Annotated in this window: 396 protein-coding genes, 4 tRNA genes, 3 pseudogenes and 1 riboswitch (1 of these 404 running past the window's edge); of the genes and pseudogenes, 168 read left to right on the forward strand and 235 right to left on the reverse strand. The window is 71.4% G+C overall.

Translation table 11 applies throughout. From position 1 onward, the window contains the following. Positions 1–395 precede the first annotated feature (395 nt). From H181DRAFT_RS02755 to nrfD, 5 genes are all read left to right on the forward strand, one after another. The gene (locus tag H181DRAFT_RS02755) at positions 396–1736 is read left to right on the forward strand and encodes an ABC transporter ATP-binding protein (protein WP_045862597.1); all 1341 of its coding nucleotides are present in this window, start codon (positions 396–398) and stop codon (positions 1734–1736) included. Continuing rightward, positions 1733–2710 (forward strand): ABC transporter permease subunit, encoded by a 978-nt coding sequence (locus H181DRAFT_RS02760; protein WP_045862598.1) that lies wholly within the window; start codon positions 1733–1735, stop codon positions 2708–2710. Before H181DRAFT_RS02755 ends, H181DRAFT_RS02760 begins: the two co-directional genes overlap by 4 nt. A gap of 252 nt (positions 2711–2962) precedes the next feature. Beyond that, entirely contained in the window at positions 2963–6274 is a 3312-nt protein-coding gene (gene fdh, locus H181DRAFT_RS02765; protein WP_045862599.1) for a formate dehydrogenase, read from the forward strand. After that, positions 6271–7320 carry a 4Fe-4S dicluster domain-containing protein gene (locus tag H181DRAFT_RS02770; protein WP_045862600.1) on the forward strand — a complete coding sequence of 350 codons (1050 nt, stop codon included), beginning with the start codon at positions 6271–6273 and terminating at the stop codon, positions 7318–7320. The genes fdh and H181DRAFT_RS02770 overlap by 4 nt, the downstream gene beginning before the upstream one ends. A gap of 275 nt (positions 7321–7595) precedes the next feature. Then, positions 7596–8555, forward strand: coding sequence for an NrfD/PsrC family molybdoenzyme membrane anchor subunit (nrfD, locus tag H181DRAFT_RS02775; protein WP_254666705.1), 960 nt, complete (start codon positions 7596–7598; stop codon positions 8553–8555). Positions 8556–8629: 74 nt separating this feature from the next. Here nrfD and H181DRAFT_RS02780 read toward each other — a convergent pair whose 3' ends face one another. After that, positions 8630–8965 (reverse strand): hypothetical protein, encoded by a 336-nt coding sequence (locus H181DRAFT_RS02780; RefSeq protein ID WP_045862601.1) that lies wholly within the window; start codon positions 8963–8965, stop codon positions 8630–8632. A 214-nt stretch (positions 8966–9179) separates the two neighbouring features. Between H181DRAFT_RS02780 and H181DRAFT_RS02785 the strand changes: the two genes are divergently transcribed. After that, a complete protein-coding gene (locus H181DRAFT_RS02785; protein ID WP_045862602.1) occupies positions 9180–10250 on the forward strand; it encodes an LLM class flavin-dependent oxidoreductase in 1071 nt (356 codons plus the stop codon). A gap of 53 nt (positions 10251–10303) precedes the next feature. Here H181DRAFT_RS02785 and H181DRAFT_RS02790 read toward each other — a convergent pair whose 3' ends face one another. Next, entirely contained in the window at positions 10304–10696 is a 393-nt protein-coding gene (locus H181DRAFT_RS02790) for an SCO5389 family protein (protein WP_045862603.1), read from the reverse strand. A gap of 232 nt (positions 10697–10928) precedes the next feature. Here H181DRAFT_RS02790 and nucS point away from each other — a divergent pair, with 232 nt between their 5' ends. Beyond that, positions 10929–11600 carry an endonuclease NucS gene (gene nucS / locus H181DRAFT_RS02795; RefSeq protein ID WP_045862604.1) on the forward strand — a complete coding sequence of 224 codons (672 nt, stop codon included), beginning with the start codon at positions 10929–10931 and terminating at the stop codon, positions 11598–11600. A 348-nt stretch (positions 11601–11948) separates the two neighbouring features. After that, on the forward strand, positions 11949–13649 hold the full coding sequence (locus tag H181DRAFT_RS02800) for an enoyl-CoA hydratase-related protein (RefSeq protein WP_045862605.1): 1701 nt from the start codon (positions 11949–11951) through the stop codon (positions 13647–13649). A gap of 38 nt (positions 13650–13687) precedes the next feature. Here the strand turns inward: H181DRAFT_RS02800 and H181DRAFT_RS02805 are convergent, their stop codons facing one another. The 3 genes from H181DRAFT_RS02805 to H181DRAFT_RS02815 all read right to left on the reverse strand — a co-directional run bounded on the left by H181DRAFT_RS02805 (position 13688) and on the right by H181DRAFT_RS02815 (position 18155). Beyond that, complete coding sequence (locus H181DRAFT_RS02805) at positions 13688–16588, reverse strand: ATP-binding protein (protein ID WP_052708428.1); 2901 nt, start codon at positions 16586–16588, stop codon at positions 13688–13690. A gap of 142 nt (positions 16589–16730) precedes the next feature. Then, a complete protein-coding gene (locus tag H181DRAFT_RS02810) occupies positions 16731–17063 on the reverse strand; it encodes an STAS domain-containing protein (protein ID WP_045862606.1) in 333 nt (110 codons plus the stop codon). A 243-nt stretch (positions 17064–17306) separates the two neighbouring features. Further along, positions 17307–18155 (reverse strand): 3-hydroxyacyl-CoA dehydrogenase family protein, encoded by an 849-nt coding sequence (locus tag H181DRAFT_RS02815; protein WP_045863007.1) that lies wholly within the window; start codon positions 18153–18155, stop codon positions 17307–17309. A gap of 765 nt (positions 18156–18920) precedes the next feature. On the opposite strand from H181DRAFT_RS02815, the gene H181DRAFT_RS02820 reads away from it, so the two are divergent. Both H181DRAFT_RS02820 and H181DRAFT_RS02825 read left to right on the forward strand, forming a co-directional pair. After that, the gene (locus H181DRAFT_RS02820) at positions 18921–20609 is read left to right on the forward strand and encodes an APC family permease (protein WP_045862607.1); all 1689 of its coding nucleotides are present in this window, start codon (positions 18921–18923) and stop codon (positions 20607–20609) included. Positions 20610–20746: 137 nt separating this feature from the next. Then, a complete protein-coding gene (locus H181DRAFT_RS02825) occupies positions 20747–21319 on the forward strand; it encodes a cob(I)yrinic acid a,c-diamide adenosyltransferase (protein ID WP_045862608.1) in 573 nt (190 codons plus the stop codon). Between the two features lie 104 nt (positions 21320–21423). On the opposite strand, the gene H181DRAFT_RS02830 is transcribed toward H181DRAFT_RS02825, so the two are convergent. Next, on the reverse strand, positions 21424–22614 hold the full coding sequence (locus H181DRAFT_RS02830) for a glycoside hydrolase family 3 N-terminal domain-containing protein (RefSeq protein WP_045862609.1): 1191 nt from the start codon (positions 22612–22614) through the stop codon (positions 21424–21426). A gap of 686 nt (positions 22615–23300) precedes the next feature. On the opposite strand from H181DRAFT_RS02830, the gene H181DRAFT_RS02835 reads away from it, so the two are divergent. The 4 genes from H181DRAFT_RS02835 to H181DRAFT_RS29625 all read left to right on the forward strand — a co-directional run bounded on the left by H181DRAFT_RS02835 (position 23301) and on the right by H181DRAFT_RS29625 (position 26282). After that, a complete protein-coding gene (locus tag H181DRAFT_RS02835; protein ID WP_045862610.1) occupies positions 23301–23897 on the forward strand; it encodes a hypothetical protein in 597 nt (198 codons plus the stop codon). A gap of 65 nt (positions 23898–23962) precedes the next feature. After that, on the forward strand, positions 23963–24580 hold the full coding sequence (locus H181DRAFT_RS02840; RefSeq protein WP_107068670.1) for a hypothetical protein: 618 nt from the start codon (positions 23963–23965) through the stop codon (positions 24578–24580). A gap of 190 nt (positions 24581–24770) precedes the next feature. Further along, positions 24771–25898, forward strand: a complete 1128-nt coding sequence (locus H181DRAFT_RS29620) for a hypothetical protein (RefSeq protein WP_199810800.1) — start codon at positions 24771–24773, stop codon at positions 25896–25898. Between the two features lie 54 nt (positions 25899–25952). Further along, positions 25953–26282: a hypothetical protein gene (locus H181DRAFT_RS29625; protein ID WP_074467684.1), complete on the forward strand. Its 330-nt coding sequence runs from the start codon at positions 25953–25955 to the stop codon at positions 26280–26282. Positions 26283–26396: 114 nt separating this feature from the next. Here H181DRAFT_RS29625 and H181DRAFT_RS02855 read toward each other — a convergent pair whose 3' ends face one another. Then, positions 26397–26993, reverse strand: a complete 597-nt coding sequence (locus tag H181DRAFT_RS02855) for a hypothetical protein (protein WP_045862611.1) — start codon at positions 26991–26993, stop codon at positions 26397–26399. A 166-nt stretch (positions 26994–27159) separates the two neighbouring features. On the opposite strand from H181DRAFT_RS02855, the gene H181DRAFT_RS02860 reads away from it, so the two are divergent. The 3 genes from H181DRAFT_RS02860 to H181DRAFT_RS02870 all read left to right on the forward strand — a co-directional run bounded on the left by H181DRAFT_RS02860 (position 27160) and on the right by H181DRAFT_RS02870 (position 30290). After that, complete coding sequence (locus tag H181DRAFT_RS02860) at positions 27160–28569, forward strand: sensor histidine kinase (RefSeq protein ID WP_078895452.1); 1410 nt, start codon at positions 27160–27162, stop codon at positions 28567–28569. Then, positions 28566–29252, forward strand: a complete 687-nt coding sequence (locus H181DRAFT_RS02865; protein ID WP_045862612.1) for a response regulator — start codon at positions 28566–28568, stop codon at positions 29250–29252. The genes H181DRAFT_RS02860 and H181DRAFT_RS02865 overlap by 4 nt, the downstream gene beginning before the upstream one ends. A gap of 111 nt (positions 29253–29363) precedes the next feature. Beyond that, complete coding sequence (locus H181DRAFT_RS02870) at positions 29364–30290, forward strand: AEC family transporter (protein WP_045862613.1); 927 nt, start codon at positions 29364–29366, stop codon at positions 30288–30290. 34 nt (positions 30291–30324) lie between these two features. Here the strand turns inward: H181DRAFT_RS02870 and H181DRAFT_RS02875 are convergent, their stop codons facing one another. The 24 genes from H181DRAFT_RS02875 to H181DRAFT_RS02990 form a co-directional block, all read right to left on the reverse strand. Next, positions 30325–30903: a DUF2550 domain-containing protein gene (locus H181DRAFT_RS02875; protein ID WP_368073247.1), complete on the reverse strand. Its 579-nt coding sequence runs from the start codon at positions 30901–30903 to the stop codon at positions 30325–30327. 184 nt (positions 30904–31087) lie between these two features. Next, positions 31088–31468, reverse strand: a complete 381-nt coding sequence (locus tag H181DRAFT_RS02880) for a F0F1 ATP synthase subunit epsilon (protein WP_045862614.1) — start codon at positions 31466–31468, stop codon at positions 31088–31090. A gap of 105 nt (positions 31469–31573) precedes the next feature. Beyond that, the gene (gene atpD, locus H181DRAFT_RS02885) at positions 31574–33016 is read right to left on the reverse strand and encodes a F0F1 ATP synthase subunit beta (protein WP_045862615.1); all 1443 of its coding nucleotides are present in this window, start codon (positions 33014–33016) and stop codon (positions 31574–31576) included. 2 nt (positions 33017–33018) lie between these two features. Beyond that, positions 33019–33963 (reverse strand): F0F1 ATP synthase subunit gamma, encoded by a 945-nt coding sequence (locus H181DRAFT_RS02890; protein WP_045862616.1) that lies wholly within the window; start codon positions 33961–33963, stop codon positions 33019–33021. Positions 33964–33966: 3 nt separating this feature from the next. Beyond that, complete coding sequence (gene atpA / locus H181DRAFT_RS02895; protein ID WP_045862617.1) at positions 33967–35538, reverse strand: F0F1 ATP synthase subunit alpha; 1572 nt, start codon at positions 35536–35538, stop codon at positions 33967–33969. A gap of 117 nt (positions 35539–35655) precedes the next feature. Then, on the reverse strand, positions 35656–36471 hold the full coding sequence (locus tag H181DRAFT_RS02900) for a F0F1 ATP synthase subunit delta (protein WP_045862618.1): 816 nt from the start codon (positions 36469–36471) through the stop codon (positions 35656–35658). Further along, positions 36468–37010, reverse strand: a complete 543-nt coding sequence (locus H181DRAFT_RS02905) for a F0F1 ATP synthase subunit B (protein WP_045862619.1) — start codon at positions 37008–37010, stop codon at positions 36468–36470. Before H181DRAFT_RS02905 ends, H181DRAFT_RS02900 begins: the two co-directional genes overlap by 4 nt. Positions 37011–37044: 34 nt before the next feature. Continuing rightward, a complete protein-coding gene (atpE, locus tag H181DRAFT_RS02910; protein WP_045862620.1) occupies positions 37045–37284 on the reverse strand; it encodes an ATP synthase F0 subunit C in 240 nt (79 codons plus the stop codon). A 77-nt stretch (positions 37285–37361) separates the two neighbouring features. Next, the gene (atpB, locus tag H181DRAFT_RS02915) at positions 37362–38195 is read right to left on the reverse strand and encodes a F0F1 ATP synthase subunit A (RefSeq protein WP_045862621.1); all 834 of its coding nucleotides are present in this window, start codon (positions 38193–38195) and stop codon (positions 37362–37364) included. Between the two features lie 228 nt (positions 38196–38423). After that, on the reverse strand, positions 38424–38876 hold the full coding sequence (locus H181DRAFT_RS02920; RefSeq protein ID WP_045862622.1) for a Cg1360 family ATP-synthase-associated protein: 453 nt from the start codon (positions 38874–38876) through the stop codon (positions 38424–38426). A gap of 162 nt (positions 38877–39038) precedes the next feature. Then, positions 39039–40508: an MraY family glycosyltransferase gene (locus H181DRAFT_RS02925; RefSeq protein ID WP_045862623.1), complete on the reverse strand. Its 1470-nt coding sequence runs from the start codon at positions 40506–40508 to the stop codon at positions 39039–39041. Positions 40509–40575: 67 nt separating this feature from the next. Beyond that, positions 40576–41259 carry an arsenate reductase/protein-tyrosine-phosphatase family protein gene (locus tag H181DRAFT_RS02930; RefSeq protein WP_107068671.1) on the reverse strand — a complete coding sequence of 228 codons (684 nt, stop codon included), beginning with the start codon at positions 41257–41259 and terminating at the stop codon, positions 40576–40578. Positions 41260–41380: 121 nt separating this feature from the next. Then, positions 41381–42028 (reverse strand): L-threonylcarbamoyladenylate synthase, encoded by a 648-nt coding sequence (locus H181DRAFT_RS02935; protein WP_045862625.1) that lies wholly within the window; start codon positions 42026–42028, stop codon positions 41381–41383. Continuing rightward, positions 42028–42909: a peptide chain release factor N(5)-glutamine methyltransferase gene (gene prmC / locus H181DRAFT_RS02940; protein WP_045862626.1), complete on the reverse strand. Its 882-nt coding sequence runs from the start codon at positions 42907–42909 to the stop codon at positions 42028–42030. Before prmC ends, H181DRAFT_RS02935 begins: the two co-directional genes overlap by 1 nt. 34 nt (positions 42910–42943) lie before the next feature. Beyond that, positions 42944–44023, reverse strand: a complete 1080-nt coding sequence (gene prfA / locus H181DRAFT_RS02945) for a peptide chain release factor 1 (protein ID WP_045862627.1) — start codon at positions 44021–44023, stop codon at positions 42944–42946. 103 nt (positions 44024–44126) lie between these two features. Beyond that, a complete protein-coding gene (gene rpmE, locus H181DRAFT_RS02950; RefSeq protein WP_045862628.1) occupies positions 44127–44354 on the reverse strand; it encodes a 50S ribosomal protein L31 in 228 nt (75 codons plus the stop codon). 184 nt (positions 44355–44538) lie between these two features. After that, on the reverse strand, positions 44539–45651 hold the full coding sequence (locus H181DRAFT_RS02955; protein WP_045863013.1) for an LCP family protein: 1113 nt from the start codon (positions 45649–45651) through the stop codon (positions 44539–44541). A 381-nt stretch (positions 45652–46032) separates the two neighbouring features. Continuing rightward, positions 46033–48048, reverse strand: coding sequence for a transcription termination factor Rho (gene rho, locus H181DRAFT_RS02960; RefSeq protein WP_045862629.1), 2016 nt, complete (start codon positions 48046–48048; stop codon positions 46033–46035). Positions 48049–48482: 434 nt separating this feature from the next. Then, complete coding sequence (gene thrB / locus H181DRAFT_RS02965; RefSeq protein ID WP_045862630.1) at positions 48483–49430, reverse strand: homoserine kinase; 948 nt, start codon at positions 49428–49430, stop codon at positions 48483–48485. 369 nt (positions 49431–49799) lie between these two features. Next, positions 49800–50930 (reverse strand): threonine synthase, encoded by a 1131-nt coding sequence (gene thrC / locus H181DRAFT_RS02970; RefSeq protein ID WP_074467685.1) that lies wholly within the window; start codon positions 50928–50930, stop codon positions 49800–49802. Between the two features lie 32 nt (positions 50931–50962). Continuing rightward, positions 50963–52255: a homoserine dehydrogenase gene (locus H181DRAFT_RS02975; RefSeq protein WP_045862631.1), complete on the reverse strand. Its 1293-nt coding sequence runs from the start codon at positions 52253–52255 to the stop codon at positions 50963–50965. 93 nt (positions 52256–52348) lie between these two features. Then, positions 52349–53740, reverse strand: a complete 1392-nt coding sequence (gene lysA, locus H181DRAFT_RS02980) for a diaminopimelate decarboxylase (protein ID WP_045862632.1) — start codon at positions 53738–53740, stop codon at positions 52349–52351. A 171-nt stretch (positions 53741–53911) separates the two neighbouring features. Then, the gene (locus H181DRAFT_RS02985; RefSeq protein ID WP_045862633.1) at positions 53912–54793 is read right to left on the reverse strand and encodes a DALR anticodon-binding domain-containing protein; all 882 of its coding nucleotides are present in this window, start codon (positions 54791–54793) and stop codon (positions 53912–53914) included. A gap of 226 nt (positions 54794–55019) precedes the next feature. Next, complete coding sequence (locus tag H181DRAFT_RS02990; RefSeq protein ID WP_045862634.1) at positions 55020–55448, reverse strand: response regulator; 429 nt, start codon at positions 55446–55448, stop codon at positions 55020–55022. Positions 55449–55644: 196 nt separating this feature from the next. Here H181DRAFT_RS02990 and H181DRAFT_RS02995 point away from each other — a divergent pair. Both H181DRAFT_RS02995 and H181DRAFT_RS03000 read left to right on the forward strand, forming a co-directional pair. Beyond that, positions 55645–55716 (forward strand) — tRNA-Arg (locus H181DRAFT_RS02995). A 372-nt stretch (positions 55717–56088) separates the two neighbouring features. Then, the gene (locus H181DRAFT_RS03000; protein ID WP_045862635.1) at positions 56089–57474 is read left to right on the forward strand and encodes a hypothetical protein; all 1386 of its coding nucleotides are present in this window, start codon (positions 56089–56091) and stop codon (positions 57472–57474) included. A gap of 101 nt (positions 57475–57575) precedes the next feature. On the opposite strand, the gene H181DRAFT_RS03005 is transcribed toward H181DRAFT_RS03000, so the two are convergent. Continuing rightward, positions 57576–60644, reverse strand: coding sequence for an AAA domain-containing protein (locus H181DRAFT_RS03005; protein WP_175439702.1), 3069 nt, complete (start codon positions 60642–60644; stop codon positions 57576–57578). A gap of 541 nt (positions 60645–61185) precedes the next feature. On the opposite strand from H181DRAFT_RS03005, the gene H181DRAFT_RS29285 reads away from it, so the two are divergent. Further along, a tRNA-Arg gene (locus H181DRAFT_RS29285) sits at positions 61186–61256 on the forward strand. A 193-nt stretch (positions 61257–61449) separates the two neighbouring features. Here H181DRAFT_RS29285 and H181DRAFT_RS03010 read toward each other — a convergent pair. Together H181DRAFT_RS03010 and H181DRAFT_RS03015 are read right to left on the reverse strand one after the other, a co-directional pair. After that, complete coding sequence (locus H181DRAFT_RS03010) at positions 61450–62427, reverse strand: L-threonylcarbamoyladenylate synthase (RefSeq protein WP_045862637.1); 978 nt, start codon at positions 62425–62427, stop codon at positions 61450–61452. Positions 62428–62612: 185 nt separating this feature from the next. Further along, the gene (locus tag H181DRAFT_RS03015; RefSeq protein WP_045862638.1) at positions 62613–63485 is read right to left on the reverse strand and encodes a universal stress protein; all 873 of its coding nucleotides are present in this window, start codon (positions 63483–63485) and stop codon (positions 62613–62615) included. 345 nt (positions 63486–63830) lie between these two features. On the opposite strand from H181DRAFT_RS03015, the gene H181DRAFT_RS03020 reads away from it, so the two are divergent. Then, complete coding sequence (locus tag H181DRAFT_RS03020) at positions 63831–64343, forward strand: flavodoxin domain-containing protein (protein ID WP_045862639.1); 513 nt, start codon at positions 63831–63833, stop codon at positions 64341–64343. Between the two features lie 134 nt (positions 64344–64477). On the opposite strand, the gene H181DRAFT_RS03025 is transcribed toward H181DRAFT_RS03020, so the two are convergent. The 4 genes from H181DRAFT_RS03025 to H181DRAFT_RS03040 form a co-directional block, all read right to left on the reverse strand. Continuing rightward, a complete protein-coding gene (locus H181DRAFT_RS03025; protein ID WP_045862640.1) occupies positions 64478–65362 on the reverse strand; it encodes a universal stress protein in 885 nt (294 codons plus the stop codon). Positions 65363–65567: 205 nt separating this feature from the next. Beyond that, positions 65568–68258 (reverse strand): cation-translocating P-type ATPase, encoded by a 2691-nt coding sequence (locus H181DRAFT_RS03030; RefSeq protein WP_045862641.1) that lies wholly within the window; start codon positions 68256–68258, stop codon positions 65568–65570. 95 nt (positions 68259–68353) lie between these two features. Beyond that, the gene (locus H181DRAFT_RS03035) at positions 68354–68815 is read right to left on the reverse strand and encodes a cyclic nucleotide-binding domain-containing protein (protein WP_045862642.1); all 462 of its coding nucleotides are present in this window, start codon (positions 68813–68815) and stop codon (positions 68354–68356) included. Positions 68816–68879: 64 nt separating this feature from the next. Beyond that, positions 68880–69554, reverse strand: a complete 675-nt coding sequence (locus H181DRAFT_RS03040; RefSeq protein ID WP_045862643.1) for a CBS domain-containing protein — start codon at positions 69552–69554, stop codon at positions 68880–68882. Positions 69555–69973: 419 nt separating this feature from the next. On the opposite strand from H181DRAFT_RS03040, the gene H181DRAFT_RS03045 reads away from it, so the two are divergent. Beyond that, entirely contained in the window at positions 69974–70858 is an 885-nt protein-coding gene (locus H181DRAFT_RS03045; RefSeq protein WP_045862644.1) for a universal stress protein, read from the forward strand. A gap of 61 nt (positions 70859–70919) precedes the next feature. Here H181DRAFT_RS03045 and H181DRAFT_RS03050 read toward each other — a convergent pair whose 3' ends face one another. The 4 genes from H181DRAFT_RS03050 to H181DRAFT_RS03065 form a co-directional block, all read right to left on the reverse strand. Then, the gene (locus H181DRAFT_RS03050) at positions 70920–71357 is read right to left on the reverse strand and encodes an Ig-like domain-containing protein (protein WP_175439703.1); all 438 of its coding nucleotides are present in this window, start codon (positions 71355–71357) and stop codon (positions 70920–70922) included. 338 nt (positions 71358–71695) lie between these two features. Next, positions 71696–72745 (reverse strand): IPT/TIG domain-containing protein, encoded by a 1050-nt coding sequence (locus H181DRAFT_RS03055; protein ID WP_074467687.1) that lies wholly within the window; start codon positions 72743–72745, stop codon positions 71696–71698. 75 nt (positions 72746–72820) lie between these two features. Then, positions 72821–73564 (reverse strand): IPT/TIG domain-containing protein, encoded by a 744-nt coding sequence (locus tag H181DRAFT_RS03060; RefSeq protein ID WP_045862645.1) that lies wholly within the window; start codon positions 73562–73564, stop codon positions 72821–72823. 526 nt (positions 73565–74090) lie between these two features. Then, on the reverse strand, positions 74091–75314 hold the full coding sequence (locus tag H181DRAFT_RS03065; RefSeq protein ID WP_045862646.1) for an MFS transporter: 1224 nt from the start codon (positions 75312–75314) through the stop codon (positions 74091–74093). A gap of 381 nt (positions 75315–75695) precedes the next feature. Between H181DRAFT_RS03065 and H181DRAFT_RS03070 the strand changes: the two are divergent. The 5 genes and pseudogenes from H181DRAFT_RS03070 to H181DRAFT_RS03090 all read left to right on the forward strand — a co-directional run bounded on the left by H181DRAFT_RS03070 (position 75696) and on the right by H181DRAFT_RS03090 (position 83564). Further along, a pseudogene (locus tag H181DRAFT_RS03070) lies at positions 75696–79389 on the forward strand (nitrate reductase subunit alpha). Positions 79390–79460: 71 nt separating this feature from the next. Beyond that, the gene (narH, locus tag H181DRAFT_RS03075) at positions 79461–81131 is read left to right on the forward strand and encodes a nitrate reductase subunit beta (protein ID WP_045862647.1); all 1671 of its coding nucleotides are present in this window, start codon (positions 79461–79463) and stop codon (positions 81129–81131) included. After that, positions 81128–81757 carry a nitrate reductase molybdenum cofactor assembly chaperone gene (gene narJ / locus H181DRAFT_RS03080; RefSeq protein ID WP_045862648.1) on the forward strand — a complete coding sequence of 210 codons (630 nt, stop codon included), beginning with the start codon at positions 81128–81130 and terminating at the stop codon, positions 81755–81757. The genes narH and narJ overlap by 4 nt, the downstream gene beginning before the upstream one ends. Further along, positions 81754–82488: a respiratory nitrate reductase subunit gamma gene (narI, locus tag H181DRAFT_RS03085; protein WP_045862649.1), complete on the forward strand. Its 735-nt coding sequence runs from the start codon at positions 81754–81756 to the stop codon at positions 82486–82488. The genes narJ and narI overlap by 4 nt, the downstream gene beginning before the upstream one ends. Before the next feature lie 86 nt (positions 82489–82574). Continuing rightward, entirely contained in the window at positions 82575–83564 is a 990-nt protein-coding gene (locus tag H181DRAFT_RS03090) for an Acg family FMN-binding oxidoreductase (RefSeq protein ID WP_045862650.1), read from the forward strand. A gap of 116 nt (positions 83565–83680) precedes the next feature. Here H181DRAFT_RS03090 and H181DRAFT_RS03095 read toward each other — a convergent pair whose 3' ends face one another. Then, positions 83681–84145 carry a hypothetical protein gene (locus H181DRAFT_RS03095; protein ID WP_045862651.1) on the reverse strand — a complete coding sequence of 155 codons (465 nt, stop codon included), beginning with the start codon at positions 84143–84145 and terminating at the stop codon, positions 83681–83683. A gap of 595 nt (positions 84146–84740) precedes the next feature. Between H181DRAFT_RS03095 and H181DRAFT_RS03105 the strand changes: the two genes are divergently transcribed. Next, entirely contained in the window at positions 84741–86138 is a 1398-nt protein-coding gene (locus tag H181DRAFT_RS03105) for a glycosyltransferase family 9 protein (RefSeq protein WP_254666676.1), read from the forward strand. On the opposite strand, the gene H181DRAFT_RS03110 is transcribed toward H181DRAFT_RS03105, so the two are convergent. From H181DRAFT_RS03110 to H181DRAFT_RS03125, 4 genes are all read right to left on the reverse strand, one after another. Further along, on the reverse strand, positions 86126–88111 hold the full coding sequence (locus tag H181DRAFT_RS03110) for an ATP-binding protein (RefSeq protein ID WP_045862652.1): 1986 nt from the start codon (positions 88109–88111) through the stop codon (positions 86126–86128). The two genes, H181DRAFT_RS03105 and H181DRAFT_RS03110, sit on opposite strands and share 13 nt — an antisense overlap. Positions 88112–88463: 352 nt before the next feature. Then, the gene (locus tag H181DRAFT_RS03115) at positions 88464–89993 is read right to left on the reverse strand and encodes a bifunctional aminoglycoside phosphotransferase/ATP-binding protein (protein WP_045863018.1); all 1530 of its coding nucleotides are present in this window, start codon (positions 89991–89993) and stop codon (positions 88464–88466) included. A gap of 374 nt (positions 89994–90367) precedes the next feature. After that, positions 90368–91588: an alpha/beta hydrolase gene (locus H181DRAFT_RS03120; protein ID WP_139131660.1), complete on the reverse strand. Its 1221-nt coding sequence runs from the start codon at positions 91586–91588 to the stop codon at positions 90368–90370. A 344-nt stretch (positions 91589–91932) separates the two neighbouring features. Continuing rightward, a complete protein-coding gene (locus tag H181DRAFT_RS03125; RefSeq protein ID WP_045862653.1) occupies positions 91933–92580 on the reverse strand; it encodes a DNA gyrase in 648 nt (215 codons plus the stop codon). Between the two features lie 162 nt (positions 92581–92742). On the opposite strand from H181DRAFT_RS03125, the gene H181DRAFT_RS03130 reads away from it, so the two are divergent. Next, positions 92743–93042 carry a hypothetical protein gene (locus H181DRAFT_RS03130; protein WP_254666677.1) on the forward strand — a complete coding sequence of 100 codons (300 nt, stop codon included), beginning with the start codon at positions 92743–92745 and terminating at the stop codon, positions 93040–93042. A 538-nt stretch (positions 93043–93580) separates the two neighbouring features. Continuing rightward, on the forward strand, positions 93581–94492 hold the full coding sequence (locus H181DRAFT_RS03135; protein ID WP_045862655.1) for a PE-PPE domain-containing protein: 912 nt from the start codon (positions 93581–93583) through the stop codon (positions 94490–94492). Between the two features lie 165 nt (positions 94493–94657). Here the strand turns inward: H181DRAFT_RS03135 and H181DRAFT_RS03140 are convergent, their stop codons facing one another. Continuing rightward, positions 94658–95428 (reverse strand): uracil-DNA glycosylase, encoded by a 771-nt coding sequence (locus H181DRAFT_RS03140; RefSeq protein ID WP_045863020.1) that lies wholly within the window; start codon positions 95426–95428, stop codon positions 94658–94660. 211 nt (positions 95429–95639) lie between these two features. Beyond that, positions 95640–96257, reverse strand: coding sequence for an AMIN-like domain-containing (lipo)protein (locus H181DRAFT_RS03145; protein WP_045863021.1), 618 nt, complete (start codon positions 96255–96257; stop codon positions 95640–95642). Positions 96258–96572: 315 nt separating this feature from the next. On the opposite strand from H181DRAFT_RS03145, the gene H181DRAFT_RS03150 reads away from it, so the two are divergent. Next, positions 96573–99203: a helix-turn-helix transcriptional regulator gene (locus H181DRAFT_RS03150; RefSeq protein ID WP_139131661.1), complete on the forward strand. Its 2631-nt coding sequence runs from the start codon at positions 96573–96575 to the stop codon at positions 99201–99203. Between the two features lie 75 nt (positions 99204–99278). On the opposite strand, the gene H181DRAFT_RS03155 is transcribed toward H181DRAFT_RS03150, so the two are convergent. Then, positions 99279–101081, reverse strand: coding sequence for a LamG-like jellyroll fold domain-containing protein (locus H181DRAFT_RS03155; protein ID WP_139131662.1), 1803 nt, complete (start codon positions 101079–101081; stop codon positions 99279–99281). Between the two features lie 274 nt (positions 101082–101355). Here H181DRAFT_RS03155 and H181DRAFT_RS03160 point away from each other — a divergent pair, with 274 nt between their 5' ends. Next, complete coding sequence (locus H181DRAFT_RS03160; RefSeq protein ID WP_045863022.1) at positions 101356–102033, forward strand: dihydrofolate reductase family protein; 678 nt, start codon at positions 101356–101358, stop codon at positions 102031–102033. A gap of 188 nt (positions 102034–102221) precedes the next feature. Further along, positions 102222–102653 carry a hypothetical protein gene (locus H181DRAFT_RS03165; protein ID WP_254666678.1) on the forward strand — a complete coding sequence of 144 codons (432 nt, stop codon included), beginning with the start codon at positions 102222–102224 and terminating at the stop codon, positions 102651–102653. A 272-nt stretch (positions 102654–102925) separates the two neighbouring features. Here the strand turns inward: H181DRAFT_RS03165 and H181DRAFT_RS03170 are convergent, their stop codons facing one another. Continuing rightward, positions 102926–103546: a restriction endonuclease gene (locus tag H181DRAFT_RS03170; protein WP_254666679.1), complete on the reverse strand. Its 621-nt coding sequence runs from the start codon at positions 103544–103546 to the stop codon at positions 102926–102928. Between the two features lie 77 nt (positions 103547–103623). Beyond that, the gene (locus H181DRAFT_RS03175; RefSeq protein ID WP_045862659.1) at positions 103624–103845 is read right to left on the reverse strand and encodes a hypothetical protein; all 222 of its coding nucleotides are present in this window, start codon (positions 103843–103845) and stop codon (positions 103624–103626) included. Between the two features lie 897 nt (positions 103846–104742). Between H181DRAFT_RS03175 and H181DRAFT_RS03180 the strand changes: the two genes are divergently transcribed. Then, a complete protein-coding gene (locus H181DRAFT_RS03180) occupies positions 104743–105831 on the forward strand; it encodes a class I SAM-dependent methyltransferase (RefSeq protein WP_045862660.1) in 1089 nt (362 codons plus the stop codon). Between the two features lie 234 nt (positions 105832–106065). Here the strand turns inward: H181DRAFT_RS03180 and H181DRAFT_RS03185 are convergent, their stop codons facing one another. The 4 genes from H181DRAFT_RS03185 to H181DRAFT_RS03200 all read right to left on the reverse strand — a co-directional run bounded on the left by H181DRAFT_RS03185 (position 106066) and on the right by H181DRAFT_RS03200 (position 109609). After that, positions 106066–106971: a MauE/DoxX family redox-associated membrane protein gene (locus tag H181DRAFT_RS03185; RefSeq protein WP_045862661.1), complete on the reverse strand. Its 906-nt coding sequence runs from the start codon at positions 106969–106971 to the stop codon at positions 106066–106068. 21 nt (positions 106972–106992) lie between these two features. Next, positions 106993–107610, reverse strand: coding sequence for a hypothetical protein (locus H181DRAFT_RS03190; RefSeq protein WP_045862662.1), 618 nt, complete (start codon positions 107608–107610; stop codon positions 106993–106995). Positions 107611–107621: 11 nt separating this feature from the next. Then, positions 107622–108044, reverse strand: coding sequence for an RlpA-like double-psi beta-barrel domain-containing protein (locus tag H181DRAFT_RS03195; RefSeq protein WP_045862663.1), 423 nt, complete (start codon positions 108042–108044; stop codon positions 107622–107624). 236 nt (positions 108045–108280) lie between these two features. Further along, positions 108281–109609: an MFS transporter gene (locus tag H181DRAFT_RS03200; RefSeq protein ID WP_045862664.1), complete on the reverse strand. Its 1329-nt coding sequence runs from the start codon at positions 109607–109609 to the stop codon at positions 108281–108283. 389 nt (positions 109610–109998) lie between these two features. Here H181DRAFT_RS03200 and H181DRAFT_RS03205 point away from each other — a divergent pair, with 389 nt between their 5' ends. Then, the gene (locus tag H181DRAFT_RS03205; protein WP_045862665.1) at positions 109999–110853 is read left to right on the forward strand and encodes an endonuclease I family protein; all 855 of its coding nucleotides are present in this window, start codon (positions 109999–110001) and stop codon (positions 110851–110853) included. A gap of 312 nt (positions 110854–111165) precedes the next feature. Here H181DRAFT_RS03205 and H181DRAFT_RS03210 read toward each other — a convergent pair whose 3' ends face one another. The 3 genes from H181DRAFT_RS03210 to H181DRAFT_RS03220 form a co-directional block, all read right to left on the reverse strand. Further along, positions 111166–111723, reverse strand: a complete 558-nt coding sequence (locus tag H181DRAFT_RS03210; RefSeq protein ID WP_045862666.1) for an NlpC/P60 family protein — start codon at positions 111721–111723, stop codon at positions 111166–111168. 669 nt (positions 111724–112392) lie between these two features. Then, positions 112393–112800 carry an STAS domain-containing protein gene (locus H181DRAFT_RS03215; RefSeq protein ID WP_158715410.1) on the reverse strand — a complete coding sequence of 136 codons (408 nt, stop codon included), beginning with the start codon at positions 112798–112800 and terminating at the stop codon, positions 112393–112395. 47 nt (positions 112801–112847) lie between these two features. Further along, a complete protein-coding gene (locus tag H181DRAFT_RS03220) occupies positions 112848–113228 on the reverse strand; it encodes an ATP-binding protein (protein ID WP_052708433.1) in 381 nt (126 codons plus the stop codon). A gap of 379 nt (positions 113229–113607) precedes the next feature. On the opposite strand from H181DRAFT_RS03220, the gene H181DRAFT_RS03225 reads away from it, so the two are divergent. Further along, on the forward strand, positions 113608–114498 hold the full coding sequence (locus H181DRAFT_RS03225) for an RNA polymerase sigma factor SigF (protein WP_078895458.1): 891 nt from the start codon (positions 113608–113610) through the stop codon (positions 114496–114498). 243 nt (positions 114499–114741) lie between these two features. Here H181DRAFT_RS03225 and H181DRAFT_RS03230 read toward each other — a convergent pair whose 3' ends face one another. The 4 genes from H181DRAFT_RS03230 to H181DRAFT_RS03245 all read right to left on the reverse strand — a co-directional run bounded on the left by H181DRAFT_RS03230 (position 114742) and on the right by H181DRAFT_RS03245 (position 119078). Further along, complete coding sequence (locus H181DRAFT_RS03230) at positions 114742–114915, reverse strand: CsbD family protein (RefSeq protein WP_074467689.1); 174 nt, start codon at positions 114913–114915, stop codon at positions 114742–114744. Positions 114916–115035: 120 nt separating this feature from the next. Next, on the reverse strand, positions 115036–116466 hold the full coding sequence (locus tag H181DRAFT_RS03235) for a tannase/feruloyl esterase family alpha/beta hydrolase (protein WP_045862667.1): 1431 nt from the start codon (positions 116464–116466) through the stop codon (positions 115036–115038). Positions 116467–116815: 349 nt separating this feature from the next. Beyond that, positions 116816–117664 (reverse strand): SigB/SigF/SigG family RNA polymerase sigma factor, encoded by an 849-nt coding sequence (locus tag H181DRAFT_RS03240; protein WP_052708434.1) that lies wholly within the window; start codon positions 117662–117664, stop codon positions 116816–116818. 295 nt (positions 117665–117959) lie between these two features. Next, positions 117960–119078, reverse strand: coding sequence for a ferritin-like domain-containing protein (locus tag H181DRAFT_RS03245; RefSeq protein WP_045862668.1), 1119 nt, complete (start codon positions 119076–119078; stop codon positions 117960–117962). Positions 119079–119315: 237 nt separating this feature from the next. Between H181DRAFT_RS03245 and H181DRAFT_RS03250 the strand changes: the two genes are divergently transcribed. From H181DRAFT_RS03250 to H181DRAFT_RS03275, 6 genes are all read left to right on the forward strand, one after another. Continuing rightward, positions 119316–120269 (forward strand): AurF N-oxygenase family protein, encoded by a 954-nt coding sequence (locus tag H181DRAFT_RS03250; RefSeq protein WP_045862669.1) that lies wholly within the window; start codon positions 119316–119318, stop codon positions 120267–120269. Positions 120270–120371: 102 nt separating this feature from the next. After that, the gene (locus H181DRAFT_RS03255) at positions 120372–121205 is read left to right on the forward strand and encodes a TetR/AcrR family transcriptional regulator (protein WP_045862670.1); all 834 of its coding nucleotides are present in this window, start codon (positions 120372–120374) and stop codon (positions 121203–121205) included. A 76-nt stretch (positions 121206–121281) separates the two neighbouring features. Beyond that, positions 121282–121758 (forward strand): redox-sensitive transcriptional activator SoxR, encoded by a 477-nt coding sequence (gene soxR, locus H181DRAFT_RS03260; protein ID WP_045862671.1) that lies wholly within the window; start codon positions 121282–121284, stop codon positions 121756–121758. Positions 121759–121772: 14 nt separating this feature from the next. Continuing rightward, entirely contained in the window at positions 121773–122036 is a 264-nt protein-coding gene (locus H181DRAFT_RS03265; RefSeq protein WP_045862672.1) for a hypothetical protein, read from the forward strand. Between the two features lie 196 nt (positions 122037–122232). Beyond that, positions 122233–123096 (forward strand): protein kinase domain-containing protein, encoded by an 864-nt coding sequence (locus H181DRAFT_RS03270; RefSeq protein ID WP_139131663.1) that lies wholly within the window; start codon positions 122233–122235, stop codon positions 123094–123096. Positions 123097–123310: 214 nt separating this feature from the next. Beyond that, complete coding sequence (locus H181DRAFT_RS03275) at positions 123311–124438, forward strand: C40 family peptidase (RefSeq protein ID WP_052708436.1); 1128 nt, start codon at positions 123311–123313, stop codon at positions 124436–124438. A 208-nt stretch (positions 124439–124646) separates the two neighbouring features. On the opposite strand, the gene H181DRAFT_RS03280 is transcribed toward H181DRAFT_RS03275, so the two are convergent. The 5 genes from H181DRAFT_RS03280 to H181DRAFT_RS03300 are packed head-to-tail and all read right to left on the reverse strand — an operon-like array spanning position 124647 to position 130503. Further along, complete coding sequence (locus H181DRAFT_RS03280; protein ID WP_045862673.1) at positions 124647–125903, reverse strand: styrene monooxygenase/indole monooxygenase family protein; 1257 nt, start codon at positions 125901–125903, stop codon at positions 124647–124649. Between the two features lie 53 nt (positions 125904–125956). After that, on the reverse strand, positions 125957–126580 hold the full coding sequence (locus H181DRAFT_RS03285; protein WP_045863030.1) for a GTP-binding protein: 624 nt from the start codon (positions 126578–126580) through the stop codon (positions 125957–125959). 7 nt (positions 126581–126587) lie between these two features. Next, positions 126588–126974 carry a DUF742 domain-containing protein gene (locus H181DRAFT_RS03290; protein ID WP_254666680.1) on the reverse strand — a complete coding sequence of 129 codons (387 nt, stop codon included), beginning with the start codon at positions 126972–126974 and terminating at the stop codon, positions 126588–126590. Between the two features lie 23 nt (positions 126975–126997). Continuing rightward, positions 126998–127582, reverse strand: coding sequence for a roadblock/LC7 domain-containing protein (locus H181DRAFT_RS03295; protein WP_045862675.1), 585 nt, complete (start codon positions 127580–127582; stop codon positions 126998–127000). Continuing rightward, positions 127579–130503: a sensor histidine kinase gene (locus H181DRAFT_RS03300; protein ID WP_045862676.1), complete on the reverse strand. Its 2925-nt coding sequence runs from the start codon at positions 130501–130503 to the stop codon at positions 127579–127581. The genes H181DRAFT_RS03295 and H181DRAFT_RS03300 overlap by 4 nt, the downstream gene beginning before the upstream one ends. Positions 130504–130925: 422 nt before the next feature. Here H181DRAFT_RS03300 and H181DRAFT_RS03305 point away from each other — a divergent pair, with 422 nt between their 5' ends. Further along, positions 130926–131780 carry a protein phosphatase 2C domain-containing protein gene (locus H181DRAFT_RS03305; RefSeq protein WP_045863031.1) on the forward strand — a complete coding sequence of 285 codons (855 nt, stop codon included), beginning with the start codon at positions 130926–130928 and terminating at the stop codon, positions 131778–131780. A 55-nt stretch (positions 131781–131835) separates the two neighbouring features. On the opposite strand, the gene H181DRAFT_RS03310 is transcribed toward H181DRAFT_RS03305, so the two are convergent. After that, positions 131836–132288, reverse strand: a complete 453-nt coding sequence (locus tag H181DRAFT_RS03310; protein ID WP_045863032.1) for a MarR family winged helix-turn-helix transcriptional regulator — start codon at positions 132286–132288, stop codon at positions 131836–131838. 218 nt (positions 132289–132506) lie between these two features. On the opposite strand from H181DRAFT_RS03310, the gene H181DRAFT_RS03315 reads away from it, so the two are divergent. After that, complete coding sequence (locus H181DRAFT_RS03315) at positions 132507–133358, forward strand: lysozyme (protein WP_045862677.1); 852 nt, start codon at positions 132507–132509, stop codon at positions 133356–133358. A 145-nt stretch (positions 133359–133503) separates the two neighbouring features. Here H181DRAFT_RS03315 and H181DRAFT_RS03320 read toward each other — a convergent pair whose 3' ends face one another. Continuing rightward, the gene (locus H181DRAFT_RS03320) at positions 133504–134628 is read right to left on the reverse strand and encodes a hypothetical protein (protein WP_045862678.1); all 1125 of its coding nucleotides are present in this window, start codon (positions 134626–134628) and stop codon (positions 133504–133506) included. 236 nt (positions 134629–134864) lie between these two features. On the opposite strand from H181DRAFT_RS03320, the gene H181DRAFT_RS03325 reads away from it, so the two are divergent. Further along, a complete protein-coding gene (locus tag H181DRAFT_RS03325; protein ID WP_045862679.1) occupies positions 134865–136067 on the forward strand; it encodes an IS110 family RNA-guided transposase in 1203 nt (400 codons plus the stop codon). A gap of 283 nt (positions 136068–136350) precedes the next feature. On the opposite strand, the gene lon is transcribed toward H181DRAFT_RS03325, so the two are convergent. Further along, positions 136351–138777, reverse strand: coding sequence for an endopeptidase La (gene lon / locus H181DRAFT_RS03330; protein WP_045862680.1), 2427 nt, complete (start codon positions 138775–138777; stop codon positions 136351–136353). 266 nt (positions 138778–139043) lie between these two features. On the opposite strand from lon, the gene H181DRAFT_RS03335 reads away from it, so the two are divergent. From H181DRAFT_RS03335 to H181DRAFT_RS03360, 6 genes are all read left to right on the forward strand, one after another. Next, a complete protein-coding gene (locus tag H181DRAFT_RS03335; protein WP_045862681.1) occupies positions 139044–139838 on the forward strand; it encodes a spermidine synthase family protein in 795 nt (264 codons plus the stop codon). Positions 139839–139917: 79 nt separating this feature from the next. After that, positions 139918–140751 (forward strand): response regulator transcription factor, encoded by an 834-nt coding sequence (locus H181DRAFT_RS03340; RefSeq protein WP_045862682.1) that lies wholly within the window; start codon positions 139918–139920, stop codon positions 140749–140751. Positions 140752–140794: 43 nt separating this feature from the next. Further along, on the forward strand, positions 140795–142066 hold the full coding sequence (locus tag H181DRAFT_RS03345; protein WP_045862683.1) for a HAMP domain-containing sensor histidine kinase: 1272 nt from the start codon (positions 140795–140797) through the stop codon (positions 142064–142066). Positions 142067–142338: 272 nt separating this feature from the next. Next, the gene (locus tag H181DRAFT_RS03350) at positions 142339–146211 is read left to right on the forward strand and encodes a multifunctional oxoglutarate decarboxylase/oxoglutarate dehydrogenase thiamine pyrophosphate-binding subunit/dihydrolipoyllysine-residue succinyltransferase subunit (RefSeq protein ID WP_045862684.1); all 3873 of its coding nucleotides are present in this window, start codon (positions 142339–142341) and stop codon (positions 146209–146211) included. Between the two features lie 287 nt (positions 146212–146498). Then, positions 146499–146900: a hypothetical protein gene (locus H181DRAFT_RS03355; protein ID WP_045862685.1), complete on the forward strand. Its 402-nt coding sequence runs from the start codon at positions 146499–146501 to the stop codon at positions 146898–146900. Positions 146901–147231: 331 nt separating this feature from the next. After that, positions 147232–147417, forward strand: coding sequence for a DUF6104 family protein (locus H181DRAFT_RS03360; protein WP_045862686.1), 186 nt, complete (start codon positions 147232–147234; stop codon positions 147415–147417). Positions 147418–147636: 219 nt separating this feature from the next. Here the strand turns inward: H181DRAFT_RS03360 and H181DRAFT_RS03365 are convergent, their stop codons facing one another. Next, a complete protein-coding gene (locus H181DRAFT_RS03365; RefSeq protein ID WP_045863033.1) occupies positions 147637–148839 on the reverse strand; it encodes a PucR family transcriptional regulator in 1203 nt (400 codons plus the stop codon). 120 nt (positions 148840–148959) lie between these two features. Between H181DRAFT_RS03365 and H181DRAFT_RS03370 the strand changes: the two genes are divergently transcribed. From H181DRAFT_RS03370 to H181DRAFT_RS03400, 7 genes are all read left to right on the forward strand, one after another. Then, positions 148960–149598: an urease subunit gamma gene (locus tag H181DRAFT_RS03370; RefSeq protein ID WP_045862687.1), complete on the forward strand. Its 639-nt coding sequence runs from the start codon at positions 148960–148962 to the stop codon at positions 149596–149598. Then, positions 149595–151313 (forward strand): urease subunit alpha, encoded by a 1719-nt coding sequence (locus tag H181DRAFT_RS03375; RefSeq protein WP_045862688.1) that lies wholly within the window; start codon positions 149595–149597, stop codon positions 151311–151313. Before H181DRAFT_RS03370 ends, H181DRAFT_RS03375 begins: the two co-directional genes overlap by 4 nt. Before the next feature lie 52 nt (positions 151314–151365). Further along, the gene (locus H181DRAFT_RS03380) at positions 151366–153027 is read left to right on the forward strand and encodes an amidohydrolase (RefSeq protein ID WP_045862689.1); all 1662 of its coding nucleotides are present in this window, start codon (positions 151366–151368) and stop codon (positions 153025–153027) included. A 136-nt stretch (positions 153028–153163) separates the two neighbouring features. Continuing rightward, complete coding sequence (locus H181DRAFT_RS03385) at positions 153164–154543, forward strand: MFS transporter (protein ID WP_045862690.1); 1380 nt, start codon at positions 153164–153166, stop codon at positions 154541–154543. Next, positions 154540–156300, forward strand: a complete 1761-nt coding sequence (locus H181DRAFT_RS03390) for a thiamine pyrophosphate-dependent enzyme (protein WP_078895460.1) — start codon at positions 154540–154542, stop codon at positions 156298–156300. The genes H181DRAFT_RS03385 and H181DRAFT_RS03390 overlap by 4 nt, the downstream gene beginning before the upstream one ends. 43 nt (positions 156301–156343) lie before the next feature. Next, positions 156344–157744: an aminobutyraldehyde dehydrogenase gene (locus tag H181DRAFT_RS03395; RefSeq protein WP_368073251.1), complete on the forward strand. Its 1401-nt coding sequence runs from the start codon at positions 156344–156346 to the stop codon at positions 157742–157744. A gap of 126 nt (positions 157745–157870) precedes the next feature. Further along, the gene (locus H181DRAFT_RS03400; RefSeq protein ID WP_107068673.1) at positions 157871–158485 is read left to right on the forward strand and encodes a hypothetical protein; all 615 of its coding nucleotides are present in this window, start codon (positions 157871–157873) and stop codon (positions 158483–158485) included. Positions 158486–158608: 123 nt separating this feature from the next. Here the strand turns inward: H181DRAFT_RS03400 and H181DRAFT_RS03405 are convergent, their stop codons facing one another. The 5 genes from H181DRAFT_RS03405 to H181DRAFT_RS03425 all read right to left on the reverse strand — a co-directional run bounded on the left by H181DRAFT_RS03405 (position 158609) and on the right by H181DRAFT_RS03425 (position 163452). Then, positions 158609–159358 carry an amino acid ABC transporter ATP-binding protein gene (locus H181DRAFT_RS03405; protein WP_045863036.1) on the reverse strand — a complete coding sequence of 250 codons (750 nt, stop codon included), beginning with the start codon at positions 159356–159358 and terminating at the stop codon, positions 158609–158611. Positions 159359–159501: 143 nt separating this feature from the next. Beyond that, positions 159502–160524, reverse strand: a complete 1023-nt coding sequence (locus H181DRAFT_RS03410; RefSeq protein WP_078895461.1) for an amino acid ABC transporter permease — start codon at positions 160522–160524, stop codon at positions 159502–159504. Between the two features lie 137 nt (positions 160525–160661). Beyond that, on the reverse strand, positions 160662–161624 hold the full coding sequence (locus tag H181DRAFT_RS03415; protein ID WP_045862692.1) for an ABC transporter substrate-binding protein: 963 nt from the start codon (positions 161622–161624) through the stop codon (positions 160662–160664). Next, positions 161621–162430, reverse strand: a complete 810-nt coding sequence (locus H181DRAFT_RS03420) for a nitrilase-related carbon-nitrogen hydrolase (RefSeq protein ID WP_045862693.1) — start codon at positions 162428–162430, stop codon at positions 161621–161623. The genes H181DRAFT_RS03415 and H181DRAFT_RS03420 overlap by 4 nt, the downstream gene beginning before the upstream one ends. Before the next feature lie 26 nt (positions 162431–162456). Then, positions 162457–163452: a substrate-binding domain-containing protein gene (locus H181DRAFT_RS03425; RefSeq protein WP_045862694.1), complete on the reverse strand. Its 996-nt coding sequence runs from the start codon at positions 163450–163452 to the stop codon at positions 162457–162459. 227 nt (positions 163453–163679) lie between these two features. On the opposite strand from H181DRAFT_RS03425, the gene H181DRAFT_RS03430 reads away from it, so the two are divergent. The 3 genes from H181DRAFT_RS03430 to H181DRAFT_RS03440 all read left to right on the forward strand — a co-directional run bounded on the left by H181DRAFT_RS03430 (position 163680) and on the right by H181DRAFT_RS03440 (position 167110). Beyond that, positions 163680–165062 (forward strand): aminotransferase class I/II-fold pyridoxal phosphate-dependent enzyme, encoded by a 1383-nt coding sequence (locus H181DRAFT_RS03430; protein WP_045862695.1) that lies wholly within the window; start codon positions 163680–163682, stop codon positions 165060–165062. A 118-nt stretch (positions 165063–165180) separates the two neighbouring features. Further along, positions 165181–166080: a DUF4097 family beta strand repeat-containing protein gene (locus tag H181DRAFT_RS03435; RefSeq protein WP_045862696.1), complete on the forward strand. Its 900-nt coding sequence runs from the start codon at positions 165181–165183 to the stop codon at positions 166078–166080. A gap of 1 nt (position 166081) precedes the next feature. After that, positions 166082–167110, forward strand: a complete 1029-nt coding sequence (locus tag H181DRAFT_RS03440; protein WP_045862697.1) for a PadR family transcriptional regulator — start codon at positions 166082–166084, stop codon at positions 167108–167110. 63 nt (positions 167111–167173) lie between these two features. Here the strand turns inward: H181DRAFT_RS03440 and H181DRAFT_RS03445 are convergent, their stop codons facing one another. Beyond that, positions 167174–167758, reverse strand: coding sequence for a Uma2 family endonuclease (locus H181DRAFT_RS03445; RefSeq protein ID WP_045863038.1), 585 nt, complete (start codon positions 167756–167758; stop codon positions 167174–167176). Between the two features lie 283 nt (positions 167759–168041). On the opposite strand from H181DRAFT_RS03445, the gene H181DRAFT_RS03450 reads away from it, so the two are divergent. Continuing rightward, positions 168042–168563, forward strand: a complete 522-nt coding sequence (locus H181DRAFT_RS03450) for a DUF6624 domain-containing protein (protein WP_045862698.1) — start codon at positions 168042–168044, stop codon at positions 168561–168563. A gap of 79 nt (positions 168564–168642) precedes the next feature. On the opposite strand, the gene H181DRAFT_RS03455 is transcribed toward H181DRAFT_RS03450, so the two are convergent. From H181DRAFT_RS03455 to H181DRAFT_RS03470, 4 genes are all read right to left on the reverse strand, one after another. Continuing rightward, positions 168643–169605 carry a zinc-binding dehydrogenase gene (locus tag H181DRAFT_RS03455; protein ID WP_045862699.1) on the reverse strand — a complete coding sequence of 321 codons (963 nt, stop codon included), beginning with the start codon at positions 169603–169605 and terminating at the stop codon, positions 168643–168645. Positions 169606–169758: 153 nt separating this feature from the next. Then, complete coding sequence (locus H181DRAFT_RS03460; protein WP_302622621.1) at positions 169759–170553, reverse strand: amino acid ABC transporter ATP-binding protein; 795 nt, start codon at positions 170551–170553, stop codon at positions 169759–169761. Beyond that, positions 170550–171515: an amino acid ABC transporter permease gene (locus H181DRAFT_RS03465; RefSeq protein ID WP_045862700.1), complete on the reverse strand. Its 966-nt coding sequence runs from the start codon at positions 171513–171515 to the stop codon at positions 170550–170552. The genes H181DRAFT_RS03460 and H181DRAFT_RS03465 overlap by 4 nt, the downstream gene beginning before the upstream one ends. A 52-nt stretch (positions 171516–171567) precedes the next feature. Next, complete coding sequence (locus H181DRAFT_RS03470; protein ID WP_045862701.1) at positions 171568–172524, reverse strand: ABC transporter substrate-binding protein; 957 nt, start codon at positions 172522–172524, stop codon at positions 171568–171570. 610 nt (positions 172525–173134) lie between these two features. On the opposite strand from H181DRAFT_RS03470, the gene H181DRAFT_RS03475 reads away from it, so the two are divergent. Further along, a complete protein-coding gene (locus H181DRAFT_RS03475) occupies positions 173135–174331 on the forward strand; it encodes an NAD(P)-dependent malic enzyme (RefSeq protein ID WP_045862702.1) in 1197 nt (398 codons plus the stop codon). 122 nt (positions 174332–174453) lie between these two features. Here H181DRAFT_RS03475 and H181DRAFT_RS03480 read toward each other — a convergent pair whose 3' ends face one another. Continuing rightward, positions 174454–175242 (reverse strand): class I SAM-dependent methyltransferase, encoded by a 789-nt coding sequence (locus H181DRAFT_RS03480; protein ID WP_045862703.1) that lies wholly within the window; start codon positions 175240–175242, stop codon positions 174454–174456. A gap of 85 nt (positions 175243–175327) precedes the next feature. Here H181DRAFT_RS03480 and H181DRAFT_RS03485 point away from each other — a divergent pair, with 85 nt between their 5' ends. Next, a complete protein-coding gene (locus tag H181DRAFT_RS03485; RefSeq protein WP_045862704.1) occupies positions 175328–175975 on the forward strand; it encodes a CGNR zinc finger domain-containing protein in 648 nt (215 codons plus the stop codon). Here H181DRAFT_RS03485 and sodX read toward each other — a convergent pair. After that, positions 175861–176307 (reverse strand): nickel-type superoxide dismutase maturation protease, encoded by a 447-nt coding sequence (gene sodX / locus H181DRAFT_RS03490; RefSeq protein ID WP_254666707.1) that lies wholly within the window; start codon positions 176305–176307, stop codon positions 175861–175863. The genes H181DRAFT_RS03485 and sodX overlap by 115 nt on opposite strands. Positions 176308–176533: 226 nt before the next feature. Here sodX and sodN point away from each other — a divergent pair, with 226 nt between their 5' ends. Continuing rightward, a complete protein-coding gene (gene sodN / locus H181DRAFT_RS03495) occupies positions 176534–176929 on the forward strand; it encodes a superoxide dismutase, Ni (protein ID WP_045862705.1) in 396 nt (131 codons plus the stop codon). A gap of 121 nt (positions 176930–177050) precedes the next feature. On the opposite strand, the gene H181DRAFT_RS03500 is transcribed toward sodN, so the two are convergent. The 3 genes from H181DRAFT_RS03500 to H181DRAFT_RS03510 form a co-directional block, all read right to left on the reverse strand. Beyond that, complete coding sequence (locus tag H181DRAFT_RS03500; RefSeq protein WP_078895462.1) at positions 177051–178388, reverse strand: MFS transporter; 1338 nt, start codon at positions 178386–178388, stop codon at positions 177051–177053. 144 nt (positions 178389–178532) lie between these two features. Further along, a complete protein-coding gene (locus tag H181DRAFT_RS03505) occupies positions 178533–179690 on the reverse strand; it encodes a methyltransferase (RefSeq protein ID WP_045862707.1) in 1158 nt (385 codons plus the stop codon). Positions 179691–179699: 9 nt separating this feature from the next. After that, positions 179700–180638, reverse strand: coding sequence for an EamA family transporter (locus tag H181DRAFT_RS03510; protein ID WP_254666681.1), 939 nt, complete (start codon positions 180636–180638; stop codon positions 179700–179702). Positions 180639–180706: 68 nt separating this feature from the next. On the opposite strand from H181DRAFT_RS03510, the gene H181DRAFT_RS03515 reads away from it, so the two are divergent. After that, the gene (locus H181DRAFT_RS03515; protein WP_045862708.1) at positions 180707–181615 is read left to right on the forward strand and encodes a LysR family transcriptional regulator; all 909 of its coding nucleotides are present in this window, start codon (positions 180707–180709) and stop codon (positions 181613–181615) included. Positions 181616–181792: 177 nt separating this feature from the next. Beyond that, positions 181793–182029 (forward strand): hypothetical protein, encoded by a 237-nt coding sequence (locus tag H181DRAFT_RS03520; RefSeq protein WP_045862709.1) that lies wholly within the window; start codon positions 181793–181795, stop codon positions 182027–182029. Positions 182030–182119: 90 nt separating this feature from the next. On the opposite strand, the gene H181DRAFT_RS03525 is transcribed toward H181DRAFT_RS03520, so the two are convergent. Beyond that, positions 182120–182650: an NUDIX hydrolase gene (locus H181DRAFT_RS03525; RefSeq protein WP_045862710.1), complete on the reverse strand. Its 531-nt coding sequence runs from the start codon at positions 182648–182650 to the stop codon at positions 182120–182122. Between the two features lie 88 nt (positions 182651–182738). Beyond that, positions 182739–184136 (reverse strand): NsdA family TPR-like regulatory protein, encoded by a 1398-nt coding sequence (locus tag H181DRAFT_RS03530; RefSeq protein ID WP_045862711.1) that lies wholly within the window; start codon positions 184134–184136, stop codon positions 182739–182741. Between the two features lie 229 nt (positions 184137–184365). Here H181DRAFT_RS03530 and H181DRAFT_RS03535 point away from each other — a divergent pair, with 229 nt between their 5' ends. The 6 genes from H181DRAFT_RS03535 to H181DRAFT_RS03560 all read left to right on the forward strand — a co-directional run bounded on the left by H181DRAFT_RS03535 (position 184366) and on the right by H181DRAFT_RS03560 (position 189774). Next, entirely contained in the window at positions 184366–185937 is a 1572-nt protein-coding gene (locus H181DRAFT_RS03535) for an NsdA family TPR-like regulatory protein (RefSeq protein ID WP_045862712.1), read from the forward strand. A gap of 73 nt (positions 185938–186010) precedes the next feature. Next, positions 186011–186604 carry an N-acetylmuramoyl-L-alanine amidase gene (locus H181DRAFT_RS03540; RefSeq protein ID WP_045862713.1) on the forward strand — a complete coding sequence of 198 codons (594 nt, stop codon included), beginning with the start codon at positions 186011–186013 and terminating at the stop codon, positions 186602–186604. 112 nt (positions 186605–186716) lie between these two features. Beyond that, a complete protein-coding gene (locus H181DRAFT_RS03545; RefSeq protein WP_045863041.1) occupies positions 186717–187625 on the forward strand; it encodes a 1-aminocyclopropane-1-carboxylate deaminase/D-cysteine desulfhydrase in 909 nt (302 codons plus the stop codon). 9 nt (positions 187626–187634) lie between these two features. After that, complete coding sequence (locus H181DRAFT_RS03550; RefSeq protein WP_045862714.1) at positions 187635–188120, forward strand: GNAT family N-acetyltransferase; 486 nt, start codon at positions 187635–187637, stop codon at positions 188118–188120. A gap of 254 nt (positions 188121–188374) precedes the next feature. Further along, positions 188375–188797: an ATP-binding protein gene (locus H181DRAFT_RS03555; protein WP_045862715.1), complete on the forward strand. Its 423-nt coding sequence runs from the start codon at positions 188375–188377 to the stop codon at positions 188795–188797. 59 nt (positions 188798–188856) lie between these two features. Further along, positions 188857–189774: an RNA polymerase sigma factor SigF gene (locus tag H181DRAFT_RS03560; RefSeq protein WP_229711894.1), complete on the forward strand. Its 918-nt coding sequence runs from the start codon at positions 188857–188859 to the stop codon at positions 189772–189774. Between the two features lie 126 nt (positions 189775–189900). Here the strand turns inward: H181DRAFT_RS03560 and H181DRAFT_RS03565 are convergent, their stop codons facing one another. Further along, positions 189901–190320 (reverse strand): hypothetical protein, encoded by a 420-nt coding sequence (locus H181DRAFT_RS03565; protein ID WP_045862717.1) that lies wholly within the window; start codon positions 190318–190320, stop codon positions 189901–189903. 91 nt (positions 190321–190411) lie between these two features. Between H181DRAFT_RS03565 and H181DRAFT_RS03570 the strand changes: the two genes are divergently transcribed. Together H181DRAFT_RS03570 and H181DRAFT_RS03575 are read left to right on the forward strand one after the other, a co-directional pair. Then, the gene (locus H181DRAFT_RS03570; protein WP_045862718.1) at positions 190412–191380 is read left to right on the forward strand and encodes a diacylglycerol/lipid kinase family protein; all 969 of its coding nucleotides are present in this window, start codon (positions 190412–190414) and stop codon (positions 191378–191380) included. A 317-nt stretch (positions 191381–191697) separates the two neighbouring features. Beyond that, positions 191698–191961 (forward strand): WhiB family transcriptional regulator, encoded by a 264-nt coding sequence (locus H181DRAFT_RS03575; protein ID WP_027747983.1) that lies wholly within the window; start codon positions 191698–191700, stop codon positions 191959–191961. Positions 191962–192182: 221 nt separating this feature from the next. Here H181DRAFT_RS03575 and H181DRAFT_RS03580 read toward each other — a convergent pair whose 3' ends face one another. The 6 genes from H181DRAFT_RS03580 to H181DRAFT_RS03605 all read right to left on the reverse strand — a co-directional run bounded on the left by H181DRAFT_RS03580 (position 192183) and on the right by H181DRAFT_RS03605 (position 200341). Beyond that, a complete protein-coding gene (locus H181DRAFT_RS03580) occupies positions 192183–193670 on the reverse strand; it encodes a sensor histidine kinase (protein WP_045862719.1) in 1488 nt (495 codons plus the stop codon). 495 nt (positions 193671–194165) lie between these two features. Beyond that, positions 194166–195233, reverse strand: coding sequence for an SIS domain-containing protein (locus H181DRAFT_RS03585; RefSeq protein WP_045862720.1), 1068 nt, complete (start codon positions 195231–195233; stop codon positions 194166–194168). Between the two features lie 52 nt (positions 195234–195285). Further along, entirely contained in the window at positions 195286–196860 is a 1575-nt protein-coding gene (locus tag H181DRAFT_RS03590; RefSeq protein ID WP_045863042.1) for a glycoside hydrolase family 3 protein, read from the reverse strand. Positions 196861–196968: 108 nt separating this feature from the next. Continuing rightward, the gene (locus H181DRAFT_RS03595; RefSeq protein WP_045862721.1) at positions 196969–197811 is read right to left on the reverse strand and encodes a carbohydrate ABC transporter permease; all 843 of its coding nucleotides are present in this window, start codon (positions 197809–197811) and stop codon (positions 196969–196971) included. Beyond that, complete coding sequence (locus H181DRAFT_RS03600; RefSeq protein WP_045863043.1) at positions 197808–198794, reverse strand: carbohydrate ABC transporter permease; 987 nt, start codon at positions 198792–198794, stop codon at positions 197808–197810. Before H181DRAFT_RS03600 ends, H181DRAFT_RS03595 begins: the two co-directional genes overlap by 4 nt. Positions 198795–199075: 281 nt before the next feature. After that, entirely contained in the window at positions 199076–200341 is a 1266-nt protein-coding gene (locus tag H181DRAFT_RS03605; RefSeq protein WP_045862722.1) for an extracellular solute-binding protein, read from the reverse strand. A gap of 339 nt (positions 200342–200680) precedes the next feature. Here H181DRAFT_RS03605 and H181DRAFT_RS03610 point away from each other — a divergent pair, with 339 nt between their 5' ends. From H181DRAFT_RS03610 to H181DRAFT_RS03635, 6 genes are all read left to right on the forward strand, one after another. Further along, positions 200681–201466, forward strand: a complete 786-nt coding sequence (locus tag H181DRAFT_RS03610; RefSeq protein ID WP_045862723.1) for a GntR family transcriptional regulator — start codon at positions 200681–200683, stop codon at positions 201464–201466. Positions 201467–201715: 249 nt separating this feature from the next. Further along, a complete protein-coding gene (locus H181DRAFT_RS03615; RefSeq protein WP_045862724.1) occupies positions 201716–201985 on the forward strand; it encodes a DUF3311 domain-containing protein in 270 nt (89 codons plus the stop codon). After that, entirely contained in the window at positions 201982–203604 is a 1623-nt protein-coding gene (mctP, locus tag H181DRAFT_RS03620) for a monocarboxylate uptake permease MctP (RefSeq protein WP_107068674.1), read from the forward strand. Before H181DRAFT_RS03615 ends, mctP begins: the two co-directional genes overlap by 4 nt. A 78-nt stretch (positions 203605–203682) precedes the next feature. After that, positions 203683–204195, forward strand: coding sequence for a GNAT family N-acetyltransferase (locus tag H181DRAFT_RS03625; RefSeq protein ID WP_045862725.1), 513 nt, complete (start codon positions 203683–203685; stop codon positions 204193–204195). A 58-nt stretch (positions 204196–204253) separates the two neighbouring features. Beyond that, a riboswitch (cobalamin riboswitch) is annotated at positions 204254–204414 on the forward strand. Between the two features lie 210 nt (positions 204415–204624). Further along, on the forward strand, positions 204625–207018 hold the full coding sequence (locus tag H181DRAFT_RS03630) for a ribonucleoside-diphosphate reductase subunit alpha (RefSeq protein WP_254666708.1): 2394 nt from the start codon (positions 204625–204627) through the stop codon (positions 207016–207018). Then, on the forward strand, positions 207015–208076 hold the full coding sequence (locus H181DRAFT_RS03635; RefSeq protein ID WP_045862726.1) for a ribonucleotide-diphosphate reductase subunit beta: 1062 nt from the start codon (positions 207015–207017) through the stop codon (positions 208074–208076). The genes H181DRAFT_RS03630 and H181DRAFT_RS03635 overlap by 4 nt, the downstream gene beginning before the upstream one ends. Before the next feature lie 127 nt (positions 208077–208203). Here the strand turns inward: H181DRAFT_RS03635 and H181DRAFT_RS03640 are convergent, their stop codons facing one another. The 10 genes from H181DRAFT_RS03640 to H181DRAFT_RS03685 form a co-directional block, all read right to left on the reverse strand. Then, positions 208204–208734 (reverse strand): hypothetical protein, encoded by a 531-nt coding sequence (locus H181DRAFT_RS03640; RefSeq protein ID WP_045862727.1) that lies wholly within the window; start codon positions 208732–208734, stop codon positions 208204–208206. A 44-nt stretch (positions 208735–208778) separates the two neighbouring features. Beyond that, positions 208779–209531, reverse strand: a complete 753-nt coding sequence (locus tag H181DRAFT_RS03645) for a D-Ala-D-Ala carboxypeptidase family metallohydrolase (protein ID WP_045862728.1) — start codon at positions 209529–209531, stop codon at positions 208779–208781. Positions 209532–209747: 216 nt separating this feature from the next. Beyond that, positions 209748–210386, reverse strand: coding sequence for a peptide deformylase (def, locus tag H181DRAFT_RS03650; protein WP_045862729.1), 639 nt, complete (start codon positions 210384–210386; stop codon positions 209748–209750). Positions 210387–210574: 188 nt separating this feature from the next. Next, positions 210575–211573: a tetratricopeptide repeat domain-containing protein gene (locus tag H181DRAFT_RS03655; RefSeq protein ID WP_045862730.1), complete on the reverse strand. Its 999-nt coding sequence runs from the start codon at positions 211571–211573 to the stop codon at positions 210575–210577. A gap of 174 nt (positions 211574–211747) precedes the next feature. Beyond that, positions 211748–212992 carry an HD-GYP domain-containing protein gene (locus tag H181DRAFT_RS03660; protein ID WP_045862731.1) on the reverse strand — a complete coding sequence of 415 codons (1245 nt, stop codon included), beginning with the start codon at positions 212990–212992 and terminating at the stop codon, positions 211748–211750. Next, entirely contained in the window at positions 212989–214626 is a 1638-nt protein-coding gene (locus tag H181DRAFT_RS03665) for an HD-GYP domain-containing protein (protein WP_078895465.1), read from the reverse strand. Before H181DRAFT_RS03665 ends, H181DRAFT_RS03660 begins: the two co-directional genes overlap by 4 nt. A gap of 295 nt (positions 214627–214921) precedes the next feature. Beyond that, entirely contained in the window at positions 214922–215335 is a 414-nt protein-coding gene (gene rsrA / locus H181DRAFT_RS03670; protein ID WP_045862732.1) for a mycothiol system anti-sigma-R factor, read from the reverse strand. Beyond that, positions 215332–216147 (reverse strand): sigma-70 family RNA polymerase sigma factor, encoded by an 816-nt coding sequence (locus H181DRAFT_RS03675; RefSeq protein ID WP_074467692.1) that lies wholly within the window; start codon positions 216145–216147, stop codon positions 215332–215334. The genes rsrA and H181DRAFT_RS03675 overlap by 4 nt, the downstream gene beginning before the upstream one ends. Before the next feature lie 193 nt (positions 216148–216340). Further along, entirely contained in the window at positions 216341–216982 is a 642-nt protein-coding gene (locus H181DRAFT_RS03680) for an alpha/beta hydrolase family protein (RefSeq protein WP_045862734.1), read from the reverse strand. A 132-nt stretch (positions 216983–217114) separates the two neighbouring features. After that, positions 217115–217933, reverse strand: coding sequence for an SOS response-associated peptidase (locus H181DRAFT_RS03685; protein ID WP_045862735.1), 819 nt, complete (start codon positions 217931–217933; stop codon positions 217115–217117). A 117-nt stretch (positions 217934–218050) separates the two neighbouring features. On the opposite strand from H181DRAFT_RS03685, the gene H181DRAFT_RS03690 reads away from it, so the two are divergent. From H181DRAFT_RS03690 to rsgA, 3 genes are all read left to right on the forward strand, one after another. Next, positions 218051–218764, forward strand: coding sequence for a M50 family metallopeptidase (locus tag H181DRAFT_RS03690; protein ID WP_045862736.1), 714 nt, complete (start codon positions 218051–218053; stop codon positions 218762–218764). Between the two features lie 121 nt (positions 218765–218885). Beyond that, entirely contained in the window at positions 218886–220253 is a 1368-nt protein-coding gene (gene aroA / locus H181DRAFT_RS03695; RefSeq protein ID WP_045862737.1) for a 3-phosphoshikimate 1-carboxyvinyltransferase, read from the forward strand. A 12-nt stretch (positions 220254–220265) separates the two neighbouring features. Then, positions 220266–221276 (forward strand): ribosome small subunit-dependent GTPase A, encoded by a 1011-nt coding sequence (gene rsgA, locus H181DRAFT_RS03700; RefSeq protein WP_045862738.1) that lies wholly within the window; start codon positions 220266–220268, stop codon positions 221274–221276. 104 nt (positions 221277–221380) lie between these two features. Here rsgA and H181DRAFT_RS03705 read toward each other — a convergent pair whose 3' ends face one another. Then, positions 221381–221971, reverse strand: coding sequence for a TetR/AcrR family transcriptional regulator (locus tag H181DRAFT_RS03705; RefSeq protein ID WP_045862739.1), 591 nt, complete (start codon positions 221969–221971; stop codon positions 221381–221383). Between the two features lie 167 nt (positions 221972–222138). On the opposite strand from H181DRAFT_RS03705, the gene hisN reads away from it, so the two are divergent. Beyond that, on the forward strand, positions 222139–222933 hold the full coding sequence (gene hisN / locus H181DRAFT_RS03710; protein WP_045862740.1) for a histidinol-phosphatase: 795 nt from the start codon (positions 222139–222141) through the stop codon (positions 222931–222933). 191 nt (positions 222934–223124) lie between these two features. Next, complete coding sequence (locus H181DRAFT_RS03715; RefSeq protein ID WP_045862741.1) at positions 223125–223538, forward strand: CBS domain-containing protein; 414 nt, start codon at positions 223125–223127, stop codon at positions 223536–223538. A 115-nt stretch (positions 223539–223653) separates the two neighbouring features. Here H181DRAFT_RS03715 and H181DRAFT_RS03720 read toward each other — a convergent pair whose 3' ends face one another. Next, complete coding sequence (locus tag H181DRAFT_RS03720) at positions 223654–225120, reverse strand: catalase (RefSeq protein ID WP_045862742.1); 1467 nt, start codon at positions 225118–225120, stop codon at positions 223654–223656. A gap of 130 nt (positions 225121–225250) precedes the next feature. Between H181DRAFT_RS03720 and H181DRAFT_RS03725 the strand changes: the two genes are divergently transcribed. Then, positions 225251–225667 (forward strand): Fur family transcriptional regulator, encoded by a 417-nt coding sequence (locus H181DRAFT_RS03725; protein ID WP_045862743.1) that lies wholly within the window; start codon positions 225251–225253, stop codon positions 225665–225667. A gap of 180 nt (positions 225668–225847) precedes the next feature. On the opposite strand, the gene H181DRAFT_RS03730 is transcribed toward H181DRAFT_RS03725, so the two are convergent. The 4 genes from H181DRAFT_RS03730 to H181DRAFT_RS03745 all read right to left on the reverse strand — a co-directional run bounded on the left by H181DRAFT_RS03730 (position 225848) and on the right by H181DRAFT_RS03745 (position 231012). Continuing rightward, positions 225848–225921: transfer RNA gene (locus H181DRAFT_RS03730), tRNA-Met, on the reverse strand. Between the two features lie 107 nt (positions 225922–226028). Beyond that, positions 226029–227702, reverse strand: coding sequence for a tetratricopeptide repeat protein (locus H181DRAFT_RS03735; RefSeq protein ID WP_254666682.1), 1674 nt, complete (start codon positions 227700–227702; stop codon positions 226029–226031). Positions 227703–227983: 281 nt separating this feature from the next. Then, a tRNA-Met gene (locus tag H181DRAFT_RS03740) sits at positions 227984–228057 on the reverse strand. 87 nt (positions 228058–228144) lie between these two features. Further along, a complete protein-coding gene (locus tag H181DRAFT_RS03745) occupies positions 228145–231012 on the reverse strand; it encodes a UPF0182 family membrane protein (RefSeq protein ID WP_078895466.1) in 2868 nt (955 codons plus the stop codon). A 131-nt stretch (positions 231013–231143) separates the two neighbouring features. On the opposite strand from H181DRAFT_RS03745, the gene H181DRAFT_RS03750 reads away from it, so the two are divergent. Next, entirely contained in the window at positions 231144–231716 is a 573-nt protein-coding gene (locus H181DRAFT_RS03750) for a PPA1309 family protein (RefSeq protein ID WP_175439705.1), read from the forward strand. 172 nt (positions 231717–231888) lie between these two features. Here the strand turns inward: H181DRAFT_RS03750 and H181DRAFT_RS03755 are convergent, their stop codons facing one another. The 3 genes from H181DRAFT_RS03755 to H181DRAFT_RS03770 form a co-directional block, all read right to left on the reverse strand. Beyond that, on the reverse strand, positions 231889–232983 hold the full coding sequence (locus H181DRAFT_RS03755; protein ID WP_045862745.1) for a YlbL family protein: 1095 nt from the start codon (positions 232981–232983) through the stop codon (positions 231889–231891). 688 nt (positions 232984–233671) lie between these two features. Next, entirely contained in the window at positions 233672–234130 is a 459-nt protein-coding gene (locus H181DRAFT_RS03765; RefSeq protein WP_045862746.1) for a molybdenum cofactor biosynthesis protein MoaE, read from the reverse strand. Positions 234131–234229: 99 nt separating this feature from the next. Then, the gene (locus tag H181DRAFT_RS03770) at positions 234230–235327 is read right to left on the reverse strand and encodes an SDR family oxidoreductase (RefSeq protein ID WP_045862747.1); all 1098 of its coding nucleotides are present in this window, start codon (positions 235325–235327) and stop codon (positions 234230–234232) included. Between the two features lie 252 nt (positions 235328–235579). On the opposite strand from H181DRAFT_RS03770, the gene H181DRAFT_RS03775 reads away from it, so the two are divergent. Together H181DRAFT_RS03775 and H181DRAFT_RS03780 are read left to right on the forward strand one after the other, a co-directional pair. Then, complete coding sequence (locus tag H181DRAFT_RS03775) at positions 235580–237172, forward strand: zinc-dependent metalloprotease (RefSeq protein ID WP_045862748.1); 1593 nt, start codon at positions 235580–235582, stop codon at positions 237170–237172. Then, complete coding sequence (locus tag H181DRAFT_RS03780; protein WP_045862749.1) at positions 237169–237705, forward strand: NUDIX hydrolase; 537 nt, start codon at positions 237169–237171, stop codon at positions 237703–237705. Before H181DRAFT_RS03775 ends, H181DRAFT_RS03780 begins: the two co-directional genes overlap by 4 nt. A 97-nt stretch (positions 237706–237802) precedes the next feature. Here the strand turns inward: H181DRAFT_RS03780 and H181DRAFT_RS03785 are convergent, their stop codons facing one another. The 4 genes from H181DRAFT_RS03785 to H181DRAFT_RS03800 all read right to left on the reverse strand — a co-directional run bounded on the left by H181DRAFT_RS03785 (position 237803) and on the right by H181DRAFT_RS03800 (position 241543). Next, positions 237803–238561: an AIM24 family protein gene (locus H181DRAFT_RS03785; RefSeq protein WP_045862750.1), complete on the reverse strand. Its 759-nt coding sequence runs from the start codon at positions 238559–238561 to the stop codon at positions 237803–237805. 19 nt (positions 238562–238580) lie between these two features. Beyond that, a complete protein-coding gene (locus H181DRAFT_RS03790; RefSeq protein WP_045862751.1) occupies positions 238581–239264 on the reverse strand; it encodes an AIM24 family protein in 684 nt (227 codons plus the stop codon). An 11-nt stretch (positions 239265–239275) separates the two neighbouring features. Beyond that, positions 239276–240919: a TerD family protein gene (locus H181DRAFT_RS03795; protein WP_045862752.1), complete on the reverse strand. Its 1644-nt coding sequence runs from the start codon at positions 240917–240919 to the stop codon at positions 239276–239278. Between the two features lie 72 nt (positions 240920–240991). Next, entirely contained in the window at positions 240992–241543 is a 552-nt protein-coding gene (locus H181DRAFT_RS03800) for a M48 metallopeptidase family protein (RefSeq protein WP_045862753.1), read from the reverse strand. A gap of 200 nt (positions 241544–241743) precedes the next feature. Here H181DRAFT_RS03800 and H181DRAFT_RS03805 point away from each other — a divergent pair, with 200 nt between their 5' ends. Next, positions 241744–242853: a ThiF family adenylyltransferase gene (locus H181DRAFT_RS03805; RefSeq protein ID WP_045862754.1), complete on the forward strand. Its 1110-nt coding sequence runs from the start codon at positions 241744–241746 to the stop codon at positions 242851–242853. Between the two features lie 54 nt (positions 242854–242907). Beyond that, positions 242908–244296: an ABC1 kinase family protein gene (locus H181DRAFT_RS03810; RefSeq protein WP_045862755.1), complete on the forward strand. Its 1389-nt coding sequence runs from the start codon at positions 242908–242910 to the stop codon at positions 244294–244296. Between the two features lie 148 nt (positions 244297–244444). Here H181DRAFT_RS03810 and H181DRAFT_RS03815 read toward each other — a convergent pair whose 3' ends face one another. The 5 genes from H181DRAFT_RS03815 to H181DRAFT_RS03835 all read right to left on the reverse strand — a co-directional run bounded on the left by H181DRAFT_RS03815 (position 244445) and on the right by H181DRAFT_RS03835 (position 248418). After that, complete coding sequence (locus tag H181DRAFT_RS03815; protein ID WP_074467695.1) at positions 244445–244636, reverse strand: hypothetical protein; 192 nt, start codon at positions 244634–244636, stop codon at positions 244445–244447. A 65-nt stretch (positions 244637–244701) separates the two neighbouring features. After that, entirely contained in the window at positions 244702–245025 is a 324-nt protein-coding gene (locus tag H181DRAFT_RS29740) for a hypothetical protein (protein WP_045862756.1), read from the reverse strand. Beyond that, on the reverse strand, positions 245022–245345 hold the full coding sequence (locus tag H181DRAFT_RS03825) for a WhiB family transcriptional regulator (protein ID WP_045863049.1): 324 nt from the start codon (positions 245343–245345) through the stop codon (positions 245022–245024). Before H181DRAFT_RS03825 ends, H181DRAFT_RS29740 begins: the two co-directional genes overlap by 4 nt. 174 nt (positions 245346–245519) lie before the next feature. Beyond that, on the reverse strand, positions 245520–245786 hold the full coding sequence (locus tag H181DRAFT_RS29290; protein ID WP_045862757.1) for a hypothetical protein: 267 nt from the start codon (positions 245784–245786) through the stop codon (positions 245520–245522). Between the two features lie 406 nt (positions 245787–246192). Continuing rightward, complete coding sequence (locus H181DRAFT_RS03835; RefSeq protein ID WP_045862758.1) at positions 246193–248418, reverse strand: ATP-dependent DNA helicase UvrD2; 2226 nt, start codon at positions 248416–248418, stop codon at positions 246193–246195. A 198-nt stretch (positions 248419–248616) separates the two neighbouring features. On the opposite strand from H181DRAFT_RS03835, the gene H181DRAFT_RS03840 reads away from it, so the two are divergent. Next, entirely contained in the window at positions 248617–248859 is a 243-nt protein-coding gene (locus H181DRAFT_RS03840) for a mycoredoxin (protein ID WP_045862759.1), read from the forward strand. A 133-nt stretch (positions 248860–248992) separates the two neighbouring features. Here H181DRAFT_RS03840 and nudC read toward each other — a convergent pair whose 3' ends face one another. The 5 genes from nudC to H181DRAFT_RS03865 all read right to left on the reverse strand — a co-directional run bounded on the left by nudC (position 248993) and on the right by H181DRAFT_RS03865 (position 259476). Further along, on the reverse strand, positions 248993–249949 hold the full coding sequence (nudC, locus tag H181DRAFT_RS03845; protein WP_045862760.1) for an NAD(+) diphosphatase: 957 nt from the start codon (positions 249947–249949) through the stop codon (positions 248993–248995). Positions 249950–250057: 108 nt separating this feature from the next. Further along, entirely contained in the window at positions 250058–251482 is a 1425-nt protein-coding gene (locus H181DRAFT_RS03850; RefSeq protein WP_045862761.1) for a dipeptidase, read from the reverse strand. Positions 251483–251555: 73 nt separating this feature from the next. After that, complete coding sequence (locus tag H181DRAFT_RS03855; protein ID WP_074467696.1) at positions 251556–255083, reverse strand: ATP-dependent DNA helicase; 3528 nt, start codon at positions 255081–255083, stop codon at positions 251556–251558. A gap of 248 nt (positions 255084–255331) precedes the next feature. Next, positions 255332–258973, reverse strand: a complete 3642-nt coding sequence (locus H181DRAFT_RS03860) for an ATP-dependent helicase (protein ID WP_107068686.1) — start codon at positions 258971–258973, stop codon at positions 255332–255334. Positions 258974–259146: 173 nt separating this feature from the next. After that, on the reverse strand, positions 259147–259476 hold the full coding sequence (locus H181DRAFT_RS03865) for an MGMT family protein (RefSeq protein ID WP_045862762.1): 330 nt from the start codon (positions 259474–259476) through the stop codon (positions 259147–259149). 329 nt (positions 259477–259805) lie between these two features. Here H181DRAFT_RS03865 and H181DRAFT_RS03870 point away from each other — a divergent pair, with 329 nt between their 5' ends. After that, positions 259806–262589: a flippase-like domain-containing protein gene (locus tag H181DRAFT_RS03870; RefSeq protein ID WP_045862763.1), complete on the forward strand. Its 2784-nt coding sequence runs from the start codon at positions 259806–259808 to the stop codon at positions 262587–262589. Between the two features lie 103 nt (positions 262590–262692). On the opposite strand, the gene moeZ is transcribed toward H181DRAFT_RS03870, so the two are convergent. The 7 genes from moeZ to H181DRAFT_RS03905 form a co-directional block, all read right to left on the reverse strand. Continuing rightward, positions 262693–263871 (reverse strand): adenylyltransferase/sulfurtransferase MoeZ, encoded by a 1179-nt coding sequence (gene moeZ, locus H181DRAFT_RS03875; protein WP_045862764.1) that lies wholly within the window; start codon positions 263869–263871, stop codon positions 262693–262695. 62 nt (positions 263872–263933) lie between these two features. Further along, positions 263934–264779: a spherulation-specific family 4 protein gene (locus H181DRAFT_RS03880; RefSeq protein ID WP_045862765.1), complete on the reverse strand. Its 846-nt coding sequence runs from the start codon at positions 264777–264779 to the stop codon at positions 263934–263936. Beyond that, a complete protein-coding gene (locus H181DRAFT_RS03885) occupies positions 264767–265831 on the reverse strand; it encodes an SDR family oxidoreductase (protein ID WP_045862766.1) in 1065 nt (354 codons plus the stop codon). Before H181DRAFT_RS03885 ends, H181DRAFT_RS03880 begins: the two co-directional genes overlap by 13 nt. Positions 265832–265973: 142 nt before the next feature. Beyond that, a complete protein-coding gene (locus H181DRAFT_RS28670; RefSeq protein ID WP_052708437.1) occupies positions 265974–267683 on the reverse strand; it encodes a hypothetical protein in 1710 nt (569 codons plus the stop codon). Next, on the reverse strand, positions 267680–269812 hold the full coding sequence (locus tag H181DRAFT_RS03895) for a DUF3492 domain-containing protein (protein ID WP_074467698.1): 2133 nt from the start codon (positions 269810–269812) through the stop codon (positions 267680–267682). The genes H181DRAFT_RS28670 and H181DRAFT_RS03895 overlap by 4 nt, the downstream gene beginning before the upstream one ends. 462 nt (positions 269813–270274) lie before the next feature. Next, complete coding sequence (locus H181DRAFT_RS03900; RefSeq protein ID WP_254666683.1) at positions 270275–271795, reverse strand: DUF3152 domain-containing protein; 1521 nt, start codon at positions 271793–271795, stop codon at positions 270275–270277. After that, positions 271795–272832, reverse strand: coding sequence for an alpha/beta fold hydrolase (locus tag H181DRAFT_RS03905; protein ID WP_074467699.1), 1038 nt, complete (start codon positions 272830–272832; stop codon positions 271795–271797). The genes H181DRAFT_RS03900 and H181DRAFT_RS03905 overlap by 1 nt, the downstream gene beginning before the upstream one ends. Positions 272833–272945: 113 nt before the next feature. On the opposite strand from H181DRAFT_RS03905, the gene H181DRAFT_RS03910 reads away from it, so the two are divergent. The 4 genes from H181DRAFT_RS03910 to H181DRAFT_RS03925 all read left to right on the forward strand — a co-directional run bounded on the left by H181DRAFT_RS03910 (position 272946) and on the right by H181DRAFT_RS03925 (position 274755). Further along, the gene (locus H181DRAFT_RS03910) at positions 272946–273176 is read left to right on the forward strand and encodes a hypothetical protein (protein WP_045862767.1); all 231 of its coding nucleotides are present in this window, start codon (positions 272946–272948) and stop codon (positions 273174–273176) included. A gap of 123 nt (positions 273177–273299) precedes the next feature. Further along, on the forward strand, positions 273300–273923 hold the full coding sequence (locus tag H181DRAFT_RS03915; protein ID WP_045862768.1) for a TetR/AcrR family transcriptional regulator: 624 nt from the start codon (positions 273300–273302) through the stop codon (positions 273921–273923). A gap of 178 nt (positions 273924–274101) precedes the next feature. Further along, on the forward strand, positions 274102–274332 hold the full coding sequence (locus H181DRAFT_RS03920) for a DUF3107 domain-containing protein (protein ID WP_045862769.1): 231 nt from the start codon (positions 274102–274104) through the stop codon (positions 274330–274332). Positions 274333–274467: 135 nt separating this feature from the next. Then, positions 274468–274755 (forward strand): hypothetical protein, encoded by a 288-nt coding sequence (locus tag H181DRAFT_RS03925; protein WP_045862770.1) that lies wholly within the window; start codon positions 274468–274470, stop codon positions 274753–274755. Between the two features lie 175 nt (positions 274756–274930). Here H181DRAFT_RS03925 and H181DRAFT_RS03930 read toward each other — a convergent pair whose 3' ends face one another. Beyond that, complete coding sequence (locus H181DRAFT_RS03930) at positions 274931–275662, reverse strand: ferritin-like fold-containing protein (protein ID WP_045863056.1); 732 nt, start codon at positions 275660–275662, stop codon at positions 274931–274933. Positions 275663–276051: 389 nt separating this feature from the next. Between H181DRAFT_RS03930 and H181DRAFT_RS03935 the strand changes: the two genes are divergently transcribed. Both H181DRAFT_RS03935 and H181DRAFT_RS03940 read left to right on the forward strand, forming a co-directional pair. Next, positions 276052–277740, forward strand: coding sequence for a DEAD/DEAH box helicase (locus H181DRAFT_RS03935; protein ID WP_078895471.1), 1689 nt, complete (start codon positions 276052–276054; stop codon positions 277738–277740). A gap of 190 nt (positions 277741–277930) precedes the next feature. After that, entirely contained in the window at positions 277931–278896 is a 966-nt protein-coding gene (locus H181DRAFT_RS03940) for an alpha/beta fold hydrolase (protein WP_045862772.1), read from the forward strand. A gap of 62 nt (positions 278897–278958) precedes the next feature. Here the strand turns inward: H181DRAFT_RS03940 and H181DRAFT_RS03945 are convergent, their stop codons facing one another. The 4 genes from H181DRAFT_RS03945 to H181DRAFT_RS03960 all read right to left on the reverse strand — a co-directional run bounded on the left by H181DRAFT_RS03945 (position 278959) and on the right by H181DRAFT_RS03960 (position 282089). Then, a complete protein-coding gene (locus H181DRAFT_RS03945; protein WP_045862773.1) occupies positions 278959–279567 on the reverse strand; it encodes a MarC family protein in 609 nt (202 codons plus the stop codon). A gap of 187 nt (positions 279568–279754) precedes the next feature. Continuing rightward, positions 279755–280600 carry a PHP domain-containing protein gene (locus H181DRAFT_RS03950; RefSeq protein WP_045862774.1) on the reverse strand — a complete coding sequence of 282 codons (846 nt, stop codon included), beginning with the start codon at positions 280598–280600 and terminating at the stop codon, positions 279755–279757. A 145-nt stretch (positions 280601–280745) separates the two neighbouring features. Further along, positions 280746–281384, reverse strand: coding sequence for a DUF6758 family protein (locus tag H181DRAFT_RS03955; protein ID WP_045862775.1), 639 nt, complete (start codon positions 281382–281384; stop codon positions 280746–280748). A gap of 117 nt (positions 281385–281501) precedes the next feature. Continuing rightward, positions 281502–282089, reverse strand: a complete 588-nt coding sequence (locus H181DRAFT_RS03960) for a suppressor of fused domain protein (protein ID WP_045862776.1) — start codon at positions 282087–282089, stop codon at positions 281502–281504. A 479-nt stretch (positions 282090–282568) separates the two neighbouring features. Between H181DRAFT_RS03960 and H181DRAFT_RS03965 the strand changes: the two genes are divergently transcribed. Both H181DRAFT_RS03965 and H181DRAFT_RS03970 read left to right on the forward strand, forming a co-directional pair. After that, positions 282569–283684 (forward strand): magnesium and cobalt transport protein CorA, encoded by a 1116-nt coding sequence (locus H181DRAFT_RS03965; RefSeq protein WP_045862777.1) that lies wholly within the window; start codon positions 282569–282571, stop codon positions 283682–283684. 158 nt (positions 283685–283842) lie between these two features. Further along, positions 283843–284370 carry a hypothetical protein gene (locus H181DRAFT_RS03970; RefSeq protein WP_045862778.1) on the forward strand — a complete coding sequence of 176 codons (528 nt, stop codon included), beginning with the start codon at positions 283843–283845 and terminating at the stop codon, positions 284368–284370. 99 nt (positions 284371–284469) lie between these two features. On the opposite strand, the gene H181DRAFT_RS03975 is transcribed toward H181DRAFT_RS03970, so the two are convergent. Further along, positions 284470–285228, reverse strand: coding sequence for a hypothetical protein (locus tag H181DRAFT_RS03975; protein WP_254666684.1), 759 nt, complete (start codon positions 285226–285228; stop codon positions 284470–284472). Positions 285229–285405: 177 nt separating this feature from the next. Between H181DRAFT_RS03975 and H181DRAFT_RS03980 the strand changes: the two genes are divergently transcribed. The 3 genes from H181DRAFT_RS03980 to H181DRAFT_RS03990 are packed head-to-tail and all read left to right on the forward strand — an operon-like array spanning position 285406 to position 288634. Next, complete coding sequence (locus H181DRAFT_RS03980; RefSeq protein WP_045862779.1) at positions 285406–286731, forward strand: magnesium transporter MgtE N-terminal domain-containing protein; 1326 nt, start codon at positions 285406–285408, stop codon at positions 286729–286731. After that, positions 286728–287390 carry a DUF1003 domain-containing protein gene (locus tag H181DRAFT_RS03985; RefSeq protein ID WP_045862780.1) on the forward strand — a complete coding sequence of 221 codons (663 nt, stop codon included), beginning with the start codon at positions 286728–286730 and terminating at the stop codon, positions 287388–287390. The genes H181DRAFT_RS03980 and H181DRAFT_RS03985 overlap by 4 nt, the downstream gene beginning before the upstream one ends. 56 nt (positions 287391–287446) lie before the next feature. Continuing rightward, positions 287447–288634: an Mrp/NBP35 family ATP-binding protein gene (locus H181DRAFT_RS03990; RefSeq protein WP_045862781.1), complete on the forward strand. Its 1188-nt coding sequence runs from the start codon at positions 287447–287449 to the stop codon at positions 288632–288634. Positions 288635–288805: 171 nt separating this feature from the next. Here the strand turns inward: H181DRAFT_RS03990 and H181DRAFT_RS03995 are convergent, their stop codons facing one another. From H181DRAFT_RS03995 to sigE, 5 genes are all read right to left on the reverse strand, one after another. Then, positions 288806–289459, reverse strand: a complete 654-nt coding sequence (locus H181DRAFT_RS03995; protein WP_045862782.1) for a hypothetical protein — start codon at positions 289457–289459, stop codon at positions 288806–288808. A 205-nt stretch (positions 289460–289664) separates the two neighbouring features. Next, a complete protein-coding gene (locus H181DRAFT_RS04000) occupies positions 289665–290141 on the reverse strand; it encodes a sec-independent translocase (RefSeq protein WP_045862783.1) in 477 nt (158 codons plus the stop codon). Between the two features lie 222 nt (positions 290142–290363). After that, on the reverse strand, positions 290364–292058 hold the full coding sequence (locus tag H181DRAFT_RS04005) for a S1C family serine protease (RefSeq protein WP_045862784.1): 1695 nt from the start codon (positions 292056–292058) through the stop codon (positions 290364–290366). A gap of 105 nt (positions 292059–292163) precedes the next feature. Next, positions 292164–293198, reverse strand: a complete 1035-nt coding sequence (locus H181DRAFT_RS29745; RefSeq protein ID WP_074467700.1) for an anti-sigma factor family protein — start codon at positions 293196–293198, stop codon at positions 292164–292166. Positions 293199–293209: 11 nt separating this feature from the next. Continuing rightward, positions 293210–293983, reverse strand: a complete 774-nt coding sequence (gene sigE / locus H181DRAFT_RS04015; RefSeq protein WP_175439707.1) for an RNA polymerase sigma factor SigE — start codon at positions 293981–293983, stop codon at positions 293210–293212. A gap of 162 nt (positions 293984–294145) precedes the next feature. On the opposite strand from sigE, the gene H181DRAFT_RS04020 reads away from it, so the two are divergent. Further along, positions 294146–294832: an O-methyltransferase gene (locus tag H181DRAFT_RS04020; RefSeq protein WP_045862786.1), complete on the forward strand. Its 687-nt coding sequence runs from the start codon at positions 294146–294148 to the stop codon at positions 294830–294832. Positions 294833–295038: 206 nt separating this feature from the next. Here the strand turns inward: H181DRAFT_RS04020 and H181DRAFT_RS04025 are convergent, their stop codons facing one another. After that, positions 295039–295206 carry a DUF3117 domain-containing protein gene (locus H181DRAFT_RS04025; RefSeq protein ID WP_016469583.1) on the reverse strand — a complete coding sequence of 56 codons (168 nt, stop codon included), beginning with the start codon at positions 295204–295206 and terminating at the stop codon, positions 295039–295041. Positions 295207–295512: 306 nt separating this feature from the next. Between H181DRAFT_RS04025 and H181DRAFT_RS04030 the strand changes: the two genes are divergently transcribed. Then, positions 295513–296301 (forward strand): enoyl-CoA hydratase-related protein, encoded by a 789-nt coding sequence (locus tag H181DRAFT_RS04030; protein WP_045862787.1) that lies wholly within the window; start codon positions 295513–295515, stop codon positions 296299–296301. Between the two features lie 54 nt (positions 296302–296355). Here H181DRAFT_RS04030 and H181DRAFT_RS04035 read toward each other — a convergent pair whose 3' ends face one another. Beyond that, positions 296356–296964 carry a DNA-3-methyladenine glycosylase I gene (locus tag H181DRAFT_RS04035; RefSeq protein ID WP_045862788.1) on the reverse strand — a complete coding sequence of 203 codons (609 nt, stop codon included), beginning with the start codon at positions 296962–296964 and terminating at the stop codon, positions 296356–296358. Continuing rightward, entirely contained in the window at positions 296954–297406 is a 453-nt protein-coding gene (locus H181DRAFT_RS04040) for a DivIVA domain-containing protein (protein ID WP_045862789.1), read from the reverse strand. Before H181DRAFT_RS04040 ends, H181DRAFT_RS04035 begins: the two co-directional genes overlap by 11 nt. 178 nt (positions 297407–297584) lie before the next feature. Between H181DRAFT_RS04040 and folP the strand changes: the two genes are divergently transcribed. Then, positions 297585–298454, forward strand: a complete 870-nt coding sequence (folP, locus tag H181DRAFT_RS04045; RefSeq protein ID WP_045862790.1) for a dihydropteroate synthase — start codon at positions 297585–297587, stop codon at positions 298452–298454. A 79-nt stretch (positions 298455–298533) separates the two neighbouring features. On the opposite strand, the gene H181DRAFT_RS04050 is transcribed toward folP, so the two are convergent. Beyond that, positions 298534–299280: an LOG family protein gene (locus H181DRAFT_RS04050; protein ID WP_045862791.1), complete on the reverse strand. Its 747-nt coding sequence runs from the start codon at positions 299278–299280 to the stop codon at positions 298534–298536. A gap of 154 nt (positions 299281–299434) precedes the next feature. Then, positions 299435–300514: a succinyl-diaminopimelate desuccinylase gene (dapE, locus tag H181DRAFT_RS04055; RefSeq protein WP_045862792.1), complete on the reverse strand. Its 1080-nt coding sequence runs from the start codon at positions 300512–300514 to the stop codon at positions 299435–299437. An 87-nt stretch (positions 300515–300601) separates the two neighbouring features. Here dapE and H181DRAFT_RS04060 point away from each other — a divergent pair, with 87 nt between their 5' ends. Continuing rightward, the gene (locus tag H181DRAFT_RS04060; RefSeq protein ID WP_254666685.1) at positions 300602–301561 is read left to right on the forward strand and encodes a VldE C-terminal domain-containing protein; all 960 of its coding nucleotides are present in this window, start codon (positions 300602–300604) and stop codon (positions 301559–301561) included. Between the two features lie 543 nt (positions 301562–302104). Continuing rightward, positions 302105–302560 (forward strand): hypothetical protein, encoded by a 456-nt coding sequence (locus H181DRAFT_RS29750; RefSeq protein WP_045862794.1) that lies wholly within the window; start codon positions 302105–302107, stop codon positions 302558–302560. 154 nt (positions 302561–302714) lie between these two features. Here H181DRAFT_RS29750 and dapC read toward each other — a convergent pair whose 3' ends face one another. After that, a complete protein-coding gene (dapC, locus tag H181DRAFT_RS04070; protein WP_045862795.1) occupies positions 302715–303818 on the reverse strand; it encodes a succinyldiaminopimelate transaminase in 1104 nt (367 codons plus the stop codon). Positions 303819–304033: 215 nt separating this feature from the next. Continuing rightward, positions 304034–304360 (reverse strand): ferredoxin, encoded by a 327-nt coding sequence (gene fdxA / locus H181DRAFT_RS04075; protein WP_027764481.1) that lies wholly within the window; start codon positions 304358–304360, stop codon positions 304034–304036. A gap of 138 nt (positions 304361–304498) precedes the next feature. Here fdxA and H181DRAFT_RS04080 point away from each other — a divergent pair, with 138 nt between their 5' ends. Continuing rightward, positions 304499–305632 (forward strand): GNAT family N-acetyltransferase, encoded by a 1134-nt coding sequence (locus H181DRAFT_RS04080; protein WP_074467701.1) that lies wholly within the window; start codon positions 304499–304501, stop codon positions 305630–305632. Beyond that, positions 305622–306557 (forward strand): transglutaminase-like domain-containing protein, encoded by a 936-nt coding sequence (locus H181DRAFT_RS04085; protein ID WP_045862796.1) that lies wholly within the window; start codon positions 305622–305624, stop codon positions 306555–306557. The genes H181DRAFT_RS04080 and H181DRAFT_RS04085 overlap by 11 nt, the downstream gene beginning before the upstream one ends. A 150-nt stretch (positions 306558–306707) precedes the next feature. Here H181DRAFT_RS04085 and H181DRAFT_RS29295 read toward each other — a convergent pair whose 3' ends face one another. The 4 genes from H181DRAFT_RS29295 to H181DRAFT_RS04105 form a co-directional block, all read right to left on the reverse strand. Then, positions 306708–308828 carry a peptidoglycan binding domain-containing protein gene (locus H181DRAFT_RS29295; protein ID WP_045862797.1) on the reverse strand — a complete coding sequence of 707 codons (2121 nt, stop codon included), beginning with the start codon at positions 308826–308828 and terminating at the stop codon, positions 306708–306710. 128 nt (positions 308829–308956) lie between these two features. Then, on the reverse strand, positions 308957–309436 hold the full coding sequence (locus H181DRAFT_RS04095; RefSeq protein ID WP_254666686.1) for a DUF6113 family protein: 480 nt from the start codon (positions 309434–309436) through the stop codon (positions 308957–308959). After that, positions 309433–310362, reverse strand: coding sequence for an N-acetyl-1-D-myo-inositol-2-amino-2-deoxy-alpha-D-glucopyranoside deacetylase (gene mshB, locus H181DRAFT_RS04100; protein ID WP_045862798.1), 930 nt, complete (start codon positions 310360–310362; stop codon positions 309433–309435). Before mshB ends, H181DRAFT_RS04095 begins: the two co-directional genes overlap by 4 nt. 30 nt (positions 310363–310392) lie before the next feature. After that, entirely contained in the window at positions 310393–310587 is a 195-nt protein-coding gene (locus H181DRAFT_RS04105; RefSeq protein WP_045862799.1) for a hypothetical protein, read from the reverse strand. Between the two features lie 218 nt (positions 310588–310805). Between H181DRAFT_RS04105 and H181DRAFT_RS04110 the strand changes: the two genes are divergently transcribed. Further along, positions 310806–313070: a S9 family peptidase gene (locus H181DRAFT_RS04110; protein WP_045862800.1), complete on the forward strand. Its 2265-nt coding sequence runs from the start codon at positions 310806–310808 to the stop codon at positions 313068–313070. Between the two features lie 90 nt (positions 313071–313160). Here the strand turns inward: H181DRAFT_RS04110 and H181DRAFT_RS04115 are convergent, their stop codons facing one another. The 5 genes from H181DRAFT_RS04115 to H181DRAFT_RS04135 all read right to left on the reverse strand — a co-directional run bounded on the left by H181DRAFT_RS04115 (position 313161) and on the right by H181DRAFT_RS04135 (position 319405). Further along, the gene (locus H181DRAFT_RS04115) at positions 313161–314267 is read right to left on the reverse strand and encodes an ABC transporter ATP-binding protein (protein ID WP_045862801.1); all 1107 of its coding nucleotides are present in this window, start codon (positions 314265–314267) and stop codon (positions 313161–313163) included. A gap of 11 nt (positions 314268–314278) precedes the next feature. Next, positions 314279–315352, reverse strand: coding sequence for an ABC transporter ATP-binding protein (locus tag H181DRAFT_RS04120; protein WP_045862802.1), 1074 nt, complete (start codon positions 315350–315352; stop codon positions 314279–314281). Positions 315353–315362: 10 nt separating this feature from the next. Next, positions 315363–316340: an ABC transporter permease gene (locus tag H181DRAFT_RS04125; protein ID WP_045862803.1), complete on the reverse strand. Its 978-nt coding sequence runs from the start codon at positions 316338–316340 to the stop codon at positions 315363–315365. 141 nt (positions 316341–316481) lie between these two features. Further along, entirely contained in the window at positions 316482–318275 is a 1794-nt protein-coding gene (locus tag H181DRAFT_RS04130) for an ABC transporter substrate-binding protein (RefSeq protein ID WP_045862804.1), read from the reverse strand. A gap of 86 nt (positions 318276–318361) precedes the next feature. Next, positions 318362–319405 carry an ABC transporter permease gene (locus H181DRAFT_RS04135; RefSeq protein ID WP_074467702.1) on the reverse strand — a complete coding sequence of 348 codons (1044 nt, stop codon included), beginning with the start codon at positions 319403–319405 and terminating at the stop codon, positions 318362–318364. Positions 319406–319872: 467 nt separating this feature from the next. Between H181DRAFT_RS04135 and H181DRAFT_RS04140 the strand changes: the two genes are divergently transcribed. Next, positions 319873–320862 carry a hypothetical protein gene (locus H181DRAFT_RS04140; protein ID WP_139131664.1) on the forward strand — a complete coding sequence of 330 codons (990 nt, stop codon included), beginning with the start codon at positions 319873–319875 and terminating at the stop codon, positions 320860–320862. Here the strand turns inward: H181DRAFT_RS04140 and H181DRAFT_RS04145 are convergent. The 7 genes from H181DRAFT_RS04145 to H181DRAFT_RS04175 all read right to left on the reverse strand — a co-directional run bounded on the left by H181DRAFT_RS04145 (position 320826) and on the right by H181DRAFT_RS04175 (position 331325). Beyond that, positions 320826–321947: an ABC transporter ATP-binding protein gene (locus H181DRAFT_RS04145; RefSeq protein ID WP_052708440.1), complete on the reverse strand. Its 1122-nt coding sequence runs from the start codon at positions 321945–321947 to the stop codon at positions 320826–320828. The two genes, H181DRAFT_RS04140 and H181DRAFT_RS04145, sit on opposite strands and share 37 nt — an antisense overlap. Then, complete coding sequence (locus H181DRAFT_RS04150) at positions 321937–322965, reverse strand: ABC transporter ATP-binding protein (protein ID WP_175439708.1); 1029 nt, start codon at positions 322963–322965, stop codon at positions 321937–321939. The genes H181DRAFT_RS04145 and H181DRAFT_RS04150 overlap by 11 nt, the downstream gene beginning before the upstream one ends. Positions 322966–322976: 11 nt before the next feature. Next, complete coding sequence (locus tag H181DRAFT_RS04155; protein WP_045862806.1) at positions 322977–324008, reverse strand: ABC transporter permease; 1032 nt, start codon at positions 324006–324008, stop codon at positions 322977–322979. Positions 324009–324103: 95 nt separating this feature from the next. Beyond that, the gene (locus H181DRAFT_RS04160) at positions 324104–325027 is read right to left on the reverse strand and encodes an ABC transporter permease (protein WP_045862807.1); all 924 of its coding nucleotides are present in this window, start codon (positions 325025–325027) and stop codon (positions 324104–324106) included. A gap of 14 nt (positions 325028–325041) precedes the next feature. Continuing rightward, entirely contained in the window at positions 325042–326682 is a 1641-nt protein-coding gene (locus H181DRAFT_RS04165) for a peptide ABC transporter substrate-binding protein (RefSeq protein ID WP_045862808.1), read from the reverse strand. A gap of 281 nt (positions 326683–326963) precedes the next feature. Beyond that, a complete protein-coding gene (gene typA, locus H181DRAFT_RS04170; RefSeq protein ID WP_045862809.1) occupies positions 326964–328832 on the reverse strand; it encodes a translational GTPase TypA in 1869 nt (622 codons plus the stop codon). Positions 328833–329018: 186 nt separating this feature from the next. Next, positions 329019–331325, reverse strand: coding sequence for an ABC transporter family substrate-binding protein (locus H181DRAFT_RS04175; RefSeq protein ID WP_045862810.1), 2307 nt, complete (start codon positions 331323–331325; stop codon positions 329019–329021). 279 nt (positions 331326–331604) lie between these two features. On the opposite strand from H181DRAFT_RS04175, the gene H181DRAFT_RS04180 reads away from it, so the two are divergent. From H181DRAFT_RS04180 to H181DRAFT_RS04205, 6 genes are all read left to right on the forward strand, one after another. Then, positions 331605–332561: a bifunctional helix-turn-helix transcriptional regulator/GNAT family N-acetyltransferase gene (locus H181DRAFT_RS04180; RefSeq protein ID WP_254666687.1), complete on the forward strand. Its 957-nt coding sequence runs from the start codon at positions 331605–331607 to the stop codon at positions 332559–332561. A gap of 284 nt (positions 332562–332845) precedes the next feature. Beyond that, positions 332846–333151, forward strand: coding sequence for a hypothetical protein (locus tag H181DRAFT_RS04185; protein ID WP_045862811.1), 306 nt, complete (start codon positions 332846–332848; stop codon positions 333149–333151). Between the two features lie 209 nt (positions 333152–333360). Then, positions 333361–334143, forward strand: coding sequence for a hypothetical protein (locus tag H181DRAFT_RS04190; protein WP_045862812.1), 783 nt, complete (start codon positions 333361–333363; stop codon positions 334141–334143). A gap of 30 nt (positions 334144–334173) precedes the next feature. Next, positions 334174–336153 carry a fumarate reductase/succinate dehydrogenase flavoprotein subunit gene (locus H181DRAFT_RS04195; RefSeq protein ID WP_045862813.1) on the forward strand — a complete coding sequence of 660 codons (1980 nt, stop codon included), beginning with the start codon at positions 334174–334176 and terminating at the stop codon, positions 336151–336153. After that, positions 336153–337049, forward strand: coding sequence for a succinate dehydrogenase/fumarate reductase iron-sulfur subunit (locus tag H181DRAFT_RS04200; protein WP_254666688.1), 897 nt, complete (start codon positions 336153–336155; stop codon positions 337047–337049). The genes H181DRAFT_RS04195 and H181DRAFT_RS04200 overlap by 1 nt, the downstream gene beginning before the upstream one ends. Positions 337050–337375: 326 nt before the next feature. Then, positions 337376–339169: a serine hydrolase domain-containing protein gene (locus H181DRAFT_RS04205; protein WP_045862814.1), complete on the forward strand. Its 1794-nt coding sequence runs from the start codon at positions 337376–337378 to the stop codon at positions 339167–339169. A gap of 55 nt (positions 339170–339224) precedes the next feature. On the opposite strand, the gene H181DRAFT_RS04210 is transcribed toward H181DRAFT_RS04205, so the two are convergent. The 4 genes from H181DRAFT_RS04210 to H181DRAFT_RS04225 form a co-directional block, all read right to left on the reverse strand. Next, positions 339225–341018, reverse strand: a complete 1794-nt coding sequence (locus tag H181DRAFT_RS04210) for an ATP-binding SpoIIE family protein phosphatase (RefSeq protein WP_074467703.1) — start codon at positions 341016–341018, stop codon at positions 339225–339227. 350 nt (positions 341019–341368) lie between these two features. After that, entirely contained in the window at positions 341369–343861 is a 2493-nt protein-coding gene (locus H181DRAFT_RS04215) for an ATP-binding SpoIIE family protein phosphatase (RefSeq protein WP_175439709.1), read from the reverse strand. 48 nt (positions 343862–343909) lie between these two features. Further along, positions 343910–344146: an SPOR domain-containing protein gene (locus tag H181DRAFT_RS04220; RefSeq protein ID WP_107068676.1), complete on the reverse strand. Its 237-nt coding sequence runs from the start codon at positions 344144–344146 to the stop codon at positions 343910–343912. Between the two features lie 159 nt (positions 344147–344305). After that, positions 344306–345058 carry a GntR family transcriptional regulator gene (locus H181DRAFT_RS04225; protein WP_045862816.1) on the reverse strand — a complete coding sequence of 251 codons (753 nt, stop codon included), beginning with the start codon at positions 345056–345058 and terminating at the stop codon, positions 344306–344308. A gap of 847 nt (positions 345059–345905) precedes the next feature. On the opposite strand from H181DRAFT_RS04225, the gene H181DRAFT_RS04230 reads away from it, so the two are divergent. Together H181DRAFT_RS04230 and H181DRAFT_RS04235 are read left to right on the forward strand one after the other, a co-directional pair. Further along, a complete protein-coding gene (locus tag H181DRAFT_RS04230; RefSeq protein WP_139131665.1) occupies positions 345906–347777 on the forward strand; it encodes a TIGR03767 family metallophosphoesterase in 1872 nt (623 codons plus the stop codon). A 30-nt stretch (positions 347778–347807) separates the two neighbouring features. After that, positions 347808–350495 (forward strand): LuxR C-terminal-related transcriptional regulator, encoded by a 2688-nt coding sequence (locus H181DRAFT_RS04235; protein ID WP_045862817.1) that lies wholly within the window; start codon positions 347808–347810, stop codon positions 350493–350495. A gap of 71 nt (positions 350496–350566) precedes the next feature. Here H181DRAFT_RS04235 and H181DRAFT_RS04240 read toward each other — a convergent pair whose 3' ends face one another. The 4 genes and pseudogenes from H181DRAFT_RS04240 to ychF form a co-directional block, all read right to left on the reverse strand. Beyond that, the gene (locus H181DRAFT_RS04240; protein ID WP_045862818.1) at positions 350567–351343 is read right to left on the reverse strand and encodes a class I SAM-dependent methyltransferase; all 777 of its coding nucleotides are present in this window, start codon (positions 351341–351343) and stop codon (positions 350567–350569) included. Between the two features lie 89 nt (positions 351344–351432). Continuing rightward, positions 351433–351966, reverse strand: a complete 534-nt coding sequence (gene cpt / locus H181DRAFT_RS04245) for a chloramphenicol phosphotransferase CPT (RefSeq protein WP_045863067.1) — start codon at positions 351964–351966, stop codon at positions 351433–351435. Positions 351967–352295: 329 nt separating this feature from the next. Continuing rightward, a pseudogene (locus tag H181DRAFT_RS04250) lies at positions 352296–352820 on the reverse strand (DUF234 domain-containing protein); the annotation flags it as partial. Between the two features lie 287 nt (positions 352821–353107). After that, positions 353108–354196, reverse strand: a complete 1089-nt coding sequence (gene ychF / locus H181DRAFT_RS04255; RefSeq protein WP_045862819.1) for a redox-regulated ATPase YchF — start codon at positions 354194–354196, stop codon at positions 353108–353110. Positions 354197–354394: 198 nt separating this feature from the next. On the opposite strand from ychF, the gene H181DRAFT_RS04260 reads away from it, so the two are divergent. Continuing rightward, positions 354395–355132 carry a DUF6542 domain-containing protein gene (locus tag H181DRAFT_RS04260; RefSeq protein ID WP_074467704.1) on the forward strand — a complete coding sequence of 246 codons (738 nt, stop codon included), beginning with the start codon at positions 354395–354397 and terminating at the stop codon, positions 355130–355132. An 86-nt stretch (positions 355133–355218) separates the two neighbouring features. Here H181DRAFT_RS04260 and H181DRAFT_RS04265 read toward each other — a convergent pair whose 3' ends face one another. Further along, positions 355219–356241, reverse strand: coding sequence for a 4-hydroxy-3-methylbut-2-enyl diphosphate reductase (locus H181DRAFT_RS04265; protein WP_078895475.1), 1023 nt, complete (start codon positions 356239–356241; stop codon positions 355219–355221). 109 nt (positions 356242–356350) lie between these two features. Here H181DRAFT_RS04265 and xseA point away from each other — a divergent pair, with 109 nt between their 5' ends. From xseA to H181DRAFT_RS04280, 3 genes are all read left to right on the forward strand, one after another. Next, entirely contained in the window at positions 356351–357565 is a 1215-nt protein-coding gene (gene xseA, locus H181DRAFT_RS04270; RefSeq protein WP_045862820.1) for an exodeoxyribonuclease VII large subunit, read from the forward strand. Between the two features lie 180 nt (positions 357566–357745). Continuing rightward, positions 357746–358090 carry an exodeoxyribonuclease VII small subunit gene (locus H181DRAFT_RS04275; protein ID WP_078895476.1) on the forward strand — a complete coding sequence of 115 codons (345 nt, stop codon included), beginning with the start codon at positions 357746–357748 and terminating at the stop codon, positions 358088–358090. A 135-nt stretch (positions 358091–358225) separates the two neighbouring features. Beyond that, entirely contained in the window at positions 358226–358819 is a 594-nt protein-coding gene (locus H181DRAFT_RS04280; RefSeq protein WP_045862821.1) for a malonic semialdehyde reductase, read from the forward strand. A 75-nt stretch (positions 358820–358894) separates the two neighbouring features. Here H181DRAFT_RS04280 and H181DRAFT_RS04285 read toward each other — a convergent pair whose 3' ends face one another. Further along, entirely contained in the window at positions 358895–359536 is a 642-nt protein-coding gene (locus H181DRAFT_RS04285) for a DUF4245 domain-containing protein (protein WP_302622623.1), read from the reverse strand. A gap of 180 nt (positions 359537–359716) precedes the next feature. Here H181DRAFT_RS04285 and glpX point away from each other — a divergent pair, with 180 nt between their 5' ends. Next, a complete protein-coding gene (gene glpX / locus H181DRAFT_RS04290) occupies positions 359717–360751 on the forward strand; it encodes a class II fructose-bisphosphatase (protein ID WP_045862823.1) in 1035 nt (344 codons plus the stop codon). Between the two features lie 143 nt (positions 360752–360894). Here glpX and H181DRAFT_RS04295 read toward each other — a convergent pair whose 3' ends face one another. Beyond that, positions 360895–361266, reverse strand: a complete 372-nt coding sequence (locus H181DRAFT_RS04295; RefSeq protein ID WP_045862824.1) for a WhiB family transcriptional regulator — start codon at positions 361264–361266, stop codon at positions 360895–360897. 272 nt (positions 361267–361538) lie between these two features. Further along, complete coding sequence (locus H181DRAFT_RS04300) at positions 361539–362168, reverse strand: DUF1707 SHOCT-like domain-containing protein (RefSeq protein WP_254666711.1); 630 nt, start codon at positions 362166–362168, stop codon at positions 361539–361541. Between the two features lie 273 nt (positions 362169–362441). Between H181DRAFT_RS04300 and H181DRAFT_RS04305 the strand changes: the two genes are divergently transcribed. After that, complete coding sequence (locus H181DRAFT_RS04305; protein WP_045862826.1) at positions 362442–364145, forward strand: fumarate hydratase; 1704 nt, start codon at positions 362442–362444, stop codon at positions 364143–364145. 69 nt (positions 364146–364214) lie between these two features. On the opposite strand, the gene H181DRAFT_RS04310 is transcribed toward H181DRAFT_RS04305, so the two are convergent. Both H181DRAFT_RS04310 and H181DRAFT_RS04315 read right to left on the reverse strand, forming a co-directional pair. Next, positions 364215–364529, reverse strand: coding sequence for a winged helix-turn-helix domain-containing protein (locus H181DRAFT_RS04310; RefSeq protein WP_045862827.1), 315 nt, complete (start codon positions 364527–364529; stop codon positions 364215–364217). After that, entirely contained in the window at positions 364522–365007 is a 486-nt protein-coding gene (locus H181DRAFT_RS04315; protein WP_045862828.1) for a hypothetical protein, read from the reverse strand. The genes H181DRAFT_RS04310 and H181DRAFT_RS04315 overlap by 8 nt, the downstream gene beginning before the upstream one ends. A 203-nt stretch (positions 365008–365210) precedes the next feature. On the opposite strand from H181DRAFT_RS04315, the gene H181DRAFT_RS04320 reads away from it, so the two are divergent. The 4 genes and pseudogenes from H181DRAFT_RS04320 to H181DRAFT_RS04335 all read left to right on the forward strand — a co-directional run bounded on the left by H181DRAFT_RS04320 (position 365211) and on the right by H181DRAFT_RS04335 (position 371098). Beyond that, positions 365211–366605 carry a class II fumarate hydratase gene (locus H181DRAFT_RS04320; protein WP_045862829.1) on the forward strand — a complete coding sequence of 465 codons (1395 nt, stop codon included), beginning with the start codon at positions 365211–365213 and terminating at the stop codon, positions 366603–366605. A gap of 109 nt (positions 366606–366714) precedes the next feature. Continuing rightward, a pseudogene (locus tag H181DRAFT_RS28250) lies at positions 366715–367476 on the forward strand (DUF402 domain-containing protein); the annotation flags it as partial. 568 nt (positions 367477–368044) lie between these two features. Continuing rightward, the gene (locus H181DRAFT_RS04330; RefSeq protein ID WP_254666712.1) at positions 368045–368674 is read left to right on the forward strand and encodes a class I SAM-dependent DNA methyltransferase; all 630 of its coding nucleotides are present in this window, start codon (positions 368045–368047) and stop codon (positions 368672–368674) included. A gap of 48 nt (positions 368675–368722) precedes the next feature. Further along, positions 368723–371098: a SpoIIE family protein phosphatase gene (locus tag H181DRAFT_RS04335; RefSeq protein WP_045862831.1), complete on the forward strand. Its 2376-nt coding sequence runs from the start codon at positions 368723–368725 to the stop codon at positions 371096–371098. Positions 371099–371220: 122 nt separating this feature from the next. On the opposite strand, the gene H181DRAFT_RS04340 is transcribed toward H181DRAFT_RS04335, so the two are convergent. The 4 genes from H181DRAFT_RS04340 to H181DRAFT_RS04355 all read right to left on the reverse strand — a co-directional run bounded on the left by H181DRAFT_RS04340 (position 371221) and on the right by H181DRAFT_RS04355 (position 374587). Then, entirely contained in the window at positions 371221–371922 is a 702-nt protein-coding gene (locus H181DRAFT_RS04340) for a response regulator transcription factor (protein WP_254666689.1), read from the reverse strand. A 49-nt stretch (positions 371923–371971) separates the two neighbouring features. After that, positions 371972–373270 carry a sensor histidine kinase gene (locus H181DRAFT_RS04345; RefSeq protein ID WP_045863073.1) on the reverse strand — a complete coding sequence of 433 codons (1299 nt, stop codon included), beginning with the start codon at positions 373268–373270 and terminating at the stop codon, positions 371972–371974. A gap of 223 nt (positions 373271–373493) precedes the next feature. Then, the gene (locus H181DRAFT_RS04350; RefSeq protein WP_045862833.1) at positions 373494–374027 is read right to left on the reverse strand and encodes an alkyl hydroperoxide reductase; all 534 of its coding nucleotides are present in this window, start codon (positions 374025–374027) and stop codon (positions 373494–373496) included. A 5-nt stretch (positions 374028–374032) separates the two neighbouring features. Continuing rightward, positions 374033–374587, reverse strand: coding sequence for a peroxiredoxin (locus tag H181DRAFT_RS04355; RefSeq protein ID WP_045863074.1), 555 nt, complete (start codon positions 374585–374587; stop codon positions 374033–374035). Positions 374588–374876: 289 nt separating this feature from the next. Here H181DRAFT_RS04355 and H181DRAFT_RS04360 point away from each other — a divergent pair, with 289 nt between their 5' ends. Together H181DRAFT_RS04360 and H181DRAFT_RS28255 are read left to right on the forward strand one after the other, a co-directional pair. Next, positions 374877–375080: a hypothetical protein gene (locus tag H181DRAFT_RS04360; protein ID WP_045862834.1), complete on the forward strand. Its 204-nt coding sequence runs from the start codon at positions 374877–374879 to the stop codon at positions 375078–375080. A 140-nt stretch (positions 375081–375220) separates the two neighbouring features. Next, positions 375221–375541, forward strand: a complete 321-nt coding sequence (locus tag H181DRAFT_RS28255) for an ANTAR domain-containing protein (RefSeq protein ID WP_254666690.1) — start codon at positions 375221–375223, stop codon at positions 375539–375541. A 33-nt stretch (positions 375542–375574) separates the two neighbouring features. On the opposite strand, the gene H181DRAFT_RS04370 is transcribed toward H181DRAFT_RS28255, so the two are convergent. From H181DRAFT_RS04370 to H181DRAFT_RS04385, 4 genes are all read right to left on the reverse strand, one after another. Continuing rightward, positions 375575–376798, reverse strand: a complete 1224-nt coding sequence (locus H181DRAFT_RS04370; protein ID WP_045862835.1) for an FUSC family protein — start codon at positions 376796–376798, stop codon at positions 375575–375577. A 233-nt stretch (positions 376799–377031) separates the two neighbouring features. Beyond that, complete coding sequence (locus H181DRAFT_RS04375) at positions 377032–377859, reverse strand: SigB/SigF/SigG family RNA polymerase sigma factor (protein ID WP_074467705.1); 828 nt, start codon at positions 377857–377859, stop codon at positions 377032–377034. 354 nt (positions 377860–378213) lie between these two features. After that, on the reverse strand, positions 378214–378711 hold the full coding sequence (locus tag H181DRAFT_RS04380; protein ID WP_052708444.1) for a hypothetical protein: 498 nt from the start codon (positions 378709–378711) through the stop codon (positions 378214–378216). Between the two features lie 148 nt (positions 378712–378859). Then, the gene (locus H181DRAFT_RS04385) at positions 378860–379291 is read right to left on the reverse strand and encodes a hypothetical protein (RefSeq protein WP_045862837.1); all 432 of its coding nucleotides are present in this window, start codon (positions 379289–379291) and stop codon (positions 378860–378862) included. A 260-nt stretch (positions 379292–379551) separates the two neighbouring features. Between H181DRAFT_RS04385 and efeO the strand changes: the two genes are divergently transcribed. From efeO to H181DRAFT_RS04420, 8 genes are all read left to right on the forward strand, one after another. Continuing rightward, a complete protein-coding gene (gene efeO, locus H181DRAFT_RS04390) occupies positions 379552–380691 on the forward strand; it encodes an iron uptake system protein EfeO (protein ID WP_078895481.1) in 1140 nt (379 codons plus the stop codon). 10 nt (positions 380692–380701) lie between these two features. Further along, positions 380702–382039, forward strand: a complete 1338-nt coding sequence (gene efeB / locus H181DRAFT_RS04395) for an iron uptake transporter deferrochelatase/peroxidase subunit (protein ID WP_078895482.1) — start codon at positions 380702–380704, stop codon at positions 382037–382039. 22 nt (positions 382040–382061) lie between these two features. Continuing rightward, a complete protein-coding gene (gene efeU / locus H181DRAFT_RS04400; RefSeq protein WP_045862838.1) occupies positions 382062–382934 on the forward strand; it encodes an iron uptake transporter permease EfeU in 873 nt (290 codons plus the stop codon). 85 nt (positions 382935–383019) lie between these two features. Continuing rightward, entirely contained in the window at positions 383020–383721 is a 702-nt protein-coding gene (locus tag H181DRAFT_RS04405) for a hypothetical protein (protein WP_052708445.1), read from the forward strand. 158 nt (positions 383722–383879) lie between these two features. Next, complete coding sequence (locus tag H181DRAFT_RS29300) at positions 383880–384035, forward strand: hypothetical protein (RefSeq protein WP_158715411.1); 156 nt, start codon at positions 383880–383882, stop codon at positions 384033–384035. A 26-nt stretch (positions 384036–384061) separates the two neighbouring features. Next, positions 384062–384331 (forward strand): hypothetical protein, encoded by a 270-nt coding sequence (locus tag H181DRAFT_RS04410; RefSeq protein ID WP_045862839.1) that lies wholly within the window; start codon positions 384062–384064, stop codon positions 384329–384331. 197 nt (positions 384332–384528) lie between these two features. After that, entirely contained in the window at positions 384529–384768 is a 240-nt protein-coding gene (locus H181DRAFT_RS04415; RefSeq protein ID WP_045862840.1) for a DUF5133 domain-containing protein, read from the forward strand. A 122-nt stretch (positions 384769–384890) separates the two neighbouring features. Next, positions 384891–385376, forward strand: a complete 486-nt coding sequence (locus H181DRAFT_RS04420; protein WP_045862841.1) for a DUF6098 family protein — start codon at positions 384891–384893, stop codon at positions 385374–385376. Positions 385377–385496: 120 nt separating this feature from the next. On the opposite strand, the gene H181DRAFT_RS04425 is transcribed toward H181DRAFT_RS04420, so the two are convergent. The 6 genes from H181DRAFT_RS04425 to H181DRAFT_RS04450 form a co-directional block, all read right to left on the reverse strand. Further along, a complete protein-coding gene (locus H181DRAFT_RS04425; protein ID WP_254666691.1) occupies positions 385497–386843 on the reverse strand; it encodes a PP2C family protein-serine/threonine phosphatase in 1347 nt (448 codons plus the stop codon). 272 nt (positions 386844–387115) lie between these two features. Beyond that, positions 387116–387442: a type II toxin-antitoxin system antitoxin gene (locus H181DRAFT_RS29755; protein ID WP_254666713.1), complete on the reverse strand. Its 327-nt coding sequence runs from the start codon at positions 387440–387442 to the stop codon at positions 387116–387118. 44 nt (positions 387443–387486) lie between these two features. Continuing rightward, on the reverse strand, positions 387487–388452 hold the full coding sequence (locus H181DRAFT_RS04435) for an SPFH domain-containing protein (RefSeq protein ID WP_045862843.1): 966 nt from the start codon (positions 388450–388452) through the stop codon (positions 387487–387489). A gap of 251 nt (positions 388453–388703) precedes the next feature. After that, the gene (locus tag H181DRAFT_RS04440; RefSeq protein ID WP_045862844.1) at positions 388704–391079 is read right to left on the reverse strand and encodes an ABC transporter permease; all 2376 of its coding nucleotides are present in this window, start codon (positions 391077–391079) and stop codon (positions 388704–388706) included. Next, positions 391076–391813: an ABC transporter ATP-binding protein gene (locus H181DRAFT_RS04445; protein ID WP_045862845.1), complete on the reverse strand. Its 738-nt coding sequence runs from the start codon at positions 391811–391813 to the stop codon at positions 391076–391078. Before H181DRAFT_RS04445 ends, H181DRAFT_RS04440 begins: the two co-directional genes overlap by 4 nt. Continuing rightward, positions 391810–392334, reverse strand: coding sequence for a PadR family transcriptional regulator (locus tag H181DRAFT_RS04450; RefSeq protein WP_045862846.1), 525 nt, complete (start codon positions 392332–392334; stop codon positions 391810–391812). Before H181DRAFT_RS04450 ends, H181DRAFT_RS04445 begins: the two co-directional genes overlap by 4 nt. Positions 392335–392589: 255 nt before the next feature. On the opposite strand from H181DRAFT_RS04450, the gene H181DRAFT_RS04455 reads away from it, so the two are divergent. After that, complete coding sequence (locus H181DRAFT_RS04455) at positions 392590–394590, forward strand: alpha/beta hydrolase (protein ID WP_078895508.1); 2001 nt, start codon at positions 392590–392592, stop codon at positions 394588–394590. A 119-nt stretch (positions 394591–394709) separates the two neighbouring features. Here the strand turns inward: H181DRAFT_RS04455 and H181DRAFT_RS04460 are convergent, their stop codons facing one another. The 4 genes from H181DRAFT_RS04460 to H181DRAFT_RS04480 form a co-directional block, all read right to left on the reverse strand. Continuing rightward, positions 394710–396212, reverse strand: a complete 1503-nt coding sequence (locus tag H181DRAFT_RS04460; protein ID WP_078895483.1) for an AI-2E family transporter — start codon at positions 396210–396212, stop codon at positions 394710–394712. A 247-nt stretch (positions 396213–396459) separates the two neighbouring features. Further along, on the reverse strand, positions 396460–397149 hold the full coding sequence (locus H181DRAFT_RS04465; protein ID WP_045862847.1) for an aggregation-promoting factor C-terminal-like domain-containing protein: 690 nt from the start codon (positions 397147–397149) through the stop codon (positions 396460–396462). A gap of 589 nt (positions 397150–397738) precedes the next feature. Further along, the gene (locus tag H181DRAFT_RS04470; RefSeq protein WP_045862848.1) at positions 397739–399061 is read right to left on the reverse strand and encodes a PhoH family protein; all 1323 of its coding nucleotides are present in this window, start codon (positions 399059–399061) and stop codon (positions 397739–397741) included. Positions 399062–399429: 368 nt separating this feature from the next. After that, complete coding sequence (locus H181DRAFT_RS04480) at positions 399430–400191, reverse strand: isoprenyl transferase (protein WP_045862850.1); 762 nt, start codon at positions 400189–400191, stop codon at positions 399430–399432. Between the two features lie 121 nt (positions 400192–400312). Between H181DRAFT_RS04480 and mgrA the strand changes: the two genes are divergently transcribed. After that, the gene (mgrA, locus tag H181DRAFT_RS04485; protein ID WP_045862851.1) at positions 400313–401383 is read left to right on the forward strand and encodes an L-glyceraldehyde 3-phosphate reductase; all 1071 of its coding nucleotides are present in this window, start codon (positions 400313–400315) and stop codon (positions 401381–401383) included. A gap of 270 nt (positions 401384–401653) precedes the next feature. On the opposite strand, the gene H181DRAFT_RS04490 is transcribed toward mgrA, so the two are convergent. The 3 genes from H181DRAFT_RS04490 to H181DRAFT_RS04505 all read right to left on the reverse strand — a co-directional run bounded on the left by H181DRAFT_RS04490 (position 401654) and on the right by H181DRAFT_RS04505 (position 404052). Next, on the reverse strand, positions 401654–402532 hold the full coding sequence (locus H181DRAFT_RS04490) for a prepilin peptidase (RefSeq protein WP_045863083.1): 879 nt from the start codon (positions 402530–402532) through the stop codon (positions 401654–401656). Between the two features lie 486 nt (positions 402533–403018). Then, entirely contained in the window at positions 403019–403228 is a 210-nt protein-coding gene (locus H181DRAFT_RS04500) for a DUF397 domain-containing protein (RefSeq protein WP_045862852.1), read from the reverse strand. After that, complete coding sequence (locus H181DRAFT_RS04505; protein WP_045863084.1) at positions 403210–404052, reverse strand: helix-turn-helix domain-containing protein; 843 nt, start codon at positions 404050–404052, stop codon at positions 403210–403212. The genes H181DRAFT_RS04500 and H181DRAFT_RS04505 overlap by 19 nt, the downstream gene beginning before the upstream one ends. Before the next feature lie 175 nt (positions 404053–404227). Here H181DRAFT_RS04505 and H181DRAFT_RS04510 point away from each other — a divergent pair, with 175 nt between their 5' ends. Together H181DRAFT_RS04510 and H181DRAFT_RS04515 are read left to right on the forward strand one after the other, a co-directional pair. Further along, a complete protein-coding gene (locus H181DRAFT_RS04510; protein ID WP_045863085.1) occupies positions 404228–404518 on the forward strand; it encodes a hypothetical protein in 291 nt (96 codons plus the stop codon). Beyond that, entirely contained in the window at positions 404515–404769 is a 255-nt protein-coding gene (locus H181DRAFT_RS04515; RefSeq protein ID WP_139131666.1) for a hypothetical protein, read from the forward strand. Before H181DRAFT_RS04510 ends, H181DRAFT_RS04515 begins: the two co-directional genes overlap by 4 nt. A 33-nt stretch (positions 404770–404802) precedes the next feature. Here the strand turns inward: H181DRAFT_RS04515 and H181DRAFT_RS04520 are convergent, their stop codons facing one another. From H181DRAFT_RS04520 to H181DRAFT_RS04575, 12 genes are all read right to left on the reverse strand, one after another. Next, positions 404803–405546, reverse strand: a complete 744-nt coding sequence (locus H181DRAFT_RS04520) for an OmpA family protein (protein WP_052708446.1) — start codon at positions 405544–405546, stop codon at positions 404803–404805. Between the two features lie 9 nt (positions 405547–405555). After that, complete coding sequence (locus H181DRAFT_RS04525; protein ID WP_254666692.1) at positions 405556–406092, reverse strand: hypothetical protein; 537 nt, start codon at positions 406090–406092, stop codon at positions 405556–405558. Between the two features lie 67 nt (positions 406093–406159). Continuing rightward, positions 406160–406777, reverse strand: a complete 618-nt coding sequence (locus H181DRAFT_RS04530; protein WP_254666693.1) for a hypothetical protein — start codon at positions 406775–406777, stop codon at positions 406160–406162. Next, positions 406750–406953, reverse strand: a complete 204-nt coding sequence (locus H181DRAFT_RS04535; protein ID WP_045862856.1) for a hypothetical protein — start codon at positions 406951–406953, stop codon at positions 406750–406752. Before H181DRAFT_RS04535 ends, H181DRAFT_RS04530 begins: the two co-directional genes overlap by 28 nt. 262 nt (positions 406954–407215) lie before the next feature. Continuing rightward, on the reverse strand, positions 407216–408106 hold the full coding sequence (locus tag H181DRAFT_RS04540; RefSeq protein WP_045862857.1) for a DUF5936 domain-containing protein: 891 nt from the start codon (positions 408104–408106) through the stop codon (positions 407216–407218). A gap of 19 nt (positions 408107–408125) precedes the next feature. Then, positions 408126–409070 carry a type II secretion system F family protein gene (locus H181DRAFT_RS04545; protein WP_045862858.1) on the reverse strand — a complete coding sequence of 315 codons (945 nt, stop codon included), beginning with the start codon at positions 409068–409070 and terminating at the stop codon, positions 408126–408128. A 129-nt stretch (positions 409071–409199) separates the two neighbouring features. Then, positions 409200–410552 (reverse strand): TadA family conjugal transfer-associated ATPase, encoded by a 1353-nt coding sequence (locus tag H181DRAFT_RS04550; protein ID WP_045862859.1) that lies wholly within the window; start codon positions 410550–410552, stop codon positions 409200–409202. A gap of 142 nt (positions 410553–410694) precedes the next feature. Beyond that, positions 410695–411102, reverse strand: coding sequence for a TadE family protein (locus tag H181DRAFT_RS04555; RefSeq protein WP_045862860.1), 408 nt, complete (start codon positions 411100–411102; stop codon positions 410695–410697). 5 nt (positions 411103–411107) lie between these two features. Beyond that, complete coding sequence (locus H181DRAFT_RS30215; protein ID WP_045862861.1) at positions 411108–413237, reverse strand: AAA family ATPase; 2130 nt, start codon at positions 413235–413237, stop codon at positions 411108–411110. 14 nt (positions 413238–413251) lie between these two features. Further along, a complete protein-coding gene (gene cpaB, locus H181DRAFT_RS04565; RefSeq protein ID WP_045862862.1) occupies positions 413252–413980 on the reverse strand; it encodes a Flp pilus assembly protein CpaB in 729 nt (242 codons plus the stop codon). A 3-nt stretch (positions 413981–413983) separates the two neighbouring features. After that, a complete protein-coding gene (locus tag H181DRAFT_RS04570) occupies positions 413984–415012 on the reverse strand; it encodes a hypothetical protein (RefSeq protein ID WP_074467707.1) in 1029 nt (342 codons plus the stop codon). 309 nt (positions 415013–415321) lie between these two features. Beyond that, positions 415322–416638: an Nramp family divalent metal transporter gene (locus H181DRAFT_RS04575; protein ID WP_045862863.1), complete on the reverse strand. Its 1317-nt coding sequence runs from the start codon at positions 416636–416638 to the stop codon at positions 415322–415324. A 205-nt stretch (positions 416639–416843) separates the two neighbouring features. Between H181DRAFT_RS04575 and H181DRAFT_RS04580 the strand changes: the two genes are divergently transcribed. Beyond that, positions 416844–417881, forward strand: a complete 1038-nt coding sequence (locus tag H181DRAFT_RS04580; RefSeq protein WP_045862864.1) for a chitinase — start codon at positions 416844–416846, stop codon at positions 417879–417881. A 191-nt stretch (positions 417882–418072) separates the two neighbouring features. Here H181DRAFT_RS04580 and H181DRAFT_RS04585 read toward each other — a convergent pair whose 3' ends face one another. The 5 genes from H181DRAFT_RS04585 to H181DRAFT_RS04605 form a co-directional block, all read right to left on the reverse strand. After that, complete coding sequence (locus H181DRAFT_RS04585; RefSeq protein ID WP_045862865.1) at positions 418073–418939, reverse strand: S1 family peptidase; 867 nt, start codon at positions 418937–418939, stop codon at positions 418073–418075. A gap of 180 nt (positions 418940–419119) precedes the next feature. Further along, a complete protein-coding gene (locus H181DRAFT_RS04590; protein WP_045862866.1) occupies positions 419120–420589 on the reverse strand; it encodes a GntP family permease in 1470 nt (489 codons plus the stop codon). Between the two features lie 111 nt (positions 420590–420700). Continuing rightward, positions 420701–421114, reverse strand: a complete 414-nt coding sequence (locus H181DRAFT_RS04595; RefSeq protein WP_045862867.1) for a RidA family protein — start codon at positions 421112–421114, stop codon at positions 420701–420703. Continuing rightward, positions 421111–421875, reverse strand: coding sequence for an IclR family transcriptional regulator (locus H181DRAFT_RS04600; protein ID WP_045862868.1), 765 nt, complete (start codon positions 421873–421875; stop codon positions 421111–421113). Before H181DRAFT_RS04600 ends, H181DRAFT_RS04595 begins: the two co-directional genes overlap by 4 nt. Beyond that, the gene (locus tag H181DRAFT_RS04605; protein WP_302622626.1) at positions 421872–422960 is read right to left on the reverse strand and encodes a sugar kinase; all 1089 of its coding nucleotides are present in this window, start codon (positions 422958–422960) and stop codon (positions 421872–421874) included. The genes H181DRAFT_RS04600 and H181DRAFT_RS04605 overlap by 4 nt, the downstream gene beginning before the upstream one ends. A 107-nt stretch (positions 422961–423067) precedes the next feature. On the opposite strand from H181DRAFT_RS04605, the gene H181DRAFT_RS04610 reads away from it, so the two are divergent. After that, the gene (locus H181DRAFT_RS04610) at positions 423068–424348 is read left to right on the forward strand and encodes an alanine racemase (protein ID WP_045862870.1); all 1281 of its coding nucleotides are present in this window, start codon (positions 423068–423070) and stop codon (positions 424346–424348) included. A 25-nt stretch (positions 424349–424373) separates the two neighbouring features. Continuing rightward, positions 424374–425978: an N-acyl-D-amino-acid deacylase family protein gene (locus tag H181DRAFT_RS04615; protein ID WP_045862871.1), complete on the forward strand. Its 1605-nt coding sequence runs from the start codon at positions 424374–424376 to the stop codon at positions 425976–425978. A 103-nt stretch (positions 425979–426081) separates the two neighbouring features. On the opposite strand, the gene H181DRAFT_RS04620 is transcribed toward H181DRAFT_RS04615, so the two are convergent. Together H181DRAFT_RS04620 and H181DRAFT_RS04625 are read right to left on the reverse strand one after the other, a co-directional pair. Then, positions 426082–426657, reverse strand: coding sequence for a DUF3291 domain-containing protein (locus tag H181DRAFT_RS04620; RefSeq protein ID WP_045862872.1), 576 nt, complete (start codon positions 426655–426657; stop codon positions 426082–426084). Positions 426658–427008: 351 nt separating this feature from the next. Then, on the reverse strand, positions 427009–427803 hold the full coding sequence (locus H181DRAFT_RS04625) for a PAQR family membrane homeostasis protein TrhA (protein WP_078895484.1): 795 nt from the start codon (positions 427801–427803) through the stop codon (positions 427009–427011). 293 nt (positions 427804–428096) lie between these two features. Here H181DRAFT_RS04625 and H181DRAFT_RS04630 point away from each other — a divergent pair, with 293 nt between their 5' ends. Further along, a complete protein-coding gene (locus H181DRAFT_RS04630; protein ID WP_045862873.1) occupies positions 428097–429935 on the forward strand; it encodes a phosphoenolpyruvate carboxykinase (GTP) in 1839 nt (612 codons plus the stop codon). A 108-nt stretch (positions 429936–430043) separates the two neighbouring features. Here H181DRAFT_RS04630 and H181DRAFT_RS04635 read toward each other — a convergent pair whose 3' ends face one another. The 3 genes from H181DRAFT_RS04635 to H181DRAFT_RS04645 all read right to left on the reverse strand — a co-directional run bounded on the left by H181DRAFT_RS04635 (position 430044) and on the right by H181DRAFT_RS04645 (position 434334). Beyond that, complete coding sequence (locus H181DRAFT_RS04635; protein ID WP_045862874.1) at positions 430044–430454, reverse strand: SCO4983 family protein; 411 nt, start codon at positions 430452–430454, stop codon at positions 430044–430046. Between the two features lie 416 nt (positions 430455–430870). Next, a complete protein-coding gene (locus H181DRAFT_RS04640) occupies positions 430871–432082 on the reverse strand; it encodes a pyridoxal phosphate-dependent aminotransferase (protein WP_045862875.1) in 1212 nt (403 codons plus the stop codon). A 203-nt stretch (positions 432083–432285) separates the two neighbouring features. Further along, positions 432286–434334, reverse strand: a complete 2049-nt coding sequence (locus H181DRAFT_RS04645) for a thioredoxin domain-containing protein (RefSeq protein ID WP_045862876.1) — start codon at positions 434332–434334, stop codon at positions 432286–432288. Positions 434335–434567: 233 nt separating this feature from the next. Here H181DRAFT_RS04645 and H181DRAFT_RS04650 point away from each other — a divergent pair, with 233 nt between their 5' ends. Beyond that, a complete protein-coding gene (locus H181DRAFT_RS04650) occupies positions 434568–435134 on the forward strand; it encodes a Uma2 family endonuclease (protein WP_045862877.1) in 567 nt (188 codons plus the stop codon). Between the two features lie 371 nt (positions 435135–435505). On the opposite strand, the gene H181DRAFT_RS04655 is transcribed toward H181DRAFT_RS04650, so the two are convergent. Then, a complete protein-coding gene (locus tag H181DRAFT_RS04655) occupies positions 435506–436669 on the reverse strand; it encodes a hypothetical protein (RefSeq protein ID WP_045862878.1) in 1164 nt (387 codons plus the stop codon). Positions 436670–436781: 112 nt separating this feature from the next. Here H181DRAFT_RS04655 and H181DRAFT_RS04660 point away from each other — a divergent pair, with 112 nt between their 5' ends. Beyond that, positions 436782–437960, forward strand: a complete 1179-nt coding sequence (locus H181DRAFT_RS04660) for a cystathionine gamma-synthase (RefSeq protein ID WP_045862879.1) — start codon at positions 436782–436784, stop codon at positions 437958–437960. A 116-nt stretch (positions 437961–438076) separates the two neighbouring features. On the opposite strand, the gene H181DRAFT_RS04665 is transcribed toward H181DRAFT_RS04660, so the two are convergent. The 3 genes from H181DRAFT_RS04665 to H181DRAFT_RS04675 form a co-directional block, all read right to left on the reverse strand. Next, positions 438077–438325, reverse strand: a complete 249-nt coding sequence (locus H181DRAFT_RS04665; RefSeq protein ID WP_045862880.1) for a hypothetical protein — start codon at positions 438323–438325, stop codon at positions 438077–438079. Further along, positions 438322–438915, reverse strand: coding sequence for a sigma factor-like helix-turn-helix DNA-binding protein (locus H181DRAFT_RS04670; RefSeq protein WP_074467708.1), 594 nt, complete (start codon positions 438913–438915; stop codon positions 438322–438324). The genes H181DRAFT_RS04665 and H181DRAFT_RS04670 overlap by 4 nt, the downstream gene beginning before the upstream one ends. Before the next feature lie 64 nt (positions 438916–438979). After that, positions 438980–439492: a MarR family winged helix-turn-helix transcriptional regulator gene (locus H181DRAFT_RS04675; protein ID WP_254666694.1), complete on the reverse strand. Its 513-nt coding sequence runs from the start codon at positions 439490–439492 to the stop codon at positions 438980–438982. Between the two features lie 222 nt (positions 439493–439714). On the opposite strand from H181DRAFT_RS04675, the gene ilvA reads away from it, so the two are divergent. From ilvA to H181DRAFT_RS04690, 3 genes are all read left to right on the forward strand, one after another. Further along, the gene (gene ilvA, locus H181DRAFT_RS04680; protein ID WP_045862882.1) at positions 439715–440944 is read left to right on the forward strand and encodes a threonine ammonia-lyase; all 1230 of its coding nucleotides are present in this window, start codon (positions 439715–439717) and stop codon (positions 440942–440944) included. Between the two features lie 209 nt (positions 440945–441153). Continuing rightward, positions 441154–442206: a daunorubicin resistance protein DrrA family ABC transporter ATP-binding protein gene (locus H181DRAFT_RS04685; RefSeq protein WP_045862883.1), complete on the forward strand. Its 1053-nt coding sequence runs from the start codon at positions 441154–441156 to the stop codon at positions 442204–442206. An 86-nt stretch (positions 442207–442292) separates the two neighbouring features. After that, positions 442293–443069: an ABC transporter permease gene (locus H181DRAFT_RS04690; protein ID WP_107068687.1), complete on the forward strand. Its 777-nt coding sequence runs from the start codon at positions 442293–442295 to the stop codon at positions 443067–443069. A 123-nt stretch (positions 443070–443192) separates the two neighbouring features. Here H181DRAFT_RS04690 and greA read toward each other — a convergent pair whose 3' ends face one another. Beyond that, positions 443193–443690, reverse strand: a complete 498-nt coding sequence (gene greA / locus H181DRAFT_RS04695) for a transcription elongation factor GreA (RefSeq protein WP_045862885.1) — start codon at positions 443688–443690, stop codon at positions 443193–443195. Between the two features lie 132 nt (positions 443691–443822). Beyond that, positions 443823–444287: a DUF4307 domain-containing protein gene (locus H181DRAFT_RS04700; RefSeq protein ID WP_045862886.1), complete on the reverse strand. Its 465-nt coding sequence runs from the start codon at positions 444285–444287 to the stop codon at positions 443823–443825. A 112-nt stretch (positions 444288–444399) separates the two neighbouring features. Between H181DRAFT_RS04700 and mca the strand changes: the two genes are divergently transcribed. From mca to msrA (H181DRAFT_RS04735), 7 genes are all read left to right on the forward strand, one after another. After that, complete coding sequence (mca, locus tag H181DRAFT_RS04705; protein ID WP_045862887.1) at positions 444400–445269, forward strand: mycothiol conjugate amidase Mca; 870 nt, start codon at positions 444400–444402, stop codon at positions 445267–445269. 4 nt (positions 445270–445273) lie between these two features. Next, positions 445274–445582, forward strand: coding sequence for a hypothetical protein (locus H181DRAFT_RS04710; protein WP_078895485.1), 309 nt, complete (start codon positions 445274–445276; stop codon positions 445580–445582). Between the two features lie 35 nt (positions 445583–445617). After that, positions 445618–446283, forward strand: a complete 666-nt coding sequence (gene msrA / locus H181DRAFT_RS04715; protein WP_045862888.1) for a peptide-methionine (S)-S-oxide reductase MsrA — start codon at positions 445618–445620, stop codon at positions 446281–446283. Between the two features lie 79 nt (positions 446284–446362). After that, complete coding sequence (locus H181DRAFT_RS04720) at positions 446363–447469, forward strand: EstA family serine hydrolase (protein ID WP_045862889.1); 1107 nt, start codon at positions 446363–446365, stop codon at positions 447467–447469. Between the two features lie 347 nt (positions 447470–447816). Then, entirely contained in the window at positions 447817–448809 is a 993-nt protein-coding gene (locus H181DRAFT_RS04725) for an alpha/beta fold hydrolase (RefSeq protein WP_045862890.1), read from the forward strand. A gap of 156 nt (positions 448810–448965) precedes the next feature. Next, entirely contained in the window at positions 448966–449292 is a 327-nt protein-coding gene (locus H181DRAFT_RS04730) for an EthD family reductase (protein ID WP_045862891.1), read from the forward strand. 435 nt (positions 449293–449727) lie between these two features. Beyond that, positions 449728–450366 carry a peptide-methionine (S)-S-oxide reductase MsrA gene (gene msrA / locus H181DRAFT_RS04735; RefSeq protein ID WP_045862892.1) on the forward strand — a complete coding sequence of 213 codons (639 nt, stop codon included), beginning with the start codon at positions 449728–449730 and terminating at the stop codon, positions 450364–450366. Positions 450367–450432: 66 nt separating this feature from the next. On the opposite strand, the gene H181DRAFT_RS04740 is transcribed toward msrA (H181DRAFT_RS04735), so the two are convergent. After that, on the reverse strand, positions 450433–451230 hold the full coding sequence (locus H181DRAFT_RS04740; protein WP_045862893.1) for a class I SAM-dependent methyltransferase: 798 nt from the start codon (positions 451228–451230) through the stop codon (positions 450433–450435). Between the two features lie 88 nt (positions 451231–451318). Between H181DRAFT_RS04740 and H181DRAFT_RS04745 the strand changes: the two genes are divergently transcribed. The 4 genes from H181DRAFT_RS04745 to H181DRAFT_RS04760 all read left to right on the forward strand — a co-directional run bounded on the left by H181DRAFT_RS04745 (position 451319) and on the right by H181DRAFT_RS04760 (position 454175). Beyond that, positions 451319–451945, forward strand: a complete 627-nt coding sequence (locus H181DRAFT_RS04745; RefSeq protein WP_045862894.1) for a TetR/AcrR family transcriptional regulator — start codon at positions 451319–451321, stop codon at positions 451943–451945. A 92-nt stretch (positions 451946–452037) separates the two neighbouring features. Further along, on the forward strand, positions 452038–452841 hold the full coding sequence (locus tag H181DRAFT_RS04750) for a MerR family transcriptional regulator (protein ID WP_045862895.1): 804 nt from the start codon (positions 452038–452040) through the stop codon (positions 452839–452841). Then, entirely contained in the window at positions 452841–453686 is an 846-nt protein-coding gene (locus H181DRAFT_RS04755) for a hypothetical protein (RefSeq protein WP_052708447.1), read from the forward strand. The genes H181DRAFT_RS04750 and H181DRAFT_RS04755 overlap by 1 nt, the downstream gene beginning before the upstream one ends. Positions 453687–453800: 114 nt before the next feature. After that, on the forward strand, positions 453801–454175 hold the full coding sequence (locus H181DRAFT_RS04760) for a hypothetical protein (protein ID WP_045862897.1): 375 nt from the start codon (positions 453801–453803) through the stop codon (positions 454173–454175). A 282-nt stretch (positions 454176–454457) separates the two neighbouring features. On the opposite strand, the gene H181DRAFT_RS04765 is transcribed toward H181DRAFT_RS04760, so the two are convergent. Next, the gene (locus tag H181DRAFT_RS04765; protein WP_045862898.1) at positions 454458–455006 is read right to left on the reverse strand and encodes a hypothetical protein; all 549 of its coding nucleotides are present in this window, start codon (positions 455004–455006) and stop codon (positions 454458–454460) included. Between the two features lie 513 nt (positions 455007–455519). Between H181DRAFT_RS04765 and H181DRAFT_RS04770 the strand changes: the two genes are divergently transcribed. Beyond that, positions 455520–456821, forward strand: a complete 1302-nt coding sequence (locus tag H181DRAFT_RS04770) for an MFS transporter (RefSeq protein WP_107068678.1) — start codon at positions 455520–455522, stop codon at positions 456819–456821. Positions 456822–456955: 134 nt separating this feature from the next. Beyond that, positions 456956–457466: the 5' portion of a type 1 glutamine amidotransferase domain-containing protein gene (locus tag H181DRAFT_RS04775; RefSeq protein WP_045862899.1), read on the forward strand. 23 nt of this gene lie beyond the right edge of the window; only the first 511 of its 534 coding nucleotides appear in the window; the start codon lies at positions 456956–456958; its stop codon lies off the right edge, out of view.

A 457466-nucleotide genomic window follows, 5' to 3' on the forward strand; every position in this document is an offset into this window, starting at 1 on the left:
TACACCTAGGGCGTGTCTCAAAGTAGCGTCGTCCGGCCGTAGGCCGGGGGACGCGGCGTCTGGTGCGTGCGATCGCAAGGCGGAGGGAGGAGAGCGCAGCGGGCTGCGCCGACGACCGACAACGCAGCCAGCGTGCGTGCCAGACACCGCGTCCCAGACGGGACTTTGAGACACGCCCTAGGGTCCGCCGCCCGGGCAGGGCCCGGCAGGGCCCGGCAGGGCAGGACCGGGGCACCGACTCCCGTGCGGCGTCCGGGTATCGGGGCCCGCCACGGGCGCCCGGCGCCGCCGGAGAGCTTGTACGAACCACCGGATGGAACCGATCGGCGGGCTTGTAACCTCCTAGGCCATGCCCGGGGGCGACCAGCCCCGAACTGCGTCCAGGGACGAAGCGGATGATCGAGGCGTACGGCCTGACGAAGCGCTACGGCGCCAAGACGGCCGTCTACAACCTGTCCTTCCAGGTACGGCCGGGCACGGTCACGGGCTTCCTGGGGCCGAACGGCTCCGGCAAGTCCACGACGATGCGCATGATCCTCGGACTGGACGACCCGACTGCCGGCAGGGTGACCATCGGCGGCCACCCCTTCCGCCGGCTGCCCAACGCGCCTCGCCAGGTAGGTGCCCTGCTGGACGCGAAGGCGGTGCACGGCGGACGGTCGGCGCGCAGCCATCTGCTCTCGCTGGCGCAGCTGTCGGGCATCCCCGCCCGCCGGGTGGACGAGGTGCTCGACGTCGTGGGCCTCAAGCAGGTGGCCAGGAAGCGCTCCCAGGGTTTCTCGCTCGGCATGGGGCAGCGCCTGGGCATCGCCGCTGCCCTGCTGGGCGACCCGCAGGTGCTCCTGTTCGACGAGCCCGTCAACGGGCTCGACCCCGAAGGCATCCTCTGGGTGCGGAATCTGATGAAGCAGCTCGCCGCCGAGGGACGCACCGTCTTCGTCTCGTCGCACCTGATGAGCGAGATGGCGCTGACCGCCGAGCACCTGATCGTCATCGGGCGCGGGCAGTTGATGGCGGACACGTCCGTCAAGCAGTTCATCGCCCAGAACTCGGTGGGCTTCGCCCGCGTCCGTACGCCCGAGGGCGAGCCGGAGCAGCGGGAGAAGCTGCAGTCCGCGGTGAAGGAGGCGGGCGGGCAGGTCCAGCAGGAGGGGGACGGCGCGATGCGGGTGAGCGGTCTTCCGCTTCCGCAGATCAGCGACTTGGCGCACAGCGCGGACGTACGGCTGTGGGAGCTCTCGCCCCATCAGGCGTCCCTGGAGGAGGCGTACATGCGGCTCACGCAGGGCGCCGTGGACTACCGCTCCAGCACCGACCAGCGCGCCGGACTGCACATGCAGCCGGCCGCTCAGCCCGGGGTTCCCGCCGGGCCGCAGGGGCCGCCGCCCGTCCCGGGTGCTCCCGGCGGGCCGGGCGGCTGGGGCGCGCCCCCGCTCGGGGCGCCCCTTCAGGGAGAACCGCACGCCGGCGCTCCGGGGTACGGCCCCGCGCCGGGCGCCGTCCCCGGTGCCGCTCCGGGCGTCCCCGGCGGGCAGCCCGGCCCGTACGGCGCCTCGCAGGCACCGGCCTCCGGCCAGGCGTGGCACACGCCGCCGCAGCAGCCGCAGGCCGCGCAGGCGCCGCCGCCCGCCCCGGCCCCGCAGCCCGCTCCCGCCCCGCAGCCCGCTCCCGCGGCGCGCCAGGAGCCCTCCGACGACGCTTCCCGGTCCGACAGCAGCGAGGACGACGCCCGATGACCACCCCCGACCAGCAGCCCCAGCAGCCGCCCCGGAACGGGGAGCACCAGCCGCAGCAGGGCCCTCCGGGGCAGCAGAACCCCGTGGCACCGCAGGCACATCCCATGGCTGGGGCCGCCGTGGGCTACGCGTCCCCCATCCCGCTCCGGCGCACCCACCTCGGCCACGCCGTCGCCTCGGAGTGGACGAAGATCCGCTCGGTGCGCTCGACGGTGTGGACGCTCGGCGTGATGTTCCTGCTCACCGTCGGGATCGGCCTGCTCACCGCGCTCGGCCTGAGCGGCGGCACGTTCACCGGCATGCCGCTCCTCGCGCCGGGGCTCTTCGGCCTGATGCTCGGCCAGATCTGCATCATCACCCTCGGCGTGCTGGTGATCACCTCCGAGTACGGCACCGGCATGATCCGCACCACCATGACGGCCTGCCCCAACCGGGGCCGGGTGCTCGTCGCGAAGTCCCTGATCTTCTTCCTGCTCGCCTTCTGCATGACGACGGTCGCCTGCACCATCACCGCGCTCATCAACTCGGCGCTGCTGAGCGACCAGGAGATCCCGCCCTTCGCACGGCAGATGGAGGAGTTCGAGGGCTCCATCGAGGCCGGCCGGCTCGTCGCGGACAGCAGCCAGTGGCTCGGCGCCACGGTCGGCGCCGGTCTGTACGTCGCGCTGCTGGGGCTGCTGGCCCTGGCCGTCGGGGCCCTGATGAGGCATTCGGCGGGAGCGATCACCGCCATGCTCGGCCTCGTCCTGCTGCCGCTGGTGATGTCGCTGTTCATGGCGGGCGAGTCGCTGCGCAAGGTCCGCGAGTTCCTCGTGGAGTACTCCCCGCTGAACGGCCTGGCCTCGCTCTACCGCATGCCGATGGCGGGCGAGGACCAGAACGCCACCGGATGGCCGCTGCTCGGCATCCTCGCGGCGGTCACGGCGGTCGCGCTCGCCGCCGCGTACGCCATGCTCAACAGCCGGGACGTCTGACGGCGGTCCAGCCGGGACTTCCGACGGTCCGGCGGGGCGTGCGAAGCCCCGTCCGGCGCCGCGGTCCGGCAGCCTTGCGGCACTCCGTCCGACCGGTCTGACGGCCCGTCGGCCCGTCCGGCGCTCCGACCAGCCGTGGCGTACGCCGGCCGGCGTCCCGTCCGGGCGGAACGCCGGCCGGCACGCGTAAAGACCCGCGAGAGGGGCACCCCTCCGGCGCGACGACGTGACCGCGCGGACGGAGGTCGGGTGATGGGTGTACGCACCTGGATCGAGAACTGGCCGGTGTACCGGCAGCTGACCGGGGACGATCCGCTGGGCCGCGGGGCGGCCGCCAGTTCGGCCCGTACACGCGGGTTGCGGCCCAGGACGGAGACCGCCGGGAAGGTCGTGAAGTCGGTCTGCCCGTACTGCGCGGTGGGATGCGGCCAGAACGTCTACGTCGAGGACGGCGAGGTCGTCCAGATCGAGGGCGATCCCGACTCCCCCGTCAGCCGCGGACGCCTGTGCCCCAAGGGTTCGGCGACGCTGCAGCTGACGACGGGCGAGTCCCGCCGCCACGAGGTCCTCTACCGGCGCCCGTACGGCACGGACTGGGAACGGCTGGATCTCGACACCGCCATGGACATGGTGGCGGAGCGCGTCATCCGCACGCGGCGCGAATCGTGGCAGTGGGAGCACGAGGGTCTGCCCGTGAACCGCACACTCGGCCTGGCGACGCTGGGCGGCGCGGCGCTCGACAACGAAGAGAACTACCTGATCAAGAAGCTCTTCACGGCCCTCGGCGTGGTGCAGATCGAGAACCAGGCCCGCATCTGCCACAGCTCGACCGTCGCCGGCCTCGGCACCTCCTTCGGACGCGGAGGCGCCACGACGTTCCTGCAGGATCTGCAGAACTCCGACTGCATCGTCATCGAGGGCTCCAACTTCGCCGAGGCGCACCCGGTGGGCTTCCAGTGGGTGATGGAGGCGAAGGCACGCGGCGCCAAGGTCATCCACGTCGACCCGCGCTTCACCCGTACGAGCGCGCTCGCCGACCTGTACGTCCCGATCCGGGCGGGCACCGACATCGCCTTCCTCGGCGGGATCGTCAACCACGTGTTGAGCACCGGTTCGGACTTCCGCGAGTACGTCCTCGAGTACACCAACGCGTCCACGATCGTCAGCGAGGAGTTCCAGGACACCGAGGACCTCGACGGCCTCTTCTCCGGCTTCGACCCGGAGACCGGCCGGTACGACATGGACAGCTGGCAGTACGAGGGCGGCGGGACGATACAGGCCGCCTCCGGCGAGCGGGACGCGCTGTACGACGAGCGTACGGAGGGGACCGGGCGGGACGGGAAGACCTCCGGCGCGCGCGGCACGCCGCGCACCCCGACGTCCGCGGGCAAGGCGGAGTCGCACGGCTCGGGCGGGCCCGGCCTCGAAGTGGAGGCGGAGTCCCGGCAGGACCGGACGCTCCAGGACCCGCGCTGCGTCTACCAGATCCTCAAGCGCCACTTCGCCCGCTACACCCCGGAGATGGTCGAGGAGACCTGCGGCATCCCGCAGGAGACCTTCCTGGAGGTCTGCCGCGCCCTGGTGGACAACTCCGGGCCCGACCGCACCAGCGAGTTCTGCTACGCGGTCGGCTGGACGCAGCACACGGTCGGCGCCCAGTACATCCGCACCGCCTGCATCCTGCAGCTCCTCCTGGGCAACATCGGGCGTCCCGGCGGCGGCATCCAGGCCCTGCGCGGCCACGCCAGCATCCAGGGGTCCAGCGACATCCCGACCCTGTTCAACCTGCTTCCCGGGTACATCCCGATGCCGCACGCCCACGAGGAGGAGGACCTCGACACGTTCGTGCGGGCGGTACAGGCGGACAAGGGCTTCTGGGGCAACATGCGCTCCTACCTCGTCAGCCTGATGAAGGCGTACTGGGGCGACGCCGCCACCGAGGACAACGACTACTGCTTCGACCACCTTCCGCGCCTCACCGGCTCGCACAGCACCTACGAGACCGTGCTGAACCAGCTCGACGGCATCTGCAAGGGCTACTTCCTGATGGGCGAGAACCCGGCCGTCGGGTCCGCCAACTCCCGCATGCAGCGCCTGGGGATGGCCAAGCTGGAATGGCAGGTCGTCCGCGACTTCTCGCTCGTCGAATCGGCGACGTGGTGGAAGGACGGGCCCGAGATCGAGAGCGGGGAGCTGCGCACGGAGGACATCGGCACCGAGGTCTTCTTCTTCCCCGCGGCCTCGCACACCGAGAAGGCGGGCTCCTTCACCAACACCAACCGGTACGTGCAGTGGCACGAGCCGGCGAAGGAGCCCGACGGCGAGGCGCGCAGCGACCTGTGGTTCGTGTACCACCTGGGCAAGCGCATCAGGGAGCGCCTCGAGGACTCCACCGACCCGATGGACCGTCCGCTGCTCGACCTCACCTGGGACTACCCGACCGAGGGCCGGCTGGACGAGCCCAGCGCCGAGGCCGTGCTCGCGGAGATCAACGGCTACGGCGCCGGAGGCGAACCGCTCTCCGGCTACCAGCAGTTGAAGGACGACGGTTCCACGTCCTGCGGCTGCTGGATCTACTGCGGTGTCTACGCCGACGGCGTCAACCAGGCCGCCCGCAAGAAGCCGCACACGGAGCAGGACTGGGTCGCCGCCGAATGGGCCTGGTCCTGGCCCGCCAACCGCCGCATCCTCTACAACCGCGCCTCCGCCGACCCCGCCGGCAACCCGTGGAGCGACCGCAAGGCGCTGGTGTGGTGGGACGGGAAGCAGGGCCGCTGGACGGGCCACGACAACGCCGACTTCATCGCGGACCGGCCGCCCTCCTACCGCCCCGAGCCGGGCGCCACGGGACCGGACGCGATCAGCGGCGTCGATCCGTTCATCATGCAGGCCGACGGGAAGGGCTGGCTGTACGCACCGGCCGGGCTCCTCGACGGCCCGCTGCCCACGCACTACGAGCCGCAGGACTCCCCCGTCGCCAACCCGGTCTACCCGCGCCAGCAGCGCAGCCCCGTGCGCGAGTTCTTCTCCCGCGAGGGCAACCGGTACCACAACAGCGGAACGGAGCCCGGCTCGGACGTCTATCCGTACGTGGTGACGACGTACCGGCTCACCGAGCACTTCACCGCGGGCGGCATGACCCGCTGGACGCCGTATCTGGCGGAACTCCAGCCGGAGTTCTTCTGCGAGGTCTCCCCGGAGCTCGCCGCCGAACGCGGCCTGGAGCACGCCGGCTGGGCCACCATCGTCACCGCACGCAGCGCGATCGAGGCACGGGTGCTGGTCACCGAGCGGATGTCGCCGCTGCGGGCGGGCGGACGCACCGTCCACCAGATCGGCCTGCCGTACCACTGGGGCCGCAACGGCTACAGCACCGGCGACTCGGCCAACGAGCTGACGTCGATCGCGCTCGACCCGAACGTGCACATCCAGGAAGTGAAGGCGCTGACCGCCGACATCCGCCCCGGCCGCCGCCCGCGCGGCCCGGAACTGCTCCAGCTCGTCCGCGAGTACCGGGAGCGCGGCGGCGTCAGCGAGGCGACAGGAACGGAGGCGCGGGGATGACCGACTCCCTGACCGGCGGCGGCACCGGCACCGGCGGTTCACTCGTGGGACGGAACCTGCTCGCCGGCCCGGAGGACGACCCGGCGGGCGACGCCGGCCACTCCGGACACCCGCCGCGCGTCGGCTTCTTCACCGACACCTCCGTGTGCATCGGCTGCAAGGCGTGCGAGGTGGCGTGCAAGGAGTGGAACGCCATCCCGGAGGACGGCCTCGACCTCACCGGGATGAGCTACGACAACTCGCAGGGCCTGGGCGCCTCGACGTGGCGGCACGTCGCCTTCATCGAGCAGAGCAAGCCCCTCGGGCACGCCCACGCGGACGTCGACCACAGCGGCATGGACGTCCTCGCGCTCGCCTCCGAGATCCCCACCGGAAGCGCGGCGGCGCAGCCGCACGCGGCCGGCGGCGCCCCGGACGCGCCGGGTCCACCCGAGGCCGACGGCCGCACCGAACTGCGCTGGCTGATGTCCTCGGACGTGTGCAAGCACTGCACGCACGCCGCCTGCCTGGACGTGTGCCCCACGGGTTCGCTCTTCCGCACCGAGTTCGGCACCGTCGTCGTGCAGGAGGACATCTGCAACGGCTGCGGCTACTGCGTGCCCGCCTGCCCCTACGGCGTCATCGAGCAACGCCCCCACGACGGGCGGGCGTTCAAGTGCACGATGTGCTACGACCGCCTCGGCGCCGGCCAGGAACCCGCCTGCGCGAAGGCGTGCCCGACGGACTCCATCCAGTTCGGCCCCCTGGAGGAGCTGCGCGAGCGGGCGGAAGCCCGCGTCACCCAGCTCCGGGAGGCGGGCGTGAGCGACGCCCGGCTGTACGGACACGACCCCGACGACGGAGTCGGTGGCGACGGCGCGTTCTTCCTGCTCCTCGACGATCCGGAGGTGTACGGGCTGCCGCCCGACCCGGTCGTCACGACGCGCGACCTGCCCGACATGTGGCGGCACGCGGGAGCGGCGGCGCTGGCCCTGCTCGGCGGGCTCGCGGCCGTCTTCGCCGCGCACGGACGCAGCACCGCGACGACGAGGAGGTTCCGGCGATGAGCGGCGACGCGGACGCCCCCCGCGGGCAGGGCGAGGACGTGCGGCACAACGGCCACCGCCCGTACGGGGAGATCTACGAGGACCCGGCGCGGCTGCGGCGGGACGGCAGCATCTCCGACGTGACGAAGGACGGCGTGCGGGGTGAACGTCCCGGCCGGGCTGCGCTCGTCGGCGGACACGACCTCACCGGGGGCCGCAGCGAGGGCGGCTCCGGCTCCGGCGGCAGGCACCGCGGCGGACGGGCCGGGCGCAAGCGCCGCAAGGGCGAGCAGCCGATGGTGCCCGAGGCCGAGTTCACCTCGTACTACGGCCGGCCCGTGCTCAACCAGCCGGCGTGGAAGGCGCAGAACATCGCCGGGTACTTCTTCCTCGGCGGCCTGGCCGGAGCGGGGTCCGTCCTCGCGGCCGGGGCCGAACTGACCGGCCGGCCCGTGACGGCCCGTGCGCTGAAGGTCTCCTCGGCGGTGTCGATCGCCGGCTCGGCCGCGGCCCTCATCCACGACCTCGGCCGCCCCGGCCGCTTCGCGAACATGCTGCGGGTCCTCAAGCCCACCTCGCCCATGAGCGTGGGCTCCTGGCTGCTCGCGGCGTACGGTCCGGCCGCGGGAACCGCCGGCCTGTGCGCGGCGAGCGGGCGGCTCCCCCGCCTCGGACGTACGGCGTCGGTGGGCGCGGCGCTGCTCGGCCCGGCGGTGGCCGCGTACACGGCGGTGCTCGCGTCGGACACCGCGGTGCCCGCGTGGCACGACGGATACCGCGAACTCCCCTTCGTCTTCGTCGGTTCGGCAGCCGCCGCTGCCTCGGGAGCGGCCCTGATGGCCTCCCCGCTCGCGGAGAACGGCCCCGCCCGCACCGCCGCCCTCGCGGCGACGGCCCTGGAGAACGCGGCGGTCAAGGCGATGGAGCGCAGGCTGGGCCTCGTCGCCGAGGTCTACCGGGAGGGCGGCGGCGGCCGCTGGATGCGTGCCGCCGAAGCCCTGTCCGCCGCGGGCGCGGCCGGGGCGGCGCTGCTCGCGGGGCGCAGCCGCGTCGCCGCGGGCGTCTCGGGGGCGGCGCTGCTCGCCGCCTCGGCGTGCACGCGGCTCGGCGTCTTCCAGGCCGGGATGGCGTCCTCGAAGGACCCCAAGTACACGGTCGTACCGCAGAGGGAGAGGCTGCGCGCGCGGGAGCGGGAGCAGCAGAGCCGGGCAGGGGCGCGGCAGGGCGCCTCGGACGGGGAGGAGGCGCGGGACTGACGTGCGCGCGCTGAGGCACTGCGCCCCCGCGGCCCTCCGGGGCCGGGGCAGGGGCCGTCCGGCCTCGGCGGGGCTCAGTACCGCGGCGCGTTGCGCGACCGCTGGACGCGCACGCTCCGGCGGTCCCGCGCGTTCCAGCAGGCCTTGTGCCAGTGCCGCCGGTCGTCGACGTCGCCCGTGCGCGGCCAGGCCACCACGTGCGGGACGGCCGGGATCTCCTGGTCGCAGCCGGGGCACCGGTAGAGCTTGCCCGTCGTACCGCCGACGTGGCGCACGGCCCAGTCCTCCCCGCGCCACTCCTCCGTGCGCTCCAGCCCGTACCGCGGGCCCGTCTCGCTTCCGCGGACGCCGCCCGCGGACGCGGAAGATCTCGGTGCACCGCCGCGGGGACGGTTACGACGCGGGGACACAGGACACCTCGACAGCTCGGAACCGGGGGTCTTCCAGCGTAGCCATGAATCAACCGGATGCGCGCAGCCCCGCTCAGACGGCGGGCCGTTCTGTCAACTCCCCTGTCGTGGAGAGCCGTTCATCGGAAGAATGCGCGCACCAGGCCGTGCCCTTGGCACGTGTCAGCCGTTATTGCCTGTTGGGCGCCCGCAAAGCCCAAGAGGAGGGAGCAGCATGCGAGTTGGAGCTTTCGTGCTGGCCGCACAGTTCCCCGGGCAGAGCCAGAGGGAGCCGCTGCACCGCGCGATCCGCACCGCAGAGGTGGCGGAGTCCTCAGGTCTCGACTCCGTCTGGCTCGCCGAACACCACTTCGTGCCGTACGGGGTCTGCCCTTCCGCCGTGACGCTCGCCGCGCTGCTGCTGGGTCGCACCCGCCGCATCGACGTGGGCACGGCCGTCACGGTGCTGCCGAACACCCACCCCGTCGCGCTCGGGGAGCAGGCCGCCCTGCTGCACCTGACCTCCGGGGGGCGCTTCGTGCTCGGCGTCGGAAGGGGCGGCCCCTGGGTCGACCTGGAAGTCCTCGGCGGCGGCCTCGACGCGTACGAGCACGGCTTCCCCGAATCGCTGGACCTGCTGATGCGCTGGCTGCGCGAAGCACGCGTGGGCACCGACGGGGAGCGCTACCAGTTCCGCGAGGTCGAGGTCGTGCCCCGCTGCGACGAGCCTCTGCTTCCCGTCGGCGACGCCGCACGGAACGGCCCTCCGGCCCGCCCCGGGGTCGTCGTCGCCTGCACCTCACCCGGCACGGTCCGTGTCGCGGCGCGGCGTGCCCTGCCGATGCTGCTGGGCATGCACTGCGACGACGGGGAGAAGGCCGAGGCCGTCGCGATGTGGCGGCGCGAGGCGAGGGAGGCCGGGCACAGCCTCGACGACATCGAACGAACGGCGTCGCTCCACGTCGCCGCGGGGGTGGCCCAGGTCGCGGACGACACCGCGGAGGCGGTCGAGGCTCTGAAGAAGTCCATGCCCGGCTGGTTCCGCGCAGGTCTCGGCGCGCACCGCACTGTGGACGGCCGCCAGCGGACGATGCGCGATCCGCACGGCTACACCGATCTGCTGTGCGGGCTGCACCCTGTGGGGACGCCCGAGCTGTGCGCGGACCGGCTGGCGGCGACGAGCGAGCGCACCGGAATCAACCGGTACGCCCTGCTCGTCGAGGGGACGGGCGACCTGGCGGCGACCGAGCGGAACGTACAGCGGCTGGGCGAAGAGGTCCTTACGCAGCTCCCCTCTGCGCAGTGAGACCTCCGCCGAGCCTCGGCGTGCCGCCTGCCTGATCGCGGCGTCCGGTCAGCTCAGCAGTCGCGGAGCGTCGGCGACTGGTTCAGCAGCTGCCCTCGGACGGACGTGAAGCGGGCCAGCCGCTCGTCCACCGAGGAGTCCAGCGGGAAGACCGCCACCCGGTGGCAGTTCTGGAAGGCGAGACGCACACCGAAGTGCCGCTCCAGCGCGCCGCGTATCGCGTCGCTGGCGAGTGCGCGCAGCAGCTGACCCCGGGCCTGCTCGTCCGGGGGCGGCGTCTGGTTGTCGGCGAACTCGCCGCCGTCCACCTTCAGTTGAGCCACCAGGGAGGTGATCATCTCCCAGGCGAACGGCAGGGAGGAACGGACGCAGTCGACGAAGTCCTTCTCGTCGACCTCGCCCCGTTCCGCCTGTTCCAGTAGTGCCGGTGGGACGTCGAGCGACATGGGGTTCTCCTCTCGCGACCCCTGGGGATATAGGGGTCTGCCTGATGGTTTGGAGGGACCCGTGACGGCGACGCGTGATGACACGATTCCGTACGGCGACACCCCCCATCGTTAACGTTAAGGGGCGGAGAGTGACCGCACCATGCGAATGGGCATACATCCGGCCACAGTCGAACAGGTGGATCAAGGGCGAATCGCATCGGGGGCGTTGCTTCCGCTAGCGTGACCGACCATGCGTCTCGTCATCGCCCGTTGCTCGGTCGACTACGCCGGCAGGCTCACCGCTCATCTCCCCCTGGCTCCGCGTCTCATCCTGGTCAAGGCCGACGGATCCGTCTCCGTCCACGCGGACGACCGCGCCTACAAGCCCCTCAACTGGATGTCCCCTCCGTGCACCGTGAAGGAGTCCGAGGACGGCTCCGACGCCGTCTGGACGGTGGAGAACAAGGCGGGCGAGAAACTGATCATCACGATGGAGGAGATCCTGCACGACTCCTCACACGAACTCGGCACCGATCCCGGCCTCATCAAGGACGGCGTCGAAGCCCATCTGCAGGAGCTCCTCGCCGACCGCATGGAGACCCTCGGCGAGGGCTGGACCCTCATCCGACGCGAGTACCCCACCGCGATCGGCCCCGTCGACATACTCGGACGCGACGAGACGGGCACGACCGTCGCGGTGGAGATCAAGCGCCGCGGCGAGATCGACGGCGTCGAGCAGCTCACTCGCTACCTCGACCTCCTCAACCGCGACCCCCGTCTGGCCCCCGTCAAGGGCGTGTTCGCCGCCCAGGAGATCAAGCCGCAGGCCCGTGTCCTGGCCACCGACCGCGGCATCGGGTGCGTCACTCTCGACTACGACTCGCTGAGGGGCATCGAGGACGACCGGCTGCGTCTCTTCTGAGGCCCGCCGGCCCCGGGCCCCGGGCCCCGGCCTGAGGCTCTGTGTCCGGGGCCCGGGGCCAAGTCTCCGGGCCCGGGGGCCAAATCTCCGGGCCCGGGGGGCCATGCCTCCGGGCCCCGGGGCCGCGCCTCTGGCCGCTTCGACGGCGCGACAGTGCAGCGAGGTTCGACGGATTCGACGGAGTGGCCGCCCGCCGCCGTCGCGCTTGTCGTAGGTCCATACGCTCGTAAGAGGTATGTGCTCCCTTCGTCGCGCACGGCTCGGGCCTCCGCGCCCCTCGCGGGGCTACCGTCCGAGGCTGTCTGCGCCTGGGGACGGCCCCGGCGCCCTCGGAGCCGGAGGTGTTCGGTGCGGATTCTGCTCGTGGCCAGCGCGTTCAACAGCCTCACCCAGCGCGTGCACGCCGAACTGGCCGACCGGGGCCACGAGTTGGACGTAGTCGTCGGGAGTGACGACGAGGCCCTGCGCACAGCCGTACGCCGTCACGCCCCCGAACTTCTCCTCGCGCCCATGCTCAAGACGGCGATTCCCCGGGACGTGTGGTCCGCGCACACCTGTCTCATCGTCCATCCCGGTCCGCCCGGCGACCGCGGTCCGTCCTCTCTCGACTGGGCGGTGGCGTCGGGGGCGCGGGAATGGGCGGTCACCGTGCTCGAGGCGGAGGCGGAGATGGACGCGGGGGACGTGTGGGCGTCCGTCCCCTTCCGGATGCCCGACGACGCGGCCCACGGCAAGAGCGACATCTACCGCAACGAGGCCGCCGACGCGGCGGCAGCCGCCGTGCACCTGGCCGTCGAGCGCTACGCGTCGGGCGACTTCAAGCCCCGGTCCCAGCACGCGGGCGGTGCCGAGGTGGCCGTGCGCCCGTACTACGGGCAGGGCCGGCGCCGTATCGACTGGGCCGCCGACCCCTCCGCCGCCGTTCTCCGGAAGCTGCGGGCAGCCGACTCGCAACCCGGCGTGCTCGACGAGCTGTTCGGCGAGGAGTGGTTCCTCCACGGCGGCCGTCCCGAGGACGAACTGCGCGGTGCCCCGGGAGAGATCGTGGCCACGCGCGCCGGCGCGATCTGCCGTGCGACGAGGGACGGCGCGGTGTGGATCCCCGAGCTCAGGCCCCGGCGCGCACCGGGCGCCCCGCGCCCGGTGAAGCTGCCGGCGGCGCGGGCGCTCGGACGGCACCTGCACGCCGTACCGGAGGTGCCCGCCCCGCTGGCTCTGCCCGCGGAGCGGCGGACCTGGACGGACGTCCGGTACGAGGAGAAGGGCGGAGCGGGCCGCCGGGTGGGCTTCCTGTGGTTCTCCTTCCCCGGCGGCGCGATGAGCACCGGCCACTGCCGCCGCCTGCTCGCGGCCTACCGGCACGCCCTCTCCCGTCCCACGTCGGTACTCGTCTTCGGCAGCCCCCGCGACTTCTTCTCCAACGGCATCCACCTCGGCGTCATCGAGGCCGCGGAGGACCCGGCGCTCGAATCGTGGGAGAACATCCAGGCGATGGACGACCTGGTCGAGGCCCTGCTCCGGACCACCGACCGCGTCGTGGTCGCTGCGCTCGGCGGCAACGCGGCGGCGGGCGGAGTGATGCTCGCGCTCGCCGCGGACGAGGTGTGGTGCCGTGAGGGGGCGGTGCTGAACCCGCACTACCGGCTGATGGGGCTGTACGGCTCCGAGTACTGGACGTACACCCTGCCCCGCCGGGCCGGGGAGGCCGCCGCCGCGCGGCTCATGCGCGAGGCGGCACCGGTGAGCGCGGCGGCCGCCGCGGCGGCGGGGCTCGTCGACCGCCTCGTTCCCGCTGCCCCGCAGGACTTCGCCGCGGTGACCGCCCGGCTGGCGGAGCGGGAGGCACGGGACCCGGGCCTGGCCGGGCGCATCGCCGGCAAGGCGGCGGCCCTGCGGAAGGACGAGACCCACAAGCCGCTCGCGGAGTACCGCAGGGAGGAACTGCGCGTCATGCGGCGCCAGTTCTTCTGCCCGGAAGAGCCTTACCACGCGCTGCGGCGGGCGTTCGTGCGCAAGGAAGCGCGCGGCGCCGTACGCCCCGCGACCTGAGTCCGGGGCGTACGTTCGGCCGTTCCCGGCGCCGTCCGTCAGGCGATGGGGGAACCGGTCGGAGAGCCGGTCGGAGAGCCGGTCGGCGACGGGGTGCCGCCGGACGTTCCACCGCTGTTGCTGCCTCCGCCGGCATCGGTCCCGCCGTCCGTACCACCGTCGGTGCCGCCGTCCGTACCACCGTCGGTGCCGCCGTCCGTACCACCGTCAGCGCCGCCATCGGTCCCACCGTCGGCACCGCCGTCCGTACCACCGTCGGCACCGCCGTCCGTACCACCGTCGGCGCCACCATCGGTCCCGCCATCGGCACCGCCGTCCGTACCACCGTCGGCGCCACCATCGGTGCCACCGTCCGTACCACCGTCGGTCCCGCCATCGGTCCCACCGTCGGCACCGCCGTCGGTCCCACCGTCAGCGCCCCCGTCGGCACCGCCGTTGCCTGACGAGTTGCCGTTCGAACCACCGGAGCCGCCCGGCTCGCTGCTCGACGGGTCCTCCTCCGGCTCCGAGCTGCTGTCGCTCGGGGCGGGCCGGGTCGAGCTGTCCGACGCCTCGGGCGAACTGCTGTCGTCGCTGGGCTTCCTGGACTTGTCCGCCTTCCGCGCCGGGCTGCTGGAGTCCGGGTCGTCGGCGTTCAGGTCGCTCTCGTCCGGCTGGGACGTCGAGGCGTCCGGCCTGTTGCCCCCGTCGTCGGGGCCGGGGCCGTCGTCGGGCATAGAGCCGAGGCCCATGATCGCGCCCAGTACGGCCATGAGAACGGCGCCGGCTCCCGCCGCTGCCATGTTGGCGCGCCTGCCGGACCGCTGACGGCCTGCCGGGCCGTGCGTCCCCGCACCGAACTGGCCGGCCTTCTCGTGCTTGTCGACCTTGGCGCTTCCGTCGCCCGCCCGGGAAGCGGCGGTGGCCGTGACGACGGGAGTCGTGTCGTCGTCGCGCCGGTACGCGGCGCGCGGCGCTGCTCCCGACCCCTGACGGAAGGCGGCGCTCAGACGGGACGGCCGGGGCCCCGGGTCCGGTTCGGCGTCGAGCCCTGTCCGGCCCGCAGCATCCTCGTACGGGGCCGCTTCCCCGTAGGGCGTCGCCTGCTCGTAGGACGTCGCCTGCTCGTAGGGCGTCGCGTGCTCGTAGGCGCCGGCCACGGGCTCGGTCTCGGGCTCCATGGCGGGCCCGGTGTACGGCGCTGCCGCCTCGTCGCTCTCCGCGCCCGCCAGGTCCGCGACGAGGGCCAGCGCCCGTCGTCCCGTGTAGGTGCCCTGCTGGTCCCAGAGCGCGCCGCGCAGCGCTATCGACGCCTCCAGCTCGACGCGCGCCCGCTCCAGCTCCCCCGTGCAGAGCGCCAGCACGCCCAACTCGTGGTGGAAGTAGGCCTCCTGGGCGACCTCGCCCGCTGTCCGCGCGGCTTCCTGCCCGGCCCTCAGCAGCCGCTCCCAGGCGCTCCAGCGCATCGAGACGGCGAGGATGGGAGCAGCCGTACGCGCCAGCAGCACCGCCGAACTGGCGTGACCGCCGCGGTGCGCGCCGTGCACGGCCGCGAGCACCGCCTCGGCCTCGCCGGCGACCTGGCGGGGGCCGGCCGAAGGCTGGCCCGCCCACCAGCTGTAGTGGTGCGCGGCGCTCAGCGCCCGGTGGTGGGTCCCGTCGGCGAATCCGGCCGCGGTCAGCTCCCCGGTGACGCCGGCGGCGAGCTTGTGACGCGGGCCGTGGGCGGTGATGAGACCCGCGCCGGCCAGCTCGTCGACGGCGTCCGCCGCCTTGGGCTCGCCCACCAGAGCCGGAAGGTGCTTCTGGTGCGGGAGTTCGCCGCCGAGTGCGAGAGCGAAGCGCAGCACCTCCCGCGCCTCGGGCGACAGGTGCTGGGCCACGACGGCGGTCACGCCGCGGGCGCCGCCGGACGAGGTGCGGCCGCGCGGCGCGTCGCCCCCGGGCTGCTCCTCCGCGGACGTCGCCCTCGTCAAGTCCCCGGCCGAGCCGTTCCGCAGGAGCGCACCGGCCTGCACGAAGCGCAGCGGCAGCCCCTCCATGGCGCCCTCGGCGCCGAACCACAGGTCTCCCGCCGCGTCCAGCTCCTCGTTCGTCAGGGGGCGCCGGACGACGAGTTCGAGCAGTTCCAGGCAGCCCGTCCTGCTGAGGCCGGCCAGCGCGACGTCCTCCACGTGGGCGTCCGCGGAGGGCGCCGGGATGTCCGGGGTGGCGGCGAGGAGGAACGCGCATTCCGGTGTGGCGTCGAGGAGTTGGTCGAGCGCCTCGCCTCCGAAGGCGAGGTCGTCGACGATGACGACTGCACCGACCTCGCGCAGCGCGGCCCGCAGCTCCTCGTCCGACGGGCGGTGCCGGGACGCGGCGTGCACCGCGGAGAACAGCTCCTGCAGCAGGTCCTCCGGCGTGCGCTGGTGGCCGTTGAGGCGTACGACGCCGTCGGGGGCGAGCCCGGCGACGTCCTCGGCCACGGCGTCCAGCAGCGTGGTACGCCCCACGCCCGAGGGCCCGGTGAGGCGGATGGTGCGGCCCCGCGCGAGTTCGCGGGCGAGTTCGTCACGCTCCTCGTCGCGCTCCAGCATCGGTATCGCGGACACACCCTGAGCGGCGCCGCCTCCTCCGGCGGTCGCGCCCTCCGAGGGGCCGGGGGCCGCGACGCCGCTCCCGGCACGCTCGCCGGGAGCCAGTTTCCGGGGTGCGGCGGGCAGTTCGTCCGGCGGGCAGGGCTCGATCTCGCTGCCGTCGACGGGGTTGACCGTGACGAGATGCGACCCCGCCACGATCCGCACGAGCGGCACGGGAGCGGGTTCGTGCGCGGAACGGCCGCCCCCGGCGGCCTCCGGCTGCGGGGAGCCGTGGCCCGCCGGCGCGGCGCCGGACGCGGCGCCCTCCGGGCGTGCGGCGGTGCCGCCGGCGCGTTCCTCCTGCTCACCGCCGTGCTGATTGTCGCCGTGCTGAACCATGCTGGATGCCCCCAGTAACTGCGGTACGGGCACGCCCCGCCTTGATCGGCTCTCTTCCGTCGCAGGTCGACGCGAACGGCAGTACCGGGCGCTGCTTCGGCACAGTATTACCAAGCGGCCAAGACCTGAACCGCTCCGTCAGTTACGGCTTGGTGAGGATCTGCGTCTCCGCGGCCGGGAGACCGCCCTCGATCGCCAGAATCCGGTGCAACCGGGTCGCCACCAACAGCCGCTGCATCTGCGGGGGTACGTCGCGGAGCACGAGCCGGCGTCCGCATCGCCCCGCCCTGCGGTGCGCCCCCATGATCACCCCGAGTCCCGTCGCGTCCCAGGAGTCGAGTCCGGCCAGGTCGAGCACCAGATCGCCGTCGCCGGAGTCGACGGCGGAGTGCAGGACCGTACGGGCGTCCGCCGCGCTCCGGACATCGAGGCGACCCCCGACGGCCAGCTCGGCATGGTCGCCCCTGATGTGCATAGCTGCTCCCCGGATCTGTCGCTGGTCCGCGTGCCTTCACGTCCGAATGTCACTACGACTGACTGCGTTCCGGGCGGGCTGGTTGCCGTCCGTGCTCGAACCGATACGGAGTTCACCCTCGCGGGGGACGCCGCACCGAACGCGCCGCCGTCGAGCGGTCGTCGGTGTTGTTTCTTCTTCTGCTTGTTCTGTTTGCCGCCGCCGGCCGGTGCCCGTGACGCCGGTCGGTGTCCGCGGTGGCGGTCAGTGCTCGTAGAAGCCGCGACCGCTCTTGCGCCCGATGTCACCCGCGTCGACCATCCTGCGCATCGACTCCGGAGGCGCGAACTTCGGGTCCTGCGACTCGGTGTAGATGTTCTCGCTGGCGTGCAGGAGGATGTCGACGCCCGTGAGGTCGGCCGTCGCCAGGGGTCCCATGGCGTGACCGAAGCCCAGCTTGCAGGCGGTGTCGATGTCTTCCGCGGTGGCCACGCCGGACTCGTGGAGTTTCGCCGCCTCGACCACGAGCGCGGAGATGAGCCGGGTGGTGACGAAGCCGGCCACGTCGCGGTTGACGACGATGCACGTCTTGCCGACCGACTCCGCGAACTGCCGCGCGCCGGCCAGGGTTTCGTCACTCGTGCGGTGTCCGCGCACGAGCTCGCACAGCGCCATCATGGGCACGGGCGAGAAGAAGTGCGTGCCGACTACCCGTTCGGGACGGGTGGTGGCCGCCGCGATCTTGGTGATGGGGATCGCGGAGGTGTTGGAGGCGAGGATCGTCTCGTCCTTCACCATCGCGTCGAGCCTGCCGAAGATCTCCCGCTTCACTTCGATCTTCTCGAAAACGGCTTCGACGACGACGTCCGCATCGGCCGCGGCGTCCAGGTCGGTGGTCGTGGTGATGCGCTCCAGGGCGGCCTCGGCCTGCTCCGCTCCGAGCTTGCCCTTGCTCACGAACTTCTCGTACGAACGCTTGATTCCGTCCGTACCGCGGGTGAGCGCCTCGCCTGTCACATCGCGGAGCACCACGTCCCAACCCGCCTGGGCCGAGACCTGAGCGATACCGGAGCCCATGAGCCCGGCACCGATGACGGCGAGCTTCTTCGCCACGACTGTCACCTAGCCTTGCCTTCAATTGAACGCCTGTTGGCCGGACATTAGCGCCTCACGAAGATCTTGTGGCGGTGAAGAGACACGCGTCACGTCTCACATGGCGGACATCACATCCCCGGCGCCCGATCCGCACGGCATGACCGGGTTCGGGCGATGCGTCCTGCGCAAAGACCACGGCGGTTGCCCAACTGACGTTACGTGCCGATCAGTTGAGAGACCAAACGGCACCGCCGCCGGTACCGCGGCGATCAGTGCGGGACCCGCGGGGGCGCGCCTCCCGGGCGGCGCCGCAGGGGCCCGGACGCGGCGATGGGCGCCGCATGGTGGACGCGCGCACCGTCGCCTTCCCGGCGCGAATTCTCATCCTGATGGCGCCCCGTCCGGCGTGGCTCGATACCGCCCCGCGCTTCTTACCGTTCCGTTGTGCGATGACCGCGGTGCGTGAGGACTTCACCCGGCGACGAGCCGGAACGGCGAAGGAGGGCTCTTTCCGTGCGCCCGCACCTGCCGCATCCGTGACGCCGGGCACACATCTCTTTTGCATAGCGGGCGCACGGCACACACGAATACCGGAATTCCTTACATCACACCATGCCCGGAATTCCGCCGAGTTTTCGCTCCCCTTGCAAAAGGGTTCCCCAAAGAACAGCGTCCTTACTGGACACCGACGGGGCAGCGCACGCACCCTGCTGGAGTTCACCCGGACCGCAAACCCCCGCGGCCGCACCGAAGAGTTCGAGCCAGACAGGAGGAGGCCGTTACATGGCCGTCGAAGGCAGCCCCGAAGAACCGCTTCACGAAGTCGGTGACGACACAAAACTCAAGCGTGAATTCGGGACGATCGGACTGCTGTTCACAGCCGTCGGGTCGATCATCGGTTCCGGCTGGCTCTTCGGTGCCCTCGACGCCGCGCAGCTCGCCGGTCCCGCGGCGATCATCTCCTGGGCGCTCGGGTGCGTCATGTTCGTCATCATCGGGATGACGTACTCCGAGCTCGGCACGATGTTCCCGCACTCGGGCGGCGTCGCGCGGTACCCGCACTACTCGTTCGGCTCGTTCACCAGCTTCTCCATCGGCTGGGTGACCTGGATCGCCGCCGCCGCGGTCGCGCCCGTGGAAGTCCTCGCCGTCGTGCAGTACTCCACCAACTACGTGCCCTGGCTGCAGCGCATCCAGGACGACGAGGCGGTGCTGACCCCGGCGGGCACGGTCGTCTCGGTAGCGCTCATGGCGGTCTTCGTGATCGTCAACTTCTTCGGGGTGCGCTGGTTCGCGCGTATCAACAATGTGCTCGTGTGGTGGAAGCTCGCCGTCATCCTCGTGGTCATCGCGGTATTCATGATCCTGAGTTTCGAGCCCTCGCACTTCACCGCCCCCTCGCTCGGCGGATTCGCACCGTACGGTTCGCAGGGCGTCTTCTCCGCCGTGGCGACCGCGGGTATCGCCTTCTCCTTCTTCGGATTCCGTCAGGGCGTCGAACTCGCCGGCGAGACGGACAATCCCAAGCGCAATGTCCCGCTCACCCTCATCGGTTCGGTCGTCATCTGCGGCGTCATCTACATCCTGCTTCAGGTCGCCTTTCTGGGAGCCGTGCCGACGAGCGCGATCAAGGCGGAGGGATGGCAGGCCGTCGGAGCGCACTTCAGTTCGCACGGCGACGTACTCGCGACTTTCGGTCCCCTCGCCGCCATCGCCGGGATCCTCGGCGCCGTATGGCTCGCCGGCGTTCTCTACGCCGACGCCATCATCTCCCCCGGCGACACCGGCCTCATCTACGCCGGCGTCACCGCGCGCATCTCGTACGCGATGGGCCGCAACCGGAACGCGCCCGCCGGGCTCGCGAAGGTCAACAGGACCGGCGTCCCCTGGGTCAGCCTCGTGCTCGCGTTCATCGTCGGGTGCTTCTTCTTCCTGCCGTTCCCGGGCTGGAGCAAGCTGGTCGAGTTCGTCACGAACTCGACGGTGCTCTCCTTCGGCTGCGGCCCATTGGTGCTGCTCGCCATGCGCAAGCAGATGCCCGATTACAGGCGACCGTTCCGCCTCGGCGACAGGTGGGTGTGGATCATCGGCTTCCTCGCCCTGTGGTCCACGAACCTGATCGTCTACTGGACGGGCTGGGACACCAACTGGAAGCTGTTCATCGCCATCCTCCTCGGCTACGTCCTGATGGCCGTGTACTACAAGGTGGCGAAGCAGCAGACGCCTCCCCTCGACTTCCGGCACGGCTGGTGGCTCCTGGTGTGGTACGCCGGGCTGGCCCTGATCAGCTACCTCGGCGACTACCCCGAGGAGAAGGAGAACGCGGGCAACCTCGGCCTCCTGGACTTCAACCTCGGCGCCGTAGCCACCCTCGTACTGACCGCGATCGTCATATGGCTCGCACTCCGGTGCGCGCTCCCGACGGAGCGCGTGCGCGAGATCCTCGAGGACCGGGGCTCCCAGGAGCACTGACCTGAGCCCCCGCACCGGGCGCAGGCGAAGCGGGCCCGCGGCGGAAGCACGCCGCGGGCCCGCCGCTCGTCCACCCTGGCGGCCGGGACAGCTGACGCACGGCAGCCCTCCGGCCGCGAGGGCATAGTCTCGACGGCATGGTCAATCTGACGCGCATCTACACCCGGACCGGCGACACGGGCACCACCGCCCTCGGCGACATGAGCCGTACGCACAAGACCGACACACGCATCGCGGCCTACGCGGACGCCAACGAGGCCAACGCGTCGATCGGGGTCGCGCTCGCCCTCGGCGACCTGCCCGAGGAGATCTCCACGGTGCTGGTGCGCGTCCAGAACGACCTGTTCGACGTAGGCGCGGACCTCGCCACGCCCGTCGTCGAGGACCCGGAGTTCCCGCCGCTGCGCGTGGAGCAGTCCTACATCGACAAGCTGGAAGAGGACTGCGACGCCTTCCTCGAAGGACTGGAGAAGCTGCGGAGCTTCATCCTCCCCGGCGGCACTCCGGGCGCGGCACTCCTCCACCAGGCGTGCACGGTCGTACGGCGGGCCGAGCGCTCCACCTGGGCCGCCCTCGAGGAGCACGGCGACAGCATGAACCCGCTGACGGCGACGTACCTCAACCGCCTCTCCGACCTGCTCTTCATCCTCGCCCGCTCCGCGAACAAGGAGATCGGCGACGTACTGTGGGTGCCCGGCGAGAACCGCTGAGCACGGCCCTTCGGGACGGTAAGGGCAGCCCCCTTCCGGGGCAGTCGGTGCAGCCCCTTCCGGGGCGCCGGGTGCTGCCCGGCGCGTCCCCGGCCCGCGGACCGTCAGCCGCAGTCGAGCATCCCCGCGGCGCCCTTGGCCTTCACCACACGTTCCGCGCCGGCCCGCACGCCGGCGCGGAACTGCTCGTCCGCCCGGGCGCGTTGGAGCACGGCTCCGGCCATCTCGGGCAGCACGCCCGCGTCCACGCTGAGGACGACGGTGCCGCCCGCGTCCAGGAAGCGCAGAGCCCGCTCGGCCGGTGGTACGTCCTCGACCGCCTTGGCCGCGCCCAGGTCGTCGGAGACGATCACTCCGTCGAAGCCGAGGTCCTCGCGGAGCATGCCGGTGAGGATCTTCGAGGAGAAGGCCGCCATGTTGTCCGGGTCGATCTTCGCGTAGCGCGCGCTGGAGATCATCACCAGCGAATCGCCCCTGGAGAGGCCCTCCTTGAACGGACGGAGGTAGGCGTCGTCCCGGGTGGTGACGTCGTCCACGACGTCCTTGCTGTGGTCGGTGTTGCCGATCACCCGCCCCAGGCCGGGGAAGTGCTTGACCGCCGTGGTGACGCCGGCGTCCGCCATGCCCTCCTGGAAGGCGGTGCCGCTCGCGGCGACGGCCTCGGGCGTCGTGCCGTAGTTGCGCTGGAGCTTGCCGACGGGTTCGTTCTCGTCCGAGAGGTCCTCCGGCACGGTGTCCAGTACGGGCGCCAGGTTGACGTTGACGCCCGCCGAGCTCAACTGGCCTGCCCAGCCCGCCGCCTGGGAGCGCAACGCCGCCGGGTCGAGCTTCCCCTGCTCGACGGCTGTGGGCATCGCGTCGAACCCGGGCCCCTTCAGATGCTGGACCTTGCCGCCCTCCTGGTCGGCCGAGACCCACAGCGGGACGTCGCCCGTGGCGGCTTCCCTCGCCCGATCGCTCACCTGCCGCGTCGTGTCGACTCCGGCTTCGCTGCCGTTCGTCAGGATGACCCCGCCGAGGTGGAGGTCCTTCACGGCGGCGAGTTCGGCCTCCGCGGGTTCGTCGGCGTCCACACCGCTGATGAAGAGCTGGCCCACCTGCTGCTCAAGCGTCAGCTCGGCCGCCGTCCGTGCCACGCAGGCGGAGTCGTCGGGTGCGGGGCTCCGCCCGTCGCGGGCCGCCTGAGGACCGGCATCCCCGCCGCCAGGGAAGGCGCCGGCGGTCAGCGTCATCGGCACGGCGGCCAGGGCCAGAACACCCGTGACGACTGCGCCGGCGGCTCGCTTGCTGAACATCTACGGGTACCTCCACGGACGGGCGCGGTCGGGGGCGCGGTGCGGCACGCAGCACGCTAGGGCCCACGGCGGCAGCGGGACAGGGGGCCGCCCTGACGGGCTCTCACTTAACCGCATCGTTGCGGCAGGCGACAGTGGTTCCCCCAATGAGGACGGGCACCGGTGGCGGCCGATTTCACCGCGCCGGAACGGGCACGGCTGGACGGGGACGGCCCCGGGATTGTGCACGTCCCGAACGGGGAAGAACGCCTCGGAATTGAAAGCCGGATGTCCCGGTTTTTCCGTCGCCCCTCGCCCGGTTGCCCCGCTTAAGTTTTTGTTAAGCCTTCCTTCAGCCTGCGCTGAGGTTCTCCTTTCCGGACCTCTCGGCGACCGGAACAGCCCTGATGAAACCCCTGCTCAGAGCCGTATCCGTACCCGCAATCCGCATTGCTTCGACAGTCTCTGCATACCTCTGATCGCCGATTAAAGGGACGGAACCGGGCGTACCGCATTCCGCCGGCCCGCCCCACGTCGGCAACCAGGAAGAATGCACCGGAGATCACTCGCGCCATTCCCCCTCCCGGACCCCGCGACTTAAAGGCGATCACCGGCTTCGGTTCTGCTCCAGAATTCCGTGAGTACTATCGCTCTCACAGGCCTGGACCTAATAACTGCAGGTCAGCCAAGAGGGGTTGGAGTTCTGTATGGCCAGCAATGCGAGGCGACGCACGCGCATCACCGTCGCCACGGTGGCGCTCCTGGCGGGCGTCATAGCGGTGCCCGTCGCGAACGGCGCCATCTCCGAGGACGGCGGGGACGTCAAGGGACAGGGGAACCACTGCACCGTCGACGCCGGGAGCGGCGAGACGCAGTGCTTCGAGAGCCTGACCGAGGCGACCGGGGTCCCCGGCAGCGAGAAGCTCGTCAGGGCGTCCGGTGACGGCACCCGGAGCAGCAAGGCCGGCGCCGACGCGGCGCCGCTCGCCTCCGCGGACGACACCCAGGGCGAGGGGAACATCATGGCCGCGACCCTGTTCGCGGACACCCAGTACGGCGGCGGCTCATTGACGGTCAAGAACGCCGAGCTCTGCGACGGCGACGCCGACGACGTCGACTTCCAGATCGACCTCGCCGACGAGTGGAAGGACAAGATCTCCGCCGTCCAGCCCTGGGGCAACTGCACGCTCAACCTGTACTCCGAGCCGGGCCTCGGCGGCGACCGCGACGGCCCCTTCGACGAGCTCACCCCGGACATCGGCGACGCGCTGGACGACCGTACGCAGTCCATCAGCTTCAGCTGAGACGCAGTGGACGCGACACCGGTCCCCGCACCACCCGCCTTACCCCCACCCTCGCCGGAGGCATCATGAACCGCCGCAACAAGCTGTCCATGCTGGTGATCGCCATCACCACCCTGGGCGCGACAGCGCTCTTCCCCACGGCCGCGCAGGCCGACGAGGAGCAGCCCACCACCAGAGAACTGCTCGAGCAGTGCGACGACGGCACCGACCTGTGCGTCTTCCACCCCTCCGGCCTGCCCGAGGACTCCATGGGCGAGGCCCACCAGGTCGGCGACAGCGCCTTCAACTGCACGGACAAGACCCAGCGTTCGAGCGTCGGCTGGTCCGACACGACCGGCGAGACCAACACCGTCGGCGTCTCCATGACCGCCGAGTACGGCTTCACCGAGCTGTTCAAGGTGACCATCACGGCGAGCTACCAGCACTCCTGGGAGAGCTCGCACACGGAGGAGCAGCAGACGAACGTCGAGGTCAAGCCCGGCAAGGTCGGCTGGATCACGCGCGAGGCCGCCATGCAGGAGGTCAAGGGCACGTACGAGATGCACTTCGAGGACAAGTTCTACGGTCACCACATCTGGTACGTGCCGTTCACCGCCAAGGGCCCCAAGCCGGACACCCCGAGCACCAAGACCCAGCACACCCGGAAGATGACCAAGAAGGAGAAGAAGCAGCACTGCGGCTGAGAAGGCGCTTCCCCCCAGGTCGCCGCCCCCCACCCGCCGGCCCGGCCCGCGTTTCCCGTGCACGCGTGGCCGGGCCTCCGCGTGCGTGCGGGCCGGGCTTCGGCCTCGCCGCCTCGATCAGCAGGCCCAGAACATCCGCTTTAGGGTGGAACGTGGGATTCGTACGCACCCGCTACATCCGGGAGCGACCATGAGCGACCAGGACCGCACCTCCGGCCGGGAGGAAGAGGACGACCGGAGCCGCGAGGTCGAGGAGTACGACGACTACGACGAGGGCTCCGGCTCGGATGAAGGCGACGACTACGGCTCGGAGTACGGCGACGAGCCGGAGGAGTCGCGGGACGGTTACCCCTCGGGCGTGCGGCGGCCGGAGCGCAACGACGAGCCCGACGTCCTCCTCGACGTGCCCCAGCTGCACGTCGACGAGATCGACCTCGAAGTCGAGGACCTGCGGGCCCGGGTCTCCCTGCAGGCCGAGGTCCTGGACATCCTGAAGCTCAACGTCGGCGCGGACGTCGAACTGGGCCGCGTGCACCTGGGCATCAAGGGCGTGGACGTACAGGCCCTGCTCAAGGTCCGGCTCGACAATGTCGCGCAGGTCATCGGCCGCGTCCTGACGACGATCGACCGCAACCCCCAGATCCTCGAACACCTCACCTCGGGCCTGGGCGCCGCCGCGAAGGAGATCGGCGGAGGCGCCGGAGAGGCCGTCGGAGAGCTCGGACGCGGGGCTTCGTCGGCGGTGGAGGACGTCGGCGAGGGCGCCGGCAAGGCCGTCGAGGACGTGGGCGAGGGTGCGGGCAGCGCCGTCGAGGACGTCGGCGAAGGCGCGGGCGAAGGGGTCAAGCAGGTCGGGCAGGGCGCCGGCAAGGCGGTCGAGGACGTGGGTGAGGGCGCGGGCAGCGCCGTCGAGGACGTCGGCGAAGGCGCCGGAGAGACGGCCAAGAACGTCGGCGAAGGCGCCGGAGAGACGGCCGAGAACGTCGGCGAGGGGGTCCGGGAGACCGCCGAGGACGTCGGCGAAGGCGCCGGAGAGACGGCCGAGAACGTCGGCGAGGGGGTCCGGGAGACCGCCGAGGACGTCGGCGAGGGCGCCCGGGAGACCGCCGAGAACGTCGGCGAGGGCGCGGGCAGAGCAGCCGGTGACGTCGGTAAGGGGGCGGGCAAGGTCATCGACGAGTCCGGTCGCACGGTGCGCAAGGCTGGCAAGACTGCCACCCGTACCGCGAAGAAGGCCGGCAAGACGGCGTCCGGCGGTTCGGAGGAGCGGCCCCGGCGGCGTCCCGCCCGCAGGCGCGACCGCGACGAACCGCCGTGAAACGGCCCCGGTGCGCAGGACGGCGGCTCTCCGGACATCGAGTTCTCGGCGTCGGTGCGGGCCGATGAGCTCCGCTTCGCCGACGAGCCCCGGACCGCGGTCCGCTTCCACGGGTCGCCCGGACGGGAGTCGACGTCACGCAGCGAGCGGACCAACCTGCCGGAGCGCGTCGAGGCGGGAACCGGCTACAGCGACGTACGGGTGGACTACCGGCTCGCGACGCGGCTGCGCGACCCGGGCGAGGCCCCTGACCCGGAGGACCCGGCCCGGGACACACCGGATCCGGGAACCGAGGGTCCGGCCGACACCGATGAGGGCGCCCCGGCCCCCTCGTCCCCGCCCCCGGACGCCGCCGCCGCGGCCCCCGATCCCGGCGAGCCGTAGCCGTCGCTCCCCCAGCAGTCGGCGCAGCCCACCTGCCCCGTACCGCAGGGCAGCGGCGAACGGCCCGGCACGGTGGGACGTCCCCACCCGCCGGGCCGCTCAACTCCCCCCGCCCTACAGGGCCTTGGTTCCCGTACCTGCCCCCGCCTGCGACTGCCCCTCGCCGGAGTGGTCGCCGTGCTTCGGGGTCTTGGGCCAGATCGTGTAGGAGAGCGCGATGATCACGCTGATGCCCACGACGAAGCCCATCTTCCCCTGCCACTCGCGCAGCGAGGCGCTCTGCCCCGGATCGCCCACGTACCAGACCGCAAGCTGCAGCAGGGCCGCGGCGATGGCGGCCGCTCCGACGGCCCGCGCGCACATCTTCCACTCGTGCACCGCCCTGGCCATGCCGTAACGCGGCGGGCCCGCCGGCCGCGGCCCGCCCGCGAACCGGTGCAGGACGTGCCCGTCCGCCCACTTGATCATGTAGTGGCCGTGCGTGACCGTGAAGCCGATGTAGACCGCCGCCAGGCCGTGCTTCCAGTCCGGTGCGGCGCCGTTGCGCAGGTCGACCGCCGTGACCACCAGCAGCACCACTTCCAGCAGCGGCTCGCAGAGCAGCACGGCGACACCGGCACGCGGCATCCGCGCCAGGTAGCGCAGCGCGAGGCCGGCCGCGAGCAGCAGCCAGAAGCCGACCTCGCAAATGACGATGAGCGTGACGATCACGCCTGCCTCCTCCGTCTCGGCTACGCCTCCAGCGTTCCAGCCGCCGGTGGGGCCGGGCGTCCTCACCGGCGACGATTCCCCCGCACCCGCACTGCATCCTTCGATGTACCGGCCTCGTCCGAAGCGGGGGACGCGCCGCACCGGGCGCCCGTGCTGAGATGGGTCCATGCCTGGCACGTCCCGCTCCCCGAACGCGCAGCCGCGCACCGCGGACGGCCCGCGATCCCTCGCCGCGCCGCGCCCCTCCACGGCCCCGCGCGAGGAGCCGCGCCGCGGAACGCATCTGCTCGACGTCCTGCGCCCGCACCGCGACGGCGTACTCGTCGCGCTCTCCGGGTTCGCCGGCGGCCTGATCCTGTGGAAGCTGGGCCTGTACAACACCCCTGCCGTGGGCCGACGTTACGGCGCCTGGCTGCTCGTACCGCTCGCCGTCATGTGCCTCACCGCGCTCGGCCGCAGGTCGGCCCAGCCGTGGGCCCTGGCGGTCGCGGTCGCGGCGCTCGCCGGGGATTTCATGATGGGCTCCCTGCTCGCCACCGTGATCGTCTTCACCGACATCGTCTACGCCGCCGTCCTGTACGGGCCGCCGCGCACCGCTCGTGCCGTGCTCCCGGGAAGCGTCGCCGTGACCGTGGCCGTCACGCTGGGTCTCGTGGCCGCGTTCCGCAAGCCGGAGACGCTGCTGCTGGGCGTGCTCTGCGCGGGGATCACCATCATGCCCGCGTGGACCGGTCTGGTCGTCCGCGACCACCGCAACGCGGCCGCCGCCGAACGGCTGCGCGCCGAACAGACGGCGCTGCTGGCCGAGATGGACCGCGTGCAGGCCGTCACCGCCGAACGCGCCCGCATGGCAAGGGAGTTGCACGACGTCGTCGCCAACCACCTCTCCGCCATCGCCATCCACTCCACGGCGGCCCTCTCGATGAGCGGCGCCGGGGAGCAGCAGGACGGCGGGGACGAGGGCGGTCCGGCGGGCACGTCCGACGGTTTCCGCGAGGCGGCGGGCGAGGCGCTCGGCGTCATCCGCCGGAACAGCGTGCAGGGGCTCGCGGAGATGCGCCGCCTCATCGGGCTGCTCCGGGACCCGCACGACGACGGGGCGCCGCCCACCTCCCCCACCCTGGCCGGACTCGACGCCCTCGTCGACCGGGCGCGCACCGGCGCGGCGGGCACCGGGCTGCGCTTCACACTGCGCGACGGCAGGGAGCCGGCGTCCGAGGAGCCGCCGCTGCCCGCACCGGTGGAGCTGGCCGCGTACCGCGTCGTCCAGGAGTCGCTGACCAACGCGCTCAAGCACGCGGGAGACGGCACGGTCGTGGTGGAGCTGCACCGCGAGCCCCGCGAGGCTGCCGCGTCAGCTCCCGCCCTCACGGTGCGCGTCACCAGCCCGCTGGACGGCGGCCGCCGCGGCACCGCCCCGCGCGCGCCGGGCTCCGGCGCGGGCCTCATCGGCATGCGCGAACGCGTGGAGCTGCTCGGCGGCGAGCTGTGCGCGGGCCCCGCGGCGGACACCGGGGGTGCCGCGGTGTGGGAGGTCACGGCCGAACTGCCCGTCGACGAGAGGAGTCTCCAGTGAGGGACGAGACCGGCGCCCCGCCGCCCGTCCGGGTGCTCGTCGCCGAGGATCAGCAGGCCGTACGGGCCGGTCTCGTCCTGATCCTGCGCCACGCCAGGGGCATCGAGGTCGCCGGAGAAGCCGGCGACGGCGAGGAGGCGGTACGGCTCGCCCGCGAACTCCGCCCGCACGTCGTCCTCATGGACGTCCAGATGCCCCGGCTCGACGGCGTCACGGCCACGGAACGCATCACCCGGGAGCAGCTGGCGGACGTGCTGGTGCTGACGACGTTCGACCTCGACGAGTACGTCTTCGGCGCGCTGCGCGCCGGAGCGGCCGGTTTCCTCCTCAAGGACAGCGAGGCGGCACAGGTGGTGGAGGCCGTACGGACCGTCGCCCGCGGTGAGGGGATGGTCGCACCGGCCGTGACCCGGCGCCTCATCGCGGAGTTCGCCCGCCCCGGCGGGCGAAGCCCCGCGGCCGCTCGTCCGTGCCCTCCGGGGCTCGACGAGCTCACCCCCCGCGAACGGGAAGTGCTCGGCTGTCTCGGCGCGGGCCTCTCCAACGCGGAGGCGGCAGCCCGGCTGGGAATGGCGGAGGCCACGGTGAAGACCCACGTCAGCCGGCTGCTGGCCAAGCTCGGCCTGCGCAGCCGCACCCAGGCCGCCGTCCTCGCCCAGGAGTCGGGCATCACCGGGGGCTGAGCCGTCGCCGCCTGCCCGCCTCCCGAGGGCACCCGTCTACGGGGACGGATGTACGGACACGGACAATTGCAGGATGCACCAACTGACGTCCGGGACGCGGAGCCGTCCGTCATGACCGGAGTGCTCACGGGGTTCGCGGTGATCGCATGCGTCATCGGCACCGGCTACGTACTCGGCCGGCACGGGCTCCTGGGGGCCAACGGTCCCGAGGTCCTCACCAAGCTCGCCTTCCACGTCGCGACTCCCGCGCTCCTCTTCGAGACCATGGCCCGGGCCGACCTCACGGCGCTCACCTCAGGACCGCTGCTGATCACGGCGCTCAGCACCTTCGCCGTCGCCGGGGTCTACCTGGGTGTGGCGGCCCTGCGCCACTGGCCGCCCGGCGAGAGCACCGTCGGAGCGATGTGCGCCGGCTACGTCAACGCGGGCAACCTGGGGATTCCCGTCGCCGCGTACGTACTGGGCGACGCCACGCTGATGGCGCCGATCATCCTGTTCCAGCAGCTCGTGATCTCCCCCGTCGCGCTCACGGCACTCGATGTCTTCTCGGAGCGGTCCGGGCAGCGCGGCGGCGTCGTGCGGCGCCTGACGACACCGTTCCGCAATCCGGTCGTCGTCGGCTCCCTGACGGGAGTGGCGGTGGCGGCCACCGGGCTCACCCTCCCCGGGCCGGTGCTCGAACCGTTCCAGCTGGTGGGCGCCGTGTCCGTGCCGGCCGTGCTGCTGGCCTTCGGGATGTCCCTGCGCGGCAGCGCGGTCCTCTCCAGGGAGCACGAGCGGCTGCCGATCGTACTGGCGGTGGTGTGCAAAGCCGTCGGACAGCCGCTGGTGGCGTGGGCGATCGGGGCGGGAGCCTTCGGACTGACGGGACGGGCGCTCTTCGCCGTGGTGGTCACCTCCGCGCTGCCGTCGGCGCAGAACCTGTTCACCTATGCGTCGCGGTACGGCCTCGGTACGCGGCTCGCCAGGGAGTCCATCCTGCTCTCCACGCTGGCGGCGGCACCCGTGCTGGTGCTTGTCGCCGCGCTCCTCGGCTGAGCGGGGCTTCGCAGACCGATTCGGCGCGGGCGGCTCAGGCCACGTTGACGCGCTGGCCGGGCGGTGCCGCCTCCAGCCAGGCGAGGAAGCCCGTCAGCGCGTCCTCGCTCATGGCCAGCTCGACCCGCGTGCCGTGCAGGGAGCAGGCCAGGATCACCGCGTCGGAGAGGAGCGCCAGCTCCTCCTCGCCCTCGGGGCGGCGGCGCTGGATGACCTCGATCAGGTTGCGTTCCAGGAAGCGGCGGGGGCGCGGCGCGTAGGAGAAGACGCGGAACCACTCGATCTGGTCACCGTTGTAGCGGGCGATGCCGTACGCCCAGCCCTTGCCCCCGTGCCCCCGGTCATGTTCGCGGCCGTGTTCGCGTTCGCGCCCGTGTTCACGGCCGTGCTCGCGTTCACGGCCGTGTTCGAGCCCGCCGTCACGGCCTCGCGCCTGGTCGTCGTGCGCCGTCTCGTCGGCGTACACAGCGGGCTCCGGGGCGTCCCACCGCAGATTGCAGTCGAAAGTGCCGCCGGAACGCTGCAGCAGCCGGCGGCGCACCCCGAAAGCGAACAGGCCCGCCAGCGCCAGCAGCAGGGCCGCGCCGCACAGGGACAGAACGAGGACCATCATCACCGACCTCCTCGCACTCTCTCGTACCGCATGTGACGCGGTGACCCCGGGACCGCCGGATCTCGTGGATCCCCCGTTCCCCTCTGTATGGGCTCAGCCGCGGGCCGATCCGGGGTCACCCGGACCAGCCCGCGGCTGAGCTTCGTACCAGTCGTGCCGGACGTCGCGCCCGGCGTCGGGCGCCTCAGCGGCCCGCCGCCGCACGCACACGGACCTCGGCGCGCCGCTCGGCGGCCGCGTCGGCCTCCGACTTCGCCCGCTCCAGGGCCCGCTCCGCCCGCTCGACGTCGATCTCGTCCGCAAGCTCCGCGATCTCCGCGAGCAGCGACAGCTTGTCGTCCGCGAAGGAGAGGAACCCGCCGTGCACCGCGGCGACGACCGAGCCCTCACCGCTTTCGCCCGCTGTGCGGATGGTGACCGAACCCGGCTCCAGCACGCCGAGCAGCGGCTGGTGGCCGGGCATGACGCCGATGTCGCCCGAAGTGGTGCGCGCGACGACCAGGCTGGCCTCGCCCGACCAGACCTGACGGTCCGCGGCGACCAACTCGACGTGCAGCTCAGCCACAGTGGCTCCTTCGTAGGTTAGGAAAAGGATAAGGGGTGCGGAGGCGGGGACGGACCGAGGGCTGTCGCACCCCGGGCCGGCCCCGCCGACCGTACGGGCCTGGCGTCAGGAGACGCCCAGTTCCTTGGCCTTGGCCTTGAGGTCCTCCAGGCCACCGCACATGAAGAACGCCTGCTCCGGGAAGTGGTCGTACTCGCCGTCGGCGATCGCGTTGAAGGCCGCGATCGACTCGTCCAGCGGCACGTCCGAGCCGTCCAGGCCGGTGAACTGCTTCGCCGCGTGGGTGTTCTGCGACAGGAAGCGCTCGATACGGCGGGCCCGGCTGACGGTGAGCTTGTCCTCCTCGGAGAGCTCGTCGATGCCGAGAATCGAGATGATGTCCTGGAGGTCCTTGTACTTCTGCAGGATCCCGATGACGCGCTGGGCGCAGTCGTAGTGGTCCTGCGAGATGTAGCGCGGGTCCAGGATGCGGGACGTCGAGTCCAGCGGGTCCACCGCCGGGTAGATGCCCTTCTCCGAGATCGGCCGGGAGAGGACGGTGGTCGCGTCGAGGTGCGCGAACGTCGTCGCCGGGGCCGGGTCGGTGAGGTCGTCCGCGGGCACGTAGATCGCCTGCATCGAGGTGATGGAGTGACCACGCGTCGAGGTGATGCGCTCCTGGAGCACACCCATCTCGTCCGCCAGGTTCGGCTGGTAGCCCACCGCGGAGGGCATGCGGCCGAGCAGCGTGGAGACCTCGGAACCGGCCTGCGTGAAGCGGAAGATGTTGTCGATGAAGAACAGCACGTCCTGCTTCTGCACATCGCGGAAGTACTCCGCCATGGTCAGACCGGCCAGCGCGACCCGGAGACGGGTGCCCGGCGGCTCGTCCATCTGCCCGAAGACCAGCGCGGTCTGCGGGAGGACGCCCGACTCGGCCATCTCGTCGATGAGGTCGTTGCCCTCACGCGTACGCTCGCCCACACCCGCGAAGACGGAAACACCCTCGTGCAGCTTCGCCACACGCATGATCATTTCCTGGATGAGGACGGTCTTGCCGACGCCGGCGCCGCCGAACAGGCCGATCTTGCCGCCCTTGACGTACGGGGTCAGCAGGTCGACGACCTTCAGGCCCGTCTCGAACATCTCGGTCTTCGACTCGAGCTGGTCGAAGGCGGGGGCCTTGCGGTGGATCGGCCAGCGCTCGGTGACCTCGGACTCGGCCTCCGGCTCGTTGAGGATCTTGCCGAGGGTGTTGAAGACCCGGCCCTTGGTGACGTCGCCGACGGGAACGGTGATGCCGTTGCCGGTGTCGGTCACCTCGGCCTGGCGGACCAGGCCGTCGGTCGGCTCCATCGCGATGGCGCGGACGACGCCCTCGCCGAGGTGCTGGGCGACCTCGAGGGTGAGGGTCTTCTTCTTGCCGGCCTCGGCGGGGTCGGCGATGTCGACCGTCAGCGCGTTGTAGATGTCCGGCATGGCGTCGACGGGGAACTCCACGTCGACGACCGGGCCGATGACCCGTGCGACGCGGCCCGCCGCCGTGGCCTGCTCAACAGTAGTGGTCATGGTTAGCGGTCACTCCCCGCAGAAGCGTCAGCCAGCGCGCTCGCGCCACCGACGATCTCGCTGATTTCCTGGGTGATGTCGGCCTGGCGGGCCGCGTTGGCAAGCCGCGTCAGCGACTTGATGAGCTCCTCGGCGTTGTCCGTCGCCGACTTCATCGCGCGCCGCGTGGCGGCGTGCTTCGAAGCGGCGGCCTGCAACAGCGCGTTGTAGATGCGGCTCTCGACGTACCGCGGCAGCAGCGCGTCGAGCACCTCCTCCGCAGAAGGCTCGAAGTCGTACAGCGGCCTGATCTCGGGCCCCTTCTTGATGTGGCCCTCGATGACCTCCGCCGACTCCTCCGCCGTCTCCTTGAGGCTCAGCGGAAGCATCCGGTCCTTGACCGGCGTCTGCGTCATCATCGACACGAACTCGGTGTAGACGATGTGGAGTTCGTCAACGCTGTGCTCGGCGCCCCGCTCGGCCTGGATCGCCTCGATCAGTGGCTCGGCCACCGCCTTGGCGTCGGCGTACGTGGGGTTGTCCGTGAAGCCGGACCACGACTTGGCGATCGAACGCTCACGGAAGCGGTAGTACGTCACACCGCGGGTACCCACGATGTAGTTGACGACCTCTTTCCCCTCCCCGATCAGCCGGTTGGTGAGCTGGTCGGCCGCCTTGATGGCGTTGGAGTTGTAGCCGCCGGCCAGACCGCGGTCGCTCACGATGAGCAGTACCGCGGCCCGCGTCGGCCTCTCCACCTCGGTGGTGAGCGGGTGCTCGACGTTCGAGCCCGTGGCGACCGCGGTCACCGCGCGGGTGAGCTCGGTCGAGTACGGCTGGGACGCCGCCACCCTGCGCTGCGCCTTGACGATGCGCGAGGCGGCGATCATCTCCATCGCCCTGGTGATCTTCTTGGTCGCTTTGACGGACTTGATCCGCCGCTTGTAGACCCTGGTCTGAGCACCCATGGCTCAGTCCTCGCCCAGGAGCTTGCCGTCCGAGGTCTCGAACTGCTTCTTGAAGGCGTCCACCGCGTCGCCGAGCGCCTGGACCGTGTCGTCGGACATCTTGCCGCCCTCGACGATGCTGGTCAGCAGGCCCTTGTGCTCGCGGTGCATGTACTCCAGCAGTTCGCGCTCGAACTTGCGGATGTCCTCGACCGGCACGTCGTCCATCTTGCCGCTGGTGCCCGACCAGACGGAGACGACCTGGTCCTCGGTCGAGAAGGGGTTGTACTGCGGCTGCTTCAGCAGCTCCGTCACGCGCTTACCGCGCTCGAGCGCGCCCTTCGAGGCGTCGTCCAGGTCGGAACCGAAGGCGGCGAACGCCTCCAGCTCGCGGTACTGGGCGAGGTCCACACGGAGCGAACCGGTGATCTGGCGGATCGCCTTGTGCTGCGCGGAACCACCCACACGGGAGACGGAGATACCCACGTTCAGCGCCGGGCGCTGGCCCGCGTTGAACAGGTCGGACTCCAGGAAGCACTGCCCGTCGGTGATGGAGATGACGTTGGTCGGAATGAACGCCGACACGTCGTTCGCCTTCGTCTCGACGATCGGCAGACCCGTCATCGAGCCCTTGCCCATGTCGTCGGAGAGCTTCGCGCAGCGCTCCAGCAGCCGGGAGTGCAGGTAGAAGACGTCGCCCGGGTAGGCCTCACGGCCCGGCGGGCGGCGAAGCAGCAGGGACACGGCGCGGTAGGCGTCGGCCTGCTTGGTCAGGTCGTCGAAGACGACGAGGACGTGCTTGCCCTGGTACATCCAGTGCTGGCCGATCGCGCTGCCGGTGTAGGGCGCGATGTACTTGAAGCCGGCCGGGTCGGACGCGGGGGCGGCGACGATCGTCGTGTACTCCAGCGCGCCGGCCTCCTCCAGCGCACCGCGCACGGACGCGATGGTGGAGCCCTTCTGGCCGATGGCGACGTAGATGCAGCGGACCTGCTTGTCCGGGTCGCCGGTGCGCCAGTTGTCGCGCTGGTTGATGATCGTGTCGACGCAGAGCGCCGTCTTGCCGGTCTGCCGGTCGCCGATGATCAGCTGACGCTGGCCGCGGCCGATCGGGGTCATGGTGTCGACGGCCTTGTAGCCCGTCTCCATCGGCTCGTGCACCGACTTGCGGTCCATGACCGAAGGGGCCTGGAGTTCGAGGGCGCGGCGGCCCTCGGACTCGATCTCGCCGAGGCCGTCGACGGGGGCACCCAGCGGGTCCACGACGCGGCCGAGGTAGCCGTCGCCGACCGGAACCGACAGGACCTCGCCGGTGCGGCGCACCTGCTGGCCCTCCTCGATGCCGCTGAACTCACCGAGGACCACCGCACCGACCTCGCGCTCCTCGAGGTTGAGGGCGAGGCCGAGGGTGCCGTCCTCGAACTTCAGCAGCTCGTTAGCCATGGCCGAGGGCAGTCCCTCGACCTTCGCGATGCCGTCGCCGGCAACGCTGACCGTCCCGACCTCTTCGCGCGAGGCCGCGTCCGGCTCGTACGACTGGACGAAATTCTCCAGCGCGTCCCGGATCTCATCCGGCCGGATCGTGAGCTCCGCCATCTGGGTTCCCTGCTCTCCTTGTTGGGACCGTATCGATCTTCTACGGCCCAACTCGGGCCGCTAAGTGATGCTGTTGAGTTGGTGAGCGCGGGCTGCGCCCCGGCGCCGTGCCGGAACTCAGCCCGCCATGCGGCGCTCCGCCTCGCCGAGGCGGTCCGCGATCGAGCCGTTGATGACCTCGTCACCGACGCGCACCGTGATCCCGCCGAGGACCGCGGGGTCCACGTCGAGGTTCAGGTGCATCCGGCGGCCGTACAGGCTCGCCAGCGCCGACCCGAGGCGCTCCTTCTGCCGGTCGCTCAGCGGAACCGCCGAGGTGACGACGGCCACCGAGCGGTCGCGCCGCTCCGCGGCCAGCTTGGAGAGGGCCTCCAGGCCACCTTCCAGGCTACGTCCGCGGGGCTGGCTCACGAGACGCGTGACCAGGCGCTCCGTCGCGGGCCTCGCCTTGCCGTCCAGCAGCGTGTGCAGCAGCCGGGCCTTGGCCTCGGCCGACGCGCTGGGGTTGGCGAGTGCCGCGCGCAGCTCGGGGGACGAGGAGACCGTCCGGGAGAACCGGAACAGCTCGTCCTCCGTCTCCTCCAGCGAGCCGTCCCGCTCCGCGGCGACGAGGTCGGCGTAGTCCGCCAGCATCTCGACGGAGTCGACGAAGTCACGCGTCGCCGACCAGCGGGAGCGCACCATGCCCGAGAGCAGGTCGACGACGGGGCCGCCGACCTTGCCGCCGAGCACGTTCCCGACCAGTTCGGCCTTGCGCTCACCGCTCCGCGACGGGTCGCTCAGGACCCGGCGCAGGGACACCTCGCGGTCGAGCAGCGCTGTCACGGCGGCCAGCTCGTCGGCGAGCTGCACGGCGTCGACCGACGTGTTGTCGGTCAGTGCCGTCAGGCTCTCGCGGGCGGCGGCCTGTGCGTCACGGCTCGCGCCGTTCATCGGGCGGCCTCGGCCTTCTCCTCGAGCTCGTCGAGGAAGCGGTCGATCGTGCGGCTCTGGCGCGCGTGGTCGTCGAGGGACTCCCCGACGAGCTTGCCGGCCAGGTCCGTGGCGAGCTTGCCCACGTCCTGGCGCAGCGCCTGAGCGGCCTGCTTGCGGTCGGCCGCGATCTGGGCGTGGCCGGCCGCGATGATCTCCTCACGCTGGCGCTGGCCTTCCGCGCGCATCTCCGCGATGAGCGTGGCGCCCTGCTCCTGCGCCTCGGAGCGCAGACGCGCGGCCTCGTGCCGTGCCTCGGCGAGCTGGTCCTTGTACTGCTTGAGGACCTCTGCGGCTTCTTCCTGAGCCGCCTCAGCCTGCTCGATACCACCCTCGATGGCCTCTCGGCGCTGCTCCAGAACCTTGTTGATGTTCGGGAGCAGCTTCTTCCAGAGGAAGAAGAAGACGATGGCGAAAGCGATCAGGCCGATGGCGAGCTCTGGGATCGGCGGGACGAGGGGGTTCTGCTCCTCGGCCGCCTGGTGTACCAGGGCGATCACATCAGTGCCTTTCGTCGGGGGCTGCTCGGCGCGATTACTTGATGCCGTAGACGAACGGCATGACGATGCCGATGAGGGCCAGCGCCTCACAGAAGGCGAAACCGAGGATCTGGTTCTGCCGGATCAGACCAGCGGCCTCGGGCTGGCGGGCGAGGGCCTGGGTGCCGTTACCGAAAACGATGCCGACGCCGATGCCGGGGCCGATGGCCGCGAGGCCGTAGCCGATGGAGCCGATGGAACCGGAGACGGCGGCGAGGTTCTGGAGAGCGGACATGCCGTTTCTTCCTTCTGTTTCACGGACCGGTGGGGGTTGGCCACCGGACAACTGAGTGGTCGTGTGGGCAGGGTTGCTCAGTGGTGCTCGGCGAGCGCGCCCTCGATGTAGCTGCACGCAAGGAGCACGAAGACGTACGCCTGGACAGCCTGGATGAACAGCTCGAAGGCGGTCATCGCGATGGTCATCAGGAACGAGACGCCCGCGTAGGCGATGCCGATGCCGTTGAGCATGTACCAGGTGGCGATCGTGAACATCACGATCAGCAGGTGACCGGCGAACATGTTGGCGAAGAGCCGCACCGCGTGCGTGAAGGGCCGCACCAGCAGGTTCGAGAAGAACTCGATGGTCATGCTCATCGGCAGGACCGGGCCGAGCGACTTGTCGTAGCCGGTGAAGTTCTTGAAGGCACCGACGAATCCGTGCCGCTTGAAGGTCAGGCCCACCCACAGGATGTAGACGATCAGCGCCAGACCCATGGGGTACGAGATGATCGACGTCACCGGGAACTGGGCGAGCGGGATGACCGACCAGAGGTTCATCACCCAGACGAAGAAGAAGAGGGAGACCATCAGGGGGACGTACTTCTCGCCCTCCTTCTTGCCGATGGTCTCGTAGACGATCCCGCGGCGGATGAAGTCGTACCCCGCCTCGCCGATCATCTGGAGCTTGCCCGGCACGATCTTGGGCTTGCTGAACGCGGCCCAGAAGAACCAGAGGATCGCGACCGTCCCCAACACCGCCAGCAGCATCGTCTTGTTGATGTCGACGCCGCCGACGTTGGCGATCGGTTTGAAGACGAAGGAGTGCAGGCCCGGCGAGACTTCATTGAAGCCACATCCACCGAAAAGGTGGCAATCGGTGTCGAAGGCGAGCATCTGGTCAGCACTCACCGCGAACTCCTTCTGCATGGCGCATGGATACGGCTACCTCGATGTGTCGGCGCGGCGCACGGCCACGGAGCGGCACTGGACTGTTCTTACGAATTCGGGAGCGGCGGCTTCTCAGCGAGGAGGGCCGCCCGTTCCGTCCCTGGGGAAGGGCGAACTCAGCCGCCTGCGCCTGCTGCACCGCAGTTGGGAACGGACGATAGCAGTTGCCGGAGCGGTCGCTTATCTCGGCCCTACCTCTGCTGGGGGTCACGGCTTCACCCCCGTCGCCGCGGCCGTCTTGTCCTCACCGCCGGCGCTTGCGGACGAATCGGGTTCCACGTAGAGGATCTTCGCCTTCATGTGCGCCCGCGCCTGTGCGGCGACCCACACGAGAGCGGCGGCGAGCAGCGAGAAGGCGAACGCCTTGGTGTCGAACAGGGTGGTCTCCCTGAAGAAGATCAACACCAGGGCCAGCAACAGGATCTGCGTCGTGTAGAGCAGCAGCCCCATCGCCTGGAAGAGATGCGGCAGGGACTTCGCGGTGCGCTGCAGCACGACGAGGCCCATCCCCATGAAGAGGATCACCACAGTGGCACCGGCGGCCGCGCCGATGGCGCCCTTGCTGCCCGTGAGCACGGCACTCACGACTGCGGCCACGACACCTGCGAGGGCGGTCGGGACGGCGCAGTGCAAGAGCATGCGAGCGTCGTTCGACTGCATGGGAGTTGCTCCGAAGATCGGGGGTGAGTGTCGTCCTGGACGACCGTCTCCCCGGCGCGAAGGAGGAGCGGACCTCACGCCGAAGACCGTCGCACTACGGTCCTTCGGCCCCCTCGCCGGGTTTCGTGAACGGTATCACAAACTATTTGATGAGGTCTTTACCTACTTGGTGTGCTGGCCGTCACACGACGGCTCTGAACTGCGCGTCCCCTGCTGGCGGTTGCCCCCGAGAGCGGTGGCGCCATTGAGCCCCGCGAAGGCCGGCTGGGGCTGCCGAGGGCCCTTCCCGGCGCCCGCCTCCGCGGTCTCCGCCTCCGCGCCCTCCGCCTCCGCGGCAGCCGCCGCTTCGGACTCGGCCCCGGACTCTGCCTTCCCGGACTCCGACTCGAGCTTCAGATCGGCGGATTCCGGGCCTTCCTCGGAAAGTTGAACATTCCCCTCATCAGGGGGCGAAGCGCTTTCGATCTTCTGCCGGTACCGCGGCGGCACGAACGCGTGGGCCCAGCCCGGCACTCGGGGAGTGAAGCGCGGCATCAGCAGCACGACCAGACCGATGGCGCACAGGACGACGACGGCCAGGACGATCACCATGCTCGCCGACTGCACCGAGAACGCGACGGCGCCGAAGGCGATCAGCGCCGACCAGAAGTACATGATCAGCACGGCGCGGCTGTGCGAGTGCCCGATCTCCAGCAGACGGTGGTGGAGATGGCCCTTGTCGGCCGCGAACGGCGACTCCCCCCGCCACGTCCTGCGCACGATCGCCAGCACCAGGTCCGCGACCGGGATCGCGATGATCGTCAACGGCAGCAGCAGCGGCATGTAGAGCGGCACCATCTGGTGCACCGCCGCCCGTACGGACCGGGTGTGCTCCACCACGAGGTCCGGGTCGACCTGGCCGGTGATGGAGACGGCTCCCGCGGCCAGTACGAGTCCGATCAGCATCGAGCCCGAGTCGCCCATGAAGATGCGCGCCGGATGCATGTTGTGCGGCAGGAAGCCCAGGCACATGCCCATGAGGACGGCCGCGAACAGGGTCGCCGGGGCCGCGGCCTCGATGCCGTAGCCGTACCAGATCCTGTACGCGTACATGAAGAACGCCGCGGCGGCGATGGTGACCATGCCGGAGGCCAGGCCGTCCAGCCCGTCCACGAAGTTGACGGCGTTGATCGTGATCACGACCAGCGCGACCGTGAGCAGCGTGCCCTGGAGCTGGGTCAGGGCGACGTTGCCCACGCCCGGCACCGGCAGCCACAGGATGGTGAGCCCCTGGAGCACCATCACGCCCGCCGCGATCATCTGCCCGCCGAGCTTGACGAGCGCGTCGACGCCCCACTTGTCGTCGAGGACGCCCAGCAGCCAGATCAGCCCCGCCCCGGAGAGCAGCGCGCGAGGTTCGTCGGACAGGACGAACAGCTCGCCGATGTTGGTGAGTTGGGAGGCCACGAGAAGCCCCGCGCACAGCCCGCCGAACATGGCGATGCCGCCCAGGCGCGGAGTCGGCTCGCGGTGCACGTCGCGCGCCCTGATCTGCGGCATCGCTCCCGCGGCGATGGCGAACTTCCGCACCGGCCCGGTCAGCAGATAGGTGACCGCTGCCGTGACGCAGAGCGTCAGCAGGTATTCACGCACGGGCTCCCCAGAGGTTTGCTTGCTCCTTGGCCCCACACCCTAAGACACCTGCCCGCCACCGGCGGTTTCACATGTGGGGGTGCATCCTGGCGGGAACGCCCGTCAGCGCCGTGACGACCGGTTCGAGTGCTTTGTTGATTTCCTCACCCACGGAGCGGAAGTACGGGATCGGCGCCCCGTACGGATCGTAGATCTCGTCCGCCTCGGGACTCGGTGCCAGCAGCCATCCGCGCAGCGCGGCAGCGGCCTGCACCAGGGCGTTCGCCCTCTCGACGACGCCCTGCGCCGAACCCGCGTCCGGAAGCGTGGCGGCGTCTATGGCCTTCACCAGGCGCGTGAACTCCTTCAGCGTGAAGGTGCGCAGCCCCGCCGAGTGCCCCATGGAGACGACCTGCGCACGGTGGTCGCGGGTCGCGGTCAGCACGAGATCGGCACGGATGACGTGCTCGTCCAGCAGCTCCCGGCCGCGGAAGCCTTCGGGGTCCGCCCCGAGCTCCAGCAGCACCTCGGCGGCGTGCTCCTCCATGGGCGCGCCCTCGTGCCCCCAGGTGCCCGCGCTCTCGACGACGATGCCGCCGCTGCGCCCGTCCCCCAGCCGCTCCGCCAGGGCATGCCGCGTCAGCCGCTCGGTCAGCGGCGAGCGGCAGACGTTGCCGGTGGAGACGTGGAGGATGCGGAAGGTGCCATCGGTGCCGCTTATGCCGCCGGGGTCCGCGGTGCCACGCCCGTGCGGGGTGCTCACTGCAGGCATCTCCAGGCCCGGCGGGCGTTCGTCGGGGCCGTGTGCGCCGTGCGGGATGCCGCGCGGCCGGTACGGGGGCGGACGGGCCGGGACGGCCGTACGAGCGTCCTGAGGGGCTGCGCGCCCCCTGTCATGACGCCACCTCCATGTCGGGCACGACCTTGCGCAGCTCCTCCGCGCTGAGCGCGCCGGCGCGCAGCAGGACGGGGGTCTTGCCCGTCACGTCGACGATCGAGGAAGGCACCGAGTCCGGGGTCGGGCCGCCGTCCAGGTAGACGGCGACGGACTCGCCCAGCATCTCCTGCGCGGCGTCGCAGTCCTGCGGCGCGGGGTGGCCGCTGAGGTTCGCCGAGGAGACGGCCATGGGCCCGAACTCCTTGAGCAGCTCGATGGCGACGGGGTGCAGCGGCATCCGCACGGCGACGGTGCCCCGCGAGTCGCCCAGGTCCCACGTCAGCGACGGCTGGTGCCGGGCCACGAGCGTCAGGGCGCCCGGCCAGAACGCGTCGACGAGCTCCCAGGCGGACTCGGGGAAGTCGGTGACCAGGCCGTGCAGCGTGTTCGGCGAACCGACGAGCACGGGCGAGGGCATGTTCCGGCCGCGCCCCTTGGCCTCCAGCAGGTCCCCGACGGCGTCCGGGCTGAAGGCGTCGGCCCCGACCCCGTAGACGGTGTCCGTGGGGAGCACGACGAGTTCACCGCGGCGGACCGCCGAAGCGGCCTCGCGCAGGCCGGTCTTGCGGTCGGTCGAGTCGGTGCAGTCATAACGCCGTGCCATTACGGCACCTCCCTGCGGGCTGTGGCGAATCGGGGCCGGTTGTTGAGGTCGGGATGGTCCGCGGCGTCGGCCCAGCCGCGGTCCTCGGTGAAGATCCAGGGGACTTGGCCGCCCTGGGTGTCCGCGTGCTCCACGACGACCACGCCGCCCGGGCGCAGCAGCCGGTGCGCGGCGCGCTCCAGGCCGCGGATCGTGACCAGCCCGTCCTCCCCCGAGAACAACGCGAGTTCGGGGTCGTGGTCCCGGGCCTCGGGCGCCACGTACTCCCATTCGGTGAGCGGGATGTAAGGCGGATTGGCGACGACCAGGTCGACCTGGCCGTCGAGCTCGGGCAGAGCCGTGAGCGCGTCCCCGTGGTGGAGGACCACGCGGCTGCCCTCGACGTTCTTCACCGCCCAGCTGTACGCGCCCTCGTCGAGTTCGACGGCGTGCACCCGCGAGCGGGGCACCTCCTGCGCGAGGGCGAGCGCGATGGCGCCCGAGCCGGTGCACAGGTCGACGATGAGGGGTTCGGCCACGTCCATGGCGCGCACCGCGTCTATCGCCCAGCCGGCCACCGACTCGGTCTCGGGGCGCGGCACGAACACCCCTGGCCCCACCTGGAGTTCGAGGTACCGGAAGAAGGCACGGCCGGTGATGTGCTGGAGCGGCTCGCGCGCCTCGCGGCGGGCCACCGCCTCCCAGTACCGGGCGTCGAAGTCGGCGTCGGAGACCCTGTGCAGCTCACCGCGCTTGACGCCGTGCACGAACGCGGCGAGTTCCTCCGCGTCGAACCTCGGCGAGGGCACGCCGGCGTCGGCCAGCCGCTGTGTCGCCTGCGCCACCTCGCTGACGAGCAGGCCGCGGCGGTTCGGGGGCTGCCCCCCGGACGAATGCAGCATCGTGAGTTCCCTACCACCCGTCCGTACGAGCGCTCTACTGGGCAGCGGCCAGCTTGGCCGCGGAGTCGGCGTCGACGCACGCCTGGATCACGGGGTCGAGTTCCCCGTCGAGCACCTGGTCCAGGTTGTACGCCTTGAAACCCACCCGGTGATCGGAGATCCGGTTCTCCGGGAAGTTGTACGTGCGCACGCGCTCCGACCTGTCAACCGTACGTACCTGGCTGCGGCGGGCGTCCGACGCTTCCTGGTCGGCCTCCTCCTGGGCGGCGGCCAGCAGCCTCGCGCGCAGGATGCGCAGCGCCTGCTCCTTGTTCTGCAGCTGGCTCTTCTCGTTCTGGCACGAGACGACGATGCCCGTCGGCTCGTGGGTGATCCGCACCGCGGAGTCCGTGGTGTTGACGGACTGGCCGCCGGGGCCGGACGAGCGGTAGACGTCGATGCGCAGGTCGTTGGCGTTGATCTCGACGTCGACGTCCTCGGCCTCGGGCAGGACGAGCACGCCGGCGGCGGAGGTGTGGATGCGGCCCTGCGACTCGGTCGCGGGCACGCGCTGCACCCGGTGCACGCCGCCCTCGTACTTCAGCCGCGCCCACACGCCCTGGCCGGGCTCCGTGGCACCGCCGCCGCCCTTGGTCTTCACGGCGACCTGTACGTCCTTGTAGCCGCCCAGGTCGGACTCCGTCGCCTGGATCAACTCCGTCTTCCAGCCGACGCGTTCGGCGTACCGCAGATACATCCGCAGCAGGTCGCCGGCGAAGAGTGCCGACTCGTCGCCGCCCTCGCCCGCCTTGATCTCGAGGATGACGTCCTTGTCGTCGCTGGGGTCGCGCGGCACCAGCAGGAGCCGGAGCTTCTCCGTGAGCTCCTCGCGCTGCCCTTCGAGCTCCTTGACCTCGGCGACGAAGTCGGAGTCGTCGGCGGCGAGTTCACGGGCCGTGGCGAGGTCCTCGCCGGCCTGCTTCCACGAGCGGTACGTGGCGATCACGGGGGTCAGCTCGGCGTAGCGCTTGTTGAGCTTGCGGGCGCGCGCCTGGTCGGCGTGGATCGCCGGGTCGGCGAGCTGCTTCTCCAGCTCCGCGTGCTCGCCGATCAGTTCCTCGACCGCCTCGAACATCGTTTGTCCCTTACGTGGAAGAAGAAAGTGCCAGGCAGCGCAAAAGAGCGCCGGTCCGTCACGCCCGGCGGAGGGCGTGCCGAGGACCGGCGCTCGAGCGTTGCTACTTCTTCTTGGCGGTACCGGCGCTCTTGCCGAAGCGGGCCTCGAAGCGGGCCACGCGGCCTCCGGTGTCGAGGATCTTCTGCTTGCCGGTGTAGAAGGGGTGGCACGCGGAGCAGATGTCGGCGCGGATGACGCCGCTGCCGACCGTGCTGCGCGTGGTGAAGGAGTTACCGCAGGTGCAGCTGACCTGGGTCTCCACGTACTCGGGGTGGATGTCCTGCTTCAAGGTGTCTCCTAGTTCCGGGAGGGCGCCGGGTCGGAAGGGCGGATTGCCTTCCGTGAACCGGAGCCGACGGTCCAGTCTGCCATCACTGGCCGTGCCTCCCAAAACCGGGGGCGGGCGGCCGTTATTCCGCGATACCCCCGCGATCCGGCACACGAGCGGGCGTACGGCGGCGGGCGCTCCCCGGTCAGCGCACCACACCGCCGATGTCGGTCCGGTCGCCCGCGGAGCCCTTCGTCGCCGAAGCCGGTATGGCGGCGTCGCGCTCGAGAGCCGCCCACATCTTCCGCGCCTTCGACTCCATCGGCACGACACGGTTGGGGTCGGCCGGGTCATAGGTGACCGGCAGCGTCGAGAACTGGATGTCGTCGGACTTCACGCCCTTGAGCAGCTTCGCGACCCCCACGAGGTCCGTGACCGAGTCCAGCTCGGAGTCCGTGGTCACGGCGGACGTGGCACTGTCCGCGAGGTTGTAGAGCTTCTTCGGGCTGCTGAAGACACCGACGTCGTCGACCTGGTCCATCAGCGCCTTGACGAACGCCTGCTGGAGCTGGATGCGGCCCAGGTCGCTGCCGTCCCCGACCGCGTGACGGGTGCGCACGAGGCCCAGCGACTGCTCGCCGCTCAGCTTGTGCCGTCCGGGCTGCAGTGCCAGGTGGCTGTCCTTGTCGTTGATCGGCTTCCGGGTGGTGACCTCGACGCCGCCGAGGCTGTCGATGAGCTTCTTGAAGCCGTCGAAGTCGACCTCGACGTAGTGGTCCATCCGCACGCCGGACATCGATTCGACCGTCTTGACGGCACAGGCCGGGCCGCCCACCTGGTACGCCGAGTTGAACATCGCCTTCTGCGCCGGCGCCTTGCCGCCGCTGCCGTCGTCACCGTCCTTGGAGCATCCCGGGCGGTCGACGATGGTGTCCCGCGGTATCGAGACGACGCTCGCCTTCTCGTGCTCCTTGTCGACGTGCACGATCATCGCCGTGTCGGAGCGGGCGCCCCCCTGGCCGGCGCCGCCGTACTCGGCGTTGGCGCCGGAGCGGTTGTCGGAGCCGAGGACGAGGATGTCCATGGAGCCGTCGGGGGCGTCGTCAGGACGGTTCCCGCCGAGTTCGGCGTCGATGTCGACGCCGGAGATGTTGCCGTTCAGCTTGAAGTAGGCCAAGCCCAGACCGGAGCCGCCGAGGACGAACACGGCGCCCGCCGTCCAGGCACCCGCCTTGAGGAGGCGCCGGCGGCGGTCCACCGGCCTGCGGCGCCTGCCGGTGGCGCGGAGACCGCCTCGCGAGCGCCTGGCTTCCGCCACCTGCCCGTCCGTGTTGCCGTCCGCCATCGTCACTTGCCTCAGTCCTGTCCTTGCTGCTTCCGCTGCCGTCCGTGGTGCGGGCGCGCGACTGCTGCCCGAGGACGCGTACGCCACATCGGCGTCGCGCCTCGCGAAGAGTGGCACATGCAGTGACCCGGATGCCTCTGCTGTGATGATCGGCGCGGATTTGCGCCGATCATGGCGGTACGGCGCCCACCTGCGAAGACGCGCTGCCGCAGCGATCGGGAATCCGCGTACGGGCGGGCCCGGCGTGTGGGCAAGCTCTCAGGCCCCGTCACGCACGGCGAGGACCGCCCCACCAGATGTGGCGGGACGGTCCTCGTCGACCGGGCCCCTCAGGACCGGCGGTGGCGGCGGCTGTCAGTCGCCGCCGTTGCCGGGCGTGGGCGTCGTCTTCTGGATCTGCAGCAGGAACTCGGTGTTCGACTTCGTCTGCTTCATCTTGTCCAGCAGCAGCTCGATGGCCTGCTGCTGGTCCAGGGCGTGCAGCACGCGGCGGAGCTTCCAGATGATCTGGAGCTCGTCCGACGGCATGAGGATCTCTTCCTTGCGGGTGCCGGAGGCGTCCACGTCCACAGCGGGGAAGATGCGCTTCTCGGCGAGCTTCCGGTCGAGCTTGAGCTCCATGTTGCCGGTGCCCTTGAACTCCTCGAAGATCACCTCGTCCATGCGCGAGCCGGTCTCGACCAGCGCAGCGGCGAGGATCGTCAGCGAACCGCCGTCCTCGATGTTCCGCGCCGCACCGAAGAACTTCTTCGGCGGGTACAGCGCCGTGGAGTCCACACCGCCGGAGAGGATGCGGCCCGAGGCGGGAGCCGACAGGTTGTAGGCGCGTCCGAGCCGGGTGATGTTGTCCAGCAGCACCACCACGTCGTGACCGAGCTCCACGAGCCGCTTGGCCCGCTCGATGGCGAGCTCCGCGATCGTGGTGTGGTCCTCGGCGGGACGGTCGAAGGTCGAGGAGATGACCTCGCCCTTGACGGAGCGCTGCATGTCGGTGACCTCTTCGGGCCGCTCGTCGACCAGCACCACCATCAGGTGGCACTCCGGGTTGTTCACCGTGATCGAGTTCGCGATGGACTGCAGCACCATCGTCTTGCCCGCCTTGGGCGGCGCCACGATCAGACCGCGCTGGCCCTTGCCGATGGGCGAGACCAGGTCGATGATCCGCGACGTGAGGTGGTTCGGCTCCGTCTCCAGACGCAGCCGCTCCTGCGGGTACAGCGGCGTGAGCTTGTTGAACTCCGCCCGCGACTTGCCGCCCTCCGGGGCGGTGCCGTTGACCGAGTCGAGCCGCACCAGCGCGTTGAACTTCTCGCGCCGCTCCCCCTCACGGGGCTGACGGACAGCGCCGGTGACGTGGTCGCCCTTGCGCAGTCCGTTCTTGCGGACCTGCGCCAGCGACACGTACACGTCGTTCGGGCCCGGCAGGTACCCGGACGTCCGCACGAACGCGTAGTTGTCGAGGATGTCCAGGATCCCGGCCACCGGGATCAGGACGTCGTCCTCGGCGACCTGCGGCTCGAAGTCGTCACGCCCGCCGCGGCGGCCCCGGCGGTCACGGTAGCGGCCCCGGCGGCCGCGCCGGCCGCCCTCGAAGTCGTCGTCGTCGCGGCGTCCGCCGCCGCCCTGGTTCTGACCGCCGCCCTGGTTCTGGCCGCCGCCGTCGCCGCCCTTGCCGCGGCCGCGCTGGCGGTCGCGCTTGGAGGGCCGGTCCTGCTGCTGCCTGCCGCCGCCGTCGCCCCGGCCGCCGTCGCCGCGGTCTCCACGCTGGCCGTCGCCCTTGCCGGACTGGCCGCCGTCCTGCTGCCGTCCCTCGGCCGCGTCCGCGGAAGCCTCGGCCTTGGCGTTGCCCTCGCGGCGGCCGCGCCGCCCGTCGGCAGCCTTCTCCTCGTTGGCCGGCTGGCCGGGGATGTCGATCTGCTGGGCGTCCTGCCCGCCTTCCGCGGACTCGTCACCCGTGCGCGCCTTCGAGGTCGCCCGGCGCTTCGGCTTGGTGCCGGCGTCCTCAGCCGCCGCGGCGTCGCCGGCGCTCCCGGCGTCCTTGGCGCGGCCGGAAGGAGCTGACGCACCGCCAGAACCGCCGCCCGACTGCTTCTCCTTGATGGTTTCGATCAGCTGGCTCTTGCGCATCCGCGCGGTGCCCTTGATGCCGAGACCGGAGGCGACTTGCTGGAGCTCGGCGAGAACCATGCCCTCGAGCCCGGTGCCGGAGCGCCGGCGTTTGGGCGCAGCACCGGAGGCAGGCGCGGCAGAAGCGTCCGTTGCAGGCGCGTCGGCATTGTTCCCGGACGTACCCCCGGAAGGGGTACCACCCGAGCCGCCGGCCTCGGAGGCAGCGGCGTTCACGCCCATCAGATCGGTGGTGTCGCTCACTAAGGGTCCTTCCCTGGAGCGGACGTCGGCCTGTCTGGCTCGGCGACCGGTCGTGCTGTCCGGCGGGGTCCTGTACGAGCGGACCTGACCGAAGCGGTGGTCCCGCCTGCATGTGTGGCGGGGAGATCAATTCAATGGTTCGACGTACAACAAAGGACGGGGTGTCCTGCACGTCGGCTCCGGAGCGTGCTCGAGACTGCCGAGCGAGGCTAAGCAGCGGGGAGGCTCCTGGAAGAAGAGGCGATCCCTGGGGCTCTGCCCTGGGGAATCACACAAGCACTGCACTCTACGGGCCACCACAGCATTTCACGTGCGGACCACGAGACTGCGAGTACAGACTTGAGGTTAACACTACCGGATCCAACAAACATTCCCCCTTCCACGGATCGTCGCCCTCCGCCGGGCCCCGTCCGGCCCACCGGATTCCTGCACTGTCACTGAGGTGCGCCGCGGGCCGCGCCGTCCGCGTTGAGCGGCAGCACGCACGCGCCCGCGGCGTCGAGGCTCAGCCTGTTCGCCGTCCACTGCTCTCCTGCCAGACGGGCCACCTTCTCGGCGGCGCCGTCCCCCTCGGGAAGCGCGAGCACAGTGGGCCCCGCACCCGAGACAACTGCTGGGACGTCGTCAGCCCGCAAGCGGTTCAGCAACTCCACGCTTTCCTGCATCGCCGGGGCCCGGTACTCCTGGTGCAGCCGGTCCTCCGTAGCGGGCAGCAGCAGGTCGGGGCGCCTGGTCAGCGCCTCGACGAGCAGCGCGGAGCGTCCGGCGTTGAACGCCGCGTCCACGTGCGGCACATGACGGGGCAACAGCCCCCGGGCGGTCTCCGTCAGCAGCGGCTTCGCCGGAACGAAGACGACCGGCACGACGGACGGCGCCGGCTCCATCCGGACGGCGCGCGCCGCGCCGGCGTCCATCCACGCGAGGGTGAAGCCGCCCAGGAGGCAGGCCGCGACGTTGTCCGGGTGCCCTTCGATCTCGGTGGCCAGCTCCAGCATCGCGGCGTCGTCCAGCCGGGCCTCTCCGCCCGTGGTGACCGCGCGGGCGGCCATGATGCCCGCGCAGATCGCGGCGGACGACGAGCCGAGGCCGCGTCCGTGCGGGATGCGGTTGGCGCAGACGACCTCGAGGCCGCGGGGCTGCCCGCCCAGCAGGTCGAACGCGGTGCGCAGCGACCGTACAAGCAGGTGGTCCTCGTCGCGGGGGAGGGTCTCGGCGCCTTCACCGGCGATGTCGATGTGCAGCCCGGAGTCGGCGACGCGGACCACGACGTCGTCGTAGAGCCCCAGCGCAAGTCCCAGGCTGTCGTAACCGGGGCCGAGGTTGGCGCTTGTGGCGGGAACGCGCACACGGACTGCTGCGGCGCGGAACGCGGGGCCGGCCATCTCCCGATGACTCTCCTTGGTTGGTCGAGACGATTTCCCGTGAGACCGCGGCGTGACGCCGGACCGGTCAATGACCCATTGTGTCCCGGACCTTACGGTCCGGACGTGGCCCCCGTCGGACGCGGGGAACCGAAGCAGGTGCGGGGGTTTCGGGGTTGTTCGAGGCTGGTTCAAGCTTATCGAAGGAAGGTTCAGTGACGACACAGGGCGCACGGGAGGCGCACGATGCGTGTCGCGTGCGGCTCCGCGCTCCCTGGCCGCCGTCCGCCGCGGACGGAGGAGGAGACCCTCCCCCACGCCGGCGGCGGCCCGCCCGGTCGAGAGCAGTCACCAGGTGACTGCCCAGTTCCGGGCAGGCGGACACCTCGATCAGGCGAGGCCCAGCCGTTCCGCTGCCGCGTCCGCGTCGATCGGCACGATCACCGGCTGCGGAGCGCCCGCGACCGCCCAGTCCGGGTCCTTCAGGCCGTTGCCGGTCACGGTGCACACCACCCGCTGCCCCGGCTCCAACTGCCCCTGCTCGGCCGCCTGGAGGAGCCCGGCAACGGACGCCGCGGACGCCGGCTCCACGAAGACGCCCTCCCGCTGCGCCAACAGCTTGTAGGCGCGCAGGATTTGACGGTCCGTCACCGCGTCGATGAAGCCGCCCGACTCGTCCCGCGCCTGCTCGGCCAACTCCCACGAAGCGGGGTTGCCGATCCTGATGGCGGTGGCGATGGTGCTGGGGTCCTTCACGGCCTCTCCGCGCACGATCGGAGCGGCACCCGACGCCTGGAACCCCCACATGCGGGGGGTGCGCGCCGCCGGGCCGTCCGCCGCGTATTCGCGGTAACCCCGCCAGTACGCGGTGATGTTGCCCGCGTTGCCGACCGGGAGGACATGGATGTCGGGGGCGTCCCCGAGCATGTCGACGACCTCGAAGGCAGCGGTCTTCTGGCCTTCGATGCGGTGCGGGTTGACCGAATTGACCAGCGCCACCGGGTACTTGTCGGACAGGCCGCGCGCCAAAGTGAGGCAGTCGTCGAAATTGCCCTCCACCTGGAGGATCTTGGCGCCGTGCACCAGGGCCTGGCCCATCTTGCCCAGGGCGATCTTGCCCTGCGGGACGAGGACCGCGCAGACCATTCCCGCACGGACGGCGTAGGCGGCCGCCGACGCCGAAGTGTTGCCCGTGGAGGCGCAGATGACGGCCTGCGCGCCTTCCTCCTTGGCGTGCGTGATGGCCATCGTCATGCCGCGGTCCTTGAAGGAACCGGTGGGGTTCGCCCCCTCGACCTTGAGGTGGACGTCGCAGCCCGTGAGCTCGGAGAGCAGCTGCGCCGGCACGAGCGGCGTGCCCCCCTCGCGCAGGCTGACGGGAGCCGTGTCGGGGCCCAGGGCGAGCCGGTCGCGGTACTCCTCGATGACGCCTCGCCACTGCCGCGTCCCGGCTCCCCGGGCGGGCGGTCCGGACGCCGCCGAGGCTCCGGATGCCCCCGCTGCGGATGCTGCGCTTTCCATGGTGGTCACTGTCCTTCGACTCCCCTGCTGCCCTATTCGCCCTCGACCCGCATGATGCTGGCGACGCCGCGCACCGTGTCCAGTTTGCGCAGTGCTTCGACGGTCGCGCTGAGCGCGGCGTCCGCCGCGCGGTGGGTGACCACGACGAGCCATGCGTCGCCGTCCTTGCCCTGCTGGCGGACGGTGTCGATGGAGACGCCGTGCTCCGCGAAGACGGTGGCGACCTGGGCCAGGACACCGGGCTTGTCCGCCACGTCGAGGCTGATGTGGTACCGCGTGACCACCTCGCCCATGGGCGAGACCGGCAGCTGCGCGTACGACGACTCGCCCGGCCCGCGGCCGCCGTTGAGCTTGTTGCGGCAGGCGGCCACCAGGTCGCCCAGGACGGCGGAGGCCGTGGGCGCGCCGCCCGCCCCGGGCCCGTAGAACATCAGCTGGCCGGCGGCGTCCGACTCGACGAAGACCGCGTTGTAGGCCTCGCGGACGTTGGAGAGCGGATGGCTGAGCGGGATCATCGCCGGATGCACGCGCGCCGTGACGGAGCGGCCGTCGGCGGAGCGCTCGCAGATGGCCAGAAGCTTGACCGTGCAGCCCATGCGCTTCGCCGAGGCGATGTCGGCGGCGCTCACCTCGGTGAGGCCCTCGCGGTGCACGTCGTCGAGGCGCACACGCGTGTGGAAGGCGATTCCGGCGAGGATCGCGGCCTTGGCGGCCGCGTCGAAGCCCTCGACGTCGGCGGTCGGGTCGGCCTCCGCGTATCCGAGGGCGGTGGCTTCGTCGAGCGCCTCGCCGTAGCCGGTGCCGCTGGAGTCCATCCGGTCGAGGATGAAGTTCGTCGTGCCGTTGACGATGCCGAGGACGCGGTTGACCTTGTCGCCGGCCAGGGATTCGCGCAGCGGCCTGACCAGCGGGATCGCGGCGGCGACCGCGGCCTCGTAGTACAGGTCGGCGCCGTGTTTCTCCGCGGCCTCGTGGAGCGTGGGCCCGTCCTCGGCGAGGAGCGCCTTGTTGGCCGTCACCACGCTCGCGCCGTTCTCGAAGGCCGAGGTGATCAGCGCGCGGGCGGGCTCGATGCCGCCGATGACCTCGACGACGACGTCGACGTCCGCACGCCGGGCGAGAGCGGCCGCGTCCGTGGTGACCAGGGCGGGGTCGATGCCCTCCCGCACCCGGTCGGGGCGGCGCACGGCCACCCCCGCCAGCTCGACGGGGGCGCCGATGCGCGCGGCGAGGTCCTCGGCGTGCGTCGTCATGATGCGTGCCACCTCTGAGCCGACCACTCCGCAGCCCAGCAGCGCCACCTTCAGCGGACGCGTACGCATCATCCGACCTCGCCTCTCGTCATTCCCTGTGCAGTCAGTCTCACGTAAGGAACGGGAGAATCGACGCCCGTTCCAACATGTGGGACGTATATCTCGCTAACCGACATCGAGTCGCAAGAGATCCTCTTCCGTCTCCCGGCGGATGATCACTCGCGCCTCCCCGCCGCGCACCGCGACCACGGGCGGACGCAGCGCGTGGTTGTAGTTGTTCGCCATGGAGCGGCAGTAGGCGCCCGTCGCCGGAACGGCGAGCAGGTCCCCCGGAGCGACGTCCGCCGGCAGGAACGCGTCCCGTACGACGATGTCCCCGCTCTCGCAGTGCTTGCCGACGACGCGGGAGAGCATCGGTTCGGCGTCCGACGCCCGCGAGACCAGCGAGACGCTGTACTCGGCGTCGTAGAGCGCTGTGCGGACGTTGTCCGACATGCCTCCGTCCACGCTGACGTACGTACGCAGCCCCGGCAGCTCCTTGACCGTCCCCACCTCGTAGACCGTGCACGCCGAAGGGCCGACGATGGCGCGGCCCGGTTCGACGGACAGCCTCGGCACCGCGAGCCGGGCCCCCCTGCACTCGCGGTCGACGATCTCGCGGAGCGACTTGGCGATGGTGTGCGGGTCGCTCGGGTCGTCCTCGGACGTGTAGGCGATGCCGAGCCCGCCGCCGAGGTCGATCTCCGGCAGTTCGACGCCGTGCTCGTCGCGGATCTCCGCGAGAAGGCCGACGACCCGGTGCGCGGCCACCTCGAACCCCGAGGTGTCGAAGATCTGCGAGCCGATGTGCGAGTGGATGCCCACCAGCTCCAGACTGTCCAGCTTCAGCACCCGGCGCACGGCCTCGGCCGCTTGGCCCCCGGCGAGCGCGAGTCCGAACTTCTGGTCCTCGTGCGCCGTCGCGATGAACTCGTGCGTGTGCGCCTCGACGCCGACCGTGACCCTGAGCTGGACGGGCTGCCGCCTGCCCAGCCGCTCGGCGATGCGGGCCACGCGGACGATCTCCTGGAAGGAGTCCACGACGATGCGCCCCACGCCCGCCTCGATCGCCTGGTGGAGCTCGGCGGACGACTTGTTGTTGCCGTGCAGGGCGATCCGCTCGGGCGGCATGCCGCCCGCGAGAGCGATCGACAGCTCGCCGCCGGAGCAGACGTCCAGGTTCAGCCCCTCCTCGGTCAGCCAGCGCACGACGGCGCGGGACAGGAACGCCTTGCCCGCGTAGAAGACGTCGGCGTCCGGGCCGAAGGCGTCGCGCCAGGCGCGGCAGCGGGTGCGGAAGTCGTCCTCGTCGAGCACGAAGAGCGCCGTACCGAACTCCTCGGCCAGCTCGGCCAGACCGAGGCCGCCGACGCTGACGGCTCCGGTCGCGGAACGGGCCGCCGTGAGGGGCCAGACCTTCGGGTCCAGCGCGTTGAGGTCGGCGGGCGGCGCGGTGTAGTGCCCCTCGGGCAGCACATCGGCGTACCGCGGGCCTGCGGGGTGTGCGGAGCGGCTCATACGGGGGCCTCGCTCTCACTGTGCGCGTGGGGGTGGTGCGGATTCATGTCGGTTGTGCGTCCTTTGCGAAGTCTCGGACGTCCCGGGGGCCGGCCGCTCGCCGGGCGGCGGCGTCCGGCCGTGGGACTGGAGCGAAGTCGGTCGGGGCCCGCCTCGGTCTCACGCGGACACTCAGAGGCGGGCGGGCGCGGTGACGCCCAGCTGGGACAGGCCGCCTGCCAGCACCGCCCCGGTGGCTTCGACCAGGGCCATCCGGGCGCGGTGGGCGGCCCCGGGTTTCTCGTCGCCGCGGGGCAGGGGCGGACATCGGTCGTGGAACTCGAAGAAGGCGTCTCCCACGGACACGAGGTGACGGGCATGCCTGGCCGGGCCGAACTGCTCACTGACGCGCCGGTGGTCGGCGAGGAGCGCGAGCAGGGCGCGTGCGCTGGGGCTGCCGTACGGGCTGCGCGCCGGGGCGGGGGCGCGCCCGTGGTCGTGCCCGACGTCCGCGCCGTCGTCCCGGTCGGCAACGCACGCGTACGCGTCGCCGCGGAAGCCCAGATCGCGGGCGTTGCGTACGAGGGCGCGGGTGCGGGCGTGCGCGTACTGGACGTGGAAGAGCGCGCTGGAGCGGGACGTCCGCACGGCCAGCGCCTCAGGGGCGTCCCCCGTGGCGGCGCTCCACCGCGCGATGTCGGTGGCGGGATCGTCGGCACCGGCCGGGGCGGCCCCGGACCGGGCCAGCTCGTCGACCAGCGCCGCCCTGGCCCCCTCCTCCAGCGTCACGTTGAGGAAGCCGCCACCGGTGACCTCCACGCCTCGCACGCCGTCCTGCCCGGCGAGCCCGGCCCGGAGGATCCGGGCCACCTCGTGCGGCGGTGCGCCGCACGCCTGCGCGACATGGAACGCGACGTTGACGGAGTAGTCCCCCTCGCCCCGCCTCGGCGGAGCCTCCACCACCACCCGCCCGCGCGGCCCGAGGCCGTCACGCGGGGAGAGCGGGAGCTCCCCCTTCGCGGCGGCGCAACGCACTGTGCGCAGGACAGTGCGGGAGAGCTGGGCGGGTGTCACGGAGCAAGCGTATGGGAGAGGGGGTGGGTGCGCGCGAACCGGTTTACCCGAGAGGGAGACGGCCGGGCAGTGAGACGTCTGAACAGGCCCCGTGAGGGCGGCATGGCGACGTAACCGCTGGTGACGGTGGGTGCGTGCGCGGCGACCGGCGGCCACGGGGCGAGCACCGAATCCGTACCCGGCAGCCGGCCGAGGGACAGGCGGGAAGAGGCGCGCGGGGCGCGCTTCAGGGACGGGCCGGCCCCACGGCCGGCTCCTCCCCCTCCTCCTCGGACGTCTCGCTGCCGACGTCGGCGCCCGTCAACTGCCGTACCATTCGGACCAGTTCGGACGGCTCGAAGGGCTTCGCCAGAAGGGCGTCCACCTCCGGCTCACGCCCCTCGCCGTCGCCGAGATGGGAGCGCCCGCTCACGATGGCGACGGGGATGTGGCGCGTACGGGGGTCGGAGCGGAGGCGGGCGGCCGTGCGCAGACCGTCGAGACGGGGCATCACGACGTCGAGCGTGACGAGATCGGGACGGACACCGTGCACGACGTCCAGGCACTCGACGCCGTCGGTGGCGGTCACGACCTCGAAGCCCTCCAGCTCGAGATTGACCTTGATCAGCTGCCGGACAACCTTGTCGTCGTCCACGACAAGAACCCGGCCGGACATACCTGGCACGCGACTAAGCCTAGGCTTACCACTCCCCCGTCGTCCGGGTTTTGCCCTTTTCCACCCCTGCGGGCGGCAGCACCGTCACAACATCCACACCGGCCCCCAGGCGGGCGTCAAGCCCTGAAACCCGGTTCCGACGCACCACCACCGAGCTGGTACTGTTCTTCCTGTCGCCGCCGAGAAGCGCCGACGAGCCCCCGTAGCTCAGGGGATAGAGCAACGGCCTCCGGAGCCGTGTGCGCAGGTTCGAATCCTGCCGGGGGTACTTCCGATCAAGGCTCTGACCAGCAGGAATACTGGTCAGAGCCTCTTGCATGCGCGCCGAAACACACACGGTCTGTGGACCGTTGCTCTTTTCGTGCGGAGCGGCGCGTCATGCGCGGCTTGATCGATGAATTTGTGCAGGTCAGCGGCCTTTCGTTGTGTCGCGGTGCGCTGCCACGAGGCCGTTGAGCGAGTTTGGCCGCTCGTGCACCGCTTTTTCGTGATCACGATGTGACCAGCACCGATGCCTCGATCGTGCTGTGAAACGCACACGGTGTCGTGCCGCTTTGCGCACTTGTGTGCGCTCCTCGATCCAGCACTACTGTCGGGGCCTTCGTTGTACCGCGAGTCAAGAGGCTGCAGGGGGAGTGCGATGAAGGACGCAGCAGAGGTACTGAACGATCTGGGGAAGTCCTGGAATGTACAGGTGAATTCGAGCGCAGCACTGGCCGGTGCCGTCGCCTCCGCGGCTGCGAAGGATGACCAGCAGCGGCGAGAAGACAACCGTGAGCCGTTACGTCGCAAGCCGGGGCTTCGTGGGCTTTCCGCCAATGAGGTCGGGTTGTCGGTCGAGCTGACTCCGTGGGAGGTACTGCACGCTCTCGGGCGGGCCACCGTTCTGGCCCGGCAGGGTGCGGGTCGGGGGCTGGCCGAACACTGGGGCTGTCTGAAGTACTGCCAGGCCCTGGAAGGCAGGTCCAGTCAGTACATAGCCCTCTCGGAGGAGGGACTGAATCCTGCGCGCCACTACAAGACGGTGCAGTCCGGTGAGTTGGGGGTCGGTTTCGCGCTCGCTGTGGCTGAGCGTGTCGTCCGAAAGCGGTACCCGGATCACTCCGTGTCGCTCCTCGACGCCGGCATCGCGTTGCAGGCCGGATGGGCATTGGTGGGCAAGGACGTCAAGCGGCGCGACTGGGTCCGCCTCCGCCCGGACTTCCTGTTAGAGGCGTGGAAGCCGGGGCAGCCTTCGAAAGTGTTTCCCGTCGCGTGCAGGGGCAGCCACAGCAAGACCTCGTATGCCTACACCCAGCTGGCAGGTGCTTCGGCTCAGGTCGAAGCGGTGCATGTGGGCCCGTGGAACCAGACACCGTGTCTGGTGGTCTCGACGGAGCTTCTCGGCCAGGGCGGCATCACTGTTCACATGCTGCACGCTCCCGGTGATGGCACGTTGCACGTTGCGCCGGAGGATCCCGGAGCGGACGCGAATCTGTGCCTTGAGGACCGGAACATCTACCCGGATGTTCGCATACCTGCCGACGACAACGGCGACGAACAGCGTGTGAGTGGCTTCCAGGTTCTGCCGGAGGATCAAGCCTGGTTCCGGCGGGCACTGCTCAGGGCGGGGGCGGCCGGATTGATGGCGTTCACCGGTGGAGGGGAGCCCACGGCGCAGTACCTGACCGGGCGCCAGGGGAAGCGGCACTTCGAGGGCTTTACGCATGCGGGAACCGGCATCGTGCAGGATATCGACCCCCAGATCCGAGGTATCCGCTTCATCGGCACGGACCACGTCTTCCGGCTGAACGGCAAGCGCGTCGAGGCATTCTCAGGACTCGCCGCGGACCTGTTCAAGTATCTCCGCGACGGAGATGTTGAGCGGTACCGGCGCGAAGCACATGCTCTCCGAGCGACGTGGCGCTCTGCCCGAGGCAAGGACGACTACGACGGCCCGGTCTCGATTCGAGAAGACGGCACTGTGATGGCGATGCAATTGCTACCCGAAGTCCGGCGGAAACGTCCCCGGAAGACCGGCGCCTGACTCTGGCCTACCTCGGCTCCACTGGCGAATGGCGGCGATGCGGAGATCTGAGCACCCTGACGAGGTCTCCGGTCCGACCGAGGCGTCGCCGACCGGCCGGTTTACCTGCGTCCTCGGGAGAACCGCACGGGCGCTTCCCATGCTTTGTTGGCTTTCCGTCCCGAGCACGTTCGGTTGAAGCACCGCCAGTACCAGTCTGCGTTCCTTCTGCGACGCAGGTCCACTTCGTCTCCCCTGCACGCGCCGCACCGAGGGGGCTTTGCGAAATCCTCCGCGTGTTCGTGGGCAAGGATCTTGCGGGCGAAATGGCCACCCTTGATTGTCAGCATGACTTCACGTGAGCGGCTCTGCGAAAGGGAGTTGAGGCTGCCGAGCAGGACGGTGCGTTCGTCGATGACGACGATCTTCTGGTGCATGACGTTGACGGATACGACAGTCGGCACCACGGCCCGAAGCTGCCTGAGGAGTTCGGTCTGCTTCTTCTGGCCGGTGTCGTAGGGGTCGCGGACGAACACGGTCACACGGACGCCCCGGCGTACGGCATCTTCCAGCACGGGCAGCAGGCTGACAAGCCGCTTCGCCGTCCAGGGAGACCAAATCCACAGCGACGTCTCGGCTTTGGCGAGACGGCCGGCGAAGGTGTCGTAGAAGGACATCTCGTCATCGATGTCGGATACCTCGACGTGGCGAGAGAGGACATCCGCGAGTCGGGAGCTGAACTGGCCCAGATCCGGTGAGACTTGGCCGTTGGGTGCGATGAGTCCGGTGGCGGGGACGGAACGGGCGCGCTGTGTGCGGATCAGCTCCGCGAGGGCTCCCATCGGTGTGTTCGCGTCAGCGGCCTGGATGCGCCTGCGGCTTCCGATGACGTACAGCCTGGTCTGGGCGCGGGTGGCAGCGACGTTGAAGAGCCGCATGCCGTTGCGGGCCCATGTCGTCGCGTCGGGAGAGCGGGAGGAGTGAGCCATCCATAGGCCGTCGCCGTAGTCGTCCTCGACCGTGTCGAATACCACGACGGGGAATTCGCGGCCCTGGAAGCGGTGGGCTGTGCCTACTTCGGCCAGCAGGCCTCCGCTACTGCCCTCGGTGTCGCGGAGTGCTTCGAGAGTCGCCTCTGCCTGTACCGGGTACGGCGTGACCACTCCTGCGACCTCGCCGTCCTCGTCGTGCAGGTCGATCAGCGCTCGCGCGAGCAGGGATCCCGCCGGCCACCACCCTTTGCGTCGCCCCGTACGGTGGGCCTGGGCGAGACTCTGGAGTCCGTCGGTGTCGATGATCACAACTTCGGGGTCGTCCGTCTTGCGCAGCGCGGCCCGACGTTCGATCCCGGGCCCGGGCTTGAGGACGCCGTCGTAAGCCAGGGTGTTGGCGAGGCTCATGATGTCGTGGCCGAAGCGGTGCTGGACGTCGAGGACGACACAGCCGTCGTGGTTCGTGGCGGCCGCAGGAGAGTCGATGCCGAAGTGCTCGAACACGTCGCGCAGGATCCAGCGCGCGATGTCCGGCCGTTTCTCGCCGTCCAATTTCGGGAGGACGGGTCCGAGTTGCATGAAGTCACCCAGCAGTACGGCTGTGGTCTTCGCCTTGCCCACCGCGAGGAGCACTTCGGGGAGTGTCGCCGCTCCGGCCTCGTCGACCAGGACGACGTCGTACTCGCCCTCGAATACCGCTGTGGTGGTGCGGAATCGGGCGAGTGTGGTGGCCACGATCTTCGCGCTGCGGATGATCTCGCCCTGGGCGTCCCGTGAGAGCTTGTCGTACTGGTCCTGCAGTTCGCGGTGACGTCGTTCCAGGGCCGGCCTTTTCTTCTCGTCTTCCGCGACCTGCAATTTCAACGCCGAAGCCATAGCGTGGCGTTGGGGATGACCGAGGCCAAGGGCCTCTGCTACGCGTGCTTCGGCCTCCTGCGCCAGGCCGAGCTCCTTCTCCAGCGGGAGCAGCCGCGCGCTTGCGGTGTCGGCGATGCGCCTCGTCTTCTGAAGGTCTGCCTCGATGGTGCGCAAGAACTGCTGCCTGCGTTCGATCTCTTCCTTGCTGAAGGGGATTCGGGCACGGAGGTCGGCAATCCGCGGCTCCAACTGACTCTCCGTGCGCGCGAGCACATCACGTGCTCTCGCTGCCTTTTCCTCCGCCTCCTCAGCAGACCGACGGGCTTCCTCGGCCTGGGAACGGGCTGTCACCGTCTCACGCTTCGCCTTGCGCTTCGCGAAGCCTTTGAGTTGTTCCAATTCGCCGAGTCGTTGCTCGGCTGCATTGCAGACGCCCTCGGCAAGCAGGGCCTTCGCCTCCAGGCCCGTCACGGCCTCCCGTATCTCGGCAAGCTTGGCCTGCGCTTCGTCGTGCGCCGACCAGTCGGCTCGCGCTCGTTCGGTCGCAAGCACCTCGTCAGCTGCCTGTGTCTGTTCCTGTTCCAGCCGTGCGATCCGTTCGCCTGCGGCGTGCACCTCGTGGCGAACCTGCTCGTGCGCTCGCGCCAGCGCCTCGGAAGTACGGGCAGGGTCATCGAGACGGGAGCGGTCGGCTGCATACGTCACGTGATCGAAGTCCTTGAGACCCCGCTCCAGTTCCGCAAGACGGCGGGCTCGCTCCCGACCATCAGCGAGCTGCGTAGCCACATTCCTGCGCTTTTCCTCCGCATCCGCGAGCCTCTCGCGGACCATCAGTGTCAGACAGACACTTGGGTCCTCCGCGACCTCACGCAGATGGGGCGGCCCTACCCGCACAATCTCGCCGTCGGAGTGCCGCCGCTCCTTCACCACACCCCACAGAGCGTTGTCCACGGCAATGTTCGTAGCCGAGACCAGCAGGATCCGCTTGCCCCGCGCGACGAGATCGCCGATGGCTCGCCTGAGAACAGTGGTCTTGCCGGTCCCGGGCGGGCCCCATACCAGCCACAGGCCCTCCCCTGTGCACGCGCGGTACGCGAGATCCTGTGCAGGCAACAACACACCCGCCCGACCTCCGCTCGGTGCGAGCCTCCCCGCACCCGCTTCTCCACGCGCCATGACGTGTGCCAGAGGTGCCTCGGTGAGCGATGCCATGCCGTCTCGAAGGGCCTTCACCAGGAACACGGTGGGCTGCGGCTTCACCCATACCTGCGGATCGGAGGGGTCTGCGAACTCGGCCACACGTACCCGCAGGGCAGTACCGTCCTTGAAGACGTCGAGCACCGAATGCCCAGCGTCGACGTCCCCTTCGTCCGGGCCTGCCAGCCTCAGACTGTCGCCTTGGAGTTGGTCCGTCGCGATGTCAGAGCCACGCACGTCGACGACGTACTCTCCTGGCTTTCTGCCCCTTACCGCCCGCCCCAGGGGCCGCCAACGTGGCTCTCGGGCTGGCAGGCCCTCCTGCGCCACCCAGGCGTCCAGTGCTGTGACGACCTCTTCCTGCCAGCCCATATCCCCCGCTATCTCGGCGCCGTCCAGAACTCGGGTTCCGTACTACCAAGAGAGCCAAGGGGATGACCATGAGCGTTCTCGCCAAGGTTGGCGCGGTCTCAAGAGGAAACGGGCGCTCAATCGCCTGTGTCTGTTGCGGCGCACCTTGCAGGGGCTCACCATTCGACTGTGAAACGCACCGCTCGAAACAAGCACCCTTCTCGTCGAGGGCCATGTGTCGGTACAGCACGCAAATCTGCTGAAATCTAGCGGGTTCGAGGCCGTGGGCTACTTGTGGGACAGAGCGAATGACACCCCATCACCTAGCGCTCTGACCTGCGATAACTCCTGGGACTCGAACGGCCTCCGGAGCCGTGTGCGCAGGTTCGAATCCTGCCGGGGGTACTTTCCGGGACACGTACCCAAAAGGCCCTCTGATCTGGCGTTACAGCGGATCAGGGGGTCTTCTGCTGTGCGCGGCAATGTGCCGCTCCAAGCGCCCGCAGGGCCGCACCCTGGACTGTTTACGGGTTGCGCATATCGCGCGAAACGGTCAAGACATCGCAAGCCGGCGGGCCCGTGCCGCCGGCTTCGCCAGTCACACGGTGGCCCGGGGTCCCGCGGCGCGGCGGAGCCGGTTGGCGATCGCCACTCCCAGCCCCTCCTCCACCGGCAGGGACGCGACGATGAGGTCGCAGTCCTGCTGGTCGAGTTCGCGCAGGAATCCGTACAGTCCGCGCGCGTAGTCGGCCATCGAGGCGGGGAGGGCCGCCACGGCATGCACCTTCACCTCGGCGTCGGCGAAGGAGGCAGGCAGAAAGACGCCCACCCGGTGCCCCCGCTCCTGCGCCAGCTCCGCTTCGGCGACGAGCTTCTCCGGCTCGACGAGGACGACCCGGGCACCCGGGGCGTAGTGCGACGGATGCTGCCCCGGAACCCGGACACGGCTCGTTGACGGGGCCGCAAGCGAGCACCCCAGCACCACTTCGAGTTCCTCACGCGTCACCCCGCCGGGCCGAAGAATGCTCGGGGCGTCACCCGTGGCATCGACGATGGTCGACTCGACACCGACCTCGCAGGAGCCGCCGTCCAGCACGAAATCGACGCCATCGCCCAGCTCCGTACGAACATGGTCCGCCGTTGTGGGGCTGACCGAGGCGAAGCGGTTGGCGGACGGAGCCGTGATACCTCCGCCGAAGGCCGACAGCAGCGCGAGCGCGACGGGGTGGTCGGGCACGCGCACGGCCACCGTCTCGAGACCGCCTGTCGCTTCGAGAGGCACGCGGGGACCACGCCGCAGGACCAGCGTGAGCGGTCCCGGCCAGAAGCGCTCGGCCAGCAGGCGCGCTGTCGCAGGCACGTCCTGGACCCAGTCGTCCAGATGCTCCGCGCCGCCGATGTGGACGATCAGCGGGTGGGAGGGGGGACGTCCCTTGACCTGGAAGATGCGCGCGACCGCGGCGGGGTCCTCGGCGTTGGCGCCCAGACCGTAGACGGTTTCGGTCGGGAGGGCCACCAGACCGCCCCTGCGCAGCACACCGGCTGCCTTCTCGATGTCACTGACTTCTGCCGTCACCTTCGCAATCCTAGGCGCGTCGAGCACCGTCCTTCGCCGATATCAGCGCCGACCGCGATCCCGGGACGACCAAGATCAACTGCTTGCGCTGACGGCTCTCCCGTTGCTGCCGGCCGCGATCGACCGAACCCGTCTCCAGGGGTCAGCACCGGTACGAGCACCTGCGGACAGTGAGCCGAGGAGGGTCACTCGTGGGGGACCACGGCGACCGGGCACGCCACGTGGTGCAGGACCGCGTGGGTGACCGGCCCGATGCGGGTGGGGAAAGGGTGCCCGCGCGTGCGGCGGCCCACGACGAGCAGCGAGGCGTCGGCAGCAAGACGCAGCAGGTGCGGAGCCGCATCGGCGCGCGCCGGGTGTTCCTCGACCGCCACGGCGCTGTACCTGCGCCGCCACGGGTGCAGCACCCGCCTGTAATGGGAGTGGACCTCGCCGTCAGCGGCGTCCACGCCGCTGGAGTCGGGCAGCGCCGACGGATAGCCGTACAGCGACCGCTGCGACCAGGCATGCGCGACGCGCAGGACGGCTCCCCGGCGAGCCGCCGTCTCGAAGGCGAAGTCGAGTACGGGTGCGCAGCCGTGCTCAAGGTCCAGACCGACCACGACCGGGGCGTCGTCGATCGCAGTCCGATCCTGGCGGCGGACGGAGACCACCGGCGTGCGGGCATGAGCGATGACCGAGATCCCCACCGATCCGACGACGAAGCCGGCGACGGGGCCGAGCCCACGGGAGCCGAGGACGAGAAGGCCCGTGTCCCCGGCTGCCTTCAGCAGCGACCTCACGGCGGACCCGGCCACCAGATCCTCGGTCACTCTGATTCCCGGCCGGCCGGAGACGGCACGTCGCCTCGCCTCGGCGAGCACCTGCCGAGCCTGCGGATGTGAACCCCCGTCCTCCTCCAGCCGCACAGGCCACTCCTCCCTGACGCTCTGCGCCTGGGAGACGCACACGAGGCGCAGCGTGACCCTCCGGGAGGCGGCCTCTGCGGCTCCCCACTCGGCCGCCGTCAGGCTCTCGAGGGAGCCGTCGACACCCACGACGACGGATCGCTCCTCCACGGCGCACTCACCTCCGTCGGTGCAGCCCCGCCGCGTCCGGCGTCGGGCCCTTCCGGATGCGGCACCGTCCCCAGAACAGCACCGCCCCCGTGTGGTCGCCAGCCGAGCCCGCGGACGGTGTCCGGCGGACGGGTGACACCACCGCGAGCGCCTGCTCCGGGCGTGACGCAGGCATCGGCCGGGGGCCGGGGGCCCGGGGGCCGGCGGGGCGTTACCGGCATCGGCGGCCGACGTACGACGAGCCGGGACCGTCGGCCCTCGCCATCCGCCCCCTTCGGAACTGGCTCGCGCGGCAGGACCGCTCGATGCTGGCTCTGAGAAGACGCACATGCGAAGGGGCAGCCGATGGCTTCACCGCGCGTACTCGTCGCCTACAGCAGCAGGAACCGCTCCACGTCCGAGATCGCGTCGTGGATCGGGGCAGGCATGCGGGACCGGGGGCTGCACCCGGACATCTCCGCCGCCGAGGACGTGAAGGATCTCTCGCCCTACGACGCTGTGGTCCTGGGCTCCGCCCTCTACGTCGGACGGTGGCGCCGGGGAGCGAACAGCTTCGCCCGCCGGCACCACCATGAACTGGTCCGGGTTCCGGTGTGGCTCTTCAGCAGCGGGCCGTTGGACCTGTCCGCCGCACGCAGCGAGCTTCCGCCACCGCCCCAGGTCGCTCGCCTCGCAAAGCGCCTCGGCGCCGAGGAGCACCGCACCTTCGGCGGGCGGTTGACGGACGGGGCCACCGGATTCCTTGCAGGTCAGATGCTGAAGGAGAGGATGGGTGGCGACTTCAGGAACCAGCAGGAGATACGTGCCTGGGGACGTGAGATCGCCGCCGCGCTGCTCGCTGCCAGGGAGCGCATATGAGAGGGAGGGCTGGTCCAGCTCTCCCTCTCATAGTCCGAAGGGCCTCCCCACCCGGAGCAGACCCGGCGCCCCGCCTCGGCCCCACCCTTGGCCAACACTCGACAGGACGTCGCCAGGATGCCGGGTGCTGCCGGTCACTCGTGAGCCACGACCGCGAGCGGGGTCTTCACATGGTGGATGGCGGCATGAGCGACATGGCCGAGGTGGGTGCCCGCTCTCGCCTGCCGCGTGCGCCTGCCGATCACGAGCAGCGACGCCTCTGAGGCGGCCTCCAGAAGCATCTCGGAGGGTCGGCACAGAATCGCCCGGTGCGTCAGGCGCACTTCCGGGAACTTGTCGTGCCAGGGGCGCAGGGCTTCTCTGAGCTCCATGTTCGTCCGGTTCTGCAGATCCTCCGTGATCTCCGTGCCGACGGGGTACGTGGGAGCCGCACCGAAGACCGGCGGAAGCTGCCAGGCGTGCAGCACGCGCAGCGGCACGCCGTACCGGGCAGCGGACTGGAAGGCGAACTCCAGGAGTTCGTCACACGGGCGACCGAGGTCCAGGCCCAGCACCACCGGTGGCCGCGCTTCAGCAGCGGCGTACGGGGAGAGCCGGTCCTCACCGTTCGCTTCTTCAGCCTGCGACCTGATCAGGACGACTGGGCACGTGGCGTGAGCCACGGTGGCCAGCGCCATCGAGCCCAGGGCGAAACCCGCGATGCCTCCCAGGCCCCGCGAACCCAGCACCAGCAGGTCCGTCTCCTCGGAGATGTCACAGAGCACGTCGGAGGGCCTTCCCGCAAGCACCTGGCCCACTGTGGAGAGCTGCGGCAACCCGACGGCCAGGTCGTCCGCCACTTCATCGGTGATCAACCGGCCCTGACGCTCCAGGGCTGCTCGGTCACCGTCCATGTCGACGTCCAGAACCCGGACCAAGTGCAGCGGAACCTTCCGGATCAGGGCTTCGTGCGCTGCCCATTCGGCAGCGGCACGGCTGGCCGGAGTGCGGTCCAGCCCCACGGTTACTGATCGCGACATGGCCCCTCCTAGGCTCGCCCGTGCCGTCGACTGCCATGGTCCGGTGCTTTTCCTCCAGCGGCTTGAGTCCAACGAGTCGCGAGAGGGGGACCAACGTCCCGGAAGCGGGTCTGCAACCGGTTCCACGGCGTTCCCGGCCGTCCCCGGCCGTCCCCGAGTGGTGGAGCGCAACCGGGCTCCCCGTGCTGCCCGGAGGCCGCAGCCGTCAGGAAGCGGCGGGGCCTGCGGCCTGGCTGCGACGACAGTGACCGCGGTGACGGCGGTGACGGCGACGCAGCTCGTCGGTGCCCCAGACGATCACCGGGAACGTGGCGATGATCCCCACGACCTCGACGGGCAGTGAAGTGGTGCCGAAGATGTCCTGGACGGGCGGCACCCAGATCACCACCGCTGTGAATGCGAGCTCGAAGCCGATCCCGGCCAGCAGCAACGGGTTGGTGAAAAGACCCACCTGCCGCAGGGAGGCGTGGTCGGTACGCGCAGCGAGAGCGGTGCCTACCTGGCACATGACGATCCCGGCGAAGGTCGTGGTGGTGGCGGTGAGGTATGCGTGGTGGAGGCCGCTCCCGGGCGCGGTCGAATCTCCCGGTCCCCACCCGGCCCGCCACAGGACGTAGAAGAAGGCGCCGGTCACCAGGACGGCGGACATCAGCCCGAGGTACGCCCACGCCCGGACGAGCAGATCCTTGGTGATGACACCCTGGCCGCTCCGTCTCGGTGGTCCGGACATCAGTCCCGGTTCGGCGGGCTCCCGGCCGAGGGCCAGCGCGGGCAGGGTCTCCGTGCCCAGGTCGATGGCGAGGATCTGCAGCACGGTCAGCGGCAGAGGAATCGCGCCGCCCGACAGGGCGAACAGCAGGAAGGGAACGACTTCGGGGACGGCGTGGGCGAAGATGTAGAGGATGAACTTCCGTACGTTTTCATAGACTTGGCGGCCCGACTCGACAGCGGTGACGATGGTCGCGAAATCGTCGTCGGTCAGCACCATCGTGGAGGCTTCGCGGGCCACGTCCGTACCGGACTTGCCCATCGCGACGCCGATGTGGGCCCGGTGCAGAGCGGGAGCGTCGTTCACGCCGTCCCCTGTCATCGCGACGATCTGCCCGTGGGCCCGCAACGCGTCGGCAACCCGGAGTTTGGTCTCGGGGGAGGAGCGCGCGAAGACGACCTCCGTCCCGGCCGTCAGCAACTCGTCCAGCTGACGGTCGGTCACAGCACCCGCGTCCTCGACGACGCGCAGTTCCGGAGAGCCGATCCCCACTTCACGTGCCACGGCTGATGCGGTGACCCCGTTGTCGCCGGTGACGATGTGCACACGCATCCCCGCCTCATGGCAGCGGCGGACCGCGTCGGCGGCCTCCGGCCTCGGCGGGTCGTACAGCCCGACGAGTCCCACCAGTTGCAGACGCGTCTCGGCCTCTTCGCGTACCTGAGGTACCGGGCTCCCCGCGGGAAGCCCGCGCGTGGCCACAGCGAGGACACGAAGACCTCGTTCCGCCATGCCGGTCACAGTCGCCAGGAGGGCTTGACGGTCCCGCTGTTCCGCCAGGCGGGGGAGCACCGCCTCCGGCGCGCCTTTGACGTGTACGGCGAGGCGGTCGCCGCTTCGGGTGACCACGGACATCAGCCGCAGGCGGGGGTCGAAACGGAAGAGCGCCACCCGGCGGGCGTCACGCTCTTCGAGGTCAGGTGCCCGGTTCAGCCGGGCCGCACCTTCGACGAGCGCGATCTCGGTCGGATCGCCCCGGAGGCTTCCGTCCTCGCCCGCGGTGACCGTCGTGCATTCCGCCATCGTCTCGGCCAGGGATGCCGTCCCGGACGCTGAATCTCCCCCCTCGGGTGTCCACATGGTGCTCAGGCGCATCCGGTTGCGGGTCAGCGTTCCGGTCTTGTCGGTGCAGATGACGTCCGTCGAGCCGAGCGTCTCCACGGCGCTGAGACGCTTGACCACGGCGCCGTTGCGGGCCAGGAGGCGTACGCCCAGCGCGAGTGCGAGAGTGATCGTGGGCAGGAGACCCTCGGGGACGTTGGCCACCAGCAGCCCGATGGCGAACGTCAACGCATCGGTCAGCGGGAGCCCGGCAGCCGCTCCCACTCCCAGGAAGGCCGTGCCCAGACCGACGGCGACCGCGGCGATGAACCAGGCGACGCGCTTGACCTGCGCCTCGAGCGGGCTCTCCTCCCGGCGGGTTCTCTGACTGAGTGCCGCGATGCGTCCGAGTTCGGTGTGCGCACCGGTTGCGAAGACGACGGCCTTCGCTTCCCCGCCCACGCAGGTGGTGCCGCTGAAGACCAGGTTGGACTCCCGCAGCGGCGGCACACCAGGTTGCGAGCCGCCGGCCACCCGCTCTACCGGCTCCGACTCGCCCGTCAGCATCGACAGGTCGACTTCGAGCGCTCCGTCGGTCAACCGGGCGTCCGCGGGTACCTTGACGCCTTCCTCCAGCACGATCAGATCGCCTGGGACCAACTCGACGGCGTCGACGGCATGGCGCCTGCCGTCGCGGACGACCTGTGCCTGATCGGGCAAGTAGCCGGTCAGTGCCTCGACCGCTCGTTCTGCCTGGCGTTCCTGGAGGATGGCGAAGGCCGCGTTCAGGACGATGACGGCGACGATCGCTTCCGCCAGGACCGGGGTGCCCGCGACGAGCGCGAGCACTGCCGCTCCCCACAGAAGCAGCGCGAGGGGATGTACGACCTGTCGCAGAAGCTCCCGCCAGAACCAGCCGCGATGCTCACGGCGCACCTCGTTGGCGCCGTAGACGGTCAGCCGCCGAGCAGCCTCCCGGCTTGAGAGGCCGCTCTCCCCGGTCTCCAGCTCCTTGCGCAGCTGCGACAGCGGCTCGCGGGGGTCCACCGCCGGACCTGGGACGTCGTCGTCTGGCGTTCTTGGCATGGCGTACCTTCTGGAACTGCTGTGCGGAGGTCGGCCTTACCGGCCCCTGTCGGTCACTGGTCCGAGGGCCGGGAGCGACAAGGGGCGTCATGGCGTCATGGACGAGGCCCGCTGCCCTGCGGGCCGTACAGATCGAGAAGCCGCCAGCGTGCGGCGATGAGCCGTCCCGCGATGATCTCGGCGACGCAGTGGTTCAGAGCCCGTCCGAGCTCCGGGTCCTCGTCGCACAACGCCCGTACGGCCCGAGCGTCGAACTCCAGCGCTCCCACGGAGGTGAAGGCGCTGGCCCCGAGAGTCCGGACGTGCGGACGGAACAGCCACGACCATCCGAGCAGGTCCTCGGCATGGAGCGATTCCACGATCACGGGCTGCCGGCCGGGCACATGCAGATCGAGGTCGACGGTGCCGGAGCGGACGATCCAGAAGCAGTGAGCCGAACGGCCCTCCTCGAAGATGCGCGTTCCCTTGGCGAAGCGCACTTCATGGGAGTGCTCCATCATCCGCTCGTATCCGGGGGCCGGAAGGACGGACAGCAGCCGGGGTCGCGCTGTCGTCATGACGCCGCCCCGGTCGCCGCGTCCGACCCTCTCCTTGAGGGGCTCGGGCGCCCGCCCCCGCGGCTCACGGCAGGCCGGCCCTGGCGGATGCCGTCTCCGGCCGTCCGGTCAGGTGGCTCCGCACCTTCACCACGCCGTCCACTCCCTGGCACAAGCGTTCTATCACCGCGATGAGATGCACCGGGGTCACCTCACCGCGAAGGGTCACGCAGCCCTCCTGCACCTCGACCGCGAGCTGGCTCGCGGCAAGGCCGAGGGTGCGTTCCAGAACGTCGCGGGTGATCTCCTCCTTTATGGCGTCGTCCCGGCGGAGGAACACGCGTACCAGGTCGGCGCGGCTCAGGATCCCGACCAAGCGGTCGGCCTCGTTCACGACGGGAAGCCTCTTGACCTGCTTGTCCGCCATCACGCGGGCCGCCTCCACGACGTTCCACTCGGGGCGGGCCACCACGGGAGGGCTGGTCATCAGCTCGTCGGCAGTGTCGGCCTCAGTCGGGACGCGACTACCCGGCCGTGGCTCCCGGGACGGCAGAAGACCCGCGGGATCGGGATGCCCGGCCTCCTTGCCCAGCAGGTCGGCTTCGGAGACGACACCGACAGGGTGTTCGTCATCGTCGACCACGGGCAACGCTGTGATGTCGTACTCGGCCAGGATCTGTGCGATCTTCTTGAACCCGGTGTCGCGGTGTACGCGCACCACGGCCCGGGTCATCAGATCGTGGACGGTCCGGTGCTGCATCAGCCGCCTCCTTCGCGTCGCCCGCCAAGGCCACTCGCCCTTTCCCACGATCCCCCGGCGGCGGTGAACCTGCCACAGGGGTCCGGCGCCGCTTCCGCCGCCGGCCACGGCAGCCCGCCGTGCCTTGCGCGCACCCGGCCCGCATGGCCCCGCAGGGCGAGTGCGATCCAACGACGATCCGACCCGCCGATCGTGCAAACCCTGCTGGAAACGGCAGCCGGGGCCTAACCCGTCAGCGGGGCCCTGCAGAGATGACGTGCAGCGCGCCGCGACCGACGTTCTGGTCAAGGTGATGGCGTCGGACCGGCTTTCGCCTCCGGTTGCCGAGACGGCCCGGTGGCGCGACGGTGAAAGTCCCGGTCCGGAACGCGGGGGCGCCGTGCGGCCCGCCCGTCAGGATCGCTCGACCAAGGACGGTGATGGCGATGCCGATGCGTCCGCTGATCGTCGGCACGGACGGTTCCGACCAGGCCTTGCGCGCGGTGGACTGGGCCACCGACGAGGCCTCCGCCCGCGGGCTGCCGCTGAGGATCGTCCACGCGTCCAAGTGGTCCCGGTACGACAGTCCGGCTCCGTCCCTCACCCGTAAGCGGCCGGCGGGCGGCACCGTCGAAGCGGAGCACGTCGTCGCTTCCGCAGCCGAACGCGCCAGGGCCCGGGCACCCCGGGTCGAGGTCACGACGGAGGTGTCACCTGAGGGCGCCGCCCGGGCCCTCGTGGAGGAGAGCGACGGCGCCGCCGCGGTGGTCGTCGGCAGCCGCGGGCTGGGATCGGTGGCCGGGACGCTGCTCGGATCGGTGAGTCTCGCTGTGGCCGCCCGTGCGCGCTGTCCCGTCGTGGTCGTACGTGGCGAACTGCCCGGCGAGCCCCGGAGTCAGGGGCGGATCGTGGTCGGACTGGGGAAGCCGGGCGCCTCGCCCGCCGTGCCGCAGTTCGCGTTCGAAGAGGCGGAGGTGCACGGCGGCAGCGTCGACGTCGTACACGCGTGGATGCTGCCGCACGCGGCGGGCAGGGCTCCCGGCACGGAGGCCGCACCGGAATGGGAGGAACGCCAGAAGCAGGCACTGGCAGGGCTTTCGGATGCGGTGGCCCCCGCGGCCGCCGACCACCCCGACGTCCCGCATGAGGAACTGGCGGTCGAAGGCCCGCCGAAACACATCCTGAACGAGGCCGCGCACGGAGCCCGGTTGCTCGTGGTGGGTGCCCCGGCACGCACTGGAGTCGCCGGACTGCCGCTCGGCCCCGTCACCCACGCGGCACTGCACTACGCGCCGTGCCCGGTGGCGGTCGTGCCGTCGGTGTGAGTGCGGGCCGAGCTCCACCCACCTGCTACCGCAGACTCGTCCGAGACGAGTCATGAGTCCTTCACTCGGTGTGGATGTTGATGCTCTGCACGGGTCCGCCGCACCGGCAGGGGGCCTGCGGGGATGCCGGGGGCGACGATGGGGGCGTGACCGCCGACACCGTGACCGTGGTCGTGTCGTTCGAAGCGAAGCATTCCTCGTTGCCGTTGTATGCGGCGGTGATGGTGTGGGTGCCGGCCGTGTCGAAGGTGGTCGGGTACCTCGCGGTGTTGTCCTCCTCCACCGGCACGGTCTCCAGGATGTCCCCTCCGTCGACGAAGGTGACTCCCAGGCCCCCGCTCGGGCTGTTCGGACACGACACGGTGGCGATCAGCTCCACGGGCGCGCCCACCGCGACGCTCGACGGCACTGCCTGCACCGTCGTGTCGGAAGATTCCTGGGCTGCCGCGGGGGTCGCGAACGCCACGACGGCGACCAGCGCCGTGATAACACTCCCCAACCAGTTCCCCGGTACTCGTCGCCGTTTCACGTTTCCTCCTCCTCGGCGGGCGTGGGCCGCCGATGGTCGACAGGCTTCGCCGGTCTTTGTACGTGGCCGCCCTGGAAATCTACGGAGGAGCGAGTTGCGTGGCTCCACATGGGCTAGGGGAACCACTTGAACGAGGAGAAGCGCGAAACGAATAGGCGCGGCCGCCGCCCCGTAAACCTGTCCGGGAAGACCAAGAGCCGGGTATAGGACGTCACTTCGAAAGTGTTTCTCCCGCGCAGCACATGGCACAGCGGAGAGCAAGGGGTGAGAATCCCCCAGGAATGAACGGCGGTAATTCGGGCTGGACGTCAAAGTATGGGCGGCGGTACGCGGGTGTAGGTCAGGGAGGCGCTGGTCCCGCCGGCGGTGGTCACGTCGACCGGGACGGCGCCGGCCGCACCCGCCGGCGCCACCGCCGCCACGCTGGTGTCCGACTCGACGGTGAACGGCGCGAGCACGGCACCGAACCGCACCGCGGACGTGGTGGTCAGCCCGCTGCCGGTGAGAGTGACGACGGCGCCGGAGCTGACCGGGCCCTGCTGCGGCGTCAGCGCGGACAGGACGGGCGGCGCAACGTAGGTGTAGACAGCGGGGTTGCTCACGCCGCCGGGGGTCGTGACGGTTACCGGGACCGGACCCGCCGGCCGCGGCGGAGCCACCGCGGTGATCTGTGTCGAGGAGTCGGCCGTGAAGCCGGCGGGGGTGCCGCCGAAACCGACCGCCGTCGCACCCGTGAGGCCGCTGCCGGTGAGGACGACGCTCGTTCCCCCCGAGGTCGGGCCCCGCGTGGGGAGGACCACGCTGAGCGTCGGGGGCACGGCGTAGAAGAAGTAGACGGCGTCGGACGTTCCGCCGGGGGTGGTGACGGTGACGGGCGCGGCACCGGTGCCGGCCGGTGTGACGGCGGTGATCTGCGTGGCTGACACGACGGTGAACTGCGCAGGCACCGCACCGAAGTTCACCGCCGTCGCCCCCGTGAGGGCGGTCCCGGTGAGCGTCACAGCGGTGCCTCCCGAGACGGGGCCCCGCTCGGGGGAGATGCCTGTGAGCGCAGGAAGTGCCGCGTAGACGTAGCTGACCCCGTTGCTGGTCGACGCGCCGGACCGGACAGTCACCGTCACGGTTCCGGTTCCTGCGGGGGCCAACGCGGTGATCTTGGTGAGGGAGTTGACAGTGAACCCGGGCGAGGCACGACTGCCGAAGTTGACGGCGGTGACGCCCGCGAAGCCGGTGCCGTTGAGGGTGACGGTGTTGCCACCCGACGGCGGGCCGCCGGCCGGCACCACAGAGGCGAGAGTGGGCGCAGCGGCAAGAGCAGCAACGGGCGCCGGCGTCTCTGCGCGATCGCGGTCGTTCACTACGTCTCCAATGGTTCGTGGTCCCGCCGTGCACCGCCCGGGTCGGGACGGTGCACGGCGGGATTCCTCCGGTCCTCAGATGCCGGGACCCGCGATGTAGGTGTACGCATCCGCTGCGGTGGCGCTGCCGGCGTCGTTGGAGACGACCACGTCCACCGCGCCGGCGGCCCCGGGCGGCGTCACCGCGGACACCGACGCGTCCGAGAGAACGGTGAACGGAGCCGGCGTCCCGTCGAAGGTGACCGAGTCCGTGGAGGTGAGGTTGGTGCCTGCGATGGTCACGGCCGTACCGCCCGAGGTGGGGCCGGAGTCCGGAGTGAGCGACGTGATGGTGGGATCGGCGACGTAGGTGTACGACAGGCCGTTGTTGGTGCCGCCGGCGGTGGTGACGCTCACGCCGACCGGTCCCGCGGCGCCCGCTGGCGCGACGACGGTGAGCTGACTGTCCGACACCACGACCGGGGTGGCGTTGTTGGCGCCGAACGCGACGTTGGTGGCGCTGGAGAGACCGGTGCCGTTGATGGTGACGGTCTCCCCTCCTGCGGTCGAGCCGCCGGCCGGGCTGATGGTCTGCTTGAACGGTGCTCCGACGTAGTAGAAGGGCACTGGATTGCTCGTTCCTCCCGGGGTCGTCACCGTGACCCCGACCGACCCGCTGCCGGACGGTGAGACGGCGGTGACCTCCGTGGGGGAGACATTGGTGACTCCGGTGGCCGACTTGTTCCCGAAGCGGACCGCGGTGGTGCCGCTCAGGTTCGTCCCTGTGATCGTGACGGTGGTGCCGCCTCCGGTGGAACCCTGACTCGGACTGATGGGCATGTCGACTCCTCCTCGCCCGGAATGCTGTACATTTCCGAGCAGCGAAATGAACGGTTCGGAACGCGTGCGTGCAGTGAACGGGAGGTGGCTCTCCCGTTCACTGCACCGCCCCCGGCCCCCGGCTGGATACTCCGAGATCTAATTCGACGGAGAATCAGCAGGATGCCTGACGGTTTCAGGGGTTCAGCTCGCACGCTTACCGAAAATGTCCTGCAAGAAGTAACCCATCCGGTTATCCCGGCGACAATAGCCCGGGCACTTTCTGATCCTCCCGAGGGAGGCGCCACGAAGTGAAAACGGGCGCAGCGCAGGCGCATTCGCTATGAGTCGCTCATAAGCTTGTGTGAGTTAGGGAATCCAGTGGGGGTTCACATGAACCCCCGGAGCCCAGTCACCGACCGAAGTCCCACAACACATCGCACGCCGGGCCATCGCGACCCCAGATCGCCCTGCACCAGCCTGCCCGGACCGGGGTGTACGAGGCGGCGTCCCTGCCGTACGCCCGCAAACCCGGCGGCTGCCGTGGTCAGGCCGCGTCGCCTGCCGCGCGCACCCGCTTCCGTACGGTCGTCGCGGTGAAGGCGGCCGCAGCGGCGCTCGTGGCCGCCAAGAGCACGAAGCCCCAGGTGAATTCGCCTGTGACCCCTTTGACCAGGCCCATCACCAAGGGCGGGAAGAAGCCGCCCAGTCCGCCGGCCGCCCCCACGATTCCGGTGACCGCCCCGACCTTCCCGGGTTCCACGAGCCGGGCGACGAGCGCGAAGACGGCGCCGGCGCCCGCGCCCAGTGCGGCCGCCAAGCCGAGGAAGGCGACGGTGCCGAGCGGGATCAGCGCGGGTTCGGCGGCGCAGACCGCGGCGAGCGCGGTGACGAGGGCGAACACGCACAGGAGCACCGGGACGGCGCCGATCCGGTCCGAGAGCCAGCCCCCGAACGGACGCGCGGCGACCGCGAGAAGGACGAAGCCGGCGGTCCGCATCGCGGCGTCCGACTCCCCGAGCCCGTGTGCGTCGGCGAGGTAGGTGGGCAGGTAGACGTTGAAGGCGACGAATCCGCCGAAGGCCACGGCGTAGAGGAAGGCGAGCTGCCAGGTCACCCCCATCCGCATCGTCGCCGCGGTCCGTGAGACGAGGGATCCCTGCGGGGTTGTGCGCCCCTCGGGGTCGCGCAGCAGAAAGGCAGCGGCCACGGCGTACACCGCGAGAGCGGCTGCGGCCAGGTCGAACGGGAAGCTGCGGGAGACCGCGTCCGCGAGCTGGACGGTGCTGAAGGCGGCGACGGCGGTGCCGCCCGTGCCGACGCCGAAGATGCCCAGCGCGAGGCCGCGCCGCTGCGGCGGGTACCAGGCGTTGACGAACGGCACTCCGATCGCGAAGGTCGTGCCGCCCAGCCCGAGGAAGAAGCCGCCGGCGAGGAACCCTGCGAAGGAGTCGGCGAGGTGGCCCAGGTAGAGCACCGGCAGGATGGTCAGGGCGGAGACGGCCGGGAACATTCGGTGAGCGCCGACGCGGTCGGTGAGGGCGCCGACGGGGATGCGGCCCAATGAGCCGACGACGACGGGCACGGCCACCACCAGCGACTGCTGGAAGGAGCTGAGACCCAGCTCCTCGGCGAGGGCGGAGCCCAGCGGCGCCAGGAGGGTCCATGCCCAGAAGGCGATGGTGAAGCCGGCGGTGGCGAGCGCGAGCATGCGCGCCGGCTGGGCCGATACCTGCGCCGAGCCTTCAGCGGATGTGCTGGTCAGCCTCATCGACCCCTCCTTCCGGGGCTCGTGGCCGAGACCCCTCCGGCACCCGCCGCCGCACGGTGCGTGGCCGCCCCGGGCCGCTCTGTCCGGGGCCCGAGCGTGCCCGTGACGTTGCGCAGAGAGTCAGCTGCCCACCCGACCGGGCGGCGGAAACCACCGTTACGGGCTATCTGTTCCGTTGTGCGCAATTCATGCATGAATGGAGTGAAGATCGGGACAGACAGGTAAATTTCACTGCCAGATGCCCTCTCGCCCGTCCGCGCATGCGAGGTGACGTTCGTGACGGACAGCTCAACTCCCAAGCCGGACACGGCGGACGGAGACGGAAAGCGCGGCAGGGACCGCGGCGGCACGGACACGGCCGACGGCTCTGCTGCACAGGCGCTGCTGCGCGCGGGGCGCTTCTTCACCCGCCGGGAGGTCACGCCCGACCTGCGTGCCGAATTCCGCAAGGGGGGCCGGGAGGGTGACGTCTTCTACCGGGACCGGTGGAGTCACGACAAGGTGGTCCGCTCGACGCACGGGGTGAACTGCACCGGTTCGTGCTCGTGGAAGGTCTACGTCAAGGACGGGATCATCACCTGGGAGAGCCAGGAGACCGACTACCCCTCGGTGGGGCCGGACTCCCCGGAGTACGAGCCGCGGGGCTGTCCGCGCGGAGCGGCCTTCTCCTGGTACACCTACTCGCCCACCAGGGTCCGGTTCCCGTACGCACGCGGGGTTCTGACGGAGATGTACCGGGAGGCCAGGGCCCGGCTGGGCGACCCGGTGCTGGCGTGGGCCGACGTCGTCGAGGATCCGGAGCGGCGCCGCCGGTACCAGCGGGCCCGGGGCAAGGGCGGCCATGTACGCGTCTCGTGGGAGGAGGCGGTGGAGATGGTCGCCGCCGCGCATGTGCACACGGCCAAGCGGTGGGGGCCGGACCGGATCGCGGGGTTCTCGCCGATCCCGGCGATGTCGATGGTCTCGCACGCGGTCGGCTCGCGGTTCGTCGAGCTGATCGGCGGCTGCATGACGTCCTTCTACGACTGGTACGCGGATCTGCCGGTGGCCTCCCCGCAGGTTTTCGGCGACCAGACCGACGTACCGGAGTCCGGCGACTGGTGGAACGCCGCGTACCTGCTGATGTGGGGCTCCAACGTCCCCGTCACCCGCACCCCGGACGCACACTGGATGGCCGAGGCCCGCTACCGCGGCCAGAAAGTCGTGGTCGTCTCGCCCGACTACGCCGACAACACCAAGTTCGCCGACCAGTGGCTGCCCGCACAACCCGGCACGGACGGGGCGTTGGCCATGGCGATGGGCCACGTCATTCTCAAGGAGTGCTTCGTCGAGCGGCGGGTGCCCTTCTTCGTCGACTACGTGCAGCGCTACACCGACCTGCCGTTCCTGGTCACTCTGGAGGAGCGGGACGACGGGTACGTGCCGGGGAAGTTCCTGCGCTCCAGCGATCTCGGGGGGACGGAGGAGGGCGCCGAGTGGCGGACCGTGCTGGTCGACGGCCGCACCGGAGAGCCGGTCGTGCCGGGCGGGACGCTGGGTGACCGGTGGACGGAAGAGGGCGCGGGGCGCTGGAATCTCGAACTCGGCGATGTGACTCCGCAGCTGACCCTGCTCGGCGGGGACGCGGAGCCGGTCGCACTGCTGCTGCCGCGCTTCGACACCTCGGACGACCCGGCGACGGGCGCCGACGCCGCGGTACTGCACCGCGGGGTCCCGGCCAGGCGCATCGGGGGCCGGCTGGTGACGACGGTCTTCGACCTGATGCTGGCTCAGTACGGCGTACGGCGGGAGGGACTGCCGGGTCACTGGCCGAGCGGTTACGAGGACGCCACCTCGCCGTGCACGCCGGCCTGGCAGGAGACGCTGACGTCGGTGCCCGCCGCGAACGTCCTGCGCATCGCACGGGAGATGGCGCACAGCGCCGAGCGCTCGAAGGGCCGCACCATGATCATCATGGGGGCGGGGATCTGCCAGTGGTTCCACGGCGACGCGACCTACCGGGCGATCCTGGCCCTGCTGATGCTCACCGGCTCGATGGGACGCAACGGTGGGGGCTGGGCGCACTACGTGGGGCAGGAGAAGTGCCGGCCCGTGACCGGCTGGTCGACGCTGGCTTCGGCGTCGGACTGGCAGCGCCCGCCGCGGCAGGCGATCGGTACGGCCTACTGGTACACCCACACCGACCAGTGGCGCTACGACGGATACCGCGCCGACGCCCTCGCCTCACCGCTGGCGAAGGGCGAGTTGGCCGGGCTGCACACCGCCGACACGCTCGCTCTGTCCGCACGGCTGGGCTGGATGCCGTCCTACCCGCAGTTCGACCGGAACCCGCTGGACCTGGCCGACGAGGCGGAGGCCTCCGGGCAGGACGCCGCGGCGTACGTCGCGGGGAAGCTGGCGGCCGGCGAGTTGGGCTGGGCCTGCGAGGACCCGGACGCCGAACAGAACTGGCCGCGCTGTCTGACTCTCTGGCGGGCCAACCTGCTCGGCTCCTCCGCCAAGGGCAACGAGTACTTCCTGAAACACCTGCTGGGAACGGACTCCAGCCTGCGGGCCGACGAGACGCCGGAAGACCTGAGGCCGCGCGATGTGACGTGGCGTGAGGAGGCTCCGGAGGGCAAGCTCGATCTGCTGCTCGCCCTGGACTTCCGCATGACCAGCTCCACGCTGCTCGCGGACGTGGTGCTGCCGGCGGCGACCTGGTACGAGAAGCACGACCTGTCCTCCACGGACATGCACCCCTTCGTGCACGCCTTCACCCCGGCGATCGATCCGCCGTGGGAGACCCGCTCGGACTTCGCGGCGTTCACCTCCGTCGCCCGCCGCTTCAGCGAACTGGCACGCGAACACCTCGGCGTACGCCGCGACATCGTCACCACCCCTCTCCTGCACGACACCCCCGGCGAGACGGCGCAGCCGGCAGGCAGCGCTCAGGACTGGCGCGCGGAGGGCACAGCCCCCGTGCCCGGCCGTACGATGCCCGCCGTCACCGTCGTCGAACGGGACTTCACCGCCGTCGCCGACAAGCTCGCCTCGCTGGGGCCGCTCACCGAAGAGCTGGGGCTCGCCACCAAGGGCGTCGCCTTTCACCCGCAGCCGGAGGTCGGCCGTCTCGCGCAGCTGAACGGAGTGATGCTCGGCGGAGCCGGCGACGGACGGCCCGCCCTGGACACCGACGCCAAGATGGCCGAAGCCGTCCTGGCACTGTCCGGGTCGACCAACGGCCGCCTCGCCGTGGAAGGTTTCCGCAACGCCGAGCAGCGCGTGGGACGGCCGCTGGCACATCTGGCCGGGGGCAGCGAGGAGCGGAGGATCACCTTCGCCGACACGCAGGCGCAGCCCGTTCCGGTCATCACCTCCCCGGAGTGGTCCGGCAGCGAGACCGGCGGTCGCCGCTATGCCGCGTTCACCACCAACGTCGAGGAGCTCAAGCCCTGGCACACGCTCACCGGGCGGATGCACTTCCTCCTTGACCACGACTGGATGCACGAGTTCGGCGAAGCGCTGCCCGTCTACCGTCCGCCGCTGGACATGCACCGGCTCTTCGGCGAACCGCGGACCGGTCAGAACGGCGAGAAGGCCGAGAAGGCCGAGAAGGCCGAGAAGGCCGAGAAGGCCGAGAAGCAGGTCACCGTCCGCTATCTGACACCGCATTCGAAGTGGTCGATCCACTCGGAGTACCAGGACAACCTGTTCATGCTGTCGCTCTCCCGCGGCGGCCCCACGGTGTGGATGAGCCCCCAGGACGCGGAGACGATCGGCGCGAGCGACAACGACTGGGTGGAGGCCGTCAACCGCAACGGCGTGATGGTGCTGCGCGCGATCGTCTCGCACCGCATGCCGCCGGGAACCGTGTTCGTGTACCACGCGCAGGAACGCGTCGTGAACGTGCCCGTGGCGGAGACCAGCGGACGGCGCGGCGGCATCCACAACTCGCTGACCCGCATCCTCATCAAGCCACCTCATCGGCGGCTACGCCCAGCTCTCCTTCGCCTTCAACTACCTCGGCCCCACAGGCAATCAACGCGACGAGGTCACCGTCATCCGCCGCCGCTCCCAGGACGTGAGGTACTGATGCCCCGCCGCGAAGCACGTACAGGAGCCCGCAGCGCAGGAGGCCGTGGGACCGCCGCACCCGGACGTGTCATGGCGCAGCTCGCCATGGTGATGAACCTCGACAAGTGCATCGGCTGCCATACCTGTTCGGTCACCTGCAAACAGGCCTGGACCAACCGCAGCGGAACCGAGTACGTGTGGTTCAACAACGTCGAGACCCACCCGGGCCAGGGTTATCCACGGCGATACCAGGACCAGGAGAGGTGGAAGGGCGGATGGGTCCGCACACGGCGCGGGCGTCTGAAGCCCAAGGCCGGGGGCCGGCTGCGCAAACTGCTGACCATCTTCGCCAATCCGGTGCTGCCGAACATCCGGGACTACTACGAGCCCTGGACGTACGACTACGAGAACCTCACCTCCGCGCCCCTGGGCGACGACTTCCCCGTCGCGCAGCCCAAGTCGCTGATCTCCGGCGAACCGATGAGCGTGGAGTGGAGCGCCAACTGGGACGACAGCCTCGGCGGAGGCCCGGAAGCAGCCGGACTGGACCCGGTGATCGAGCGTCTGCGCAGCGAGGCGGAGGAGAAGGTCCGCTTCGACTTCGAGCAGGCGTACATGTTCTACCTGCCGCGCATCTGCGAGCACTGCCTGAATCCGTCGTGCGTGGCCTCGTGCCCGTCCGGAGCGATGTACAAGCGGTCCGAGGACGGCATCGTCCTCGTCGACCAGGACCGGTGCCGGGGCTGGCGGATGTGCGTGACCGGCTGCCCGTACAAGAAGGTCTACTTCAACCACCGCACCGGCAAGGCCGAGAAGTGCCACTTCTGCTATCCGCGCGTCGAGGTCGGTCTGCCGACCGTGTGCTCGGAGACCTGCGTCGGTCGGCTCCGCTACATCGGCCTGATCCTCTACGACGCCGACCGGGTCGGTGAGGCGGCAGCCGTGGAGGACGAACAGCGACTGTACGAGGCCCAGTTGGACGTCATGCTCGACCCGGCGGACCCGAAGGTGGCGGAGGCGGCCCGGCGCGACGGCATCCCCGAGGACTGGCTGGAGGCGGCCCGCCGGTCCCCCGTCCACGACCTCGCCAAGAAGCACAGGGTGGCCCTGCCGCTGCACCCGGAGTTCCGCACCATGCCGATGGTCTGGTACATCCCGCCGCTCTCCCCGGTCGTGGACGCCCTGAGCGGCACAGGGCACGACGGCGAGGACGCCGGCAACCTCTTCGGCGCCATCGACTCGCTGCGCATCCCCGTCGAGTACCTGGCGGAACTCTTCACCGCCGGCGACCCGGAGCCGGTCCGGCGCGTACTGCGGAAGCTGTCCGCCATGCGCTCGTACATGCGCGCCGTCAACCTCGGAGAACCCCCGGACGAATCCCTCGCCGGCGCGGTCGGCGCGACCGGCGGCGAACTGGCCGCCCTCTACCGGCTGCTGGGCGTGGCCAAATACCGCGACCGCTACGTCATCCCCACCGCGTACGAGACCGAAGGACGGCAACTGGAGGAGACCCACTGCAGCCTCGACTTCGAGGGCGGCCCCGGCGCGTACGACAGCGGCCCGTTCGGCGAGGCGTCCGGCAAGCCCGTCCCCGTCTCTGTGGAGACCTTCCACGCGCTCAAGGAACGTCAGGGCAGCGGCTCGATCGCCGATCCCGAGGACAAGCGGGCGCGGGTCAACCTGCTCAACTGGGACGGCAAGGGCCGCCCGGACGGCCTCTTCCCGCGAGGGACGCGACACGAGAGGGAGGACGGACGGTGACCGCCGGAGGTGACGCCGCCGTCATCTGCCAGGGGGCCTCCGTGCTGCTCCAGTACCCGGACGGGACCGTACGGGAGCGGCTTCCGCTGGTGGCCGGTGCGCTCGCCGCGCTGCCGGCCGGGCCTGCCCGCGAAGCACTGACCGGCTTCCTCGCACATCTCCGGGCCGCACCGCCACGCGAGGCCGCGGAGACCTACGTGGCCACCTTCGACAGGCGCCGCCGCTGCTGCCTCTACCTGACCTGGTGGACGGACGGCGAGACCCGCCGCCGCGGCAACTCCCTCACCGTCCTCAAGGAGCGCTACCGCCGCGCGGGACTCGAACCCGCCGCGCACGAACTGCCCGACTACCTGCCCCTCGCACTCGAATACGCCGCCACCGGCGACCTGGCCGACGGCCTCACGCTGCTCCAGGAACACCGCGCCGGCATCGAACTCCTCCGCCTCGCCCTCCGCGACGCGGGCTCCCCCTACCACGCCGTCGTCGAAGCGGTGTGCACGCTGTTGCCCGGCCCCTCCCCGCAGGACCGCGCTGCCGCACAGCGCCTGGCCCGCAGCGGCCCGCCCACCGAGTCGGTCGGCCTTGAGCCGTACCCCGCCGCCGACCTGGGAGGTGCACGCCGGTGACCACGCTCGGCATCCTGCTGTGGGGCGTAGGGCCCTACGTCACCCTCGCGGTCCTGATCGGCGGCACGGTGTGGCGCTACCGCTACGACCAGTTCGGCTGGACCACACGCTCGTCACAGCTGTACGAGTCGCGGCTGCTGCGCATCGGCAGCCCGCTCTTCCACTTCGGCATCCTCGTCGTGGTCGTCGGGCATGTGATCGGGCTCGTGATCCCTGAGAGCTGGACCACGGCCGTGGGCCTCTCGCAAGCCGCGTATCACGTGCAGGCCGTCACCCTCGGCACCGTCGCCGGGGCCGCCACGCTCGGCGGCACGGCGATCCTCATCTACCGGCGCCGCACCAGCGGCCCGGTCTTCATGGCGACGACGCGCAACGACAAGGCCATGTACGCCGTACTCGTCGCCGCCGTCGTCGCCGGACTCGTCACCACCCTGCTCGGCGCCGGAGTCGCCGGCGAAGAACACAACTACCGCCGGACCGTCTCGCCCTGGTTCCGCTCCGTCTTCACCCTCCAGCCGGACGTCGCGGCCATGGGCGCCGCCCCGCTCTCCTTCCAGGTCCACGCCCTGATCGGCATGCTGCTCTTCGCGATGTGGCCCTTCACCCGACTCGTGCACGCCTTCACCGCGCCCGTCGGCTACCTCTTCCGCCCCTACGTCGTCTACCGCTCGCGTGCCCAGGGCGCCGCGCCGAGGCCGGCGCGCCGGAACTGGGAACCGCCGGGCCCGTAGAGCGAACCGGTCCAGCCCGCCCCGTACCACCGGACAACCATCGATTCCAGACCCCGCGGCTCCGCCCACACCCCCGGGAGGTCCCCATGCCGGAACGAGAACTCGACGCGAAGACCGTCGCGTCGCTCATCACCGACGCCACCGCCGCACCGTCGATGCACAACGCCCAGCCGTGGCGCTTCCGCTTCCTCTCCGGACCGCGCGCCGTTCAGCTCTACGCCGACCTCGACCGGGCCATGCCCCAGACCGACCCGAGCCGGCGCGCGCTCCATCTCGGCTGCGGCGCCGCCCTGTTCAACCTCCGCGTCGCCGCCGCGCACGCAGGCTGGGAACCGGAGACGCACCTGCTGCCGGACCCGGAGAACCCGCAACTGCTCGCCACCGTGCACCTGACCGACCCGGTCCGCGCCGGAGGCCGTCTCGCCGGACTGCACCCCGCCGTCAGCCGGCGACACACCAGCCGTCATCCGTTCTCCGACAAGGAGGTTCCCGAGCAGCTCCGCACCGCGCTGCGTGAAGCGGCCGCGGAGGAGGGCGCACAGCTCACCTTCCCCGGTGCCTGGCACATCGATCTGCTGCTGGAACTCGTACGGGACGCGGAGGGCCACGACACCCTGCACCCGGACCGCTTCGACGACGTGGCCCGCTGGACCCGCATCGGCGCCGCCGACTCCGACACCGCCACCGACGGCATCCCCGAGTACGCCTTCGGCCCCCGCAAGCGCGACGGCAAAGCCCCCGTACGGGACTTCGCCGGACGGCGCCCGGTCGCCGACCGCGGCACGACCGCCTTCGAGCAGAACCCCCAACTCGCCCTGCTGGGCACCGGAAGCGACCAGCCGGCCGACTGGCTCCGCGCAGGGCAGGCGATGGAACGCGTCCTGCTCCTGGCCACCCTCGAAGGACTGGCCACAGCGCTCACCTCCCACCCGCTGGAAGTCCCCGAGCTGCGCAGACTCACCCGCGACCCCTTGTCGGACACCGGAGCCGCCCAGATGGTGCTGCGCCTGGGCTACGGCCCACAGGGCACCGGGACACCACGGCGCCCCGTGGACGAAGTCCTCAAGATGCGCTGACGGGACAAGCGCCGAGGACACCGGAACACCCGCGCCCCTGCCTTCCAGCTGCCCTCCGGCTCGAGTGAGGGCTGACTGGCGCAGGGCTCTCACCGGCGGAGCACGCGTCATGTCCCCTACGTGGCTTCGGGAGAAGCCAGGGCGTGCTGGGCGGCGGCGATGAAGCTCGATCTCGCGGCCTGGATGTCGTCGAGGGAACCATGGGCGCTCAATGCCTCGACGAGCTCACGAGCCGCTTGACCGGTTTCGTCCGGCCCTTCCAGCAGAACGGCCCCGAGGGCACGTTGCAGGGCGGGACGGTCGGTGGTCGTGCCATGTCCGGTTCTGCGGCTCAGGATGACGACCTCGGCGGCCTCGAGGAACTGCACGTAGGTCTGCCGGCGCAGATCCAAGATGCGCACCACCCGCTGCTCCTGGAGCGTCATACGGACCGTCTCCAACAGCGCGTCCGCCTGACGGTCGCCGGCATGTCGAGCAGCGGTCGCCTGCCTGTGGCCGGCGCTGCGGGTGAACCACCCGGTGATCATGCTCCCCGCGAGCGCCGAGCATGCCGCGATCACTCCGACTCCCCACTCGCTCATGCGGCACATTCTCCCTGCGCGCACGCGTCTTCGCCGCAGGCTTGGGAGTTTGGTGACCACACCCGCCGGGACGCCCGGCCCTGCCGGGTACGATCTGGGCATGTCAGCGGCAAGCTCGGGTGAATCCCCTCTGAACTGCGGAAACACCCCTGTGGAAGGTGCTTCTGCAGTAGAATTGACGCTGGATTCGACGGGCGACGGGCGACGGGCGACGGGCGACGGGCGACGGGCGACGGGCGACGGGCGACGGGCGACGGGCGACGGGCGACGGGCGACGGGCGACGGGCGACGGGCGACGGGCGACGGGCGACGGGCGACGGGCGACGGGCGACGGGCGACGGGCGACGGGCGACGGGCGACGGTCCTGTTCGCTGCGCGGTCGGCGGCGGCGTTGCAGCGTCTGCTCGACGTTCTCCCGGTATTCGCCGGTGACGAGCGGGTGGCCCGGCTCGTCACTCTCGTCCCGGGATCGGACTTCAGCCTCGACGCGCTGGCCGCTCTGGAGGAAGCGAACGCTCGGACCATTCCTTGGCCCGAAGCGTGCGGACGCCCATTCGACCTGGTAGTCGCGGCAAGTCCGAAGGGCCGTCTGGAAATGCTGCGGGGCCCCCGGGTGCTGCTTCCGCACGGTGCCGGCTACAGCAAGACGGTGCCGACCGAGGGTTCCGCGCAGGCCGCTTCCGGGCTCGACCCGGCCTTTCTGCTGCACGAAGGGCAGCCGTTGGCGTCCTTCCACGCGCTCGCCCACCCCCGTCAACTGGCTCAACTACGTGCCCTCAGCCCGCGGGCCGCGGCCCGCGCCGCTGTCGTCGGGGACCCGACGCTGGAGCGTCTTCTCGCTTCCCGCGGCCACAGGGACACCTACCGTGCCGCTCTGGGCACAGGCGCACGCAGGCTGATCGTGCTCACCTCCACCTGGGGTCCGGAGTCGCTGCTACGACGCCGTCCTGAATTGCCCGCAGCGCTCGCCGCCGGCCTCCCCCAGGACGAGTACCAACTCGCGCTGATCCTGCACCCCAACGAGCACAGCCGCACCGGCAGTTGGGACCTCGCAGAGCGTCTCGCCCCCGCCCTCGACGCCGGTTTGGTACTCGCCCAGCCGTACGAGGAGTGGGCGGCCGTTCTGATAGCCGCCGATGCCGTGATCACCGATCACGGGTCCACCGCGCTCTACGCCGCCGCCGTCGAACGCCCCCTGATAGCCGCCTACGACGGCGGGCAGGAACTGATACCGGCCAGCCCGATGGCGGAACTCCTCGCGTCCAGCCCGGAGTTGGAGTACCCGCTGCGTGCCTCGAACATCGACGTCGCCCTCGACGCACAGCGGCCGGCCACTCTCCAGGCGCTCGCCGATACCGCCTTCGCCGAAAGTGGACGGGTCCTTGAGCTGCTGCGCAGGGAGATGTACCGGCTGCTCGGGCTCGACCCGCCACCCGATGCACCTGTCGCCCGGCCCCTGCCGGCACCACGGCGTCCGGCACACGCGCCGTCAGCCTTCGCCGTTCGCGCGGAGGCCGGTGCGGGAGAGGTCCGGATCGAACGGTTCCCGCCGAACAGCGGCCGGCCCGCACACCACCTCGCTGTCGAGCACGGTACGGCCAGCGAACGTCACTCTCAGAGCGCCGCGTTGCTCTTCCGCCGCGTCGGCAGTGAAGCTGCCGCCCCGCACAGCGTCGCCTGGACCGCTGACGGATGGACGCAGCACATCCTGGGCGCCTACCCCGGTTGCCGCACGGCCGCAGTCGTCCTCTCCCCTTCACTGTGCCTGCTGCGGACACGCACCGGCCCACTGCTGTCAGTGGAGATCGGCCCTTGCCGGGACGAGAGGGACCGCGTCGTCCGGACCGACCCTGCCGCGGTACTCAGCGCGGTACACGTCCGGCTCGGCACACACCCCGACGTACCGGCCTCCCTCAGCTGCCTGATCGGTGGCCGGGCCTTCGAGGCCCGGATCGCTCCGGCCACCGGCGAGGAGAGCGACTACACGTTCTGAGACAGCCCTCCATGGCGGTCCCGAAGCGCGGCTGCCTCGGCCCGGTGCTCGCGTGCGCCGACCTCGTCTCGGGTCTCATCGGCGAGCTGAGCGAGCGCATCGAGCGTCAGGACCGCATCGCGGTCGGCGCCCCGGTCCCGCGCACTCGCCAGTGATGCCGCGTACAGGCCCCGGGCCGTGTCGCCCCGGCCGAGCCGTTGCAGGACACCGCCCAACGCGAAGCCCGCTCGCGCCGTGAGCCGCTCCCGTCCGAGCTCACGGAATCCGGCATGAGCTTGCTCCAGAAGGTCTGCCGCACGCTCCAGTTCACCCAGCGCGGCGACCGCCTGACCCAGGCGGTAGGTCTGGAGCATCACTCCGTAGTCGTTGGGGATCTCGAGATGCTGCCGACGGGATGCCTCGAAGTCGGCTGCCGCGTCATGCCACTCTCCTTGTTCCATTCGCAGGGTGCCGCGGAACTCCATGACGGACGCTGCGAGAATGCGGTGCGTCCTCGAAGTGCCCAGCGCCTGCGCACCGTTGAACGCCAGTTCCAGCTCGGCAGCGGCCTTCTGGAATTCCCCTTGCTCCCACAACGGCCGGGCGAGCTGACAACGCATACGGACGATCGCGGGCAGGTCCTCGCACTGCAGTGCCGCGGCCAGGCCGGTGCCGAACGCATCGATGACGTCCGCGTAGTGCCTGTGGTCCATGAAATGCGTCCACAGCGGCTCGCACATGGCCCACGCCTCGTGATGCAGACCGCGCGCGTGCGCAGCACGCACACAGCCGTACAGGACGTGCCGTTCCTCTTCGAGCCAGCTCAACGCCTGCGGCTTGCCGTCGAAGGGCACGTCAGCGGCGTACGGGGCTTCCGCGGCAGGTTCTGCGATGGCCAGCCGGGGGCCCGCAGCTTTCACGTCGGCACGCTGCGCCTGTCGCAGGTACCAGCGGATGAGCCGGCCCTGTCCGGCGGAGGACTCCTCCGGGGTACCGTCCCGGTCGGCCCGACGCCGGGCGTGGGCACGCAACAGCCCATGAAGCCGCAGCCGTTCGCGTTCCCTGCTGTCCAACAGCCCGGCGGTCTCCAGCTCTTCCCACGCCGCGTCGACAGCCTCCCGGCCGTCACCGAGGAGTGCCGCGGCGCCCTCGGGCGGGAGGCTCGGGCCCGGGGCAGCTGCGAGGAGCCGGTAGAGCCTGGCGGCCTCCGGGCCGAGACTCCGGTATGCCGCGTCCCACACCTTCTCGACCATGGGCATCCCGTTGTCCCGGAGTTCGGCCGTGAGTTCGTCGAGCATGCGTGACAGCGGCCTGCGGCGGTGCCTGCGAATCCAGCGGCCCGCTACATGCACGGCTGCGGGAAGGCCGTCGCACAAGCTGAGGAGCCCGCGCACCGCTTCCGGTTCGGCGTCCAGCCGCGGATCGTCAGCGACCAGCCGCAGCAGTTCCGCCGCGTGCTCCTTGTCGAGCGGACCCAGCGGGAATTCCTCGGCCGCACCGCCCTGCAGCTCGTACAGCGGCCCGTGGCTGGCGATGATGACCACACTGGCACCCGAGGAGGGCAGCAGCGGCTCCACCTCCGCTCCGTAGTGGGCGTTGTCGAGGATGACGAGGAGCCGCTTGCCATGCGTCTGTTCCCAGTACTGCTTCCGCCGGGCGTCGAAGGACTGCTCGATCCACTCCGGCTCCACCTTGAGTGAGCGGAGCAGTGCGGCCAATACATCCGCGGACTCCACCACTCCACCGCAGCGCACATCGTCGAGGTCGGCATAGAGAATTCCCTCGAACGCGGTCGAACGGCTCTCCCGGCCCTGCAGTGAACGCGCCAGGCGGAACGCCAGTTCCGTCTTCCCCGTCCCACCCAGCCCGCTGAGCGCGAGGCACAGTGGGCGGGATCGCTCCTCGTCCCACTCCAGCACCGCGCGGAACGCTCGGTCCTGTTCCTCCTCCCGGTCCACGAAATGAACCGGTCCCGGAGGAAGTTGGTATGTCATCCCCGACTCCCCGATGTTCCCCGAGTTCCGCACCGGCTGGGCAAAGAACCGCCACCACGCCCCGACGTCACCGGCCCGGCACGCACTTGCGCATCAACTCTACTTCTCGGCAACCCAGTTGAAGACAAAGCTCCGAGGCAAGCCCGCGTCGGTCTCCTCCAGAGACCGGGCTGCCCGTGCACGTCCCCACGGGAAGATCGTCGCCATGACAGGGGACGGGGTGAACGACGCTCCCGCGCTGCACCCGACTCACGGCGCCGGTGGCCAGGCCACCGAGACGCAGAGGTCACGAGGGGCGCCCCTCTTGATGACTCGGGCGTTCGCCGGAGCCATGGCCGTCGGCCTCACCGCGTCAGTCCGGCTCCATGTAGGGACGGTGGAAGACCGGTGCCTGGTGGGCGGCTTGTGGGCGGATGGCGGCCAGCGCTTGCGCCACCGCCGCCTCCAGCGGGCCGCTGGTGTCGATGCTGACGGCGTCCGGCCAGGCCGGTTCCGTGGCCCCCATGGCGTCGGCCACCTCGAGGCCGGCGTCGGACGTCCCGGCTGTGCGGGTGGTCAGGCGGGCGGCCGACACCTCGGCAGGGACGTGGCAGTGGAGCGCCACCAGGTCGGCGTGGGTGCGCTCGGCCATGCGCAGGGCGGCTTCGCGCTGTTCGGCGTTCGACCAGGTGGCGTCCAGGACGACGGACTCACCGTGGGAGAGCAGGGCCGATGCGCGGTCCAGCAGGGCCGTGTAGGTCTTGTGGGTCCACTCGGGCGTGTACAGGCCCTCGCCGTACGCGGCGGGTGCCGGCTGCTCCGCCGGGATACCCGCAAGTTCCTTGCGGACGCGGTCGCTGCTGAGCAGCGTGCTGCCCAGGCGGTCGGCGAGCGCGCCGGAGAGCGTGGACTTGCCGCTGCCCGGGAGCCCGCCGACGAGTGTCACGCCGACGGTGGAGGCGCGCAGGTGGTTCAGGGCGGTCGTGATCAGCCGGCCTGCTGCCGTCTCCGCTCCGGGCGTGCCCTGACGGGCCTGGATCAGCGAGACCTTGGCGCGGACGAATGCCCGGTAGGCGACGTAGTGGTGCCACAGCGAGGAGGGCGCCGGGTCGCCGGAGTAATCGCAGTACGCGGCGAGAAAGCGCTCGGCAGTCCGCGGGACGCCGAGCTGTTCCAGGTCCATGGCCAGGAAGGCGGCGTCGTCGAGGCCGTCGACGTAGCGGAGCTTGTCGTCGAACTCCAGACAGTCCAGGACGCGCGGGCCGTCGTCGAGGCAGAAGACGTCCTCGGCAAGCAGGTCCCCGTGACCGTCGACCACGCGTCCCTGCTCGATCCGCATGCCGAACAGCGGCTCGCGGCCGGCCACATAGCGGCGCACCAGCCCTTCGACCTCCGCCACGCCGTCCGGTGCGGTGCCGTTGCCGGACAGCGCACGGACCTCGGCGAAGCTCGCTTCCCAGCGCGAGGTGACCGCGTCACGCGTGCCCTGCTCGTTCACCTCCCGGCTGCGCGTCGCACGCGCGTGATGGGCGGCGAGCAGCCGGGCCACCCCCCGCAGGGCCCCGTCGACGGCCGCGCCCTCCCGTACGAGCCGGGAGAGACGGCGCTCCGCGGGCATGCGGCGCATCACCACGACGGGTTCGGGGACGTCCGTGTCCGGGCCGCGGAACTCGCCCACACCCAGGTAGACGTCGGGGGCGAAACGGCGGTTGAGGACGACTTCCCTCTCACACGTGGCTCGCCGGGCGGCCACCGTCGTGTGGTCCAGGAAGGTCAGGTCGATCGGCTTCTTGACCTTGTAGACGCGGTCGGCGACGAAGAGCACCACAGCGGTGTGCGTCTCGTGCGCCTCCGCGCGCGGCAGAGGGGCCGGGGCCGGGTCCTCACCGCTCGGCTCAGTCATGAGGGACGGCGGCGACGGGGCATCGGGTGTGGGACGCGGCCCGTACCGCGGCGCCCCGGCTGAGCGCCGGAAGGCCGCGTCGAGGCCCACGGCGAGGAATCGTCCCCATGGAAGCCTCCTCAAGCGAGCCGCGAGCCGGTCGTGCCAGAAGGCAGGCACACGGCCCCGGCACCGCGGTCGAGTCCTGATGCGGCGAACTGCGTTCCATCGTCACGCGGCTCGTTCCGTCCCGCATCCGGGGGCACGTCCGAGGCAGGACAGGCGGACCGGATCGGGCGGGTCCCCGGATGCGGGACGGACGAGGATTCCTTGAACTCCCGTGGCGCAAGTGAGGAGTCCGGCGACTCCTCACTTGCGCCGCCCCGGTGCTTCGATCAGCGGTGGCTCACGGACAGGAACCACTCCGTGATGTGGGGCTGGGCCGCGATCTGCGAGCCGAAGTGGAGGGAAGGGCCGGTGACTTCGGCGGCGACGTCGTGCACTGGCACGTCGGCCCCCTGCCGTTCAAGGGCGCGGGCGCAGAACGGGGTGTTGGCGTTGGCGGCCTGCTCGTCGCCGGCGGCGAAGTAGAGCCGGGTGGGTGCCTGCGGGCGCCAGCCGGTGCAGGCGTTGTCGGTCTCCGCCAGGGCCCGGGACATCGGGCCGTCCGGTTCGCGCAGCAGGCCCTCCCCGTGCGGGGTGAGGAGCTCCTGGAGGGTGTCCGGGGTGGCTTCGGCCAGCTCCTCGTAGGAGTGCGTGCCGTCGGTCAGGTCGTCGATCTTCGCCGCGTAGGGCGCGCGGAAGACCTCGCCCGGGTCGCCGTAGACGTCGTGCAGGCGGTCGAAGCTGGCGTAGGCGTAGGCGCTGCTGACCGTGGCGGGCTTGGCCGCGACGTCGCCGTCGAGCATCGCCGGAATCTGGATGCGGCGCAGGTCGTACGCCCCGCTGACGGCGGCCAGCGCGCCCAGCTCGAACCGGGTGCCGTCGCCCTCCCGCAGGTTCCGGCCCAGCCCGAGCGCGACTCCGGCGCCCTGGGAGAACCCGGTGGCGAGCACCTCGCTGCGAAGTACCCGGCCCTTGTGCGGCAGAAAGCCGTCGGCCGCGCGCAGCATGTCCAGGGTGACGTCCGCCCCGGAGCGCACGTGCAGATACGGGTGGGTGCCGGGGCCCTTGCCCATGCCGAGGTAGTCGGGGGCGAGGGTGGCGAATCCGGAGGCGGCGTAGCCGAGCGCGGCCGTGGCGTCGAAGCCGTGCGGGTCCGTCGAGGGCGCGTCGGTGCGGAGCAGTTCGCTGCCGTGCCCGTAGGTCACGGGGGTCAGCGCGCCGTAGCGGTGGCGCGGCAGGGTGAGCAGGCCGCTGGCAGTGGTGGGACGGCCGTCGACGTCGACGGTGCGGTACACGAGGCGGTAGCCGTCCACGCCGTACCGGACCTGGTCGCTGCCGAAGCCCTGCTGCTCCAGGCCGGCGGAGACCTCTTCGACGGTGGGCAGGGTGTAGATCCGCTCAGCGGACACCAGGGTGCCGCGTCCCTCGGTGTGCGGGCCGACGGAGTGCTGGTCGCCCGCTGGGGCGGCCGTCGCTGCGGCGGGGACGGTGCCGAGCAGGAGCACGCTCACCGCGGAAGCGGCGAGGAGTAAGCGGCCCCGGGGCAGAAGTCGACGGCTGGTTGACCGCACAGAGCGGCAAGTCATGAGCATGCCACAACATATCTCCTGCGGGCCGAGGGGTAAACCGGCCTAGAGGGGACCGGGGAGCCGGACGACGCGTCATCGGCCAGGAGTGCGTCGAGGAGTGCGTCGAGCGGCAGCATCGCGCACGGTGGCGACAGTTGAGCAGCGGTCACGCATTCTTCGGCCCCAGCTCGGTCGCGAACGCCTCGGTGCTGCCGCGTCGTCAGCCCGGCCACACGGGAGTGGACGTACAACGCGGGCACGGCAGTTGCACAGCCCCCGGCAACGCCTCAACTGTCCGGCCGGTGCGGGACGCCGCGACGATCGTCGAGACGGCACGTCAGACCGGGCCAGTGCGCGGTCCACCGTGACAGGTCGTGGGTGCTCAACGCCCCTTGCGCGCGCAGCGACTTCACCGGCAGGAAGCGGACGAGCGTCCCGGTCGTCCCGTCGGCCTGGAGGGGTTCCAGACCGCTGGCCGGAAGGCCCTGCTCGTAGCGCTGCGTCCACGCACCGTCGAGGCGGCGGTTGGTATGGACGAGCCACTCACTGAGCGCCGCGACGACGGACATGCCGCGGCGCGCGAAGCCGTCAGGGAGCCGTTCGGGATCGGGCGAGTCGAAGAGGCGCAGGTCCTTCGTGGCCATCACCGGCTTCTTCACGGTCTCGCCGCGCTCGTCGACGCGGGTGTCCGTGCCCCGTCCGTCGTCCGCCACGGAGACGGAGCCGTCGCCGTGCAAGGTGATCATGCAGTGTCCCCCTGCCCGGCTCGCCGCCGCCTCGTCCGCCGCGTAGGCGACGCACTCGAGGACGAGATGGCCCGGGCCGCCGGGCGCGAACCTCTCCGGATCGCGGCGGACGGCGGCGAGATGGTCCCGGTCGACAGCACGGGACCAGTCGTGGGTGGTGTTGGCCCAAGAGGCCCTAGGCGAACGCATCCCGGCAGTCTCCCGCCGTACAGGACCCGTCCAGAAGTACGCCCGGTTCGCGGACTGCGCTGCGGGCCGCACGCGGCGGATCCGGGGCGGCGGGGGGACGCCTGTGGATCTTGCGTACGCGGGCAGCGCGGTTCACGGCCGGGACGTCGTACGCTCGGAGATATGGCTGATCGTAGAGAGTCCGAGGCCGACGCCCTGTACGTGGACGCGCAACAGGGCGTGGCGGAAGCGCGCCGACACGTGCGCGACGCGGCAGCCGGAACCGACAGCACGCAGCTCGAGATCGCTCTCGACGAGCTGGAGGCGGCGCTCGCGCATCAGGAGGCCGCCCGCGCACGCCCCCAGGACGACGACTGGCTGCTCACCGCCCTCGGAGCGGCGAACGCCATCGATCCCGAGTTCCACGGCGACGTGGCGACGCGGCCCCACCACGACAGCGCCGAGGCGGAACCGCCCGGCTGAGCGGCCGGGAGCGTGTGCCGGGGCGGCTGCCATAGTCCAGTGCGCCGGGCTGCTCGCTCGTGCCCGGCCCGCGTCACGCCCTGACCGCACCCCTTGAGGGCCGCCCGCCGGCGGGCCCCCGTCGTCCACGCGGCCTTGCTCCGGACAGCGCTCCGGGTACCGCTTCCTTGCCCCCGACTGCCCGGACTACGTCGCACAAGGGCGAGAGTGACCCATTTTCCCGTGCGGCACGAAGGGCTACTCCCCTCTTTTCTCAAGCGCTCCTGACCGATCGGTGCCAGTGCTTGAAATTTCATCATGAAACTAGTGCGGCAATGGCTCGCGCAACCCACGGGAACACGGTTACGACCTGCACACATCGACTATTTCACTGGTTGCACCGGTGCTGAGATTTTTTCAGCGCCGGTGCTTTTATTTTCCTTCCGATCCGTCGGCGCTCAAGGCGGGTTACCACTGGTACGCTCGCCGCGCACTTTGAGGCCGCGGAATTCTTTGCGCCGCCTCGCAGGCAGACATTGCTCGACGCGAAGAAGGAGATATGCGAAGAAGAACACTGTGGGCCGCGCTGGCGACGACGTCGGCACTGGCCCTGACCGTGGCGGGGGTGACGACCGCCGTCGGCGCGGAGGGGGCGGCGGACTGCGCCCAGACCCGGGTCTTCGAAGTCGGCGGCCACGGCGACGGCGACGCCACGGTCTACGACAAGAGCAACGGCCGACTGCCCGCCGGAGTCGACTTCCAGAAGGTGTCCTACTCGGCGCAGATCGCTCCGTTCCCGGGCGACACCATCTCGATGGACGACTCGGTGGCCGAGGGAATCGGCAAGCTGGACAAGGCAGTTCGCGATTACCACGCGCAGTGCCCCGACGCCCACATCACCATCTCCGGGTACTCCCAGGGTGCGATAGTCGCCGGCGACGAGCTCAACAAGCTGTCGCAGGAGCAGGGCATCCCGCACCAGCAGATCGACGGTGTGCTCTACGGCGACCCGCGCCGTCCCGGCGTGAAGGGCGGCCCCGGCGGCATCGAGACCAACCTGCCGACCATCATCCCGGGCATCACCATGAAGGGCCCGCGCGGCTTCGGTGACATCGCCGTCCACGAGATCTGCAACAAGAACGACGGGATCTGCTACTCGGAGAACCCGGTCACGAACCTGCTCGGCTTCGCCAACGGCGTGGCCGGCTACTTCCTCGGCGACCACAACTACGACATCGACCCGATGTCCCACCGCGGCAACGGCGACACGGTCCACGACCAGCCGCCGCGCGTCCCGCACGGCCCGCCGCTCCCCGTCCCGGCGAAGACGCCGTACGAGCAGTACAAGGGCAACTCCCCGGAGGCCCAGCGCGCCGTCGGCACGTTCCGGGACGCCGTCGTCAAGCACCTGCCGGCCGACGCACGCGACCGGCTCGACGAGTTCCCCTGGCTCTCCGTCCCCGAGAAGTAGCGGACAACCCCGTGCGCCGGGCCGCCACCCCTCCCCGCGGCCCGGCGCGCCGCGCCCGCCTGCGGCAGCCGCACACTGCGCAGGCGGGCGCTCCCGTGTCCGGGCACCGCCGCACGCCGGGCAGGCGGGCCCGCCGGCGCTCCGAGCCCTGCGCGAGTGAGCGGGTCAGCGCTGCCGCAGTCCGGCGGTACGGGCGGCTTCCCGCAGGACGTCCCGGAGCATCTGCGGCGTCAGCGTGCCCGTGAACATGTTGCGCTGGCTGGGGTGGTAGCCGCCGATCAGCCGCAGCTCTCCCCCGTCCCGCTCGTCGGCGAGCAGCACCTCGCCGCCGTGCCGGAACGCGGGCCGGGGGCGCGGGAGCCGCCATCCCGCGTCGCCGAGTACGGGAAGCAGCGCCTGCCAGGCGAACCCGCCGAGCACCAGGACGGTGCGCAGGGTCGGGCGCAGCAGTTCGAGTTCGCGGGCGAGCCAGGGGCGGCAGGTGTCGCGCTCCGCTGTGGTCGGCTTGTTGGCGGGTGGCGCGCAGTGCACCGGCATGGTGATGCGCACGCCGTACAGCTCCAAGCCGTCTCCCCGGTGGACGGCGGTACGCCGGGAGGCCAGCCCGATGTCGTACAGCGCCGCGAAGAACGCGTCGCCCGAAGGGTCGCCCGTGAAGACCCGCCCGGTGCGGTTGCCGCCGTGCGCCGCCGGTGCCAGCCCGACGACGGCGAGTGCCGCGTCCGGCGGACCGAAGCCGGGGACGGGCCTGGCCCAGTACTCCCAGTCCTGGTAGGCCCTGCGTTTCGTGCGCGCCACCTCCTCCCGCCAGGCCACGAGTCTCGGGCAGGCCCGGCAGGCGGTCACCGCCTCCTCCAGCGCGGACGCGGTCCGCGCGCGGGGGGCTGCCGCCGCGGGGAAGCGGGGGTCGTCGGACGGGGGCGTGGGCAGCGGCACCTCGTACTCCTCGGGACCTCTCGGCCGGAGTGCGGCGGGCTGCCGCACTCCGGCCGTGTACGCGCGGACTCCTCCCCGGGATACGTGACCGCTGCGGCCGCACGGCAACCCCGCCGGGCCGGCGGCGGGCATGCGGAGGGGCGGCCCCGTCTCCGTGGCCGCCCCTCCGCTTCCTTTCGCGTTCCTCTCCCGTACTCGCCGTGCACCGGTGTCAGCGGGCGGACACCCAGGAGTGCGCGACATCGACGACGAGCCGGTCGCCCAGCGTGAAGACGCGGAACGGCAACCGGGCCCGGACTCCCAGGCCGAGCTGGGTGGTTCCCTCGTAGCTGGCGCCGAAGCGGGCGTCGCGGAACGTCTTGTAGCCGGACAGGTCGACGCCCGGCAACGGCTTGCCACCCTTCCCGCCGTACGTCGGCTGGTGGGTGTCCGGGTCGTAGCTCGGCGCGGACGCCACGATCTGGAGGACGGCGCCGCCGCTGATCTTGATGAGGTTGCCGGAGCCGTCCTGGTAGAACTTCTCGACGTAGCGGACGTCGTAGGCGGGCGTACCCGCCGGGGTGCCGCTGCGGATGTCGAGGACCATCCTGTCGTAGCAGTCGTGCCGCCCGGTACGGACGTTCGTCAACGGACGGGTGCCCGTCGCCTCGCTGGTCTTGGGCAGGCTTCCCCAGGTGACGCCGCAGGCGGCTGCGGCGGTGCTCCCGGTCGCCTCGGTGGCCCCCTTGGAGCCTTCGGTGCCGCTCGCGGCCGCGGTGCCCGCTGACGCTGTGGTCAGCATTCCGGCGGCGACGAGGACGGCGATGGCAAGCAGCCTGATGTCTCGCATGAAGGCCCCCTTGTGGCGCATTCCTCTTATACAGCTCCAGACATGTGATAACAGGGCAAAGTTGCATGGAATGCGCTCTTTTCCGGGATTCCGCCCGAAAGAGCTGCCGGGCGGCGCAGCGGTTGCGGCGGAGTGCGAGCCTCCGCCGCCGGGGTACCGGGCGGTAGCCGCTGCCGCCGGGCGACCTGCGGCGGAACTCCACGCGTGATCGGACAAACTCTGCGGGCGGACGGGCACTTCGGCCCGTGACCGCCCCTACTCTGCTCGTGAGGGGCCCACCGCATCCGGGTGGCCGGCTCACGGGAGGGGGACGTCGTGGGTGGTCCGTCGCCATGGCCGTTCGTCGGACGCGAGCCGGCGGTCGCCCAGTTCGACGAGGCGCTCGCCGGACAGCGGTGCCAGGCGCTGATCGTTCACGGCTCCCAGGGGACCGGAAAGTCCCGGCTCGCCCAGGTCTGCCGGGAACGGGCCGAGGAGCGCGGCCACGCGGCCGGCAGGGCCGTCCCCGTCCACGGGCACCCCGTCCCCCTGGCGTCGCTGGCGCACCTGCTCCCGCCGGGCTCCCGGGCCGGCGACCCCGTCGCCCTGTTCAGGGCGACGCGTGAGGCGCTGACCGAGGAGTGCGCGAGCGGTGCGGCCGGCAAGCGGTTCGTCCTCGTGGCGGACGATCTCGACGGTCTGGACGAGGCGTCCGCCTCCCTCGTCGGGCAACTCGCCGAAGCCGGTGCGCTCTTCCTCGTCGGCACCGTGACGTCGCTGCCGTCCCTGGGTCCCGCCGCCTACGCGCTGCAGGCGAACGGTGCCGCCCGCCGCGTGGACCTGGCCGGGCTCGACGAGCCGCAGGTGGCGGACGTGATGCGCCAGGCCCTCGGCGGCCCGGTGGAACCGCGGACGGCGGCCCTCATGCACCGCACGAGCGGAGGGAACGCCCGCTGCCTGCGCGAGTTCGTGCGGGCCTCGCTGGACGGCGGCAGCCTCGTGCACGACGGGGAGTCGTGGACGCTCGTCTCGGAGGTGCCCGCGGCTCCGGTGCTGGCGGAACTCCTCGAAAGACGTCTGGCCAGCGTCGGCCCGGAGACCCGCAGAACGCTGGACCGGATCGCCCTCTGCCAGCCCGTGGAGGCCGCGGGGCTCCCCGGCAGCGCGATGGACGAGCTGGAGCGGCTGGACCTCGTCACCGCGACGCGTGACGGGCGGCGCGAGTCCGTCTCCCTGAAGCACCCGGCGCACGAGAAGGTGCTCCGGTCCCTCATTCCGTCCTCCGCCCGCCGGCGCATCCTCAACGAGGAGGCGGAGCTGGTCGCTTCACGCGGCGCCAGGCGGCTGACCGACAAGATCCGGATCGCCTCCTGGCAGCTTGCCGCCACCGGATCGGCCGACCCGGACACGCTGCTGCGGGCGGCGACACTGGCCCGCCGGACGCAGGACTTCCGTCAGGTGTGCGAACTGTCGAAGGCCGCCTGCCGGGACAGCGAGGAGCTGCTGCCACGGCTGCTGCTGGCGGAGTCGCTGTACGAACTCGGCGATCTGGACAGCGCCCGCGAGGTCTTCGAGGACGCGGCCTCGCGGGCCGAAGGCGAACTGGACCGCCTGCTCGTGGCGTTGGGCAGGGCCCGGCTCCTCGCGTGGGGGTTCATCGACGGCGAGGCGGCGCTGGAGGTCAGCGCGGAGGCCATGGAGCGGATCGGCGAACCCGCCTACCGCGACGTGCTGACGGCCGTACGGGGCGCGGTCTTCATGGCTTTCGGAAGGCCGGAGGAGGCCCTCCAGGCGCTGCACGGACTGTCCCTCGACGGCAACCGCATGGCCGGCCTCTTCGGGAAGGGCCCCAGAGCCGCCGCGCTCGTCGCCACGGGAAGCGCGAAGCGGGGACTCGTGCTCGCGCGGGAGGCGTACGACGAACGGCTGGGCCTGGAGGACTCGTTGGGCGTTCCCCATCCGGTGCAGTACCTCAACACGGTGATGTTCGCGCTGGAGGAGGAGGGCCGCCTCGACGAGGCGTACCGCACGGGAGAGAAGGGCTGGGCGGAGGCTCTGGCCGGGGACGCGGCCGGTGCGCAGGCGTGGATAGCCGCAGCGCTGGCGCGGTGTGCGCTGCTGCGCGGACGCCCGCGGGAGGCGCGCCGGTGGGCGTCGCAGGCGGTGTCGGTGGCCGCGCGCAACTCACTGGTCGGCACCCTCCACGTGGCCCTGGCCCGCAAGGCGGAGGCCGCGGCGCTGCTCCGGGACGTCCCCGCGGCACGGAAGGCGCTCGACGCGTGCGAGGAGCTGCCGCACTGGGGGGCTTTCCGCTCCGAACTGCCCCTGGGGCGGGCGTGGTCGGCAGCCGCGCAGGGCAACGTCCAGGAGAGCCGGAAGGTCCTGTGGGAGGCGGTGGCGAACGCCCGTGCGGCGGGCCACCGCGCCAGCGAGTCGCGGCTGCTCACCGACATCGCGCGGCTGGGCGACGCCGCGGGGGCGGCGGGCCCGCTGCTGGAGATCCGGCGCTCCATGGACGGCGCGCTGGTCGCGGCCCGTGCCGCCTACGTCTCCGCACTCGCGGACGGGCACGCACGCCGCCTCCTGGAGAGCGCACGTCTGCTGGCCGATGCGGGAGCCGCGCTCCCGGCCGCCGAGGCTGCCGCGTCGGCGGCCGTGCAGTTCGGGCGCGACGGGGAGCAGCGGGCGGCGACCGCCGCCGAGAACCTCGCCCTCTCCCTTCAGCAGCGCTGTGCGGGCGCCTCCACCCCGGGGCTCTCGGCGCTGGGGGTCGCGAAGCATCTGACGGCCAGGGAGGCGGAGATCGCGCGTCTCGTGTGCGCGGGGCTCACCAACGCCGAGGTGGCCGAGGCGGTCACCATCTCCAAGCGCACCGTCGACAACCACGTGCAGAACATCTACCGGAAGCTCGGCGTCAGCAGCAGGCGCGCCCTCAGAGCGGAGTACCTGCGCGAGGAGTCCGCCTGAGCCGCTCGGACGGCCGGGGTTCCGTGCTTCGTGCCGTCCCGGGTCGACTGCCGTCGCACGGCCGGGCGTTCGGGGTCAGCTGTTGGCGAGGGCCCGGATCTCGGCCGGGGAGAGCGCCTTGCGGAACGCCCTCACGTCGTTGATCGAGCCGTCGAATCCGCGGATGAACTCGTCGCCCTCCATGGCACGTCCGACGACGAAGTCGCCGTCCGCCGAGAAGTCCCCGCCCAGGCCCTCGGTGTCCTCCAGCCGGCCGTCGACGTAGAGGCGGATCTCGCTCTGGTCCTCGTCGTACACGCCTGTCACGTGGGTGGAGACCCCCGTGGCGGGGCCCGAGGGGCCGACGGCCTCGTCGAAGTCGGCGTCCTCCGAGTCCTCCTCGGCGACGCGCATCTCCCAGCGGTCCTCGTCCCCGTCGTACTGGAGCTGGAATCCGCTGATCTCGTCGGCGTCCTGGCTCGCGATGGTCTGGAACTCCCCGCTCGTCCCGAGCTTCACGTCCGCCGAGACGGTGAAGCTCTCCTCCGTGTCGACCACGGGGCCGTTCGCGGCGACCGACTGCTGCCCGGAGAAGTCGATCGCCCCCGCCTGCAGGAAGCGGGGCAGCGGGTCACCGACGAGCGTCCCGTTCAGCCCGTTGCCCGACGTGTCCTGCGTGACGCCGCCGGCCACGCCGTCGAAGAGCCATTCGAGAGCGGCTCCGCGGACCGGTGGCCGCGACGGACGCCCCGTGTCGCTCGGCTTCTCCGGCTTCGAGGGACGGGTCTTCGTCGCGGTGACCGTCGACGTGGCCGTCGCGGTGGCCGTCGACGGAGCGGGACGGGGCGGCTTCGGCGACTGGGAGGACTTCTCCGGAGGGGCGATCGGCTCGCTGCTCTGCGGGTCCCCCGGCCGCAGCGCGCCCGAATACGCCAGCGCGACAACGAAGGAGCATAGGGCGACGAGGGCCGCGCTCTGCAGCACCCTGTTGATGCGTCGGTTCCTGCCGTGAGCGGTGCCGGCGCCCTTGCCGCCGAGGATCCGGCGGAACCTGCCGGAGGAGGAGGGGGCGGGCGACGCGACCGGGACGAGTTCGGTGCTGGGGACCGCCGCGGGAACGGTGGAGCCGGCGTACTCGGTGCCGCCCCACGGCAGCAGCGCCTCGGCCAGGAACGTCCCGCAGTCGGAGTGCATCCTGCCCAGGTCGGCGACCGCGCGGGAGCAGTAGGCGCAGGACTCCAGGTGCGGGACGAGGTCCGCCGCCGTGTCGATGCTCTTCTGGTCCGCGTAGGCGAGCACCATGCGGTGGAAGCGGCGGCACTCGTCGACCGCGCCGTCGTGCAGGAGCTGCACGTACGAGTTGTAGAGCTCCCTGCGCGCACGTCTGTCGAGGAAGGAGACCCCCTCGACCCCGGGGGCGATCAGAAACTCGATCCGCTCGTCGTCGTCATGCTCGACCGCGCGGTGCCACAGCACCGTCTGGCTCCTGTCGGACAGGTCGGTGAAGGCGAGCGCGGCGAGAGTGGGAGGGGGAAGGCCGGGGCCCACGGAGTCCTCGGAGATGACCACGGGCTGGGACTCGATCCACTCGGCCAAGTCCGCGTCGAGCGCGCTGCGTTCGTCGGTGCCGGACCAGTCCGCGGCCGTGCGCAGGACCTCGGAGAGCGCGTACGGGCGTACGGCGCCCGTGGCGCTGCCGTCCTGCAGGCGCAGCGCCCGGCGCCAGGCCTGGACGGCGAGTTCGTCCGAGGCGGGTGAACTGATGGCGCACACCGAGGCGAAGGCCCTCACGGCGGGGAAGTGCCGTTGTTCCAGCTCGCCGAGGGCAGGCAGGGACGACTCTCCCCCCTCCCGCACGAGTGGGAGCAGCTCGGCGTCTGGCAGTCGCGCGCAATCCATCCGTTCGTTCAATCCCTACGCAGTCGACGGCGTCTCTGACGAGACGGATGCCTCACGGGCCCGCTCGGCTCCGGGACCGTGACACGGACAGTCGGTTGTGGTCACCCTCCAGCTCACCGGATGGTGACCGGAAACGCCATAGGCAATAGGTACCTAGTACTACGGCCCGGATGGTGATGTGGCCGCTTCCGGAGAATTGTGTTATCTGCGAGCGCTATTGGGCGCGGAGAGGCGTGCAGAGGCGATGCCGGCGGCGGCCGCTACCTTCTGCGGCATGGCTTCCGGGAACAGGCACTCGCGGCAAGGACTCCCCCGTGTAGTGGCACATCTGGCCGTCTCCCTCGACGGATCGACGACGGGTTTCCAGCCGGACGTCGCCAAGTTCTACGAGCTGGCCGCCACCTGGCGCGAGGACGTCACGCTGGTCGGCGCCGACACCCTCCTCGCGCAGGAAGAGGTCCTGGCGTCGGCGCCCCGTCCCGGCCCGGCGCCGGACGGGCCGCTGCTCGCCGTGACCGACAGCGGGGCGCGCGTGCGGCAGTGGGGCGCCTTGCGTGAGGCCGGGCACTGGTCGGACGTGGTGGCGCTGCGTTCGGAGCGGACACCTCCAAGGCCGGAGGGGCCGGAGGGGGAAGGCGTCGAGGAGTGGATCCTCGGCCGGAGAAGGGTGGACCTCGGCGCGGCGCTCCGAGAGCTCGCCCGCCGCCACGGCGCCCGCACCGTGCGGGTTGACAGCGGGGGGACGCTCGTCGGCGCACTTCTGGAAGCGGGCCTGCTGACCGAGGTGAGCCTTCTCCTCCACCCCTGCCTCGTGGGTACGGACGGCAGCCGCCCCTGGTACGGCCCCGGCGGCCGCCGCGCCGCGGGTCTCACCCTCGTGGCCGGCGAGACGCTCGACGGCGGCCTCGTATGGCTGCGGTACGGGACGGCCGGGCCCGCTGCGGCCGGATAGTCCCCTCCGCCGGGCAGGCGGCCGGTTTCGGCGGCCCGCGGGCGACCGTCAGTAACACCCCGGGCCGGGGACGGCGCTGAGGGAATGCGGGCGCCGGAACCAGCAACAGGTCACCGAGCGTTTCCGGGCGGGCCCGCACGGTCATTCCCTCCATCGACGAGACGCCTCGTGCGTCGGATTGGGACCTCGTGAGCCATCCCGAACCCATGCCCGGGCAGCCGTATCCGTACCGGTCGCAGGGCGGACCGCCGCCGCCCCCGGAGTACACGCAGGGCCCGCCGCCTCCCCCGGGGTACGGGCAGCCGGAGCCGCCGCCCCGCCGGGAGCGCCGTCCGCGTGACGGAGGCGGTTCGGCGAGGACCGCCCTGATCGTCCACACGATCGCGGACATAGCCGCAGTCTTCCTCGGCCTGTGGATCCTGCTGTACCTGCTGGAAGCGAACCAGGCGAACCCCTTCGTGGAGTTCGTCAAGGGCGTCGCGGACTGGCTGGCCTGGTGGGCCCAGGACATCTTCACGATGGACAGCGAGGGCCTGCGCGTCTTCCTGAACTACGGCCTGCCCGCCGCCATCTACCTGCTCGTCGGCCACGGCATCTCCGCGCGGATACGCAGGCTCTGACCACCGGCAGACCCGGCCCCGGCAAGGGACGGGTGACCGGACGCGGCTGACGGGCGGCAGAACGGCCCGGGGAGCGGCCGGACGAGGACGAAGAGGCCCCGCGCCTTCCAGGGCGGCCCGCAGAGCAGCGGCAGCCGCCGCGCCGCCGCATGCCCCGACGCCGACGTGCGCCCGGAGGCACCGCCGCACGCCCGGTGGACGGCCGGGTGCCCGGAGCGCAGGTCTGCCGGACCGCCGACGTGTGCGCGGAGGCGCCGCGCCGGCGCACGCAGTCATCCGAGCGCCGTCGGCTTGCGCGGCGGGGGCAGCCGCTGCAGCAGCTCCCACAGCGGCCGGGAGCCCGCCGCCCACTCGCCGAGAGTCCTCCGGTCGACGAGATGGAGCCGCTGCGAGCGAGCCAGCGGGGCGCACCCGGCGGTGAAGCGGCCGTTCGTCACCAGGACGACGACGTCCCCGGCGTGCAGCTGGCGGCCGGTGCCGTTGAGGACGTGCAGGTCCGGGGTGCCGACAGGTGCTCCCGCCGCGCCCTTCCTGCGGTGCTTGCACTGGATGACCCAGCGCCTGCCGAACGGATCGGTCGCCTTCACATCGGCGCCGCCGTCCCCCGCGCCGCCCACCTGGACGGAGTCCGTGCAGCCGTCCCGTCGCATCAGGTCGCGTATGGCGAACTCGAAGTCCCGGTGGTGGAGTCCGTCGAGCTGACTCAGCCGGAAGCGCAGGGCCTGGGCCTGCACTTGCTGCCAACGGGCCTTCTCCGCCCGCTGCTTGATCCACAGCGCGCTCGCGCAGAGACCGGCCGGAGCCGCGATGGCGAGCAGCCACCAGTGCCGGAGCAGCCACTGCACGACCGTGACGGCCACCGCCACGCCCACGGCGGCCACGAGCAGGGCCACGAGGAGATCGGGCTGCCGGCCCGACCGCCTCGGCGGGCTCCGGCGGGAACGGGGCCGCCGTACGGTCCTGCGCCGGGTCACCGGTGTGCTCCCGCGGCCGGGGCGGAGACGCGCGGCCGGTCCGCGCCCGACTCCCCGCTCCCGACCTTCTCGATCTTGACCTGGCCGTTCCCGGCACCCACGACCACCATGCCCACGACGATCAGCGACGCCAGCTGCGTCCGCGCTCCGGGGGCCCAGCGGTCGTGGGCCCGCACCTCGGTTCCGTCCTTCTTCGTGTACTGGGCGATCCGCGGCACCGCGCCTCCTCGGTCTCCTGCATCCGGCCTCCCCGGCCGCACTCCGAAAAGTGCAGCAGCGAGGTCTGACAGCACGTCAGCTCAGAGAGGCGGGGAGCGCTTCTTTTCGGCCGCCGGCCGGGAGCGGAGGGGCGCCTGGGACAGGCCCGCTGCGTCGGGTACGCGGGCCCCTGACGGCGGACACTCCTGCGAAGTTGCAGCTCAGGGGCCCGGGAGCCGCCCCCACGCACCTTCGGGGCATTTACTGATCTTTACCGCGAGGGAAACTATTCGGACAACTCCAGCAGGTGCCGCGCGCCGACCCCACCCGTACCGCCCGCCCCAACGGCCACCACCCCGACGCCACCGCGGCTGCGGCACGCACCGCGCCCGGACGCCACGGAAGCCCGGCCCGGCGGAAGCCCGGCGCACCAAGCGACCGGGCACCCCTGAGTGCACCGAGGCGGAGGTCACCGCGGAGAAAACCCGAATACGGCGCGACGCACTTTCGTGCAACTGGCGCACCCACAGGCATTGTTGGGACACGCCACTCATAAGTCGGAGGAGGGGGCGGGAACGGCGTCACAACCGTGACGGGATTCCGCGGAATCCGCGGAATCCGCGGAATCCGCGGAATCCGCCGCCGTTCTCCGGCAGCAGCGGACGTGATCCGGAAATCCGGTTCCACTCGGGAATTCACGCGACCCCGCTCGGCGCCGCCCCGGGACGAAGCGCTCGAACCCCCAGGACAGATCGCCCGATAGACCCCCGAAACGGCACCCCTCCGTGCCCGCGCGATAACCGTCGGCGACCCCGGAGAACTGTGTACGGATCACGGGCAGAAAAATGTCCGCGGCACTATTCGCGTCCGCTCTCCGGATGGCACTGTGACCCGAAAGCCGTCCGGAGAGGTGCCTTATGGTCTCTGCCAAACGGGCCGCAGCCCGTGCCGTCTACGGATCGCGATACGACAGCGTGCCCTGGGCACAGCGCGTCTACATCAGGCCCGGGGAGCGGGCGGTCAGAGAACTGCAATGGCGGCTGAAGCTCCGCACCTCACCGGTGATGTCCCTCGACGAGTACAGCTCCCGCGTCGAACTCGGCGCGATAGAGGAGTTCATCGCCTGCCACATGTGCGGGGAGTCGCGTCAGCAGCCGCTCCACATGCCGTCCAAGACGAAGAAGGACGGTACGACGGCGTGGAGTTACCGCGTGGTGCGCTGCCCGTCGTGCGGCTTCCTCTACCGCAACCCCAACATCCTTCCCGAGCGCCTCGGCGACCTCTACTCGAAGAACTACAGCCGCTTCCTCACCGGCGACTACGCCGCGAACAGGCAGCGCCGCTACCGGCAGGCCATGGACGCCTTCCACCCTGTCTTCGCGGAGGGCGGCGGGCGCAGGCTGCTCGACTTCGGCTGCGGCGCGGGGTACTTCCTGGAGCTGGCCGAGCAGCGCGGCTTCGACGCGTGCGGCGTCGACCTCTCCCCCGACTCCGTGAAGGAGGCGAACGAGCGTCTGACGTCGGCCGCCGCCCACTTCGGCGCGCCCGAGGAGGTGCCCGAGATCGCCGCGGGCGGCTTCGACGTGGTCACTCTGTGGTCGGTGCTCGCCCATCTCCCCCGTCCCGTCGAGGACTTCCGGAAGTTCCGCGAACTGCTCGGCCCGGGCGGTGTGTTGATGATCCTCACCGTCAACGCCCAGTCGCTGCTGCTGAAGGCGTACGGCTCCGGCTGGAACGGCTTCACCCGCAACCATCTGATGTTCTACTCGCGCGAGACGCTTCCGCTGCTGCTGCGCCAGGCCGGGTTCGCGGGTGTGGCCTTCGCGCCCTTCTACGGCGACACCGTGGAGGCGGGCACCACGCGGCTCGGCCCCAGGCACAGCCGGCGCCTGAAACGCGGGGTCGACGCCTCGGACGGCGGCAACATGATGCGTGCGCTGGCCTTCGCCGACGAGAAGGCGATCGAGCGGTGGGGGGACGAGCTCTCCGTGCACCGCGTGGACTGAGCTTTCCCGCATACGCCGGGGGCGGGATCCGCGAGCAGGCCGGACCGCGCGGACGCCGTCCGCGGGGCGGCCGGGCCGGGGGGCGGCAGGGCCGGGGGGCGGCAGGGCCGGGGGGCGGGAGGGCCGGACCCCGAGGTGTTCCGGGGCCCGTCCCTCCCGCGTCCGTCAGCGCCTCCCTCAGTTCGCCTGCTTCAGTTCGCCTGCTTCAGTTCGCCTCCGCTCAGCCCGCCTCCGTCAGCCGGCGACCGGCAACGCGTCGCGTGGACGCACAGCCGCCAGGTCGACGCCCACGGGTTCCCCCGTGTCCGCGTCGACGACGCTCACCCGGGCCGCGGGGGCTCCCGCCGTGTCACGGCTGGCCGTCGCGTCCAGCGCGAACACGACGGACACCGGACGCGCCTCGCCGTCCTCGTCCACGTACAGCCCCGAGTAGAGGAGGAACCGCCAGCCCGCCTCGTCCCAGTGGTCGAGTAGCCCCGAGCGGACCACTGGTGAAGCGGCCTGCCAGGCAAGGGAGTTCTCCAGCAACTGCACGGTGGCGGCCACCGGCACCTGCTTGCCGCCCGCGGTACCGCCCGCCAGCGGATGCCCGAAGAGGCGCATCCGCGTGCGGCGCAGCGGCAGCAGCCACCACCGTTCGAGGTCGGCGGAGAGCGCCGTCAGGAGCAAGCCCCCGGCGGCCAGTACGGCCGCCGAAGCGGCGGGCCGCTCCCCCGCCGTCGTCCACCACGCGGCGGGTGCCGTGGCGGCGGCGGCTCCGCCCGCGAGCACGAGGCCGGCGCGTGCGAACGCCCGCCACGTCACCGGCGCCGAGTCGTTCGCCGTGCATCCGCACGAGGACTCCGGCGCGATCACCCGTGCCCGGCCCAGGTAGCCCAGGAAGCAGGCGCCCAGCAGGGCCGTCGCCACCCCGGGCAGCGGACTGCGGGGTGCCCCGAGCAGCCCTGCCGCGAGCAGGAGTTCGACGAGGCCCGTGGTCCGCAGCACGAGGACGGCCCGTTCGCTGCTGCTCAGCATCCGGGCGAGCGCGGTCTTGGGCGCCTGCCGTGCGGCGCCGGAACCGAAGAGCTTCAACGCGCCCGTCCAGCCGAGCAGTACGGCCAGGGCGACGGGGGCGAGGCTCGATGTCGTCGAGAGCATCTCTTCTTCTCCCGCCGCCCGTCAGTGCCCGACCGAGACCCGTACGACGTCCACCGAGTTGTCGGACGGCCGCCACGCGCCGAGCACTTGGGCGCTCTGCCCGATGCGCAGCCGCGACAGGTCGGAGCTCGGCGCGCGGCCCGCGTAGGAGGCGCTGGTGTCCGCGATGACGTTGCCGGTGATCTCGTGGTTGCCGTGCGCGAGGTGCAGCCGCTGCTTCTCGATGCCGCGGATGGTGGTGTGGATGTTGACGATGTTCACCCACACCGCGTCGGCGGCGACGGTGCCGTCCGGCATCTTCACTCCGCGCGCGTAGAGTCCGTCGCCGACCTCGATCACCTTGGCCGTGGTGGGGCGGACCTTCCACACGCTCGTCGCGTTGGTCATCTGCACGCGGGAGCGGTCGCCGTACGATCCGGCGACTTCCAGCACGCTGCCGCTGATGGCGGTGATCCTGCCCTCCACGAACTCGGACTTGCTGATCGCCGGGTCCAGCGAGGGCTGCTGGGCGGCGAAGGCGGCGTCGGCGTCGATACCGCCGAGGGCGGTCGCTCCGACGATGGTGGCGCCGCCGAGGGCGGCACGGGCGAGGAGACGCCGGCGGTCGATGCCACCGCCGCTGGCCTGGTGTGCGGTCATCTCGGTTCCCCTCACTCGTAGATGTAGACCGGCAGCATGCCGGAGCTCAGGTCGCCGAGCGCCGAGTAGGCGGCAGGCGTCAGGTCGAGGACGCGGTTGGTGCGGCACTGGCCGTTGCAGCAGGCGGCCTCGCCGCACCACTCCTTCGTGCGGGGGCCGCAGTCGGTGATCGTGATGCAGACGGTGGCGCCGGAGCACTGGTGCTTGACGTTCATCACCGATCCGCAGCCGCGTCTCGGGATGTTCTCGCCGCACAGGTCGGGACGGGTGATGTCCCAGCAGGCCTGTGAGGCGTTGGGCCAGGCGCCGTGGTTGGCGCTGGACTGGCAGTTGCCGCACGCGCCGCCTCCGGCGCCGGTGCAGGGTCCCCATGCGTTGCCGCAGCAGAACCAGCTCGTCTCCCCGGCCCAGAGGCTGGTCGATCCGCAAGCCATGGTGCTGTCCCTCTCTGTGAATTTGACAAAGACATGACATGCACATGTGCCGACGTGGGCCCCGTTTCCGTGCGTGAGGGTGGGGCCCAGGCGGCGGGTGGTGATGGCCTTGCTGGCGGAGCGGTCCAATGATGCGCGTGTGTACGCCTGTTGGCCAGAGTGTCCGTCCACCGTCTGTGGTCGGCCCAATGACGGAAGGGAGCCGCGCGCCCTCCCGTGCGGCGGGCAACCGGACGCTACGCGGCGCGGTAGCGCCGCAGCGCCGGCGTCGCCAGCGCCAGGACCGCCATGGCGACGACGACGAGCACGCCGCCCCCGGTGACCGCCGTCCGCGCGCCCAGCACGGAGCCCGCGGTGCCGTGGAGGAGGTCCGCGACGCGGGGGCCGCCCGCCACCACCACGGTGAAGACGCCCTGCATGCGGCCCCTCATCTCGTCCGTGGCCACCGACTGGAGGATCGCCCCGCGGAAGACCATCGAGACCATGTCGGCCACGCCGCCCAGCGCCAGGAAGGCCACCGCCCACCACAGGCCGCCGCTCAGCCCCGATCCCGCGACGGCCGCCCCCCACGCGATGACCGCGCCGATGACCATCAGCCCGTGCCGGCGCACCCGGGAGAACGTCCCCGAGAGCAGACCGCCCGCGACCGCGCCCAGCGGTATCGCCGCGAAGAGCAGACCGAGGGCGAACCCCTCGCCCCATGCCCCGTAGGTGGTGGCCGCGAGTTGAGGGAAGAGCGCACGGGGCATGCCGAGGACCATGGCGACGATGTCGGCGAGGAAGGACAGCAGGAGCACCTGGTGCGCGGCGATGTAGCGGAAACCCGCCGCCACTTCGCGCAGACCCGCACGCCGGCGCGCCCCCGCGCCCTGGCCCGGGGAGCCGAGCGGCGGCAGCGGGGGCAGCCGCCATACGGCGACGAGGGCGGCGCACAGGGCCAGGGCGTCGATGAGGTACAGCTCGGGCAGGCCGATCAGCGGGATGAGCGCGCCTGCCAGCAGCGGGCCGAACACCATGCCCGTGGCGGACACCGTCGAGACGAGGGCGTTGGCGGCGGGCAGTTGGGAAGTGGGCACGAGCCGGGCGACCGAGGCGCTGCGCGTGGGGGCGTTGATGCCGAAGCACGCCTGCTGCGCCGCCAGCAGCACCATCAGCAGCACCACCGACCGCGCCCCCGCCGCGGCCTGGATCCAGAAGAGCAGGGACGTCGCGGCGATGCCCGCGTTGGTCGCCAGCAGCAGCTTGCGCCTGTCCACGCTGTCGGCGACGGCGCCGCCCCACAGCGCGAACACCACGAGCGGCACGAGGCCGGCGAGGCTGGAGTAGCCGACCCACGCGGAGGAGCCGGTGACGTCGTAGACCTGCTTGGGCACCGCGACCGCCGTGAGCTGGCTCCCGACCGCCGTGACCGTGGTCGAGGACCAGAGACGCCGGAAGCCGGGTGACCGGAGGGGGCGGGTGTCCATCAGCAGCCGCCGCCAGCCCGTCCGTGGCGCTGCCTCCGGCTCCGTCCCCGCGGGCCTCTCCGCTCCCGCGCTCTTCTCGGCGGGTTCGGCACCGTGCACGGCAACTCCGGTTCGTCGTACATCGATTGGCGGAGCCAGTATCGCCCGCAGGGCCAGCGGGCGACGGGCGAGGTCCGCTGTTCGAGACGGTGAACGGGTCTTGCGCACTGAACATCCGGACGGAACACGGGAGACGGGAGACGGCCCGATACGCCCGGAAGGCCAACGCGCCCTGGATCGCCGGGGATTCAGCGGGTGAGCCCGGAGTCGCCCTGGGTGACCGCGCAGGCGTCTTCACATTACCCACACGTAACAATTTCCCATCTGGCACTCACGGTGTTCGAGGCGATGGAAGGCTTCGCAACGGCCGACCACCCATCGGCCGGTGCCGCGCTGCGACCCCCACACTGCGCGCGCGGCGCCACATCCTCGGGGAGAGGACGTCAAAAGTGGATTCCACCCGCTCCGTCGCCCGCCGCAGAACGCTCACCGCGCTCGCGGGCACCGCAGTGATAGCCGTGGCCGTGCAGATACCTGCGACGGCCGGAACCCCCACAGTCTCGGAGTCCCGTTCGGGCAGCTCCTCCGCCGCACAGCCTTTCAGCGCGGCAGCCGACGATGAGTACTACAAGGACGCCGAAGGCAAGACCGGCGAAGAGCTCAAGACGGCCCTGAACAAGATCATCAGCACCGACGCGACCGCCATCTCCTACGACGAGGTGTGGGACGCTCTGAAGGAGACGGACAAGGACCCGGACAACGCGGGCAACGTCATCCTCCTCTACTCGGGCGTCTCCTCCCCCGCCGACAACAACGGCGGCGGCGAGGACCAGTGGAACCGCGAGCACACATGGGCGAAGTCGCACGGCGACTTCGGCACCGCCACCGGCCCCGGCACCGACGTCCACCACCTGCGTCCCACGAACGTCAAGGTGAACAGCACCCGCGGCAGCAAGGACTTCGACGAGGGCGGCGAAGAGGTCGAGGGAGCTCCCGGCAACTTCACCGACGGGGACTCCTTCGAGCCCCGCGACGAGGTCAAGGGCGACGTCGCCCGCATGATCCTCTACATGGACGTGCGCTACGAGGGCACGGACGACTTCCCGGACCTGGAAGCCAACGACGAGGTCGAGAACGGCTCCCAGCCCCTCCACGGCAAGCTCTCCGTCCTCAAGAAGTGGAACGAGGCGGACCCGCCCAGCGACTTCGAGAAGAACCGCAACGAGGTCATCTTCGAGAAGGTCCAGCACAACAGGAACCCGTTCATCGACCACCCCGAATGGGTCAACGAGATCTACAAGTAGAAATCGCGGCAGGCTCGTCCTGCCGCAGCTGTGCGCACAGCGCGACGAACACGGACGCCCTCGCCCCGAATTCGGGGTGAGGGCGTCTTTCCGCTGTCCCCGGTCATTGCGGACGAATAGGCTCGGCCGCCTTCCCCCGGGGCGGGCCACGACGTCACGCGCATTGTCACCGCCGTCCGGGCAGCGCAATGCCCTCGTCCCCGGAGAACTGGGGACGAGGGCATCCGCGGTCAGCGCGCCGGCTCCGCGCTGACCCGTCGACTGAGCCCGGCCGCTACCGCCGAGAGGCCGGTGCGGCCAAGGGGGATGGGCTCAGTACTTCTTGGGACGGTACGCGTCGTACTCGTCGTTGCCGAGACCGTAACTGCGGGTGCTGTGGTCGGTGCCGTGTCCACCGCGCTGCTCGTAGGCCCTGTAGGACTTCTTGGCGGAGCTGGTCCACTTCTCGAAGATGACGACGTGACGGGTGGTGTTGCTGCCCTTCGCGTCGATGATGAGGTCGCCCTTCTTGAGCTGCGACATCTTGATCTTCGTCGTGAAGCTGGAGGAGGCCAGGCCCACCGTGTTCGTGCCCGGCTTGCCGTACTTGAGCGCCATGCTCACGTAGCCGGAGCAGTCGGTGCGGTAACCGCCGAAGGTCTTGCTCTGGCTGTAGGGCACCTGGTGGCCGTTCACGGCCGTCAGCCACGTCTTGGCACGCTTGATCACCGTGTCGCGGCTGATCGATGCCTTCGTGTCGGCGTCACTGCTGACGGTCTTCTTCGCCTGCGGCTGCTCCGTCGAGTCCCCCGCGATGGCGGAAGGCGCGAAAGGCGCGAGCACCGCGGCACCGGCGACTATCGGCAGAACAGTGCGCGTAATGCGCTTCATAATTCTCCCCGTGCATTCTAGAAGTTTCCCCTGGGGGCGGGCTGTCGGGTACTCCGTACGGAATGAGCGGTCGTAATTCTCCGTACGGGAACGGGGTGCAACCTGCTTTTTCTCCCGACGGCCGGGAACGTTAAGGGGATTTCGTCGCGGCCGTCAAGGCTTCCTGGGAACCGGTCCCGTCCAATTCCTCTCGCGGGGACCGGAATTCGGGGCACGCCGGTACGTCCTTCCGGCATGCCCCGAACCGGCTCCGGCGTGGGGCGTGCGCCGCGGCCGGTTTCCGTGTCCGGAGCGTGTGTGAAGTCGGGCCTCGCTCTGGGGTCGGGGGTGGGGGGTGGCAGTGGGGGGTCATGAGCACGTCACGATCATGCACGCGTCACGCCTGGTCGCACATACTTCCCTGCACCCCCAGGCGGCGCATGAGTACATGTACTCAGATCGAGCGAGGTAACGGCGCGGGCCCACCGCTCACCGGGACCCCCCTACCGCATGCCTCGGGGCACCACGAGACGGACCGGACCGACGGGCTGACGCCGCGTCAGCGCAGGCCACGGGCACGACGTCACGTCAGCCCGGGAGCGCGGGCGTCACGCCTGGAACGGAGAGGACCGCCGTCGCCGCGGGCGACGGCGGTCCGGCGTCGTGCGGCCTGCCGGTACTCAGACGTTGTCAAGGGCGGGCGCGGCCCGCGGCTTCGAGCGCGGCAGCCGCGGAGTCGTGCAGATTCAGCACGCTCTCGATGCCGGTGATCTCGAACAGCCGCCTGACGACCGGCTGCAGCGGGCCGCCCAGATACAGCTTGGTGCGCGCGTGGGTGCGCAGGAGCATGTTCAGCGCCGAGGAGTCGGCGAACGTCACCCCGGAGAGGTCGATCACCAAACCGCCGGACTGCGCCGCGAGCGCGGCCTCCAGCACAGGGACGATCTCCTCGACGACATCGAGGTCCAGGTCGCCGGAGAGGGTGAGCAGCTCCGTGCCGTCACGCCTCTCCCGGGACACGGGAGAGGGGGCGTCGTCCGCTCCGCTCTCGCGCTGCTTCGGCTCGGGCTCTCTGCTCGCATCGTCACCGGTCGTCACAGCGTCATACATTGTCATATGCGAGGGCCCCCAGGGGGCAGGATCCGTCAGGTTCCGGACACGGACATGGCCGGATGCAGCCACTGCGCGCGCATCGTCTTCCCGCCCGCGACGGCCACCACTTCCAGCGAGTCGGCGCACTGTTCGGCGATCCGCAGGCCCCAGCCGCCGCTGCCGTCGAGCCGGCCCTGGCGCCAGCGGGGCGGCGCGGGATCGCTGTCGGTGACGTCCACCCGCACGCGGTGCCGCTCCGTCTGGACGCGCAGGGACCACCGCCCCCGGGCGTGCCGCTCGGCGTTGGTCACCAGTTCGGACACGACCAGGAGGACCCCGGCGAGATCCACCCAGGAAGAGCTGCGTACGAGATGGTTCTCGACGGCCCTCCTCACGTCGCCGATGTCCTCGCAGTTCGAATCCAGGAGAAGCACTTCACGCTCCCCGTCGCCTGTAGCCGTGGCAATTCGCCCCGATGACACAGGCGTCACCTCCACTCCCGGTTCAGGTGACCGTCTCGTCGACCCGTCGCCCGCTTCACGCACACCGTTCCCCAGCGGGCAGCGCACGCCTCGCCGCGGGGTGCGTTCTCAGCATGTCCGGTACTCCTCGGCTCGCATCTCTCACGTTCGTTTCATGCGCTTGCCCGGTGACAGTCACGCCATGCCGAACCCGCACGGATGTCGCGAATGAATGCCCGCATTGCGTTACAAAACGGACAAGAACCAAGACTGGTACGCGTGTTCAGCATCATGCTGGGTACGCGGTCAACCCGACCGGTTGTTCCAACGAGGTGAAGGGCAGGTCCCAGCGATGACTTCCGCCACGCCGACCGTAGCGACAGCGGAGAATGCCACGGCCGAGGTGACCGTCCCGGAGGGACGGGCAGTTGAGGAGGCCTCGGTCCAGCTGCCCACGATCGACGAGCCGGAGAACCTCGCCCCGGAGGACGCACGCCAGTTGTCGAAGACCCTCTTCGACAGGCTCAACGTGCTGGAGGAGGGGACGCACGAGTACCAGTACGTGCGCAACACCCTCATCGAGATCAACCTCACACTCGTCCGGTACTCCGCACGCCGCTTCCGTTCGCGGGGCGACGACATGGAGGACATCGTGCAGGTCGGCACGATCGGCCTGATCAAGGCGATCGACCGCTTCGACCTGTCGCGCGAGGTGGAGTTCACGACCTTCGCCATCCCCTACGTCGTCGGTGAGATCAAGCGCTTCTTCCGCGACACCACCTGGGACGTCCGCGTCCCGCGCCGTCTGCAGGAGATGCGGATGGACCTGGCGCGGGCCAACGACAAGCTCACCGCCAAGCTGGGCCGGTCCCCCCGCGTGAGCGAGCTGGCCGAACACCTCGGGGTGACCGAGGAGGAGGTCGTCGAGGGGCAGGTCGCCGCCAACGGCTACAACTCCTCCTCCCTCGACGCCACCGTCAACGACGAGGAGGGCGAGGCCTCGCTGGCCGACGTCCTGGGCGAACGCGACGGCGCCATGGACCTCGTCGAGGACTTCCACGCGCTCAAGCCGCTGCTCGCCCAACTCTCGGACCGGGACCGCAAGATCCTCGAGATGCGGTTCGGCGACGAGATGACGCAGGCGCAGATCGGCGAGCATCTCGGCCTCTCGCAGATGCACGTGTCACGGCTGCTCAGCCGCAGCCTCTCGGCACTCCGTGAAGGCATGCTCGCCGGCAGCTGAGGCAGCCTGAAGCCGTAGCCGAGCCCCGCTCCCGCCGACGGGAGCGGGGCTCGGACCTGCCGCGCCGCTGTCCGGACCCGGGAGTCCGGCCCCGGAAGTCCGGACAGCGGGGCTGAGCACCGCGCACACAGAACACGCACGGAACACAGAAGACGGAACACAGAAGGAGGCCCGTGACGGTGAATCCGTCACGGGCCTCCTTCCATGCTCTGGGGAACCCGTCCTGGACGGGGGGGTCCGCCGTCAGTGCCGGAAGGCGTCCTTCGCCTTCTCCGCCGCGTGCCGGGCGTCGCCCTTCGACTGCTCGGCACGGCCTTCGGCTTCGAGCCTCTCGTCACCGAGCGTGCGGCCCACGGTCTCCTTGACCTTCCCCTTGATCTGGTCGGCCTTGGCCTTGTTCTTCTTCTCCGCGCTCACGGGTGACTCCTCCTTAAGGGAGCTCTACTCCGACTCGCCCACCGGGTGCCCGCCGCCCCTGGCGCAAAACGTCGCGAGCCGGCCCGCGGAACCGCCGACGGCCGTGCCGCGGGCGCGAGTTCACCGCAGCGGGCAGTCCGCCAGCAGCTCGTCCGGCGAGGCGTCCCGGGGCCTTTCGACGGTACGGCTGGCCGGCGGCTGCTTCCCGTCGCCGATCCAGTCCTCGAGCGCGGTGAACGCCGAGCGGTGGCAGGGCGTGAGGGGGCGGAGCTCGTCGGGGAACTCGTCCGCCAGCGAGTCGACGTGGTTGCCGTCCTCGACGCGGTAGTAGCGGAAGAGCTTCTCCCGCCCGGCGTCGCGCACCATGCGGGCGTAGACGTCGGAGTCCTTCCCGATGGGCAGCAGCGTGTCGCGAGTGCCGTGCAGCGTGACGAGGGGCTTGCCGATCCTGCCGGTCAGCCCAACCTTCGCTGCGGCGTCGTGGACGCCGGCCGGCCGCGAGCCGTACTCGTAGTCGGCGTCGCAGGGCGGCCCGCCCGGCGTGCCGGGAGCGCAGAACGGGGTGCCTGCCTCCGTGCCGCCGTCGAAGAGTGGGTCGATCTCCTCGCGGTAGATCCGCTGGGTGAGGTCCCAGTAGTTCTCGTAGAAGTACGGCCACAGGAACTCGGTGCCGCGCGGGAACCCCGCCTCGTGCATCTTCCGGCGGGCCTCGTCCGCGCCGGGCCCGCCCTGTGCGTAGGCCGGGTAGTGGCGCAGTGCGGGCGGCAGGAAGGTGAGGAGGTTCGGCCCCTTGCCGTCGGCCCGCCACAGCGTCCCTTCCCAGTCGACGCCGCCGTCGTAGAGCTCCGGGTGGTTCTCGAGCTGCCAGCGCACGAGGTAGCCGCCGTTCGACATGCCCGTGGCCAGAGTGCGGGCGGGCGGCCGCCGGTAGTGGCGCGCGACGGTCTCGCGCGCGGCACGCGTCAGCTGGGTGACGCGCCGGTTCCACTCGACGACGGCGTCGCCGGGACGGCGGCCGTCGCGGTGGAAGCCGGTGCCGGTGTTGCCCTTGTCCGTCGCGGCGAAGGCGTAGCCCCGCTTCAGGGCCCAGTCGCCGATCGCCCGGTCGTTGGCGTACTGCTCGCGGTTGCCGGGCGAGCCGGTCACCACCAGACCGCCGTTCCAGCGGGCGGGCAGCCGGAGCACGAACTGGGAGTCGTGGGCCCAGCCGTGGTTGGTGTTGGTGGTGGAGGAGTCGGGGAAGTAGCCGTCGATCTGGAGACCCGGCACCCCGCGCGGCGTGGGCAGCTTCGCGGGGGTGAGCCCGGCCCAGTCGGCGGGGTCGGTGTGGCCGCTCGCGACCGTTCCGGCCGTCGTCAACTCCTCCAGGCAGGCTGCCTGTTGGTGTGCCGCGCCGGGTACGCGCGGGACGTCCGTACGAGCGCAGCCGCGGTCTCCCTGCTGAGCGGCGGCGGCGCCGGCCGGCGCGGGGAGGGAGAGCACCGCCAGGGTGAGGGCGGTGAGCGTGGCGAGGCGGTACGGGCGTCGTGCGCTGCTGTGGGCCCGTGTCATCCGGGAGCCTCCGTGGCGGGGTCGAGGGTCGGGAGAGGACAGACGCGACTGACCCCGCACGGTGCGACGCGCAGGGTGAGGGCAGGCTACGAGCGCCGGTGCGCGCCCCACACGTCGCCGTCCGACACCTTCGGCGCCGCCGGCATGGTGCCGAGCGACATGGTCCGGCGGCAGCCCGGCGCCCCCACCCGCACCGACTCCCCACTCCCCTTCCGCAGACGCCCCTCCGCCCCTCCGCAGACATCCCCGCAGACACCCCGGCAGACATACGGAGCCCGCGCGCCGCACCGGCGCACGGGCTCCGCGGAGACGGGGCCGCTCCGGACGGGGCCCCTCCGGACCGCCGTCCCTAGACCGTCATCGGGGTCCGCTCGGCCGAGGAGGACTCGTGGGCACGCGCCACCTCCGCCTCCACCTCCCGGTGCAGCCGCTCGCAGGTGCGGCTGATGAGGCGCGAGACGTGCATCTGGGAGATGCCGAGCTGCTCGGCGATGCTGCTCTGGGTCATGTCGCAGAAGAAGCGCAGATAGAGGATGTAGCGCTCCCGCTCGGGGAGGTTGCGCAGCTGCGGTTTGACGGCTTCCCGGTACGTGACGCGGTCGAAGCCCGGCTCGGTGGCGCCGAGGGTGTCGAGCAGGGAGTAGCCGTCCTCGTTCTTGGACAGCTCGGCGTCCAGCGACAGGGCGCTGTAACTCTCCAGCGCCTCCATGCCGACGACGACGTCCTCCTGGCTCAGTCCGCTGTGCTCGGCGATCTGCGCGACCGTGGGCGAGCGGTCGTCGAGGGTGACGCCCAGCTCCCGGCTGCTGGCCCGGACCCGGTTCCGCAGCTCCTGCACCCGGCGCGGGACGTGCAGGTCCCACATGTAGTCGCGGAAGTGCCGCTTGATCTCGCCCACGATCGTGGGGACGGCGAAGCTCTCGAAGGCGCAGCCGCGCGCCGGGTCGTAGCGGGCCACGGCCTTGACCAGACCGAGCGCGGCGACCTGCTGCAGGTCCTCGAGATTCTCACCGCGGTTGCGGAAGCGCTGGGCGAGCCTGTCGGCCATGGGCATCCAGGCGCGCACGACCTCCTGGCGCAGCGCCTCCTTCTCGGGCCCGTCGGGCAGTGACGTGATGCGCTCGAAGTGGGCCGCGGTGTCGGGTGCATCGTCATGCGGGTGGCGTGCGTGCTTCGCACGGAAACGAACGGCTGACATGACCTGCTGCCTCCCGGTGCACGGTGATCTTGGGTAGCGCATCACCACGGGAGTGGACACAGCGATCAAGCGCGGCGGCGCCGACCGCCCTCCCGCAGCTGTGCCTACTGGCCGAAGCACAGGGTGCCCAAAAAGCACCCAAAGAGTATTCAAATCGTCTGTTACTCCCGATCCCCTTCAAACTACGTCCAGGAGGAGCGAAGTGCCACACGTAGGCCCCGGTACGCAGTGATGCGTCCGGGGCCTCTGGTGCAAGCGGCTCTCAGCGCCGCCGAGTTGGCGGCCGGCAGCCGGTTCAGGTCTCCGATTCCACCCGCTTGCCCTGGGCAATCGCCTCATCGACCTCGGCGGTCCGCTCGGCCTCCTCCGCCGCGAAGCGCTCCGCGTCGAGCTTCTCCGCGATCTCCTCGTCCTGGGCCATGAGCAGGTCGAGGTTCTGGTCGCCCATCTCGAAGACGCCCATGTCCACGTACGCCCGCTGCAGCCGCTCGCCCCACAGCCCGATGTCGCGCACGCAGGGCACGATGCGGCTGAAGAGGAGCCGCCGGAAGAGCTTGAGGAAGTCCGACTGCTCGCTGAAGGTCTCGGCCTCCGCGCGCGGGACGCCGAAGTTCTCCAGCACCTCCACGCCCTTGAGGCGGTCCCGCATCAGGTAGCAGCCCTCGATGACGAACTCCTCCCGCTCCCGCAGCTCGGCCTCGGTGAGCTGCTTGTAGTAGTCCCGCAGCGCCATGCGGCCGAAGGCGACGTGCCGGGCCTCGTCCTGCATGACGTAGGCGAGGATCTGCTTGGGGAGCGGCTTGGTCGTGGTGTCGCGGATCATGCCGAAGGCGGCGAGGGCCAGCCCTTCGATGAGGACCTGCATGCCGAGGTAGGGCATGTCCCAGCGGGAGTCGCGGAGGGTGTCGCCCAGCAGCGCCTGCAGGTTGTCGTTGATCGGGTAGACCATCCCGATCTTCTCGTGCAGGAAGCGCCCGTAGATCTCCGCGTGCCGGGCCTCGTCCATGGTCTGCGTCGCGGAGTAGAACTTCGCGTCCAGGTCGGGAACGGACTCGACGATCCTCGCGGCGCAGACCATGGCGCCCTGCTCGCCGTGGAGGAACTGGCTGAACTGCCAGGACGCGTAGTGCTGCCGCAGGTCGGCGCGCTCCGCGTCGTTCATCTTGTCCCAGTAGGACGTGCCGTAGAGCGAGATGACCTCGTCCGGGGTGCCGAGCGGGTCCTTGGGGTCGACCTCGAGGTCCCAGTCGATGCGCAGCTGCCCGTCCCACTGCTTGTCCTTGCCCTTCTGGTAGAGGGCGAGGAGGCGGTCACGGCCGTCGTCGTAGTCCCAGCTGAATCTGGCGGATCCCGAGGCGGGCACCTCCCAGTCCTCGGCTCCGGGGCTGCGTACGTAGAGGTCGTGCGTGGACATGGACGCCTCCTCCTGCCGACCGGCGGGTCCCGGGGGCCCATGGCCCCTCGGGCACGGTATTCGCAGGCTCACACGCCTGTTACCGCCGGGTCAACAAAGACGGCGCAATGTACGCACAGAGGGGCGCAATGTACGCACAGGGGATTGACTCCAGGGGATTGACTGGCTTACTGACAGGCAGTCTCATAAGAGGACGGCTGACGTAACCTTCGGTAACCCGATGAAGAGGTGCCCCGCATGACGATCACTCCAGGGACGGCCGCCGACGAGCACGCGCCGGAAGCGCTCCGGGACGCCCTCGGCCTGCTCAAGGACCGCGAGCAGGTCGCGGAGCGCCTGCTCAGCTCGTCCAGGAAGCACTCGTTCGACCCCGACACCGAACTCGACTGGGACGCCCCGCTCGAAGAAGGCAAGTGGTTCTGGCCGCCGGAGCTCGTCTCGCTCTACGGGACCCCCATGTGGAAGCGGATGTCCGAGGAGCAGCGCCTGGACCTCTCCCGGCACGAGGCCGCCTCGCTGGCCTCGCTCGGCATCTGGTTCGAGATCATCCTCATGCAGCTCCTCGTCCGCCACATCTACGACAAGTCGCTGACCAGCAACCACGTGCGGTACGCGCTGACGGAGATAGAGGACGAGTGCCGCCACTCGAAGATGTTCGCCCGCCTGATCGGCAAGAGCGGCGCCCCCGCCTACCGCGTCTCCCGCCTGCACCACAACCTGGCCCGGCTGCTGAAGACGGTCTCGACGACCCCCGGCTCCTTCACCGCCACGCTCCTCGGCGAGGAGATCCTCGACTGGATGCAGCGGCTCACCTTCCCCGACGAGCGCATCCAGCCGCTGGTCCGCGGCGTCACCCGCATCCACGTCGTCGAAGAGGCGCGGCACGTCCGGTACGCGCGTGAGGAGCTGCGCCGTCAGATGGTCCAGTGCCCGCGCTGGGAGGCGGAGCTGACGCGCATCAGCTCGGGCGAGGCCGCCCGCGTCTTCTCCCTCTCCTTCATCAACCCCGAGGTCTACACCAACGTCGGCCTGGACAAGCGGGAAGCGCTCGCCCAGGTCAAGGCCAGCGGCCACCGCCGCGAGGTGATGCAGACCGGCGCCCGCAGGCTCACCGACTTCCTCGACGAGATCGGCATCATGCGGGGCGTCGGACGCAGGCTGTGGGTCAGCTCCGGGCTCCTCGCCGAGTAGGCGCGGCGGCCCCGGAGCCGTCCCGCCGTCCGTACGGGGCCGGGCCGCCGCCGCTGCCCGGCCCCCGGCCTCCGCCCGCACGGCGGGAGCTACGCTCGTTGGATGAGCAGCAGCGGCACCGCCCCGGCGTATCGCAGACTCACCGTCGACCAGCGGCGTTCGCAGCTGATCTCCACGGCCCTCGGCCTCTTCGCGCACAATCCGCCCGAGGACGTCTCGCTCGACGACGTCGCGGCCCGTGCCGGCGTCTCGCGGCCGCTCGTCTACCGCTACTTCCCGGGCGGCAAGCAGCAGCTCTACGAGGCGGCCCTGCGCAGCGCCGCCGACGAGCTGGAGCAGTGCTTCGCCGAGGAGCAGACGGGCCCGCTCACGAGCCGTCTCACCCGCGCCCTGGACCGCTACCTCGCCTTCGTCGACGAGCACGACGCGGGCTTCATGGCGCTGCTGCAGGGCGGCAGCGTCGTACAGACCTCCCGCACCCACGCGATCGTCGACGAGGTGCGGCGTGCCGCGGCGGACCAGATCCTCTTCCACCTCGGCTTCCGCGCGGAGGACCCCGCCCCGGGCGGCGCCGGCGCGGCGGGCCCGGGAACCGGCGCCCCGGAACCGGACGCGGGCCCGGACGCGGAACCGGGTGTCCCCGCCCCCGGCCGCCCGGCCGGGCCCCGGCTGCGCATGACGGTGAGCACCTGGATCACCGTCGTCGAGGCCGCGTCGCTGATCTGGCTGGACGAGGGGAAGCAGCCTCCCGTCGACGAGCTGCGCGACTGGCTCCTCGACCACTTCGTCGCCCTGCTGATGGCCTCCGCCACCCGCGACGCCGAGACCGCGGGCATCGTGCGGCGCGCCTTGGACCTGGAGGAACGCGACGGCCCCGTAGGGGAGTTGGCGCGCCGCATGCTGCCCGTGGTCACCGACAAGGCGCACCTGCTGTGACGCGGCCTCCCGGCCGGCGGCCGGGACGAGCCCCCGTCGACTTAAAGCGAACTTGAAGCCCGCGTAGGCTGGTCCCATGTCCACCCATCTGTCCTGGCAGGCCAAGGAGGCGACCGTCGGCGAACTCGCCGAGCGGGCAGGCGTGGCGACGTCCGCGCTGCGCTTCTACGAGCGAGAGGGCCTGATCCACAGCCGCCGCACCTCCGGCAACCAGCGCCGCTACAGCCGTGACACCCTCCGCCGCGTCGCGTTCATCCGCGCGTCCCAGCGGCTGGGCATTCCCCTGGCCGCCATCCGCTCCGCACTCGCCCTGCTCCCCGACAACCGCACGCCCACCCGGGAGGACTGGGCGCGGGTCTCCGAGTGCTGGCGGGAGGACCTCAACCAGCGCATCAAGCTCATGACGCAGCTGCGCGACCACCTCACCGAGTGCATCGGCTGCGGCTGCCTCTCGCTGAGCCACTGCGCGCTGGCGAACCCCTACGACAAGCTCGGCGAAGAGGGCCCCGGCGCGCGTTCGCTGGCACGCCCCTGCTGCGACGGCGACGACTGAGAAGCGAGAGCACTGTGCGAAGCGAGGAGACGATCTTCGTCGGCGGGCCGATGGACGGCCGCGTGCTGCCCGTCCTGGTCGGCGCGAACGGACGGCCGCCGAAGACGTACGAGGTGCCCGTCCCCTCCGAGGAAACCGGCGGCGGGACTGTGCACGTGTACCGCCTCGAACCCGCCGCCCACACGCCCCGGCTGCGGCTGCCGCGGGGCTGGCGCTACGTCCACGAACCCGGCGCACGCCCGCGCGGTAAGCTCAAGTGGCCCTGGAGCCGCACCTGAACGCACCGAGCACGGGCGGGCGGCGGCGTCGGGAGCGGGCATCAGAGCCGGAGGCGGACGGGCCCGGCACTCCCCACAGAAGGAACATCTGTGCGTTCGGTGACAATTTCCGGGCTCCACGTGAAGTTTGCGAAGAACTGCACAGCTTCTGTCCCGCCTATCCCCTTGAACACGCTGTGCGCCTAGTCTGCTACGCGTGATCCAAGGGATGACCGGCCTGCGCAGCACAGACCCCCAGCAGTTGGGCCCGTACCGGCTGCACGGGGTGCTGGGCAGCGGCCGCATGGGGACCGTGTACCTCGGTCGCGGTGCGCCGAGGCGCGGTGCGCGCAAGCAACTGGTCGCCGTACGCACGCTGCGGCGGGAGCTGCTGCGCGACCGTCCGCTGCGCGCGAGGCTGCGGCAGGAGATGCAGACGGTCGAGATGGGCGTCCGCAGCGCCTACGTCGCCGACGCTGCCGGATGCGAACTGGACAGCGACCGGCCCTGGATAGCCGCGGCCTTCGTGCCGGGCGTCTCCCTGGAGGCCCTCGTCGCCCTCTACGGACCGCTCCACGAAGGCGCGGTACGCGCTCTCGGCGGTGCGCTCGCGCGGGCGTTGACGGCGCTGCACGCCGTGCAGGTCTCCCACCGCGACCTGGGCGCGCACAACGTGCTGCTCACCATGGACACTCCGCGCGTCGTCGACTACGGGCTGGCTCTGGGCCGCATGTCCGGCAGCGGCTCCGACGAACAGGCCGACGACGTCTTCGACCTCGCCGCCACCCTGGTCTTCGCCTCCAGCGGCCACCGGCCCTTCGCGGGGAACATGCTCCCGATGGCCAGGGAGGACCCGGATCTGACGGGCGTTCCGGACGGGCTCTGCCCCGCGCTGTTCGCCTGCCTGCACAAGACGCCCGAGTCCCGCCCGTCACCGAAGGTGCTGGCGCATGCGCTGGACCTCTCGGAGAGCGCCGAACAGCCCGCCGGGCAATGGCTTCCCGAGCCCTACGTGCTGGAGATCGAGGCGATGACGGAGGCCGCGAGACGCCTCACGTCGCGGCGCCTCTTCGGCCGCTGACCACCGCCGCGTGACGGAACTCGCCCGGCGGCGCCCCGCTCCGCCCGCACGCCCGGCGTGCCCCTGCCTGTCCGCCCGCCGGCGGCTCTGCCGCTCGGACGACGGCTCCGCACCCTTCGGGTGACGGACCCCCGTCCGGCGCCCGCAACCTCACCGGTAACGCCCTCCGACGTGCACGATCGCTCCGGTATCGAGTCAGATCGGAGGCGAGCCCGTGTCACATCCACCCCGTCTGCGCGCCGTCGGCGCCGGAACGCTGGCTGCCGCGGCCGTCGCGGCGCTCGCGTTCCAGCCGACGCCGAGCATCGCGGACCCTTCCGGCAAGCCCGTCAGCGAACTCCTGCGGGAACTGCAGGTCTTGTACGCGAAGACGGAGACCGCCACCGGCGCCTACCGGCGGACGGCCGCGAAGCTCGACCGGCAGCGTGAGCGGACCGAGGACGCCGAGACCGCGCTGGCGTCCGTACGCACCGCGCTCGCGCAGAGCCGGCGGGAGGCGGGGGAGCTGGCCCGACGGCAGTACCGGCGCGCCGACGTCGGGCTGCCCCCGCTCGTACAGCTCCTGTTGACCCGCGACCCGCGCGACGTGCTGGACGGCATGCACGTGGTCGGCCGTGTCGCGAGTCATCAAGCGCGAGTCGTGCGGCGGCTCGTGGACGGCGAGCACCACCACCGGGAGCTGGCCGCACGGGCCCGGGCGGCGCTGGTGAAGCAGAAGAAGCTGACCGACCGTCAGAGGAAGCAGCGGGACGAGGTGCGGCGCAGCCTGGACGACGTCGAGGGCATGCTCGCCTCGCTCTCGCCCGGAGAGCTGTCGCGGCTTCGCAACCTGGAGACGCCGCAGAACACCGTCGCTCGGTACTCGGTGATGTCCGCGGCCGCCGCACCCGCCGCGGCCGCCGCACCCGCCGCCGCGACGAAGCGCCGGATGCCGTCCTCGGCGGGCCGGCAGGCGGTGAAGTTCGCGCTGCGGCAGCTCGGCAAGCCCTACCGGTACGGAGCGGCGGGACCGAAGGCATTCGACTGCTCGGGCCTGACCTCCAAGGCGTGGCGCAAGGCGGGTCGGAACATCCCGCGCACCAGCCAGGGCCAGTGGAAGCAGCTCCACCGCGTCCCGACGAACAAGATGCGCCCCGGCGACCTCGTCGTCTACTACAGGAACGCCGGGCACGTCGCGCTCTACGTCGGCCGGGGCAAGGTCGTGCACGCGCCCCGGCCCGGCAGCGAGGTGAAGCTCGCACCCGTGCACAGCATGCGTCCCGTCCTCGGCGCCGTCCGGCCGGACTCCGGTGCGCGCCCGGTGAGCGGGTACAGCCTGTCGAAGCTGCTGCGGTCCATCTGACGGCGCGCCTTCGCGCCGCGCGGGCCGCGAGAAGCGGCCGCGCCCACGAACCGCGGGCGGGTTCCCCTTCCCCGTCCGCCTCCGTCCGCGGCCGGCCGCCCGGACGGACGAGGCGGCGGCCGCCGCGCCGGAGTGCTTCCGGTTCGCGGCGGCCGCCTTCCGTAGGTCACGGCCCGGCGGCCGCGCGGCACGGGAGAACCGGCGGCCGTCAGCCCCCGGTGACGCTGCGCAGGTACGCCTCGGTCTTCTCCGGCTCGTAGAAGTACTCCTCGAAGTCCGCCGGGTCGGCGAAGCCGTTGGCGAAGCGGTCCGCCACGGGCTGCAGCTCCCCGGCGGCGCCGATGAGGTTGAGGATGTGCTCGGGCGGCGGGGCCAGCATGGCGTTGGTCCACTTGGTGGTGTGCTGCACGAAGGCCCAGAAGCGGTCGAAGGTCTGCTGCATCCACGCCTCGTCGAAAGGCTCCTCGCCCCGCTCGAGGATCGCCGCCGTGTAGGCGGCCGCGCACTTGGACGCCGAGTTCGAGCCCTGGCCGGTGATGGGGTCGTTGGCGACGACCACGTCGGCGACGCCGAGCACCGAGCCGCCGCTGGGCAGCCGTCCGACGGGCTTGCGCACGGTGGGGGCGTAGCGGCCCGAGAGCGTGCCGTTGGCGTCGGTCAGCTCCACCTTCGTGGCCCGGGCGTACTCCCAGGGCGTGAACTCCTCCATCAGTTCGAGGGTCTTGGCGAGGTGCTCACCGGGGTCCTTGATGCCCTGGAAGACGTCGAGCGGACCGCCCGGGATGCCCTCCCAGAACAGGATGTCGCAGCGGCCGGACGTGGTCAGGCACGGCATCACGAACAGCTCGCCGACGCCCGGAACGAGGTTGCAACGCACCGCTTCGGTGTCGGGGTGCTCCGGGCGCTGCCCGAGGCCGTTGACGTAGCTGACAGCCAGGGCACGCTGCGGTGCGTCGTACGGGGAGCGCGACGCGTCGCGCTCGAACATCGACACCAGTTCGCCCTTGCCGGCCGCGACCAGGACGAGGTCGTACCTGCCGGCGAAGAAGTCCAGGTCGGAGACGGCCGCCCCATGGATGACGAGCTGCCCGCCGCGCTGGGCGAACGTCTCCATCCAGCCGGCCATCTTCACGCGCTGGTCGACGGACTGGGCGTAATTGTCCAGCATTCCCAGCCAGTTGATGGCGCGCTGGGTCTCGCCGGGCCCGTGCACGGACTCCGGGTCGGCCACGGAGACCCCCAGGCCCTCGACCTTCGGTGCCTGGCTCTCCCAGAAGTTCGCCTGGATGTCGCGCTCGTGCTGGAGGGCGTGGTCGAACTGCATCTGCGTCGACATGACACGGCCGCCGCGTATCTCCTCCGCCGTGCGGTTCGACATCACGGTGACCTCATAGCCGTGCGACTGCAGCCCGAGAGCGATCTGGAGCCCTGCCTGGCCGGCTCCGACGATGAGTATCTTGCGCATGGCGTCTCTCTTCTCCGTGCGTGTGTGCGTGCGTCCGTGCGTTCCCGCGCCACTCAGACGGGCGCGACGTCCAGGGCGTGACCGACCAGCGCCAGCAGCGACTTGACGACCGTCGCCCGCTCCCGCGCGTCCATGATCACCACGGGCACCCGGGCCGGGACCGACAGAGCCTCTCGCACGTCCTCCGCGGCGTAGGCGGTGGTCCCCTCGAAGTGGTTGACCGCCACCACGTACGGGACACCGCAGCTCTCGAAGTAGTCCAGGGCCGGGAAGCAGTCCTCCAGCCGGCGTGTGTCGGCCATGACGACGGCGCCGATCGCGCCTCGCACGAGGTCGTCCCACATGAACCAGAAGCGCTGCTGGCCCGGGGTCCCGAACAGGTAGAGGACCAGGTCGTCCTCCAGCGTGATCCGCCCGAAGTCCATCGCCACCGTCGTGGTGGTCTTCTCCGGGGTGGCGGCGAGATCGTCCGTCGCCTCGCTCGCCTGCGTCATCAGCGCCTCGGTCGTCAGCGGCTCGATCTCCGAGACCGACCCCACGAGTGTCGTCTTGCCGACGCCGAAGCCTCCCGCGACCACGATCTTGGTCGATATGGGGGCACGGGAGAGATCCTCCTGCCAGTCCTGTATCCCGGAAGAGTCGCGCGGAGCCTTCTGCCCCTCCCTCGCTCCTTCCACGACCGGCTCAGAGCCTGCGAAGTCCACCCAGCACCCTTTCCAGCAGCGCCCGGTCGGGACGGTCCGTGCCGTGCCCGGTGCCGTGTACGCGCACGCGTCCTTGATCGGCGAGGTCGCTGAGCAGCACCCGCACCACGCCCAGCGGCATCTTCAGAAGTGCGGCGATCTCCGCCACCGACCGCATGCGGCGGCAGAGTTCGACGATGGCCCGCATCTCCGGCATCACCCGGTCACGCAGACCGCCCGAGGTCAGCTCCGGGCGTTCCTCCGGCGCTTCGATGGCCGCGACGATCGTCTCGACGAGCAGCACATGGCCGAAGCGCGTACGGCCCCCTGTGAGGGTGTACGGACGTACGCGTTTGGATTTTCCGTTCTCGCCGCGCCTGGCGGGCAAGGGGGGCGGGGAAGCAGCAGGTGTCACTGGTCCAGCTCCATCGACGTGCGCAGTTCGTTGCGGAGTTCGGGGGTGAGGACGTGGCCGGCACGGCCGACGAACAGCGCCATGTGGTAGGCGATGACGCTCATGTCGCAGTCCGGTGTGGCGTGCACACCGAGCAGCGAACCGTCGCTGATCGACATCACGAAGAGCGAGCCCTCCTCCATGGCGATCATGGTCTGGCGGATCTCCCCGCCGTCCATCAGCTTCGAGGCGCCGAGTGTCAGCGAGCCGAGGCCCGAGACGATGGTGGCCAGGTCGGCGCTGGAGCCCTTCGGGCCCCCCTGCCCGCTCTCCTTGCGGACGGGCGGGGCCGCCCTGCCCGGGGGGTCCTCGCCGCCGTCCGCTGAGGGGCCGGGCTCCGCGGCCGCGCTCTCCGCGGCGCGCTCGGCGGCCTCTCCGGCCGCTTCGTTCAGCTTGGGGTCGGACGAGAGCAGCAGCAGCCCGTCCGAGGAGACGACGGCGACGGACAGGATGCCCGGCACCTCGTCGACAAGGTTGTCCAGCAGCCAGCGCAGATTGCGTGCCTGCCTGCTGCCGGTCGTGCGCGTGGTGGACGCGTTCACGTACGAGCCTCCTCGGCGGTGCCACCCTCAGCCTGCGCCCCCGATTGATCAGTCACATCCCTTTCAGCGCCGGTCTCAGCCGCCGCGTCACGGCGTCCGTGCTGAGCTCCCCGCTGGAACCCGCCCAGGCGCCTGCGCAGTTCGTCCGCGTTGGCGCTCTGGCTGCGCGGCTGCACGGGGCCGGTCTGGGCGGCCACCTGACGTGGGGTGCGCTTCGGCAGGCCCTTGTCGGTGACCTTCGGCTGCGGGGCCTCCGCCTCGGTCCCGGCGGGTTCCGCACCGGAGGCAGGGGTGCCGCCGGGTGCCGCGTCCTGCTGAACTTCCGTACCGCCCTGGGGAGTCGGCGCGGGCCCGGGCTCCGGGCTCACGTGCTCCGGACTCACGTGCTCCGGACTCTCGTGCTCCGGGCTCACGTGCTCCGGACTCTCGTGCTCCGGGCCGGGACGCGAGGCCTCCCCGGCGAATCCGTCGCCGGGTGCCCGGCCGTGCTGTTCGGGCACGGACTGCGGCCTGGGAGCGGCTTCCCCGGCGGGGGGTGCGGCCGGGCCGGGGGCCGGTGCCGAGGGCTGCCGCGTCTCACCGGCGCTCCTGACGGCCTCTTCGGCAGCGGTGACCAGCGGATCCCGCGGCGGCTCCGCTTCGCCGGGCGGACCGCCGGACGGCTCCCGCGCGGGCGGGCCGTGCTCCGCCTCGCCGGGGGCGTCGCCGCGGGCGGCGCCGGGGACGCGGCGGACGGGCAGCGCGTTGGAGTTGGCCTCGGCGACGGAGCCCGGCAGCGAGGGCGACGTACCGGCCTGGGCGCGCCTGTCGTCACCGGACGCCGTGCCGACGGGGCTCGGCCGGGACGGGAGCAGCGTGGCGGGCACCGCCACGATCGCCGCGATGCCGCCGTTCTTGCGTTCGCGCAGCTGCACGCGGAGGCCGTGCCTCGCCGCGAGACGTGCCACGACGTACAGCCCCATGCCGAGACCCGCCTCGGGCCCGCCGCCCTGCGCCTGCCGACCGGGCTCCTCCAGCGGCGGCGGCTGCTGGTCGTCGGGCGTGCTCAGGCGGGCGTTGAGAGCGGAGAGCTTCCTGCCGGTCACGCCGATGCCGTCGTCCTCGACCGAGAGCATGACCTCGCCGGTCTCCAGCAGCCAGCCGGAGAGCTGCACCTGGGCCTCCGGCGGGGAGAACGTGGCAGCGTTGTCGAGGAGTTCGGCGAGGAGGTGGCTCACGTCGTCGGCCGCGAAGCCGGAGACCTGGATGTGCGGAGGCAGCGAGCCGAGCTCCACCCGCTCGTAGCGCTCTATCTCGCTGATCGCGGCCCGCAGCACGTCCAGCAGCGGGACGGGGCCCGAATGGTGCGGCGTGACGTGTTCGGCCCCGGCCAGCAGCAGCAGGTTCTCGCTGTACCGGCGCATGCGGGTCGCGAGATGGTCGAGCTTGAAGAGGGTGCTCAGGCGCCCCGGGTCGCTCTCCTGGTCCTCCAGCCCCTCGATGACGCCGAGTTGGCGCTCGACGAGACCGAGGGTGCGCAGGGCCAGGTTCACGAAGGTGCCGTGCACGGCCCCCGACAGGGAGTCGATCTCCTCCTTGAGTGTCGCCGACTCGCCCCGCAGCCGGTCGCGTTCGGCCGTGAGGGCGTCCTTGGAGCGGACGAGGTAGGCGTTGTCCGCCTCCGCCTCGCCGGCGCGTTCGTGGCCGGCGACGACCGCGTCCCGGAGCTGGTTCAGCGCCTCGACGACCTCGGCGAACTCGTCGTTCCTGCCGCGGTAGGCGACCGCCTTCTCCCCCACCGGGTCGGTCGCGATCCGCCGCGACCCCCGCTTGAGCACGGACAGCGGCCGGGCCATCGAGCGCGCCGTCTGCACGCTGATGCCGACGGCGAGCAGCAGGCAGCCGGCGACGAAAGCGATGCGCAGCTCAAGGGCCGTCACGTCGTCGTCGCGGAGCTGCTCCAGCCGCCTCAGCTCCTCGGCGGCGAAAGACGAATGGACGCCACGCATGCTGTCGATGCGCGCGGAGAGCGCGGCGTCGGCGCGTTCGGCGTTCACCGCACGGTCGCGGGGGCCGAGGTACGGCTGGTCGGTGAGGCGGGCCAGGTACCGCTCGGCGAGCGTGACGTCGGCGCCCGTGACGGTCTTGGCGAACCTCTCGGACGCCTGCGTGCCCGCGGCGTCGCCGAAGTCTTCCAGGGCGGCCTGCTCCCGTACGTTCGCACGCTGCGCCTCGGCCATCAGGGCCCGCTGCGTCCCGTCGCCCGCGAAGGCGGCGCGCAGCAGGCCGCGCACGGCGGACGCCTGCTCGACGGCGCGGCCCAGGTCCGGCAGGGCGTGCGCGCCGCCGGTGGCGCCCGGCCCCGCGGAATCGCCCTGGGCGCGGGAGGGCAGGGCGCGGACGACGTCGAGGCTCACCTTCTGGAGCGCGCCGATCGTCCCGGAGTAGGCCTCGTAGATGTCCCGCGCGTCGCTCTGACCGGCCTGAGCGTCCTGGCGGATGCGCGAGAGCTTGTCGAGGGCGCTCTTGACCTTCGCCGGCGCGCTCCGCCTGATCTCGGTGACCTGGCGGTCGACGCGGGCGCGCTGCTCTTCGGTGACGCCCGCGCCGTCCCGGCTGGTGCGGCCCGCGGCGACGTACTCGACCATGCCGTCGCGTTCGTCGGCGAGGGCGTGCGCGAGGGCTACGGAGCGCTTGCCGAGCTCGGCCCGCTCCACCAGCTCCTGGGACTCGGAGAGGTTGTCGGTCCCGGTGAGCACCGCGGGCGTCCCGGCTCCGATGACGGCGAGGGAGCACAGTGCGACGCCGGCCAGCAGCCGGTTGCGTACCCGCGAGCGGCGCCCCGGGGCCGAAGGCCGGGAGCCGGAGGCCGTCTCCGGGCTCGCGGTCTGGGCCGGGGACCCACCTGGTCCGGCCGGTTTCCGCTGTAGCTTCGTCCGCACCCGTACTCGCAATCTCGTCGGGGCCTCCCCCTGGCAAGCCAGGGTGGCGCATTCCAACCTCTTGTCGCAGGAGTGGACTTCGCCCCCCGTGCGCCCCCGGCCCCCGGCCCCCGCCCGACCCTATTCAGCACGGATCGGGAGGCGGACCGCGATCTCCTGCCGGGCCACCCGAAGGAGTGAACCCCACTCGGGAGTCGGCGAACAACTCAGCCCGCACACGCCAACGGCCCTGTCCCGGGCACCGGTTGGAAATCCCGGGAGGGCCCTGGCAAGATGCCCGGTCGCATACTTTCGGACCCACTCATTCCGGTCAACTCCGCGCCGCTCACCCCTGTGACCAGCCGGTATCGGCGGGTTCCGACCCCTTGACACCGCCGTCGCGGGAACGTCGTCCCTGCGCACGCTCCGGCAGACTGACGCCCATGCGCATCGACATGACCAGCGAGCCCGGTGACCCCCGGCGCCCCAACGAGGACTACGCGTCAGCGGCGCTGCCCTCGTCCGGGGAGGGCGGCGCACTGGTCGTGCTGGACGGCGTGACGCCCCCTCAGGGTGACGTGGGGTGCCTGCACGGCGTCCCCTGGTACACGTCCAGGCTGGGGGGTGCCCTGCTCGAACTCTCCACCGCCAGACGGGATCTGACGCTGGCCGAATGCCTGGAGTCGGCCATCTCCCGCACAGCCGCGGCACATTGTGCGACTTGTGACCTTTCTCACAAGCGAACCCCGCAGTCCACGGTGGTCGCCGCCCGCTGGGACGAGGAGCGGGTCGAGCACCTGGTGCTCTCGGACTCGTCGCTGCTGCTGGAGCGCCCGGACGGCACCGTCGAGGCGCTGCTGGACCCGCGGCTCGGCCAACTCCCGACTCCCGTCACCGGCTTGCGCGAGAAGGTGCGCGCGCTGCCCGAGGGGTCCCCCGAACGGGACGCTGCCCGGGAGGAGTACGTCCGCGCCGTCGAGGCGCTGCGCAACTCCCCCGGCGGGGACGGCTTCTACACGGCGGCCGCCGACCCGGCCGCGGCCTCGCTCGCCGTCACGGGCAGCGCACCGCGGGCCGAAGTGACGGCGCTGCTCGCCCTGACCGACGGAGCCGCACGCTGGAGCGAGGTCTTCGGCCTCGGGGACTGGGCGCGGCTCCTGCGGTTCGTCCGGGCGGAGGGCACGGGTGCGCTGGTCCGGCAGGTGAGGGAGGCCGAGCGGAACGATCCGCTGGGGGCGGCGCACCCCCGGGGCAAGGCGCACGACGACGCGTCGGCCGTCCTCGCCGTCTTCCCGTAGGCGGCGGGAGGGGCAGGCAGCGGGGGCGGCAGCCGGGACGGGGCCGCCCCGCGGGTCAGTCGTGACTTCCCGCGTCCACCAGGCCGTTGAGCTGGTGGAGCAGCCTGGCCAGCTCCGCGACCTCCGCCGGATCCCAGGCGGCCAGCTTCCGTACGTACTCGGCGCGCCTCGCGTCCCGCACCTGCGCGAAGCGTTCGCGTCCGTCCGCGGTGAGGTGGACGAGGGAGGCGCGGCCGTCGGCGGGGTCGGGCGAGCGTGCGATCAGCCCGAGCTCCTCCAGGGCGCGGAGTTGACGGCTGACGGTGGCCTTCCCGACGCCGAAGAACGCCGCGAGCTCCGTGGCGCGCTGGGCCCCGGCCTCCTCCAGGCGCACGAAGAGTCCGTAGGCGGCGGGCTCGAGTTCGGGATGCACCTCCCGCGACAGCTCCCCCGAGAAGGCGCGGGCGCGTCGCAGAAAGACCGCCAGTTCCCGCTCCAGGTCGAGCACTTCGGGTGCGTACTTCCGCATGGACTCGTCCACGTATGCGCCCTCTCCCAGGTTTCCGTGCAGAAAGTTCCCGTCGCTGACGGGGATCGTCCCAGCTACGGCAGTATTTCGCAGGTCTGGACCACCGGCGGCGAACGGTGCGTCTTCCGCGCTCCCGTCTACGCGCGTACGGTCAACCTGACATGCCCACACCAGGTGGCAGGTCGCCCCACCCCCACCCACGGTTTTCGGAGGCAGCGATGCCCGGTTACAGATCCGGCACGGCCCGCCGCAGACGCAGCATCCTCACTGCGGCCGGAATGTTCATCTCTGCACTCGCACTTGTCCTCACCTCGCCCGGCACGGCGAACGCGGCTCCCCAGGACGGGACGCCCCTCAAGCCCGGAGAGGCGTCGATGGGCGTCGGCGTACGCATGCACGAGGGCGGCGATCCCACGGACGGCACCCCGCCCGAGTCGCTCGCCGCGACCGTCGAGGGCGTCGACGTGAGCGGCCATCAGGGGAACGTCAACTGGTCGTCCCTGTGGGGAAGCGGCGTGAAGTTCGCCTACGTCAAGGCGACCGAGGGCACGTCCTACAGGAACCCGTACTTCACGCAGCAGTACAACGGCTCGTACAACATCGGCATGATCCGGGGCGCCTACCACTTCGCCCTGCCGAACAACTCCAGCGGCGCCGCCCAGGCCAACTACTTCGCCGACCACGGGGGCGGCTGGAGCAAGGACGGCAAGACGCTGCCCGGGGTGCTCGACATCGAGTACAACCCGTACGGGGCGACCTGCTACGGGCTCAGCCAGTCCGCGATGGTCAACTGGATCAAGGACTTCACGAACACCTACAAGTCGCGCACCGGCCGTGACGCCGTCATCTACACGACCACGGACTGGTGGACGACCTGCACCGGCAACAACGGCGGCTTCGGCAACACGAATCCGCTGTGGATCGCCCGGTACGCGTCCGCGCCGGGTGCTCTGCCGAACGGCTGGGGCTTCCACACCTTCTGGCAGTACACCTCGACCGGGCCGATCGTCGGCGACCACAACTCCTTCAACGGTTCGATGGACCGGCTGAAGGCGCTCGCCAACGGCTGACGCCCGCCGCGGCGGGAGCCCAGCACCCGCGCCGCGCCGGAGTCCCACCTCCGGCGCGGCGCTCCCAGCCGGGAGGGGGTGCCCGGTGGCGGCTTCGCCACCGCCACCGGGAGCTCCCGCACCGCTCGCCCCCACGCCGGTGCCGTCAGGAAGCGGACGGCTTCTTCTCCGCCGGCGCCGAACCGGCCGCCTCGCAGCGCGGGACGCTCCTGGGCGGCGCGCAGTCGGTGGGGTGGTTCTTGAAGACCGTGCTGCGGATGAGGTTCACCTCGAAGGGCGTCGGCTGCTTCTTGGCCTCGGCCCCGCCCTTCTCCGTCCTCACGGTGGAGTTCGTGCCGATGAACAGGCCGAAGGCGGTCCCCGGGTTGGCGATGCCGCCGCCGCTGGTGCGGGCGCCGTTCGACGTGTTGTGGCTGACGCTGCTGCGGTAGAGGGTCGTCGGCTCGTCCGCGCCGGTCTGGACGCCGCCGCCGTCGGTCTGCGCGATGTTGCCCCTGATCTTGGTGAAGTCCGCGCGCAGCGGCCCGGTCCCGGTGTTGATGGCCAGGGTCATGATGCCGCCGCCGTGGTCGCCGGAGGTGTTGCCCTCGACCGACACCCGGTCGAGCTTGGTGTCGCCCGCGTTGGCGAGGCCGCCTCCCCACTCCCCGCCCAGGTTGTCCCGGAGGGCGCCGCCGCTCATCCTCATCGTCCCGTTGGTGGCGACCCCGCCACCGAAACCGCTTCTGTTGTCCCGGACCGTGGAGTTCTCCAGGACGAGCTTTCCGAGCTGGTTCCAGATCCCGCCGCCGACGCTGCCCTGGTTGTTGCTGACCGTCACGTGCTTGAGGGTGAGGCTGCCGCGGTCGTTGAAGAAGCCTCCGCCGTGGCCCGAGTTCACCGTGGTCTGGCCGCCGCGGACGGTGACCGACTCGACGGTGAGGCTGCCGCCCTGCCGCACGTGGAAGATGCGGAACGGCGCCTGGGCGCTGGTGCCGCGCTGGATGTACGTGCCGTCCCCGGAGATCCGCACCTTGCCGGTGATCTCCGGCAGGCCGTCGTCCGCGTTGTCGGCGTTCGAGAGGTCGTAGACGCAGCGGGGGGCGAGGACGATGCTGCCGCCGCCGGTGTTGGCCGCGTCGATGGCCTGCCTCAGTGCGGCGACGTCGTTGCAGGGGACGCGCGTCGGCGCCTGCGCCTGCGCCTGCGCTTGTCCGGCAGGCAGCAGCGTGAGGCACAGGCCGAGGCCGGTGGCGGCGGTGAAGGTTGCGCGTCTGAGCTTGTCAGTCATGCGGCCCTACCTTTCTGACCGTTGCTTGAGGGGCCGGTGAGAGCGGGACCCTTGAGTGGCGCGGGTGGGGCAGGGATGGGATTCATGCTGGCTGCCCTCGATGGCTCAGGAGGCTGGCCCCCCTGCCCCACCGCTTCTTCCTGACCGCTGATTAGGCACTGCGGACGATCGCTGTGTAGGGCAAGGACGGCGGGGAGAGGTTGCGCGTCGGGTCGGTCGTCGAAGGGAGTTGTTCCGTGTCTGTGGCCGTAGGTGTGGATGTCGCCAAGGAGATCCACTGGGCTGAGATAAAGACCGCCGAGTCCGGGAAGGTGCTGGTCAGCTGCCGGGTGGACAACCATCCCGAAGCGATCGATGCACTGATGGCCCAGATCCGTGACGCTGAGAGTGAGCACGGCTCGGCAGTGGTCGGGATCGATATCCTCGGTGGAGTCGCCGGCCTGCTTCAGGCCATGCTGCTTCAGGCCGGGAAGGTCGTGGTGCACGTGCCGGGCCTGGCGGTCAACCGGGCCCGACGGGGCACCAGGGGCGGGGAGCGCAAGAGTGATCCCAAGGACGCCAAAGTGATCGCTGGCCAAGTGCGGATGCGTGATGACCTGAGGCAGGTCACCACGATGCGGGAAGAGGATGTGGACCTGCGGCTGCTGGTGAGCCGACGCGCGGATCTCGTCATGGACGCGACCCGCCGCGCCAACCGGCTGCGGGAGTTGCTGACTTCCATCCACCCCGCCCTGGAACGGCACCTTGATGTGACCGGCAAGACCGGCCTGCATCTGCTCACCAGGTACGTCACTCCTGGCGAGATCCGCACTGCGGGACGGGCCCGACTGCTGGCGCATCTGCGCAGGTTGAACCGGGTCAAGGACAGTTTCTTGATCGAACTGGGCGACCACGCCCTCGCAGCCGCCCGAGCACAGCACGTCGTTGTGCCCGGCGAGGCCGTCACCGCTGGACTGGTCCGGGATATCGCTGCCGAGGCGCTGGCTTCCAGGGACAAGCTCAAGGCACTCGACAAGCGCATCTGCGAGGCTCTCGCCCGCCACCCTGATGCGGCCCTCATCCGGAGCCTGCCCGGCATGGGGGCCACTCTTACCGCGGAGTTCCTCGCCGTCGTCGGCGGTCTCGACCGCTTCCCCACCGGCGACCAGCTCGCCGCCGCCGCAGGCCTGGCTCCTGTCCTCAAGCAGTCCGGCAAGGTCCGCTACGTGCAACGCGCCCACGCCGGCGACAAAGCTCTCAAACGAGTCTTCTATCAATCCGCGTTCGTCGCAGTCGCCTGCGACGCCACCAGCAAAGCCTTCTACCGGCGCAAGCGCGGGGAGGGGAAGAGTCATCACCAGGCCGTCCTCGCCCTGGCCCGACGACGAGTCAACGTCCTGCACGCCGTCATCCGCAACCGACGCCCCTACGAGGCGAGTTACGGGGCAGCTGCCGCTTGACAGACGCATTAGGCAGCTTCCTCTGCGTGTGGGGACCGGGAGGACGGCATCTGCTCGCCGGCCGCGCCGAGGAGCCTGCGGGCAGCCGTCGCCCCGGAGCTCCGCCGGGCCGGCACTCCGAGATCTATCCGAGAAGCGGAACCCCCGCATGTCCGGTTCTGCCGATCGGCCGCCCGGCCCTGGCCGCGCACACGGCGACGCCGCGCCGGCTTGCGGTGCCGGCGCGGCGTCCCGGGCCGGGAGGCCCGTTCCGGGCCAGGAGGCCCCTCGGCGGGCGGCTGCCTCAGGCAGCCACGGGGATCCCCCGCCCCTCCGCGTCGAGGCAGCCGCGCCCTGCGGGCGCGAGCGCCAGGTCGAGCACCTGGCGGATGTCGGAGAGAGGCCGGACGTCGAGCCCCTCCAGCACCTCCTCGGGCACGTCGTCGAGGTCGGGCTCGTTCCGCTTGGGGATGATCACCGTGCTGATCCCGGCGCGGTGCGCGGCGAGCAGCTTCTGCTTGACGCCTCCGACGAGGAGCACGCGCCCCGTCAGCGAGACCTCGCCCGTCATGGCCACGTCCGTGCGCACCTGGCGGCCGCTGAGCAGCGACGCCAGGGCGGTGGTCATGGTGACCCCGGCACTCGGGCCGTCCTTGGGCACGGCGCCCGCCGGCACGTGCAGGTGGATGCCCCGGTCCTTCAGGTCCGCGACCGGCAGCTCCAGCTCCGCACCCCGCGAGCGCAGGTACGACAGCGCGATGTGCGCGGACTCCTTCATGACGTCGCCCAGTTGCCCGGTCAGGGTCAGACCGGAGCCGCCCGTCTCGGGGTCGGCGAGCGACGCCTCGACGAAGAGCACGTCGCCGCCCGCGCCCGTCACCGCGAGCCCCGTCGCGACACCCGGCACCGACGTGCGCCGCTCGGCGGGGTCCTGCGCGGACTCCGGGGTGTGGTGCGGACGGCCGATCAGGCCGCGCAGATCGTCCGGGCCCACGGTGACGGGCAGTTCGCGTTCGCCCAGTTCGTGCTGGGCCGCCACCTTCCGCAGCACCCGGGAGACCGCCCGCTCCAGGTTGCGGACGCCCGCCTCGCGCGTGTACTCGGCGGCCAGCTTGCGCAGCGCGCCGTCCTCGAACCGGACCTCGCCGGCGTCCAGGCCGGTCCGCTCCAGCTGGCGGGGCAGCAGGTGGTCGCGGGCGATGGTGACCTTCTCGTCCTCGGTGTACCCGTCGAGCTGCACGACTTCCATACGGTCCAGCAGCGCGTCGGGAATGGCTTCGAGGACGTTGGCCGTCGCGAGGAAGACCACGTCGGACAGGTCGAGTTCGACCTCCAGGTAGTGGTCGCGGAACGTGTGGTTCTGCGCCGGGTCGAGCACTTCGAGCAGCGCCGCGGCCGGGTCTCCGCGGAAGTCGGAGCCGACCTTGTCGACCTCGTCCAGCAGCACCACGGGGTTCATCGATCCGGCTTCCTTCACCGCACGCACGACGCGTCCGGGCAGCGCCCCGACGTACGTGCGGCGGTGGCCGCGGATCTCCGCCTCGTCGCGGACGCCGCCGAGCGCGACGCGGACGAACTTGCGTCCCATTGCCCTGGCCACGGATTCGCCGAGCGAGGTCTTGCCGACCCCGGGCGGTCCGACCAGCGCCAGTACCGCGCCGCCCCGCCGTCCGCCGACGACCCCGAGGCCCCGCTCGTCGCGGCGCTTGCGCACCGCCAGGTACTCGGTGATGCGCTCCTTGACGTCCTGCAGCCCCGCGTGGTCCGCGTCGAGTACGGCCTGGGCCCCGGCCACGTCGTAGGCGTCCTCGGTCCGCTCGTTCCACGGCAGTTCCAGGACGGTGTCGAGCCAGGTGCGGATCCAGCTGCCCTCCGGCGACTGGTCGGAGGAGCGCTCCAGCTTCTCGACCTCCTTCAGCGCCGCCTTGTGCACGTGCTCGGGAAGGCCGGCGGCCTCGACGCGTGCGCGGTAGTCCTCGCCCTCGTCCTCCGGGTCGCCGTTCAGCTCGGCCAGCTCCTTGCGCACGGCCTCCAGCTGGCGGCGGAGCAGGAACTCGCGCTGCTGCTTGTCGACGCCTTCCTGGACGTCCTTCGCGATGGACTCGGCGACGTTCTGCTCCGCGAGGTGGTCGCGGAGCGAGGCGACGGCGAAGCGCAGCCGCTCGACGGGGTCGGAGGTCTCCAGCAGCGTCAGCTTCTGCTCGGTGGTGAGGAACGGCGAGTAGCCGGCGTTGTCGGCGAGCTGCCCCACGTCGTCGATCTGCTGGAGGCGGTCCACGACCTGCCAGGCGCCGCGCTTGCGCAGCCAGTCGGCGGCGAGCGCCTTGTACTCCGTCATCAGGTCGGACGCGGCCGCGTCCTCGCCGCCCGGCTGGGCCGCCGGCTCCTCGACGACGGTGCCCTCGACCCACAGTGCGGCCCCGGGGCCCGTCGTCCCGGCGCCGATGCGGACGCGCGTGCGGCCGCGGATCAGGGCACCGGGGTCGCCGTCGGCGAGGCGGCCGACCTGCTCGACGCGGCCGAGCACGCCGATACCCGCGTAGCTTCCGCCCACCCGCGGCACGAGCAGGACACGGGGCTTCTCCCCGTCGGGGGCGGCCGCCTGCGCGGCCTCGACCGCTGCCCGCACCTCGCTGTCGGACAGGTCCATGGGCACCACCATTCCCGGCAGCACGACCTCGTCGTCGAGGGGCAGCACAGGCAGGGTGAGCGTTGTGGACTTCGGTGCCATGATCTCTCCCTAGGCAGGCAAGTTGAGTAATGTCCACTCAATGCCCAGGGGCCGTGGAATGTTCCGCCCGGCAGCCCCTGTTCGCCAGCAGCGATCGCGGAGCGGGACACCCAGGGCGCGACGGGCGTCCGCCGCACCCGCCACGGCGCGTCCGCCGCCCCTCCCTCCCATCAGGTCAACCCCGCGAGCCGCTCCGGACTTCCCCGGGGCCGGCGGCCCCGGGAGCACCGGCCCGCCCGCTCCCCGGCACACGGCAGAATCGGGGGATGCACCAGGAAGCCGGCCCCCCGTCGCCCCTCGCACCCCGAACCGGACCGCCCGTCGTACTGGACCGCCGCGAAGGCCCGCACGGCGAGGTCGTACTGCGGCGCCACGGTGAGCTGCTGCAGATCATCGCCAACGGGACGTTCCTGATGGACACCTCCGACGGACGCTCGGAGCGGCTCCTCGTGGAGGCGGCGCTGGAGGAGCTGCGCGGACGGAACAGTCCGGAAAACGGCGCAACCCCCGGACGTACACCGGCCTCCGGGCCCTCCCGGCAAGGCCCTCGGGAGGGTCCGCGTCTGCTCGTCGGCGGGCTCGGGGTCGGGTTCTCGCTCGCCGCGGCTGCGGCCGAGCCGGCCTGGGGCCGCATCACCGTCGTGGAACGCGAGGAGGCGGTGATCGACTGGCACCGGGAGGGCGGGCCCCTCTCACCGCTGTCCGCCGAGGCGCTGCGCGACCCGCGGACGGAGATCGTCCACGCGGACCTCGCGGAGTACCTGCGCGCGGACGGCGGCGCCTCCGGCGACGCGTTCTTCGACGTCCTGTGCCTGGACATCGACAACGGTCCCGGCTGGACCGTCACCGAGGACAACGGGTCCCTCTACTCACCCGCCGGACTGGCCGCCTGCCGCGCCCGCCTGGCGCCCGGCGGGGTGCTCGCCGTGTGGTCCGCCCAGCCCGACCCGACATTCGACGAAGCATTGCGCAATGCCGGATTCCGGGGGGTTCGCACACACGAGATCCCCGTCGTCCGAGGTGTCCCCGACGTGGTTCACTTCGCAATCAAACCGGCATAGCCGAGGCCGACTCAGGCCCTTTACGCTTCTGCAAGCACGTATACAAACAAGCCACGGGGCCATCCAGGGGCGGGGTCGAATGGACCAGAAGAACATCACACCAGCACAGAGCAGCAACGCCTCCGCGGCGACCACCCCCGGCGCCCAGCGCCGAATCCTGGTCGTGGAGGACGATCCGACGATCGTCGATGCGATAGCGATGCGCCTGAGGGCCGAGGGCTTCCAGGTGCAGACAGCCGGCGACGGCCCGGCCGCGGTGGACACGGCCGAGGCGTGGCAGCCCGATCTGATCGTGCTCGACGTCATGCTGCCGGGCTTCGACGGACTCGAGGTCTGCCGCAGAGTCCAGGCGCAGCGGCCGGTGCCGGTGCTGATGCTGACGGCGCGCGACGACGAGACGGACATGCTCGTCGGGCTCGGCGTCGGCGCCGACGACTACATGACGAAGCCGTTCTCCATGCGCGAGGTCGCCGCCCGGGTGCACGTACTGCTGCGCCGGGTCGAGCGGGCCACCCTCGCCGCACACACCCCGCGCAGCGGAATACTCCGCCTCGGGGAGCTGGAGATCGACCACGCGCAGCGCCGCGTCAGGGTCACCGGCGAGGACGTGCACCTCACGCCCACCGAATTCGACCTGCTCGTCTGCCTCGCGCACTCACCGCGCGCCGTCCTCTCACGGGAGCAGCTGCTCGCCGAGGTGTGGGACTGGGCGGACGCCTCCGGCACGCGCACCGTCGACAGCCACATCAAGGCGCTCCGCCGCAAGATCGGCGCAGACCGCATCCGCACGGTCCACGGCGTGGGCTACGCGCTGGAGACCCCGTCGTCGGGCGCCGCCGACGGTTCCGCACCGGCGCCCGCGTCGTCGACGGCGGCGGGGAGCTCCCCCGCGTCCGCCTTCGACGGTTCCTGACGGGTGGCGGACCGGCGTGACGGACGTGCCTGATACGTCTTCGATGACCTCTGCCCACAACAGCACCCACAGCAGCACCCGCGGCGGCTCCCGCAGTGGATCCGCCGCGGGGCGCGCGGCCCGCGCCCGGGCCGCGCTGCGCACCGCCCGGACGTTCCTGGGGCTCGTCCTGCGTGCGCTGGTGCGCCTGCACAAGCGGCTCCGGCGGCGCTGGGAGCCGGTCTGGACGGGCTGGATCGACAGGCTGTGGGAGGGGCTGCGCCCGCTGGACCCGTACCGCTCGGTGAAGGCGGCGCTCGGGGCGCTCGTGATCGTCTCCGTGGTGATCACCACGCTGCTCGCACTCTTCGCGGTCAACTCCGCGACGGAGCTGCGGGTGATCACCATCATCTCGATCATCGCCTCGCTGCTGATCACGCAGTTCGTCGCGCAGTCGCTCACCGCGCCGCTCGACGAGATGACGGACGCGGCCAGGGCGATGGCCGACGGCGACTACTCGCGCCGCGTACGGGGCGACCGGCGCGACGAGTTCGGCGAGCTGGCGGAGACCTTCAACCGCATGGCGGCCGATCTGGAAGCAGTCGACCAGCACCGCAAGGAGCTGGTGGCGAATGTCTCGCACGAACTGCGCACCCCCATCGCCGCGCTGCGCGCCGTACTGGAGAACGTGGTCGACGGCGTCTCCGACGCCGACCCGGAGACGATGCGCACGGCTTTGCAGCAGACGGACCGGCTGGGCAGGCTCGTGGCCACGCTGCTCGACCTCTCGCGCCTGGACAACGGCGTGGTGCCGCTGCACTCCCGGCGCTTCGAGGTGTGGCCCTATCTGGCGGGCGTGCTCAAAGAGGCCAACATGAGCAAGGGACAGGGGCACGCCCGCACGGACGTCCACCTCCATCTCGACGTCTCCCCGCCCGAACTGACGGCCTACGCGGACGCCGAGCGCCTGCACCAGGTCGTCGCGAACCTCATCGACAACGCCGTCAAGCACAGCCCGCCGCACGGCCGCGTGACCGTGCGGGCCCGCCCGGGCAGCAGCGCGGAGAGCCTCGAGGTGGAGGTGCTGGACGAGGGTCCGGGCATTCCCGCGTCCGAACGCGCCCGCGTGTTCGAACGCTTCAACCGCACGAAGAGCGCGGAGGCCGCCTCGCAGCGCGGCGGCGGCGGAAGCGGCTCGGACGGCGGCACCGGCCTGGGACTGGCGATCGCGCGCTGGGCGGTGGATCTCCACGGTGGCTCGATACGCGTGGCCGAGTCCCCTCGCGGCTGCCGGATCCAGGTCACCCTTCCGGGCCTGGCCGCACCGGAGGGTTGACGTACGCTCGAAGTGCCGCCGGCTCGCCGAGGGAGGGAAGAGCAGGGAGAACAGCGGAGTCCCGCAACCCGTAGGACGCCGGAACCGGGTGCGCCGGTTCCGTACCGCGGCAAACCCTGTTTGTTTCCCGCCAATTCCAGCGCTGAAACCGGTCGCTCGATGTGACTTGCACGACGACAACCCCGGCCGGACTGCAAGTAACGCCGGTAGGGGCGTAGCCTTTGTTTCCGCTGTCCACCATCTAAGGAACGCGGAAGAGGGCGGTTGCCGCCGTGTCGTCACAGTCCCCCAACAGCTCGAGCGTCTCGACCCAGCAGGACGGTCAGGGATCCGATCCCGCCGCCGTGTTCGGGCCAAACGAGTGGCTCGTCGACGAGATCTACCAGCAGTACCTCCAGGACCCGAACTCGGTAGACCGAGCCTGGTGGGACTTCTTCGCCGATTACAAGCCGGGCTCCGAGGCCGTGGGCGCCGTCGGAACGCCGACGGCCGACTCCGCCGCCTCACCGGCCGCGGCTGCGGGCACCTCGGGTGCCGGGTCCGCCGCGCAGCCGACGGCCCCGGCGAAGCCGGCCGCCGCGCAGGCCGCGCCGAAGGCCCCTGCGCAGGCGAAGCCGGCCACCGCATCGAAGCCGGCGTCGAAGCCCGCCACGAAGGCCGCCTCGAAGCCCGCCGCCGAGCAGGACGCCGGGAAGCCCGCCGCGAAGGCCGCGCCCGCGAAGGCGCCCCAGGGCGGGTCCGCCGCGAAGGACGGCGCCGGGGCGGAGGAGCAGGCCGGGCCCGAGTACGTGCCCATGCGCGGCCCCTCCGCGGCCGTCGCGAAGAACATGAACGCCTCGCTGGAGCTGCCCACCGCCACGTCGGTGCGCGCGGTCCCCGTGAAGCTGCTGTTCGACAACCGCATCGTCATCAACAACCACCTCAAGCGCGCCCGCGGCGGCAAGGTGTCCTTCACGCACCTGATCGGCTACGCCATGGTGCAGGCGCTGAAGGCGATGCCGTCGATGAACTACTCCTTCACGGAGAAGGACGGCAAGCCGACCCTGGTCAAGCCCGACCACGTGAACCTCGGCCTGGCCATCGACCTGGTGAAGCCGAACGGCGACCGCCAGCTCGTCGTCGCCGCGATCAAGAAGGCCGAGACCCTCACCTTCTTCGAGTTCTGGCAGGCGTACGAGGACATCGTCCGCCGTGCCCGGCAGAACAAGCTGACGATGGAGGACTTCTCCGGCGTCACCTGCTCGCTCACCAACCCGGGCGGCATCGGCACCGTCCACTCGGTGCCGCGGCTGATGCCCGGTCAGGGCCTCATCCTCGGCGTGGGCGCGATGGAGTACCCGGCGGAGTTCCAGGGCACCTCGCAGGACACGCTCAACAGGCTCGGCGTCTCCAAGGTGATGACGCTCACCAGCACGTACGACCACCGCGTCATCCAGGGCGCCGCCTCGGGCGAGTTCCTGCGCATCGTCAGCAAGCTGCTGCTCGGCGAGGAGCGCTTCTACGACGAGATCTTCAAGGCGCTGCGCATCCCGTACGAGCCGGTGCGCTGGAACCAGGACATCGACGCCTCGCACGACGACGATGTCACCAAGGCCGCACGCGTCTTCGACCTGATCCACTCCTACCGGGTGCGCGGCCACATCATGGCCGACACCGACCCGCTGGAGTACAAGCAGCGCAAGCACCCCGACCTCGACATCACCCAGCACGGGCTCACGCTGTGGGACCTGGAGCGGGAGTTCGCGGTCGGCGGCTTCGCCAACAAGCCGATGATGAAGCTGCGCGACATCCTCGGCGTCCTGCGGGACTCGTACTGCCGCACCACCGGCATCGAGTACATGCACATCCAGGACCCGAAGGAGCGCAAGTGGATCCAGGACCGCGTCGAGCGTCCGCACTCCAAGCCGGAGCGTGACGAGCAGCTGCGGATCCTGCGCCGCCTGAACGCCGCCGAGGCGTTCGAGACGTTCCTGCAGACCAAGTACGTGGGGCAGAAGCGCTTCTCGCTGGAGGGCGGCGAGTCCGTCATCCCGATGCTGGACGCTGTTCTCGACGCCGCCGCCGAGTCGCGGCTGGACGAGTGCGTGATCGGCATGGCCCACCGCGGCCGGCTGAACGTGCTGGCCAACATCGTCGGCAAGTCCTACGCGCAGATCTTCCGCGAGTTCGAGGGCAACCTCGACCCGAAGTCGATGCACGGCTCGGGCGACGTGAAGTACCACCTGGGCAACGAGGGCACCTTCACCGGGCTGGACGGCGAGCAGATCAAGGTCACGCTCACCGCCAACCCGTCGCACCTGGAGGCCGTCGACCCGATCGTCGAGGGCGTCGCGCGCGCCAAGCAGGACATCATCGGCAAGGGCGGCACGGACTTCACCGTCCTACCCGTCCAGCTGCACGGCGACGCGGCCTTCGCGGGCCAGGGCGTCGTGGCGGAGACGCTCAACATGTCGCAGCTCCGCGGCTACCGCACCGGCGGCACGGTGCACATCATCATCAACAACCAGGTCGGCTTCACGGCGGCTCCGGAGTCGGCGCGCTCGTCGATGTACTCCACGGACGTCGCGCGGATGATCGAGGCTCCGATCTTCCACGTGAACGGCGACGACCCGGAGGCCGTGGTCCGCGTGGCGCGGCTGGCCTTCGAGTACCGCCAGGCGTTCAACAAGGACGTCGTCATCGACCTGATCTGCTACCGGCGCCGCGGGCACAACGAGACCGACAACCCGCAGTTCACGCAGCCGCTGATGTACAACCTGGTCGACAAGAAGCGCTCGGTGCGCAAGCTCTACACCGAGTCCCTCATCGGCCGCGGCGACATCACGCTGGAGGAGGCGGAGCAGGCGCTGCAGGACTTCCAGGGCCAGCTGGAGAAGGTCTTCACCGAGGTCCGGGACGTCACCGACGCCCCCGCCCCGGCCGAAGTCCCGCAGCCCGAGCCGGAGTTCCCCGTCCACGTCGAGACGGGGGTCACCCAGGAGGTCGTCAAGCGGATCGCCGAGTCGCAGGTGAACATCCCCGACCACGTCACCGTGCACCCGCGGCTGCTTCCGCAGCTCCAGCGGCGCGCGGCGATGATCGAGGACGGCACCATCGACTGGGGCATGGGCGAGACCCTGGCCATCGGCTCGCTGCTGATGGAGGGCACACCCGTCCGCCTCGCCGGCCAGGACTCCCGCCGCGGCACCTTCGGCCAGCGCCACGCCGTTCTGCTCGACCAGAACACCGGCCACGACTACACGCCGCTGCTCTACCTCTCCGACGACCAGGCGCGCTACAACGTCTACGACTCGCTGCTGAGCGAGTACGCGGCGATGGGCTTCGAGTACGGCTACTCCCTGGCCCGCCCCGAGGCGCTGGTGATGTGGGAGGCGCAGTTCGGCGACTTCGCCAACGGCGCGCAGACCGTGATCGACGAGTTCATCACCTCCGCCGAGCAGAAGTGGAACCAGACGTCCGGCGTGACGCTGCTCCTCCCGCACGGCTACGAGGGCCAGGGCCCGGACCACTCCTCGGCCCGCATCGAGCGGTTCCTCCAGCTGTGCGCGCAGAACAGCATGACGGTCGCGATGCCGTCCCTGCCGTCGAACTACTTCCACCTGCTGCGCTGGCAGGTCCACAACCCGCACCACAAGCCGCTGGTCGTCTTCACCCCGAAGTCGATGCTCCGGCTGAAGGCGGCGGCGTCGAAGGCCTCGGAGTTCACCACTGGTGGGTTCCGTCCGGTCATCGGCGACGACTCGGTGGACCCGGGCGACGTCCGCAAGGTCGTCTTCTGCTCCGGCAAGGTCTACTACGACCTGGACGCCGAGCGGCAGAAGCGCGGTCTGACGGACACCGCGATCATCCGGCTGGAGCGGCTCTACCCGCTGCCCGGCAAGGAGATCCAGGCGGAGATGGCCAAGTACAGCGGGGCGTCGAAGTTCCTGTGGGCCCAGGAGGAGCCGGCCAACCAGGGTGCGTGGCCGTTCATCGCGCTCAACCTGGTCGACCACCTGGACCTGATCATCGGCTCCGACCCGGTCCCCAACGCGGACCGGCTGCGCCGGGTCTCCCGGCCGTCGTCCTCCTCGCCGGCCGTCGGCTCCGGCAAGCGCCACCAGGAGGAGCAGCAGCAGCTCATCCAGGAGGTCTTCGACCTCTGAGGCGACGGGTGACCCCGTAGCCCTCCGAAGGGCCCCGCCACTCCCGCAGAAGCGGGGGCGGCGGGGCCCTTCCGCGTCTCCAGACCCGTCGGCGGGGCCTCAACCGCCTTGCGGGACAAGGGCGTTGACCGCGCAGACCCCCGTCGGCCCATTTGTGTGATTAGTCCACCGGAATGAGATTGAGGTGCGTGAGGGTCGAGTCGGTGGCATCACTGCATCCGTCACAAATAGGGAGGAATAGTCACATTAGTTCTCCCACCGTGGGGAGAAACCAGATTGGAGAGAACATGCGCAAATCACTGAGGGTCTCCGCTCTCGCCGTTCTGGCCGCCGCGATGATCGGCGCCTCGGCCACCACTGCCTCGGCGGCCCCCAAGGACCACGGCAACGGCGGGTCCCCCCAGACCAACATCTGCGGCAACACGCTGCAGGGGAACGAGGCCGAAGCCGAGGAGGCGCTCGCCGCCGCGGCCTCGCAGGAGAACAACGGCCACCGCGCCACCTTCTGCCAGACGGGCATCGGCAACACCATCACCAACGTCAACCCCGACATCCACGTGGACCTCGTACTTCCGGGGGGCGCCGGCAACGGCGGCGGCGAGGAGAACGGCAACGGTGGCGAGGAGGCCGACAGCGCGCAGAAGGGCTCCGGCAAGTCCTCCAAGTCGGGCATGAAGAACGCGGCGTGACCGCTCCGCTTCCGTGACCCTTCCGTCCCGGATCGGGACAGCCCCGTAGGCGGCGGTCGTCACGGCTCCGCGGTTCCCGCCGCGGCGGTCCGGCGGCCCTGAGGGCTCGCGGGGCAGGGCGCCGGTCCCAGGGCCGGCGTCTGAGGGGAGAGACGCATCCGCCTCCCGTCGGGCGCGTCTCTCCCTCCTTCATGCCTGCGCCGGCCGGGCGCCGGCCGGGAAGCGCCGCCGTCCGCGGCCTCCGCCCCGCACACTCCGCCCCGCGGACAGGCCCCGCGTGCGCCCGCATATTCTGGGGGCCGCAACATCGGCCTTCTCCCGGGAGCACTCCGTGTACTTCACCGACCGCGGCATCGAAGAGCTGACGAGCCGGCGCGGCGAGGAAGAGGTCAGCTTCGAGTGGCTGGCCGAGCAGTTCCGGGCGTTCGTGGACCTCAACCCCGATTTCGAGGTCCCGGTCGAGCGGCTCGCGACGTGGCTCGCACGGCTCGACGACGAGGACGAGGACGACGTCTGAGCCCCGGGCACCGGACATCTGGCACCTGGCACCTGGCACCTCGCACCTGACGGACGACGTCGGGGCCCGGACGTCTGACGGACGACGCCTGACATCTGACAGATGACATCTGACGGGCAACGCCTGACAGATGACATCTGGCAGATGACACCTGACATCTGACACCTGACGGACGATGTCAGACGGACGACGTCTGAGCCTCAAGGCCGTCCTCCGTCCCTACCTGTCCCCCTGCTCCCGCGCGCGCAAGGCGAGGGCGAGCAGTGCGGCGTCCCCGGGCCGGCGGATGTCGCGGCCCGTCAGCTCGCAGAGACGGGTGAAGCGCTGCTGGACGGTGTTGCGGTGGCAGTAGAGCGCTTCCGCGGTCTCCGCAATCGAACCGCTCCCGGCGAGGTGGACGCGGGCCGTCTCCAGCAGCCGCTCCGTCTCGGCGGCGGGGACGCTGTCCCGGTACACGCCGCCCAGGACGTCCTCGGCCAGGTACCCGGCGAAGCGGTCGGCGCGCTGCACCAGCACTTCGAGCCACGCGTCCGACAGGCGGAGAGGTCCCGCGGCCCGCTCCGGCAGCGCACGCGCGGTCGCGGTGGCCAGCTCCACCGCCCTGGGCACGTCCGCCAGGCCCTCGACCACCGGCGAGAGTCCGCACGGCACGCCCTCCAGCATGCCCAGCACGCCCTCCTCCCCCACGCGCCGGCCCAGCTGCACGGCCAGCAGTGACGCCGAGGAGACCGTGTGGCGCTGGAGCGTCGCGCCGGCGGAGCGCAGCGCGGCGGCCGCGCGGTGGAGCGCGCCCCCGGCTTCCGGAAGGGCGGCGACGCACAGGAAGCGTCCCGAGGCCTGGAAGCCGAGCGCCAGGGACACGTCGCGCACGACTGTCGGGTTGTGCCCGCCGGTCTCCAGCAGCCGGTCGAACCACAGTCTGCGCTCGTCCTCGCGCTGCCTGCCCATCTCCAGCACCGTCCGCTGGTACGCGGTCATGATGCCGGTGACGTGGGCTTCCACGGCCTCCCACACGTGGTAGGCGGAGGCGACGAGCTGCACCTTGTCCGCGTCGTCGGCCCTGGCGACCAGCGCCGCCCACACCACGCGGAAGTCCAGCCGCGCCGCCGCGAGCAGCGAGTCCAGCGGTACGCCCTGGCGGGCCCGCCGCTCGCCGATGCGCTCCGAGATGCCGGCCAGCTCCGCCGGCACGGGCAGCTCCGCCACCGTGCGCAGCAGGAGCTCGAAGGCCTGGATGGCGCTCTCCCGGAAGTCCTCGTCGGGCACGGCTCCGGCGTACTCGGCCCGCAGCGGGCGGACGGTCTCCATCCAGTCGCCGAGGAGGACGTCGAGCTCCTGAAGGCACTCGACGGCGAGTTCCGCGGCGCGGGGTCCGCGGGGTCCGCGGGGTCCGCGGGGGGACGGTGCGGGCTGACTGTGCATCTGCACAATGGTGGACCTTCAGCCCGCGATACTTCAACGTTGGCCTGCCTCCCCACTCGCGCAATGCTGGGGCGATCGCTTGCGCCCCCCGCCGAGTCGGTCGACCCCGGAGGCCCGACAGTGCATCTGACTCCCCGCGAGAACGAGCGGCTTCAACTGTTCACCGCTGCCGAACTCGCCCGGCGGCGCCGCAGCCGCGGCCGCCGGCTCAACGCGCCCGAAGCCATCGCGCTGATCTGCGACGAAGTGCTCGAGGCCGCCTGGGACGGGCTCAGCATGGACGAGGTCATCCAGGTGGGACGCTCCGTGCTCACCGCGGACGACGTGCTGGACGGGGTTCCCGCCATGGTGCCCACCGTCCAGGTCGAGGCCCTCTTCCCGAGCGGGACGGCGCTCGTCGCCGTCGACGAGCCGATCGCCGCCGGCGGCACCGGGCCCGCACCGGGCGCGGTGCGCACCGCGCCGGACCCGGTGCGCATCAACGAGGGCCGCCGCCGGCTGCGCCTGACCGTGCGCAACACCGGGGACCAGGCCGTCTACATCTCCTCGCACTATCCCCTCGTCGAGGCCAACGCGGCCCTCGAGTTCGACCGCGAGGCGGCCGCGGGCATGCGGCTCGACGTCCCGGCGGGCACGGCGCTCGTCTTCGAGCCCGGCACGGGGCGGGAGGTCGACCTCGTGCAGACCCGTCACGAGGGAGTCCGGCCGGAGCAGGCGCCCGGCCCGTACGACCAGGGGGAGAAGGAGGCCCGGCCATGAGCACTCCCGGAAGCGGCGGCGAGCGTGCGCCGCGTGAGATCGACCGGCGGACGTACAACGCCCTCTACGGGCCCACGACCGGCGACAGGATCCGGCTGGGCGACACCGGCCTGTGGGTGGAGGTCGAGCACGACGACGGAAGTCCGGGCGACGAGCTCCTGGGCGGCTGCGGGAAGACCGTGCGCGACGGGCTGCTCGCCTCGCCCCGTTCCGACCGGGAGTCGGCCCTCGATCTGGTGATCACCAACGTGGTCCTGCTCGACCCGCGTGCGGGCGTGCGGAAGACGGACATCGGTGTGAAGGACGGCCGTGTCGTGGCGGTCGGCGGGGTGGGAAACCCGGACGTCATGCCCGTCGACTTCGCCGTCGACTCGCACACCTCGATGGTGCCCGGCGAGGGACTGCTGGCCACTCCGGGCATCGTCGACAGCCACGTCCACCTCTCCTCCCCCGAGATCGCTCCCGCGGCGCTGTCCTCAGGAGTGACGACCGTCGTGGGCATGGGTCTCGGCGGCATGTGGGAGATCGGCTGCAATCCCGCCCACAACCTGCACACCCTGATGAGCGCCTGGCGGGGTACGCCGCTCAACGTGGCGTTCCTGGCCCGCGGTTCGTCCAGCTCGCGCAGGCAGCTCGACGAGATCGTGCTCGCGGGCGCCGGCGGCTTCAAGGTCCACGAGGACTTCGGGGCGACGCCCCGCATCGTCGACACCTGCCTGGACGCCGCAGACCAGGCCGACCTGCCCGTCGCGCTGCACACGGACTCGATGAACGAGTCCGGCTACCTGCGCGACACCGTCGGCGCGACGCGCGGGCGCACCGTGCACGCGTACCACGTCGAGGGAGGCGGAGGCCATCCCGACCTGCTGCAGATCCTCTCCGAGGGCAACATCCTGCCCTCGTCGACGACTCCGACCATTCCGTACACGGTCAACACCGTCGACGAGCTCTTCCCGATGACGATGACCGTCCACCGCCAGAACCACCACATCGACAGCGACGTCGAGGTCTCCCGCGGACGCATCCGCGCCCACGCCATCGCGGCGGAGAACGCCCTGCACGACCAGGGCGCCATCAGCATCGTCAACTCCGACTCGATGGGCATGGGGCGCATCGCCGAGACGGTCCGGCGCACCTGGCAGCTCGCCCACCAGCAGGCGGTGCGCAGCGGCGAGGCGGGAGTCGAGCACTCCGGCAACGCGCGGGTGCTGCGCTACCTGGCCAAGATCACGCTCAATCCGGCCGTCGCGCACGGCATCTCCCACGAGGTGGGCAGCGTCGCGCCGGGGCAGCTCGCGGACATCGTGCTGTGGCATCCGGCCTGGTTCGGCACGAAGCCCGAACTCGTCATCAAGAGCGGCTTCGTGGCGTGGGGGAACACCGGTTCCGGTTCGGGCTCGACCCGTCTGACGCAGCCGCGCCGCTACCGGCCCTACTACGGCGCCCTCGGCGACGCCGCCTCGCAGCTCTCCCGCGTGTTCGTCGGCGCGGAGGCGCTGTCGGACTCCGCGGCGCGCAACTCCCTGCCGCGCGGCCTGCGTTACGCGCCGGTGCGGGACAGCCGCGGGCTCAGCCGGGCCGACATGCTGCACAACACCGCGACGCCGGTCGTCGAGGTTCCCCGCGAACCCGGCCCCGTCCTCGTCGACGGTGCGCCCACGACGACAGAGGCGGCCACCGGACTTCCGCTGGCCCAGCTCCACCACCTGGCCTGACCGCGGTGAGCAGCGGACGGAGCCGGCACAAGCCGACGAGGGAGTGCCACTCATGCGCCTTGACCTGATCGTGCGGGACGCGAACGTCCTCACGATGGACGGGGGCAGGCCGGCGGCCCGCAGCCTGGGCGTCCTCCACGGACGCGTCGTCGGTCTCGACGAGGAGATCGAAGGGCTGGAGGCGGACCGCGTCCTGCACGCGGACGGCGCCACCGTGGTGCCGGGCTTCCACGACGCGCACTGCCACACGGCGTGGTTCGGGCTCACCCTCTCCCAGCTCGACCTCGCCGGGGCCCGGTCCCTGGACGACGTCTACGACGCCGTCGCCCGGCACGCACGGACCCTGCCCGAGGGCGCCTGGGTCGTGGGGGCCGGTCTCGACCACCACAAGGCGGGAGGGGTGCCGCCGCACCGCGAGGCGCTCGACCGCGCCGGGGGCGGCCGGCCCGTATGGCTCAAGCACACCTCCGGGCACGCCTGTTACGTCAGCTCGGAGGTGCTGGCGAGGGCCGGTGCCCTGGACCCCGGTTTCGAGGCGCCGGAAGGCGGCGTGGTCGTCCGGGACGGGGACGGGCGCCCCACCGGGTTGCTGGAGGAGACCGCTCAGCGCCTCGTGCAGGACCAGGTCCTGCCGTACCCGGCCGAGACCGTCGCCGACGCGCTGGACGCGGCCACCCGCAGGTACCTGGCCGAAGGCGTCACCAGCTTCACCGAGGCCGGCATCGGCGGCGGCTGGATCGGGCAGACACCGGTCGAACTCGCCGCCTATCAGCTCGCTTCGGACACGGGACGGCTGCACGCCCGCGCCCAGGTCATGGTCGCGTCCGACGCGCTGCACCCGCTCACGGCGCATCCCGGCGACGGGATCACCGCGGGTCTCGATCTGGGCCTGCGCACGGGGCTCGGCGACGACAGGCTCTCCATCGGGCCGGTGAAGATCTTCCTCGACGGTTCGCTGCTGGGACGCACCGCCGCTGTGACGGAGCCTTTCTGCGGCTGCCACCCGGGCGGGGGCGCCCCGGGGACCGGCTACTTCCAGAACGACCCGGACGCCATGACCGAGCTCGTCGTCGCGGCCCACCGCGGCGGCTGGAGCGTGGCGGCCCACGCCATCGGCGACCGCGCCGTGGATCTCGCCCTCGACGCGTACGCACGGGCGCAGCGCGAGCACCCCCGTACCGGCGTGATCCACCGCGTCGAGCACGCCGGCATCGTCCGTCCCGAGCAGCTGAAACGGTTCGCCGGACTAGGCGTCGTACCCGTGCCGCAGCTGAACTTCCTGCCCGCCTTCGGCGAAGCGATGGCGGCGGCGCTCGGCCCGGAGCGCGCCGGACGGCTGTACCGCATGCGCTCGTTCCTGGACGTCGGGCTGACCGTGCCCGGCTCCTCCGACCGCCCCGTCGCCCCCGGAGCCCCGCTGCCGGCCATCGAGGCGATGGTCAGGCGGCTGACCGACTCGGGCACCCCCTTCGTCGAGGACGAGCGGGTGTCCGCGCGGACCGCGTTGCGCGCCTGGACGGTCGGGTCCGCGCAGGCCACCGGCACCGCGCACAGCCGCGGCAGCCTCACGCCCGGGCTGCTCGCGGACATGGCCGTGCTCGACGCGGACCCCCTCGCAACCGAACCGGAGCACATCGGTTCGACCGGCGTACTGGCCACCCTCGTCGGCGGTGAAGCCGCCCACGACCCGCACGGTCTGGTCGTCCGCCGATGACCCGCGCAGCAGGGACTCCCCACCCGGGCCGCGGAGCCGTCCTCCGGGGCCCGGATCCCCGCCGCACGGCAGCAACACCCTGTCCCCGGACCTCCCGCGCCCGGCGCGGGAGGTCGCCGTCCCCCGAGGAGACCCCATGACCCACGAGACGCCCCTCAGCAAGGAACCACCGCCGCCACCGGCGCCCAGGACCACGGTCCGCACGGCGGACATCAAGCGGCTGCTCTCCGCGGCGTTCGTCGGCACCGCGCTGGAGTGGTACGACTACTTCCTCTACGGCACGGCCGCCGCCCTCGTGTTCAACAAGCTGTTCTTCCCCGACCTCGACCCGGCCGTGGGCACCATCGCCTCGTTCATCACCTTCGCGGTCGGTTTCGTGGCGCGTCCCATCGGCGCGGCGATCTTCGGGCACATCGGCGACAGGCTGGGCCGGAAGACGGCGCTCATCGCGACCGTGGTGCTGATGGGCGTCACCACGGGCTGCATCGGCCTCCTCCCCGGATACGACACCATCGGCATCTGGGCGCCCGCGCTGCTGGCCACGCTGCGGTTCCTGCAGGGCATCTCGGTGGGCGGCGAGTGGAGCGGCGCCATGCTGCTGACGCTGGAGCACACCCCGAAGGAGAAGCACGGCAGCTACTCAGCCGTCCCCCAACTCGGCTCTCCCGTGGGCACGTTGCTCTCCAGCGGAGCGTTCGCCCTGGTGGGGATGCTCGATGACGACGCCTTCTACTCGTGGGGCTGGCGCATACCGTTCCTGTTCGCGTTCGTGCTGCTGTTCGTCGCGCTGTACATGCGGCTGCGCATCGAGGAGTCGCCGGTCTTCAAGGCGATGATGGAGGAGAGCGAGCGGAACGGGCCCCCGCCGGCGCCCCTCGTGGAGGCCTTCCGCCGCACCTGGGGACGCATCCTCATCGGCATCGCCGCGGCCTTCCTCGGCATCGGCGGCTTCTTCCTGCTGACGACGTTCATCATCAGCTACGGCACCGAACAGCTCGGCGTCGACAAGTCGGTGATGCTCAACGCCACGCTCGTCGGCTCGGTCGTCGAGATCGTCGTGCTCGTCGTGGCGGGCAGGATCGCCAACAAGGCCGGACCGTGGAAGGTCTGCACCGTCGGCGGCATCGTCTCCGTCCTCGCGGCCTTCCCCACGTTCTGGCTCGTCGACACGGGGCAGACCGCCCTGGTGATCCTCGGCGTCTCGCTGGGCATCGGCGCGATCTCCATCCCGTACGCGCCCATCGGCGCCGTGGTCTCCGGCATGTTCCCGGAGAACTTCCGCTACAGCGCCGTCGCGATGTCGTACAACCTGGCCGGTGTGCTCGCGGGCTTCGTGCCGCTGGTGGCCGCCTCGCTGCTGGGGCTCTCCGGCGGCGCGTCGTGGAGCGCCGCTCTCCTGCTCGTCTTCATCGCGGCCTGCACCACGGGCGGTTCGTACCTCGCGGGTCCGCAGCTGCGGCGCCGCCTCGGTCACGACCCGAGCAAGCAGCACGCCAACTCCAAGGCCATCGCATGACCGGCCGGCAGCTGACGCAAGAGCGCGCGGCGCACGGGCGCGCGGCCGACGGGGACCCGGCCGCGGACGGCGGCCGGCCCCCCGCGCGCAGCGGCGGGCGGATCCTGATCGACCAGCTCGCCGCACACGGTGTGGAGACCGTCTACGGAGTCCCCGGCGAGAGCTATCTCGACGCGCTGGACGCCCTGTACGACGCCTCCGTGCGCATGGTGGTGTGCCGTCAGGAGGGCGGGGCCGCCTACATGGCGGAGGCGTCGGGCAAGCTCACGGGCCGGCCCGGGGTCTGCTTCACCACCCGCGGTCCGGGTGCGTCGAACGCGCTCGTGGCGCTGCACACCGCGTTCCAGGACGCCACGCCGCTCGTGCTCTTCGTCGGCCTGGTGCCGCGCGCCCACCGGCACCGCCAGGCGTTCCAGGAACTCGACCTGAGGGGCACGTTCGGGGCGTCGGCGAAGCTCGTCGAGACCGTCGACGACGCGGCCCGGCTGCCGGAGTTCGTCGCCCGCGCCTTCGCCGTGGCGGCAGGCGGACGTCCGGGGCCCGTGGTGCTGGGCCTCCCGGAGGACATGCTCACCGACACGGCGCGGGTGCCGGACGCGGTCCCGCTCCCGGTGCCCGAGGGGGCGGTCTCCCCTGAGCAGCTCGACCGGCTCACCGCGCTGCTGGACCGGGCCGAGCGGCCGCTGGTGCTGCTGGGCGGAAGCCGTTGGACGGACGCGGCACGCGCGGACGTACGCGCGTGGGCGGAGACCTGGTCGCTTCCGCTGGCCGTCGGCTTCCGCTGCCAGGACCTCGTGCCCGAGGAGTGCGAGGTCTTCGCGGGCGCTCTGGGATACGGGCGCTCCGACGCGCTGGCCCGGCGGCTCGACAGCGCCGACCTGGTCATCTGCGTGGGGGAGGCGCCCGGCGACGTCGCCACCGACGGCTACACGCTGCTGGACCCGCACGACGCGGCCGGCGGCGCCCGGCACATCGTCCAGGTGCTGCCGGAGTCGCAGCCTCCCGGCTCGCAGCACTGCGCCGAACTCGCGCTGCTCGCCTCGCCCGAGGCGTTCGGCCGCGCGGTCGCCGGCTCCCGGCCCGCAAGCCCCGTGCCGTGGAGGGACCTCACCGCCGCCGACCGGGCGGCCCATCTCGACCACCGCCGCACCGTCCACGACGACGAACCGCTCGACCTGGGCGCCGTCTTCGCCGAGCTGGACGGGCGTCTGGACGCGGACGCCGTCGTCACCTTCGGCGCGGGCAACCACGCGCTGTGGGCGCAGCGGTTCGTCGGCTACCGGGAGGGCATGCGGCAACTCGCCCCGCGCAACGGGTCGATGGGCTACGGCATCCCGGCCGCGGTCGCCGCCAGCGTGGCGCACCCCGCCCGCCAGGTGGTCTCGGTCGCGGGCGACGGCTGCTTCCTGATGAACGGGCAGGAGCTGGCGACGGCGACGGCCGAGGGCGGATCGCCGCTGATCCTCGTCGTCGACAACGGCACGTACGGCACGATCCGCAAGCACCAGGAGATGCACTACCCCGGGCGGGTCAGCGGCACCGGCCTGGTCAACCCCGACTTCGCCGCGTACGCCGAGGCGTTCGGCGCGCACGGCGAGACCGTCACCCGCACCGGGGAGTTCGCCGCCGCGCTGGACCGGAGCCTCGCCGAATGCCGGAAGGGACGGGCGGCCCTGATCGCGCTGCGCCCCGCGCCGGACAGGCTCGCACCGGGCGTGACGGTCGGCTCCCTGCGAGAGGAGTCCTCGCGTGACTGACGTACTCGGGCCGGCCTCCGGCCCCGTCGAGCTGCGGAACGTCGTGGACGGCGCGAGCGTGCCCGTGGCGGCCCGCATGGATCTCACCGACCCGGCGACGGGCGAGACGTACGGCACCGCTCCCCTCTCCTCGTCCACCGACGTCGACACGGCCGTGGCCGCTGCCCGCCGCGCCTTCGCCGGCTGGCGCCGCAGCACGCCGGCCGACCGGCAGCGCGCCCTGCTGCACCTGGCCGACCTCGTCGCGGAGAGCGCCGACCGGCTGCTGGAGGCGGAGATCCGCGCCACCGGCAAACCCCCGGCGGTCACGCGGACCCTCGAAATCGACCGCGGCGTCGACCAGTTGCGCTTCTTCGCGGGAGCCGCACGGGTGCTGGAGGGCATCGCCGCGACGGAGTACACGGAGGGGCACACCTCGTACGTGCGGCGCGAGCCGGTCGGCGTGGTCGCCCAAGTGACGCCGTGGAACTACCCGTTCATGATGGCCGTCTGGAAGCTGGCCCCGGCGCTGGCGGCGGGCAACACCGTCGTGCTCAAGCCCTCGGACACCACTCCGGCCTCGACCGTGCTCCTGGGCGAGCTCGCGGCCCGCGCCTTCCCACCGGGTGTCGTCAACATCGTGTGCGGCGACCGCTCAACGGGCAAGGCGCTGGCCGAGCACCCGGGGGTCGACATGGTGGCCATCACCGGCAGCACCCGCGCCGGCGCGGAGGTGATGGCCTCCGCGTCCGCGCGGCTGACGAACGTGCATCTGGAGCTGGGCGGCAAGGCGCCCGCGGTGGTCTTCCCGGACGTCGACACGGCGCGCACCGCCCGTGCCCTGGCGGACGCCGCCTTCTTCAACGCCGGGCAGGACTGCACGGCCGTGACCCGGGTCCTCGTCGAACGCGCCGCGTACGAACCGCTGCTGCGGGAGCTGGTGGCCGCGGCGGAGGCGACCCCGGCGGGCGGCCCGCGGGAGGAGGCGTTCCTCGGGCCGCTCAACAGCGGGGCGCACCTCGGCCGCGTACAGGAAGCCCTCGCCGGACTGCCCGCGCACGCCGTGCTGGAGACGGGCGGACGCCGGCTGGAGCGTCCCGGTTTCTTCTTCCCGCCGACCGTGGTCTCAGGGGTGCGCCAGGACGACGACCTCGTCCAGCGTGAACTCTTCGGACCGGTCGTGACGGTGCAGCCCTTCGACACGGAGGAGGAGGCCCTGCAGCTGGCCTGCGGAGTCGACTACGGCCTCGCCTCCAGCGTGTGGACCGCCGACCTGGGCCGTGCGATGCGGCTCAGCTCCGCACTCGACTTCGGCTCCGTGTGGCTCAACTGCCATCAGGTGATCCTGCCCGAACTGCCGCACGGCGGGTTCAAGCAGTCCGGCATGGGCCGCGACCTGAGCCGCTACGGCTTCGACGACTACACGCGCGTCAAGCACGTCATGGCGTCCCACACCGCCCCCTGAGACCGGCGCGGCACCGGCCCTGCCCCCTCCGCACGGCCGGTGCCGCGTCACCCACCGCCCGCGGGGCGCCGGAACCCGCGCCCCGCCTCGCCCCGTGGCGGCCGTCGCGCGTGGGAGGCTCGGCCGGTGGCAGGCGCGCGGATGCGGTTCGAGGGCTCGATCGCGGGCATCGGCACGGAGTCGGGGACGCGGCTGGTGGTGGGCCACTGGACGCGCTCCCCGTTCGGCGCGTTCAGCGACGTCATGCTCGAACAGGCCGACGGGCAGCGCACGCTGCTCGCCCCGACCCGCCGCACCGCCGGCTTCGTCGCGGCCACGTACACCTTCGACCGGGCGCACGTCGTGCCGGTCACCGTGCGGGAGTCGGGCCTGGAGTGGGACGTCGTCGCAGGCGACCTGCGCCTGAGCCTCACCCTCGGCGCGCGCGGCCCGCTCGGGCTCCTGCTGCACGCGGTCCCGCGGGCCCTCTCCGCACGCCCGGCGTGGGCCGCCCTCGTCGACGTGCCCGCGCGCGTGCTGCCCGGGGTGCGGACCCGGGGCAGCGCCGGGCAGGGCCGCCGCGAGTGGTACGGCGTGCACGACCTGCGGCCCGTTGTGGCCGCCCGCGCGTCCCTCGCCGGGGAGGACCTCGGGCCGCTGGCGCCCGTCCACCCGCCCGTCCGGTTCGGCTTCGGCTCCGTACCGCGACGGCCCTCCGTCGCCCGCGTCACCACGACCGTGGACCTGGGACGGCACGCGTGACCAGCGGAACCCGGCACGCGGGCGTGCTCCGGGGATCGCGGCGGCCGCCCGGCCGGACGGGCCGGTGCCGCCCCCCGTACGGCACCGGCCTCTCGCGGGCCGGGACCGGGGCGCGCCGCGCCGTCAGAGGAAGCGCTTCAGGAACGCCTGCGTGCGCGGATTGGACGGCCGGTCCAGTACGGACGGCGGGCCGCTCTCCAGCACCCGGCCCTCGTCCATGAACACGACGCGGTCGGCGGCCTCCTTGGCGAACGCGATCTCGTGCGTGACCACGACCATGGTGAGGCCGTCGCGGACGAGATCGCGCATCGTCTCCAGCACCTCCCCGACCAGCTCCGGGTCGAGGGCCGAGGTCGGCTCGTCGAAGAGCATCAGCTTCGGCTGCATGGCCAGGGCCCGGGCGATGGCCACGCGCTGCTGCTGGCCGCCGGAGAGCTGCCGCGGATAGGAGCCGGCCTTCTCCGACAGGCCCACGCGGCGCAGCAGTTCGTGCGCCCGCTCCTGCGCCTCGGCCTTCGGCCGGCGCCGCACCCCGACGGGCGCCTCGATGACGTTCTGCAGGACCGTCTGGTGCGGGAAGAGGTTGAAGTGCTGGAAGACCATCCCGATGTCGCGCCGCTGGCGCGTCACCTCGCGGGGCCGCAGATGGTGCAGGCGGCCCTTGTGCTCGCGGTAGCCGATGAGTTCGCCCGCGACGCGGATGGAACCGCCGTCGGGCGCCTCCAGATGGTTGATGCAGCGCAGGAACGTGGACTTGCCGGAGCCCGACGGGCCGAGCAGCACGACGACTTCGCCCGTGCCCACGTCCATGTCGATGCCCTTGAGGACCTCCAGGGAGCCGAAGCTCTTGCGTACGTTGCGCGCCCGCAGCATCGGCGGCTGCCCCTGGACGGCGGAAGGGGCGGGTGCGGTGGCCGCGGCGGGCGTGACGGCCCCCTCGGGTCCGTCGGGCGCGACGGTCCCGGTGCCGCTGCCTGCCGGGCCGCCCGGGGCGGCGTCCTTGGCCGGGGGACGGCTCATGCTGACTCCTTGGGGTCCGGTTCCTGGTCCTGCCCGGTGGCCGCCGGTGTGCGGACGCGGCGTCGGAAGAGAGCGAAGTCCCAGAAGCTCTGCGGGGCGTTGCGGGTGGCGCCGCGGGCGTAGTAGCGCTCGATGAACGACTGGCCGACGTAGAGGACGGACGTCATGAGCAGGTACCAGAGGCAGGCGACGAGCAGCAGCGGGATGGTCTCGAAGGTCCGGTTGTAGATGGACTGCACGGTGTAGAGCAGGTCCGACAGCGCGATGACGCTGACCAGCGACGTGGCCTTGAGCATGTTGATGACCTGGCTGCCCGTCGGCGGGACGATGAAGCGCATCGCCTGGGGCAGCACGATCCGGCGGAGGCTGCGTGAGCGGGTCATGCCGAGGGCGTCGGACGCCTCCGTCTGGCCCGGGTCGACGCCGAGGAGCCCGCCGCGGACGATCTCCGCCATGTACGCGGCCTCGTTCAGGCCGAGCCCGAGGATGGCCGCGAAGAGCGGGGTGATCAGGTGGTTCGTCTGCCCGCTGACGAACTCGGGCCCGAAGGGGACTCCGAGGGAGATGCGGGGCAGCAGCGCGGAGAGGTTGTACCAGAAGACGAGCTGCACCAGTACCGGCACGCCGCGGAAGAACCAGACGTACGCGCCGCACACCGTCCTGAGGACGGGGTTCGCGGACATCCGTCCGACGGCGACGAGCACGCCGAGGACGATCCCGATGACCATGGCGACGACGGTGAGTTCGATGGTGGTGGCGATGCCCTTGCCGATGATCTCGGCGGTGAAGTAGCTGCCGACCGTCTCCCACTCGAAGTTGGGATTGGTGAAGAGGAAGTGGCACAGCTGCGCCCCGAGCACGGCGAGGACCGCGATGGCCAGCCAGCGCAGCGGGTGGCGTACGGGAGCGGCGCCGGCCACGTCGACGTCCGCGTGTCCGGCTGATCCGGACGCGGCTGCCTTCTCGCTTCCCTCCTCGGGATCGTCGCGCTTCGTGGCCTGTGGGTGCGCGGTGGCCATGTCGGGGTCACCTCCTGTGTGGTTCAGGGCCTCCTCCCGCCGGGCGGGAGGAGGACGGATGCCGGCTCGGGTCGGTGCGGTGCGGTGCGTCGCCCGGGACGCTCCGGGTCCGGCGGGGCGCCGGGACCCGGAGCCGGTCAGGCTTCTCCGCCGAGGTTGACCCCCGGCTCCTTGAGGGCGTTGTCGCTGGTGCCCCACTTCTTCATGACGGCGCCGTACGTGCCGTCGTCGATCAGCTTCTTCAGCGCCTTCACGAGCACGTCCCGCAGAGGCGAGTCCTTGGGCACCACGGCGCCCTGGTAGAGGTCGTCGAATCCGTTGGACTCGCCGGTCCCCGCCAGTTCGAGTGTGCCCTTCGCCTCCTTGACGAAGTAGGTCAGCGGCGCCTGGGAGGAGAAGAAGGCGTCGGCCCGTCCGGACCGAACGGCCAGGACGGAGCCCGGCTGGTCCTTGTACGACTGGACGCGCACGGTCTTCTTCCCGTCCTTCTCGCACTCGCGCGCCTGCTCCTTGATGACGCCCTCGGCCGAGCCGCCCGCCATGACGGCGATGCGCTTGCCGCAGGTGTCGGCCAGCGACTCGATCTTCTCCGGGTTGCCCTTCTTCACGGCGAAGACCACGTACTCGCGGACCCAGTCGACGAAGTCGTTGGACTTCTGGCGGTCCTTGAAGTCGCCGACGGGGCCCAGCGCGAGGTCGTACCGCCCGGCCTTGATACCCGTGAGGGAGCTGGGCAGGCCGTCTGCCGTCACATGGTCGATCTTGACGCCGAGGAGCTGCCCGAGGGCCGTGGCCATGTCGGCGGAGGCGCCGGTCAGGCTGCGCCCGTCGGAGCCGGCGATCTCGTACGGAGGGAAGGAGCCGTTGTTGACGGAGGTCATCTTCCCCGCCTTGCGGATCTTCTCGGGCAGCATCCCGTGCAGCTCGGGGTCCTTCTCGACCTTCGGCAGCTTGCCCTCCTTCGCCGCCGAGTCCTTCTTGCCGCCTCCCTCGGCCTGCGGCGGGTTGCTGCCGCAGGCGCCGAGGGTGAGGCAGGCGAGGGCGGTGGCGCCGGCGAGCAGCGCACGTGTGAGGGGACGGTGAGCGGATGCGGTGTTCATGGCAGTTCTCCCGGGGCGAGGAGTCGGGGGCTGACGGCGAAGCGGCGGTTGGCGAGCACGGGAAGCGTGCGGCGTGCGGCGAGGGTGGTTTCGGGGTCGGTCTCGGACCAGGCCAGACCCGGGCTGTGGGACAGCCGGGCCCGTACGGTGCCCAGCGGATCGACGATCATGCTGTTGCCGATGTTGCGGGGCCCGCACTCGCCGCTCGCGGCGACCCAGCAGGTGTTCTCCAGGGCCCGCGCGGCGAGCATGACCTCCCAGTGGCGTTCCTTGGCCGGTCCGCGCACCCAGGCCGCCGGCAGGGCCAGGACCTCGGCGCCGGCGTCGACCAGCAGCCGGGCCAGTTCGGGGAAGCGGACGTCGTAGCAGGTCATCAGGCCGACCTGGGTTCCGGCGACGTCGAGGACCACGGGCGGTTCGTCCGCCGGCCGCACGTGGGCCGACTCCTGGTCGCCGAAGGCGTCGTAGAGGTGGATCTTGCGGTAGCGGGCCACCAGGCGGCCGTCCCTGATGGCCACCAGCGTGTTGAACACCCGCCCGTCGCCCGAGGGTTCGTGGATACCGGCCACCACCGTGGTGTGCCCGCCCTCCGTCGTCTCGCGGAGCGCCGAGACGAAGGGCCCGTCGAGGGGCTGGGCGACCTCGCGTATGCGGTGGCGGTCCTCGGTGAACCGGGCGAGCACGCCCTCCGGCAGCACGAGCAGGTCGGCGCCGCCGCGCTCCGCCCGGGCCGTGAGGTCCTGGCAGGCGAGGAGGTTGTCCTTCCAGTCGGGGCTGGCGGTGAACTGTCCGACGGCGGTGCGCATGGGGTGCTTCTCCGAACTTCGGTGCCCTAGCGGGCGGTCAGGGCTTCGGGCTGGGCGGCGGGGACGGCGAGAGCGGGGTCCGGGAAGAGGACGTCCGGGTCGATCGGGTCGGGCCAGATGCCCTGCTGGTGGAGTTCCGTGCAGAAGGCGCGGATCATCGCGGCGTTGGGCTCGGTGCCGTAGGGCATCCAGTCGTCGCCGAACAGCTGTGCCGACTCGGTGAGTTCGCGCAGCAGCCAGGGCGTCGTGTCGGCGAGGAGGCGGCGCCGCGCCACCCAGTGGCGCTTGGACTGCTCGAGCGCGGCGAGCAGGACGCCCGGCAGCTCGGGTGCGGCTTCCACCGTCTCCCGCCGCAGCGTGACGAGGTGGATGCCGGGGACGAAGCCGCGCTCTTCCCAGTAGGCGCGCTCCGCGGCGGAGTGGTCGGCGAGCAGGTGCCGGAACCGGCTGTCGCGGGTGAACAGTTCCGGCGGCATGAACGGGGTGAGGACGGCGTCCAGACGGCCGGCCGCCAGCTCGTCCACGAGCGACTCGCCTTCGCCCAGGGCGGACACGTTCGAGGGGGGCGTGCGCGGCCCCAGCCGCTCCTTGCCGGACTCCCCCGCGACCAGTGGGCCCACCCGCCAGTCGACCCCGGCGAGTTCGACGCCCTCGGCGCGCAGCAGCGCGCGCGTCCAGGTGTTGCCCGAGTCGGGCCAGCCGGTCAGCCCCACGCGCGCTCCGGCGAGTTCGCCGAGCGCCGTGCGCGGGCTGTCGGAGCGGACGAGCACGCAGCGGTGCCGGAATCCGCGCATGACGAAGGCGGGCAGGCCGACGAGCCGGTCGTCGCCGGCGGCGCGTGCCTGGACGTAGCGGCTGAACGACGTCTCACCGCCGTCGAGTCCGGGTTCGGCCAGCACGTCGGGCGTGACGTCGCGCGACTCGACGCGGAGGTCGAAGCCCGGTGTGGGGACGCGGCCGGCCGCCAGCGGGACGAGATGGTCCCAGTCGCGCAGTGCGAGGCGGATGGCGGTTCGCGACACGTCGTGCTCCCTGTTTCCGTGCGGGCCGGGTCCGTTCTCCGGCGCGGCGCGGACTTGTGGCTTTCGTCCTGCTCGCCGGGTTGGGGCGAACAGGTCCGGACGCGACGGAGGTTATTGTTCAGCCTGCTCAGCGCACAAGAGTGTCTTTGTTTCCGAACATATCTTTCTCCCAGGGTGATCCGGCGACTACGCTGCGAGCGCCGCATACCGAGACCAGGAGTTGCGTGATGGTTCAGAGCCCCGCAGTGCGCCCGGAGACCAAGGGGCCTTCGGCCGCCGAACTGGCCGGCAAGCTGGCCGAGACCAGCGCCCGCGGCATCGCCGCCGCCATGACGGACCTCATACGCAGCGGCGAACTCCCCCCGGGCGCCTCCCTGCCCACGGTCCGCGCCCTCGCGACCCGGCTCGGCGTCAGCCCGGGAACCGTCGCCGAGGCGTGGGCGGTGCTGCGGAAGCACCGGATGATCACCACGCTCGGGCGGCGCGGCAGCATGGTCAGCGGCCCTCCCGCCATCTCCCACCCGGTCCGCTTCGAGCGCATCGGCGACCTGGGGGACCACCTGACCCAGGACCTGGCGCTCGCCGCACCCGACCCGGCGCTCCTGCCGCCGCTGGAGGAGGCGCTGCTCGCCGGCGTCAGAACCCCCCGCCTCAACGACTACTCGCGCACGGCCGTCACCCCCGCCCTCCTCGAAGCCGTGGACGGCACCTGGCCGTTCACGCCCGAGGCATGGCTGGCCGTCGGCGGCGGGTTCGAGGGCGTGCATCTGCTCTGCCAGGCGCTGCTCGTCCCCGGCGACCGCGTGGCCGTCGAAGAGCCCACCGCCGTGAGGCTGCTGGACATCCTGGACGCCCTGGAGGTCCGCACCGTCCCGGTGGCCTGCGACGACGACGGCCCGCTGCCCGGCTCCCTCACCGAGGCCCTGAACGCGCGCCCCGCGATGTTCCTGCTCCAGCCGCGCGGCCAGACCCCGTGCGGATGGTCTCTCGGCGCCCGGCGCGCGGAGGAGCTGGCGGCCGTCCTGGAGGGCGCCGCGAACGTGTCCGTCGTGGAGGACGACGGCCTCGGCCCGCTCGCCGCCGCCCCCGCGCACAGCATCGGCTCCCATCTCCCGGGCCGCACCGTCGTCGTGCGCTCGTACTCGAAGGCGTACGGCCCCGACCTGCGGCTGGCGGTGCTCGGCGGGCCGCGGAGCATCGTGGAGCGGGCCCGCGTCCTGCGCACGTACGGCACGGGATGGACCAGCCGCATCCTCCAGGACGCCCTCGCCCACCTGCTGACCGACGGCTCGACCGCCGAACACGTCGAGAACGCCGTCCGCCACTACCGGCTGCGCCGCGTGGGCCTCGCGGAGAGGCTGGCGGAGCACGGCATCGAGACCCGCAACAAGGACGGCCTGTCCCTGTGGATCCCGGTGGCCGACGAGACCTCCGCCCTGGTCACGCTCGCGGCGCGCGGCACCACCGCCTCGCCCGGCAGCCACTTCTCCACCTCTCCGCACCCGCCCCACATCCGCATCGCCATCACGCGGCTCCCCGGTGACGCCGCCTCACTCGACGCGACGGCGGCGCTCGTCGCCCACGCGGCACGTACGGACCGGAGGCCCTGAGCGGCGGCGGCCCGCCCGCCCCCTGCCGGATCGCGGCGTTCCCCTTCCCGGGGCCCGGAGCTTGCCTCCGCGCCACACACGACATATCGTGTTGACAGCGGACGCGATATGTCGCCGCATGTCGATCCAGGAGGCCGCCGTGCCCTCACCACGCTCGTGGCAGATCACCGACGCCCGGACCCTCGACTTCGACGACCCCGTCGAGAACCTCCAAGTGCGCGTCGTGAACGGCACGGTCAACGTCGTCGGAACCGACGGGCCCGGGGCGCGCGTCGAGGTGAGCGAAGTGGAGGGCCCGCCGCTGCTGGTGACGCGGGAAGGCCCGTCCCTGGTCATCGCCTACGAGGACGTCCCCTGGAAGGGCTTCCTGAAGTGGCTCGACCGGAAGGGCTGGAACCGCAAGGCCGTCGTCTCGGTGTCCGTACCAGCGCGGGCGCGGCTGTCCGTGGGCGTCGTGGGGGCCCGCGCGTTCGTCTCCGGCATCACGGGACGCACCGACATCCGCGGCGTCAGCGGAGACACCACGCTCGTGGGGCTCACCGGCCCGGTGCGGGCCGACACCGTCTCGGGCGACGTCGAAGCTCAGGGACTCGCCGGCAAGCTCGACTTCAACTCGGTCTCCGGAAACCTCACCCTGATCGACGGTCACGCGGGCGCGGTCCGGGCCGACTCCGTCAGCGGAGACATGATCCTCGACCTCGACCCGGGCGGCCGCGAGGGCGGCCCCGCCACCGCGAGCGGGATGGACGTCGGCCTGGCCACGGTCTCCGGCGCGGTCGCCGTCCGCCTGCCCTCCCCCGTCGACGCCGTCGTCGAGGCAGGCAGCGCGAGCGGCGGAGTCTCCAGCGCCTTCGAGGAGTTGAAGGTCGAAGGGATGTGGGGGGCGCAGAAGGCGACGGGCACGCTCGGCTCCGGAGGCGGAAGGCTCAAGGCCGACAGCGTCTCGGGCTCCATCGCGCTCCTGCGCCGCACCACCCCGCATGACGACGAGACCCCCCACTTCAGCAAGGACGTCTGACATGCCTCCCGTCTTCGCCCACGGCCGTCTGCGCCTCTACCTGCTCAAGCTGCTCGACGAGGCCCCGCGGCACGGCTACGAGGTGATCAGGCTGCTGGAGGAGCGTTTCCAGGGCCTCTACGCGCCGTCCGCGGGCACCGTCTACCCCCGTCTCGCGAAGCTGCGGGACGAGGGCCTCGTCAGCCACACCACCGAGGCCGGCGGCCGCAAGGTCTACTCGATCACCGACGCCGGGCGCGAGGAACTCGCCAACCGGCAGGGCGAGTTGGCTGAGCTGGAGGTGGAGATCAGCGAATCCCTGACCGCCCTGGCCGCCGACATCCGCGAGGACGTCAGCGGCTCCGCACGCGACCTGCGGCGCGAGATGGCCGCCCAGGCCGAGCGTGCGCGCGCGGGCAACGGGAAGGGCGCCCGCGCCGACGCCGGATGGGGCGACCGGGAGTCCTGGCAGCGGACCAAGGAGGAGATGAAGCGGGCCAGGGACGAGTGGAAGGAGCAGGCCCGCCGCGCGAAGCGGGAGACGCAGCAGGCCAAGCGCAGGGCGAAGGAGGCCGAGGCGCGTGCCGCCGCGGTCGAGGAGGTGCAGCGCATCGCCAAGGACGTCCAGGAGCAGGTCCAGTCGCGGGCAAGGTCGGGCGACTGGCCGGGAGCGGTCCGCGACGGCATGTCTCAACTCGCCCGCGAGATGGGGAACCTGGGCCGCCTCACGGCGCACACCACTTCCTGGTTCCCCTCCCAGGAGGCGGAGCGGCCGGACACCGGCGCAGGCGGCGCGGCGGACGGGACACCGCCCCCCGCCCCGGTCACGGAGCCCGACTGGGCGCGGGAGAAGGGCACTTCGAGCGGCGACCCGGGCCGCGACCTGGAGCGGCTGCTCGACCACTTCCGTGACGACGTACGCGACGCCGCACGCGACAACGGCGTGACCGAGGATCAACTGCGCGAGGCCCGGCGGCACTTGTCGGCAGCGGCGGCCCGGCTCGTCCTGCTGCTGAAGGACCCGGAGAGCTACGGGCACCTCGGGGAGTGAGCCCGGAGGGCGCCGGGCGCGGGCGCGCCCGCCGGACGGTGCGAACGCCTTCGCCCGCCGCCGTCAGAACTGTCCGGTGTCCAGCTCGAAGCCGAGGGGCTCGGGCAGTTCGACGACCTTGGACAGTTTGGCCTCGGCCCTGCGGGTGTACGCACCGTCCGACGGCTCGGAGTAGACCACGGCCTCTTCGGCTTCGCGGTCGATGAGCAGATAGCACGGGATCCCGGCCCGGGCGTAGCCGCGGAGCTTGGGGCCGCGGTCCTGCCTCCCGGTGGAGGGGGAGGTGACCTCACCGACGAGCAGGACGGGCGCCGGATCGTGGTACTCCGCCGCGTCCCCGAAGCTTCCCTTGGGGGCGATGACCAGGTCCGGCACGACCTTGCCCGTGGGAGAGGCGTCCGGGACGTACAGGCCGAGGCCCGTGTAGCGCCCGAGTTCCTTCCGGTGGTCGCGAACCTGCCCGGACACCTCGGACACGATCTCTTCGTGCTCACCGTTCGCCGGTGGGACCACGTGGATCTCCCCCTCGATCAGCTCCACGCGCCACCCCTCGGGGGCTGCTGCGCTCAATGCGTCGAAGGCGTTCTCCACCGATGAGCCCATGCTGTCGTCGGCTACCACGTCGGACTCACGCTCAGGGGCTGCCATGGTCACGTGGACCTCCTTCGTCACCGGCGACGATTCCAGGGTAGCGACGTGACGACGGGCCGGGGCGGCCGAGCGCCACCACATCGTGTGATCGGAGCTCTCAATCGCCTCGCGGAGCCGTGGTGCCGTGCTGTCGAACGGCTCGGAGAGGGCGGCCGCGAACCGTCCCTTCCATTGTCCCGGTGAGCGGCGCGACGTGTCGCCACTCCTCCGGATGATCTTTGATTCGCCATTCCCGCCTACCGTGTGCAGTCGTCACACCCGCACGGAGAAGGGGGACCTGATGAACTCCGAACTGATGAACTCCGAACTCGCCGCCGAACTGACGCGCATGGCCGAGGAGGACCACCGGACGTCCGCGGACGGCCTCAGCGACGACTTCGCCAGGCAGCTGGCCTGGCGGCGGCTCACCGCGCGGCACGGCGACCGCCTCGCGGAGATCATGGACGAGCACGGCTGGCCGACTCCGGCCCTCGTCGGCGCGGAGGCGTCCCGTGCCGCCTGGCTGATCGCCCAGCACGCCGACCGCCAACTCGACGTCCAGCGGCGCGCGCTGGCCCTGATGGAGCAGGCGGCGGAGACCGGCGGGGCCGATCCCGCCCAGCTCGCCTTCCTCCGCGACCGCACGTACGTCAACGAGGGCCGCGAGCAGCTGTACGGCACCCAGATCGCCGGAGTGCGCGACGGCGCACCCGTCCCGTGGCCGTGCGTGGACCCCGCCCGGATGGACGAGCGGCGTGCGGAGGTGGGCATCGAGCCGTTCGCGGTGCACACCGCGCGCCACGCACCGCCCGCCGCCGGCTGAACGGGCGGCGGCGGACGGCAGGCGGGGCGGCGGGCGCGGCCGGGGCGGTGAGGGTACGAGGGAGCCGGAGGGCGCCGGGTCAGACGGTGAGCACGACCTTGCCGAACAGGTCGCCCTCCGCCATCTTCGCGAAGCCCTCGCGCGCCCGGTCCAGCGGCAGCGTCGAGTCGATGACCGGACGTACGCCCTTGGCCGCGCAGAAGCTCAGCAGCGACGCCAGCTCCTCCTTGCTTCCCATCGTGGAGCCGACGATCTTCAGCTCCAGGAAGAAGACCCGGTTGAGCTCGGCCGCGGGCGGGTTCGGGCCGCTGGTGGCCCCGGAGATCACGACCGTGCCGCCCGGCTTGAGGGACTTCAGCGAGTGCGACCACGTCGCCGCGCCCACGGTCTCCAGCACGGCGTCGACCCGCTGGGGCAGGCGTGCGCCGCTCTCCACCGCCGCCTCCGCGCCGAGTTCGACGGCGCGCTTGCGCTTGTCCTCGTGACGGCTGGTGGCGAACATCCGCAGCCCCGCCGCGGCTCCGAGCACGATGGCGGCGGTCGCGACGCCGCCGCCCGCGCCCTGCACCAGGACGCTGTCGCCCGGCCGTACGCCCGCGTTCGTGAAGAGCATGCGGTACGCGGTCAGCCAGGCGGTCGGCAGGCAGGCGGCCTCCTCGAAGGAGAGCTCGGCCGGCTTGGGCAGCACGTTCCACTGCGGGACGGCGACCCGCTCGGCGAAGGTGCCCTGGTACTTCTCGGTGAGGAGTGTCCTGCGCTCGCCGGGGCCGACACCGTGGCCGGTGGCGCCGATGACGGAGTGCAGCACGACCTCGTTGCCGTCGGCGTCGACGCCCGCGGCGTCGCAGCCCAGCGTCATGGGCAGCAGGTCCTCGCCGAGGCCCACCCCCCGCAGCGACCAGAGATCGTGGTGGTTGAGCGAGGCCGCCTTGACGTCGACCGTCGTCCAGCCGGCGGGGACTTCCGGTTCGGGTCGCTCGCCCAGCTCCAGGCCTTCGAGCGGCTGGTCCTTGTCGATACGCGCGGCGTAAGCAGCAAACATGATCCAGACGCTACTCCCGGACGGCGACGGCCAACCAGGGCCCGCCCCTGCATAGCGACAGATCTCACGGCGGCGCGGGCACGGCGAGCGGCGCGGGCCTCTGGCCCCGGCCCGGCTCGGCGTGCCCGCGTCGCTGCACCGTCGCCCGGCTGCCTAGAGGACCTTCGACAGGAAGGACTTCGTCCGCTCGTGTTGCGGATCGGTCAGGACGTCGCGGGGGTTGCCGTACTCGACCACCACGCCGTCGTCCATGAAGACGAGGGAGTCGCCCACCTCGCGGGCGAAACCCATCTCGTGCGTGACGACGATCATCGTCATGCCGTCCTCGGCGAGGTCCCGCATCACGTCCAGCACCTCGCCGACGAGCTCCGGGTCGAGCGCGGAGGTGGGCTCGTCGAAGAGCATCAGCTTCGGCTCCATCGCCAGCGCGCGGGCGATGGCGACGCGCTGCTGCTGGCCCCCGGAGAGCTGCGAGGGGTAGCTGTCGGCCTTGTCGGACAGTCCGACGCGGGCGAGCAGGGCACGGGCGCGCTCCTGCGCCTTCGCCCTGCTCTCGCGCTTGACCAGTACCGGCGCCTCCATGACGTTCTCCACCGCGGTCATGTGCGGGAAGAGGTTGAAGCGCTGGAAGACCATCCCGATGTCGCGCCGCTGCGCCGCGACTTCGCGGTCCCGCAGTTCGTAGAGCTTGTTGCCGTGCTCGCGGTAGCCGACGAGGGTGCCGTCGACGTAGAGGCGGCCCGCGTTGATCTTCTCCAGGTGGTTGATGCACCGCAGGAAGGTCGACTTGCCCGAGCCCGAGGGCCCGACGATGCAGAAGACCTCGCGCGGCGCGACCTCCAGGTCGATGCCCTTCAGCACCTGGACCGGGCCGAAGGACTTGTGCACCGCCTCGGCCTTCACCATCGGGATCGCCGTGGTCTTCCCCGTGCTGCCGTTGTTGCTCATGCGGCGCCTCCCGCTCCCGAACCGGAGCCCGATCCCGTACCGCGGCTGAAGGTGAAGACCAGCTGCCGCGCCCGCTGCCACGGTGTCGCGGGCAACTGGCGCGACGAGCCGCGCGCGTAGTGACGCTCCAGGTAGAACTGCCCGATGCTGAAGATCGTGGTGATGACGAGGAACCAGATGGTCGCCACGAACAGCATCTCCACGACCGCACCGGAGTTGTTTCCGATGTTCTGCGACTTGCGCAGCACTTCCTCGTACTGCACGACGGCGCAGAGAGCCGACGTCTTCAGCAGGTTGATGAACTCGTTGCCGGTGGGCGGCACGATGACGCGCATGGCCTGCGGCAGCACGATGCGGCGCATGTTCTGGCCGCTGGTCATGCCGAGCGCCTGCGACGCCTCGGTCTGCCCCTCGTCGACGGACTGGATGCCGGCGCGGCAGATCTCCGCCATGTACGCGGCCTCGTTGAGGCCCAGCCCGAGCAGGGCCGCCATGAAGGGCGTCATGACGTCCGTCATCTCGTCCTTGTAGATCGGGCCGAGATTCAGGTACGGGAAGATGAGCGCCAGGTTGAACCAGAGCAGCAGCTGGACGTAGACGGGCGTGCCCCGGAAGAACCAGATGTAGCCCCAGGCCACGGACGACGTCACCGGGTTCTTCGACATCCGCATGACCGCGAGCACGACGCCGAGCACGAGGCCCATCAGCATCGACAGCACGCTGACCACGAGGGTGTTCTTGACGCCCTCCATGATCTGGTCGTTGAAGAAGAACTCGCCGACGGAGCCCCATGTGAGGTCCGCCTCGGCGAACGCCTTGACGACGAGGCCCAGCAGGGCGAGGACGACGACGGCGGACACGTAGCGGCCGTAGTGCCGCACGGGTATCGCCTTGATCGCCTCCGGGGGCGTGACGACCTTGGGAGGCGCGCCGTCCTGCGCCTTGTCGAGGGGTGCGGTCATGGGTGTTGCCTTTCAGCGTGCGTTCAACGTCGGTCCCGGGGCCTTCGCAGCCTCAGGAACCGCTGTTGATCTTCGCCGCGTCGACACCGCCGTCCTCGACGCCCCACTTCTTGAGCGCCTTCTCGTACGCGCCGTTCTCGATGATCTCGCTCAGCGCGGCCTTGAGCGCGCCGCTCAGCTTGTCGTTGCCCTTGGAGACGGCCATGCCGTAGGGAGCGGACTCCATCTGCTCGCCGACGACCTCGAAGTCGCGGCCTTCCTTGGCGGCGTTGGCGGCGACGGGGAAGTCGGAGATGTCCGCGACGACGCCACCGGCCTTCAGCCGCACCCGGGCCTCGTCGTCGTTGTCGAAGGGCTCGACGGTGATCGGCCGCTTCCGGTCCTTCTTGCACTTGTCCGTCTGCTTCTTGAGGATCTCGTGCGAGGTCGTGCCGCGCTGGGTCGCGACCTTCTTGCCGCAGAGCTGCTCGACGGACTCGATCTTCTCGGGGTTGCCCTTCTTGACGAGGATCGAGGAGCCGGCCGTGAGGTAGTCGACGAAGTCGACGCCCTTGCCGACCTTCTTGCCCTGGTCGTCCAGGCCCTCCTGGCGGTCCTTGGTGTCCGTCATCGAGGACATGATCATGTCGAAGCGGCCGGTCTGGAGCGAGGTGATCAGGCCGTCGAAGGTGCCGTTGGTGAACTCGAAGCGCACACCGAGCTCTTTGCTCATGGCGTCGGCGAGGTCGGGGTCGAGACCGACTATCTCCTGGCCGATCTTGTACTCCATCGGCTTGTAGGCGGCGTCCGTGCCGACCTTGATGACGCCCTTGTCCTGGATCTTCTTCGGCAGCTTGTCGAAGAGGGGCGCCTTGCTGCCCTCGACCTTCGAGCTCTCCGACGCGCCGTCCGTCTGGTCCCCGCATCCGGCCAGCAGGAGCGCGCCGGTCACCGCGAGGGCGACGGGCGCAGCCGTCCGTGCACGCCGTGCCGTGGCGGTGACCTGGCGTCGGGTAGTGCGTGCGGTCATGGCGGGGTCCTCCTGCTGTGAGCGGCGGCCGGTCGGGCACACCTGCGCGTGTCACGACCGCGTGGGTGGCGGCTGGGATGGGGAAATCCTGCCATCCGTTCAGGCGGTTACCGACGGCTGGCGAGTCAAAATCGGATAACGGAGCCCGCAATCCGAATACAGGTCGCTCACGCGTCGCGTACAAGGTGTCGCTATCAGTCGGCGGGAGACCTGCGTCACACCGCCACGGAGTCGCGGTCCGTTGACGCACGGACTGCCTCGGTGGCACCACTTCCCGACGTACGGCGACCTTCCGGCTGTTCTGTCAGCTAATGTCCGATTACTGGTTACTGCCGTACGGGAAGCGGGTCGTAACGCAAGGGCCTTGTCCGGTAGAAAGGTCGATTACACCCCTCACCCGGGGACCGGGGCGCGTGTGCGGCGCGCCCGGCGTTCGCCTCTCCCCACCGGGCCTCCACAGCCCACCGGGGACACACCCGGGCCCAGCCGGCCCGGGTTCGGCGCCTGGACGGCGGCCAACCGCCGGCCGGGCAGCGGACGTGGTTTCCCGCCCGTTCCTCAACCAGGGAGCGGCCACCCTCACAAAGATTCGACAAAGGGGTTCGACAAAGTGGCAGCGGAGATCGTCAATTCGAAGGACGGCCTGGACGAGGACGGGTTCGATCCCGCCTTCGCCCTGCACCGCGGCGGCAAGATGGCGGTGCAGGCGACCGTTCCTGTGCGCGACGCGGAGGAGTTGTCCCTCGCCTACACGCCGGGCGTCGCCAAGGTGTGCAGCGCCATCGCACGCCAGCCGGAACTGGTGGACGACTACACCTGGAAGTCGCAGGTCGTCGCGGTCGTCACGGACGGCAGCGCGGTGCTGGGTCTGGGCGACATCGGCCCTGAGGCGTCCCTCCCGGTGATGGAGGGCAAGTCCATCCTCTTCAAGCAGTTCGGCGGCGTGGACGCCTTCCCCGTCGCGCTCGACTGCCGCGACACCGACGAGATCGTGGAGACCGTCGTCCGGCTCGCGCCCTCCTTCGGCGGCGTCAACCTGGAGGACATCGCGGCGCCCCGCTGCTTCGAGATCGAGGCCAAGCTCAAGGAGCGCCTGGACGTCCCGGTCTTCCACGACGACCAGCACGGCACCGCGATCGTCACCCTCGCGGCGCTGCGCAACGCGGCGCTCCTGAAGGGGCGTTCGCTGGGAGACCTGCGCACGGTCATCTCCGGCGCGGGCGCGGCCGGTATCGCCATCGCCAAGATCCTCGTGGAGGCGGGCGTCAGCGACATCGTGGTCACGGACCGCAAGGGCATCGTCTCCGCGGACCGGGACGATCTGACCTCGGTCAAGCGGGAGTTGACCGGGTTCACCAACAAGGCGGGGCGCACCGGGTCACTGGAGTCGGCGATGGACGGCGCGGACGTCTTCATCGGCGTCAGCGGCGGCACGGTCCCGGAGTCCGCGGTGGCCACCCTCGCCGAGGACTCCTTCGTCTTCGCCATGGCCAACCCGAATCCGGAGATCCACCCGGACGTCGCCCGCAAGTACGCCGCCGTCGTGGCGACCGGCCGCAGCGACTACCCGAACCAGATCAACAACGTGCTGGCCTTCCCCGGCGTGTTCGCCGGCGCGCTGCAGGTGCGGGCGACGGACATCACCGAGGGCATGAAGCTCGCGGCGGCGGAGGCCCTCGCGGCCGTCGTCTCCGACGAGTTGAGCCCCGAGTGCGTCATCCCCTCGCCGTTCGACGAGCGCGTCGCCCCCGCGGTGACGGCGGCCGTCGCCGCGGCGGCACGGGCGGAGGGCATCGCCCGCCGCTGACGTGAGCGCGCGGCCGGACAGGCGGGTCGAGGGCGGTACGGGCCGATCGGGCCCGCACCGCCCTCACTTGTGCGCCTGCCGCGGCACAGCGGTCCCTCTTCCCGCCCGCGCGGAGCGGAGTGTCATCTCAGGCCCAGCACCATCGCGTCCTCGGGGGAGCACCAGACCTGCCGCGCCTCGGCGAACCCCGCCGAGAGCAGCGCCTGCGCATGCCACGCGGCGGACTGGACCTCGCCGTCGGCGTGGTCGCCCTTCGTAGGGTCGCCGAAGATGCGGTACCGCTCCTCGACCACGCCGGCGAGCGCCGGCTCCCCTGCCATCTCCCCCCACCAGGCGGCCCAGTCGCTCGCCCCCGCGGCCTTCTCCCGCTCGCGGCGCCGCTTGTTGAAGGCGTCGGCCGCCTCGTTGATGCGGGGCGTCGAGGGATCCGGCATGTGGTCGGCGTTCACGAAGACACCGCCCGCACGCAGCAGACCCGCGATCTGCCCGTAGAGAGCGGTCAGTTGGGGCGTGCGCAGCCAGTGCAGCGCCGTCGCCGTCAGCACCGCGTCGTACGAGGTGTGCGGGAGGGCGCGCACCCAGTCCGCGTCGGTGAGGTCGGCGGTGACGAACTCGACGCGGCTCTCGCCGGCGAAGTGCCCCCGGGCCACTGTGAGCAGCGCGGGGTCGAGGTCGACGCCCGTGCTGCGGGACGCGGGGAACCTCCGCAGCAGCCGGTCCGAGATACTGCCCGTGCCGCAGGCGAGGTCGAGCACTCTGGGCTCCGGGCCCGCGAGCGCCTCGACCATGTCGAGCATGACGCGGAAGCGCTCCTCGCGGTCGGGGAGGTACCACTCCTGCTGGCGGTCCCAGCTGTCCTGCCATGCCCGCCAGTTCGCGTGATCGTCGGCCGTCTCCTGGTGCGTCGCCACGAGTCCCTCCTCGGCGTAATACCCTCTAACTGAATACAGCTATTACCGATACCCGACGATAGACCAGCAGCCGTAAGGATCACAAGTGGAACTTACCCATTACTCCGACATGGCGGTGCGCCTGGTCAACACCGAGCAGCCGGAACGCGGCGAGGACACCCTGACGTCCGTCGAGTCCGTGAAGGAGCTGTGCGGCAGGAACCTGCAGATGGCCCGCCGGGCGGCGGAGGCCGACGTCGGCCGGCTCCGCGGCGTGCGGACACGGCTGCGCGCCGTCTTCAGCGCCGCTTCCGAGGGCGACGAGACACGGGCCGTCGACCTGCTCAACTCGCTGCTGATGGAGTTCCCCACCAGCCCCCAGATCAGCGGCCACGGCGACCTCGACCAGGAGGGCCGCCCGCGCTGGCACATGCACCTGGCCGAGCATCCCGTCACGACGGCGGCCGGCTACGCCGCCACCGCCTGCATGGGCCTGGCCTTCCACCTCACGGACCTCGGCGTCGACAGGCTCGGCATCTGCCAGGCGTCCCCGTGCAGCCAGGCCTACCTCGACACCTCGACCAACCGCTCCCGCCGCTACTGCTCCGACCGCTGCGCGACCCGGGCCAACGTGGCCGCCTACCGGGCCCGCAAGCGCCTGGAGAGCGGAGAGGAACCGGACCGCGCGCGCAGCGCCACCAGCGGACGTACGGCGGAGAGCGCCCAGCGCACGGCGTCCCGGAACGACCGCTGACCCCCTCCCCGCGGACGCAGGCGCACCCACGCGCGGGCCACCACGAGGTCGTCGGGCACCGCGCCGAACTCGCGGCTGTCGTTGCGGACGTGCGGATTGTCGCCCACCACCCACCAGCCGCCCGGCCTGCGCTCCACGGCGCGCTTGACGATGAGCAGGTCGTGCTGGAAGGGATGCCGGAGCACCACCACCGCGCCGGGCCGGACACCGGAGCCGTACTTGATCACCAGGCGGTCGCCCGGCCGGAGCGTGGGCGTCATGGACGGGTTGTAGACCTCGGCCAGCCCGATCCGCTTCAGCGGACCCCCGCCGGGACCACCGTTCCCCCGCATCCCGCTCCCGCCCGTCTCGATCGCCCGCTCCGGCATGTGCGCGCCTCACCTCGTCCCGGCAGTGTCCCCGGTCGTGCCCGGCAGTGTGTCCCCGGTCGTGTCCCGGCGGTTCCCGCTCCAGCCAACACTGGACTTTTGTCCTAAGCCCACGGGGGCACACGCGAAAGGGCCTCCCCTACGGAGTAATCTCACAGGTGAGAAGACGATCACGAGGAAGGACGGCTCTATGCTTTCCCGTCTGTTCGCCCCCACGGTGCAGGTCAGCGCCCACTGCGACCTGCCCTGCGGTGTCTACGACCCGGCCCAGGCCCGCATCGAGGCGGAGTCGGTCAAGGCCATCCAGGAGAAGTACCAGTCCAACGACGACCCGGCCTACCGCACCCGCTGCGTTGTGATCAAGGAGGAGCGGGCGGAGCTGGCCAAGCACCACGTCTCGGTGCTGTGGAGCGACTACTTCAAGCCCCCGCACTTCGAGAAGTACCCGGAGCTCCACCAGCTGGTCAACGAGACGCTGAAGGCGCTCTCCACGGCGAAGGGCTCCACCGACCCCGCGACGGGCCAGAAGGCCCTCGACTACATCGCCCAGATCGACAAGATCTTCTGGGAGACCAAGAAGGGCTGACTCCCCCGAGCCGGCGGGCCGGCGGTCCACGACCGCCCGTCCTCAGACAGCACCCGGTCCGAGCGCCGTCGAAGACGGCCGCCACCACGGACCGGGTGCTGTCGTCTCCGGGCCCGCGCCCTCACCGCGGCTCCTTGCCCTCCCGCTTCTCCTCGCGCGCCGACAGCAGCGGGGCGCCGGCGCCTCCCGTGGCCTTCGGCCGGGTCACCGGCGCCAGGGCGGCGATCGCCAGCGCGGCCACCACCAGCACCCCCAGCGCGGCGGGCAGCCCGACGAGCGTCGCGAGCCCGCCGACGAGCGGCGAGACCGCCAGCCAGCCCGCGTTCCCCGCGAAACCGAGGTGGCCCATCGCCGGTCCGGGGCGCGGCAGGGAACCCGCCGCCGTGAAGGCTCCGGGGAAGACCGCGCTGATTCCCGCACCCGCCGCCACGAACGCCGCCATGGCCGCGGCCGGATGACCGGCCATCAGCGCGGCGGCCAGCACGGTCGCGCAGCCGAGGGTTCCGGACCTGATGAGCCGGACCCAGCCGAACCGGTTGACGAGGCGGTCGTTGAAGAGGCGCGTGCAGACCTCCCCGGCCGAGAAGGCCGCGTATCCGGCCGCCGCGGTGGCCGCGTCCGCACCCACGTGCCGCAGGTAGACGCCGCTCCACGAGGCCGGGGCGTCCGAGACCAGGGCGGCGAGGAAGACCATGACGGCCAGCAGCAGCACCGTCTTCCGCCCCTGGGCGCCCTGCCCGACCGGCGCGCCCGCCCGGGCTTCCGCGCGCCCGGCGGACGACGCGGCCTGCGCCTGCCCGGCGACCGGCTCGTCCGCGATCCGCTCTTCCCCGACCGCCTGCGCCCCGGCCTGACGGCGGCCCGCCTCCGCCTCGGGCAGCAGGCCGCCCGCCGCCACGGCGGAGACGGCAGCCAGCGCCACGGCCGTCAGGGCGAACTGGGCGGCGAGCGTCAGCCCGAGCAGCGCCGTCGCGGCTCCGGCCAGCCCGCCCGCGACCGCACCGATGCTCCGGATCGCGTGCAGGGAGTTGAGGACGGTCCGCCCGTACCGCTCCTGCACGACGACTGCCTGGGCGTTCATCGCCACGGAGGTACAGCCGTCGGCGGCCCCGAGCACCGCGAGCAGGCACAGCAGCGGCCACGCCGAGTCCGCCGCCGGGACCAGCCCGAGCGGGGCGCAGAGCACCACGGGAGCCGAGGCGCTGACGGCACGTCCGCCGAACCTGTCCACCATCGCGCCGCCCAGCTGGCTGCCCGCCAGGGCACCCAGGCCCGGCCCGGCCAGCACCAGCCCCAGCACACCGGCGGACAGGTGGAGTTCGTCCTTGACGGCGGGCACGCGGGCCGCCCAGGAGGCGAACACCGCACCGTGCACGAAGAAGATCGCGGAAACCGCGGCTCTCGCCCGCCGCAACCGCGCCGGCGGGCGGGCTCCGGCGTTCACCTCTCGTCGCGGCATGCGGCGGTCCTCCGGTACGGCTGACGATCGCGGCAACGACGGCGGAGGCTACCCGGCTACGCCCGGCCCCACCCCTCGTGCGCCCGCTCGCTCCCCCGGCGTGCGCGGCGGCGGTTCACGCGGTCGCGTTCAAGCGGCCGCCGTTCACGCGGCCGCGGCTCGCAGCCGCCACAGCGAGGTGACCTCCGCCGAGCGGGCCGCGTGCAGGGGATCGGCCGGGTCGGCGGAGCGCGGGTGGTGCGGGCGGGTGTCCTCGCGGCCCGCGACCGTCAGACCGGCCTCCCCGATCCAGCCGAACAGCTCCTCCCGGCTGCGCAGTTGCAGGTGCTCGGCCAGGTCGGAAAGGATCAGCCAGCCCTCCCCTCCCGGTGCCAGCCGCTCCGCGAGCCCTGCGAGGAACCCCCGCAGCATGCGGCTGCCCGGGTCGTAGACGGCGTGCTCCAGCGGTGAGGTGGGCTTCGCGGGAAGCCACGGCGGATTGCAGACGATCAGGGTGGCCTTCTCGTCCCCGGGCGGGAAGAGGTCCGCCTCCACCACGGTCACCGCTTCCCCGGCGCCCAGCAGGCGGAGGTTCTCGCGGGCGCAGTCCAGCGCACGCGGGTCCTGGTCGGTCGCGACGACGCGCGTCAGGCCACGCCGGGCGAGTACGGCGCTGAGCACCCCCGTCCCCGTTCCGATGTCGAACGCCGTTCCGTCCGGGGGCAGTCGCGTGCGGGCGACGAGGTCGACGTACTCGCCGCGCACCGGCGAGAACACCCCGTACGCGGGGCGCACGCGCTCCCCGTCCAGCGCGGGGACCGGCACGCCCCGCCGCCGCCATTCGTGCGCACCGATCACGCCGAGCAGCTCGCGCAGCGGCACGAGGGAGCGCTCACCCGCGGCAGGAGGGCCGTACGCCTCGGCGCACGCCTCCGCCACGTCGGGGGCGCGGCGCAGCGGCACCGTGTGGGTTCCGCCCGCGGCGTCGGTGTCGAGCGGCACGAGCAGCATGCCCAGCACCCTCGCCCGCCGGGCCTGGGCCTGCCGCTGGAGATGGAAGTCCTCGCGGGGACCCGCTCCCGCCTTCGGCTGCTTGCGGTCGACTCGCCGGCGCATCGCGGACAGCAGCTGGCGCGCCCCGTGGAAGTCGCCGCGCCACAGCAGGGCGGTGCCCTCGCACGCCAGCTTGTAGGCGGCGTCGGCAGTCGTGCGGTCGTCCGCGGGCCGGACGCGCCGGGGCGGCTTCATGCCGTTCTCGGAGCGCCACAGCGCCGAACGTTCCTCGTCGTCCTCGGTCCAGCCGACCGTCTGCCGCTCGTCCACCGGTGCAGCCTATGGCGTGCGCGTGCTCCCCTCGCCCCGGCCGGCCTCACCGGCCGTACGGGCGGGCGGCGTCCGGACCGCCCCCATGCTGGCGGCGATGACCAGCACGATCGCCACCACCTCCAGCGGCTCCAGACGCTGCCCGAGCACCACGAAGCCCGCTGTCGCCGCCGCGACGGGCATGAGGCTCATCAGGAGGGCGAAGGTCGCGGCGGGGAGCCGGCGGAGGGCGAACAGCTCCAGCGTGTACGGCACGCCCGAGGAGAGCACCGCGACCGCGGCGCCCAGTCCGAGCGTCACCGGGTCCAGCAGAGCGCCGCGGGCGTCGGCCACGCCCAGCGGCGCGCTGAGCACCGCGGCGACGCCCATGGCCAGGGCGAGGCCGTCCGCCTTCGGGAAGCGGGCGCCCGTACGGGAGTTGAAGACGATGTAGGCGATCCACATGGCGCCCGCCGCGAGGGCGTACGCCACACCGGCGAAGTCGACGCGCCCGAAGCCGCTGCTGCCCAGCAGGTAGACCCCGGCGAACGCCAGTACGGCCCACAGCAGGCTCAGAAGGCGCCGCGACCCGGCGACGGACAGCACGAGCGGGCCCAGCAGCTCCAGAGTCACCGCGGCGCCCAGCGGAATGCGGTCGATGGCCTGGTAGAAGAGCGTGTTCATCGCGCCGAGCGCGACGCCCAGACCGGCGACGGCCGTCCAGTCCGCGCGGGAGTGGCCACGCAGCCGCGGCCTGCACACGACGAGCAGCAGCAGCGCCGAGAACAGCAGCCGGAGCGCGACGACCCCCAGCGAACCCGCCCGCGGGAAGAGAGTGACGGCGACGGCCGAGCCGAGCTGCAGCGACAGCGCGCTGCCGACGACCATGCCGACCGCGCCGAGCCGTCCGCCGCCCAGCCCGGACGAGGGGCCGCGGGAGAGGACCGCGGCGCGGTCAGCAGAGGTCATGCAGCCACGCTAGGACGGGCGCGCCAGGCTGTGAAATGCGGCTTCTCCTGCGGCTATGCTCCCTGTGCATGACCGCCGACCTGCGCCATCTGCGCGCGTTCCTCGCCATCGCGGAGGCCGGCAGCGTGACGTCCGCGGCGGCCGTGCTGCGGATGAGCCAGCCCGCGCTCTCCCGGACCCTTCGTCAGCTGGAGACCCATCTCGGCGTCCGCCTGGTGGACCGCTCGACGCACCATCTGGAACTGACCGAGGACGGCCGCAGGTTCAGGGAGAAGGCCGCGACGGCCGTGGCCGTCGTCGACGAGGCGCTCGATCCGGCACGGCTGCGTCCGTGGCCGCTGCGGCTCGGGCACGCCTGGTCCGCGCTGGGCAGGCACACCACTCCCCTGCTGCGCCGGTGGAAGGAGCGCTACCCGGACACTCCGCTCGAACTGCTGCGCGTCGACGACCGTACGGCCGGCCTGCTGAGCGGGAAGGTCGACATCGCCGCGGTCCGGGCGCCGATGATCCCGGTGGACGCGCAGGGCCTGCTGGGTGAGTGGCTCCGCAACGAACCCCGCGTGGCCGCCGTACCCGCCGGGAGTGAACTGGCCGAAAAAAGCCCCCCGTTGACCCTCGAAGACCTCGCCTCGCACACGATCGCCCTGAACATCGTCTCCGGTCTGACGACGCTGGACCTGTGGCCGGAGGGGATCCGCCCGGAGGCGAGCGCGACGATCGGGGTGGCCAACACCGACGACTGGCTGGGCGCCATCGCCGCAGGCAGCGCGGTGGGCGTCTCCACCTGCGCCACGGCCGAGATGCACCCGCACCCCGGCGTCGTCTACAGGCCGCTCGCCGGAGCCGCCGAGGTGCCGCTGATGCTCATGTGGCGGGAGACGCCCAGGGGTTCCGGCCGGCCCGGCCACCCGGCCGTCCCCCGGCTGGTGGAACTCGCCCTCGACGTGCTGGCGGAGGATGAGCGGGGAACCGCCTGATCACGGCATACGTTGAAGGGCCGGGACAGAAGGTGCTTTTGGGCTTCTTCCCGCGCACGGCCGCACCGCCGTACAGAAAGCGCGGCGCAACAGCACAGCCGCGCAGCCGTACGGCCTACGCGTCCCCAGGCGCACCGGCACAGGCATACGCACACGCAGCCGACGAAAGGCAGGACGATGGCGGGTTTCCTCGACAGGGCCAAGGAGCAGGCGCAGCGCGGGCTGGCGCAGGGCAAGGAGAAGATGGAGGAGGTCCAGGCCCAGCGCGCCGGGAACGACCTGCTGCGCCGCCTCGGCTCCGCCTACTACGCACAGCAGCGCGGCAGCGGCTCGCCCGCGGAGGTGCAGCAGGCCCTGTCCGCGCTCGAACAGCACATCGCACAGCACGGCGACGGCTTCCTGCGCAACCCCTGAAGGGCGCGCCTTCCCCTCCGCGCCGGCACGTCCGGCACCTCCGGTCCCCGGCTCGCGCGCTGCGAGCCGGGGACCGGGGCGTGCGAGCGGCTATCCGAACCGCAGCCGGTACAGCATCAGCAGCGCCGCCGCCGTGTTCGCGGCGGGTACCTCACCCTTGGCGATCAGCTCCGGCGTCTCCTTCAGCGGAACCCACTCCCGCTTGTCCGACTCGAAGTCGTCCTCGGGATGACCGACGTAGTCGGCACCGTCCGACCAGTAGATGTGGTGCCGTGCGTCGGTCAGCCCGTTCGAGGGCTCGACCGTCATCAGATGCCGCAGCGTCCCCGGCCGCCAGCCCGTCTCCTCGAGCATCTCGCGGGCCGCGGCCTCGGCGAGGTCCTCGCCGTCCTCCACGACTCCGGCAGCCAGCTCCCATCCCCAGCTGTCGGTGATGAACCGGTGCCGCCAGAGCATCAGCACCTCGTTGCGCTCGTTGACGGCTGTGGCCATCGCCACCGGCCGCAGCCGGATCAGGTAGTGATCCAGATGACGGCCGTCCGGGAGTAGCACGTCCGCGAGGTTGACCCGTAACCACTGGTTCTCATACACAGTGTGTTCACCCAGGTTCTTCCATTGCACGTATGTGCCCCCTTCCTGACGGAGGTTGGGCACATCCCAGCACGCTGCGGCGTACCTCTGACAGAGTCGCCGCCCCGCTTCCCTCCCCTCAGAGAGGCACTCGCAGCGTCTCCTCGATCAGCCTGGCCGCCCGGTCGACAGGCGTACCGGGATGCCGGAGCAGGTGCTCCCTCACCCGCCGCATACGTTGCCGCAGCCGCTGCGACTCGATGCCCTGCGCGTTGTCGACCATCCGCACCGCCGTCTCCGCAGCGCTCTCGGCCGCACCGCTGCGCAGCTCCACGTCGGTGAGCGTGGCCAGCCGGTTCACCCGGCCGCGCACGTGAGCGGGTGCCCTCGCCGCCTCCTCGGCATACCGGCGCGCGCTGTCCAGCTCGCCGAGTACGAGCAGCGCCTCCGCCAGGCGCACCTGCACCAGGCCCTCCTCGACGTAGCCGGTCTCCTCCGGCTCCTCCTCGGGACGGATGCGCGTGGAGCAGCTCTCGGCGCTCCGCATACGTTCGTACGCGCCCCGCCGGTCGCCGATGCGGGCGTACGCCCTCGCCTGCATCGCGTACAGGTCTGTCGCCAGGGCGGGTGTGCAGTGCGGCCCCGGCGTGCGTAACACCGCCTCCGCGCAGGCGATGGCGCGCCTGTCGTCCCCGAGGAACAGGGCCTGGTTGACGAGCAGCGCCACGACGTAGCCGCCGAAGTGCCTGTCCCCGGAGGCCTTTCCGAGCCGCAGCGCCTGGTGGAAGTAGCGCTGGGCGAGGCCCTGCTCGTCCGCGTCGTACGCGCAGATGCCGCTCATGGCCGCCAACGAGCCTGCCGCGCGGCACAGTTCACGGCCCGTCCGGTCGTCGTAGCTGCCGCGCAGCAGCGGTGCGACCTCGCCGGTCAGGAATCCGACGACGCGTGGCCGTGTCGCGACGCCGCCCGCGTTCCGGTACAGGTGCTCGTAGTGCCCCCGCGCGGCGTGCAGCACCTCCACGTCCAACTCGGAGACCTCGTGCGGGCCTTGGTGCGACACGTCGAGGTCGTCCGGCGGGTTCTCCCACTCCCAGACCGGTGCCACCGCGGCGGCCCCGCGCAGCAGGCCCGGTCCCGGTGCGTCCGCGTGCATCTGGTCGGCGCGCCAGGACACGGCGGCCCGCTCCACGAAACGGCCGAGCGAGGCGCCGTCCCCGCTCTCGTCCCCGACCTCCCCGGCGTGGCGGCCGCCGCCGGCATCCTGCACCGATGCCGCCGGTCCGCGGCCGTGCGGACCGCCCATGCCGATGTCGCCGAGAGTGAGCGTGCGCCCGAGCCGTGAGCCGAGTATCTCGCAGACCATCTCCGGAACGCTGCCGCGCGGACGTTGGCCCTTCAGCCATCGTGCGACGGAAGTGTGGTCGTAACGCAGAGTCATACCGCTCTCCGCGCCGAGACGGTTCACCCTCATGGCCAGACCGGCCCGGGAGATTCCGGACTGGTCAAGCAGTACGTGCAGTTGACTGTTGGGCTCCATCACGCCCTCCGGTCGTCCAACCCTTGTTTCGCAGAGTAACGGACGCTGTTTCACACGGGGTGTGAAAGAGCCACCTGTGCGTGCACGCGACACATCTCCCGGACAAGCGGAAGCTGCGGTTCGCTGTAAGCAGTCCGTACGCGGCGTCGTGTACGGAGAGCGACAGCGAGGAGCATCACCATGAACGACCCGATCCGGTTCCACTTCGAGGTCAGCGGGGCGGCCGGCCATGCAGCCTGACGCGCGCCGCAGGCGCGATCCCACGCCGAACAGCACGTTGCGCGGCCTGCTCGCCGAAACCGGGTGGACGCAGGAGGCGTTCGCCCGCGCCATCGGCCGGCTGGGCGCCGAGGCGGGAGTCCGGCTCAGGTACGACCGCACCTCCGTGGCGCGCTGGCTGCGCGGCAGCCGGCCCTCGCCCCAGGTACAGGGCTTCATCGCGGAAGCTCTGTCCCGGCGCCTGGGCCGGCCGGTCCCGGTCGCGCAGCTCGGCATGGGGGACGGACGCAGCGGGGGCCGGGGCCGCCGGCGCGCGGAGGGCCGCGCGGAAGCCACCGGGCGGACGTACATCCCGGCGGCACGCCCCGCACGTCCTGCCGACCAACTGGCCGCGCTCACCGCCGCGGTGGTGGGTCCGCCGCGAGCGGACTCCCCGCCGGCCGCCCCCTACCAGCTCACGCTCCTCAAGCAGCAGGGCCTCGCGCACGGCCGCCCGTCCGGGAGCAACCCACCGGCGTCGCCCGCGGGTTCGCCCTCCGCCGGAGGGGACGAGGAGCACGGGGGCATCGGCGACGTCCCCACGGAGACGCCCGAGCCGTTCCGTCCGCGTCCGCCCCGGGACCACTCCCCCTCCTCCCGGGGCGGACGTCCCGCACGTCGCACGGCACCGGACGAGGTCGCGTCGGTGCGCGAGCACGTCCGCTTCTTCTCGCAGCAGGCCGACAGGCACGGCGGCGGCCACATCCGCACGACGCTCGCCGCCTCCCTAGCCGCGCTCGTCCGCAGGCTGCGTACCGGCGGTGAAGGGCCTCACCATCCCCAACTCGTGGCCGGTGCAGCCCGGTTGAGCTACCTGCTGGCACGGGTCTACGCGGACGAGCAGCGGCACGGGCTCGCCCAGCGGGCGTTCCTCACCGCCGCCGAACTGGCGGAGGAAGGCGGCGACCCCGAGGGCGTGGCGCTGGCCCGCCGGGCGCTCAGCTCTCAGGCGCACCAGCTCGGGCACCGGCGGCAGAGCCTCGAACTGGCCGAGGCCGCCTGCGAGTCGGCGCCCGCCGGTACGGCGCCGTCGGCACGTGCCTTCCTCTACGCGGGGCTGGCCGTCGCGCAGGCCGGCCAGGGCCAACGCCACCGCGCCCTGGCCGCGTTGCGCAGCGCCGAGCACGAACTGGCCCGCTCGCCCGCGGACTTGACGACCGGTCCGGAGAGCCCCGACGGCGAGCCCGTCGGCTCGTACCAGGACGCGGCCCTCCACTACCAGGCCGGCCAGGTGCGGGCGGCCCTCGGCGACCGCGAGGGCGCCGTACGCGAGCTGCGGGCCTCGCTCCGCTTCCGCCCGGAGGGCGAGTGCCGCTCCCGCGCGCTCAGCGAGGCCGAACTGGCCGAACTGCTGCTCGGGCAGGGCCGGTTGGAGGAGGCCTGTGCGGCCTGGGAACTCTTCCTGGAGGACTCCGCCCTCATCCGGTCCGGACGCGCCCGCCACGCCCGCGACCGCATGCCGCGGCTGCTCCGCCCGTACACGCGGGAGCCCTGCGTGCAGGGCCTGCTGACCCGGGCGGGCATGCCGCTCGGCAGGCTGTGAGCGGAGTAAGTGCCGGACGAGCGGGGCATACCCCTCGAACACCACGAGAGCGCACGGGAAGGTACGGGGCGAGATGGCCACACCCATCACAGCGAGCACCCTCCTCGAAGCCCTGAAGAAGGCGGGCGTCGAGTACGAGGAGGTGCGCGACTGGCGCAACCACAACCGCAACCACAAGGGTCCCTGGGGCCCCGTGCACGGCGTCATGATCCACCACACGGTGACCAGCGGAGCCGAGGAGACGGTCGACCTGGTCTACGACGGCCGGTCGGACCTTCCCGGCCCGCTGGCGCACGGGGTCGTCACCAAGGACGGCACCGTCCACCTGGTCGGGCACGGGCGCGCCAACCACGCGGGCCTCGGCGACGACGACGTGCTGCGCGCGGTGATCGCCGAGAAGAAGGACCTGCCGAACCCCAACCAGGCCAACACCGACGGCAACCGCTGCTTCTACGGCTTCGAGTGCGAGAACCTCGGCGACGGCGACGACCCCTGGCCGGAGAAGCAGCTCGACGCCATCGCGCGGGCCGCCGCCGCGCTGTGCAAGCACCACGGCTGGAACGAGCACTCGGTGATCGGCCACCTGGAGTGGACTGACCAGAAGGTCGACCCGCGCGGCTTCACGATGGACGAGATGCGCGAGCGCGTCGCGGAGCGGCTGAAGTAGCGGGAGCCGGCGGGGCCGGCAGCGCGACAATGGAGCCGTGAACAGCAGCGCGCCCACCCCGCGGACCCCGCCGCAGCGCGTCCCCGCCCCCTCCGACGGGGGCGGGGACGCGCTGCTCGCCGCCGTCCGCCCCGCGCCCGTGCTGCCCTCGCCCGTACAAGAGCTCGACGACGCACGCTTCGCGCGGCGGGGCGTGCGTCTGCTTCTCAAGCGCGACGATCTGATCCACCCCGCCCTTCCGGGCAACAAATGGCGAAAACTCGCCCCTAATCTGCGTGCCGCGCTCGATTCCGGAGCCGGCACGCTCCTCACGTTCGGGGGCGCCTACTCCAACCATCTGCGCGCCACCGCCGCCGCGGGACGCATGCTCGGGCTCGCGACAGTGGGCGTCGTGCGGGGCGACGAACTGGCGCACCGCCCACTGAACGACACCCTCGCCGGGTGCGCCGCCGACGGCATGCGCCTCCACTTCGTCTCCCGTTCCGCCTACCGGCACCGCGGCGAGCCCGAGTTCCTCGCCCAGCTGCGCGGCGGCCTCGGGCTCCCCGGCGGGGAGGGCACCCTCGTCATCCCCGAGGGCGGCAGCAACTCCCTTGCCGTACAAGGCTGTACGGAGCTGGGCCACGAGCTGCGCGACCGCGCCGACGTCGCGGCCGTCGCCTGCGGCACCGGCGGCACCCTGGCGGGCCTCGCGGCCGGACTGGCACCCGGCCGGAGCGCGCTGGGCGTCCCCGTGCTGCGCGGCGGCTTCCTCGCCGAAGAGATACGTGACCTGCAACGATCGGCGTTCGGCGGTCCCAGGGGCGACTGGCGGCTGGACGGCCGCTTCCACTTCGGCGGCTACGCCCGCACCGCTCCCGAGCTGACGGCCTTCGCCGCGGACTTCGCCGGGCGGCACGGCCTGCCGCCCCTGGAGACGGTCTACGTCGCCAAGCTGCTCTTCGGCCTCACGACCCTCGCCGAGGAGGGGGCGTTCGCCCGCGGCACGACCGTCGCGGCCGTCGTCACAGCGCGGGGTTAGCCTTGCCGCATGATCAGATCCGCCGTCCCCGCCGACGTGCCGGCCATCCACGCGATGATCCGCGAACTGGCCGAGTACGAACGGGCGCTGGAGCATGCGCGAGCCACCGAGGAACAGCTGCACGACGCCCTCTTCTGCGAACACCCCGCCGTCTTCGCACTGATCGCCGAGGCGGACACGGAGAGTGACCCCGTCGGTTTCGCTCTGTGGTTCCGCAATTTCTCTACTTGGACCGGCACTCACGGTGTGTATCTGGAAGACCTCTACGTACGCCCCTCCGCTCGCGGCGCCGGACACGGCAGGGAACTGCTTTCAGCCCTTGCCGGAATCTGTGTCGAACGGGGTTATGAACGCTTCGAGTGGTGGGTATTGGACTGGAACGACCCCTCTATCGGTTTCTACAGATCTCTCGGGGCCGAACCGATGGAGGACTGGACGGTCTTCCGCATGTCCGGAGAGCCGCTGCACGCACTGGCGGGTGTCAACGCAGCGTAACCACTTCGGATTCACGACCTCCGACCCCTAGCCACAGACAGTGCCCATATGTTTACTATGGGTGACGCTCGTGGGCTGGGCGCCGTAGATCCGTGCGGGCGACATCTGGTCGCGGATCGCGATAGCGTCGCAGGCGAACCATCGACAGCGTCAGGCCGTTGGTTCTCCGTGGAAGAGATCCACGGCTGCGCGGCGGACCGCGCACGCGCAACAGCGAACGAGCCGAACCGGCTTGTGCCACCTTGGAGGTGAGGGTGTCCCAGATCGCAGGTGAGCCCGTGGGGCAGGACGGACAGGACTTCGTCGAGGTCCGGTTGCCCGCGGCGGGTGCCTATCTGTCGGTGCTGCGTACGGCCACTGCCGGACTCGCAGCCCGCTTGGACTTCACCCTCGACGAGATCGAGGATCTGCGGATCGCCGTGGACGAGGCGTGCGCGATCCTCCTCCAGCAAGCGGTGCCGGGCTCCGTGCTCAGCTGTGTCTTCCGGCTCGTGGGCGACTCCCTCCGGGTCACCGTGTCGGCGCCCACGACCGACGGCCGGGCCCCTGAACGCGACACCTTCGCCTGGACTGTGCTCTCGGCCCTGGCCGGCGAGGTGGACTCGGCGGTTTCCGACGACCGTACGGTCAGCATCAGCCTGCACAAGAAGCGCGGTGCCGGCCCCGGAGCGCCGTGACCGCGCACGAGGCACGGGAGCATGGGGCAGGTCGCATCGGTGCGGCGGCCGACCCGGTCGTGCCCGAGCAGGCCAGACCGCACCCCGCCGACCCCACCAGTCAGCCGGAGCAGGCAGAGCGGGCGGACGCGATGGAAATGCAGCAGCAAGAGACCCAGGGCCACGGGTCCGGCCAGCACGGCGCGCGTGCGGCGCGGGCCACCCAGTTCGCGCAGTTCGACCCGCGGGACCGCAGCGGAGCGCGCGCCATGTTCATCGCGCTGCGCAACCTGCCCGACGGCTCTCCCGAGCGCGCCGAGCTGCGCAACCATCTGGTGCGCATGCACCTCCCCCTCGTGGAGCATCTGGCCCGCCGCTTCCGCAACCGCGGCGAGCCCCTCGACGACCTGACACAGGTGGCGACGATCGGCCTGATCAAGTCCGTCGACCGCTTCGACCCGGAGCGCGGTGTCGAGTTCTCCACGTACGCCACTCCGACCGTCGTCGGCGAGATCAAGCGCCACTTCCGCGACAAGGGCTGGGCCGTCCGCGTCCCGCGGCGCCTTCAGGAGCTGCGGCTGTCCCTCACGTCGGCCACGGCCGAACTCTCCCAACTGCACGGCAGGGCGCCGACAGTTCACGAACTCGCGCAGCGCCTGTCGATCTCCGAGGAGGAGGTGCTCGAGGGCCTGGAGTCCGCGAACGCCTACAGCACGCTCTCCCTGGACGTCCCCGACACCGACGACGAATCCCCCGCTGTCGCCGACACCCTGGGCGCCGAGGACGACGCGCTCGAGGGCGTCGAGTACCGCGAATCACTCAAACCGCTGCTCGAGGAGCTGCCGCCGCGGGAAAAGAAGATCCTGTTGCTGCGCTTCTTCGGCAACATGACCCAGTCGCAGATCGCGCAGGAGGTCGGCATCTCCCAGATGCACGTCTCCCGTCTGCTGGCCCGCACTCTGGCCCAGCTGCGCGACCGGCTGCTCGTGGAGGAATAGACCGGCACAGCCAGCACCACGCCAGTAGCGCGCGTCCATCCATATCCATGGGTGGGCGCGCGCCGTGTGTGCCACCGCACGCATGGAGACGCGACGGAGAGTCCGGCCGCCCCCCGCTGCACCGCCTCAGGCGTCGCGCGGTCCGATGCCCAGGGCCTCGGTCGCCGTCGGATTGATCAGGCAGGCGAGAACCACCGCACCGGTCAGGGCGATCACCACGCCCCCGGCCACCCAGACCCCGCCGTTCTGCGCCATCTGGTAGCCCGTGGGCAGTGCGATCAACTGCACCATCATCGAGGGGCCGCGGCTCCAGCGGCGGCGCAGCCACAGGCCACGCGCCGCAGCCAGCGGCAGTACGGACAGCGCCAGCACGGTCAGCGCCATGGTGACCGCCTGGACCATCCCGTCCGGCTCGTCCGTCGCCAGCATCACGAGCGACGTCACGCCGAAGGCGGCCACGACCACACCCTCCAGGGCGGTCAGCACAGCGGCTGTCGTGAGCCGTCGGGGACGGCCGGCGGCGAAGGTCTCGTTGACTGCTGGCACAGGAGCAGCGTAGCCCTCCGCAAGGGCCGGCTCGAAAGGCCCGTGCGCACGCCCCCTGTGGCTGCTCCGGCCGATGAGTACGCTGCACCCCATGCGCGCTCTCCTCGTGGTCAATCCGGTCGCCACCACCACCAGTCTGCGTACGCGTGAGGTCATCACGCATGCGCTGGCCAGTGACCTCAAACTGGACGTGGCGACCACGGAGTCACGCGGCCACGCACGTGAACTCGCCCGTCTCGCGGCCCAGAACGGCGAGACGGAACTGGTCATCGGCCTCGGCGGGGACGGCACCGTCAACGAGATCGTCAACGGGCTGCTGCACGACGGCCCGGACCCCGAGCGCCTGCCTCGTCTGGCCGTCGTTCCCGGGGGCTCCACCAACGTGTTCGCGCGCGCCCTGGGTCTGCCCAACGACGCCGTCGAGGCGACGGGCGCTCTGCTGAACGCGATCGAGACGCGCAGCGAACGCACGATCGGCCTGGGCCTGGCGTCCGGTGTGCCCGGCAGCGACGACGCGGGAGTACGGCCGCGCTGGTTCACCTTCTGCGCGGGCCTCGGGTTCGACGCCGGAGTGGTGGGCCGGGTCGAACAGCAGCGTGAGCGGGGCAAGCGGTCCACCCATGCTCTGTATGTGCGGCAGGTGATGCGGCAGTTCCTGAAGGAGCAGCACCGCAGCCAGGGGACGATCACGCTGGAGCGGGAGGGCGAGCAGCCCGTCGAGGACCTGGTGCTCTCCATAGTCTGCAATACCTCGCCCTGGACGTTCCTCGGCAACAAGCCCGTCTACGCCACCCCTCAGGCGTCCTTCGACACCGCCCTCGACGTGCTCGGTCTCTCCCGGCTCACCCCTCTCGCGGTGAGCCGCTACGGGACCCAGCTGCTGACGTCCAGCCCCAAGCGCGGACCCCGCGGTAGACACGCGGTAACCCTGCACGACCTGATGGACTTCACCTTGCATTCGCAGGCACCACTGCCGTTTCAGATGGACGGTGACCATCTGGGAGTGCGTTCAAGTGTGAAGTTCACAGGTGTACGCCGTGCACTGCGTGTGATTGCTTAAGTGGAAGTCGCGAAAGTCCTTTCACTCGAACGTTTAAACCAGGGTGCACCCCCTGGAAGTACGACTGTGAGTGAGTCGACACCAAGGATTCAAAAAAAACTTTCCTGAGGGGGTTGTATCCGCCGCCGAGGTTTGCGAGTCTCTTCATGGCGATCGGGACGGCCCCTCACGGCGGCCCCCAGACGCCCGAATCCTCCCTCTCATTTCCACTGGGACCCGTATCACAGTCGAACGGCGCCCCTTCCCTTGCGAGGGGATTCGTGAAAGCGTTCACATTCACAAGCATCAGCACCAACCCACGAGGAGAGGTAGCAGCCATGGACTGGCGTCACAACGCCGTTTGCCGCGAGGAAGACCCCGAGCTGTTCTTCCCCATCGGCAACACCGGTCCTGCGCTGCTGCAGATCGAGGAAGCGAAGGCCGTCTGCCGCCGCTGCCCCGTTATGGAGCAGTGCCTGCAGTGGGCCCTGGAGTCCGGTCAGGACTCCGGTGTCTGGGGTGGCCTCAGCGAGGACGAGCGCCGCGCGATGAAGCGCCGTGCCGCTCGCAACCGGGCGCGGAACAACGCCGCGACCGCTTGAGCCTGACGCTCACACCCCGCCGATCGCTGCATCCCGAGCCGCAGCGCGCAGTGCCGAGACGCGCACCGCGTAATCACAGGGCTTGAGCCCCTTGTCCCATCGGACAGGGGCTCAACGTCTGTTCGGGCGCGGTTCGCTGCAGCCGCAGCTCCGGCAGGAGCGCGTACCTCCGCCCCGCCCCTCTGCGTGACGCTTCCCACTTCGGCGGACCCACCCGCCGCTCAGCGCTTGTCGCGCTTCTCCGCGGCGACCGGCAGGTCGAAGACGACGCGCGTGCCGCGGCCGCCCGGTGCGGGGACCATGTCGAACTCGCCGCCCAACTCCCCCTCCACGAGCGTCCGTACGATCTGCAGGCCGAGGTTGCCGGCCTGCTTGGCCTGGAAGCCCTCCGGAAGCCCGCAACCGTCGTCCTGCACCGTGACCAGCAGCCGTCCGGGCTCCTTGCCCACGCCCGCGCTCCGGACCGCACCGACCTCGATGGAGCCTTGCTCACCCGGTCCGAAGCCGTGCTCGAGGGCGTTCTGCAGCACTTCGGTGAGCACCATGGACAGGGGCGTGGCGACTTCGGCCTCCAGCACGCCGAAGTGGCCGGTGCGGTGGCCGGTGACGCGTCCCGGGGAGATCTCCGCCACCATCGCCAGGACGCGGTCCGCGATCTCGTCGAACTCGACGCTCTCGTCCAGCGTCTGGGAGAGCGTCTCGTGCACGATGGCGATGGAACCGACGCGCCGTACCGCCTCGTTGAGCGCTTCCCTGCCCCGGTCGGAGTCCATCCTGCGGGCCTGCAGCCGGAGCAGCGCGGCGACCGTCTGGAGGTTGTTCTTCACCCGGTGGTGGATCTCGCGGATCGTGGCGTCCTTCGTCATCAACTCCCGTTCCCGGCGGCGCAGCTCCGTGATGTCGCGCAGCAGGATCAGTGAACCGATGCGGGTGCCTTTGGGTTTGAGGGGGATGGCGCGCAACTGCACCACGCAGTCGTTGGCTTCGACCTCGGCCCCGCGCGGCGCCCAGCCGCTCGCGAGCTTGACCAGCGCCTCGTCGACGGGCGCGCGGGAAGGCGCGAGTTCGGCCGTGACCTGGCCGAGGTGGAGCCCGACGATCTCGGTCGCCAGGCCCAGCCGGTGGTAGGCGGAGAGGGCGTTGGGGCTGGCGTACTGGACCACCCCTTCCGCGTCGAGGCGGATGAGCCCGTCGCCGACGCGCGGGATGTGGTCGATGTCGAGCTGCTGCCCGTGGAACGGGAAGGAACCCGCCGCGATCATCTGTGCGAGGTCCGACGCGCTCTGCAGGTATGTGAGTTCGAGCCGGCTGGGCGTACGCACCGTCAGCAGGTTCGTGTTGCGCGCGATGACCCCCAGGACGCGGCCCTCCCTGCGCACCGGGATCGACTCGACGCGTACGGGCACCTCCTCGCGCCACTCCGGATCGCCCTCCCGCACGATCCTTCCCTCGTCGAGCGCCGCGTCGAGGAGGGGCCGGCGGCCGCGGGGCACGAGGTGGCCCACCATGTCGTCCTGGTGCGACGTGGGGCCGGTGTTGGGGCGCATCTGCGCCACCGAGACGTAGCGGGTGCCGTCGCGGGTGGGGACCCACAGCACGAGATCGGCGAACGAGAGGTCCGAGAGCAGCTGCCATTCGGAGATGAGCAGATGCAGCCACTCCAGGTCGGTGTCGGTGAGGGCCGTGTGCTGGCGTACGAGATCGTTCATCGAGGGCACAGCGGCGAGCCTACCGGCGGTCCGCCGGCGGCGGAGGAGACGGTTCCTCCACCGTTCGTTCACGTCCGCGGGCCAAGGCTCATCCGCCGGCTACGAAATCCGTTGTGTATTGCACCCGGACTTCGTCTTCTGGTGATGAAAATCCGCGATGGCATGGACAGAGAAGAGTGGTCTAGTCCACAATGAACCCGAAGTAACACAGCCTTCTGCCCTCCCCGCACAGGGGGGCAGAGCGAGACCGCGGCGCTCTCTGCCCTGACTGCGCCACGGTCTCCGGGCTCCGGGCTGCGGTGCCGGGCGGGTTGAGGGTCCCGCTCTGGTACCGCGGCCCGAAGTGCTTTCCGGGCACGGTGCGCGAGGGCCGGCCGGGCCGAACAGCCGCCGGGCGCCGGGTCCGTGGGCGTGGACGTCCCTGCGTTACGGGCGGTCCGACGGTCCGCCCGTACCTCCCCCGGTCTCTCCCCGGCCGCTCATCCCGTCCCGTCGTCAGCGGGTCTCCGTCACCTTGGCCAGTGCCCTGGGAGCGTCGGGGTCCTGTCCGCGGGCGATGGTCACCTCGTAGGCGAGCATCTGCAGCGGAATGATCTCCAGGATCGGCTGCAGCTCCTCCGGAAGCCCCGTCGGCAGCGCGAAGCCCGCGGAGGCGCGGGCGACCGCGTCCTCGCTGCCGATGACGACGAGGTCCGCACCGCGGTCCCGGAGCCTGTCGAGGACGGGCTGCAGGGCCTCGCCGCCCTTCCCGTCGGTGACGACCGCGATGACCGGGGAGACGTTGTCGACCATGGCCAGCGGGCCGTGCAGCAGGTCGGCACCCGAGTAGGACAGGGCGGGAATGTAGCTGGTCTCCATCAGCTTCAGCGCCGCTTCTTTCGCCGTCGGATAGCCGTAGCCGCGGGAGGTGAGCACCATCCGCTCGGCGAAGCGGTAGCGCCCGGCCAGGGCCTTCACCTCGGACTGGCGGTCGAGGACGGAGCGAGCGAGATCCGGCAGCGGCTTGGCCGCCTCCACGCCGCTCCCGCCGCGCATGCCCTCCACGAACAGATACAGCGACAGGAGTTCGGCCGTGTAGGTCTTCGTGGCGGGCAGCGCCTCCTCCGGGCCGGCCAGCACGTCGATGTGGAACTCGCTGACCTGGGCGAGCGGAGAGCCCGAGTTGTTGGTCACCGCGAGAGTCAGCGCGCCCGCCTCGCGTGCCGCCTTCGTGGAGGCCACCAGATCGGGAGAGCCGCCCGACTGGCTCACGGTGATGACGAGGCAGTCGTTCAGGTCGGGCTTCGCCTCGTACGCCGTGGTGGTGGACATGGAGGTGAGACCGCACGGCTTGCCCAGCAGGATCTCCACCAGGTACTTCGCGTACAGGGCCGCGTTGTCCGACGTTCCGCGCGCAGTGAGCAGCACAAAGCGCGGGCTCCGGGCGGCCACCTGCTCGGCGATCTCGCGGATCCGGGGCGCGCCCTCGTCCAGGATCCGGCGCAGCACGGCGGGCTGTTCGGCCATCTCGCCGGCCATGATGCGGCCCGGCTTGCTGCTGCTCTCCTGCGACGCGGCGGACATGTGGCTGCCTCCTGGTGGCTGTTCGACGGTGTGGGACGGACGTACCGCGGCCTCAGTCACCGGCACCTTCGCCTGCGATGACCTCCGCGGCTGCCCGTCCGCAGACGCGGGCGGCTCCGTGGGTGGCGATGTGCAGCGATCCCGCGGGCGGCGCCTGGGGCACCCCCATCTCGACCACGACCGTCTCCGGACGGACGGCGAGCAGGGCGTCCAGGGTGTCGGCCATCCAGCGGTGCCGGTGGACGTCGCGTACCACGGCGACGATCCTACGGCCGCCCGCCACCCGCAGCACCTCGTCCACCAGGCGGGACGGGCCCCGGGCGGCCCCGGCGTCCGGACCGTCCGCGGCTTCCGCCTCGCCCGCTCCGTAGGTGGCCGCCTCCGTGCCGGGGAGCAGCTGCGAGAGTTCCGCGGCCACACCCCACGGCGTCTCCCCTCCCACCGCGATGTTCGCCGTCGGGGAGAAGACCGCGACGAACGGCGCCTCCGTCAGGGGCCCGTGGTCCGCGGCACCTGTGACACGAAGGGCGCGGCGGGCCGCTTCCAGTCCGATGTCGTCCCCCTGCGGACGGGGCGGCCCGTCCGCGCCTCCGGCGGCGGTGCCGCCCGCCCAGGCCGCGAGGGACCGTACGCGGGCGGCGGCGTCGGCGAGGCGGGCCTCGGACAGCTCGCCCTCCAGTACGGCGCGCACCAGGGCGTCCCGCAGCCGCAGCACCGTCTCCTCGTCGGCCAGGCCACCGCCGACGCAGAGGGCGTCGGCGCCCGCGGCGACGGCGAGGACGCTGCCCCGCTCCAGTCCGTAGGTGGCGGAGATCGCCTGCATCTCCATGCCGTCCGTGACGATCAGCCCGGTGTGCCCGAGGCCGCCTTCCTCCCGCGGTGCGCGCAGCAGGCCGGTGAGGGCGGCGGGGCTCAGCGTCCCGGGGAGCGAGTCGTCGAGGGCGGGCAGCAGGATGTGGGCGCTCATGACGCCCTTGCTGCCGGCGTCGATCGCGGCCTGGAACGGGACGAGTTCACGCTCGTGCAGCGTGCGCAGGTCGGCGTCGATGCGGGGCAGCGCGTGATGCGAGTCGACGGCGGTGTCGCCGTGTCCGGGGAAGTGCTTCACGCATGCGGCGACCCCGGCCGCCTGGAGGCCCTCGATCCAGGCGACGGTGTGGCGTGCGACCAGTCCGGGGTCGTCGCCGAAGGAGCGGACGCCGATGACCGGGTTGTCGGGGTTGGAGTTGACGTCGGCGGAGGGCGCCCAGTTGAGGTTGACCCCGCATTCGGCGAGCCTGAGCCCGAGCTCGTGGGCGACCGCCCGCGTCAACTCGGGGTCGTCGACGTGGCCGAGGGCGAGGTTGCCGGGGAAGGACGATCCCGTACGCGCCTCCAGGCGGGTCACGTCGCCGCCCTCCTCGTCGATGGCGACGAGCACTTCGGGGCGGACGCGCCGCAGTTGGGCGGTGAGGGCGGCGAGCTGCTCCGGTGACTCGATGTTGCGGCCGAACAGGCCGACGGAAGTGAGACCTTCGCCGAGCTGCCGCAGCAGCCATTCGGGCGCGCTGGTGCCGGTGAAGCCGGGTTGCAGCACGGTGAGCGCGTCCCGGGTGAGGCTCTCGGTGCCGGTTGCGAGCGTGGTCATGTGGCGCATTGTCCCTTCACTGTCGGCCCGTCGCCGCCGGACGGCGGACGTGCGGGTGCGGGCGGGATGTGCGGGTCGAAGACGGGCGGTCGTGCCGGGAGCCGGGCATCAGCCCTTCACGGCGCCGGCGGTGAGCCCGCCGACCGCCTTGCGCTGCAGGTAGAGGAAGAGGACGAGGATGGGCAGGGCGAAGAGGGAGGCGGCGGCCATCGTCGCGCCCCAGTCGTCGCCGAACGCGGTCTGGAACCGGGAGAGCCACAGGGGCAGGGTCTGCGCCTCGGCGTCCTTGTTGAGGATGAGCACCATCGGGAACTCGTTCCACGCGGTGATGAATCCGAACAGCGACGTCGCCATCAGCCCGGGGGCGAGCAGCGGGAAGATGACCTTGCGGAACGCCTGGGTGCGGCCGCAGCCGTCCACCATGGCCGACTCCTCCAGCTCCTTGGGTACCGCGGCGACGTAGCCGCGCAGTGTGAGGATCGTCAGCGGAAGCACCATCACCGTGTAGAAGAGCGTGAGCGGCACGAGGCTGTTGAGCATGTCGGCGTCCCGCACGGTCATGTAGATCGCGATGACCATGACCTCCCAGGGAGCCATCTGCGCGATCATGAACGTGAGGATGACGCCCTTCCGTCCCCTGAACCGCATCCGCGCGAGCGCGAACGCCGAGAACAGCGCGATGAGCAGGGCGAGCCCCACCGCGAGAAGCGTGACGGTGACCGAGTTCCGCACGAGCGTCCAGAAGTGCTCCGCCCGGACCGCTGTGGCGAAGTGCTCGAACGTGGGAGTGGACGGGAACCAGACCGGCTCCTCGCTGATGATCTGGGAGTTCGGCTTCAGGGCGGTGCTGAACATCCAGTAGACGGGGAAGACGAAGCCCGCGAAGAGCACGAGCGCCGTCGCGTTCGGCCAGAGGCGTCCCCGGAGACGGCCGGGCTGAGGCCCTTTCACTGTTCGTCCTCCTCTTGCTTCAGCGCGATGCGCAGGTAGTACGCCATCAGGGCCAGCAGGATCAGGATCGTCAGCACGGAGATCGCCGCGCCCGTTCCGTAGTGCTGGTTGCCGACGCCCTCGACGAAGGCGTAGACGGGGAGGGTCTCGGTGAGCCGGTCCGGGCCGCCCTCGTTGACGGCGAAGATGTGCGGGAACGCCTTGAAGATCCAGATGACTTCGAGGAACGTCGTCACCAGCAGGAAGGGCCGCAGGAAGGGCAGCGTGACCGTGCGGAAGCCCTGCCAGGCGCCGGCCCCGTCGAGCGCCGCGGCCTCGTACAGCTCCCTGGGGATGGTCGTGGTCGCCGCGTAGAGGTTGACGGCGACGAACGGCACGGACGTCCAGACGATGAGCAGCGAGATGACGAAGAAGGTCGACAACTGCCCGCCCGTCCAGTTGTAGTCGGCCATGGAGTGCAGACCGGCCGCGTCCAGCAGCCAGTTCACCACTCCGAAGCGCTGCGCGAAGAGCCACTGGTAGACGGTCGTGGCCGCGATGACGGGCATCGCCCACGCGAGTACGAGACCGGCCGAGAGCAGCAGCCGCATGCGGGGGCCGAGACGGGCCAGCAGCAGTCCGGTCAGCGTGCCGCCGGTCATGATGACGGCCACGTTGACGACGGTGAAGAGGATGGAGCGGAGGGTGACTCTCCAGAAGTCCTCGCTGCCGAGTGTCCTGCTGTAGTTGTCGGTTCCCGTCCACTCGGTGACGTGCTGGATCAGCTGCGTCATGTTGAGGTTCTGGAACGAGAGCATCCCGTTCATGACGAGCGGCCAGCCGAGGAAGACGGCGGTGGCCACCAGGGCGGGAAGCAGCAGCACGTACGGGAGTGCGCCGCGTCGGCGCGCGCCGTCCTTCTCCGGGACGGGCGCGCTGTCCGGCGGTGCGGCGGTGGGACCGCTGCGTGCGGAAGTCGGCGCCTCGTGGGTCTGCACTGACATCTGGGCTCCAGCTCGCGTGGTCGAAGTGCGCCCGGCTGTCCGCCTGCCGGGGCTGCTCGTTCGTACGGCCGTTCCGACCGGACGTCTCGACCGGACGTTCCGGGCTTGCGTTCCGGGCTCGGACACCTGGCGGTCGCGCCCCGCGCGCGGGTCCCGTCGAGCGGGGGCGCGGATGCGCGGGGCGTCGGGCGAGGCGGGCGGTCGCGCCGTCCCCTCCGACGGCGCGACCGCGACAGGCTCGGCGGACGGAGCCGGCCGGAGGTCCGTGCTCCGCCCCGCCGTCACTGCTCCTGGGAGAGCCGCTTGTTGATCTCCTGCTCGACCGACTCGGCGGCCTCGGCGTGCGGCGTGCCCTTGAGCACCGCCGTCATGTAGCGCTTCACCGGGTTCGGCGGGTTCTCCACGGCGGCCCACTGCGGGATCAGCGGTGTGAGCCCCCCGCCGGCCACCGCGGGTGCCGCCGCCTCGGCCGCGGGATTGCCCTCGACCTGCTTCTGGAGCGACGCCTTGTTCGGGATCACGCCGCCCTCCTCAGCGAGGGCGCCCTCGAACTTGTCGGACAGCGCGATCTTGAGGAATTCGCGGGCCAGTTCCTGCTTCTCGCTGCCGGCCGCGACGGCGAGGTTGGATCCGCCGAGGAAGACGCCCTCCGGCTTGTCCGGGCTCTCGCCGGGGATCGTGAAGTATCCGATGTCCTTCTCGATCTTCGGGTTGGCCTCCACGGCCGTCCCGGCCTCCCAGCCCAGTCCGATGAACGCGCCGGTCTCCCCCTTGGCGAAGACCTCCGCCTGCTGGGGAGTCGCCTCGTCCTTGTCCTTGGGAGCGTCGGAGTAGGAGGCGTACTTCGCGTAGAGCTTCATGGCCTCGCCGACCTCGGGGGCCGACAGGTTGGAGACCCACTTGCCGCCCTGCTTCCTGACCAGGCCGGCGTCCTTCCCGATGAGCAGGCCGTCGAAGAAGTACCAGTTCTGGCCGGGCAGATAGAGCGGTTCCGCGTCGGTCTTCTTCTCTATCGCGTCCAGCGCGTCGAAGAACTCCGCCCGCGTCCTGGGCGTTCCCTCCAGCCCCGCCTCGGCCCAGATCCTCTTGTTGTAGATGACGGTGCGGTTGACCGTGTACCAAGGGGCCGCGTACTGCTTCCCGCCGTAGACGGCGGACTTGTTGACGGATTCCGTCCAGTCCGCCCCGATGCTCTTCTTCAGGTCGCCGAGGTCGGCGAGACCGCCCGTCTTCGCGTACGCCGGCGTCTGGGTGTTCCCCACCTCGATGACGTCCGGCGGATCGGACTCGGACAGCGCGGTGGTGATCTTCTGCTGGATACCGTTCCACTGCTGGACTTCGAGCTTGAGCTTGGCGCCGGTCTTCTTCTCGAAGGCCGCTCTGACGTCCTTCTCCCACTGCTTCGGGGTCGAGCCGTCCATCGCCCACAACGTGAGCGTCTGGCCCTCGAAGCCGTCCGCCGCGGACTCCGCGGGCCCGGATCCGCAGGCCGTAACAGCCGTCAGCAGAGCGGCGGTTGCGGTCGCGGCCATGAGTCGTCGCTTCACAGCATCCTCCTGGAACGGCCTTGACGTGAGATGATGGGGTAATGGTTTAGACCAGTTCGCAGCTTGGCCTAGACCTATACGGGTGTCAACGGTGGAGAAGACCCGCGGCCGGTTCCGTTATCGGAACGACATCTGAGCGGGGCGACCCCGTTCACCCGCGGTCATGCCACGATGTGAGCCCCGAAGTGGAAGCAGAGCCGAGGACACGCGCCGGGATGTGACCCGGCCTGTTCCGGCAGCCGAAGCCCGAACGGGAGCCGGGTGCGAGGCGTTCAGCACGGTCCGCGTACACGGAGGAAGCCGGAGACGGCAGCACGAGGAGAGGCGGGGAGTCGAGCGATGAGCACGGACGGGGGCGCGGTCGCAGCCGCGGCAGAGCCGGAGTCGGGAAGCGGCAACGGCGGCGCGCGGACCGCACGCGTGCCCAAGTACTACCGGCTCAAGCGGCATCTGCTCGAGATGACGGAGACCATGCCGCCCGGTACCCCCGTCCCTCCGGAGCGGACGCTGGCCACGGAGTTCGACACTTCGCGCACGACCGTCCGGCAGGCCCTTCAGGAACTCGTCGTCGAAGGGCGGCTGGAGCGCATCCAGGGCAAGGGCACGTTCGTCGCGAAGCCCAAGGTCTCCCAGGCGCTGCAACTCACCTCCTACACCGAGGACATGCGCGCCCAGGGCCTGGAACCGACCTCCCAGCTGCTCGACATCGGCTACGTCACCGCCGACGACCGCCTCGCCGCCGCGCTCGACATACCGGCGGGCGGGCGCGTACTGCGCATCGAACGCCTGCGGCTCGCGAGCGGCGAGCCGATGGCCATCGAGACCACGCACCTCTCGCAGCGGCGCTTCCCCGCCCTGCGCCGCAGCCTCGTGAAGTACACCTCGCTCTACACGGCCCTCGCCGAGGTCTACGGCATCCACCTCGCGGAGGCGGAGGAGACCATCGAGACCTCGCTCGCCACCCCGCGGGAGGCCGGACTGCTGGGCACGGACGTGGGGCTGCCGATGCTGATGCTCTCCCGGCACTCCCTCGACACGGAGGGTGAGCCCGTGGAGTGGGTCCGCTCGGTGTACCGCGGCGACCGGTACAAGTTCGTCGCCAACCTGCAGCGGCCACAGGACTGACGGCGGCGCCCGGCACCCCGGCCGGGGCTCCGCCGGCGCGGGAAGCGCGTCCCCGCACAGCGGCGACCGTCACACCCGGGGGCCCGACGGACCCAGGGCGCACCCCTGCCCCACGAGGGGGCGCCCCCGCCGGCGCGTGAAACAAAAGGTGCTGTTCCGTTATCCGTGCAGGTAGTGACGGGGACCGAACCGTTCGTTTAGATTTCCTGCGCGTCTCGACAGGAGATAACCGACGGACGGAGCCCCGGCATGCCAGCGCCACCCGAACCACCAGAGAACGAGTCGCCCGTCATCACGCCGACGCGGGTCGTCATCGGGCTGTGCCTGCTCCTACCGTTCGTCGCGATGCTGTGGGTCGGCTCCTACGCCCGGATCGAACCCACCTTCATCGGGCTGCCCTTCTTCTACTGGTACCAGATGCTGTGGGTGCCGGTGTCCGCCGTGCTGACCATGGTCGCGTACCGGCTCGTCAAGCGTGAGGACGCCAAGCGGCGCGCGGCGCGAGGGGGCGACGCGTGATGAGCGGAGTGAACGTCACCGCACTGGTGGTCTTCGTCTTCTTCTTCGTCCTCGTCACCGCCATGGGCTTTCTCGCGGCCCGCTGGCGCAAGGCGGAGAACAGCAACAGCCTCGACGAATGGGGCCTGGGCGGCCGGAGCTTCGGCACCTGGGTCACGTGGTTCCTGCTCGGCGGCGACCTCTACACGGCGTACACGTTCGTGGCGGTTCCGGCAGCCATCTACGCGGCGGGGGCGGCCGGCTTCTTCGCCGTCCCGTACACGATCCTCGTCTACCCCCTGATCTTCACGTTCCTGCCGCGGCTCTGGTCGGTCTCGCACCGCCACGGCTACGTGACGACCTCCGACTTCGTGCGCGGACGGTTCGGCTCCAAGGGGCTCTCGCTCGCCGTCGCGGTCACCGGCATCCTCGCCACGATGCCGTACATCGCGCTGCAACTGGTGGGCATCCAGGCCGTCCTGGACGTGATGGGCGTCGGCGGCAGCGAGTCGACGCACTGGTTCCTCAAGGACCTGCCGCTGCTGATCGCCTTCGGCGTGCTGGCGGCCTACACCTACTCATCGGGGCTGCGCGCTCCCGCGCTGATCGCGTTCGTCAAGGACACGCTCATCTACATCGTCATCGCGGTGGCGATCATCTACATCCCCATCAAGCTCGGGGGCTTCGACGACATCTTCGCCAAGGCCGGCGAGGCGCTGTCGCAGACCAACCCGGCGACAGGCAAGCCGAAGGGCGAACTGTTCAGCGGCCCCAACAACCAGTGGGCCTACGCCACCCTGGCGTTCGGCTCCGCGCTGGCGCTGTTCATGTATCCCCACTCGATCACGGCGACGCTCTCCAGCGGCAGCCGCAACGTGATCCGCAGGAACACCACGATCCTGCCGCTGTACTCGCTGATGCTCGGCCTGCTGGCGCTGCTCGGATTCATGGCGATCGCCGCCGGGATCAAGCTGAAGAACGGGCAGCTCGCTATCCCCCAGCTCTTCGAGAACATGTTCCCGGACTGGTTCGCGGGGGTCGCCTTCGCGGCCATCGGCATCGGCGCGCTCGTACCGGCGGCGATCATGTCCATCGCGGCGGCGAACCTCTTCACCCGGAACATCTACAAGGACTTCATCAGGCCCGACGCGACACCCGCGCAGGAGACGTCCGTCTCGAAGGTGGTCTCGCTCCTGGTGAAGGTCGGTGCGCTGGTCTTCGTCCTGGGCATGGACAAGACGGTGGCGATCAACTTCCAGCTTCTCGGGGGCATCTGGATACTCCAGACGTTCCCCGCGCTGGTGGGCGGTCTCTTCACCCGCTGGTTCCACCGCTGGGCTCTGCTCGCCGGCTGGGCCGTCGGCATGATCTACGGAACGGTGACGGCGTACAACGTCTCGTCCCCCGTCCAGAAGCACTTCGGCGGCTCCAACGAGATCATCCCGGGCATCGGGCAGATGGGCTACATCGGCCTGACCGCCTTCGTGCTGAACGCGGTGGTGACCGTCGTCCTGACCCTCGTGCTGCGGGCGGCGAAGGCGCCCGACGGCGTCGACGAGACGCAGCCCTCCGACTACACGGCGGACGCCGGAGACCCGGGCGTCAAGGAGGAGTTGCCCGCCCCGACGGCGGCGCCCTGAGCCTCCGGGCACCGCTGACCACGTCGGGACAGCAGCCCGCCGGCGGCAATCGCCGGCGGGCTGCGGCATGCTCGTCACATGGACATCACGATCAGAGCCGTACTCGACCACGAGGTGGAAGAGGTCGGTGAACTCACAGCGCAGGCGTATCTCCGGGACGACCTGCTCGATTCCGGCGAGACGGACGCGTACCTGTCCGTCCTGCGCGACGTCCGGCACCGCTCCGCCCACGCGGAGGTCCTGGTAGCCGTCGACGGCGGCTCCGGAGCGCTGCTGGGCACCGTGACCTACGCGGGCCACGGCGGCGAGTACGCGGAGATCGCGCGGCCGGGAGAGGGCGAGTTCCGGATGCTGGCCGTACGCCCCGAGGGCCGCAACCGCGGCATCGGCGAGGCCATGGTGCGGGGCTGCGTCGACAGGGCGCGCGCCGGCCGCCTGGAACGCCTCGTCCTCTCCAGCCACCCGGCGATGCACGCAGCGCACCGTCTCTACGGGCGGCTGGGGTTCGTCCGCACTCCCGAGAGGGACTGGGAACCGCATCCGGAGCTGTACCCCGGTCTGCGCCTGATCACGTTCGCCCTGGACCTGTGAGGCGAGACCGAACCTCAGACCAACCCCCTGTCGGGTACTAGATATAGGGCCTGCTCGCGAAGCGCGCCACAACATGTATGCTCGTCCCCGCTGCCGCACAGGGGAATCCGGTGCAAGTCCGGAACTGTCCCGCAACGGTGTGCGATGTGCTGCCCCTGCCCTCGGGCTGTCGGGCAGCACTCGCGAGTCCGAATGCCTGTCCGGCTGCTTCGAAGACGTCCGGGTCCCGAGGGATGGGCCGGTGGACGCTGCGTGGCGCGCCCTCAGCCGACGGCGTGACGCCCGCACGCGCCTGCCGCGCACCTCCCTCGAGATCCTCGTCGTACCACCGAGCGAGGGAGAGCCCGTCCCGTGACCATCGCACCCGCCGGCCCGGACACCTCGGCCGGCACCGCCGGTCCCGAACGTCCGCACACACCGGAAACCGCGCTGTTGCGCACCCTCACCCACCTCACCGCGGATCTGCCCGGCACGGACCCGGAGCGGATCGCCTCCGCCGCGCTGCGGGGACGCCAGAAGGGCGGCAGCCAGGCCGAGTTGCGCGGGCTGGCGATGGAGGAGGCCGCGGGCCTCATCGGCGAGGAACCCGCGTACTCGCGGCTCGCCTCCCGGCTGCTGACCCTGGCCGTGCGGGAGGAGGCCGCGTCGCAGGGCTGCGTGTCCTTCTCCGCGTCCGTCGCCACCGGCCACCGGGAGGGCCTGATCGCCGACCGCACGGCCGCGTTCGTACGGGCCCACGCCGACCGGCTGGACACGCTGGCCGAACGGGCCGCGGCGGACGGCGCGGACGACCGGTTCGGTTACTTCGGCCTGCGAACGGTGTACTCGCGCTACCTGCTGCGCCACCCCACGAACCGTCAAGTGATCGAGACGGCCCAGCACTTCTTCCTGCGCGTGGCGTGCGGACTGGCCGCCGACGAGTCGGAGGAGGCCGTCGACGAGGTGGCGGAGCTGTATCGGCTGACCAGTTCGCTGGCCTACCTCCCCTCCTCCCCCACGCTCTTCAACTCGGGCACCAGGCACGCCCAGATGTCGTCCTGCTACCTGCTGGACTCGCCGCTGGACGAGCTCGACTCGATCTACCAGCGCTATCAGGAGGTGGCCCGCCTCTCGAAGCACGCCGGGGGCATCGGCCTCTCCTACTCCCGTATCCGCGCACGCGGTTCGCTCATCCGGGGGACGAACGGGCACTCCGGCGGCATCGTCCCCTTCCTGCGGACCCTCGACGCCTCCGTCGCCGCCGTCAACCAGGGCGGCCGGCGCAAGGGCGCCGCCTGCGTCTACCTCGAGACCTGGCACGCCGACATCGAGGAGTTCCTCGAACTGCGCGACAACACCGGCGAGGAAGCCCGCCGCACCCACAACCTCAACCTCGCCCACTGGATCCCCGACGAGTTCATGCGGCGGGTCGAGGCGGACGGTCAGTGGTCGCTCTTCTCCCCCTCGGAGACGCCCGAACTCGTGGACCTGTGGGGCGAGGAGTTCGAGGCCGCGTACCGGAAGGCGGAGGCGGAGGAGCGCTTCGTGCGGCAGGTGCCCGCCCGGCAGCTGTACGCGCGGATGATGCGCACCCTCGCGCAGACCGGCAACGGCTGGATGACGTTCAAGGACACCGCGAACCGGACCGCGAACCAGACGGCCGAGCCGGGCGGCATCGTCCACTCCTCGAACCTCTGCACCGAGATCCTGGAGGTCACCGACGACTCCGAGACGGCCGTGTGCAACCTGGGTTCCGTCAACCTCGCCGCGCACCTCACCCCCGGGGGCGCGGACGGTGGGACCGCCTGGACGGTGGACTGGGAGCGCCTGGACGCCACCGTCCGCACGGCCGTGACCTTCCTCGACCGCGTTGTCGACATCAACTTCTATCCGACCGAACAGGCCGGCCGCTCCAACTCCCGCTGGCGTCCCGTCGGTCTGGGCCTGATGGGGCTCCAGGACGTCTTCTTCCGCATGCGGCTGCCGTTCGACTCCGACGAGGCCCGCGCGCTCTCGGCCCGCATCTCCGAGCGGATCATGCTCACGGCGTACGAGACCAGCGCGGGGCTCGCCGAACGTCACGGCCCGCACCCTGCCTGGACCCGGACCCGCACCGCTCGCGGCGTGCTGCATCCCGATCACTACCCGGAGGCGCAGAAGGGGTCCGCGTGGCCGGAGCGCTGGACCGCGCTGCGCGCCCGTATCGCGAGGACGGGGATGCGCAACTCCCTGCTGCTGGCCGTCGCCCCCACGGCCACCATCGCGGCGATCGCCGGCGTGTACGAGTGCATCGAGCCGCAGGTCTCCAACCTCTTCAAACGGGAGACGCTCAGCGGTGAGTTCCTGCAGGTGAACGCCTATCTCGTGGAGGAGCTGAAGCGGCTCGGCCTGTGGGACGAGCGTGCCCGCGAGGCGCTGCGCGAATCGAACGGCTCCGTGCAGGACATGCGGCAACTGCCCGACGAGGTCCGCTCGCTGTACCGGACGGCGTGGGAGCTGCCCCAGCGCGCCCTCATCGACATGGCCGCCGCCCGCACCCCGTACATCGACCAGGGCCAGTCGCTGAACCTCTTCATGGCGGCGCCCACGATCAACAAGCTCAGCTCGATGTACGCCTACGCCTGGAAGCGCGGCATCAAGACCACGTACTACCTGCGGTCCCGTCCGGCGACGCGCATCGCCCGCGCCGCCGGCTCGTCGGCCGACTCCCGGCTCCCCGTGCCGCGGACGGAGCCGGCCGTGCCGGACACGGCGGAGACCGGCGCCGCCGGCCCCGCCACGGCGACGGACGAAGCCGCCGCCTGCTCCCTCGAGAACCCCGAGACCTGTGAGGCCTGCCAGTGACCACCGACACCGCGAACGCGTCCGCCCCCGGCACCCGGCACGCGAACCTGCTCGACCCCGGGTTCGAACTGACGCTGCGCCCCATGCGCTACCCGCTCTTCTACGACCGCTACCGCGACGCCATCAAGAACACCTGGACCGTGGAGGAAGTGGATCTCCACTCGGACGTCGCCGACCTCGCCAAGCTGTCCCCCGGCGAGCAGCACATGATCAGCCGGCTCGTCGCGTTCTTCGCCACGGGTGACTCGATCGTGGCCAACAACCTCGTGCTCTCCCTGTACAAGCACATCAACTCCCCCGAGGCGCGGCTGTACCTCTCGCGGCAGCTGTTCGAGGAGGCGGTGCACGTCCAGTTCTATCTGACGCTGCTGGACACGTACTTGCCCGACGTCGACGAGCGGGCGGAAGCCTTCGCGGCGGTGGAGAACATCCCGTCCATCAGGGAGAAGGCGCAGTTCTGCTTCCGCTGGATGGCGGCGATGGAAGGCGGTGAGGGCGCGGAGCGCATCGACGAGCTGCGGAGCAGGTCCGACCGCAGGAAGTTCCTGCTGAACCTGATCTGCTTCGCCGCCTGCATCGAAGGGCTGTTCTTCTACGGCGCGTTCGCCTACGTCTACTGGTTCCGCTCGCGGGGACTGCTGCACGGCCTGGCCACGGGCACCAACTGGGTCTTCCGCGACGAGTCGATGCACATGTCCTTCGCCTTCGACGTCGTCGACACCGTTCGGGAGGAGGAGCCCGAACTCTTCGACGCGGAGCTGGAGAAGGAGGTCACGGCGATGCTGGAGGAGGCCGTCGAGGCGGAGCTCCAGTTCGCCCGCGACCTGTGCGGCGAGGGGCTGCCGGGCATGAACACCGCGTCCATGGAGGAGTACCTGCGGGCGGTCGCCGACCAGCGGCTGCTGCGGCTGGGCTTCCCGGCCCGCTACGGCGCGAGCAACCCGTTCTCGTTCATGGAGCTGCAGAACGTGCAGGAACTGACCAACTTCTTCGAGCGGCGCGCCTCGGCGTACCAGGTCGCCGTGGAGGGGTCGGTCTCCTTCGACGACGAGTTCTGAACCGTCCGTACGCGGAGGGGACTCCGCCGTAGCGGAAGGGCCGCACGCGGAGGACGCCCGCACGCGGAGGGGGCCGCGCTTCCCGCGCGGCCCCCTCTTCATGCTCCGTGTCGCGTGCTGCCCGGGGTCAGCCCTTGCCGCCCTTGAAGCAGCCACCGCAGTTGTGGAACGTCACGTCCCAGTGGTTGCTCTCGTCGAAGTAGATGTTCCCCGAGCCCGACTGCCACTTGTTTCCACCGATGGAGGTGAAGGTGTTCTTGATGTAGCTGGTCAGGCAGCTCGACATGGCGAAGTCCAGCTTGTAGCCGTTCCAGTGGCTGTACTGGCCGTCCGCGTGGCCCGTCTCGGTTCCGCCCGTGACGGTCAGGGCGCAGCCGCTGGCGCCCTTGAGCGTGATGGCACCGTCGATCGACGCCGAGTTGACCTGCTCCAGCGAGGTGCACGTCGGGTTGTTCCGGTCCGAGCAGCCGCCGCTGGAGCGGATGCCGATCCCGGCGTTGTCCAGCTTGGCCTTGGCCGCGGAGTGGCTCATCTTGGCGAGGGCGCCGGTGTCCTTGGGCTCCGCGGTCGTGGCCTCGGCGACGTACGCCGTGGAGAAGATGGCGAGCGCCATCGCCGAAGCGCCGACAGTCGCGCGCAGCGCGATCTTTCTGTTCATGGGGGGTTGGGTCCTTCCTGCAATGAAGAGGAGCGGGTGGGGTTTCAGGAGACGCCGCAGTCCGGCGCGTTCCAGAACTTGTCGGACCGGTGCGCCACGTGCGTGTGGTCGTCGTGGTCGGGGTAGCCCGGGCCGAGGATCTCGAAGAAGCCGCGGTTGGTCGATTCCTTGGCGAGCGTGCACAGGGAGTGGGGCGAGACACCGAGGTCGGCGGCGTCACCGTAGAGGTGACGGCTCGTGGCGGAGCCGCCGGCCTGGTCGTTGCACGCCTTGGAGCGGAAACCGCTGGTGACCCTGATCGGCTGGTCGCCCAGCGCGTGACGCAGGGCCTCGAGCTTCCACATGGTGCGCAGAGCGTTCGCCTTGGCCTCCGCCGCGCTGACGGCTCCGCCGCTCCAGTCGGAGTTGCAGTTGTTCAGCTCGGCGTAGTCGAAGTGCACCGGCGTGCAGTCGTCGTCCTGGAGGTCGACGATCTTCTGCAGCGTGGCCTCGTTGGCGACACCGTCCGCCCCCAGCCCGTATGCCTGCTGGAACCGGGTCACGGCGGCCTTGGTCGCGGGCCCGAACTGCCCGTCGACCTCGAGTACCGCACCGCTCTCGGCGTATCCGGAGATCCTGATCTGCAGCTGGGTGACGTCATCGCCGGAAGCGCCCTCGGAGAGGGCGCGGTCCCAGGTGAAACACCCGTCGGCTGCCTTGATCTGCGGGCCGGTGCTCGCGCTGGCAACGGAACCCACGAGGACGGCTGCCGCGACCATGACAAGTGCCAGCACGGTTCTGACCGTACTTCTGGGCATACGTATGCCTCCATAAGTGAGGGGAGCAACACCAGAGCCTGTCGTGACATGGAGTGGGCGTCAACAAGTGGCAGGAAATGCCAATGGACAAGGCCACTGAATCCGAGGCTTCACAAGCAGAGGGCCGCCGCCCGACGCGGATGCGAAGGGCGGCGGCCGACTGCCGTGCGGTGAGAGGCGGGAGCCGCGGCGGCGGCCCGAACCCCCGCTCGCCGCCTACGTGTTCGGCACCGTCTCGTACCTGGGAGTGCCCTCTGCCATCTGACGCAGGGCGTCCTTGCGCTCCCGCTTCGACAGCCGGTCGATGTAGAGGTAGCCGTAGAGGTGGTCCGTCTCGTGCTGGAGGCAGCGGGCGAAGTAGCCGGTGCCTTCGACGGCGATCGGCTTGCCCTGGGCGTCCTGCCCGCGCACGACCGCGTAGTCCGGGCGCGCGAGCGACTCGTACGCGCCGGGAACCGACAGGCAGCCCTCGTTCGAGTCGTCCAGGCTGCGGCGCTCCGCCGGGAGTTCGTCGAGAACCGGGTTGCACACCGCACCGACGTGCCGCACGCCGTCGTCGTCCATGCAGTCGTAGACGAAGACCTTCAGGTCGACGCCGATCTGGTTCGCGGCGAGGCCGACGCCCTCCGCGGCCCGCTGGCTCGCGAACATGTCGTCGATGAGTGAGGCCAGCTCGTCGTCGAAGGACGTGACGTCCTTGCACTCCTTGTGCAGCACCGGATTGCCGACGACGGTGATCGGACGGGCGGTGCCGCGCTCGCGGTGAGCGTTCTCACGCGCCTCGCAGTCCCTGGTGTCGTCCACGAACTCCACAGGGGTGCGCTCCTCGCTGATCTCCTGCTGCTGTTGCGCCATTCCGCCGTTTGCCTTCCTTGCCACCTGCTCGCCACACGATCGTCGCCCTACAGCCTAGCCGGGCCTCCCGGGGTGCCTCCCGCGTCACCGAGCCGCCGCGGGCCGGGGCGGAGCCGCGCGGCGCCACACGACGGAGCGAGTGGGAGGCCGGACCACTGCCGCGGCGGCGTCAGACCTTCCGGACCGCGTCAGCAGACCTCTTCGAGATCGCGCCACTCACGGCTGTCGGGACTGTCCGCGACCCAGCTGTCCAGCAGTCCGCGCACCAGCCCGCCGGGTGCCGCGAGGCCGCACTCCCGCTCCGGCACCCACACGTCGCCCGGGCCGCCCGGCGTCATGTGCCCCAACGGGCCCGGATGGCCGGGGGAACTGTGATCATGCGGATCCATGTGCGCATGCCCGTCGCCGTCGTCGACGGGCATGCGGCTCTCCGAGCAGGTACGGCACAGCAGCCGCACCGAACTCGACCAGTCCTCCGCCGCGAAACCGGCGTCCGCGGCCAGCCGCTCCAGCGCGTCCCGGTCGGCCTCCGTCGCCGCCTGGAGCAGCACGACCCACGTCGGAACCGGAGAGGGCGCCCACAGTTCGATCTCGTCGAAGACGGGGAACGTCGGGCCGCTGCTCGTGGCGCGTTCGCCGTGGGGCACGCCGTCGTGGAGCACCACCTCGCCCCACCGCCGCCCGGACGACGGGAGGGGGATGCTCTGGATCTCCATGCGCGCCGGATCGATACGCCTGCCCCACACGACTTCGGCCTCGCCCTCGGGCGAGAGCCGCACCGCCGCGCTGCCCAGCTGCATACCGGCGGGTTCCGCGACCGCTGCGCTCTGCGTCCCCCCGGGGACGCGGAGGCCGTACGCCTCCCACGCGCGCCTGGCGAGCGGCCAGTCCTGGAGGGCCGTGGCGGCGATGCCCACGTTCCACCAGTCGGGGGCTCCGGCCTGGCGCTCCAGCAGTGCGACCGCGCGGAGCCCGGCAGTGCGCGCCTGCTCCCAGTCGTGCCGGAACTTGTGCAGCAGCGCGAGGTTGAACCAGGACTCCGACAGCCAAGGCTCCAGATCGGCGGCCTGCGTGAGCAAGGCGTCGGCATCCTCGTAACGCCCGTCGCCGATGAGCGCGAAGGCACGGTCCGTCGCCTGCCGCCACGAGGCGGAGGGCCGGTGCCGAACCTTGCCGAAGATCCTCACGATGTTCCCGCCTGATTCCCGCCTGTTGACCGGCTGCCGCCTGCTCTCGTTCCTGCTGCCGATGCGCTGCCCGTCCGACGTTCACGCACTGTGTGCACTGGCTGTGCGCCCTTTTCGCAGTTCCCCTCTCGCATCCAACCATGCCCGTACGGGGGCCTGCTCACTACCCGGGAGTCACGCCTCGGGGCCCCGCGCCACCACGCGTGACAGCGCCTCCACGACGCGTGATTCGTAGTCATGTGCACCCCCCAGCCTGAGCCGCTCCAGCGCGCGCAACGAACTCTCCATGTCAGCCTTCCCGGCCACCATGTCCTCGTACGCGTTGACCGTGCGGACGATACGAGCCGTGAGCGGCTGGTCACGGAAAGGATCGGCCTGCCGTTCCACCACGACGGCGACTTCGGAGGCCACTCCGGTCTGCCGTACGACCGCACCTCCCAGCAGTGCGATCCGCCGCTGCAGATCCGTATCGAGGTGTGCCGTCGCTCCGTCCTCGACGGGGTCGACGAGCGAGAGCTGGCCGATGTCGTGCATCAGCGCGGCGTACTCCAGGACAGTGAGATCCGGCTCGATCAGGCCCAGCTCACGCCCCACCGCGCAACTGAGCGCTGCGACCCTGCGCGCGTGCCCGTGCGGTGTGTAGCCGGCCACCTCCGTGGCCCGGGCGAGCGAGGCGATGGTCTGCCGGTAGGTCTCCCGTACAGAGGAGTAGCGGCGGAAGGAGAACTGCGTGAGCAGCAGCGGAACGCAGAAGACCGGCAGGGCCCACAAGCCCCCGACGGACACCGCCAGTGCGATGACGGCCCCGGTGGCGGCGATCGCCGGGCCGATGCCCACACGTGCACGCAACTGCCCGCGCAGCAGCGCCCCCAGCGGCCATCCGGTGCGCTCCGCGGCGAACATCGCCGCGAGCACCGCGTCGCACAGCCCCGTGAGGAGCGTGACCGCGAGCAGCCAGAGGGCGTAGTACGGGCCCTCACCTACCCACTCCCCCAACGCGCCCGTGCTGTACAGCGGTTGGAAGCAGGTGGCGGCGAATCCGACGGTGAGTACGCCGCGCGCCGCGTGGTCGGGCGTGATGGTGGCACCCTTCGCCGCGCGTGGCACGAGTCCCGCCAGGGTCGCGATGATCATCACTGCGACGCACTGCAGCACGCCGGACCCGGCCGGTCTGCCGGCCACGTCGCCCAGCAGCGCGTAACCCAGGGCTCCCGCGGCGCCCAACGGAGCGCTGGAACGCACGACTCCGTCGTGGACACTGTCCGGCAGCCTCACGCGCAGTACCTCGCCGACGGCGATGATCGAGCCGAACGCGAGCGCCACGTACGGCTCTTGGAGGCCCCGCCACAGTGTGACGCCGAGCGCGGCGAGGACCAGCGCCGCCGCCGCGGCCCTGCACAGGACGGCCGCGTACCTCATGAGTGCGGCCGGGCGGGCCGGGTGGGTGCGGCACGGGGGCCCGAGCCCCAGGCCCCCGCATCACCGGAATCCGGATCCACGGAATCCGCACCGCCGGTCGCGGGGCCTCCGGCCTCCGGAGCACCGGGCGACTCGTCGGTAGTGCCCCGGGCAGTGCGCACGGTGTCCGTTCCGCTGCCCTCGGCCGTCTCCGCGCCGCCTTCGTCCACCTCCGTGCCGCCGCCCCCCGCGCGTCCGCGCGGCATCGTCACGCGGGCGCGGCCAGCCCCGACCGGCACCTGCTCACGAGCTGCCGGCACGTTTCCGCTCGGCCCGTCCGCGGTGACGGCCGGCGACCATCCCTGCCTGTCCAGCGCGCCCGCAAGCGCCCCCACCATGCGCGGATCGAACTGCGTGCCCGCGCACCGCCGCAGTTCCTCGACCGCCGCCTGCACGGGGCGCGCACGGCGGTAGCTCCGCGTCGACGTCATCGCGTCGAAGGCGTCGGCCACCGCGACGACCCGGGCGAACTCCGGGATCTCCGCCCCGGAGAGCCCGTACGGATACCCGCTGCCGTCCAGCCGCTCATGGTGGTGCAGGATCGCCGACCGCGCCTCCCCCAGGAAGCCGATACCGCGGACCATCTCGTGCCCGTACTCCGGGTGCAGTTCGATGACGTGGCGCTCCTCGTCGGTGAGGGGGCCGTCCTTGCGCAACAGCCGTGTGGGGACGCCGAGTTTGCCGATGTCGTGCAGGATGCCCGCGAAGCGCAGAGCCTCGGTGCGCTCCTCGTCCATCCCCAGCTCCCGCGCGATGAGCACCGACGCCCGGCCGACGCGCTCGCTGTGCCCCCGCGTGTAGCGGTCCTTGATGTCGACTGCCTGCACCAGCGCACGGATAGTGGACTGGTGAGCGCCCCGCTCCCGGTGGTACTGCGCGAAGACCCAGCAGCAGATGTACATGGGGAGCAGCACGAAGAACGCCGCCACAGGGCCGTACGAGCTGCGCCAGAGCACCGCCATCATCAGACCGACCAGGCCGTGCAGAAGGTGAGGCGGAGCCGCCCGCGCGAACTGGCCGCGCCACGCCGCCCGCAGCGCGCAGCGTTCGGCGGCCACGAGCACCGCACCGTCGAGGGCTGTGATGACGAGGCAGTACGTGAGCGCTGCGGCGGACGCCGACGTCAGCAGCGCCGGGAAGTCCGGCGCCCCCGGCTCGAACGTGCCGCCTGCCCGGAACGTCGCCGGGCCGGACAGGATGCCGTGGACGTGCGCCGCCGACCAGGCGGCGAGCGCCAGTTGAGCAGCATGCCAGCACCTCCGGGCAGCCGCATGACGGGGTTCGACGCGCCCGACGAGCGCCCCGGGCAGCGCCACGAGCGCGGCGGCGGCGGGCGGCAGCAGAAACGCTCCTGTCAGCAGGACGGGGAAGAACGCCCCCATGTTGCCCGGCACTTTGCGCCCCGTGAGCCTCATCAGAGGGCAGCGCGGGGCGTATTCACATGCCGCGTACAGCGCCGCGAGCGGCAGCAGGACGCTCAGCTCCACACCCGGGAAGCCACGCAGGGCGGGAAAGGCACACCACGCGGCAGCACCCACCGCGCACGCGATGAGCAAGCGCGCTGCACCCGGCAGCGCCACTCCCCCTGCACGCATTGTGCGACTCCTCCCCGTACCACGCCGGAAGGGGAGAATAGGACGAGCGGCGAGGGGGCGTGGGCGCCATTCCCGTATTGGCTCGCGGGGAAGCGGCGCGGCTCACACGTTCGAGTGATTTACATCGCGAAATCGTGGTGCCGAAGGCCCAATTCCCTTAGAGGAATGGCGAGTTGACCCCGACGCGACGCACTGCGCAACAGCGGCGACCGACGCCCTGGGGCGGCGTCCGGCACGTACGAGCATCAGAGCGGTCGAGCAGCCGTCCAGTCGGACTGTCCGGCTCGCTGCTCAGTCAGGCGAACTTCTTCCGGCCGCGGGCGGAGGAGTCGGCCGGCGACGACGTCTCCGGCGCGTGCAGGGCGTCCTGATCGTCCTTCTCAGCGGCACCGGCACGGCGCTCCGAGGCCTCGGCCTCCCCGGCCGCCGCCGCACCGTCCGAACCCGCGGCCTCGGCAGCGCGGATCAACTCGATCCGCCCCATCACCTTCGAACGCAGGTCGGAGGGGACGTCGTCGTGGCCGCAGCAGCGCTTGACGAGCTTCTTCACCTCCTGCTCCAAGCCGTACTTCTCCAGGCACGGCGAGCATTCGTCGAAGTGCTCCTTGAACTTCTCGCAGTCGCTGTCCGGCATCTCCCGGTCCAGGTACTCGTACAGGTGGTCCAGTACCTCAGAGCAGTCCGTCTCGTGCGGCTCTCCGCAACTCATGAGCCTGAGCCTTTCCCGTCGTGCGACCGCGCCGCGCCTGCCGGAGTCAGGCCCCGGTCACGCGCGTAGTCCTCCAACATGTCGCGCAGCTGCCGCCGCCCGCGGTGCAGCCGGGACATGACAGTGCCGATGGGCGTCCCCATGATGTCGGCGATCTCCTTGTACGCAAACCCCTCCACGTCCGCCAGGTAGACCGCGATGCGGAACTCCTCCGGAATGGCTTGAAGCGCTTCCTTCACATCGGAGTCCGGAAGGTGGTCGAGGGCCTGGGCCTCGGCCGAACGCAGCCCCGTCGACATGTGCGACTCGGCACGCGCCAGCTGCCAGTCCTCGATGTCCTCGGCGGCGCTGCGCTGGGGCTCGCGCTGCTTCTTCCGGTACGAGTTGATGAAGGTGTTCGTCAGGATCCGGTACAGCCAGGCCTTGAGGTTCGTGCCCTCACGGAACTGGTGGAAGGAGGCGTACGCCTTCGCGTACATCTCCTGGACGAGGTCCTCGGCGTCCGCCGGGTTCCGCGTCATGCGCAGCGCCGCCGAGTACATCTGGTCGAGGTAGTCCAGGGCGTCCCGTTCGAAACGCGCGCTGCGCTCCGCCTCGGTCTCCTGCCTGGCGCTCCCGCCGTCTTCGGTCCCGGTGACCGGACCCACCTCCTCCGGTGCTTCGGCGAGTCCCGTCGCGGACCCGCCCGAACCGGAGAATAGACGACGTTCCGCACCTCGCGCCGCCGGAGTCGTCGTACCGCCAGCGAGCGCGACCGTGGCCCAGTCCAGGTCAACGGCCTGCGGACGCTGCGGGCATGCGACAGATCCCATGACTGGCGGCTCCCTTTCTCGGTGACACTTCCAACGGTCGTGACAACACGGCGTACCCGCTCGGCATTCCCGGCCCGGACCCCCGGTCCCGGGCGGGATCACGAACCGGAGCGGGCGGCCGCGCTCAGCACGGGCGCCTACGGCCCTCAGCCCCGGGCAGCCGCGCTCAGCCCTGGGGCGTCAGCCCGGCAGCTCACCCGCGGGCGGACGCGAGGCCGAGCCCCGCCAGCCAGTCGCCGACCGACTCCGTGAGCAGGTCCAGCGCCTCCTCCTGGCCGACGGCCGCCCGCTTCGGGACCCGGAAGGAGTGGTCGCCCTCGGGCACCTCGGCGATCCGCGTCCCCTCGGGGAACTCGTCCGGATGCCCGAAGGGGTCGCGGCCGCCCTGCACCACCAGGGTCGGGAGCCCCGCCGCCGTCAGCTCCTCGGCGCGGGACTTCTCCGGCTTCCCCGGCGGGTGCAGCGGAAAGGACAGGGCGAGAACCGCCTGAGCACCCAGTTCGCTCCCCGTCCGGCACACGACCCGCGCCCCAGCGCTGCGCCCGCCGGCGACGACGGGCAGACCGGGCGCGCACAGGGCCGGCCACAGCGCTCGCCAGGCCGTGTCGAGCGTCTTGGGGGCCGGTGCGACTTTCTTCCCGGCCACGCGCCACGGCTGCTCGACCAGTGCGACGCCGACCTCGGACGGCGGGAGCGCCTGTGCCAGCGCCTGCAGGTCCTGTGCCTCGATCCCGCCGCCGGCCCCGTGCCCCAGGGCGAGCACTGACCGCGCGTTCTTCGCCGTGTGCCACGTGATGCGGGCGTCTCCTGCGGGGGTCTCCACGATCTCGCTCATGGGAGCATCCTGCCGCGAACCGCTGAGGCGGCGTGTGCGACTGTGCGTGGCGCCACCCGGCGAGGTGGCCGATGCACCGGCGGCACCCCAGAAGCCCGGGCTCCTCACAGAGCGAACCCTTCGGAAGCCCCCTCAGAAGAGGGTGCCGACCTCCGGCCCCGTCAGTTCGTGCAGGAGCTCGGGCCCGTTGTTCCGCACGTTGCTGACCTCTGTGGAGACGGGACAAGCGCGCATCGTCCCCGGCGGCGGCGGTTCGAGGAGCGCGCGCAGCTCCTCCTGCGAGCGGCGCGCCGGGTCCAGCCACGCGTCCCAGACCTCGGGCATCAGCATCAGCGGCATGCGGGGGTGGATCTCGGCCAGGGATTTCGGCCCGTCCTCCCCGCTGTCACCCGCCAGCGGCGCTGTCTCCGCGTCCGTCGTGACCACCGTGCAGGTCGTCCACCAGGCGTGCGGGTGGCCGTCGGGCAGCGTGCCGTCCCGCCAGAACTCGTACAGCCCGGCCATGGCCATCACGGAGCCGTCTGCCGGCGTGACGAAGTACGGCTGCTTCCGGGGACGCTTCCGCTTCCCCTCCTGCTCCAGCATCAACTCGTCCCGGGCCGTGCACCATTCGTAGTAGCCGTCGGCAGGGAGCAGGCAGCGCCGGGAGGCGAACGGCCGCCTGAAAGCGGGCTTCTCATGCACTGTCTCGGCACGCGCGTTGATCATCTTCGCGCCGAGGTCCGGGGACTGGGCCCAGGACGGCACGAGCCCCCACTTCAGCTTCCGCATCTGCCTCACGGGGCGGGGGTCGCCCGTGCCCTTCAGCGGACGGTCGATGACTGCGTGGACCTCTTTGGTCGGTGCCACGTTCCAGTCGGGGGCCAGCGCTTCCTGAGGCTCCCACTTCTCCACACCGAAAAGTGAGACAAGGTCCTCCGGTTTCCTGCTGGCTGCATACCGTCCGCACATAAGTGCCACACTGCCACGGCACTGACGGGCAGCGCTGCGCGTTCACGGAGAAGCACACGCCGCTGCGGGGGCGTTGTGAGGCGACGCACAGCAGGTTCGGGGAGGACTGGGAAATACATGGACACCACGAGCATCGCCGGGCTCTGGGACCGGGTCTTCGGTACGCAGCCCGACCCGAGCCAGTGGCTCGTCCTGATCACCGCGGCGATAGCCCTCGGCGCCGTACTGCCGCACGGCGTATGGCGCTTCTCGCGCAACGCGGTGACCATCGCCCACGAAGGAGGCCACGGTCTCGTCGCGGTCCTCTCCGGACGGCGGCTCGACGGCATCCGCCTGCACTCCGACACGTCCGGCCTGACGCTCTCCCGCGGCAAGCCGACAGGCATCGGCATGGTGCTCACCGCCGCCGCCGGCTACACAGCGCCCTCGCTGCTGGGGCTGGGCGGCGCCTGGCTGCTGGCCGCGAACCACATCACGCTGCTGCTGTGGAGCGCCACTGCCCTGCTGCTGCTCATGCTCGTGATGATCCGCAACGCCTACGGGGTCCTGACCGTCTTCCTGACGGGCGGCCTCTTCCTCCTCGTCAGCTGGCTGACGGAGCCCGAGGTCCAGGCGGCGTTCGCCTACGGCGCCGTGTGGTTCCTGCTCCTGGGAGGCGTCCGTCCCGTCTTCGAACTGCAGGGGAAACGCCGCCGCGGAGGAGCAGCGGACTCGGACGCGGACCAGCTCTCCAGGCTCACGCACGTCCCCGCAGTGGTCTGGCTCCTCTTCTTCCACGTCGTGACGCTCTGCTGCCTGACCGGCGGCGGACGCTGGCTGCTGGCCCTGTGACGCCCTGCGTCTGCGGAGGCGGAGGCGCGTGGCGGCCCGTGCCGCTGCGTCGCGTCCTGCCCTGGTGATGCGCGGTTTCCACCCGAAAGGGCGGACGAACCGAGCGACTAAAGTGAATCTCATGAGCGCGCACTCCTCCTCCGCCGACCTCTGGCCTGCACCGTCCGCGTCCGCCCCCGTCGACGCGACCGTCGCCGTTCCGGGGTCCAAGTCGGTCACCAACCGCGCTCTGGTGCTTGCGGCTCTTGCCGCCGGGCCGGGCCGGCTGCGCCGTCCACTCCGCTCGCGGGACACCCTGCTGATGGCGGACGCGGTACGCGCTCTGGGCGCCTCCGTGGAGGTCACCGGCCCCGGCGGGGCCGGTGAGTTCTGGGACGTCGCCCCTGCCGGGCTGCGCGGCCCGGCGACTGTCGACGTCGGCAACGCGGGCACGGTGATGCGCTTCCTGCCGCCGCTCGCCGCGCTCGCCGACGGCCCCGTCCGCTTCGACGGGGATCCGCGGTCCTACGAACGTCCGCTCCACGGCGTGATCGACGCCCTCCGCGCCCTGGGCGCCCGCGTCGAGGACGCCGGCCGCGGCCGTCTCCCGATGACCGTGCACGGCAGCGGCTCCCTGCCGGGCGGCAGCGTCGAGATCGACGCGTCGTCCTCCAGCCAGTTCGTCAGCGCGCTGCTGCTGTCCGGCCCCCGGTTCGACCAGGGCGTCGAGGTACGCCACACCGGCGGAACGCTGCCCTCCGTCCCGCACATCCGCATGACGGTCGACATGCTCCGCGCGGCAGGAGTGCGGGTCGACGCCCCCGAGGACGGCGGCGAGGCGGACGTCTGGCGCGTCGCCCCCGGCCCGCTGCGCGGGCGCGACCTGGTCGTCGAGCCGGACCTGTCCAACGCGCAGCCCTTCCTCGCGGCGGCCCTGGTCACCGGCGGCCGGGTCACCGTCCGCGACTGGCCGGAGCGGACGACGCAGCCCGGCGACGCCCTGCGGCGCATCTTCACCGAGATGGGCGGCTCGTGCGAACTGAGCGAACAGGGGCTGACGTTCACGGGCGGCGGGCGGATCCGCGGCCTGGACGCCGACCTCGGCGACGTGGGTGAACTCACCCCCGGCATCGCCGCCGTGGCCGCTCTCGCCGATTCCGAGTCGGTCCTGCGCGGCGTGGGCCACCTCCGCCTCCACGAGACCGACCGGCTGGCCGCGCTCACCAAGGAGATCAACGGCCTCGGCGGAGACGTCACGGAGACCGAGGACGGCCTGCGCATCCGCCCCCGCCCGCTGCACGGCGGCGTCTTCCACACCTACGACGACCACCGCCTCGCCACCGCCGGTGCGGTGCTCGGCCTCGCGGTCGAGGGCGTGGAGGTGGAGAACATCGCCACGACCGGCAAGACCATGCCGGACTTCCCCCGCCTGTGGGCGGACATGCTCGACGGACGGACGGCCGCGCACGGCGCCGGGCCCGGTGGCGAGCGCGTCGAAGAGAGAGCCTGAGAGGCTTCCGCGATGCGCCGCTACGGCAAGCACACCGACGAGGACGACATCCGCGTACGCCCCAACCGCAAGGGCACACGCCCGCGTACGCACAACCGCCCGAAGCACGAGGACGCGGCGGCGGGCATGGTGCTCACCGTCGACAGGGGCCGTCTGACGTGCCTCGTCGACGACCGCACGGTCACCGCGATGAAAGCGCGCGAACTGGGCCGCAAGGGCGTGGTGGTCGGCGATCGCGTCGCACTCGTCGGAGACCTCTCGGGCGCCAAGGACACCCTCGCGCGCATCGTGCGCGTGGAGAAGCGCACGTCGGTGCTGCGCCGTACGGCAGATGACAACGACCCGTTCGAACGCGTGGTCGTCGCCAACGCGGACCAGCTCGCCATCGTCACCGCCCTCGCCGATCCCGAGCCGCGCCCGCGCCTGATCGACCGCTGCCTGGTCGCCGCGTACGACTCGGGGCTGGAACCCCTGCTCGTTCTGACCAAGTCCGACCTGTCGCCCGCCGATCCGCTGCTGGAGAAGTACACGCCGCTCGGACTGCGCCACGTCGTCACCAGCCGCGCGGAGCTGGAGCAGGGCGAAGCGGCCGAGCGTGTACGGCAGTTGCTGTACGGGCGGACGACCGTCTTCGTCGGGCACAGCGGCGTGGGCAAGACGACCCTGGTGAACGCCCTGGTACCGGAGGAGCGCAGGCGCACCACGGGTCACGTCAACGCCGTCACGGGACGCGGCCGGCACACCACTACGTCAGCTCTCGCCCTCCCGCTGGCAGAGGAGGGAAGCTGGGTGATCGACACTCCGGGCGTGCGCTCGTTCGGACTGCACCACGTCGACCCTTCCCGTGTCATCGGCGCGTTCCCCGACCTCGAACCCGGCACCGCCGACTGCCCGCGGGCCTGCAGCCACGACGAACCGGACTGCGCCCTGGACCAGTGGGTGGCCGACGGCCACGCCGATCCGCAGCGCCTCTACTCACTGCGTCGGCTGCTGGAGACGCGCGAACAGGGCGAAGGAGACTGACCGAGGCACTGGCCGGCCGCCCGCGCACACAGAGGACTTGCAGACCGAGGTCTCGCGTACAGCGCCACGGACGCCGCGCGGACAGTGCGTCCCGGCAGGCACGGTCAGTGCGAGTCCGCCAGCAGCGCCCGTACGACGTCCCGCACCTGACGGAGCGCCTCCTCGTCTCCCCGCCCCGCGTGGGGCGCCACGACGAACGACAGCGCTATCCGCACCCCCGCCTCGCAGGCGCGGTTCAGCGTCGCCGCGTGGCCGTTGGGTGAGAGCGAGGACATCATGCGCTCGCACAGGGCCGCCGCGAGCCGTCCGGGCTCCGCGCCGTCCTCCGCGGATCCGTCTCCGCCGGTCCCCGGAGGAGGCATCCGCCCGCCCCAGCACCCCGTGAGAGCGGAACGCACGACGGGCTCGTCGCGGGCGGCACGCAGCATCCACGACGCCGCCCCCGCACACGACGCAGCGGGATCCTCCCCCCGGCCGGCTTCGGCGGCCGCCCGCGCGGCACCGTCGAGGAAACCTTCGACGAGCCGGTCCACCAGGGCCGCACCGAGGCCCTCCTTGGTGCCGAACTCGTTGTACAGCGTCTGCCGGGACACACCCGCGGCGGCGGCGACGTCCACCATCCGCACGCCCGGCCACGGCTGCGTTCCGACAGCCGCGTGTGCGGCCTCAAGCAGGGTCTCGCGTGCAGTAGGCATCATTGCCTCCGTGCCCGGCGGCTGGGGTGCCGGACAGAATTGACGGGCCGCCAGGCCCTGTCAAGACAGCGCGCACACTCCGTTCGGCCCGAATGGCCCGCAGTCACTTGGCTGCGCCCGGGCATTGCCCTGTGGCTGGCCATCAGCGTGGTCGATACTGTTCACACATGCCGGACTACCACGATGATCTGCGTCTCGCCCACGTACTGGCCGACGCTGCCGACGCCGCGACGATGGAGCGGTTCAAGGCTCTGGATCTGAAGATCGAGACAAAGCCGGATTTGACGCCGGTGAGCGAGGCCGACAAGGCGGCGGAGGAACTCATCCGTACGTCCCTCAAGCGCACCCGGCCGCGCGACGCGGTGCTGGGGGAGGAGTTCGGCACCGAAGGCCACGGCTCCCGCCGGTGGATCATCGACCCGATCGACGGCACCAAGAACTACGTGAGAGGCGTGCCCGTGTGGGCCACTCTCATCGCCCTCACCGAGCTGGGCGAGCAGGGCGACCAGCCCGTCGTGGGGCTCGTCTCCGCGCCGGCCCTGAACCGGCGCTGGTGGGCGGCGAAGGGCGGCGGGGCGTACACGGGGCGCAGCCTGTCGCAGGCCACCAGGCTTCGGGTCTCCCAGGTGGAGGCCGTCCGGGACGCCTCCTTCGCCTATTCCTCGCTGCACGGCTGGGAGGAGCGCGGCATGCTGCCCGGCTTCCTCGAACTGACCCGCAACTGCTGGCGGACGCGCGGATACGGCGACTTCTGGCCTTACATGATGGTCGCCGAGGGGTCGGTGGACGCCTGCGCGGAGCCCGAGCTGTCCCTGTGGGACATGGCCGCGAACGCGATCATCGTGCAGGAGGCGGGCGGCACGTTCACGGGGCTCGACGGCCAAAGGGGCCCGCACAGCGGGAACGCGGTCGCCTCGAACGGGCTGCTCCACGAAGAAGTGCTCGGCTATCTGACGGCCTGAGCCTGCGGCCGGACGGGATCGCGCAGGTGGCGGCGGCGCTCGCCACCTGCCCTCACCCTCGCCCCGGCCGCGGCACGCACGCACCCTTGTTGTGCCTCCGGGGGCATGTGAACATGAGGGTACGTAAGCTTGTGCCCTTGTGAATTGCTTCTCGAAAGGGAAGCGGTTCCGCCAGGAGGTGGCCCACGAACATGCCCACCCTCGTCCGCGAAGCCATGAGCAGCCTTGTCCTCACCATCGGCCCCGCCCACACCCTGCGCCAGGCCGCCGCACTGATGTCCGCCCGGCGGGTCGGCGCCGCGGTCGTCTTCGACCCCGACACCAGCGGCGTCGGCATCCTCACCGAGCGCGACGTCCTCAACTCCCTCGGCGCCGGCCAGGACCCCGATCGCGAGTCGGCCCAGGAGCACACCACCACCGAGGTCGTCTTCGCGACGCCCGAGTGGACACTCGAACAAGCCGCCGCAGCGATGACCCACGGCGGATTCCGCCACCTCATCGTGCTGGAAGGGCAGGAGCCCGTCGGCGTCGTCTCGGTACGCGACATCGTGCGCTGCTGGACGTCCGCGAGAACCGGAGAGGTGCCCTCCACCCTCGCGGTGTGACGCCACCTCCGACCTGCACGGACACCGTCCTGCCGCCTTGGAGGGGCAGCGGGCGGACACACCGGAGGGACCGGACACGTCCGGTCCCTCCGGTTTCTCACGGCGAGCGGTCGGATCAGCCGCGCAGGGCCTGGACCGCGGCCTCCAGCCGCTTGCCGTAGTCCTCGTCCGCCTTCCGGAAGTTCTCGATGGCGCGCTGGGCGATGTCGTCCCGCGCGACCTGCGAGATGAAGCCCGCGAGGGTGTCGATCAGACGCTGCTTTGCGTCCTCCGGCATCAACCGGTACAGGTTGCCCGCCTGGACGAAGTCGTCGTCCTCGGTGTGGGACGGCGTCACGTGGTCCCCGGTGTGACCGGAGACCGCGACCGGCTCCCACAGCGGCCGGTCCGTCTGGGACGGGCCGCCGAAGCTGTTGGGCTCGTAGTTCTTCGCGCCGCCGTGCCGGCCGTCGTACATCAGGCCGTCGCGGCCGTGGCTGTTGGCGGTCGTGGCGTGCGGGCGGTTCACCGGCAGGTGGTCGGCGTTGATGCCGACGCGGTAGCGGTGGGCGTCCCCGTACGCGAAGAGGCGGCCCTGGAGCATCTTGTCCGGGGACGGGCCGATGCCGGGCACGAAGTGGTGCGGCGAGAAGATCGACTGCTCCACCTCGGCGAAGATGTTCTCCGGGTTGCGGTTGAGCTCCAGCTTGCCGATCTCGATGGGCGGGTAGTCCGCGTGCGGCCAGACCTTCGTCAGGTCGAACGGGTTGAAGCGGTAGTTCGGCGCGTCGGCGGCGGGCATGATCTGCACCTGCACCGTCCACGACGGGTAGTCGCCGCGCTCGATGGCCTCACGCAGGTCCCGCTGGTGGCTGTCCGGATCCTTGCCCGCCAGGACGTCGGCTTCCTCGTTGGTGAGGGTCTGGATGCCCTGGTCCGTCTTGAAGTGGTACTTGACCCAGAAGACCTCGCCGTCGGCGTTGTTCCACTGGAACGTGTGCGAGCCGTACCCGTTCATGTGCCGGTACGTGGCGGGGATGCCGCGGTCGCCCATCAGCCAGGTGACCTGGTGCGTCGACTCGGGCGAGAGGCTCCAGAAGTCCCAGACGTTGTCCGCCTCCTGCGACCCCGTGTACGGGTCCCGCTTCTGGGTGTGGATGAAGTCGGGGAACTTGATGGCGTCCCGGATGAAGAAGACCGGGGTGTTGTTGCCGACGAGGTCGTAGTTGCCCTCTTCGGTGTAGAACTTCAGCGCGAACCCGCGCGGGTCACGGACCGCGTCCGGGGCGCCGAGGTTGCCCGCCACCGTGGAGAAGCGCAGGAAGGTCTCGGTCTGCTTGCCGACGCCCGTGAGGAAGTCCGCGCGCGTGTACTGCGACATGTCCTTCGTCAGCGTGAAGGTCCCGTACGCCCCGGCGCCGCGCGCGTGCACCACTCGCTCCGGGATGCGCTCACGGTTGAAGTGCGCCAGCTTCTCGAGCAGGAGCTGGTCCTGGATCAAGGTAGGGCCGCCGGGGCCGGCCGTCTGGCTCTGCTGGTTGTCCGCGACCGGGGCACCGGCTTCTGTCGTCAGCGGGCCAGTGGTCCTGTCCTGAACCGTCACGTGCTCCTCCTGCTTTGTGCCTGTGCTCAGCTAGCCCTGCCGAGCCTACATTGGACATTGTCTAAGTCAAGAAGGCGACTACTTCCATACGGGTTCTTTTCCCGGACCCCGGCACTGCTAGGCTTGTTGTATGAGTGACCTGCTGGAGCGGCTCCGTGACCGTGGCTGGCGGCTCACCGCGCAGCGGCGAGTCGTCGCCGAGGTGCTCGACGGCGACCACGTGCACTACACGGCCGACGAGGTGCATGCCCGCGCCTCCGAGCGCCTGCCGGAGATCGCGCGTGCCACCGTCTACAACACGCTGAGCGAGCTCGTGGCCATCGGCGAGGTGATCGAGGTCAGCACGGACGGCCGCGCGAAGCGGTACGACCCCAACGCCCGGCACACGCACCAGCACCTCGTCTGCTCGCGGTGCGGCACCATCCGCGACGTGCACCCCTCGGGCGACCCGCTCGCCAATCTCCCCGAGACCGAGCGCTACGGCTTCACCATCGCGGACGCCACGGTCACCTACCGGGGCACCTGCCCCCAGTGCGCTTCCACCTGAGCGCTGCGCCCCGCGTCCGACAAGCGGTGCCCCCTCACAGGGGCCGCGGACTTCCTCTTGATCTTGAGTGTGCCCGTCGCCGTACGGCGATCGCCCGGCGCCCCGAAGACACCGTGAGCGCGATCACGCGAACATGATGAAGGGCCCGGATCCTTGAGGATCCGGGCCCTTCATCTTCAGTAGCGGGGACAGGATTTGAACCTGCGACCTCTGGGTTATGAGCCCAGCGAGCTACCGAGCTGCTCCACCCCGCGCCGTTGTGCCGTAACTCTAACCCTGCCGCGACGACCAGCGCAAATCCGTTCCCGCACGCCCAGTGCGCACCCCGGGTGGCCCCGCGCGGATGCGCGGGGCCACCCGGTCAGGCGGACAGCTCCGACCGCAGCGCGTCACGCAGCTTGGCCGCGCGCTCGGCCACCTCGTCCGGACCCAGCTCGACCGCCTGCGCGCACCAGTACTGCCCCTGCTCCAGCTCCCCACGCCGCGCGCTCAGGAGCGCGAGACGCAGGGCGGCGCGACCGTGCCCCGCCTCGGCCGCCCGCGTCCACCACAGCGCGGCCTCCGGCTCACTGCCCTCGCGGGCCAGCAACAGGCCGAGATTGAAAGCTCCGTTGGGGCTTCCCGCCTCCGCCGCCGCGCGGTACCAGCGCGCGGCGTCGACGATCTCGCCGCGGGCAGCCGCGCACATGCCGAGCCGCACCTGAGCACGGCGGTGGCCCTGCTCGGCCGCCCGCTCGTACCACTCCTCGAACTCCGGGCGGTTGTTGAGCAGATCGGTCGCGCCGGCCGTGTCCTCCTGCGTCCTGCGGCGCTCGAGGAGCACCCCCAGCCGGAACGCGCCCTCGACGCTTCCACCGCCCGCGGCGCAGCGCAGCTGCCGCCCGGCGCCGTGCTCGTCGCCCTCACGCAGCAGCGCGATGCCGACCTGCAGTGCGGCCTCCGCGTGACCCGCCGCGGCCGCCCTCGCGTACCAGACGCGAGCCGTGCCGTGGTCGCCACGGCCCACGTGCAGGATGCCGAGGTTGAAGGCGGCGTCGATGCTGCCGGACTCGGCGGCCTTGGAGAACCACGGCTCGGCGCCGTCCGCGTCGCCGCGCTGCAGCAGCAGTACGGCGAGGGCGTTCGCGGCTTCGCGGTGCCCCGCGTACGCGGCACGGCGGTACCACTGCTCGGCCTGCGCGGTACGGCCCTGCGCCGCGCAGAGCAGCCCGAGGTTGAACGCCCCGTTGTCGCACCCGGATTCGAGAGCCACCCGGTACCAGCGCTCGGCTGCCTGGCGCTCGCCGCGGTCGGCGTGCAGGGCGCCCAGGGCGTTGGCGGCGTTGCCGTCCCCGTCCTCCGCCGCCCTGCGCCACCAGACGGCCGCGCTCTCCTCGTCGCCCGCGTCGCGCAGCAGGAAGCCCAGCGCGCACGCGGCACGGGGCTCGCCGTCCTTGGCGGACGTGAGGTACCAGCGTCCGGCCTCCTTCAGCTCACCACGGCGCTCCAGGATCGCGCCGAGCCGCAGAGCGGCACGACGGTGACCGCGCGCGGCCGCCTGCCGGTACCACTGCTCCGCCTCCCCGGCGGCCTGCTCCGCGGCCTCGGCGCTCTCCTCCCCCTCCGAAGCCAGTTCAGACGCGCGCGCACCGACGATCTGCGCCAGGCGGTACGCGGCCTCCCGGTGACCCTGCTCCGCGGCGGCGCGGAACCACTTCTCGGCGCCGTCCTCGCCGCGGTGCTCGAGCAGATCGGCGAGGGCGTACGCGCCCAGCGGGTGGCCGCACTCGGCGGAGTGCAGCAGCCAGTAGTGCGCCGCGGGTTCGTCCCCGCGCTCGCGGTGGTGCCTTCCCAGTGCGTGCGCCGCGGCCGCGGATCCCGCCACGGCGGCCACGCGCCACCAGCCGGCGGCCTCGTCGGCGTACCCCCGCTGGTGGAGCAGGACCCCCAGATTGTTCGCGGCGGCGCGATCACCGGCAGCGGTGGCCGCGCGGAGCGGCGCTTCGGCTCCGTCCAGGTCGCCGCGGCGCAGCAGTTGAGCCCCGAGGACGCTCATCGCCGCAGCATCCTCGGTGTCGTTGTCAATACCAGTCCGGCTCGCGCCGGTCCTCGGTGGACCGTCGAGCCTCACCTTGTCCCCCATAAGCACCATCGTCGCACCACCCGCAACCCACGTACACCTGGAATACCACCACCAAGTGAGGTCACTTCAGAGGTTTGTCGACTTCCCGACAGAGAGACACCTCAAACCGCTTGCCACGAAAGGGTGTTGGGCACGCGGCGCGTCAACAGAACGAAGGGCCCGGATCCTTGAGGATCCGGGCCCTTCATCTTCAGTAGCGGGGACAGGATTTGAACCTGCGACCTCTGGGTTATGAGCCCAGCGAGCTACCGAGCTGCTCCACCCCGCGCCGTTGTGATGACAACTCTACACCACGGCGCGGGGTGCTCAGCACACGGGCAGCCGCCCTGCGAGCCCGGGGCCCGCAGGGCCTCGGCTACTCCTTCTTCTTCGCTTCCTCTTCGGCGTCGCGGGCGTCCTCGAGTGCGGCCTCCAGGTCGTCCTGCGCCTTGCCGTACTCCTTCCAGTCGCCCTTCTCCAGGGCGCGCTGGCCGTCGTCGTACGCCTCCTGCGCCTTCTCGAGGGCTTCCTGCACGGTCGCGTCACCGGAAGCCGGCGGTTCCTCCGGCTTGTCGGGTTCCTCGCCCTCGTCGGAGCCGCCCTTGGCGTCGAAGACCTTGTCGAGGGCCTGCCCCAACGTGTCCTCGAAAGCGATGCGTTCGCCGTACGTGACGAGGACCTTCCTCATGCGCGGGTAGTTGGTGCCCGCACCGCGCACGTACACGGGCTCGATGTAGAGCAGGCCGCCCTCCAGCGGCACCGTCAGCAGGTTGCCGTACTCGATCTCCGAGTCGCCCCGCTTGAGGAGGTTCAGCGACTCGGCGATCGCCGGGTCGGAGTTGAACTTGCTCTGCACCTGCGAGGGGCCGGAGACGGTCGTGTTGGACGGCAGCCTCAGCATCTTGATCTTGCCGTACCCCGAGCTGCGGGGATCGGCGTCGATGGCCATGAACGCCCCGAGAGTCTCCCGCTTGTTGGGGTTGAAGGTCGTCGTCAGCGAGAACGTCTGCTTCTTCTCGTCGGGCATCTGCAGGCTCAGGTAGTACGGCGGAACCGCGTTGCCCTTGTGCGTCGGGTCGTCCGGGATCTGCCACCGCTCACTGCCGCTGTAGAACTGCGACGGGGACGTGACGTGGTACCGGGTCAGCAGTTCGCGCTGCACCTTGAACAGGTCCTGCGGGTACCGCAGGTGGTCCATCAGGTCGTCGCCGATCGCGCCCTTCGGCTTGACCGTGTCCGGGAACGCCTTCATCCAGGTCTTCAGCACCGGGTCCTTCTTGTCCCACTGGTACATGTCGACCTTGCCGGAGTACGCGTCCACCGTCGCCTTGACGGAGTTGCGGATGTAGTTGACCCGGTTCTGCCGGGCGACCACAGCACGCTGGCCGTCCCTCGTCAGCGAGTCGGCGGTCGTGTCGCCGAGCGTCGTGCGGGAGGAGTACGGGTAGCCGTCCGAGGTGGTGTACGCGTCGACGATCCACTTGATGCGCCCGTCGACGACCGCCGGGTACGGGTCTCCGTCGATCGTCAGCCAGGGGGCGACAGCCTCTATGCGCTCCTTGGGCGTCCGGTTGTAGAGGATCCGGGAGCCCTCGCCGATCGCACCGGAGTACAGGATCTGCGGCTCGTTGAAGTTCACCGCGTACGCGGCCCGGTTCAGCGGGTTGGAGAGGTTCACACCGCTCTTGCCGGTGTAGGTGTACGTCTTCTCCCCGTTGTCGTCCGCGTAGTCGAGCTCCTTCTGCGGACCGCCCACGATCGAGTACTGCGTGGTCTTCTCGCCGTAGTAGACGCGGCCTTCGTACTTGCCCTTGTCGCCCTTGGGCGGGAGGTCCTTCTCGGTGAAGTCCGGCGCGCCGTCCTTGTCCACCGTGGTGCCCTTGGCGGCGACCATGCCGTAGCCGTGGGTGTACTTGAAGTGCTCGTTGATCCAGTTCTTCTCCGGGATGCCGTCGGTGTTGATCTCCCGGAGGCCGACGACGGTGTCCTGCTCCCTGCCGTCCTTGGTCTTGTAGCGGTCGACGTCGAGCGTCGCGGGGAACTGGTAGTACCCGCGGACCTGCTGCTTCTGCTGGAACGTCGGCGAGACCACGTTCGGGTCGAGGAGGCGCGTGCTCGCGGTGTCGTCGGCCGCCTGGCGCAGCTCCTCCTTGCCCTTCTTGCTGGTCCCCGAATAGTCGTCGACCTGCGAATCGTTGATGTCGTAGGCGTCGCGCGTCGCCTTGATGTTCTTCTCGATGTACGGCGTCTCTTTGGCCTGCTCGTTCGGCTGGACCTGGAACTTCTGGACTATCGCCGGGTAGAGGCCGCCGATCAGGATCGCCGAGAGCACCATCAGGCCGAAGCCGATGACGGGCAGCTGCCAGGTGCGGCGCCAGATCGTGGCGAAGAAGAGCAGTGCGCAGATGATGGCGATGCAGAAGAGGATCGTCTTCGCCGGAAGGTAGGCGTTGGCGTCGACGTACTTCAGGCCCGTCCAGTTGTCGGTGGCCTTGAAGTCACCCGACTTCACAGCGAGCCCGTAGCGGTCGAGCCAGTACGCGACGGCCTTCAGTGCGACGAAGAACCCCAGCAGCACGGACAGGTGCCCGGTGGCCTGCGCGGTCGCCCTGGCGCCCGGGGTGGTGATGCGGAGCCCGCCGTAGAGGTAGTGCACGAGCGCGGCGGCGATCAGCGACAGCACGACTGCGGCGAAGCCGAAGCTGAGCAGGAAGCGGTACCAGGGCAGGTCGAAAGCGTAGAACGAGATGTCCTCGCCGAAGTGCGCGTCGGTCTTGCCGAACGGGACGCCGTTGACCCACATCAGCCACGTACGCCACTGCCCGGCGGCCGACGCACCGGCGATCAGCCCGACGAGCGCGGTGACGCCCAGCAGCACCCACTTCTTGTACGGGGCGATGCTCATGCGGTACCGGTCGAGGCTCTGCTGCTCGAGCGACATGGCGCTGAGCGGCGGGCGCAGCCTGTGGGCCAGCCAGATGTTGAGCCCGACGGCCAGGGACATCAGCAGACCGAAGACGGCGAACATGCCGACCTTCGTCCACAGCGTCTTGGTGAAGACCGAGCTGTACTGCACCGAGCGATACCAGAGCCAGTCGGTCCAGAACCCGGTGAACATGACGAAGAGCATGGCCAGCACCGCGAGCACGCCCACTGTCATCAGCAGTGTCCGGGCACGTCGGGAAGGGCGGCCCACTCTGATCCGTGGCCCTGAGGGACCGCCGCCTGAGCCCCGGTCCGGCATCTGGAAAGCCAAGGTGCGCACCTCGAAGATCGCAGTGAATAAGACGGGCCCGCATCGTAGGCCCACTCATGCAACTTAACGAACCTTTACCCAGTTCCCGATCCCGGGGTCGAAGGCGGCACGATATAGGGATGGACAACCTTTCTACCGACGGCACGCCCCTGGCATCCGACCCGCTCACCCAGGCGGTGCTGGAGCTCGACGAGTACGCGGCGGGCCTCGGCTGGGACCAGCCCAGCCGGCTCTTCGCACTGGTCGACACGGCTCAGCTGCGCGAACAGGAACCCGAACTGGCCGGACAGCTCGGCTTCGACGACACCGGCCGGCCGGGCACCTCGCTCACGCCGGTGGAACAGGACGAACTCCCCACGGGCGCCCCGCTCGACGAGTTCCTGGCGACCATCGCCTGGCCGGACTCCGTGGCGGGCTGCGCGATGACGGTGGAACGGCTGATGCTGCCGCAGTCCGCCGAGGACGCCATCCCCGAGGCCCTCCAGCGCGAGGGCGCCGAGGACGAGCTCACCAAGTGGGTCGCGGAGCACCCGGAGCGTCAGGAGGTCCGCATGACCGTCGCGGTGCTGCGCGACGGCACCCGGGAGTCGGCTCTGCGGCTGCGCGAGAAGGACGCCTCCACGGAGGTGCTCACGGGAGCCGGCCTGGTCCCCGGCCTGGCGGAGGCACTGGCGGCGACGTTCGAGGAGTGACCCACGGGCGCCGGAGCCGCCGGGCACTCACTGCGCGTACGCGGGCAGTGAGTGCCGCGTCGCGGAGGGCGGCCGGCGGCGGCCCCTTCACTGATGGGATTCGCACAGCCGGCGTGAGGGGCCCGCCGGGCTGGGGCTCAGCCCTTGACGCCGTGAGCTGGCGCTCTCCCCGTCAGTCCGCCTTGCACTTGGGCAGCGCGCCCGTGTCGTCCTTGCGGATCTTCTCCAGAGCGTCCATCGCGTCGCCGATCGTGCCGGTCTTGACGAGGGTGAGGCCGGCGGGCTTGTCCTTCGCCGCCGTCGGACAGTTGTCCTCGGGGGTCAGGAAGAACTTGGCGCCCTTGGCGCGGGCGGCCACCGTCTTCATCTGGATGCCGCCGATGGCCCCGACCTTGCCCTTGTCGTCGATGGTGCCCGTACCGGCGACGAAAGAGCCGCCCGTGAGGTCCTCGGGGGTCAGCTTGTCGATGATGCCGAGCGAGAACATCAGTCCGGCGCTCGGGCCGCCGACGTCTGCGAGCTTGATGTCGATGTCGAACGGGAAGGCGTGGCCGATCGCGGGCTGGATGCCGACTATGGTGCGCCCGTCGTCCTCGGCCTTCCTCGTGCCGACGGTTATCTGCTGCTCGTCGCGGGCGGACAGCTTCTTCCCGGCCTTCTCCGCCGCCTCCGCCTTCGACGCCGGAACCACGGTGAAGCGGACCTTCTCCCCCGGCTTGCGCTTGGTGACGACCCCCGCCACGTCCTTGGGGTCCCGCACCTTCTTGCCGTCCACGGCCCGGACCACGTCCCCCGCGTGCAGCTTGCCCTCAGAGGCGCCGCCCTTGACGACGGAGCCGACGATGACGAACGACGGAACCTTGATCTTCAGCTCCCTGAGCGCCGAGACCTTCGCGCTCTCCTGGGAGGCGCTGAACTCCTCGGCATTCTCCTCGTCGACCTCCTTGGCCGACTTGTCCTCGGGGTAGAGCGTGGAATGCGGGACGACCGCGCTGTCGTGCTGGAGCCAGCCGCTGACGGCCTCCGCGAGGTTCATCCGGTAGTCGGCACCCGTGACGCGGACCGTCGTCATGTTCAGGTGGCCGGACGTCTCGTACGTCTTGCGGTCCTTGATGTTGAGAACGGGCTCCCCGTCGTGCTCACCGAGCGTGTTGACCGTGGGACCCGGCGACATCTCTGCGTAAGGGACCTTGATCAGCACCCCTGCGCAGAGCAGACCTATCAGCAGCAGCGTGGACGCGAGCATCGTCGCAGTGCGGCGTGGCATGGCACGACAGTACGGGATCGCACAGTCATTCGGCTGTGCGGGCGGGACGGTCCGGCGTCGGACGGGACGCCTGCCCAAACGTTTCGGTGCCGGGATCGGACGCCGCCGGGCGGTCCGTCTCCTCGCTCCGGGAACGCTCCATGGCCGCCCGGAAACGCTCGTAACCAGCGACCCCCGCCGAATCCGGGGTGCCAGTGCGGCGCCGGCTCGCCCAGCTGCTCCAGACACCGGCAGCGACAGCCGCAAGAATCGGAATCAGCAACCACGAAAGTGCTGCCACGAAGACCTCCCGACCCCCTGTGAACACGTCGCCCGACGGACATCAGCCGAGCACAACGGCCGATGAGCAGATTAACTCTCGGCAGGACAACGCTCATTCGCGGGGCCTGGTTACGCAAGCCGGACATGCGCTGAGCGGGTCATCCGTCGCCTGCCCCGGTGACAGCTCTACGCCAGACCGCCCACGCATCTTCCGTGAAGAGACACCGAAAGAGCTGCACCGATCCCGCGAGGGGAGCTTCACGAGATCTTCGAAACCCCGCCCGGTCGCCAAGGCCCGACTGCCACCCCAGAGTGACGTCGCTACGCTCCGACCCACCCACCCGTCACCCAGCCACCACCCCGAGATGACGTCGCTACGCTCCGACCCACCCACCCGTCACCCGACCGCCACCCCAGAGTGACGTCGCTACGCTCCGACCCATTCTTCGGTGCCGTCGGAGAAGGTTTGGTGTTTCCAGATCGGGACCTCGTGCTTGAGGTTGTCGATCAGGCGGCGGCAGGCGTCGAAGGCCTCCCCGCGGTGCGGGCAGGAGACGGCGACGACGACGGCGAGGTCCCCCACCTCCAGCTCGCCCACCCGGTGCACGGCTGCGAGCGCCCGAACCGGGAAGTCCGCGGCCACCTTCTCCGCGACCCGGCGCAGCTCGGCTTCAGCTGTCGGATGGGACGAATAACCCAGACGGGTGACGTCAGCACCGCCGTCGTGATCGCGGACCGTCCCCACGAAGAGCGCGGTGCCCCCCGACGCGTCGTCGCCCACGGCGGCGAAGACCTCGTCCACGGAGAGGGGCGCCTCCCGGATGCCGAGCAACCGGATGGGGTCGTCCGCGGCCTGCTCAGCAGGGTGATCGAACTTCTGCGACATGCCCTCATGCTGCCCTACGCACCACAGCCAGTGGAACCGGAAGCACCCCCGGCGGTGCACGCCGGCGCCGCGGAGCGGACCGGCCGTGCGCCGACGCCCCTACAGGCCGCGGCGCTTGCGGGCCCTGCGCACGAGTGCGGCGGTGCCGAGCAGAGCGACGGTCGCGCCCGCGCCCGCCGCAGTGGCTGCTTCCGTACGTCCCAGCCGGCGTCCGGCGAGGGTGTGGCGTCCGGCGACCTCCTCCAGCAGCTCCGCCAGCACCTCCTCGTTCGTCCAGCGAGGCCGCCAGCCCGCGTCGTGCAGCCGTGATCCCGAGACGACCCAGGGGTGCATGGTGTAGGCGAGATCGCCCGCGGGCGAGGGCGTCAGACCGAGCCGGTGCAGCCGGGAAGCGGCCCCCAGCGCGACCGCCGAGGGCAGCTCCATCCGCCGGATCCCCGTGAGCTCCTCGACCTCCTCCTGCTCCAGCCAGCCGTCGCAGCCGACGGCGAACTCGCCGTCGACCTTCTCCAGGACCGCGTACTGCAGAGCCGTGACCAGGTCCTCCACGTGGCAGAACTGCCAGCAGGGGCGGGAGTCGGCCACCACGAGCAGCCGGGGTGATTCGAAGTAGCGGGTCAGGGCGGTGTCCGTGCCCGCCCCGACGAGGACCGAGGGGCGTACGACCGTGACGTTGAGCCCGGGGTGCGCGCGGGGCGCACGGCGGGCGAGCCGCTCGATCTCCAGCAGGTCGCCGACTGCCGTGGCCTCGGCGGTGGCGCGCAGTTCGGCGTCCTCGCTCAGCGGTACGTCGTTGTCCGGAAGGGCGCCGTACACCATCGTCGACGTGCACAGCACCACGCGCCGCACGCCTGCGGCCGCGGCCGCGGTGAGCACCGTCTGGGTGCCGCGGACGTTGAGGGCGGTACGGGCGGTGGGGTCCGTCTCCAGGTCGAGGTCGAGGGCGAGGTGGACGACGACGTCGACAGGATCGCCGTCGTTGCGGAGACGGTCGGCGATGGCGGGGTCCCGGACGTCCAGCGTGTGCCACTGCGCCTCGCTGACCTCGCCCCGGCGCTCGTCGAGGGCGATGACGCGCTTGATCTCCTCCGAAGCGGCAAGGCGCTCCGTCAGGAGCGCCCCGACCCCCGAGGCGGCGCCCGTCACGGCGACGGTTGGGGTTCGCGCTGCGCGAACGTTGCTCTCGGAGGAACTCACCGGTCGTCTCCAGCGGTTGTTTCTGGTAGGAGGTGCGCAGGCTCCATCCTGCCTGACAGGTGTCTAGGCTGGAGGTGGAGCCGACGAGATCCGTGCAGACTCGCGTATATCCCGATTGGTCCACTTCGGCCAGCCGGTCCAGTCCAACGTAGTCCACTGGCTCGTTCCTGCGAGCCAACGTCAGCGCACCGTCCGGCGAGACCCGCAGGACCTTGAACGCACGAGACCCACGAGACAGAGCCGAGGAAACCCGTGAGTGACTTCCCATTCGGATTCGGCGTACCTCCCGAGGAGCCCGAAGACGGGGACGAGGGCAAGAAGAAGGGTGACGGCGCCGGCCAGGGTGGCCAAGGCGGTCAGAGCGGTCAGGGCGGTGGTCAGGGCCGGGGCGGGGCGCCCGGCCCCTTCGGTTTCGGCGGAGGCCCGGGAGGACCCGGTGCCGACAATCCGCTGGCCGCGATGTTCGGCTCGCTCGGCGGCGGTCAGGGCGGCATGGACCCCAACGACCTCGGCGCCGCCTTCCAGAAGCTCGGGCAGATGCTCTCCTACGAGGGAGGGCCCGTGAACTGGGAGATGGCCAAGGACATCGCGCGGCAGACCGTCGCAGCGGGGCCGCCCGGCCGCGACGCACTGCCGGAGGGCTCCGAGAAGGCCACGAAGGATGCCAGCATCGGCCCGAGCGACCGTGCCGCGGTGCAGGAAGCCGTCCGCCTGGCCGATCTCTGGCTCGACGGCGTGACGTCCCTGCCGTCCGGTTCGGGCACCGCGGAGGCGTGGAGCCGTGCGGAGTGGGTCGAGCTGACGCTCCCCGTGTGGAAGGACCTGGTCGACCCCGTCGCCGAGCGCGTCGGGGCAGCCATGGGCGACGTACTGCCCGAAGAGATGCAGGCGATGGCCGGTCCGCTCATCGGAATGATGCGCTCCATGGGCGGCGCGATGTTCGGTACGCAGATCGGTCAGGCCCTGGGTGTGCTGGCCGGCGAGGTCGTCGGCTCGTCCGACATCGGCTTGCCGCTGGGGCCGCCCGGAAAGGCCGCGCTGCTGCCGGGGAACATGTCGGCGCTCGGTGAGGGGCTCGGCGTCCCCCAGGACGAGGTGCGGCTGTATCTCGCGCTCCGCGAGGCGGCCCACCAGCGGCTCTTCGCCCATGTCCCGTGGCTGCGGTCGCATCTCTTCGGAGCGGTCGAGGGGTACGCCCGCGGCATCAAGGTCGACACCAGCAAGCTGGAGGACGTGGTCGGCCAGTTCGACCCGCAGCGGCCCGAGGAGTTGCAGGAGGCCCTGCAGCAGGGCATGTTCCAGCCCGAGGACACTCCGGAGCAGCAGGCCGCGAAGGCCCGGCTGGAGACGGCTCTCGCGCTCGTGGAGGGCTGGGTGGACGCGGTCGTCCACGCCGCCGCCGAGCCGCACCTGCCGTCTGCTTCCGCCCTGCGGGAGACGCTGCGCAGGCGCCGCGCCTCGGGAGGCCCGGCGGAACAGACGTTCGCCACGCTGATCGGGCTGGAGCTGCGCCCCCGCAGGCTCCGCGACGCGTCCCGGCTGTGGGCCTCGCTCACGGACGCTCGGGGCATGGAGGGGCGCGACGGGCTGTGGGCGCACCCCGACATGCTGCCGACCGCGGCGGACCTGGACGACCCCGACGGCTTCGTGCACAGCGAGAACGCCGACTTCTCCGAGCTGGACAAGATGCTGGGCGACGCCGCGGAGGGGGCGTCCGGCGGCAACTCGGCCGGCGCGAGAGAGGGCTCCGGCGGTGACGGCGGCGAAGCCGCTGGTGACGGGCGCCCTGACGACGGCGGTGACGAGGGCCGCGGCGACGGCAGCGACCCCGGCGAGAAGAAGTGAGCCTGCTCGAGGACGCCGTCCGAAGGCTCACGGAGTGGCCCGCCCCGGACGAGGCGCAGGAACGCCTGCGCGAGGAGTACCTCCGCCACCTCCAGTCCCGTCCGGACGGCATGTGGAAGGCGTGCAAGGACGGTCACATCACGGCCAGCGCGCTTGTGATCGATCCGGGCGGAGAGCGCGTCCTGCTGACGCTGCACCGCAAGCTGCGGATGTGGCTGCAGACGGGCGGGCACTGCGAACCCGAGGACGCCACGCTCGAGGACGCCGCTCTGCGGGAGGCCACGGAGGAGTCGGGCATCAGCGGTCTGACGCTGATGGCGGGCGGGCCTGTGCGGCTCGACCGCCATCTGACGCCGTGTGCCTGGCATCTGGACGTGCAGTACGCGGCGCTGGCGCCGGCCGGGTCGCTGGAGCAGGTGAGCGAGGAGTCCCTGGAGCTGCGCTGGTTCGGCTACGGCGAAGTGGCGGCCGTGGCCGACGAGTCGGTGGTGTCGCTCACGGAGCGCTCCCGCGTGCTGGCGCGGACAGGGTGAACTGAGCGGGGCGCTGCCGGACGGGCTGGGCACCCGCCGGGTGTGCGTGTGAGGCCGGTCCCCCGTCTCACGGACGGAGGCCCGGCCCCGCCACGGCTCAGTTGGTGAAGATGTTGCCCTGGTTCTGGCCTGCCGCTCCGTTCGGGCCCATGCCGTACTGCGCGCGGAGCCCCTGGCCGATCACGGCGTTCTGGGGAGGCAGCAGCTCGCTGGGCTGGACGAGGGCGTAACCCTGGCCCATGAAGCTCAACTCCCAGCCCTCGCCGGTGTTTCCGCGACGGCGCCACACCTGCGAAGCGCTCGTCTGCGCCTGCATCTGCACGCGCAGGGAGCTCGACCAGGCGACGACCGCGTCGGCGTCGGCGTTCGAGTAGGCGTCCGGCGAGACCCGCATCATGAGGGGCTGTCCGGACGTCATCAGCGCGACCTTGCCCCGTCCGGTGATGTTGAGGTTGTACTTGCCGGACCCGGAGACGCCGAACTGACTGTCCACCGCGATGACTTCCCAGTGCAGCTGGGAGTCGAGGGCGAGGACGTACGCACTGTCGACGGTCAGACCGTCGCGTTCGACGTCCACCAGATGCACGTGCTGGGCGAGGTTGGCGAGATAGACGGTCCCCTGCCCTGAGCAGCGCATGAGGTCGAGTCCCTCGCCCGTCCTCCGCCTCGCGTTCCGCTGCTGGGGCGTCTGGTACTCACCGTCGAACTCCAGCATTCCCTGGTAGGCGACCATGCTGCCCTTGCGGGCGAGCACGTCCTCGTGGCCGGTGAGGGAGACGCGCAGCAGCCTCGGGTTCTGCATCGCGTAGCGGTCCTGGCTCTGGACCTCGGTGTAGCCGAAAAGCGGGCTCTGCATGATCCTTCGTCCTCCCCCGTCAGCCTCGTGCCCGCAGGCGGTCGGCGCTGTCCTCGCTCGGTTGTACGACGACGAACCCCTGGCCGGAGAAGCCCAGTTGGTACGCCTCTCCGCTGCCCCGGCCGATCATCGCGGACGCTTTGAAGCTGCGCTTCCCCTTCATCTTCAGATGCGTCGACCAGGCCACGAGGGCGTCCGGGTCCACCGACGTCTCGTCCTCACCACGGCCGCAGTCGACGACGACGGGCTGGCCGCGGGTGGTCAACGCCACCCAGCCGGTGCCGGTGACGGCGACGTTGAAGAGGCCCTGGCCTGCGAACTTGGCCATCCCCTTGACGCGTTGCACTCCCCATTCGAGATGGGCGTCGAAGGCGAGGAGGTTGGTGCCGTTGACGGAGATGCTCTCGTCGTTGAGGTTCAGGACCACGACGTTCGCACCGTAGTCGGCCAGGTAGAGCAGGCCGTCGCCGTGGCAGCGCATGAGCGGCGCGCCTTCGCCGGTGAGCCACTGGGAGGCGCGCTGCCGCACCGCGGGCGGGTTCGGCTCGTACTGCACGAAACCCTCGTAGGCGATCATCGAACCGACGCGGGCGAAGAGATCGTGGCCGCTCTGCATGACGACCTTGAGCATGTGCGGCCCGTGGTTCTCCATGCGGGCCACGGGCTGGGACGGGGCGTAGCCCGCGATGAGCTGCTGGTCCATGACGGGCTCCCTCACACCTCGTAGGGCTGGACGACGATGAAGTTGCCGGGCGCACCGCGGAATTGGAGATTCACGGTCTCGCCGCTGTGCCCGGGGTAGGCCTGGCGGCGGAGCCTGACCTGGCTGGAGACGATGACCTGGGCCGCGGCCGACCAGGCCACGACGGCATCGGCGTCGGCGAAGGTGGTGGGGGTGACGGGAAGGACCACAGGGGGGCCCTGAGTCGTGACGACGACAGTGCCGGTGCCCTGGAAGACCATCGTGAAGAGCGCACCGCCCGGTATCCCGTGGCCCTCGATCCTGCGCACCTCGTACTGAAGGCTCTCGTCGAAGGCGAGGACGTGGTCCGCGGAGACGCAGATCGAGTCACCTTGCAACTCGATCGGGTGGAGAGTGGCGGCCTCCTCGGCGAAGAAGACCTGGCCCCCGCCGGTGCAGCGCATCAGCTGCATCTCCTGGCCCGTGGCGTTGCCGACCACCCGGCCGCGGAAGCCCGCACCCTTGTAGCTGAAGTCGACCTTCCCCTGGTAGAGGACCATGCTGCCCTGGCGGGCCAGGACGGGCTCACCGTCGATGCCGAGGTCGACGCGGGCCAGCTGCTCGTTCTGCAGCGTCCAGCGCTGGCCCGTGGGCGCTTCGCGGTACTTGTCGAGCGTGACGCCCATGCCCGCGGCAGGACCCTGCGGGATCTGCGGGACCTGCGGGGCATGCGAGCCGAAGGGCGCCTGCGGGGCCTGCGGGGCCTGCGGAGCGAACGGTGCCTGAGGCGGCTGCGGTGCCTGCGGTGGGCTGAACGTCTGCGTGGGGGCGGGCTGTTGCGGTGGCGGTCCCGGCGGGCCGGGGGGCGCCGGCTGGGCAGGCGCCTGCCCCTGGGCGTAGGCGTCCGGGGCCGCGATCGTCGGGGCGGACGCGTGCGCCGGCGTACCGGGAACGGGGCCCTGCTGGGCGGCCGCCGGCTGGGGCGCACCGAACGCGGGCGGTTGCTGCGGTGGGGCGCTCGCGGCCGGCGGAGCGGAAGCCGGGGCCGGCGCGCCCGCCGGCGGCGCGAATCCGGGTGGCTCCGAGGCACCTCCGGGCGGCGCGAAACCCGGGGCCTGAGCGGGCTCGGCCGCCGCCGGCTCCTCCTCTTCGAGGACTTCGCCGCCGAAATTGCGCAGCAATGCATCGAGACCGCCGTCGAAGCCCTGCCCGACGGCGGCGAACCTCCACTCGTCCTTGAAGTAGAAGTCCCCGAGCATCACGGCACGTTCGGTGCTGAACTCGGAACCGTCGAACGAATACCGGGCGACCTCTTCACCGCCGGCGACTATCCGGATGTAGCCGGACTGCGCCTGCGACATCTGGCCGGCCCCATCGAGGGCGGCGGTGAACGAGAGGCGCTTGATCTGAGAGGGGATCCTGTCCAGCGTCACACGGAAGGATTCCGTGTCGCCTGACTGGGCGCCGAGCTGCTGCAGCGACTCCTCCGGCGACTTCGGCTGGTTGAAGAAGATGAAGTACCGGTCGTCGGAGAGCCGTTCGTCGGCGTCGAGACCGAAACAGCTGATGTCGAAGGAGAGTCCGGGACCGGCGATCTGCACTCCCACGTACAGATCGCGCCCGGCTGTCAGATCACTGATCTTGGCCTTGTGGCCGCGCTGGAATTCCCTGGCCATACGTAACGACCGTCCCCCCGTCCGCAAATGTGTGCCGTGTGAAGCGCCAGGCTATCCAATGCCTCGCGAAGTTCACTCGTCGCGTGCGGCAGGAAGTTGCGGCAGCCGGTCGGCCGCCACGACCCCCTCCAGGAAGCCGCGTGCCCGCTCCGTACGCGGATAGACCTCCAGCAACTCCCAGAAGCGGGCGCCGTGTCCGGGCACCAGCAGGTGCGCGAGTTCGTGCAGCAGGACGTAGTCGACGACGTATCCCGGCATGCCGCGCAGGCGGTGCGAAAGCCGGATGCTGCCCTCGGCGGGGGTGCAGGAACCCCATCGAGTGTTCTGGTTGGTGACCCAGCGCACGGAAGCGGGCCGCGCGCGACCCCCCAGATACTGCTCGGAGAGCTGGGCGGCGCGTGCCGCCAGCTCGCTGTCGCCGAGATGGCGCTTGCTCTCCTGGGCGGCGAGCTTTTCGAGCATGACTCCGACCCAGCGCTGCTCCTCGTCCCGAGACATCCGGGCAGGGATCATCACGATGGTGCGGTCACCCTCGCGATAGGCGGAGACCGTGCGTCTGCGGCGCGCGCTGCGACGCACTTCGACCGCCTGCTGGCTGGTGCTCTTCAGCGGGTCGGCGGGCACGCGTCGACGTTACCCGTTGAGTGTGGCGGAAGTCCCACCTCCGGTCGGATACGAGGCTTATGCCCTGATATGCACTCGACTCGTACGACTACTCCCCAGCCCTGTGGACAACTTCCGGCGGGTTCCTTGCCTGCAACCGCATTCTGTCCTTCCACGGGCGGAGCGCCCGATGGGTCGGCACCTCACGGAACGGGAAGAGCATGCATCCGATGATCAAGCCCGCATTGCGGCGGGCCTGGCGTGACAGGCAGACGGTGCAGTACGGCGCGGCGCCTGCACACGCCGTGCTGCTGGGGCCGGTGGACAACACCACGGCGGGCTTCATGGAGCTCATGGACGGTACGCGAAGCCTCGTCCAGCTGCGGGAGGAGGCCGCGCGGCTGGGCCTCTCCTCCGCTACGGCGGACCGTCTGGTGGAGAGGCTCTCCTCGGCCGGCGTGCTCGACGACGCCACTGCGGACCGGCAGGCCGCGGCCAGTGTGAGCGACGGCCTGCGTCCGGACCTCGGCTCGCTGTCGGTGGTGCACCGCGAACCGGGAGGAGGGCTGCGCCGGCTCGTGGCCCGCAGGGAGAAGAGCGTGCAGGTGCGGGGAGCGGGGCGGGTGGGAGCGCTGGTGGCGTCGACGCTGTCGGCGGCCGGGGTGGGCGAGGTCGACGTCGTGGACGGTGGTCACGTCGAGCCGTGGGACACGGTTCCGGGAGGCATCACGGCGGACGCGGTCGGCGAGCGCCGAGATGCCGCAGCCCGCAAGGCGGTCAGCAGGGCGAGACCCTGGCGCTCCCGGGTACGCGGCCGTACGAGAGGCGCCGTGGGCCTGGTGGTGGTGGCGCCGCGCGACGGCCTGGACGCCTACGCCCCGGATCCGGCGTCCTCGGAGGGCTTCGTCCAGGCCGGGACGCCGCATCTGTACGGCGGAGTGGTGGAGGGCACAGGCGTGGTGGGGCCGCTGGTCCTCCCCGGGGTCTCTCCTTGCGCGGAGTGCATGCTGCGAGGTCGCGCCGAGCGGGACCCGAGCTGGCCGCTGGTCGTGGGGCAGTGGCGCACCTCGGGAAGGCGCCGGGCGGGGGTTCCCGCCTGCGATGTCGCACTGGCGACGATGGTCGCGGGGGCCATCGCCTCCTACGCGCTGAGCTACCTGGACGGCGACGGTGGTTGCGCGGCCGGCTACAGGGTGCGCTTCTCGATGCCGCATCTGACAGGTGACACCGAGCAGCTCTCCGCCCATCCTGAGTGTCCGTGCGGTGCCGCTTTGGTGACAGCGGAACTCCCACCCTCGGCGGGAGTCCTGGAAGAGGTCACAATGGCCTGATGGTCGCCGTCCTCGGTGCTGTCCGGTAGAGCCGTCTGGAAGTTGGAGGGGCCCATGTCCGATCTCCCCCGCAAGGCAGTGACGCGTACGGCGAAACTCGCGGCGCTGCCTCTGGGGTTCGCCGGCCGCTCCGCGTGGGGGCTGGGCAAGCGCATCGGCGGGCTGTCGGCCGACCTTGTGGGGCACGACCTGCAGCAGCGGACCGCGGAGCAGCTGTTCAAGGTGCTCGGGGAGCTGAAGGGGGGCGCCATGAAGTTCGGCCAGGCGCTCTCCGTCTTCGAATCCGCGCTTCCGGAGGAGGTCGCGGGGCCGTACCGGGCGACGCTGACCAAGCTCCAGGAGGCCGCCCCTCCGATGCCGACCCGCACCGTGCACCAGGTGCTCGCCGAGCGGATGGGCGAGGACTGGCGGGACCTCTTCGAGGAGTTCGAGGACAAGCCCTCGGCTGCGGCATCCATCGGGCAGGTGCACCGGGGCGTCTGGCACGACGGGCGTGAGGTCGCGGTGAAGGTCCAGTACCCCGGCGCGGGTGAGGCGTTGATCTCGGACCTCACCCAGCTCGGCAGGTTCGCCCTGCTTCTGGGCCCCCTCATACCGGGGATGGACATCAAGCCCCTCAACTCCGAACTGCGCGACAGGGTGAGCGAAGAGCTGGACTACAGCTTGGAGGCCGAGGCGCAGAGGACGTACGCGGAGGAGTTCGCGGACGACCCGGACGTCGTGATCCCCGACGTGGTGCATCAGTGCGAGCAGGTGCTGGTCACCGAGTGGATGGACGGCGTACCGCTTGCCGAGGTGATAAGCGAGGGCACCCAGGACGAGCGCGACCGGGCGGGGCAGCTTCTTGCCCGCTTCCTCTGCTCCGGCACGGCTCGTACCGGACTTCTGCACGCCGACCCGCACCCCGGCAACTTCCGTCTGATACCCGGCGACAGGTCGGACGAGGACGGCGACGCCGCGCAGTGGCGGTTGGGGGTGATGGATTTCGGCACCGTGGACAGGCTCCCCGAAGGGCTGCCGCCCATGATCGGCACGGCCCTGCGCATGGTCATCGATGGCGAGTCCGAGGCGGTCTACGAGTTGCTGCGCGCCGAGGGGTTCGTCAAGGAGTCCATCGAGCTGGAACCGGCTGAAGTACTGGACTACCTGGTCCCCGTCATCGAACCGGCGCGGGCGGAGACCTTCCGTTTCAGCCGCAGCTGGATGCGCGAGCAGGCCGCGCGGATCGCTGATCCGCGCTCCCCCGCCCACCAGTTGGGCAAGCAGCTCAATCTGCCGCCCTCGTATCTGCTTCTGCACCGCGTGACGCTGAGCACCATCGGTGTCCTGTGCCAGCTCGGAGCGTCGGTGAGGATGCGGGAGGAGATGGAGGCGTGGGTCCCGGGCTTCGCCGACGACGAGGATGACGAGGGCGCTCTCCCCGCGGAGGACACCTCTGCCTGAGCGTCGGCGCCTGAGGCGATATGCCCGCTATCGGCGACGACTTGGCGACGGGCGAAGGCCATCGGCCGGCGCCGTCTGCCGGTCTGTCGAGAAGCCGTCGGCCGGACGGCAGTAAGAGAGGGGCGCCCACTTGACGGCAGCGGGCCGCTCACCACCAGGACGAGTCGAGACGCTGCTCAATGGCTCTGATGCTCTCTCGGGCGCATGTGTCGCAGAGGTAGCGCGTCTCACCGTTCTCGCGAGAGCTCACCCGGGTCAGCGGAATCGCCTGGGCGACCTTCCCGCATCCGGCGCACGCTGTCCCGCCCGCGTTCCCCGCCTCGCTGTTCGTCTCGTCCATTCATCGAAAGATAACGCCGGGCAGACCCGAGAGCCGGGGCATGGCGCCCCGGCTCTCCGGTGGATTCACTGCATGACCGCCATGGCGATCGCCCGACGGGCTCGCAGGGAAGCACGTTCCGCACGGCGCTGAAGGCGACGGGCGGATGTGACGCGCAGGGCCCTGCGTTGCGACTCGGCCTCGTGCAGGCGGTCGTTCATATGGGCTCGGGCCAGGGATTCTGGCATGAGTTGCATTTCTCGGTTCCTGTTCTGACGCGAAGAGTTCGCGTCGATTCCGGTTCGGTCGGGTGTCTCGGAGGCAGCTGTCATCGTCGGGACCTGCTTCGGAAGGTGACGCAGCTGCGGATCGCGCGTCATCGGGCGGTCGATCGTGCCGGCGGTCGTCATGCCGTGACCGGGTTCTTACGCGGGCGTCCGCGCGGACGCTTCCTGGGAACCACGACGCCCTGGATGAACAGCTCGCCGCCCCATACCCCCCAGGGCTCGCGGCGGTCCTTGGCGCCGGCGAGGCATGCCTCACGCAGCGGGCAGGTCTGGCAGAGCGTCTTCGCGTACTCCACGTCGGCCGGGGCCTCGGCGAAGAAGACCTCGGGGTCGTAGGAACGGCAGGGCACGGTGACGTCGAGACGCTCGATGGCGTCGTCGAGTTCGGTGAGGGTGATGAGCGGGGCGGGCACAGGGTCCTCCGTGGGGCAGTCAGGCGGCATCAGGTCTGTCGTGGGTGACGGGGTGTGCGTGTTGGGGTGCACTGCCGGTTTTCCTCGTCTGTCGATGTCTGTTGTCTTGTCGGCCCGGCTGGTGGCCGGGCGGGGGCAAACAGAAGGGCCGCGGATCCCGGTGTGGGTTCCGCGGCCCTGGAAGGTGCCGACCTGATCTGCCGATCAGGCTGGATCTCTCCAGGGTTCGAGCCCACGGAAGGCCCACGTCGGGTTGTGCTTCGGCTTCTCGTTGCGGATGCCTGCGTCAAGGGCCGCGGGCATGCGGACATAGGCCACTGCCTGTGCCGCTGCTGCGAATCCCTTGGCCTGTCGTACGCCGCTGCTGGGAACGACGCGGGACACACCGATGCCGTTGAGCCGGGAACCGAGCAGGCAAGAGGCGACGACCGAGCGGTCGGTCATCTGGGTGTTGGTGATGAAGCTGATCACTGGGCTCGCCTCCTCTCGGCGACTCGGGGGATCAACCGAAGCTGATCCGCATACGTACAGGAGTCAGTACAGCATGGATGGGGTGGGGCGAAAAGCCCCCGCCCTGTCCACGTCCGGAAGGCTATGGTGCTCCGGACAGCGCGCGCAAACTATTTTTCCGCCCCTTCTGGAAAAGCTTCCGAAGCGGGTGCCGAACCGGAGCCGCGGCAGGTGGTGATCCGGCCGGCGCCGAAGTCTCCGGCGGTCGTGCGAGGGAGCCCCGTACCCGTCACCACGCGCCAGTCACCAGGCAGCCCCACGAGACGTCGGACGTCGGGCAACAGACGTCAGTCAGCAGGCGTGAGCCACCGGTCGCGGGACATCTGGCCGCGGGACACCTGACGTCGGGCATGACAGGCCGGGACACTCACTGCGGCGACTCGTCGGCCTCTCCAGCGTCCAACTCCTCGCCCGCGCACAGCGCGAGGACGTCGGCGCCGAACCGTTCGAGCTTGCGCGCACCCACGCCTGAGATGCACGCCAGCTCAGCCTCCCCGTCCGGCACCGTCTCCGCGATCGCCAGCAGCGTCTTGTCGGTGAAGACGCAGTACGCGGGCTGCCCCAGTTGCTTCGCCTGCTCGGAGCGCCACTCACGCAGGCGCTCATAGAGCTGCTCGTCCATGTCGGACGGGCAGTCCTCACAGCGCATGAGCTTCATCTCACCCGGGTCGGTCAGAGAACGCCCGCAGACCCGGCACTGCACAGGCCCGCGCCGCTTGCGCGCCCGGCTCCCGCCGCTCCGCCCGCGCTCGATGCCGCCGGGACCGCCGGCGCCGCGGGCGCCCGGCGCCGAGGTTCCGGGCCGGAGCCCGTTGAGGAACCGGCTGGGGCGACGGCCGCCGCGGCCCCCCGGCGAGCGCGACAGCGCCCAGGAGAGCGTCAGATGGCGACGGGCCCTGGTGACGCCGACGTAGAGCAGCCGCCGCTCCTCCTCGACCTGGGCGTCCGTCTTGGCGTGAGTGATCGGCATCATCCCCTCGGTGAGCCCGGTCAGGAACACCGCATCCCATTCGAGGCCCTTGGCCGAGTGCAGGGACGCGAGGGTGACGCCCTCGACCGTCGGGGCGTGCTGCGCGTTGGCCCGCTCGTCCAGCTCCGCCACGAAGTCGCCCAGCGTCGGGGCTTCCTTGCCCGCCGCGGAGCGGGAGGCAGCGAGGGACTCCGCGAGCCGGACGAGTGCCGCCAGGGACTCCCAGCGGTCGCGCACGGCCCCGGAGCCCGCCGGAGGCTCCGGCGTCCAGCCGTTGCCGCTCAGGACGGCACGCACCTGGGAGGGGAGATCGGCCGCGCCGTCGAGCAGGCTGTCGTTCTCCCCGAAGCGGGCAGCGCTGCGCAGCGCCACTCCCGCCTCACGGACCTCCGGGCGCTCGAAGAAGCGTTCGGCGCCCCGGAGTTGATACGGGACGTCGGCGTCGACAAGTGCCTGCTCGTAGATCTCCGACTGGGCGTTGATCCGGTAGAGCACGGCGATCTCGCTGGCGGGCACGCCCGAGTCGATCAGCTCGCGGATGCGTCTGGCGGTGCCCTCGGCCTCGGACGGCTCGTCCGCGTACTCCACGTACGCCGGTTCGGGGCCGGCCTCCCGCTGCGAGACCAGCTCCAGGCGGTGCTCCGCGGCGCGGCCCGTCGCCTGCGAGAGCAGGCCGTTCGCCAGGTGGACGACCTGCGGCGTGGAGCGGTAGTCGCGCACGAGCTTGACGACCGTGGAGTCCGGGTGCCGGGTGCGGAAGTCGAGGAGGTGGTCCGGGGTGGCGCCCGTGAAGGAGTAGATCGTCTGGCTGGCGTCCCCCACGACGCACAGGTTCTGCCGGTCGCCCACCCACAGCTCCAGCAGGCGCTGCTGCAGAGGGCTGACGTCCTGGTACTCGTCGACCACGAAGTGCTGGTACTGCCCGCGGACGGTGTCGGCGATGTCGGGGCGGTCCTGCAGGACCCCGACCGTCAGCAGCAGGACGTCCTCGAAGTCGATGACCGAGCGGTCGCGCTTGAGCTGCTCGTACATCCCGAAGACGCGGGCCGTCTCCGCCGGGTCCCGCGGGGGTACCCGGCTCGATTTGGTGACCACCGCCGGGTAGTCCTCCGGCACCGTCTGCGTCACCTTCGACCACTCGATCTCGCCGATCAGGTCCCGCAGTTCGTTCCGGTCGAGGCGCAGACGGCAGCGCGCGGCCGCCTCGGCGACGAGCTGGACCTTGCGCTCCAGCAGGCGGGGCAGCTCGCCCCCGACGGCACGGGGCCAGAAGAACTGGAGCTGGCGCAGGGCCGCCGAGTGGAACGTACGCGCCTGGACGCCGCTCGCCCCGAGCTGCCGCAGCCTTCCCCGCATCTCCCCCGCCGCCCGGCTGGTGAAGGTGACCGCGAGGACGCCGGCCGGGGGCAGGATGCCCGCGCGCACGCCGTAGGCGATGCGGTGGGTGATGGCGCGGGTCTTGCCCGTGCCCGCGCCCGCGAGCACGCACACCGGGCCGTGGAGGGTGGTGGCCACTTCCCGCTGCTCCGGATCGAGCCCCTCCAGCACGGCGTCGGCGTCACGAGGGGGATCCGCGGAGGCGTCGGGCTGGGAGAACAGGGTGGGGTCCGTTGCTGCTGTCACCCCGCCATGCTGCCAGGTGGATCCCGGCGGTCGTCACGCTTGTCCACAGCTGAAGTCGTATCGTCCTACGGACTGTTGCGCCAGCCGCTCTGAGGAGGCGCCCCGGGCCCCCGCAGGACGGCCCGGCGATCCGGGAATGCTCCGGTTCGCTCGTACGTTCCCTCAGGCACCGACTGACACGAAGGAGCGCGAAGACCCATGGCGGGAAACGTGACGATGTACAGCACCACATGGTGCGGCTACTGCCGTCGGCTGAAGGGCCAGATGGACCGCGCGGGGATCGCGTACACCGAGGTCAACATCGAGCACGACCCGGAGTCCGCCGACTTCGTGGAGAAGGCCAACGGCGGCAACCAGACGGTGCCGACCCTGCTCTTCCCCGACGGGACGACGCTGACCAACCCTTCCCTCGCACAGGTGCAGGCCGCCCTGGGCTCCTGAGCACGCGGCGCACGCCGGGCGCACGCCCGCCCTCGGCGGCGCCGGAGCTCCGCTCACGCACGCACGAGCCCCGCCCCCGCGGCGGGGCCTCCGTGCGCCGGGGGAAGCCCCCGCCCGGGTCAGCCCGCCCGGTTCAGTGCTGCTTCTCGGTCCCCGGCAGCGGACCGCCGTACCAGAGCTCCACCAGGCGCGCGGCGATGGAGATGCCGGCCGGGGCCAGCACCTCTCCCGTACGGATGGCCTCCCGGATGTCCTCGCGGGAGAACCACCGGGCCTCCTCGATCTCATCGCCGTCCACCCGGATCTCCGGTGACGTGGCGCGCGCCATGAAGCCCAGCATGAGGCTGGCCGGGAAGGGCCACGGCTGGCTGGCCACGTACTCGACCTCGCCGACCGCGACCCCCGCCTCCTCGGCGACCTCGCGGACGACCGCCGCCTCCAGCGTCTCCCCGGGTTCCACGAACCCGGCGAGCGTCGAGAAGCGGCCCTCCGGCCAGTGGACCTGCCGCCCCAGGAGCGCGCGGTCCTTCTCGTCCGTCACCAGCATGATCACGGCCGGGTCGGTGCGCGGATAGTGCTCGGCCCCGCAGGCCGGGCAGCGGCGGAGGTGCCCGGCCGCCGCGATGACCGTGCGTTCGCCGCAGCGGGAGCAGAAGCGGTGCGTGCGCTGCCAGTTCTCCAGGCCCACGGCGTGTGCCATCAGTTCGGCGTCCCGCGGCGAGAGCAGCAGGCCCGCTTCGCGGAGCCCGGCGGGGCGCGCGATGTCGTCCATGCGCCCGGGGAGCGCGTCCTTCTGGAGGGCGAAGTAGCGCACACCCTCCTCGTCGACGCCCAGGAAGTAGCGGTGGGCCTCAGTGAACGGGGCGTCGAACGAGGGCATCATCACGAGTTCGGTCCGGCCGTCGCCGTCGTCCTCGATCAGCGCCTGGCCGTCGGAGACCACGAACACCCGGGTCGTCGGATGGCTCCACGCGGCCGCCAGCCACGCCTCGTCCATCCTCTGGTTCGCGGCGCGGTCGATGCCGCCGGTGGGGGTCAGGGTGATGGGAGCGGAGTCGGCGGCGCTGATGCGGTCGGTCCAGGTGGTCACGTGGGCTTCCTGCTCCTCCGGCGATCGGTGGTCTTGCTGGGGGCTCCGCCGGCCTGCGCGAGGGCGGCGGAGCGGGCGGGGGACGGCGTCACCGGACACCGGCCGGCGTCATACGGCACCCTCCGGCTCCGGGCGCCAGTTCTCGGCGAGGTCCGACCAGAGACAGGCCGCCGCTTCGGCGCCCTTCGTCAGCAGCTCCAGTTCGACCTTCTCGTTCGGTGAGTGCCAGCCGTCCGAGGGGACGGAGATGCCGAGGAAGAGGACCGGTACCTCCAGCGCGTCCTGCAGGTCGGCCGCCGGACCGGAACCGCCCTCACGGGTGAAACGGACCCGCTTGCCGAACGCCCGCTCCATCGACCGGACGACCGCCCGCAGCGCGGGATGGCCGAGCGGGGTGAGGCACGGGCGTGTGGCGCCCCAGAAGGTGATCTCGTGGCGGATGCCGTCGGGCAGGCTCTGCGAGACCCACTCCCGGACGGACTGCTGGACCTTCTCCGCGTCCTGTCCCGCGACGAGCCGGAAGGAGAGCTTCAGCTGGGCGCTCGACGGGATGACGGTCTTGCCGCCGGGGCCCTGGTAGCCCCCTCCGATGCCGTTGACCTCAGCCGTCGGGCGGGCCCAGATCCGCTCCAGGGTCGTGTAGCCGCTCTCGCCGCTCACCGCGTGGGAGTGCGCCGTACGCAGCCACGTCTCCTCGTCGAACGGAAGCTCGGCGAACAGCTGCCGCTCCTCCTCGGACAGTTCCACGACCCCGTCGTAGAAGCCGGGAAGCGCGACGCGGTGGTTCTCGTCGTGCAGCCTCGCCACCAGCCGCGCGGCCTCGGCCGCCGGGTTGGGGACCGCCCCGCCGAATGAGCCGGAGTGGATGTCCTGGTCCGGCCCGTACAGGTCGATCTGGCAGTCGGTGAGTCCCCGCATTCCGGTGCACACGGTCGGCGTCTCGGCCGACCACATGCCGGTGTCGGAGACGATCGCGACGTCGCAGCGGAGACGGTCCGCCGTCTTCCGCACCAAGTCGGGGAAGTGCGGCGAGCCGGACTCCTCCTCTCCCTCGACGAGCAGCTTCAGATTGACGGCGGGGGCAGAACGGCCGGTGGCGGCCAGGTGCGCCCGCACGCCCAGGGTGTGCATGAAGACCTGGCCCTTGTCGTCGGCGGCGCCCCTGGCGTACAGGCGGCCGTCGCGCTCCTCCGGCGCGAAGGGGTCCGAGTGCCAGCCGTCCGCGATGACCGCGGGCTGCACGTCGTGATGCCCGTAGACCAGGACGGTGGGCGCGCCAGGATCGTCCGAGGGCCACTCGGCGAAGACGGCCGGAGCCCCCGGCGTCTCCCAGACCTCCGCGACCGGGAAGCCCGTCCCGGCGAGCTTGTCCGCCAGCCAGGCGGCGCTGCGTGCGAGGTCGTCCGCGTGCGAAGGGTCTGCGGAGACGGACGGGATGCGCAGCCACTCCACGAGGTCGTCGAGGAAGGCGGCGCGGCGCTCTTCGACGCAGGCCCGGACAGCGTCGTCCGGAGCTGCAGGGCTGCTGCTCATGCCGGGCAGCCTATCCGGCATTCGGGGGACCCTCCGCATCACGTGCGAGGTACTGCGGAGGGTCCGCACCCGCTCACCCGTGGTCGGTTCCGCCTGCCCGTACGTCCGCGCCGGCCTCTCCCGCCCGCTGTCCCGGCATACGCGGCGCCGGGGAACCGTCGGGGTCGGTGCCGCCGCCGCTGAGGAGCCGTTCCAGGCCCGAGCGGTCCAGGAGTCCGGCGGGCCGCACCAGCTCGCCGCTGCGGACGTAGAGGAACCCGGCGGAGACCGCGGCGAGCGGCACCCCGGCCTTCTCCGCCCATGCGAGGCGGTACACGGACAGCTGCAGGGGGTCGGCCGTGCGGGATCGGCCGGTCTTCCAGTCGACGATCTCGTAGGTCTCCGCGCCGTCGTCCGCGACCTCCCGGTAGACGGCGTCGATGCGTCCCCGGATGACGCGTCCCGCGAGTTCGAGCTGGAAGGGCTCCTCCACGCGGTGCGGGGTGCGGTGCGCGTAGGGCGTTCGCCGGAAGGCCTCCTTCAGCGCGGACAGGTCCCGCTCGTCCACGATCTCGGGCGGCTCGGGGCCTTCGTCCTCGCCGCCCGGCAGCTCTTCGGGCCCGAGCATCGGAAGCGTCAATTCCTCGAACCGGGACTCCACCCAGGCGTGGAAGCGCACCCCGCGGCGCGCGGCTGCCGGCTCAGGCGGACGGGGCATGGGGCGGGCCAGTTCGCGCGCGAAGGCGTCAGGGTCCGCTGCCATGCGCATCAGCTGGGACGCGGTGAGCGAGGGAGGCAGCGGGACGTCCCGCTCGGTGCTGCGGGAACGCCGCAGCTCCCCCTCCAGCGCCTCCAGGTCACGGTCCCAGGAGGCGGCGAGCCTGGACTCCTCGGGAGTGAGATCCGCGACAGGCGCCGCGGCGCCGTCGGCGCTCTCCCCCGCGGCGTCGCCGCTGGTGTCCTCGGCGGCAAAGCCGCTGGTGTTCTCCGCGGCATCGCCGCTGCTGTCCTCGGCGGCAAAGCCGCTGGTGTTCTCCGCGGCGTCGCCGCTGGTGTCCTCCAGATACGTGCGCACCGCGTCAGCGGCGGCACGCCTCCGTTCCAGCGCCTGCGCGTCCAGCGGCATCGGCCACGCCCGCTCCTCCGCCGCGGTCTCCAACAGCGGATTCTCCGCGTCGTCAGCGGGAGCGTCCGCCCAGCGCTCCACTTCGCCGTGTGCGGGATCGGCCTCGCAGTGCTCCCGCAGCGCGTGCAGGAAGGCGGAGGGTCCCCTGCGCTTCTTCTGGGTGGGGCCCCACCAGTGGCCGGAGCCGAGCAGCAGCGAGCGCGGACGCGTGAACGTGACGTACCCGAGGCGGAGTTCCTCGGTGGCCTGGTGGTCGCGCATCGCCGTCTCGTAGTCGCTGACGCCCTTGGCCTTCCACTCGGCCACGTCGGGCAGTGTCGGCGCGTCACCGCGCAGGGCGTGCGGCAGGACGCGCGGCCGGCGGAGCCAGGACTCGCGGGGCTGCTCGCTCGGGAACTGCTTCACCACGAGGCCGGGCACCGCGACGACGTCCCACTCCAGGCCCTTGGCCTTGTGCGCCGTGAGGACCTTGACCGTGTCCTCGCCGCCGGGCAGCGAACTGTCGAGGCCCTTCTCGTACTGCGCGGCCGTACGGAGGAACCCGAGGAACGCCAGCAGTGTCGCTTCGCCGTCCACGGCGGCGAACCCCGCGGCAATGTCGAGGAAGTTGCCCAGAGTCTCGCGGCGGCGGGCGGCCAGCGCGTGCGGCGACGCGGACAGTTCGACTTCCAGGCCGGTCGCGGTGAGCACCCTGTGCAGGACGTCCATCAGCGGGTCGGCCAGTGAGCGCCGCAGGTCGCGGATCTCGGCGGCCAGCCTGGCGAAGCGCATGCGTGCGGCAGCGGAGAAGGGCAGGTCGTCCTCGTACCCGTCCGACTCCAGGAACGTCTCCAGGGCGTCTGCCAGCGAGACGACTTCCGCCGGGTCGGTGCCCTCCACCGCGGCGGCCAGCCGCCCGTCCGGATCGTCGTCCTGGTACCGCGCGTGCTGCACGAGCAGCCGGGCGCGGCGCCCCAGCAGCGCGAGGTCGCGGGGGCCGATCCGCCAGCGCGGCCCCGTCAGCAGACGTACGAGCGAGGCGTTCGCCGTGGGGTCCTGCAGGACCTCGCAGGTGGCGACGAGATCGGCCACCTCCGGAAGGTGCAGCAGCCCGGACAGGCCCACGACCTCGACCGGGAGCTCCCGGGCCACCAGCGCACCCTGGATCTCCGCGAAGTCGGCGGCCCCGCGGCACAGTACGGCGATCTCCCCGGGCGGCGTGCCCGTCCGCACGAGGTGGGCGAGGGAGTCGGCCAGCCACTCCAGTTCCTCCGCGTGCGTGGCCAGCAGGGCGCACCGCACCGTCCCCTCGCGCTCCGCGCCGGGGGCCGCGCGCAGCGCTTCGACGCCTTCGTGGCGCGCGCGCAGCGGCGCGGCGAGCGTGTTGGCCAGGCTGAGGAGCCTGCCGCCGCTGCGGCGGTTCTCGCTGAGCGAGAACCGGGGCGCGGGGGTGCCGTCGGCGTTGGGGAAGTGGCGCGGGAAGTCGTCGAGGTTGGCCACCGACGCACCGCGCCAGCCGTAGATGGCCTGGCAGGGGTCCCCCACCGCGGTGACGGCGTGACCGGCGCCGGCCGGCGCACCCGGCACACGGGACGTACGCGGTGCACCCGGCGTATCCGCCGCGCCCGGTGCGCCCGCCGGACCGGCCGCGCCGAACAGCCCCGCGAGCAGCACCCGTTGGGCGACCGACGTGTCCTGGTACTCGTCGAGCAGTACGACCGGGAACTCCTGGCGCAGGATGCGGCCCACTTCCGGGACGTCTCGCGCCAGCGTCGCCGCCAGGGCGATCTGGTCCCCGAAGTCGAGCAGGTCGCGCTCGCGCTTGCGCGCGCGGTACTTCTCGACGAGGCCGAGCAGTTCCATGCGGCCGAGGGCGGTTTCCGGAACCTTGCGCAGCGTGGCGTTGGTGAGCGGAACGCTCTCCAGCCGCTCCAGCAGGCCGGAGTCGTACGAGCGGAGTGCGTCCGGCGCGACCAGATGCTCCGACAGTTCCGCGTCGAGTGCCAGGACGTCCTCGACGAGTGCGGCGACGGTCTTCGTGAGCGCTTCGAACGGCCCCGGGTCGGACCGCAGGACGCTCGCCGCGAGCTGGAAGCGGGTGGCGTCCGCGAGGAGCCTGGCCCCTGGTTCGATTCCCAGGCGGAGCCCGTGATCGGTGAGGATGCGGCCCGCGAAGGCGTGGTAGGTGGAGATCTGCGGTTCGCCCGGCGGGTGTTCGGGATCGGCCGGGTCCGGATCGGTCACCCCGGCGCGTACGAGCGCCCTGCGCACGCGTTCCGCTAGTTCGCCGGCGGCCTTGTTGGTGAACGTGAGCCCAAGCACCTGTTCGGGGAGCACCTGCCCCGTGCCCACGAGCCACACCACGCGTGCCGCCATGACCGTCGTCTTGCCCGAGCCCGCTCCGGCCACGATCACCTGGGGAGCCGGAGGCGCCGTGATACAGGCGAGCTGCTCCGGGGTGAACGGGACGCCGAGCAGCTCCTTGAGCTGTTCGGTGTCGGTGAGTCGGGCAGGCACACGAAGACGCTAACGGGCCGCACCGACAACTGGCGCAGCGGCTGCGGAAGAGCACTCGGGGGCGCGCGTACGCGCCGTGTCGGCGTCCGCGCCGTCGATCCGTTGCGACAACCTGCGGTCTGCGTCTGACTGACCCTGCAAGTTGCGGGACAGTCAACTGCCCGAAGGAGCGGGAGGATCGGACTGCGGGGCGACCGACACGGCAGGCATGTGCCCTGCCGTTCATCGTGGCGGCGCATGAAAGGTCGTCACTCGACGACCTGCTGCCCCTCGGAGCGCGCACTGCACGCGCTGCGGAACGAACAGTGCGTGCAGTGCTGGCCGGGTGTGGGGGTGAAGCGCTCGTCCAGAACGCGTCCGGCTGCCGTGGCGAGCAGTTCGCCGACCCATTCCTGTCCCGCGTCGTCCTGAACGGCGCCCTCCGGGCCGTCCGATGCCGCCGGTGCCGCCGAGGCGTCCTGCGCGGCCTCCGGCAAAGCCTCCTGACGCTGCACCACGGGCAGCGAGTCGCCCCCGTCGCGCTTCGGGGCGCCGAGGCGGAGATGCACCAGTTCGGCACCACCGGACTCCGGACGCCCGCCGTCGAAGAGGTGGTCGGCGGCACCTTCGCGGACGGCCAACTGGTAGACGGCGAGCTGCGGATGACGCGCGACCTGGGTCCCGCTCGGCTTGGTCCTGCCGGTCTCGAAGTCGACGACGTACGCCCGTCCCGCCGCGTCGCTCTCGACGCGGTCCGCGCTGCCGCGGATGCGCACCTCGTAATCCCCCGCCTCCAGCGTGACGTCGAACCCGATCTCGGTGCCGGCGACCTGACGCAGCCCCGTTCCTTCGCCGCGCCGCATGACGTGCCAGCGCAGGAACCGCTCCAGCGCCGCCCGGGCGCTCTCCTTCTCCTGCCGGGACTTCCACGGCGCCTCGAACGCGAGCCCGTCCCACACCGTGTCCAGACGCTCCATCAGGACTTCCAGATCCGCGGGAGTGCCGCCCGAGGCGACCTCGTCGGCCAGTACGTGCAGCACGTTGCCGAAGCCCTGCGCGGCTGTCGCCGGGGCGTCCGCCTTCACCTCGCGCGCCAGGAACCACTGCAGCGCGCAGGTGTTGGCCAACTGCTCCAGCGCGCTGCCGGACAGGACGACGGGCTTGTCCCGGTCCCGCAACGGCACTTCGGACCGGGTCGGCTCGTGAAGACCCCACCAGCGCTGCGGATGCGCGGCCGGTACGAGGGAGTGCCCCTCCTCGTCGTGCATCGCCGCCAGACGGGCGAGGCGCCGGGCCGCGGCGTCCCGCAGGGCGGGCGAGGCCGCGGGGTCGACGGTGGTCGCCCGCAGTTCGGCGACGAGCGCCGAGACCGACAGGGGCCGGCGCGGCCGCGCCGTGACGGGCTTCGGTTCGACGCCCAACTCGCCCAGGAACCTCGACGGCTGGTCGCCGTCCTCCGCGGGAGCGCGCACCGCCGTGACGATCAGCCGCTCCCTCGCGCGCGTCGCCGCCACGTAGAACAGCCTGCGTTCCTCCGTGAGCAGAGCTCCCGGGGAGAGCGGTTCCGCGAGTCCGTCGTGGCCGATGCGATCGGCTTCCAGCAGGGAGCCCCGGCGGCGCAGATCGGGCCAGAGGCCCTCCTGGACGCCCGCGACGACGACCAGTCGCCACTCCAGCCCCTTCGAGCGGTGCGCGGTCATCAGCCGCACCGCGTCGGGGCGTACGGCCCGGCCCGTCAGGGTGTCTGCGGCGATGTCCTGCGCGTCGACCTCCTCCAGGAAGTTCAGCGCGCCGCGGCCGCCGCTGCGCTCCTCTGCCCGTGCCGCCGCGGCGAACAGCGCGCACACCGCGTCGAGATCGCGGTCCGCGTTGCGCCCCGAGGCTCCGTTGCGCAGGGAGGCACGTTCGAGTCGCTGTGGCCACGGGGTGCCGTCCCACAGCTGCCACAACGCCTCTTCGGCGGTTCCCCCGCCCGCGAGCAGCTCACGCGCCTTGCGCAGCAGCAGTCCCAGTCGCTGGGCGCCTCTCGCGTACGACGGATCGTGCGCCACGAGACGTTCGGGCTCGGCGAGCGCTTCGGCCAGCAGTACGTCGGACGGGCGCGGGACGCTCTCCCCCGCGGCGCGTTCCTCCTCACGCAGCGCCCGCCCGAGTCGGCGCAGGTCCGAGGCGTCCATCCCGCCGAGCGGCGAGGTGAGCAGGGTGAGGGCGGTCTCCGGGTCGAGCCATCCGGCCGCTGCGGAGGCGGAGGTGCGGGCAGCGCCCCGACGAACCCTCTCCCCGCCGCCCTCCCGAGGCCCGGACGCCTGGGCGGCCGTACCGCTGTCCAGCCGTTCTGCCCCGCCGCCGTCCTGCCGCGGGACCGCCTCGCCGTCCGGTCCGTTCTCCGTGCGCTCGTCGTGACTGTCGGGGCTGTCGCCGCTGTCACGGCCTTCGCCTGTCCGGCGCTGCTCCCGCCGTGCCGGCTCCGCGTGTGCCGGCATGACCGCGGCCCGCGCCACCGCGCGCAACGCCGTGAGAAGCGGCGCCACCGCGGGTTCGTGACGGAGCGGCACGTCGTCGCCGTCCACGTCGAGGGGAACCCCGGCGGATGTGAGCGCACGGCGAACAGCCGGTATCGAACGCCCGCCCGCACGGACGAGGACCGCCATCTCCCGCCACGGAACGCCGTCTTCGAGATGCGCCCGGCGCAAGATGTCCGCGACGTTGTCGAGTTCGGCTCCGGCCGTGGGGAACGTGCAGACCTCGACGCTGCCCCCGGGCCGCTGCGCCACCAGGTCGCGGTGGGCGCGCACCGCGTCCGCCGGCAGGCGCGCCAGCGGGATGCGCGCGGTGATCTCACGCGTCGCCGCCAGCAGCCGGCTCCCCGAACGGCGGGCGGCGCGCAGCACGTGCACGGGAGCCGGCCTGCCGGACCGCTGCCGGAAGACCTCGGGGAAATCCAGGATGCCGTTCACGTCGGCACCTCGGAACGTGTAGATGGACTGGTCCGGGTCGCCGAAGGCGACCAGGCAGCGACCTCCGCCCGCCAGCGCCCTCAGCAGCCGCACCTGAGAGGGGTCTGTGTCCTGGTACTCGTCGACGTAGACGGCGTCGTACCGTCCGCGCAAGCCGGACGCGACATCCTCCCGCTCCGCCAGCAGGACCGCGCGGTGCACGAGTTCGGCGTAGTCGAGCACCCCCTGCGCATCGAGGACGTCCAGGTACTCCGCGAGGAATGCCGCCGCCGCTCCCCAGTCGGGCCGCCCGGTGCGCCGCGCGAACGACCCGAGGGCTTCCGGGCCCAGGCCCAGCTCCCTGCTCCGTGCGAGCACCGCGCGCACCTCGTCGGCGAAGCCGCGGGTGGTGAGGCACGCGCGCAGTTCGTCCGGCCAGCCGATGCGGGCCCTGCCCTCTGCCTCCAGCGCGAGCTGACCCTCCAGCAGTTCGCGGATGTAGAGGTCCTGCTCCGGCCCCGACAGCAGGCGCAGCGGCTCCGAGAACAGATCCGCGTCCTGGTGTGCCCGGACGAGCGCGTAGCAGTACGAGTGGAAGGTCGTCGCCTGCGGTGCCGCGGCCTTTTGTGAATCCGGTACGCCTTCGTGATCCGTACCTGTGCCGCGGCTGAGACGCGCTGCCATACGGTCGCGTAGTTCGACCGCGGCCTTGCGGCTGAAGGTGAGGACCAGGATGCGCTCCGGGTCGCCGCCCGCCCGTACCCTCTCCGCTACGGCCTCGACGAGCGTCGTGGTCTTGCCTGTTCCGGGCCCCGCCAGGACGAGCAGGGGACCGTCGGCATGGTCAACCACCCGGCGTTGCTGTGCGTCCAAGGCAGGAGGGTCCGAGGGCACGGGCGGCGTGCGCACCAGGCGGTACGTGCCGGGCGCCGGGGCGGCGTCACCGGGAGGTGGCCGCTGCGCATCGGACGGGATGGAGGAGCTCACGTGGATCGCCTTGGGGAGGGTCTGTGCTGAATGGTGCAGACGCTACGCCAGCGGGCACACGGCCCGCAGCGCGGTACTCGTGTACTCCGTACGGGTGGCTCGCTACGGGCAGTACGCGGGAATGGCGGAAGGTGGTGACTGTGAGCAGCCGCACTCGGGGGTCAGTCCCCGCCGTCCCACCGTGCTCTGCGCATGTCGATCCGCGGTATGTGCCCGTCCGCCGCGCGCCCCGCCTCCCGCAGCGGGGTCCCCTCGGCGCGGTAGTGCTCCAGCGCCCGCAGTTCGCTGCCCGGCAGCAGCGCGCCGTCCGCCCTGACGACGCGCCACCACGGAACGGCTCCGCCGTAGAGCGCCATCACGCGCCCCACCTGGCGCGGCCCGCCTTCCTCCAGCCACTCGGCGACGTCGCCGTAGGTCATCACCCGGCCCGGCGGGATCCGGTCCGCCGTGTCCAGGACGCGCTCCGCGTACTCGGGCAGCTCGGCCTCCACCGACGGCCCGGCACGGCCGCCCTGCCGTCCGGACGTGCCCGACCGCTCGGACTGCGCGGGGCTTTCGGGCTGCGCGGGGCGTCCGGCGGGCTTCCGCCGGCCTTGCCAGCGCTGCCGGCCGGGCGGAGAGGAAGAAGAAGAGGGGCCGGGTGGTTCGCTCCCATGCATACGGGCCATGGTGCCGCACCCCACCGACAACGGCCCTGCGGTCCCCAGCGCCGTTCGCCGTCCGCCGCATCCGGCACGCGTCGCGTGGGAGTCGCGTGGGAAGGGCCCCTGGGCGGGCCCCGGGCGGCTCCGCCATGCCACCATCATGCGGGCGGTGACGAGTGATACGGGATCAAGACGGAACGGCGGCCGGTCAGCGGCAGGGTGACCGCGCTCCTCACGGGAGGGGCGCCGGCACCGCCGGCGATGCTGCCCGCGAACGGCCGGGGGCCGCGTCCCGCCGGGGCCGTCTCGTCCGTGCCGGCGATCCCGCCGCCGTTTCCCCGCCCGAGGACGAGAAGACGACCGAACGGGTCGAGAGCGACGAGCCGCTGCTCCCCGCCCGCGTGCACCGCCCGTCCGATCTGCTGCGCCTGGGACTCGGGCTGCTCGGCATCGCGATCGTGCTGGTCATCGCCAACTTCGCGCACGGCACGACCGCGGGCCTCGAACAGGACATCGACAAGGGCACGCAGCAGGCCCCGCCGCTGCTGATCAGCCTGACCGGTCTGACCTCCAGCATCGTCATCCTTCTCGTCCCGGTCGCCTTCGCCATCGAGCGGCTCATCAAGCGGGACGGGCTGCGGATCGCGGACGGCGTCCTGGCCGCCGTCCTGGCGCACGGCGCCTCCCTCGCCGTGGACCTGTGGGTCGCCCAGGCCGCGCCAGACTCCGTGCGCGACGTCCTGACCAAGCAGATCACCGACTCCGACCTCACCACCCCCGTCCACAGTTATCTCGCCCCCGTGATCGCCTACATGACGGCCGTCGGAATGGCGCGACGGCCGCGCTGGCGCGTCCTGCTGTGGGCCGTCCTCCTGCTGAACGCCTTCGCCGTGCTCTTCCCCGGCTATTCGACCCTGTTCTCGATCATCGTCACGGTGCTCATCGGCTGGTCGGTGGCGTACGGCACTCTGTACGCCGTCGGCACGCCCAACGTCCGTCCCACCGGCCAGACGCTGCTCGCCGGGCTCCGCCGCGTCGGCTTCAGCCCGGTCAGCGCGCTGCGCGTCGAGGACCCCCCGAGCGCCGACGGCACCGAGGCGGGCGACCACGGGCGCCGCTACCGCGTCACGCTGGAGAGCGGCCCGCCGATCGACGTGACGGTCGTGGACCGGGAGCAGCAGGCCCACGGCTTCTTCTACCGGGTCTGGCGGCGGCTCACGCTGCGCGACTTCATCCAGAACCGGAGTCTCCAGTCCCTGCGCCAGGCCCTCGAACAGGAGGCGCTGCTCGCGTACGCCGCCATCGCCGCCGGAGCCAACGCCCCCCGCCTGATCGCCACCTCGGAACTGGGACCGGACGCGGTGATGCTCGTCTACGAGCACATCGACGCGCGCACGCTGGACTCGCTGCCCGACGAGGAGATCACCGACGAGCTGATGCGTACCGCCTGGCGGCAGGTCGAAGCACTGCAGTCGCGCCGCATCTCGCACCGCAGGCTCGTCGGCGACGCGCTGCTGGTCGACGCCTCCGGAACCGTCTACCTGACCGACCTCAGGGGCGGTGAGATCGCCGCGGGTGACGTCGTCCTGCGCATGGACATCGCACAGTTGCTGACGACGTTCGGGCTGCGCATCGGTGCGGAACGGTCGGTCGCCGCGGCAGTGGACGTGCTCGGGCCCGACGCCGTCGCCGACAGCCTGCCGATGCTGCAGCCGATCGCACTCAGCCGCAGCACACGGCACACGCTGCGCCGTCTCGCCAAGGAACGCGCACAGCGCGAGCGTGAGGCGGTGATCGAGGCGTCCCGCGCCAACAGGGAGGCCAGGGAGGACCGCGCCGACGAGAGGCCGGGCATGCTGGTCGACGCGGCCGCGGACCACAAGCAGGACCGCAAGTCACTGCGCGCGGAGAAGAACGCGCAGAAGAGAGCCGTCGACGAGGCGCTGGAGGAGGCGCGCGAGGAGGATCTGCTCGCGCAGATCCGGCAGCAGGTACTGCTGATCAGACCGCAGGCCCCGATAGAGCCGGCCAGGCTGGAACGTGTCAGGCCGCGCACGCTCGTCACGTTCATCGCCGGTGCGCTGGCCGCCTACTTCCTCCTGTCGCAGCTCACGCAGGTCAACTTCGGCGAGGTCGTCGGGCAGGCGAACTGGGCCTGGGTCGGCGGCGCGGCGCTCTTCTCGTCCCTGACGTACTTCGCGGCGGCGATGGCTCTGCTGGGCTTCGTGCCGGAGAAGGTCCCCTTCCTGCGGACAGTCGTCGCTCAGGTCGCGGGCTCCTTCGTGAAACTGGTCGCGCCCGCCGCCGTCGGCGGTGTCGCACTGAACGCACGGTTCCTTCAGCGTTCCGGGGTCCGTCCGGGCCACGCCGTGGCGAGCGTCGGCGCCTCCCAGCTGTTCGGCCTGGGCAGCCACATCACGCTGCTGCTCTTCTTCGGCTATCTCACCGGCACCGAGCACACACCCACCCTGTCGCCGTCCAGGACCGTCATCGCGGGGCTGCTGACGGCCGCCGTGCTCGTGCTGATCGTCACCGCGATCCCGGCGCTGCGCAGGTTCGTCTCGACGCGGCTGCGTTCGCTGTTCGCGGGCGTCGTGCCCCGGATGCTGGACGTGGTGCAGCGCCCGCGGAAACTCGTGACGGGCATCGGCGGGATGCTGCTGATGACGCTTCTGTTCGTCATGTGCCTCGACGCCTGCGTACGTGCGTTCGGGCACGACGCGAGCTACGCGAGCATCGCGGTCGTCTTCCTGGCGGGCAACGCGCTCGGGTCGGCGGCACCCACTCCGGGCGGTCTCGGAGCGGTGGAAGCGGCGCTCATCGCCGGCCTCATCACCTTCGGGGTGCCGAAGGAGATCGCGACTCCGGCCGTTCTGCTGTTCCGTCTGATGACGCTGTGGCTGCCGGTGGGCCCGGGCTGGCTGTCGTTCACGCACCTGACGCGCAGGGGCTCGATCTGAGCGACGGCCCGTCTCGCCAGGCGGGGCGGCGGCACCTCGTGACGCTGCCACGGCACGGCGAAGGGGGCCGCGAACATCGTCGCAGCCCCCTTGCCCAGTGTGATCAGTAGACCGGCTTGTCCGGCTCGATCTGGTTGACCCAGCCGATGACACCGCCGCCGACGTGCACGGCGTCGGAGAAGCCGGCGTCCTTCAGCGTGGCCAGCACTTCCGCAGAGCGGACACCCGTCTTGCAGTGCAAGACGATCTTCTTGTCCTGCGGCAGGTCCTGAAGGGCGCTGCCCATGAGGAACTGGTCCTTCGGGACGAGCTTCGCGCCCGGGATCGAGACGATCTCGTACTCGTTCGGCTCGCGCACGTCGATGACCTCGATGCGCTCGCCGTCGTCCATCCACTCCTTGAGCTGCTTGGGAGTGATGGTCGACCCGGCCGCAGCCTCCTGGGCCTCGTCGGAGACGACACCGCAGAAGGCCTCGTAGTCGATCAGCTCCGTCACGGTCGCGTTCTCACCGCAGACGGCGCAGTCGGGGTCCTTGCGGACCTTGACCTGGCGGTAGCTCATCTCCAGGGCGTCGTAGATCATCAGGCGCCCCACCAGCGGGTCGCCGATGCCCGCGAGCACCTTGATGGCCTCGTTGACCTGGATCGAGCCGATCGAGGCGCACAGGACGCCCAGCACGCCGCCCTCGGCGCAGCTCGGCACCATGCCCGGGGGCGGGGGCTCGGGGTAGAGGCAGCGGTAGCAGGGACCGTGCTCGCTCCAGAAGACCGACGCCTGTCCGTCGAAGCGGTAGATCGAGCCCCACACGTACGGCTTGCCCAGCAGCACGCAGGCGTCGTTGACCAGATACCGGGTGGCGAAGTTGTCGGTGCCGTCCAGGATCAGGTCGTAGCCGGCGAAGATCTCCTTCACGTTGGAGGAATCGAGCCGCTCGGTGTGCAGATTGACGGTGGTGTGCGGGTTGATGCCCTGCACGGTGTCCTTGGCGGACTCCGCCTTGGAACGACCGATGTCCGACTGGCTGTGGATGATCTGCCGCTGCAGGTTCGACTCGTCGACCTCGTCGAACTCCACGATCCCCAGGGTGCCCACGCCCGCGGCGGCGAGGTACATCAGCGCGGGCGACCCGAGGCCGCCGGCGCCCACACAGAGCACCTTGGCGTTCTTCAGCCGCTTCTGCCCGTCCATCCCGACATCCGGGATGATCAGGTGGCGCGAGTACCTGCGGACCTCGTCAACGGTGAGCTCGGCAGCCGGCTCGACCAGGGGTGGCAGCGACACGGGGACTCCGTTGGTCGGTGGAAACGTACGGTTGTTCTTCCGTAACACTGCCACGCCCTATCTCATTCCGAGACACCCGGTCCGAGGCGCGAGACGATCTCGTCCCAGTAGCCGGGCAGTGCTTCCCACGGGTTCCGCCCGCCCCTCGCGCACCTGTCCGTGAAGTACACCGTGCCCGCACCCTGCCACCGCGCGATGCGGAGCGCCTCGTCGATGTGCGTACGGGGAACGCTGTGCACCAGGTGGCAGAAGCGCTCCGCGGGGAGGGACGCCGTCCACTCGGGAGCCTGGGACCACCGGTAGTCGGGCCAGCCCCCGCAGAAGGTCACCAGCTGGTCGGCCAGCTCCGCGTATCCCGGGTGGGGATGGCTCCCGTGGCCGAAGACGAGCGCGGGCGACGGGCGGGGCGGAGCGGGAGCTCCGGCATACGCCGTCGGTCCGGGCGGTCGCCCCTCGGCGAGCGCGTGCCGCCCGCGGCGGCGCCGCTGCTGTACGCACAGCGCACGCAGCGTCGCCGCCGTCCGCTCCACGTCTGCGAGCTGCGCGGGGCCCCCGGGACAGTGCGCGAGGTAGAAGCCGTCGACGCGGTACCAGTCGAGGTAGCGGTGCGCGTCCGAGACCAGTTCGCCGAACGACCGTGCACCGTCCCGCATGTCGAGACGGCCCAGTACGGCCACGTCCGCACCGTGCAGCCTGTCCGCCGACGCCAGGCAGTACGGGTCAGGGCGGGCGCCGGGGCCACCGGCCACGTCCAGCACCGCCCAGTGCAACGGCAGGCCCGGATCGGCCAGCGCCGCCCACTCCTGGGGTGCGACCATCGGATGCGCCCAGCCGGGCACCCCCAGGCCCGTCCGCCCGGCTGTCTCGGCCGGCAGGGGCAGGGTTCCCGGGCTCATCAGATGCGGCATGCCGCCTCCATCCAGATGTCCGCCAGTGACTCCTCGAGACCGATCCGCGGCCGCCATCCCAGCCGGTCGCGCGCTGTCCGTACGTCTGCCTGCTGCCAGCTCCCGCAGCCGTCCGGATAGTGGTACGGAACCGGTGCAGCGGACGACGGACCGGCGGGTGACGGCACGTGAGCCGTGGCAGTGCCCGCCGGCGAGGCGCTGGCCGCGGCCGCCTGCCCCGGAGCGCCGCCCGTCGCGGAAGTGACCGCCGCGCTGCCGGAGTTGAGCCCCCCGGATCCCCCTGTCCCCGGCCCGCCGGAGGCCTCCAGCTCGTAGAGCGCCCCGCCGAACCCGGCGACTCTCGCGAGCACGGACGCCGCGTCGCGCAGCCGGACCGCTCTGCCCGTGCCGATGTTGATGACTCCCTGCGCCGCGGAGAGCGAGGCGGCGTGCACTGCCCGCGCGACGTCCCGCACGTCCACGAAGTCGCGCTGCACGGACAGCCCGGCCAGCCTCAGCTCGGTCTCCCCCTGCTGCATCGCCCGCCGCATCCCGTCGGCCAGCCGCCCCAGCGGGGAGCCGGCGGGCGTGCTCGGCCCCGCGGGCGAGAAGACACGCAGGACGACGGCGTCCAGCCCCGAGGCGAGGACCAGCTCCGTGGCGGCCAGCTTGCTCACGCCGTACGGCCCGCCGGGACGCGGCGCGGCCGCCTCGCCGGTGGACGAACCCGTCTGCGACGGCCCGTACTCCGCGGCGCAGCCGATGTGTACCAGACGCGCGTCACAGGTGCTGCGCCTCAACGACTCGCAGACAGTGGCCGTCGAGACAGTGTTCTGACGCGTCAGCTCCCGTGCGCCTCCACGCGTGGCGCCCGCACAGTTGACGACGACCCCTGGGTGCACCGCGTCGAGGAAACGGGTCAGTGCGCCCGGACTTCCCGTGGCCAGGTCGAAACGCACGTCGGCGTCGTCGTCGCGGCCCAGGGCGGTGAGCTGCACGGCGGGGTCGGCCAGCAGCCGGTCGGCGACGAAGCGCCCGAGGTATCCGCTCGCACCGAGCAGGAGGACTCTCATCGTGCGGCCTCCCGGTGTTCGTCGGTGCGGTGTGACGGTTGTGCCGTGGACATACGGCCCTGCTCCTTAGTCGTGTTGCGAAGTGCGGTACGCCTGGGCGGGCGTACCGGTGGGTCGGGGCGGCGGCGGTGACCGGCGCGTTTCAGGGCGTCGCACCCCAGGGGGTCTCGCTGTGCGCGCAGGTCTCACCGCAGTCGCTGTGCTCGTCGCGGGAACCGAGGCCGGCAGTCGTGGTGTGGCCGGCTGTCGTGCTGTGCGCGACGGGCCAGCTGTGCGCGACGTGACAGCAGCGGTCGCGGTGCGGGCAGTGGCTGTCTCCGGGACAGGCGCTCTCCGCGCGGACGCCTGGCCCGTCGGCCGGCGCACAGTCCGCGCATTGCCTCGGGAGGCTGCCGGCGCTTCGGAGTTCCCGCACCGCCCCGTGGTGCGCGAAAGCGCCGCTGAGCAGCCGGTACGCCCAGGCCAGCAGTCCGAGCGCGACGCAGGCGCACACGGCGGCGGGGACGAACTCGGGGCGCAGCGGGCCGAGAAGGCGCCCCGCTCCCGGTACGGCGCTCGCGACGAGGGCGGCTGCCTCCGCGCCGCACGCGACGCCCAGCCCGGTCGAAGCAACGCGCCGGAAGCCGTGCGCTGTCAGAAGCATCGCGGTGAACAGCAGCATGCCCAGCGCCGTCGTGGACGCCAGCACCTCAGCGGTGGCGGAGCCGCCCCCGGCCGCGCCGTCTCCGGGGCCCGCCCCGGTCAGGCCGGCAACGGTCCCGGACGCCTCTGCGCAGAGGATCTGCAGGCCCAGCGTCAGCGCGGCGAACAGCGCCACAGTCGCCGTCAGCAGCGGCCACATCCCCGCGGCGAAGTCGTCCAGGGTGCGGCTCGCCTCCAGCCGCTTCCGCGCCCCCGCCGCGAACCGGCGGGCGCACAGTACGGCCGGTACGAGAGCGCAGGCGAGTGCGAACGGCACGGTGGAGGCGCTCCAGCCCCCTGTGACGGAAGCGCCGCTCTGCCCTCCGGGCAGACGGTCGCCCCACACGACGACGCCGGTCAGCCAGCCCGCGGACAGCAGCGTCGGCACACCGGCCTTCGCCCCGACGAGACGCCGCAGGGCCAGTCGCACGGAAGCTCCGACCGCGAGTACGGCCGCAGCGACGCCCGCTGCGACAGCGAAGCCGTCCGCATGCTGCACGCGGGCCGGCGCGAACAGCGCCCCGCAGACCGCCGTCAGCAACGCGGGCAGCAGGAGGAGACCGGCGTTCAGAAGCCGCCTGGCCGTACGGCCGCGTGGACAGCGGTACGCCCGGCTGCCACTCCCCTCGGACTGGGCGCCGCGAGTGCCGGTCCCGGAGCGCGCGGACAGCGCGCCAGGCTCCCCTTCGACGTGCGGCACCCGCGCGAACAGCTCCTCGGCGAGGGAGAAGACGTCGCGGTGGCGGAAGCGCGCCGCCGTACGGTCGGTGACGCCGGCCGCCTCGAGTCCGGCAGCGATCTCCAGCGGATCGACGGCTCGCTCGCACAGCCCGCGGTGCCTGTGCATCAACTCCCTGACCGGGTCCGCCGGTCCGGTGACGGCCCGTACGGCCCCGCCGGCTTCCCTCGGTCTCGGGACCCGGCTCCCGGGGCGTGCCCCGAGTGGCCTGCTGTCCGCTGTCCGCGCGCTGCGGGACGGTTCGTCCGCAGCCGCCGAGAGCCGCGTCTCACTGTCCGGCCCGTCGTCCGTGGAGACATCGGGCGAGGCCAGCAGCGCCGAGGAACGCACGTCCCACGCCTGCCCGCTCACCGGTTCGCACGGCTCGTACGCACGGGCAGCCGGCTGGTCCGGTGCGGCCGTGTCCGGGACGGGGGGTCTGCCAACGCTCATCTCCGGTCTTCCTTCCGGGTCTCAGTCCGCACGCTCTGCTGCCGCATCCGCGGTCCGATCGCCGCGCCGTCGGGCAGATCCGGCCGCGCCCAGCTCGGCGCCGGGGACCGCTTGCGGGTCCTGGCCGCGCCTGCCGAAGGAGCGCCGGGACGCACGCTCCGCGCCGTAGGAGCCGCCGGAGCAGCCGAGCGGCGGGCGCCCGGGCGGTCCCCGGCGGGGACGGAGCGGGAGGTGGCCACAGCGGCTCTGGTGTCGGTGACGTCCGCCCAGCGGCCCGGCAAACGCGATTCGGCCGGACGCCCGAAGGGCTGCGGCTCAGCCCGGCGGGGCGTCGCGGCGACACCGTCTTTGCGGACGGGCCAGCGCGACATCAGCTCCAGGTAGATGCCCCGGAAGGCCTCGACGTTCTGCTCGACGGTGAAGAGTTCCAGTGCCCGCGCCCGCGCCGCGGCACCCAGCCGCTCCCCGCGCTCCGGATCGCGCAGCAGCGCCGTGCAACTGTCCGCAAGGGCACGGGGATTGCGTGACGGTACGACGAGCCCTGTGCCGCCGATGACCTCGCACACCGCACCGACGTCGGTCGACACAGTTGCCCGACCGCAGAACATCGCCTCGACGAGCGAGACGGGGAAGCCCTCGACCGTGCTGGACAGCACCACGACAGCGCCCGCGCCGTACGCCTGAGCGCGCGTCGGTGCGGCAGGGCTGCCCAACTCGTCGAACTGGACGGGACTTTCACCCACAGAGCCCGCGCCGTCTGCCTCGTCGGGGAAGAGCTGCGCGGCGAGGACCCGGCAGCGCTCCGCGTACTCGGCGCTCTCCGGCCCCCTGGTGGCCGACGTCGCCACGATGCGCAGCCGCGCCCCCGGGATCGCCCTGCGGACCTCGGCGAAGGCGTGCAGAAGCCCGATCAGGTCCTTCTCGGGTGCGATGCGGCCGACCCACACCAGCGTCGAACTGTCCGCCTCCGTCCGGCTGTCGCGGCGTACGTCCTCTCGCTTCGCGCTGTCCGCGCGCTCACCGATCTCGGCGAACGGCGTGGCGTCCATGCCCGGATAGACGGTGCGCAGCTTCTCGCGCGAAGCCCCGCAACGCTCCTGCCAGCGGCGGGCGTGCGTGTTCCCGGGGGTGACGAGCTGCGCCTGCGCGTAGGCCTCTCGTGCGAGTTGCCGCTGGAACGACGCCAGCAGCGCCCGTACGGGGGCGCCCGCGGCAGTCGGCGCGACGGCGTCTGCCGCGCTGGCGAGATAGTGCTCCCGCAACCGCACCCCGTACTCGGTGATCAGCAGCGGCGTGCCGAAGAATCGCTTCGCCAGCAGCCCCGGCAGCGCGGCGGCGCCGCCTCCCACGACGTGGCACAGGTCCGCCTCCGCCAGCCCGGGACAGGCGCTCCCCGTCTCACGGTCGGCGTCCCTTCCATGGCCGCGGGCGCAGCCGCCCCCGGGGTGGTCGCCACCCGAGCAGCCGTACCAGTCGACGGAGAGGGGGCGCAGCGCGCGCTCCAGCCGTTCGGCCACGGCCAGCAGGTCGCTGACGCCCGCCCGCTGCGCGGCGCGGAGAGTGCCGGGGCCTCGGCATGCGGACTGCAGTACGCGGACCGCGAGTTCGGAGCGGAGGGCACCCGCCACGCCGCCGCAGTCGCGGGCGAGTTCGGCCAGCCCGTAGAGCCCCGCGGCGAAACGGTCCGCCAACTGGTCGTCGTCGCGGGCCAGTTCGCTGCCCGGGCGTTCGCCCCGCGCATCCGGGAGGGCGGACGGGCCGGCACCGCACACGGCAGAGGCCAGCTCCCCGAAGCTCTCCCCGAAGCGGCGCCGCTCGCGGCGGCCGAACGCCCCGCTGCGCACTGCACCTGCGCCCGCACCCGCCCGGCCGGACCGCCGTTGCACCGGACGGTCGGCCGCGCGCGCAGTACCACCGTCCGCTCCTCCGTCCCACAGCGGCGCGGTGTGCACCCGTACGACGTTGGCGGGGAGTTCGCACCATCCGGCAGCTTCCTGCCGTGCGCTGCGGCTCAGCGCGTAGATCTCGAACTCGTGGCCGTCGAGGCCGTGCAGCAGCCGGTCGCACCACACGACCGCCTCGCCGCGCGCGAAGGGGTAACCGCCCTCCGTAAGCAATGCGATGCGCACGGACGCACCACCCCCGACCGATGATTCGAGCTGAGCCACCGCCCGAAAGGACGAGTGGCGTGACGGGGGAAGACGCTATTCGCGCCAATCGCACACCATGGACGGTTGTCCATCGCGCCACCAAAAGGGGTGAATGCACGTGACTTAATGACGAGTCAGACGTTCCCGTGCGCTAGTGATGCACATCGGACGCGTTCCGGCCGGAGCCACAGCGGCGAACACCGCCCGGCAGCAGACGAAACCGGACACGCGAGCCGCGAGAGCCACCCGGTCTCAGCTGACGGCTACGGAGACGGCGGCGCCGACCGCGTCAACCTTGCCGGCACCTTTCCGACGCCCCGCCGAAGGCATGACCACCGGCCACCACCGTCTGCGCGCACCCCGGCCCCGGGCCCCGGACCACGGATCGCGGATCGCGGATCGCGGATCGCGGATGGCGGATCGCGGATCCCGGACCTCGTGTCAGGCCTTCGGGAACGGCCACGCGTTGGGTTTGCAGGTCGCGTCGCCGCTCGTGACGGTCTTCGTCTGCTGCATCATGACCGGGGCCAGCGCCCCGTCCTTGTCGCAGCCCACGTGGTTGAGCCCGATCCTGTGGCCCACCTCGTGGTTGATGAGCATCTGCCGGTACGAGTACATGCGGTGGTCCCCGAAGGTCTTCGCGCCCTGCGCCCACCGGTACCCGTTGATCATGATGCGGTCGGTGGAGGCGGAGTCGCAGGAGACCCGCTCCTGGCTGGTGTCGAGCCCGGACTTCGCGCACCACACGTCCGTGGTCGGCGCGCTCGCCAGGGTGATCACGAAGTCCGGGTCCTTGCCGTCGACCCGCTCGAAGCTCCGCTCGCCGTCGTGGGCCCAGCTCCGCCTGTCGTTGAGCGTCTCGTGCACGGCCCTCGCGAAGAGCCCGGCCTCCAGGGGGAGCCCCTTCTCGACGTCCACCCGGTAGCGCAGGACTTCGCCGCCCTTGGCTCCCCGCTCGCCGCCCTTGACGGCGGTGAAGGTGCCCTCGCCCTTGAAGTCGGCCTTGAGAGGCAGGACTTCCGACATCTGCTCGGCATACGACGGCGCGGCCTTCCGCGGCGCTCCCGGCGCATCCCGGCCTTCCTGCGAACGGGAGGTCGTTCCGCCCTCCGACTGGCCGCGGTCGTCCGACTGCCCGGCGCCGGCCCGGTTCGCGCCGCCGCCGGCGACCTGGCCGCTGATGACCACGGCCAGCACTGTCGTCACAGCGAGGGCGAGGACCCCCGTGAACACACGGCCCTTGCCGCTCTTCTTCGGCGGTCGCGGCGGCTCCTGTGCCGGAGCCGGCACGCGCGGCATGCTCCCGGTGGAGGCGTTCCGCCCCTCCTCGTCGTCCCACGCCGGGCGCGGTCCGGGACCGCCCGGCCCCCTGCCGGGAGGAGCGAAGCGCCCGGGGCCGGTGCCGGGGCCCTGCGGGCCGCCCGGGCGCCGGAGCGGGTCGAATCCGTTCCGCCGCTCGTCGCCGGGTCCCACGCCGTGGCCGTGGCCGTCCCAGGGCCCGGGAGCGCGGGGATGACGCGGCGCGGGAGCGCGTACGGACCGTGCCGCACCGCTCCCGAAGAAGTCCTCGTCGAAGGCGTCCAGATACTCCTGCCGTGGGCCTGGGCCCTGCCCCGCCCTGGCCGCCGCGCCAGGAGCCCCCTGCAGCACCCGCCCGGCGGAGCGTTCCGCCCCCGGACCATGGCCGAGGGAGTCGGCACCCCAGCCGCCGCCCGGTTCGCGCTGCTCGGGGTGGCCGCCGCGCACCGGAGGTCCGTAGGCCTCGCCGGCGCCGTTGCCGCGCCACGGCTGACCGGCGCCGGGGGCCCCGTTCCGCGGGTCGCGGTCGTACGGCGGGGACGGTCTCGGGCCGGTCGGCTCTTCCCGGGCCATGCCGTACGCGGGTGCGGCGCCGTCTCGCTGCACCGCCCGGTCGGGCGGGTCGCCGGCTTTTGCGCGCCCCTTGCGGCTATGGCGTCCCACTAGTCACCTTCCGGGTGTACAGGTGTCGAGGGCGCAGCCTTGCCCACCTCGGCCTGGCCCGTCAACCGACCAGTATCCACAAGCAGTTCACGGAATGCGCACGCGACGATCTCCGGGTGCTCCATCATCGCCACATGTCCCGACTCGGGCAAAGCAAGCAGCCTGCTGTCGCGGAACGCGGCGCACGCCCGGCGCGCCATCCGGAAGCTCACGAGCTGGTCGCGACCGCCGTACACGAGGAGCGTCGGAGCGAGCACGCGCTCCGCCTGACGCCACAGCGAGTGCTGCCCGCCCAGGGTGTAGGCGTCGACGACGCCGCGGGCGGACCGGGCGAGCGAGTCCCAGAAGTAGGGCAGCCGCACTCTCCGCTCGTACTCCTCGACCGCCGCGGCGAATCCCGCGGGCGTGACGCGGGCCGGGTCGCCGTAGCACAGCGCCAGCACCTCCCGCGTCCGCCGCTCCGCGGACCAGCCGCTGGTCAGCCGTCCGAAGAGACGCGCGACGCCGGGCACAGCGAGCAGCGCCGTGGGCAGAGCGGTGCGCTGCGGCGGAAGCTCAGGCAGCGCGGGCGAGACCAGCGAGAGGGTGCGCACGAGGTCCGGTCTTATCGCCGCGACCCTCGTGGTCACCGCACCGCCGAGCGAGTTGCCGAGCAGATGCACGGGGGCGCGGCCCGACGAGTCGAGGTAGCGGATCACTGCCCGGGCGTGCGCGGAGACCGAGTAGTTGCCGTCGTCGGGCGGCGGGGACATGCCGAAACCGGGCAGGTCCAGCGCTTCGCCGTCGACGTCGCCCGCGAGCTCCAGCATCAGCGCCGACCAGTTCATCGACGACCCGCCCAAGCCGTGCACGTACAGCGCAGGCGACAGGCCCTGCCGCCGCGGCGGGCGTGAGCGGATGTTCAGCGTGAGTCCCGGCAGAGCGACCGATCGGAGCGTCTCGCCCTCGTGGGCCGAGGGGACGCCTGACGGCGGCACCGGCTCGGCAGCGCTGGGCGCCCCGGAGTCTGATGCTTCCGGGCGTTCGGTCGGCGACATGGGGCAATGTTACGAGACGATCACACGACTCCTCATGTGTTCGCCGTCACACGTCACTCCCGTCTAGTCGTAGCCTCGAATATGAGGCGTCCTTCATGGAAAGGGGAGCGTGCATGCCTGTTGACCCGATCGACCCGGACAAGTTCGAGGATGCGTACGAAGAGGAGCCGGAGGAGGTGCCGACCGGCCTGGAGGCCCCGCCGGAGGACGCCGCGGAGCAGCATGCCGACCTGCTCAGCCAGCGGGACGAACCGATCACCGGCCGCACGGACATCGAGGCGAACCCCGCGGACGCCGCCGAGCAGGCGCGGGTGGTCGAACTGGAAGAGGATGAGTACCGATAAAGCGCCCCTTGCGCTGCCTGCCAGCTGAAATTATCGGACCGCAGGAGTCACACTGCGGTTACCCAAAAGTACGATGGCGGCGCAGCGCAATCCGCGCGCAGACAGACCGATCAGGGAGGCGGCGTGTCAGCCATCGAGCAAACTGAAGCGCGCCCACGCGGCACGCGCCTGCCGCGCCGGGCCCGACGCAACCAATTGCTGGGAGCAGCCCAGGAAGTGTTCGTCGCGCAGGGCTACCACGCGGCGGCCATGGACGACATCGCCGACCGGGCCGGCGTCAGCAAGCCCGTGCTGTACCAGCACTTCCCCGGGAAACTGGACCTCTATCTCGCGCTGCTCGACCAGCACTGCGAATCGCTGCTGCAGGCGGTGAGGGCGGCTCTCGCCTCGACCACCGACAACAAGCAGCGCGTGGCCGCGACCATGGACGCCTACTTCGCGTACGTCGAGGACGAGGGCGGCGCCTTCCGGCTCGTCTTCGAGTCCGACCTCACCAACGAGCCCGCCGTGCGGGAGCGCGTGGACAAGGTCAGCCTCGACTGCGCGGAAGCGGTCAGCGAGGTCATCTCGGAGGACACCAAGCTGCCGCGCGAGCAGTCGATGCTGCTGGCGGTGGGGCTGTGCGGAATGGCACAGATCACCGCCCGGTTCTGGCTGAGCTCGGGGCAGCCCGTCCCCCGTGACTCCGCGGCCAAGCTGATCTCGTCCCTGTCGTGGAGGGGCATCGCCGGCTTCCCCATGCAGTGAGACGTCCCGCACGCCCGCAGCAGCACGCACAGTGTTCGCTGCGGGCGTGCGGCGTTCGCCGCGGTGTTCGCTGCGGGCGTGCCCGGGCGGCCCCCTGGCGGCGAGGGTGTCCGGCTAATGTGTGCTCCGTACAGCGCGGCTGACCGCGTAACAACTGACCGTTCGGAGGGACATAGCCGTGGAGGTCAAGATCGGCGTGCAGCACGCGCCCCGCGAGATCGTCTTCGAGAGCAAGCAGTCTCCCGAGGAAGTCGAGAGCGTGGTGTCGAACGCACTGGCCGAAGGCGGCTCGAACATGCTCAGCCTGACGGACGAGCACGGCCGCAAGATCCTGGTCCCGGCAGGGCGCGTGGCCTACGTCGAGATCGGTGAACAGACCGGCCGCAAGGTGGGGTTCGGCACCATCTGAGCACCTGCGCAAGACACACGTCAGGAACGGCGGCGGCTTCCCGAATCTTTCGGGGGGCCGCCGTTTCGCGTGTCCGCCATACGGGGAGTACGGGAACGACCGAACAGCACGTCGGCCGCAACCGAAGGAGGTCCCATGTTCTGGGAGGCACTCGGCGCGACGGCCCTCGGACTGGTGATCGCCGTCGCAGCCGTCCGGCAGCTCCCGGAGCGACTCGCGCGCGGTCCTCTGGTCCTGGCGACCGGACCGGCCGCCGCTCTCGTGGGCGGACTCATCTGCAGGGTCGTGCTGGGCAGCGGCCACACGCTCACGACTCTCGCTGTCTCGGCCGTGGTGAGTGTGGCGATCCTCTCACTGCTGATCGTGGACGTACGGCCCGCTCACCGCATGCCCGCGAACGTCGTCAGCCCGCCCAGGGCCTGAGAGCGCCGGTCCAGAGCCGGGCCGCTCCCACCGCAGCCGAGGCGGCGCACCGCGGCTCCGCGCAGTCAAGTCCGGGCGGCGCTCGGCGGTCCCCCGTACGGGCGGCACCGCCCGCGCCCGGCACCCCGAACCCCGCGAAGCCTCCGCGAGAGCGCCCACGCCGTTCCGCGACCGGTTACGAGGCCAGGCCCAGCGCCGCCATCCGCTTGGTGTGCGCCTCCGTGATACGGGAGAACATCCGCCCGACCTCCGCGAGGTCGAAGCCGTCGGCGAGACCGCCCACCAGCATCATCGACAGCGCGTCCCGCTCCGCGACCACCCGCTGCGCCTGGGAGAGGGCCTCGCCCATCAGCCGCCGCGCCCAGAGCGCGAGCCTCCCGCCGACCCTGGGGTCGGCCTCGATCGCGGCCCGCACCTTCTCGACGGCGAAGCTGGAGTGGCCTGTGTCGTCGAGCACACCCAGCACGAGCGCGCGGGTGTCGGAGTCCAGGCGGACGGCCACCTCGCGGTAGAAGTCCGAAGCGATCGAGTCGCCGACGTACGCCTTGATCAGTCCTTCCAGCCAGTCCGACGGCGCGGTCTGCCGGTGGAACTCGTCGAGCGCCGCCGCGAACGGCTGCATCGCCTCTGTGGGCTCCACGTCGATCACGGAGAGCCGCTCCCGCAGCTGTGCGAAGTGCTGGAACTCGGCCGAGGCCATGGACGCCAGTTCCGCCTTGTCGGCCAGGGTCGGCGCGAGCTTCGCGTCCTCTGCCAGCCTCTCGAAGGCGGCGAGCTCGCCGTAGGCCAGCGCTCCCAGCAGATCGACGACGGCCGCCCGGTAGGTCGCGTCCGCGGACGCCTCTTCCCAGTTCTGGGTGGCGGTGCCGGTGTGCTCGGTGGCGGGGGTCTTCTCAGGCGTCTCCATGCGCAGCACGATAGCCCGCCGGATCCGGGCGGGAATCCCCGTTCCGCCGGCCTCTCCGGCCCCAGGGAACTCGTACACAACAATCGGCCCGGTACACATGCACGGATCCGGGGTACAGTGATATTGGCTCCCGCCGGCTCGGCGGGATGCACGAACGCAAGACTGCGGATGCCCGGTCGGAGGCCCGATCGGCTCCGACCCGACCGCCCTCCGCGAGGCGCGTGTTCCCCACACGTCCCGTGACAATGGAGGGACCGCTCGCGTGAAGAGCGCTTGAGCGAGAGCCAGTGGTCCCGCACAGTCCGGCGGGCCGGCGAAGGCGCCGCCCCCGGGTCATCGCGGTACGACCCTCCTCGCCGCCTCGTCGCGCGCACACAGAATAGGCCAGCATCCTGACCACCACGACTTTCCGAGATCTCGGAATCCTCTCCGAGACAGCCGAGGCCCTCGAAGCCGTCGGCATCAGCACGCCCTTCCCGATCCAGGAGATGACCCTGCCCGTCGCCCTCGCGGGCGGCGACGTCATCGGCCAGGCGAAGACCGGCACCGGCAAGACGCTGGGCTTCGGCCTCCCGCTCCTGGAGTCCGTCACCGTCCCCGCCGACGTGGAGCGCGGCCGGGCGGAGCCCGAGTCGCTCACCGACTCCCCGCAGGCCCTGATCGTCGTCCCCACGCGTGAGCTGTGCCAGCAGGTGACGAACGACCTGCTGACCGCGGGCAAGGTCCGCAACGTCCGAGTGCTGTCGATCTACGGCGGCCGTGCCTACGAGCCGCAGGTCGAGGCCCTGAAGAAGGGCGTCGACGTCGTCGTCGGCACGCCGGGGCGGCTGCTCGACCTGGCCGGCCAGAAGAAGCTGCGCCTGTCCGACGTGCGCACGCTCGTCCTCGACGAGGCCGACGAGATGCTCGACCTGGGCTTCCTCCCGGACGTCGAGAAGATCATCCAGATGCTGCCCGCCAAGCGGCAGACCATGCTCTTCTCGGCGACGATGCCCGGCCAGGTCATCTCCCTCGCCCGGCGCTACATGAGCCAGCCCACGCACATCCGCGCCTCCGAGCCGGACGACGTGGGCCAGACCGTGGCGAACACCACACAGCACGCCTTCCGCGCCCACTCCATGGACAAGCAGGAGATGGTGGCCCGCATCCTGCAGGCCGAGAGCCGCGAACTCGCGATGATCTTCTGCCGTACGAAGCGGACCGCCGCGGACGTCGCCGACCAGCTCACCCGCCGCGGCTTCGCCGCGGGAGCCGTCCACGGCGACCTGGGCCAGGGCGCGCGGGAGCAGGCGCTGCGCGCCTTCCGCAACGGCAAGGTCGACGTCCTGGTCTGCACGGACGTGGCCGCGCGCGGCATCGACGTCGACAACGTGACGCACGTCATCAACTACCAGACGCCGGAGGACGAGAAGACGTACCTGCACCGCATCGGCCGCACCGGCCGCGCGGGCGCCTCGGGTACGGCCGTCACGCTCGTCGACTGGGACGACATCCCCCGCTGGCAGCTCATCGACAAGGCCCTGGAGCTGGGCCTCGGGGCACCGGAGGAGACGTACTCCACCTCCCCGCACCTGTACGAGGCGCTGGGGATCCCCGCCGGAACCAAGGGGATACTGCCGCGCAACGAGCGCACCCGGGCGGGTCTCTCGGCCGAGCAGGTCGAAGACCTGGGCGAGACGGGGCGCGGTCCGCGCGGCCGCGGTGGCCGGAGCGCGCCGGAGCCGGAGGGCCCCAAGCGCACCCGGCCCCCGCGTCAGCGCCGCCGTACCCGCAACGGGCAGCCCCTCGACGCCACGGCCGAGACCGACGCCTCGCAGTCCGCCTCTCCGGCTTCCGCGCACGAGGACGGCGGTCCGCGCAAACCGCGGCGGCGTCGCCGTACGCGCAGCGGCGCGGCCGGCGCGGGGCAGCCTCAGGACGGAGCGGCGGGCGCGAAGCAGACCGGCACGGCCACCGCCACGGGTTCGCAGCAGGACCAGTCCGCGGGTGCCGCGAGCGCCAAGCCGGCCCGTCGCCGCCGTACGCGCGGTGGCGGCGCCAAGGCGGCCCAGCAGCCCCAGGCGGCTCAGGAGAGCTGACCCGCCGTCGACGGCAGCGGCCACGGCCGCTGCGGGCGGCACACGCGTCGAGGCCCGGCCCGGGTGGGTCCGGGCCTCGGCGCTGTCCGGACCGGGGCCGGGCCGGGGTGGGCTCAGCAGCCGGGCCCAGGTCCGTGTTCAGGGCGTTCGTCCTGCTGTCGGTACGGCGACGGGGCGGTAGCGTCCTCGCATGAGCAAGCCGCCGTTCCTCGTGCTGCCGCCCGTAGCCCGGGCGTACCGACTCGCCACCGCACGCGGTGAGTTCGCCGTACACGACGCGGGTGAGCCGCGCCTGGGCACGGCGATGCTGCTGCCCGGCTTCACCGGCAGCAAGGAGGACTTCATCGCCCTGCTGGAGCCGCTGGCCGGTGCCGGATACCGCGCCGTGGCCGTGGACCAGCGCGGACAGTACGAGACCGGCGGGCCTCGCACCGAGGCCGCGTACGCGCGTGCGGAGCTGGCGCTGGACGCGCTGGCCCTGGCGGAGGCGCTGCAGCAGGACGACGGCGTCGCCAGGCCCGACAGGGGCAGCGGCAGTGGGACGGCGAACTCCCCGGACAGCGGGCGCGGCAGTGGAACGCGGCGGGCGGTGCACCTGCTGGGCCACTCGCTCGGCGGCCTCATCGCGCGTGAGGCGGTGCTGCGCGACCGGACGCCCTTCGCGTCCCTGACGCTCATGAGCAGCGGTCCCGCAGCGGTCTCCGCCACCCAGCAGCACCGTCTGAAGCTGCTGCTGGGCGCCCTGCCGGTGATGACGGCGGAGGAGATCTGGCAGGCGATGCGCGAGCTCGACCCCGTCGAGGCGGCGGACGAGTCGACGCCGCCCGAGGTGGCCGGTTTCATGCACGAACGCTGGCTGGCACACGTGCCGGAACAGCTGTCCGCGACAGCCCAGCAGTTGATCGCCGAGTCCGACCGTGTCGGCGAACTCGCCGCAGCGGTCTCCGCGTCCGGACCGGACGGGCCCGCGCTACCCGTCCACGTGCTGTCCGGTTCCGTCGATTACGCGTGGCCAGTGCCACTGATCGACGACATGGCAGTACGGCTCGGTGCCGTACGCACAGTCGTGCAGGGCGCCGGGCACTCTCCGAACGCGGAACGGCCCGGAGAGACGGCACGGGCGCTGGCGGACTTCTGGAGCGGAGCCTCGGACTGACCCACGGGGCGCACCGGCTCCTCCCCGTCCGCGTCCCTTGTGACGTGCCTGTCCGCCGAACCTCAGGCCCGGCCGGTGATGAACTGCTCGACGCCGTTGGCTATCTGCTGCACGGCGATCGCGGACAGCAGCATGCCGGACAGCCGCGTCACCAGCACCACGCCGCCCTCCTTGATCACGCGGATGATGAGCAGCGAGTAGCGCATCACCAGCCACAGCACCACATGGATGGCGAGAATCGCGACCCAGACGGAGAACTGGCCGCCGAGGCCGTCCGCGTCCTGCACGGCCAGGATGACGGAGACGATCGCACCGGGCCCCGCGAGCAGCGGCATGCCCAGTGGCACGAGCGCCGCGTTGACTTCCTTCGTCTGTGACGGCTCGTCGGCCTTCCCGGTCAGGAGGTCGAGCGCGACGAGCAGGAGCAGCAGCCCGCCGGCGACCATCAGCGCCGGCACCGAGACGTGCAGATAGTCGAGGATCTGTTGCCCGCACAGTCCGAAGACGGTGATGACGCCGAAGGCGACAGCGGTGGCTTGGAGCGCCATCCGGCGCTGCACCTTGACGGGCCTGCCGGAGGTGAGGGCGAGGAAGATCGGCGTGATACCCGGCGGATCCATGATCACGAACAGGGTGATGAAGACCGATCCGAAGAGCGCGAAGTCGAACACTGCGTTGCCTTGCTGCGAGGCCGGGCTGTGGAACGCCCGGGAGCGGACGGAGGGGGACGGGCTGAGCGGACGGACGGGGCCGCACACTGCCGGGCGGCCGCGCGGAGCACCCGGCCACAGTGCACTGCGCACGGGCCGTCCGGACAGGCCGCTGCACGGGCGCGCACGCCCGGTGGACGTCTGCGCGTCAGCCCGTGACGGGCGCGGAACCGGAGCCGCGTGCGGCGATCTCGGCCCAGACGTCGGGATGCGTCGTGTGCTCGCCGAGGCGGCAGGTCTTCCGGCTTCCGTGGTAGTCGCTGGATCCGGTGGCGAGGATCCCGAGGTCGCCGGCGAGGCCGTGCAGGCGTGCCCTGGTGGCCGGTTCGTGGTCCATGTGGTCGGCCTCGACGCCGTCCAGGCCCGCCGCGGCCAGGTCGGCGATGGCGCTCTCCGGGACGCACTGACCGCGTTTGGCGGCAAGCGGATGAGCGAAGACGGCGACGCCGCCCGCGCCCTTGATCAGCCGCAGTGCGTCGAAGGGGTCCAGTTCGTGCTTCTCGACGTACGCCCTGCCGTCGTTGGCCAGCCACTCCGGGGTGAAGGCGTCCGAGACGCTGCCGATCACTCCCGCCTCGACCATGGCGGTCGCGATGTGCGGGCGCCCGACCGCGCCGTCCCCCGCGATCCGGGCGACGTCCTCCCATGTCACGGGGACGCCCAGCTCCCGCAGCCTGCGGACCATGCCCTGGGCGCGGGGGACGCGGTCGTCCCGTACGAGTTCGCGCTCGCGGGCGAGTTCGGGCTCCGCCGGGTCGAACAGGTAGGCCAGCATGTGCAGGCTGACGCCGTCGAGCCGGCAGGAGAGCTCCGCGCCCCGGACGAGCGTCAGCCCGGAGGGCAGCGCCGCCAGAGCGGCCTCGTGGCCCGAGACGGTGTCGTGGTCCGTCAGCGCGACGACGTCGAGTCCGGCCCGCTCGGCGTTCCGGACCAGCTCAGCGGGGGTGTCGGTGCCGTCCGAGGCAGTGGAGTGGGTGTGCAGGTCGATGCGCACGGGCAGAGGCTCCAGCTACGGCGGGGAGGACGGAAAGCAGGGGGTGTTCCCACCATAGCCGCCGTCCAGGACACCTCCCGCGGGCGGACGGGGAGCAGGCCCGAGCACCCGGCCCCGGGCGGCAGGGAGTCCACCCGCCCGTGGATCAGGAGAGGATGCGCGACGAGAGCGTCCCGCAGGGCAGCAGATCCACTTCGGCCCCCGCGTCCCGCAGGTCGGTGAGCACGAGCTCGTCGTACATCAGCAGACCGGACTGTTCCGGCCATACGATCGCCCACAGCCAGAGCCCGCGCGCCTCACCGGCGAAGACCGCCCGGTCGCTGGCCGAGCCCGGCACGTGCCACAGCGGGGTCGGCCGTCCGGCGGCGAGCACCTTCACGGGCGGCGGCTTGTCCACGCACATGCCCGGTCCGGGGTCGACGCCGTCCACGCCCGCGTAGCGGGCACCAAGGCCGACGCCCAACTCCTCGGCCACCAGGATGAGTTCACCCGTCCCGCCGAGAGGGCCGGGCCCAGAGCACGCAACTGCCGTGGCCCGCGCTCCGCTTCTGTCGTCCCCCGCGCACGCGACACCCGAGAACAGCCAGCCCACCGGCAGCGGCCAGGGCATCCACACGGGGACCTTGGTCCGTCCGACGGCCACGGCGAGCGCTTCGACGCTGGGGGGAACGACAGGCTGGAGCGGGTGCACCGTGCCGTGCAGATCGCACTGCCAGGCCTCGGCGAAGAGTCCGGGCGCCCGCACCCGGCCACCGCATTTCGGGCAACTGGGTTCGCCCCTCATGAAGCACAACGGTCCTCCCCGGCCGCGTCCGCGTCAAGGATCACCCGTCCCTACTTGGCCGAAGCCTGTCGGTCCTCCCCACGCGCCCCACCTGCCCCAGCGGGGACGGCGGAGCGCTCAGTCCGTCAGCGCCACAGCGGCACGGAGCGGGTCGCGGAGATCGGTTCCGTGGCTGAGCCAGCGCTCCTCGAGGGCGGCGGCGCCGTGGACGCGCTTCCAGGCGGCCTCGTTCGGCGTCATGGGCAGCAGCGGGAGGAAGCGCACCGGCTCCAGAGGAGGATCGAGCGCCAAGTCCTCGACCAGGCCGCCCGGTTCGGCGACCAGAACGGACGTGAAGGGGGCGTCCGGCCACAGCGGTTCGCCGACGTCCAGCGAGGCGCCGGGGGTCACGACGACGCCCTCGACCTGCGGCGACGCGGCGAGCACTGCCAGCGGCCGCAGCACCTCGTCCGTCCTGGCGGCGCCCGCCCGTACGGACAGGAGCAGTTCGGCACGCGGCCCGCGCTCGGGGTCGGCCAGAGCGGCGGCGGGGTCGGTCATGGGAGCGGCCGACATCCCGAGGGTGGCGTAGCGCAGCAGGTCGCCGTCCACGAAGCGCAGTACGTCGATGCGCTCCGTGCCGAGGAACGTCACCGAAGCCCGCGCGTCGGGCTCCCCGAGCGCCGAGCGCAGCCGCCCCTCCACCAGATCCGATACGTCAGCCATGCCGCGAGGATAATCACGTAAGGAGGTGGCAAAGAGACGCGAGGTAGCGCCGGAAGCGTCAGAAGCAGTGCTCCGGCGGTGTTACCTTGGCTGCTGGTCAGGCATGCGAATCGTCCCTCAAGAGGGACCGGCCGGAGGAGGTGGGACTGACATGGATCCGAGTCGACCGTGCAGTACCAACTGCTCTTCCGTCCCACCGCGTCCCCACTCCTGAGCGCCCTACTCCCCCGCCGGTCCAACGGCGAAACGACATGGGGCGCATTGTTTCCCCGGGATGTGTCCACGGGGTTCCGCGGCACGGAAGAGCTCAGAGCACAGCTCCACCCCGCAAGACCGCGAACCAGCGAACGCCGTCGCGACCGGCCTGAGCGGTACCCGCTTTGCAGACCTCCGGCTCCCTGCACGCCGCACGATCCGTAGGTTTACATTCCGGGCAGCGCTGCACCGGGCGACGGCTCGGCATCCCCGAGGAGCCCAGCATGTCGATGATCCGAGACCTGCGCGCCGCCGTACGCCCGTCCCTCCGCAAGGGCGGCCGCTCGGCGTACCAGTACGAGAACACCCGCACCGACGACTCGGGCACCGCGGTCGTGGACTGCGCCGTGTACCGGGACGGCCGGCGCGTCAAGGCACAGATGACGCCCGTCGAGGCGCTGCGGCAGGTGCGCTCCAGCGAGGGGCGCGAGTTCGTGTGGATCGGTCTGCACGAGCCGACGGAGAGGGAGTTCTCCGGCATCGCCACGGAGTACGGACTGCACCCCCTCGCCGTCGAGGACGCGGTGCACGCGCACCAGCGCCCGAAGCTCGAGCGGTACGACGACAGCGTCTTCACCGTCTTCAAGACGATCCACTACGTCGAGCACGCCGAACTCACCGCCACCAGCGAGGTGGTGGAGACCGGCGAGGTGATGTGCTTCACCGGGCGGGACTACATCATCACCGTGCGGCACGGCGGCCAGGGTTCGCTGCGCGCGCTGCGGCACCGCATGGAGGACGACGCGGAACTGCTCGCCAAGGGGCCCTCCGTGGTCCTGCACGCGATCGCCGACCAGACGGTCGACGGATACCTCGCGGTCGCCGACGCCGTCCAGGACGACATCGACGAGGTCGAGATCGAGGTCTTCTCCAACACCGCGGGCAACGGCCGTCGCGGCGGCGACGCCGGGCGCATCTACCAGCTCAAGCGGGAGGTGCTGGAGTTCAAGCGCGCGGTCTCCCCGCTGCTGCGTCCGATGCAGCTCGTCAGCGAGCGGCCGATGCGGGTGATCGACCCGGAGATCCAGAAGTACTTCCGCGATGTCGCCGACCACCTGACGCGCGTGAACGAGCAGGTGCTCGGCTTCGACGACCTGCTCAACTCGATCCTGCAGGCCAATCTCGCGCAGGCGACGGTCGCGCAGAACGAGGACATGCGCAAGATCACCTCGTGGGCGGCGATCTTCGCCGTGCCCACGATGATCGCGGGCATCTACGGGATGAACTTCGACTACATGCCCGAGCTGCACTGGAAGTACGGCTATCCCACGGTGATGGCCGTGACGGCGTCGATCTGTGTCGCCATCTACCGCGGCTTCAAGCGCAACGGCTGGCTCTGACCACCGGCCGGGGCTGTGCAGGCCCGCCAGGGGTCAGCCCCAGGTCACCCGCAAGACGGGAACAGGTGGCGTGCCTCGACGCCCGGCGTTGACGCCGGGCGTCGAGGCACCCTCCTGGCGGAAGCCCCGGCCCCTCCCCTGCCCGGTAGCCTGCCCGTATGACGCTGCTCGATCAGGCCCTCGTCGAGGAGGCCACCAAGAAGTCCGGCCTCGTCTGGGTACGCGGCCCGGAAGGCCCCGCACGGTCGCTGTGGCACGTGTGGCACGACGGTGCCGTGTGCCTCGTGGGGGACGGACCGCTGGAACAGCCCCTGGAGGGGCTGGGGTTGACGGACGGGGGCGCCGCGACGGTCAGCGTGCGCAGCAAGGACAAGGGCGGGCGGCTCGTGGTCTGGCCGGCCCGCGTGGTGGAGCTCGAACCGCACACGGAACGCTGGGAGACGGTCGTCGGCGAGCTGAGGGGGAAGCGGCTCAACGCGCCCGACTTCCAGACGGTCGCGGAGCGTTGGGCCCGCGAGTGCCGGGTTCTGCGCCTCGAACCGTCAGGGCCTCCCGTACAGCAGCCGGGTTCGATGCCCGACGACGCGCAGGCGGCCGTTCCGCTGCCCACCCGTGCCACGACGCGGCGCCGCATCCCCGCGGCACTGCCGAAGCTGCTGTTCCGCAGGCGGCGCCAGGCGGACTGAGCCCGGGCCGCTCGTCTTCCCGAAGCACGCCCGCCCTGCTCGACCGGCTCGTCCGGCCCGACCGGCTGACGGTGCAAGCCGGGGGGGGAGCCGGGGCGGTCAGCTCTGGCTCTCGGTTATCTTCCGGCCGTAGTCGACGATCTGCTTCTTCGGCGGCGCCTGGAGCTTGAAGTCCTTGTTCCAGTCGTCGAGTTCGAGCGTGCCGGCGCCTCCGCCGCGTTCCACCCGCATCGGGTAGGGATTGCCGATCAGCGAGACGTCGACGATCCCGCCGCCGCCCTCGCCGGCCATGACGCGGATGGTCCGTACGCCGTCGACCTCGCCGCGCTCCCCCGTCTCCCGCTTGCCCCGCATCGTCAGCAGGCCGTCCAGCAGCACGCGCATGTCGGCGAAACCGCTGAGCTGTTTGTAAGCCGGGTCTCCGGAGGGGACTTTGACGTACTTGCCGTCGAGCTTGCCGGCCGCCTGGACGTCCGACCTCGACGGCTCCTTGCCGCCCTTGCCCTGGCGCGCCCAGAAGTCGGCGTCCGCCTTGAGGAAGAGAGCCTTGCCGGTCTTCAGCAGCCAGAACGTGGAACCGGCCCTGGAGACCTTGCCCGTGGCGCCGTCGCGCTTGAGGCGCATGTTCAGACGGTAGCTCTGCCCCTTGCTGACGACGTTGCCGGCGAGCTTGACGGCGTCCGCGCTCTCCGCGGCCGCTCTGGCCTTCTTCTCGATGCGCACCGCGGACAGCTTCCCGATCCCGTTCGTCCCCTCGTCGGGGTCGCCGCTGCCGCATGCGGTCAGCGTCGCTGCAAGTCCCGCGCAGAAGGCCCCCCTCAGGGCCGCGGCTCCTCGCGTGCGGGCGCGTCCAAACACGTCGGCAACCTCCTGGAGATCGGGCCGGGAACCGCACCTTACCGGGGCCCGCGAGTGGTTCCGGACGGGAGCCGTCCGGACCATCCTGCGAGGCCCCGCAGGGGGCCGCCAGGCTAGGCTGAAGCCGACAAACGGTGCGTAGGCGCCGGAGGCCGGACGGATGAGGAGGCCCGAAAGATGGCCGCAGGAGCCACCCGGGTCTTCGTCTCCCACCTCGCCGGCATCGCGGTCTTCGACCCCAACGGCGACCAGGTCGGACGCGTGCGCGACGTCGTCGTGATGCTCAGGGACCAGCCCGCCGCGGGCGGGGAGCGCACGGCGCACGCCCGTCCGCCGCGGGTGCTCGGGCTCGTGGTCGAAGTGGTCAGCAGGCGGCGGGTCTTCCTGCCCATGACGCGCGTGACGGGCGTCGAGTCCGGCCAGGTGATCACCACGGGTGTGGTGAACATGCGTCGCTTCGAGCAGCGCCCCGCCGAAACGCTGGTGCTCGGGGAGCTCCTGGACAGGCGCGTCACGCTCAACGAGACGGGGGAGCAGGTCACCGTCCTGGACGTGGGGATGCAGCAGCTCCCCGCGCGGCGTGACTGGCAGATCGACAAGGTCTTCGTGCGCCGGGGCAAGGGCGGCGCGCTCAGACGCCGCGGCGAGACCCTGACCGTCGAGTGGACGGCGGTGACGGGCTTCGCGCTGGAGGAGAAGGAGCAGGGCGCCGCCACCCTGCTCTCCACGTTCGAACACATGCGGCCCGCCGACATCGCCAACACGCTGCACCACCTCTCCGCGAAGCGCCGCACCGAGGTCGCGGGGGCGCTCGACGACGACCGGCTGGCGGACGTGCTCGAGGAGCTGCCCGAGGACGACCAGGTCGAGCTGATCGGCGAGCTCCCCGACGGCCGCGCCGCCGACGTCCTGGAGGCGATGGACCCGGACGACGCCGCCGACCTGCTCTCCGCCCTCGCCGAGCAGGAGCAGGAGCGGCTGCTGCAGCTGATGAGGCCGCAGGGGGCCGACCCCGTCCGGCGGTTGCTTTCGTACGAGGAGGGAACCGCGGGCAGCATCATGACGACCGAGCCCATCGTGCTGCAGCCCGACGACACCGTGGCGCTGGCGCTCGCCCGCGTGCGCAACCCCGACCTGTCGGCGCCGCTGGCGGCGCAGGTCTTCGTCTGCCGGCCGCCCGACGAGACGCCGACGGGCAAGTACCTCGGCGTCGTCCACTTCCAGCGGCTGCTGCGGGACCCGCCCTTCACCCTCGTCGGCTCGATGGTCGACACGGACCTGCGTCCGCTGCCGCCCGAGTCCACGCTGCCGTCGGTGAGCAGCTACCTGGCGACGTACAACATCGTGGCGGCCCCCGTCGTCGACGAGGGCGGGCACCTGCTCGGCGCGGTCACGGTCGACGACGTCCTCGACCACCTGCTGCCGGACGACTGGCGGGAGGACGCCGCGCTGGAGCCGCAGCCCCTCGGGCGGGACCGCCCCGGAGGAGGTGAGCCCGGATGACGCCTGACCGCGGCCGGGAACGCGAGAGGGACAGGGAACGGGACCGGGAACGGGACCGGGACCGGGAACGGGACCGGGAGCGCGAGAGAGACCGGGAGCGGGAGCGGAACACCACGCGCGGGCGCCTCGACGTACCCCGCGCCCCCCGGCGCAGGCTGCTGCCCGAGTACGACCCCGACGCGTTCGGGCGGCTCTCGGAGGAGATCGCACGCTTCCTGGGCACCGGGCGCTTCATCGTCTGGATGACGTTCGTCGTGGTCGTCTGGATCTCCTGGAACGTGCTGCTGCCCCAGCCGCTGCGCTTCGACGAGTACCCGTTCATCTTCCTGACGCTCGCCCTGTCCCTGCAGGCTTCGTACGCCGCCCCGCTGATCCTGCTCGCGCAGAACCGCCAGGACGACCGGGACCGCGTCAACCTCGAACAGGACCGGAAGCAGAACGAACGGAGCATCGCCGACACCGAGTTCCTCACCCGGGAGATCGCGGCGCTGCGCATGGGCCTGGGCGAGGTCGCCACCCGGGACTGGATCCGGTCCGAACTGCAGGAGATGGTCAAGGAGCTGGAGCAGTCCGGGCAGCAGGGCGCGCAGCCTCGTTCCGCGCAGCCTTCGCGGGAAGCGCCCCGGGACACCCGTGCGGGCCCGCACGACAGCGTGTGACGCGAAGACGCCACCGCGGCTTCGGGCACTCCTCCGGACGGCCGTACCATTTCCGCATGGCTACCGACACTCCCGCAGAGTCCGCCCAGGAGGGGGGTCCCGCAGCGACGGCTCCCACCGAGGACGCCGTACGCGCCGCACTCGCCACGGTGAACGATCCGGAGATCCACCGGCCGATCACGGACCTCGGCATGGTCAAGTCCATCGGCATCGCACCGGACGGCGCCGTCGACGTGGGGATCTATCTGACGGTCTCGGGCTGCCCGTTGCGGGACACCATCACCGCGAACGTGACCGAGGCCGTCCAGGGCGTGGCGGGCGTCACACGTGTGAGCGTCGAACTCGACGTGATGAGTGACGAGCAGCGGCGCGAGCTCGCCTCCTCCCTCAAGGGCGGGAAGGCCGAGCGGGAGGTCCCCTTCGCGCAGCCCGGCTCGCTCACCCGGGTCTACTGCGTGGCCTCGGGCAAGGGCGGCGTCGGCAAGTCGTCGGTGACGGTGAACCTCGCGGCCGCGCTCGCGGCCGAGGGCCAGAAGGTCGGCGTCGTGGACGCGGACATCTACGGCCACTCGGTGCCCAGGATGCTGGGAACGGACGCGAGGCCCACACAGGTCGAGGACATGATCATGCCGCCGTCGGCGCACGGCGTGAAGGTCATCTCGATCGGCATGTTCACGCCCGGCAACGCGCCGGTCGTGTGGCGCGGCCCGATGCTCCACCGGGCGCTCCAGCAGTTCCTCGCGGACGTCTACTGGGGCGACCTGGACGTCCTCCTCCTCGACCTGCCCCCGGGGACGGGCGACATCGCGATCTCCGTGGCCCAGCTGGTGCCCAACGCGGAGATCCTCGTCGTGACCACACCCCAGCAGGCCGCCGCCGAGGTCGCGGAGCGCGCGGGCTCCATCGCGGTGCAGACGCATCAGAAGATCGTCGGCGTCATCGAGAACATGTCCGGCATGCCCTGCCCGCACTGCGACGAGATGGTCGACGTCTTCGGTACGGGCGGCGGCCGGCAGGTGGCCGAGGGCCTGACCCGCACCACCGGCGCGGAAGTACCGGTGCTGGGCGGCATCCCGATCGACCTCCGGCTCCGTGAGGGCGGCGACGAGGGCAAGCCCGTGGTGCTGAGCGACCCGGACTCGCCCGCGGGTGCGGCGCTCCGCGACGTCGCCGAAAAGCTCGCGGCCCGGCAGCGCGGGCTGTCGGGCATGAGCCTCGGGCTCACGCCCAGCAACAAGTTCTGACGTCTCACAAGGGCCGCGGCCTCTCAGGCCGGCGGCCCCGGGGCCCAAGCGCGCCCGCGCACGCGCCCCGCGGTCGAGCCGTCCGGGCGGACACACGCAAGAGGGGCGCTCTCCGGAGAGGGCGCCCCTTACCCGTGGGCTCCGCGGACCCGGCGACCGGCCGGGCCGCGCTCACTGCTCGTAGACGGTGATGTCCTTGACCACTGCGAATCCCAGACCGTAGGCGCTCATGCCCCGGCCGTACGCCCCGATGTGCACGCCTTCCTGCGCCGCGCCGGCGAGTACCCACCCGTACTCGGCCTCGCGGTAGTGGAAGTGGGTCGGTACGCCGTCGACGGGCAGGGTCAGCGTGGTCCAGCCGGAGCCGCCCAGATCGTCGGCCAGCTCCCACGCCACGCTCGTCTGCTGGTCGAGCCAGTCCTGACGCAGCCCGCGCTCCATCTCTTGTGGCCATGTACACGACAACAATCCGGAGCCCGCGAGCCACGCCGCCGTCGACACGGAGGTCGCCTCCAGGACGCCGGTGCCGTCAGCGCTGCGCCGCACCGGACGGCTGGCGACCGTGACCGTGACCGCGAAGCGCTGCTGGTCAGGATTCGCCTCGACCTTGAGCGAGGGAACCTCGCCGTGACCTGTCGAACCGTGCTCGACCGTGCCGTCCGCCGCTGTTCCCACCTGCATCAGCCAACGCGGTCCGGTGAATGCCTCGTCGAGGCCGTACCACGGGAAGGAGGCCGTCAAGAACCCGTCCACAGCCCGCTCGGCACCGGGTTCCTCCGGTGCGGCGGGCCCGGGTTCACCGGCCACCCGACTCGTCGTCTCCATTGCGCGACGCCTCCTCCTTGCCCTGTGCCACGGGCAGCCTGCCCCCCTCGGACGGCGACCCCGGACACTGGGAGGATAGCCACCCTGGTCGGCCGTTTCGGGCATGACCAAACATCGCACCGTCATCGGGGACGTGAGATGCGCCTCTCAGGTGACCTCGATGAGGCAGATGATGCGCAGGCTTGCGGGAGTGCCCGGAGGGGCCTCAGGTGGCGTCGGCGTCGAAGGGCGGCGGATCGCTCTCAGGCCTCTGGGCAGGGCGGTCCTTGCTCAGCGGGTCGGTCGTCGCGACGCCGCTGCCCGCGGACTTCGTCAAGTTCGCGCGGCTGCCGCCGCCGCTCTTGCCGGCGGTGCCCTCGCTCCCGTTGACGGCGTCTGTGACTTCCGCCATGTCCTTGCGGAAGTCGAAGCCGTTGCGGATCTCCTTCAGGCCGAGGTCGTCCTCGTCGAGGAGGTGCTTGCGCGCGAACGTCTTGGGGTTCAGGTCCTCGAAGTCGAAGTCCTTGAACTCCGGACCGAGCTCGGAGCGGATGTCCTCCTTGGCGTTGTCCGAGAACTGCCGCACCTTCCGGATGAAGCCGGCCACGTCCTGGATCACCTTGGGGAGCTTGTCCGGACCGAAGATCAGGACCGCGAGGATGACGAGCGCGACCAGCTCTAGGGGTCCTATGTCGAAGAACACCTTGCAGCTCCCTCATCCTGATGCGTTCGCGGGCGAATACGGCCCTGTGTCACGGTACCCGGACTGCCTGCCCCGGCGGGAGCCCGCCCGGGCATCGGCTGCACCATCCGGCGCACGGCGGACGGCACCGTCACGCGTGAGGCGGTCGCCCGGCAGGCTCCCCGTGCTCTCCGGAGGGGCTCGGTCCGCCGCGTTGAGGGAGCTGTCCGGAGCCGGTGCCGATCACTCGTCGTCATCGGCCGAACCGAGTTCGAGGCTCACCGTGCGCGTCCTCCCGTCCCTGCGGACGGTCAGCTCCAGCACGTCGCCCGGACGGCGGCCGCGGACCTTCACGATCAGCTCCTCCGCGCTGTGCACGCCCGCTCCGTCCACCGCTGTGACGACGTCACCCGGTTCGAGTCCCGCCTTCTCAGCGGGTCCGCCGGGCACGACCGGCTTGCCGTCCCGGCTGCTTCCGGACGTGGCGACCCGGGCGCCGTCCCCGCCGTACGCCATGTCGAACCTCACGCCGAGAACCGGACGGACCGCACGGCCGTCGTTGATCAGCTCCTCGGCCACGCGCCTGCCCTGGTTGACCGGAATGGCGAAGCCGAGTCCGACGCTGCCGCCCTCGCCTCCGGCGGGCAGCTCCGGCCCGCTTCCGGCGGACCGGATGGCGCTGTTGATGCCGACCACACGCCCCCGGCTGTCGAGGAGCGGCCCGCCGGAGTTCCCCGGGTTCATGGCCGCGTCCGTCTGCAGGGCGTCGACGTAGCTGGTGCCCCCGCCGTCCGGGCCGCCTGCTGCCGTGACGGGGCGGTGGGTGGCGCTGACGATGCCGTACGTGACGGTGCCGGCGAGGCCGAACGGCGCCCCGACCGCGACGACCGGGTCGCCGACCGCGACGGATTCGGAGTCCCCCAGCGGCAGCGGCTCGAGATCCCGGACGCCGCTGACCCTGACCACGGCCAGGTCGTACCCCCGGGCCGTCCCGACCACCTCGCCCTCGGCGGAACGGCCGTCGTGGAAGGCGACCTCCAGCGGGGCGCCCCGGGCCGCCGACTCGACGACATGGCTGTTGGTGAGGATGTGGCCCCGGTCGTCGAGCACGAAGCCGGAGCCGACGCGGGTGCCTGGGCCCTCGCCGTCGCCGTCACCGTCGTGGAGGGTGACGACGCCCGGCAGCGCGGCTTTCGCGATACCGGCGACGGTGCCGGGGGCGGTGTCCGCGCCCGTGCCGGGACCTGCCTGCGGCAGTTCGACGTCGCCCACGAGGCCCTCCCGTTCGAGGTACGCGCCGAGGAGTCCGCCGGCGATCCCTACGGCCAGGGACAGTGCGACGGTCGCGGCGACGAGCCGGGACCCGTGGCGTCCGCCGCTCTCCGCGGAGTCAGGTGCGGGAGCCGACGTCGCCCACGGGTCGTAGCGCGGCCGCCGGGGCCCGGAGGGGCGCGGTTCCTGCGGCAGCGGCGCGGGCAGGGCGGGGACCGCCCCGGGAGCGGACGCCCCGGCGGCGGGCTCGGCAGCCGCCTTGGCGACGGGCGTGCCCGCGGCGGGCGTCGTGGCAGGGGAAGGCAGCGGGACGCCCCACGCGGGCGTCACAGCGGGCCGCCGGACCAGCGGGGCGGGCGCCCAGGGGCCCGGACCGCCGTAGGGAGGCGTGCTGTACGGGTCCGCGCCGTGCAGCGGCTCTGCCCGCCTCGGCGGGAACCTGCCGCTCCCGCCGGATGCGGCACCAGCGGTCCGTGCGCTGATCGGCGCCGGGCCCGTACCGCCGCTCGCCGGGCGTGCGGGCCGTCCGTCCGGCGAGCTGACAGGGCCTTCCGCGCTGCGCGGCGCCGACGTACCGGACGCGTCCGGCAGCGGCAGTTGCCCGGCCGGACTCTCACGGGGACGGCCCGGCGCCTTCGGCCACGACTCCGCGGACTTCTCGTCCATGCTCACCCCGTTGCTGTTCGTGCAGGACAAATCGCCCTGGTAGCAACGGAATTCAACCAGGCGCAGGGTCGGTTGGGCAGGGACGCGGCGCCGGAACCCTTCGGCTCAGCCCTGCGGAGGCGCAGCCGTGACGAACGGGGAAGGCGCCGGAACAGGTGCTCGCCCTTCCTGCGCGCCGGCCGTGAAGGCGTCGACGGTCGTCCCCTCGTACTGTTCCGCGCCGCCGGAGCCGGCGAACGAGGGCAACTCGGAGCGCGTGAACGGCGATTCCAGAAGCGCTTCACGCAGCAGGGGCAGCACCGCGTCCGGCCGCTCCCGCGACGAACGCGACGCGCTCGGCGCCGCCCACGGGGCTCCGCGGTGGAACGCGACCTCCTGCTCCGCACTCGCGGACGCCCCGGACGAAGATCCCGCTGCCGCGCTCACGCTGAGGGCACCGCCGCCGTACTCGTTCCGCGCACCGCCGGTGTCCCTGCGCCGCCTGTCCCGCTCGCCACTGGCACCGGCCGTCGAGGTCGTGCGGACGGAACTCGCCGAGGCTCCCCCGGTGTCGCTCTTCGCCGCCGCCGGCGAACTGCCGGCAGGTCCCGATCCCAGCCCGCCGCCGAGCGCGAGGGCCGCGAGCGAGACCGCTCCCGCGGCGGCGAAGGCGAAGCGCCGCCCGCGCGAGGCCAGCCGGTCCGTCTCGTGCATGTCGAGGCCGCGGCCCGGCGAGAGCGCGCTCTCCGCCCTGCCGCCCCGCAGGTAGTCGAACGTCCAGGACGAGTTGTTGGAACCGCCCGGCAACGAGGACGACGCCGGACGGGGGCGTCCGCCCAGCAGGCCGCCGCCCGCACCACGGTGCGGGCCGCCGGAGTCGTCAGTGTCGGACGGGCCGCCTGGATCCACCGCCGGAAGCCCCTGCAGGCGCGCCAGAAGGCCGTCCGAAGGAGGCGGCGGCGCGGTGTCCGCGAAGACGTTCTTCACGCGGCGCTGCGCGTCGGCCTCCGCCTTGCAGCCCCGGCACGTCGCCAGGTGGGCCAGCACCCGCTCCCGGGCGTCATGCCCCAGCTCTCCGTCGATCAATGCCGCCAGCCTGTCGCCGAGATGCTGCTCGGCCGGCGTGAGACCCCTTTCGGGATGCGGCACTTGACGGTCCATGCCTGTGCCACTCACGCGGCACCGACCTCCCCACTTCCGCCGCCGGGGACGGCCGCGCTCAAGGCGCGCTGCTGCTCGGCACGCGCCTCGGGAGAGCGGTGCTGCAGCGCCTTGCGCAGTTGCGAACGTCCCCGGTGGATCCGGCTGCGCACCGTCCCGAGCTTCACGCCCAGAGTGGCAGCGATCTCCTCGTACGACAGGCCTTCGATGTCGCAGAGCACCACCGCGGCCCGGAACTCCGGCGCCAGGGTGTCCAGGGCCTGCTGGACGTCGGCGTCGAAGTGGGTGTCGTTGAAGTGCTGCTGCGGGGTGGGCTCACGGCTCGGGAGCCGCTCCGCCGCGTCGTCGGCGAGCGCGTCGAACCGGATGCGCTGCTTGCGGCGCACCGTGTCCAGGAAGAGGTTCGTGGTGATCCGGTGCAGCCAGCCCTCGAAGGTGCCCGGGGTGTACGTCGACAGGGACCGGAAGACGCGGACGAAGACCTCCTGCGTGAGGTCCTCGGCGTCGTGCTGGTTTCCGGTGAGGCGGTAGGCGAGGCGGTAGACCCGCGCGCTGTGCGTGCTGACGATCTCCTCCCAGGTGGGAGGGGTCCAGGCCTGGCTCTCCGCATCGGTGTCGAAAGTCGCCGTGGTCGCGGAATCGGCGGCGTGGACCTTGTCAGCGTTGTCGCTCACGGATTTCGGCTCGCCCCCGGACCTGCGGAAACGCCTCAGCATTCCACGGTCCCGGACCGTAGCCGCACCTCCCCTGTCGGCTCTGGTGGTGTCCAGTGGACCCCCAACCATAGCCACCCCGCCCGTTAGCTCCGGATAAGCACTTTTGACCGGCTCGCGGCCGGCCCGCTCCGCCTGCTGCACAGAATCCGTCACGACACCCCCTGAGACCTTCCGTCTGATTCAACGCCCGGTCCCATCAGCGGGTTCCCGGGGCAGCGGATACAGTCACGGTTGCGTGGAGGACGGGGACAGGAGAGGGCCATTACCGGCAACCGGCAGTCGAGCTGGGCGTTCGCCGACGCCTACGACGCCGAGCTCGTCGACGACGCCGAGATCGCGGCGCTGCGCTGGGCCCGCGAACGGGCCCGGCAGGCAGGCGTGCGCGCGGTGTCCGCCGGCACCGGAGCCACCCTGCGCCTGCTCGCCGCGACGACGGGCGCCAAAGCCGTCGCCGAGATCGGCACCGGCACCGGCGTCTCCGGCATCCACCTCCTCGCCGGCATGCGCCCCGACGGCGTGCTGACGACCGTCGACGTCGAGCCCGAGCAGCAGCAGTTCGCGCGTCAGGCGTTCCGTGCGGCGGGCTTCGCCGGCAACCGCGCCCGCTTCATCCCCGGCGCCGCGCTCGACGTGCTGCCCCGCCTGGCCGACGGCGGCTACGACATGGTGTTCTGCGACGGCGACCGCTCCGAGTGCCTGGCCTACTTCGACGAGGCGCTGCGCCTGCTGCGCAACGGCGGCCTCGTCTGCTTCGAGGGGGTCTTCGCCAACGGCCGCACCGTCGATTCGGCGCCCCAGCCCTCGGAGGTGCTGAAGCTGCGCGAACTGCTGCGGACCGTACGGGAGAGCACGCAGCTCGTGCCCTCGCTGCTGCCCGTCGGCGACGGGCTGCTGTGCGCCGTAAAAAGGGGTCAGTGAACCCGCGGCTGCGAGCCGGTCCGCAGGCGCACCCCTCGGCACGGGCGACGCGCTCCCTCCTGCTCCCGCGCCCGAAGCGGAAGCGCGCGGCGCGCGGCCGGGCACACGACTGCCCCGGAGCACCTGGGGTGCTCCGGGGCAGTGGAAGACTCTCGGAAGGCGGGACGTGGCTCCGCGTTCCGGCCGCTCGGGGCGGCCGCCGGGCGTCAGCCGCAGACTTTCTTGAGCTCCTCACCGAGCGCAGTCGCCTCGTCCGGGGTCAGCTCGACGACGAGTCGCCCACCGCCTTCGAGCGGAACGCGCATGACGATGCCCCGCCCCTCCTTGGTCACCTCGAGCGGGCCGTCACCCGTCCGCGGCTTCATGGCCGCCATGCTCGTTCCCCTTCCTGAAACCAGCTGATGCAGCCGACAACTCGCGTGTCACCGGCATCGAACACATTGCTCCTGGGTCATTATCCCGCATGGCAGGACCCGATGACCAACAAGAGGTCGCATCTCTTCTCACTCGCTCTCGCACAAAACCACTCAATCCGTCGGCGAGACTGCGATACTGCTCCGCCTCACGGGTCCCAGGCCCGCGCGAATCGCCTCACTGTTTGACACAGTTCACACGCCGCACCCGGGCGAGCACCCCGGGACGCCCTGTCGGCGCCCGTTGATCTGGGCCATGCTGTCCCCATGTCGGACACAGTGCTCTATGACGTGACCGAGGGTCTCGCGACGATCACCCTCAACCGCCCGGACGCGATGAACGCCCTCGACGACGAGCTGAAGGCGGCGCTCCGCGACACCCTCCGCGCGGCCGCGGCGGACGAGACCGTGCGGGCCGTGCTGCTCACCGGCAACGGGCGCGCGTTCTGCGTCGGCCAGGACCTCAAGGAGCACATCGGTGCCCTCCAGAGCGGCGGAGGCAGCGCCCTGCGCACCGTCGAGGAGCACTACAACCCGATCACGCTCGCCATCGCCGGTATGCCGAAACCCGTCGTCGCCGGGGTCAACGGGGTGGCCGCGGGCGCGGGCGCGGGCTTCGCCTTCGCGGCCGACTACCGCCTCATGGCGGAGTCCGCCGCTTTCAACACCTCGTTCGCCGGAATCGCGCTCACCGCGGACTCCGGCATCTCCTGGACGCTGCCGCGGCTCGTCGGCCCGGGGCGGGCCGCCGATCTGCTGCTCTTCCCGCGCAGCGTGCGCTCGGGCGAGGCGCTGGAGCTGGGCATGGCGCACCGCGTCGTGCCGGACGGCGAGCTGGCCGAGCAAGCCGCCGCTGTGGCACGGGAGTTGGCGCAGGGACCCACCGCCGCGTACGCGGCGATCAAGGAGTCGCTGGCCTTCGGCGCCGGCCACTCGCTCGCCGAGACGCTGGAGAAGGAAGCGGAACTGCAGGTGCGCGCGGGCGCGTCGCAGGACCACAAGGCCGCGGTCGAGGCGTTCGTGAAGAAGGAGAAGCCCCGCTTCACGGGCCGCTGAACCGCGGTCCGTACCGCGGTCCGTCGCGCCTCCGCCGCTCCCGTCGCCTGTCCGTCACTCCGGCCGCTCGTGCACGCGCTCCCGCACCCAGCAGTCCGCGAGGTGGTCGTTGACCAGGCCGCAGGCCTGCATCAGTGCGTACGCGGTCGTCGGGCCGACGAAGCGGAAGCCCCGCTTCTTCAAGTCCTTGGCCAACGCCGTCGACTCGGCCGTCACCGCAGGGATGTCCGCGTGCGAGCGGGGTGCCGGCCGGCGTGCGGGGTCGGGGGCGTGGGACCAGATCAGCGCGTCGAGATCGCCCTCGGACAGTCCGGCTGCCACCTTCGCGTTGGCGACGGCCGCCCGGATCTTCGCGCGGTTGCGGATGATGCCGGTGTCGGCCAGCAGGCGCGCCTCGTCGGCCTCGGTGAAGGCGGCCACCTCCTCGATCCGGAACCCCGCGAACGCGGCCCGGAAGCCTTCCCTGCGGCGCAGGATCGTCAGCCAGGAGAGGCCGGACTGGAACGCCTCCAGCGTGAGGCGTTCGTACAGGGCGTCGTCGCCGTGCACGATGCGGCCCCACTCGGCGTCGTGGTACGCGACGTAGTCGTCGGCGGACAGCCCCCAGGGGCAGCGGAGACGTCCGTCCGGGCCGGGCCGGGCGCCCGGGTCCTCAGCGCTCATCGGAGCGCTCCGTACCGTCCGGGCCGAAGCCCTCGCTCCCGCCGGCCGGCCCGGCGCCCTCGCCGCGGAAGTCCGCCCCGGCGCCTCCCGGCGCGTGGCCGCCGTACGCCCCGCTCCCCATGGCCGCCGCCTGCGCCCCGGCCAGCGCTGCCTCCAGTTCGGCGATGCGGGCGTCCCGCTCGGCCAGCTCCGCGCCCAGGCGGTCCAGCACGTCGTCCACCTGCTGCATGCGGTATCCGCGGGCGGTGACGGGGAGGCGCAGCGCGTCGACGTCGGCGCGGCTCACCGGGCGCGCGGCGGGGAGCGGCTCGTCGAGCTGGTCCGGCCAGCTGTCGGCGAGGCCGCCCGACGCGGCGCCGCCGCGCTCGGCGCCGCTGCCCACCACGGCGAGCGTGACCGCGGCGACGACCACGACCAGTGAGATCAGCAGGAACCAGAACACGGCCAACTCCCCCGACGTCCGTCCGGATGACTACGGCAGTCCATGGTTCCCGATCGTGTCATGCCGCACCGGCACGCACCGGCCCGATCCCGAAGGGGACGGCCGCTGCCCTGCGGTTAAGGTCGGCACCGGGGAGGAGCCGGCGTGGAACCCCCTGTTCTGACCGAGAGGATGGCGGATGCTGCGCCTGGGGACACGCGAGTTCGCTCCGCACGAGAACGTGATCATGGCGATCGTGAACCGGACCCCCGACTCCTTCTACGACCGGGGCGCCACCTTCCGCGACGAGCCGGCCCTCGAACGCGTCGAGCAGGCGGTGGCCGAGGGCGCCGCCGTCATCGACATCGGCGGCGTGAAGGCCGGGCCCGGGGACGAGGTGACCGCGGAGGAAGAGGTCCGCCGCACGGCGGGCTTCGTCGCCGAGGTGCGCCGCAGGCATCCCGACGTCGTCATCAGCGTCGACACCTGGCGGCACGAGGTCGGCGAAGCGGTGTGCGCCGCGGGGGCCGACCTGATCAACGACGCCTGGGGCGGGGTCGATCCGGAGCTCGCCGAGGTCGCGGCCCGGCACGGCGCGGGCCTCGTCTGCACACACGCCGGAGGCGCGGAGCCCCGTACCCGCCCGCACAGGGTGAGCTACGACGGTGAGGGCGGCGTGCTGTCCGACATCCTCCGCGTGACGCTCGGCCTGGCGGAGCGCGCAGTCTCGCTCGGCGTGCGGCGCGACGCGATCCTCATCGACCCGGGCCACGACTTCGGCAAGAGCACGCGGCACTCGCTCGAGGCCACCCGGGGACTGGAGGAGATGACCCGCACGGGCTGGCCGGTGCTCGTATCGCTGTCGAACAAGGACTTCGTCGGCGAGACGCTGGACAAGCCCGTCAAGGAGCGGCTGACGGGCACGCTCGCCACCACGGCGGTCTCGGCGTGGCTCGGGGCGCGGGTGTTCCGCGTCCACGAGGTGGCCGAGACCCGGGAGGTGCTCGACATGGTCGCGTCCATCGCGGGGCACCGGCCGCCCGCCGTGGCCAGGCGCGGGCTCGCCTGAGAACGCCGGGCCCCGCGGACCGGGCCGGTGCGGCCGGGTCCGCGGGGAACCTCCGCGGGGCGCACCGGCCGGGACCGGCTCAGCCGGCTTCCTTGGTGACCACGGCGACGGCCTCGTCGACGTCGTCGGTGACGTGGAAGAGCTCGATGTCGCGGGCCGACGCCTTGCCCTGAGCCACCACCGACTTGTGCAGCCAGTCGATCAGGCCCTGCCAGTACTCGCTCCCGAAGAGGACGATCGGGAACCGCGTCACCTTGCGGGTCTGCACCAGAGTCATCGCCTCGAAGAGCTCGTCCAGCGTCCCCAGCCCGCCGGGCAGCACCACGAAGCCCTGCGCGTACTTCACGAACATCGTCTTGCGGACGAAGAAGTAGCGGAAGTTGACGCCGATGTCGACGTACTGGTTCAGCCCCTGCTCGAAGGGGAGCTCGATGCCCAGCCCCACCGAGGTGCCGCCCGCTTCGAGCGCCCCCTTGTTGGCGGCCTCCATCGCCCCCGGCCCGCCGCCGGTGATCACGCCGAACCCCGCCTCGGTGAGCGCCCGCCCGATGCGCACGCCCGCCTCGTACTCCGGCGAGTCCAGGGGCGTACGGGCGGACCCGAAGACGCTGATGGCGGGGCCGAGTTCGGCGAGCGCGCCGAAGCCCTCGACGAACTCCGACTGGATGCGCATGACCCGCCACGGGTCCTCGTGGACCCAGTCGGCCGGCCCGGTCGTGTCCAGCAGCCGCTGATCGGTCGTCTCGGCCTGCATCTGCTTGCGGCGGCGCACCACCGGGCCAAGACGCTGCTCCCGCGGCTTCTGCCCACGCTCCGGGCTGCTCATCTCGTGCTCCCTCCGACTGCGATCAGTCGTTTCAGCGTACGCAGGGACGGCCCGTACCGAGGTGACGCTCAGCGGCATTCCGGCCGCCGGGCCGGTGACCGCCGGGTGACGGGCCTCCACCTCAGGGGGACCGCCTCAGGGGGACCGCCCGGTCTCAGGCCGTCAGCCAGGCCCGCAGCCGCTCCTCGCAGTGGAGGATCTTCGCCGTCTCCACGTGCTCGTCCCGCTTGTGCGCGAGGTTCGGGTCGCCGGGGCCGTAGTTCACCGCGGGGACGCCGAGGGCGCTGAAGCGGGAGACGTCCGTCCACCCGTACTTCGGTTCCGGTTCGCCGCCGACGGCGTCGATGAACGCCTTGGCCACCGGGTGCGACAGCCCGGGCAGAGCGCCGGGCGAGCTGTCCGTGACGGTCGCCTCCCACTCCCCGCAGCCCGCGAACACCTCCCGCACGTGGGCCAGCGCCTGCTCCTCGTCCCGGTCCGGGGCGTAGCGGTAGTTGACGGTGACCGTGCAGGCGTCGGGGATGACGTTGCCCGCGACGCCGCCCTCGATGCGCACCGCGTTGAGCCCCTCGCGGTACTCCAGTCCGTCGATCACCTTCCGCCTCGGTTCGTACGCGGCGAGCCGGGCCAGGATCGGGGCCGCGCCGTGCACGGCGTTCTCGCCCAGCCAGCCGCGGGCCGAGTGCGCGCGGACGCCCCCGGTGCGCAGCTCGACGCGGAGCGTGCCCTGGCAGCCGCCCTCCACGTGGCCGCTGGAGGGTTCGAGGAGCACCGCGAAGTCGCCCGCCAGCCAGTCGGGGTGGGCGGCGGCGACGTGCCCGAGGCCGTTGCGGTGGGCCTCGACCTCCTCGTTGTCGTAGAAGACGAACGTCAGGTCGCGGTTGGGCCGCTGCACCGTCGCCGCGACGCGCAGCTGCACGGCGACGCCCGCCTTCATGTCGCTGGTGCCGCATCCCCACAGCACGCCGTGCTCGTCCAGCCGGGAGGGCACGTTGTCCGCGATGGGGACGGTGTCGATGTGGCCCGCGAGCACGACCCGCTCCGGCAGCCCGAAGCGGGTGCGGGCGACGACGTTGTTGCCGTGGCGGTCGACGGCCAGGTGCGGCAGCGGACGCAGCGCCTCCTCGACGGCGTCCGCGATGGCCCGCTCGCTCCCGCTCTCGGAGGGGATGTCGACGAGCTGAGCGGTCAGCGCAGCGGCGTCCTGCTGCAGATCCAGTGCGTAGTGCGGCATGAAAACAGCCTACGGCCCTGGGATGTTGGCGCACCGGCTACCTTGGTGCCCGTGTCCCGCTCCGATCCCCGCCCCGGGAAGCCTCACGTGAAGAAGAAGCTGCGGATAGCAGCGGCGTTCGCGGTGCTGCTCGCGATCGCCGGCTACGTCGCCACCCAGTACGTCACCAGTTCCACCGGGCCCGCACGCTGCACCGTCAGAACAGCGGGCACCGAGTCGCAGGACTACGAGCTGAGGCCGGAGCAGGCGGCGAACGCGGCCACGATCACGGCGGTCGGCTCGCAGCGGCGGCTTCCGGAGCGGGCGGTCACGATAGCGCTGGCCACGGCGATGCAGGAGTCCTCGCTGCGCAACATCGGCCACGGGGACCGCGATTCGCTCGGGCTCTTCCAGCAGCGGCCCTCGCAGGGCTGGGGGACGGAGAAGCAGATCACCGATCCCGTGTACTCCACGGGGAAGTTCTACGACCACCTCGTGCGCATCCCGGGCTACTCGCGTCTGCCGCTCACGGTGGCGGCGCAGCGCGTGCAGCGCAGCGGCTACCCGCAGGCGTACGCGAAGCACGAAGCCAACGCGTCCCTGCTGACAGCGGCGTTGACGGGCCGGCGTGCCGCCGCCTTCAACTGCACGACCGGCCCCGCGGGCGGTGCCGTCGAGGCGGGCAGCCCGGCGAAGGTCCGGGAGCGGCTCATGCGGGAGTTCGGAAAGGACGTGCTGGCCGGCTCGGAGCGGCCGGCGCCGGCCGGGGCCGCGGGCGCGGGACGCAGCGGCGACGCCGGCGCTGGCGCCAAGGCGGCCGCGCGGCTTTCGGCGGACGGCGAGGATCCCGAAGTCCTCATCCCCGCAAGGGCGGACGAGCGCGGCTGGGAGCTGGCCCACTGGGCGGTGGCACACGCCTCGGACCTGCACATCGCGCAGGTCTCCTTCCGCGACCGCGTCTGGGACGCGTCCAGTTCGGAGCAGGGCTGGCGCACGCGCGACGACTCGGGCAACGGCTCGAAGGACGGGCGGAGTTCGGTACGCGTCAGGCTGGCCACGGCCGACTAGGGGAGCGACCCCGCCAGCCCCGCCGCTAGCTGTTCACTGCGGGCCGGGGTTCTTCATCGCGTGAGCGGTCCGCGGAGAGCCCGGTGCGCTCAGCGGAGAGCCAGGTGGGCTCAAGAGCGGTTCCGGGAAGGCCCGTTCAACGTGCGGTCCGCTGTGCGAGCGGTTCGGCGCGGGACCGTTCCGGCGGGTCTGCCGGTCCGGGTCGGCACCCCCCGTCAGGGCGTCCCGGCGCCTTCCACCTTCGGGGGATTGCGGCAACTCCGCGTGGACGCCCGTGCTGACGCCCGCCGCACCCCCGGGCGCTGCCGCGGCTTCTCCAACGCCCCCGCCCCGACCGGGCATTGACGTCGCCTCCCGTCTCAACTGCGCCCGTTCCCAGCCGGGTTGGGAGAAGCGATTATGCGACGCATTGCAAATCCTTTACCCCGCTGACCCGCAACTTTCCCCCCTGCCGGGGCGATAGGCACAGCGCCCGACCGGGCGAGTCTCCCGGCGAGCGGGCACCGTTTCCGTAGCAGTAGATCTCTCCGTCAAAGGAGCAACATGTCCCTCCCTCTCACGCGCCGGATCGCCAAGACCGTGCTGCTGACGGCCGCTGGCGCCGCCTCGGTCGTCGGTACGGCCGGTGCCGCGAGCGCCGCCGAACTGCCGTCGACCGCAGACGTGGGCGGGCTGAGCAACCTGGACACCCCGCTCGACCCCTCCGTCGACGGAGCGCGTAGCACCGCCGAAGGTCTCACCCCGAAGAGCACCACCAGCACGCTCGACAAGAGTGCCCCGAAGGTCGAGAAGGCCGTCATCGACGACACCCGGTCGGCCGCTCCGGGCGCCCTGGCCACCGCGGACAAGGCCGCGGGCAACCCCGTCTCCGCCGTCGGCCAGCAGGTACCGGTCCTCCCGGGCACCCAGCTGTCGCAGGCCCCGAAGACCGTGCTGGGCGGCGTCGCCCCTGGCAGTGGCCTCACCAGCGGCAACGCGCTGGGCGGGCTCAGCGTCTGACACCCCGGGACGGCGGGCCCGGCCCGGCGTCCGGCGCAGCGTCTACGGCGAGGGCCGCGGAGATCGTCTCCGCGGCCCTCGCCCATGTCCTGTCCCGGCCCGGCACCGCTCGCCGCGCGGGACGCCGGGCGGCGAGCGCCGGGCGCCCGGCCCTTCAGGCCGTCAGCCTCCGCACGGCCTCGGAGACCCTCTCGTCCGTCGCCGTGAAGGCGATCCGCACGAACCGCTCCCCCGCCGTGCCGTAGAAGTCGCCCGGCGCGACGAGCACACCGAGCTTCGCGAGATCGCCGACGGTGTCCCAGCACGGCTCGTCCCGCGTCGCCCACAGGTACAGCGACGCCTCGCTGTGCTCGATCCGGAAGCCGTTCGACTCCAGCGCGGTACGCAGCGCCGCCCGCCGGGCCCTGTACCGCTCGCGCTGCCGCTCCACGTGCACGTCGTCACCGAGCCCGGCAACGGTGGCCGCCTGGACGGGCGCGGGAACCATCATCCCGCCGTGCTTGCGGACATGGAGCAGTTCGCCCAGCACCGAGGCGTCCCCGGCCGCGAAGGCGGCCCGGTAGCCGGCCAGGTTGGAGCGCTTCGAGAGCGAGTGCACGGCGACGACGCCCTCGTAGCTGCCGCCGCACATGTCGGGGTGCAGGACGGACACCGGGTCGGTCTCCCAGCCGAGTTCCAGGTAGCACTCGTCGCTGACGAGGAGCACCCCGTGCTCGCGTGCCCAGGCGACCGTGCGCTTCAGCTCGCCCGCGTCCAGCACCTTCCCAGTGGGGTTGGACGGCGAGTTGAGCCACAGCAGGCGCAGGTTCTCCGGGTCCAGCGACGTCGGGTCGTCGGTCGGTACGGGCTCCGCCCTGGCGAGCCGCGCGCCCACCTCGTACGTCGGGTAGGCGAGCCGGGGGAACGCCACGCGGTCGCCGGGGCCGAGGCCCAGCTGCGTGGGCAGCCACGCCACGAACTCCTTGGAGCCGACGAGGGGCAAGACGTTCCCGTGCGTCATTCCGGAAGCGCCGAGACGGCGCCCGCACCAGCCGGTGACCGCGTCCCGGAGTTCGGCTGTGCCCCACACCGTCGGGTAGCCGGGGCTGTTCGCGGCGTCGGTGAGGGCCCGCTGGACCACGTCTGGGACGGGGTCGACGGGTGTGCCCACGGACAGGTCCACGATGCCGGCGGCGTTTGCCGCCGCGGCAGCCTTGTGCGGCTCCAGCTTGTCCCAGGGGAAGGCGGGGAGCAGCCCGGAGACGGTTGAAGGGGGCACGTGGTGACTCACTTTCCGATGCGAGTTCCGAAACGAGTTTCCGATACGGGTTTCCGGTACGGGTTTTCCGGTACGGGTTTTCCGGTACGAGACGCCGCAGTCCCGCACCGCAGCCGGGCGGACCGGACTGCTGTGCGGGACCACGGGCGGGACTCATGGACGGGAACTACCGGCCTGGGCCGGAACCCCCGGCGCCGGCGGCAGCGGCCCGGTCGTCACTCGTCGTGGCTCTGCGGGGGGAGCGCGGCGATGACGGGGTGGTCCCGCTCGATGAGGCCGAGCTTGCTGGCACCACCGGGCGAACCGAGCTCGTCGAAGAATTCGACGTTCGCCTTGTAGTAGTCCTTCCACTCTTCGGGAGTGTCGTCCTCGTAGAAGATCGCCTCGACCGGGCAGACCGGTTCGCAGGCCCCGCAGTCGACGCATTCGTCCGGGTGGATGTACAAGGACCGCTGGCCCTCGTAGATGCAGTCGACGGGGCACTCCTCGATGCAGGCCTTGTCCTTAAGGTCGACACAAGGCTCCGCGATGACGTAGGTCACGCTGTCGTTCCTCCTCAATAGGGCCGGCGGACCGGTGTCCGGCTCCGCCGCTGGGCGCGCGGGAGCGCGGCGTCGTCGATGCCCGTCCTAGTATCTCCGTTCCCGGTACGGAGACGAACAGGAGGGGCGGGTAGAGCTGTGGAATTCACCACGGGCGGACGCCTTGAAGTCCGGATCACCGCGTCTGACGTGGGAAAACGTGTCTCTGTGCGGTCTTTGACCGGATCGGGAGGACGGCACGCCACCTTCACCGACACGGTTGGCGTTCTCACATCCTGGGAAGAGGGCGTGCTGCACATCACCCGCCGCGGTGGGCAGAGCGTCCCGATCGACGAGGCCGCGCTGGTGGCGGGCAAGGTCGTGCCGCCCGCTCCGGCCCGCCGCCGGGGCCTTCCGTCGGCGGGCGTACGGGAACTCGTCGAGGTCGCGGCCCGCGGGTGGCCCGCGGTGGAGACGGAGCGACTGGGCGGATGGACGCTGCGGGCCAGCACGTCCGGGCCCGAAGGGACCGGCACGACAGGCCCCGGCACGACGCCCGAAGGGACCGGCACGACACCCGAAGGGGGCGCTGCCCACCCGGACGAGGAGGCCGCGGCCCCGCGTGAGGGCTTCACGGCCCGCGCCAACTCCGTGCTGCCGCTCGGCGATCCGGGGATGCCGCTGGACGAGGCGGTCACCGCCGCGCTGCGCTGGTACGGGGCGCGGAACCTCGTACCGCGCGTGCAGGTCACCACAGGCGGCGAGCGGACCGACGAACTCCTCGCCGCCGAACTGGAACGGCGCGGCTGGAGCGGCGAGAAGCACGCGCTGCTGCGCGTCGCCGCGCTGGCGCCCCTCGCCGACAGGGAACCCGACCCGCGGGTGCGGCTGAGCCGCACGCCCGACGAGCAGTGGCTGTCGCTCTGTCCGAGGTCCGGACAGTGGCCGGAGGCGGCCTGGCGGGTGCTCACCGGCGGTCCGTCCGTATGGTTCGCCACCGTCCCCGGAGAGGACGGCCGGCGGGCCGACGCCGTCGGACGGTGCGTGGTCGACGGACGGTGGGCGGGCTTCGCCGCGGTCGAAGTCGCTCCCGCCCGGCGGCGGGAGGGCCTGGGGACCGCCGTGATGGCCGAGTTGGCGCGCCAGGCGCTCGCCGAGGGCGCGTCGGCCGCCTACCTCCAGGTGGAGAGCGCCAACGACTCCGCGCGTGCGCTCTACGACCGGCTGGGCTTCGCCGACCACCACGCGTACCACTACCGCCGCGCACCTCAGGAGAGTTCCCATGCCGGATGAGGAAGCGAGCACGGGCGCGGAGGGCGAGGAGCACGGCAACAGGCGGCGGTTCGCGGAGGCCGCGCGGGAGGAACGGCCGGATCTCGCGCTGCTGTGCCTGCTGATCGGCGCCGAGGCGGCGACCGTCCCCTCCGGGCGGCTGCGGGACGGCGTACGGCACCCGCCCGTGGACGTGGACGTGGATCCGGGCGAGCCGGGCGTGCTCGAAGCGCAGATCGAACTGGACAGGCTCGCCGGTCTGTTGCCGTACGCCCCCTCCCGTACGCCCGTGCAGTGGGCCGAGCAGCTGCGCACGCTGCTGGGCGGCCGGCTGGGCTTCGGGGGCGGCCCGGGCGACTACCGGCGGCTGGAGTCGTCGCTGCTCCAGTCGGTGCTGAAGTCGCGGCGGGGACTGCCGATCCTGCTCTCCGTCGTCTGGACGGAGGTGGCCAGGCGTGCGGGCGCCCCGGTGTACGGCGTGGGGCTGCCCGGCCACTTCGTCGTCGGCTTCGGCGACCCCGGAGATCCGGACGGCGCGCAGGCGTTCGCCGACCCCTACGACGGGGGGCGCCTGCTCGGGACCGGCGACCTGGAAGCGGTGGTCGCGGGAGCGACCGGCTCCCGCACGCCGCTCTCCCCGTCGATGCTCCAGCCGGCCGGCCCGCTGGAGATCGTGCTGCGGATCCTGAACAACATCCGCGCGTGGGCGGCGGCCCGGCCGGAACACTCCAGCGTCCAGCTGTGGGCTCTGGAACTCTCCCTGCTGCTGCCGCGCCACCCGGCGCGGCTGCGCTACGAGCGCGGCCAACTGCTCGTCGAGCGCGGGGACTTCATGGAGGGTGCCGCCGAGATGGAGGAGTACGCGGAAGCCGTCGCGCAGGTGGAGCCCGCGACGGCGGAGGCCGTGCACAAGGCCGCCCACGCGGCGAGGGCCCGGCTGAACTGACGCCGACACGCGGCGCGCACCGCACATACGGGCCGGGCCGTCCTGCCGGCGTCGCCGGCACACGGGAGGGACCCACGGCCCCACGGCCGGACGTGTCCTCGTACGGGTACGGGCACGGCCGCGGCGCGGTTCCGGCGAGCGAGATCTCGCTCAGTTCCGGTTGAGCGGGATCTCCCGGATGCGCTTCTTCGGGGACGTCTCCTTCAGCGCGAGCCGCAGCTCACCGGCCACGTCCTGGGGCGTCACGGGGGACTTGCTGCCGTCGCCGCGCGTGATCTGCACGCCCTCGAAGGTCGTCCCGTACAGGTCCTGGAGCACCGGCAGGTCGTAGGTGTCGACGAGGGTGCCGTTGACCGGCTTCATGGAGAGGAACTTCGGCAGCGACTTCTCGGGACTGAACTGGATCGAGGCGTTGCCCGCCTTGATCGTCACCAGTCCGGACATGGCCGGCTTGCCGAACTCCTCGATGGCCCGCTTGAGTTCGGCCTTCCCTATGCGCGGCTGCTGGAGGGAGACCGGAAGCCGGACCGGGCTGTTGTCGCCGGTGGCCGCGCGGTCGCGGTACGCCTTCTCCAGCGCCGCGCTCGCCTTGTCCGGGTCGATGCCCTTGTACGGCTTGCCCGGAACGGCCACCGCCTTGCCCTGGACGAACTTGACCGCGCCGTCCTTGGGGGCTCCGCCGCCGCCCGTCTGCTTGGAGACCGTCTGCAGGGCGGACTCCATCTTCTCCTTGTCCACCTTGAGCGCGGGCTGTGCTTCCCGCCCCGCGCCGAAGAGCGACCCGATGACGGTGACCGGGTTGTAGTCGCGGCCGGCCGCCTCGCGCACTGTGGCCTCGGTGTCGAGGGTCAGCCCCGCGACGCTCGGCTTGAGCTCGGCCCGCCGACCGTTGGCCTCGACCCGGAAGGGCTGGGTCGTGCGGTTGCCGAACGCGGCGTCGAGCTTGTTGACGGCTTCGTGCCTGCTCGTACCGCCGATGTCGACGCCGAGGACCGTCGTGCCGTTCGGGACGTCGGCGTGGTCGAGCAGCAGGCCCGCGCCGTAGGCGACGGCGACCAGCCCGAAGAGGCCGACGCCCGCGAGCACCAGCTTGGAGCGTCCACCGGAGGACGCCTCGTCGTCGAAGTCGTCCGAGTCGTCGGCGGCACCCGGGAACTGCGGTGCCGCGGGAGGGCCGGAGCCCTCCGCCGGTGTGCGCGGCGCCCTGCCCATGAGCGTGCCGCCGGCCACGGGGTCGGCCTCGGGGGCGTCGGAGGGGGCCGGGCCGCGCAGAGCGTCGGGAGCGCCGGAAGGGGCGGGACCGCGGAAGGCGTCGGGCAGCAGGTGCTCGCCCGCGCCGCCCGGCGCGAACGGCGCGGCGCCGGCGCCGAGTCCGAGCGTCGAGCCCGCGGGGCCGCCCTCCGCCGGGCCGGGCGCTCCGTCGGGCCTGGGCGGCAGGGGCATGTCGCCGCGCGCGGGGCCGGTGGTCGGCCCTGCCGCGCCGTCGGCCGTGGGGGCGGGGCCGGGCACCGGCCCGTCGGGGCCGAGCGGACGCGGGGCGCCGCCCTGCGGCCTGTCGAAGCCCTCCTGGCGGATCGCCGGCGTGCCGTGCGCCGGCGTACCGCTGCCCGGCAGGGGGTGCGAGCCGGTGTCGTACGGGTCGGCGTTCGGTGCGTACAACTCGCTGACGCCGTAGGGGTTTCCGCCTCCGTACGGGTCGTGCGTGCCGTACAGGGGCTCGGCGCCCGGCGGGATGCCGGGGCCGGACCGGGTGCCCTGGGGCCCGCCGGGCTTGGGGGCACCGGGGCCGCCGGGGCTCGCGGAACCGCCTGAGCCGGCCTTGCCCTTGCGAGGGGCGAACCAGTCGCTCGTCTCCTGGGTGAACTCGCCGCCGCCCGGGCCTTCGCCGGGGCCGCCCGGAGCGGGGGCGCCGCTTGCCGCCCTCGGGCCCGGCAGGGGCGAGGAGGGCGCCTCGTCCGGGGAGAGCGGACGCGGGGCGCCGTCGTCCGGAGTCGCGCCGGCGTCGTCGTCGTTCACCGTCTTGCGCACCACGACGGGCGGGATCGGCCGCGAACCGGGGATCTTGATCCGGATGCGGGTCGTCAGCGTCTTCTCCGTCTTGCTGTCGCCGGAGCGGCCCTTGGCGCCCGCGTTCGGGTCGGCACCCGCGGCTCCTGCGGGGTCGGCGGAGTTCCCGGCGGCGCCAGCGCCGTACGGCTCTGCGCCCCGCGGGTACGGCCCACGGCCCTGGCCCTCTGGCCCGGAGGACGAACGGTCAGTTTCACGACTCAAAGCAGGTACTCCCGGTTGGGTTCGCCGCCCATCATGCTTGCTCACAGCGGCTCGCCGGCGGCCACCACCATACTTGGACCGGCCGTTCCGGGACCCGGTCCCACACAATCCCCTGGACAGCCGTCCCGTCAGCGGTACTTGTGCCCTGGCACCGGTGGTGCCGGCAGCGCGATCGTGGCACACATCACAGCGGCGAGCATCCCGCCCAGGAGAAAGACATATGAGCCGATTCCGGCTCCGAAAAGGAAGTCCCCTTCGGGCCGGGCCGTGGTCAGCAGCACCACCGTGACCGTCCAGCCCGCTGCCGGAACGGCTGCTCCGACCCTGGTACGGCAGAGCTTCCCGCCGCCCCAGAAGAGCCCGACCGCCCCCGCGAGCGCGAGCAGCAACCCTCCGGGGAACCAGCCGCTCTGCACCAGCGAACCGGCGACGCCGGCCACCACTCCGAGCACCAGCAGCACGGCGTAGACACCCAGCCTGGCGGCCCGGCCGGCGGGCACCGGCTGCGGCCACCCGTCGGGTGACTGCCCGCCGCGGGGACGCACCGGGTCACGCCCCCCGTCGCGCTGCTCCCGTCCGGCTCCGCCGTCCGCGCTGCCACCGCTCATACGCCTGCTCCCGCGAACAAGTCCTGCGCCGTGCCGCCGTCATGCCGCCCCGCCGGAGCGGCGCGGCGATAGTACTCCGTGCTCAGCAGCGGCTGCCCGAGTCCGTTGGAGAGGGCGAACGTCCCGCCGGCGACGGTGATCTGCGTCGCGTGCGCGCGCATGGCCGCCTGCTTCGCCTTCGCGTACGCGCGCGCGTCGACGACGACGTCCACCGCGGCGTCGTCCACCACGCCCGGCACGTCGGACACTTCGGCGATCTGCGGGAACGGGCCGGCCTCACCGGACGCGCGCAGCCGCGCGAACCCGTCCTCGACGGCGGAGCGGGGCACGCAGTTCCAGTAGATCCGGGCGACCTCGTGCGGCGGCCCGGCGCCGGGCCCGCACCGCGGATCGGCCGCCAGCTCGGCGCCGCGCATGGCGACCCGGTGCGCCTTGATGTGGTCCGGGTGCCCGTAGCCGCCGTCGGGGTCGTAGGTGACGAGCACCTGGGGGCGGACCTCCCGGATCACGGGGACGAGGTGCAGCGCCGCCTCGTCCAGGGGTGCCTGCCAGAAGCTGCCGGGCCGGTCGTTCGTGGGCAGGCCCATCATCCCGGAGTCGTGGTAGCGGCCCCGGCCGCCGAGGAAGCGGTGGTCGCTTACGCCCAACTCCCGCATGGCACGGGCCAGTTCCTCCGCGCGGTGGCGCGCGAGAGGGGTCAGCTCGCCCGGGGCGGGGGCGCTCTGCGCGGGGTCCGCGTCGTGACGGGGCTCCAGGTGCGCCAGTTCGGGAGGGATCACTTCGCCCTCCTCGCCCAGGGTGCACGTCACCAGCGTCACGCGGGCGCCCTCCGCGGCGTACTTGGCCATCGTGGCGCCGTTGTTGATCGACTCGTCGTCGGGGTGTGCGTGCACCAGGAGCAGGCGGCGGTCAGGGGCTGCGCTCATGCCCCCGACCCTACGGCCACGACGGTGACGTCAGAACTTGATGTCCCCGAGCATGCCGGCCACGTTCGACGTCAGCTCGTTGATGGTCGGCGCCACGGAAGAGCTCGCCAGGTAGAAGCCCAGCAGCACGCAGACCACCGCGTGCCCGGCCTTCAGCCCGGACTTCTTCACGAGAAGCACGACGATGATCAAGAACAGCACGACCGCCGAAATCGAGAGTGCCACGGCGGTTCACCTCCAAGTACGCGCGGTCGGCGGACGGTTCCGGACAGCATGAGCCCATGACACGAGCGGGCCACCGGCTTCATACCCGGCTCCCGCCTCGCGCAATGGATCATAACTATCCGTCAGATGGCATGGGCCAGGTGCACGGGAGCAGAAGAGGGGCGCATATTCGGTTCCGGCCACCGCGCCGAGCGCCGCCCCGGCTTACGCTCTGCCCCATGACCACCTCGTTTCCCCGTCAGTCCGCACGCACCCAACGCTTCACACTCGGCTCCCCGCGCGCGTTCACCGTCTCGCCGGACGGCTCGCGCATCGTCTTCCTACGCTCCGGCGGCGGCACTGACCGGGCGAATCGCCTCTGGGTACGGGACGCGCGGGGGACGCGGGAGAGCGTCGCCGCGGAGCCCGGGGAGCTCCTGGGAGGCGCGGCGGAGGAGCTCTCGCCGGAGGAGCGCGCCCGCCGCGAGCGGAGCAGGGAGGGATCGGCCGGAATCGTCGGATATGCCACTGACATGGCGGTCGAGCGTGCCGTCTTCGCCCTGTCGGGCCGCCTCTTCGTGAGCGATCTCATGTCGGGCGGCACGCGCGAACTGGCCACGCCGACGCCGGTGGTGGACCCCCGCCTCTCCCCCGACGGCCGGCACGTCGCCTACGTCTGCGACGGCGCCCTGCGCGTCGTCGGCGCGGACGGCGCGGGCGACCGCGTACTGGCGGCTCCGGAGGCCGGCAGCGTCACCTACGGACTGGCCGAATTCGTCGCCGCCGAGGAGATGCAGCGCAGCCGCGGCTTCTGGTGGTCCCCCGACAGCGGCAGCCTCCTCGTCGCCCGCGCCGACGACGCGCCGGTCCGGCGCTGGTGGATCGCCGACCCCGCGAACCCGGAGCAGGAACCGGCGGAGGTGGCCTACCCCGCGGCCGGCACGCCCAACGCCGAGGTCTCGCTGCACCTGCTGAGCCTCGGAGGGGACGGCGGCGACGGCGTGGAGAGCGCGGACGCACAGCGCGACGGGCGGCGACACCCCGTCGAGTGGGACTCGGAGCGGTACCCGTATCTCGCCCGCGTCCACTGGTCGCCGGACGGTCCTCCGCTGCTGCTGGTGCAGGCCCGGAACCAGCGCGAGCAGCGCGTGCTCGGCGTGGACGTGGGGACGGGCGCCACCAGGACCCTCCACGAGGAGCAGGACCCCGACTGGCTGGAGCTGTTCCCGGGAGTTCCCTCGTGGACGCCGGACGGGCGCCTCGTACGCATCGAGGACACCCCCGGGGCCCGTACGCTGCACATCGGCGGCGAGGCCGTCACGACGGGCGCGTTGCACGTCCGCGCCGTGCTCGACGTCAGCGCCGGCGGAGTCCTCTTCTCCGCCTCCCCCGGGGCGTCCGCCCCGTCCGGGGAGCGCGGACCCGGGGCGGGGACCAGGGGCGTCGGGGACATCGGCGTCTTCCTCGCCCGCCGCGCCCCGGACGGCTCGTTCTCCCCCTGCGAGCGCGTCACCGCCGAGGACGACGACGGCGCGGCGCACGTCGCGTCCGCGGTGCGCGGCGGACCGACGCTCGTGCTGTCGACCGCCTCGCTGGGCCGCGCGGGCTCGCGCGTCAGCGTGCTCGGCCTGCCCGGCGCGGACGGCGAAGGTTCCCCGGGCGGCGCGGCGGAGGCGTTCAGCCCGCTCGGCACCGTCCCCTCGTACGCGCAGGAGCCGACGCTCACCACGGCGCCGCTCCTCACGCGCACGGGCGGGCGGGAGATCCCCGCGGCGGTCGTCCTGCCCACGGGCCACAGGGAGGGCGACGGTCCGCTCCCCGTCCTGATGGACCCCTACGGCGGCCCGCACGGGCAGCGCGTCGTGGCCGCACACAACGCGTATCTGACGTCCCAGTGGTTCGCCGACCAGGGCTTCGCGGTCGTCATCGCGGACGGCCGGGGAACCCCGGGCCACTCCCCCGCGTGGGAGAAGGCGGTCTCCCGCGACATCGCCGACGTCACGCTCGACGACCAGGTCGACGCGCTCCGCTCCCTCGCGGAGGAGCACCCGCTGGACCTGTCGCGCGTCGGCATCCGCGGCTGGTCGTACGGGGGTTACCTCGCGGCGATGGCCGTGCTGCGGCGGCCGGACGTCTTCCACACGGCCGTCGCGGGCGCGCCCGTCACGGACTGGCGGCTGTACGACACGCACTACACGGAGCGGTACTGCGGCACACCGCAGGACGATCCGGACGCGTACGCGCGCGCGTCCCTCATCACGGACGACGGGCTCTCGGGGGCCGCCGGGCAGCACCGGCCGCTGCTGCTCGTCCACGGGCTCGCCGACGACAACGTGGCGGTCGCGCACACGCTGCGGCTCTCGTCCGCGCTGCTGGCGGCGGGGCGTCCGCACGAGATGCTGCCGCTCTCCGGCGTCACCCACATGACACCGCAGGAGCAGATCGCGGAGAACCTGCTGCTCCTCCAAGTGGCGTTCCTCAAGCGGACACTGGGCATGGCCTGAGGGCCACCGGGGCCCGACCGCACAGCGGGGCGCCGCCGCGGAGACTTCCGCGGCGGCGCCCGTCCTGCCTTACCCCTGGCGTCTGCTTGCTCAGCTCTCCATGGCCTTGAGCGCCGAGTCCAGGATGACGTCCTCCTCGCGGGCGGTCGTCGATCCCTCTTCGGGGAAGTGGCACGCAGTCAGGTGACCGGCGGTGTTCCCGGAGATCTGCACGAGCGGCGGGTCCTCCGTCGCGCACTTGTCCTGCGCCTTCCAGCAGCGCGTACGGAAGCGGCAGCCCGACGGCGGGTTGATCGGCGAGGGCACGTCGCCCGCGAGGCGGATGCGCTCGCGCTCCTCCTCCTCGCCGTCGCTGAGCCTGGCCTCCGGCACGGCGGAGAGCAGCGCGTGCGTGTACGGATGGCGGGGGCGGGTGTAGATGGAGTCGCGGTCGCCGACCTCGACGATCTTCCCCAGGTACATCACCGCGAGCCGCTGCGAGAAGTGCCGCACGATCGCCAGGTCGTGCGCGATGAACACGAACGCGATGCCCATGTCGCGCTGCACCTGCTGGAGCAGGTTGACGACCTGGGCCTGGATGGAGACGTCCAGCGCGGAGACGGGCTCGTCCGCCACGATCAGCTTCGGCTCCAGGGCCAGTGCCCGCGCGACGCCGATGCGCTGCCGCTGCCCGCCGGAGAACTCGTGCGGGAAGCGGTTGTAGTGCTCCGGGTTGAGGCCGACGGTCTCCAGCATCTCCCGGATGCGCTTCTCGCGGCCCCCGGGCGGATTGATGCCGTTGACCTCCATCGGCCCGCCGATGATGGAACCGACCGTCTGCCTCGGGTTCAGCGACGAGTACGGGTCCTGGAAGATCATCTGGATCTCGGAGCGTACGGGCGCCATCTGCTTGCGGTTGGCGTGGGTGATGTCCCGGCCCTGATAGGTGATCTTGCCCTTGGTGGGTTCGAGGAGCCTCGTCAGCAGGCGGCCCGTCGTGGACTTGCCGCAGCCCGACTCGCCGACCAGGCCGAAGCTCTCACCCGGCATCACGCTCAGGTCGATCCCGTCGACGGCCTGGACCGCGCCCACCTGCCGCTTGAAGGGGAAGCCGCCCATGATCGGGAAGTGCTTGGTCAGGTTCTCGACCTCGAGCAGGGCTTCGCCCGAACCGGGTACGGCGTCCTGCGGCTTGGTCAGGGTGAGTTCTTCGCTCATTGTCATTCTCCCTAGCCCAGCCGGGGCTTGATCTGCTCGGTGAAGAAGGTCTGCTTCTGCTCCGCCGTGAGGTGGCAGGCCGCGCCGCGTCCCGGGGGGAGCACGGGCCGGTCGGCGGTGCAGGACTTGTCGCCCGCGACGTGGTTCACGTACTCGCAGCGGGGGTTGAAGGGGCAGCCGGGCGGCGGGGCGAGGAGGCTCGGCGGTGTTCCCTTGATGGGGACGAGCTCCTCGTTGACGTCGCCGGTCAGCCTCGGCATGGACGTCAGCAGGCCCCACGTGTAGGGGTGCCGCGGCTGGCGCAGCACCTCCTTGACGGAGCCCCGCTCGACGGCCCGCCCGCCGTACATCACCAGGATGTCGTCGGCGACGTTGGCGATGACGCCCAGGTCGTGCGTGATGAAGATGATCGCCGAACCGAACTCCTGCTGGAGGTCCTTGAGCAGGTCGAGGATCTGCGCCTGGACGGTCACGTCCAGCGCCGTCGTCGGCTCGTCCGCGATCAAGAGGTCCGGGTTGCACACGAGCGCCATGGCGATCATCGCGCGCTGCCGCATGCCGCCGCTGAACTGGTGCGGGTAGTCGTTGACGCGCAGCTTGGCGTTGGGGATGCCGACCTTGTCCAGCATCTCGATCGCCCGCAGGTGCGCCTCACGCTTCGAGGCCCCGGTGTGCTTGCGGTAGGGCTCCGAGATCTGCCGTCCCACCGTGTAGTACGGCGAGAGCGCCGTCAGCGGGTCCTGGAAGATCATCGCCATCTTGTTGCCGCGCAGCGACTCCAGGGTCTTCTCCCGGGCGCCGGTCAGCTCCTGCCCGTCCAGCAGGATCTCGCCGGAGACGGCGGTCTTCCGCGGGTTGTGCAGGCCGAGTATGGAGAGGTTGGTGACCGACTTTCCGGAGCCGGACTCGCCCACGATCCCCAGGGTGCGGCCGCGCTCCAGGTCGAAGGAGAGGCCGTCGACGGCCTTGACGGTGCCGCCCTCGGTGTCGAAGTGGACGTAGAGGTCGCGCACGGACAGGAACGCACCGGAGGCGCCCGCGTCACGCGGAGCCGGGACGTCCGCTTCCTTGGTCAGGGTGTTCACAGCGGTACTCCTAGGCCAGCCGCACGCGCGGGTCGATGAACGCGTACGCGGCGTCCACGAGGACGTTGAACAGGACGATGAAGGTCGCCGAGAAGAGCATCACGCCCATCACCATGGGCAGGTCGGTCTGCTCCACCGATTCGACCGCGAGCTTCCCGAGCCCCGGCAGCGAGAACGTCCATTCGGTGATCATCGCGCCGCCGAGCAGGGACCCGAGGTCCACGCCGAAGATCGTGACGATCGGGATGAGCGAACCGCGCCAGGCGTAGCGGAAGAAGACGAACTTCCCCGACATGCCCTTGGCCCTGGCCGTGCGGACGTGGTCCTCGGCCAGCTGCTCGATCATCGAGGAGCGGGACAGACGCGTGTAGTTCGCGGTGAAGATGATCTGGATGACCATCCAGGGGATGAGCAGACCCATGAACCAGCCGGCCGGATCCTCGGAGAGGGGCACGTACTTGGGCTGGTCGAGGAGACCGAGGTTGAAGACGAGCAGCGCCATCACCAGGGGCCCGACGAAGTAGATCTGCATCGAGCTGAGCACGAGGGAGGCGGTGCTGAAGACCTTGTCGGCGAGCGTGCCGCGCTTCCAGGCGGCGATCATGCCGGCGCCGAGACCGATGGTGAGGAAGACGACGGCTCCGCCGAGGGACAGCGAGACCGTGGTCGGGAAGCGGTCCAGGATGGTGTCCCAGACGGGGTCCGAGCTGGCGAAGGAGTAGCCGAAGCACGGGGCGGGGCACGAGCCCTGGGCGAAGTCGCGTCCGGTGACGATGCCGGACATGAATTCCCAGTACTGCACAGGCACGGGCTTGTCGATGCCCATGTTCTTGCGGATGACTTCCAGCGCGTCCGGCGTGCAGTTCTTACCGCAGGCGAGCATCGCCGGGTCTCGCGGTATCGCGTAGAAGAGGAAGAACGTGACCGCGCTGATGACCAGCAGGATCACGATCGCGCCGAGCAGCCGGCGGCTGAAGAAACGTAGCATGACGGAACGCAGCTCTCGTGGGCAGCGGAATCGTGGACGGGGCGACGGGCCGGTGGTGCCCGCCCCCTGGGGGAAGACCCCCGGGGGGACCCCAGGGGGCGGGCACCACCTATGGCGCGAGCAACAGCGCTGTGTGTGCTGTTACTTCTTGATGTACAGCTGGGTCGGGTCGATGCCGCTGATGACGTCGTTCAGGACGGCACCGCCAACCTTCGAACCGTGCAGCTGGATCTGCTTGTAGTACATCAGCGGGATGTCGGGCAGGTCCTCCTTGAGGATGCTGTCCGCCAGCTTGCCCCACTCCTTGGCCGCCTGGTCCGCGTCAGTGATCTTGGAGATGCGGTCCATCTCCTTGTTCATCTGCGGGTTGTCGTAGTGCGAGTAGTTCGACGCACCGTCCTGGACCTGACGACCGTCCAGCGTGGGCGGAATGACCGTCGAGGCGCTCGGCCAGTCGGCACCCCACGAGGAGTGGTACATGTCGTACTTGTTCTTGACCTTGCCGATCTGGTCGTAGTACGTGTCGCTGACGATGTCCTTGAGCTGGACGTCGAACCCGGCCTTGGACAGGTTGTCCTTCGCCGCGATCGAGAACTCCTGCCACTCGGGCGAGTTCTGGAAGGCGAAGGTCAGCTTCATACCGGTCTTGCCGGCTTCCTTCAGCGTCTTCTTGGCCTTCTTGACGTCGCCCTGCGGGTTCTTGATCTTCCCGTAGGGGTCGGCGCCCGTGTGGCCCGCGACGGTCGGGCTGAGGTAGCTGCCGCCGAGCTCGCCGCCGCCGGAACCGCCGAAGGCCTGCATCAGCGACTTCGCGGGGAGGGCGTAGGCGATCGCCTCACGGACCTTCTTGTCCTTCAGGCGGTCCATGTTGAAGGAGATCTTGCCGACGTAGGGCTGGTAGCCCGACAGCGAGCGCTTCTTCACATCCGGGTTCGAGCGCACCTCCTGCATGCTGGAGGCGTCGACCTGGTTGCTGTAGCTGACCGCGGTCTGGTTCTCGGCACTGTCGGAGGCGAGCCGCTTGGTGGATGCCTCGTAGGAGACGCCGAACTGGATGTCGTGCGAGTCCGGGTAGGCGTGCCGCACCGCGTCCGTCTTGGCGTCCCAGTGCTCGTTGCGCACCAGCTTCATGCTCTTGCCGGACTTGAAGGACTCGATCCTGTACGGACCGGAAGCCACCGGCTTCTTGTCGTACTTCTCCTGCGTGTCGCCCTTCTCCTGGACCGCGGCGTATCCCGCCATGCCCAGAGCGTAGGGAAGGTCCGGCTGCGGGTCCTTGAAGTGGAAGACGATCGTCTTGTCGTTCGGCGTCTCGAGGACCTTGTCCGGCAGGTGGTCACCCTTGTAGGGGCCGTCCGGCAGGAGCTTGCGGTAGTCCGTGCCGCTCTTGCCCGCCAGCCACTGCTGGATGAAGACCGGGCCCTCCGAGACGAACGGCGCGAACTGCCGCTCGAAGGTGTGCCGGATGTCCTTGGACGTGATCGGGGAGCCGTCCTCCCACTTGATCCCGTCCTTGAGCTCGTACTTCCAGGTCCGGTCGCCGTTGGACGACTGGCCGCTGTCCTTGGCGAGGTCGCCGACGACTATGTACTTGCCGCTGTTGTCGCGCTTGTAGGTGGTCAGGCGACGGTGGATGAGGGTCGACATCGAGCCCTCGTCGCTGACGTACATCTGCGCGGGGTCGAGGTGGGCGAAGCTGTCCCGCTGGTAGACGGTGAGCTTGCCGCCCTTCTCCGCGCCCTTCACGGCCTTCGCGGGCCCCGTCGAGTCCTGCTCGTCGCCGAACTCGTACTTGACCTGCTGCTTGGCGGCGTCTTCCTTGCTTACGCCCCCGTCGTCGCCGCCACCGCCGCTGCTGCATCCGGTGAGGATGAGCGCGCCTGCGGCGAGCCCGACGACGGAGACGCGCGCCGTACGCATCCTGAATCTGCTCATGGTGGTGGTAGCACCTGCCTGTCGGTTGTCCGTTGCTGCCTGACTGATGCGGTGCCGGGGTGGCAGCGCCCCCCTCTTCTCGGTCGTCAACGTCCCGATTTCGGGTCGAAGGCGTCCCTGACCGAGTCCCCGAGCAGGTTGAACGCGACGATGAAGATCACCATCGCGACGCCGGGGAAGATCATGTAAGTGATGTCGCTCTGGTACACCTCGGCACCCGTGGCGAACATCCGGCCCCAGTCGGGCGTGGAGGCCGGCATGCCCACTCCGAGGAAGGAGAGGCCCGCGACGGCGGTGACGAAGTTGGGAAGCATGTAGGTCGACTGCACCAGGATGGGCGTGACCACGTTCGGGAGCAGTTCCTTGCGGATGATCCGCCAGGGCGGGGTGCCGGCGACCTTGGCCGCCTCGACGAACTCCCTCTCGCGCAGGGTCAGAACCTGACCGCGCAGGAGCCTCGCCAGCGTCATCCAGCCGAGCAGCCACATCACGAAGATGAGGACGGCGGCCCGCAGCCCGGTCGGCATCTCGTCCTGGGGGTCGACCATCAGCGCGCCGATGACGGGGACGAAGGCGACGAAGAACAGCTGGCTGGGGAACGACATCATCAGGTCGGTGAGCCGGCCGAGGAGGTAGTCCGTCTTGCCGCCGAGGTAGCCGCCCGCGACACCGATCACGATGGCCAGCAGCACCGACAGGAGCGCGATCACCACGGCCAGCGAGAGGGAGGTGCGCATCCCGTAGACGAGCTGCATGAACACGTCGCGGCCCAGGCCCGGTTCGAGACCGAACCAGTGCTCGGCGTCGATGCCGCCGTTGGGCTTGATCGGGTAGCCGTTGTCGTTGAGGAGGCCCTCTTTGAGCTGCCCGTAGCGCGTCCACGGGTCCTTGCCGTACAGCCAGGAGATCACCGGCGCGAGGGCGGCGACGGCGAACATCGAGAGAACGACGAAGGCCGATATGACACCTGTGCGGTCGCGCTTGAACCGCATCCACATCAGTTGGCCGGGGGACCGGCCCACCTGCTGGTCTTTGCTGCCTTCTCGGCCGACCGGCTCGGTGGTCAGGCCGACGCCGTCGGGATCTGGGGTCTCTGCCCCGGCGATCGCGGCCTGGGATGGACTTGTCATCGTGATTGCGCCCCCGCGCTCGTCATCTATGCGGATAGATCCGACTGTTGGCCGGCTGGCATCGGGTGCCATGGGTTGAGGAGACTTTGCAAGTGAATAACTGCTCAGTCAAGGGGTACCGGCGGCAGCATGTGGACCCCGAGCGCATAGTGAGCGAAGGTTTTGCAGATTGAGGTCAGCGCGTGCTTGACGGCCTCGGCACCTAATAGACATATGGCCATAAGAATGCCTGAAACGCTTTAACACGGCCGCAATCCAGTTGTCGCCGCACCGATATACGAACCCGCCACCCTGAACTTCGTACGGCCCGTGCGGGTGCCGTAGGACCGGGCCGGAGCCGCGCTGCCCCGGCCCGGTCGCCGTGACCAGCGGCAGTAGGCTTGTCCGATGCTGTACCGAATCCGCCGCCTCGACTGCGGCCGAAGAACGGTGCAGCGCACGGACGTCCGTACCGCGGGGGGCGGCACATGAGTCGGTTCGCAACGTTGAGACCCGGTGCGCACAGAGCGGGCGCCGCACTGCTGGCGGCGCTCGCCGCGCTCGACCTCGTCTGGATCGTCCGCGACTTCAGCAAGGCCGCCGACGTCACCGACGCCTGGTGGATGTGGTCCGGTCTGCTCTTCCGCGCCCAGGACGGTATCTGGACCAGCTCGTTCGTGGAACCGACGCTGCTGGTTCTTTACACCGTCTGCGCAGTCACCGCCCTTCTCTCCTCGGCGACCGCGGGCGTCCTCCTCTCGGCGGGCGCCCTGACGATCCTGCTGCGCGTCCCCACCCTGTGGAACCTCAACGCCGGCTGGGTACAGGGCGGCGTCTCGGACGGGCTGCGCACCCAGGTGCTGATCAGCGACATCGCCATGCTGGTGCTGGGAGTGGCGCTCATCGTCACCGTGTTCGCCGGCCGCGGTACCGGCGCCCCCGCCGGAGACGGCCCACCCCCCGCCGGCGGCCGCCACGACGTACCCGCGCGTCCCACTCCCGCGGGCGGCCTCGCCGCGTCGGTGCTGCTGGGCGCGGTGGCCGCGGTGCTGGTCTCCTGGGAGGTCCGCGCGTGGGCTGAGCAGGGCTGGGGCCCGTACTGGGAGCACTTCACCGGTGACGGCACACTCGTCACGCTCCTCGCCGTGCCCGAGAGTTGGTACGCCTGGTCGCTCGCGCTGCTGGCGGCCGGCGGCGCGACCGCCGCGTACCGGGGCTCGCCCTTCGCACGCCCGCTGGGCATGACGGTCTGCGCGCCCCTGCTCGGACTCGGGCTGTTCCGCCTGTCGTTCGCGGCGAAGGCGGGCCTGCTGGAGAGCATCGGCACCCTCGGCCTGCGCGACCGCCTGTCGATGGCCACGTCCCTGTTCGAGGTCCTCGTCTCGCTCGCCGTGCTGGCCGCCCTCGCGGGCCGCGGCGAAGAGGCCCCTGGACCCGTGCCTCAGCCGGGGACGATCCGCTCCTTCTCCTCGGCGTAGTGGCAGGCCGACGGATGGTGCGCCGGCCCCTCGGCGTGCCGGAGGGCCGCGGGCACCTGGAGCGTCGGCTCCTCCTGCGCGCAGCGGTCCGCCGCCTTCCAGCACCGCGTGCGGAACCGGCAGCCCGACGGCGGGTTCGCCGGGGACGGGACGTCGCCCTCCAGCACGATGCGCGTGCGCCGCTCCCCGGCCGAGGGGTCCGGTACCGGCACCGCCGAGAGCAGGGCCTGGGTGTACGGGTGCGTGGGGTGCTCGTAGATCTCGCGCTCCGTGCCGATCTCGACGATCCTGCCGAGGTACATGACGCCGACGCGGTCGGAGATGTGCCGTACCACTGAGAGGTCGTGCGCGATGAAGACGTAGGACAGGCCGAACTCGTCCTGCAGCCGCTCCATCAGGTTCACGACCTGCGCCTGCACGGAGACGTCCAGGGCGGAGACCGGCTCGTCCGCCACGATGACCTCCGGGCGCAGCGCCAGGCCCCGGGCGATGCCGATGCGCTGCCGCTGCCCGCCGCTGAACTGGTGCGGATAGCGGTTCACGTACTCGGGGTTGAGGCCGACGACGTCCAGCAGCTCCTGCACCCGCCTGCGGCGCTCGCCGCGGGGCGCCGCCTCGGGGTGGATGTCGAAGGGCTCGCCGACGATGTCGCCCACCGTCATACGGGGGTTGAGGGACGTGTAGGGGTCCTGGAAGACCATCTGGATGTTGCGGCGTACCGCCTTGAGCGCGCGTCCGGACAGGCGCGTGACGTCTTCGCCCTTGTACAGGATGCTTCCGGAGGTCGGGGCCTCCAGGCTCGTCACGAGCTTCGCGACGGTCGACTTCCCGCAGCCCGACTCCCCCACGAGGCCGAGCGTCTCGCCGCGCCGCAGGTCGAACGAGACGCCGTCGACGGCCTTCACCGCGCCCACCTGCCGTTTGACGACGACGCCCTGGGTGAGCGGGAAGTGCCGGACCAGGTCGCGTACTTCGAGGATCGCCTCACGCGGCGCGTGCGGCGCCGGCGGCTCCTTCTCCGGCAGTACGCCCAGGCCCTCGCCGTCCTGGGGCCGCGCCGTCCCGTCCAGGCTGTCACTCTGCATCGAGCAGCTCCTCCCAGAAGTGGCAGGCGCTCGCCCTGCCCCGGCCCACCTCGTAGAGCGGCGGCTCGTCCGCGTGGCAGAGGGGACGCGCCATGGGGCAGCGCGGGTGGAAGCCGCACCCCGGCGGGATGCGCAGCAGGCTCGGCGGCAGCCCCTTCACCGCGTCGAGTTGCTGCCCCTTCTGGTCCAGGCGCGGGATCGAGTCGAGCAGGCCCTTCGTGTAGGGGTGCGCGGGCGTCCGGTAGAGCTCGCGGACGGGGGCGGACTCCACGACGCGTCCGGCGTACATCACGACGATCTCGTCCGCCACGTCCGCGACGACACCGAGGTCGTGCGTGATCAGGATCAGGCCCATCCGGAACTCGCGCTGCAGATCGGCCAGCAGCTCCATCACCTGGGCCTGGACGGTGACGTCCAGTGCGGTGGTGGGTTCGTCCGCGATGATCAGGCGCGGCTCCAGCGCCAGCGCCATGGCGATCATGATGCGCTGCCGCATGCCGCCGCTGAACTGGTGCGGGTAGTCGTCGACACGCGCCCGCGCGGCGGGGATCCGCACCCGTTCCATCAGCTCGACGGCCCGGTCCCTGGCCTCCTTGCGCGAACTGCCGCGGTGCACGCGGAACATCTCGCCGAGCTGGTACCCCACGCTCAGGACGGGGTTGAGCGCCGACAGCGCGTCCTGGAAGATCATCGCCATGCGCGCCCCGCGCACCGAGCGGCGCTCCTCCTCCCGCAGCGCGAGCAGGTCGCGCCCCTCGAAGAGGATCCGGCCGCCTGTGACCCGTCCGGGCGGCGTGTCGAGGATCCCCATCACCGCCTGCGCCGTCACGGACTTGCCGGAGCCGGACTCGCCGAGAACCGCCAGCGTCTCGCCCTCCGCGACGTCGAGGCTGACGCCGTTGACGGCCTTCGCCACGCCGTCGCGGGTGCGGAACTCCACGTGCAGGTCCCGTACTTCCAGCAGCCGGCCCGGCCCGGACGGCGAAGGCGGCACCGGCTGCGTCTGGGTCTGTGTCACGTACGCCTCCCTCAGCGCAGCTTGGGGTCGAGGGCGTCGCGCACCGCGTCGCCGAGCATGATGAACGCCAGGACGGTCAGGCTCAGCGCCGCCGCGGGATAGAGCAGGATGTGCGGCGCGTTGCGGAACTGCATCCCCTGCGAGGCGTCCGAGATGTCGGCGCCCCACGAGACGGTGGGGGGCTGGAGGCCGACGCCGAGATAGCTGAGGGTCGCCTCCAGGGCGATGTAGGTGCCCAGCGCGATCGTCGCGGTGACGATCACCGGGGCGACGGCGTTCGGAAGGATGTGCCGGACCAGCATCCTGGCGTTGCCGGCCCCCAGCGCGCGTGCGGCCTGCACGTAGTCGTTCTGCTTCGCGGAGATGACGGAGCCGCGGGCGATGCGCGCGATCTGCGGCCACCCCAGCAGCACGATGAACGCGATGACCGTCCACACCGAACGGCTCCCGGTCATCGAGAGGAAGACGAGCCCGCCGAGCATGATCGGGATGCCGAAGAAGACGTCCGTCACGCGCGAGAGGAGCGCGTCCCACCAGCCCCCGAAGAAGCCGGCGAGCCCGCCGAGCACCGAGCCGGCGACCGCGACGCCCAGGGTCGCGCACACGCCGACGGTCACGGACGTGCGGGCGCCGTAGACGACGCGCGTGTAGACGTCGCAGCCCTGGGTGTCGTAGCCGAACCAGTGGCCCGGCGAGGCCGGGTCGAGGGACTTGTCCAGCTGGCAGGAGAGCGGGTTGCGGGTCGCGATCAGCCCGGGCCAGACCGAGATGAGGACCAGGAAGAGGATCAGCAGCGCGGAGACGACGAAGACCGGGTTGCGGCGCAGGTCGTGCCAGGCGTCCGACCAGAGGCTGCGTGCCTGGCCGCTCGGCCCCGGCTCCGGCTCCGTTCCGGGCGGGGCGGCGGGGCCGGGCGTCTGCTCGCCGGGGACGGCGAGTCCGGCGGCCGCGCCTGTCCCCCCGCCGCCTCCCGCCGCTGCCGCCGGGGCTCCCGAGGGGGGCTCGTCGGCGGCGGACGGGCTCTCCGGTGCGCGTTCAACCATGCGGCACCCCCTCGGGCGACGGCTCGGCGTTACGGGACGGCGCGGCTTCCGCGCCTGGACTGCCCGGGCGCACGGCGGCGCCGGCGGGCTCGGGCTCACGCATAGCGGATCCTCGGGTCGAGCACGGCGTAGAGGAGGTCGACGATCAGGTTCGCGAGCAGGAAGACGATGACGAGGATCGTCACGAAGCCGACCACTGTCGGGGAGTTCTGCCGCACGATGCCCTGCCAGAGCTGGAAGCCGACCCCCTGGATGTTGAAGATCCGCTCCGTGACCAGGGCGCCCGCCATGAGGTTGCCGACGTCCGTGCCGAGGAAGGTCACCACGGGGATCAGCGAGTTGCGCAGCAGGTGCCGGACCGTCACGCGCGAGCGGGGCAGCCCCTTGGCGAGCGCGGTGCGTACGTAGTCCGCCCGGGAGTTCTCGCTGATGGACGCACGGGTCAGCCGCGTGACGTACGCCAGCGACAGCAGGGCCAGGACCACCCCCGGCAGCAGCAGTTCACCGACCGGCGCCGCGGGGGAGACGGCGGGCGCGATCCATCCCCACTTCACGCCCAGCAGGTACTGCACGAGCGTGCCGGTCACGAAGGTGGGGACCGAGATCACGATGAGCGTCATCATCAGCACGGAGCTGTCGACGGGACGGCCGCGGCGCAGGCCCGTGATGACGCCGAGGGCGATGCCGAAGACGATCTCGATGACGATCGCGATGAGGGCCAGCCGCAACGTGACCGGGAACGCGGTGCTCATCAGCTGGGTGACGGGCTGTCCGTTGAACGCGTTTCCGAAGTCGCCGGTGAAGATGTCCGCCATGTAGAGCAGGTACTGCTGCCACACCGGCTTGTCGAGGTTGAATTCGGCGCGCAGCTGGGCGGCCGTGGCGGGGTCGGGAGCCCGCTCGCCGAACATCGCGTTGACCGGGTCGCCGACCGCGTACACCATCACGAAGATGAGGAACGTGGTCCCGGCGAACACCGGGACCATCTGGAGCAGTCGCCTGACGACGTAGCGCCCCACCGCCGTTCACGCCCTCACTTGACTCTGATGTCGGTGAACACGGGCACCGAGAACGGATTCAGCCGCACGTCGCTGGCCCTGTCCGAGTAGCCGGCGTTCCCGTCCTGGTACCAGAGGGGAATGGCGGGGAGGTCCTCCAGCACGATCTGCTCGGCCTCCTGGAACTTCTTCACCGCCTCCTGCTCCCCGGATTCGTTGGCCTGGTCGATGAGGCTGTCGACGCGCTTGTCGGAGTACCCGGTGTCGTTCGACGAGGCGCCGGTGTAGTACAGCGGCTGCAGGAAGTTCTGGATGAGCGGGTAGTCCATCTGCCAGCCGGTGCGGAAGAGGCTCTTCAGCTTCTTGTCCGCGATGTCCTTCCGGAATTCACCGAACGTCGGAACGGGGTTGACGCTGCACGCGTCGTTCTTGTCGAGGACGTTGTTGATGCTGTTGCACACGGCGTCCATCCACTGCCGGTGCGAGCCGGTGTCGACGTTCGAGGTGATGCTGACCTTCCCGCCCGGCAGCCCGCCCGCGTCCTCGATCAGCCTCTTCGCCTTCTTCGGGTCGTACGTGCAGGTCTCCCCGCACATCCCGGGCTTGTACCCGCCGGACTTCTTGATGACGGGAGAGGTCAGTTCCGTGGCCGGCTTGCGGGTGCCGTGGTAGATCTTCCGCGCCACCTCGTCACGGTTGATCGCCATCGACAGTCCGCGCCGCACCTGCTTGGCCTTCTCCGTCTGCCACTCCTTCTTGTAGAGCGGAAAGGAGAGGGTCTGCAGAAGTCCCGCGGGCTGGTTGATGTAGCGGCCGTCGAGGTCCCGCTCCGCGTTCTTCAGCTGCCCCGCGGGAAGCTCGTCGAAGACGTCGAGGTTGCCTGCCTGGAGGTCGGTGTAGCCGGTGTTCTGGTCGGTGTAGACCTTCAGCTCGACGCCCTTGTTCTTCGGCTTGTCGGGACCCGCGTACTTCTTGTTCACCGACAGCCGCATGGCCTGGCCCTGCGTATAGGAGTCGATCTTGTACGGGCCGTTTCCGATCGGCTTCTTCAGCCACGCGTCGTGGTCGGTGAAGAATTTCTCCGGCAGCGGGGAGAACGCCGCGTATCCCAGGGTGTCCGGCCAGAGAGAGAACTTCTGGTTGAGCTTCACCTTGAAGGAGTGCTTTCCCGTCACCTTCAGCCCGGACATCGTCTTCGCCTTGGGCTTGGCGTTCTCGTCCTCGGGGTGCACGTCGTCGTAGCCGTCGATGTACTCGAAGAAGTACGAGTTCACCTGCTTGTTGGTGACGAGCGCGCCGTAGTTCCAGGCGTCGACGAAGGACTTCGCCGTCACCGGCGAACCGTCCGAGAACTTCCAGCCCTTCTTCAGCCGGACGTCGAAGTTCTGCTGGTCGTCGGTCTTGACCGACTCGGCCACGGCGTTCTCCGCCTTGCCGGTGTCCGGGTTGTACCGCTTGAGCCCCCGGAAGGTCATCTCCAGGACCTTGCCGCCCTGGACCTCGTTGGTGTTGGACGGCTCCAGCGGGTTCTGCGGGTCGGTCCAGAAGGCACGCACGACGCCGGCCGACGATCCGGCGGCAGCGCCCCCACCCCCTCCCCCGCCGCACCCGGCAGCCGCCAGGGTGACTGCCGTCGCACAGCCGACTGCCCACGTGAGACGCGTGGCTCCGCGCATGGGTGCCTCCTCGGTACCGCAGACGTCTTGCCTTGCGGACCAATTAACACCCTTTGCGCACTTTCATCTCGGCATCCCTCTGGGGCCGTACGCGTGACCCCTGAGCGGAAGCCCCCCGCGCGGCAGGGGATTCCGGGCCTCGGGACGCGACGCGGCACCCGGCAAACCGCGGCCCCCCGTTCGTCCGGGAGGGTTACCGGAGGAGCGAGGGGCCACGGGAGCCGGTCCCGGCGGAGTACCGCGGCGGGACGACCGGTTCAGCGCTTGGCGCGACGACCGGTTCAGCGCTTGGCGCGGGCAGCCGCCCGGGACCGCGCCTTCTGGTCGAGCTCGACCTTGCGGATGCGCACGGTGTCGGGGGTGACCTCGATGCACTCGTCCTCGCGGCAGAACTCCAGCGACTGCTCCAGCGAGAGCTTCCGCGGCGGTACGAGGTTCTCCGTGGTGTCGGCCGCGGCCGCGCGCATGTTGGTGAGCTTCTTCTCCTTGGTGATGTTCACGTCCATGTCGTCGGCGCGCGAGTTCTCACCGACGATCATGCCCTCGTACACCTCGGTGCCCGGCTCGATGAAGATCGTCCCGCGCTCCTGGAGGTTCATCATGGCGAACGGCGTCGCCGAGCCCGGACGGTCCGCCACGAGCGACCCGCTCCGCCTCGTGCGCAGCTCCCCGAACCACGGCTCGTGGCCCTCGAAGAGGCTGTGCGCGATGCCGGTCCCCCGGGTCTCGGTCAGGAACTCCGTACGGAACCCGATGAGACCCCTGGCAGGAACGATCCACTCCATGCGGATCCAGCCCGAGCCGTGGTTCGTCATCGTCTCCATCCGCCCCTTGCGCGTCGCCATCAGCTGGGTGATGGCGCCCATGTACTCCTCGGGGGCGTCGATCGTCATCCGCTCGACCGGCTCGTGCAGCTTGCCGCCGATCTCCCGCGTGACGACCTCCGGCTTTCCGACGGTCAGTTCGAAGCCCTCCCGGCGCATGGTCTCCACGAGGATGGCGAGCGCCAGCTCACCGCGGCCCTGCACCTCCCAGGCGTCGGGGCGCTCCGTCGGCAGGACGCGCAGCGAGACGTTGCCGACCAGCTCGCGCTCCAGGCGGTCCTTCACCAGGCGGGCGGTCACCTTGTGGCCCTTGCCGCCCTTGCCGACGAGCGGCGAGTTGTTGGTGCCGATCGTCATGGAGATCGCCGGCTCGTCGACGGTGATCAGCGGCAGTGCGACGGGGTTCTCCGGATCGGCCAGCGTCTCCCCGATCATGATGTCGGGGATGCCGGCGACGGCGCAGATGTCGCCCGGCCCCGCCTCCTCGGCGGGCTTGCGCGTCAGCGCGTCCGTCATCATCAGCTCGGTGATGCGGACGTTCTGCTCGCTGCCGTCGCGCTTGAGCCAGGTGACGTTCTGGCCCTTCTTCAGCGTGCCGTTCTTCACGCGCAGCAGCGCGATGCGGCCGAGGAAGTTGTCGGCGTCGAGGTTGGTGACGTGCGCCTGGAGCGGCGCGTCCTGCTCGTACGTGGGCGCCGGAACCGTCTCCAGCAGCGTGGTGAAGAAGGGCTCCAGGCTGTCGCTGTCGGCCGGGACGGTGCCGTCCTCGGGCTGCGTCAACGAGGCGACGCCGTCGCGCGCACACGCGTAGACGATGGGGAACTCGATCTGCTCCTCGTCCGCGTCGAGGTCGAGGAAGAGGTCGTAGGTGTCGTCGACGACGGCGGCGATACGGGCGTCCGAGCGGTCCGTCTTGTTGATGCAGAGGATCACCGGGAGCCGTGCCTCGAGCGCCTTGCGCAGCACGAACCGGGTCTGCGGGAGCGGGCCCTCCGAGGCGTCCACCAGCAGCACGACGGCGTCCACCATCGACAGTCCGCGCTCGACCTCGCCGCCGAAGTCGGCGTGCCCGGGGGTGTCGATGATGTTGATGACGACAGAGTCGCCGCCCTTGGGGTGGTACTTGACCGCGGTGTTCTTCGCGAGAATGGTGATGCCCTTCTCGCGCTCGAGGTCGTTCGAGTCCATCATGCGGTCGTCGACGGATTCGAGCTGGTGCGCGGCGAACGTCCCGGCCTGCTTGAGCATGGCGTCGACGAGGGTGGTCTTCCCGTGGTCGACGTGGGCGACGATGGCGACGTTGCGGATGTCATGGCGCGTGGGCATGGCTGGCTGCGCTTCTCCCGGATCGTGGGTGGGGCGCGGTGCGTCGGTGCCTCTCACGCGCCCTGCCGGGCAGATCTCGCCGCGGCTCCGCCGTCCATCGTAAGGGCCGACCCACGTTCGGCCTATTTCAGGCCTCGCTGCGGGCTCCGGGGGCGCCTCGCCAGTGCCCCCGGAGCCCGCAGCGCGCTACTGCTTCTCGTAGCCGATGTCCTGGTACCGCGGCGTCTCGAATCCGAAGGCGCCCGCGTTCGCGATCTTCTCCTGGGCGGCGACGAGCTGCGGGCGCTGGTACAGGGGCACGGAGCCCGCCGCGGCCCAGATCCGGGCGTCGGCGCGCTTGATGAGGTCGTTGCGGGCGCCGTCGTCCAGCTCCTTCGACGCCTGGTCGAAGAGCTGGTCGATCTGGTTCGTCCCTACGCGCGTGTAGTTCTGCTCCACGAGCAGGGAGCCGTCGGCCGCCGCCGCGGGCTTGGCGTAGATGGGACGGGCGTCCGTGGCGGGATAGGCGGTTCCTGGCCACGAGTAGAGCGCCAGGTCGTAGTCGCCCTCCGCGATGTGGTTGGCGAAGTAGTCCTCGTCGGAGACCTTCTTCATCTGCGTGCGGACGCCGATCCGGGTCAGTTCGCGGGCGATGCGCGCCCCGGTGGCCCTGATGGACTCCGAGCCGGGGCCCGCCGGAAGGACGAAGCGCAGCGTGAGCGGCTTGCCCTCCTTGGTGCGCTGCGTCTTCGCACCGCCGTCGGACAGCAGCCGCAGCTCGTCGGCGTCCGCACGCGCGCGCGTGGCGTCCTTCAGCGCGGCGCGCGCCTTGCGGACCCTGCGCTCCGAGCCGCTCTCCTTCGCGCTGCGCAGCTTGACGCGCGCCGCCTGCGTCAGCACGGAGGCCCGCTGTCCGGCCGTGACGGACGAGAGATTCAGGGGCTGCCCGGCGAGACGGGCCGCCTCGGCCGCGGTGACGGGCGCGAGTCCGGGCGCGCCCGCGGCACGGTTCTCCGAGCCGCCGCCGGCGTCGTCCTGGCTGTCCTTGTCCTTCCCGGCGTCCTTCCCGTCGTTGCGGCCGTCCTTCTCGTCGTTGCGGCCGTCCTTCTCGTCGTTGCGGCCGTCCTTCTCGCTCCCGCTCTTCTCCCCGTCCCGCTTGCCGTCGTCGGCCTTCTTCGCGTCGGCGTCGGCCGTGGGCCCCGACCCCGCCGAGCCGTCCTCCCAGCCGGCCTCGGCGAGCAGCGACTGCGCCGACTCCACGTCCTGGTCGCCGAGGGCGTCGCTGTTGTCGGCGTATCCGTCCTGGTCGATCATCCGCAGGTGGCTGCCGAGCGCCTTGACCGGCAGCCCGGTGCCGTGGAGCGCCTTCTTCGCGAGGGCTTCGCGGTCGATGGCGCGGGCGACCGCACGCCGCACCCGCTCGTCCGCGAGGGGGCCCTCGGCTCCGTTGAGGGCGAGCTGGGTGTAGGCGGGCTCGAAGGCGTGGCGGACGGCGATGTGGCGCAGGTTCCGGTCCTGGGCCGCGCGCTTGCGGGCCTCCTTCCCGGACGAGGCCGCGTGCTTGCCGTCGCCGCGCCCGCCGTCGCGCTGGGACTCGCTCTTCGCGTCCTCCCCGCCGGCTTGGCCCTTGTGGGCGGAGACGATGCGGCGGAGCGTCGAGACGTCGATCTCGGCGAGGTCCAGCTTCCCGCGTGCCAGCGCGGACTTCCGCTCGTCACGCGGCACGACGCGCAGCACGATCCGCTTCAGCTTGGCGGTGTCGCCCCACCACTTGCCGTTGCGTACGAGCGTGACGGAGGTGTCGTTCCTGCTGATCCGCTCGACCTTGAACGGTCCCGCCGACACCGGCAGCGAGGACCGGGCGCCCCGCTTGAAGCCCTTCGCGCTCCCCATCACCGACTTCGGGTAGAGCGGCGTGAAGAGCGACTTCCAGTCGGCGTAGGGCTTGCGGAAGACGACCTTCACCTCGTGGGCGCCCTTCCCCCTGGTCACCTGCTTGATCCGGTCGTATCCCGCGTTGCGGGCCGCGCCGAAGGAGTTCTTGCTGCCGCCCAGCGCCTTCCACTGCGCCTTGAAGTCGGCGACGCCGATCCGGCGCCCGCTGCTCCACCGTGCCTCGGGGTTCAGCTTGTAGACGACCGTCTGCCGGGGTTCCTTCTCCGTGACGTCCGCCGCCTGCAGGAAGTCGGTGTTGAGCTGGGGACGCGCCGCCGGATCGAGCGTGAAGAGGGAGGGGAGCGTGGCGCCCGCGACGCGTTCCGTGCTGGCGTCGGCCGAGGGCTGGAACGCGTTGAGCGTCGGGGGCAGCGTGTCGACGGCCCAGCGCAGCGTCCCCCCGGAGGCGACCTGCTCGCGGTCCAGGTGCGGGACGTCCCTGGAGGCGCCGCTTCCGCCGCCCTCCGACGACGGGCCGTCCTCTCCGGACGTGCACGCGGCCAGCGGGAGCAGCGCGCCGGCCATGAGGAGTGCGAGGGATCGCCGAGTGGCTGTGTCGAGGGCTGGCACGGCTTTCATGGCTGACCTCCGAGGCTGACCGCGGACGGGCTGTCCGTACACGCCCTGCCTGCGCGGACACGTTCGGCGGCATAGGCGTTTCATCACATCTATCGACCACTGAAGGCGAGGCCGCCCGGCCTTGCGCGCAGACTCGGCCGCGTGCCACGGCATGCCACCCGTGCGGAGGAGAAGGCCCCGCGCTCAGGGCCTTCCGCCCCGGTCTCCGCGCGCTCGCGACGAAGGCGGGACGTACGGCCGGACACCGGGGATACCTTTGACTCAGTCAAATACTGGGGGATGACGATGCCGAAGGAAGCAGCCCGGGAGATGCGGGCCTTCAACCGCTTCTACACGAACCTCATCGGGGCGCTCGACTACAGCCGCCACCTGCACACCCCGTACACCCTCACCGAGGCGCGCGTGCTGTACGAGCTGGTGCACTGCTCGCAGACGGACGCGGCGGACCTGCGGGCGGCACTCTCCGTGGACGCCGGCCAGCTCAGCCGCATGCTCGGCCGGTTCGAGAAGCAGGGCCTCGTCCGGCGCGAACCTTCCGCACGGGACGGGCGCCGGCTGAGCGTCCGGCCGACGCCGCAGGGCCGGGAGGCCGCCGAGCAGCTCGAAGTGCGCTCGCAGCGGGCGGTGGAGTCGCTGCTCGCCCGCGTCCCCGAGCCCGACCGCGACACGCTGACGGAGGCGCTGCGCACCGCCCGCACCGTACTCGACGGCCACGGCAGCGGCGCCGGGCGCAGGAGCTCCGGGAGCGGCCGCCCGAGGACGAGCGTGCGGGCGCCGCGCCCGGGCGACCTGGGCTGGATCGTCGAACGCAACGCCGCCGTCTACGCCGACGAGTTCTCCTGGGACGGCACCTACGAAGCGCTCGTCGCCCGGATCGTCGCCGACTTCGCGGAGGGGCACGATCCGCAGCGGGAGGCCGCCTGGATCGCGGAGCTGGACGGGCGCAGGGCGGGGTGCGTCATGTGCGTCGCGGACGAGGCGCCCGGCACGGCACGCCTCCGGCTGCTGCTCGTCGACCCGGGAGCCCGGGGGCACCGGCTCGGGGACCGCCTCGTCGGCGAGTGCGTGGAATTCGCCCGGTGGGCGGGATACCGCGAGCTCGTGCTGTGGACGAACGACGTGCTCGCCGCCGCCCGCCGCGTCTACCAGCGCGCGGGGTTCGAGCTCGTCAAGGAGGAGCCGCACCGCAGCTTCGGCCACGACCTGGTGGGTCAGGACTGGCGCCTGAGGCTCTGAGCCCGCCTCCCCCGCGGTCTTCTTCTCAGCTCTTCCGACGTTCCAACTGCAGCCAGGCGGACCGCAGTTGCCGGAACTCAGTGGTGCCCGCGGCCGTCGCCGGCACCACATCTCCGTACGCCGGGCGGGTGACGGGAATCCGTGATCGTGCCCCGGACGAGGTAAACCCGTGCAGCGCCCTTCACAACGGGGAGAGTGACGCGCGACACTCGCCATCGCACCTTGACACGCAAGCCGCTCCTGAACACCGGCCAGCCGCCACGACCAGCGGAGGTAGGCACGTCATGTCACCTCAATCGTCACTGTCCGACGACCTGACGGCGGCCCAGCGCTGCCTCGACGAACTCACCCGCACCGTCGACCGCCTGGAGCGCCAGGTCGGCACGGGGCTGGAGATCCGGCGCGTCCGGAGCGACGCCGAGCATCTGCGGGAGTCCCTGGCACTGCTGCGCGCGTCCTCACCTGCCGCGGGGGCGGCGAGCACGGCCCGACCCGAGATGGTCACGATCCCCGACAAGCCGTACGACCACGTCCTGTGGTCGGACGTCGACGACGAGGGGGTGGGTGCGAAGGACCGGCACGCGCCGTGAGCCCCGCGCGGCCCCACTGACCCTGCCCGGCCACCACCGGGCAGGCAGGCCGGAGACCCCGGACGTCGACCGAGGCCGCCGCACCAGCTATCAAGTCGCCCATACCGGAGAAACCGTTGGCCACTGGCACCCAACCCCAACCGAATACGAGCAGCGCGGGCAGCTCTGAGCCTGCGAGCACCTCACCCGGTGCGACCGGCACCGGAGGCGTGCGGACCGGCACGCGTGCCGCAATCGCCGAGCGCCACCTGCGTACCGACCGGTGGTGGCTCGCCCCCGCGGGAACCGCGTTCGGCCTGTTCGCCTTCATCGTGTACTCGACGTGGCGGGCGTTCGCGAACGCCGACTACTACCACGCGCCGTACGTCTCGCCCTTCTACTCCCCCTGCCTCGCGGAGAACTGCGAGCAGATGCAGGGCGGCCCCAACTGGGCCCTCTTCGGGGAGTGGTGGCCCTTGTCGCCCGCGCTGATCATCCTGATCTTCCCGCTGGGCTTCCGTCTCACCTGCTACTACTACCGCAAGGCCTACTACCGCTCGTTCTGGGCCTCTCCCCCGGCGTGCGCGGTGGCCGAGCCGCACAAGAGCTACTCCGGTGAGACGCGCTTCCCCCTCATCCTGCAGAACCTCCACCGCTACTTCTTCTACGCCGCAGTCCTCGTCGCGGTCATCCTGACGTGGGACACCGTCCTCGGGTTCCGCAACGCGGACTACGAGTGGGGCCACATGGGCCTGGGCACCGTGGTGTTCCTCATCAACATCGTGCTGATCTGGGCGTACACCATCTCGTGCCACTCGTGCCGGCACATCGTCGGCGGGCGGCTGAAGCACTTCTCGAAGCACCCCGTGCGTTACCGCATGTGGAGCGTGGTCGGACGGCTCAACGCCCGGCACATGCAGCTGGCGTGGGCGTCACTGCTGAGCGTGGGACTTGCCGATCTGTACGTCTACCTGCTGGCGACCGGTGCCATCACCGATCTGCAGCTCTTCTGACCACGCTTCTCTGAGAGGGATGCTCCACAAATGACGCAAGTCGAACGCCAGCAGTGGGATGTCGTCATCGTCGGCGCGGGCGGTGCGGGACTGCGGGCCGCGATCGAAGCACGTGAGCAGGGTCTGCGTACGGCCGTGATCTGCAAGTCCTTGTTCGGCAAGGCGCACACGGTGATGGCCGAGGGCGGCATCGCCGCCAGCATGGGCAACGCCAACGAGAGCGACAACTGGAAGGTCCACTTCCGGGACACGATGCGCGGCGGCAAGTTCCTCAACCACTGGCGGATGGCGGAACTGCACGCCAAGGAGGCCCCGGACCGGGTCTGGGAGCTGGAGACCTGGGGGGCGCTGTTCGACCGGACGAAGGACGGCCGGATCTCCCAGCGCAACTTCGGCGGCCACGAGTACCCCCGTCTCGCCCACGTCGGCGACCGTACGGGCCTGGAGCTGATCCGCACGCTCCAGCAGAAGACCGTCGCGCTCCAGCAGGAGGACTACAAGGAGTTCGGGGACTACGAGGCCCGGCTGAAGGTCTTCCAGGAGTGCACCGTCACGCGCATCCTCAAGGAGCCGGTCGAGGGCGGCGCCCCCGGGGAAGAGCGGGTCTCGGGCGTCTTCTGCTACGAGCGCGAGTCGGGCCGCTTCTTCGTCGTCGAGGCCCCTGCCGTGGTGCTGGCGACGGGCGGCATCGGCAAGTCCTTCAAGGTCACCTCCAACTCCTGGGAGTACACGGGTGACGGGCACGCGCTGGCCCTGCTGGCCGGCGCCTCGCTGATCAACATGGAGTTCGTGCAGTTCCACCCCACGGGGATGGTCTGGCCTCCCTCGGTGAAGGGCATCCTCGTCACCGAGTCCGTGCGGGGTGACGGAGGCGTCCTCCGCAACTCCGACGGCAAGCGATTCATGTTCGACTACATCCCCGACGTCTTCAAAGAGAAGTACGCGGAGTCGGAGAGCGAGGCCGACGGCTGGTACGAGGACCCGGCCAACCACCGGCGCCCGCCCGAGCTGCTGCCCCGGGACGAGGTCGCCCGCGCGATCAACTCCGAGGTCAAGGCGGGCCGCGGCTCCCCGCACGGCGGCGTCTTCCTGGACGTCTCGACGCGCATGTCCGCCGACGTGATCCGCCGCCGCCTCCCGTCCATGCACCACCAGTTCAAGGAGCTGGCGGACGTGGACATCACGGCGGAACCCATGGAGGTCGGCCCCACCTGCCACTACGTGATGGGCGGCGTCGAGGTCGACCCGGACACGGCGGCAGCGGTGGGAGTCACCGGGCTCTACGCGGCGGGCGAGGTCGCGGGCGGCATGCACGGGTCGAACAGGCTCGGCGGCAACTCGCTCTCCGACCTGCTGGTCTTCGGACGCCGCGCGGGCCTGCACGCCGCCCGGTACGCGGCGGACCTGAAGGACGCGCGGCCCGCCGTCAGCGAGGAGCAGATCGAGAGCGCCGCGGCCGAGGCCCTGCGCCCGTTCAGCGCCGCGGAGGTCCCCGACGGCGCGCCGGCGGAGAACCCGTACACCCTCCACCAGCACCTGCAGCAGTCCATGAACGACCTCGTCGGCATCATCCGCCGCGAGGAGGAGATGGCCCAGGCGCTGGAGCGGCTCGCGGAGCTGCGCGTACGGGCGACGTACGCCGGCGTCGAGGGGCACCGCCAGTTCAACCCCGGCTGGCACCTGGCGATCGACCTGCGCAACATGCTGCTGGTCAGCGAGTGCGTGGCGCGGGCGGCGCTGACGCGGACGGAGTCGCGCGGCGGTCACACCCGCGACGACTACCCCGAGATGGACCGCCAGTGGCGGCGCTCGAACCTCGTGTGCACCCTCGCCGACGAGCCGGTCTCCCTCGACGCGTCGACGGAACCCGGCGAGGCCGCCGAGCGCGCCGAACGCGGCCGCATCGACCTGCACCGCCGCGACATGCCGCCGATCCGCGCGGATCTGCTGGAGCTCTTCGAGAAGGAGGAGCTGATCAAGTACCTGACGGACGAGGAGCTGACTACCTGATGAGCGCGGAGACCCATGCGGGCGAGGGCGCGGGCACACACATCCGCCCCGCCGCGGAGGACGCAGCCGGCACCGCTCCGGGCACCGGCACACCAGGTGCGGTCGCCGGCGGCGCACCGGACGCGACGAGCACCAGCTACATCGCGCACTTCCGGGTCTGGCGGGGCGACATCGACGGCGGCGGCCTGACGGACTTCGAGGTGGAGGTCCACGAGGGCGAGGTCGTGCTCGACATCGTCCACCGGCTGCAGGCGACCCAGGCGCCGGACCTCGCGGTCCGCTGGAACTGCAAGGCGGGCAAGTGCGGCTCGTGCAGCGCGGAGATCAACGGGCGGCCGCGTCTTCTGTGCATGACGCGGATGTCGGTCTTCGAGCGCACGGAGACGATCACCGTCACCCCGCTGCGCGCCTTCCCCGTCGTGCGGGACCTGGTGACGAACGTGTCGTACAACTACGCCAAGGCCCGCGAGGTGCCGGCGTTCGTCCCGCCGCAGGACCTGGGGCCGGGCGAGTACCGGATGCAGCAGGAGGACGTGGAGCGGCCGCAGGAGTTCCGCAAGTGCATCGAGTGCTTCCTCTGCCAGGACACCTGCCATGTGGTGCGCGACCACGAGGAGAACAAGCAGGCGTTCGCCGGCCCGCGTTTCCTCATGCGTGTGGCGGAGCTGGACATGCATCCGCTGGACGCCGCCGAGGAGACCGGCCTGGACCGCAAGACGACGGCCCAGGACGAGCACGGGCTGGGCTACTGCAACATCACGAAGTGCTGCACCGACGTCTGCCCGGAGCACATCAAGATCACGGACAACGCGCTCATCCCGCTCAAGGAACGGGCCGCGGACCGCAAGTACGACCCGATCGTCTGGCTCGGGAACAAGATCCGCCGCCGTTCCTGAGCCCGTCCACGGCCTCTCGTGAGGCCGTGGACGAGGGATCGTGACACGATGTGACAGCACGTGACGGGAGCTGTCGCGGAACCACTGCCGCGGGCAGCGGCTCTTCCGCGGCAGCTCCCGGCCTGTGTTCATCGCCACTTCCGCGCCGCGCTGCGGCCGGTGCGGAGGGATACCCGGCCGTCGGCGCCAGTGGTCGGACCAACGGCGTCGCCGTCTCCACGACACGAGGACCGTCCCGCTGTATACGCTGAACAGCTCCGGCGTACCGGATGCGGTGCACCGGGCCTCAGCATCCGCATCGTCCTTACCAGTGCAGAGGAACCGCGATGAGACGTCGGCACTTCCTGGGAACCGTGGGCAGCCTCGCCGTGGCGTACGGCGCCGGGCCGAGTTCCGCTCCCGCTCTGGCCGCCTCCTGGAACGGCTCCGGCTCCGGAGGGCCGCCGACAGTGACACCGGACGACCTCGAATTCCGGCCGCACCGTCTCCGCCCCGGCAGCCCGCACCGCGCGGGGCTGCTGCGCGGGCAGGTCGAGAAGATCGTCCCGGCGGCCGAGGAGTACATGCGTCCCGGCCCCGGACGCCCCAACCCCTCGCACCCGGGCTTCGTGCTGCTCGCGGCCAGGAACGGCGTGGTCGTCGAGCACGAGGCCCGCGGCCACGCACTGCGCTACGCCAAGTGGGACGAGGCGACGCAGACGGCGCAGGAGCTGCCGCGCGAGCAGTGGGTCGGGATGCGCCGCGACACGATCTTCGACGTGGCGTCGGTCTCGAAGCTCTTCACGTCGGTCGTCCTCGTGAGCATGGCCGAGCGCGGCGAGATCGACCTGGACGCCCCGGTGAAGCGCTACCTCCCCGAGTTCGCCGGGAGCGACCCCGCCAAGTCCGCGATCGTCGTCCGGCAGCTGGTGACGCACACCTCGGGCATGAAGGCCGACATGGACCTCCAGCCCTACCCGGACAGGGAGGCCCGGCTCGCCGCCGTCTACGCGTCGCCCCTCGACAACCCGCCGGGCGAGCACTACACCTACTCCGACCTCGGCCTCATCTCGGCGGGCGAGCTCCTCGCGAAGGTGGCGGGCAAGGGCCTGGACGAGCTCGTCGCCGAGATCATCACCCGGCCGCTGGGACTGGACGACACCGGATACAACCCGCCGAAGTCGAAGCTGGACCGCGTCGCCGCGACCGAGTACATGCCGTGGACGGGAAGGGGCATGGTCCGCGGCTCCGTGCACGACGAGAAGTCGTACTACCTGGGCGGCGTCGCCGGCCACGCGGGCGTCTTCTCCACGGCGTCCGACCTCGCCGTCTTCGGCCAGATGGTGCTCAACGGAGGAACGTACGGCGGGCACAGAATCGTCGGTGAGAAGTGGATCCGGAAGATGCTCACCAACCAGAACCCGGGCATGGGCGCCGAGGCGGCCCGCGGGCTGGGCTGGCAGCTCGACCAGCGCTTCTACATGGACGCGATGACCTCCCCCGTCAGCTTCGGCCACACCGGCTACACCGGCCCCTGCCTGGTGGGCGACCCCATCAGCGGCAGCCTCTTCGTCTTCATGGCCAACAGGGTGCACCCGACGCGTGAGTGGGGCACCGAGAGCGTCTACCGCCGCGCCCCCGCACGCCGCCTGGCGCGCGCCGTCCCCGTACGCCCGGCGGTCTCGCGGGCCCCCTGGTACTCCGGCCAGCGCGACGGGACGACCAGCACCCTGCGCGTCCCCCTGAAGGAAGCCGTCCGCAAGGACGCCTCGCTCACCTTCCGCCTCTGGTACGACACCGATCCCGCCGACATCTGCACGCTCGAAGCCACCACCGGCGCCGGCGGGGACGCGGAGTGGAAGGCCGTCCCGCTCCGCATGCGGGTGGAGGACCACCGGTGGCGCACCGGCGGGGAGATCTCCGGCTTCTCGGGCCGCCAGTGGCTGCACGCCCAAGCGGCGCTGCCCGACGGCGTGACAGGTGTGCGCTGGCGCTACGTCAACGACGAGGACCAGCAGGGCCGGGGCGTCTACCTCGACGACGTCCGCGTACTCGCGGGCTCCCGCCCCGTGTTCATGAGCGTCCGGCCGCGCGACAACGCCCGTGTCGTGGCCGACGGCTGGGAACTCTCCGGGAACTGAGGCCGCTCGCCGGGGCCGTCCGTCCGCCGTGCGGCGGGCGGCTCCGCGGGCGCCGTCAGAAGAGGCTGAGCAGCGCCTCTGTCGGGTCGACGGGCTTGGAGTCCCGCCCGGGACGGGCGAGTTCGAACCAGACGGTCTTCCCCCGGTGCGTCCGCCTGCTCCCCCACGCGGTGCTCAGCAGCCCGACAAGCTGCAGGCCCCGTCCTCCCTCGTCGGTCGCCTGAGCGCGGCGCCGGCGGGGCTGGACGAGGCCGGAGTCCCATACTTCGCACACGAGCGTGCGGTCCAGCAGCAGCCGTATTCGTATGTCGCCTTCGCCGTGCCGGAGCGCGTTCGTCACCAGCTCGCTGACCAGCAGCTCAGCCGTGTCCGCGAGCCCGTCCAGGTCCCACGCGCCGAGCTGCTCGCGCGTGAGCTCGCGTGCGCGGGCGACCGAGCGGGGTTCCGCCGAGAGGGTCCAGTCCCCGACGGAGCCGTCCGGCAGCCCCTGCACCCTGGCCACCAGCAGGGCGATGTCGTCCTCGCCGTGGTGGACGTTGAGGGTGGTGAGCACCCGGTCCGCGACGTTCTCGAGCTCCTCCGTGGCGTCGGTCAGAGCCGCGCGCAGCGCGCCCAGCCCCTCGTCGATGGGGTGTTCGCGCGACTCGACGAGACCGTCGGTGTAGAGCGCGATCATCGCGCCGTCGGGCAGTTCGGTCTCGATCTCCTCGAAGGGCTCGCCGCCCACCCCGAGCGGCACGCCCTTGGGGACCTCGATCATCAGCGCCGACTCGCCCGGTTCGACGAGTACGGGCGGCAGATGCCCGGCGTTGGCGATCGTGCACCGGCGGGAGACGGGGTCGTACACGGCGAAGATGCACGTCGCCAGGTAGACCTCCGCCAGGTCGTCGCCGCCGCGCTGGGAACCGGGAGCGTCGCCGAGGCCGCGGGCGATCTCGTCCAGCGCGCCGAGCACTTCCGCCGGCTCCATGTCCGTGGTGAGGGCCAGCGTCCGTACGGCGGTGCGCAGTTCGCCCATGGCGACGGCCGCGCGCAGGCCCCGCCCCATCACGTCGCCCACGACGACGGCGGTGCGGTGCCCGGGGAGTTCGATGACGTCGAACCAGTCGCCGCCCACCTCGGTCGCCGGGTTGCCCGGCAGGTAGCGGCAGGCGATCTCCAGCCCGGCGGCCTCCGGGTCGCCCGGCGGGAGGAGGCTCCGCTGGAGGATCAGGGCCCGCTCGTGCTCCCTGCGGTAGAGACGGGCGTTGTCGATGCAGACGGCGGCGCGGGAGGCGAGTTCGGCCGCGAGGGCCGCGTCACGCTCGCCGAACGGTTCGCTGCCCTTGACCCGGGAGAACTGGACGAGCCCCAGCACCCGGTCCCGGGCGACCATCGGCACGGCGAGCGTCGACTGCACGACGGCGCCGAACTGCAGCGGCACCGTGCCGTCCTGGCCGGGTATGTACTGAACCCGCCCGCTGCGCAAGGCGTTCGCGCACGGCGTGTGGAAGGGGTAGCAGTGCGTCGCGCCGACCGACACCGGGCTCGACACACTGGTGGAGCCCGCGCCTTCCCGGGTGAGCGAGGGCGGCGCCTCGGACACCGAACTGGCGAATCCGACGCGGCGCAGCTCGCCGCTGCCGTCACCGGGGCCGACGGGCCGCGGTTCGTCTCCGGCGAGGACGTCCATGTACAGGTCGACCGACGCGAGGTCGCAGAACTGCGGGACGCCCACGTCCAGCAGCTCTCGTGCCGTGGTCTCGAGGTCGAGCGAGTTGCCGATGCGTGCCCCCGCCGCGTTGAGCAAGGCGAGAGCGCGGCGAACGTCGTCCGGCTTGCCTGCCGCCTCCACAGGGATATCGCTCAACGCCGCCCCTTCCCGTGACCAGTGTGGCACCGGTTCCGAGCAGTGTGGCAGGCGTACGGCACCCGGAACACGCTCTTCCCGATCGCTGCACAGATTTCCGCAGTTCCTGTCGGTTCCCACAAACCGTGCGGCCCCACACCTCCGTGCAATCTCCCCCCTGGCATCCGCAGGGACACCAGACTCCTAACCCGGCCAGGGGTGTTCGAACCATTCTGTGCGAGGGCGCACATCAGCGGCAGGGGTGCGGGAGAAAACAGAACCAGCCGCGCAAGCGCACAAAACCGGCCCGGGGCCGGCAGCGTACCCGATGGGACGGTCTGTCCCGATAAGTCGTGCGCCCCGAACACCCCTCAGGGCAGGGCGATTTCGAACCAGACGGTCTTGCCCATGGGGCCGTGCCGCGTACCCCAGCGCCGCGCCTCCCTGGCCACGAGACGGATACCGCGCCCGCCTTCGTCGTCGGGCAGCGCACTGCGCTCCCGCGGAGGGTCGGGAAGCGGATCGGAGACCTCCACGAGCAGCGAGCTTCCGCGCACCATGCGCACGCCGATCGGACCGTGCGCGTACCGCATCGAGTTGGTGACCAGCTCACTCACGAGCAGGACGCTCGTGTCCTCCAGCGGTTCCAGTCCCCACTCGCGCAACGTCCTGCGGACCACCTCGCGGGCCCGGCGCACCGCGTAGCTCTCGGCGGGGAACGTCCAGGAGGCGGCGCTTCCCTGCGGGAGGCCGCCGAGTTTCGCCATCAGCAGGGCGACGTCGTCGATGGGCTGGGCGGCCGTCCTGCCGTCCAGGTCGCCGATGACGCCGTCGCAGGCCTCCTCCAGCGTCGCCGGGGTTTCCGGGTCGTCTCCTACGGGGCCGCCGGAGAGCATCGCGCAGAGCCTGTCGATGCCCTCCGTGATGTCCTCGCCCCGCGCCTCGATGAGCCCGTCCGTGTAGAGGATCAGCACGGAGCCCTCGACCACTTCGAGGTCGTAGGACTCGAACGGGACACCGCCGACGCCGAGCGGTGCGCCCGACGGCAGGTCGAGCGAGCGCGCCTCCCAACTGCCGTCGGCCGTCTCGGTGAGCAGGAGGGGCGGCGGGTGACCCGCCTTGGCGAGGCTGCACCGGCGGGTCGAGGGATCGTAGACGGCGTACACGCAGGTGGCGATGAGCGGCTCGTCAGGGGTCTGGACGAAGTCGTCGGCAAGGTCGTTGACCCGCCGCAGCAGTTCGTCCGGAGGCAGGTCCAGGCCCGCGAGGGTCCGTACCGCCGTGCGCATCCGCCCCATGGTCACGGCCGCGTGCAGCCCGTGCCCCATCACGTCCCCGACAACGAAGGCGACCCGGCCGCCGGCCAGCGGGATGACGTCGAACCAGTCGCCGCCGACCTCGGTGCCGCTGCTGCCGGGCACGTACCGGTAGGCCACGCGGACGCCGGGCGGCTCGGGCACGCGCTGCGGCAGCAGACTGCGCTGGAGCATGAGGGCCCCGGCCCGTTCACGCGCGTAGAGCCGGGCGTTGTCGAGGGAGATGCCTGCGCGGTCGGCCAGCTCCATGGCCAGCGCTATGTCGTCCCGGTTGAACTGGTCGCGCCCTTCCGCGCGGCTGACGACCAGCAGCCCCAGCACGACTCCGCGGGCGCGCAGCGGCACGGCCATCAGCGAGTGGACGCCGAGGTCGAGGGCCGCCTGCATCTTCGGGTCGCCGGGGTAGGTGGCCGCCAGCAACTCCCGCGGAGAGGACGCGAGATGGGGGACGCCGGTGGCGAGCGTACGGCCGAAGAAGGAGTCCGCGAGAAAGGGGACGTCCTGACCCACGCGGAGCATCCGGTTGACGGTCGGGCCCTCCTCACGGGCCGCCACGCCGAGCTGGAAGAGCGGCGTACCCGTCAGGAGTTCGATGTCGGGCAGGTCGCCGCCGTGCGCGGCGGCACCGATCAGCATGACGCCCGCGTAGTCGGCGAGGCGGGGCACGAGGCTGGAGGCGAGCGCCTGCGAGATCGCCGTCACGTCGAACCGGTCCGCGAGGCCGACGCCGACGTCGTCGAGGAGCGCCAGCCGCTCCCGCGCCGCCTCGATCTTCTCCAGCGCCTCGCGCCGTTCCGTGATGTCCATGATCACGCAGCTCACGCCGAGCACTTCGCCCTTGTCGCTCGTGAGCCTGCTGTAGGACACGGAGCGGGAACCGGGGCCGTCGGGCGCCGGCATCACGACGTCCACGACGGGTTCGCCGGTCTCGAGCACGGTCGACTGGACCGCCGAGACCTCCTCCGCCATCCACGGAGGGAAGACCTCGCCGACTTCCTTGCCGATGTGCTGCTCGGGAGGGAGCTGATCGAGCCTGGCCAGCGCGTCGTTGACGCGCACGAACCGCTTGTCGTTGTCGAAGAGCGCGATGCCGAGCGGGGAGGAGGCGAAGAGCGCGTCGAGGGCCGCGAGGTCGTGTTCGACGGAGCGGAGCCTGCTCGTCTCGACGATGTTGGCCAGCACGACGGGGCGGTCCGCGGTGTCGTACAGGAGCGAGACCCTGCCCTCGACGGCGACGCGGTGACCGGCGCTGTGCAGGATGTTCATCGTGCCGCGCCAGCGGCGTTCGCGCTTGAGGGCTTCGTCGCGCTTGCGTTCGCCCTCGCCGTATCCGTCCTCGAGGAAGTCCTGGATGCGGTGCCCTATGACCTGCTCGGCGCGCCAGCCGAGGATCTCCTCCGTCATCGGGTTCCAGAGCAGGATTCGTCCGTTCCCGTCGAGCATGACGGTCCCGACTCGGAGGGTGTCGAGGATCGAGGCCACTCCCTCGGAGGGTCCTGTGCTCACACCGCCCACGTCCCTGATCGGGTAGGTGACCCACCCGGGCATTCCGGATGAGTAGGACTTAATAGTCCATATACCCGATTTTGGGCCTAGTCAGGCGTACTCGCCGCTCGCGCACGTCACGGGCTCGACCAGATAGCGGCCGCTGCCCTTGCCCTCCACGGGCCCCTCTCCGGCCGCGCGCTCTCCGCGGCCGGAGAGGCGGTCGGCGACGCGTTGCGCTTCCGTCCGGGTGGAATAGCCGCCGACGCGGTACCTGTGGCCGTCGCCGTCCTCGCGTATGACGTGCCAAGGCAGTACCGCCTCGCCGTCCGCGCTCACCCTTCGCATATGCCGGAGCTTACGCCCGGCTTTCACTCAGCGCATTCGGCTTTGCACGAAGAGGTACGGTTTTCGGCCATGCGTTCGCCCTGACTCCGCGATGATCGACTACGGAGCGCGGAAGGGGACGGAAACGGGCAGCCGGGGCCCGTGAGCGCCCCTCGGGCGTCACTTCACGGGCAGGTGGTACGAGACCCGGAACCGGTCCGCCGGGACCACCACGTCGGCCGTCTCGACCGGGCGCCCGCCCGCGAAGAACGTACGCGTCACGACCAGGACCGAGTGCCCCGGTACGCCGCCCAGGTCGATCATCTCCTCGGCCAGCCCCGGGCGGGCCCCGACCTCCTCGACGACGTTGTCCACCACGACGTCGATGGCGGCCATGCGCTCCACGACCCCCTTGCCGCCGAGCGGCCCGTCCTCGGGGAGCACCACAGGCGTACGCCCCGTCACCGCGAGCGGCTCCCACGAGGTGGAGATCATCGAGGGCTCGCCCTCGACCCTGAAGACGTACCGCGTGCGCATCACGCGGTCGCCGGCCTCGATGCGCAGCCGCTCCGCGACGAGGGGGCTGGCCTCCTCCTGCTCGCTGCGCGACTCCCAGGTGCCCTTCACGTCCTCGTCGGACTGCTCCTGGCGGAAGGGCGAGGAGTCGCCCAGCGTGCGGTAGCCGGTGCGGGCGACGCGGCGCGGCACCGGGTGCTCGCGGACGTAGGTGCCCGACCCGGAGCGGCCCTCGACGAGGCCCTCCGCCATCAGCACCTTGCGGGCCTCCAGCGCGACGGTGTCGGATACGCCGTACGCGGCCCGGATCTTGGCCTGGGAGGGCAGGCGGGTGTGGGGCGGCAGGTCACCCTCGACGATCTTCTGACGAAGATCCCCGGCGACGCGCAGATAGGCGGGCTGTTCACCGAATGGCACGAGTGCCCTCCCCGTTCCCGTGAGTCACGACAAGTAGTCAAGTTGACAATGGGCAACAGCTTGGCAACTCACGGTTGAGGCTCGCAACGTACGCCCAGAGTTTCACCCGAAGTGATGAGTAGCTGCTCAGAGCCTCCACACAAGGCCGTGAAGCGTTCACATTCGGGGGCGCGGAGACCCGGGGAAACCGCTCCTCGGGAGCCTCGGTTCGCCACCCGGCCCGCCGCCCCAGGACGCCGCGCCGCGGACCGCCAAGTAACCGGCATCGCCGGGCCGTACCGCATGCGGAGTCCATGCCGCATGCGAGCGGCAACCGGAGCGGAACGTGACGGCACATCAGGGCACATCGGACGTTTCCGTTCCGCTCGGCGGTCGCCCTCCGTGCGGCGGCAGCGCTTCCTCAGTGAGGCCGAAGCGAGGCCGAAGCGAGGCCGAAAAAGAGCTACTGGTGAGTACCCGCTCCTGCCGCGGCCGGTGCCGCCCGGGGGCGGAACCATGCGACGGGCGGGGCCTCCTCCTGCGGGGCCACCGGTCCGCGGCGCGCAGGAAGAGTAGTGATTCCTCATGCGCTCGGGCCGTATCCGTTCGAGAATCCTCGCGGCCGTACGGAGGGCCCCCGCTGTCGACCAGGCGGGGGCGGCTCCGCTCCGGCCGTGCCCCGGCGGCGGTGCGATCCGGCGGTCCCGCCGCCACCGGGGCGGTTCCACGGGGGTGCCCCGCCTACGTACGCGCCGCGCGGTGATCGCGGGGCGCGGCGGCGCGGCGGCCGCGCAGGACCCCCCGCACCGACCGGGCGGGGCCGAAGTCCCAGCGAACGCGCCGGCGTTCGAGCGAGGAGTGATGAACGGTGTCGATCTCACGTCGGAGGATGCTGACCTTCGCGGCGGCGGGTGTGGCGGCTGCCGCGATCGATCCCGGAGGCGTGGGACGTGCCGCGCAGGCCGCCGCCGACCTCGTCTCTCCCGGCGGTCCGCGGGCACGTGCCGGGGGTGGGACGACGCTGGAGCGCACCGTCCTGCCGGGTCCACCGGACGCCAAGGGCTACCGGAAGCTCACCGAGGGCGCCGGTGAGAAACACCTCCTGCGCACCGACATCACTTCCCTACGCCCGGAGAAGCCGCAGCCCCTGGTCGCCTTCGGGCACCTCAGCGACCTCCACGTCACCGACGACCAATCCCCCTCACGTGTGGAATTCCTCGACCGCTACAACGACGACCCCGACTCCGGCTACCCCTTCGGCGCCGCCTACCGCCCCCACGAATTCCTCTCACTGCACCTCGTGGACGCCATGTGCCGCTCACTCAAAGAACTCGGCCAAGGACCCCGCACCGCACTCCCCCTGACATTCACCGTCATCACCGGCGACGCCGTCGACAACGCCCAACTCAACGAAGTCCGCTGGTACATCGACCTCCTCGACGGCGGCAAGACCATACGCGCCAACTCCGGATCACCCGACCGCGACGAAAGCATCGCCAACGGCACCTTCGGCAAAGACACCCACTACTGGCGCCCCGAAGAACCCGCCCAGAACGGCAACAAGTACAGCCAACGCGGATTCCCCCGAATACAAGGCCTACTGCACGCGGCACGCCGCCCCTTCACCACCACCGGCCTGGACATGCCCTGGTACGCCGTCTACGGCAACCACGACGTCATGGTGCAAGGAAACATCCGCACCGACACCGACCTCCCCTTCGTGGGCTCCCTCAAGGAACACACCGAAAGCGGATCGAAATGGTCCGAAGGTCCCGAACTCCCCGACAAACTCGAAGACCTGGACCTCATCGACGTCATCAAGGCCGTTTTCGACGGCGTCGAATCCCACAACGTCACCGCCGACCCCTCCCGCCGCCTGCTGACACCCGCGGAGTTCGTCGAGGAGCACCAGCGCACGAGCGGACTCCCCCTGGGGCACGGCTTCGAGCAGGGCAGCGACAAGACCTACTACGTCCTCCCCGCGGAGGAGAAGGACCCCATCCGCTACATCACCCTCGACACCACCAACCCCGCCGGACTCACCAACATCCACAACAACGCCGACGGCGGCATCGACCAGGACCAGTTCACCTGGCTGGAAGAACACCTCAAAGAGTTCAGCAGCACCTACTTCACCGAATCGGGCACCCCCGTCCGGCAACAGGACGTCGAAGACAAGCTCATCGTCATCTTCTGCCACCACACACTCGCGACCATGGACAACACCGCCGACGACCACCACTCCGGCGACGAACTGCGGGACCTGCTCCTGCGCTTCCCCAACGTCATCCTCATCGCGAACGGACACACCCACCGCAACGAGATCACCCCCCACACCCGCCCCGCCGACCACGAAAAGCCCGGCGGCTTCTGGGAGATCTCGGCCGCCTCACACATCGACTGGCCCATCCACAGCCGCGTCATCGAGATCACCGCAGGAAAGAACACGGCAGGCGAAGAAGCCCTCGCGATCTTCACCACCGTCCTCGACATCGACGCGCCACTGAACAACAACGGCGCGCTCGACAACCCCAGAGCACTGGCCTCCCTCGCACGCGAACTGGCCGTCAACGACATCCAACTCGACGAAACACACAGAGGCGAAGAGAACGACCGCAACGCCGAACTCCTCCTCCCCGCACCATTCCCCCTCTCCCCCCTCACCCCGAAAACGCACAAGACACCCACCACGAAAAACACAAGCCGAGCCGCCGGTGAGGAACCCGCTCCGTCCCGGTGAGGGGGCAGCCGCGATACGTAGAATCACGGCATGGAGGACTCGCACTGTGCAGCCCGGACGAGGGCCGACTGGCCCTTGTTCGGGCGGGATGAGGAGCTCGCCTACCTCACGCGCGCACTGTCCGGGAACTCCGGTCTCGTCATCTTCGGCGAGGCGGGCGTGGGCAAGTCCCGCCTCGCCGAGGAGTGTCTGGCCGAAGCGGAGAGGGCGGGCTTCCGCGTCGCGCGGGCCGTGGCCAGCACCGCGGCCCGGACGGTCCCGCTCGGGGCCATCGCCCACCTCCTCCCGATCGGGGTGGACCTGTCCGACCCCGTGAAAGGGTTCGCCGTCGTCGCGGACGCGCTGCGGGGCGACGCCCCCGGGCGCCGGTACGCGATCTTCGTCGACGACATCCATCTGCTCGACGCGACGTCGGCCATGCTGCTGCGCCAGTTGATGGACGCGGGCGTCATCACCCTCGTCGCCACGATCCGCACCGGGGAGCCGCCCACCGAAGCGGTGCAGGCGCTGACGTCCGGGGAGACCGTCCGCCACGTGGAGCTCCGGGCGTTCGGCCTGGACCGGACGGGCGAGCTGCTGCAGCAGGTGCTCGGAGGGCCCGTCGGCCAGGGCACCGTGCGGGACCTCCACCAGGTGTCGGGCGGCAACGTGCTCTTCCTGCGCGAACTCGTCCGGGGCGCGCTGGAGCACGAGGCGCTGACGAGCGACGGCGAGGTCTGGGAGGCGGACCCGTGCGCCGGGTGGGGCACGGTGCGGCTCGCCGAACTCATACGCACCAAGGTCGAGTCCGTCGTCGGAGGCGGCCGGGACGCGCTCGAACTCCTCGCCTGCTGCGGGGCCCTCCCCCTCGCGGCGCTCGAGACGGCGGCACCGCTCGAGGTGCTGGCGGACCTCGAACGCAAGGGCCTCATACAGTTCGACACCGACCGGCGCCGCACGCGCGTCTCGCTGGCCCACCCCCTCTACGAGGAGGTTCTGCGCTCGCGGGTGCCCGCCCTGACGTACCGCACCACCCAGCTCGAACAGGCCGACAGGATCGAGGCGTTCGGCGCCCGCAGACGCGGCGACGCCCTGCACATCGCCACCTGGCGGCTGGACGCGTCCGGCGAAGCCGATCCGGAGCTGCTGCTGCGCGCGGCGTACCTCGCCCACTACGCGCACGACCACCCCCGGACGCTGGCCTTCCTCAACGCCCTCCCCGTAGAGCACCACGACACCGCCACCCGCCTCATGCAGGGAGAGGCCTACTTCCACACGGGACGCCTCGACCTGGCCGACGAAGTCCTCGCCCAGGCAGCGGAGTCGGCGCGCGAGGAGAACGCGCTCGCGGCGGTCACCGTGACGAGGACGACCAACCTCCTCGTGGGCAACGCCCCGATGGACGAGGTCCTGAAGGTCAACGAGACGGCACGTACGGGGACTTCCAGCCGCGTCGTCCGCGAAGTGCTGCTCGTCAACGAGGGGTTCATCAAGCTGGCGAACGGAAGGCCCGTGGAGGGCCTGGAGCTGCTGGACCTGCTCGAACCCGACATCGCCGAGGCCCCCGACAGGCGCATGTGGCTGTGCGCAGCGGCTGTGCGCACCGTCGCCCTGGCCCTGGTGGGCCGGCTCCGCGAAGCCTCCGAATGGGCCGGGCACGCCCACGACGCCCACGTGCGGACCGACGAGGAGGCGCGGCCCGCCCACCCGGCCGTCCAGGAGGGGACGTCGGCCCTCGCGCTGGCGGAGACGGGGCGGCTGGCCGACGCCGTCGCGCTCTGCGAGAGCGTCAGCACCGAACTGAGCCGCCACAGCCCCATCCTGCGGGTCTTCCCCGCGCTGCTGAACGCCCGTACGCACTGGATCGCGGGCCGTCCCGCCACGTCCCGCCGGATGTACGCCGAACTGGCCGCCCTCGTACGCCGCGAGGACCACGTCAAGGCGCTGCGCATCTCTCTCAGCGGGCTCGCCGCCTGCGCGGCCGTGCTCGGGGACCTGGACGCGGCCCGCAGCGCCCTCGACGAGCTGAAGGACCTCCCGGAGGCTCCTCCCGGCTACTTCTCCGTCGGGGAGGAACACCTCGGCGAGGCATGGCTGTTCGCCGCCGGTGGCCACGAGAGCAGGGCACGGGCCGTGCTGCGCGACGCCGCGGAGGCCGCACGCGCCACGGGCCACATCACCTCCGAGGGGCTGCTGCTGACCGACATCGCGAGGCTGGGCGGCGCCAGGGACGTCGCCGGACGCCTGGCCGGGATCGCGGCCGTCTGCGACGGTGAACTGGCGGCCGCGCGGGCCCGGTTCGCCGCATCGCTCGCGGCGCAGGACACCGAGCGGCTCATTGAGTCCGCCGACGAACTGGAGGCGCTGGGCGCGTATCTGCCCGCCGCCGAAGCCGTCGCGGCGGCGGCCGGCCTGTGGCGCCGCCGGGGCGAGGGGCGCAAGGCGACCGCGGCGGCCGTCCGTTCGGAGGCGATGGCCGCCGAGCTCTGCCAGGGGGCCGAGACGCCTCTGCTGCGCACGGTCCGTGCGACCGCCCCGCTCACGGACCGGGAGCGGGAGATCTCCGTCCTGGCCGCCGCAGGCGGGACGAGCAAGGAGATCGCCGCGGCTCTCACCCTCTCGGTCCGCACCGTCGACAACCACCTGCACAAGGTGTACGCCAAGCTCGGCATCGCCACCCGCCGCGAACTCGCCGCCCATCTGGGCCAGTCACGCCCGCCGGGCGCCGCCGGCGCGTAGTCCCGCGCGGCCGGCACGCGCCCGCGACGGCCTCCGCTGCTCCGCGCTCGCTCCGGGTCACCCGCTCCGTCTCACCCGCCGTCCGGGTCCGCGGCCGTCACCGGCACCTCGACGACGAAGAACAGGAAAGCGGCCTTGGCCGACAGGTCCCGGAAACCCTCGGGGAACAGCTCGCGGGCGGCCGGGTCGGGCCGGGGCTCGCTGACGGCGGCGATGTCGAAGCCCGCGGCGGTGAAAGCGTCGGTCATCGCGTGCAGCGGTCTGCGCCAGAACCTCATCGGGAAGAACTGCCCGTCAAAGGCCCAGTCGAAGGTGTAGCTGGTGGTCGCGAAGTAGTCCGGCCGCGGCTCCTGGATCGTGTAGGCCACGAAGGGGTGGTCGACCGACGCGATCAGCCGGCCGCCGGGCCTCAGCACCCGGCGCAGCTCGGCCAGCGCCGGGCCCCAGTCCTCCAGGTAGTGCAGCACCAGCGACGCGACCACGCCGTCGAACGCGTCGTCGCCGAACGGCAGTCGGTCACCCACCTCGGCCAGGTGCAGCTCCGCGTCCTCACCGAGCCGCCGCCTGGCCAGCGCCAGCATCGCGGCACTGGTGTCGACGCCTGCGACGTCGGCGCCCCGGTCGCGCAGCGCGGCGGACAGGGGGCCGGAGCCGCAGCCCACGTCCAGGATCCGGCGGCCGGCGACGTCCCCGGCGAGTTCCAGCATCGCGGGCCGCGCGTAGTACGCGTTCACGAGGTTGTTCCCGGTCTCCGCCGAGTAGGCCCCGGCGAAGCTGTCGTAGTCGTTCGCCCGGGCCGGAACAGCCTGCTCAGCCTGGCTCCCGGGCACGTCCGTCGCGCGTTCCACCGGCGCAGCCTAGTGGCCGCACGCCCGGACGCCCACACGCGGTCAGGCCACTCCACCGGCCTACGCGCCCAACGGCGCCGCAGCGGGCGTCAGTTGACGAGCGCGGCGATGGCGCGTGCGCAGTCCAGCGCCTCGCTCTTCGCCGAGTCGACCTCGACGTCGTAGACGACGCCCTCGTGGACGGAATCCGCCTGCGCGGCCGCCATGCCGACCACCCTGTCGCCGCGGGCGAGCTCCCGCGCCGCTGCCGTCTCGGCCTCGCAGCGCACCCCGGCCCACAGCACTTCGAGCCCGGCGAGACGCCCGCGCGTCCGCTCCTGCGAGGCGCCGCCGCCGAGGAACACGTCATCGATGATCACGCGGGCTCCGGCACGGGCCATGGCGGCGATCCCCGCCGTCCAGGCGGACTCGATCCGCCGGAACTCCGCTCCGACCTCCACCTCGCCCCGCTCGCCGATCGCGATCCCGGAGCCGGACGCCGTCAGTGACGGGGGCAGCCTGGCGACGAGATCGTCCACCCCGAGCGTGATCCACGGAGTCGGGAGGATCGCCTGGAGGCAGCGGCTGATGCCCGTCTTGCCTGAGCTGGAGCCGCCGTTCAACACGATGACCTGGGTGTTCACGTCAGAGATCTCACTTCCGGGATGATGCCTCGGCCCGCCGGGCACGGGCCGCGGCACACGGCCCCGCCCGGGCGGCCCCTTCGGTCCGTCCGCCGCCCGGACCCACACGTTGAAGCGGAACTCCACCACAAGCCGTCTGCCTGCGGAAACGCAGGCGCGTCCCAGCACCGTCCCAGCACGGGACTTGCGACAGGGCGCGAGAGGGCTCGGGGGCGCCAACGCTACACAACACGGCCCCCGCCAAGGGGCCGAGGCCGGTAGGACTTCTCCGCGACGTCAGAAGCCTGATCGCGCTCACCGACTCCCGTACCGCGCCTGCGATTCACCGCTCACAGCGGCCAGGCGGTCAGCAGATCGCCGGGGCCGTAGGTGGCATCGAGGCCCGGGCAGTCGACTCCGCTGCGCGAGACCGCCACGACCGGAACAGGTTCGCCGGTGAGGGCGGCCCGGTGTCGGTGGAGAGCCGCCAGATCATGCCGGTCGAAGGGGGACCGCTCCAGCCACTTAATGGACCCGACGAAGAGCAGCTCCTTGGCGATGGGGGCGCGGTCCGCCCCGACGATGTCGAGCTCGACGTCGTTGGTGCGGGTCCAGTAGCCGCCCACTGCAGGAGCCGCGGGCAGCTCGTCGTCGGGCAGTGTCCGCGCCAGGGCCTCGCGGACAAGGGGCTCGACGGCTCGGCCGCGCCAGCTGGTCCAGTTCTCCCGGATACGCGCCAATGTCAGATCGCCCCGGCCGCGCTCGATCTCCTCCATGGACGGGCCGAGCAGATGGAGCCAGAACCGCAGGTAGGGATCTGTCACCCGGTAGCGGCGATCCTTCGACGGACGCAGCGACACAGGCAGCTCCGCGGCGCCTGCCTACGAAGTCCACCACGTCTGTCGACCTCCGCACACGACACTAACGACGCTGTTACTAACATCGTCGTTAGTAAGACACCTGTCCCAGTTGTCACGCGGCGCGCACGACTCAGCACGGGCGTCTCGTCTCGTCCCGTCCCGTCCCGGCGCGATCCCAGCACGCCGGGGATGACGGGTCAGCCATCCCAGCAGGGGAATGAGTGAAGGGCCCGACCCCGCATGGCCGGACCCCTCTTGACCTGCACGTTTGCCAGATCAGCGATGTGGTGCCACATCGCCCGCTACACGTTGAAGCGGAACTCCACCACGTCGCCGTCGCGCATCACGTAGTCCTTGCCCTCCATGCGGGCCTTGCCCTTGGCGCGGGCCTCGGCGACGGAGCCGGTCTCGACCAGCTCGTCGAAGGAGACGATCTCCGCCTTGATGAAGCCGCGCTGGAAGTCCGTGTGGATGACGCCGGCGGCCTCGGGAGCCGTCGCCCCCTTCTTGATCGTCCAGGCGCGGGCCTCCTTCGGCCCGGCGGTGAGGTACGTCTGCAGTCCGAGCGTGCGGAAGCCGACGTGCGCGAGGGTCGCCAGGCCGGGCTCCTCCTGGCCGACGGTCTGCAGCAGCTCCAGCGCCTCCTCCTCGTCCAGTTCGGCGAGGTCCGCCTCCAGCTTGGCGTTGAGGAAGACGGCCTCGGCGGGGGCGACGAGGGCCCGCTGGTCCGCCTTGAAGGTCTCGTCGGTGAGTTCGTCCTCGTCGACGTTGAAGACGTAGATGAACGGCTTCGTCGTCAGCAGGTGCAGCTCGTGCAGCGGAGCCGCCTCCTCGCTGCCCTGGGCGAGGCCCGCCGAGAAGAGGGTGCGGCCCTGCTCGAGGATGTCCCTGGCCTCCTGGACGGCCTTGACCTGGGGCTGCTTGTCCTTCTTGACCCGGGCCTCCTTCTCCAGCCGCGGAAGCACCTTCTCGATGGTCTGCAGGTCCGCGAGGATCAGCTCGGTGTTGATCGTCTCGATGTCGTCCTTCGGCGAGATCCTGCCGTCGACGTGCACGACGTTGTCGTCCTGGAAGGCGCGGATGACCTGGCAGATGGCGTCCGACTCGCGGATGTTGGCGAGGAACTTGTTGCCCAGGCCCTCGCCCTCGCTCGCCCCGCGCACGATCCCCGCGATGTCGACGAAGTCGACCGTGGCGGGCAGCACCTTCTCCGACTTGTAGATCTCGGCGAGCGTCCGCAGCCGGGGGTCGGGCACTCCGACAACGCCGACGTTCGGCTCGATCGTGGCGAACGGATAGTTGGCCGCCAGCACCTCGTTCTTGGTCAGGGCGTTGAAGAGGGTCGACTTTCCGACATTCGGCAGGCCGACGATTCCGATCGTGAGCGACACGTGGCGACTTCCCGTAGCGAGTATGAGGCGGTGATGGGGACTGAGGGAGCCCGGTGCGGACTCGGGGGCCGCGCCGCCGATCCAGGGGCGCCGGACCTGGCCCGGTGACCGGGCCGGTCCACCAGTCTACGGCTCGAACTGACGGCCAGCGCGTGTCCGTCCCCGCTGAAGGACGGTGACGCCGCCTACGTTGGAGCCGTGGAACAGCAGCACAGCGCACATGCGGGCCGCAAAGGCCCCGGTCAGGCGCGGGGGCAGGGGACCGGTCCGGCGCAGGGCCGGCAGCAGGGGGACCGTGAGCGCCGCCGGAAGGGCACCGAACCGCGGGCAGCGGCGGCTGCGGCCGCTCCTGCCGACCCGGGGAGCAGGCCCGCCGCCCCCGTCTCCCCGAGAGCCCGGCGCCGCGGCGGCACCGACGCGGCGGGAACGGAGGCCGCCGCCCTCTACCACGCGCAGCTTCGCTTCCCGCTCGTTCCGGCCAGACTGACCGACGCCCTCTCCTGGCTGCCCCGTGCCCGGCTCACGGCGCTCGGCGTGGGAACCGTCGCCGTGCTGCTGATGGTGATCGCCGGGGGGACGTCCAGGTTGCTGTTCGACGGCTCCGTCCCCTTCTACGGCGGCGCCTTCCTCGTGACGAGCACGCTCTGCGCGGGGTGGGTACGCCCGGCCGACCTGTGGACGGCGCCCGTGGCCGTCCCTCTCGCGTTCACCGCCGGGCTCCTCCTCATCAGCGGCGGACCCGGCACCCAGGGCATCGCCGAGCAGCTGGCGAGTCTCTTCCCGGCGCTGGCCGTCAACGCGCTCTGGCTCTACGCCGGCACCCTGCTGGCGGCCTTCGTCGTGCTCGTACGGAAGGCCGGGCTCGTCGTGCAGCGGTCGCGTCTGCGGGCTCTGACGAAGGCGCAGGAAGAGGCGGAGGCCGACGAGGTCGCCTGACAGGCACGCCGTCCGCGGCAGCAGAGGGGCCGACCGCCCGGGTGGGCGGCCGGCCCCTCACTGCTTGCCGGCGGGAGATTCCGGAGTCAGCCCGTCCTGCGGGCTGCCGCTTCCGCGCGCAGGTCGCGGCGCAGCTCCTTGGGCAGGGAGAACTGCATGCGCTCCTCGACGGGCTGGACCAGCTCCACGTCCTCCCAGCCGCGCTCCGAGAGCCACTCCAGAACCTCGTCGACCAGGACGTCCGGGACCGAGGCGCCCGAGGAGAGACCCACCGTCGTCACACCTTCGAGCCACGCCTCGTCGATCTCGCCCGCGTTGTCGATCAGGCGTCCGTCACGGGCGCCGTGCGCGATGGCGGTCTCCACCAGGCGCACGGAGTTCGAGGAGTTCCTGGAGCCGACGACGAGGACGAAGTCGGCGTCCCGCGCCACCTGCTTGATGGCCGTCTGGCGGTTCTGCGTCGCGTAGCAGATGTCGTCGCTCGGCGGGGAGAGGAGGTTCGGGTAGCGGCCCTTCAGGGCGTCCACGGTCTCCATCGTCTCGTCCACGGAGAGCGTGGTCTGGGAGAGCCACACGACCTTCTCGGGGTCGCGGACCTCGACGTTCTCCACGTCTTTCGGGCCGTCGACGAGGGTGATGTGCTCCGGCGCCTCCCCGCTCGTGCCGATGACCTCCTCGTGGCCCTCGTGGCCGATCAGGAGGATGTCGTAGTCCTCCTTGGCGTAGCGCACGGCCTCCTTGTGGACCTTGGTCACCAGCGGGCACGTGGCGTCGATCGTCGCCAGCTTGCCGCGCTCCGCCTCCTTGTGGACCTCCGGGGCGACGCCGTGCGCCGAGAAGATCACGATCTCCCCCTCGGGCACCTCCGCCGTCTCCTCGACGAAGATCGCGCCCTTCTTCTCCAGGGTCTTCACCACGTACTTGTTGTGCACGATCTCGTGGCGCACGTAGACCGGGGCGCCGTACTGTTCGAGGGCCTGTTCCACTGCGATCACGGCCCGGTCGACCCCCGCGCAGTAGCCACGGGGTGCGGCGAGCAGGACACGGCGGCGTTCGTCGGGGGCGTCTGTGGCGGGCTGGCGGGAGGGCGTTGCAGACATGCGTCCCATCGTAAGGGCGAGCGGTGCGCCTCGATGTTGACGGCGGGCGACACCCCCCCTTGTGGGGCATCGCGGACATGCCGGGCCGGCTGTCCGACGCGGCCGTTAGTGTCGTCGCATGGCTCTCATCACCTCGCCCGAGGCCCCGGTTCCGGTCGGTGAGATCTCCCGGCTGATCGGCGGGTGGATCGACCGGCTCGGGGCGGTCTGGGTCGAGGGGCAGATCATCCAGCTCTCCCCGCGGCCGGGTGCGGGCATGGCGTTCCTCACGCTCCGCGACCCCTCGCGGGACGTGTCGATCAGCGTCACCTGCTTCCGCGAGGTCTTCGACCGCGTGAAGGACGTCGTCGGCGAGGGATCGCGCGTCGTCGTGCACGCCAAGCCGGTCTGGTACGGGAGGGGCGGCACCCTGTCGCTGCGGGCCGCGGACATACGGCCCGTCGGCATGGGTGAACTGCTCGCGCGGCTGGAGCAGTTGAAGAAGACGCTGGCGGCCGAGGGCCTGTTCGCCGCGGAGCGCAAACGGAGGCTGCCCTTCCTCCCCCACAGAATCGGGCTGGTCACCGGGCGCGCCTCCGACGCCGAGCGGGACGTGCTGCACACGGCCCGCGAGCGCTGGCCCGCCGTCCGCTTCGAGGTGCGGAACACGGCGGTCCAGGGCGTGCGGGCGGTCCCGCAACTCGTCGAGGCCGTGCGGGAGCTGGACTCCCACCCCGAGGTCGACGTGATCATCGTGACGCGCGGCGGCGGCAGCGTGGAGGATCTGCTGCCGTTCTCCGACGAGGAGCTGGTGCGTACGGTCGCGGGCTGCAGCACGCCCGTCGTGTCGGCCATCGGGCACGAGGCGGACTGCCCGCTGCTCGACCTCGTCGCCGACCTGCGCTCGCGTACGCCCACGCACGCGGCGAAGGACGCCGTGCCCGACGTCGGCGAGGAGCATGAGCGGGTGCGGGAGCTGCGGGAGCGGGCGTACCGCGTGATCAACTCCCTTCTGGAGCGCGAGCACCGCGGCCTCACCGAGGTCATGAGCCGTCCCGCGATGGCCGATCCGCACTCGATGCTGGAGGAGCGCGACGCGGAGGTCGCCTCCCTGCTGGAACGCGCGCGCCGCACGCTGGGCCACCGCCTGGACCGCGCCGAGGACGAGCTGACCCACACGCGGGCGCGGGTGCTGGCCCTCTCCCCCGCGGCGACGCTCCAGCGGGGGTACGCCGTGCTGCAGCGTGCCGACGGCACCGTGGTCCGCGCGCCGGAGCAGGCCGGCGAAGGGGAGCAGCTCCGGGCCAGGGTGGCCGAGGGGGAGTTCGGCGTCACTGTCGGTCCGCACGCTTAGGGGGTGTCTCAAAGTAGCGTCGTTCGGCCGTAGGTCGGGGCCGCGGCGTCTGGTGCGTGCGATCGCAAGGCGGAGGGAGGAGAGCGCAGCGGGCTGCGCCGACGACCGACAACGCAGGGAGCGTGCGTGCCAGACGCCGCGGACCAGACGGGACTTTGAGACACCCCCTAGGGTGGCCCCATGACCTCGCAGACGACCTCGGACACGACTTCCGGCGCCGGGCCGGAGACGGCCGCCGCCGACGCCGGGAAGGCGCTGTCCGCGCTCAGCTACGAGCAGGCGCGCGGCGAACTCGTCCGCGTCGTGCAGCAGTTGGAGGCGGGCGGTACCTCGCTGGAGGACTCGCTGGCGCTGTGGGAGCGCGGCGAGGAGCTGGCGCGGGTCTGCAGGGAGTGGCTGGAGGGCGCCCGCGCCCGGCTGGACGCGGTGCTGGAGGCCGAGGCCGGCGAGGAGGCCGAAGAGCCCGGAGCCGGCCCGTCCGCGGCGGAACCGGCCGATGCGGAAGACGCCGAAGAGGCGGACTGAGCGGGACAAAGGCGCGGCATCACGGCAAACGGAAGCCTGCCGGCTGCGGCGGCCCCCATGGAACGGGCGGACGGCTCCGCTTACGGTGGACCGTCCGTACTCGAACAACCGCGCGTAAAGGCAAGGCTTCCGCACATGACAGTCGCCCTCGACCAGGCCGCCCGGGATCTGCTCTTCCGTGAAGCGCACACGGCGCACACGTTCACCGACGAGCCCGTGACAGACGAGCAGATGCGGGAGGTGTACGAAATGGTGAAGTTCGCCCCGACGGCTTTCAACCAGTCGCCGCTGCGCGTCACGCTCGTCCGCTCCGCCGAGGCGCGGGCTCGTCTCGTGCAGCACATGTCCGAGGGCAACCGGCCCAAGACCGGCACCGCGCCGCTCACGGCCATACTCTCCGTGGACCTCGAGTTCCACGAGCGCCTGCCGGAACTGCTGCCGCACGCACCCCAGTTGAAGGACACCTTCTTCGCGGAGGCGGAGACGCGGGAGGCGCACGGCACCTTCAACGCCACGTTGCAGGCCGGGTACTTCATCCTCGGGGTCCGGGCGGCCGGGCTGGCCGCGGGCCCCATGAGCGGATTCGACAGGGACGCCGTGGACAAGGAGTTCTTCGGCGACGGCAAGCAGAAGTCGCTGCTCGTGGTGAACATCGGCAGGCCCGGCGAGGACGCGTACAGGCCGCGCTCCCCGCGGCTGCCGTACCAGGACGTGTGCACGACGCTCTGACGTCTGACGGGTGGGACCGGGCGCCGGCAGCCAGGCGCCGGCAGCCAGGCGCCGGCAGCCGGGCGCTCCGGCTGATCAGCGCGTGCGGCCCTTGCCCTCGCCGTCGCTCAGGGCGGCGGCGAGGCGGCCGAGCTGCTCGAACGAGGCCGTGCCGGTGACGACGACGGTGTGGCTGCGGGCGCCGTCCTTCCGCGCGCCCGTGTCCGCCTCGCCCTTCTCCGCCTCGGCCGGGCGACCCTTCCCGTCGCCTGCGGCGGGGACCTTACGGACGAGCGCGTCGTACTTCTCACCCTCGTAGCGCGTCCACTCGAAGCCGTCGATGCGGCTCGTCCGGCCGGTCTTGCGCGCACCCTGCGTGACGTCCGCCACGTACCGCTCCGAGCGTGCCGCGTCGCTCTGCTCGACGGCCGCGTACTGGGTGTCCGGCGTGACGAAGCCCAGGTGCCAGGTGGCGCTCCTGGAGGGGTCGCCGTCGTACCTCACGGACGTGGCGCGCCAGCTGTCCGGCAGCCCGGCGGGGGCCAGCACGGGGTACGGGGCGGCACGGCGGGCCGACTCCAGCTCGACGTGGTAACCGACCGGCTTGACGGGGTCGATGTCCTCGTCGTGCGGGACGAAGAGGTAGATGAACCCCGCCGCGAGCAGGACGACCGCGAGCGAGGGCGCCATGCCCCGCACCGTCCGCCTGCCTTGCCGCTTCTCTGCTTCTGCTGCCACGCCCTCATCGTCTCGCACGGCCGGGACGGGCCGGACGACGGGTCGGGTCATGGCCGCGGAGGCCACCGCACCGGGCGCTCATCCGTGGGGCCCTCTGCTCACTCTGACGGATGCTGGGTACCCTCGTAAGCACCCTCAGTAGCCCGGCAGACGTCCAGCCGCGCAGAAAGGTGTGCCCCGATGACCGATCATCAGCACCTCCCCTCCCCGCTCGACGTCAGCCCCGAGGCCCCGGACCGGAACCTCGCCCTGGAACTCGTGCGGGTCACCGAGGCCGGAGCGATGGCGTCGGGGCGCTGGGTGGGCCGCGGCGACAAGAACGGCGCGGACGGCGCCGCGGTGAAGGCCATGCGCACGCTCGTGTCCACCGTCTCGATGAACGGCGTCGTCGTCATCGGGGAGGGCGAGAAGGACGAGGCGCCGATGCTCTTCAACGGCGAGCGGGTCGGGGACGGCACGGGCCCGGAGTGCGACGTCGCGGTCGACCCCGTGGACGGGACGACCCTGACGGCCAAGGGCATGGCGAACGCCGTGTCCGTACTGGCGGTGGCCGAGCGCGGCACGATGTTCGACCCGAGCGCCGTCTTCTACATGAACAAGCTGGTCACAGGGCCGGACGCGGCGGAGTTCGTCGACATCACCGCGCCGCCCGCGGTCAACGTGCGGCGCATCGCCAAGGCGAAGGGCTGCACGCCGGACGATGTGACGGTCGTCGTCCTCGACCGTCCGCGCCACGACGGGATCGTCAAGGAGATCCGGGAGTCGGGCGCCCGCATCAAGTTCATCTCGGACGGCGACGTGGCCGGCGCGATCATGGCCGTGCGGGAAGGCACGGGCGTCGACATGCTGCTGGGGATCGGGGGCACGCCGGAGGGCATCATCGCCGCCTGCGCGATCAAGTGCCTCGGCGGCACCATCCAGGGCATGCTGTGGCCCAACGACGACGAGGAGCGGCAGCGCGCGCTGGACGCCGGACACGACCTGGACCGCGTACTGCACACCGAGGACCTGGTCAGCGGCGAGAACGTCTTCTTCGTGGCGACCGGCATCACCGACGGCGACCTTCTGCGCGGCGTGCACTACCGGGGTGAGCGGGCGTACACCGAATCGCTGGTGATGCGCTCGAAGTCCGGGACGATCCGGATGATCGACTCGACCCACAAGCTGTCGAAGCTGCGCGCGTACAGCTCCGTCGACTTCGACCGCGCACGCTGACCGTCCGCCGGCGGCCGCAGCCGACGCCGCTCGCCGGCCGTCAGCCCGACCGCCTGCCGCTCCGGGCACGCCCGGGGCGGCGTCCGCCCCGCGACGAGCCCCCGGGCGATCTGCGTGCCCAGGGGCTGCGAGCGTGCGGTGCGTCAGGCGATGCGCGAGACCTGCCCGGCGTCACCGGCCGCGGCGGCGGCCTCGCGCCGCCTGCGCCGGGCCAGGACGACGCGGCGCTCCGCCGCGGTGAGCCCGCCCCATACGCCGTACGGCTCGGGCAGCACCAGCGCGTGCTCGCGGCACTCGACCATCACCGGGCACCTCGCGCAGACGCGCTTCGCGGCCTGCTCCCGGGACAGCCGCGCCGCTGTGGGCTCCTTCGACGGGGCGAAGAAGAGTCCCGCCTCGTCCCGGCGGCAGACTGCCTCCGAGTGCCATGGCCCCGCCTCGTCCTCGCGCGCGGAGCCGCGTTGCGCGGGGACGGGAGCGGCAGCCTGAAGGGACTGATGCGGCGGTTGCAGCACGGTCTACTCCTGACGAGACGACGAGGGGGTCACTACACCCGACTTGCTGCGCACGGCAGTTCGCGCTGCCGCCGTACGAGAGACGATGCCCCAGCTCTACCCGCTGTACGCACCGGTATGCATACCGTAGGAATGCGCGCGGTCACTCATCGCTCAGCCGTTCGGCGCCCGTTCGCCGCGCCCCGTCGCCGTCCCTCCCAACTCCCTTTGCAGGGCCGGGAGTTGCCTCTTCACCAGGCTCGGAGCCGTCCGTTCACCGGCCCGTCCCGTACTCAGAGTTCCTTGCGCAGCCGGTCGCGGAGATCGCGGATGAACTTGCCGCGCTTCGGCTTCGCCTCGACGCCGCCGAAGACCGCCGCCCCCTGCACCAGCACCACGGGCGCATGCGGGTCGTCGGCCTCCGAGGTCCGCACGTCGAAGCCTCCGAAGATCCCGGCGCCCTTCTGCCGGAGCGTGACGTTCTCCGGGACGCGGATCTCGATGCCGCCGAAGACGGCCGTCGCGTTGATCAGCAGGTGCTGCTGCTCGAACACGGCCTCGGTCAGGTCGATCTCGATGCCGCCGAAGCAGGCGAAGGCGTTGATCTTGCGGGGTGCGCGGTAGCGGCCCTTGCGGGTGGAGCCGCTGAAGACGGCGACGAGATTGTCCTTGGGCCCGGAGTCGGCGTCCCCCGGCGCCTCAGGGGCGTACGCGGGCGCGGGGCCGTGCGCGGCGCGGTGGTGGCTCTGCCCCTGGGGCAGGTCGCGGACCAGCGGCTCCAGCTCGCCGAGCGTCTTGGCGGCGTACACGCTGTCGATGCGGTCCGAGTGCTCCGCGGTGTCGAGCCTGCCTTCCGCCAGGGCGTCGCGGAGGATCTCCGCGACACGGTCGCGGTCGGCGTCCGAGGCGCGTACGGAGGCCACTTCGGCGGAGGGGGCGTCCTTGGCCTCGGGGCTGGTCGCGGGCTTCTTTTCCAGCGGAGAATCTGTCACACGAGCAGCCTACCCAAACGCGATAGATCGCGACTAGGGGCTGTCCGGCAATGGCACCGTCCGCAAGGGCGGGCGGACCTCTCCTCCACGTGCCCGGCCGGGCGTTCTACGCTGGGCGGGCGCTCTCCTCACGGCTCGTGTGCCCGGACCGGCCCGGCCAGGAGGTGCCGCAGCCGAGAGCCGTACGAGAGGAAGACTCCACCGATGGCCGCCAGCCCGCGCTCGTCCCGCCCGGACTTCACCTACACGGATCTGCTTCCGGTGGGCGAGGACCCTACTCCGTACCGCCTCGTGACGGCCGAAGGAGTCAGCACCTTCGAGGCCGGCGGGCGCACCTTCCTCCAGGTCGAGCCGGAGGCCCTGCGGAAGCTCGCCGCCGAGGCCATGCACGACATCTCGCACTACCTGCGGCCGGAGCACCTCGCGCAGCTGCGGCGCATCCTCGACGACCCGGAGGCCAGCGCCAACGACCGCTTCGTCGCGCTCGACCTGCTCAAGAACGCGAACATCGCCGCCGCGGGCGTCCTCCCGATGTGCCAGGACACCGGCACGGCGATCGTCATGGGCAAGCGCGGCCAGCAGGTCCTCACGGAGGGCGGCGACGAGGAGGCCCTCTCCCGCGGCATCTACGACGCGTACACGGAGCTCAACCTGCGCTACTCGCAGATGGCGCCGCTGACCATGTGGGACGAGAAGAACACCGGCACGAACCTGCCCGCGCAGATCGAGCTGTACGCGACCGACGGCGACGCCTACAAGTTCCTCTTCATGGCCAAGGGCGGCGGCAGCGCCAACAAGTCCTTCCTCTTCCAGGAGACGAAGGCCGTGCTCAACGAGGCGAGCATGATGAAGTTCCTGGAGCAGAAGATCCGTTCACTGGGCACGGCGGCCTGCCCCCCGTACCACCTGGCGATCGTCGTGGGCGGCACCAGCGCCGAGTACGCGCTGAAGACCGCGAAGTACGCCTCGGCCCACTACCTCGACGAGCTGCCCGCCGAGGGCTCCCCCGCCGGACACGGCTTCCGCGACAAGGAGCTGGAGGAGCAGGTCTTCGAACTGACGCAGAAGATCGGCATCGGCGCGCAGTTCGGCGGCAAGTACTTCTGCCACGACGTACGGGTCGTCCGGCTGCCCCGGCACGGCGCGTCCTGCCCCGTCGCCATCGCCGTCTCCTGCTCGGCCGATCGGCAGGCCAAGGCGAAGATCACCGCAGAGGGCGTCTTCCTGGAGCAGCTCGAGACGGACCCGGCGCGCTTCCTGCCGGAGACGACGGACGAGCAGCTCACCGAGGAGGCGGGCGCCGACAACACCGACGCCGTGCGCATCGACCTCGGCCGGCCCATGCCGGAGATCCTCGCCGAACTCTCGAAGCACCCCGTCAAGACCCGCCTGTCGCTGACGGGCACGCTCGTCGTGGCCCGCGACATCGCGCACGCGAAGATCAAGGAGCGGCTCGACGCGGGCGAGGAGATGCCGCAGTACCTCAAGGACCACCCCGTCTACTACGCCGGCCCCGCCAAGACCCCCGAGGGTTACGCGTCCGGCTCCTTCGGCCCGACCACCGCAGGGCGGATGGACGCCTACGTCGCCCAGTTCCAGGCCGCGGGCGGCTCGATGGTCATGCTCGCCAAGGGCAACCGCAGCCCGCAGGTCACCGAGGCGTGCGCCGAGCACGGCGGCTTCTACCTCGGGTCCATCGGCGGGCCGGCGGCGCGGCTCGCGCAGGACTGCATCAAGAAGGTCGAGGTCCTGGAGTACGAGGAGCTGGGCATGGAGGCGGTCTGGCGCATCGAAGTGGAGGACTTCCCGGCGTTCGTCGTCGTCGACGACAAGGGGAACGACTTCTTCACCGACCCGGGTCCCGCACAGCCCTTCGTCACCTCGATCCCCGTACGCAGCGGCTCGTAGGCACCCGCCCAGCCTGTCCGCCCGTCTCTCCGTGCCCCTGGCCGTACGCGACGCCTGTTCGCGCCCGGGTCACGGAGAGCCGGTGGACGCTCCGTCGACGAGCCGCTGGAGCTGCGCGACGTGCCCTCGGTAGCGCTCGCCGCCGAGCGGGGTGAGGCGGAACCACGTGCGCGGCCGGCGCCCGACGCCGCCCTTGCGGACCTCCAGGTATCCGGCGTCCTCCAGCGTCCTCGTGTGCTTGGAGATCATCGAGTCGGACAGGCCGGTGGCCTCGCGTACGGAGCGGAAGTCGACCCAGCGCGGCCCCGCGGCCAGCAGCGCGCAGATGGACAACCGGGGCAGGGGATGGATGAGGGGGTCCAACTCCGGGGAACGCTCAGGCACTTCCCGACCGGCCCTCTCGGATGTCGGCCCGGATCTCGCGGTTGACGCGGCGGAGCTGCGCCGTGACCAGGACGCCGTGCAGGACGGCGAACACCAGCGCGGCCCAGGACGCGGCGATCCACCGGTCCCCGAGCAGGTACAGCGCCAGCTCGACGAGGGCCCCGCCGACCATCACGCCGGCCGTGCGCACCTGCTGGCGCTTCAGCGCCGGGTAGGGAGTGCTGCGCCACAGCAGGTGGAGCCCGGACCGGCGCCGGAAGACGACCAGCAGGACGGCGAGGGTCATCCCGGCCACGAACGTGTAAGGGAACTCGGGGATTCCCAGCCGCTCGTGGTCCCGCGCGGCGGTCGTGCCGCCGAGCAGCGCCGCCCAGACGACCGCGAACAGCGCCACGTACCACCACGGCAGGCGCACCTTGGCGGCTGCCGCACCTCTCTGACGTGCGACTTCGGCGAGCGCACCACCCGGATCACTCATCAGCGCACCTTTCGATCGGCAATCACTTTCCAAAGAGAAAGTAGTTGTCGGGCGGCACAAGCGCAAGCGGGCGGCCGCCACCGAAGCACGCCTGCCCCTGCGTCCGGAGAGGCGCGCATCACTGCCTGAGCGCCGGCGGGGTACACGCCCCGCCCGGGAATGTCCTCCCCGCGGAGGACGCTGCCCCGTACGGAGGTGCAGGAATGAGCGACAGCGAGGAGTTCCGGACCGAGCGGGACTCGATGGGCGAGGTGCGGGTGCCCGTGGACGCCAAGTGGCGGGCGCAGACGCAGCGTGCCGTGGGGAACTTCCCGATCAGCGGGCAGCGCCTGGAGCGCGCCCACATCGCGGCGCTGGCCCGCATCAAAGCGGCAGCGGCCGAGGTGAACGGTGAACTCGGCGTGCTGCGGCCGGAGTTGGCGCAAGCCGTGAGCGCGGCGGCGGAGGAGGTCGTCACCGGGCGCTGGGACGGCGAGTTCCCCGTCGACGTGTTCCAGACGGGATCAGGGACCTCCTCGAACATGAACATGAACGAGGTGGTGGCGACTCTCGCGAGCGAGCGTCTGGGTGAGCCCGTGCACCCCAACGACCACGTCAACGCCAGCCAGTCGTCGAACGACGTCTTCCCCTCCTCCATCCACATCGCCGCGGTGTCCGCGATCACCTCCGACCTCCTGCCCGCGCTGGAGCACCTGGCCCGGTCACTGGAACGCAAGGCGGACGAGTTCGCGGACGTCGTGAAGTCCGGCCGCACCCACCTGATGGACGCCACTCCGGTCACCCTCGGGCAGGAGTTCCGCGGCTACGCGGCTCAGGTCCGGTACGGCGTGGAGCGCCTGGAGTCCGCGCTCCCCCGGCTCGCCGAACTCCCCCTCGGCGGGACGGCGGTGGGGACGGGCATCAACACGCCGCCCGGCTTCGCCGCGGCCGTCATCGGGCGGATCGCCGCCTCCAGCGGCCTGCCGCTGACCGAGGCGCGCGACCACTTCGAAGCCCAGGGGGCACGGGACGCCCTCGTGGAGACGTCGGGGCAGCTCCGCACGGTCGGCGTCAGCCTCACCAAGATCACGAACGATCTCCGCTGGATGGCCTCCGGCCCGCGCACCGGCCTGGCCGAGATCTCCCTCCCCGACCTCCAGCCGGGCTCCTCGATCATGCCGGGGAAGGTGAACCCGGTCGTCCCGGAGGCCGTCCTGATGGTCGCCGCGCAGGTCACCGGCAACGACGCGACGATCGCCGCCGCCGGGGCCGCGGGCAACTTCGAGCTGAACGTGATGCTTCCGGTCCTCGCGAAGAACCTGCTGGAGTCGGTCCGGCTGCTGGCCAACGCCTCCCGCCTGCTGGCCGACCGCACGGTCGACGGCATCGAGGCGAACGTGGAGCGCGCACGCGAGTACGCCGAGTCCTCGCCGTCGGTCGTCACCCCGCTGAACAAGTACATCGGCTACGAGAACGCGGCCGCCGTCGCCAAGAAGGCGCTCGCGGAGCGGAAGACGATCCGCGAGGCGGTCCTGGAAGCCGGCCATGTGGAGCGAGGCGACCTCACGCTGGAAGAGCTCGACGAAGCGCTCGACGTCCTCCGCATGACGCATCCGTGACGCGCTTCGGAGGGGCGTCGGCGCGGCTCGGCACCGCGTCCGCGCGGCTTGTCGTCGCGTGGGGCCGCAGCTCACGGCCGTACCAGGCCGGCGCACCTAAGATCTGCGCATGACAGCGGAGACGGCAGGGACGACGGGACCGCTCGGCGCACACGGCGCCGGACGTGCGGACCGCGGCGCGTACGAGGACGGCGGCCGGAGCGCCTCGGACCACCGGGCCGCCCGCCCCGGCGGCAGCGGCGGACCTGCCGGACGCTGGGCGCCGGGCACCCGGGTCCTGTGGCGCTACCGGGCCAACGGCGCCGGTCACGCGCACATCTGCCGTCCCGTCACGATCGTCCGCGACACCCCCGATCTGCTGGCGGCGTGGGTGGCCCCGGGCACGGTGTGCGTGAAGCCGGAGATGGCGGACGGCACGCCCGTGCACCACGAGCCGCTGGAGACCCGCTACACCAAGCCGCGCAGGACCGTGCTGTCGCAGTGGTTCGGCACCGGCGTGCTGAAGCTCGCCCACCCCGGAGAGCCCTGGTCGGTGTGGCTGTTCTGGGAGAGGGACTGGCAGTTCAAGAACTGGTACGTCAACTTGGAGGAGCCGCGCCACCGGTGGGCGGGCGGCATCGACTCCGAGGACCACTTCCTGGACATCGCCGTCTACCCGGACCGCAGTTGGGAGTGGCGGGACGAGGACGAGTTCGCAGCCGCACAGCACGCCGGGCTCGTCGACGACGAGCTGGCCGCCCGCGTGCGGGCGGCGGGACGCGCTGTCGTCGAGCGGATCGGAGCGTGGGCGGCCCCGTTCCGCGACGGCTGGGAGGACTGGCGGCCCGACCCGCGCTGGCCGGTCCCGCGTCTGCCCCACGACTGGAACCGGTGGTCGCCGCCGCCGGAGGCCCGGAAGGAGACGGCCGCGGGGGAGGAAATCCTCGTCGGTGGGCGGGACCTCCCTGCGCACGGCGCGTCCACGGGCCGTGCAGCAAGCCGCGAGGCCGGCGCAGGCAGCCCCGCGGGACGGGCCGGAGACCGGCCGGCATGTCCGTGAAGCGGACCGGGGCACCCCGGCCCGTCCGGATTCCGGTGCGCAGGCGGGCACCCGGCGGTCCCGCGCCGGCCCGTCGTGGCGTCCCGGGCGGGAGCGGACGCCCCGGAGAGGCGGGCGTCGGGTCACGCCGAGCCCCTGTTGTTCCGTACTTGCGGGGATGTGCCGGATCTTTCGGACGACACGCGCCTGCTTCGACCTCCCGTTCCCCCTTGCTGCGCCCCCATACTGCAAACGTAGGATCAACCTCCGTAGGCGCACTGCTGCAACAACTCCCCTCCCCCCTCGGGGATTTGGCGCGTGGCCAGAGAGGAGATCGATCGTGAGCAGCACGAACGGCAGTGGGAACCCCCCGGAGCGGGGCGGAACCGGCGGCGCGTACCGGGACTTCGACTGGGACGGCGTGGACCGTACCGGTCAGGCGGAGGCCTTCGACGCGATCGGCGACCGCTACGACGAGGCCTTCCCGCACAAGGAGGGCCAGGTCGCGGGCGGCAAGTGGCTGGCGGAGCAGCTGCCCCCCGGATCCCACGTGCTCGACCTCGGCTGCGGCACGGGCCTGCCCACCGCCCGCCAGCTCGTGGAGGCGGGGCACCGCGTGACCGGGATCGACCTCTCACCTGAAATGGTGAAGCTGGCCCGCGAGAACGTTCCCGAGGGCGACTTCCGGCGGATGGACATCGCCGACGTCGAGAAGCAGGAGCTGGGGCCGTTCGACGGCGTCGCCGCCTTCTTCTCCCTGCTGATGCTCCCCCGTGTGGAGATCCCCTTCGCTCTGCGCATGCTGCACCAGCAGACACGGGAGGGTGCTCCCCTGGCCCTTTCGATGGTGGAAGCGGACGTGGACGACTTCACACTGCCGTTCCTGGGCAACACGATCCGGGTATCGGGCTATCTGCGGGACGAGTTGCGGAGGATCGTTCAGGACACCGGATTCGAAATCGTCGGGGAGGACGCCTATGCATACGCTCCGGCGAGCACGGACGTACCACCCGAGATCCAGCTTTTCCTGCAGTGCCGGCGACGCCCGTAGCAGGCGCGGAGTGACTGCTACGCGCGGAAGACGCGCAGCCCCGGATGGATGGAAACCGAACGCGTGACGGAGCACGAACAGCCTGCGGCCGGCACAGCAGTGCCGCCGGTCCAGCCCGCCGGCCGGGCCACGCCGAGTGGCCCGGCGACGGGCCCCTTCGGCGTACCGGCGGGCGCGCCGCCCCTCTCCGGCGGCCCGGCGGCGGACAACGCCGGCCCGGGCCCCGGCGACGGTCCCGCGCGGATGGCCGGACTCTCCGCCTCCCCCGGGGGATTCGCCGACTCCGGCACCTCACAGGCCTCGCGTGCCGGCGACGGCGCGCAGCGGCAGGCTGCCGGTCCGGGGGCCGGCGGGGCGGAGCAGGCTCGTCCCGGCGGCCGGCCGCAGACGGGCTCCGCACGGGCGCCCAGGAAGAGGGGCGCCGCCGAGAAGGGCGCCCGAGGCAGTACCGGCAGGGCCGTGCCCGACCCCGCGCCCGGCGCGGACTCCGGACCCCAGCCGTCGCACGCGCCGCAGGAGGCGCGTCAGGCTCCGTCACCACCTACGACCGCGGAGAGCGGTGCCGTGTCACATCCCAGCACCGGCGAGATGACCGCCGCCGGAATCCCACCCGCCACCCCGACGAAGCCGGGCGGGGGCACGCCGGACGACGGCGACGCCGCCGAGCGTGAACGGCGCGGCGGCGACCGTCTGCGCTTCGTCGGCGCCGCCACCCGCCGCATCGCTCGCGGCATGGACCTGGACGAGACGGTGCTCGGCCTGTGCCGGGCCAGCGTCCCCGCCTACTCCGACGCGATCCTCGTCTACCTGCGTGACCCGCTCCCCGTGGGGGACGAACGCCCGACGGGGCCGCTGATGCTGCGGCTGCGCCGGAGCGACCGCATCCCCGACGATCCGGCCGCCATGGTGGCCGCCGCGTCGGCGACGGGCGACCGCGCGCAGCGGGACGGCGAGGAAGCCCCGTCCGGCGGGGGCCCGTCCCTGTCGGCCGTCTCCGACGGCACCGCCGGCGCGGCCGAATACGTGGAGGTGCTCAACGGCGGCCCGCTGGCCGAGGTGCTGCGGGGGGTGCGGCCCGTCTTCGCCGACGCGCCGGCCGCCCGCGACGCGCTCCCCGAACTGCTGGGCACCGACCCGGACGTACCGTCCGGGCACCGCGCGATACTCGCACCGCTGCGGGGGCGGCGGCGGGTCATCGGGGCGGCGGTCTTCCTGCGCAGGCCCGAGCGTCCCGCCTTCGAACCCGACGATCTGCTCATCGCCGCACAACTCGCCACGCACACCGCGCTCGGTGTGGACAAGGCCGTGCTGTACGGCCGCGAGGCGTACATCGCCGACGAGCTGCAGCGCACGATGCTGCCGGACGAACTGCCCCAGCCCACCGGCTGCCACCTGGCCAGCCGGTACCTGCCCGCGGCCGAGACCGCACGGGTCGGAGGCGACTGGTACGACGCGATCCCGCTGCCCGGCAGCCGGGTCGCCCTCGTCGTGGGCGACGTCATGGGCCACTCCATGACGTCGGCGGCCATCATGGGCCAGCTGCGGACGACGGCGCAGACGCTGGCCGGGCTCGACCTGCCGCCGCAGGAGGTGCTGCACCACCTCGACGAGCAGGCGCAGCGCCTCGGCAGCGACCGCATGGCGACGTGCCTCTACGCGGTCTACGACCCGGTCGCCCACCGCATCATCATCGCCAACGCCGGGCATCCGCCGCCCGTCCTGCTGCATCGCGACGGCCGGGCGGAGGTGCTGCGCATACCGGCGGGCGCCCCCATCGGCGTCGGCGGTGTCGACTTCGAAGCCGTGGAGCTGGACGCGCCGGCGGGCGCCACGCTGCTGCTCTACACCGACGGGCTGGTCGAGTCGCGCCAGCGCGACGTGTGGACGGGCATCGAGCACCTGCGGGAGAAGCTGACGGCGACGGCGCGGCTCACACGTCCCGACGCCTCCGCGCCGCTGGAACCGCTGTGCGACGAGGTGCTCGACATCCTCGGGCCGGGCGACCGCGACGACGACATCGCGCTGCTCGCGGCACGGTTCGACGGCATCGCGCCGAGCGACGTCGCGTACTGGTTCCTCGACCCCCGGGCGCAGACGGCCGGGCAGGCGCGCAGGCTGGCGCGCCGCGCGCTCGCCCGCTGGGGCCTGGAGGAGCTGAGCGACTCGGTCGAGCTGCTGGTCAGCGAGGTCGTCACGAACGCCGTGCGGTACGCCGAACGTCCCATCACGCTGCGGCTGTTGCGCACGGACACGCTGCGGTGCGAGGTCGGGGACGACGTGCCGCAGCTGCCCCGTCTGCGGCAGGCACGCGCCACGGACGAGGGCGGGCGAGGGCTGTACCTGGTGAACCGGCTCGCGCGGCGCTGGGGCGCCACCCGGCTGTCGACGGGCAAGGTCGTCTGGTTCGAACTGCCCGTGAACTGAGGGCTGTCCGCGACGCCGCGGCGGCCCGGCCGGTGAGAGCGAACGAGGCGGCCCCCTAATCAGGGGGCCGCCTCAGCCGTTTCCGCGTCAGCCGCGCGTTGGCGTCAGCCGCGCGCACCGCGTCAGCCGGACCGCTGCTCCTCCGCGCCGCCCGTACCCGCGTCGTGGGCCAGGAGGGCGATCTGGACCCGGTTGTTGAGCCGCAGTTTGGTGAGGATGCGCGACACGTGCGTCTTCACCGTCGGCACGCTCATGTACAGCTCCGCCGCGATCTCCGCGTTCGACCTGCCCTTCCCGACGGCGACGGCGACCTCGCGCTCGCGGTCCCCGAGCGCGCCGAGCTGCCTGCGCGCCCAGATCGCGCGCTTGTCGCGGTCGTCGCCGCCCGACACCCGGGTGATCAGCTGCCGGGTGACCTCGGGTGACAGCACGGGCTCGCCCGCGGCGACCTTGCGCACGGCGTCCACGATCAGGGCGGGCGAGGTGTCCTTCAGCACGTAGCCGGCGGCGCCGGCCCTCAGGGCGCGGAGCACGTGCGCGTCCGAGTGGAAGGTCGTCAGCGCGATGACCTCGGGCGGCAACTGGCGCCTGCGCAGCGCCTCCGTGGCCTCCAGGCCGTCGACCACGGGCATCCGGATGTCCATCAGCACGACGTCCGGCGCGTGCTCGTCGACGAGCGGCTGCACCTCGCTGCCGTCCGCCGCCTCGCCGACGACTTCGACGTCCGGCGCCCCGCCGAACATCAGCCGCAGCCCGGAGCGTACGAGGGGGTCGTCGTCGACCAGCAGCACGCGGACGACGGAGGGTGCGGCGGAAGCGTTCACCAATGCGGCCTCGGAATCCGTTCGTTCGGGCAGGACGGCACGTCTCCGCTCACAGGGCGGGGTCCGGTGCCGGAGCGGCCGCCTCCAGCGGGTCGCGTCCCGGCGCCCACGGTAGCCAAGCCCGGACGCGGAAATCAGCGCCGAACCGGCCGTATTCCATCGTGCCCCCGGCGAGTTCCGCGCGCTCGGCGAGCCCGACGAGGCCCTGGCCCGCGCCGGGGACTCCGGACACGGCCGCTTCGGGGACGAAAGCCGCCGACTCCCCCGCGTCAGGCCCCGGTTGGCGGCGCCCGTCGGCCGGGGCGGGGTTGCGCACGAGGACGGTCAGCCCTTCCCGGGGGCCGCCGGAGACCGTCACGGTGACGGGCGAGAGCGGGGCGTGCTTGCGGGCGTTGGTGAGCGCCTCCTGCACGATGCGGTAGGCGGTGCGTCCTACGGCGGCGGGCGGCGCGGCGGGGTCGCCGCGCCGGGTTCCGGCAGCGCCGCGGGAGCCGTCCGCGCCGGCCTGTCCGGGGGCGGTCTGTCCGGGGGCGGTCTCCAGCCGCAGCGTGACGTCCGTGCCCGCCGCCCGCGACTCCTCCGCCAGCCGCCGCAGGTCCGCGAGTTCCGGCTGCGGGCGCGCCGTCTCCGACGACGCCGTCCCGCGCAGCACCCCGATGACCTCCCGCAGGTCCTCCAGCGCCTCATGGGCGCTGTCCCTGATCACGCCCGCCGTGCGCTGCACCTCCTCGGCCGACGCCTCCGGGTTGAACTGCAGTGCGCCCGCGTGGACGCTCAGCAGCGACAGGCGGTGGGCCAGCACGTCGTGCATCTCCCGTGCGATGTCCTCCCGCGCCGTCCGCCGTGCCTCCTCGTGCGCGCGCTCCGCGCGCTCCCGCAGGGACGCGACGAGTTGCCGCCGCGAGCGCACGAACAGCCCCCAGCCGATCGCCGCCGCCAGCAGCGCGAAGTACGTCATGCCGGAGACGGTCCGGGGATCGTCCAGCGCGGGCCCGGAGGCGATGAGGAACGGGACGGGCGCGAACGCGAAGCCGGCCACCAGACCCGTCGTGCGGAGCGGCCGCCCGGCGGCGACGGTGAAGACGGCGACGATCGTCGCCCCCGTGACGAAGTGCGAGAAGACTCCCGCCACCAGCAGCACCACGGCGAGCTGCACGGGCCGGCGGCGCCGCACGAAGAGCGAGACGCAGGCGAGCGCGCCCACGGCCTGGTCGGCGAAGAGCGCGTCCGGGGAGAGGTGTTCGCCCGCGAGGACCGCGTCCGCGGTCAGGACGGCGAAGCACGCCGCGAAGAAGACGAGACCGATGTCGGCGATCCGGTCGCCTGCTGTACCTGCTGTACGGGACACGGTCCGGAATGTACGCCCGGCCCGCGCGGGGCGGCAGGGCCGGACGGCCTCCATGGACCATCGGCGACATCCCCGGCGGCTTCCGCGACTTCCGGCGTACCGGCTCGGGCACCGCCCGGGCGGAGAGGCGTGAGGAGGGCCCGCGGGACTCCCGCGGACCCTCCTCACAATTTCGGTGCTGCCCGGGGGCGGTCTTCGTGCGGTCCGCCCCGCGCCGCGCCTCTCATGCGGCCAGGTGCGCCTCGGCCTCCAGCGTCGTACCGACCGCCTGGACGACGGCCGCGATCTTGAACGCCTCCTGCACCGTCTCGCGGTCGACACCCGCCTTGCGGAGCACCTGCTCGTGCGAGTCGAGGCACTGCCCGCAGGCGTTGATCGCGGAGACCGCGAAGGACCACAGCTCGAAGTCCGCCTTCTCCACGCCGGGATTGCCGAGGACGTTCATCCGCAGGCCCGCGCGGAGCGTGCCGTACTCGGGGTCCGAGAGGAGGTGGCGCGTGCGGTAGAAGACGTTGTTCATCGCCATCACCGCGGCGGCGGACTTGGCCGCCTCGTACGCCTCGGGGCTCAGGTTCTCCTTCGCCTCCGGCTCCAGCGCCCGCAGGACGATGCCCGACCGGGAGGCGATGGCGCAGGCCAGCACGGTGCCCCACAGCTGCTGCCGCGGGAGCTCCGAGTTGCCTATGACGGAGCTGAGGTTGAGCTTGAGGTCCTTGGCGTATCCCGGGAGGGCCGACTTCAGGTCGTCGAGAGCCATCCCGCTCACTCCCCGGCCAGCAGCTCGACGGGGTCGAGGGTGTCCTCGCCCTTCGTCCAGTTGCACGGGCACAGCTCGTCGGTCTGCAGGGCGTCGAGGACCCGCAGGACCTCCTTGGGATTGCGGCCCACGGAACCGGCGGTGACCATCGTGAACTGGATCTCGTTGTTCTGGTCCACGATGAAGACGGCGCGCTGCGCGAAGCCGTCCTCGCCCTGGACGCCGCAGTCCTGCATCAGCTCGTGCTTGGTGTCGGCGAGCATCGGGAACGGCAGGTCGCGCAGGTCCTCGTGGTCCTTGCGCCAGGCGTGGTGCACGAACTCCGAGTCGCCGGAGACGCCGAGGATCTGGGCGTCCCGGTCGGCGAACTCCTCCTCCAGCTTGCCGAAGGCGGCGATCTCGGTCGGGCAGACGAAGGTGAAGTCCTTGGGCCAGAAGAAGACCACCTTCCACTTGCCCTCGTGGGTCTTGTGGTTGATCTGGTCGAACTCCTTGCCCTTCTCCAGCGAGACACAAGCGGTCAGTTCGAACTCGGGGAACTTGTCACCGACGGTGAGCAACGTGCACTCCTTGCGCGGAAGAATGCCCAACTTGCGCAGCATTCCTAGGGTCTTGTCGGGCCCCACAGTGCCACAGGGCGCATTGATCACAAAAATCGCGCCCAGCCCGCTCGTACAGCCCGCGTACCCGGCTGACCAGGGAGAAAGCGGCTCGCCACGCGCGAGGTGGGACACGGACGTGTGGTCTTTCCGACACCTCACGTCTCTGGCGTCCCGTCCGTCCCACCCCATGCACCCCGCGGCGCCCGCTCCGGATGCGCACCGCCGCCGCGTGGAGCACGCTTGGCGTATGGCCGCGCCGATCGTCGTGCATCCCCCGAGCCCGTCCGGCGGGCGCCGCGTCACCGCCGACGGGCGGATCCTCGGCCTCGCCCACGACACCCGGGACCTGGCCGAGTTCCTGCGCCGGGCCGGCGTGGACATGGGCAGTCTCCGGCTCGACGACCCGGAGCTGATCGAGTGGCGCGGCGGCGGCCCCGAGGTCTGGCATTGAACAGGCGGGGCCCCGGACCGCGGGGCTCAGGTTCGCGCAAGTGGCGTGCGCCGGGTTCCGGCGGCGGGGACGGGCCCGCGCCGCCCGCGGCAGTGGAACCCCACCGGGCCGCTCCGCCGCTGCGCGGAGGGGACCTCGCCGTGGACGAGCCGGCCGAGGCGGGTCGGTCACGAGAGCGGCGGGATCCGCGGGATCCGCAAGATCCGCGGACCGAGCTGGAGCAGCTGCGCAGGGCCATGGAGACCCGTCCCGTCATCGACCGGGCGCACGGCGTGCTGATGGCCACCTACGGATGCACGCCGGACGAGGCCTGGCAGGTGCTGAAGTCGGCCTCCCAGGAGACCAACACGAAGCTGCACGCCGTCGCCGTGGAGATCACGGACACGACCCAGGGCCGGGCACTCTCCCGCGCCGTGCGGAAGGCGGTCGGGGCCGCGCTCGCGACGCTCGGTAAACGCTGAACCGCCCCGGGGTTCAGGGCCGGCGCCGGCAGGTCAGGACCGGTAGGCCGGGGACTCGTCGACGGCCTGCCGGAGGACGTCGCACGTGTGCTGGATCTCGTCCATCAGCCGCGTCGCCTCCCCGATGAGGAGTCCGTACGGCTCGGAGGGGTCGGCCAGCGGCAGCGAGCTCTCACCGGCGAAGTCCGCGAGCCTGTCGTGGCTTTCCCGCGCCTCCTCCGAGCAGGTGCACAACTCCTCCGACTGGCGCGGCAGTTGCTCCTCCTGGAGCTGGCTGAAGAGCTCCGTGACGCGCGCGAGGGCGGCGATGAAGTCCCCGTAGCGGGTGAGGAACTCGCGGTGCTCGGAGCTTTCCTGGCCGTCGTGCCACTGGTCGAAGCTGCGCGTCATCGACGCCACCTGGTAGGTCACGCGCTCCAGCGCGTCGACGAGGGCCTGGTAGCCGGTGAAGGAGGCCCGGCCGTGGTGCCTCCGCATCCGGCGGCGGGGGTTGTAGTACGTGCTCTCCCAGGCCGTCCGCACTGAGGACTGCGCCTGTTCCGTCAGCGGGCCCAGATTGGTGGCGCGGTGCCGCCAGTGCTTCGTGCGCTCCTCGTCCAAGTCCCCTTCGCGGAGGGCGGGATGGATGTCGCCGAACAGGTCGCTCAGCGTCTTCCCCAGGATCTGGATGCCGCTCTCCGCGCTGCGGTACCGCATCGGCGGCAGCAGCAGGACGTTGACGAGTACGCCGACACCGCACCCGATCAGCACGAGCAGGACGATCTGCCCGAGTTGCATGAAGCCCTGTCCCGTGCTGGTGGCGGAGATGTAGGTGGAGAAGGAGAAGAAGGCCGCCGTCGCGACGTTGGAGCCCTGCGAGCCGAGCGGCCGCCACCTGCCGATCACGAGCGCGGCCAGCGCCATCAGCACGAACGTCAGCATGTCGGGGCCGCCGAGCAGGCCGAAGGCCCCCTGGAGCAGCACGCCCAGCGCGACGGCGCCGACGTAGCGGAGCGAGTGCAGCAGCGACTGGTAGACGGTCACCTGCATGATCAGGACGGCGGAGAAGGGGGCGAACGCCGGACTCTGCGCATGCATGAGGTCGTTGGCGAGGTACCAGGAGAGGCTGGCGGCCAGCGCGCTCTTGGCGATGGTGATCAGCGCGTCGCGTTCGTGACCGCCCTCTCCCCCTCGCGCTCTGCGGAACCACTGCCGTGTCCTGGCGACCCTCCCCTGAGCCGCGGGCTCCTCCCGCTGCGGCGCCGCTTCCTCGGACACGAATGCCTCCCCTGGGGTCGTGAGATGTGATGTGGACGTGGCCGGGCCGGTCTCTTGTACCCGTCACGGTGGGAACGAAGCCGGGGCGGGGCGGGGAGCGTGCAGTGGACCTCGTCACGGCGGTCCGCACCGGGCCGCGCCGCTCCGGTGACCGCCGGGAGCACGCCGGGCGACGCCGTCCGGGGTTCCTCCGTGGACCGTGCACGGAGGAACCCCGGGGTGGGTGCGGTGCGTCAGGCGGCGGCGAGCTCGCGCTCGGCGGCGCGGTCCGCTTCCGCTTCGCGGCGGAGCTTCTCGCACGTGCCGGAGATCAGCCGCGAGACGTGCATCTGGGAGCAGCCGAGCTCCCGGGCGATCTGGGACTGCGTCTGGCCGCGGAAGAAGCGCAGGAAGAGGAGCCGGCGCTCGCGCTCGGGGAGGCGGCGCAGCAGCGGCTTCGCGGTCTCGCGCCAGTCGGTCAGTTCGAAGCCGGGCTCCGTGCGGCCCATCCCGTCGAGCATGGCGAAGCCGTCGCTGTCGTCGCCGCCCACGGGCGCGTCCAGGGACAGGGACTTGTAGCTTCCGAGCGCCTCCAGGCCGAGCTGCACGTCCTCCTCGCTGAGCCCGCTGTGCTCGGCGACCTGCGCGATCGTCGGCTGCCGCGCGTCCACGCCGGTGCTCAGGTCGCGGATGCTGTTGCGGACCCGGTTGCGCAGGTCCTGGACGCGGCGGGGGACGTGCACGTCCCAGGTGTGGTCGCGGAAGTGGCGCTTCAGCTCGCCCATAATGGTGGGGATCGCGAAGCTCTCGAACGCCACGCCCCTGGACGGGTCGTACCGGTCCACCACCTTGAACAGGCCGAGCGCGGCGACCTGCTCCAGGTCCTCCAGCGGCTCGCCCCGGTTGCGGAACTTGGCGGCCAGTCGGTGCGCCATCGGCAGCCAGGCGGCCACCAGCCTCTCCCGTAGTGCGTCGGCTTCGGGCCCGTCCGGGAGGGCCGCCAGCCTCTCGAAGTCGGCAGCCGTGTCGGGGGCGTCGTCGTGCGGGTGACGGGACTGCGAGCGGAGCGGCGCGACGGTCATGCGGATGCTTCCCTCCCTGGGTACTGCGAACTCGTTTCCGCGGGAGGACAGACCACACCGGTGGAGACTCCCAGCCCAGGGGCGTCGTCTCCCGCGGATGTGCCTGCTGTCCGAAGCACTGGTCGTCCGTTTGTCCATGGCCCCGGCACGCAAACATGCCGATTTCCGCCGGCTGATTCGTACCGGTTCCCCACCGGACGATCCGCACCGGCACTCGCGCCGGCCCGTACCGGTTCCCGCCTGCTGACTCAGGCCAGGACCCGGGCCGGCCGCACGGCGGGAAGCCCGCGCGTCCGCAGCGGAACGCCCGCGTCAGCTCGGCTCACTCGGGCGTCAGTTCGCCTCACTCCGGCGTCAGTCCGGCGCGGCCAGTACCCGCGGGGCGACTTCGCGCGCCCGCGTCCTGATCCATGCGAGCTGCGTGCGGATCTCCTCGTCCAGGCCGGTGACCTCGTCGAGGAGTTCGCTGTCCGGTACGGCCCGCGCGGCCTGCTTCAGCAGCGTCAGATGGACGGCGGCGGGCTGGGCCTTCAGGTGCAGCTCCCTCAAGTCCCTCAGCAGGAGCAGCTCTTGGGGCGGACGGCTGCCGGCGAGCGCGGCGAGCCCCTGCTGGAGCGAGTCGGCCGCCGCGGCCAGGGCCCCGGAGTCGCCGCGGTCCGGGAGCTCCTCGTCGTAGCGTCCGGCGAGCCGGCGGACCCGCCCGGCGCACTGGTCGCACCGCTGGGCGAGGGTCCGGAACAGGCGGCGGGTCCGCTCGTCGGTCTCCTGGCGTCCGGCGACCCTGCGGAAGGCGAGGGCGAGGTCCGCTTCGGCGTCGTGGAGGCCGGCCAGGATCATGACGATCTTGTCCACCGCCGCTCACCTCCCACCGTCGCGCCGGACGCCCGGTCTCTCCCCTGGCTTCACCGCCGGGGCCGGCGCCCCCCGGTCGCAGCGCGGGTGTTCAGGCCGGTTCCCCGGTTGCGGGAAGACAAACGCACGCCGTTCCGGGAGCGGGGGGCTACGCGGCCAGCCGGGCGGCGACCGCCAGGGTGCTGCCGGACGCGAGCGCCTCCACCACCGAGGCGCCCTGGACCTCACCGCCGTCGCCGCGTTGGAAGACGAGGAGGGCGCAGCCCGCCGTGCGGACCATCTCGCACCACTCGGGCGGCGTGGTGACGGTGCCGGTGATGTGGGTGACGCCCATGAAGTCGACCTCGTAGGCGCCGTCTGGGGGAAGGCGGACCGTCCAGTCGGGGTGGGGGACCATCTGGAACCTGCTGAAATCCCTGAGCGGTTCGAAGCCCGCCTGCATCAGCTCCTGCTCGATGGGGGTCGGCGCGCCCCCGGCCTGGACGGCCGTGCGCCGGGGACGCATCCCGACGACGGGGAGGGGCGTCCGGCCCAGCTTCAGCGCTATCGCCTTGGCTCTGAACTCGAGGTCTGCGTCCATGGCGTGAGGTTATGCCAGGCGTCCGGCCGGCGGTCCAGGCCCCTTCACCGTTCGCGCATCACGTCCTTGCCATGCCCTTTGCAGCGCCTTTGCCATGCCCTTGCCATGCGCCCCGATCGACGGCGGGGAATCGACTGCGGCCCCACGGGACCCCTGCTATCGTTCGCGGCGCGACTTAGGTAAGCCTTGCTTTAGTAGCCCTTTCCTGCACCGCCCTCGCTCGCACCCCGACCTGTCCGTCAGCCCCACGGGAGACACACATGTCCGCCTCCAGACGAAGCCGAACTCTCATAGCGGGAGCGGTCGTTCCCCTGCTGGCCTCGGTCGCCCTGACCGGCTGCGCGGAGAAGTCGAAGGCCGGCGGCGACGGTGGTGTGCGGGTCACCGCGGACGACAAGGCGTGCGAGGTCTCGGACGACGAGTTCCCGGCGGGCAACGTGAAGCTCCAGGTGGAGAACAAGGGCACCAAGGTCACCGAGGTCTACGTCTACGCGCCCGGCGACCGCATCGTCACCGAGCGGGAGAACATCGGCCCCGGCACCAAGGCCGAGATCACCACCGAGATCAAGGCGGGCAAGTACGAGATCGCCTGCAAGCCCGGGATGAAGGGCGACGGCATCCGCCAGAAGGTCACCGCGAGCGGCAAGGGCGCGAACGTCGAGCGCGACCCGAAGCTGGACGCCGCCGTCGCCGCGTACCGCACGTACGTGCAGAAGCAGGCGGACGAAACGATCCCCGCCGCGCAGAAGTTCGCGGACGCGGTGAAGGACGGCGACGTGGCGGCGGCGAAGAAGGAGTACGCCGTCTCCCGTATCGGCTGGGAGCGCACCGAGCCCGTCGCGGAGTCCTTCGGCGACATCGACCCCAAGGTGGACGTGCGCGCGGACGGCCTGGAGGAAGGCCAGAAGTGGACCGGGTGGCACCGGCTGGAGAAGTCCCTGTGGGAGGAGGAGAAGCTCGCCGCGGACGACAAGAAGCTCGCCGACCGCCTGATGAAGGACCTCGAGGACTGGCGCGACCGCGTCGGCAGGGCCGAGATCACCCCCACCAGCATGGCCAACGGCGCCAAGGAGCTCCTCGACGAGGTGGCGACCGGCAAGGTCACCGGTGAGGAGGAGCGCTACAGCCACACCGACCTCGTCGACTTCCAGGCCAACGTCGACGGCGCCGAGAAGGCGTACGAGCTGCTCAAGCCGGTGACCGCGAAGAAGGACGCGCAGCTGGCGAAGGACTTGGACAAGCAGTTCACCGCGATCGGGAAGCTGCTGGACGAACACCGCGAGGGCGACGGGTTCGTCTCGTACGACAAGGTCGGAAAGAGCGACCGCAAGAAGCTCTCGGACGGCGTGAACGCGCTGGCCGAACCGCTCTCGCGGCTCGCCGCGGCAGTCACTTCGTAAGGGGCCGGCGGTGACGGAACCCTCCGAGTCCCGGAGCCCCGGACCGGACTCCGGGGAGGACCCCGGCGCAGCGGACGGCCGGGAAGACGGCACGCGCCCCACCGTCCACCCGGGACGCCGCGCCCTGCTCGGCTGGGGCGGCGCGGGCCTGGCGCTCGGCGCGGCCACGGCGGGCGGTACGGCGGCCGCGATGGGATACGGCGGCGACGCGGATGCCGCCGCCACGGACTTCGCAGGAGCCGTGCCCTTCCACGGCGAGCACCAGGCCGGCATCGCCACCCCCGTGCAGGACCGGCTGCACTTCGCCGCCTTCGACGTCCTCACCCGGGACCGTGCCGCGCTGACGGACCTGCTTCGGCGGTGGACGCGCGCCGCCGCCCGGATGACCGCCGGCGAGCCGGTCGGTACGGGAGCGGTCGGCGGCCCGGCCGAAGCGCCGCCGGACGACACCGGAGAGGCGCTCGGCCTCAAACCCTCCCGGCTCACGCTCACGTTCGGCGTCGGGCCGTCCCTCTTCGAGGACGGCAAGGGCAGGGACCGCTTCGGCATCGGGAAGCGGCGTCCCGCCGCGCTCGCCGACCTGCCCCACTTCCCCGGCGACGACCTCGACCCCGGGCGCGGCGGCGGCGACCTGTGCGTGCAGGCGTGCGCGGACGATCCCCAGGTCGCGGTGCACGCCGTCCGCAACCTGGCGCGCATCGGCTTCGGCAGGGTCGCCGTCCGCTGGTCGCAGCTCGGCTTCGGCAAGACCTCGTCCACGACGCCCATGGCCCAGACTCCGCGCAACCTCTTCGGCTTCAAGGACGGCACCCGCAACATCTCCGGCGACGACGAGGCCGCACTGAAACGGCACGTGTGGGCACGGGAGAAGGACGGCGCGGCGTGGATGGCGGGGGGCTCCTACCTCGTCGCACGCCGTATCCGGATGAACATCGAGATCTGGGACCGTACTTCGCTGGCCGAGCAGGAGATGATGATCGGCCGCAGCAAGGGCGAGGGCGCCCCGGCCGGCCGCCGCCGGGAGCGTGATCCCGTGCGGCTCTCCGCGATGGCGCCCGTCGCGCACGTGAGGCTGGCGCATCCGGGCACCAACGGCGGCGTCCGCATCCTGCGCCGCGGCTACAACTTCACCGACGGCACGGACGGACTGGGCCGCCTGGACGCGGGACTGTTCTTCCTCGCCTACCAGCGGGACGTGCGAGAGGGCTTCATCCCTCTGCAACGGCGCCTCGCCCGCGACGACAAGGAACTCAACGAGTACATCCGGCACGTGGGTTCAGCGGTGTTCGCGGTGCCTCCGGGTGTCCGCGACTCCGGCGACTGGTGGGCCCGGCAGCTCTTCTCCTGAACTCCCCCGGAAGGAACACGCCGTGTTCGGCAACTACTTGATCGGTCTGCGCGAAGGGCTGGAGGCCAGCCTCGTCGTCTGCATCCTCGTCGCGTACCTCGTGAAGACGGGCAACCGCGCCAAGCTCCTGCCCGTCTGGGCGGGCGTGGGCATCGCGGTCGGTGTGAGCCTGGCCTTCGGCGCGGGACTCCAATTCGGCACCCAGGAGCTGACGTTCACCGCGCAGGAGGCGATCGGCGGCTCGCTCTCGATCGCCGCCGTGGGCCTGGTGACCTGGATGGTCTTCTGGATGCGCCGCACCGCCCGTCATCTGAAGGCGGAGCTGGAGGGCCGCCTCGACGCGGCCCTGTCCATGGGCACGGGGGCCCTGGTGGCGACGGCGTTCCTCGCCGTCGGGCGCGAGGGCATCGAGACCTCGCTCTTCGTGTGGCGGTCCGTGGACGCCGCCGACGACGGCGTCCGGCCGCTGGCCGGTGCGCTGCTGGGCATCGTCACAGCGGTGGTGATGGGCTGGCTGTTCTACAGGGGCGCGCTCAGGATCGACCTGGCCCGGTTCTTCACGTGGACGGGCGGACTGCTGATCGTCGTGGCGGCGGGCGTCCTCGCCTACGGTGTGCACGACCTCCAGGAGGCGCGCTTCCTCGGCGGCCTGGGGGACAAGGCGTTCGACGTCAGTTCCGCGGTTCCCGCGGACAGTTGGTACGGCGTCCTGCTGAAGGGCACCGTCAACTTCCAGCCGGACCCGACCGTCCTCCAGGCGTGGGTGTGGACGCTCTACGTGGTGCCCGTGCTCGTCCTGTTCCTGCGCAGGCAGCAGCCGGCGCGGGAGGAGGACCCCGGAAGCCCGGCGGGCCGGTCCACGGCCGGCACCGGCGGTCAGGGACCCGTGGGCTGACCACCGCACGCGGCGCCCGTGAGAGCGCCGTCGTGTACGCGCACAAGGCGCGTACACAGCGGGAAGGCGCGTACACAATGAGGGCGTGGCCCCTCCTCCCCGCCGCCGGCGGCCATCCGATCCGGCGGACCTTCCCGACGGCCCGCAGCAGGCGCTCCTGCGGGCCGACCCGGCCCTGGGCCGGGTCCACGCCCCGGAGGAGATCTGCGCGCACCTGTGCCGGCTCGGCCACGCCGCCCGGCACGGACGGGCCGGGGCCACCCACCTCACACTCGCCGGCTGGGACGCCCGCGCCGAACTCCTCGGCACACCCCGCACGGACAGCTCCGCGTTCTCCCCCGCGACCGGCCACGGAGCCCCCGACGACGAGGACGCGCACGCCCCTACCGCCGCCGTACGCGCCTGGGCCTCGCTCCTGGAGATCCGCCGCGTCACAGCCGAGGACATGGCGCTGCCCGCCGCATGGGAGCGGCAACGTCCCCTGCACGCCGTCTCCCTCGCCCTCCAGGCATCCGGCTGCCCGCCCGCCGCCATCGGCGGCGCCCGCCGCTGCCTCCGCAGCGGCTACCAGGTCTCCGAAGGCCCGGCTCCGCGGTCCGTACGCGTCGACTGGCGGCAGCGGCCGGGCGACGACGGCCCCTCCCCCGGCGAGGGCCTGGCCACGTGCCAGGACGTACTGGCCGCGCGGGGCTGGGCGTCCGACCGGTACCTCGGCGCCCGCCACCGCCCCTACCTCGTCTCACGCCCCCGCGACGAGCGGGCGCCGCTCCTCGGCGGGGCCGTCTGACGCCGCCGCGCCGCGCAACCGCAGGCGTCATGTTCGTGAAGACCTCGCAACTACCGCGTGACACATGCCCGTTGGGCGCATCGACGCGGCCGGAGGGGTACCCGCGAGCCCAGGCAGCGCCGTCCGGAAGAGACAACCCGACGAGACAAGGGGTACCGATGATCCTCCCCCTCCTGGTCCCGCTCGCGCTCGAAGCGGTACTGGGTGCCTCAGCCCACCTCCCGCTCCCCGTGGCCCTGGCCGCCGGCGGGGCCATAGGCATCTTCGTGCTCGCCTTCACCGCCCGCGAGCGCGGGCGCAGCCGGCACGCCTGAGACGGGGAAGACGAGGAAGGAGACCCATGGAACTCACCGCCGACTCGCGGGCCCGCACGGGAGGGAGCGACACCGACGGCATGGCCGTCACCTCGTTCGTGCTCGGCCTCGTGGGGCTTCTCGTACTGAACGTCGTGCTCGGGCCCATCGCCGTGGTCCTGGCCCTGCGCTCGCTCAAGCGCGGCACGGGCCGCCGCTCCCGCGCGACCGCGGGTCTCGTGCTGGGCGTCGCCGACGTGGTGGTCTACGCCGTGCTCGTCGCGGCGGACGGCTCGACGGCGCTCACCGGGATGTGACGCCGCCCGCCGCCCAGCGCCCCGCGGAAGCCCGCCGCGGAAACGGTTCGTGAAAAGCGCGCCGTGAAAAGCGCGTCGTGAAAAGCGCCTCGCCGCCGCACTGCCCGGGGCAGGCGGGAGGGCGGTACGCGGCGGATTTGCCACCCGCCGCTCTCACCGTGCAGGGTGCCCGAAGAACCGACCGAAGGAGGCAAGCCATGCTGATGGCCCACTCCGCCGTACTCGGCAAGACGCTCCAGCAGTACGAGATCCTCCGCGAACTCAACGCGGAGGAGGGCACGCCCGAAGCCCGGCGCCGCCTGGACGACGTGGCGTACAGCCTGTGCATCGCCACCGGCACCAACGACATCGACGCGGCTCTCGTCGCCGCCCGGCACCGCCTTCCGGGCGCCCGTCCGCACGACGACTCCCTGCTCACGGCCCGCCGCGCGCGCTGAGCGCCGCCCGTGCCGTGCCGCCGGCCGCCGGCCTTCGGCACGGGCGGACGGAAGGACGGCGGCCGCGTGCCGCGGCGGGCCCCGTAGGAGTGGGCCACCGCCCCAGGGGTAGTCGGGGCTCCGTGGAGAGCGACCTGCCTGTCTACACCTCCCTCGCCCAGCTCGCGGACCTCATCTCGCGGGGCGACCCGGTCTTCGTCAGGTGGTCCCGCGGACCCGGGACGGACCGGTACGGCTGCCCCGGCAGCAAGGACGAGCTGACGGGAACGGAGCTGCCCGGCCTGTCGGCCAACCCCCTGAACCCGGAGCCGTGGTGGGAGGGGCGGCCGACGCTGCTGTGGGTCGCGCGGAGGCTGTACGACTACAGCCACTTGCGGGAGGACAAGGGACCGGACGTCCACCCCTGGGTCCTCGTCGGCGAGGAGGCGGGACGCGGTCCGGACAACGAACCCCTCGTCCGCCGGATCCAGCCCGTCGCCTGGATCGCCGGGAGCGTGATCGAGGAGGCCGAGGCCGAGGTGGCCCGGCAGCGCGGCGCGTGGGGGCCGATGCGCAGGCCGGCCCGTTTCTCGGCCGGTGAACGAGGCGAGGGCACGCAGACGGGGTGAGGTGCGCCGGCGGGCGGGGCCCGCCGTCCGGTGTCGCGCCACTGCTCCGGCCACCCCCCGTCCGTCCGCCTGCCCGGCTGTGCCCGGAGGGCACCCGCCCCGCTGTGCCCTGGCCCGGATTCAGTACTGCCGCCGCCCGTTCGGCGAGGTGTCCTGGTCGGACCAGGCCGTCCCCGACCACTCCAGGCAGAGCACGGTCGCGTCGTCGCGTGGGTCGTGGTCCGTGGCCTTGAGCACGGACTTGGTGAAGGTGCGCACCGCGTCGCGGGGGTGCTGCGCGGCCGTCTCCTCGATCAGCCGGCTCAGAGCCCGCGGGTCCCCGCCCGGCTCCAGCATCCCGTCGGTGATCAGCACCAGCCTGTCGCCTCTGCGCAGGTCGAGCGTCTGGAGCCGGTACTCGTGCTTGGGGTCCACGCCGAAGGGCAGGTCGACGAGGGGCGTGACCTCCCGGACGCGCCCTTCCCGCAGCAGCAGGGGCCACACGTGCCCGGCGTTGACGTACGTGGCGGCGCCCGTCTCGAAGGACACCCACATCATCTGCCCCGTCGCCATGGCCTGCGCTCCGTGCCGGGCGAGCGCGTTCTTCACCTTCGCCGGCTCGGTGACGACCGCGCGGTGCTCCTGCACGGCGTGCTCGGCCACGGCGACATTGGCGGCGGACGCCTGCGCCACGAGGTCGAGGCCGGCGCGGCGCGCGTTGCGCAGGGCGCTGACGACGACGGTGGCCAGCTGCGCCGCGCGCACGTCGTGGCCCATGGCGTCGGTGAGCGACAGGTACAGGCCCGACCGGTTCAGGGCGTAGTCGAAGGTGTCCCCGCCGATCTCGGCTGCCGGTTCCAGCGACCCGGCGATGATGAAGGGGCCCGCGTCGCAGGTGAAGGACTCGGGCAGCAGCCGGTGCTGGATCTCGGAGGCCAGCGACATCCGGGTGCTCCGCCGTCCCCACTCGAAGAGGTCCGTGAACCGCCTGTTGACGACCACGACGTAGGCGAGCGCGTGGGCGGCCTCGGCGACCTGCTGCAGCATCTCGTGGTCGGGGCGGCCGGGGAGGGTGAGTTCGAGCAGGCCGATCGCATCGCCGCGGTCGGAGACGGGCGCGACGATGTGCGACGTCGCAGGCGTGTCCGTGAAGCCCGGGCCCGGCCCCTGCCCGTTCTCCTCCGGGCCGCCGTCGTCGCCCTCCCGTGCGCGCACGCCGTCGTCGACCCAGAGCTGCTGGGAGCGGATCACCCGCTCGTAGAGGGTTCCCGCGAGGGCGAAGCGCTCGGGCTCGCCCTGGCCGATCTCGTCCTGGAAGCCCGTGAGGCGCACCACGGCGTTCCCGCCGAGGTCCGTGATCATGAAGGAGACGTCCAGGGCGGAGAACTTCTCCTTGAGGACGCGCTCCATCACCGCGACCGACTTCACCGGCGGCGCCGCCTGAACCGACGCCAGCAGGTCGCTCATCCACCCTCGGCCGTGGGTCACGGTGCGCGCCCTTCCTTCGCCGCCGGAACCGCCCGCCGAGTACGGACGGGCACGGCACCCGGTGTGACGGCCGGTGACGCGAGTCCGGGATCGTGCGAGCGGTTCTCCTTCCCGCAGTATCGGCACCGGCCGGACGGAGCCGCCACGCTTGGTGGCCTGATCGGATGACTGTCGCCACACAGGGGCGGGCCAGGGGCGGGACGCCTCACGCGGGTGTGCCCCAGGAGAACCCGCGGAGCCGCCCGGGAGGACGTGCGTCCGTCCCGGGCGGCTCACTCGTCGCGGCGCGGGCGGCCTCGCGGCGGATGGGGGCGGGCGTTCCCCGGCAGCCGCCGTGCGTCGGCGAGTGCCTTGCGCAGCAGGTAGTCGATCTGGGCGTTGGTGGAGCGGAGCTCCTCGGCCGCCCATCGCGCGATCGCGTCGTAGATGGCCGGGTCCAGCCTCAGCAGCACCTGCTTGCGCTGCCGCTGAGGCCGGCGGGCAGGTCTCTGGCGCGGCGCGTCCGCGGCGCCGGAGCCGTCAGCCGTGCCGGCGGGGTCCTCGCCGGGCGGCTCTCCGCGGGAGGAGCCCTCCGGCGAGGGCCCCTCCTGAGGCGGCACGGCCGGCTCCGGTTCCGCGGCTTCCGCGCGTTCCGGAGGGTCGGTCACTGGTAGAGGGTCCCCGTGTTCATCACCGGCTGCGGCGAGCGGTCACCGCAGAGCACGACGAGCAGGTTGCTGACCATGGAGGCCCTGCGCTCCTCGTCCAGCTCGACGAAGTCCTGGGCGGCGATGCGCGTGATGGCGTCCTCGACCATGCCGCACGCCCCCTCCACGATGGTCTTGCGGGCGGCGACCACGGCGCCCGCCTGCTGGCGCTGGAGCATCGCGGAGGCGATCTCCGGGGCGTACGCGAGATGCGTGAACCGGGACTCGACGATCTTCACGCCCGCCGCGCTGACGCGTGCCGTCAGCTCGACCGCGAGCTTCTCGGTGATCTCCTCGGCGTTGCCGCGCAGCGACAGGCCGTCCTCGTCGTGCGAGTCGTAGGGGTACTCGATCGCGATGTGGCGTACGGCCGCCTCGGTCTGCGTGGACACGAACTCGACGTAGTCGTCCACGGAGAACGTGGCCTGCGCCGTGTCCGCGACCTGCCAGACGACCACTGCCGCGAGCTCGATCGGGTTGCCGTACGCGTCGTTCACCTTCAGGACGGCGGTCTCGTGGTTCCGGACGCGCGTGGAGATCTTCGCGCGGCTCGTCAGCGGGTTGACCCAGCGCAGGCCGTCCGTGCGGATCGTGCCCGTGTAGCGCCCGAAGAGCTGGACGACGCGGGCCTCGCCCGGCGCGACCATGTTCAGGCCGCACATCGCGAAGATCGAGCCGATCAGGACGATGACGCCCACGACGATCAGCACCGCGCCGAGTCCGGTGTCGCCCTCCGCGGCGAACCCGCCGCCGAGGATTATTCCGCCCAGGCCCAGCAGGAAGCCGATGAGGCCGAGGAGCAGCGCCAGGCCGCCGGGGATGCTGTGCGCGGTGACCTCGCGGACCTCTGGGGCCGGCATGTCCGGCAGGTCCTGCGGGTCGGCCGTCTTGGCGGGTGCGGGTGTGGGTTCTTGAGCGGACATCAGGGTTCCCCCGTTTCAACGTGTGTCGGCGAGCGCCCGCGGCGGCGTGCGCCGCCGCGCAGGGCGTTCTGCCTCTTCCTCGTGCGGCTCCGGACGGACCGGTGGCCCGCCGGACCGTACGAGACTGTCTAGCAAAGTGATATCACTTTAGCGCAGAAGCGCGGTTCCGGCCAGCATGGGGGCCTGGCCGGAACCGCGAGCCCGGGGACCGCCGTACGGTCAGAGCCTCGTGGAGCGGGTATCGGCGCAGGTCACTCCGTGCGCAGCCCGTCGGGCCGCATCATCCGCCACAGGAACGGCAGGCTCACGAGCGTCACCAGCCCGATCACCCCGGCGCCCGCCCCGGCCACCGGCAGGAAGACCAGCCAGTCACCGGCCGGGGCCTTCAGCAGGCGCAGCAGCCCCCAGCCGAGCCCCAGCCCGAAGACGACGGCCAGGCCGATCCCCAGGACGACGGGGACCGCCGTCTGCCACAGCACCGAGGCGCTGAGCGTCGAGCGCCGCGTCCCGAACGCCACCAGGACCGACAACTGCCGCTTCCGCTCCCGCAGCTGCTCCACCATCGAGACGGCCATACTGGCCCCGATCAGCAGCAGCACCGCCACGGCGGCGGCGAGTACCGCCCGCCGGATCGTGACGAACTCCGCGCTCGTCTCCTCGTCCAGCCGCTCGAAGACGCTGTAGGACGGGTCCGCCCTGAACACGGTCGTGCGCAGGTTCTCCAGCGCCGCGGCGGTGTGGTCGGCGACGACCCACCCCTGGTAGTTCGGCGAGCCGAGCGCGTCGACGGGCACGGCCGACGGAGTCGCCAGCAGGCCCTCCACCTTGCCGCCCTCGGGCCCCTCGATCCCCTCGACGGTGCGGGCACGGGGCGTACGCCAGATCTGCTCGCCGCCCTCGCCGAGGACGGCCGTGCCGGCCGGCGGGGCGCCGGTCTCGCCCTCCTCCGGCGGGACCTTGTAGACCTCGCCCTCCCGGCAGTCGTCGATGCGGGCGATGCGCCGCAGCGTCGCGCAGTGGCCGACCGCGATCGTGACGCCGTCGTCGGAGCCCCGCACCTCCTCGTACGCCTGAAGGTAACCGGCCGCCTCCCGTACGCCGTCGGTGCGCCGGAGCTGCGCCGTGAGGGTCTCCGCGCCCCCGACCGTGGCGTGGGTCCCGTAGATGTTCGCCACGCTCCTCTTCTCCGGACCGCCCCGGCCCTGCACCGTCTGGTCGGTCTCCACGGCGGAGAAGAGCATCTGCAGGGCGATGGCCCCCGCCACCGCGATCGTGATGCCGCTGACGGCGCGTGAAGCGTTGCCGCTGCTGAGCTGGAGCCGCCGGGTGGCGAGCTGCCACGACACCGGTCCGCCGCGCAGCCGCCCGACGATCCTCTCGACGAGCCAGGGCAGCAGCAGCGCCACCCCGCCGAGCAGGAGCACCACGGCGGCGGTGATCTGCACCCCGCTCACGGAGGCGTCCTCACCGGCCACCGACCCCGCGAGCGGCAGCAGCAGCGCGGCGCCCGCCCCCGGTGGAACCAGCCGCCACCACAGGCGCCTGGCGCGCTGCTCCGACTTGCGGACGAGACCGAGCGGTTCGATGGCGACGCCGCGCAGCGCGAAGATCGTGACCGCCACGGACGTCACGGGCACGGCGAGGACGATCAGCGCGCCGAGTCCGAGGGAGGGCGCCACGTCGACCGGGTAGACGCTGAGGCCGAAGAGTTCGATCCTCCCTATGAAGACGCGTCCGAGGAGGAAGAACCAGCCCCCCAGCAGCACCCCCAGCAACGCCCCGACCAGGGCCTCGCCCGCGGCCATCCGCCGGGTCGTCGCCGCGTCGGCGCCCACCAGGCGCAGGGCGGCGAGCCGGGCGTCGCGCTGCTCTCCCCCGAAGCGCACCGCGGTGGCGATGAAGACGGCGACCGGCATGATGAGCACCGTGCACGCCACCACGATCAGCAGCACCAGCGCGGGGTCCAGCGGCTGCTCGTCGGATTCCGGCAGGCCGAAGTCCTCCACGCGGTCTGCGCCGTCGGCGGGCGAGAGGTCGTCCGCCCCCTTGTAGAAGGCCAGTTCGGCCGGGCCCAGCAGGCCGTCCTCCCCGATGGTTCCGGTGACGCGCCCGTCCAGCCGCTCCGCGAGCGCCCGGCCCTCCGGGGACTCCAGGAGGTCCTTCAGGGCGGGCGAGACCACCAGTTCGCCGGCGGCGGGGATCTCGTCGAGCCCCGGCGGCCTGACGGGGCTCGACCCGTCCGCCTGCACGAGCCGCCCGTGGAGATCGGTGCCCCGGTAGTGGGTGTTGGCGTCCTTGGTCAGGACGGACCGCTCGGTCGCCTCGGCGTACTGGCGGGCCGCGAGGAGCCCGCCGGAGCGTGCCTCCTCGCGGGCGTCGAAGGCGGCGGCGATCTGCGGCACCGCCGCGGCGAGCAGCAGTACGGCCACGCCGAGCGCGACGCCCACGGCCGTCAGCAGCGTCCGCGTCCACCCCTGCCGGCCGCCGCTGGTGGCGAAGCGCGCGCCCATGGCCAGGTCGCGGGCCCAGTCCGCCGGGCGGGCCCGCCCTTCCGGCCGGTCGCCGGGGCCGCTCCCGTCCGCGACCGGGGCCGGGGCGCCCTCGCGGGTCGCCGTCCCGGCGCTCACAGGGCGCCGGCCATGCTGCGGGCGCGTCCGTCCCGGACGACGACCTCGCGGTCCGAGTAGGCGGCGACGCGCGATTCGTGGGTGACGAGGACGACCGCCGCGTCGGTCTCGCGGGCGGCCTCGGTGAGGAGCTGCATGACCCTCTCCCCGTTGAGCGAGTCGAGCGCTCCGGTCGGCTCGTCGGCGAACAGCACGCTCGGTCCGGCCGCCAACGCGCGGGCGACGGCGACGCGTTGGCCCTGCCCGCCGGAGACCTGACCGGGACGCTGACCGCGTACGTCGTCCACTTCGAGCCGCTCCAGCCACGACGACGCCCGCGACTCGGCCTCCCTGCGGCCGAGGCCCGCGAGCCGCAGCGGCAGGGCCGCGTTCTCCAGGCAGCTCAACTCGGGTACCAGCTGGCCGAATTGGAAGACGAAGCCGAAGTCGCGCCGGCGCAGCGCGCTGCGGCGGGCGTCGGGCATCCGCGAGAGCGCCTCTCCCCGGTACGTCACCGTGCCCGAGTCGGGCCGGACGATCCCCGCGAGGCAGTGCAGCAGCGTCGACTTGCCGGAGCCGGAGGGCCCCATCACGGCGACGATCTCTCCGGCGCGGATCTCGAAGTCCGCCCCGTCGAGGGCGTCCGTCGAGCCGTAGGTCTTGTGCAACCGGGAGGCGGTGAGCAGGAATCCGGTCCCGGCCGAGGCGCCGGGGCCGCCGCCGTCGTGCGGGCCGGTCGGTGCGTGGGTGGTCATGGCCGTACCTCCGAGGCGAGCTTGCCGAGTCGCGCGGCCGTCAGTTCCAGCCATCGCAGGTCGGCTTCGAGGTGGAACAGGGCGTGGTCGCAGATGAGCTGGTCCGCCAGATCGCCGCCCTGCTTGCGCTTGGTCAACTCGCGCATGAGGCGCAGATGTTCGGCGCGCTGCCCGTCGAGCAGCTCGCCGGCGTCCCGGCCGGTGAGGAGGGCGAGCACGACCTTGGTGTAGAGGGTGCTCTGCAGGTAGGGCTCCGGCTTCTCGGGACGGGCGAGCCAGTCGGCGACGTCGGTGACGCCGGCATCGGTGATGGCGTATCGCTTGCGGTCGGGCCCGCCGCCCGCCTCGATGCCGTCGACCTCGACGAGACCGTTCTTCAGCAGTCGCGACATCGTCGAGTAGACCTGCCCGTAGTGCAGCGGGCGGTCGTGGCCGAAGCGTTCGTCGAAGGCCCGCTTGAGGTCGTAGCCGTGGCGGGGACCGGACTCCAGAAGGCCGAGCAAGGTATGGCTGATGGACATGGCGGAGACTATACACACTATGTATACGCCTCGTGTATAGAAAGCGGAATACCGCTCCGGCCTGCGAAGACAGCGGTGACGACCTCCCTCGGCGGCCCGGTCCGGGGCATGCGCCGACCCGGCTGACTTCGCCGGTCCTCCCCTGCCGCAGTCCCGTACCACCCGCCCGGGCAACCCCCGGCCACGCTCCTGCGTCAGCGATACCGGCACCGCTGTGGATGCCGCGCCGTGATCGAGAACCGGGGGGTGCGATCGATGGCACGCACCGCGGAGGAACGCGCTCCCGCTTCCGGGACGTATCCGCATGAACGGGACCGGGCAACCGGCACGCGCGCGGCACCCCCGGACCTCCGCCCCGCCGCGGCGCCGCCCCCGCCGCCGGACACCCCCGCCCCCGCCCACCCGGGCGTCCACGGGCGGGCGCCCGCCCCGCGCGCACGCCGCCTGCTCTCGGTGGTCCGGCGCCCGTACTGGCAGCGCCCGCACCCCACTTGGCTGGTGCGCCGCTGGCCGGACCTGACGGCGACGTGCGCCGCCACCGTCTTCTTCTGGCTCTCCCTCACGCCCTCGCTGGTGCCGCGGCCCTGGCTGCTTCAGGGCGTCATCGGCGGCATCACGGCGGCGATCGGCTACGCGCTGGGCTCGCTGCTCGGCTGGCTGGTGCGCGGCACCCTCGTACGGCTCCGCCGGCGCCTGCCCGCGCCCTCCCGACCGCACGTGGCCCGCCTGCACATGGCCCGGCTGCACGTGGCCCGCCTGCACATGGCCCGGCTGCCGCGCGAACGGGCGCGGGCACACGCCTGGCAGGCGTACTACGTGCTCGCGGCGGGGCTCACCGTGCTGGCCCTCTCGGAGAGCGCCCGCATGCAGCGGGAACTGCGGGCACTGCAGGAGCTCCCGGAGACCCTGACCTGGCACTCGATGATGATCGCGCTGGTGGCTCTGGCCCTGTGCGGGGCGCTGCTGCTCCTGGCCCGCACGGTCCGGCTGTGCACCCGCGAGCTGATACGCGGCCTGTGCCGGTTCGTCCCTCGGCCTCTGGCCGTGGTCGCGGGCGTGCTGATCAGCGCCTGCGTGGTGGTCGTCGGCACCCGCGACGTCGTCTTCGACCGCGGGGTGATCGACGTCGTGTCCCGGATCGCGGCGGCCACCAACGACCGCACCAGGGACGGCATGGTCCAGCCGGGCTCCCCGTACGTCTCCGGCAGCCCCGGCTCCCTCGTCAAATGGGACGAACTCGGTTACGAGGGCCGCAACTTCACCGCCTCGTCGCTCACCGCCCGCCGGATCCGCGAGGTGACACGGCGCCCCGCTGAGGACCCGGTGCGCGTCTACGTCGGCAAGCAGAGCATCGAGGCCCAGACGGCCGACGGCGACGAGGCGTCGACGTACGAGGCGGGCGCCCAGATCGCCGTCGCCGAACTGGAGCGGACCGGCGCCTTCAGCCGCGAGGTGCTGGCCGTCGCCGGCACCACGGGCATGGGCTGGGTCAACTCGGCCGACGCGGAGCCCCTGGAGTACATGCACGGCGGCGACACGGCGATCGTGGCCATGCAGTACTCCTACCTGCCGAGCTGGGTCTCCTTCGTCGTCGACAAGGAGCAGGCGGGCCGGGCGAACCGGGCGCTGGTGAAGGCCGTCCGCGCACGCTGGCTGCGGGAACCGCCGCAAAGCCGCCCTCGCCTGGTCGTCTTCGGCGAGAGCCTCGGCGCCTACGGCATCGAGGCGGCCTTCGACGGGCCGCGCGACCTGCTGTCGAAGGTGGACGGCGCGGTGCTGGCCGGTTCCCCGAACTTCTCCCCCATCCGCCGGGAGCTCACCGCGGGCCGCGACGCCGGCAGCCCCGTGTGGCGTCCGCAGTACGACGACGGACGCCACTTCCGCTTCGCGCAGTGGCCGCGGAAGGACCTCGCCCGGCCGCCCGGCCCCTGGCACGGTCCGCGCGTGGTCTACCTGCAGAACGCCTCGGACGCGATCGTGTGGTGGTCGTGGGATCTGGCGCTGGAGCGGCCGCCCTGGCTGCGGGAGCCGCTCGGCCCGGACATCACGAAGGAGGTCGGCTGGTTCCCGTTCGTCACCTTCTGGCAGACCACGGTCGACCTCGCCGTCTCCTACGAGGTGGACGCGCCCCACGGCCACCGCTACGGCACCGGCTCGGTGGAGGCGTGGGGCGCGGTGGCGCCTCCCGACGGCTGGAGCGCCGCCGATCAGCGGCGCCTGAAGCGCCATATGGACACCCGCGAGGCCCCGTACTGACCGGCGCCGGGCCGGGGAGACACTCCCCGGCCGCGTGCACCGGCGCGGAACCGCCCCTGACGCCTGTCGTTCGGATCTTCAGCCGACGCCGCGGCCCGCGGAGATCCGGACGAGAGGCCCTACGGCGTCCCGCCGGGGTTCCCCGAAGACTCCGGCCCGTCCTGGGGGCGGGCCGGCGGGGCGCCGTCCGCCGACTCCGTGGGAGAAGCGGCGGGTTCCGCGGGCGTGACCCCGCCCTTCTCCAGGGCGGGAGCCTCCGCGGCTCCGGCGCCCTTGCCCGCCGCCGCTCCCCCGGCGGGCCCCTGCGGTCCCCCGGCGACGGCGAGCACGCCCGGGCCGCCCGGATGGGTCCCTTCCGAGAACGCCCGCAGATACCCGACGGCCGTGTTGAGCACGGCCACGAGCGGCACCGCGACGACCGCGCCCGGGATGCCCGCGATGAGGCTGCCGCCGGTGACCGCGAGCACCACCGCCAGGGGGTGCACCCGTACGAGACGGCCCAGGATGAACGGCTGCAGGACGTGGCTCTCGATCTGCTGGACCAGCAGCACGACGCCGAGCACCAGCAGACCCGTGACGGGCCCGTTGGTGACGAGGGCGACGAGCACCGCCAGCGCCCCGGAGACCACCGCGCCCACGATCGGCACGAACGCGAAGATGAAGATGAGCACGGCCAGCGGCACCGCGAGCGGCACGTCGAGGATGTAGATGCCCACGCCGATGAAGATCGCGTCGATCATGGCGACGATCACGGTCCCGCGTACGTACCCGGTGAGCGTGGTCCAGGCACGCGGCCCGGCACCGGCGACCCCCTCGCGCGCCGCCGCGGGCACGAGCTTCAGCACCCAGTTCCAGATGCGGTCGCCGTCGTAGAGCAGGAAGAGGGTGATGAACATCGCCAGCGCCGCGCCGGAGAGGAACTCCAGCAGCACCGTGACGCCTTCGAGCCCGGCGGAGGTGACTTCCTTGCTGTTGTCGCCCAGCCACTGGCTCAGGTTCTTCGCGACGTCGTTGACCTGCTGCTCGGAGACGTGGAACGGGCCCTGCACCGCCCAGCGCTGGCCCTCGTCGATGGCCTGCTGAACCCGCTCGGTGAGGGTGGGCAGGTTCTCGGTGACCTGCCAGACCACGAACCAGCCGACCAGGCCCATCACCACGAAGCCGGTGATGAAGGTGATCGCGGTGGCCAGGCCGCGTCCCACGCGGTGGCGCTTGAGGCGGGCGACGGTGGGCTGCAGCAGGGCCGTCACCAACAGGCCCGCGGAGAAGGCGAGTACGAGCAGGCTGATCGAGCTGATCACCTGTATCAGCACCCAGACGAGACCCGCGAGCACCAGCAGCCGCCAGGCCGACTCGCCCGCGACCCGCAGTCCCCACGGCACGACGGAGGCGGGCGCGGGCCGCCCCCCTCCGGGTGCGGGCGCGGGCGCGGATTCCGGTGCCATCGGCGGCGTAGTACCGGGCCGCGCCTCCGCACCGGCCTGCCCGCCCTGGGAGGCGTACCCCCCGCCGCCCACGCCGGTGATCGCCTCCTGCCGGGCGAGCTGCTCCGCCCGCCTCTCCGCGATACGGGCCCCCAACCGCGCCACGCCGTCGCGCAGCCTGTCCACCCTGCTCGTCATCCCGCGTCCTCCGCCCCCTGCTGAACTCTTCCGGGCCGCCTGCGGGCCGGGAGGCACACCCAAGCCCGGCCGTCACCGCTGCCGTTGGATGACGACGTTACCGGCGCGGAGGTTGCTTGCGTCACGGACGCGCGATGACGTTCACCACCCGGGCACACCGCACGCTCACCCCCGGCCCGTGGATCCGGGCCGGGGGTGAGTCGCTGAAGCTTGTGGAGGTGTGAGGTTCAGCGCGGGGCGCTGCCGCTCAGTACCAGTTGTTGGCCTGCCAGAAGTCCCAGGCACCGCACGGGCTGCCGTAACGGCTGTCCATGTAGTTCAGGCCCCACTTGATCTGGGTGGCGGGGTTGGTGCGCCAGTCGGCACCCGCGGAGGCCATCTTGGAACCGGGCAGAGCCTGCATGAGGCCGTAGGCACCGGAGGAGGGGTTGCTGGCCTGGTAGTTCCAGCCGGACTCGCGCTCGACGATCTCCGAGAAGCACTGGAACTGGCCCGCGCCGACGATCTTCTTGGCCATCGACTGGACTTCGGCCGTCGTGTAGGAGGCCTTCTGCGTGAAGTCCGACGCGTCAGCACGCGCGGAACGGCTCGCCGCCTCCTTCGCCGCACGCTCCTTGGCTGCCTTCTCCGCTGCGGCCTTCTTGGCCGCCGCGGCCTCGGCTGCCTGCTTGCGCGCGGCCTCCTCAGCGGACTTCTTCGCCTCCGCGTGCGCGGCGGAGGACGCGGAGTCCGCCTGCTGCGTCAGGGAAGCGGTCTGAACCTGGGCCTGCTGACCCGCCGGTATGTCTGCGAGGAGCGTCGCGTCAGCAGCGGTGGCCTCGACGTCGTTCGTCGTCTGGCCCTGCTGGCTACCGGAAGCCACACCGACGACGGCGCCGACGGTGGTGACCGCGGTGGCGGACGCCACGGCGAATCCCCGGACGGAGATCCGAGTCACACGTTTTCCTTCCAACGTGCCCGCTTGAGTGACCGCGCGGGCGCAATCGTGCCCCTGGCACTGACCCCCTCGGAACTTGGTCACCGGAGGTACTGGCCCGGTTGGGCTTCCCCGTCGAACGGGAAGAGCCCGCGTGGTGCTCGGGCGGCATACGGCGTGACTGCTGTTCAGTTCTGTACTGCCGTGCGGTGCCGCACCTTTGGGGGTGCCGCTGTGCCGTATGCGGGGCCTGACAGGAACCACACCCTGCCGGACGCGAGCAGTCCGAGGCAATTCCGCACCGAGTGGGATAGGTCACAGGGAGTTTGACTGTCACATTCCCCGGAAAGCAGGGCGTACCACGGGACGTCCGGCTAGGCTGCTGGACCCTCTCACGACTCCCCCGCCAGTGGTGCGACCACTGGCCAACTCCCTTGTCGTCGCCGCAGGTCAGGGCGGTATGCGGGGAGAACGGAAGGAGAGCGCGGACCGGCGGCGAACGTCACCCGCACGAGGTATCCGCAGTCTGCCCGCACCCGCGACCCGCACGCCGACGCGAAGGCGCCGGCCGCCCCGTGGGGACGACCGGCGCCAATCGCCTCAACTGCCGTCAGATATTCACCTCTTCGAGCATTTCGGTCACAAGCGCCGCGATGGGCGACCTTTCGGACCGGCTGAGCGTGATGTGCGCGAAGAGCGGATGGCCCTTCAGCTTCTCCACGACCGCGACCACCCCGTCGTAGCGTCCGACGCGGAGATTGTCCCGCTGCGCCACGTCATGGGTGAGTACGACCCGTGAACCGGAGCCGATCCGGGAGAGGACCGTCAGCAGGACGTTCCGCTCGAGCGACTGGGCCTCGTCCACGATCACGAAGGCGTCGTGCAGCGAGCGTCCCCGGATGTGCGTCAGGGGCAGCACTTCCAGCATCCCGCGCTCCACGACCTCCTCGATCACCTCGCGGCTCGTGACCGCCGAGAGGGTGTCGAAGACCGCCTGCGCCCAGGGGTTCATCTTCTCGGCCTCGGTGCCCGGGAGATAGCCCAGATCCTGACCGCCGACCGCGTACAGCGGCCGGAAGACCATGACCTTCCGGTGCTGCCTGCGCTCCAGCACCGCCTCCAGGCCCGCGCACAGCGCGAGGGCGCTCTTGCCCGTACCGGCACGCCCGCCCATGGACAGGATGCCGACCTCGGGATCGAGCAGCAGGTCGAGAGCGATGCGCTGCTCCGCGCTGCGGCCCTTGATGCCGAACGCCTCGCGGTCGCCGCGTACGAGCTTCACCCTCCCCTGCGGTGTGACCCGCCCGAGCGCCTTGCCCTTCTCCGACTGGAGCACCAGGCCGGTGTGGACGGGCAGTTCGGCCGCTTCCGGGACGAAGACGCTGTCCGCGGCGAAGAGTTCGTCGATGTCCTCGCCGGCGAGGGTCAGCTCGGACATGCCGGTCCAGCCCGACTCGGTGATGGCGAGCTCCGCGCGGTACTCCTCGGCGAGGAGCCCGACGGACGACGCCTTGATCCGCAGCGGCAGGTCCTTGGAGACGACCGTCACGTCGTACCCCTCGGCCTGCAGGTTGCGGGCCACCGCGAGGATCCGCGAGTCGTTGTCCTCCAGCCGGAAGCCGGCCGGCAGGACACCGGTGTCGGAATGGTTGAGCTCCACGCGCAGGGAGCCGCCCACCTCCCCGATCGGAATGGGAGCGTCGAGCCGGCCGTACCGGACGCGGTACTCGTCCAGCCTCCGCAGCGCCTGACGTGCGAAGTAGCCGAGCTCCGGGTGGTGCCGCTTTGCCTCCAACTCGGTCACGACGACGACGGGGAGCACCACTTCGTGCTCCTCGAAACGGTCCATTGCCGTCGGGTCTGCGAGCAGCACGCTTGTGTCGATGACATACGTGCGCCGGTCGGAATCGTTGCGCTTCTTGCTTGTCACCACGGGTGGACGAACCCCCTCGGAAGAGGTCGGGGTGCGACGGCGTCGCAAGGGAAGAGACCGGTCCGGACCCGCGCGGGGCGGGCCGTGCACCGGCCCTCCGCGACATCCGCGTCGCCCGCAATGCCTCTGCGGTCGTCCGTGGTCTGCAATCGGGCCTCCCGGCGCCGGAGCCTGTGGAGGGCCCCGGCCATGAGGCTGATATTCCCCCGGGCGGCGACAAGCATGCAACGGCATATGCGGTGGTCCACGGGAGGGTGACCAGGGGGACCCGAAACGGGGATTTCCCTGCAGCTCCCGGCCCTGACCGCTTTCGCAGAGCCCGCATATCCCTTACGCGCTCCCCTGGGCGCCGTGCGCGCCCGGCGGGATCAGTTCCCGTAGCGCCGGTGGCGGGCCGCGTAGTCGCGGAGGGCACGGAGGAAGTCGACCTTGCGGAAGGCCGGCCAGAACACTTCGCAGAAGTAGTACTCCGAGTGGGCGCTCTGCCAGAGCATGAAGCCCGAGAGGCGCTGCTCGCCGCTGGTGCGGATGACCAGGTCGGGGTCGGGCTGGCCGCGGGTGTAGAGGTGCTCCGAGATGTCCTCGACGGTCAGGCTCTCCGCGAGGGCGTCGAGGCTCATGCCGCGCTCGGCGCGGTCCGCGAGGAGCGACCGGACGGCGTCGGTGATCTCCTGGCGGCCGCCGTAGCCGACGGCCACGTTCACGAGTATCCCGTCGATGTCCCCGGCCTTCTGCTCGGCCTTCTTGAGCACCTGCTGCGTACGGTCGGGCAGGAGGTCGAGCTGGCCGACGTGGTGGACGCGCCAGCGGCCGTCCGCCGCCAGGTCGCGCACCGTGTCCTCGATGATGCCCAGCAGCGGCAGCAGCTCCCGCTCCGGCCTGTGCAGGTTGTCCGTCGAGAGGAGCCACAGCGTGACGACCTCGACGTCCGTCTCGGCGCACCAGGTCAGCAACTCCTGGATCTTCTCCGCGCCCGCCTGGTGGCCCTGCTCCGTGGTACCGCCCGATGCCCGCGCCCAGCGCCTGTTCCCGTCCAGGATGACGCCGATGTGCTTCGGCACCTGGTCGGTGTCGAGTCGGTCCTCCACCCGGCGCGCATAGAGCCTGTACACCAGGTCACGAAGCTTCATGGGAATGGCCAGCCCCTCCTTGGCGAGTCCGGGATTCTTGAACCTTACTGCCGGTGAAGGCCCCGGACGAAGCCGGGCGGCTCCCGGGGCCGGGCCGTAGGGAAACTGATAGTAAAGGCCCATGACGCACGACTCCTCCCTCCCCTCACAGTCCTCTCTTTTTCCCTACAGCGCCGACGAAGACCGCTACGACTCCATGGTCTACCGGCGCACCGGACGCTCCGGCCTGAAGCTGCCCGCCGTCTCTCTCGGGCTGTGGCACAACTTCGGCGACGACCGTCCACTGGAGACCCAACGGGCCATCCTGAGGCGGGCGTTCGACCTTGGCGTCACGCACTTCGACCTGGCCAACAACTACGGACCGCCGCCCGGTTCCGCCGAGCTGAACTTCGGCAAGCTGATGGCGCAGGACTTCCGCCCTTACCGTGACGAGATGGTCATATCGACCAAGGCGGGCTATCTCATGCACCCGGGCCCGTACGGCGAGTGGGGCTCCCGCAAGTACCTGCTGTCGTCCCTGGACGCCTCCCTGCGGCGCATGGGGCTCGACTACGTCGACATCTTCTACTCCCACCGCTTCGACCCGGAGACACCGCTGGAGGAGACGATGGGGGCGCTCGCCTCCGCCGTGCGGCAGGGCAAGGCCCTGTACGCGGGCGTCTCCTCCTACAACGCCCGGCGCACGCGCGAGGCGGCGGGCCTGCTGCGGGAGATGGGCGTTCCGGCGCTCATCCACCAGCCGTCCTACTCGATGCTGAACCGCTGGACGGAGGAGGACGGGCTCCTGGACACCCTGGAGCAGGAGGGCATGGGGTGCATCTCCTTCGCCCCGCTCGCGCAGGGCCTGCTCACCGACAAGTACCTGGACGGCGTCCCGGAGGGCTCGCGGGCCGCGCAGGGCAAGTCGCTGGACCCGGGGCTGCTGACCGGGGACGTCGTGAACCGTCTCCGCGGACTCGACGGCATCGCCCGGCGGCGCGGGCAGACGCTGGCCCAGCTCGCGCTGCGGTGGGTGCTGCGGGACCCGCGGATGACGTCGGCGCTGATCGGCGCCAGCAGCGTGGGGCAGCTGGAGGCGAACGTGGCGGCGCTCGAAGGGCCGCCGCTCACGGAGGAGGAGCTGCGCGAGATCGACTCCTACGCCGTCTCCGAGCCGGGGACCAACATCTGGTCGCGCAGCAGCGAGAGTTGAGCCTCGGCTGACGTGCGCCGGACCGGGGCGGCGGGCCCGCAGAGGGGCGCCGGAGCCTCGGCTCACGGCGCGGGAGAAGAAGGTGGAGAAGAAAACGGGCCGGTCCGTGGGGGGATACGGACCGGCCCGAGGGGGGGTTTCCACCTTAGCCCCTCACGCAAGGTCGTCCGGACAGCAACTACCCCTTCGCCGTGTCGCGGCAGCGTCCGGACAAGCCCGAGCCGGGTGCCGACGCCGGGCGGCGACGCGGCCTCTCCGCGGGCGGTGCCGTCAGACTCCGGGAGCCGCCGCCAGCATCCCCAGCAGCGCGCCCATCAGCAGAAACGGCCCGAACGGCAGGGCCGTTCGACGGTTCGCACGGCCGGCCGCGATCAGTGCGAAGCCGAAGAGAGCGTGCAGCAGGAACGCGAGGAAGGCGCCGGCGAGCAGCGCCTCCCAGCCGTACCACCCAAGAGCGACGCCCGCGGTGAGCGCCAACTTGACGTCGCCGAAGCCGAGTCCGCGCGGATGCACCAGGAACAGCACGAAGAAGCCGCCGGCCAGCGCGGCTCCGCCGAGCAGCGCCCGACCCCAACTCCCTTGCGCGGCAGGCGAGATGGAGGCCACGCCGAGCAGGCCGGCGGTGAGTGCGGCCAGCGGGAGGGTGAGGACGTCGGGCAGGCGGCTCACGCGTACGTCCACCGCCGCGAGCAGCAGGCCGAACGGCGCCGCCGCCAGCCAGACCGCCGACTCCGGACGCGGACCGCCGATCAGGGCGAGCACGGCGCAGACGAGGGCACCCGCGAGCATCAGCGGGCCCGTGCGCGGCCCGGACGCCGGGACGGGGGCGCCGGGGAGCGGAGGCTCCACGGAGGCGGCGTCGGGAGCCGCGTCGGGAGCCGCGTCGGGGGCGGGGGCCGGGTCGGTGCCCGCGGCGCTCTCCGTGGCGCCTTCCGGAGCGGCCTGCGGGGCGGCGCCGTCCGGAACGCATTGCAGGCATCGCGCCGGGCCCACCCAGCCGCGCCACGAACCCGGCAGCGGGTGGCCTCCCGGGCAGTCCCGGGGCAGGGACCGCTCACGGGGGACCGCGAACCGGTAGACGGCGCGCGGCAGAAGCGCTCCGGCCACCGCCCCGTAGCCGGCCGCGGAGAGGACGAGTGTCGACGTCAGCAGCACACCGCGAGCCTAATTGCGAAAAGGCGCTGGTGAGGGGCCGACCGAACATCACGAAAGCGCTCCTGCGGCCGGGTTTACAGAAGTTGAGCAAACGTCACGTGACCTAAATCGCCCATTATTTGGCCGTGGATGTCAGTGGGAGGCTCTAATCTTGAGTCATGTCCTCGTCTTCGACTTCCCAGCCCTCTGGCCGCGGCGACCGCGCCGCCGCAGAGGCGAACGAAGCGATCCGTCGCTACGTCGCGGGTCGTACGATCTGGTCGCAAGCGGATCTCGCAGAGCTGGACCGTTTGCGTACCGACTGGAGGCGCGCCCTCCAGTCCGACGTCACTTCCGCGGCCTGACCCGTTTCCCCGCCCACCTCAGGTGGCCGAAAGCGGGAGTGCCGCAGAGGCGGGAAGCGCCTCATCGATGAACGAATGACGGTCCCCGCGGATCAACTGGTCGCGGGGACCGTCTCGTTATGCGTGCGGCCTCGTTTCAGCCGCTCAGGCGCCCGTTCTTCACGGCGGAGACGAATGACGACCAGCCGCTCGCGGGGAATGCGATCACCGGGCCCCGCGGGTTCTTGCTGTCACGTACGGGAACGACGGCGGCGAAGTCGTCGGAGATCTCGACGCACGCTCCGCCGTCCTGATTGCTGTAGCTGCTCTTGCGCCAGGCGGCGGCGCTCAGATCGAGGGATCGCACGGCACTTCCTCCAGAATGCGCAGGACGGCTTTCCGCGACTCGGCAGGGGACAGTGCCATGTCGCGGACTGCATCGTACGTCCGTTGCAGACGCTGAACTGGTCCGATCTCCTCGATGAGTTCGCCTCGGTAGCCGTTCTCGGTGTAGGCCACAGTGCGCCCGTCCGGAAGCAGCAAGAACCACAAGTCGGCGCCCATCAGCCCATGCAGTCCGGCGCTCTGCGGCAGCACGTGGACCGTCACGCCCGGCCTCTCCGCGACCTCGCTCACGTATTCCAACTGGGCCCGCCACTCGTCCGGGTCCCGCAAGGGAGTCCGCAGCACGGCCTCCGACAGGATCGTCCTGAACGGCGGCGCGTCCTCACCGTCCAGGAGGACGCGGCGGCTCATGCGGGCCTCGACCTGCTGCGCCAGCTCCTCTCCCCTGAGGCCGCCCACGGCGAGGACTTCCCGCGCGTACCCCGGCGTCTGCAGCAGGCCCGGCAGAACGCTCACCGCAAAGTGCCACAGGCTGGTGGCCTCCGCCTCCAGAGCCATGTAGCGCCGGTACCGCTCCTTGAACTGGGTCTGGTCGCTCACCGCCAGCTCCCACAGGGCCAGCAGCAGGCCCGGCGTCCCGTAGTGCTGGTCCAACGCCTCGACGACCTCCGGCCCGCCCAGCGTCTCCCCGTTCTCCATCTTCCCGAACAACGACCAGTCCCAGCCCAGCCGTTCGCCCAGCTGCCGCAGGCTGTCGCCCCGTCCGGCGCGCAGTGACCGCAGCTCCTCCGCGAACCGCGCCCGCGGCTCACGGCTGCGGCCGGTGACCGTTCGCCTCGTCGGCATGAGCCCTCCGTGGAAGGTGTGGAACTTGGACTGCTCCGCGGGGAACCAGGTCATGTCCGCGGCGTGGCCGTGCCGTTCCTGCCGCATGCTCGTAATCCCCTCATCACGCACGGTAGTTCAGGACGCGTGACGAAGGCATGGAAACCGGATGAAGAACGGCCGACGGAGCATCTCCATGAGCACTCAGCGACACATCAGCCACGACGACAGCCCGGCCGGAGCGGCGAAGATCAGGGAAGTGGTCCAGGCGCGCGACGCGCTCGCCGACGCCCTCCTGCGCGCCGGCGTCCAGCTGCCCGCCATGGACGTACGGACGCCCTGGCAGGACGTGGTCGACGGAGACAACAGCGCCGACGACGTGGACTTCGGGCGCGCCGCCCGATACGCCCTCGTCCACCTCGGCGTCTGCTCCGCGCCCGTCGCCTTCGCGCTGGCCGCCGTGATCAACAAGGGCGCCGGAAGGTGACCACCGGCGCACAGCCCGGCCCCCTGGCCCCACCGCCGGAACCGGCCGTGGGCGCCGCTGTCCGCGACACCCGGCAAGGGCGCGTCGGCATCGTCATGGCGCACGACGGCCCCTACGTCCAGCTCCGCCCGCTCAACGGCGGACGCGAATGGGACGCCGACCCCGGCCGCGTCCAACTACTCAGCCCCGCCGAGCTGTTGAGCGCCCGCCTGGCCGAAGTGAACGAACGCAGCCGGAGGCGGGAGCGGTGACGGGCAGACGGGCACGGCCGGGCGGCGGGCAGCTCACTCCTGGCGGGGGAAGGACACCTCGACGCGGCGGTTCTTCTTGCGGCCCTCTTCGGTCCTGTTGTCCGCGATCGGATAGTCCTCGCTGTAGCCGCGGACGTTGAAGGTCACCGACGAGCCCAGCTTCTCCGCGAGCGCCTTCTGCACTGCGTTCGCGCGCTCCTTCGAGAGCTTCTTGCCGTGGCCGTACGAGCCGAGATCGTCGGTGAACCCGAACACGTTGATCTCGTCGGCCTTCTGCTTCTCGATCTCCGAGGCCAGCTCGTCGATACGCGACTGGGCGCCGCCGTCGAGCTTCGAGCTGTCCTTCGGGAAGAGCACCTCCGCCTGGAGCGTGAACTTCGTCTTCGCCGTGCTGTCCTCGCGCCGCTCCTCGCCCCCGAGGTCCTCGGTGACGAACTTGATGTCGAGCACCTTGGACGGGGCGAGCGCCGCGCCGTCCGCGAGCCTCAGCCCGGCCGCCTGCGGATCGAGCTTGACCGGCGGCTTGGAGCCGCCCGCGATGTTGTCCGGCGGCTCGCTGTACTTGGGGGCGGGAGCGCCACCCTCGCCAGGCAGGGAGGGCGCCTCGGTGGGGATGGTGGTCGGGTCGTCAGCGCCGGGGAGCGTAGGTGGCGGCGGGGGACTGGGCAGCGGCGACGGGTCGGCTTGTGCCGGTGCGGAGCTGAGCACGGTGAAGAGCACGACGGAGACCGACGTACAGGCGGCCCATCGCATGGCGCCCGGGTGCGGACGGATCATCTCGTCAGCTCACCCTTCCGAGATTTCGATGCTGGCGGGTGGCATGTCCGCGATCTGGAAGTCGACCTTTGCAGTGTTCTCCGGGGGCGAGGGGAACTGCGCGTACCACGTCATCGTGTCGCCGCTCTTGACGCCTTTCGTGAAACGCGTGCAGAGGCAACGTCCCTCCGTGTCGCGCAGGATGTAGTAGCGCTTCTTGCCCTTCTTGTCGACGAGCTTCGCTCCAGCCATGGAAGAGTCGTTCTTGAGAGACAGCTCGGACTCGTCCCCGGCCCACCCCGGGGCGCTGAAGATTCCGCTGCCTCCGTTCGTCACCTTGCCGGTGACGGTGACGAATCCCCCCTCTTCGCGTTTCGCCGAGTCGATCGTCAGCGTGATGCTTTCGCCGCCCTTCACCTCGGCGATCACGCCGCCGTTCTGGCCGTCAGGCTTGTCCTCCTTCTGGCCAGGGGCTGTCGAGGAGTCGGCATCACTCTTTCCGCCGTCGTCGCCGCTGCAACCGGCCGTCATCAGCAGCAGTCCAGTTGCGAGCGCTGCTACGGCCATCCTCGGGCGTGACTTCCTAGAGTGCTGAAAGATCATCGGTCGTTGTCCTTAGTCTGTCTTTCATTCATCATCCGACCAGCACCACCGAGAAGAGATCCGACGGCTTCAGATCGAGGTCGATGTCGTCCGGGTCGATGGTGAAGTCCTCACCGTCACACGTGATTTCGATGAGTTCAGCCTCGTCGTCGAAGTCGCAGCGCGGTTTGATCACGGCAGTGGCGCTCGCTTGGGCCTTCTTGTTGCTCGCACCGGGGACGATGGAGTGGCCCGTATCGAATCGCGTCCGGATTTCCACCGTGTAGCCGTCGTCGCCGTCCTCCGTCACCGCATCGCAGGCGAGCACGTCGGCGCGGTTCCGGTCGGCGTAGTACTCCGCTTCGCCGCATCCGTCGCCGGTGAGCGAACCGAGGCCGTCGAGCCAGTCCTGCCAGTCGTCCCCGTTGTCGAGGTCGTCGAGGAAGCCGTCGAAAAGCTCATCGCGGTCGTCTTGGGCTGCCGCGAGGGCGGCTGCGTCAGCGGCCGTCTGCCCGCCGTTGCGTACGGTCCCGGCTTGAGCCACTGCGAAGAACGCGAAAGCGAGAAACAGCAGTCCGGCGATCACAGCGCCGTAGAGAACGACGGTCTGCCCCTCGTCCTCGCGGACTCTGCGGGCGATCATCAGCTGCCGACGATCGCGCTGATCCACTGGTCGAGAGCCCCCGAGATCTGGGCAGGAAGTCCGAGAGCCCGAATCGCCAGAATGATGCCTGCCACGAGAATGACGATGCCCGCGTACTCGATGGCGCTGGCGCCCCTGTCCCCCTCGCGGTCGTGCATGCGCTCCATGACGCGTCGGCGCCAGTTGCGAATGGCTCTCGACATCGCGGTCTCCTTCAGTGGTGACAGGCTCGGTGTAGTTCTTGTCCGCCGTGGCCTCAGCCAAACGGTGGGCTCTGCAGCGGAGTTGAAAGGGGCACAGACGGGACCGTCGCGCATTCGCTCCCCCCTCCCGCGGCCCGCCGCCGTAGTCCGAATGCTGACTGTGCCACATCGGTCGGCGCCGACGAAGGGGGCGACTGGCCGCCCCTCGAGTTTGGCGTAAACGGCCGCTGTGCGCCGGGTGTTGGTCTCGTACGTCATGCCCTCATCCGTTCAGGACGGAACCGAAGTCCGTGTCGGAGCCCAGAACGAATGTGGCGACGATCAGCAGCAGCGTTCCCGGCAGCAGAAAGGCGATGGTCGTCATCGTCGCCTTGGGCACGGTCTTGGCCGCCTGCCGGCGGGCGTTCTGCGCGTCGGTGCGGCGCATGTCGGTGGCGATCTGGATGAGGGTGTCCGCGATGGGCGCGCCCAGTTCCTCGCCTTGCTGTAGGGCGGTGACGAACTGGTCGACCTGGTCACTGGAGTTGCGCTTGCGCAGCTCGTCGAAGGCCTGGCGACGGCCGACTCCGAGGTCCATCTGACGCAGAGTGATGCGCAGTTCGTCCGCCCAGGGGCCTTCGTAGTGCTCGGCGACGCGTTCGAGTGCCTGACGGAAGCTCAGGCCGGCGGAGACGACGACCGCGAGCACGTCGAGGAAGTCGGGCAGGGTGCGTTCGATGACCCGCTTGCGGTCGCGGATGGCCTGGAGGATCGCCAGGTCGGCCGCAGTGAACCCGAACGCCAGCACGATCACCGCGAAGAGCACGCTGTCCGCCGCGAGCCCCACGAGGGCCATGAGGACGCCGAAGACGCCGTAGGCGGCGCGGCGGGCCGCGTAGCGCTGGACGGTGAGACCGCCGGGATTGCCGGCCTGGTCGATCTTGCGGCGCTTCCTGTCGACGCGCCGGCTGCCCATCAGGCGCAGGACGAGCGGCGCGAGCGGCATGCCCAGCCTGTCGACCGCGGCTTCCCGCGCGGTCGTGCGGGTCGCTCCGACCTCGAGTGCGACGGCGAGGTCGCTGGGCAGCTGCGTCTCGGCCCGGTACATCCGTATGCCCGCGATGGCTCCGTACACGGCGAGTCCGACGGCGGCGGCGAGGAGAAGGGGCAGCATGGCGGTTCGGACCTCCTTCTCAGATCTCGATCTTGCCGAGGCGGCGGATGACGAAGAAGCCGGTGGCGAAGAGCGCGACGGCGGCGAGGATCGCGATCTGCCCGAGCACGGAGCCGGTGACGCGGGCGAGGGCGCCGGGCATCATCGAGTTCATCATCAGCATCGCTCCGAGGCCGAGCACCGGGACCGTGAAGGCCGTCGCGTTGACCTCGGCGAGCATCGTGCGCACCTCGCGGCGGGTCTCCTTGCGCTCCTCCAGCGTGTCGGTGAGGTTCCGCAGGGACGCGACGAGGGTGCCTCCGGCGCGGTTGGCGAGGACCAACGTCGTGACGAGTACGACGAGTTCGCGCGAGGGCAACCGTTCGGCGAGCTCGCCCAGGGCGTCGTCGATGGAGCGTCCGACGGCCAACTGGTTGGTCACCAGCGTCAGTTCGTCGCCCGCAGGTGCGTCGAGCTCCTCCGCGGCCATGCCGAGGGCCGTGCGGAGCGCCAGTCCCGCCGAGGTGGCGTTGGCGAGGATGCGCGACAGCTCGGGAAGCTGGTTGATGAACTGCTCGGTACGGCGCCTGCGTTGGTGGCTGAGGAAGGCGTTGGCGGAGATCGCTCCGAGGAGGCCCGCGATCGGTCCGAAGAAGGGGGCGAGGAGGGAGGCGGCCACCAGCCAGAGCCCCGCGATCGCGGCGATGACGTAGACGGCGAACTCCCCCGGTGTGATGTCCAGGCCGGTCGCCGCGAGCTTGAGCTGGACCCGGCGTCCCAGACGGGTGCGGCGCAACCGGCGGTCCACGCCGGTGAACCGCCTCCGGCGGCCCGGGGGCAGCTCGCGGACGGCGCCTTCGCCGGAGAGGCGTTCGATCACCGTCTGCCGCTGCGCACGTCCGGCCGCGTAGGTGAGGACTCCCACGACGGCGAGCGTGCCCGCCAGCAGGAAGGCGCCTAGCGCGAGTTGTGCGGTGGTGTCCATGGCGGGGTCCTGGGCTCCGAGGTCATGTGTCTGCCGGTCTGTCTCGGCCGCGGACCGCCGCTCTCCTCGTACGGGGCCGGGGCGGCGGGCGCGGTACTCGTGGTTCGTTCGTGCCGTACGGGCGGCGCGCTACCCCGCCTCTCTCGTCGTCAGCCGTTCGGCGTCGTCCGCGACCCCGAAGACGGGCGGCACGGTCTCGCTCGCCATCTGGAGTCTGACGGCGGCGCGACGCGGCACGGGCAGGTGCTCGAAGCTGCCGTGCACCTTGCCGTCGGCGGACATGGGCCGGGAGTCGAACCGCGAGACGGAGGCGATGCGGAAGGTCTCACGGCCGTGCGAGGCGAGCAGGACGATCTCCACGATCTTCCTCGAACCGTCCGCGAGGCGCGCGAGCTGGATGATGACGTCGACGGCCGAGTTGATCTGGTCCTGCAACGCCGCATAAGGGATCTCGACCTCCGACATGGAGGCGAGGGTCTGCAGCCGCATCAGCGCGTCCTCCGCACTGTTGGCGTGCACGGTCGCGAGCGATCCGTCGTGGCCGGTCGACATCGCCTGGAGCATGTCCAGCGTCTCGCCGCCGCGTACCTCGCCGACGATGATGCGGTCGGGTCGCATGCGCAGCGAGTTGCGGACGAGGTCGCGGACCGTGATCTGGCCCTTGCCCTCCACGTTGGGCGGGCGGGTCTCCAGGCGGATGACGTGCTGCTGCTGGAGCTGGAGTTCGGCGGCGTCCTCGACGGTGATGATGCGCTCGTGCTCGGGGATGAGCCCCGAAAGCGCGTTGAGGAGCGTGGTCTTGCCGCTGCCCGTGCCGCCCGAGACGATCACGTTGAAACGGGCGCGGATGAATGCCGAGAGGAGCGAGAGGATGTGCTCGTCGAGCGTGCCGAGCGCTATCAGCTCGTGGAGGGCGTACGCGCGGGGGAAGCGCCGGATGGTGAGGGTGGGGCCCGTCAGGGAGAGCGGCGGGACGATGACGTTGACGCGCTCGCCGGACGGGAGCCTGGCGTCGACCATCGGATTGGACTCGTCGACACGGCGGTTGACGGTGGAGACGATGCGCTCGATGGTCTGCATGAGCTGCTCTTCGGAGGCGAAGCGGACCGGCACCTGCTCGACGCGTCCGCCACGCTCGACGAAGACCTGCTCGGGCCCGTTGACCATGATCTCGGTGACGGTGGCGTCCTCCAGCAGCGGTTCGAGGACGCCGAGGCCGAGCGCCTCGTCCACGACGCGCCGGATGAGCAACTCCCGGTCGTCGGTGGCCAGTACGGGCCCCTCACGGCTGATGAGGTGGCCCAGCACGCGCTCCAGGCGCGCCCTGCGCTCCTGCGGCGCCAAGGCGGACATCTCGGCGAGGTCGATCTCTTCGAGGAGCTTCTGCCGGTAGACCGGCACGAGGTGGCTGGTCCCGTCGGCCGGGGCGGCGCCGTTGCGCGCGCGGGACTCCGGGGTGGTGATGCGGGCCCTCAGACTCATCTCCGGCCTCCTCTCTGTGCGTTCGGCTCGGTGCGTGTGCTGCTGTGTCCGTGTGCTGTGCCTGCGCTGCTCGTGTGCGGTGTCGGCGGTGCGGTCTTCGGCTGTGCGGCTTCGGCAGTGCGGCCCGCGTACGTACGTCCCGTCAGTCGCGGGGCATGGTGGCCGAGCGCGAGGCGTCGCCGAAGTCGTCGACTCCGGGTATGACGGACGGGATGGTGACGGTGGCGGTGACCTCGACCTCGTCCGCGCCACCGCCGAGGTCGAAGCTGCTTCGGGAGGCCGTCCAGCCGGACATGGCCGCCCTTCCGGTAGCGGCGTAGGCGTCGGCGAGGTCTTCCTGGCTGGCCGTGCGGGCCGCGGCGCGGGCGCCGGTCCCGGCCTGCTGGACGGCGTAGCCCGCTATGCCGAGCTGGATCGCCGCCACGGCCACCAGCAGGAGCAGCGGCATCATGCCCGCCAACTCCAGGCTGGACGCGCCGCGCTGGGGGTCCTGGCCGCGGGCGGCACGCCGCAGGAGGGCACGTGCACCGGGCCTGTCCCGTGAGCCCATGCCGCTCACCCCTCCTCCGCGGCGCCGGCCGTGCCGCTGACGGTGAAGGGAAGCTTGCCCGCGCCGGGGAAGAGGACCGGTGCGCTGAGGTCGACGTCCGCCTTCCAGAGGTGCCCGGAGAGGCTGCAGTCGACCGCCGAGGACTCGCGCCACTTCGCGGGCAGGTGCTCGGTCGCCGCCTCCTGGCAGGCGCTCTGCGCGTCGCCGCCGGACGCGGCCGCGGTGGCGGCCCGTGCCGCCTCGTCGGCCGCGTTGCCCGCGAGCGAGAACGTGTAGCCGATGAGCACGCACTGCCACAGCACGGCGAGGACCACCAGAACGATGGGGGCGATCCCGGCGAACTCCACCGTCAGGGCGCCCCGATCGCCCCACACACTGGGTTCGCCGTCGTCGTCATCCGCCTCGTGGCCGCCGCGGGCGGCGCCCGGCGGCGGGCCGAAGACGGAGTCCGTACGGGCCGGTCCGATCCCGTGGGTGCGGTCGGGGCGGGGAGCGGCGTCCGGGCCGGTGCGGCCGTACGCGGGCGCCGGCCTCCCGTAGGTGTCGTTGAAGGAGGTCCCCAGTGTCCGGCTCGAAGCCCCGGTGGGGGACGGCCCCGGCGGCAGCGCCTGGCGTTCGGCGCCGGTGCCCGCCTGCTGCCCGCCGTTGTACGCGCCGTCCCCGTAGGTGCCGCCCGGTCCGGTGCCGGGTGCGGGGCCGGGTGCGGGGCCGGGGACACCGCCGGGTGCCGGGCCGGGTACGGAGCCTCCGGCGCCCCCGGCCGGGCCCGTCCCCTGCGTGCCCTGGGTGCCGGCGCCGCCCGAGCTGCCCGATCCGCCGGCCGGCAGCGCCCGGCTGCCCGGGGCCTGGGCTATGCCGGCGGGACCCGCGCTCTGCGCCGGTCTCTGCTGCTTGCCCGCGGACTTGGCGCTCCGGGCGCCCTTGCCCTGCCTGCCGCCGGGTCTGCCGCCGGCGGGCGTCTCCGCGCCGGTCACCAGGCCCAGTTCACCGGCGAACCCCCAAAGGGCCTGCCGCACCTGCCCCTTGGGGTCGAGGTCCTGTATGCGCCCGGCGTCGACGGCGCTCTGCAGCTCCTTGAAGTTGGCGGGGACGGCGGAGCGGGCCACCGGCGTGCCGACGATGCGGGAGACCAGCGAGGGCTGGATCTCGCTCATCTTGGAGGTGCGGTTGACGAGGGTGACGGTCTCCTCGGCCTTGCGGATCTGCAGCCGGTCCCACATGCGGACCATGCGTTTGGCCGCGCGCACGGCCACGACGTCCGGCGTGGTGAGCAGCACGGCGAGGTCGGCCGTCTCGATGGCGGCGGCGTTGGCGGCGTTGAGCTGCGTGCCGCAGTCGACGACGACGATGTCGTAACGGGCCCTGAGCGCCGCGACGATCTGCCGTGACGCCCTGTCGTCGACGTCCTCGCCGCGCTCGCCCTCTCCCGGGGCGAGGAGCAGGCCCAGACCCGACTCGTGGGTGTAGACGGCGTCCTGCAGTACGCGTGCGGAGATGTCCTCGATGCCCGCGAGGTCGGCGACGGAGCGCCGGAACTGGACGTCCAGGTACGAGGCGACGTCGCCCGACTGCAGGTCCATGTCGACGAGGGCGCTGCCGCGGCCCGACGTCTGTGCGGCCAGGGCCAGTTGCACGGCGGTCAGGGTCGTGCCGACGCCGCCCTTGGCGCCCGTGACCGCGACGACCGTGCCGCCGGGCCCTGCCGGCTCCTCCCCTCCCCCGCCCAGGTGGCGGCGTACGCCGGCCGCCCACGACGCGGCCGCGCCGACCCGCGCCGCCAACTCGTCGTAGCTCAGCGGCAGTCCGAGGACGCCGCGGGCGCCGGCGTCCATGGCCGCCGAGTAGAGCGGGGGGCTGGTGTCACGGGTGATGAGGACGACGCCGACCGCGGGGAAGCGGAGCGCGACCTCGCGGATGAGCTCCAACGCGGGCTGCGGGCCGATGAGTTCGTGCACCAGCACGACCTCCGGCAGATCCGCGCCCGTCCCCCCGCCCGCCTGGGCGAGCGCGTCGAGGAGCTGTGCGGAGTCGACCGCGGGCGGCATCGGTTCGCTGTCCGGGAGCTGGCGCAGCAGGCCGACGAGGGACCTGGCGGCGTCCGGGTCGCTGACTGCTGGCTGGATGCGGGTGACCATCGGCTGTTCCTGCCTCACTTGTCCCCGGTGAGCGTGTACGTACGGTCGCTGTCGGGTATGTCGGCCGCGTCGCCGGGGGCCACCAGCGCGAGCCTGACGTGCTCGGCGAACGATTCGGCGTAGGCGACGCGCTGGGCGTCCGCCGCGGAGAGGGCGAAGGTGATCGGCACGCCGTCCCGCTCGCGCCGGCGGGTGCGCTCGTCGTCGTCGCCCTCCTTGAACGGGGTGAGCTTGCCGACGTCGATAACCTTGGCGTCGCTCACGATGACCTTCGACTGGTTGGGCGCCCGGCCCTTGCCGCCGCTCTGCTGCTCGCCTTCGAAGGTGGCGAAGATGTTGACCCGGCTGCCGGGGTTGATCTTTCCGGCGACGCCCGTCTCCGCGTCGATCATGATGGCGATCTCCTGCTCGCCCGGCTTGAGTTCGGGGCGTTCGGACACCATGTCCGCCTGCAGGAGCGACCCCTTGCGGAGTTTGCTGGTGGCGACCTTGCCGCGCAGGTCGTCGAGGTCGGTGACCGCCGTCTCGGGCAGCCACCGCTCGGGGATCTCGACCTTGTCGAACTCGGCGCCGCTCAGGGAGGCGTAGGCGGGGACGTCCGACGTGAGCTTGTAGGCCGTCGTCTCCGGACCGACCTTCGATTCGACGTCACGTATGAACGCCAGCACGCCGGCGAACGCCGCCAGCGCGCACAGGACGGAGACGATGAGCAGGAGGACGCCACGGCGCTGGCGTGAATTCATGGACTACAGACCTCGGGGATCGGCGACGACGGCGTGACGGGTGTGCGGGGCGGCGGGAGGGCCCGCGGATGCGCGGCGGTAACCGCCGAGGCCGCTGCCGCCGCGGCCCGCTGCGGCGGGGCGGGCGGTGGCGTCCTGGCGGGTCGCCACCTGGGGGCCGGGCGCGCGGCGGGACGCGGGCGCGGGCCCGTACGAGGCGGGTGCGGCGCAGAACGCGCAGCGGTCGCCGATGAGTTCGAGGCCGCACCAGTGGCATTCGTCGCGCCGCACGGACGAGACGAGCTGGTAGAGGACGGAGACGTCCGGGATGGCGGCGGCGAACTCGATGAGCTTTCCGGTGCCCCACCAGCGGGCCGACTCCCCGGGCAGCTGCGCCTCCTGGACTCCCCGTACGTTCCACTGGGCGGCCAGCGTGCCGTTCACCCACTCGGAGTTGAGGGCGCCTCGGGCGACCGTGAGGTGCGTGGGGAACTGCGGTCCCGCCAGGCTCGCTTCGCTTCCGCCGCCGCCCGCCGCCCCGTTCGCGTCGAGCCGTACCAGCTGGGTACCGGGGGCGGCGAGGACTGCGAACTGGGACCTGGACATCCAGGACTTGGCGTGGGCGGTGAGCGGTACGGAGACGTGGTCGAGCTTGGCGACGGAGTTGAGCAGTGCACCCGCGTAGACGTAGTGGGCGAGCAGCCGCGCGGCGGCGGCGAGCACGCCGGGGCTGAAGTCGCACAGCGAGAGCTGCCTCAACTGCCGTACGAGGACGGCCGTTCCGAGCGGCGGCAGCCGCGTCGGCAGCAGGGCGATCCGGTCGCTCTCCAGCACGGAGCGGATGGTGTGCAGCCGGTGCACGAAGGGCTTGTCCAGCGTCGCCGGATACACGACGACGAGGTGGCCGTGCTGGTTGACCAGGCGCTGCGTCTCGGCGAGCGCGAGCTCCAGCGGCTGGTCGCCCGGCGGGCGGAACACGTGCGCCCGCGGGGTCTGCCGGTCGGGCGGAGGCAGCATGTGACCATCGCTGGTGACTGCCAGCGCAGTTGGCATCCCGCCCTCCCGCCCCCGGAATCCGTGCCGGGCCGACGACACGCAAGTTGTCGGCCGTCATGCTGATCTGACGACATCACACCTTACGGCGGAGCTGTGGCGCCCGACACCTCGTCACGGCATCCGGCCGGGCCCCGCTCCCCCTGCCATACCCCGGGCCGGGAGCGCGTCAATCGGGATCGGACGTACGGGCCGATCGGGATCGGACGTACGGGCCCGCGCGGCGACGGCAGCGCAACGCCCCCGCCCCGGAGGGGCGAGGGCGCCGCAGGACGGACCGGTGGGCTGGTCAGCGGGGTGTTCCGCGGCTCACCAGGGCAGCTCGCGCACCTGCTGTACGCACAGCACGATGAAGAGCATCCCGGAGAGGAAGAGCATCACGTTGCTCAGGATGCCGTTCCGCCATTCCCGGGGCGTACGGCTGGAGTTGAGCAGCCACATGAGAGTCAGCGCGAGGAACGGCATGAAGAACGCGCCGAGTACGCCGTAGGCGACGACGAGTCCGAAGGGCTGGTCCAGCCACAGCAGCGTCATCGGCGGGAACGTCAGCCAGAGCAGGTAGGCGCGGAAGGGCACCGAACGCTCCCGGCTGCCGCGGGCCACGGCCGCCACGGGCCCCTCGTCGCTCCCGCCGCCCTTCCGGGCCGCCTGGAGGCGTTCGACGAAGTCGGCGAACATCAGGCTCACGCCGTGCCACACGCCGATCAGCGAGGTGAAGGAGGTGGCGAAGAAGCCGATGAGGAAGAGCTTGGCGGTGAAGCCGCCGAACCGCTCCTCGAGGACCTTGCCGAGGTCGGCGAGGCCCTTGTCGCCCTCGGCGATGGCCACCTGCGAGGCGTGCAGCAGCTCGGCCCCGACGATCAGCATCGCGACGACGAAGACACCGGTCGTGATGTAGGCGACCCGGTTGTCGAGCCGCATCATCTTCATCCAGCTGCTGTCGGTCCACCCCTTGGCGTTCACCCAGTACCCGTACGCGGCCATGGTGATCGTGCCGCCCACGCCGCCGATCAGGCCGAGGGTGTAGAGCAGGGACCCGTCGGGGAGCACGGGGAGCAGCCCGGCGAAGCTGGCGCCGATGTCCGGCGACACGCGGATCGCGACGTACACGACGATCACGAACATCACGCCGATGAGCACCGTCATGACCTTCTCGAAGACGGCGTACCGGTTGAACCAGACGAAGGCGAGCCCCACCAGTCCGGTGATGATCGCCCAGGCCTTGAGGTTGAGCACGCCGGGGAAGAGGGCGTCCAGCGGCAGTCCCGAGGAGGACATGGCCGTGCCGCCGTACACGAAGCCCCAGACGACGACGTAGACCGCGAAGTAGACGGTGGTCCAGGAGCCGAGCGAGCGCCAGCCGTCGAAGATCGTCCGGCCGGTCGCCAGGTGCCAGCGGCCCGTCGCCTCGGCCAGCGCGATCTTGACTATGCAGCCGATGACGGCGGCCCACATCAGCGTGTAGCCGTACTTGCTGCCGGCGATGAGCGTGGCGACGAGGTCGCCCGCGCCGACGCCGGTCGCCGCGACGACGATGCCCGGCCCCACCAGCTTCCAGCTGGCCTTCCGGACGGGAGGCGCGGCCGGGGCGGACTCCCCGCTGTGCGTGCTGTCTTCGGTTGCCATCTCCTACCGCCTCTGTACTCGTCCCCTAGTCAGGTGCTGCCCGGCGAATCAAATCCCCCCATGGACGATCAGCACAAGGCCTCGTCCGGCTGCCGGAAGCCTTGACAAGCGCATTGGTCTGGACCATGTTGTCTGCGACGCGACGGGCCCGGCGCGCCATGCTCCGCACCGCTTTCTCCCATCTCCCCCCACCACGGAGGCAGTTGTGGCACGCGCAAAGACCCGATCCCACTTCCGCGGCGGCCCGCGCACGCTCGGCGCCGTCACAGCAGCGGCACTGACAATCTGCGGACTGCTCACAGGAACCGCGGCCGCCGCCGAGGCGCCGGCCGTCTCGGAGCAGCCCGCGGTAGGCGCCTCGGCAGTGCCGGCGCACGCGGTGACCGGCTACTGGCAGAACTTCGACAACGGGGCGGCCAAGCAGAAGCTCTCGGACGTACCCGGCGACTACGACATCATCGCCGTCTCCTTCGCCGACGCCACCGGCACTCCCGGCCAGGTCGACTTCACCCTCGACCCGGCCACGGGCTACGGCTCCGAGGACGAGTTCAAGGCTGACATCGAGGCGAAGCACGCGGCGGGCAAGTCCGTGATCGTCTCGGTCGGAGGGGAGAAGGGCGCCGTCAGCGTGGCGGACGACGCCTCCGCCACGGCCTTCGCGGACAGCGTCGTCGGCCTCATGGACGAGTACGGCTTCGACGGTGTCGACATCGACCTGGAGAACGGCCTCAACTCCACGTACATGACGAAGGCGCTGGACAGCATCCACAGCCGGAAGAGCGACGTCGTGGTGACGATGGCGCCGCAGACCATCGACATGCAGTCCACGTCGACCGAGTACTTCAAGACGGCGCTCAACATCAAGGACTACCTGACCGTCGTCAACATGCAGTACTACAACAGCGGTTCGATGAACGGCTGCGACGGCAAGGTCTACTCCCAGGGCTCGGTGGACTTCCTCACCGCGCTCGCGTGCATCCAGCTGGAGGGCGGACTCGACGCCTCGCAGGTCGGCATCGGCACCCCGGCCTCCTCCAGCGCCGCCGGCTCCGGCTACGTCGAGCCCGGCGTCGTGACGGCCGCCATCGACTGCCTGGCCAAGGGCGAGAACTGCGGCAGCTTCAAGCCCTCGCAGACCTACCCGGGCCTGCGGGGCGCGATGACCTGGTCCACCAACTGGGACGCCTCCAACGGCAACAGCTGGTCCGGCACGGTGGGCCCGCACGTCGACGCCCTGGGGTGAGACCGCGCACCACGCCAGCCGCTGCGGGGCGTCCCCACCGCCCCGTACGCACGCGAAGCCCCCGGACGGCATGTCCGGGGGCTTCGCCCGTGATGAAGCGGACGCCGGCCTGTCGGGCCTCTCCCGATGACCGACCCGGTGTCGTGGCACCGCCGCGCCACGACACCGGCCCGCCCAAGCAGGAGCTCCGCTTACGGCTTGGGCAGCTTGCAGTCGGGCAGGCTCAGGTCGACCTTGTTGCCAGCGGCGATGCAGCTGGTCAGGGTGTGGGTCTGCTGACCGTACGCGGTGCCCTCGTTGACGGTGACGTTGCCGTTCTCGTCAACCTCGCAGGGGTTGTTGAGCGTGCACTCCTGCCCGTTCTCGTTACGGGTGTTGTTCACGCCGACGATCTTCCCGGAGGCGTCGTCGATGACCGGCGACCCGGACGTACCGCCCTTGGTGTCGCACTCGTTCGTGTAGCGCAGGGAGTCCTTCATCGTCCAGCCGTCCTCGCGCAGCTCGTGCACGAAGCCGTCGATGGAGCAGCTGTAGGTCTCCTTCCAGTAACCGGAGACGACGGTGATGGCCTTGCCGGCCTCGGGGTGCGCGGCCTGGACCTCCAGCGCGTCGATGCCCGTCTCGCTCTTGATCTCCTCGTACGTGGCGTCGAGTTCGTAGAGCGAGACGTCGGTGTCGGTCATCGTGGCGTAGCTGATCTTGGTTGAGGTCAGCTGGCCCGCCTCGGCGCCGGAGGCGTCGAGAAGGGAGAAGCTGCGCTGCGACGGCTGGTCGACGACGACCTTGCCGGGCTCCGGCATGCCCTCTTCGAGACAGTGCCCGTTGGACAGCACGAGACCGGGGTCCGTGTCCTTGGACTCGGGCATCTTCACCAGCGAGCCCGAGCAGTTGCTGAGCGCGACCGTGCCCGCGAAGTCGGGGGCGGCGGCCGGCACCGCGGACTTCGCGGAACCGGAGGACTGCTGCTCGGCGGCGGCCGCCGGCGTCGCGGCCGCTCCGGTGACTGCGACGGCCGCGAAGAGCGTCGCTGCCAGGGAGCCGACGAGAGGTCGTTTCATGGTGGGGGGTTCCTCTCCTTCACCGAATATCGAAGCGATGATTCGTGGGGGATGACGCCGTGCATTCTTGGCGCAGGAGAGGTGCCTCCACAAGACCCCACAGGACCACAACGGCGCCCCCAGAACCGGAAGATGAGGTTCCAGGCGGGCCGGGCGTCCCTGCGGGGCCGGAGGTACCCCCTAGACGACCAGGCTCACCAGGGCGGCCACCGCGAAGCCGGCGACCGACAGGACGGACTCCAGCACGGTCCAGGACTTCAGGGTGTCCCGCTCCGAGATGCCGAAGTACTGCGAGACGATCCAGAATCCGCCGTCGTTCACATGGGACGCGAAGATGGAGCCCGCCGAGATCGCCATGATGACCAGCGCGGCGTGCGGCTGCGAGAAGTCCCCGGCCGCCAGCAGCGGAGCGACGATGCCCGCGGTGGTGACGATCGCCACCGTCGCCGAGCCCTGCGCCACCCGCAGCACGAGCGAGAGCAGATACGCCAGCACGATCACCGGCAGGCCCGCGTCGTCGAAGGTGTCCGCCAGCGCCTGCGCGACGCCGCTGCCCTCGAGGACCGCCCCGAAGACACCGCCCGCGCCGACCACCAGCAGGATGTTGCCGATGGGCTTCAGCGAAGCGGTCGAGACGGTCTCCAGGGACTGGCGGGACCAGCCGTGCTTGAGCCCGAGCTGCCAGTACGCGAGCAGCAGTGCGATCGTCAGCGCCACGAAGGGGTGCCCGAAGAACTCCAGGACGGAGCGGAGCGTCGAAGGGTCGAGCGCGATGGAGGAGAACGTCGCCATCAGGATGAGCAGCAGCGGCGTCCCGATGATGGCGAGCACCACGCTCAGCGAGACGGGCTTCTCCCCCGTCACGCCTGCGGCCTTCTTCTCCGCCTCGACGGCCGCCTTGGACTCCTCGGCGGCCTCGACCATGTCCTGCGGGACCTCGACGAAGAGCCGGTTGCCGATCCACGTCGAGTACGCCCAGGCGGCGGCGACGGCGGGGATGCCCGTGACGACGCCCATCATGATCACCCAGCCCAGGTCGACCTTGAGCAGTCCCGCGGCCGCGACCGGGCCCGGGTGCGGCGGCAGGAAGGCGTGCGTCATGGACAGGCCGGCCAGCAGCGGCATGGCGTAGAGGATGATCGACTTCCCGGAGCGCTTCGCCGCCGCGTAGACGATCGGCGCCAGGACGAAGATGCCGACGTCGAAGAAGACGGGGATACCGAAGATGAGGCCTGTCAGGCCCATGGCCAGCGGTGCGCGCCTCTCCCCGAAGAGGTTCAGGAGCCGCCGTGAGAGCGCCTCCGCGCCGCCGCTGACCTCGAGTATCGCGCCCAGCATGGTGCCGAGGCCGATGATGATGGCGACGTGTCCGAGGATGCCGCCCATGCCCTCCTCGATGAGGGAGACGGCGTCCGACTTCTGCACGGTGCCGAAGAGTTCGGTCACCGAGAGGCCCGACGCGAGGCCCACGGCGATCGAGACGCCCAGCAGGGCCACGAAGGGCTGCAGCCGGATCTTGATGATGAGGAAGAGCAGCAGCAGGATGCCCAGCGCGGCGACGGTCAGCAGACCGCCGGTGCCGCCTATGAGTGCGAGCAGACCGCCTGTGTGCGGCGGCGCCTCCTCCGGCGCCGGAGCGGTGAGCAGCATGGTGGACCTCGTGGTTCTCGTGTCAACTGCGGGGGTGGGCTGGGGGGTTCGGGCATCGGGGGGTGCGGCGTCCCGGGGAGGGGGGCCGGGCGCCGGAGGGGCGGCGGCTTCTCAGCCGAGGACGGCGAGGGCGTCGGCCTCGACGAGCAGCCCCGCGGGAAGGCCCACGTAGACGGTGGTGCGCGCGGCCGGGGCCTCGGTGAGGTCCGCGAAGTACTCGTCGTAGACCTCGTTGAACTCGGCGAAGTGCGCGGTGTCGGTGAGGTAGACGCGGATCATCACCACGTCCTCCCAGCTCGCGCCGCCCTCCCTGAGGATGGACTCGACGTTGGCGAAGGTCTGCAGGGTCTGCTCCCGCAGCCCGGGGCCGACAGGCCGGGGCGCCTGCCCGGGCTCGGCCGGACCGAACCCGACCTGCCCCGCCACCTGCAGCAGGCCGCCCTTGCGGACGCCGTGCGAGAACTTCGCGGGCGGGGTGGTGTGGGTCGGCGGGGTGAGGGCCGTCTTGGTCAGCTTCTCGCTCATGATCGGGCTTCCTTGGGTGGGGTCTTTCCGGAGTACTCGGTGCTGACGGCGTCGGCGGTGCGGCGCACCAGCGGGAGCAGTTCGAGGAGTTCGTCCGCGCTGACGACGACGTTCGGCGCGGAGACCGACATGGCCGCGACAGCGCGCCCGTCGGGCCCGCGCACCGGAGCGCCGACGCAGTTGATGGACTCCTCGTGGCCACCCAGGTCGGTGGCCCAGCCCTGTTCCCGCACCCTGGCCAGCTCCTCGAGGAAGGCGGCGGCGCTGGTGAGGGAACGGGACGTATAGCGGGGATATTCGAGCCGCTCGGCGAGCAGGCGCCTCTCCGGCTCGGGCAGGTCGGCCAGGAGCAGTTTCGCGACGGCGGCCACGGTGATCGCCACGGGCTTCCCGATGCGCGAGTACATCCGCACCGGGTAGCGGCTCTCGACCTTGTCGATGTAGACGACCTCGTCCCCCTCGTGCACGGCGAGGTGGACGGTGTGCCCCGTCCGGGCGTTGAGCTCCACGAGATGGGGGTGGGCTATCTCCCGTACGTCGAGGTTCTCGGCGGCCTGCTGGGCGAGGGCGAAGAGGCGCGCGCCCAGGCGGTAGCGCTGGTCGGGCTGGCGGTGGACGATGCCGTGCTCGTGGAGGGTGCGGAGCAGCCGCAGAGCCGTGGACTTGTGGACGCCGAGCCGCGTCGCGACCTGCTCCAGATTCGCCGGACCCTCGGCCAGCAGCGGCAGGATCGTCAGGGCGCGGTCAACTGTCTGGCTCATGGTTCGTTCGCCTTCTGTGCGTTCGCGGTGTCCCACCCGGGGCCGAGGCGCAGTCTCCCCCACGCCTCGTCGTCCAGGGCGGCCAGCCGGTCCGCGAACGGACGGGCGGGGGGCTCGGCGAGATCACCGGGCACCGTGAGGGCGGCCGCGGCGGTGAGGTGCCCGTGCCGGAGCCGCTCACGGACGGGCAGGCCGCGCAGCGTCGCGGAGATCACACCCGCGGCGAAGCCGTCCCCCGCGCCGACGGGCCCCACGACGTCGACGCGCAGAGCGGGCACGGTGACGACGTACTCCGCCCCGCATCCGCCGCTCCCGGCCTCTCTGCCCCCGTCCCCGTCCCCGCCGCGCCGTACGAACGCCGTCGCGCCCTTCCCGCCCTGCTTGACGATCAGCACGGCCGGCTCGGGAAGCGCCGCCCTGACGGCCGCGGGGCCGTCGGTGACGCCCCAGGCCGCCGCCGCCTCGTCCTCGCCGACGAAGACGAGGTCGCAGCCGCGGGCGAGATCGAGCAGCACGGCCGGGTCGCGTCCCGCCCGCTTCCACAGCCCTACGCGGTAGTTGACGTCGAACGAGACGAGCGGACGTCCCGCGCGGGGCGCCGTCAGGACGCGCATCAGCTCCAGGCAGTCCTCGGAGAGCGCGGCGGTGATGCCGCTCACATGCAGCACGGCGGTGTCGTCGATCGCCGCGACGTCCACGGTGCGGGGCGACATGGCGGAGGCGGCGGATCCGGCGCGGTAGTACAGGACCTCGGCGACGCCGCCCTGCGAGGCGTCCATGGTGGTGGGCCGCTCACCGTCCGTGCGGAAGTAGATGCCGGTGGAGCGGGCGCGGTCGCGTCCGACGAGTCCGACATCCACGCCGCGAGCCGCGACCGCCTCCACGAGGTGGTCGCCGAAGCCGTCCACGCCGACCCGGCTGACCCACCTCACCCTCCACCCCGAACCCGCAAGCGCACAGGCCACGTTGGACTCGGCACCGCCGATGGCGCGCTCGAAGGACGGCACGTCGGCCAGCCGTCCGGGCTGCGACGGCAGGAACGTGACCATGGATTCGCCGAGACACACGACATCGGTGCTCGCCACTGTGCGCACCACTTCTCATCGATTGACGGGTATTCGCCGGGATGCTAGACAGCCGTAAGCGAAATACGCAATGCGGATTGCATTACTTGCAATGAATCGGAGTCGCCATGTCCAGCGCGGACCCGCAGGCCGCTCTCGCCGCCCTCGCCGAGGAGCGCGTCGACCACCGCTTCAAGGGGCTGCCGCCCGACGCGTCCGGCACCACCGTCGGAGCCCTCGCCGCGGAAGGCCGCAACCTGTTCACGGGCGGCTTCACCACACCCGTGCTGGCGCTCTCCGCGGAGCGTCTGGAGCACAACCTCACGCTGATGAGGACCTACACCGAACGCCACGGCCTCGCGTTCGCACCGCACGGCAAGACCTCCATGGCCCCCCAGCTCTTCGCACGCCAAGTCGCCCACGGCGCCTGGGGGATCACCCTCGCCGTCCCCCACCAGGTGCGTGTGGCACGGGCGTTCGGGGTCCGGCGCATCTTCCTCGGCAACGAACTCGTCGACCCCGCGGCCCTGCGCTGGCTGTCCCGGGAGCTCGACTCCGACCCGGACTTCCGCTTCGTCTGCTACGTCGACTCCACCGAGGGCGTCGCCCAGATGGACAGGGCGCTGCGCGGCGCGCAACGCCCTGTCGACGTCGTCGTCGAACTCGCCGCGGGAGCGGAGGCGCGCACAGGCGTCCGCACCGAGGCCGAGTGCGCGGCGGTCGCCGACGCCGTCGCGGCCGCCTCGTCCCTGCGCCTCGTCGGCGTCGCGGGCTACGAGGGCGAGGTGCCCGGCGCCTCACCCGCCGCGGTCACCGCATGGCTCCGCCGACTCACCGCCCTCGCCGCGGAGTTCGACGCGGCGGGCCGCTTCGGCGACGTGGACGGGATCGTCGTCAGCGCGGGCGGCAGCGCCTGGTTCGACGCGGTGGCCGAGGTCTTCGAGGAGATCCCCGTGCTGTCGAAACCCGTGCTGAAGCTCCTCCGCTCGGGGGCGTACGTCTCCCACGACGACGGCCAGTACCGCGACAGGACGCCGTTCAACCGCGTCCCCGAAGAGGGCGCGCTCCAGGCGGCGTTCACGCTCTGGGCGCAGGTGGTCTCCCGTCCGACGCCGCACCAGGCGTTCCTCAACGCGGGGAAGCGCGACGCGGCGTTCGACCTCCACCTTCCCCAGCCCCACACGGTCCGCGGACCGGACGGCGCGACGCGACCGGCCGACGGCATCACGGTCACCGCCCTCTCCGACCAGCACGCGTGGGTGAGCACCGAGAGCGCCGGCGACCTGGCCGTCGGGGACTGGGTGGGCCTCGGCCTCTCCCACCCCTGCACGATCTTCGACAAGTGGCAGCTCATCCCGCAGGCGACCGCGGACGGCACGGTCACGGACTACATCCGCACGTTCTTCTGACCGACCCGAGCCGGGAGGGTAAGCCATGGACAGCCTGCTGATCCGCGACGCCACCGTCGCCGACGGCTCGGGCGAGCCCGCCTACCGTGCGGACGTCGCCGTCGAGGAGGGACGCATCACGGCCGTCGTCGCCGAGGGGACCGGCCCGCGCCCGGTGGGCACCGGCCGCACCCTCGACGCCGCGGGCCTCACCCTCGCGCCCGGCTTCATCGACATGCACGCCCACTCCGACCTCGCACTCCTCCGCGACCCCGACCACTCGGCCAAGGCCGCGCAGGGCGTCACCCTCGAAGTCGTCGGGCAGGACGGGCTCTCCTACGCCCCCGTCGACGACCGCACCCTGGCGGAGGTGCGCAGCGCCATCGCCGGCTGGAACGGCCCCGGCGACGACGTCGACTTCGACTGGCGCACCGTCGGCGAGTACCTGGACCGCATCGACCGCCAGGGCACCGCCGTCAACGCGGCGTACCTCGTGCCGCAGGGCAGCGTCCGGATGCTCGCCGTCGGCTGGGACGACCGGCCGGCGTCCGCCGAGGAGACCGCCGAGATGCGCCGCCTCGTCGCCGAGGGCCTCGAACAGGGCGCGGTCGGGATGTCCTCGGGCCTCACCTACACGCCCGGCATGTACGCCTCGGACGCCGAACTCACCGAGCTGTGCCGCACGGTGGCCTCCTACGGGGGCTACTACTGCCCGCACCACCGCTCCTACGGCAGGGACGCGCTCCAGGCGTACGAGGAGATGGTCGCCCTCTCCCGGGACGCGGGCTGCGCTCTCCATCTCGCCCACGCCACCATGAACTTCGGCGTCAACGAGGGCAGGGGGCCGGAACTGACCGCCCTCCTCGACCGCGCCCTGGACGGCGGCGCGGACATCACCCTCGACACCTACCCGTACACCCCGGGGTGCACGACCCTCGTGGCGATGCTGCCCAGCTGGGCGAGCGCCGGCGGCCCCGAGGCGGTCATGGACCGCCTGTCCGACGACGCGACGTGCGCACGCATCCGGCACACCATGGAGGTCGAGGGCGCCGACGGATGCCACGGCGTGCCGATGGACTGGTCGACGATCGAGATCTCCGGTGTCTCCGACCCCGCCCTCTCCGGCTACGTGGGCAGGACCGTGGCCGAGTCGGCCGCGATGCGCGGCGAGGACGCCTTCGCCACGGCACGCCGACTGCTGGTCGAGGACCGCCTGGGCACGACGATCCTCCAGCACGTCGGCCACGAGGAGAACGTCCGGCACATCATGCGGCACCGGGTGCACACCGCGGGCAGCGACGGCATCCTTCAGGGCGAGAAGCCCCACCCGCGGGCGTACGGCACCTTCCCCCAGTACCTCGGGCGCTACGTACGGGAGTTGGGCGTCCTCACCCTGGAGGAGTGCGTCGCGCACCTCACCTCGCGGGCGGCCGCCCGGCTGCGCCTGCCGGACCGCGGCCTCGTCCGCGAGGGCCACCGCGCGGACCTCGTCCTCTTCGACGCCGAAACGGTCGCGCCGGGCTCGACGTTCGACAACCCGCGGGCCCTGCCGGACGGCATCCCGTACGTCTTGATCGACGGCCGGTTCGTGATGGACGAAGGCCGCCGCACGGACGTCCTCGCCGGACGCTCCGTCCGCCGCACGCCCTGACTGACCGCCGCACGTCCTGACCGGCGGCGCTCGGCCCGGCCCTGGCGCGGACGTCTCCGACCACCGTCGCTCGGCCGGAGAGCCGGACGGCGGACCGGGTCGTTCAGGCTTCCCCCGGAGGGGCGGGGCGCTCTGTGTCCCGCCCGTCGACGCCCTTGATCCTGGCGGGAGTTCCCTCCGGGGTGAACGGCTGCCGGAAGGTGAAGGCGTGCGGCGCGGGGCGGTGGCCGTGGAGGTGCTCCAGCCTCGACACCCCGTCCTGCCACGTGGGGGTCGCGCCCTCGGAGACCCACCAGAGGACGTGGTTCGGGTGGCCCGTCCCCTCGAACCAGTCGTGACGCCGCTTCAGCGCCTCACCGTGCAGACCGGTGTAGACGGCGTCGAAGGCGGCGCGCAGGCCGGTCCAGAGCGAGAGAGTCGCGGCCAGGGCGGCCGTCTCCGCCGTACGGCCCTTGCCGTACCAGGCGGGTACGGCGAACTCCCCCCATGCGCCCCAGTCCGCCTCGAAGAGCGCGCCCCGGCCGCCTTCCGCGGCTTCAGCACGGGCGAGGTATCCGGGCTGCCCGCTCATCCTCCGGTAGACGGCCTCGCCGGTGTCGTAGAACTCGCGCGTGAGAGGCGCGGGATCGGTGAGAGGCGACTTGAGGACGCCGAACGTGTACAGCGCGACATGGGGCATACGTCTCTCCCTGGCCAGAGGTGCATGGTGAGGTGCCGCTTCGGCGGCGCACGCCTGGGAGTGGAGACTGCCGGGGCGCGGCCCGCTCCACCCGTCGCGGGCGGCTCAGCCTGAACGAACCGCCGTGCGGCCGAGGGCGATCGCCGAGGACCAGGTGAAGGTAGCCGCCCCCACGGGCCCTGTCGAAGTTGCGTTTTCGCTGCTCACATGGCCTCTTGCAGGGAGCGTGCGCGCCCCCTGTCCCGCAGTCCCGGGGTGCCGCGGCAGAAGCCCTGCGGGACGCGCGACTTCGCGGTTCCGACGGTTCCGCGGTCGAGCGGTCCGCGGTCGAGCGGCTCCGCGGCCACGCAACTACGCGTGCTGGTACGCGACCAGCGAGATCCCCACGTAGTGCACCACGAAGGCCGCAAGCGTGAGCGAGTGGAACACCTCGTGGAACCCGAACCAGCGCGGCGACGGATTCGGCCGCTTGATGCCGTAGACGACGCCCCCCGCGCTGTAGAGCAGCCCGCCCGTGACGACGCAGACGAGCACGGCGATGCCCCCCTCGCGCAGGAAGTCCGGCAGGTAGAAGACGGCTGCCCAGCCCATCGCGATGTAGCACGGCGTGTAGAGCCACCGCGGGGCGCCGACCCAGAAGACGCGGAAGGCTATGCCGAGTACGGCGGCGCCCCACACGCCCCACAGCAGCGGGGCACTGTGGCTGCCGGGCAGCAGCAGGATCGTGAGCGGCGTGTAGGTGCCGGCGATGATCAGGAAGATGTTGGCGTGGTCGAGGCGCCGCAGCACGGCGTACGCGCGCGGCCCCCAGTCCCCCCGGTGGTAGAGCGCGCTGACCCCGAAGAGCAGGCAGGCCGTGAGCGTGTAGACCGCGCAGGCGATGCGGCCGCGGCTGCTGTCGGCCAGCGCCGTCAGGAAGACGCCCGCGGCGAGGACGGCGGGGAACATCCCGGCGTGCAGCCAGCCGCGGAGCCGCGGCTTGATGTACGCGGGCAGCGCCGCGGCAGCCGAAGTGACGGACGCCGCGGCCGATTCGAGGGTGGCGGCGGCGGACGAGCCGGAGCGGTCCCACTGCTCGGACCCGCCGGTGCCGTCCGCGGGTTCCGCGGAGCTCACGGGCTTGTTCGACCGGGAGGCGTCAGTCATACGGCCCATCGTAGCTACGGGGCCGTAACCCAAGAATGGCCGGTTGAACACCGATGCCGGTCGATCGAGTGGCGATGGACACATCCTTTCCATCTGGACATGCAGCCGATACGCTCCCATGCTCAGAGGAGCAAGGGTGGCACCGGATGAGCGAGCCGCACGCACGCACCAGCACAGCAGCACCCGCCACGAACGCATCCGGGCCGCGGCCCCCAAGGGGCAGAAGAGACGAGTCAGACCATCAGCGGATCGACGTGCACGGTCCGCACGAACCCTCAAAGTCTGGAGAGATCGTGGCGCGCAGTTCTGCGGCTCCTGTCATCAACACCGTTCCGACCCGCCACCAGGAGCTGGTCTCCTGGGTCGAGGAGATCGCCGCCCTGACCGAGCCGGAGCGGATCGTCTGGTGCAACGGCTCCGAATCCGAGTACGAGCGCCTGTGCGAAGAGCTCGTGGAGAAGGGCACGTTCACCAAGCTCGACCCGGTGAAGCGGCCGCACTCGTACTACGCCGCCTCCGACCCGACCGACGTCGCCCGCGTCGAGGACCGCACGTTCATCTGCTCCGAGAAGGAGGAGGACGCCGGGCCGACCAACCACTGGAAGGCCCCCGCCGAGATGCGGGAGCTCTTCCAGGGCGAGGACGGCACCGGAGGACTCTTCCGCGGCTGCATGCGCGGCCGCACGATGTACGTCGTCCCCTTCTGCATGGGCCCGCTCGGCTCCCCGCTCTCCGCGCTGGGCGTCGAGATCACCGACTCCGCCTACGTCGCCGTCGCCATGCGCACCATGACCCGCATGGGACAGCCGGTCCTCGACGAGCTGGGTGAGGACGGCTTCTTCGTGAAGGCCGTGCACAGCGTCGGCGCCCCGCTGGCACCGGGCGAGCAGGACGTGCCGTGGCCGTGCAACAGCACCAAGTACATCTCCCACTTCCCCGAGAGCCGCGAGATCTGGTCCTTCGGCTCCGGCTACGGCGGCAACGCCCTGCTGGGCAAGAAGTGCTACGCCCTGCGCATCGCCTCCGTCATGGCGCGCGACGAGGGCTGGCTCGCCGAGCACATGCTCGTCCTCAAGCTGACGCCGCCGCGCGGTGAGGCCAAGTACGTGGCCGCCGCGTTCCCTTCGGCCTGCGGCAAGACGAACCTGGCCATGCTGGAGCCCACCATCAAGGGCTGGACGGTCGAGACCATCGGCGACGACATCGCCTGGATGCGCTTCGGCGAGGACGGACGGCTCTACGCCATCAACCCCGAGGCGGGCTTCTTCGGCGTCGCCCCCGGCACCGGCGAGCACACCAACGCCAACGCGATGAAGACCCTCTGGGGCAACTCCGTCTTCACCAACGTCGCCCTGACCGACGACGGCGACGTGTGGTGGGAGGGCATGACGGAGGAGACGCCCGCCCACCTGACGGACTGGAGGGGCAACGACTGGACTCCCGAGTCCGGAACCCCCGCGGCCCACCCCAACGCCCGCTTCACCGTCCCGGCCGGCCAGTGCCCGATCATCGCGCCGGAGTGGGAGGACCCGAAGGGCGTGCCCATCTCGGCGATCCTCTTCGGCGGACGCCGCGCGACGGCCGTCCCGCTGGTGACCGAGTCCTTCAGCTGGCAGCACGGCGTCTTCCTGGGCGCGAACGTGGCCAGCGAGAAGACGGCCGCCGCCGAGGGAAAGGTCGGCGAACTCCGCCGCGACCCCTTCGCCATGCTGCCCTTCTGCGGCTACAACATGGGCGACTACTTCGCCCACTGGGTGAAGGTCGGGAAGAACGCCGACCAGGCCAAGCTGCCGAAGATCTACTACGTCAACTGGTTCAAGAAGGACGAGGACGGCAAGTTCGTCTGGCCGGGCTTCGGTGAGAACAGCCGCGTCCTGAAGTGGATCGTGCAGCGGCTCAACGGCGAGGCCGAGGGCGTCGAGACGCCCATCGGCGTGCTGCCGACGAAGGAGTCCCTCGACCGGGACGGCCTCGAACTCTCCGACGAGGAGCTGGACTTCATCCTGAAGGTGGACAGGGAGGTGTGGCGCGAGGAGGCGGCGCTCGTGCCCGACCACCTCAACACCTTCGGCGACCACACGCCGAAGGAACTGTGGGACGAGTACCGCGCCCTGGTCGAACGCCTGGGCTGACGCCCGGACTTGACGCCCTCCCCCGGCCCGCGAGAGTGCGGGCCGGGGGAGGGCGTCGTGTGCTGGATGGGGACGGCGGCGGCCGCCGTCCCGTCTCTCCCGGGCCGGTCAGGCGGCCGTGAGCCCGAGCGCCGAGGCGTGCCTGTCCCGGCACTCGGTGGCCAGGCGGACGGCTTCCTCGTCGTCCCGGTACGTGGCGATCACGACGGCGTGCCCGGCGAGGGTGTGCGCCCGGTGGTGGAGCGAGTCGATGTGCTCGGGGTCGGCCATGCGCACGGACGGGGCCGCGCGCAGCGGTGCGGCGCCGTCCCGCAGGCGGGTCACCTGCTCCGCCAACTCCGCGCCCGCCTCGTCCAGTTCGGGGCTCGGAGTGAGGGCGCGCAGCTCGTCCGTCACCGTGAGCAGAGCAGTGAGGTGCCCTGCCAGCCGGATCTGCAGCTCCTCGGCCCGCGTACGGTGCGGGAAATCCGCGTCGGCAGCCATGGAGTGCACCGACTTGGCGCGGATCGGTTCGTACATGATCGGCCTCCTGGGTGACGTGGCCAGAAAGCTATCCTAACTTGGACCAGGTCTAAAGTTGAGCCATGTACATGAAAGGCTGCCGCCGCTTTCCGGGGAGGCCGCCGCGACCAGGGGCGCAGCGTACAGAACGGCGTCGACTCGCCACTGCGGTTCTCTCGTACACCCCGGGCACACCGGACGTGCTACCGCGCGCGTAGTGAGGGCCCCCGCCCCGTCCGGCTCAGCGGACAGGCAGGCGGACAGGCAGGCGGGCAGCCCGGAACGGCCCCTTCACCTGGGGCGTCACTCACCGGGTGGCCGACGTGCTCCCGTGCCGCGCCTCGGCGGAGGCCCGGACAGCGGGGAACGGGCGCACCATGCGCGGCTGCGCGGCCCCGCAGCAGACAGGACGACAGCGTGGCGCGATCCTGCCGCTACGGCTGCCCGTAACCGTCGAGGAATGCACCGATACGGGTGACCGCGTCCTCCAGCTCGTCGACGGGCGGCAGGTTGACGATGCGGAAGTGGTCCGGTTCAGGCCAGTTGAAGCCCGTGCCGTGGACGATCATGATCTGCTCGGCCCGCAGCAGGTCGAGCACCATCTCCCGGTCGTCCTTGATCTTGTAGACCTTCGGGTCGAGCCGGGGGAAGGCGTAGATGGCGCCCTTCGGCTTCACACAGGTCACGCCCGGGATCTGCGTCAGCAGCTCATGGACGGTGTCGCGCTGCTCCAGGAGCCGCCCGCCGGGCAGGACGAGGTCATTGATCGACTGGCGCCCTCCGAGCGCCGCGGCCACGGCGTGCTGTGCGGGCATGTTCGCGCACAGGCGCATGTTCGCGAGGATCGTGAGGCCCTCGATGTAGCTCTGGGCGTGGTGCTTCGGACCGCAGACGGCCATCCAGCCGCTGCGGTAGCCGGCCACGCGGTACGCCTTCGACAGGCCGTTGAAGGTGACGGTGAGCAGGTCGGGGGCGACGACCGTGGTCGGCGTGTGCGTCGCGCCGTCGTAGAGGATCTTGTCGTAGATCTCGTCCGAGTAGACGATGAGGCCGTGCCGGCGGGCGATGTCGGTGAGGCCGCGGAGCATCTCCTCGTCGTAGACCGCACCCGTGGGGTTGTTCGGGTTGATGACGACGAGCGCCTTCGTGCGGTCGGTGACCTTGCGCTCCACGTCGGCCAGGTCCGGCATCCAGTCGGACTGCTCGTCGCAGCGGTAGTGCACCGCCGTACCGCCGGACAGCGAGACGGAGGCCGTCCACAGCGGGTAGTCCGGTGCGGGGACGAGCACCTCGTCACCGTCGTCGAGCAGGGCCTGCATCGACATCTGGATCAGCTCGGAGACGCCGTTGCCGAGGTAGATGTCCTCGACCGACAGTTCGACGCCCTGCGTCTGGTAGTGCTGCATCACCGCGCGGCGGGCGGAGAGCAGCCCCTTCGCGTCCCCGTAGCCGTGGGCCTCGCCCACGTTGCGGACCATGTCCTCGAGGATCTCCGGCGGGCACTCGAACCCGAAGGCCGCGGGGTTGCCGGTGTTGAGCTTGAGGATGCGGTGACCCGCCGCCTCCAGCCGTGTCGCCTCCTCAAGAACCGGACCGCGGATCTCGTAACAGACGTTGGCGAGCTTCGTCGACTGGATCACCTGCATATCGCCACCATACGGGCGGGTCCGGTGCGGCGCCTCGTGTTATTGCTCACCCCGGGGCAGGGACCGGGCGGCACGGCGGGGGCCCGCCCGGGTGCCGACCGAGCGGCACGGCGGAGGCCCTGGCCGCGCCGGAGGGGCCCGGCGGGGTTCCGGACGCTCGCCGGCCGCCCCGCACACGGTGTGCCCGGCCCGCCGCAGCGGCCTCAGCCCCGCAGGGCGCGCTCCAGCACCGCCCGGTCCGAGGTCGGGGCGTCGCACGTGAAGTTGCGGCAGACGTAGGCCGTCGGCCTGCCGTCCAGCAGCGGACGGTCCCGCAGCAGCGGAACGTCCAGCGCCGCCGGGGAGTTGGGCTCGCCGAGCGCGACGACCGCGCCGGGAGCGGTGGACAGCAGGGCCGTCCGGTGCAGCTCCGAGGTGACGGTGTCCGCACTCGGCCCGACCACGGCGACCTCGCGGGGGCCGTCGAGTGCGGCCTCCGCCGCGGCGAGGCCCCAGCCGATGAAGCGGGGCGCACGGGCCGCCAGCGCCCGCACGATGCCCAACGCCCGTTCCGCGGCCTCCCGGTGGCGACTGCGGCCGGTGAAGGCGGCGTAGGAGAGCAGGGCCTGCGCGGCGGCCGTCCAGCCCGAGGGGGTCGCGCTGTCGGTGGGGTCCTGGGGGCGGCGGATGAGGACCTCGGCGTCGTCGGCCGTGTCGTAGAGCGTGCCGTCGGGCGCGGTGAAGTGGACGAGCACCGTCTCCAGCAGCGCTCCGGCGCGCTCCAGCCAACTCGCCTCGCCCGTCACGGAGTAGAGGCTCATCAGGCCTTCCGCCACGTCGGCGTAGTCCTCCAGGACCCCCGCGCTCGGACCGGCCGTCCCGTCGCGCGAGGTGCGTACGAGGCGGCCGTCCCCGTTGACGTGCACCTCCGCGAGCAGGCGCGCCGCGGCGGTGGCGGCCTCGACGAGGTCCGGGCGCCCGAAGTAGGCGCCGGTCTCCGCGAGGGCGGCGACGGCCAGGCCGTTCCAGGCGGCCACGACCTTGTCGTCACGCTCGGGCCGGGGGCGCTCCTCACGGGCGCGCAGCAGCCGCTCCCGTACGGACGCGGCCCGCTCCTCGTCCTCCTCGCCGCCCGGCTCGCCCTCCCCCGCGGGGAGTTGCAGCACCGAGGCGCCCTCCTCGAAGGTGCCCTGCTGCGTCACTCCGTACCGTTCCGCGGCCCACCGGGCGTCCTCCTCGCCGAGCACCTCGCTCAGCTCCGCGGGCGTCCACACGTAGTACGCGCCCTCGCGGTGGCGGCCGCTCCCGTCGTCGCTGTCCGCGTCCAGGGCCGAGGCGAAACCGCCCTGCGCGGTGCCCAGTTCGCGCACCATGAAGTCCGCGGTCTCCAGCGCGACGCGGCGCGCCAGCTCCGAACCGGTGGCCCGCCAGACGTGGGCGTAGACGCGGCACAGCAGCGCGTTGTCGTAGAGCATCTTCTCGAAGTGCGGCACGACCCAGCCGGCGTCGACGGAGTAGCGGGCGAAGCCCCCGGCGAGCTGGTCGTAGACGCCGCCGCGCGCCATGGCCTCGCAGGTGCGCTCGACCATCTCCAGCGCCCCCTCCGCACCGGTGCGCGCGTGGTGGCGGAGCAGGAACTCCAGCGCCATGGACGGCGGGAACTTCGGCGCCCCGCCGAACCCGCCGCGGGAGGAGTCGAAGTCGCGGGTCAACTCCAGCAGCGCGCCCGCCAGTTCCTCCGGTCCCGGAGGCTCGGGCTGCTCGTAGCGGATCCCGCGGTTCGCGAGGTCCCGCGCGATGCGCCCGGCGACGTCGGCGACTTCCTGACGCCGCTCGTCCCACGCCGTGGCGACGCCCTCCAGCACCTGCCGGAACGAGGGCATGCCGTGCCGGGGCGCCGGCGGGAAGTACGTACCGAAGTAGAAGGGCTCGGCCTCGGGGTTGAGGAAGACCGTCATGGGCCAGCCGCCCTGGCCGGTGGCCGCCTGCACGGCCTCCATGTAGACCGAGTCGACGTCGGGACGCTCCTCCCGGTCGACCTTGACGGAGACGAAGTGCTCGTTGAGGTACTCGGCGGTCGCCTCGTCCTCGAAGCTCTCGTGCGCCATGACGTGGCACCAGTGGCAGCTCGCGTACCCGACGCTCAGCAGCACCGGCACGCCGCGACTGCGGGCCTCGGCGAACGCCGCCTCCGACCAGGGCCACCAGTCGACGGGGTTCTCCGCGTGCTGCAGCAGGTAGGGGCTGGTCTCGTCCGCGAGTCGGTTCGCCATTCCTCCATCGTGCACGACACACGTCCGCGCGTGCCGCCCCGGCCGCCCGCGTCCCCTCCCCTACGGGCCCGCGCCCGGTCAGAGCTGCGCGTGCGCGCCGCCCGACGAGGCGAACCCCGCGGCTCGCCCTCTGCTCCTCCTGGCGCTCTTTCGAATCGGGCACACCCACATCACAGGGCAGTAGGCTGAGCCCAGCAGTGCTGGGACGTCGAGTTCCTCGAAGGAGGTACGCCATGACCGCCGAGATGGTGGCGCCCGCGTGGATGCATACGCAGATCAGCGCGGAGCAGTACGACTCCTGGTCCGAGGAGCAGTGTGCCGACATTGAGGTCGTGGACGGAATGGTCGTCGTGAGTCCGAGTGCTTCCAAGCGGCATAACCGGTTGGCCCGGACCCTGGCCAATGCACTGGATGCTGCCGCAGGCTCGGACTGGAACGCCGATACGGACTTCGATGTCCGCCTGCAGGACGTCCCGCTCACCAATCGTCGTCCGGACATCATCGTCTACCGGGCAGAGACCCTCGACCTGGCACCTACTCGCCCCGAGCACGTGCTCTTGGTCGTCGAGGTCGTTTCGCCCGGCTCGGAGACCACCGACCGGGTCGTAAAGGTAGACCAGTACGCCAAGGCAGGCATCCCCTTCTACTGGCGCATCGAGCAGGCCGCGACTGGTGTCCCCATCACCTACACCTACATTCTCGACCCCGCCACCAAGACCTACAGGGACAGCGAGATGTTCACCGGCGTGATCAATGCCTCCGCGCCCTTCTCAGTCATTGCCGATCTGAGAGCTATCTGACAGCACGGGAAGATCATTCCCTCCTGGCAGGGGGCGCCCCCGCTCCGTGGATTTGAAGCACCCCATGAGCCAGTGCGCTTACGCGCTGTTGAGAATGACACTGCCGATCATCGGGATGGGTTCGAAGCGGAGCACGCACTTCATTCACGGCCATACGCCCAACGCGCCGACTTCCAGGCACCTTTGGCGTCCCGCCCGCCCCCTCTTGTTTTACGGGGAAAGAACAGAACAGCCAACGACGTACAAGCAGCTTCCCATTCAAGGAAAGTACGTCCGGGGCAGGCCTGTCTGTCAGGCACCACCTACCCGACAGTCACGGAGAACGTGCACGGCTGATCGCGGTGAGCACAGGCGCTCCCGCCCGCGCCCGGTCAGAGCTGCGCGTGCGCGCCGCCCGACGCCTCCCAGCCCGCCACCGCCAGCGCCCGGTACGCCGCGTAGTGCTGCGCCGGGTCGCCCGAGTCGGCCCACGGCATCGCTCCCACGTAGCCGTCCACCACGCGCAGCGCCTCCATCGCCTCGCCGTACCGCTCGGCGCGTACGAGGAAGCAGACGAGCATGTGCAGGACGTGCGGCCGTACCGGATGACGGTCTTCCACCTGGTCGACGGCGTACTCAGCCGCCTCCACCGCCTTCTCGACCTCCTCGCTCTGGTACAGCCCCCGCACGACGTTGACCTCCGGCAGATGCTCGTACACCGCGAAGAGCGGCAGCGCGGGCAGGAGAGTGCCCTCGGGAGCCCGGGCGGCGGCCGCCTGCGCGAAGGCGTCGGCCTCGGCGCGGGAACCGCACCCCTTCTCCGACCAGTAGGGCAGCGCCGCCAGATGCGCGCCCATGTGGTGCGGCGCCTTCCGCCGCACCGTGGCCCACAGCTCCTCGAAGTCCGCCCGCCGGTACGAGAGATGGCGGGCGACAAACAGTTCGGTGATGTGCGGCGTGGGGTCGGCGGGGGCCAGCCTGGCGGCCTCCTCGCAGACGGTGCGCGCCTCCTCCAGGATGATGCGGTGGTCCGCGGACGAGGGGTCCGTCAGCGCCTGCCAGACGAGGAACTGCGCGTACACCTCCGCCCCGCCCGCGTCGTCCGCCTGCTGGGCGCGCCACTCGCGCAGCCAGCGCGCGTCCCTCGCCGCGGCGTCCTTGCGGAAGGAGACACCGCCGCTCGCGTCGCCCGCGGGGGCGTCCGGCACACCCAGTTCCCGGGCCCGCGCCAGCTCCATCGCGGCGGCGCCCGCCAGCGACTGCACCCGCTGCCAGCGCAGCTCCCACTCGTCGCCGGTGAGCGCGAGCATGCGGGCGACGGGCTGCCAGTCCTGGGTGCGCTGGGTCTCCTCCAGCGCTTCGACGAGCTCGTCGTCCGGGCCGGGCAGCCGCACGTCGAGATGCTCCGCGGGCACGAATCCGTAGCCGCCGCCGGGGTCGAGGGCCCGGGCGTAGCCCTGGGCGCCCTCCAGCCGCTGCCGGCGCCGGCGTATCGCGGGTGCGACGAGCACGCCGAAGATGGCGGTCAGTGCAACGAGTACGAGCAGGGCTTCCATGGGTGCGTTTCTCCCCGTGAGTACGCGTGTGCCGCGTTTGAGGCGGCGCTCGGAGGACGCGGTTCGTCGTAGCCGCTCCGCCTCCACCGTACGGCGCATTACCCTTCGCCCCATGACCGACCAGCACCTCGACGGGCCGACGCCCCAGAACTTCGAGACCCTCGCGATCCATGCGGGGCAGACCGCGGACCCCGCCACCGGGGCGGTCGTGCCGCCCATCTACCAGGTGTCCACGTACAAGCAGGACGGGGTCGGGGGGCTCCGCGGCGGCTACGAGTACAGCCGCTCCGCGAACCCCACCCGCACCGCCCTGGAGCAGAACCTGGCCGCGCTGGAGGGAGGACGCAACGGCTTCGCCTTCGCCTCCGGCATGGCCGCCGAGGACTGCCTCCTGCGGACGCTGCTTGTGCCGGGCGACCACGTCGTCATCCCCGACGACGCCTACGGGGGCACCTTCCGCCTCTTCGCGCGGGTCGCCGAGCGATGGGGCGTGGAGTGGTCGGTCGCCGACTCCTCCGACCCCTCCGCCGTACGCGCCGCGCTGCGCGACCGCACGAAGGCCGTGTGGATCGAGACGCCCTCCAACCCCCTCCTCGGCATCAGCGACATCACGGCGCTCGCCGACGTCGCACACGGCGCGGGGGCCCGGCTGGTCGTCGACAACACCTTCGCCAGCCCGTACCTGCAGCAGCCGCTCGGCCTGGGGGCGGACGTCGTCGTGCACTCGACGACGAAGTACATGGGCGGGCACTCCGACGTGGTCGGCGGCGCCCTCGTCGTCGATGAGGCGGAGCTGGCGGCGGAGATCGCCTTCCACCAGAACGCGATGGGCGCCGTGGCCGGGCCGTTCGACTCCTGGCTGGTGATGCGCGGGACGAAGACGCTGGCCGTGCGGATGGACCGGCACAGCGCCAACGCGACCCGCGTCGCCGAGATGCTCACCGCGCACCCGAAGGTGACCCAGGTGTACTACCCGGGGCTCCCCTCCCACCCTGGGCACGAGACCGCCGCGAAGCAGATGCGGGCCTTCGGCGGGATGGTCTCCTTCCGCGTGGCGGACGGCGAGGAGGCCGCCGTGCGCGTGTGCGACAGCACCGAACTGTTCACGCTCGGGGAGTCGCTCGGCGGCGTCGAGTCGCTGATCGAACACCCGGCACGCATGACGCACGCGTCGGCGGCGGGCTCGGCGCTGGAGGTCCCCTCCGACCTGATCCGGCTGTCGGTCGGCATCGAGTCCGCGGAGGACCTGCTGGCGGACCTGCGTCAGGCGCTGCAGAAGGCCCTGGGCTGAGGAGGGCGGGGGCCGCCTGCGGCGGTCCCCGCCAGCCGCCTCGTACCGCCCGCCCTCGCGGCCCCGCTCCGCTTTCACGGGGCCCGCCGCCCGCCGCTCGCGAGCGGCGGGCGCCACTACCAGCCGAGGGGCGGCGTCGTCTGCTGCGGCGGCCCCAGCCAGGGTTCGGTGACCGCCGCCCACACCGCGAAGGCGACGGCGGCGGCGAAGAAGATCCACAGCAGCCACTGCGCCGTGCGGCGGCGGTGTGCCGTGCGGAGCCCGAGCAGCATGGCGCGCTCGGCGAGGTCGGTCGGTACGGGGTCGGGCGTGCCGCTCTCCAGCATGGCCCGCACCTCGGTCTCCTTGCGGTCGGGAAGTCTCATGCGACGCCCTCCGGATCCCGTCCCGCCGGATCCCGTCCGGCACGCTCGCCTCTCCCCGCGCCGCCCCGGCCGCCGGACTCCGGTGCCCCCGCCCCGCGGAACACCGTGCCGGCCACGAGGCGCCGGATGCCGTGGCGGCCGCCGGCGCCCCCCTCCGCGCTGCTCAGCATCGCCGCCATCCCCCTCTTCGACAGCTCCCGCACGCGCTCGACCGGAAGTCCCAGAACGGCGGCGACCTGCTCCTCCGCCACGCCCTCGTAGAGCCGCAGCACCAGCATCAGCCGCTCCTGCGGCGGCAGCCGCCCCAGCAGCCCGCCGCGCGGGCGCCGGTACCGCCAGGCATGGTGCGCGAAGTGCACCGCCAGGTCGTGCCGCGTGTGTTCGTACGGATCCTCGCCGCGCAGCCGGTCCCAGTCCGCGTACGTACGGGACAGAGCCCCCACGAGGAGCTGCTGCGCGGACGGCGCGGCTCCGGGCGGTTCCGCCGTGAGCAGCGTGGCGGCATGCAGCAGCCTGCCTGCCGCGCCCGCGACGAACGACTCGAACTCACGGACGCGGCGGCGTTCCCGTCGTTCCCGCCGGTCACCCACCGTGTGCGCCTCCCACCCGCCCTGCGGCGCCTATGGCCATAGGACGGCAGCGGGGCTGATCAAATCAAGAGGCGGGCGGGCCCGGAACGGCGGCGGGCTGTATCCCCTCTATCGCCGCGTTGAAGCGGGTCAGCAGCAGGCAGAACGTCTCCCGCTCCTCCTCGCTCCACTCCTCGGTCAGCAGCGCCATCAGCTCGCGCCGCGAGGACCGCACCTGCTCCAGGCGCGCCGAGCCGTGCGGCGAGAGCCTGAGGACGACGGCGCGGCCGTCCTCCGGGTGCGTGGTGCGCGTGACCAGCCCGGCGTCGACGAGGGGCGCGACCTGCCGGGTGACGGTGGAGGAGTCGATGCCCATGCCCGAGGCGAGGGCCTTGACCCCCATGGGGCCGACCTGGTCGAGCCTGTTGAGCAGCAGGTACGCCGCGCGGTCCATCGAGTTGCGCGCCTGCCCGAGACCGCCGAGCCGCGTCTGCTCCGCGCGCCGCGCGAAGACAGCGACCTGGTGCTGCATGGCGTCGAGGACGGGGCCCGCGGTCTCGTGTTCCCCGGAGGCACCGTCCGGGCTGTTGTGTGTCATCGTGTCCGGTTGCGTGGGCATGGCCGAGGTGCTCGCTTCTTAGGAAGGTCCAAGGGCACGTAACGAACTTGGCTGACGAGTTCCTGACCGACTTCGCTGACGTACTCGGTCTGTGCTGACCAGCCTACGCGGCGGCGGCGCGGGCCGTGCCTCCGCTGCGTGAACCCGTGCGGGGAGGTATCCTGCGGGGCTCTTCCGGCGGCGAGCTGCGAGACTGGCCGCATGGTCTCCCCCTCCGATGCGCCCGCGCTGTCCGTCGAGGACGTACGGGCCGCACAGAAGACGCTCTCCGGCGTGGCCCGGACGACGGCGATGGAAGGCAGCCGCCACCTCACGTCACTGGTCGGCTCGCCCGTCCACTTCAAGTGCGAGAACCTCCAGCGCACCGGCTCCTTCAAGCTGCGCGGCGCCTATGTGCGCATCGCGGGCCTCACCCACGAGGAGCGCTCCCGCGGCGTCGTGGCGGCCAGCGCCGGCAACCACGCGCAGGGCGTGGCTCTGGCGGCCTCGCTGCTCGGCGTCGCCTCCACCGTGTTCATGCCGGAGGGCGCGCCGCTGCCGAAGGTCGCGGCGACCCGCGACTACGGGGCGGAGGTCCGGCTGCACGGCCAGGTCGTCGACGAGACGCTGCACGCCGCGCGCGAGTACGCCCAGCAGACCGGCGCCGTCTTCATCCATCCCTTCGACCACCGCGACGTCGTGGCGGGGCAGGGCACGCTCGGGCTGGAGATCCTCGAACAGTGCCCGGAGGTCCGCACGATCGTGGTCGGCGTGGGCGGCGGCGGGCTGCTCGCGGGCATCGCGGTGGCGGTCAAGGAACTCCGCCCGGACGTACGGCTGGTGGGCGTGCAGGCCGAGGGCGCGGCCGCCTATCCCCCGTCGCTGTCCGCGGGCGCGCCGGTGACGCTGGAGTCGGTCTCGACCATGGCCGACGGCATCAAGGTTGGCCGCCCCGGGGACGTGCCCTTCAAAATCATTGGCGACCTCGTCGACGAGGTCCGTACGGTGTCCGAGGACGCGCTGTCCAGCGGGCTCCTGCTCTGCCTGGAGCGCGCCAAGCTCGTCGTGGAGCCCGCCGGCGCGAGCCCGGTGGCCGCGCTGCTCTCCCAGCCGGACGCCTTCGAGGGGCCCGTGGTGGCGGTGCTCTCGGGGGGCAACGTCGACCCGCTGCTGATGCAGCGGACCCTGCGGCACGGCATGGCGGCTGCGGGCCGCTACCTGTCGCTGCGGCTGCGGCTGACGGACCGCCCGGGGGCCCTGGCGGCCCTCCTCCAGGAGTTGTCAGTGGTGGACGCTAACGTCCTGGACGTCAGCCATGTACGGACCGATCCGCGGCTCGGGCTGGACGAGGTGGAGGTGGAGCTGCACTTGGAGACCCAGGGTCCGGAGCACTGCACCGGCGTCGCGGACACCCTGCGCGCGGCCGGTTACACGGTGGTCCCGACCCGCTGAGACACCCGCCCGCGGCCATCCGGAGAGCGCGCCGGACCGAGGGGAGTTCGCGCCACACTCGCGACTGTCGCGAGCGCTTGACGCGATGTATCGCGTTCGCGGATACTGCTGCTCTGCGTAGTCCGCAGAAAAAGCGGTTCACCCTGCATGCCGGACATATCCGGTGCGCACCAGCCACCACTCGCCTCTCCACACCTGGGAGCCCACTTATGCCAGGCGCCATTTACGCCGAGGGTCTGGTCAAGACCTTCGGCGAGGTAAGGGCACTGGACGGCGTCGACCTCGACGTCCCCGAGGGCACCGTGCTGGGTCTGCTCGGCCCGAACGGCGCCGGCAAGACCACAGCCGTGCGGGTGCTCACCACCCTCCTCACGCCCGACAGCGGCAAGGCCGTCGTCGCCGGACTCGACGTCCTCAAGCAGCCGCACGAGGTGCGGCGCTCCATCGGCCTCTCCGGCCAGTTCGCCGCCATCGACGAATACCTGACCGGCAGGGAGAACCTGCAAATGGTCGGACAGCTCTACCAGCTCCCCGCGCGCCAGGCGAAAGCACGCGCGGCCGAGCTGCTGGAGCGCTTCAACCTCGCGGACGCGGCGGACCGCACGGCCAAGACGTACTCCGGCGGCATGCGCCGCCGGCTGGACCTCGCCGCCGCCCTGGTCGTCCGCCCGCCCGTGATGTTCATGGACGAGCCGACCACCGGCCTCGACCCCCGCAACCGGCTCCAGCTCTGGGAGGTCATCGAGGACTTGGTGGCCGGGGGCACGACCCTGCTGCTCACCACGCAGTATCTGGAGGAGGCCGACCGCCTCGCGCACGACATCGCCGTCGTCGACCGCGGCAAGGTCATCGCCCGCGGCACGTCCGACCAGCTCAAGGCCCAGACGGGCGGCGAGCGGATCGAGGTCGTGGTGCACGACCGCGGCCAGATCTCCACGGCCGAGACGCTGCTCGCCGCGCACAGCGTGCAGGGCTCCGCGCAGAGCGGCGTCACCGTCGAACAGCACACCCGCAGGCTCACCGTCCCCGTGGCCGGCGGCGCCAAGCTGCTCGCGGAGGTCATCCGGGAGCTCGACTCGCGCGGCATCGAGATCGACGACATCGGGCTGCGCCGTCCCACCCTCGACGACGTCTTCATCACCCTCACGGGACACGGAGCCGAGGACGAGGAGACCGCGTCGGCCGAGGGCGACGCCGCCGAGGCGGCCGGCGGCAAGAAGAAGCGGAAGTCCAGGAAGCAGAAGAAGGAGGCCGTCAAGTGACTGCCACCAGCACGGCGCCGACGGCCCCCCGTCCGGCCGCCCCGGCCGGCGGCGGCCTCCGCCAGTCCGTCACCGACTCGCTGACCATGGCGAAGCGCAACCTCATCCGCATGGTGCGCATCCCCGAAGTGGTCATCTTCGGCCTGTTCCAGCCCATCATGTTCGTGGTGCTCTTCAGCTACGTCTTCGGGGGCTCCATCAACCTGCCCGGCGCGGGCCTCGACCCGGGCCTCTACCGCGAGTTCCTGATGGCCGGGATCTTCGCCCAGACCGTCACGTTCGCCACCGCGGGGGCGGGCGCGGGCATCGCCGAAGACATGCACAAGGGGCTCATCGACCGCTTCCGCTCGCTGCCCATGGCGCGCGGCGCGGTCCTCACGGGGCGGACGATCGCGGACCTCGTCCAGACCGCCCTGACCCTGATAGTGCTGGCCGTCGTCGCGGCGCTCGTCGGCTGGCGCACCCATGAGAACGGGCTGAAGGTGCTCGCCGGGTTCGGCCTGCTGCTTCTCCTCGGTTACGCCTTCACATGGATCGGCGCGCTGATCGGCCTGTCGGTCCGCACGCCGGAGGCGGCGACCTCGGGCGGGCTCATCTGGCTCTTTCCGCTGACGTTCATCTCGAACGCCTTCGTGCCGTCGCAGAACATGCCGACGGTCCTGCGGCACATCGCCGAGTGGAATCCGTTCAGCGCCACCGTGCAGGCCTGCCGCGAGCTGTTCGGCAACCTCCCGCCGAACTACCCGGTGCCCGACGCGTGGCCGATGCAGCACCCGGCCTGGGCCTCGCTGATCTGGTCGGTCGCGATCGTCCTGTTCTTCCGGACTCTCGCGGTGCGCAAGTACAAGTCCGCCACGGCCTGAGCGGCCGGTTCGCTGCCCGGGCGTTCGCCCCGCGCACGGAGGCCCCGACCGGGCACGGCAGTGGGCCCCGACCTCGAAGGCCGGGGCCCACTCGCGTGCTCCCGGGCGACCGCCCGGGGGCGCTCAGCCCTGGTAGGGCTTGGCCTGGAGGATCTTCACCGAGGCCATCTTGCCGTTCGGGAGTTCGTACTCCGCTTCCGTACCGACCTTCTTGCCGTTCACGCCGCTGCCCAGCGGCGACTGCGGGGAGTAGGTCTCGATCTCCGAGCTCGCGTACTCGCGTGAGGCGAGCAGGAAGGTCACCGTGTCGTCCTCGTCGCCGTCGAAGGCGATCGTCACGACCATGCCGGGGGCCACCACACCGGTGTCCTCGGGAGCTTCGCCGACCTTCGCGTTCTCCAGGAGCTGCTCCAGCTGCCGCACGCGCAGCTCCTGCTTGCCCTGCTCCTCCTTGGCCGCGTGGTACCCGCCGTTCTCGCGGAGGTCACCCTCCTCGCGAGCCGCCTCGATCTTCTTGGAGATCTCGGTGCGTGCAGGACCCGACAGGTACTCCAGCTCGGCCTTGAGCTGGTCGTACGCCTCCTGGGTGAGCCAGGTGACGTTGTCGCTGGTCTGGGTCACAGGTGCTCCTCGTCGGTACTGGGAATAAAAACATCGCCCTGCCCATGAGGCTGCGCCTTCAGGGTGGGGCGGAAACTACGAGCCTAACAATTCAGGCTCAAAAGGGAAGAAGGGCGGACGCTGCGTGCGGCCTCAATGACCTTCGGTTCCCCGGGGTTCGCACCCCATGAGTTCGGCGCTCGTCGCGCGCGTCGTGGTGCGCACGGAGGCCACGGTGTCCACGCGGTCCTCACCGGCTGCGAAGGGGACGTCCTTCCGCCCCACCTCGGCACCGTCGGACGACAGCGCCCGCAGCGTGCAGACGCCCTCGATCTCCGCGTCCTTGCGGACCTCGACGTGTACTTCCACCGTACGTCCGGAGACCACCTTGAACTTGATCATCTCGCCGCTGACCTTCTGCGAGGAGATGTAGCCGAAGCCGATCCAGGCGAGGACCGCCAGGCCCAGCACCCCCAGCACCGCGCCGACGGCCTTGAGCCTGCGGTCCGTGCGCGCGTCCCGCTCCGCGGCCGTTCCCGTGCTCCCGTACCGGCCCGCGGGCGGCACAGCCGAACCGGGGGCGCGCTCTCCGCCCGCGTCAGCTCGCAGGTCAGTCATGGCCGGGTCCACTTCCGTCGCTCGGGGGCGGTCAGCAATCGGGAATACATCGGGGTGCCGATTCGGTCACTATAGGAGTCGCCTGCCGTGACGAGTTGACGAGGATCGAGTCTTGACTGACCAGCTGCGACTGATGGCCGTGCACGCGCACCCCGACGACGAGTCGAGCAAGGGCGCCGCCACCATGGCCAAGTACGTTTCCGAGGGGGTGGACGTGCTGGTCGCGACCTGCACAGGAGGCGAGCGGGGCTCCATCCTCAACCCCAAGCTCCAGGGCGACCCGTACATCGAGGAGCACATCCACGAGGTACGGAAGAAGGAGATGGACGAGGCCCGGGAGATCCTGGGCGTGAAGCAGGCCTGGCTCGGCTTCGTCGACTCCGGCCTCCCCGAGGGCGATCCCCTTCCGCCGTTGCCGGAGGGCTGCTTCGCCCTCCAGGACGTGGACGTGGCGGCGGGCGCCCTGGTGCGCCTCATCCGCGAGTTCAAGCCGCACGTGGTGACGACGTACGACGAGAACGGCGGCTACCCGCACCCCGACCACATCATGACCCACAAGATCTCGATGGCCGCGTTCGAGGCCGCAGGAGACCCGGACGAGTACCCGGAGGCGGGTCCCGCCTGGCAGCCGCAGAAGATCTACTACAACCAGGGGTTCAACCGCCCCCGCACCCAGGCGCTCCACGAGGCACTGCTCGAGCGCGGCCTGGACTCGCCCTACGGGGAGTGGCTGGAGCGGTGGAAGTCGATGGGGCGCGAACGCGAGATCACCACGTACGTGCCCTGCGGGGACTTCTTCGAGATCCGCGACAAGGCCCTGATCGCCCACGCCACCCAGATCGATCCCGACGGCGGCTGGTTCCGGGTCCCGATGGACGTGCAGCGGGAGGTCTGGCCGACGGAGGAGTACGAGCTGGCGAAGTCGCTCGTGGAGACCTCGCTACCCGAGGACGACCTCTTCGCGGGCATCCGGGAGAATTGAACGCATGACCCTGATGAGTCCGACGCACAACGCCGCGGCCCAGCTCCTCCCGCTGGCGAAGGAACTGGACGAGAACAAGGTGACGCCGGGCGTCCTCGGCTTCCTCGTCTTCGCCGCGATGGGCCTCGCGGTGTGGATGCTGATGAAGTCGATGCACCGGCACATGAACAAGGTCGACTTCGAGGAGCAGCCGGTGCGGGCGGACCAGGCCGAGCGGCCCTCCGCCTCCGCCTCCTCCCCGGCGTCCGCGGGCCCGTCCCCCGCCCCGGCTTCGCCGTCCGGGAGCGGGGAGCGGCGGAACCCGGACGCCTGACCACGAGATCGCGTACGTACGACGGGAGTTCCGCCATGTTGTTCGGCAGCCGAAACCATCACCTCCCGACGGCCGAGGAGGCCCTGCCGGGCCGCCCGGAGCGGGAGTTCGCCGTTCCCGACCGCCACACGGTCCTCGGCAATCCGCTGCTGGGCCCGTACCCGGAGGGCCTGGAGGTCGCGGACTTCGCCATGGGCTGCTTCTGGGGGGCGGAGCGCGTCTTCTGGCGGGCGGACGGCGTGTGGACGACGCTGGTCGGCTACCAGGGCGGCCACACCCCGAACCCGACGTACGAAGAGGTCTGCTCCGGCAGGACGGGGCACACCGAGGCAGTACGCGTCGTCTTCGACCCCGCCCGCATCTCGTACGAGACGCTGCTCAAGCTCTTCTGGGAGTCGCACGACCCGACGCAGGGCTTCCGGCAGGGCAACGACACCGGCACCCAGTACCGCTCGGCGATCCACCCGCACGGCCCGGCGCAGCAGGCAGCGGCGGAGTCCTCGCGGGACGCCTACCAGAAGGTCCTCACCGCGTCCGGGCACAAGGCGATCACCACGGAGATCCTTCCGGCGCTCGACCGGCCCTTCTACCCGGCGGAGGGCTACCACCAGCAGTACCTCGACAAGAACCCGGCGGGCTACTGCGGCATCGGCGGCACGGGCGTGAGCTGCCCGGTCGGGGTCGCGCCCGCGGACGACTGATCCGTCCCCCTGCGGCCGCACCGGTGCCCGGCTGGGAAACCGGATTGCCGGAGCGGACCGATCCACGCTAATACGGCGTATGGCCGATATTCAGGGCTCCTACGACGACCTGTTCACCGCTGTGCCCAGCGCGCTGGCCCGGCTGCTGGACGAGGGGGACGCGGGCGGTTCCGTGGCCGTCTTCGTGGACGGCGAGCCGGTGGTGGACGTCTGGGGTGGATACGCCGACGCGGACCGCGCGCTTCCGTGGCAGCGGGACACGATCACGAACGTCTGGTCCGTCACCAAGACGATGACAGCCCTGTGTGCGCTGGTCCTGGCCGACCGCGGGGACCTCGACCCGGCCGCTCCGGTATGCCGGTACTGGCCCGGGTTCGCGGCCGGCGGCAAGGAGAACGTGCTGGTGCGTCACCTGCTGGCGCACACCGCGGGGCTGCCCGACTGGGACTGGCCCATCGAGGAGCTCTACGACTGGCGGACCGCCACGGCACGTCTGGCCGCTCAGGCTCCGCAGTGGGAACCGGGCAGCGCCGCCGGATACCACTCGCTCACCCAGGGGTTCCTCGTGGGCGAGGTCGTACGGCGGATCACAGGCCGGAGCCTGGGCGGGTTCTTCGCGGACGAGGTCGCCGGGCCGCTGGACGCCGACTTCCACATCGGGCTGCCCGCCGAGCACGACCACCGGGTGGCGCTGACCGTACCGCCGCCGTCCCGGGACGAGGACTACTCCGCGAAAGCGCCCCAGAGCAGCGGCTCCCCCGGCGGCGGCACCGCCGTACGCGTCCGTGACGGGAACAGCGTGGCCTGGCGCCGCGCGCAGATCCCCGCGGCGAGCGGCTTCGGCAACGCCCGCTCCGTCGCCCTCGTGCAGTCCGTGACGGCGTGCGGAGGAGCGCTGCGCGGGACGCGGCTGCTTTCGCCGTCGGGCTGCGCACGTGCGGCGGAGGAGCAGTTCAGCGGCACGGACCGCGTCCTCGGCATGCCCGTCCGATACGGCCTGGGCTACGGGCTGTTCGGCAACGCCTACGGGTGGGGCGGCTGGGGCGGCTCGATCGTCATGGTCGACCCCGATGCCCGGATGGCGGTGGCGTACGTGACCAGTCAGATGCGGGAACCCGCGAACGACACCCGGGGGCTGGATCTTGTGACAGCCGCCTACGACGGGCTCACGGGTCTGCGGGCCTGACAGCCAGGTGACCGGAGCTGACAGCCGGGGTGACTGCCCCGGTTCGCGGGCAGGGGTGTGAGCTGCCGTCGCAGGATCGCGTCCCACGTCCGGGCATGCGGGTGGACCGACCGCGTGCCCGGACGCAGACGCGAAATCCCGGACGCAGACGCGAAGTCCCCGGATGGCGACGCGGAACCGGAGCCGGTGACGCGGCTGCGGACGTCCGAAGTTGCCGACACGGCAACGGAATGCGGGGGCTCCTCGGCTTCTGCCACATGCTCGTGTCCGAGCCCTGGGGCACGCGGGCCGCCGTGACCGGCGGGCGGCCCTCGGCGCCGCCAGACCGACCGTCCTCGGGAGGAAACATGCCGCAGCCCGTCCGCGTCACCGGCGCCGAACACCGACTGGTCCCCTCGCCCGCGGGCCGGACCCACCTGGTGGAACAGGGCGCCGGGCCCCTGGTGCTACTGCTCCACGGCTTCCCGGAGTCCTGGTACTCGTGGCGCCATCAGCTGGGGGCGCTGGCCGCGGCAGGATACCGCGCTGCCGCCGTCGACGTGCGCGGGTACGGGCGTTCGTCGAAGCCCGCCGACGCGGCCTCGTACGGGATGCTCGACCTCGTCGAGGACAACGTCGCCGTGGTGCGGGCGCTCGGTGAGACGACCGCCGTGGTCGTCGGGCACGACTGGGGCTCCACGATCGCCGCGCACTCGGCCCTCGTCCGGCCGGACGTCTTCCGCGCGGCCGGACTCCTCAGCGTCCCCTACGCACCGCCCGGCGGCCCCCGGCCCAGCGAGGTCTTCGCGGAGATGGGCGGCGACGACGAGTTCTACGTGTCCTACTTCCAGGAGCCCGGCCGGGCCGAGGCCGAGATCGAACCCGACGTCCGGGGCTGGCTCGCGGGCTTCTACTCCGCGTTCTCCGCCGGCACCATGCCCGGGCCCTCCGCGCCTGACCCGCACTTCGTCAGCCGCGGAGGGACGCTGCGCGAGCGCTTCCCGTCCGGGCCGCTTCCCGCCTGGCTCCGCGAGGACGATCTCGACGTGTACGCCGGGGAGTTCGAGCGGACGGGGCTGTCCGGAGCGCTGAACCGCTACCGGAACATGGACCGGGACTGGGAGGACCTCGCCCGCTTCCGCGGCAGCCCCCTCACCCAGCCGTCCCTGTTCGTCGGCGGGGCGCTGGACGCCTCCACCACCTGGATGGCCGAGGCGATCCAGGCGTTCCCGACGACGATGCCCGGGCTTGTCTCCTCGCACGTCCTCGACGGCTGCGGCCACTGGATCCAGCAGGAACGCCGCGACGACGTCAACGAACTCCTCACCGCGTGGCTGGCCTCTCTGCCCCTGCCCGCCTGAGCCGGGCGCGCGCGGCTCAACGTCCCGCAACAATCAGCCATATCCACGCAACGAGGAGTAAGTTGCCGCCGTCCGGCACATACACGGAGGCATGGGTGCGCCGACCCGCCCGCGGACCGGCGCCGGCACGACGACAGGCAGGAGCGAGCACACCGCATGTACCGGCTGACCGTCCTCTACGGACACCCCGAGGACCCCGCGGCCTTCGACGAGTACTACGCCGAGACGCACATTCCCCTGGCCCGGAAGATGAAAGGGCTCACAGGGTGGACGATCGGCCACTGCGAGGCGGCCGAGGACGGCGGGAAACCGCCCTACTACATGATCGTCGGCCTCTACGCGGAGTCCCGTGAGGCCCTCGAAGCGATCCTGGCCAGCCCGGAGGGCCGGGCCACCGTCGACGACGTGCCCAACTTCGCGACCGGTGGCGCGTGGTTCTTCTTCGACGACGAGCAGCCGATCATCCCGGTCAGCCTGAGCTGAGCGGGACGCCCCTCCCGCCCGGAACGCACTCCGGGTGCGACCAGGGCACTTCAACTACTGTGCGGTCGTGCGGCGTTCCACGAGAAGGTGGTCAATTCGGTGCGGCGGCACGCGCCCGGCGCGGCGATCGCCTTCAGCAGCAGGCGTGAGGACTGCGCCGACGCCGCCCTGCGAGTGCTGCGCGAACCGTGACCGGGACGGCGGTCGGCGGGCCGGCGCACCGGGGCGAGGTGCCCAACGCGTGGGCTTGCCGGACCAGTTGGAGCACAGGACGGTTCAGGGACGGGGCTTCGGGGGCCTGCCGGGCGGGGTAGGAGCAGACGGACACGCGACCGGGTCGCTCCCCTGCCGCCGGGCCGCACCACAGCCCACCGCCCGCTGCCCCGCCGCCCCGGTGACCTGCTGCCCCCGCACGCGACCTTCGACGGAGATGCCATGCTGAGCGACTTCACCCTCCGCCTCCCCGGCCCCGGGGAGGCGCTGCCCGGGCGCAGCGAGCCGATGTTCTCCGTCCCGGAGCGCCACGCCGTGCTGGGGACCCGGCTGCTGGGCCCCTATCAGGACGGCCTGGAGGTCGCCGAGTTCGCGCTCGGCTGCTTCTGGGGCGCCGAGCGCCGTTTCTGGCGGACGCCCGGGGTGTCGACGACGCTGGTCGGCTTCCAGGGCGGCAGCACACCGCACCCCATCTCGGAGGAGGTCGCCGGGGGGCGCACCGGTCACGCCGAGACGGTACGGGCGGTGTTCGACCCGTCCGAGGTGGCGTACACGGCCCTGCTCAAACTCTTCTGGGAGTCGCACGATCCCACCCAGGGCTTCCGTCAGGGCAACGACATCGGCACCCACTGCCGGTCGATGGTCTTCTGGCACTCACCCGCCCAGCGGGAGGCGGCGGAGGAGACCCGCGCCGCGTACCAGGAGGCGCTGCGGCGGGCCGGTTACGGCGACATCACCACCGAGATCGTCCCCGCCGGGTCGTTCCCCTTCTACCCGGCGGAGGCCCGGCACCAGCAGTATCTGGAGCGGAATCCGGGCGGATACTGCGGCCTCGGCGGGACGGGTGTCGAGCTGAGGTGATCCGCGGCGGGCGTACGGGAAGCGGAGACTGCTTGAAGCGGCGCGCCCGGACGCGGCGTGCGCCGTTCAGGGGCAGTCCGCCGTGACCGCCACCGTCGTGTAGCGCATCGTGAAGCTGCCGCCCACCACGTCGACGGCGGACCCCGCGCCTTCGAGCACCTGCGCGACCTTGTCCGGAGGCAGCGAGGTGAGGAGCCCGAGGGTCGGCAGCTGGTCGAGCCACGCGTCCCTCGTGCAGTGCCACTCCCAGTCGAAGCGCCACTCCTCCGGTTCACTGAACGCGCCCGTCTCCCAGAGCCCGTCGGCCACTTTGGCGAACATCGTCTCGTACCCGCTCATCAGCTGCTCCGCCGACGGGGGTTCGGCCGGGGCGTGGGGCACGGCGCGCTGGTAGGCGGCGGCGAAGCCCTCCGCGACCTCGGGCGGAAGCTGGAAGACGTGCCAGAACGCGGCGAACCGGCCGCCGGGCCGCAGCACGTCCACGGCCTTGTACGCGCCCTCGACGGGGTCCACCCAGTGCCATGACTGGCCCGCGACGACCGCGTCGAACAGCCGGCCCGCGGGGTCCCAGCCCTCGAACGTCGCGACCTCGGTCTCGAGTCCGCGGTTCCGCGCCGCCGCGGCCATGCGCGCGTCCGGCTCGACCCCGAGGACCCGGCAGCCCGCGCCCTGGAACTGCCGCGCCGCGATGCCGGTTCCGCAGCCCACGTCGAGGACGTCGGTGCCGGGGCTCTCGGCGACGATGCGCCGCACCATCCCCTCGGGATAGCGGGGACGGGCCCGGTCGTAGCGTTCGGCGTCGACGCCGAAGGACCCCGCGAACTGGGGGTGGGATTCGTTCCCGGAGTGGGGGAAAGTGGGCACCCGCCCACTATCGTGGGCGGGTGCCCACTCGTCAACAGGCGCTCTGGGGACGGGAATTGGCCCTGGACCAGGACGAAGGGTGTGCGGCATGCCGACCGGCGTGGCCATGCGGGACGTGCGCCGACAGCTCTTCGCCGCCACCGAGCGCGTCCTCCTCCGGGACGGCCCGAACGCGCTGACCAGCCGGGCCGTCACAGCCGAGGCGGGATGCGCCAAGGGGGTACTGCACCGGCACTTCGCCGACTTCGACGAGTTCCTCGCGGAGCTCGTCCAGGACCGCATCGCCCGCATGGACGGCCAGGCCGCCGCGCTGCGCGGCTCGGCCGGGACCGGCACCGTCGCCGGGAACCTCTCGGCGGCGCTGACGGCCCTGTTCGAGCCGGTCGCCGTGGCGATCGTCGCCCTCGTCACCTCCCGCGACGGGCTGCGCGCCCGGCTGCGGACGGCCACGCCGGCGGGCGTGCCCGTCCTGACGGAGGCCGCCGCCGCGCTGGCCGCGTACCTCGGCGACGAGCGCGCCCTCGGCCGCGTCGCGGCGGACGCCGACGTCCGCACCCTCGCCTCCACGCTGATCGGCGCGGTGCATCTGCTCTTCGCCGACAGGGAAGGGCCGCTTCCGGAGCAGGCGGCGGTGCACAAGGTGGTGACCGCGGTCCTCGCGGGCACGGCGGACACGACGGGTACCGCCGGTACGGCGCCGGGTTCGCGGCCCTGAACGGCGGCGGCCGGCGGGGCCTGCTCGCCCTGCTGCCGCCTTCCGCATCTGCCTGTTGACCTTCTCGTTGCGTCAGGGTCTTCAATCGGGACATGCGAATAGGCGAGCTCGCCGCCCTGGTGGGTGTCTCCACCAGGACAGTGCGGCACTACCACGGCCTCGGCCTCCTCCCGGAGCCCGTCCGGCTGTCCAACGGCTACCGCGACTACCGGCTCCGCGACGCCGTCGCTCTCGCACGCGTACGGCGCCTGGCGGAGCTCGGCCTCTCCCTGGACGAGATCAGGGACGTACTGGCGGACGACCGCGGCCGCGAACTCCGCGAGGTGCTCATGGAGCTCGACGCCGACCTGGCGAGGCAGCAGGAGACGATCGGTGCGCGCAGGGAACGGCTCGCCGTCCTCCTCGCGGAGGCAGAACCCCGTCCGGACGCGGCGGTCTCCCCGGAGATGGCCGCGGTGCTGCGCGAACTGCCCGCCGGGGGCTCGCAGTTCGCCGAGCTCGACCGCGAGATGCTGACCCTCGTGTGCGGCCTCGCCGGGCCGGAGGAGCAGGAAGGGCTGATCGGCATGCTCCGCCCGCTCACCGAACCCGCAGCTGTCGCACGGGCCCAGGCCCTCTACGAGCGGCTCGACGGACTCGCCGGAGCCGCGCCGGACGACCCGCGCGTCGCCCGGCTCGCCGACGACCTGGCCGCGCACATCCCGGAGGAAGCGGCGGACGTCATGAGGCAGCAACTGGCGGACGGGGCCTTCGGCGACGCCGGGACGGAGACGCCCCGGCGCGGCGGGCCGTCCACCGGAGGAGCGGCATGGCTGGAGAGCCTGTCCGAGGAGCTGGCCCCGGCCCAACTCGAGGTCCTCCGCCGCTTCGTGGCCAGAATTCTGGAGGTGGCATGATGCCGCGGCTCTCCCGGGCGGTCCTGCTCGCCGTACTCCCCGTGGAGCTGCTCCTCGGGGTCCTGCTCGTCTCGGGAGTCCAGCTTCCGGCCGCGGCGACCGTGGCGGCCGAAGCGGTGGTCGCACTGGTGCTCCTGGCCGAACTGGCGGCCGGCTGGCGCGAGTTCACCCGTGCCCGCCGACGGGGCGAGGACCGCGGGGCGGCGCTGCGGACCACCGTGCGTCAGCTCGTGCCGGTGCAGGTGCGCAGGATCCTGTCCTTCGAACTCAAGGGGATCGGCGCCCTGTTGCTCTGGGCCGCCCGGCGCCGGAACGGGGTGCCTCCCGGCACCGTGGCCGTGCCGTACGCGAAAGAGCAGTTCTCCACCCTGCTCGCCTTCGCCTTCGTGATGGCGGTCGAGGCCGCCGGCGTCGAGGTCCTGCTGCTGGAACTGGACGCACCGGCCGGACTCCGCGCCGTCTTCCTGCTCCTCGACGGCTACTCGCTGCTCGCGGTCCTCGCCCTGCTCGCGGCCCGGGTGACCCGTCCGCACGTCGTCTCCGCACATGAACTGCGCGTCAGATCAGGGGTGTTCGTGGATCTGCGCATCCCCCGCGCACTGATCTCGTCCGTCCGGACGTCGCGCAAGTACGACGAACGGGGCATGGCCTCCGTCGAGGACGGGCGGTGTGCCGTGCCGGTCGCCTCGCAGACCAACGTCACGGTGGAACTGACCGAGCCGGTCACCGTCGAACGTCCTCTCGGCCGCAGGGCGCGGGCCACCACTGTCCGGTTCTTCGCCGACGCGCCGACGGCCGCCGTCGAGGCCCTGAGGACTCCGGTCACCGACCGGGCGCGACCGTGAAGCCTGCCTGCGGCCGCACCCCGCGCCGGGGAGCCCCCGAGGTCCTGTGAATCCGCCGGTCAGGGGCGGGTAGACGCCCGGCCACAGCCTCCGGCACGGACAGGACGGACGACCATGACACTCCAGCATCCCGCTGAGCGCGGGGGCGACCGGCGGGGCCGCTTCGAGCGCATGGCCGAGTCGGCGTCGAACGTCACCGGCTCGCCTGCCTTCTACTGCTTCTGCGTGCTCCTGATCGGCGCCTTCGTCGCCGTGCACTTCGTCGACGTCCCGGTGCCCTGGATGATCTTCGTGGGCGACATGATGGCCGCGGTGAGCCTGCTGCTGCTCGCCCTGCTGAAGAACACCGAACGGCGGGCCGAGCACGCTCTGCAGCGCAAGCTCGACGCGATAGCCGCTGTGCTGCTCGAACTGGACGAGGACGGGCCGAACTCCCGCAAGGCGCACGAGAACCTGAGGTCGGCCATCCGCATGGACGAGGACGTCTGACAAGGTGCGGGGCCGCCCGACGGGGGGCCGGCCGTCCGGCTGGCGGCACCGGCCGCCCGGCGATACTCGCCGGGCGGAGGCGGCCCGCGGCCCCGTCCCGCCCGCGCACCGAGCCGCGGGCGGGACGGACACGCGCCGCCGTCGCGCAGGAGGGGGACTCGCGTCTCCCCGCCCCGGGTTCACGCGCTCCCGGAGTTCTCACGCTTCCCGCCCGCCGGCCGCCGCCCCGGGCGGGTGCCCGGCCGGTGAGCGGTACCGGCCGGGCGGGAGAGGGCTCCGGGGTCAGCTGCCCGCGGCCTCGGCGATCATCTCGCGAGCCTTGCCCTCGGCCTGGTCGTAGCGCTCGGGGAAGGCGGAGCGCTGGACGCTCTGCGCGAGCTCACCGGCGGTGAAGCCGGGGTTGTTGGCGTCGTTCGGGATGGCCTGGTCCAGGAACGCGTTGGTGGCGTAGACCGGGTCCAGGATCTGCTCGGGGGTGCCCCAGCCGGCGCTCGGACGCTGCTGGAAGACGCCGAGGGAGTCGCGGTCGCCACAGTTCAGGTTGTGCATGTGGGACTCGACCCAGCCGGCCTCGAAGGCGGCGAGCATGACCTTCTCGGTGACCCCGCGCTGCGTCGCGACGTCGTGCACCGTGTTGATGATCGCCGGGTCGTGGTTCGGCGGAACGGCGCACTTCTCGTCGAGGATCTGCGCGTTGGAGCGGTGCTCCTTGGCGGGGGTCTCGCCGGCGGAGGCGTTGACCGCCAGCCCGCCCGTGACGAGCACGCCCACCGCGAGAGCGGTGGCGCTCCGGATGACCGTCTTGCGTCTGATCTTCGTGGTGATCGACATGGGGATTCTTCCTTCCAGGTGGGGACAGGTACGCGCGTAGATACGCGTCCCTGCTGGTGCGGAACCCTGTAACGCTCGCCACTCCGTCGGCCTTGGGATGACCGGCGACCGAGCGAGCAATCGATTTCGTGCGGGACCGTACAAGCCTGACGCTGACACGTCAATGAACGCCGGTTTTCCTACTCTGCGCACAAAGGTGCAGGTCAGAGAATCCCCTAACTGAAGGGGACAATTACGCCTTTACACCCCGCCCGACGGAACCGCTCTGGACCACTGAAAACTCAACAACGTGCAAACTTCTTCACGAAATCGATTTCAGAAAGTCGGTCCCCGTACTACCCGATCCGAGCCACCCCTCCCGCACTTCCGCCGCCCTCCCGCCGCAAATCGGCGGGGCGGGAAATTGAATAGATGTACTGGCCACCTATATATTCCGTTGGTGCATACACACATATGCGCGGCCCCCCGCCGGTCCCGACGGCGGGCACCCATGACGTCGAAGGGACGCCCCTGATGCACAGGCCGGAGACCTCCGCCCCCGGGCCGGCCCCGGACATCGCCTCTCCCGCCCCGCACGGCGCGGACGCGCAGTCGCACCCCGAACCTCCGCAGAGTCCGCAGAGTCCACCCAGCCCGCTGAGTCAGGGGCACTCGCAGAGCCCGTTCCGCCAGCCGAAGGCCGTCTGGGCAGTGGCCTTCGCGTGCGTGATCTCGTTCATGGGCATCGGGCTCGTCGACCCCATCCTCCCGGCGCTCTCCAGCCGGCTCGACGCGACTCCCAGCCAGGTGACTCTGCTGTTCACCAGCTACCTCGTGGTGACAGCCGTAGCGATGCTGATCACCGGATGGGTCTCCAGCCGTCTGGGCGCCAAGCGGACACTCCTCGTGGGACTCACCCTCATCGTCGTCTTCTCCGCCCTCGCGGGAGCGGCCGGCAGCATCGACGGGATCATCGGCTTCCGCGCGGGATGGGGCCTGGGCAACGCGCTGTTCATCGCGACGTCCCTCGCCGTCATCGTCGGCTCCGCCAGCGGCGGCTTCGCGGGCGCGATCGTGCTGTACGAGACGGCACTCGGCGTCGGCATCGCCACGGGGCCGCTGCTGGGCGGGCTCCTCGGCGACGTCAGCTGGCGGGGCCCCTTCTTCGGGGTCGCCGCCCTCATGGTCGGGGCGCTCGTCGCCACGGCCGTGCTGCTGCCCGCCTCCCGCACGGCGGAGCGCCCCGAATCCCTCAAGGAGCCGCTGGCCGCGCTGCGCCACCGGGCGCTGGCGACGACGAGCGTCACCGGGCTGCTCTACAACTGGGGCTTCTTCACGATGCTCGGCTACGCGCCCTTCCTGATGCACCTCTCCGCCATCGAACTGGGCTGGGTCTTCTTCGGCTGGGGTCTGCTCGTCGCCGTCTTCGCGGTCTTCGGCGCCCCTGCGCTGCGCGGCCGCTTCGGCACACCCCGCACCCTCTACGGGAACCTCGTCCTCATGGCGGCCGACCTCGCCCTCATCGGCCTCTTCCCCGACGAGCGGTGGGTCGTCGTCGGGGCGGTCGTCGTGGCGGGGGCGTTCATCGGCGTGAACAACACCCTGGTGACGACGGCGGTGATGAGCATCGCCCCGGTTCCGCGTCCCGTCGCCTCGGCCACGTACGGCTTCGTGCGCTTCATCGGCGGCGGACTGGCGCCGTTCGCGGCGGGCAAGCTCGTCGAGCACTACAACGCCCATGTGCCGTTCCTGCTCGGGGCGGTGAGCGTCGCGGCCGGTGCGGTGCTGATCGGCACCGTGCACCGGCCGCTCGCCGAGGCCGACCGTACGGCCTGAGCCGCGCCGCGCCCGGCTCGCGCTTCCGCAAGCCGGGCGCGCCCTCCCTGCATGAGCCCTCCCGTGCTGGGGACCCGGGACGGGAAAGTGAAACGACGTTTCGCGCCGAGACGCGTGGAGGGAAGTGGCGAGAGATGCGCATCGCCTTTCTGGTGGCCCCCGAAGGAGTCGAGCAGGTCGAGCTGACGGACCCGTGGAAGAACGTGGAGCACGCGGGACACACCCCGCGCCTCGTCTCCACGACAGCGGGCCGCATCCAGGCCTTCAACCACCTCGACAGCGCGGACACCTTCCAGGTGGACCAGACCGTCGACGAGACGTCGGCCGACGAGTACGACGCCCTGCTGCTGCCCGGCGGGGTCGCCAACCCTGACGCGCTGCGGATGGACGACGACGCCGTACGCCTGGTGAAGACGTTCTGCGAGTCCGGCAAGCTGGTCGCCGCGATCTGCCACGCCCCGTGGACGCTCATCGAGGCCGACGTCGTGCGGGACCGCACGCTCACGTCGTGGCCCAGCCTGCAGACCGACCTGCGCAACGCGGGCGCCCACTGGGTCGACGAGGAGGTCGTCGTCGACGACGACGGACCGTTCCCGCTGGTCACCAGCAGGAAGCCGGACGATCTCAAGGCGTTCTGCGAGACCG

The sequence above is a fragment of the Streptomyces sp. WMMB 714 genome, assembly GCF_900090125.1.
Taxonomy (GTDB): domain Bacteria; phylum Actinomycetota; class Actinomycetes; order Streptomycetales; family Streptomycetaceae; genus Streptomyces; species Streptomyces daqingensis.

Coding starts and splice junctions, on each gene's coding strand:
- H181DRAFT_RS02755 (WP_045862597.1), top strand. CDS start 396: ATGATCGAGGCGTACGGCCTGACGAAGCGCTACGGCGCCAAGACGGCC.
- H181DRAFT_RS02760 (WP_045862598.1), top strand. CDS start 1,733: ATGACCACCCCCGACCAGCAGCCCCAGCAGCCGCCCCGGAACGGGGAG.
- fdh (WP_045862599.1), top strand. CDS start 2,963: ATGGGTGTACGCACCTGGATCGAGAACTGGCCGGTGTACCGGCAGCTG.
- H181DRAFT_RS02770 (WP_045862600.1), top strand. CDS start 6,271: ATGACCGACTCCCTGACCGGCGGCGGCACCGGCACCGGCGGTTCACTC.
- nrfD (WP_254666705.1), top strand. CDS start 7,596: ATGGTGCCCGAGGCCGAGTTCACCTCGTACTACGGCCGGCCCGTGCTC.
- H181DRAFT_RS02785 (WP_045862602.1), top strand. CDS start 9,180: ATGCGAGTTGGAGCTTTCGTGCTGGCCGCACAGTTCCCCGGGCAGAGC.
- H181DRAFT_RS02790 (WP_045862603.1), bottom strand. CDS start 10,696: ATGTCGCTCGACGTCCCACCGGCACTACTGGAACAGGCGGAACGGGGC.
- nucS (WP_045862604.1), top strand. CDS start 10,929: ATGCGTCTCGTCATCGCCCGTTGCTCGGTCGACTACGCCGGCAGGCTC.
- H181DRAFT_RS02805 (WP_052708428.1), bottom strand. CDS start 16,588: ATGGTTCAGCACGGCGACAATCAGCACGGCGGTGAGCAGGAGGAACGC.
- H181DRAFT_RS02810 (WP_045862606.1), bottom strand. CDS start 17,063: ATGCACATCAGGGGCGACCATGCCGAGCTGGCCGTCGGGGGTCGCCTC.
- H181DRAFT_RS02820 (WP_045862607.1), top strand. CDS start 18,921: ATGGCCGTCGAAGGCAGCCCCGAAGAACCGCTTCACGAAGTCGGTGAC.
- H181DRAFT_RS02825 (WP_045862608.1), top strand. CDS start 20,747: ATGGTCAATCTGACGCGCATCTACACCCGGACCGGCGACACGGGCACC.
- H181DRAFT_RS02830 (WP_045862609.1), bottom strand. CDS start 22,614: ATGTTCAGCAAGCGAGCCGCCGGCGCAGTCGTCACGGGTGTTCTGGCC.
- H181DRAFT_RS02835 (WP_045862610.1), top strand. CDS start 23,301: ATGGCCAGCAATGCGAGGCGACGCACGCGCATCACCGTCGCCACGGTG.
- H181DRAFT_RS02840 (WP_107068670.1), top strand. CDS start 23,963: ATGAACCGCCGCAACAAGCTGTCCATGCTGGTGATCGCCATCACCACC.
- H181DRAFT_RS29620 (WP_199810800.1), top strand. CDS start 24,771: ATGAGCGACCAGGACCGCACCTCCGGCCGGGAGGAAGAGGACGACCGG.
- H181DRAFT_RS02860 (WP_078895452.1), top strand. CDS start 27,160: ATGCCTGGCACGTCCCGCTCCCCGAACGCGCAGCCGCGCACCGCGGAC.
- H181DRAFT_RS02870 (WP_045862613.1), top strand. CDS start 29,364: ATGACCGGAGTGCTCACGGGGTTCGCGGTGATCGCATGCGTCATCGGC.
- H181DRAFT_RS02875 (WP_368073247.1), bottom strand. CDS start 30,903: ATGATGGTCCTCGTTCTGTCCCTGTGCGGCGCGGCCCTGCTGCTGGCG.
- atpD (WP_045862615.1), bottom strand. CDS start 33,016: ATGACCACTACTGTTGAGCAGGCCACGGCGGCGGGCCGCGTCGCACGG.
- H181DRAFT_RS02890 (WP_045862616.1), bottom strand. CDS start 33,963: ATGGGTGCTCAGACCAGGGTCTACAAGCGGCGGATCAAGTCCGTCAAA.
- atpA (WP_045862617.1), bottom strand. CDS start 35,538: ATGGCGGAGCTCACGATCCGGCCGGATGAGATCCGGGACGCGCTGGAG.
- H181DRAFT_RS02900 (WP_045862618.1), bottom strand. CDS start 36,471: ATGAACGGCGCGAGCCGTGACGCACAGGCCGCCGCCCGCGAGAGCCTG.
- atpE (WP_045862620.1), bottom strand. CDS start 37,284: ATGTCCGCTCTCCAGAACCTCGCCGCCGTCTCCGGTTCCATCGGCTCC.
- atpB (WP_045862621.1), bottom strand. CDS start 38,195: ATGCAGAAGGAGTTCGCGGTGAGTGCTGACCAGATGCTCGCCTTCGAC.
- H181DRAFT_RS02920 (WP_045862622.1), bottom strand. CDS start 38,876: ATGCAGTCGAACGACGCTCGCATGCTCTTGCACTGCGCCGTCCCGACC.
- H181DRAFT_RS02930 (WP_107068671.1), bottom strand. CDS start 41,259: ATGCCTGCAGTGAGCACCCCGCACGGGCGTGGCACCGCGGACCCCGGC.
- H181DRAFT_RS02935 (WP_045862625.1), bottom strand. CDS start 42,028: ATGGCACGGCGTTATGACTGCACCGACTCGACCGACCGCAAGACCGGC.
- prmC (WP_045862626.1), bottom strand. CDS start 42,909: ATGCTGCATTCGTCCGGGGGGCAGCCCCCGAACCGCCGCGGCCTGCTC.
- prfA (WP_045862627.1), bottom strand. CDS start 44,023: ATGTTCGAGGCGGTCGAGGAACTGATCGGCGAGCACGCGGAGCTGGAG.
- thrB (WP_045862630.1), bottom strand. CDS start 49,430: ATGGCCGGCCCCGCGTTCCGCGCCGCAGCAGTCCGTGTGCGCGTTCCC.
- thrC (WP_074467685.1), bottom strand. CDS start 50,930: ATGGAAAGCGCAGCATCCGCAGCGGGGGCATCCGGAGCCTCGGCGGCG.
- H181DRAFT_RS02975 (WP_045862631.1), bottom strand. CDS start 52,255: ATGATGCGTACGCGTCCGCTGAAGGTGGCGCTGCTGGGCTGCGGAGTG.
- lysA (WP_045862632.1), bottom strand. CDS start 53,740: ATGAGCCGCTCCGCACACCCCGCAGGCCCGCGGTACGCCGATGTGCTG.
- H181DRAFT_RS02990 (WP_045862634.1), bottom strand. CDS start 55,448: ATGTCCGGCCGGGTTCTTGTCGTGGACGACGACAAGGTTGTCCGGCAG.
- H181DRAFT_RS03000 (WP_045862635.1), top strand. CDS start 56,089: ATGAAGGACGCAGCAGAGGTACTGAACGATCTGGGGAAGTCCTGGAAT.
- H181DRAFT_RS03020 (WP_045862639.1), top strand. CDS start 63,831: ATGGCTTCACCGCGCGTACTCGTCGCCTACAGCAGCAGGAACCGCTCC.
- H181DRAFT_RS03025 (WP_045862640.1), bottom strand. CDS start 65,362: ATGTCGCGATCAGTAACCGTGGGGCTGGACCGCACTCCGGCCAGCCGT.
- H181DRAFT_RS03030 (WP_045862641.1), bottom strand. CDS start 68,258: ATGCCAAGAACGCCAGACGACGACGTCCCAGGTCCGGCGGTGGACCCC.
- H181DRAFT_RS03035 (WP_045862642.1), bottom strand. CDS start 68,815: ATGACGACAGCGCGACCCCGGCTGCTGTCCGTCCTTCCGGCCCCCGGA.
- H181DRAFT_RS03040 (WP_045862643.1), bottom strand. CDS start 69,554: ATGCAGCACCGGACCGTCCACGATCTGATGACCCGGGCCGTGGTGCGC.
- H181DRAFT_RS03045 (WP_045862644.1), top strand. CDS start 69,974: ATGGCGATGCCGATGCGTCCGCTGATCGTCGGCACGGACGGTTCCGAC.
- H181DRAFT_RS03060 (WP_045862645.1), bottom strand. CDS start 73,564: ATGCCCATCAGTCCGAGTCAGGGTTCCACCGGAGGCGGCACCACCGTC.
- H181DRAFT_RS03065 (WP_045862646.1), bottom strand. CDS start 75,314: ATGAGGCTGACCAGCACATCCGCTGAAGGCTCGGCGCAGGTATCGGCC.
- narH (WP_045862647.1), top strand. CDS start 79,461: ATGGCGCAGCTCGCCATGGTGATGAACCTCGACAAGTGCATCGGCTGC.
- H181DRAFT_RS03090 (WP_045862650.1), top strand. CDS start 82,575: ATGCCGGAACGAGAACTCGACGCGAAGACCGTCGCGTCGCTCATCACC.
- H181DRAFT_RS03095 (WP_045862651.1), bottom strand. CDS start 84,145: ATGAGCGAGTGGGGAGTCGGAGTGATCGCGGCATGCTCGGCGCTCGCG.
- H181DRAFT_RS03105 (WP_254666676.1), top strand. CDS start 84,741: ATGCTGCGGGGCCCCCGGGTGCTGCTTCCGCACGGTGCCGGCTACAGC.
- H181DRAFT_RS03110 (WP_045862652.1), bottom strand. CDS start 88,111: ATGACATACCAACTTCCTCCGGGACCGGTTCATTTCGTGGACCGGGAG.
- H181DRAFT_RS03115 (WP_045863018.1), bottom strand. CDS start 89,993: ATGACTGAGCCGAGCGGTGAGGACCCGGCCCCGGCCCCTCTGCCGCGC.
- H181DRAFT_RS03125 (WP_045862653.1), bottom strand. CDS start 92,580: ATGCGTTCGCCTAGGGCCTCTTGGGCCAACACCACCCACGACTGGTCC.
- H181DRAFT_RS03130 (WP_254666677.1), top strand. CDS start 92,743: ATGGCTGATCGTAGAGAGTCCGAGGCCGACGCCCTGTACGTGGACGCG.
- H181DRAFT_RS03135 (WP_045862655.1), top strand. CDS start 93,581: ATGCGAAGAAGAACACTGTGGGCCGCGCTGGCGACGACGTCGGCACTG.
- H181DRAFT_RS03145 (WP_045863021.1), bottom strand. CDS start 96,257: ATGCGAGACATCAGGCTGCTTGCCATCGCCGTCCTCGTCGCCGCCGGA.
- H181DRAFT_RS03155 (WP_139131662.1), bottom strand. CDS start 101,081: ATGGATTGCGCGCGACTGCCAGACGCCGAGCTGCTCCCACTCGTGCGG.
- H181DRAFT_RS03160 (WP_045863022.1), top strand. CDS start 101,356: ATGGCTTCCGGGAACAGGCACTCGCGGCAAGGACTCCCCCGTGTAGTG.
- H181DRAFT_RS03180 (WP_045862660.1), top strand. CDS start 104,743: ATGGTCTCTGCCAAACGGGCCGCAGCCCGTGCCGTCTACGGATCGCGA.
- H181DRAFT_RS03185 (WP_045862661.1), bottom strand. CDS start 106,971: ATGCTCTCGACGACATCGAGCCTCGCCCCCGTCGCCCTGGCCGTACTG.
- H181DRAFT_RS03190 (WP_045862662.1), bottom strand. CDS start 107,610: ATGACCGCACACCAGGCCAGCGGCGGTGGCATCGACCGCCGGCGTCTC.
- H181DRAFT_RS03195 (WP_045862663.1), bottom strand. CDS start 108,044: ATGGCTTGCGGATCGACCAGCCTCTGGGCCGGGGAGACGAGCTGGTTC.
- H181DRAFT_RS03210 (WP_045862666.1), bottom strand. CDS start 111,723: ATGAAGCGCATTACGCGCACTGTTCTGCCGATAGTCGCCGGTGCCGCG.
- H181DRAFT_RS03225 (WP_078895458.1), top strand. CDS start 113,608: ATGACTTCCGCCACGCCGACCGTAGCGACAGCGGAGAATGCCACGGCC.
- H181DRAFT_RS03235 (WP_045862667.1), bottom strand. CDS start 116,466: ATGACACGGGCCCACAGCAGCGCACGACGCCCGTACCGCCTCGCCACG.
- H181DRAFT_RS03240 (WP_052708434.1), bottom strand. CDS start 117,664: ATGTCAGCCGTTCGTTTCCGTGCGAAGCACGCACGCCACCCGCATGAC.
- H181DRAFT_RS03245 (WP_045862668.1), bottom strand. CDS start 119,078: ATGTCCACGCACGACCTCTACGTACGCAGCCCCGGAGCCGAGGACTGG.
- H181DRAFT_RS03250 (WP_045862669.1), top strand. CDS start 119,316: ATGACGATCACTCCAGGGACGGCCGCCGACGAGCACGCGCCGGAAGCG.
- H181DRAFT_RS03255 (WP_045862670.1), top strand. CDS start 120,372: ATGAGCAGCAGCGGCACCGCCCCGGCGTATCGCAGACTCACCGTCGAC.
- soxR (WP_045862671.1), top strand. CDS start 121,282: ATGTCCACCCATCTGTCCTGGCAGGCCAAGGAGGCGACCGTCGGCGAA.
- H181DRAFT_RS03280 (WP_045862673.1), bottom strand. CDS start 125,903: ATGCGCAAGATACTCATCGTCGGAGCCGGCCAGGCAGGGCTCCAGATC.
- H181DRAFT_RS03305 (WP_045863031.1), top strand. CDS start 130,926: ATGCGCATCGACATGACCAGCGAGCCCGGTGACCCCCGGCGCCCCAAC.
- H181DRAFT_RS03310 (WP_045863032.1), bottom strand. CDS start 132,288: ATGCGGAAGTACGCACCCGAAGTGCTCGACCTGGAGCGGGAACTGGCG.
- H181DRAFT_RS03315 (WP_045862677.1), top strand. CDS start 132,507: ATGCCCGGTTACAGATCCGGCACGGCCCGCCGCAGACGCAGCATCCTC.
- H181DRAFT_RS03320 (WP_045862678.1), bottom strand. CDS start 134,628: ATGACTGACAAGCTCAGACGCGCAACCTTCACCGCCGCCACCGGCCTC.
- lon (WP_045862680.1), bottom strand. CDS start 138,777: ATGGCACCGAAGTCCACAACGCTCACCCTGCCTGTGCTGCCCCTCGAC.
- H181DRAFT_RS03335 (WP_045862681.1), top strand. CDS start 139,044: ATGCACCAGGAAGCCGGCCCCCCGTCGCCCCTCGCACCCCGAACCGGA.
- H181DRAFT_RS03340 (WP_045862682.1), top strand. CDS start 139,918: ATGGACCAGAAGAACATCACACCAGCACAGAGCAGCAACGCCTCCGCG.
- H181DRAFT_RS03345 (WP_045862683.1), top strand. CDS start 140,795: ATGACCTCTGCCCACAACAGCACCCACAGCAGCACCCGCGGCGGCTCC.
- H181DRAFT_RS03355 (WP_045862685.1), top strand. CDS start 146,499: ATGCGCAAATCACTGAGGGTCTCCGCTCTCGCCGTTCTGGCCGCCGCG.
- H181DRAFT_RS03365 (WP_045863033.1), bottom strand. CDS start 148,839: ATGCACAGTCAGCCCGCACCGTCCCCCCGCGGACCCCGCGGACCCCGC.
- H181DRAFT_RS03375 (WP_045862688.1), top strand. CDS start 149,595: ATGAGCACTCCCGGAAGCGGCGGCGAGCGTGCGCCGCGTGAGATCGAC.
- H181DRAFT_RS03380 (WP_045862689.1), top strand. CDS start 151,366: ATGCGCCTTGACCTGATCGTGCGGGACGCGAACGTCCTCACGATGGAC.
- H181DRAFT_RS03385 (WP_045862690.1), top strand. CDS start 153,164: ATGACCCACGAGACGCCCCTCAGCAAGGAACCACCGCCGCCACCGGCG.
- H181DRAFT_RS03390 (WP_078895460.1), top strand. CDS start 154,540: ATGACCGGCCGGCAGCTGACGCAAGAGCGCGCGGCGCACGGGCGCGCG.
- H181DRAFT_RS03405 (WP_045863036.1), bottom strand. CDS start 159,358: ATGCTGCGGGCGCGCAACGTACGCAAGAGCTTCGGCTCCCTGGAGGTC.
- H181DRAFT_RS03410 (WP_078895461.1), bottom strand. CDS start 160,524: ATGGCCACCGCGCACCCACAGGCCACGAAGCGCGACGATCCCGAGGAG.
- H181DRAFT_RS03415 (WP_045862692.1), bottom strand. CDS start 161,624: ATGAACACCGCATCCGCTCACCGTCCCCTCACACGTGCGCTGCTCGCC.
- H181DRAFT_RS03420 (WP_045862693.1), bottom strand. CDS start 162,430: ATGCGCACCGCCGTCGGACAGTTCACCGCCAGCCCCGACTGGAAGGAC.
- H181DRAFT_RS03430 (WP_045862695.1), top strand. CDS start 163,680: ATGGTTCAGAGCCCCGCAGTGCGCCCGGAGACCAAGGGGCCTTCGGCC.
- H181DRAFT_RS03435 (WP_045862696.1), top strand. CDS start 165,181: ATGTCGATCCAGGAGGCCGCCGTGCCCTCACCACGCTCGTGGCAGATC.
- H181DRAFT_RS03440 (WP_045862697.1), top strand. CDS start 166,082: ATGCCTCCCGTCTTCGCCCACGGCCGTCTGCGCCTCTACCTGCTCAAG.
- H181DRAFT_RS03445 (WP_045863038.1), bottom strand. CDS start 167,758: ATGGCAGCCCCTGAGCGTGAGTCCGACGTGGTAGCCGACGACAGCATG.
- H181DRAFT_RS03450 (WP_045862698.1), top strand. CDS start 168,042: ATGAACTCCGAACTGATGAACTCCGAACTCGCCGCCGAACTGACGCGC.
- H181DRAFT_RS03455 (WP_045862699.1), bottom strand. CDS start 169,605: ATGTTTGCTGCTTACGCCGCGCGTATCGACAAGGACCAGCCGCTCGAA.
- H181DRAFT_RS03460 (WP_302622621.1), bottom strand. CDS start 170,553: ATGAGCAACAACGGCAGCACGGGGAAGACCACGGCGATCCCGATGGTG.
- H181DRAFT_RS03465 (WP_045862700.1), bottom strand. CDS start 171,515: ATGACCGCACCCCTCGACAAGGCGCAGGACGGCGCGCCTCCCAAGGTC.
- H181DRAFT_RS03470 (WP_045862701.1), bottom strand. CDS start 172,524: ATGACCGCACGCACTACCCGACGCCAGGTCACCGCCACGGCACGGCGT.
- sodX (WP_254666707.1), bottom strand. CDS start 176,307: ATGCGGGGGAACGGTGGTCCCGGCGGGGGTCCGCTGAAGCGGATCGGG.
- sodN (WP_045862705.1), top strand. CDS start 176,534: ATGCTTTCCCGTCTGTTCGCCCCCACGGTGCAGGTCAGCGCCCACTGC.
- H181DRAFT_RS03500 (WP_078895462.1), bottom strand. CDS start 178,388: ATGCCGCGACGAGAGGTGAACGCCGGAGCCCGCCCGCCGGCGCGGTTG.
- H181DRAFT_RS03510 (WP_254666681.1), bottom strand. CDS start 180,638: ATGACCTCTGCTGACCGCGCCGCGGTCCTCTCCCGCGGCCCCTCGTCC.
- H181DRAFT_RS03515 (WP_045862708.1), top strand. CDS start 180,707: ATGACCGCCGACCTGCGCCATCTGCGCGCGTTCCTCGCCATCGCGGAG.
- H181DRAFT_RS03520 (WP_045862709.1), top strand. CDS start 181,793: ATGGCGGGTTTCCTCGACAGGGCCAAGGAGCAGGCGCAGCGCGGGCTG.
- H181DRAFT_RS03530 (WP_045862711.1), bottom strand. CDS start 184,136: ATGGAGCCCAACAGTCAACTGCACGTACTGCTTGACCAGTCCGGAATC.
- H181DRAFT_RS03535 (WP_045862712.1), top strand. CDS start 184,366: ATGCAGCCTGACGCGCGCCGCAGGCGCGATCCCACGCCGAACAGCACG.
- H181DRAFT_RS03540 (WP_045862713.1), top strand. CDS start 186,011: ATGGCCACACCCATCACAGCGAGCACCCTCCTCGAAGCCCTGAAGAAG.
- H181DRAFT_RS03550 (WP_045862714.1), top strand. CDS start 187,635: ATGATCAGATCCGCCGTCCCCGCCGACGTGCCGGCCATCCACGCGATG.
- H181DRAFT_RS03570 (WP_045862718.1), top strand. CDS start 190,412: ATGCGCGCTCTCCTCGTGGTCAATCCGGTCGCCACCACCACCAGTCTG.
- H181DRAFT_RS03575 (WP_027747983.1), top strand. CDS start 191,698: ATGGACTGGCGTCACAACGCCGTTTGCCGCGAGGAAGACCCCGAGCTG.
- H181DRAFT_RS03580 (WP_045862719.1), bottom strand. CDS start 193,670: ATGAACGATCTCGTACGCCAGCACACGGCCCTCACCGACACCGACCTG.
- H181DRAFT_RS03585 (WP_045862720.1), bottom strand. CDS start 195,233: ATGTCCGCCGCGTCGCAGGAGAGCAGCAGCAAGCCGGGCCGCATCATG.
- H181DRAFT_RS03590 (WP_045863042.1), bottom strand. CDS start 196,860: ATGACCACGCTCGCAACCGGCACCGAGAGCCTCACCCGGGACGCGCTC.
- H181DRAFT_RS03600 (WP_045863043.1), bottom strand. CDS start 198,794: ATGTCAGTGCAGACCCACGAGGCGCCGACTTCCGCACGCAGCGGTCCC.
- H181DRAFT_RS03610 (WP_045862723.1), top strand. CDS start 200,681: ATGAGCACGGACGGGGGCGCGGTCGCAGCCGCGGCAGAGCCGGAGTCG.
- H181DRAFT_RS03615 (WP_045862724.1), top strand. CDS start 201,716: ATGCCAGCGCCACCCGAACCACCAGAGAACGAGTCGCCCGTCATCACG.
- H181DRAFT_RS03625 (WP_045862725.1), top strand. CDS start 203,683: ATGGACATCACGATCAGAGCCGTACTCGACCACGAGGTGGAAGAGGTC.
- H181DRAFT_RS03640 (WP_045862727.1), bottom strand. CDS start 208,734: ATGAACAGAAAGATCGCGCTGCGCGCGACTGTCGGCGCTTCGGCGATG.
- H181DRAFT_RS03645 (WP_045862728.1), bottom strand. CDS start 209,531: ATGCCCAGAAGTACGGTCAGAACCGTGCTGGCACTTGTCATGGTCGCG.
- def (WP_045862729.1), bottom strand. CDS start 210,386: ATGGCGCAACAGCAGCAGGAGATCAGCGAGGAGCGCACCCCTGTGGAG.
- H181DRAFT_RS03660 (WP_045862731.1), bottom strand. CDS start 212,992: ATGAGGTACGCGGCCGTCCTGTGCAGGGCCGCGGCGGCGGCGCTGGTC.
- H181DRAFT_RS03665 (WP_078895465.1), bottom strand. CDS start 214,626: ATGCGTGCAGGGGGAGTGGCGCTGCCGGGTGCAGCGCGCTTGCTCATC.
- rsrA (WP_045862732.1), bottom strand. CDS start 215,335: ATGAGTTGCGGAGAGCCGCACGAGACGGACTGCTCTGAGGTACTGGAC.
- H181DRAFT_RS03675 (WP_074467692.1), bottom strand. CDS start 216,147: ATGGGATCTGTCGCATGCCCGCAGCGTCCGCAGGCCGTTGACCTGGAC.
- H181DRAFT_RS03680 (WP_045862734.1), bottom strand. CDS start 216,982: ATGAGCGAGATCGTGGAGACCCCCGCAGGAGACGCCCGCATCACGTGG.
- H181DRAFT_RS03685 (WP_045862735.1), bottom strand. CDS start 217,933: ATGTGCGGACGGTATGCAGCCAGCAGGAAACCGGAGGACCTTGTCTCA.
- H181DRAFT_RS03690 (WP_045862736.1), top strand. CDS start 218,051: ATGGACACCACGAGCATCGCCGGGCTCTGGGACCGGGTCTTCGGTACG.
- aroA (WP_045862737.1), top strand. CDS start 218,886: ATGAGCGCGCACTCCTCCTCCGCCGACCTCTGGCCTGCACCGTCCGCG.
- rsgA (WP_045862738.1), top strand. CDS start 220,266: ATGCGCCGCTACGGCAAGCACACCGACGAGGACGACATCCGCGTACGC.
- H181DRAFT_RS03705 (WP_045862739.1), bottom strand. CDS start 221,971: ATGCCTACTGCACGCGAGACCCTGCTTGAGGCCGCACACGCGGCTGTC.
- hisN (WP_045862740.1), top strand. CDS start 222,139: ATGCCGGACTACCACGATGATCTGCGTCTCGCCCACGTACTGGCCGAC.
- H181DRAFT_RS03715 (WP_045862741.1), top strand. CDS start 223,125: ATGCCCACCCTCGTCCGCGAAGCCATGAGCAGCCTTGTCCTCACCATC.
- H181DRAFT_RS03725 (WP_045862743.1), top strand. CDS start 225,251: ATGAGTGACCTGCTGGAGCGGCTCCGTGACCGTGGCTGGCGGCTCACC.
- H181DRAFT_RS03735 (WP_254666682.1), bottom strand. CDS start 227,702: ATGAGCGTCCTCGGGGCTCAACTGCTGCGCCGCGGCGACCTGGACGGA.
- H181DRAFT_RS03745 (WP_078895466.1), bottom strand. CDS start 231,012: ATGCCGGACCGGGGCTCAGGCGGCGGTCCCTCAGGGCCACGGATCAGA.
- H181DRAFT_RS03750 (WP_175439705.1), top strand. CDS start 231,144: ATGGACAACCTTTCTACCGACGGCACGCCCCTGGCATCCGACCCGCTC.
- H181DRAFT_RS03755 (WP_045862745.1), bottom strand. CDS start 232,983: ATGCCACGCCGCACTGCGACGATGCTCGCGTCCACGCTGCTGCTGATA.
- H181DRAFT_RS03765 (WP_045862746.1), bottom strand. CDS start 234,130: ATGTCGCAGAAGTTCGATCACCCTGCTGAGCAGGCCGCGGACGACCCC.
- H181DRAFT_RS03785 (WP_045862750.1), bottom strand. CDS start 238,561: ATGCAGAGCCCGCTTTTCGGCTACACCGAGGTCCAGAGCCAGGACCGC.
- H181DRAFT_RS03790 (WP_045862751.1), bottom strand. CDS start 239,264: ATGGACCAGCAGCTCATCGCGGGCTACGCCCCGTCCCAGCCCGTGGCC.
- H181DRAFT_RS03795 (WP_045862752.1), bottom strand. CDS start 240,919: ATGGCCAGGGAATTCCAGCGCGGCCACAAGGCCAAGATCAGTGATCTG.
- H181DRAFT_RS03805 (WP_045862754.1), top strand. CDS start 241,744: ATGCATCCGATGATCAAGCCCGCATTGCGGCGGGCCTGGCGTGACAGG.
- H181DRAFT_RS03810 (WP_045862755.1), top strand. CDS start 242,908: ATGTCCGATCTCCCCCGCAAGGCAGTGACGCGTACGGCGAAACTCGCG.
- H181DRAFT_RS03815 (WP_074467695.1), bottom strand. CDS start 244,636: ATGGACGAGACGAACAGCGAGGCGGGGAACGCGGGCGGGACAGCGTGC.
- H181DRAFT_RS29740 (WP_045862756.1), bottom strand. CDS start 245,025: ATGACGACCGCCGGCACGATCGACCGCCCGATGACGCGCGATCCGCAG.
- H181DRAFT_RS03825 (WP_045863049.1), bottom strand. CDS start 245,345: ATGCCGCCTGACTGCCCCACGGAGGACCCTGTGCCCGCCCCGCTCATC.
- H181DRAFT_RS03840 (WP_045862759.1), top strand. CDS start 248,617: ATGGCGGGAAACGTGACGATGTACAGCACCACATGGTGCGGCTACTGC.
- H181DRAFT_RS03850 (WP_045862761.1), bottom strand. CDS start 251,482: ATGAGCAGCAGCCCTGCAGCTCCGGACGACGCTGTCCGGGCCTGCGTC.
- H181DRAFT_RS03880 (WP_045862765.1), bottom strand. CDS start 264,779: ATGCCGCATCTGATGAGCCCGGGAACCCTGCCCCTGCCGGCCGAGACA.
- H181DRAFT_RS03885 (WP_045862766.1), bottom strand. CDS start 265,831: ATGAGAGTCCTCCTGCTCGGTGCGAGCGGATACCTCGGGCGCTTCGTC.
- H181DRAFT_RS28670 (WP_052708437.1), bottom strand. CDS start 267,683: ATGAGCGTTGGCAGACCCCCCGTCCCGGACACGGCCGCACCGGACCAG.
- H181DRAFT_RS03905 (WP_074467699.1), bottom strand. CDS start 272,832: ATGTCGCCGACCGAACGCCCGGAAGCATCAGACTCCGGGGCGCCCAGC.
- H181DRAFT_RS03910 (WP_045862767.1), top strand. CDS start 272,946: ATGCCTGTTGACCCGATCGACCCGGACAAGTTCGAGGATGCGTACGAA.
- H181DRAFT_RS03925 (WP_045862770.1), top strand. CDS start 274,468: ATGTTCTGGGAGGCACTCGGCGCGACGGCCCTCGGACTGGTGATCGCC.
- H181DRAFT_RS03930 (WP_045863056.1), bottom strand. CDS start 275,662: ATGGAGACGCCTGAGAAGACCCCCGCCACCGAGCACACCGGCACCGCC.
- H181DRAFT_RS03940 (WP_045862772.1), top strand. CDS start 277,931: ATGAGCAAGCCGCCGTTCCTCGTGCTGCCGCCCGTAGCCCGGGCGTAC.
- H181DRAFT_RS03955 (WP_045862775.1), bottom strand. CDS start 281,384: ATGAGGGGCGAACCCAGTTGCCCGAAATGCGGTGGCCGGGTGCGGGCG.
- H181DRAFT_RS03960 (WP_045862776.1), bottom strand. CDS start 282,089: ATGGCTGACGTATCGGATCTGGTGGAGGGGCGGCTGCGCTCGGCGCTC.
- H181DRAFT_RS03965 (WP_045862777.1), top strand. CDS start 282,569: ATGTCGATGATCCGAGACCTGCGCGCCGCCGTACGCCCGTCCCTCCGC.
- H181DRAFT_RS03970 (WP_045862778.1), top strand. CDS start 283,843: ATGACGCTGCTCGATCAGGCCCTCGTCGAGGAGGCCACCAAGAAGTCC.
- H181DRAFT_RS03980 (WP_045862779.1), top strand. CDS start 285,406: ATGGCCGCAGGAGCCACCCGGGTCTTCGTCTCCCACCTCGCCGGCATC.
- H181DRAFT_RS03985 (WP_045862780.1), top strand. CDS start 286,728: ATGACGCCTGACCGCGGCCGGGAACGCGAGAGGGACAGGGAACGGGAC.
- H181DRAFT_RS03990 (WP_045862781.1), top strand. CDS start 287,447: ATGGCTACCGACACTCCCGCAGAGTCCGCCCAGGAGGGGGGTCCCGCA.
- H181DRAFT_RS03995 (WP_045862782.1), bottom strand. CDS start 289,459: ATGGAGACGACGAGTCGGGTGGCCGGTGAACCCGGGCCCGCCGCACCG.
- H181DRAFT_RS04005 (WP_045862784.1), bottom strand. CDS start 292,058: ATGGACGAGAAGTCCGCGGAGTCGTGGCCGAAGGCGCCGGGCCGTCCC.
- H181DRAFT_RS29745 (WP_074467700.1), bottom strand. CDS start 293,198: ATGGACCGTCAAGTGCCGCATCCCGAAAGGGGTCTCACGCCGGCCGAG.
- sigE (WP_175439707.1), bottom strand. CDS start 293,983: ATGGTTGGGGGTCCACTGGACACCACCAGAGCCGACAGGGGAGGTGCG.
- H181DRAFT_RS04025 (WP_016469583.1), bottom strand. CDS start 295,206: ATGGCGGCCATGAAGCCGCGGACGGGTGACGGCCCGCTCGAGGTGACC.
- H181DRAFT_RS04030 (WP_045862787.1), top strand. CDS start 295,513: ATGTCGGACACAGTGCTCTATGACGTGACCGAGGGTCTCGCGACGATC.
- H181DRAFT_RS04035 (WP_045862788.1), bottom strand. CDS start 296,964: ATGAGCGCTGAGGACCCGGGCGCCCGGCCCGGCCCGGACGGACGTCTC.
- folP (WP_045862790.1), top strand. CDS start 297,585: ATGCTGCGCCTGGGGACACGCGAGTTCGCTCCGCACGAGAACGTGATC.
- H181DRAFT_RS04050 (WP_045862791.1), bottom strand. CDS start 299,280: ATGAGCAGCCCGGAGCGTGGGCAGAAGCCGCGGGAGCAGCGTCTTGGC.
- dapE (WP_045862792.1), bottom strand. CDS start 300,514: ATGCCGCACTACGCACTGGATCTGCAGCAGGACGCCGCTGCGCTGACC.
- H181DRAFT_RS29750 (WP_045862794.1), top strand. CDS start 302,105: ATGTCCCTCCCTCTCACGCGCCGGATCGCCAAGACCGTGCTGCTGACG.
- H181DRAFT_RS04085 (WP_045862796.1), top strand. CDS start 305,622: ATGCCGGATGAGGAAGCGAGCACGGGCGCGGAGGGCGAGGAGCACGGC.
- H181DRAFT_RS04095 (WP_254666686.1), bottom strand. CDS start 309,436: ATGAGCGGTGGCAGCGCGGACGGCGGAGCCGGACGGGAGCAGCGCGAC.
- mshB (WP_045862798.1), bottom strand. CDS start 310,362: ATGAGCGCAGCCCCTGACCGCCGCCTGCTCCTGGTGCACGCACACCCC.
- H181DRAFT_RS04110 (WP_045862800.1), top strand. CDS start 310,806: ATGACCACCTCGTTTCCCCGTCAGTCCGCACGCACCCAACGCTTCACA.
- H181DRAFT_RS04115 (WP_045862801.1), bottom strand. CDS start 314,267: ATGAGCGAAGAACTCACCCTGACCAAGCCGCAGGACGCCGTACCCGGT.
- H181DRAFT_RS04125 (WP_045862803.1), bottom strand. CDS start 316,340: ATGCTACGTTTCTTCAGCCGCCGGCTGCTCGGCGCGATCGTGATCCTG.
- H181DRAFT_RS04130 (WP_045862804.1), bottom strand. CDS start 318,275: ATGAGCAGATTCAGGATGCGTACGGCGCGCGTCTCCGTCGTCGGGCTC.
- H181DRAFT_RS04135 (WP_074467702.1), bottom strand. CDS start 319,405: ATGACAAGTCCATCCCAGGCCGCGATCGCCGGGGCAGAGACCCCAGAT.
- H181DRAFT_RS04140 (WP_139131664.1), top strand. CDS start 319,873: ATGAGTCGGTTCGCAACGTTGAGACCCGGTGCGCACAGAGCGGGCGCC.
- H181DRAFT_RS04145 (WP_052708440.1), bottom strand. CDS start 321,947: ATGCAGAGTGACAGCCTGGACGGGACGGCGCGGCCCCAGGACGGCGAG.
- H181DRAFT_RS04155 (WP_045862806.1), bottom strand. CDS start 324,008: ATGGTTGAACGCGCACCGGAGAGCCCGTCCGCCGCCGACGAGCCCCCC.
- H181DRAFT_RS04165 (WP_045862808.1), bottom strand. CDS start 326,682: ATGCGCGGAGCCACGCGTCTCACGTGGGCAGTCGGCTGTGCGACGGCA.
- typA (WP_045862809.1), bottom strand. CDS start 328,832: ATGCCCACGCGCCATGACATCCGCAACGTCGCCATCGTCGCCCACGTC.
- H181DRAFT_RS04175 (WP_045862810.1), bottom strand. CDS start 331,325: ATGAAAGCCGTGCCAGCCCTCGACACAGCCACTCGGCGATCCCTCGCA.
- H181DRAFT_RS04180 (WP_254666687.1), top strand. CDS start 331,605: ATGACGATGCCGAAGGAAGCAGCCCGGGAGATGCGGGCCTTCAACCGC.
- H181DRAFT_RS04185 (WP_045862811.1), top strand. CDS start 332,846: ATGTCACCTCAATCGTCACTGTCCGACGACCTGACGGCGGCCCAGCGC.
- H181DRAFT_RS04195 (WP_045862813.1), top strand. CDS start 334,174: ATGACGCAAGTCGAACGCCAGCAGTGGGATGTCGTCATCGTCGGCGCG.
- H181DRAFT_RS04200 (WP_254666688.1), top strand. CDS start 336,153: ATGAGCGCGGAGACCCATGCGGGCGAGGGCGCGGGCACACACATCCGC.
- H181DRAFT_RS04205 (WP_045862814.1), top strand. CDS start 337,376: ATGAGACGTCGGCACTTCCTGGGAACCGTGGGCAGCCTCGCCGTGGCG.
- H181DRAFT_RS04215 (WP_175439709.1), bottom strand. CDS start 343,861: ATGCCCGGGTGGGTCACCTACCCGATCAGGGACGTGGGCGGTGTGAGC.
- H181DRAFT_RS04220 (WP_107068676.1), bottom strand. CDS start 344,146: ATGCGAAGGGTGAGCGCGGACGGCGAGGCGGTACTGCCTTGGCACGTC.
- H181DRAFT_RS04235 (WP_045862817.1), top strand. CDS start 347,808: ATGGAGGACTCGCACTGTGCAGCCCGGACGAGGGCCGACTGGCCCTTG.
- H181DRAFT_RS04265 (WP_078895475.1), bottom strand. CDS start 356,241: ATGGGACGCATGTCTGCAACGCCCTCCCGCCAGCCCGCCACAGACGCC.
- xseA (WP_045862820.1), top strand. CDS start 356,351: ATGGCTCTCATCACCTCGCCCGAGGCCCCGGTTCCGGTCGGTGAGATC.
- H181DRAFT_RS04275 (WP_078895476.1), top strand. CDS start 357,746: ATGACCTCGCAGACGACCTCGGACACGACTTCCGGCGCCGGGCCGGAG.
- H181DRAFT_RS04280 (WP_045862821.1), top strand. CDS start 358,226: ATGACAGTCGCCCTCGACCAGGCCGCCCGGGATCTGCTCTTCCGTGAA.
- glpX (WP_045862823.1), top strand. CDS start 359,717: ATGACCGATCATCAGCACCTCCCCTCCCCGCTCGACGTCAGCCCCGAG.
- H181DRAFT_RS04305 (WP_045862826.1), top strand. CDS start 362,442: ATGGCCGCCAGCCCGCGCTCGTCCCGCCCGGACTTCACCTACACGGAT.
- H181DRAFT_RS04315 (WP_045862828.1), bottom strand. CDS start 365,007: ATGAGTGATCCGGGTGGTGCGCTCGCCGAAGTCGCACGTCAGAGAGGT.
- H181DRAFT_RS04320 (WP_045862829.1), top strand. CDS start 365,211: ATGAGCGACAGCGAGGAGTTCCGGACCGAGCGGGACTCGATGGGCGAG.
- H181DRAFT_RS04335 (WP_045862831.1), top strand. CDS start 368,723: ATGGAAACCGAACGCGTGACGGAGCACGAACAGCCTGCGGCCGGCACA.
- H181DRAFT_RS04350 (WP_045862833.1), bottom strand. CDS start 374,027: ATGGCTCTCGACGACCTGAAGTCGGCCCTCCCGGGATACGCCAAGGAC.
- H181DRAFT_RS04360 (WP_045862834.1), top strand. CDS start 374,877: ATGGCCGCGCCGATCGTCGTGCATCCCCCGAGCCCGTCCGGCGGGCGC.
- H181DRAFT_RS04375 (WP_074467705.1), bottom strand. CDS start 377,859: ATGACCGTCGCGCCGCTCCGCTCGCAGTCCCGTCACCCGCACGACGAC.
- H181DRAFT_RS04385 (WP_045862837.1), bottom strand. CDS start 379,291: ATGGACGCAGACCTCGAGTTCAGAGCCAAGGCGATAGCGCTGAAGCTG.
- efeO (WP_078895481.1), top strand. CDS start 379,552: ATGTCCGCCTCCAGACGAAGCCGAACTCTCATAGCGGGAGCGGTCGTT.
- H181DRAFT_RS29300 (WP_158715411.1), top strand. CDS start 383,880: ATGATCCTCCCCCTCCTGGTCCCGCTCGCGCTCGAAGCGGTACTGGGT.
- H181DRAFT_RS04410 (WP_045862839.1), top strand. CDS start 384,062: ATGGAACTCACCGCCGACTCGCGGGCCCGCACGGGAGGGAGCGACACC.
- H181DRAFT_RS04415 (WP_045862840.1), top strand. CDS start 384,529: ATGCTGATGGCCCACTCCGCCGTACTCGGCAAGACGCTCCAGCAGTAC.
- H181DRAFT_RS04435 (WP_045862843.1), bottom strand. CDS start 388,452: ATGTCCGCTCAAGAACCCACACCCGCACCCGCCAAGACGGCCGACCCG.
- H181DRAFT_RS04445 (WP_045862845.1), bottom strand. CDS start 391,813: ATGACCACCCACGCACCGACCGGCCCGCACGACGGCGGCGGCCCCGGC.
- H181DRAFT_RS04450 (WP_045862846.1), bottom strand. CDS start 392,334: ATGTCCATCAGCCATACCTTGCTCGGCCTTCTGGAGTCCGGTCCCCGC.
- H181DRAFT_RS04455 (WP_078895508.1), top strand. CDS start 392,590: ATGGCACGCACCGCGGAGGAACGCGCTCCCGCTTCCGGGACGTATCCG.
- H181DRAFT_RS04460 (WP_078895483.1), bottom strand. CDS start 396,212: ATGACGAGCAGGGTGGACAGGCTGCGCGACGGCGTGGCGCGGTTGGGG.
- H181DRAFT_RS04480 (WP_045862850.1), bottom strand. CDS start 400,191: ATGAAGCTTCGTGACCTGGTGTACAGGCTCTATGCGCGCCGGGTGGAG.
- mgrA (WP_045862851.1), top strand. CDS start 400,313: ATGACGCACGACTCCTCCCTCCCCTCACAGTCCTCTCTTTTTCCCTAC.
- H181DRAFT_RS04505 (WP_045863084.1), bottom strand. CDS start 404,052: ATGCCGACGAGGCGAACGGTCACCGGCCGCAGCCGTGAGCCGCGGGCG.
- H181DRAFT_RS04510 (WP_045863085.1), top strand. CDS start 404,228: ATGAGCACTCAGCGACACATCAGCCACGACGACAGCCCGGCCGGAGCG.
- H181DRAFT_RS04520 (WP_052708446.1), bottom strand. CDS start 405,546: ATGATCCGTCCGCACCCGGGCGCCATGCGATGGGCCGCCTGTACGTCG.
- H181DRAFT_RS04525 (WP_254666692.1), bottom strand. CDS start 406,092: ATGGCCGTAGCAGCGCTCGCAACTGGACTGCTGCTGATGACGGCCGGT.
- H181DRAFT_RS04535 (WP_045862856.1), bottom strand. CDS start 406,953: ATGTCGAGAGCCATTCGCAACTGGCGCCGACGCGTCATGGAGCGCATG.
- H181DRAFT_RS04540 (WP_045862857.1), bottom strand. CDS start 408,106: ATGCTGCCCCTTCTCCTCGCCGCCGCCGTCGGACTCGCCGTGTACGGA.
- H181DRAFT_RS04545 (WP_045862858.1), bottom strand. CDS start 409,070: ATGGACACCACCGCACAACTCGCGCTAGGCGCCTTCCTGCTGGCGGGC.
- H181DRAFT_RS04550 (WP_045862859.1), bottom strand. CDS start 410,552: ATGAGTCTGAGGGCCCGCATCACCACCCCGGAGTCCCGCGCGCGCAAC.
- H181DRAFT_RS04555 (WP_045862860.1), bottom strand. CDS start 411,102: ATGGGCTCACGGGACAGGCCCGGTGCACGTGCCCTCCTGCGGCGTGCC.
- H181DRAFT_RS30215 (WP_045862861.1), bottom strand. CDS start 413,237: ATGGTCACCCGCATCCAGCCAGCAGTCAGCGACCCGGACGCCGCCAGG.
- cpaB (WP_045862862.1), bottom strand. CDS start 413,980: ATGAATTCACGCCAGCGCCGTGGCGTCCTCCTGCTCATCGTCTCCGTC.
- H181DRAFT_RS04570 (WP_074467707.1), bottom strand. CDS start 415,012: ATGCCAACTGCGCTGGCAGTCACCAGCGATGGTCACATGCTGCCTCCG.
- H181DRAFT_RS04575 (WP_045862863.1), bottom strand. CDS start 416,638: ATGGCAACCGAAGACAGCACGCACAGCGGGGAGTCCGCCCCGGCCGCG.
- H181DRAFT_RS04585 (WP_045862865.1), bottom strand. CDS start 418,939: ATGAAACGACCTCTCGTCGGCTCCCTGGCAGCGACGCTCTTCGCGGCC.
- H181DRAFT_RS04590 (WP_045862866.1), bottom strand. CDS start 420,589: ATGCTGCTCACCGCTCCGGCGCCGGAGGAGGCGCCGCCGCACACAGGC.
- H181DRAFT_RS04595 (WP_045862867.1), bottom strand. CDS start 421,114: ATGAGCGAGAAGCTGACCAAGACGGCCCTCACCCCGCCGACCCACACC.
- H181DRAFT_RS04600 (WP_045862868.1), bottom strand. CDS start 421,875: ATGAGCCAGACAGTTGACCGCGCCCTGACGATCCTGCCGCTGCTGGCC.
- H181DRAFT_RS04610 (WP_045862870.1), top strand. CDS start 423,068: ATGTCCAGCGCGGACCCGCAGGCCGCTCTCGCCGCCCTCGCCGAGGAG.
- H181DRAFT_RS04615 (WP_045862871.1), top strand. CDS start 424,374: ATGGACAGCCTGCTGATCCGCGACGCCACCGTCGCCGACGGCTCGGGC.
- H181DRAFT_RS04620 (WP_045862872.1), bottom strand. CDS start 426,657: ATGCCCCATGTCGCGCTGTACACGTTCGGCGTCCTCAAGTCGCCTCTC.
- H181DRAFT_RS04625 (WP_078895484.1), bottom strand. CDS start 427,803: ATGACTGACGCCTCCCGGTCGAACAAGCCCGTGAGCTCCGCGGAACCC.
- H181DRAFT_RS04635 (WP_045862874.1), bottom strand. CDS start 430,454: ATGTACGAACCGATCCGCGCCAAGTCGGTGCACTCCATGGCTGCCGAC.
- H181DRAFT_RS04640 (WP_045862875.1), bottom strand. CDS start 432,082: ATGCAGGTGATCCAGTCGACGAAGCTCGCCAACGTCTGTTACGAGATC.
- H181DRAFT_RS04645 (WP_045862876.1), bottom strand. CDS start 434,334: ATGGCGAACCGACTCGCGGACGAGACCAGCCCCTACCTGCTGCAGCAC.
- H181DRAFT_RS04650 (WP_045862877.1), top strand. CDS start 434,568: ATGACCGCCGAGATGGTGGCGCCCGCGTGGATGCATACGCAGATCAGC.
- H181DRAFT_RS04655 (WP_045862878.1), bottom strand. CDS start 436,669: ATGGAAGCCCTGCTCGTACTCGTTGCACTGACCGCCATCTTCGGCGTG.
- H181DRAFT_RS04660 (WP_045862879.1), top strand. CDS start 436,782: ATGACCGACCAGCACCTCGACGGGCCGACGCCCCAGAACTTCGAGACC.
- H181DRAFT_RS04665 (WP_045862880.1), bottom strand. CDS start 438,325: ATGAGACTTCCCGACCGCAAGGAGACCGAGGTGCGGGCCATGCTGGAG.
- H181DRAFT_RS04675 (WP_254666694.1), bottom strand. CDS start 439,492: ATGACACACAACAGCCCGGACGGTGCCTCCGGGGAACACGAGACCGCG.
- ilvA (WP_045862882.1), top strand. CDS start 439,715: ATGGTCTCCCCCTCCGATGCGCCCGCGCTGTCCGTCGAGGACGTACGG.
- H181DRAFT_RS04685 (WP_045862883.1), top strand. CDS start 441,154: ATGCCAGGCGCCATTTACGCCGAGGGTCTGGTCAAGACCTTCGGCGAG.
- H181DRAFT_RS04690 (WP_107068687.1), top strand. CDS start 442,293: ATGGCGAAGCGCAACCTCATCCGCATGGTGCGCATCCCCGAAGTGGTC.
- H181DRAFT_RS04700 (WP_045862886.1), bottom strand. CDS start 444,287: ATGACTGACCTGCGAGCTGACGCGGGCGGAGAGCGCGCCCCCGGTTCG.
- H181DRAFT_RS04710 (WP_078895485.1), top strand. CDS start 445,274: ATGACCCTGATGAGTCCGACGCACAACGCCGCGGCCCAGCTCCTCCCG.
- msrA (WP_045862888.1), top strand. CDS start 445,618: ATGTTGTTCGGCAGCCGAAACCATCACCTCCCGACGGCCGAGGAGGCC.
- H181DRAFT_RS04720 (WP_045862889.1), top strand. CDS start 446,363: ATGGCCGATATTCAGGGCTCCTACGACGACCTGTTCACCGCTGTGCCC.
- H181DRAFT_RS04725 (WP_045862890.1), top strand. CDS start 447,817: ATGCCGCAGCCCGTCCGCGTCACCGGCGCCGAACACCGACTGGTCCCC.
- H181DRAFT_RS04730 (WP_045862891.1), top strand. CDS start 448,966: ATGTACCGGCTGACCGTCCTCTACGGACACCCCGAGGACCCCGCGGCC.
- msrA (WP_045862892.1), top strand. CDS start 449,728: ATGCTGAGCGACTTCACCCTCCGCCTCCCCGGCCCCGGGGAGGCGCTG.
- H181DRAFT_RS04745 (WP_045862894.1), top strand. CDS start 451,319: ATGCCGACCGGCGTGGCCATGCGGGACGTGCGCCGACAGCTCTTCGCC.
- H181DRAFT_RS04750 (WP_045862895.1), top strand. CDS start 452,038: ATGCGAATAGGCGAGCTCGCCGCCCTGGTGGGTGTCTCCACCAGGACA.
- H181DRAFT_RS04755 (WP_052708447.1), top strand. CDS start 452,841: ATGCCGCGGCTCTCCCGGGCGGTCCTGCTCGCCGTACTCCCCGTGGAG.
- H181DRAFT_RS04760 (WP_045862897.1), top strand. CDS start 453,801: ATGACACTCCAGCATCCCGCTGAGCGCGGGGGCGACCGGCGGGGCCGC.
- H181DRAFT_RS04765 (WP_045862898.1), bottom strand. CDS start 455,006: ATGTCGATCACCACGAAGATCAGACGCAAGACGGTCATCCGGAGCGCC.
- H181DRAFT_RS04770 (WP_107068678.1), top strand. CDS start 455,520: ATGCACAGGCCGGAGACCTCCGCCCCCGGGCCGGCCCCGGACATCGCC.